Origin of the sequence: Exiguobacterium undae DSM 14481 (assembly GCF_000620805.1) — a bacterium.
Classification (GTDB): Bacteria; Bacillota; Bacilli; order Exiguobacteriales; family Exiguobacteriaceae; genus Exiguobacterium_A; species Exiguobacterium_A undae.
On the sequence record NZ_KK211187.1, the window covers coordinates 1,917,876 to 2,379,248 of the forward strand.

General features: G+C 48.7%; 462 protein-coding genes, 2 tRNA genes, 2 riboswitches and 3 other annotated features (2 of these 469 running past the window's edge). Of the genes, 105 read left to right on the forward strand and 359 right to left on the reverse strand.

Annotated elements, in window-relative coordinates; translation table 11 throughout:
- From P397_RS17350 to P397_RS0110790, 3 genes are all read right to left on the reverse strand, one after another.
- Positions 1 to 3,055 carry the 5' portion of a GH36-type glycosyl hydrolase domain-containing protein gene (locus P397_RS17350; protein ID WP_051524007.1) on the reverse strand. Its footprint begins 167 nt before the window's first position, so 3,055 of the gene's 3,222 nt are visible here — the first part of the coding sequence; its start codon is at positions 3,053 to 3,055; its stop codon lies beyond the left edge, outside the window.
- Positions 3,015 to 5,216 (reverse strand): glycoside hydrolase family 3 N-terminal domain-containing protein, encoded by a 2,202-nt coding sequence (locus P397_RS17355; RefSeq protein WP_051524008.1) that lies wholly within the window; start codon positions 5,214 to 5,216, stop codon positions 3,015 to 3,017. The genes P397_RS17350 and P397_RS17355 overlap by 41 nt, the downstream gene beginning before the upstream one ends.
- Before the next feature lie 390 nt (positions 5,217 to 5,606).
- On the reverse strand, positions 5,607 to 6,428 hold the full coding sequence (locus P397_RS0110790; RefSeq protein WP_028106547.1) for a transporter substrate-binding domain-containing protein: 822 nt from the start codon (positions 6,426 to 6,428) through the stop codon (positions 5,607 to 5,609).
- 202 nt (positions 6,429 to 6,630) lie between these two features.
- Here P397_RS0110790 and P397_RS0110795 point away from each other — a divergent pair, with 202 nt between their 5' ends.
- The gene (locus P397_RS0110795) at positions 6,631 to 7,272 is read left to right on the forward strand and encodes an SDR family oxidoreductase (RefSeq protein WP_028106548.1); all 642 of its coding nucleotides are present in this window, start codon (positions 6,631 to 6,633) and stop codon (positions 7,270 to 7,272) included.
- Positions 7,273 to 7,314: 42 nt separating this feature from the next.
- Here the strand turns inward: P397_RS0110795 and P397_RS0110800 are convergent, their stop codons facing one another.
- The 3 genes from P397_RS0110800 to P397_RS0110810 all read right to left on the reverse strand — a co-directional run bounded on the left by P397_RS0110800 (position 7,315) and on the right by P397_RS0110810 (position 9,713).
- Complete coding sequence (locus P397_RS0110800) at positions 7,315 to 8,349, reverse strand: YhgE/Pip domain-containing protein (protein WP_028106549.1); 1,035 nt, start codon at positions 8,347 to 8,349, stop codon at positions 7,315 to 7,317.
- Between the two features lie 72 nt (positions 8,350 to 8,421).
- Positions 8,422 to 8,844: a MarR family winged helix-turn-helix transcriptional regulator gene (locus tag P397_RS0110805; RefSeq protein WP_026833278.1), complete on the reverse strand. Its 423-nt coding sequence runs from the start codon at positions 8,842 to 8,844 to the stop codon at positions 8,422 to 8,424.
- A gap of 134 nt (positions 8,845 to 8,978) precedes the next feature.
- Positions 8,979 to 9,713 carry a nuclease-related domain-containing protein gene (locus P397_RS0110810; RefSeq protein ID WP_028106550.1) on the reverse strand — a complete coding sequence of 245 codons (735 nt, stop codon included), beginning with the start codon at positions 9,711 to 9,713 and terminating at the stop codon, positions 8,979 to 8,981.
- Between the two features lie 128 nt (positions 9,714 to 9,841).
- Here P397_RS0110810 and P397_RS0110815 point away from each other — a divergent pair, with 128 nt between their 5' ends.
- Complete coding sequence (locus P397_RS0110815; protein WP_028106551.1) at positions 9,842 to 10,159, forward strand: hypothetical protein; 318 nt, start codon at positions 9,842 to 9,844, stop codon at positions 10,157 to 10,159.
- Between the two features lie 49 nt (positions 10,160 to 10,208).
- Here P397_RS0110815 and P397_RS0110820 read toward each other — a convergent pair whose 3' ends face one another.
- From P397_RS0110820 to P397_RS0110905, 18 genes are all read right to left on the reverse strand, one after another.
- Positions 10,209 to 10,841, reverse strand: a complete 633-nt coding sequence (locus P397_RS0110820) for an ABC transporter ATP-binding protein (protein WP_235183984.1) — start codon at positions 10,839 to 10,841, stop codon at positions 10,209 to 10,211.
- A gap of 12 nt (positions 10,842 to 10,853) precedes the next feature.
- A complete protein-coding gene (locus P397_RS0110825) occupies positions 10,854 to 12,272 on the reverse strand; it encodes a hypothetical protein (protein ID WP_028106553.1) in 1,419 nt (472 codons plus the stop codon).
- Positions 12,269 to 13,027 carry a hypothetical protein gene (locus P397_RS0110830; RefSeq protein WP_028106554.1) on the reverse strand — a complete coding sequence of 253 codons (759 nt, stop codon included), beginning with the start codon at positions 13,025 to 13,027 and terminating at the stop codon, positions 12,269 to 12,271. Before P397_RS0110830 ends, P397_RS0110825 begins: the two co-directional genes overlap by 4 nt.
- Positions 13,028 to 13,045: 18 nt before the next feature.
- On the reverse strand, positions 13,046 to 13,801 hold the full coding sequence (locus P397_RS17640) for a permease prefix domain 1-containing protein (protein ID WP_028106555.1): 756 nt from the start codon (positions 13,799 to 13,801) through the stop codon (positions 13,046 to 13,048).
- Positions 13,791 to 14,135 (reverse strand): PadR family transcriptional regulator, encoded by a 345-nt coding sequence (locus tag P397_RS0110840; protein ID WP_026833286.1) that lies wholly within the window; start codon positions 14,133 to 14,135, stop codon positions 13,791 to 13,793. Before P397_RS0110840 ends, P397_RS17640 begins: the two co-directional genes overlap by 11 nt.
- 114 nt (positions 14,136 to 14,249) lie before the next feature.
- On the reverse strand, positions 14,250 to 14,987 hold the full coding sequence (locus P397_RS0110845; RefSeq protein ID WP_028106556.1) for a Bax inhibitor-1/YccA family protein: 738 nt from the start codon (positions 14,985 to 14,987) through the stop codon (positions 14,250 to 14,252).
- A gap of 59 nt (positions 14,988 to 15,046) precedes the next feature.
- Positions 15,047 to 15,838, reverse strand: a complete 792-nt coding sequence (locus tag P397_RS0110850) for an aminoglycoside N(3)-acetyltransferase (RefSeq protein ID WP_028106557.1) — start codon at positions 15,836 to 15,838, stop codon at positions 15,047 to 15,049.
- Positions 15,839 to 15,848: 10 nt separating this feature from the next.
- Positions 15,849 to 18,857 carry an SbcC/MukB-like Walker B domain-containing protein gene (locus tag P397_RS0110855; protein WP_028106558.1) on the reverse strand — a complete coding sequence of 1,003 codons (3,009 nt, stop codon included), beginning with the start codon at positions 18,855 to 18,857 and terminating at the stop codon, positions 15,849 to 15,851.
- Positions 18,839 to 19,960: an exonuclease SbcCD subunit D gene (locus tag P397_RS0110860; protein ID WP_028106559.1), complete on the reverse strand. Its 1,122-nt coding sequence runs from the start codon at positions 19,958 to 19,960 to the stop codon at positions 18,839 to 18,841. The genes P397_RS0110855 and P397_RS0110860 overlap by 19 nt, the downstream gene beginning before the upstream one ends.
- A 148-nt stretch (positions 19,961 to 20,108) precedes the next feature.
- Complete coding sequence (locus tag P397_RS17365; protein ID WP_035387636.1) at positions 20,109 to 20,315, reverse strand: helix-hairpin-helix domain-containing protein; 207 nt, start codon at positions 20,313 to 20,315, stop codon at positions 20,109 to 20,111.
- 84 nt (positions 20,316 to 20,399) lie between these two features.
- Positions 20,400 to 20,789 (reverse strand): hypothetical protein, encoded by a 390-nt coding sequence (locus P397_RS0110870; RefSeq protein WP_028106560.1) that lies wholly within the window; start codon positions 20,787 to 20,789, stop codon positions 20,400 to 20,402.
- A gap of 127 nt (positions 20,790 to 20,916) precedes the next feature.
- A complete protein-coding gene (locus tag P397_RS0110875) occupies positions 20,917 to 21,927 on the reverse strand; it encodes a ThiF family adenylyltransferase (protein WP_028106561.1) in 1,011 nt (336 codons plus the stop codon).
- Positions 21,924 to 22,691 carry a thiazole synthase gene (locus P397_RS0110880; protein ID WP_028106562.1) on the reverse strand — a complete coding sequence of 256 codons (768 nt, stop codon included), beginning with the start codon at positions 22,689 to 22,691 and terminating at the stop codon, positions 21,924 to 21,926. The genes P397_RS0110875 and P397_RS0110880 overlap by 4 nt, the downstream gene beginning before the upstream one ends.
- Before the next feature lies 1 nt (position 22,692).
- Complete coding sequence (gene thiS, locus P397_RS0110885; protein ID WP_028106563.1) at positions 22,693 to 22,896, reverse strand: sulfur carrier protein ThiS; 204 nt, start codon at positions 22,894 to 22,896, stop codon at positions 22,693 to 22,695.
- Entirely contained in the window at positions 22,881 to 23,885 is a 1,005-nt protein-coding gene (locus P397_RS0110890; RefSeq protein WP_028106564.1) for an NAD(P)/FAD-dependent oxidoreductase, read from the reverse strand. Before P397_RS0110890 ends, thiS begins: the two co-directional genes overlap by 16 nt.
- Entirely contained in the window at positions 23,882 to 24,478 is a 597-nt protein-coding gene (locus tag P397_RS0110895) for a thiamine phosphate synthase (protein ID WP_028106565.1), read from the reverse strand. Before P397_RS0110895 ends, P397_RS0110890 begins: the two co-directional genes overlap by 4 nt.
- A gap of 91 nt (positions 24,479 to 24,569) precedes the next feature.
- Positions 24,570 to 24,672: riboswitch (TPP riboswitch) on the reverse strand.
- A 59-nt stretch (positions 24,673 to 24,731) separates the two neighbouring features.
- On the reverse strand, positions 24,732 to 25,979 hold the full coding sequence (gene nagZ / locus P397_RS0110900) for a beta-N-acetylhexosaminidase (RefSeq protein WP_028106566.1): 1,248 nt from the start codon (positions 25,977 to 25,979) through the stop codon (positions 24,732 to 24,734).
- Positions 25,976 to 26,401, reverse strand: coding sequence for an OsmC family protein (locus P397_RS0110905; protein ID WP_026833298.1), 426 nt, complete (start codon positions 26,399 to 26,401; stop codon positions 25,976 to 25,978). The genes nagZ and P397_RS0110905 overlap by 4 nt, the downstream gene beginning before the upstream one ends.
- Before the next feature lie 196 nt (positions 26,402 to 26,597).
- On the opposite strand from P397_RS0110905, the gene P397_RS0110910 reads away from it, so the two are divergent.
- Positions 26,598 to 27,791 carry an MFS transporter gene (locus P397_RS0110910; protein ID WP_028106567.1) on the forward strand — a complete coding sequence of 398 codons (1,194 nt, stop codon included), beginning with the start codon at positions 26,598 to 26,600 and terminating at the stop codon, positions 27,789 to 27,791.
- Between the two features lie 212 nt (positions 27,792 to 28,003).
- On the forward strand, positions 28,004 to 28,501 hold the full coding sequence (locus P397_RS0110915; RefSeq protein WP_028106568.1) for a C40 family peptidase: 498 nt from the start codon (positions 28,004 to 28,006) through the stop codon (positions 28,499 to 28,501).
- 70 nt (positions 28,502 to 28,571) lie between these two features.
- Here the strand turns inward: P397_RS0110915 and P397_RS0110920 are convergent, their stop codons facing one another.
- From P397_RS0110920 to P397_RS0110955, 8 genes are all read right to left on the reverse strand, one after another.
- Positions 28,572 to 29,651, reverse strand: a complete 1,080-nt coding sequence (locus P397_RS0110920; protein ID WP_028106569.1) for a hypothetical protein — start codon at positions 29,649 to 29,651, stop codon at positions 28,572 to 28,574.
- 10 nt (positions 29,652 to 29,661) lie between these two features.
- Complete coding sequence (locus P397_RS0110925) at positions 29,662 to 30,471, reverse strand: hypothetical protein (RefSeq protein WP_028106570.1); 810 nt, start codon at positions 30,469 to 30,471, stop codon at positions 29,662 to 29,664.
- Positions 30,468 to 31,148: an ATP-binding cassette domain-containing protein gene (locus P397_RS0110930; protein WP_028106571.1), complete on the reverse strand. Its 681-nt coding sequence runs from the start codon at positions 31,146 to 31,148 to the stop codon at positions 30,468 to 30,470. Before P397_RS0110930 ends, P397_RS0110925 begins: the two co-directional genes overlap by 4 nt.
- Positions 31,141 to 31,521 (reverse strand): GntR family transcriptional regulator, encoded by a 381-nt coding sequence (locus P397_RS0110935; RefSeq protein WP_026833304.1) that lies wholly within the window; start codon positions 31,519 to 31,521, stop codon positions 31,141 to 31,143. The genes P397_RS0110930 and P397_RS0110935 overlap by 8 nt, the downstream gene beginning before the upstream one ends.
- Before the next feature lie 140 nt (positions 31,522 to 31,661).
- Entirely contained in the window at positions 31,662 to 31,952 is a 291-nt protein-coding gene (locus P397_RS0110940) for a hypothetical protein (RefSeq protein ID WP_028106572.1), read from the reverse strand.
- 133 nt (positions 31,953 to 32,085) lie between these two features.
- Complete coding sequence (locus P397_RS0110945; RefSeq protein ID WP_028106573.1) at positions 32,086 to 32,274, reverse strand: hypothetical protein; 189 nt, start codon at positions 32,272 to 32,274, stop codon at positions 32,086 to 32,088.
- A gap of 13 nt (positions 32,275 to 32,287) precedes the next feature.
- Positions 32,288 to 33,163 carry an SDR family oxidoreductase gene (locus P397_RS0110950; protein WP_028106574.1) on the reverse strand — a complete coding sequence of 292 codons (876 nt, stop codon included), beginning with the start codon at positions 33,161 to 33,163 and terminating at the stop codon, positions 32,288 to 32,290.
- A 269-nt stretch (positions 33,164 to 33,432) separates the two neighbouring features.
- Positions 33,433 to 33,903, reverse strand: coding sequence for an NUDIX hydrolase (locus tag P397_RS0110955; protein WP_028106575.1), 471 nt, complete (start codon positions 33,901 to 33,903; stop codon positions 33,433 to 33,435).
- Between the two features lie 354 nt (positions 33,904 to 34,257).
- Between P397_RS0110955 and P397_RS0110960 the strand changes: the two genes are divergently transcribed.
- Both P397_RS0110960 and P397_RS0110965 read left to right on the forward strand, forming a co-directional pair.
- Entirely contained in the window at positions 34,258 to 34,992 is a 735-nt protein-coding gene (locus tag P397_RS0110960) for a peptidoglycan DD-metalloendopeptidase family protein (protein ID WP_028106576.1), read from the forward strand.
- 385 nt (positions 34,993 to 35,377) lie between these two features.
- Complete coding sequence (locus P397_RS0110965) at positions 35,378 to 36,310, forward strand: peptidoglycan DD-metalloendopeptidase family protein (RefSeq protein ID WP_028106577.1); 933 nt, start codon at positions 35,378 to 35,380, stop codon at positions 36,308 to 36,310.
- A 41-nt stretch (positions 36,311 to 36,351) separates the two neighbouring features.
- Here P397_RS0110965 and P397_RS0110970 read toward each other — a convergent pair whose 3' ends face one another.
- Entirely contained in the window at positions 36,352 to 37,476 is a 1,125-nt protein-coding gene (locus P397_RS0110970) for an FAD/NAD(P)-binding protein (protein ID WP_028106578.1), read from the reverse strand.
- A gap of 275 nt (positions 37,477 to 37,751) precedes the next feature.
- On the opposite strand from P397_RS0110970, the gene P397_RS0110975 reads away from it, so the two are divergent.
- Complete coding sequence (locus tag P397_RS0110975; protein WP_028106579.1) at positions 37,752 to 38,183, forward strand: hypothetical protein; 432 nt, start codon at positions 37,752 to 37,754, stop codon at positions 38,181 to 38,183.
- Positions 38,184 to 38,351: 168 nt separating this feature from the next.
- On the opposite strand, the gene P397_RS0110980 is transcribed toward P397_RS0110975, so the two are convergent.
- The 9 genes from P397_RS0110980 to P397_RS17375 form a co-directional block, all read right to left on the reverse strand.
- A complete protein-coding gene (locus tag P397_RS0110980) occupies positions 38,352 to 39,464 on the reverse strand; it encodes a glycerol dehydrogenase (protein ID WP_028106580.1) in 1,113 nt (370 codons plus the stop codon).
- 99 nt (positions 39,465 to 39,563) lie between these two features.
- Positions 39,564 to 40,391 (reverse strand): sugar phosphate isomerase/epimerase family protein, encoded by an 828-nt coding sequence (locus P397_RS0110985; protein ID WP_028106581.1) that lies wholly within the window; start codon positions 40,389 to 40,391, stop codon positions 39,564 to 39,566.
- The gene (locus tag P397_RS0110990) at positions 40,336 to 41,337 is read right to left on the reverse strand and encodes a DUF6005 family protein (protein ID WP_028106582.1); all 1,002 of its coding nucleotides are present in this window, start codon (positions 41,335 to 41,337) and stop codon (positions 40,336 to 40,338) included. Before P397_RS0110990 ends, P397_RS0110985 begins: the two co-directional genes overlap by 56 nt.
- Positions 41,337 to 41,591 (reverse strand): hypothetical protein, encoded by a 255-nt coding sequence (locus tag P397_RS17370; RefSeq protein WP_035414176.1) that lies wholly within the window; start codon positions 41,589 to 41,591, stop codon positions 41,337 to 41,339. The genes P397_RS0110990 and P397_RS17370 overlap by 1 nt, the downstream gene beginning before the upstream one ends.
- On the reverse strand, positions 41,588 to 42,796 hold the full coding sequence (locus P397_RS0111000; protein WP_028106583.1) for an AMP-binding protein: 1,209 nt from the start codon (positions 42,794 to 42,796) through the stop codon (positions 41,588 to 41,590). Before P397_RS0111000 ends, P397_RS17370 begins: the two co-directional genes overlap by 4 nt.
- Entirely contained in the window at positions 42,783 to 44,429 is a 1,647-nt protein-coding gene (locus P397_RS0111005) for an IucA/IucC family protein (RefSeq protein ID WP_028106584.1), read from the reverse strand. Before P397_RS0111005 ends, P397_RS0111000 begins: the two co-directional genes overlap by 14 nt.
- Positions 44,386 to 46,113 carry an IucA/IucC family protein gene (locus tag P397_RS0111010; RefSeq protein ID WP_028106585.1) on the reverse strand — a complete coding sequence of 576 codons (1,728 nt, stop codon included), beginning with the start codon at positions 46,111 to 46,113 and terminating at the stop codon, positions 44,386 to 44,388. Before P397_RS0111010 ends, P397_RS0111005 begins: the two co-directional genes overlap by 44 nt.
- A 94-nt stretch (positions 46,114 to 46,207) precedes the next feature.
- Positions 46,208 to 47,125, reverse strand: a complete 918-nt coding sequence (locus P397_RS0111015; RefSeq protein ID WP_028106586.1) for an ABC transporter substrate-binding protein — start codon at positions 47,123 to 47,125, stop codon at positions 46,208 to 46,210.
- A gap of 87 nt (positions 47,126 to 47,212) precedes the next feature.
- Entirely contained in the window at positions 47,213 to 48,697 is a 1,485-nt protein-coding gene (locus P397_RS17375) for a helix-turn-helix domain-containing protein (protein WP_051524010.1), read from the reverse strand.
- A 105-nt stretch (positions 48,698 to 48,802) separates the two neighbouring features.
- Here P397_RS17375 and P397_RS0111025 point away from each other — a divergent pair, with 105 nt between their 5' ends.
- Both P397_RS0111025 and P397_RS0111030 read left to right on the forward strand, forming a co-directional pair.
- Entirely contained in the window at positions 48,803 to 49,810 is a 1,008-nt protein-coding gene (locus P397_RS0111025; protein ID WP_028106587.1) for a FecCD family ABC transporter permease, read from the forward strand.
- A complete protein-coding gene (locus P397_RS0111030) occupies positions 49,810 to 50,805 on the forward strand; it encodes a FecCD family ABC transporter permease (RefSeq protein WP_028106588.1) in 996 nt (331 codons plus the stop codon). Before P397_RS0111025 ends, P397_RS0111030 begins: the two co-directional genes overlap by 1 nt.
- A 42-nt stretch (positions 50,806 to 50,847) precedes the next feature.
- Here P397_RS0111030 and P397_RS0111035 read toward each other — a convergent pair whose 3' ends face one another.
- Both P397_RS0111035 and brnQ read right to left on the reverse strand, forming a co-directional pair.
- The gene (locus tag P397_RS0111035) at positions 50,848 to 51,165 is read right to left on the reverse strand and encodes an antibiotic biosynthesis monooxygenase (protein WP_035414392.1); all 318 of its coding nucleotides are present in this window, start codon (positions 51,163 to 51,165) and stop codon (positions 50,848 to 50,850) included.
- A gap of 181 nt (positions 51,166 to 51,346) precedes the next feature.
- A complete protein-coding gene (gene brnQ / locus P397_RS0111040) occupies positions 51,347 to 52,687 on the reverse strand; it encodes a branched-chain amino acid transport system II carrier protein (protein WP_028106590.1) in 1,341 nt (446 codons plus the stop codon).
- A gap of 296 nt (positions 52,688 to 52,983) precedes the next feature.
- On the opposite strand from brnQ, the gene P397_RS0111045 reads away from it, so the two are divergent.
- A complete protein-coding gene (locus tag P397_RS0111045) occupies positions 52,984 to 53,928 on the forward strand; it encodes a DUF2268 domain-containing putative Zn-dependent protease (RefSeq protein ID WP_028106591.1) in 945 nt (314 codons plus the stop codon).
- Between the two features lie 93 nt (positions 53,929 to 54,021).
- On the opposite strand, the gene P397_RS0111050 is transcribed toward P397_RS0111045, so the two are convergent.
- From P397_RS0111050 to P397_RS0111085, 8 genes are all read right to left on the reverse strand, one after another.
- Positions 54,022 to 54,840 (reverse strand): MetQ/NlpA family ABC transporter substrate-binding protein, encoded by an 819-nt coding sequence (locus tag P397_RS0111050; RefSeq protein ID WP_028106592.1) that lies wholly within the window; start codon positions 54,838 to 54,840, stop codon positions 54,022 to 54,024.
- Positions 54,841 to 54,858: 18 nt separating this feature from the next.
- A complete protein-coding gene (locus P397_RS0111055) occupies positions 54,859 to 55,521 on the reverse strand; it encodes a methionine ABC transporter permease (protein WP_028106593.1) in 663 nt (220 codons plus the stop codon).
- Positions 55,514 to 56,260 carry a methionine ABC transporter ATP-binding protein gene (locus tag P397_RS17380; RefSeq protein ID WP_051524013.1) on the reverse strand — a complete coding sequence of 249 codons (747 nt, stop codon included), beginning with the start codon at positions 56,258 to 56,260 and terminating at the stop codon, positions 55,514 to 55,516. Before P397_RS17380 ends, P397_RS0111055 begins: the two co-directional genes overlap by 8 nt.
- 147 nt (positions 56,261 to 56,407) lie before the next feature.
- Positions 56,408 to 57,598: an acetyl-CoA C-acetyltransferase gene (locus P397_RS0111065; protein ID WP_028106594.1), complete on the reverse strand. Its 1,191-nt coding sequence runs from the start codon at positions 57,596 to 57,598 to the stop codon at positions 56,408 to 56,410.
- A gap of 13 nt (positions 57,599 to 57,611) precedes the next feature.
- Positions 57,612 to 58,388, reverse strand: a complete 777-nt coding sequence (locus P397_RS0111070) for a 3-hydroxybutyrate dehydrogenase (RefSeq protein ID WP_028106595.1) — start codon at positions 58,386 to 58,388, stop codon at positions 57,612 to 57,614.
- Positions 58,389 to 58,393: 5 nt separating this feature from the next.
- Positions 58,394 to 59,056 carry a 3-oxoacid CoA-transferase subunit B gene (locus P397_RS0111075; RefSeq protein ID WP_012370073.1) on the reverse strand — a complete coding sequence of 221 codons (663 nt, stop codon included), beginning with the start codon at positions 59,054 to 59,056 and terminating at the stop codon, positions 58,394 to 58,396.
- A 12-nt stretch (positions 59,057 to 59,068) separates the two neighbouring features.
- Entirely contained in the window at positions 59,069 to 59,770 is a 702-nt protein-coding gene (locus P397_RS0111080) for a CoA transferase subunit A (RefSeq protein WP_026833329.1), read from the reverse strand.
- A 31-nt stretch (positions 59,771 to 59,801) separates the two neighbouring features.
- Complete coding sequence (locus tag P397_RS0111085) at positions 59,802 to 61,241, reverse strand: GntP family permease (RefSeq protein ID WP_026833330.1); 1,440 nt, start codon at positions 61,239 to 61,241, stop codon at positions 59,802 to 59,804.
- 253 nt (positions 61,242 to 61,494) lie between these two features.
- Here P397_RS0111085 and P397_RS0111090 point away from each other — a divergent pair, with 253 nt between their 5' ends.
- Genes P397_RS0111090 through P397_RS0111100 form a run of 3 tightly spaced genes read left to right on the forward strand, consistent with a single transcriptional unit; the run spans position 61,495 to position 63,265 of the window.
- On the forward strand, positions 61,495 to 62,616 hold the full coding sequence (locus P397_RS0111090) for a GGDEF domain-containing protein (protein WP_028106596.1): 1,122 nt from the start codon (positions 61,495 to 61,497) through the stop codon (positions 62,614 to 62,616).
- A gap of 55 nt (positions 62,617 to 62,671) precedes the next feature.
- Positions 62,672 to 62,848 (forward strand): hypothetical protein, encoded by a 177-nt coding sequence (locus tag P397_RS18000; protein ID WP_167331061.1) that lies wholly within the window; start codon positions 62,672 to 62,674, stop codon positions 62,846 to 62,848.
- Positions 62,849 to 62,860: 12 nt separating this feature from the next.
- On the forward strand, positions 62,861 to 63,265 hold the full coding sequence (locus tag P397_RS0111100; protein ID WP_012370068.1) for a DUF350 domain-containing protein: 405 nt from the start codon (positions 62,861 to 62,863) through the stop codon (positions 63,263 to 63,265).
- A gap of 41 nt (positions 63,266 to 63,306) precedes the next feature.
- On the opposite strand, the gene P397_RS0111105 is transcribed toward P397_RS0111100, so the two are convergent.
- From P397_RS0111105 to trhA, 4 genes are all read right to left on the reverse strand, one after another.
- On the reverse strand, positions 63,307 to 63,564 hold the full coding sequence (locus P397_RS0111105; RefSeq protein WP_028106597.1) for a hypothetical protein: 258 nt from the start codon (positions 63,562 to 63,564) through the stop codon (positions 63,307 to 63,309).
- 30 nt (positions 63,565 to 63,594) lie between these two features.
- Entirely contained in the window at positions 63,595 to 64,293 is a 699-nt protein-coding gene (rpiA, locus tag P397_RS0111110; protein WP_028106598.1) for a ribose-5-phosphate isomerase RpiA, read from the reverse strand.
- 46 nt (positions 64,294 to 64,339) lie between these two features.
- Positions 64,340 to 66,067, reverse strand: a complete 1,728-nt coding sequence (locus P397_RS0111115) for a M3 family oligoendopeptidase (protein ID WP_051524015.1) — start codon at positions 66,065 to 66,067, stop codon at positions 64,340 to 64,342.
- A gap of 127 nt (positions 66,068 to 66,194) precedes the next feature.
- Positions 66,195 to 66,842, reverse strand: coding sequence for a PAQR family membrane homeostasis protein TrhA (gene trhA, locus P397_RS0111120; protein WP_012370061.1), 648 nt, complete (start codon positions 66,840 to 66,842; stop codon positions 66,195 to 66,197).
- A 114-nt stretch (positions 66,843 to 66,956) separates the two neighbouring features.
- On the opposite strand from trhA, the gene P397_RS0111125 reads away from it, so the two are divergent.
- Together P397_RS0111125 and P397_RS0111130 are read left to right on the forward strand one after the other, a co-directional pair.
- The gene (locus P397_RS0111125; protein ID WP_028106600.1) at positions 66,957 to 67,478 is read left to right on the forward strand and encodes a DUF1836 domain-containing protein; all 522 of its coding nucleotides are present in this window, start codon (positions 66,957 to 66,959) and stop codon (positions 67,476 to 67,478) included.
- Between the two features lie 54 nt (positions 67,479 to 67,532).
- Complete coding sequence (locus tag P397_RS0111130; protein ID WP_028106601.1) at positions 67,533 to 68,507, forward strand: DUF4003 family protein; 975 nt, start codon at positions 67,533 to 67,535, stop codon at positions 68,505 to 68,507.
- Between the two features lie 46 nt (positions 68,508 to 68,553).
- On the opposite strand, the gene P397_RS0111135 is transcribed toward P397_RS0111130, so the two are convergent.
- From P397_RS0111135 to P397_RS0111150, 4 genes are all read right to left on the reverse strand, one after another.
- On the reverse strand, positions 68,554 to 68,826 hold the full coding sequence (locus P397_RS0111135) for a hypothetical protein (RefSeq protein ID WP_028106602.1): 273 nt from the start codon (positions 68,824 to 68,826) through the stop codon (positions 68,554 to 68,556).
- A 52-nt stretch (positions 68,827 to 68,878) separates the two neighbouring features.
- A complete protein-coding gene (locus tag P397_RS0111140; protein WP_028106603.1) occupies positions 68,879 to 70,624 on the reverse strand; it encodes a sensor domain-containing diguanylate cyclase in 1,746 nt (581 codons plus the stop codon).
- Positions 70,625 to 70,654: 30 nt separating this feature from the next.
- Positions 70,655 to 72,307: a sensor histidine kinase gene (locus P397_RS0111145; protein ID WP_235183985.1), complete on the reverse strand. Its 1,653-nt coding sequence runs from the start codon at positions 72,305 to 72,307 to the stop codon at positions 70,655 to 70,657.
- A gap of 74 nt (positions 72,308 to 72,381) precedes the next feature.
- Positions 72,382 to 72,816, reverse strand: coding sequence for a YaiI/YqxD family protein (locus P397_RS0111150; RefSeq protein WP_028106605.1), 435 nt, complete (start codon positions 72,814 to 72,816; stop codon positions 72,382 to 72,384).
- 130 nt (positions 72,817 to 72,946) lie between these two features.
- Here P397_RS0111150 and P397_RS0111155 point away from each other — a divergent pair, with 130 nt between their 5' ends.
- Together P397_RS0111155 and P397_RS0111160 are read left to right on the forward strand one after the other, a co-directional pair.
- Entirely contained in the window at positions 72,947 to 74,695 is a 1,749-nt protein-coding gene (locus P397_RS0111155) for an ABC transporter ATP-binding protein (RefSeq protein WP_028106606.1), read from the forward strand.
- Positions 74,692 to 75,573, forward strand: a complete 882-nt coding sequence (locus P397_RS0111160) for an NAD(P)-dependent oxidoreductase (protein ID WP_028106607.1) — start codon at positions 74,692 to 74,694, stop codon at positions 75,571 to 75,573. Before P397_RS0111155 ends, P397_RS0111160 begins: the two co-directional genes overlap by 4 nt.
- 60 nt (positions 75,574 to 75,633) lie before the next feature.
- Here P397_RS0111160 and P397_RS0111165 read toward each other — a convergent pair whose 3' ends face one another.
- The 10 genes from P397_RS0111165 to acnA all read right to left on the reverse strand — a co-directional run bounded on the left by P397_RS0111165 (position 75,634) and on the right by acnA (position 87,034).
- Positions 75,634 to 76,272, reverse strand: a complete 639-nt coding sequence (locus P397_RS0111165) for a DUF975 family protein (RefSeq protein ID WP_028106608.1) — start codon at positions 76,270 to 76,272, stop codon at positions 75,634 to 75,636.
- A 384-nt stretch (positions 76,273 to 76,656) separates the two neighbouring features.
- On the reverse strand, positions 76,657 to 77,322 hold the full coding sequence (locus P397_RS0111170) for a copper homeostasis protein CutC (RefSeq protein WP_012370051.1): 666 nt from the start codon (positions 77,320 to 77,322) through the stop codon (positions 76,657 to 76,659).
- Between the two features lie 25 nt (positions 77,323 to 77,347).
- Complete coding sequence (locus P397_RS0111175) at positions 77,348 to 78,112, reverse strand: DeoR/GlpR family DNA-binding transcription regulator (protein ID WP_012370050.1); 765 nt, start codon at positions 78,110 to 78,112, stop codon at positions 77,348 to 77,350.
- A gap of 224 nt (positions 78,113 to 78,336) precedes the next feature.
- A complete protein-coding gene (gene plsY / locus P397_RS0111185; protein WP_026833346.1) occupies positions 78,337 to 78,957 on the reverse strand; it encodes a glycerol-3-phosphate 1-O-acyltransferase PlsY in 621 nt (206 codons plus the stop codon).
- 17 nt (positions 78,958 to 78,974) lie between these two features.
- Positions 78,975 to 80,021, reverse strand: a complete 1,047-nt coding sequence (locus tag P397_RS0111190) for a M15 family metallopeptidase (RefSeq protein ID WP_235183986.1) — start codon at positions 80,019 to 80,021, stop codon at positions 78,975 to 78,977.
- A gap of 89 nt (positions 80,022 to 80,110) precedes the next feature.
- Entirely contained in the window at positions 80,111 to 80,545 is a 435-nt protein-coding gene (locus tag P397_RS0111195; RefSeq protein ID WP_026833348.1) for an acyl-CoA thioesterase, read from the reverse strand.
- 12 nt (positions 80,546 to 80,557) lie between these two features.
- Entirely contained in the window at positions 80,558 to 82,801 is a 2,244-nt protein-coding gene (locus P397_RS0111200) for an AAA family ATPase (protein WP_026833349.1), read from the reverse strand.
- A gap of 74 nt (positions 82,802 to 82,875) precedes the next feature.
- The gene (locus P397_RS0111205) at positions 82,876 to 83,583 is read right to left on the reverse strand and encodes a hypothetical protein (protein ID WP_026833350.1); all 708 of its coding nucleotides are present in this window, start codon (positions 83,581 to 83,583) and stop codon (positions 82,876 to 82,878) included.
- A 196-nt stretch (positions 83,584 to 83,779) separates the two neighbouring features.
- A complete protein-coding gene (locus tag P397_RS0111210; RefSeq protein ID WP_026833351.1) occupies positions 83,780 to 84,244 on the reverse strand; it encodes a DUF3939 domain-containing protein in 465 nt (154 codons plus the stop codon).
- A 66-nt stretch (positions 84,245 to 84,310) separates the two neighbouring features.
- Entirely contained in the window at positions 84,311 to 87,034 is a 2,724-nt protein-coding gene (acnA, locus tag P397_RS0111215; RefSeq protein ID WP_028106611.1) for an aconitate hydratase AcnA, read from the reverse strand.
- A gap of 255 nt (positions 87,035 to 87,289) precedes the next feature.
- Here acnA and P397_RS0111220 point away from each other — a divergent pair, with 255 nt between their 5' ends.
- Positions 87,290 to 87,787, forward strand: coding sequence for a hypothetical protein (locus tag P397_RS0111220; RefSeq protein ID WP_028106612.1), 498 nt, complete (start codon positions 87,290 to 87,292; stop codon positions 87,785 to 87,787).
- 141 nt (positions 87,788 to 87,928) lie between these two features.
- Here P397_RS0111220 and P397_RS0111225 read toward each other — a convergent pair whose 3' ends face one another.
- Together P397_RS0111225 and P397_RS0111230 are read right to left on the reverse strand one after the other, a co-directional pair.
- Positions 87,929 to 88,168, reverse strand: a complete 240-nt coding sequence (locus tag P397_RS0111225; protein WP_028106613.1) for a hypothetical protein — start codon at positions 88,166 to 88,168, stop codon at positions 87,929 to 87,931.
- A 65-nt stretch (positions 88,169 to 88,233) separates the two neighbouring features.
- Positions 88,234 to 88,983, reverse strand: coding sequence for a nucleotidyltransferase domain-containing protein (locus P397_RS0111230; RefSeq protein WP_028106614.1), 750 nt, complete (start codon positions 88,981 to 88,983; stop codon positions 88,234 to 88,236).
- A 114-nt stretch (positions 88,984 to 89,097) separates the two neighbouring features.
- On the opposite strand from P397_RS0111230, the gene P397_RS0111235 reads away from it, so the two are divergent.
- From P397_RS0111235 to P397_RS0111255, 5 genes are all read left to right on the forward strand, one after another.
- Positions 89,098 to 89,448 carry a hypothetical protein gene (locus tag P397_RS0111235; protein ID WP_028106615.1) on the forward strand — a complete coding sequence of 117 codons (351 nt, stop codon included), beginning with the start codon at positions 89,098 to 89,100 and terminating at the stop codon, positions 89,446 to 89,448.
- Positions 89,449 to 89,497: 49 nt separating this feature from the next.
- The gene (locus P397_RS0111240) at positions 89,498 to 90,235 is read left to right on the forward strand and encodes an alpha/beta hydrolase (protein WP_028106616.1); all 738 of its coding nucleotides are present in this window, start codon (positions 89,498 to 89,500) and stop codon (positions 90,233 to 90,235) included.
- Positions 90,236 to 90,413: 178 nt separating this feature from the next.
- Positions 90,414 to 90,848, forward strand: coding sequence for a MarR family winged helix-turn-helix transcriptional regulator (locus P397_RS0111245; RefSeq protein WP_012370037.1), 435 nt, complete (start codon positions 90,414 to 90,416; stop codon positions 90,846 to 90,848).
- 57 nt (positions 90,849 to 90,905) lie between these two features.
- Positions 90,906 to 91,889 carry a ring-cleaving dioxygenase gene (locus P397_RS0111250; RefSeq protein WP_028106617.1) on the forward strand — a complete coding sequence of 328 codons (984 nt, stop codon included), beginning with the start codon at positions 90,906 to 90,908 and terminating at the stop codon, positions 91,887 to 91,889.
- 78 nt (positions 91,890 to 91,967) lie between these two features.
- On the forward strand, positions 91,968 to 92,510 hold the full coding sequence (locus tag P397_RS0111255) for an NADPH-dependent FMN reductase (RefSeq protein ID WP_028106618.1): 543 nt from the start codon (positions 91,968 to 91,970) through the stop codon (positions 92,508 to 92,510).
- Positions 92,511 to 92,600: 90 nt separating this feature from the next.
- On the opposite strand, the gene P397_RS0111260 is transcribed toward P397_RS0111255, so the two are convergent.
- A complete protein-coding gene (locus P397_RS0111260) occupies positions 92,601 to 93,362 on the reverse strand; it encodes a hypothetical protein (protein ID WP_028106619.1) in 762 nt (253 codons plus the stop codon).
- A gap of 23 nt (positions 93,363 to 93,385) precedes the next feature.
- The gene (locus P397_RS0111265) at positions 93,386 to 93,883 is read right to left on the reverse strand and encodes a cysteine hydrolase family protein (RefSeq protein WP_028106620.1); all 498 of its coding nucleotides are present in this window, start codon (positions 93,881 to 93,883) and stop codon (positions 93,386 to 93,388) included.
- 114 nt (positions 93,884 to 93,997) lie between these two features.
- Between P397_RS0111265 and P397_RS0111270 the strand changes: the two genes are divergently transcribed.
- Complete coding sequence (locus P397_RS0111270) at positions 93,998 to 94,489, forward strand: GNAT family N-acetyltransferase (protein ID WP_028106621.1); 492 nt, start codon at positions 93,998 to 94,000, stop codon at positions 94,487 to 94,489.
- A 109-nt stretch (positions 94,490 to 94,598) separates the two neighbouring features.
- On the opposite strand, the gene P397_RS0111275 is transcribed toward P397_RS0111270, so the two are convergent.
- Together P397_RS0111275 and P397_RS0111280 are read right to left on the reverse strand one after the other, a co-directional pair.
- Positions 94,599 to 95,789 carry an RNA-splicing ligase RtcB gene (locus P397_RS0111275; RefSeq protein WP_028106622.1) on the reverse strand — a complete coding sequence of 397 codons (1,191 nt, stop codon included), beginning with the start codon at positions 95,787 to 95,789 and terminating at the stop codon, positions 94,599 to 94,601.
- Positions 95,790 to 95,860: 71 nt separating this feature from the next.
- Positions 95,861 to 96,673: a LysR family transcriptional regulator gene (locus P397_RS0111280; RefSeq protein ID WP_026833362.1), complete on the reverse strand. Its 813-nt coding sequence runs from the start codon at positions 96,671 to 96,673 to the stop codon at positions 95,861 to 95,863.
- A 106-nt stretch (positions 96,674 to 96,779) separates the two neighbouring features.
- Here P397_RS0111280 and P397_RS0111285 point away from each other — a divergent pair, with 106 nt between their 5' ends.
- Positions 96,780 to 98,018 (forward strand): purine/pyrimidine permease, encoded by a 1,239-nt coding sequence (locus P397_RS0111285; protein ID WP_028106623.1) that lies wholly within the window; start codon positions 96,780 to 96,782, stop codon positions 98,016 to 98,018.
- Positions 98,019 to 98,124: 106 nt separating this feature from the next.
- Here P397_RS0111285 and P397_RS0111290 read toward each other — a convergent pair whose 3' ends face one another.
- The 4 genes from P397_RS0111290 to P397_RS0111305 all read right to left on the reverse strand — a co-directional run bounded on the left by P397_RS0111290 (position 98,125) and on the right by P397_RS0111305 (position 102,430).
- The gene (locus tag P397_RS0111290; RefSeq protein WP_028106624.1) at positions 98,125 to 98,778 is read right to left on the reverse strand and encodes a hypothetical protein; all 654 of its coding nucleotides are present in this window, start codon (positions 98,776 to 98,778) and stop codon (positions 98,125 to 98,127) included.
- 269 nt (positions 98,779 to 99,047) lie between these two features.
- On the reverse strand, positions 99,048 to 100,133 hold the full coding sequence (locus tag P397_RS0111295) for an MBL fold metallo-hydrolase (protein WP_028106625.1): 1,086 nt from the start codon (positions 100,131 to 100,133) through the stop codon (positions 99,048 to 99,050).
- A gap of 120 nt (positions 100,134 to 100,253) precedes the next feature.
- On the reverse strand, positions 100,254 to 100,718 hold the full coding sequence (locus tag P397_RS0111300) for a general stress protein (RefSeq protein WP_235183987.1): 465 nt from the start codon (positions 100,716 to 100,718) through the stop codon (positions 100,254 to 100,256).
- A gap of 125 nt (positions 100,719 to 100,843) precedes the next feature.
- Complete coding sequence (locus tag P397_RS0111305) at positions 100,844 to 102,430, reverse strand: peptide chain release factor 3 (RefSeq protein ID WP_026833367.1); 1,587 nt, start codon at positions 102,428 to 102,430, stop codon at positions 100,844 to 100,846.
- 412 nt (positions 102,431 to 102,842) lie between these two features.
- Between P397_RS0111305 and P397_RS0111310 the strand changes: the two genes are divergently transcribed.
- On the forward strand, positions 102,843 to 104,090 hold the full coding sequence (locus P397_RS0111310; RefSeq protein ID WP_028106627.1) for an MDR family MFS transporter: 1,248 nt from the start codon (positions 102,843 to 102,845) through the stop codon (positions 104,088 to 104,090).
- Positions 104,091 to 104,178: 88 nt separating this feature from the next.
- On the opposite strand, the gene P397_RS0111315 is transcribed toward P397_RS0111310, so the two are convergent.
- Both P397_RS0111315 and P397_RS0111320 read right to left on the reverse strand, forming a co-directional pair.
- Positions 104,179 to 104,796, reverse strand: a complete 618-nt coding sequence (locus tag P397_RS0111315) for a histidine phosphatase family protein (protein ID WP_028106628.1) — start codon at positions 104,794 to 104,796, stop codon at positions 104,179 to 104,181.
- 115 nt (positions 104,797 to 104,911) lie between these two features.
- Complete coding sequence (locus tag P397_RS0111320) at positions 104,912 to 105,712, reverse strand: globin family protein (RefSeq protein WP_028106629.1); 801 nt, start codon at positions 105,710 to 105,712, stop codon at positions 104,912 to 104,914.
- Between the two features lie 140 nt (positions 105,713 to 105,852).
- Here P397_RS0111320 and P397_RS0111325 point away from each other — a divergent pair, with 140 nt between their 5' ends.
- The 3 genes from P397_RS0111325 (at position 105,853) to P397_RS0111335 (ending at position 108,721) form a co-directional block, all read left to right on the forward strand.
- On the forward strand, positions 105,853 to 106,293 hold the full coding sequence (locus P397_RS0111325; protein WP_026833371.1) for an RrF2 family transcriptional regulator: 441 nt from the start codon (positions 105,853 to 105,855) through the stop codon (positions 106,291 to 106,293).
- Positions 106,294 to 106,384: 91 nt separating this feature from the next.
- Complete coding sequence (locus P397_RS0111330; protein ID WP_026833372.1) at positions 106,385 to 107,398, forward strand: hypothetical protein; 1,014 nt, start codon at positions 106,385 to 106,387, stop codon at positions 107,396 to 107,398.
- Positions 107,399 to 107,419: 21 nt separating this feature from the next.
- On the forward strand, positions 107,420 to 108,721 hold the full coding sequence (locus P397_RS0111335; protein WP_051524016.1) for an LD-carboxypeptidase: 1,302 nt from the start codon (positions 107,420 to 107,422) through the stop codon (positions 108,719 to 108,721).
- Between the two features lie 38 nt (positions 108,722 to 108,759).
- Here the strand turns inward: P397_RS0111335 and P397_RS0111340 are convergent, their stop codons facing one another.
- Complete coding sequence (locus P397_RS0111340; RefSeq protein ID WP_028106631.1) at positions 108,760 to 109,083, reverse strand: hypothetical protein; 324 nt, start codon at positions 109,081 to 109,083, stop codon at positions 108,760 to 108,762.
- 92 nt (positions 109,084 to 109,175) lie between these two features.
- Here P397_RS0111340 and P397_RS0111345 point away from each other — a divergent pair, with 92 nt between their 5' ends.
- Positions 109,176 to 109,601 carry a DUF2621 family protein gene (locus tag P397_RS0111345; RefSeq protein ID WP_026833375.1) on the forward strand — a complete coding sequence of 142 codons (426 nt, stop codon included), beginning with the start codon at positions 109,176 to 109,178 and terminating at the stop codon, positions 109,599 to 109,601.
- 32 nt (positions 109,602 to 109,633) lie between these two features.
- Here the strand turns inward: P397_RS0111345 and P397_RS0111350 are convergent, their stop codons facing one another.
- The gene (locus P397_RS0111350; RefSeq protein WP_026833376.1) at positions 109,634 to 110,116 is read right to left on the reverse strand and encodes a CcdC family protein; all 483 of its coding nucleotides are present in this window, start codon (positions 110,114 to 110,116) and stop codon (positions 109,634 to 109,636) included.
- A 15-nt stretch (positions 110,117 to 110,131) separates the two neighbouring features.
- Positions 110,132 to 110,830 carry a cytochrome c biogenesis CcdA family protein gene (locus tag P397_RS0111355; RefSeq protein WP_026833377.1) on the reverse strand — a complete coding sequence of 233 codons (699 nt, stop codon included), beginning with the start codon at positions 110,828 to 110,830 and terminating at the stop codon, positions 110,132 to 110,134.
- 213 nt (positions 110,831 to 111,043) lie between these two features.
- On the opposite strand from P397_RS0111355, the gene P397_RS17795 reads away from it, so the two are divergent.
- Both P397_RS17795 and P397_RS0111360 read left to right on the forward strand, forming a co-directional pair.
- Complete coding sequence (locus P397_RS17795) at positions 111,044 to 111,238, forward strand: aspartyl-phosphate phosphatase Spo0E family protein (protein WP_081776986.1); 195 nt, start codon at positions 111,044 to 111,046, stop codon at positions 111,236 to 111,238.
- A 424-nt stretch (positions 111,239 to 111,662) separates the two neighbouring features.
- Positions 111,663 to 112,553, forward strand: a complete 891-nt coding sequence (locus tag P397_RS0111360; protein ID WP_026833379.1) for an SH3 domain-containing protein — start codon at positions 111,663 to 111,665, stop codon at positions 112,551 to 112,553.
- A gap of 58 nt (positions 112,554 to 112,611) precedes the next feature.
- Here the strand turns inward: P397_RS0111360 and P397_RS0111365 are convergent, their stop codons facing one another.
- The 7 genes from P397_RS0111365 to yneA all read right to left on the reverse strand — a co-directional run bounded on the left by P397_RS0111365 (position 112,612) and on the right by yneA (position 120,102).
- Entirely contained in the window at positions 112,612 to 114,378 is a 1,767-nt protein-coding gene (locus P397_RS0111365) for an ABC transporter ATP-binding protein (protein WP_028106632.1), read from the reverse strand.
- On the reverse strand, positions 114,368 to 116,125 hold the full coding sequence (locus P397_RS0111370) for an ABC transporter transmembrane domain-containing protein (protein WP_028106633.1): 1,758 nt from the start codon (positions 116,123 to 116,125) through the stop codon (positions 114,368 to 114,370). Before P397_RS0111370 ends, P397_RS0111365 begins: the two co-directional genes overlap by 11 nt.
- Before the next feature lie 119 nt (positions 116,126 to 116,244).
- Positions 116,245 to 116,475 carry a YneF family protein gene (locus P397_RS0111375; RefSeq protein ID WP_012370001.1) on the reverse strand — a complete coding sequence of 77 codons (231 nt, stop codon included), beginning with the start codon at positions 116,473 to 116,475 and terminating at the stop codon, positions 116,245 to 116,247.
- Positions 116,476 to 116,583: 108 nt separating this feature from the next.
- Complete coding sequence (gene tkt, locus P397_RS0111380; protein WP_028106634.1) at positions 116,584 to 118,572, reverse strand: transketolase; 1,989 nt, start codon at positions 118,570 to 118,572, stop codon at positions 116,584 to 116,586.
- A 194-nt stretch (positions 118,573 to 118,766) separates the two neighbouring features.
- On the reverse strand, positions 118,767 to 119,003 hold the full coding sequence (locus P397_RS0111385) for a DUF896 domain-containing protein (protein WP_012369999.1): 237 nt from the start codon (positions 119,001 to 119,003) through the stop codon (positions 118,767 to 118,769).
- Positions 119,004 to 119,112: 109 nt separating this feature from the next.
- Positions 119,113 to 119,769, reverse strand: a complete 657-nt coding sequence (locus tag P397_RS0111390; protein ID WP_026833383.1) for a YneB family resolvase-like protein — start codon at positions 119,767 to 119,769, stop codon at positions 119,113 to 119,115.
- Between the two features lie 45 nt (positions 119,770 to 119,814).
- Entirely contained in the window at positions 119,815 to 120,102 is a 288-nt protein-coding gene (yneA, locus tag P397_RS0111395; RefSeq protein ID WP_026833384.1) for a cell division suppressor protein YneA, read from the reverse strand.
- Between the two features lie 210 nt (positions 120,103 to 120,312).
- Between yneA and lexA the strand changes: the two genes are divergently transcribed.
- From lexA to glpK, 4 genes are all read left to right on the forward strand, one after another.
- Entirely contained in the window at positions 120,313 to 120,927 is a 615-nt protein-coding gene (lexA, locus tag P397_RS0111400) for a transcriptional repressor LexA (RefSeq protein WP_026833385.1), read from the forward strand.
- Between the two features lie 30 nt (positions 120,928 to 120,957).
- The gene (locus P397_RS0111405) at positions 120,958 to 121,428 is read left to right on the forward strand and encodes a metal-binding protein (protein ID WP_026833386.1); all 471 of its coding nucleotides are present in this window, start codon (positions 120,958 to 120,960) and stop codon (positions 121,426 to 121,428) included.
- 183 nt (positions 121,429 to 121,611) lie between these two features.
- A complete protein-coding gene (locus P397_RS0111410; RefSeq protein ID WP_026833387.1) occupies positions 121,612 to 122,316 on the forward strand; it encodes an MIP/aquaporin family protein in 705 nt (234 codons plus the stop codon).
- Between the two features lie 39 nt (positions 122,317 to 122,355).
- The gene (gene glpK / locus P397_RS0111415; RefSeq protein WP_026833388.1) at positions 122,356 to 123,873 is read left to right on the forward strand and encodes a glycerol kinase GlpK; all 1,518 of its coding nucleotides are present in this window, start codon (positions 122,356 to 122,358) and stop codon (positions 123,871 to 123,873) included.
- A gap of 110 nt (positions 123,874 to 123,983) precedes the next feature.
- Here the strand turns inward: glpK and dhaM are convergent, their stop codons facing one another.
- From dhaM to dhaK, 3 genes are read right to left on the reverse strand one after another with little or no spacing between them, the layout of a single operon-like run.
- Complete coding sequence (gene dhaM, locus P397_RS0111420) at positions 123,984 to 124,349, reverse strand: dihydroxyacetone kinase phosphoryl donor subunit DhaM (protein WP_026833389.1); 366 nt, start codon at positions 124,347 to 124,349, stop codon at positions 123,984 to 123,986.
- Positions 124,346 to 124,945 (reverse strand): dihydroxyacetone kinase subunit DhaL, encoded by a 600-nt coding sequence (gene dhaL / locus P397_RS0111425; RefSeq protein ID WP_028106635.1) that lies wholly within the window; start codon positions 124,943 to 124,945, stop codon positions 124,346 to 124,348. The genes dhaM and dhaL overlap by 4 nt, the downstream gene beginning before the upstream one ends.
- A gap of 19 nt (positions 124,946 to 124,964) precedes the next feature.
- Positions 124,965 to 125,933, reverse strand: coding sequence for a dihydroxyacetone kinase subunit DhaK (dhaK, locus tag P397_RS0111430; protein WP_026833391.1), 969 nt, complete (start codon positions 125,931 to 125,933; stop codon positions 124,965 to 124,967).
- A gap of 167 nt (positions 125,934 to 126,100) precedes the next feature.
- Here dhaK and P397_RS0111435 point away from each other — a divergent pair, with 167 nt between their 5' ends.
- Together P397_RS0111435 and P397_RS0111440 are read left to right on the forward strand one after the other, a co-directional pair.
- Entirely contained in the window at positions 126,101 to 126,796 is a 696-nt protein-coding gene (locus P397_RS0111435; RefSeq protein ID WP_028106636.1) for an AzlC family ABC transporter permease, read from the forward strand.
- The gene (locus P397_RS0111440) at positions 126,781 to 127,107 is read left to right on the forward strand and encodes an AzlD domain-containing protein (RefSeq protein ID WP_026828743.1); all 327 of its coding nucleotides are present in this window, start codon (positions 126,781 to 126,783) and stop codon (positions 127,105 to 127,107) included. Before P397_RS0111435 ends, P397_RS0111440 begins: the two co-directional genes overlap by 16 nt.
- Positions 127,108 to 127,197: 90 nt before the next feature.
- On the opposite strand, the gene P397_RS0111445 is transcribed toward P397_RS0111440, so the two are convergent.
- The 6 genes from P397_RS0111445 to hflX all read right to left on the reverse strand — a co-directional run bounded on the left by P397_RS0111445 (position 127,198) and on the right by hflX (position 132,226).
- Complete coding sequence (locus P397_RS0111445; RefSeq protein WP_026833393.1) at positions 127,198 to 127,467, reverse strand: GNAT family N-acetyltransferase; 270 nt, start codon at positions 127,465 to 127,467, stop codon at positions 127,198 to 127,200.
- Positions 127,467 to 127,679 carry a (4Fe-4S)-binding protein gene (locus P397_RS0111450; RefSeq protein WP_028106637.1) on the reverse strand — a complete coding sequence of 71 codons (213 nt, stop codon included), beginning with the start codon at positions 127,677 to 127,679 and terminating at the stop codon, positions 127,467 to 127,469. Before P397_RS0111450 ends, P397_RS0111445 begins: the two co-directional genes overlap by 1 nt.
- A gap of 93 nt (positions 127,680 to 127,772) precedes the next feature.
- Entirely contained in the window at positions 127,773 to 129,119 is a 1,347-nt protein-coding gene (gene glnA, locus P397_RS0111455) for a type I glutamate--ammonia ligase (protein ID WP_026833396.1), read from the reverse strand.
- 45 nt (positions 129,120 to 129,164) lie between these two features.
- Positions 129,165 to 129,563, reverse strand: a complete 399-nt coding sequence (locus P397_RS0111460; RefSeq protein WP_026833397.1) for a MerR family transcriptional regulator — start codon at positions 129,561 to 129,563, stop codon at positions 129,165 to 129,167.
- 141 nt (positions 129,564 to 129,704) lie between these two features.
- Entirely contained in the window at positions 129,705 to 130,982 is a 1,278-nt protein-coding gene (locus tag P397_RS0111465) for a methionine gamma-lyase family protein (RefSeq protein WP_028106638.1), read from the reverse strand.
- 2 nt (positions 130,983 to 130,984) lie between these two features.
- On the reverse strand, positions 130,985 to 132,226 hold the full coding sequence (gene hflX / locus P397_RS0111470; protein WP_026828750.1) for a GTPase HflX: 1,242 nt from the start codon (positions 132,224 to 132,226) through the stop codon (positions 130,985 to 130,987).
- A gap of 137 nt (positions 132,227 to 132,363) precedes the next feature.
- Between hflX and P397_RS0111475 the strand changes: the two genes are divergently transcribed.
- A complete protein-coding gene (locus tag P397_RS0111475; protein ID WP_028106639.1) occupies positions 132,364 to 133,338 on the forward strand; it encodes a tyrosine-type recombinase/integrase in 975 nt (324 codons plus the stop codon).
- Between the two features lie 63 nt (positions 133,339 to 133,401).
- On the opposite strand, the gene hfq is transcribed toward P397_RS0111475, so the two are convergent.
- From hfq to P397_RS0111500, 4 genes are all read right to left on the reverse strand, one after another.
- On the reverse strand, positions 133,402 to 133,653 hold the full coding sequence (gene hfq, locus P397_RS0111480; protein WP_026833400.1) for an RNA chaperone Hfq: 252 nt from the start codon (positions 133,651 to 133,653) through the stop codon (positions 133,402 to 133,404).
- A 43-nt stretch (positions 133,654 to 133,696) separates the two neighbouring features.
- Positions 133,697 to 134,629 carry a tRNA (adenosine(37)-N6)-dimethylallyltransferase MiaA gene (miaA, locus tag P397_RS0111485; RefSeq protein ID WP_028106640.1) on the reverse strand — a complete coding sequence of 311 codons (933 nt, stop codon included), beginning with the start codon at positions 134,627 to 134,629 and terminating at the stop codon, positions 133,697 to 133,699.
- 453 nt (positions 134,630 to 135,082) lie between these two features.
- Positions 135,083 to 136,081 carry an ABC transporter permease gene (locus P397_RS0111495; protein ID WP_026833402.1) on the reverse strand — a complete coding sequence of 333 codons (999 nt, stop codon included), beginning with the start codon at positions 136,079 to 136,081 and terminating at the stop codon, positions 135,083 to 135,085.
- A complete protein-coding gene (locus P397_RS0111500) occupies positions 136,074 to 136,994 on the reverse strand; it encodes an ABC transporter ATP-binding protein (RefSeq protein WP_026828755.1) in 921 nt (306 codons plus the stop codon). The genes P397_RS0111495 and P397_RS0111500 overlap by 8 nt, the downstream gene beginning before the upstream one ends.
- Before the next feature lie 126 nt (positions 136,995 to 137,120).
- Here P397_RS0111500 and P397_RS0111505 point away from each other — a divergent pair, with 126 nt between their 5' ends.
- A complete protein-coding gene (locus P397_RS0111505) occupies positions 137,121 to 137,885 on the forward strand; it encodes an SGNH/GDSL hydrolase family protein (RefSeq protein ID WP_028106641.1) in 765 nt (254 codons plus the stop codon).
- 80 nt (positions 137,886 to 137,965) lie between these two features.
- On the opposite strand, the gene P397_RS0111510 is transcribed toward P397_RS0111505, so the two are convergent.
- Entirely contained in the window at positions 137,966 to 138,322 is a 357-nt protein-coding gene (locus P397_RS0111510; protein ID WP_026833404.1) for a DoxX family protein, read from the reverse strand.
- A 209-nt stretch (positions 138,323 to 138,531) separates the two neighbouring features.
- On the opposite strand from P397_RS0111510, the gene P397_RS0111515 reads away from it, so the two are divergent.
- On the forward strand, positions 138,532 to 139,662 hold the full coding sequence (locus P397_RS0111515) for a S1C family serine protease (protein WP_028106642.1): 1,131 nt from the start codon (positions 138,532 to 138,534) through the stop codon (positions 139,660 to 139,662).
- 78 nt (positions 139,663 to 139,740) lie between these two features.
- Positions 139,741 to 140,988, forward strand: coding sequence for a lysine N(6)-hydroxylase/L-ornithine N(5)-oxygenase family protein (locus P397_RS0111520; RefSeq protein WP_028106643.1), 1,248 nt, complete (start codon positions 139,741 to 139,743; stop codon positions 140,986 to 140,988).
- 61 nt (positions 140,989 to 141,049) lie between these two features.
- On the opposite strand, the gene P397_RS0111525 is transcribed toward P397_RS0111520, so the two are convergent.
- Together P397_RS0111525 and P397_RS0111530 are read right to left on the reverse strand one after the other, a co-directional pair.
- A complete protein-coding gene (locus P397_RS0111525; RefSeq protein WP_028106644.1) occupies positions 141,050 to 141,910 on the reverse strand; it encodes a DUF4003 family protein in 861 nt (286 codons plus the stop codon).
- 138 nt (positions 141,911 to 142,048) lie between these two features.
- Positions 142,049 to 143,761, reverse strand: coding sequence for an ABC transporter ATP-binding protein (locus tag P397_RS0111530; RefSeq protein ID WP_028106645.1), 1,713 nt, complete (start codon positions 143,759 to 143,761; stop codon positions 142,049 to 142,051).
- A 216-nt stretch (positions 143,762 to 143,977) separates the two neighbouring features.
- Between P397_RS0111530 and P397_RS0111535 the strand changes: the two genes are divergently transcribed.
- Positions 143,978 to 145,408 carry a C40 family peptidase gene (locus P397_RS0111535; RefSeq protein WP_028106646.1) on the forward strand — a complete coding sequence of 477 codons (1,431 nt, stop codon included), beginning with the start codon at positions 143,978 to 143,980 and terminating at the stop codon, positions 145,406 to 145,408.
- Positions 145,409 to 145,452: 44 nt separating this feature from the next.
- Here P397_RS0111535 and P397_RS0111540 read toward each other — a convergent pair whose 3' ends face one another.
- Entirely contained in the window at positions 145,453 to 146,640 is a 1,188-nt protein-coding gene (locus P397_RS0111540; RefSeq protein WP_028106647.1) for a helix-turn-helix domain-containing protein, read from the reverse strand.
- Between the two features lie 120 nt (positions 146,641 to 146,760).
- Between P397_RS0111540 and P397_RS17385 the strand changes: the two genes are divergently transcribed.
- On the forward strand, positions 146,761 to 148,029 hold the full coding sequence (locus P397_RS17385) for an MFS transporter (RefSeq protein WP_035414181.1): 1,269 nt from the start codon (positions 146,761 to 146,763) through the stop codon (positions 148,027 to 148,029).
- Positions 148,030 to 148,047: 18 nt separating this feature from the next.
- Here the strand turns inward: P397_RS17385 and P397_RS0111550 are convergent, their stop codons facing one another.
- Positions 148,048 to 149,061: an LLM class flavin-dependent oxidoreductase gene (locus tag P397_RS0111550; protein WP_028106648.1), complete on the reverse strand. Its 1,014-nt coding sequence runs from the start codon at positions 149,059 to 149,061 to the stop codon at positions 148,048 to 148,050.
- Between the two features lie 162 nt (positions 149,062 to 149,223).
- Here P397_RS0111550 and P397_RS0111555 point away from each other — a divergent pair, with 162 nt between their 5' ends.
- From P397_RS0111555 to P397_RS0111565, 3 genes are all read left to right on the forward strand, one after another.
- Positions 149,224 to 149,712: a pyridoxamine 5'-phosphate oxidase family protein gene (locus P397_RS0111555; RefSeq protein WP_028106649.1), complete on the forward strand. Its 489-nt coding sequence runs from the start codon at positions 149,224 to 149,226 to the stop codon at positions 149,710 to 149,712.
- A 129-nt stretch (positions 149,713 to 149,841) separates the two neighbouring features.
- Positions 149,842 to 150,813, forward strand: a complete 972-nt coding sequence (locus P397_RS0111560) for a cation diffusion facilitator family transporter (protein ID WP_028106650.1) — start codon at positions 149,842 to 149,844, stop codon at positions 150,811 to 150,813.
- Complete coding sequence (locus P397_RS0111565) at positions 150,810 to 151,097, forward strand: MGMT family protein (RefSeq protein WP_028106651.1); 288 nt, start codon at positions 150,810 to 150,812, stop codon at positions 151,095 to 151,097. Before P397_RS0111560 ends, P397_RS0111565 begins: the two co-directional genes overlap by 4 nt.
- A gap of 47 nt (positions 151,098 to 151,144) precedes the next feature.
- On the opposite strand, the gene P397_RS0111570 is transcribed toward P397_RS0111565, so the two are convergent.
- The 9 genes from P397_RS0111570 to P397_RS0111610 form a co-directional block, all read right to left on the reverse strand.
- Positions 151,145 to 151,657: a pyrophosphohydrolase domain-containing protein gene (locus tag P397_RS0111570; protein ID WP_028106652.1), complete on the reverse strand. Its 513-nt coding sequence runs from the start codon at positions 151,655 to 151,657 to the stop codon at positions 151,145 to 151,147.
- 83 nt (positions 151,658 to 151,740) lie between these two features.
- On the reverse strand, positions 151,741 to 153,387 hold the full coding sequence (locus tag P397_RS0111575; RefSeq protein WP_028106653.1) for an aromatic amino acid hydroxylase: 1,647 nt from the start codon (positions 153,385 to 153,387) through the stop codon (positions 151,741 to 151,743).
- A gap of 60 nt (positions 153,388 to 153,447) precedes the next feature.
- Positions 153,448 to 153,651, reverse strand: a binding site (T-box leader).
- A 64-nt stretch (positions 153,652 to 153,715) separates the two neighbouring features.
- Positions 153,716 to 154,861: an FUSC family protein gene (locus P397_RS0111580; RefSeq protein WP_026833418.1), complete on the reverse strand. Its 1,146-nt coding sequence runs from the start codon at positions 154,859 to 154,861 to the stop codon at positions 153,716 to 153,718.
- A 117-nt stretch (positions 154,862 to 154,978) separates the two neighbouring features.
- Positions 154,979 to 156,913, reverse strand: a complete 1,935-nt coding sequence (locus tag P397_RS0111585; protein ID WP_026833419.1) for a PTS fructose transporter subunit IIABC — start codon at positions 156,911 to 156,913, stop codon at positions 154,979 to 154,981.
- 17 nt (positions 156,914 to 156,930) lie between these two features.
- Positions 156,931 to 157,851, reverse strand: coding sequence for a 1-phosphofructokinase (pfkB, locus tag P397_RS0111590; RefSeq protein WP_026833420.1), 921 nt, complete (start codon positions 157,849 to 157,851; stop codon positions 156,931 to 156,933).
- Entirely contained in the window at positions 157,848 to 158,594 is a 747-nt protein-coding gene (locus P397_RS0111595) for a DeoR/GlpR family DNA-binding transcription regulator (RefSeq protein WP_014970033.1), read from the reverse strand. Before P397_RS0111595 ends, pfkB begins: the two co-directional genes overlap by 4 nt.
- A 231-nt stretch (positions 158,595 to 158,825) precedes the next feature.
- The gene (locus P397_RS0111600) at positions 158,826 to 159,653 is read right to left on the reverse strand and encodes a fumarylacetoacetate hydrolase family protein (protein ID WP_028106654.1); all 828 of its coding nucleotides are present in this window, start codon (positions 159,651 to 159,653) and stop codon (positions 158,826 to 158,828) included.
- Between the two features lie 137 nt (positions 159,654 to 159,790).
- A complete protein-coding gene (locus P397_RS0111605; RefSeq protein ID WP_028106655.1) occupies positions 159,791 to 161,236 on the reverse strand; it encodes a SulP family inorganic anion transporter in 1,446 nt (481 codons plus the stop codon).
- Between the two features lie 71 nt (positions 161,237 to 161,307).
- The gene (locus P397_RS0111610; RefSeq protein ID WP_028106656.1) at positions 161,308 to 162,216 is read right to left on the reverse strand and encodes a TetR/AcrR family transcriptional regulator; all 909 of its coding nucleotides are present in this window, start codon (positions 162,214 to 162,216) and stop codon (positions 161,308 to 161,310) included.
- Positions 162,217 to 162,382: 166 nt separating this feature from the next.
- Between P397_RS0111610 and P397_RS0111615 the strand changes: the two genes are divergently transcribed.
- A complete protein-coding gene (locus P397_RS0111615) occupies positions 162,383 to 163,858 on the forward strand; it encodes a DHA2 family efflux MFS transporter permease subunit (RefSeq protein ID WP_026833424.1) in 1,476 nt (491 codons plus the stop codon).
- A gap of 53 nt (positions 163,859 to 163,911) precedes the next feature.
- Here P397_RS0111615 and nrdG read toward each other — a convergent pair whose 3' ends face one another.
- The 14 genes from nrdG to P397_RS0111690 form a co-directional block, all read right to left on the reverse strand.
- Complete coding sequence (gene nrdG / locus P397_RS0111620) at positions 163,912 to 164,370, reverse strand: anaerobic ribonucleoside-triphosphate reductase activating protein (protein ID WP_028106657.1); 459 nt, start codon at positions 164,368 to 164,370, stop codon at positions 163,912 to 163,914.
- Entirely contained in the window at positions 164,345 to 166,186 is a 1,842-nt protein-coding gene (locus tag P397_RS0111625; RefSeq protein WP_035414184.1) for an anaerobic ribonucleoside triphosphate reductase, read from the reverse strand. The genes nrdG and P397_RS0111625 overlap by 26 nt, the downstream gene beginning before the upstream one ends.
- A 273-nt stretch (positions 166,187 to 166,459) precedes the next feature.
- Positions 166,460 to 168,499, reverse strand: a complete 2,040-nt coding sequence (locus tag P397_RS0111630) for an ATP-binding protein (RefSeq protein ID WP_028106659.1) — start codon at positions 168,497 to 168,499, stop codon at positions 166,460 to 166,462.
- Positions 168,500 to 168,616: 117 nt separating this feature from the next.
- Positions 168,617 to 169,144, reverse strand: a complete 528-nt coding sequence (locus P397_RS0111635) for an AAA family ATPase (protein ID WP_028106660.1) — start codon at positions 169,142 to 169,144, stop codon at positions 168,617 to 168,619.
- A 40-nt stretch (positions 169,145 to 169,184) separates the two neighbouring features.
- On the reverse strand, positions 169,185 to 169,865 hold the full coding sequence (locus tag P397_RS0111640) for an LrgB family protein (RefSeq protein ID WP_026833429.1): 681 nt from the start codon (positions 169,863 to 169,865) through the stop codon (positions 169,185 to 169,187).
- Positions 169,858 to 170,247, reverse strand: a complete 390-nt coding sequence (locus P397_RS0111645) for a CidA/LrgA family protein (RefSeq protein WP_035414186.1) — start codon at positions 170,245 to 170,247, stop codon at positions 169,858 to 169,860. Before P397_RS0111645 ends, P397_RS0111640 begins: the two co-directional genes overlap by 8 nt.
- 174 nt (positions 170,248 to 170,421) lie before the next feature.
- Positions 170,422 to 172,245, reverse strand: coding sequence for a DNA mismatch repair endonuclease MutL (gene mutL / locus P397_RS0111650; RefSeq protein WP_028106662.1), 1,824 nt, complete (start codon positions 172,243 to 172,245; stop codon positions 170,422 to 170,424).
- Positions 172,246 to 172,258: 13 nt separating this feature from the next.
- Entirely contained in the window at positions 172,259 to 174,790 is a 2,532-nt protein-coding gene (gene mutS, locus P397_RS0111655) for a DNA mismatch repair protein MutS (protein ID WP_028106663.1), read from the reverse strand.
- Positions 174,791 to 174,856: 66 nt separating this feature from the next.
- Positions 174,857 to 175,294: a RicAFT regulatory complex protein RicA family protein gene (locus P397_RS0111660; protein WP_028106664.1), complete on the reverse strand. Its 438-nt coding sequence runs from the start codon at positions 175,292 to 175,294 to the stop codon at positions 174,857 to 174,859.
- A gap of 115 nt (positions 175,295 to 175,409) precedes the next feature.
- Entirely contained in the window at positions 175,410 to 176,231 is an 822-nt protein-coding gene (locus tag P397_RS0111665; protein WP_028106665.1) for a DNA-3-methyladenine glycosylase family protein, read from the reverse strand.
- Positions 176,232 to 176,242: 11 nt separating this feature from the next.
- Positions 176,243 to 177,514 (reverse strand): DUF445 domain-containing protein, encoded by a 1,272-nt coding sequence (locus P397_RS0111670; protein ID WP_028106666.1) that lies wholly within the window; start codon positions 177,512 to 177,514, stop codon positions 176,243 to 176,245.
- 115 nt (positions 177,515 to 177,629) lie between these two features.
- Complete coding sequence (locus P397_RS0111675) at positions 177,630 to 177,917, reverse strand: hypothetical protein (RefSeq protein WP_026833435.1); 288 nt, start codon at positions 177,915 to 177,917, stop codon at positions 177,630 to 177,632.
- Between the two features lie 127 nt (positions 177,918 to 178,044).
- The gene (locus P397_RS0111685) at positions 178,045 to 179,502 is read right to left on the reverse strand and encodes a phytoene desaturase family protein (protein ID WP_028106667.1); all 1,458 of its coding nucleotides are present in this window, start codon (positions 179,500 to 179,502) and stop codon (positions 178,045 to 178,047) included.
- A complete protein-coding gene (locus tag P397_RS0111690; RefSeq protein WP_028106668.1) occupies positions 179,499 to 181,136 on the reverse strand; it encodes a DUF3153 domain-containing protein in 1,638 nt (545 codons plus the stop codon). The genes P397_RS0111685 and P397_RS0111690 overlap by 4 nt, the downstream gene beginning before the upstream one ends.
- Before the next feature lie 427 nt (positions 181,137 to 181,563).
- Between P397_RS0111690 and P397_RS0111695 the strand changes: the two genes are divergently transcribed.
- The 4 genes from P397_RS0111695 to P397_RS0111710 are packed head-to-tail and all read left to right on the forward strand — an operon-like array spanning position 181,564 to position 185,395.
- Entirely contained in the window at positions 181,564 to 182,562 is a 999-nt protein-coding gene (locus tag P397_RS0111695; protein ID WP_028106669.1) for a siderophore ABC transporter substrate-binding protein, read from the forward strand.
- Complete coding sequence (locus P397_RS0111700; protein ID WP_064506558.1) at positions 182,563 to 183,582, forward strand: ABC transporter permease; 1,020 nt, start codon at positions 182,563 to 182,565, stop codon at positions 183,580 to 183,582.
- An 8-nt stretch (positions 183,583 to 183,590) separates the two neighbouring features.
- Entirely contained in the window at positions 183,591 to 184,646 is a 1,056-nt protein-coding gene (locus P397_RS0111705) for an iron chelate uptake ABC transporter family permease subunit (RefSeq protein ID WP_407636711.1), read from the forward strand.
- Entirely contained in the window at positions 184,643 to 185,395 is a 753-nt protein-coding gene (locus P397_RS0111710; protein ID WP_028106672.1) for an iron ABC transporter ATP-binding protein, read from the forward strand. Before P397_RS0111705 ends, P397_RS0111710 begins: the two co-directional genes overlap by 4 nt.
- Positions 185,396 to 185,477: 82 nt before the next feature.
- Here the strand turns inward: P397_RS0111710 and P397_RS0111715 are convergent, their stop codons facing one another.
- The 24 genes from P397_RS0111715 to P397_RS0111830 all read right to left on the reverse strand — a co-directional run bounded on the left by P397_RS0111715 (position 185,478) and on the right by P397_RS0111830 (position 210,374).
- Complete coding sequence (locus P397_RS0111715) at positions 185,478 to 186,650, reverse strand: glycine C-acetyltransferase (RefSeq protein WP_028106673.1); 1,173 nt, start codon at positions 186,648 to 186,650, stop codon at positions 185,478 to 185,480.
- On the reverse strand, positions 186,650 to 187,738 hold the full coding sequence (tdh, locus tag P397_RS0111720) for an L-threonine 3-dehydrogenase (RefSeq protein WP_035414191.1): 1,089 nt from the start codon (positions 187,736 to 187,738) through the stop codon (positions 186,650 to 186,652). The genes P397_RS0111715 and tdh overlap by 1 nt, the downstream gene beginning before the upstream one ends.
- A 98-nt stretch (positions 187,739 to 187,836) precedes the next feature.
- On the reverse strand, positions 187,837 to 188,703 hold the full coding sequence (locus P397_RS0111725) for a 2-oxoacid:ferredoxin oxidoreductase subunit beta (RefSeq protein WP_026833444.1): 867 nt from the start codon (positions 188,701 to 188,703) through the stop codon (positions 187,837 to 187,839).
- Positions 188,690 to 190,441 (reverse strand): 2-oxoacid:acceptor oxidoreductase subunit alpha, encoded by a 1,752-nt coding sequence (locus P397_RS0111730; RefSeq protein WP_026833445.1) that lies wholly within the window; start codon positions 190,439 to 190,441, stop codon positions 188,690 to 188,692. The genes P397_RS0111725 and P397_RS0111730 overlap by 14 nt, the downstream gene beginning before the upstream one ends.
- A 181-nt stretch (positions 190,442 to 190,622) precedes the next feature.
- A complete protein-coding gene (locus P397_RS0111735; RefSeq protein WP_026833446.1) occupies positions 190,623 to 190,883 on the reverse strand; it encodes a stage V sporulation protein S in 261 nt (86 codons plus the stop codon).
- Between the two features lie 29 nt (positions 190,884 to 190,912).
- Positions 190,913 to 191,707 carry a TIGR00282 family metallophosphoesterase gene (locus P397_RS0111740; protein WP_028106675.1) on the reverse strand — a complete coding sequence of 265 codons (795 nt, stop codon included), beginning with the start codon at positions 191,705 to 191,707 and terminating at the stop codon, positions 190,913 to 190,915.
- Positions 191,708 to 191,757: 50 nt separating this feature from the next.
- On the reverse strand, positions 191,758 to 193,320 hold the full coding sequence (rny, locus tag P397_RS0111745; protein ID WP_026833447.1) for a ribonuclease Y: 1,563 nt from the start codon (positions 193,318 to 193,320) through the stop codon (positions 191,758 to 191,760).
- Positions 193,321 to 193,514: 194 nt separating this feature from the next.
- Positions 193,515 to 194,558: a recombinase RecA gene (recA, locus tag P397_RS0111750; protein WP_026833448.1), complete on the reverse strand. Its 1,044-nt coding sequence runs from the start codon at positions 194,556 to 194,558 to the stop codon at positions 193,515 to 193,517.
- Positions 194,559 to 194,659: 101 nt separating this feature from the next.
- Positions 194,660 to 195,904, reverse strand: a complete 1,245-nt coding sequence (locus P397_RS0111755; RefSeq protein WP_028106676.1) for a competence/damage-inducible protein A — start codon at positions 195,902 to 195,904, stop codon at positions 194,660 to 194,662.
- Between the two features lie 71 nt (positions 195,905 to 195,975).
- A complete protein-coding gene (pgsA, locus tag P397_RS0111760) occupies positions 195,976 to 196,554 on the reverse strand; it encodes a CDP-diacylglycerol--glycerol-3-phosphate 3-phosphatidyltransferase (protein ID WP_026833450.1) in 579 nt (192 codons plus the stop codon).
- A 61-nt stretch (positions 196,555 to 196,615) separates the two neighbouring features.
- Complete coding sequence (locus P397_RS0111765; RefSeq protein ID WP_026833451.1) at positions 196,616 to 197,506, reverse strand: helix-turn-helix domain-containing protein; 891 nt, start codon at positions 197,504 to 197,506, stop codon at positions 196,616 to 196,618.
- 27 nt (positions 197,507 to 197,533) lie between these two features.
- On the reverse strand, positions 197,534 to 198,316 hold the full coding sequence (locus P397_RS0111770; protein ID WP_028106677.1) for a DUF3388 domain-containing protein: 783 nt from the start codon (positions 198,314 to 198,316) through the stop codon (positions 197,534 to 197,536).
- Between the two features lie 92 nt (positions 198,317 to 198,408).
- Positions 198,409 to 199,113, reverse strand: coding sequence for an elongation factor P 5-aminopentanone reductase (gene ymfI, locus P397_RS0111775; protein WP_028106678.1), 705 nt, complete (start codon positions 199,111 to 199,113; stop codon positions 198,409 to 198,411).
- A 3-nt stretch (positions 199,114 to 199,116) separates the two neighbouring features.
- Complete coding sequence (yfmH, locus tag P397_RS0111780) at positions 199,117 to 200,385, reverse strand: EF-P 5-aminopentanol modification-associated protein YfmH (RefSeq protein WP_028106679.1); 1,269 nt, start codon at positions 200,383 to 200,385, stop codon at positions 199,117 to 199,119.
- Complete coding sequence (gene yfmF / locus P397_RS0111785) at positions 200,385 to 201,638, reverse strand: EF-P 5-aminopentanol modification-associated protein YfmF (RefSeq protein WP_028106680.1); 1,254 nt, start codon at positions 201,636 to 201,638, stop codon at positions 200,385 to 200,387. The genes yfmH and yfmF overlap by 1 nt, the downstream gene beginning before the upstream one ends.
- Positions 201,635 to 202,186 carry a cob(I)yrinic acid a,c-diamide adenosyltransferase gene (locus tag P397_RS0111790; RefSeq protein ID WP_026833456.1) on the reverse strand — a complete coding sequence of 184 codons (552 nt, stop codon included), beginning with the start codon at positions 202,184 to 202,186 and terminating at the stop codon, positions 201,635 to 201,637. Before P397_RS0111790 ends, yfmF begins: the two co-directional genes overlap by 4 nt.
- Before the next feature lie 36 nt (positions 202,187 to 202,222).
- The gene (locus P397_RS0111795; RefSeq protein WP_026833457.1) at positions 202,223 to 203,947 is read right to left on the reverse strand and encodes a sensor histidine kinase; all 1,725 of its coding nucleotides are present in this window, start codon (positions 203,945 to 203,947) and stop codon (positions 202,223 to 202,225) included.
- Positions 203,948 to 203,949: 2 nt separating this feature from the next.
- Entirely contained in the window at positions 203,950 to 204,666 is a 717-nt protein-coding gene (locus P397_RS0111800) for a response regulator transcription factor (protein WP_012369919.1), read from the reverse strand.
- A gap of 186 nt (positions 204,667 to 204,852) precedes the next feature.
- Positions 204,853 to 206,019, reverse strand: a complete 1,167-nt coding sequence (gene ccsB, locus P397_RS0111805; RefSeq protein WP_026833458.1) for a c-type cytochrome biogenesis protein CcsB — start codon at positions 206,017 to 206,019, stop codon at positions 204,853 to 204,855.
- Positions 206,016 to 207,557, reverse strand: coding sequence for a cytochrome c biogenesis protein ResB (gene resB / locus P397_RS0111810; RefSeq protein WP_235183988.1), 1,542 nt, complete (start codon positions 207,555 to 207,557; stop codon positions 206,016 to 206,018). The genes ccsB and resB overlap by 4 nt, the downstream gene beginning before the upstream one ends.
- Before the next feature lie 21 nt (positions 207,558 to 207,578).
- A complete protein-coding gene (locus P397_RS0111815) occupies positions 207,579 to 208,169 on the reverse strand; it encodes a redoxin domain-containing protein (RefSeq protein WP_035414194.1) in 591 nt (196 codons plus the stop codon).
- A gap of 126 nt (positions 208,170 to 208,295) precedes the next feature.
- Entirely contained in the window at positions 208,296 to 209,057 is a 762-nt protein-coding gene (locus tag P397_RS0111820; protein ID WP_026833461.1) for a pseudouridine synthase, read from the reverse strand.
- Positions 209,057 to 209,629, reverse strand: a complete 573-nt coding sequence (gene scpB / locus P397_RS0111825) for an SMC-Scp complex subunit ScpB (protein ID WP_026833462.1) — start codon at positions 209,627 to 209,629, stop codon at positions 209,057 to 209,059. Before scpB ends, P397_RS0111820 begins: the two co-directional genes overlap by 1 nt.
- On the reverse strand, positions 209,619 to 210,374 hold the full coding sequence (locus tag P397_RS0111830) for a segregation/condensation protein A (RefSeq protein ID WP_026833463.1): 756 nt from the start codon (positions 210,372 to 210,374) through the stop codon (positions 209,619 to 209,621). The genes scpB and P397_RS0111830 overlap by 11 nt, the downstream gene beginning before the upstream one ends.
- Positions 210,375 to 210,467: 93 nt before the next feature.
- On the opposite strand from P397_RS0111830, the gene P397_RS0111835 reads away from it, so the two are divergent.
- Positions 210,468 to 210,932, forward strand: coding sequence for a DUF309 domain-containing protein (locus P397_RS0111835; protein ID WP_028106683.1), 465 nt, complete (start codon positions 210,468 to 210,470; stop codon positions 210,930 to 210,932).
- A 32-nt stretch (positions 210,933 to 210,964) separates the two neighbouring features.
- Here the strand turns inward: P397_RS0111835 and P397_RS0111840 are convergent, their stop codons facing one another.
- The 11 genes from P397_RS0111840 to P397_RS0111890 form a co-directional block, all read right to left on the reverse strand.
- Complete coding sequence (locus tag P397_RS0111840) at positions 210,965 to 211,312, reverse strand: GNAT family N-acetyltransferase (protein ID WP_026833465.1); 348 nt, start codon at positions 211,310 to 211,312, stop codon at positions 210,965 to 210,967.
- Between the two features lie 190 nt (positions 211,313 to 211,502).
- Positions 211,503 to 212,030, reverse strand: a complete 528-nt coding sequence (locus P397_RS0111845) for a type 1 glutamine amidotransferase domain-containing protein (protein WP_028106684.1) — start codon at positions 212,028 to 212,030, stop codon at positions 211,503 to 211,505.
- A 99-nt stretch (positions 212,031 to 212,129) separates the two neighbouring features.
- Positions 212,130 to 212,567, reverse strand: coding sequence for a peptidylprolyl isomerase (locus P397_RS0111850; protein ID WP_012369909.1), 438 nt, complete (start codon positions 212,565 to 212,567; stop codon positions 212,130 to 212,132).
- A gap of 103 nt (positions 212,568 to 212,670) precedes the next feature.
- A complete protein-coding gene (locus P397_RS0111855) occupies positions 212,671 to 213,675 on the reverse strand; it encodes a S66 family peptidase (protein ID WP_028106685.1) in 1,005 nt (334 codons plus the stop codon).
- An 83-nt stretch (positions 213,676 to 213,758) separates the two neighbouring features.
- Positions 213,759 to 214,418, reverse strand: a complete 660-nt coding sequence (locus tag P397_RS17390; RefSeq protein WP_051524020.1) for a hypothetical protein — start codon at positions 214,416 to 214,418, stop codon at positions 213,759 to 213,761.
- A 108-nt stretch (positions 214,419 to 214,526) separates the two neighbouring features.
- Entirely contained in the window at positions 214,527 to 215,828 is a 1,302-nt protein-coding gene (locus tag P397_RS0111865; protein WP_026833468.1) for a pyrimidine-nucleoside phosphorylase, read from the reverse strand.
- A 50-nt stretch (positions 215,829 to 215,878) separates the two neighbouring features.
- Positions 215,879 to 216,691 carry a purine-nucleoside phosphorylase gene (locus tag P397_RS0111870; RefSeq protein ID WP_026833469.1) on the reverse strand — a complete coding sequence of 271 codons (813 nt, stop codon included), beginning with the start codon at positions 216,689 to 216,691 and terminating at the stop codon, positions 215,879 to 215,881.
- Positions 216,692 to 216,709: 18 nt separating this feature from the next.
- Positions 216,710 to 217,882 carry a phosphopentomutase gene (gene deoB / locus P397_RS0111875; RefSeq protein WP_028106686.1) on the reverse strand — a complete coding sequence of 391 codons (1,173 nt, stop codon included), beginning with the start codon at positions 217,880 to 217,882 and terminating at the stop codon, positions 216,710 to 216,712.
- Between the two features lie 122 nt (positions 217,883 to 218,004).
- Positions 218,005 to 218,889, reverse strand: coding sequence for a site-specific tyrosine recombinase XerD (gene xerD / locus P397_RS0111880; RefSeq protein ID WP_028106687.1), 885 nt, complete (start codon positions 218,887 to 218,889; stop codon positions 218,005 to 218,007).
- A gap of 125 nt (positions 218,890 to 219,014) precedes the next feature.
- Entirely contained in the window at positions 219,015 to 219,497 is a 483-nt protein-coding gene (gene fur, locus P397_RS0111885) for a ferric iron uptake transcriptional regulator (protein ID WP_028106688.1), read from the reverse strand.
- A 96-nt stretch (positions 219,498 to 219,593) separates the two neighbouring features.
- Positions 219,594 to 220,130: an NUDIX domain-containing protein gene (locus P397_RS0111890; protein ID WP_026833473.1), complete on the reverse strand. Its 537-nt coding sequence runs from the start codon at positions 220,128 to 220,130 to the stop codon at positions 219,594 to 219,596.
- 185 nt (positions 220,131 to 220,315) lie between these two features.
- Between P397_RS0111890 and P397_RS0111895 the strand changes: the two genes are divergently transcribed.
- Both P397_RS0111895 and P397_RS0111900 read left to right on the forward strand, forming a co-directional pair.
- Positions 220,316 to 221,170 (forward strand): aldo/keto reductase, encoded by an 855-nt coding sequence (locus P397_RS0111895; RefSeq protein WP_051524023.1) that lies wholly within the window; start codon positions 220,316 to 220,318, stop codon positions 221,168 to 221,170.
- A 67-nt stretch (positions 221,171 to 221,237) separates the two neighbouring features.
- Complete coding sequence (locus P397_RS0111900; RefSeq protein ID WP_028106689.1) at positions 221,238 to 221,894, forward strand: type 1 glutamine amidotransferase domain-containing protein; 657 nt, start codon at positions 221,238 to 221,240, stop codon at positions 221,892 to 221,894.
- A 270-nt stretch (positions 221,895 to 222,164) separates the two neighbouring features.
- On the opposite strand, the gene P397_RS0111905 is transcribed toward P397_RS0111900, so the two are convergent.
- The 11 genes from P397_RS0111905 to P397_RS0111955 all read right to left on the reverse strand — a co-directional run bounded on the left by P397_RS0111905 (position 222,165) and on the right by P397_RS0111955 (position 231,684).
- Complete coding sequence (locus P397_RS0111905) at positions 222,165 to 222,785, reverse strand: hypothetical protein (RefSeq protein ID WP_028106690.1); 621 nt, start codon at positions 222,783 to 222,785, stop codon at positions 222,165 to 222,167.
- A gap of 144 nt (positions 222,786 to 222,929) precedes the next feature.
- Positions 222,930 to 223,466, reverse strand: coding sequence for a PadR family transcriptional regulator (locus P397_RS0111910; RefSeq protein ID WP_026833477.1), 537 nt, complete (start codon positions 223,464 to 223,466; stop codon positions 222,930 to 222,932).
- A 140-nt stretch (positions 223,467 to 223,606) separates the two neighbouring features.
- Entirely contained in the window at positions 223,607 to 224,194 is a 588-nt protein-coding gene (locus P397_RS0111915; RefSeq protein WP_028106691.1) for an NUDIX hydrolase, read from the reverse strand.
- Positions 224,191 to 224,772 (reverse strand): CDP-alcohol phosphatidyltransferase family protein, encoded by a 582-nt coding sequence (locus P397_RS0111920; RefSeq protein ID WP_028106692.1) that lies wholly within the window; start codon positions 224,770 to 224,772, stop codon positions 224,191 to 224,193. Before P397_RS0111920 ends, P397_RS0111915 begins: the two co-directional genes overlap by 4 nt.
- A gap of 1 nt (position 224,773) precedes the next feature.
- On the reverse strand, positions 224,774 to 225,664 hold the full coding sequence (locus P397_RS0111925) for an ABC transporter ATP-binding protein (protein ID WP_028106693.1): 891 nt from the start codon (positions 225,662 to 225,664) through the stop codon (positions 224,774 to 224,776).
- The gene (locus P397_RS17395) at positions 225,600 to 226,382 is read right to left on the reverse strand and encodes an ABC transporter permease subunit (protein ID WP_051524025.1); all 783 of its coding nucleotides are present in this window, start codon (positions 226,380 to 226,382) and stop codon (positions 225,600 to 225,602) included. The genes P397_RS0111925 and P397_RS17395 overlap by 65 nt, the downstream gene beginning before the upstream one ends.
- Entirely contained in the window at positions 226,379 to 227,143 is a 765-nt protein-coding gene (locus P397_RS0111935) for an ABC transporter permease family protein (protein WP_028106694.1), read from the reverse strand. Before P397_RS0111935 ends, P397_RS17395 begins: the two co-directional genes overlap by 4 nt.
- The gene (locus P397_RS0111940; RefSeq protein ID WP_028106695.1) at positions 227,130 to 228,326 is read right to left on the reverse strand and encodes an ABC transporter substrate-binding protein; all 1,197 of its coding nucleotides are present in this window, start codon (positions 228,324 to 228,326) and stop codon (positions 227,130 to 227,132) included. The genes P397_RS0111935 and P397_RS0111940 overlap by 14 nt, the downstream gene beginning before the upstream one ends.
- Positions 228,327 to 228,342: 16 nt before the next feature.
- Complete coding sequence (locus tag P397_RS0111945) at positions 228,343 to 229,101, reverse strand: SDR family NAD(P)-dependent oxidoreductase (protein WP_028106696.1); 759 nt, start codon at positions 229,099 to 229,101, stop codon at positions 228,343 to 228,345.
- Positions 229,098 to 230,072 carry an MBL fold metallo-hydrolase gene (locus P397_RS0111950; RefSeq protein ID WP_028106697.1) on the reverse strand — a complete coding sequence of 325 codons (975 nt, stop codon included), beginning with the start codon at positions 230,070 to 230,072 and terminating at the stop codon, positions 229,098 to 229,100. Before P397_RS0111950 ends, P397_RS0111945 begins: the two co-directional genes overlap by 4 nt.
- Positions 230,073 to 230,244: 172 nt before the next feature.
- Positions 230,245 to 231,684 carry an NADP-dependent glyceraldehyde-3-phosphate dehydrogenase gene (locus tag P397_RS0111955; RefSeq protein ID WP_028106698.1) on the reverse strand — a complete coding sequence of 480 codons (1,440 nt, stop codon included), beginning with the start codon at positions 231,682 to 231,684 and terminating at the stop codon, positions 230,245 to 230,247.
- A gap of 215 nt (positions 231,685 to 231,899) precedes the next feature.
- On the opposite strand from P397_RS0111955, the gene P397_RS0111960 reads away from it, so the two are divergent.
- Positions 231,900 to 232,778 (forward strand): chemotaxis protein CheV, encoded by an 879-nt coding sequence (locus P397_RS0111960; protein ID WP_028106699.1) that lies wholly within the window; start codon positions 231,900 to 231,902, stop codon positions 232,776 to 232,778.
- An 81-nt stretch (positions 232,779 to 232,859) separates the two neighbouring features.
- On the opposite strand, the gene P397_RS0111965 is transcribed toward P397_RS0111960, so the two are convergent.
- Positions 232,860 to 233,228 carry an Hpt domain-containing protein gene (locus tag P397_RS0111965; RefSeq protein ID WP_026833487.1) on the reverse strand — a complete coding sequence of 123 codons (369 nt, stop codon included), beginning with the start codon at positions 233,226 to 233,228 and terminating at the stop codon, positions 232,860 to 232,862.
- Between the two features lie 121 nt (positions 233,229 to 233,349).
- Here P397_RS0111965 and P397_RS0111970 point away from each other — a divergent pair, with 121 nt between their 5' ends.
- The gene (locus P397_RS0111970) at positions 233,350 to 234,285 is read left to right on the forward strand and encodes a magnesium transporter CorA family protein (RefSeq protein WP_026828838.1); all 936 of its coding nucleotides are present in this window, start codon (positions 233,350 to 233,352) and stop codon (positions 234,283 to 234,285) included.
- Between the two features lie 118 nt (positions 234,286 to 234,403).
- On the opposite strand, the gene P397_RS0111975 is transcribed toward P397_RS0111970, so the two are convergent.
- The gene (locus tag P397_RS0111975; protein ID WP_026833488.1) at positions 234,404 to 235,507 is read right to left on the reverse strand and encodes a PP2C family protein-serine/threonine phosphatase; all 1,104 of its coding nucleotides are present in this window, start codon (positions 235,505 to 235,507) and stop codon (positions 234,404 to 234,406) included.
- 125 nt (positions 235,508 to 235,632) lie between these two features.
- Between P397_RS0111975 and ytzI the strand changes: the two genes are divergently transcribed.
- Entirely contained in the window at positions 235,633 to 235,803 is a 171-nt protein-coding gene (gene ytzI, locus P397_RS17860) for a YtzI protein (protein WP_114596274.1), read from the forward strand.
- 131 nt (positions 235,804 to 235,934) lie between these two features.
- On the forward strand, positions 235,935 to 236,462 hold the full coding sequence (locus P397_RS0111985; protein ID WP_028106700.1) for a hypothetical protein: 528 nt from the start codon (positions 235,935 to 235,937) through the stop codon (positions 236,460 to 236,462).
- 40 nt (positions 236,463 to 236,502) lie between these two features.
- Here P397_RS0111985 and P397_RS0111990 read toward each other — a convergent pair whose 3' ends face one another.
- Positions 236,503 to 237,078, reverse strand: coding sequence for a YdcF family protein (locus tag P397_RS0111990; protein WP_235183990.1), 576 nt, complete (start codon positions 237,076 to 237,078; stop codon positions 236,503 to 236,505).
- 197 nt (positions 237,079 to 237,275) lie between these two features.
- Positions 237,276 to 238,097 (reverse strand): endonuclease I family protein, encoded by an 822-nt coding sequence (locus tag P397_RS0111995; RefSeq protein WP_028106702.1) that lies wholly within the window; start codon positions 238,095 to 238,097, stop codon positions 237,276 to 237,278.
- A 347-nt stretch (positions 238,098 to 238,444) separates the two neighbouring features.
- On the opposite strand from P397_RS0111995, the gene amyS reads away from it, so the two are divergent.
- Positions 238,445 to 239,971, forward strand: a complete 1,527-nt coding sequence (gene amyS, locus P397_RS0112000) for an alpha-amylase (RefSeq protein ID WP_407636712.1) — start codon at positions 238,445 to 238,447, stop codon at positions 239,969 to 239,971.
- 73 nt (positions 239,972 to 240,044) lie between these two features.
- Here amyS and P397_RS0112005 read toward each other — a convergent pair whose 3' ends face one another.
- Positions 240,045 to 240,659, reverse strand: coding sequence for an NAD(P)-dependent oxidoreductase (locus tag P397_RS0112005; RefSeq protein WP_028106704.1), 615 nt, complete (start codon positions 240,657 to 240,659; stop codon positions 240,045 to 240,047).
- Positions 240,660 to 240,911: 252 nt separating this feature from the next.
- Between P397_RS0112005 and P397_RS0112010 the strand changes: the two genes are divergently transcribed.
- From P397_RS0112010 to P397_RS0112050, 9 genes are all read left to right on the forward strand, one after another.
- Positions 240,912 to 241,835 (forward strand): AAA family ATPase, encoded by a 924-nt coding sequence (locus P397_RS0112010; RefSeq protein WP_028106705.1) that lies wholly within the window; start codon positions 240,912 to 240,914, stop codon positions 241,833 to 241,835.
- 4 nt (positions 241,836 to 241,839) lie between these two features.
- Positions 241,840 to 242,907, forward strand: a complete 1,068-nt coding sequence (locus tag P397_RS0112015; protein ID WP_028106706.1) for a DUF58 domain-containing protein — start codon at positions 241,840 to 241,842, stop codon at positions 242,905 to 242,907.
- Positions 242,908 to 242,932: 25 nt separating this feature from the next.
- The gene (locus P397_RS0112020) at positions 242,933 to 243,799 is read left to right on the forward strand and encodes an ABC transporter permease subunit (protein WP_028106707.1); all 867 of its coding nucleotides are present in this window, start codon (positions 242,933 to 242,935) and stop codon (positions 243,797 to 243,799) included.
- Entirely contained in the window at positions 243,796 to 244,818 is a 1,023-nt protein-coding gene (locus P397_RS0112025) for an ABC transporter permease (protein ID WP_028106708.1), read from the forward strand. The genes P397_RS0112020 and P397_RS0112025 overlap by 4 nt, the downstream gene beginning before the upstream one ends.
- An 8-nt stretch (positions 244,819 to 244,826) precedes the next feature.
- Positions 244,827 to 246,254: an FAD-binding oxidoreductase gene (locus P397_RS0112030; RefSeq protein ID WP_028106709.1), complete on the forward strand. Its 1,428-nt coding sequence runs from the start codon at positions 244,827 to 244,829 to the stop codon at positions 246,252 to 246,254.
- Between the two features lie 10 nt (positions 246,255 to 246,264).
- Positions 246,265 to 246,816 carry an MFS transporter gene (locus tag P397_RS0112035; RefSeq protein ID WP_028106710.1) on the forward strand — a complete coding sequence of 184 codons (552 nt, stop codon included), beginning with the start codon at positions 246,265 to 246,267 and terminating at the stop codon, positions 246,814 to 246,816.
- 60 nt (positions 246,817 to 246,876) lie between these two features.
- Positions 246,877 to 247,578 (forward strand): ABC transporter ATP-binding protein, encoded by a 702-nt coding sequence (locus P397_RS0112040; RefSeq protein ID WP_028106711.1) that lies wholly within the window; start codon positions 246,877 to 246,879, stop codon positions 247,576 to 247,578.
- Complete coding sequence (locus P397_RS0112045; protein WP_028106712.1) at positions 247,578 to 248,708, forward strand: ABC transporter permease; 1,131 nt, start codon at positions 247,578 to 247,580, stop codon at positions 248,706 to 248,708. The genes P397_RS0112040 and P397_RS0112045 overlap by 1 nt, the downstream gene beginning before the upstream one ends.
- A gap of 143 nt (positions 248,709 to 248,851) precedes the next feature.
- On the forward strand, positions 248,852 to 250,030 hold the full coding sequence (locus P397_RS0112050; RefSeq protein ID WP_028106713.1) for an MFS transporter: 1,179 nt from the start codon (positions 248,852 to 248,854) through the stop codon (positions 250,028 to 250,030).
- Positions 250,031 to 250,374: 344 nt separating this feature from the next.
- On the opposite strand, the gene P397_RS0112055 is transcribed toward P397_RS0112050, so the two are convergent.
- From P397_RS0112055 to P397_RS0112075, 5 genes are all read right to left on the reverse strand, one after another.
- Positions 250,375 to 251,484, reverse strand: coding sequence for an MFS transporter (locus P397_RS0112055; protein WP_235183991.1), 1,110 nt, complete (start codon positions 251,482 to 251,484; stop codon positions 250,375 to 250,377).
- 202 nt (positions 251,485 to 251,686) lie between these two features.
- A complete protein-coding gene (locus tag P397_RS0112060) occupies positions 251,687 to 254,275 on the reverse strand; it encodes a HAMP domain-containing sensor histidine kinase (protein ID WP_028106715.1) in 2,589 nt (862 codons plus the stop codon).
- Between the two features lie 232 nt (positions 254,276 to 254,507).
- Positions 254,508 to 255,050, reverse strand: a complete 543-nt coding sequence (locus P397_RS0112065; protein ID WP_028106716.1) for a hypothetical protein — start codon at positions 255,048 to 255,050, stop codon at positions 254,508 to 254,510.
- A 70-nt stretch (positions 255,051 to 255,120) separates the two neighbouring features.
- Complete coding sequence (locus P397_RS0112070; RefSeq protein WP_028106717.1) at positions 255,121 to 255,537, reverse strand: hypothetical protein; 417 nt, start codon at positions 255,535 to 255,537, stop codon at positions 255,121 to 255,123.
- Positions 255,537 to 257,654 carry a DNA topoisomerase III gene (locus P397_RS0112075; RefSeq protein WP_028106718.1) on the reverse strand — a complete coding sequence of 706 codons (2,118 nt, stop codon included), beginning with the start codon at positions 257,652 to 257,654 and terminating at the stop codon, positions 255,537 to 255,539. The genes P397_RS0112070 and P397_RS0112075 overlap by 1 nt, the downstream gene beginning before the upstream one ends.
- Before the next feature lie 43 nt (positions 257,655 to 257,697).
- On the opposite strand from P397_RS0112075, the gene P397_RS17400 reads away from it, so the two are divergent.
- On the forward strand, positions 257,698 to 258,600 hold the full coding sequence (locus P397_RS17400; protein ID WP_035414200.1) for a DMT family transporter: 903 nt from the start codon (positions 257,698 to 257,700) through the stop codon (positions 258,598 to 258,600).
- A gap of 48 nt (positions 258,601 to 258,648) precedes the next feature.
- Here P397_RS17400 and P397_RS0112085 read toward each other — a convergent pair whose 3' ends face one another.
- Positions 258,649 to 260,109 carry an MDR family MFS transporter gene (locus tag P397_RS0112085; protein ID WP_028106719.1) on the reverse strand — a complete coding sequence of 487 codons (1,461 nt, stop codon included), beginning with the start codon at positions 260,107 to 260,109 and terminating at the stop codon, positions 258,649 to 258,651.
- A 158-nt stretch (positions 260,110 to 260,267) separates the two neighbouring features.
- On the opposite strand from P397_RS0112085, the gene P397_RS17405 reads away from it, so the two are divergent.
- A complete protein-coding gene (locus P397_RS17405) occupies positions 260,268 to 261,077 on the forward strand; it encodes an SDR family NAD(P)-dependent oxidoreductase (protein ID WP_035414202.1) in 810 nt (269 codons plus the stop codon).
- A 63-nt stretch (positions 261,078 to 261,140) separates the two neighbouring features.
- Here the strand turns inward: P397_RS17405 and P397_RS0112095 are convergent, their stop codons facing one another.
- From P397_RS0112095 to rnz, 7 genes are read right to left on the reverse strand one after another with little or no spacing between them, the layout of a single operon-like run.
- Complete coding sequence (locus P397_RS0112095) at positions 261,141 to 261,518, reverse strand: hypothetical protein (RefSeq protein ID WP_028106720.1); 378 nt, start codon at positions 261,516 to 261,518, stop codon at positions 261,141 to 261,143.
- Between the two features lie 31 nt (positions 261,519 to 261,549).
- Entirely contained in the window at positions 261,550 to 262,116 is a 567-nt protein-coding gene (locus P397_RS0112100; protein ID WP_028106721.1) for a hypothetical protein, read from the reverse strand.
- Positions 262,107 to 263,072: an ATP-binding cassette domain-containing protein gene (locus tag P397_RS0112105; protein ID WP_081776988.1), complete on the reverse strand. Its 966-nt coding sequence runs from the start codon at positions 263,070 to 263,072 to the stop codon at positions 262,107 to 262,109. Before P397_RS0112105 ends, P397_RS0112100 begins: the two co-directional genes overlap by 10 nt.
- Complete coding sequence (locus tag P397_RS0112110) at positions 263,035 to 263,727, reverse strand: hypothetical protein (protein WP_028106723.1); 693 nt, start codon at positions 263,725 to 263,727, stop codon at positions 263,035 to 263,037. The genes P397_RS0112105 and P397_RS0112110 overlap by 38 nt, the downstream gene beginning before the upstream one ends.
- Entirely contained in the window at positions 263,705 to 264,118 is a 414-nt protein-coding gene (locus P397_RS0112115; RefSeq protein WP_028106724.1) for a DUF4430 domain-containing protein, read from the reverse strand. The genes P397_RS0112110 and P397_RS0112115 overlap by 23 nt, the downstream gene beginning before the upstream one ends.
- Positions 264,115 to 265,011 (reverse strand): hypothetical protein, encoded by an 897-nt coding sequence (locus tag P397_RS0112120; RefSeq protein ID WP_028106725.1) that lies wholly within the window; start codon positions 265,009 to 265,011, stop codon positions 264,115 to 264,117. The genes P397_RS0112115 and P397_RS0112120 overlap by 4 nt, the downstream gene beginning before the upstream one ends.
- A 6-nt stretch (positions 265,012 to 265,017) precedes the next feature.
- The gene (rnz, locus tag P397_RS0112125; RefSeq protein WP_028106726.1) at positions 265,018 to 265,923 is read right to left on the reverse strand and encodes a ribonuclease Z; all 906 of its coding nucleotides are present in this window, start codon (positions 265,921 to 265,923) and stop codon (positions 265,018 to 265,020) included.
- A 107-nt stretch (positions 265,924 to 266,030) separates the two neighbouring features.
- On the opposite strand from rnz, the gene P397_RS0112130 reads away from it, so the two are divergent.
- Positions 266,031 to 266,210 carry a hypothetical protein gene (locus P397_RS0112130; protein WP_026828866.1) on the forward strand — a complete coding sequence of 60 codons (180 nt, stop codon included), beginning with the start codon at positions 266,031 to 266,033 and terminating at the stop codon, positions 266,208 to 266,210.
- A gap of 59 nt (positions 266,211 to 266,269) precedes the next feature.
- Here the strand turns inward: P397_RS0112130 and P397_RS0112135 are convergent, their stop codons facing one another.
- Positions 266,270 to 267,394 (reverse strand): M20/M25/M40 family metallo-hydrolase, encoded by a 1,125-nt coding sequence (locus P397_RS0112135; protein ID WP_028106727.1) that lies wholly within the window; start codon positions 267,392 to 267,394, stop codon positions 266,270 to 266,272.
- Positions 267,395 to 267,623: 229 nt separating this feature from the next.
- On the reverse strand, positions 267,624 to 268,577 hold the full coding sequence (locus P397_RS0112145) for an aromatic acid exporter family protein (protein ID WP_026833517.1): 954 nt from the start codon (positions 268,575 to 268,577) through the stop codon (positions 267,624 to 267,626).
- A gap of 78 nt (positions 268,578 to 268,655) precedes the next feature.
- Here P397_RS0112145 and P397_RS0112150 point away from each other — a divergent pair, with 78 nt between their 5' ends.
- The 4 genes from P397_RS0112150 to P397_RS0112165 all read left to right on the forward strand — a co-directional run bounded on the left by P397_RS0112150 (position 268,656) and on the right by P397_RS0112165 (position 272,445).
- Complete coding sequence (locus tag P397_RS0112150) at positions 268,656 to 269,741, forward strand: N-acetylglucosaminidase (protein ID WP_028106728.1); 1,086 nt, start codon at positions 268,656 to 268,658, stop codon at positions 269,739 to 269,741.
- A 56-nt stretch (positions 269,742 to 269,797) separates the two neighbouring features.
- On the forward strand, positions 269,798 to 270,733 hold the full coding sequence (locus P397_RS0112155; RefSeq protein WP_026833519.1) for a manganese-dependent inorganic pyrophosphatase: 936 nt from the start codon (positions 269,798 to 269,800) through the stop codon (positions 270,731 to 270,733).
- A gap of 89 nt (positions 270,734 to 270,822) precedes the next feature.
- Positions 270,823 to 271,587, forward strand: a complete 765-nt coding sequence (gene fadH / locus P397_RS0112160; RefSeq protein ID WP_028106729.1) for a 2,4-dienoyl-CoA reductase — start codon at positions 270,823 to 270,825, stop codon at positions 271,585 to 271,587.
- Positions 271,588 to 271,731: 144 nt separating this feature from the next.
- Positions 271,732 to 272,445 (forward strand): ZIP family metal transporter, encoded by a 714-nt coding sequence (locus tag P397_RS0112165; protein WP_028106730.1) that lies wholly within the window; start codon positions 271,732 to 271,734, stop codon positions 272,443 to 272,445.
- 89 nt (positions 272,446 to 272,534) lie between these two features.
- On the opposite strand, the gene P397_RS0112170 is transcribed toward P397_RS0112165, so the two are convergent.
- The 6 genes from P397_RS0112170 to P397_RS0112195 all read right to left on the reverse strand — a co-directional run bounded on the left by P397_RS0112170 (position 272,535) and on the right by P397_RS0112195 (position 277,397).
- The gene (locus tag P397_RS0112170) at positions 272,535 to 273,146 is read right to left on the reverse strand and encodes an HD domain-containing protein (RefSeq protein WP_326932318.1); all 612 of its coding nucleotides are present in this window, start codon (positions 273,144 to 273,146) and stop codon (positions 272,535 to 272,537) included.
- A gap of 70 nt (positions 273,147 to 273,216) precedes the next feature.
- Positions 273,217 to 273,939 (reverse strand): amino acid ABC transporter ATP-binding protein, encoded by a 723-nt coding sequence (locus tag P397_RS0112175; RefSeq protein ID WP_026833523.1) that lies wholly within the window; start codon positions 273,937 to 273,939, stop codon positions 273,217 to 273,219.
- Positions 273,940 to 273,952: 13 nt separating this feature from the next.
- On the reverse strand, positions 273,953 to 274,609 hold the full coding sequence (locus P397_RS0112180) for an amino acid ABC transporter permease (protein ID WP_026833524.1): 657 nt from the start codon (positions 274,607 to 274,609) through the stop codon (positions 273,953 to 273,955).
- 60 nt (positions 274,610 to 274,669) lie between these two features.
- The gene (locus P397_RS0112185; RefSeq protein ID WP_026833525.1) at positions 274,670 to 275,443 is read right to left on the reverse strand and encodes a transporter substrate-binding domain-containing protein; all 774 of its coding nucleotides are present in this window, start codon (positions 275,441 to 275,443) and stop codon (positions 274,670 to 274,672) included.
- Between the two features lie 309 nt (positions 275,444 to 275,752).
- Positions 275,753 to 276,178, reverse strand: a complete 426-nt coding sequence (locus tag P397_RS0112190) for a BrxA/BrxB family bacilliredoxin (protein ID WP_028106732.1) — start codon at positions 276,176 to 276,178, stop codon at positions 275,753 to 275,755.
- 34 nt (positions 276,179 to 276,212) lie between these two features.
- Positions 276,213 to 277,397, reverse strand: coding sequence for a class I SAM-dependent methyltransferase (locus tag P397_RS0112195; RefSeq protein WP_028106733.1), 1,185 nt, complete (start codon positions 277,395 to 277,397; stop codon positions 276,213 to 276,215).
- 119 nt (positions 277,398 to 277,516) lie between these two features.
- On the opposite strand from P397_RS0112195, the gene P397_RS0112200 reads away from it, so the two are divergent.
- Complete coding sequence (locus P397_RS0112200) at positions 277,517 to 278,290, forward strand: sporulation protein (RefSeq protein ID WP_026833528.1); 774 nt, start codon at positions 277,517 to 277,519, stop codon at positions 278,288 to 278,290.
- Positions 278,291 to 278,364: 74 nt separating this feature from the next.
- On the opposite strand, the gene tenA is transcribed toward P397_RS0112200, so the two are convergent.
- Positions 278,365 to 279,060 (reverse strand): thiaminase II, encoded by a 696-nt coding sequence (tenA, locus tag P397_RS0112205; RefSeq protein ID WP_028106734.1) that lies wholly within the window; start codon positions 279,058 to 279,060, stop codon positions 278,365 to 278,367.
- 73 nt (positions 279,061 to 279,133) lie between these two features.
- Positions 279,134 to 279,239, reverse strand: a riboswitch (TPP riboswitch).
- A gap of 189 nt (positions 279,240 to 279,428) precedes the next feature.
- Here tenA and P397_RS0112210 point away from each other — a divergent pair.
- The 6 genes from P397_RS0112210 to P397_RS0112240 all read left to right on the forward strand — a co-directional run bounded on the left by P397_RS0112210 (position 279,429) and on the right by P397_RS0112240 (position 288,308).
- Positions 279,429 to 280,310 (forward strand): DUF1002 domain-containing protein, encoded by an 882-nt coding sequence (locus P397_RS0112210; protein ID WP_026833530.1) that lies wholly within the window; start codon positions 279,429 to 279,431, stop codon positions 280,308 to 280,310.
- Between the two features lie 278 nt (positions 280,311 to 280,588).
- Positions 280,589 to 282,448 (forward strand): ribosomal protection-like ABC-F family protein, encoded by a 1,860-nt coding sequence (gene abc-f / locus P397_RS0112220; protein ID WP_028106735.1) that lies wholly within the window; start codon positions 280,589 to 280,591, stop codon positions 282,446 to 282,448.
- 220 nt (positions 282,449 to 282,668) lie between these two features.
- Positions 282,669 to 284,144, forward strand: coding sequence for an alanine/glycine:cation symporter family protein (locus P397_RS0112225; RefSeq protein ID WP_028106736.1), 1,476 nt, complete (start codon positions 282,669 to 282,671; stop codon positions 284,142 to 284,144).
- A 120-nt stretch (positions 284,145 to 284,264) separates the two neighbouring features.
- Positions 284,265 to 285,155 carry a diacylglycerol/lipid kinase family protein gene (locus tag P397_RS0112230; RefSeq protein WP_028106737.1) on the forward strand — a complete coding sequence of 297 codons (891 nt, stop codon included), beginning with the start codon at positions 284,265 to 284,267 and terminating at the stop codon, positions 285,153 to 285,155.
- 321 nt (positions 285,156 to 285,476) lie between these two features.
- Complete coding sequence (locus P397_RS0112235; protein WP_026833534.1) at positions 285,477 to 286,193, forward strand: peptidoglycan DD-metalloendopeptidase family protein; 717 nt, start codon at positions 285,477 to 285,479, stop codon at positions 286,191 to 286,193.
- A gap of 126 nt (positions 286,194 to 286,319) precedes the next feature.
- Positions 286,320 to 288,308: a penicillin-binding transpeptidase domain-containing protein gene (locus P397_RS0112240; protein WP_028106738.1), complete on the forward strand. Its 1,989-nt coding sequence runs from the start codon at positions 286,320 to 286,322 to the stop codon at positions 288,306 to 288,308.
- Between the two features lie 91 nt (positions 288,309 to 288,399).
- On the opposite strand, the gene trpA is transcribed toward P397_RS0112240, so the two are convergent.
- The 15 genes from trpA to P397_RS0112315 form a co-directional block, all read right to left on the reverse strand.
- Positions 288,400 to 289,179 carry a tryptophan synthase subunit alpha gene (trpA, locus tag P397_RS0112245; RefSeq protein ID WP_028106739.1) on the reverse strand — a complete coding sequence of 260 codons (780 nt, stop codon included), beginning with the start codon at positions 289,177 to 289,179 and terminating at the stop codon, positions 288,400 to 288,402.
- Positions 289,179 to 290,378 (reverse strand): tryptophan synthase subunit beta, encoded by a 1,200-nt coding sequence (trpB, locus tag P397_RS0112250; RefSeq protein ID WP_026833537.1) that lies wholly within the window; start codon positions 290,376 to 290,378, stop codon positions 289,179 to 289,181. Before trpB ends, trpA begins: the two co-directional genes overlap by 1 nt.
- Complete coding sequence (locus tag P397_RS0112255; RefSeq protein ID WP_028106740.1) at positions 290,375 to 290,953, reverse strand: phosphoribosylanthranilate isomerase; 579 nt, start codon at positions 290,951 to 290,953, stop codon at positions 290,375 to 290,377. Before P397_RS0112255 ends, trpB begins: the two co-directional genes overlap by 4 nt.
- The gene (gene trpC, locus P397_RS0112260; RefSeq protein WP_028106741.1) at positions 290,940 to 291,716 is read right to left on the reverse strand and encodes an indole-3-glycerol phosphate synthase TrpC; all 777 of its coding nucleotides are present in this window, start codon (positions 291,714 to 291,716) and stop codon (positions 290,940 to 290,942) included. The genes P397_RS0112255 and trpC overlap by 14 nt, the downstream gene beginning before the upstream one ends.
- Positions 291,713 to 292,732, reverse strand: coding sequence for an anthranilate phosphoribosyltransferase (gene trpD, locus P397_RS0112265; RefSeq protein WP_026833540.1), 1,020 nt, complete (start codon positions 292,730 to 292,732; stop codon positions 291,713 to 291,715). Before trpD ends, trpC begins: the two co-directional genes overlap by 4 nt.
- Positions 292,733 to 292,737: 5 nt before the next feature.
- The gene (locus P397_RS0112270; protein WP_028106742.1) at positions 292,738 to 293,304 is read right to left on the reverse strand and encodes an anthranilate synthase component II; all 567 of its coding nucleotides are present in this window, start codon (positions 293,302 to 293,304) and stop codon (positions 292,738 to 292,740) included.
- Positions 293,301 to 294,695, reverse strand: a complete 1,395-nt coding sequence (gene trpE, locus P397_RS0112275; RefSeq protein WP_035414206.1) for an anthranilate synthase component I — start codon at positions 294,693 to 294,695, stop codon at positions 293,301 to 293,303. Before trpE ends, P397_RS0112270 begins: the two co-directional genes overlap by 4 nt.
- Positions 294,696 to 294,747: 52 nt before the next feature.
- Positions 294,748 to 294,992, reverse strand: a binding site (T-box leader).
- 47 nt (positions 294,993 to 295,039) lie between these two features.
- Positions 295,040 to 295,272: a binding site (T-box leader), on the reverse strand.
- Positions 295,273 to 295,334: 62 nt separating this feature from the next.
- On the reverse strand, positions 295,335 to 296,627 hold the full coding sequence (locus P397_RS0112280) for a dihydrolipoamide acetyltransferase family protein (protein WP_028106744.1): 1,293 nt from the start codon (positions 296,625 to 296,627) through the stop codon (positions 295,335 to 295,337).
- Positions 296,628 to 296,640: 13 nt separating this feature from the next.
- The gene (locus P397_RS0112285; RefSeq protein WP_028106745.1) at positions 296,641 to 297,624 is read right to left on the reverse strand and encodes an alpha-ketoacid dehydrogenase subunit beta; all 984 of its coding nucleotides are present in this window, start codon (positions 297,622 to 297,624) and stop codon (positions 296,641 to 296,643) included.
- Positions 297,621 to 298,634, reverse strand: coding sequence for a thiamine pyrophosphate-dependent dehydrogenase E1 component subunit alpha (locus P397_RS0112290; RefSeq protein ID WP_026833545.1), 1,014 nt, complete (start codon positions 298,632 to 298,634; stop codon positions 297,621 to 297,623). The genes P397_RS0112285 and P397_RS0112290 overlap by 4 nt, the downstream gene beginning before the upstream one ends.
- 13 nt (positions 298,635 to 298,647) lie before the next feature.
- Positions 298,648 to 300,069 carry a dihydrolipoyl dehydrogenase gene (gene lpdA / locus P397_RS0112295; protein WP_028106746.1) on the reverse strand — a complete coding sequence of 474 codons (1,422 nt, stop codon included), beginning with the start codon at positions 300,067 to 300,069 and terminating at the stop codon, positions 298,648 to 298,650.
- Positions 300,039 to 301,142: a butyrate kinase gene (buk, locus tag P397_RS0112300; RefSeq protein WP_028106747.1), complete on the reverse strand. Its 1,104-nt coding sequence runs from the start codon at positions 301,140 to 301,142 to the stop codon at positions 300,039 to 300,041. The genes lpdA and buk overlap by 31 nt, the downstream gene beginning before the upstream one ends.
- Positions 301,143 to 301,155: 13 nt before the next feature.
- Positions 301,156 to 302,280: a Glu/Leu/Phe/Val family dehydrogenase gene (locus P397_RS0112305; protein ID WP_026833548.1), complete on the reverse strand. Its 1,125-nt coding sequence runs from the start codon at positions 302,278 to 302,280 to the stop codon at positions 301,156 to 301,158.
- Between the two features lie 13 nt (positions 302,281 to 302,293).
- Complete coding sequence (gene yqiS, locus P397_RS0112310) at positions 302,294 to 303,214, reverse strand: phosphate butyryltransferase (RefSeq protein WP_028106748.1); 921 nt, start codon at positions 303,212 to 303,214, stop codon at positions 302,294 to 302,296.
- Between the two features lie 143 nt (positions 303,215 to 303,357).
- Positions 303,358 to 305,013 carry a sigma-54-dependent Fis family transcriptional regulator gene (locus tag P397_RS0112315; protein WP_026833550.1) on the reverse strand — a complete coding sequence of 552 codons (1,656 nt, stop codon included), beginning with the start codon at positions 305,011 to 305,013 and terminating at the stop codon, positions 303,358 to 303,360.
- Positions 305,014 to 305,134: 121 nt separating this feature from the next.
- Between P397_RS0112315 and P397_RS0112320 the strand changes: the two genes are divergently transcribed.
- Entirely contained in the window at positions 305,135 to 305,395 is a 261-nt protein-coding gene (locus P397_RS0112320; RefSeq protein WP_081776989.1) for a DUF2627 domain-containing protein, read from the forward strand.
- Between the two features lie 736 nt (positions 305,396 to 306,131).
- Here P397_RS0112320 and spo0A read toward each other — a convergent pair.
- The 15 genes from spo0A to aroQ form a co-directional block, all read right to left on the reverse strand.
- Entirely contained in the window at positions 306,132 to 306,845 is a 714-nt protein-coding gene (gene spo0A, locus P397_RS0112325) for a sporulation transcription factor Spo0A (RefSeq protein WP_081776990.1), read from the reverse strand.
- A 3-nt stretch (positions 306,846 to 306,848) separates the two neighbouring features.
- The gene (gene recN, locus P397_RS0112330) at positions 306,849 to 308,555 is read right to left on the reverse strand and encodes a DNA repair protein RecN (protein WP_028106751.1); all 1,707 of its coding nucleotides are present in this window, start codon (positions 308,553 to 308,555) and stop codon (positions 306,849 to 306,851) included.
- 12 nt (positions 308,556 to 308,567) lie between these two features.
- Positions 308,568 to 309,017 (reverse strand): transcriptional regulator AhrC/ArgR, encoded by a 450-nt coding sequence (gene ahrC / locus P397_RS0112335; protein ID WP_026833554.1) that lies wholly within the window; start codon positions 309,015 to 309,017, stop codon positions 308,568 to 308,570.
- Positions 309,018 to 309,158: 141 nt separating this feature from the next.
- Positions 309,159 to 309,965 (reverse strand): TlyA family RNA methyltransferase, encoded by an 807-nt coding sequence (locus P397_RS0112340; protein ID WP_028106752.1) that lies wholly within the window; start codon positions 309,963 to 309,965, stop codon positions 309,159 to 309,161.
- A 6-nt stretch (positions 309,966 to 309,971) separates the two neighbouring features.
- Positions 309,972 to 311,858, reverse strand: coding sequence for a 1-deoxy-D-xylulose-5-phosphate synthase (dxs, locus tag P397_RS0112345; protein WP_026833556.1), 1,887 nt, complete (start codon positions 311,856 to 311,858; stop codon positions 309,972 to 309,974).
- A 121-nt stretch (positions 311,859 to 311,979) separates the two neighbouring features.
- Entirely contained in the window at positions 311,980 to 312,849 is an 870-nt protein-coding gene (locus P397_RS0112350; RefSeq protein WP_026833557.1) for a polyprenyl synthetase family protein, read from the reverse strand.
- A complete protein-coding gene (gene xseB, locus P397_RS0112355; protein ID WP_035387654.1) occupies positions 312,846 to 313,067 on the reverse strand; it encodes an exodeoxyribonuclease VII small subunit in 222 nt (73 codons plus the stop codon). Before xseB ends, P397_RS0112350 begins: the two co-directional genes overlap by 4 nt.
- Positions 313,045 to 314,391, reverse strand: a complete 1,347-nt coding sequence (xseA, locus tag P397_RS0112360) for an exodeoxyribonuclease VII large subunit (RefSeq protein ID WP_028106753.1) — start codon at positions 314,389 to 314,391, stop codon at positions 313,045 to 313,047. Before xseA ends, xseB begins: the two co-directional genes overlap by 23 nt.
- Entirely contained in the window at positions 314,388 to 315,221 is an 834-nt protein-coding gene (gene folD, locus P397_RS0112365; protein ID WP_081776044.1) for a bifunctional methylenetetrahydrofolate dehydrogenase/methenyltetrahydrofolate cyclohydrolase FolD, read from the reverse strand. Before folD ends, xseA begins: the two co-directional genes overlap by 4 nt.
- A 66-nt stretch (positions 315,222 to 315,287) precedes the next feature.
- The gene (nusB, locus tag P397_RS0112370; protein ID WP_081776045.1) at positions 315,288 to 315,713 is read right to left on the reverse strand and encodes a transcription antitermination factor NusB; all 426 of its coding nucleotides are present in this window, start codon (positions 315,711 to 315,713) and stop codon (positions 315,288 to 315,290) included.
- A gap of 119 nt (positions 315,714 to 315,832) precedes the next feature.
- Positions 315,833 to 317,185: an acetyl-CoA carboxylase biotin carboxylase subunit gene (gene accC / locus P397_RS0112375; protein ID WP_235183993.1), complete on the reverse strand. Its 1,353-nt coding sequence runs from the start codon at positions 317,183 to 317,185 to the stop codon at positions 315,833 to 315,835.
- Positions 317,186 to 317,199: 14 nt separating this feature from the next.
- Positions 317,200 to 317,655, reverse strand: coding sequence for an acetyl-CoA carboxylase biotin carboxyl carrier protein (accB, locus tag P397_RS0112380; protein ID WP_028106754.1), 456 nt, complete (start codon positions 317,653 to 317,655; stop codon positions 317,200 to 317,202).
- Between the two features lie 181 nt (positions 317,656 to 317,836).
- Positions 317,837 to 318,403 carry an elongation factor P gene (gene efp, locus P397_RS0112385; RefSeq protein ID WP_026833564.1) on the reverse strand — a complete coding sequence of 189 codons (567 nt, stop codon included), beginning with the start codon at positions 318,401 to 318,403 and terminating at the stop codon, positions 317,837 to 317,839.
- A gap of 33 nt (positions 318,404 to 318,436) precedes the next feature.
- Positions 318,437 to 319,501, reverse strand: a complete 1,065-nt coding sequence (locus P397_RS0112390) for a M24 family metallopeptidase (protein WP_028106755.1) — start codon at positions 319,499 to 319,501, stop codon at positions 318,437 to 318,439.
- A 17-nt stretch (positions 319,502 to 319,518) separates the two neighbouring features.
- The gene (gene aroQ / locus P397_RS0112395) at positions 319,519 to 319,941 is read right to left on the reverse strand and encodes a type II 3-dehydroquinate dehydratase (RefSeq protein WP_026833566.1); all 423 of its coding nucleotides are present in this window, start codon (positions 319,939 to 319,941) and stop codon (positions 319,519 to 319,521) included.
- Between the two features lie 156 nt (positions 319,942 to 320,097).
- On the opposite strand from aroQ, the gene P397_RS0112400 reads away from it, so the two are divergent.
- Positions 320,098 to 321,030 (forward strand): DUF1385 domain-containing protein, encoded by a 933-nt coding sequence (locus tag P397_RS0112400; RefSeq protein WP_026833567.1) that lies wholly within the window; start codon positions 320,098 to 320,100, stop codon positions 321,028 to 321,030.
- 20 nt (positions 321,031 to 321,050) lie between these two features.
- A complete protein-coding gene (locus P397_RS0112405; RefSeq protein ID WP_028106756.1) occupies positions 321,051 to 321,452 on the forward strand; it encodes an SA1362 family protein in 402 nt (133 codons plus the stop codon).
- Positions 321,453 to 321,507: 55 nt separating this feature from the next.
- Here P397_RS0112405 and hpt read toward each other — a convergent pair whose 3' ends face one another.
- The 3 genes from hpt to P397_RS0112420 form a co-directional block, all read right to left on the reverse strand.
- On the reverse strand, positions 321,508 to 322,035 hold the full coding sequence (gene hpt / locus P397_RS0112410) for a hypoxanthine phosphoribosyltransferase (protein ID WP_026833569.1): 528 nt from the start codon (positions 322,033 to 322,035) through the stop codon (positions 321,508 to 321,510).
- A 145-nt stretch (positions 322,036 to 322,180) separates the two neighbouring features.
- Positions 322,181 to 322,603 carry a transcriptional regulator MntR gene (gene mntR / locus P397_RS0112415; RefSeq protein ID WP_028106757.1) on the reverse strand — a complete coding sequence of 141 codons (423 nt, stop codon included), beginning with the start codon at positions 322,601 to 322,603 and terminating at the stop codon, positions 322,181 to 322,183.
- 24 nt (positions 322,604 to 322,627) lie between these two features.
- A complete protein-coding gene (locus tag P397_RS0112420) occupies positions 322,628 to 323,458 on the reverse strand; it encodes a lipoate--protein ligase family protein (RefSeq protein WP_081776991.1) in 831 nt (276 codons plus the stop codon).
- Between the two features lie 140 nt (positions 323,459 to 323,598).
- On the opposite strand from P397_RS0112420, the gene P397_RS0112425 reads away from it, so the two are divergent.
- On the forward strand, positions 323,599 to 323,979 hold the full coding sequence (locus tag P397_RS0112425; RefSeq protein ID WP_026833572.1) for a rhodanese-like domain-containing protein: 381 nt from the start codon (positions 323,599 to 323,601) through the stop codon (positions 323,977 to 323,979).
- 56 nt (positions 323,980 to 324,035) lie between these two features.
- Here P397_RS0112425 and gcvPB read toward each other — a convergent pair whose 3' ends face one another.
- The 13 genes from gcvPB to P397_RS0112490 form a co-directional block, all read right to left on the reverse strand.
- On the reverse strand, positions 324,036 to 325,514 hold the full coding sequence (gene gcvPB / locus P397_RS0112430; protein ID WP_026833573.1) for an aminomethyl-transferring glycine dehydrogenase subunit GcvPB: 1,479 nt from the start codon (positions 325,512 to 325,514) through the stop codon (positions 324,036 to 324,038).
- The gene (gcvPA, locus tag P397_RS0112435; protein ID WP_028106759.1) at positions 325,507 to 326,853 is read right to left on the reverse strand and encodes an aminomethyl-transferring glycine dehydrogenase subunit GcvPA; all 1,347 of its coding nucleotides are present in this window, start codon (positions 326,851 to 326,853) and stop codon (positions 325,507 to 325,509) included. Before gcvPA ends, gcvPB begins: the two co-directional genes overlap by 8 nt.
- A gap of 14 nt (positions 326,854 to 326,867) precedes the next feature.
- Positions 326,868 to 327,950, reverse strand: coding sequence for a glycine cleavage system aminomethyltransferase GcvT (gcvT, locus tag P397_RS0112440; protein WP_028106760.1), 1,083 nt, complete (start codon positions 327,948 to 327,950; stop codon positions 326,868 to 326,870).
- Positions 327,951 to 328,132: 182 nt separating this feature from the next.
- A complete protein-coding gene (locus P397_RS0112445; protein ID WP_028106761.1) occupies positions 328,133 to 328,447 on the reverse strand; it encodes a hypothetical protein in 315 nt (104 codons plus the stop codon).
- Positions 328,444 to 328,926, reverse strand: coding sequence for a shikimate kinase (locus P397_RS0112450; protein ID WP_028106762.1), 483 nt, complete (start codon positions 328,924 to 328,926; stop codon positions 328,444 to 328,446). Before P397_RS0112450 ends, P397_RS0112445 begins: the two co-directional genes overlap by 4 nt.
- On the reverse strand, positions 328,919 to 329,212 hold the full coding sequence (locus P397_RS0112455; RefSeq protein WP_028106763.1) for a hypothetical protein: 294 nt from the start codon (positions 329,210 to 329,212) through the stop codon (positions 328,919 to 328,921). Before P397_RS0112455 ends, P397_RS0112450 begins: the two co-directional genes overlap by 8 nt.
- On the reverse strand, positions 329,188 to 329,538 hold the full coding sequence (locus P397_RS0112460; protein ID WP_235183994.1) for a hypothetical protein: 351 nt from the start codon (positions 329,536 to 329,538) through the stop codon (positions 329,188 to 329,190). The genes P397_RS0112455 and P397_RS0112460 overlap by 25 nt, the downstream gene beginning before the upstream one ends.
- Entirely contained in the window at positions 329,531 to 329,785 is a 255-nt protein-coding gene (locus P397_RS0112465; RefSeq protein WP_051524101.1) for a hypothetical protein, read from the reverse strand. The genes P397_RS0112460 and P397_RS0112465 overlap by 8 nt, the downstream gene beginning before the upstream one ends.
- 72 nt (positions 329,786 to 329,857) lie before the next feature.
- Positions 329,858 to 330,325, reverse strand: a complete 468-nt coding sequence (locus tag P397_RS0112470; protein ID WP_081776992.1) for a type II secretion system protein — start codon at positions 330,323 to 330,325, stop codon at positions 329,858 to 329,860.
- Positions 330,288 to 330,605: a competence type IV pilus major pilin ComGC gene (locus tag P397_RS0112475; RefSeq protein ID WP_026833582.1), complete on the reverse strand. Its 318-nt coding sequence runs from the start codon at positions 330,603 to 330,605 to the stop codon at positions 330,288 to 330,290. The genes P397_RS0112470 and P397_RS0112475 overlap by 38 nt, the downstream gene beginning before the upstream one ends.
- 17 nt (positions 330,606 to 330,622) lie before the next feature.
- Complete coding sequence (locus P397_RS0112480) at positions 330,623 to 331,582, reverse strand: type II secretion system F family protein (protein ID WP_081776993.1); 960 nt, start codon at positions 331,580 to 331,582, stop codon at positions 330,623 to 330,625.
- On the reverse strand, positions 331,579 to 332,421 hold the full coding sequence (locus P397_RS0112485) for an ATPase, T2SS/T4P/T4SS family (protein ID WP_028106768.1): 843 nt from the start codon (positions 332,419 to 332,421) through the stop codon (positions 331,579 to 331,581). Before P397_RS0112485 ends, P397_RS0112480 begins: the two co-directional genes overlap by 4 nt.
- Before the next feature lie 59 nt (positions 332,422 to 332,480).
- Positions 332,481 to 332,867 carry a Spx/MgsR family RNA polymerase-binding regulatory protein gene (locus P397_RS0112490; RefSeq protein WP_026833585.1) on the reverse strand — a complete coding sequence of 129 codons (387 nt, stop codon included), beginning with the start codon at positions 332,865 to 332,867 and terminating at the stop codon, positions 332,481 to 332,483.
- Positions 332,868 to 333,092: 225 nt separating this feature from the next.
- On the opposite strand from P397_RS0112490, the gene P397_RS0112495 reads away from it, so the two are divergent.
- A complete protein-coding gene (locus tag P397_RS0112495; RefSeq protein WP_012369782.1) occupies positions 333,093 to 333,356 on the forward strand; it encodes a DUF2626 family protein in 264 nt (87 codons plus the stop codon).
- A 49-nt stretch (positions 333,357 to 333,405) separates the two neighbouring features.
- Here P397_RS0112495 and P397_RS0112500 read toward each other — a convergent pair whose 3' ends face one another.
- Positions 333,406 to 334,023, reverse strand: a complete 618-nt coding sequence (locus P397_RS0112500; protein WP_028106769.1) for an MBL fold metallo-hydrolase — start codon at positions 334,021 to 334,023, stop codon at positions 333,406 to 333,408.
- Positions 334,024 to 334,192: 169 nt separating this feature from the next.
- On the opposite strand from P397_RS0112500, the gene P397_RS0112505 reads away from it, so the two are divergent.
- Positions 334,193 to 334,372, forward strand: coding sequence for a DUF2759 domain-containing protein (locus P397_RS0112505; RefSeq protein WP_014969856.1), 180 nt, complete (start codon positions 334,193 to 334,195; stop codon positions 334,370 to 334,372).
- Positions 334,373 to 334,536: 164 nt separating this feature from the next.
- On the opposite strand, the gene P397_RS0112510 is transcribed toward P397_RS0112505, so the two are convergent.
- The 22 genes from P397_RS0112510 to P397_RS0112615 form a co-directional block, all read right to left on the reverse strand.
- Positions 334,537 to 336,462 carry an LTA synthase family protein gene (locus P397_RS0112510; RefSeq protein ID WP_035387656.1) on the reverse strand — a complete coding sequence of 642 codons (1,926 nt, stop codon included), beginning with the start codon at positions 336,460 to 336,462 and terminating at the stop codon, positions 334,537 to 334,539.
- Between the two features lie 220 nt (positions 336,463 to 336,682).
- Positions 336,683 to 337,633: an ROK family glucokinase gene (locus P397_RS0112515; protein ID WP_275934768.1), complete on the reverse strand. Its 951-nt coding sequence runs from the start codon at positions 337,631 to 337,633 to the stop codon at positions 336,683 to 336,685.
- 84 nt (positions 337,634 to 337,717) lie between these two features.
- Positions 337,718 to 337,915 (reverse strand): YqgQ family protein, encoded by a 198-nt coding sequence (locus P397_RS0112520; RefSeq protein WP_026833589.1) that lies wholly within the window; start codon positions 337,913 to 337,915, stop codon positions 337,718 to 337,720.
- Positions 337,899 to 338,936, reverse strand: coding sequence for a M42 family metallopeptidase (locus P397_RS0112525; RefSeq protein WP_028106770.1), 1,038 nt, complete (start codon positions 338,934 to 338,936; stop codon positions 337,899 to 337,901). Before P397_RS0112525 ends, P397_RS0112520 begins: the two co-directional genes overlap by 17 nt.
- Before the next feature lie 191 nt (positions 338,937 to 339,127).
- On the reverse strand, positions 339,128 to 339,637 hold the full coding sequence (locus P397_RS0112530; RefSeq protein WP_028106771.1) for a GNAT family N-acetyltransferase: 510 nt from the start codon (positions 339,635 to 339,637) through the stop codon (positions 339,128 to 339,130).
- Positions 339,638 to 339,809: 172 nt separating this feature from the next.
- Positions 339,810 to 340,763: an L-lactate dehydrogenase gene (locus tag P397_RS0112535; RefSeq protein WP_028106772.1), complete on the reverse strand. Its 954-nt coding sequence runs from the start codon at positions 340,761 to 340,763 to the stop codon at positions 339,810 to 339,812.
- Positions 340,764 to 340,929: 166 nt separating this feature from the next.
- Positions 340,930 to 341,709 (reverse strand): DUF92 domain-containing protein, encoded by a 780-nt coding sequence (locus P397_RS0112540; protein ID WP_028106773.1) that lies wholly within the window; start codon positions 341,707 to 341,709, stop codon positions 340,930 to 340,932.
- A complete protein-coding gene (locus tag P397_RS0112545) occupies positions 341,700 to 342,248 on the reverse strand; it encodes a 5-formyltetrahydrofolate cyclo-ligase (protein ID WP_028106774.1) in 549 nt (182 codons plus the stop codon). Before P397_RS0112545 ends, P397_RS0112540 begins: the two co-directional genes overlap by 10 nt.
- Before the next feature lie 62 nt (positions 342,249 to 342,310).
- Positions 342,311 to 342,460: a 50S ribosomal protein L33 gene (gene rpmG / locus P397_RS0112550; RefSeq protein ID WP_012369771.1), complete on the reverse strand. Its 150-nt coding sequence runs from the start codon at positions 342,458 to 342,460 to the stop codon at positions 342,311 to 342,313.
- A gap of 104 nt (positions 342,461 to 342,564) precedes the next feature.
- Positions 342,565 to 344,748 carry a 1,4-alpha-glucan branching protein domain-containing protein gene (locus tag P397_RS0112555; protein ID WP_028106775.1) on the reverse strand — a complete coding sequence of 728 codons (2,184 nt, stop codon included), beginning with the start codon at positions 344,746 to 344,748 and terminating at the stop codon, positions 342,565 to 342,567.
- 37 nt (positions 344,749 to 344,785) lie between these two features.
- Positions 344,786 to 345,523, reverse strand: coding sequence for a DUF4912 domain-containing protein (locus P397_RS0112560; protein WP_026833596.1), 738 nt, complete (start codon positions 345,521 to 345,523; stop codon positions 344,786 to 344,788).
- Between the two features lie 109 nt (positions 345,524 to 345,632).
- Positions 345,633 to 346,295 (reverse strand): phosphate signaling complex protein PhoU, encoded by a 663-nt coding sequence (gene phoU / locus P397_RS0112565; RefSeq protein WP_026833597.1) that lies wholly within the window; start codon positions 346,293 to 346,295, stop codon positions 345,633 to 345,635.
- Positions 346,296 to 346,312: 17 nt separating this feature from the next.
- Positions 346,313 to 347,089 (reverse strand): phosphate ABC transporter ATP-binding protein PstB, encoded by a 777-nt coding sequence (gene pstB / locus P397_RS0112570; RefSeq protein WP_051524104.1) that lies wholly within the window; start codon positions 347,087 to 347,089, stop codon positions 346,313 to 346,315.
- A 100-nt stretch (positions 347,090 to 347,189) separates the two neighbouring features.
- Entirely contained in the window at positions 347,190 to 348,098 is a 909-nt protein-coding gene (gene pstA, locus P397_RS0112575; protein WP_026833599.1) for a phosphate ABC transporter permease PstA, read from the reverse strand.
- Position 348,099: 1 nt separating this feature from the next.
- Positions 348,100 to 349,041, reverse strand: a complete 942-nt coding sequence (pstC, locus tag P397_RS0112580) for a phosphate ABC transporter permease subunit PstC (RefSeq protein ID WP_028106777.1) — start codon at positions 349,039 to 349,041, stop codon at positions 348,100 to 348,102.
- Positions 349,042 to 349,134: 93 nt separating this feature from the next.
- Complete coding sequence (locus P397_RS0112585; protein WP_028106778.1) at positions 349,135 to 350,079, reverse strand: PstS family phosphate ABC transporter substrate-binding protein; 945 nt, start codon at positions 350,077 to 350,079, stop codon at positions 349,135 to 349,137.
- A gap of 223 nt (positions 350,080 to 350,302) precedes the next feature.
- Positions 350,303 to 352,375: a peptidoglycan D,D-transpeptidase FtsI family protein gene (locus P397_RS0112590; protein WP_028106779.1), complete on the reverse strand. Its 2,073-nt coding sequence runs from the start codon at positions 352,373 to 352,375 to the stop codon at positions 350,303 to 350,305.
- Between the two features lie 140 nt (positions 352,376 to 352,515).
- Positions 352,516 to 353,124 carry a superoxide dismutase gene (locus P397_RS0112595; protein WP_026833603.1) on the reverse strand — a complete coding sequence of 203 codons (609 nt, stop codon included), beginning with the start codon at positions 353,122 to 353,124 and terminating at the stop codon, positions 352,516 to 352,518.
- Between the two features lie 93 nt (positions 353,125 to 353,217).
- Complete coding sequence (locus P397_RS0112600; RefSeq protein ID WP_028106780.1) at positions 353,218 to 354,678, reverse strand: alpha-amylase; 1,461 nt, start codon at positions 354,676 to 354,678, stop codon at positions 353,218 to 353,220.
- Between the two features lie 129 nt (positions 354,679 to 354,807).
- Positions 354,808 to 354,881: transfer RNA gene (locus P397_RS0112605), tRNA-Ile, on the reverse strand.
- Positions 354,882 to 354,892: 11 nt separating this feature from the next.
- A tRNA-Met gene (locus P397_RS0112610) sits at positions 354,893 to 354,966 on the reverse strand.
- A gap of 125 nt (positions 354,967 to 355,091) precedes the next feature.
- Positions 355,092 to 356,732: a Na/Pi cotransporter family protein gene (locus tag P397_RS0112615; protein WP_028106781.1), complete on the reverse strand. Its 1,641-nt coding sequence runs from the start codon at positions 356,730 to 356,732 to the stop codon at positions 355,092 to 355,094.
- Positions 356,733 to 357,074: 342 nt separating this feature from the next.
- Here P397_RS0112615 and P397_RS0112620 point away from each other — a divergent pair, with 342 nt between their 5' ends.
- The 4 genes from P397_RS0112620 to P397_RS17645 all read left to right on the forward strand — a co-directional run bounded on the left by P397_RS0112620 (position 357,075) and on the right by P397_RS17645 (position 360,592).
- A complete protein-coding gene (locus P397_RS0112620) occupies positions 357,075 to 357,428 on the forward strand; it encodes a hypothetical protein (RefSeq protein ID WP_235183995.1) in 354 nt (117 codons plus the stop codon).
- A gap of 193 nt (positions 357,429 to 357,621) precedes the next feature.
- The gene (gene ispG, locus P397_RS0112625; RefSeq protein ID WP_026833607.1) at positions 357,622 to 358,731 is read left to right on the forward strand and encodes a flavodoxin-dependent (E)-4-hydroxy-3-methylbut-2-enyl-diphosphate synthase; all 1,110 of its coding nucleotides are present in this window, start codon (positions 357,622 to 357,624) and stop codon (positions 358,729 to 358,731) included.
- Between the two features lie 99 nt (positions 358,732 to 358,830).
- Positions 358,831 to 359,400, forward strand: coding sequence for a 5' nucleotidase, NT5C type (locus P397_RS0112630; RefSeq protein WP_081776048.1), 570 nt, complete (start codon positions 358,831 to 358,833; stop codon positions 359,398 to 359,400).
- A 190-nt stretch (positions 359,401 to 359,590) separates the two neighbouring features.
- Entirely contained in the window at positions 359,591 to 360,592 is a 1,002-nt protein-coding gene (locus P397_RS17645) for a GGDEF domain-containing protein (protein WP_160168501.1), read from the forward strand.
- A 13-nt stretch (positions 360,593 to 360,605) separates the two neighbouring features.
- On the opposite strand, the gene P397_RS0112640 is transcribed toward P397_RS17645, so the two are convergent.
- The 5 genes from P397_RS0112640 to P397_RS0112660 all read right to left on the reverse strand — a co-directional run bounded on the left by P397_RS0112640 (position 360,606) and on the right by P397_RS0112660 (position 366,174).
- Positions 360,606 to 362,450 carry a GGDEF domain-containing phosphodiesterase gene (locus P397_RS0112640; protein WP_028106783.1) on the reverse strand — a complete coding sequence of 615 codons (1,845 nt, stop codon included), beginning with the start codon at positions 362,448 to 362,450 and terminating at the stop codon, positions 360,606 to 360,608.
- Positions 362,451 to 362,600: 150 nt separating this feature from the next.
- Positions 362,601 to 364,052 carry a bifunctional ADP-dependent NAD(P)H-hydrate dehydratase/NAD(P)H-hydrate epimerase gene (locus P397_RS0112645; protein WP_028106784.1) on the reverse strand — a complete coding sequence of 484 codons (1,452 nt, stop codon included), beginning with the start codon at positions 364,050 to 364,052 and terminating at the stop codon, positions 362,601 to 362,603.
- 94 nt (positions 364,053 to 364,146) lie between these two features.
- On the reverse strand, positions 364,147 to 364,569 hold the full coding sequence (locus tag P397_RS0112650) for a Fur family transcriptional regulator (RefSeq protein ID WP_026833612.1): 423 nt from the start codon (positions 364,567 to 364,569) through the stop codon (positions 364,147 to 364,149).
- Positions 364,541 to 365,410 carry a metal ABC transporter permease gene (locus tag P397_RS0112655; RefSeq protein WP_026833613.1) on the reverse strand — a complete coding sequence of 290 codons (870 nt, stop codon included), beginning with the start codon at positions 365,408 to 365,410 and terminating at the stop codon, positions 364,541 to 364,543. The genes P397_RS0112650 and P397_RS0112655 overlap by 29 nt, the downstream gene beginning before the upstream one ends.
- Positions 365,407 to 366,174, reverse strand: coding sequence for a metal ABC transporter ATP-binding protein (locus P397_RS0112660; RefSeq protein WP_026833614.1), 768 nt, complete (start codon positions 366,172 to 366,174; stop codon positions 365,407 to 365,409). Before P397_RS0112660 ends, P397_RS0112655 begins: the two co-directional genes overlap by 4 nt.
- Positions 366,175 to 366,396: 222 nt before the next feature.
- Here P397_RS0112660 and P397_RS0112665 point away from each other — a divergent pair, with 222 nt between their 5' ends.
- From P397_RS0112665 to P397_RS0112675, 3 genes are all read left to right on the forward strand, one after another.
- Positions 366,397 to 367,941 carry a Ppx/GppA family phosphatase gene (locus P397_RS0112665; RefSeq protein WP_028106785.1) on the forward strand — a complete coding sequence of 515 codons (1,545 nt, stop codon included), beginning with the start codon at positions 366,397 to 366,399 and terminating at the stop codon, positions 367,939 to 367,941.
- Entirely contained in the window at positions 367,938 to 370,097 is a 2,160-nt protein-coding gene (locus tag P397_RS0112670) for an RNA degradosome polyphosphate kinase (protein ID WP_028106786.1), read from the forward strand. The genes P397_RS0112665 and P397_RS0112670 overlap by 4 nt, the downstream gene beginning before the upstream one ends.
- Positions 370,098 to 370,172: 75 nt before the next feature.
- Positions 370,173 to 370,346 (forward strand): XapX domain-containing protein, encoded by a 174-nt coding sequence (locus P397_RS0112675; RefSeq protein WP_035387657.1) that lies wholly within the window; start codon positions 370,173 to 370,175, stop codon positions 370,344 to 370,346.
- A gap of 126 nt (positions 370,347 to 370,472) precedes the next feature.
- On the opposite strand, the gene P397_RS0112680 is transcribed toward P397_RS0112675, so the two are convergent.
- The 5 genes from P397_RS0112680 to P397_RS0112700 form a co-directional block, all read right to left on the reverse strand.
- A complete protein-coding gene (locus tag P397_RS0112680; protein ID WP_028106788.1) occupies positions 370,473 to 371,084 on the reverse strand; it encodes a hypothetical protein in 612 nt (203 codons plus the stop codon).
- 20 nt (positions 371,085 to 371,104) lie between these two features.
- A complete protein-coding gene (locus P397_RS0112685; RefSeq protein WP_028106789.1) occupies positions 371,105 to 372,004 on the reverse strand; it encodes a deoxyribonuclease IV in 900 nt (299 codons plus the stop codon).
- A gap of 143 nt (positions 372,005 to 372,147) precedes the next feature.
- Complete coding sequence (locus P397_RS0112690; protein ID WP_026833619.1) at positions 372,148 to 373,500, reverse strand: DEAD/DEAH box helicase; 1,353 nt, start codon at positions 373,498 to 373,500, stop codon at positions 372,148 to 372,150.
- Between the two features lie 68 nt (positions 373,501 to 373,568).
- A complete protein-coding gene (locus P397_RS0112695) occupies positions 373,569 to 374,522 on the reverse strand; it encodes a sugar ABC transporter substrate-binding protein (protein ID WP_028106790.1) in 954 nt (317 codons plus the stop codon).
- Positions 374,519 to 376,282, reverse strand: a complete 1,764-nt coding sequence (locus P397_RS0112700) for a sensor histidine kinase (RefSeq protein ID WP_028106791.1) — start codon at positions 376,280 to 376,282, stop codon at positions 374,519 to 374,521. Before P397_RS0112700 ends, P397_RS0112695 begins: the two co-directional genes overlap by 4 nt.
- 145 nt (positions 376,283 to 376,427) lie before the next feature.
- On the opposite strand from P397_RS0112700, the gene P397_RS0112705 reads away from it, so the two are divergent.
- Positions 376,428 to 377,375, forward strand: coding sequence for a 4-hydroxy-3-methylbut-2-enyl diphosphate reductase (locus P397_RS0112705; RefSeq protein ID WP_026833622.1), 948 nt, complete (start codon positions 376,428 to 376,430; stop codon positions 377,373 to 377,375).
- Positions 377,376 to 377,426: 51 nt separating this feature from the next.
- Here P397_RS0112705 and P397_RS0112710 read toward each other — a convergent pair whose 3' ends face one another.
- From P397_RS0112710 to rpsU, 21 genes are all read right to left on the reverse strand, one after another.
- Complete coding sequence (locus tag P397_RS0112710; RefSeq protein ID WP_028106792.1) at positions 377,427 to 378,542, reverse strand: Nif3-like dinuclear metal center hexameric protein; 1,116 nt, start codon at positions 378,540 to 378,542, stop codon at positions 377,427 to 377,429.
- Positions 378,542 to 379,258: a tRNA (adenine(22)-N(1))-methyltransferase gene (locus P397_RS0112715; RefSeq protein ID WP_028106793.1), complete on the reverse strand. Its 717-nt coding sequence runs from the start codon at positions 379,256 to 379,258 to the stop codon at positions 378,542 to 378,544. The genes P397_RS0112710 and P397_RS0112715 overlap by 1 nt, the downstream gene beginning before the upstream one ends.
- A gap of 129 nt (positions 379,259 to 379,387) precedes the next feature.
- Entirely contained in the window at positions 379,388 to 379,729 is a 342-nt protein-coding gene (gene cccA, locus P397_RS0112720) for a cytochrome c550 (protein ID WP_026833625.1), read from the reverse strand.
- A gap of 153 nt (positions 379,730 to 379,882) precedes the next feature.
- Positions 379,883 to 380,968: an RNA polymerase sigma factor RpoD gene (rpoD, locus tag P397_RS0112725; RefSeq protein ID WP_012369736.1), complete on the reverse strand. Its 1,086-nt coding sequence runs from the start codon at positions 380,966 to 380,968 to the stop codon at positions 379,883 to 379,885.
- Positions 380,969 to 381,002: 34 nt separating this feature from the next.
- Entirely contained in the window at positions 381,003 to 382,796 is a 1,794-nt protein-coding gene (dnaG, locus tag P397_RS0112730; protein ID WP_028106794.1) for a DNA primase, read from the reverse strand.
- 137 nt (positions 382,797 to 382,933) lie between these two features.
- Positions 382,934 to 383,743 (reverse strand): pyruvate, water dikinase regulatory protein, encoded by an 810-nt coding sequence (locus tag P397_RS0112735; protein WP_026833627.1) that lies wholly within the window; start codon positions 383,741 to 383,743, stop codon positions 382,934 to 382,936.
- A 14-nt stretch (positions 383,744 to 383,757) separates the two neighbouring features.
- Positions 383,758 to 384,387 carry a helix-turn-helix transcriptional regulator gene (locus P397_RS0112740; RefSeq protein WP_026833628.1) on the reverse strand — a complete coding sequence of 210 codons (630 nt, stop codon included), beginning with the start codon at positions 384,385 to 384,387 and terminating at the stop codon, positions 383,758 to 383,760.
- Between the two features lie 19 nt (positions 384,388 to 384,406).
- A complete protein-coding gene (gene glyS / locus P397_RS0112745; RefSeq protein ID WP_035414215.1) occupies positions 384,407 to 386,467 on the reverse strand; it encodes a glycine--tRNA ligase subunit beta in 2,061 nt (686 codons plus the stop codon).
- The gene (gene glyQ / locus P397_RS0112750) at positions 386,460 to 387,350 is read right to left on the reverse strand and encodes a glycine--tRNA ligase subunit alpha (protein ID WP_012369731.1); all 891 of its coding nucleotides are present in this window, start codon (positions 387,348 to 387,350) and stop codon (positions 386,460 to 386,462) included. The genes glyS and glyQ overlap by 8 nt, the downstream gene beginning before the upstream one ends.
- A 286-nt stretch (positions 387,351 to 387,636) precedes the next feature.
- Entirely contained in the window at positions 387,637 to 388,386 is a 750-nt protein-coding gene (recO, locus tag P397_RS0112755) for a DNA repair protein RecO (RefSeq protein WP_028106796.1), read from the reverse strand.
- A 3-nt stretch (positions 388,387 to 388,389) separates the two neighbouring features.
- The gene (era, locus tag P397_RS0112760) at positions 388,390 to 389,298 is read right to left on the reverse strand and encodes a GTPase Era (RefSeq protein WP_026833632.1); all 909 of its coding nucleotides are present in this window, start codon (positions 389,296 to 389,298) and stop codon (positions 388,390 to 388,392) included.
- Positions 389,291 to 389,689 carry a cytidine deaminase gene (locus P397_RS0112765; protein ID WP_026833633.1) on the reverse strand — a complete coding sequence of 133 codons (399 nt, stop codon included), beginning with the start codon at positions 389,687 to 389,689 and terminating at the stop codon, positions 389,291 to 389,293. The genes era and P397_RS0112765 overlap by 8 nt, the downstream gene beginning before the upstream one ends.
- 49 nt (positions 389,690 to 389,738) lie before the next feature.
- Positions 389,739 to 390,089, reverse strand: coding sequence for a diacylglycerol kinase (locus P397_RS0112770; RefSeq protein WP_028106797.1), 351 nt, complete (start codon positions 390,087 to 390,089; stop codon positions 389,739 to 389,741).
- Positions 390,086 to 390,562, reverse strand: coding sequence for an rRNA maturation RNase YbeY (gene ybeY, locus P397_RS0112775; RefSeq protein WP_026833635.1), 477 nt, complete (start codon positions 390,560 to 390,562; stop codon positions 390,086 to 390,088). Before ybeY ends, P397_RS0112770 begins: the two co-directional genes overlap by 4 nt.
- The gene (locus tag P397_RS0112780; RefSeq protein ID WP_028106798.1) at positions 390,559 to 392,616 is read right to left on the reverse strand and encodes an HD family phosphohydrolase; all 2,058 of its coding nucleotides are present in this window, start codon (positions 392,614 to 392,616) and stop codon (positions 390,559 to 390,561) included. The genes ybeY and P397_RS0112780 overlap by 4 nt, the downstream gene beginning before the upstream one ends.
- 41 nt (positions 392,617 to 392,657) lie before the next feature.
- The gene (locus P397_RS0112785) at positions 392,658 to 393,620 is read right to left on the reverse strand and encodes a PhoH family protein (RefSeq protein WP_051524030.1); all 963 of its coding nucleotides are present in this window, start codon (positions 393,618 to 393,620) and stop codon (positions 392,658 to 392,660) included.
- A gap of 227 nt (positions 393,621 to 393,847) precedes the next feature.
- Positions 393,848 to 394,315, reverse strand: coding sequence for a hypothetical protein (locus P397_RS0112790; RefSeq protein ID WP_026833638.1), 468 nt, complete (start codon positions 394,313 to 394,315; stop codon positions 393,848 to 393,850).
- Positions 394,316 to 394,328: 13 nt separating this feature from the next.
- On the reverse strand, positions 394,329 to 395,312 hold the full coding sequence (gene floA / locus P397_RS0112795; protein ID WP_026833639.1) for a flotillin-like protein FloA: 984 nt from the start codon (positions 395,310 to 395,312) through the stop codon (positions 394,329 to 394,331).
- A complete protein-coding gene (locus P397_RS0112800; RefSeq protein ID WP_035387659.1) occupies positions 395,309 to 395,818 on the reverse strand; it encodes an NfeD family protein in 510 nt (169 codons plus the stop codon). The genes floA and P397_RS0112800 overlap by 4 nt, the downstream gene beginning before the upstream one ends.
- A 189-nt stretch (positions 395,819 to 396,007) precedes the next feature.
- A complete protein-coding gene (locus tag P397_RS0112805; protein ID WP_026833641.1) occupies positions 396,008 to 396,454 on the reverse strand; it encodes a GatB/YqeY domain-containing protein in 447 nt (148 codons plus the stop codon).
- Positions 396,455 to 396,475: 21 nt separating this feature from the next.
- Complete coding sequence (rpsU, locus tag P397_RS0112810) at positions 396,476 to 396,649, reverse strand: 30S ribosomal protein S21 (RefSeq protein ID WP_012369719.1); 174 nt, start codon at positions 396,647 to 396,649, stop codon at positions 396,476 to 396,478.
- Positions 396,650 to 396,959: 310 nt separating this feature from the next.
- Here rpsU and P397_RS0112815 point away from each other — a divergent pair, with 310 nt between their 5' ends.
- Positions 396,960 to 398,213 (forward strand): dicarboxylate/amino acid:cation symporter, encoded by a 1,254-nt coding sequence (locus P397_RS0112815; protein WP_028106799.1) that lies wholly within the window; start codon positions 396,960 to 396,962, stop codon positions 398,211 to 398,213.
- A gap of 67 nt (positions 398,214 to 398,280) precedes the next feature.
- Here P397_RS0112815 and pulA read toward each other — a convergent pair whose 3' ends face one another.
- From pulA to P397_RS0112880, 13 genes are all read right to left on the reverse strand, one after another.
- Entirely contained in the window at positions 398,281 to 401,193 is a 2,913-nt protein-coding gene (pulA, locus tag P397_RS0112820; protein WP_028106800.1) for a type I pullulanase, read from the reverse strand.
- A gap of 180 nt (positions 401,194 to 401,373) precedes the next feature.
- Positions 401,374 to 402,297: an LCP family protein gene (locus P397_RS0112825; RefSeq protein ID WP_028106801.1), complete on the reverse strand. Its 924-nt coding sequence runs from the start codon at positions 402,295 to 402,297 to the stop codon at positions 401,374 to 401,376.
- A gap of 12 nt (positions 402,298 to 402,309) precedes the next feature.
- Positions 402,310 to 403,500: a DHHW family protein gene (locus tag P397_RS0112830; protein WP_028106802.1), complete on the reverse strand. Its 1,191-nt coding sequence runs from the start codon at positions 403,498 to 403,500 to the stop codon at positions 402,310 to 402,312.
- 15 nt (positions 403,501 to 403,515) lie between these two features.
- Positions 403,516 to 404,904 carry an MBOAT family O-acyltransferase gene (locus P397_RS0112835; protein WP_028106803.1) on the reverse strand — a complete coding sequence of 463 codons (1,389 nt, stop codon included), beginning with the start codon at positions 404,902 to 404,904 and terminating at the stop codon, positions 403,516 to 403,518.
- Positions 404,894 to 405,388 (reverse strand): hypothetical protein, encoded by a 495-nt coding sequence (locus P397_RS0112840; RefSeq protein WP_028106804.1) that lies wholly within the window; start codon positions 405,386 to 405,388, stop codon positions 404,894 to 404,896. The genes P397_RS0112835 and P397_RS0112840 overlap by 11 nt, the downstream gene beginning before the upstream one ends.
- Complete coding sequence (gene wecB / locus P397_RS0112845) at positions 405,385 to 406,494, reverse strand: non-hydrolyzing UDP-N-acetylglucosamine 2-epimerase (protein ID WP_407636701.1); 1,110 nt, start codon at positions 406,492 to 406,494, stop codon at positions 405,385 to 405,387. Before wecB ends, P397_RS0112840 begins: the two co-directional genes overlap by 4 nt.
- 14 nt (positions 406,495 to 406,508) lie before the next feature.
- Complete coding sequence (tagH, locus tag P397_RS0112850; RefSeq protein WP_012369712.1) at positions 406,509 to 407,339, reverse strand: teichoic acids export ABC transporter ATP-binding subunit TagH; 831 nt, start codon at positions 407,337 to 407,339, stop codon at positions 406,509 to 406,511.
- 11 nt (positions 407,340 to 407,350) lie between these two features.
- Positions 407,351 to 408,151: an ABC transporter permease gene (locus tag P397_RS0112855; protein WP_012369711.1), complete on the reverse strand. Its 801-nt coding sequence runs from the start codon at positions 408,149 to 408,151 to the stop codon at positions 407,351 to 407,353.
- Positions 408,148 to 409,440, reverse strand: a complete 1,293-nt coding sequence (locus P397_RS0112860; RefSeq protein WP_026833651.1) for a nucleotide sugar dehydrogenase — start codon at positions 409,438 to 409,440, stop codon at positions 408,148 to 408,150. Before P397_RS0112860 ends, P397_RS0112855 begins: the two co-directional genes overlap by 4 nt.
- Before the next feature lie 302 nt (positions 409,441 to 409,742).
- The gene (locus P397_RS0112865) at positions 409,743 to 410,981 is read right to left on the reverse strand and encodes a glycosyltransferase (RefSeq protein WP_028106806.1); all 1,239 of its coding nucleotides are present in this window, start codon (positions 410,979 to 410,981) and stop codon (positions 409,743 to 409,745) included.
- Positions 410,978 to 412,300, reverse strand: coding sequence for a glycosyltransferase family 4 protein (locus P397_RS0112870; protein ID WP_235183996.1), 1,323 nt, complete (start codon positions 412,298 to 412,300; stop codon positions 410,978 to 410,980). Before P397_RS0112870 ends, P397_RS0112865 begins: the two co-directional genes overlap by 4 nt.
- Positions 412,192 to 413,196 carry a methyltransferase domain-containing protein gene (locus P397_RS0112875; RefSeq protein ID WP_028106807.1) on the reverse strand — a complete coding sequence of 335 codons (1,005 nt, stop codon included), beginning with the start codon at positions 413,194 to 413,196 and terminating at the stop codon, positions 412,192 to 412,194. Before P397_RS0112875 ends, P397_RS0112870 begins: the two co-directional genes overlap by 109 nt.
- On the reverse strand, positions 413,196 to 415,838 hold the full coding sequence (locus P397_RS0112880; protein ID WP_028106808.1) for a glycosyltransferase: 2,643 nt from the start codon (positions 415,836 to 415,838) through the stop codon (positions 413,196 to 413,198). The genes P397_RS0112875 and P397_RS0112880 overlap by 1 nt, the downstream gene beginning before the upstream one ends.
- A 276-nt stretch (positions 415,839 to 416,114) precedes the next feature.
- On the opposite strand from P397_RS0112880, the gene P397_RS18010 reads away from it, so the two are divergent.
- Positions 416,115 to 416,276 carry a hypothetical protein gene (locus tag P397_RS18010; protein ID WP_167331062.1) on the forward strand — a complete coding sequence of 54 codons (162 nt, stop codon included), beginning with the start codon at positions 416,115 to 416,117 and terminating at the stop codon, positions 416,274 to 416,276.
- Between the two features lie 61 nt (positions 416,277 to 416,337).
- On the opposite strand, the gene P397_RS0112890 is transcribed toward P397_RS18010, so the two are convergent.
- The gene (locus P397_RS0112890) at positions 416,338 to 417,330 is read right to left on the reverse strand and encodes an NADP-dependent oxidoreductase (protein WP_028106809.1); all 993 of its coding nucleotides are present in this window, start codon (positions 417,328 to 417,330) and stop codon (positions 416,338 to 416,340) included.
- A 192-nt stretch (positions 417,331 to 417,522) separates the two neighbouring features.
- Between P397_RS0112890 and P397_RS0112895 the strand changes: the two genes are divergently transcribed.
- On the forward strand, positions 417,523 to 418,584 hold the full coding sequence (locus P397_RS0112895) for a PTS transporter subunit IIC (protein WP_051524031.1): 1,062 nt from the start codon (positions 417,523 to 417,525) through the stop codon (positions 418,582 to 418,584).
- 57 nt (positions 418,585 to 418,641) lie between these two features.
- Here P397_RS0112895 and P397_RS0112900 read toward each other — a convergent pair whose 3' ends face one another.
- The 3 genes from P397_RS0112900 to P397_RS0112910 form a co-directional block, all read right to left on the reverse strand.
- Positions 418,642 to 419,268 (reverse strand): HAD family hydrolase, encoded by a 627-nt coding sequence (locus tag P397_RS0112900; protein WP_028106811.1) that lies wholly within the window; start codon positions 419,266 to 419,268, stop codon positions 418,642 to 418,644.
- A gap of 12 nt (positions 419,269 to 419,280) precedes the next feature.
- Positions 419,281 to 419,865 carry a DedA family protein gene (locus tag P397_RS0112905; protein ID WP_028106812.1) on the reverse strand — a complete coding sequence of 195 codons (585 nt, stop codon included), beginning with the start codon at positions 419,863 to 419,865 and terminating at the stop codon, positions 419,281 to 419,283.
- A 226-nt stretch (positions 419,866 to 420,091) separates the two neighbouring features.
- Positions 420,092 to 420,526 (reverse strand): YkvA family protein, encoded by a 435-nt coding sequence (locus P397_RS0112910; RefSeq protein ID WP_026833661.1) that lies wholly within the window; start codon positions 420,524 to 420,526, stop codon positions 420,092 to 420,094.
- Between the two features lie 175 nt (positions 420,527 to 420,701).
- On the opposite strand from P397_RS0112910, the gene P397_RS0112915 reads away from it, so the two are divergent.
- Positions 420,702 to 421,451 carry an SDR family NAD(P)-dependent oxidoreductase gene (locus tag P397_RS0112915; RefSeq protein WP_026833662.1) on the forward strand — a complete coding sequence of 250 codons (750 nt, stop codon included), beginning with the start codon at positions 420,702 to 420,704 and terminating at the stop codon, positions 421,449 to 421,451.
- A 334-nt stretch (positions 421,452 to 421,785) separates the two neighbouring features.
- On the forward strand, positions 421,786 to 423,018 hold the full coding sequence (locus P397_RS18135; RefSeq protein WP_028106813.1) for a murein hydrolase activator EnvC family protein: 1,233 nt from the start codon (positions 421,786 to 421,788) through the stop codon (positions 423,016 to 423,018).
- A 51-nt stretch (positions 423,019 to 423,069) separates the two neighbouring features.
- Here P397_RS18135 and P397_RS0112930 read toward each other — a convergent pair whose 3' ends face one another.
- The 15 genes from P397_RS0112930 to lepA form a co-directional block, all read right to left on the reverse strand.
- The gene (locus P397_RS0112930; protein WP_028106814.1) at positions 423,070 to 424,719 is read right to left on the reverse strand and encodes a methyl-accepting chemotaxis protein; all 1,650 of its coding nucleotides are present in this window, start codon (positions 424,717 to 424,719) and stop codon (positions 423,070 to 423,072) included.
- Entirely contained in the window at positions 424,716 to 425,693 is a 978-nt protein-coding gene (locus P397_RS0112935) for a BMP family lipoprotein (protein WP_028106815.1), read from the reverse strand. Before P397_RS0112935 ends, P397_RS0112930 begins: the two co-directional genes overlap by 4 nt.
- A 159-nt stretch (positions 425,694 to 425,852) precedes the next feature.
- Complete coding sequence (deoC, locus tag P397_RS0112940; RefSeq protein ID WP_028106816.1) at positions 425,853 to 426,518, reverse strand: deoxyribose-phosphate aldolase; 666 nt, start codon at positions 426,516 to 426,518, stop codon at positions 425,853 to 425,855.
- A 75-nt stretch (positions 426,519 to 426,593) separates the two neighbouring features.
- A complete protein-coding gene (rarD, locus tag P397_RS0112945) occupies positions 426,594 to 427,478 on the reverse strand; it encodes an EamA family transporter RarD (protein ID WP_026833667.1) in 885 nt (294 codons plus the stop codon).
- A gap of 22 nt (positions 427,479 to 427,500) precedes the next feature.
- Positions 427,501 to 428,376: an EamA family transporter RarD gene (rarD, locus tag P397_RS0112950; protein WP_028106817.1), complete on the reverse strand. Its 876-nt coding sequence runs from the start codon at positions 428,374 to 428,376 to the stop codon at positions 427,501 to 427,503.
- Between the two features lie 65 nt (positions 428,377 to 428,441).
- Positions 428,442 to 429,137 carry a 23S rRNA pseudouridine(2604) synthase RluF gene (gene rluF / locus P397_RS0112955; RefSeq protein ID WP_014969772.1) on the reverse strand — a complete coding sequence of 232 codons (696 nt, stop codon included), beginning with the start codon at positions 429,135 to 429,137 and terminating at the stop codon, positions 428,442 to 428,444.
- A gap of 125 nt (positions 429,138 to 429,262) precedes the next feature.
- Positions 429,263 to 430,597: a tRNA (N(6)-L-threonylcarbamoyladenosine(37)-C(2))-methylthiotransferase MtaB gene (gene mtaB, locus P397_RS0112960; protein WP_026833670.1), complete on the reverse strand. Its 1,335-nt coding sequence runs from the start codon at positions 430,595 to 430,597 to the stop codon at positions 429,263 to 429,265.
- A 5-nt stretch (positions 430,598 to 430,602) separates the two neighbouring features.
- Positions 430,603 to 431,349 (reverse strand): 16S rRNA (uracil(1498)-N(3))-methyltransferase, encoded by a 747-nt coding sequence (locus P397_RS0112965; RefSeq protein WP_028106818.1) that lies wholly within the window; start codon positions 431,347 to 431,349, stop codon positions 430,603 to 430,605.
- A gap of 4 nt (positions 431,350 to 431,353) precedes the next feature.
- A complete protein-coding gene (prmA, locus tag P397_RS0112970) occupies positions 431,354 to 432,301 on the reverse strand; it encodes a 50S ribosomal protein L11 methyltransferase (protein ID WP_026833672.1) in 948 nt (315 codons plus the stop codon).
- Between the two features lie 24 nt (positions 432,302 to 432,325).
- Positions 432,326 to 433,432, reverse strand: a complete 1,107-nt coding sequence (gene dnaJ / locus P397_RS0112975) for a molecular chaperone DnaJ (RefSeq protein WP_026833673.1) — start codon at positions 433,430 to 433,432, stop codon at positions 432,326 to 432,328.
- Between the two features lie 133 nt (positions 433,433 to 433,565).
- Positions 433,566 to 435,392: a molecular chaperone DnaK gene (dnaK, locus tag P397_RS0112980; RefSeq protein ID WP_028106819.1), complete on the reverse strand. Its 1,827-nt coding sequence runs from the start codon at positions 435,390 to 435,392 to the stop codon at positions 433,566 to 433,568.
- Between the two features lie 46 nt (positions 435,393 to 435,438).
- Complete coding sequence (gene grpE, locus P397_RS0112985) at positions 435,439 to 435,999, reverse strand: nucleotide exchange factor GrpE (protein WP_028106820.1); 561 nt, start codon at positions 435,997 to 435,999, stop codon at positions 435,439 to 435,441.
- Between the two features lie 24 nt (positions 436,000 to 436,023).
- Positions 436,024 to 437,061: a heat-inducible transcriptional repressor HrcA gene (gene hrcA, locus P397_RS0112990; RefSeq protein ID WP_026833676.1), complete on the reverse strand. Its 1,038-nt coding sequence runs from the start codon at positions 437,059 to 437,061 to the stop codon at positions 436,024 to 436,026.
- Positions 437,062 to 437,357: 296 nt separating this feature from the next.
- Positions 437,358 to 438,524 carry a radical SAM family heme chaperone HemW gene (gene hemW, locus P397_RS0113000; protein ID WP_028106821.1) on the reverse strand — a complete coding sequence of 389 codons (1,167 nt, stop codon included), beginning with the start codon at positions 438,522 to 438,524 and terminating at the stop codon, positions 437,358 to 437,360.
- 67 nt (positions 438,525 to 438,591) lie between these two features.
- Entirely contained in the window at positions 438,592 to 440,415 is a 1,824-nt protein-coding gene (gene lepA, locus P397_RS0113005; RefSeq protein WP_026833678.1) for a translation elongation factor 4, read from the reverse strand.
- A 233-nt stretch (positions 440,416 to 440,648) separates the two neighbouring features.
- On the opposite strand from lepA, the gene rpsT reads away from it, so the two are divergent.
- On the forward strand, positions 440,649 to 440,909 hold the full coding sequence (gene rpsT, locus P397_RS0113010) for a 30S ribosomal protein S20 (protein ID WP_012369681.1): 261 nt from the start codon (positions 440,649 to 440,651) through the stop codon (positions 440,907 to 440,909).
- A 183-nt stretch (positions 440,910 to 441,092) separates the two neighbouring features.
- Here the strand turns inward: rpsT and P397_RS0113015 are convergent, their stop codons facing one another.
- Both P397_RS0113015 and holA read right to left on the reverse strand, forming a co-directional pair.
- The gene (locus tag P397_RS0113015; protein WP_028106822.1) at positions 441,093 to 441,536 is read right to left on the reverse strand and encodes a GNAT family N-acetyltransferase; all 444 of its coding nucleotides are present in this window, start codon (positions 441,534 to 441,536) and stop codon (positions 441,093 to 441,095) included.
- Between the two features lie 12 nt (positions 441,537 to 441,548).
- On the reverse strand, positions 441,549 to 442,550 hold the full coding sequence (gene holA, locus P397_RS0113020) for a DNA polymerase III subunit delta (protein ID WP_028106823.1): 1,002 nt from the start codon (positions 442,548 to 442,550) through the stop codon (positions 441,549 to 441,551).
- 102 nt (positions 442,551 to 442,652) lie between these two features.
- Between holA and P397_RS17800 the strand changes: the two genes are divergently transcribed.
- A complete protein-coding gene (locus P397_RS17800) occupies positions 442,653 to 442,814 on the forward strand; it encodes a YqzM family protein (RefSeq protein ID WP_012369678.1) in 162 nt (53 codons plus the stop codon).
- A gap of 35 nt (positions 442,815 to 442,849) precedes the next feature.
- Here the strand turns inward: P397_RS17800 and P397_RS0113030 are convergent, their stop codons facing one another.
- From P397_RS0113030 to P397_RS0113100, 15 genes are all read right to left on the reverse strand, one after another.
- The gene (locus P397_RS0113030) at positions 442,850 to 444,973 is read right to left on the reverse strand and encodes a DNA internalization-related competence protein ComEC/Rec2 (protein ID WP_235183997.1); all 2,124 of its coding nucleotides are present in this window, start codon (positions 444,971 to 444,973) and stop codon (positions 442,850 to 442,852) included.
- A 35-nt stretch (positions 444,974 to 445,008) separates the two neighbouring features.
- Complete coding sequence (locus P397_RS0113035) at positions 445,009 to 445,623, reverse strand: helix-hairpin-helix domain-containing protein (RefSeq protein ID WP_028106825.1); 615 nt, start codon at positions 445,621 to 445,623, stop codon at positions 445,009 to 445,011.
- Positions 445,624 to 445,816: 193 nt separating this feature from the next.
- Entirely contained in the window at positions 445,817 to 446,545 is a 729-nt protein-coding gene (locus tag P397_RS0113040) for a class I SAM-dependent DNA methyltransferase (protein WP_028106826.1), read from the reverse strand.
- Positions 446,545 to 446,892 carry a ribosome silencing factor gene (rsfS, locus tag P397_RS0113045; RefSeq protein ID WP_014969755.1) on the reverse strand — a complete coding sequence of 116 codons (348 nt, stop codon included), beginning with the start codon at positions 446,890 to 446,892 and terminating at the stop codon, positions 446,545 to 446,547. Before rsfS ends, P397_RS0113040 begins: the two co-directional genes overlap by 1 nt.
- A complete protein-coding gene (yqeK, locus tag P397_RS0113050) occupies positions 446,889 to 447,464 on the reverse strand; it encodes a bis(5'-nucleosyl)-tetraphosphatase (symmetrical) YqeK (protein ID WP_028106827.1) in 576 nt (191 codons plus the stop codon). The genes rsfS and yqeK overlap by 4 nt, the downstream gene beginning before the upstream one ends.
- Positions 447,454 to 448,023 carry a nicotinate-nucleotide adenylyltransferase gene (locus tag P397_RS0113055; RefSeq protein WP_028106828.1) on the reverse strand — a complete coding sequence of 190 codons (570 nt, stop codon included), beginning with the start codon at positions 448,021 to 448,023 and terminating at the stop codon, positions 447,454 to 447,456. Before P397_RS0113055 ends, yqeK begins: the two co-directional genes overlap by 11 nt.
- Complete coding sequence (gene yhbY, locus P397_RS0113060; protein ID WP_012369671.1) at positions 448,020 to 448,313, reverse strand: ribosome assembly RNA-binding protein YhbY; 294 nt, start codon at positions 448,311 to 448,313, stop codon at positions 448,020 to 448,022. The genes P397_RS0113055 and yhbY overlap by 4 nt, the downstream gene beginning before the upstream one ends.
- A gap of 1 nt (position 448,314) precedes the next feature.
- Positions 448,315 to 449,100 carry a shikimate dehydrogenase gene (gene aroE / locus P397_RS0113065; protein WP_028106829.1) on the reverse strand — a complete coding sequence of 262 codons (786 nt, stop codon included), beginning with the start codon at positions 449,098 to 449,100 and terminating at the stop codon, positions 448,315 to 448,317.
- The gene (gene yqeH / locus P397_RS0113070) at positions 449,100 to 450,206 is read right to left on the reverse strand and encodes a ribosome biogenesis GTPase YqeH (RefSeq protein WP_026829033.1); all 1,107 of its coding nucleotides are present in this window, start codon (positions 450,204 to 450,206) and stop codon (positions 449,100 to 449,102) included. The genes aroE and yqeH overlap by 1 nt, the downstream gene beginning before the upstream one ends.
- A gap of 141 nt (positions 450,207 to 450,347) precedes the next feature.
- The gene (locus tag P397_RS0113075; protein ID WP_026833688.1) at positions 450,348 to 450,932 is read right to left on the reverse strand and encodes a YqeG family HAD IIIA-type phosphatase; all 585 of its coding nucleotides are present in this window, start codon (positions 450,930 to 450,932) and stop codon (positions 450,348 to 450,350) included.
- 151 nt (positions 450,933 to 451,083) lie between these two features.
- Positions 451,084 to 452,433: an ArsB/NhaD family transporter gene (locus tag P397_RS0113080; protein ID WP_028106830.1), complete on the reverse strand. Its 1,350-nt coding sequence runs from the start codon at positions 452,431 to 452,433 to the stop codon at positions 451,084 to 451,086.
- A 59-nt stretch (positions 452,434 to 452,492) separates the two neighbouring features.
- Positions 452,493 to 453,272, reverse strand: coding sequence for a phosphatidylserine decarboxylase (locus P397_RS0113085; protein ID WP_028106831.1), 780 nt, complete (start codon positions 453,270 to 453,272; stop codon positions 452,493 to 452,495).
- Positions 453,265 to 453,735 (reverse strand): thioredoxin family protein, encoded by a 471-nt coding sequence (locus P397_RS0113090; RefSeq protein WP_235183998.1) that lies wholly within the window; start codon positions 453,733 to 453,735, stop codon positions 453,265 to 453,267. Before P397_RS0113090 ends, P397_RS0113085 begins: the two co-directional genes overlap by 8 nt.
- A 34-nt stretch (positions 453,736 to 453,769) precedes the next feature.
- Positions 453,770 to 454,903 carry a beta-aspartyl-peptidase gene (gene iadA / locus P397_RS0113095; RefSeq protein WP_028106833.1) on the reverse strand — a complete coding sequence of 378 codons (1,134 nt, stop codon included), beginning with the start codon at positions 454,901 to 454,903 and terminating at the stop codon, positions 453,770 to 453,772.
- A gap of 64 nt (positions 454,904 to 454,967) precedes the next feature.
- Positions 454,968 to 455,162, reverse strand: a complete 195-nt coding sequence (locus tag P397_RS0113100) for a YjzD family protein (protein WP_012369663.1) — start codon at positions 455,160 to 455,162, stop codon at positions 454,968 to 454,970.
- Positions 455,163 to 455,356: 194 nt separating this feature from the next.
- Here P397_RS0113100 and P397_RS0113105 point away from each other — a divergent pair, with 194 nt between their 5' ends.
- Positions 455,357 to 456,166 (forward strand): Cof-type HAD-IIB family hydrolase, encoded by an 810-nt coding sequence (locus P397_RS0113105; RefSeq protein WP_026833693.1) that lies wholly within the window; start codon positions 455,357 to 455,359, stop codon positions 456,164 to 456,166.
- A 95-nt stretch (positions 456,167 to 456,261) separates the two neighbouring features.
- Here P397_RS0113105 and P397_RS0113110 read toward each other — a convergent pair whose 3' ends face one another.
- The 4 genes from P397_RS0113110 to P397_RS0113125 form a co-directional block, all read right to left on the reverse strand.
- Positions 456,262 to 457,113 carry a YitT family protein gene (locus P397_RS0113110; protein ID WP_026833694.1) on the reverse strand — a complete coding sequence of 284 codons (852 nt, stop codon included), beginning with the start codon at positions 457,111 to 457,113 and terminating at the stop codon, positions 456,262 to 456,264.
- Between the two features lie 202 nt (positions 457,114 to 457,315).
- The gene (locus P397_RS0113115) at positions 457,316 to 459,616 is read right to left on the reverse strand and encodes a glycoside hydrolase family 65 protein (RefSeq protein ID WP_028106834.1); all 2,301 of its coding nucleotides are present in this window, start codon (positions 459,614 to 459,616) and stop codon (positions 457,316 to 457,318) included.
- A gap of 241 nt (positions 459,617 to 459,857) precedes the next feature.
- Positions 459,858 to 460,886 carry a LacI family DNA-binding transcriptional regulator gene (locus P397_RS0113120; RefSeq protein ID WP_028106835.1) on the reverse strand — a complete coding sequence of 343 codons (1,029 nt, stop codon included), beginning with the start codon at positions 460,884 to 460,886 and terminating at the stop codon, positions 459,858 to 459,860.
- A gap of 34 nt (positions 460,887 to 460,920) precedes the next feature.
- Positions 460,921 to 461,373, reverse strand: the end of a protein-coding gene (locus tag P397_RS0113125) for an alpha-amylase family glycosyl hydrolase (protein ID WP_028106836.1). It continues 1,077 nt past the right edge of the window; 453 of the gene's 1,530 nt are visible here — the last part of the coding sequence; the start codon falls outside the window, past its right edge; its stop codon occupies positions 460,921 to 460,923.

Sequence of the window (461,373 nt, forward strand, 5' to 3'; positions counted from 1 at the left end):
TCTGATAAGGTGTTCCGAAGAGATGCAGCGAAAACTCGACCGGCTCCGAGACAACGGGATCAAATTCCAATTCGTCTTCATGTATACGAATACCTAAGACATGTGACAGTAATTGATTAAACCAGATACCTGGACCGCTGGAGTAAATGCGCCAGCCTCCCTTGACAGCAACACTGCCTTCTTTTAAACGATCAAACTGGTCTTGAGCTTCGTAACGGGTCTTAAAGTCTCCGTCTGAACTGCTGAAATACGCATTTCGTTGTCGTAAAGCTGCATTTGGGACGGCAGTCATCGAAACCGGATTAATCACTTCAAGTGCAGTGACCGTCTCAGCCGACCGACCGAGTTTTGTTAATGCTTCGATATATCGGATATGCGCGTGGACATACTGAAGACCGATTTCCCGTCCGAAATTGGCAGCTTGTTCCGCCCGCATAAAATGATGACTGACGCCGCCGCGATATGCAGCCGGCTTATCCATCAAACGAACGCCATCCGGAAACTTCAGGTGTTCGGCAATCAGTGTCATGTTTTGATTCGCCTGCTCTTTTGAAACCAGTTCACTGATAATACTCCGTGTCATGGGCAGGAGTCGATACTTCATCCGGAGAGTCTCATCGGACGGATGAATCATCGGTTGGTAGCCTTGATCCGTCACATGAAGAAAACCCGGTATCACGTCATCAAGAATCATCTCTTTTTCGAATTGGCGTTTGATTTCTGCACTGAGTCGTTTCAATTTCAAACTGAGCGGCTGTATGCTTGAGAGCGCACTCGACAGTTGATCCATCATCTGATAGGTCAGGGCGACCGTCCATGTACTGATCAGATTGCGTTTCAATTCCTCATCCGCCGGTTGCAACGTGTCGTCCCAGTCGCCTCCACCGTAAGCTGAAAACACGGAATCTCCTACAAAATCGTCCTCGATTTTCTGAATCGCCTGTTCGATATGATGTACCAATGACTTCTCGCTGACGACCTCACCTGTTTTGTTACGAAACGGAATGATTTCTTCCAAACAGGAGAGGTCGTTTGTTCGAATCAAGTAATCGGAGACAGCTTTAAGCGGCCAGACAATGATATCCCCGTGACTGTCTTCCTGCTGAATCCCTTCGTATTCATCGAACATAAACCATTGCGGCCAGTCCCCTGCTTCAAACTGATGTGAAAAGATCGTCAATACGAGCGCACGGGCTTCCTCAAAATGACCCGTTGCCAACAAAAATTCCATTGGACCTTGCGAGACATCACGCGTCCCCCAAGCTGCACCACCATACTGTTCCAACCCATGTGGTGATTGATAATGAATTCGCATATTTTGTACATACCATCGCACCTGCATGTCCATCGCCTGCCATTTATCGGCTTTGCTTTCAAAATGCAGACCGTTTCGGTAACGGTTCATCCAGACGTCATACAATCGCTTTTCCTCTTGTTCTTCGAAGACAAGCCGGTCTTTCCCCACACCAAGGCGAAGTGTCAATATGTTCGTTTCATCAAATTGCATCCAGATCAAATCATCCTCGAAACCCCGGTCAAAACCGTCTGATGATTGTCGGATCGTAAACTGTTGATCGGCTTCGATCGTATACGTCAAATCCGGCAAGTGTGCCGAACTGTCCGCATCGGGATCAGCCGAAAACAGCAGACGTTTGTCCTGTTGCTGCATTTGAAACGGCACTACATATTCCTGAGTGTGCATCGCAATCTGTTGACTCACCTTGAATCGAAGCGGCTGTGTACTGTTGATTGACAATTGAATCACCGGAGATTCAGCACCGATCACCGTCCGTACCGTGATGGTCTCGGAACCGATGAAATAATGCCATACTGCCTCCTGCATCCCCATTTCAAACAGTGAGGGAAGTGTCAACAAATGATTGGTTCCTTCATATTCGACATAAATTCGCTGGCCGGAAGTTTTCGGGATATTCAAGGGATTACGAATATTCGTCATCCATTTGTTGTAGTTGGTATTACCCCAGACGATATGTGAATTGAAGACCCCGTTCATGAAGACCGTCGTCGCGAGTTTGGGCGCAGCAGGCATCAGACTACCGGCAGTCAATAAAATGTTCCCGTGGCTTCGTTCTACCAGCAGTTCCTTCTCCTGCAAGACAACGTGTCCTCCATCCGGCGTAAAGAATGACAACAACTGTCCGTCCACGTACTCTTCCAACTGACGGTCGGGATACAACTCATGTAAACGGTCCTCAGATACCGGCTCACCGCTCAATGTGATGTTTTGAGTCCGGGCGAACGGCCGGGTTATCTTTTCCCATCCTGCTGAAGGTTTCGTTCCAAGCTCCGGCATGGATCCGATTGTGTCTTCAGATAATGCTTCTTCAAGATGCGGAGCAATCCGCAGTTCAAACCATAATGTGTCCGTTTCAGACAGATCGATTTCTCTCGTCCGGATGGTCGGTAAGGCAAACTCATACTGGTAAATGCGGGACGCCAGTCGTCCATTTAACCCTTCCGGACGATTCGTCTTTCGGTAGTCCGTTCCGTAGACATCGAATCCGTCTGTCGCATACTCTGCAATGTCTTCAGAACACGCCATCAGAACACCTGGGAACCCCGTTGACTGTTGTTGATTTTGCCGTGCTAAAAGAACCGAATCGTATTTAGCATAGTCGATGTACTGTGCCATATAAGCTTCATTCGTTCTGACACCCGCCTCATCGGCGAGACCGAGATCCTGCACATACGTCACGTCATACCGTCCCTCACCGTCAAACGATAGATCAAACCGAAGTCCGTCCGAGTGTACAAGTGCAGTCACCGTGTAAGTGAAATCGCCATGATTTCCGGACCAACGAATGTGGGAGTCCGACAATTCAAACGTGCTGGGTGAAGCGATTCCGAGTAACGGCAGTGCTTCGCCGCCATTGAAGCGGACATAAAAGTTCATCAAGGAACCGTCCAACGGATGATGAATCAGCTGATTGATCATCAATTGACCGTATTTAAGTTGTTGGATATCTCCGAACGGAGTCAGCGTGACCAACGTTTCACCTTGCTGAAGTTGAAGTTTTTTCGTCATCATGTTCATGTTGAATCTCCTTTACGACTCGATTTAATGCAAATTCAGCAGATAAGCCTTCCGTGCTGCTTGGTCCGACAAACAGCGTGAAGTATCCGTCGTCTGCACTGTGGCTTCCGTCCGGATGCAGATAAGCTAGCATATCCAAACTGATTGTCAACTCGACCTCGATGCTCGTCCCCGGTGCAATCGTCACTCGATTAAACCCTTTTAACTGTTTGACTGGACGCGACACCTTCGCTACCTGATCCTGAATGTACCATTGGATGATTTCATCACCTTCCACCGTACTCGTATTGCTCACTTTAACGGTAGCGGTGATATCCCCGTGCCCACAATCATGATGTGACAAGGTTAGTTGCTCATAGTCAAACTGCGCATAACTCATTCCAAAACCGAACGGGAACAACGCTTCGTTTGGTGCATCTAAATATTTGCTCGTGTAACGCATATCTGCATTTTCAATATCTGCCGGGCGTCCTGTCCGCAAGGCATCATAACGAAGCGGCATTTGACCGACGTGATGCGGGAATGACATCGTCAGCTTGGCAGAGGGCGATTGATGACCATACAAGAGATTGTAGACCGCATGTCCTGTTTCCGTTCCCGGATACCATGCTTCGAGAATGGCCGTAGAATAACGCTCGACTTTACGTAAATCAAGTGGACGTCCATTAAAGAGTACTGTAACGATTGGAATATTTAACGCAGCTAATTTTCGTAATCCATCCACTTGTGTCTTCGGCAAACGAATATCCGTTTTGCTGCCCGCTTCACCGCTCATCCAAGAAGCTTCACCTAATGCGAGGACGATCACCTCTGCTTGCCGTGCCGTTTCGACTGCCGCCTCCCAATCGACTTCCTCTTCTACACCAGAACCCGGACTATACGAGAACGGTATCCCCTTCTCCCGAAATGCTTCTATCAACGGAATAGCTTCTTCCGTTTTCCCACTTCCGGCCCAAGGACCAAGAACATCAGTCGAGGTGATAAAAGGTCCAATCAAAGCAATCTTTTGATTCGAAAGCGGCAAAATATCCTCATTTTTCAATAAAACAATACTCTTTTCAGCCAATTCCCGAGCATGAGCACGATGTTCTGGTGCGAGATGGACCGCTTGCTCCGTCATCGTCTCGATTCCCCGGTATGGATGCTCAAATAAGCCGAGTTCATCTTTTAATCTTAAAATGCGTAAAACAGCTTCATCCAACTTACCGACTGAGATTCTCTTTTGTTCAATCGCTTCTTCTAAGTGATTGAGGTATGCACCTGACATCATATCGATATCGACACCTGCCTCCATCGCCAATCGACCTGCGTCCGCCAAGGATTCTGCCACACCATGAAAGATGACTTCTTTGATCGACGACCAATCCGATATCGTCACACCGTCAAACGCCCATTCTTTCCGGAGAATGTCCCGTAGCAGATAGGTACTGACAGTCGCTGGAATACCGTCTACGACGTTGAAGCTTGTCATGACCATTTTGGCACCTTCGTCCAACGCACGTTTGTAGGCCGGCAAATAAAATTCCCGTAACTCGCGGTCGGACATATCAACCGTATTGTAATCACGTCCGCCTTCAGGGGCACCATAAGCAGCAAAGTGTTTGACACATGCTGCGAGGGTTCCTTCATTTTTTAAATCCGTTCCTTGATACCCTCGGACGAATGCCGCTGCCATTTCTCCGTTCAGCCAAACGTCTTCGCCTGTCGCTTCCATAACGCGACCCCATCGAGCATCACGTGTCAAGTCAGCCATTGGTGAAAAGGTGACATGTAATCCGGAAACCGTTGCTTCGAATGCCGATTGTCTTGCCATTTGTTCAATCGCCTCTATGTCCCAGGACGAAGCCATCGCAAGAGGCACGGGATAGATTGTCCGATGACCATGAATGATATCTGCCATGAATAGTAAAGGAATTTGTAATCGATTGTGTTCTAAGTATTGGGATTGGATGTAACGTGCTTGCGCAGCATTGTTTATCCCGATGACCGAACCAATCTCCCATCGATTTTCGCTTGTGATACCACTTTCTTTCATCAATTGCGCGACCGGTCCAGTGATGACATCTTCATGATCGTCGCTATATACGGACGGTAAAATTTGAATCAACTGTCCGATTTTTTCTTGAAGCGTCATCTGCTTGATTAAATGTTCCACGTTCATCTCATCCCGCCCTTTTTAGAAAAATTGTTATTTTGTCGAAACGTTTCACCTGTTATTTAAAATTATAAGCGCTTACATTAAGAGGTGCAACCTTTTTATCGAAACGTTTCGAAAGATTACTTAATTGTTCTTACAAAAAAGAAGTCTCCCTTTTCATCTCAAATAAAAGCAACGCTACACATCAGTTTTGAGATGTGATTTTTCTTATTTTTTCTCCGTATACATAAAGTACAATCTGATCGACTGTTTGTCTCGTTATCCCTCTTTACTTCATTCACGGTCATCCGTCCTTTCTTCATTAAGACAATTATATTATTGTTTCATCATCTGTTAACTTGTTTGCACAACAACGGGCAAACCCAAGATGGATTTGCCCGTTGATTTTATGCGTTATACCGCATCGTGTACGACCGAAGCCACACACCACTTCTCTTTTAATTGCTCAATCCGTTGTTTTCCTTCATAGGAGTTCATCCAAAGATTCATGACATCCAAAACTTCCGTTTGCCGATCTTGAATGAGGTAACTTTTTTCGGCCGGAATCCATTTTTCCTTTATTTTCGGGGCACCTAATCGCATATCAAGCGAGGCGTAATAAATCGCTTCGACGGTATCCGTGATCATGACATCCACTTCTCCCGCCGCGACGGCTGCCGGAATTGCTAAATTATCCGCATACATGACGATATGCGCCTGATCAAACGTCTGACGAACAAACTGTTCATTTGTGCCGCCCGGATTCAAGCCGATTGTCACATCCGGACGATTGATGGCTACAATCGACGTCAATAAATCAATATCCGAAGCGCGGACAAGAGGTGTCTTTTGGAACGATAAATAGCTTTTCGTGAAGTCACCGACAATTTCCCGTTCGATGTTCTTCGTGACGCCGCCAACGACCATATGAAATTTCCCGGCACGCAAGTCACGTGTCAACGTCCCCCATGTCGTCGGGACGAATTCGACTTCCAGTCCGGCTTTCTCGGCAAACGAGCGGATGACGTCGATGTCAAACCCTTCATATTGATTCGTCTGACGGTTCAAGTACGTAAACGGTTTATAATCTCCGGTCGTCCCGACGACGATCTTTTTCGTCGTGAAGACGTTTTGTTTGCCGACACTGAATGAACCGGTCACATCTTTTAATCGTGTTGCTGCCAAAAGACCAGAAAGCAACAGACTTCCTCCAAGTGCTAATCCTCTTTTATTCACTCTGCTCGCTTCCTCTCTCTGTCTGACGCTTTTTTCTGTATAATACTCAAAACAGTATCATATTGTTTTATGTTATCCAAGAGTTTTTTGATTATTTCGTCAAAACAAGACGATGTTCGATTGCTGAGCCCTCTTATTTGCAGAACCCTTGTCCTTTCTTTCATACTGGAAAAGAATTCACAATGAATGGGAGGAATGGAAGATGAGTAACGTATTTATTATTGGGGCGAACGGAAAAGTGGGTCGGCATGTGGCGAAACAATTGAGCGGGTCGGTGCACGATGTGCGGGTCGGTTTGCGCTCACCGGAACAGTTCGCAGATTTCGAAGCACTGGGGGCGACACCTGTCCTGCTTGATCTCGAACAGGATGTCTCGTCGATCACAGACGCCATCAATAACAGTGATGTCATCATCTTTACGGCAGGCTCCGGTGGTCATACGGGTGCCGATAAAACCATTCTGATCGACTTGGATGGCGCAGCAAAATCGATTGCGGCCGCAGAACACATTCAAGCGAAACAATTCATCATGGTCAGTGCGTTAAATGCCGATTCGCCGGAAACTTGGTCGGACAGCATGAAACCGTATTATGTCGCAAAACACTATGCCGATCGCCTGCTTCGGGACAGTTCCCTCGCCTATACGATCTTGCGCCCGGGTGGGTTGACGGACGATACAGGAACCGGTGCCGTGACGACAGATCCGGCATCAACGGACAAGACGACGATCGCCCGCGAAGATGTCGCGCGTGTCGTCATCGCTGCGATTGAACAGGAATCGGCTTATCACCAAACGATTCCCCTGCTTGAAGGAACAACACCGATCGCTGATATTTTTGCGTAATGTCAAAAATGAGCTCAATCCATTTGGATTGGGCTCATTTTTTTAGGAAGCTCGCTTCATTTCAACGATATGCGCCTGTTCCCGACGAACAGCCGTCAAAATCAATGTCACGGCAACCGTGACCAGCAAGATGACCGTCAGACGAAGAACAAACGACGAGATATTTCCGTCAAAGTAAATCAATCGGGTCAGTCCGGCGACCGCATTCGGTACCGGCAAATAATGACCGATCGTCTGGTAAAATGGTGCCAGCATCGACGGGGGCACAATATTTCCTGCCGTCATCAGCTGGAACGGAATCAAAGCGACGTTGACGAGTGGCGCAATCGGACCGAAAATCGTGAAGTTCATCTGAGTGACACCGATACAAGTTGCCGTCAATAATACCTGGAACGCCCATACTTTTAGAAAGGACGCTTGTATCTCTGAAAAGGCAAACGCAAGCGACACCATGACCAGCGGCACAACTAACAGGACAAGACCGTGCAACAGTTGTTTGCTCCAAAAGAGCGACCATTTTGCATGTCGTTTTTGCAGGATTTGCGTCACGAGATTAAACTGGATGCCCATCGTCATGACCGCAATGTAGATGACGAAACCCAGTAAGATCGGCAACATCGAGGTTGAGAAATCAGACACTTCATGTTCGACGATGACGTCAGAGACAACCGCAGGTGTACCGTTTAAGGCTTGGGTGATTTCAGTTGTTGCCTGTTTCAGGATGCCGTTCGCAAATTCAGCATTTGCCTGATTGACGTGGAACGTCAGCTTCGGTTGATCCGTATCCGTCAGACTCGCGACAAGGACCATCTCGACTTCCCCGGCATCCAGTTGCTTCAGCCCCTCTGCTTCCGAACGGACAGATTGGACCGTGAACGGACTCTCCTTCTGCAAGTTTTGATACAAGCCGACTGTCGAATCCGACTTGACGACAGCGACACGCAACTGATCCAGACGATCCGTCGCCCCTTGGTACCCCGTCATCCAAACGACAAGAAATAAGATCGGGACGATCAAGGCAAACATCAATCCCACTTTCGTTTGTGTAACCGAAAAAACATCTTTAAAACTCTTCATGTGTTCCGCTCCCTTTTATATGCATTGCTTATAATAGCATATGCAACCATTAATCCAAAAAAGAGAAACCAGTTACGTCACGTTTTGGTAAATGGTTTCAAGTGTCTTGATGAATTGTTTAATTTCTTTTTTGGACAATCCTGAAAAAGCTTGCTGTTGCAGCTGATCGAGCGTCGGTTCCAACAGTCGGATGACCTGAACGCCTTCTTTTGTCGTCAATAGAATGAAGGCGCGCCGGTCGCGTGGATCCGCCGAACGGATGACCAGTCCTTTTTTGACGAGCTTATCAAGGATTTTCCCGACCGTCGTTTGGTCCCGTTCCGTCAACAGCGCCAACTGTTTTTGCGAAATGCCCTCTTGTTTATGAAGCTCACTCAACACCGAGAACTGTTCCGGTGTCAGACCGTGTTCTTCCATCCGCTTGGTGGCGGCACGTTTAAAGGAATGATAGCTGCGTGACAGTTGCATACCAAGTGACCAATCCGTTTCTTTCACTGGAACTCCCCACCTCAAGAATAATAGTTGCACTACTTATTAATTGAACTTATTTACTATATGCCGGATGAGGTGGTTTGTCAAATGTCTTAGTTAATAGTTCTCGCCTTAAAAATTGTACAAGCTAATATAATTCAAGACGTAAACGATTTGATCGCTTCGATATGCGCATCCTTGACGTGTTGGTCGACTTGCGACTGTTGTTTAAGCTGCTCATAGACGGCATCGACTTGTGAGGGTGTCAGCCGTTTGACCGTTGCCAAACGTTTGATCGTCCGCTGTAACTCATTTCGTTTGATGACATGGACGTGACCGGACTCAATCGTGATTTTTTTCAGTTCACACCGTTCGCTGAAGACGATGACCGATTGAAATACCTGTTGCTCCACTGTTCCCGCTAAAAACTGTGCCATGCTTTTCAAGTGCTGCTCGTTTTGTTTGATCGGGTTGTAAAATCGTTGTTTGTACCGGTTCTTAAACATTTGCGTCCACTGCCGGTCCGCCTCTTTCCCGAAGATCCATCCGCTGTAGTTTTTTGATTCCAATACATAGATGCCACTCTCATGAATGAAGGTGACATCGATTTCCGTCATTCCCTTGCCCCGTGCTTTTGGTAAATACGTATTGATGACGAACTTTCCGTATCCTCCAACCTTTTCGAGCTGACGGGTCGTCAAGTATTCGCCCCAGATTCCTTTATCGCGGACCGCCTTTAAAAAACGTTCCTGCGTGACCTGCTTATATGTACTTTTGTCGAACGATCGGCGACGGAAGTAAAACAAACTGCCGAGCGTGACGGCAAACCCGACGAACATGACACTTCCGATGAGAAGTAACGCCGGAATTAATGCAGCTAACAAATCTTCCACTCATTTCATTCCTTTCTTTTTTAAACCCTAAATTTTCCACTATTCCAGAATAAACGGAATTCTTTTCAATTTCCACTAATTGTTACATTCATTTCACTGTGGTACGGTAAAGAAAAGGAGGGGTAGGGATGTTTGACTCATTTTTCTCAATTTGGTTGCCTTTGATCCTGCTGATCATCGTGTGGCAATCTGTTTCGCAACAACTTGCAAAACTTCGCATGACCCAACAGCAAACACTACGTGAACTGACACGTCTTCAAGAACATCTCGGCGTGAATGATGCCGCAAGCAGTCACAGCCTATTGAATGAACAGATTGAGCAACTTCTGTCTAATCATGAGACAGTGGAAGCGATTAAACTGGTTCGAGAAACTCTCGGTTATCCATTACTTGAAGCCAAACAATATGTCGATGCAATCAAAGAGGCATCGTCGGACAGGCGCTGAACGAATAACAGGCAAGTCTTCCGAAAGGAGGACTTGCCTGTCTTGATGTTTAACGGACCTTCTCCAGTCGCGCCGCTTGAATTTGATACACTTCGTCACACAGTAAATCGATGTCCTGCTGATGGTGACTGGTCAGGAAAATCGTCCGCCCTTGTTCTTTATACTGCACGAGCAGTGTCCGGATCCGTTCGACACTATCCGTATCAAGGGCATTAAACGGTTCGTCGAGTAACAAGACCTGTTGATTTTCCATGATGGCTTGGGCAATCCCGAGTTTTTGTTTCATTCCAAGCGAATAGTGTTTGACCTTTTGCGTCAAATTCGGCGCCAGTCCGACTTGTTCCATCGCCCGGCGAATCGCCGCATCATCGATTTTATTTTGAATCCGGGCGAGTTCCTTTAAATTCGTGAATCCGTCCAGTTGACCGATGTAACCCGGTCGTTCGATCAAGATGCCAAAGTCTTTCGGAAAGCGGTGTTTCCCCGTCAAGGCTTGCCCGTCGACTGCAATCGTTCCCGCGTCCGGAAAGACAAACCCGCATAACATCTTGAATAACACCGACTTGCCGGACCCGTTGATACCGGTAATGCCGTAAATCTTTCCCGGTCCGAACGAGACGTTCATGTCGTGAAACAGTTCATGCCCTTTATATTGTTTGCTGACGTTCGTTAATGTAATCATCATTTTGCCTCCTTAATGATTTGTTCGGACATGTTTTCGAAAAACGATTTGGATGACGATATAAACGAAGAGGCTAGCTCCAACCAGTTGCAGACTGATTGCGTAAGCGGAATGGTCAAGCAGCTGAACCGTTCCATTTCGTCCAATCGGAATCCAGTCCTGTTGAACGAGCGGCAACAGTGCAACCATTCCGCCGCCAATCCAGTAAATACCTTGGACGGCTTCGCGCGTCCAGTACAAGACGAGAAACAGAATCAGACCGTACACGATGAGTTGGAGTGTTCCGTTGACGATTGTCTGGTAAAGAATCGTCGCGAGATCAACTGACAAACCGTTCACCTGAGTCGTCCACTCGACACCACGTAAAAATGCAAACAGTGTCGCTAAACTGAAGAGACCGATGACCGTCCCGGTTGCTGTCACAAAAAGCTTCGCCAATTGTTTCGAAAACCATCGATTCAAGGACCGGTGCCGGATGATGTGATAAAGTCCTTGATCGATGACGTCCCGTTCATATCGTTGCGCCAGCAGGTAGGTATAGCCAAAAAATAAGACGGCATGATTCAAATATGCCTGCAACGTGAAACCATCAGATCGGACACCGCTGAATGCGGTCAGTAAGTAATCACCATACGTTTGTCCCGATGGCTGAACGAACAAAATCAACAGGCAACATGCGATGTAAATACTGATTGTAATAAACTGCCGCGGGAAGCGGAACCGACGATCCAACAACACGACAACAGTTGTCAACAGAACAATACATCCCAGCCAGTAACTCAATTTTTGATTTCCCAGTACGTTCGGTAACGACAAGACCAGAAACAAATTGAGATAAAGACCTGACGTAAACGATAACAGTGTACCGATAAAGGAAATACTCGCAACGATATACACCAGTTTTATGCGTCTTGTCAGCACATACACCAGACCGAGCATCAGATAAATCAGCAAACCGCCGACAAATAAAAATCCAAGTTGCAGACAATGGGCAAGCAGCGGCGAAATGTTCAGAAACACCGAGTCTTTTGGGATGTAAAATACCTGTCCGGCCCGTGCCGCAAGACTCCAATTCGTTTCAGCCGGTGCCTGCAGTGCAAACAGGTATCCGACAATCGCATACACTAATAACCCCATTCCCCACGATTTAGCGAACCGTCCGGTACTATGTATCAACGCACTCCGTGTATTCCGGAAGCGGATCAACCGGAAATCCGTTAAGTCCCTTTGTATTCGAACAATCGATAACAGGAGAACAAGCAACAAAATATCGTACATCAACAAATAGGTATTCATCGTCACTGCCGTCATTAAATCCCATTGATTAAATACGATTCCTTTACTAAGCGCTTCCTGTTGATCTTGATACATCCAGATACCCGCAAAAAGCGTCACTTGAAGCCAACAAACCGCATAGACGATCCGGCTCACAGTTCCCACTCCGTCCGCTTCATCCCCGTGATCATCAGTCCGAACAACATCAATCCGAGGACACTGAACGGAACAAATATCGTCCACAACGGCATCGCGATAATGTTAAACGGGAAAATCGTGCTGACGGGCGAAAATTGCGGGACACTGAGTAACCCGGTCGCAAAGTTCAACAAGTGATAAAACAAAAACGGAAGACCGACTGCCAGAAATAAATTCCCGGACAACACCAACAACAGGTACGCAATTGTCGCATATACCATCGCATTAAGTCCGATCCATCCCGCATAAGCGATCATATACATCCCATCCGTCGTGAAGGCTTGGGTGAACGTCGTCAATGATTCTGGCCCCTGTTCATATGTCATCCAATGCAAGCTCGGCTCTACGAACCGTAAAAACAGCATCCAGCCGAGCATCGTCACAAAAAAGACGATAAACGTGATCAAGGCGTTGACGACTCCTTTGGCAATGAGATAGTCCTTTAGCGAAACACGGGTCCGCGCGTAGCGGATGAACTGATGATCGATTTCACGGGCGACCGTTGGCAGGTACAGCACACAACAAATTAACGGAAACGCGACGGCGATAATCGTTCCGGCAGATTCTTCGAACACCCCCTGCCACGTCAAGAATACGTATCCGGTCCGAACCTGGTTAAACTGTAACAGGATAATCAGCGGGAGCAGCAAAGCCAGACATAACGTCCGACGTGTCATGCTTCGTTTTAATTCCGTCCATATAATCGGTTGCAACGGCTTCTCCTCCTTTGGTTATGGTCGTTTTTTTGTGACGAAATACAACAAGATGCTGAGGGCGGGAATCACGATCGACAAGACGGTCGTCGTTCGCGACAGCCGATCCGTCCGGTGCCGCTGAATGATGATCCAGATTGCAAACAAGACATGTGCCGCCGATAATCCGAGCAAGGCAAATGCGAATCCAATGACGACCGTATCAATCTCATCAAATTCGACTTCCCACCCTTTGTCCGGTGCACCGCTAAGAGATGATGACATGAACGGTTGAAAAACAGAGGGTACGTTTTTTCCATAGCTCTGTTCAAGCGTCAATCGCTCGCCTTCAGTCGACGTACTGTATATCCGGGCTGCCGTGACCATCCACTCTTCTTCAACAACTGTCTTCAGCGGAGCGGAATCAGTTGCCTCCCATTCCTCCCCTAGTTGATATCGAATACCGCTTTCCGAAATATCCGATGTACTCCGGACGATGAAACCACTGAAACCAAACATCAGACTCAACACCAATACAACAATTCCGGCACGTAAAATCCGTTTTGCAAACAACTTTTGGATCAGTTGCAATTCATGGATTAATACCTGCGATTGTTCTTCACCACCAAATCGATTGATGGCGATTTTCATTGCCGCCTGTTCCGAGTACCCGTCAAACACCAGCTCGGCGACGGTTTCCTCCAAGTGTTGCCGCGTTTCATCTTTCAGTTCCTTCGTTTCCGGCAAATCCGGATCAGCCGAGCGGTAGAGCTGATTTACATACTCATCTATCATCGGGGTCCCCTCCTAAAAATTGATCCATCAATCGTTTGACGACCTGCCATTCCTGCCGTTTCGTCCGCAGTAACGCCCGTCCCTCGTCCGTCAGATGGTAATACTTGCGGCGTGCACCGCCGGCCGCTTCGTCACTCCAGTACGAGATGACGGCCGCCTTCTTTTCCAGTCGTTTCAGTGACAGATAAAGCGTTCCTTCTTTTAACTCAAACGCATCCGCGCTTTTTTCCCGCACTTCTTTTGCGATTTCATACCCGTACCGGTCCTTGTCGACCAGTAACGCCAAAATCAAGGTGTCGATATGTCCTTTTAACAGCTCTTTATCAATTTCCATCTTCTCCCACCACCTCTTACATACAATGTAAAACAATGTACTCTATAATGCAAGGTACTTAATAAAAAAAGAATCGCTTCCGCTAAAAAGCGGAAACGATTTCTCAACTACGCATCAATCTCTTGCTGCCAAACGATACAACAGATCAAGCATTTCGATGTACAACCAGATGATCGTGACGATCAAACCGAACGCCGCGACCCACTCCATCGATTTTGGTGCCCGTGCCTGCACTTGTTGCGAGATGAAATCAAAGTCCATCACCAGTGACAGGGAGGCAACGATGACGATGACAAACTGAATGCCGATCGCAAGCGGCGAGCTGCCCGTCATGAACGGTAAGCTGATACCGAACAACGTCAAGAGTAAGTTGACTCCGTACAAGACGAGGATCGACAGGATGGCCGCCGTGACGGCCGAACGGAATCGTTGCGTCACTTTAATCATACCGGTCGAATAGACGAACCACATCGCAAACGAGACGACGAAGGTCGCGAGGACCGCCTTACCGACTAACCCTGGATACATGCTTTCAAACATCAATGAAATCGCGCCGACGGCGACCCCTTCGACAATTGCGTAGACCGGTGAAAGTACCGGAGCGGTCCGTGGTTTAAAGGTGATGATCAGGGCAAGAATCAATCCGAGGACAACTCCGCCAATCAATGCAGGAATTAAGAATTGTGGATTTGCGGCCAAGAAGAACCAGGTCCCGCCGGCTGCTGCCGTGACGAGGGCAAGTAAGAGGAAAATCTTACTCATCGTCCCTGCTTTTGTCATCGGCCGTTCGCCGGCACGCGCCGTCTCAAAACCACGGCGTAAGGCAGGATTAACTTTAAATCGTGTTGCCATCTTGCGTTCACTCCTTCTATTTTATCTATGTCTTATTACGGTTGTTTCCCGGAAAAGTTTCAGCTTAACCAACTATTTAAGGCATTCAGCTGAAACATGACGACAGGAATCGATTCCTTTGCCGAGACGAGGTGCGACGTCGCTTGTCCGACTTTGCCTGTCGTCACGAATGTCTCATCCGTCAACCCTTCACCGATCGGTCCAAACGGATCACTGTCAATCATCCGGTGACGGTACGTGATGAAGACCTCTTGACCGGCCTGATTGACTTTACAGCCTGACTCTTCATCCGGGCGGTCAATCCCATATTCGGCATAATGCCAAACGGTTGTCGCATCCCACGGTGAACCGAGATGAAGAATCTGACCGTCCGCTTCAATGAATTTCTCAAGCGGTGAACCCGGACCAAATCCATTTTCAATCGTATGTCCGGCAACAAATGCCGTTGCCTCGTTTCCCCATGCCGTGACCGACCACATCGGATGGGCACTGCGTTTGACGTCCGGGAACGTCCGGAAAAGTTCAGGAACTTTCCCGATGGCGCGTGTCGGTGTCTTCGCCGGATCGTACGCCGGCATTTCCTGACGGATCGTCTCCCACCAATCTTCCGGTACGGCGGGACGACTCCAGTTTTTCGGGTCTGAATTATCGGTGCTTTGTGCCGCCATCATGATCAGACCGTCTGCTGTGACGACCTCTTGCAACGCTTCAATGATCGATTGTGCACCGCCCGGAATCCAACCGATCTCCTTCATCGAGCTGTGAACGAACACTTTCATGCCCGCTGTCACACCAAGCTGTTTTAAATCTGTGATCAACTTTGATTTCGTGACCATTTGTCTTGTTTCCATTTCGCACCCCTCACTCGACGACAAGGCGAATCGTCGATCCTGTTTTACCTTGCGTCACTTCAATTTTCGCATCGACCCGTGATTTCAGTTCCTGGACGTGGCTGATGATTCCGACCATCCGACCGCTTGCCTGAATCGATAACAGCGTTTCGATCGCCTGCTCAAGCGATTCCGGATCGAGCGTACCGAATCCTTCATCGATGAACATCGTCTCAAGCGATACGCCGCCGCTTGCTTCCTGCACGACTTCCGACAGACCAAGCGCCAAGGCGAGTGAGGCCTTGAAACTTTCCCCGCCGGACAATGTCTTGACGTGCCGTGTCTGCGACGTATAGGCATCAAAGACGTTTAAATCGAGTCCGTACTTTTTCAAGCCCTTTCCGGCTTCCGTCTTCCGTTCAAGCAGGAAACGGCCCGACGTCATCCCGTGCAGATGCCGGTTCGCGGCTTGCAGGATCTCGTCGAAATAGGCGGTTTGGACATACGTCTCAAACGTCATCCGTTGCGCATTTTCACCGACCCCGACCCGTGCCAACTCACCAATGATGCCATAGCGTGTATCTTCTGCCTCGATTTGTTGTTGTAACGTCGACCAGGCATCGACCAATTGCTTGACGTGGAGCCGTTCTTTTTCGGCACCGATCCGTTGGTCCGTCGCTTCGGTCAATTCGGCTTCCGCCTGCTCGACAGACAATCGGATCGTCGCTAAGTCCGGTCGGTCCTGCGCTTTTACGATCTGACGGATCCGCTCCAGTCCGCTCTCGACGTCCTGACGTTTCCGCCGGTCGGCTTCCAGTCGTTCCGCCAATCGGGCAATATCTTGCCGTGTCATCCGCGCCTGTTCAAACTGTTCGACCGTCGCAAACCGTTCTTCCTGCAGGCTGCGTTCGAACGTTGCTTTCGCTTCCAGCCACTTCGATGTCCGCTCCGTCAAGTCTGTTTGGATGTGCTCCAACCGATCGCGCCGCACCGCGACGTCTTGATCCAGTTGTTGCTTTTGATTGTGGGCTCCCGTCCGTGCCGCTTCAAACGACGCCAACCGTTTGCTCAACGTCTGCTGTTCCGTCTCTAATTCACGGCGCGACGGAGCATCCGGATTCCGGGTCAACATGCCCTCGAGCCGGGCCAGTTCCAGCTGCAGTTTCGACTGACGAGCCGACTCTTCCTCAATCTGACGGTCCAATCGTTCCAGTCCTGTCTCGATTGTGCGCAGTTGCTGCTCGAGCTGTTGTTTTTGCTCCTGTTGCCGTTGCAACGCGGTTTCCTGTGCCTGTAAGGACTCGATTTCTGTCCGGATCACGATTAGATCGGTCGGAAGCTCCTTGCCTTGACCAAGCGTCGTGATGTCGTGTTCGAGTTGCCGTTTCCGTTCCGCGACCGTCCGGTACGTTGCCTGCAGTTCCTGATGCGCCGTCTGGGCTTTTAAATAAACCTGATGTAAGGCTTCGACATCCAGCGATTCCGCTTTAACCGCAAGTTGCGGATGCGATGTGCTTCCACAGACCGGGCAGGCGTCTCCGTCATGCAGGTGCGCCGCCAGTTCTGCCGCCAGTTGACGGCGTTCGTTTTGCCGGCCTGTCGTATAGGCAAGTTCCGCCTGCTCTTTTTCCTGTTTGACCCGCGTTCCCTGTTCGATCAACCGGAGCCGTTCTGCTTCGTTTCGTTGCCATTCCTGCTGTTTTTGCTCAGCAGTCTGTAAGAGGAAACGCCGTTCCTGGATCGTCAGACGGTTGCTCGATTCGTCCGCCATCGCGCTGACTCTTGTTTGAAGGGTCGTCCGTTCGCCACGTTTCTGATCACGTTCCTTGCGCAAGGCTTCCGGATTCAGCTCAGCAATCGCCCGGGTCAACTGCTGTTGTTGTGTTAACAGCTGTTCTTGATCCTGCAACCGTTGCAGTTCTTCCTCGATTTGCTCCAGACGGCGAGCTGCCTCACGCATTTCCGGTTCCTGCGCCGCCAGCCGCTCGACGTCTTGATTCACCTGATCGAGCCGCTGCAACAACTGCTCCAGTTCTGTCGAGACGTGTTGTTTCGCAGCCGTCAACTGCTGGACCGTCTGTTGCTCCGATTGGAACGTCTCAAAAACTCCGCTGATTGCCGCCGCCCGCGTCGCCGCGTCGTACCGTTCCGTCTGACGTTTCGTCTCCGGCAATGTCACCGCCAGTTGTTGTTCAAGTCGCAACAACTCGTCGTACTCGACAAAGGTTTGTTCGAGTTGCTCGGCCTGACGCAGACGTTCCGTCACGCGTTGTACGGTCTCGCGGATCGCCTGTTCCGTGACTGCAGCGTCAGTGATTTTTTCGTCAAGTGACTTCAGCAACTGATCCGTCTCTTGACGGATCGTCGTTTCCGTCGCCTCTGCCCAGTTCAGCTCAATCGGCAGTTCTTCGAGTTTCGACAACTGCTTCGTCTTCGTTTCTTTGATGGCTGCGGCGAGATCCAGTGCTTTGCGGTGCAAACGTTGTTGAAACTCCCCGTAGTGTTCCGTCTTGAACAGTTGTTTGAGAATCTGTAACTTGTCTTTTGACTCTGCCATCAGCAATTCCCGGAATTTATTTTGCGGGAGCAATAAGATCTGTGAAAACTGTTTATGGTCAAGTTGCAACAGTTCCTGGACTTGTTGGCGGATTTCCGGAATCTTCAGCGCAAGAGGCTTCCAGGTCGTGCCGTCATGTCGGGCGAACTCGGCTTCATGCCCATAATCCGTCTTATTGACCGGATGGGGCTGGCTCGGTTGCCGGATGATCCGGTACCGTTCCCCTTTTAACAGAAATTCGAGTTCGACTTCCGTCTTTTGGTCCGGTTTGGCGAAATGACTGCGCAGATCGCTCATTTCCCGTTCCCCGCCTGATGTTTCCCCGTATAAGGCAAATGTCAATGCATCAAAAATCGTTGTTTTGCCGGCACCAGTATTGCCGGAGATAACAAACATCGTCCGCCCCCCGAGTTCGCGAAAATCAATCGTCTGTTCATCGGCAAATGGTCCGAAGGCACGTAAGGTCAATCGTTCTGGACGCATGCAGCTTCCTCCTCTAACACGGATTGCATCGCATCCGTTGGTTGTTTTTCACGAACCGCTTCATAAAATTCCCGGAACAGATCGGTCAACGTCGCCGCTTGGACTTGATCGCGGGATGCTTGCACCGATCGTGTACTTTCACGTGTAAAGCCGGTCCGCTCGAGATGGAGAATGTTCGGGTAGATTTTCTTCAGTTTCCCCATCGGATCGATCAACGCTTCGGCATCCGTCAAATTGATTTTGATGTAATCGTCCGTTGTTTGGGTCGCGACAAAGACCGGATCCGTCAATTCTGCGAGGCTGCCTGTCAGTTCACGCAGGTCGCGTTTAGCGGTCAACGGTTCAAACCGGCGGTCAAACGTCCCCGTATCGTTGAGCGTCAAGATGTCGACGCCTTTCACGTGATGTGCTTCCGAGAACGAGTATTTTAATAACGAACCGCTGTAACGGATCGTGTCTGACTTGATCGCAAGTGGATTATGCAAATGCCCGAGTGCCGTGTACGTAAACGGAGCAAAGGCACTGGCGCTGACCTGTCCCGCCGTTCCGACCGACAACTGGCGTTCGGAATCCGTTTCAAGTCCGCCGATGACAAAGGCATGCCCGACGAGGACGCTTGGCCCCTCGATCGTCATCGTTCCGATGATTTTCCGCATCGCTTCATCATGGGTCCGGATCGAATCATCTTGATGGATGTAACGGACGGTAGCCGGATCCGCGAACGGGACCGGGTAAAAACGGACGCCTTGAATCTCGATCGGTTCAATGGTTGATGTTAACTTTCCGGCCAGATGAAGACCCGCCCGTTGTAATAACGTCGTTCCGAAGCTCAGTCGTTCCGCTGAATCATGGTTGCCGCTGATCGCGACGACCGGAATCTTCCGTTCGAACACGATTTCGGCTAAGACGGTATCCAGCAGTTCGACGGCTTCCGTCGGCGGGACAGCCCGGTCATACAAATCACCGGCAATGATGACCGCGTCCGGTTGTTCCCGGTCAAGCAACCGGATAAACTCGTCGAGGACGGCGCGTTGGTTTTCAAGCATCGATTCCCCATGAACGATTTTCCCTAAATGCCAATCGGCAGTATGAATCCATTTCATCTTTCATCACGCTCACTTTTCCTCTATAATATCCTTATTTTAGCATGACTTGATCGCTTCTGCTGAAGCTCCTGCCGATTCCAAACCAAACAAAACCCATCAATCAATCGGGGATTTCCCCCGGTCAATCAATGGGTTGCGTCTTGCTTCACGGCTTAAAGGCCAATCCATGATCTGCTAACGCCCGTTTCAACTTCGGTATCGACGAAGGACCGATTCCGTGCCACCTCAGCACCTCGTCTTCCCGGTACATCGATAAGCCGGTCAAGGACGTCACACCATGCGCGTTCAATGCCCGTTGTGCAGGTTTCGCGAGTGAAGAAAACACCTCGGATTTAGATTCATTGGATTGCATTGCCATCCCTCCTGTTTTCCTAAACAAAAAACCGCCTCCTCATTTAAAAGGAGACGGTTCTTTACAACATGTTAGAGGTCATCCTCAGTGGGTCCGACGCTTTTGACGAAATCGCTTCACCGATGTGAAGATGGATACCGATCCTCCGATGATTGCTCCGACGACAATCCCAGTCGTAAACTTTCCTCCGGGATTTTTGCCAGAACCTGGTTCAGTTGCTGTTATATGCTCTTCCTGTTTCTGCTCGAATAACTGTTGGAGAGGGGAGGATGTAGGCTCGACTTCGACAATCCGGTCAACTTCCTGTTGACGCTCTACCCGGCTTTCGACGCTGCAAGGTGACAGATAGAACGGATTCAGATTCGTCCGATACCGGTCTGGATTCCAATTCGCCTGCTGAACGGCTTCAGCTGCGTGGTCTGTCCGCTTCGTCTGATCCAATGACTGGATCGATTGATCGAATTCTTGTTTCATCGTAATCACTCCTCTTCACATTCAATTCCACCTAAAAAGCTCCGACTTACGTCTGAAGTCTTATTTACCTCTTTTTTAAACATCTAAAACATGTATCGAAAAAAATTGTTTACTTTTTTGTGAACGCTTACTTGAAATACGTGGCGTACGTCTGTTTTGCCTGTTCCGGATCCGCTTCCCCGTGAATCAAGATCCTCCCGTCGGCAAAGGCGACAATCCGGTGCTGCTCCGTCTCGAACATCAGCAAATACGGATTCCGTTGACTTTTCATCCCGCGTGCCCGTATCTCGTTTTCCAGCCGGACCAAATCCCGTTTCCCTTCTCCCCGGACTTGCACGGTGTCCCGACCGCACAACGTGACGAATTGGAGCGGCGTTCCGTTGAGATAAGGATAGACGGCAGCGTCACCGCACGAAGGACAGGCTGCTTGTTTTAAAGACGTGACATCAATCTGACTCTGCTGATTCGTCCAAAGATCGAACGACAACAACGTCCGACGTAGTGCTGCTTTCGCACCCGTCAACAGTTTCAAGGTTTCCGTCACTTGATGCGAGGCAACCAGTTGGACCGCCGGGCTGATGATGCCCCGGGTATCGCACGTATCCTGTTGCTGCGGCAGATGATTCAGCAAACAATGCAAACAAGGTGTCTCCTTCGGTAAAACGGTGTATGTCATGCCGTAACTGGCGACACAGGCCCCGTAAATCCAAGGGATTTCCCGCTTTGCCGCTACATCATTGATCAGCATCCGAATCGCGAAATTGTCTGTCGCATCCATGATCAGATCCGCCTGCGCAACGAGTCGTTCAATATTCGTCGCCGTCACGTCTTCCACAATCGCTTCGATCGTCACCGTCGAATTGACTTCGCAAAGCCGTTGCTTGGCTGCGACCGCTTTCGGCAACCGTTCCCGGGCATCCCGTTCCGTGTACAATTGTTGCCGTTGAAGATTACTCCACTCGACGTAATCGCGATCAATCAAGGTCACCTGTCCGACACCGGCCCGGACAAGCTGTTCCGCACTGGCTGTCCCGAGCGCACCGAGACCGATGATGACGACGCAGCGCTCAGCCAGTTGATCTTGTCCGTCTTGTCCGATTGGACGAAAGCGGATTTGGCGGCTGTAGCGGTCCGTCATGGACGGCTGATTCCAGTCGTCGGACTGCTTGCCGTCGCATACCGTTTTTTCTCGATCCGTCCCGCTTCGAAACCGAGACGCCCGGCTTCGACCGCCAGTTTCATTGCCTGTGCCATCTTGACCGGATCGGTGGCATGGGCGACCGCAGAATTCAGCAAGACACCGTCGGCACCGAGCTCCATCGCGTAAGCCGCGTCAGCCGGTGAACCAATCCCCGCATCCACGATGACCGGGACCGTCATCTGCTCGATGATGAAACTGAGCGCAAGCGGGTTTAAGATCCCCTGCCCTGAACCAATCGGTGACGCTGCCGGCATGATTGCGTGACAGCCCAATTCCTCGAGCCGACGGGCGAGCAACAAATCATCCGATGTATACGGCAAGACGATGAAACCGTCCTTGATTAATTCCTCTGCCGCCCGTAAGGTTTCGATCGGATCCGGCAATAACGTCTTGTCGCAACCGATCACCTCGACTTTGACCATGTCACACATGCCGGATGCCCGGGCGAGCCGGGCCAGCCGGACGGCTTCTTCCGCCGTTTTTGCGCCCGCCGTATTCGGCAACAGATCATAACGACTTAAGTCGAGTGCCGCAAGTGGATTCGTCTGTTCCTTCGCAAAGACATCGAGACGCCGGACGGAAAACGTTAAAATGTTCGTTTCCGATGCTTCGACCGCTTGTTGTTGCGTCTCAGCGTCCGGGTATTTTCCCGTTCCGAGTAATAATCGTGATGCAAATGTTTTTCCGCCAATTTCTAACATGTTATCCGCCTCCTACAAAATGAACGATTTCAACGACATCACCGGATTGGACGTTCGTGTCCATATACCGGGACCGGTCGATGATTTGATGATTTTGTTCGATGATGACGACCTCCTCATCGATGTTCAACTGCTGAATCAAGTCGTGTAGCGTCTTCGTTTGTTCCGCCAGTGGATAGTCTTTCCCATTCAATCGGATCTGCATGTATTCTCCTCCTCGTGTCGTCTGCAACAAAATGCCTCCAGCGCAACTTCCGGTTTTCGGTTCATGACACAATCGGCGAGGACTTGTGCCGTCACCGGAGCGAGCAAGATGCCGTGCCGGTGATGTCCCGTCGCGACCAACAAACCGTCAATCCCTTTGACCCGTCCAAGATACGGTAATCCGTCACGGGTCTGCGGCCGGACACCGGACCAGATGTCAACCAGTGCCGCATCACGGATCGGCGGATACACGTCAATTGCTGCCGCCAACAGGTCCGAGATGCTGCCCGCGTTGACCGTCGTTGACTCCTCACCAACGTGTTCCGTTGCACCGATGATAATCCGTCCGTCTGCTTTCGGGACAAGATACACCGTCTCATGAAACAAAGTCTGCTCCAGTCGACCGGTTGTGAGACGGACAGACAGGCACTCACCTTTGACCGGAAGCGTATCAATCGGAATCCCGATCGTTTGCAACAACGGTTCCGATCCTCGTCCGCCGGCGATCACGACCTGCCGACCAACCTGTTGTCCCCAGCTTGTCTCCACCCCGGTTACCGTCCCGTTGTCCCGCAGAAGACGCAAGACACTTACCTGTTCTTCAATCACGCCGCCCCGCTGTTCAATCGCTTGCCGTAACGCCTGGACAAGCAACGGAGGATCGACTTGACCGACCCATTCAAATTGGACGGTTTGCTTTGCCTGGCGCAGCTGAAACGGCAGTTCGAGATAACCGCTCGTCAACCCGGTCTCGTCGAACAATTGACGGACAAGCTGCGGATACAGGACGCGGCTGACTGCCGCTAACGCATGTAACGGTTCCGACAGTTCTTCGTCCGTCGCGAGCATCCCCGCTGCCGCCCGTGTCGCGCCTTGTCCGACTGCCGACTGATCGAGCACGCGAACACTTTGCCCCCGCTGTAGCAACTCATAGGCGAGCGTCAAACCGATGATACCGGCACCGACAATCAATACATCCGGTTGTTTCATCGTCCAATCACCGCCCGGAACCGTCCGGCTGCTTCCGCCGGATGGGTTTGTCCCAAAATCCCGGACAGGACGGCAACACCGCTGCACCCGGTCGTTAAGACATCAGACAGATTTTCCGGTTTGATTCCGCCGATGGCGATGACCGGGATTGATGTCCAGTCGACGACTTGCTGTAACGCATCGAGTCCCCGTGGCGCCACGCCGGGTTTAGAATCCGTCTCAAAAATATGACCGTACATCACGTAATCGGCGCCGGCTTGTTCCGCCACCATCGCTTCGGTCAACGAGTGAACCGATTGACCGATGGAAATCGTCGGAAACTGTGCCCGGACACGCTCGACCGACAGACTGCGGCGTGTCAACTGAACGGTCGTGCCGGTAACGAGTGCAGCATCGAGCCGGTCATGGACAACCAACTGGTCTGCGCCGACTCCTTGGTCGAGCAACGTATCAATGCAGGAAACCAATTCCCGGACTGACCAGGTTGGCTCCCGTAAGTGGATGCGATCGACGGACAGTGCGAGCTGCGGAAGGGTCTGTTCCAGCACTTCCTTACTGTCGCGTCCGGTTGTAATCAGGTGTAAATGTGACATCGTTCCCCCTCCTTTCCACACGAAAAAGGACCACCCCATGAACTGATGGAGTGGTCCTACGAAAAGGGCGACGCTTGGCGTTCCCTCGATAGATGATCGGATACCACTTCCCTCCGCTAGTACGAACTAGATCAGGTTCAAAGGGTCCGGATACTTCCGTCTCAGTCTGCTGCGAGACTCCCCTAGTGTAGATATTTATTTGTGTGGTACGTCTGTAGTCTACCACGGGTAGTCCGATTAGTTCCACCCTTGATTAGTGTCGCATGTCCGATTCGACCGCTTTGACCTGCTCGATCAAGCGTTGGTATTCGTCGACACGTTTCGTTTGCGACAAGTCATACGTTTGTTTTAAGCGTAAGACCCGCATGACTTTCTCGTTGAGATCGGCTGCCGACAATTTCCCTTGTTTGATCCGCGTCATGATTTCCTTGTGAACGGACGCGTACGCGCCGGGTGTCGAGAACATCGCCATGTCCGCACCGTTTTCAAGTGCAAGACCTGCCGCTTGAGCTAATCCGTACCGTTCTGTGATGGCTCCCATGACGAGATCATCCGTGATGATGACACCATCAAATTTCAGTTCACTCCGTAACACACCGGTCATGACTTCTTTCGATAATGAGGACGGTCGATTTTTGTCGAGAGCCGGGAACAGGATATGCGCGACCATGACCATTTCAGCCCCGTCTTGAATCGCCCGTTTAAACGGGACCAGCTCCGTCTGCTCAAGTTCCGCTTTCGTCGCATCGACCCGCGGCAGACCGACATGCGAGTCGACGGTCGTATCTCCGTGTCCCGGAAAATGTTTGACGACCGGCACGATATCTTCTTCCTTCATTCCCTGCATCAATGGCACACCAAGCCGTGCCACTTGTTGCGGGTCCGCACTGAGCGCCCGGTCGCCGATGATCGGATTTGCCGGATTACTGTTGACGTCAAGGACCGGTGCAAAATCCATGTTGAATCCGTAAAAACGGGAAATGGACCCAAGCGTCTGCCCGACGTCTTCCATTAACTCCGGATCATTTTTTTGACCATATGTCAGGCTCGGCGACAGTTTGAGTCGGGCGTCCGGAACCCGGCTGACCCGTCCGCCTTCTTCGTCAAAACCGACGAATGCCCGTTGATCCGACGTTTGCGCTTCGTTGATGTCAGCCGTCAATGCCTTCAGTTGGCCGGATGACGTGATATTACCGCCGAGTAACAACACCCCACCTAACGCATGTTGCTGCAACAGCCGGCGATCCGCTTCCGTCAATGCCGTTCCGGTCACACCGATGTAGAGCAGTTGATCGACTTTTTCCGCCGTCGACATCTGAGAGACCGTCTGCTTAAGTTCATTTTCCGCTTGTTCCCGGGCAGACGGTTGCTCCGGTTTTTGTGGTTTCGGCTGTTTTGTTTCTTCGGCTTGCTTCGGTGCCGGTTCGTCCGGTTTCGCGGTCTCGTCGGCACAACCGGACAGCAGGACAGTTGCGAAGATAACAGGGAAAAACAGCTTCAAATCGGTTCCTCGTTTCGGACGCCGTTGATTGAATAGTAGACTTCAATTTCTGCGTTCAACGATTGGGACACGGAGCAGTATTTGTCTTTTGACAATGAAATCGCCCGACGGACCTTATCTTCCGGTAAGTCGCCTTCAAGCCGGTAATGGATCGAAATCGTCGTGAAGCGGCGCGGATGGTCGTCTGCCCGTTCCCCTTCGATGTCCATTTCAAATGAGGTCAACGTCAAACGCATCTTCTCTAAAATCGAGACGATGTCGATGCCGGTACAACCGGCAACGGCGTGGAGTAACAGCTCCGTCGGGCGTGGTGCTTGATTGTCGCCTCCGTTATCCGGTGCTGCGTCCATCGCTAAGTGATGTCCGGATTCGGTCTCGCCGCTAAATCCCATCTTGTGGTTCCAAGTGACTGTTGCTTGCATGTTCCGTCACGTCCTTTACATGTTTTTTAGTTGTCTTTACTTCTTCAGTATACCCGAATCTCCGCCAAGTGAAATTGACGTGCTATTCGCAATAATGCTTCTTTTTCACCTTCTTCTAAATCCTGTTTCCGCACCACTTGAATCATGCTATTCTGATACACGATAGTTTTTTGCGCACAGGCGCTAGAAGTGAGGAATGTGTATGTCATCATCATCGACTCGTTTGAGTCAAACCGACTGGCTGTTGATCGCAACGTTATCCATGTTGACCTTTGTCCTCGGAACAAGCGAATTCGTCATCGTCGGGATTTTATCCGAAATCGCAGACGGTCTGAACATTACGATCGCGAAAGCCGGGACACTCGTCTCTGCCTTTGCCATCGCCTTCGCCATCGGGACACCGATTACGATGTCACTGACCGGACATCTCGAGCGGCGTAAATTAATGCTTGGCTTGATTTTCGTCTGGATTTTGCTGAATGTCTGCAGCAGTATTGCACCGAATGACGAAATCTTATTATTGACCCGGATCGTGACGGCTGTTTTGACGGGTGTCCTGATTTCGCTTGCGATGGTCGTCGCCAGTGACAGCGTCCCGATTGCGAAACGCGGGGTCGCCGTCTCATTCATCTTCGGCGGTTTTACCCTTGCGAACGTCTTGGGAGTTCCAATCGGTACCTTCATCGGTCAACATGCCGGGTACGCCGCAACCTTTTGGCTGACAAGTGCCCTTGGCGTCATTGCGTTAGTCGGTGTCTTCAAAGTCGTTCCGGTCCAACAATCAACGGCGACCAGTTCGATTCGCGATCAACTTCGTCTACTCGCCAATCCGCGGATCATGATCGCCTTTTTCATCCCGTCGTTTGGATTCGGTGCGACGTACGTCGTCTATACGTATCTAGTCCCGGTTCTTGAGTTGGAATTGAAACTGCCGTCGACGTGGATCAGTCCGATTTTACTCGCGTACGGTGTCGTCTCGATCTTCAGTAACATCTTGGCCGGGAAAATCGCCAGCCGGAACCCGATCGGTCGTCTCCGTTTCGTCTTCATCGTTCAGGCGATCGTACTCGCCGCCCTCTACGTGACGACAGCGTCCGTTTCGCTGGGTCTGATCAACATTGCCTTGATGTCCTTGATGTCGATTTTATTGACGACCTCAACACAAATCTATCTGATTGATCTGGCAGAGAAGTTTAATCCGGAAGCAAAAGGACTGGCTGCTTCCTTAATGCCGGTCGCAAGCAATGTCGGGATTGCCTTCGGTTCTGCTTTAGGTGGACTCGTCTATGCGAACGGTCCGATCATGAATATCGCGCTTGTTGGCGGTGCCGTCGCCTTACTCGCAGCCGCTTTGACGGCTGTCAGTCATCGGCTTGATCAGCGGGCATAACATCCAAAAGACTTCTGTTCGAATGGTGCCATCACTTGTGGCATACGGAACAGAAGTCTTTTTGTTGAATCCGGAACTTGAAGCCGACGGGTACTCAGACCAAACCTTACAACACTGTTAGGTAAAAGTATCCAATTTGTTTCTTTATCTGTAAACCGGCATGGTACGGTAGAAACAGCACTTGATTCCAACTACTTAAAGGAGTTTTTACTATGAAATCGTATTATGCCCTTCCGTTGACTGCCCTGTTACTGACGGCGACGGTCAGCCCGGTCGCAACATCTGCTGCGACACCAACAAAAGTCGAAACGAAAAAACCGTTGTCGGAAAAAGCACTCGCGAAAAAGAAAGCAGCGATTGCCAAACTGGCGACATCATTAATCGGGACTCCGTATAAAGAAGGCGGCACGACAACAAAAGGATTTGATGCCTCAGGCTTTACGCAATATGTTTATCAAAAGAGCGGTCTGACACTCGAGCGGACGATTGCGAAACAAGCCGCAATGCCGCTCAAGACCGTCACGCTCAAAAAAGCAATGCCGGGCGACTTGTTATTCGTCCAAGCAAAAAAAGCAAAAACGCCGAACTTCGTCGGAATCTATACCGGCAAAAACAAGTTCGTTGCCGTAACGACGAAAAAGGTCGAATCGCAAGACCTGACGTGGAGCTATTACACGAAACAGGACATCCTCATCAAATCGTATCAGTGAAACAAAAAACGCAATCTGAAACTCTTCAAGAGTTCCGGATTGCGTTTTTGTGTAGAACGTAAGAGATCAATCAATTAAGAATAAGTGAATTTAACGACGTTTCTTTTCGTTTCAGTTTGTCTTTAATATTTCCCTCATAAAGAACACGTTCTGATACGGCATCAACAATACGGATATTGATGACACCATCATCGATTCGATTCGCCGTGTAAATCAAATCATCTTTAAGCTCAGTGTAAGAGCCTAATCCAAACTTGTCTGTTACTAACGGGATATCCATCGAGTGTTTTTCTGATTTCTTTGATGCTAAATCATAGACAATCCAGCTTGATTGATCCGAATCCCCTTCAAGCATGATCAGTTTTGTCCCATCCTCACTTAGTTCGGTTTGGTTGGCAATGATCGAATTCAATGCTTTTAAAGGCTGAGCCGTTTCCCCATCACTCCAATACGTCTTTTCTATTGATTCATCTGACCCTTCTAAGTATTCCACCGTACGATAGACAATCATCTCGTCATGGATACCTAAAATCATAACCTCTTTTTTAGAGGTATACGGTAAATTGATTTTTTGAACCGTATCGTTTTTTAAATCAATTTTGTACAACAACGTCCCTGAATTGGTTTGATAGTCTTGCACGCTGACATATAAATTGTTCCCAATTCGTCGATATGGATTAAGTTCGGTCTCTACTAACTTCTGAGCTTCAGCAGGTGCCGGAAACATTTTTTTGACAACACGTTGCTTACTACCCTGCCAGTACTGTAGTTCCCACTTATTGTTGTTTGGTGTTCCTATTGCATATGAGACACCTTCTTGTTCCAACGTAAGAACGTAATCGGAACGGATGAATCGCCGGAAGTCAGCGGGTGCACCATTCTCATTATATGGACTTTCAAACAAGCCGCTGATCAGATTTTCTTTTGTTTTTTCGACATGACCATCCAGTCGAACGTTGTAATCAACTCCCTTTAAGCCCTGATCATAAAGTTCTGCTTGAACAGACCGGACAAGTGGTTGTTTCGGGTCGCCTTTTACTGTCTCAACGGTAAAGTCCGACTCATCAATCGATTGAATAAAGACGGTATAAATGCCCACCGTTAAGAAGCTGACGACAGCCAATATGAGTACAAATTTAAATTTTCGCATGACGTCCTCCTCAGACCGAAATCTTCCATTTTAATAAACGCAGGCTTTTCCAAATCGTATAGACAAAGTACAGCACAAAGATTGCCACCATGATTGCTGATATTTCTTGCGATAAAAAGATATCCAGCTTTTCAATCACATACATGTTGCCTACCGTAATCAGGAGTAGAAAAGCGACTTCAAGAATGATAAAGATCAAGCCTTTCGCTTTTCGGTAAGACCGCTCCAGTAGAACGAGCATAAACAAGAAACTGACGACAAACAGTGATACAAGGACGATGAGCAACAAATCTACTACGTTCATCGTATATAGCTGTTTTAATGCCATCGACATATTAAAAGATGACGCACGGTAATCGTCTTTAATCAGCCAGTTGAATATGACATAACTGAGTTGGATGACCACCCACTGTAATCCGATAAAACTGATAATCACGAGAGCCAGTGATGTCCATTTGGCAAAAAAGATTTTCGCCCGGCTGCCTGGTAACAGCAGTAAACGGTATATGTACTTGGATTCACCTAACCAATCCCGGTACCAAATCTGAATGGCATACAAAATGACGAGAACGATTCCAATCATAATGACATAGCTGAAATATGAACTTGCCTGTTGAAACGATAACTCTCCAATCGTTTCAATTGCATCGCTTTCAGATAATTTGGCGTAACTCATATACTCCTTTACTTGCCGTTCGTGGTAAATAACCCGTCCGACGATGGTCAGGATTTCAATACTCGCCATCGCGAGGATGACCGAGACAATCATTTTCCAACTTCGCTTTAACTCTTCGTTTGTTAACATCAGATATTGTTTCATCGTTGATAGACCTCCCGCATCCGGTCCTGGACCGATTTTCCGTATACTTCGCGCATCTCTTCTGTATCGTGTTCATCAATGATCCGACCATCCTGTAAAAAGACGACCCGGTCAATCAGATGTTCGATTTCAATGATTTCGTGTGTCGTCATCAAAATGCCGCGTCCTTCCATATAATGACTCGAAAAGATCCAGGCAATCTGTTCCTTTGTAAATAAATCAATTCCGGCAAATGGTTCGTCGAGCAACAAATACTGCCGATCCAGTGCAAAACCGAGTACCAGACTAAACTTCGCCTGATTCCCTTTCGACAGTTCCAAGATTTTGTCGGTCGTCAATAACTTGAACAGACCCATCAATTCTTCGGCGACCTTCGAATTCCAGTCCGGATAATAATCACCCATATACGTCAGAGCGTCACCAATCGTCATGTAACCGGGCATCGTCTGCAGATCCGGAACAAAGGCGATTTTTTCGCGTGAGACTTCTCCGTCCACCAAAACTGTTCCGGCATCGACCGGGACAAGACCCATGATCGCTTTTAAGATTGTCGATTTTCCTTCGCCGTTTAAGCCGATCAGACAGGTGATGCTGTCCGGACGAACCGAAAACGAGACACCTTCAAGAATCGATTTTTTCCGACCGTATCGTTTTTTCAAACCATGGACTTCAAGCATCGATCTTCCTCCGTTCCGTTGACTGATACATCGTCTCGACCTTCGTGACGACTTCGCCTAATGGAATCTGAATCGCTTGGACCGCCTCGATGAATTGCGCAACTGCTTCATCCAGCATCTCCGTCCGGACTTTTTTGACAATTTCTTGATCCATCGTGATTTTACTCGGTACGTTTCGTTCTGTCGTAATCAATTGCTGATCCTCCATTTCTTTGTACGCTTTTTGTGCCGTATTCGGATTAATTCCGAGTTGCGCAGCGATTTCCCGGCGCGATGGAATTTCCTGCCCGCATTTGAGTTCTTCCGTCGCGATTTGTTCCTTGAACCATCGGACGACTTGAAGATACACCGGGCTTCTTTGGTCAAATTGCATCGTGGTCTTGACCTCCCTTTCCCGTTCACTGTATTAAAACAGTAATACACTTTCTTTCTGTATCATACGCGTAGTACAGTTGACTGTCAATCCATTTCCAAAAAAATACCGCACTCCGAAGGGAGGCGGCATGAGTAATCTTATTTTTGAAATTCTAAAATGGTTTGTTGGACTGGAATGCCTGACATCGGAACAGTTCGCTCAACGAACACATACCGTTTCCCGTTTACTAAAAAGCGACGGTTCCCTAAATATTCGACAAGTTTTCCGTCTTGTTTGAGTTTATGTTCAATCGCTTTGACGTGTTCATCCAACGTGTAAAACCGATCATCAAACGTCATCGTGATGTTTTTGTTTCGAAATCCGAGTAAGTAACTGTAGAAAAACCAAAACCCCGCCCCTAGTGCTAAAAATGCTAACAGAATGTCCATGAGTAATTCCCCCTTTTGATATCTTATTTTACGTTCAAGATAATGTAAGGGTTCCCAAATTATTTGAAAATTAGAAAAAAATTCGCAACAAAAAAACTGACTCTGAACGATGTCCAGAATCAGCCTGTCTTGTTTAGTAGGGTGTTGGATCTTCTTGCGGTGTATCCGGAATTTCCGTTGGTTCCGGGAACGTGTCCGGCTCCGGTTGACGGATCGGATCTTCCTGCGGCGTCTCCGGAATCTCCGACGGAGGTGTCGTCGGAATCTCGTCCGGTTGTTGATTCGGTTCGTGTTCTGGGACTTCATTCGGATTTTTCTTCATGATTATTTCCCCCTTATGATGTGATGTAGTCGCCGCCGTTGATATGAATCGTTTGACCGGTGACGTAACTTGAGTCGCGTGACGCCAGGTAGACATATGCCGGTGCGTTTTCAGACGGTTGCCCGCGGCGTTTCATCGGTGTGTCTTCCCCGTGTGCTTCCACCTTTTCTTTTGTGAACGTTGCCGGGATGAGCGGCGTCCAGATCGGACCCGGTGCGACGGCATTGACGCGAATCCCCTTTTCAATCAAGTTTGATGCCAGCGAACGCGTCAACGTCGTGATTGCCCCTTTGGTTGCCGAGTAATCGATCAGTGATGGTGCCCCGCGATACGCCGTGACGGATGACGTATTGATGATCGAATCTTCCTTGTTCAAATGAGGTAACGCAGCCTGCGTCAGATAGAACATCGAAAAGAGATTCGTTTCGAACGTCTCTTTTAACTGATCCGGTGTGATTGCCAGGAAATCGTCTTGCGGGAACTGTTTTCCGGCATTGTTGACCAGAATATTCAATTGACCAAACTCTTGAATGACCTGATCAATGATCGGTTGGGCGTTCTCCGGTTGACTGACATCTTTCGCAAACGCCAGTGCCTTGACACCATACCCTTCAATCAATTGTTTCGTTTTTTCTGCATCCCGTCCCTCATTTAAGTACACGATGGCGACGTTTGCGCCCTCTTTGGCATAGGCAATCGCGACGGCACGCCCAATGCCGCTGTCTCCGCCCGTTATCAACGCCACTTTACCTTTCAGCTTACCTGATCCCACATATTCCGGATCGTCGTACACCGGTTCAGGATTCATTTCGGCTTCGATTCCCGGTTGCTGATCCTGTGTTTGTCCCCGTGCTTGTTGATGCATCTGCTCTAATTCTTCCTCGCGCATATGACCCAACCCCTTTTCAATATTTAATGACTACCTTCATTAACATTCCCTTGCCATATATCAATAAACGTCGTCAGTAAAAAAAATCATTTTTTTGTTCAAGTAAAGTATTTGTTGAACCTTCAAGTTATTTTTATCGCTGCAGAAGAATTAATAGATTTAATCTAGACCTCCACTGCAAATGACTGACGATCGGATGCAGAGCATCACATGATCTCGGAAACCAAAAGAAGAGTTGACGCTATAATGTGCGCCAACTCTTCTTTCTATTAAGACGTTTTCTCATTGTCCCGGAATAACCGATCCCACTTCCCTGCTTCAAGCATCGTCTGCAACTGAACGGGATAGAGGGTGACCGTCGATAACTCCTCCAGCGGAATAAACCGGTAAACTAATTCTTGTCCTTCCACCCCAAAAAATTCTTCGGACGTTACCGTCATCTCATCCAACACGGTGACTTCATAATAAAAGCCGACTTCATGGAAAGAAACTTCATCGTATGTAAAAAAGTTTTCGTGAACCGATAGAAAACGGCTGACCTCTGCCGCAAGACCCAACTCTTCTTTGATTTCGCGGATGACCGCCGCTTCCCCGGGCTCCATCAAACGAATCCGTCCACCCGGCAATGCCCAAAAATCATCCCGGACATTTCGATGAATCAACAGATGCCCGTCCTTAATGATCACAGCAGCTGCACGGTGGTTAAATCGTTGGTTCTCCACTCTGAAATTGATATCCATCGTTTTTCACTCCTTATTTTTTTGCTATCGACCCATACTTTTTCACATTTTCCCATATTCCTGAATATTTCAAGATACACGTTTTTTGTTACAAACGAATAGACTGGTATGCCTGCATTTCAGAATTATCCCAAACAAAAGATTACAATATAACTTATTTGAGTATAATTCAGAAATCAAACTGAAATGTTATTTTCAAAACATCCGATGCTATACTCGGTTTATTCAATTCACCACTACAACGCAGTATTCATATACAGCCTACACATATACGTCATATCCAACAGACAGACCGTGATCTGTCATCCACTTTCATCAACCGTCACTTTTTTCAACATCAGGAGGAATTACAACATGAAACGTATTTTGACAACAGTAACAATGAGCGCACTCGTCGTTTCGGGATTCGCAAGTACGGGTACAGGTAAAGTTGAAGCTGCTAGTTCTTCTTCTTATAAAGTAAAGATCATGGCAGACGGATTACGTGTCCGGACAGGCCCTTCGACTAACTACAAAATCGTCGCTGGCGTCAACGCTGGTCAAACGTTTAAGTATTACGGCAAAACAGGCAACTGGACTAAAATTTCGTACGGCGGCAAGAAACGCTATGTTTACTCAGGTTATGTAAAACGTTACAGCACAGGGAAAAAGGCAACAGCTAAAAAAGCATCGTTCTCAACAGGCTTCCTGCGTCCGACGAGCGGATCCATCTCACAAGGATACGGAAGTGCAAGCGGCCGCTACGGATACACGTTCCATAACGGCATCGATATCGCAGCAGCGACAGGGACAACGGTCCGTGCAACTGCTTCCGGTAAAGTAATCAAGTCCGGCTACCAAGGTGCATACGGCAACTATGTCATGATGACACATAAAGTGAACGGTCTTACGTACACAAGTGTCTATGCCCACCTCAGCAGTCGCTCGGTCTACGCCGGTCAATCGATTGCAAAAGGTACAAAAATCGGAAACGTCGGCAGCACCGGAAACTCAACGGGTTCACACCTTCACTTTGAACTTCACCGTGGTGGTTACGTCTACAGTGGCTCTTCGGCTGCAAACAGCATCAACCCGCTTAACGTCTTATAAGCACAACGTCGGACACTCGATATCGGGTGTCCGTTTTTTTAAACCTTTTTTAAAATAGATCGTTTGAAATAAACTCATCCTAGTTATTGGGAAATTCAGCATACCATAATGAAACAAACATTTCTGTTCTCTTTTAACGAAAAATCAACTCTCGTCAGCTCCAGACCCCTTTTTCACCTTCATTTCAAAAGAGGATTATTTTACCATTTAAAGTAAATAATCATTTTTGAATCAATAAAATATAAAATTATGAAACACTATAGAAATAATATTGTAATATTTAAACATTTTGACAAATGGTACACTCATCTAAGAAATTCCTATAGTGATATTACATAGAACACACTGATCGCAGCCCTACAGATTTAAAGGAGGATTTACTGAATTGAAGAAATTATTTACTACGCTGACGGTCTCAGCCATCGCCGTCGCCGGATTTTCTACATATGCTGTTCCAAAAGCAGATGCCGCAACGTTTTATAAAGTCAAAGTCATGGAAGACGGGCTTCGTGCACGGACCGGTCCAGCAACGACATACGGTGTCATCACAGGTCTCGATAAAGGAGATACGTATAAATATTTAGGACGTACGGGGAACTGGACAAAAATTCTCTACGGTTCGAAAAAAGTATACGTCTCTTCTACATATGTCAAAAAGTATTCCGTCACGACTTCCTACAAAATCAAGGTCATGGTCGATAACTTACGTGTTCGCAGCAGTTCTTCGACGAGCAGCCAACAGGTCGGAACCGTCAACAGTGGGCAAACGTTCCGTTATCTCGGCCGGACGGGTGACTGGATCAAGTTTTTATACAACGGGGACAAACGGTTTGTTCACGCCGACTATGTCAAAAAGTACACTGTCACCAGTTTAACGAAGTCGTCCGGCGGTGCTACAAAAGCGTCCAACGATTTCATTACGCCGACGAGCGGTCCGATTACACAAGGATATGGAAAAGCCAGTGGTGTGTATGGTTACACATTCCATAACGGCATCGATTACGGCGCACCGAAAGGCACACCGGTCTATGCGACAGCGGCCGGTAAAGTCATCACATCGCAATATAAAGGCGCATACGGCAATTACATCATGGTCAAACATACGATTGACGGTGCCTCGTTCACGAGTCTCTATGCCCACTTGAACAGCCGTTCGGTTTCCGTCGGACAATCGGTCTCTAAAGGTCAAGTTCTTGGAACGGTCGGCGCAACAGGTAACGCGTTCGGTACGCACCTTCACTTCGAACTTCACCGCGGGACATACGTCTACAGTGCGACATCTGCCGCAAGCAGTGTCAATCCCCTCAACTATTTATAAGCCAAAGGACCTGACGCTTCCGCTCAGGTCCTTTTTTAGATTCATAACACCGCTGTTACAATCGCTCTTGCTGCGACCTGTCCACCGTAGATGGATCGTGCGAACGGACCCACCGTTAAATCGGCAAGACTTCCTGTCGCATAGAGTCCTTCCCCCCACTCAAACGTCTCCTCATTCAAGACGGGAGTTCCGCACGGAGATAATGGCAAGTCAAACTGTCGTTGGACGCTTTCGAGCCAGGAACCTTGAATCGTCAACGGTCGAATTCCGGTCGCACACACGATGGTCTTCCCTTTCAGATCCGTTCCGTCCGTCAGCATCACACCACCAGTCGTCTGTTGCTTGACCTCACCGATTTGATGAATGACGTGACCGCTTCGAATGAGATGACGCATCCGCTGGATCAATTCCTGTGGTGCGGTCCCCGGTTTCCGTTCAGCTGCAATCAGCTGTCTCCGTTCACGCAGTGACAGCGATTTGAATGAGGTCAGTCCTTTAGGTCCCATGAATTTCCGATCCGCGTCAAAGGCACTTTGCTCCAGCGAACGTTTCGTAATCAACGTTACTTGTCCCGGAAACTTTTTGGCACAACGGATTGTATAATGAATGGCGCTGATTCCTCCCCCGATGACAAGAACAGGTGGTGTTTCTTCACGTTCTTCGAAGACATGTTGCGTAGCATCCGCCCAGTCCGGGAGATGAAGACGTTCCGACTGCCCTAAAGCCAAGACGACCCGCTTCGCTTGAAAGGTCCGGTTTGACGTCTTGATCTGCCAGTACTCTCCTGATTTGCTTAATCCTGATACGTCCTCTTGAAACCAGCTCTCATCAGCCCCATTTTGTTTTGCCAACTGTATCGCATGGTCGTTGAACAGTTCCAGTGAAGGACGACCATATGTATCTTTAAAGGCTTGAGACGTATACTCTTGTTCATCGGCAAATCGGCGCAAGCTCGTTGGATTTGTCGATGTATGGTGCACACGTGTCGAACGCAGATAAGGCATCTCAATTCGTGCCGTCTGTCGTTGCCAGTTCGCTAACGGCATCGCATGTCGATCGATGATGGCGATGTTTTTTTGTTTGACGCCACGTTCAAGTAAAGCATGGAATACGGTCATCCCGTGGACTCCTCCACCGATGATAAGCCATTCGTATGGTTGGTTCATCTCTAAATCCTCCGTTACAGTTATTAAATCGTAATCATTACGCTTTAATAACTGTAACGATTTTTGCTCAACAATTCAACCCCTCCTCGCCGGTAAAATGCTTAAACTGCGACAACCATCACGACAGGATTACCCTGATCTATTTTTGATCGTGAAGTTGAATCACTTAGGACTCCTCCCTCTCTAATCGTAGCCTAGAGGAAGGAATTCAAGTATGATAATACAAAAGAAGACTAAATTGTATGAATTTTCTAAATTCGATAGGAGGGTGTTTATTGAACAACATAGACCTTGATTTTTTACTCAACGTCGAAGAATACGAATTGGAATTGGATACGATGGCATTGAAAGGGAATGACCATTACGCGATCGATATGTACTTTTATGGATCTGAGAATGTAACAAATCTTTTAATAAACGATCCTTCGCGCGACTATTTTTTGATGCGTTTTGAAAAGTATGCTGTATTCATGGGGACTCTTCAAGAGCATGGAATCCTTGAAGAAGGACTCAGAAATCCCCATCCTGTAGTAAAACTAAAAAAGTCGGTTTTTGGTGATTTTGCTGAGAAACATATGAAAACAAAGGAAATCTACACAGAACGTGGTGAATTGAATTTATTTGTCATTAGGACGCACGACCAAGAATTTTATATTCTTTCTTATAGTGATCCGATGGTCATAAACAATATCGCGAAAAGCGAGTAGAAGGATTATGAAAAGTGATGATTTCAGATTGAAATGGCCGATGAACCTATTAAAAGGATCATCGGCCATTTGATTGATATCGGACGGAAACATATATCCCCTCGACTCCTGTGGAAAGGAAGGGCAATTACTGATTTCAAAGCTACTCCTGAATCAGACTGGACCGTTTTAAGATTTAGCCCGTTTCGCTTGATAGGCTTTCGAATAACGGTCTGCTGCAATGATTGCGTCCGCCACTTCATCAGCAGTGACATCAAATCCGCTGTGGATCGTCTCCCCGTCTGCCGTCGCCGCCTGTCCGACTTTAAGGATGTCTTCGCGTGACGCATCTTTTAATTTAACGTCTTCGAGTGTGACCGGCAGACCAAGATCCATATAAAACGCAATATATCGCTCAATCTCTTCTTGCGGATGTTCTTCGAGGGCCAGTTGAACAAGTGTCCCGAACGCAACCTTTTCACCGTGCGTCAAGTGATGGATGTCCCCGTCGAGTGCCGTGAAGCCGTTATGGATGGCGTGCGCTGCCGCAAGCCCCCCGCTCTCAAAACCAAGACCGCTCAGCAAGGTGTTCGCTTCGACGACGGCTTCGAGGGCCGGCGTGACGACTTTCGCTTGAACCGACTCGTAGGCGAGGCGTCCGTGCTCAAACAAGACCTCTTCACACCGTTTCGCGATAGCTTCCGCTGCAATCGTCGGGCGTCCACCGGCCATCGTCGATCCGCCAAACGCAATGACGCTCCGCACTTCGACCCATGTCGCCAGTGCGTCGGCGATGCCCGAGGCAAAGAAGCGTGCCGGTGCTTCCGAGATCAACTTCGTGTCGACCAGGACAAGATCCGGATTTTTGTTGTAGAAACGATAACTCTCAAAAATTCCTTCATCAGAATAAATGACCGATAAGGCACTGGTCGGTGCATCAGTCGACGCGATGGTCGGGACGATGACGACCGGCAGATGGAGTTCGTCGGAGACGGCTTTCGCTGTATCAAGCGTTTTCCCGCCGCCTACACCCATGACGAACTTAACACCGACGTCTTTCGCTTGCGTCGCAATCCGTTCGACTTCATGCTTTGAGGCTTCTCCGCTGAAATCCGCTTTTTCGATTTTGATTCCTTCGTTTGAAAATGAAGCTTGGACACGTTCCTCGACGATTCCCCAGACGACATCATCCGCGATGACGAGGGCCACGTCACCAATCGGGCTCACGTATGTACCGAGCCGATCAATGACATTTTTTCCTTGGACGTACTTTGCCGGACTAATGAAAACACGTTCTGACATGTTCAACATCCTTTCTTTTTCAACGAGACCATCAACAATGACTTACATTCTATTGCTTTCCTTTTCGTCCGGTCCTCTAAACTCCTTGAGCCGTGAACATTAGGTGAATTGCAGAACCGGTCGTGCCAAACGTTGACGTACCAATCGTCCGTCCGTCACCAATCGTTCATCCGGATTTTCTCCGAACCATTCGAGACTCGCTGTTTTTGCAACCAGTGCCGATTTAAGCTCGTCAAAAAATCGATCGTAATCAACGATGCCGTCAAATAACGGCACCATGCCTTCCCGCGAGCCGCTTGCCGCATAGACATTTGCCGGTTCAAAGACGTCGAATTGATCGGCTCGTGCAACCGTCTTCAAGTGAAGGTGTTCGATGACTGGTTCGAGCCGGCGGTAAGCCGCGACCGGATCGGCACCGGATTCGACGACATGGAGGACGTCGAAGTTCACGCGGCAAGCCGGATGATTGACCTCGTGCAATAACCGTTCCGTTGACTCGATCGTGTCGGCCGCCGTATTCGGATGGATTTCAAGCAACACCAACTGCTTCGCTTGATCCAAGACTTTACAGACACCGCTTAATTGATAGACAAGTCGCGCCCGTTCCGCCTCCGTCAATTTTCGACTTGCCTTGTGACCGGCAAAAATCCGGATGCGCCGGGTTCCGAGCCGCTCGGCGAGGCGAGATAAGGCTTTCGGTTGTTCAAGCAAGACGGACAGCGGAGCGTCAAACGACAGGTAATGGCTGAGCATGCTGACATGAACTCCGCTGTTTTGTAACAAGACGAGGTCTGCTTCCTGCAGATGCTTCGCATGAACACCCCAAACATCCATCGCCTCAAACTTGTTTGCTGCGGCAAACCTCACCAACTCATCGAATGACCGTAGATGATGCCGGTAGCTGATCGTACAAAGTGCGAGTTGCATCCGTTTCCCCTTCTTTCTGTTGAAATCGGCTGAACAAATCGACGAGCTGCCGTTTGATATCATCTTCGAGCGTCGTTTGTGCGACGAGCCATTGTTGAATGTCCTGTAAATCTGCCCGATCGCGGGTCATGCTGTATTTGATCGCCCGGTGTTGAATGATCGTGTATTGATTGACCAATTGCTCGATTTTGTCACACCAGTCGTCAAAATCGGACGCCACTAAATCAATGCCCAAGCGTTCATAAAAATAGGCAAAGGCATGCTCATAAGCATATTTGCGGATGGCGATGACGGGCAGTTGCTTTAACGCCTCCGGCAACTTTTCCGGTCTCGCCGCATGGTGTAAGATGACCTGTTCGACCGCTTCCGTCAATGGATGGTGCCGCTTGAGACCGCTCATGAAATACGAGGAGACGGCTTCCGTGTCCGGCAGTTTGACCTGACTCCCGTCAAACCAAAAGCCGCCGGCGACAGTCGGCTGATCGATCGCCTGAAGAATCCGTGTCCGATCAAATTCGCCTTCATATCGGAAGTCCGGATCAAGCATCCGCCACCTGTCTTCATCATCCGTCGGTTCGAGCATCACGTAATGCGGAAAGACCTCGTGATGGAATTTGTTCTCCCGCTCCGGTAACCGGGCGAGGTCGAGCATGACGATGACGGATTGTTCCGGTCGTTTTGTTTTCATGAACTGTTCCAGAACGGTGAGGTTCGCCGCTTTCGAGCGGGACGGATCGTACCAGGAATGAACGGTGATTCCATACAATAAGCGGTACCAATCGAGCATCGCTTCATGACTGATATGCGCCGCATGGTGGGACAGGACAAACTCAGACGTCAATGCAAAGTCAGCGTCCCAGATCCCAAAGTAGTACGGACGATGGTCGGCGTCCGATCGTTTGATCACTTCACACACACAACTGACGAGACAGTGGACTTTAATCATCAGACGACCTCCTTTTGTGCCAACGATTGCAGCAACTGATCGACCGTCATCTGCGGCAGTTGAGCAAGCTGTTCATCAACCAGGACATAGCCGTGTTCGAGCTCTAGATGAACGAGCAATTGCAACAGCCGCATCGAATCCAGCTGGAGGTCGTCCCGAAGCCGTTCGCCTCCCGTCACTGGTTGTTGCATAGTCACTTCCAGCTGTTCTTCGACAATCTGACAAAATGACGTGTAATCAAGGAGTGGACTCATGACGTCACCCCCAACCGAACGCGACTGACTTTCCCGTTTGGCAGCTTTTCAATGGCCGGCACAAACGCCCAATCCGACGGACATTGATGGGGTGCAAGCTGTTCCCGACAATAGGTCCGCAACGCGTCTTCCGTCGCCGAGCTGACGACTTGGACACAAACACGTTCCCCCTGCAGACGGTCCGTCCGCTTGAAGACGACGGCCTCTTCGACAGCATCATGACGGAGTAATACATCCTCAACATCCGCCGGATACACCGACAGACCGGACACATTGATCATTTCGTCAAGACGACTGAAGAACCGCAATTCGCCGGTACTCGTCTGCCCCATTAAATCCTTGGTTCCAACCCACTGGTCTCCCGCTTTCACCTTTAACTCAGCCGGCTCGTCGATGGTGCCGGTCTGGATTGTCAGATGCGGCAACGGATAACCAATCGCTTGAGCTGATTTCGGAGCAGGATGTAAGGCAATGCAGCCGATTTCCGAACAGCCGTACTGTTGCAACAGATGATCCGTTACATCCCGGATCGCTTCAAACCAGACGGTCGGCACGGTCATTCCGGAAATCATCACCGCAAACAGCCGTTGCTTAAATTGGCTGAGTAAATAGACCAGTCCCGGTCCGGCATACAAAATGGCAGTCGGATGTGTCTGACAGACGTGTAAAATATGCTTCGGTGACAGGTTTTCCAAGATAATCGGTGTCGCTCCGCGCGCAAGTGTCGCCAAGACCCCGCAAATCAATCCGAATGAATGCGACGTCGGGCAAGCAACGATGGTGCCGGTCGTCGCTGATAACGGAAAACGTTGACCATAGGCTGCCAGTTCCTCGTCAATCGAGGCCCACGTCCGGTGAATGACTTTCGCGTCGCCGGTCGTGCCGGAGCTGAACTGAATCAATCCGCCCGGTCGATTCGTTGACGCGGTCAAACGAATCGGCTGTTGAAAGTCGGCATACACCAAATAATCACATCCCGCCTGTTCCGCGAGACGTCTTGCCCCGGCTTCCGGCAAATCCGGATGGAGCGGTACGACCGTCCCGTGCATCTGTTTCATATAGAGACAAAACGCGATCCATGCCGCTGTGTCCTTGACGCAGACGGCAACGACCGTCTGTGCGGGATCCGTGAGCCAGTTGAGTCGACAGACCGGGTGATCGGTCAGCATCTGTTTCGTATAAAACGTGTCTTCAATGTATAACATGCGTTTCGCTTCCTTTCGGTGTTTGGGATTGCAGAGGATTGCGGACCAGATGCCGGCACTGTGTCGTGTTAAATTTCCGCGCAACGAGCGACTCCGTATAGATCGTCGGCGTATCGAGTTGTAACGTTGCCAGACGAGCCGGCGGCAGATTCAGTCCAGCGAGTATGTCGGCGGTCCAGTTAAAAAAGGTCGTCTCGTCGAGCTGATGTATCTCTTTCAGCTGATGCGACAACTCCGTCAAATGAAAGACAAACACCGTATCGACGACGAGCTCGCGTAACGCTTCGACCTGGTCCATCTCGTAGTACAGATTAGTCGTTGAACGAAAGGAAGGATGCAGCGTATCGAACGTCGGAATCTTTTCCGGACGTCTGACAAAGGAACGGACAAATTCAACGCTGTCATGAAAATCCCGTAACATCAGCCGTGTCGGCCAACCGTCCTTCAAGACCAACAAAGCGTTTTGGGCGTGCGCCTCCACTGCGATTCCTTCTTCAACAAGCAGCCGGAACACCGGTTCCAGATAGACGGCCAGAAACTGTTTCAGCCACCGCTCGCGTCCGTAGGTCTTGAACCACGGTTCCAGAAACAGAGTCTCGTTCCCTTCACGGAGGGCGAGTGCCGTCAACGGGATGACCGTTTCGTCCGGTGACACAGCCGCCAAGACATTGTCCCGGTACAAACAGCCGATTCGTCCCGACAGGCGTCCGTCTGTCGTCTCGACGACTTGACTGGCGAATTCCCGGAGCACGGTCACCGGCAGTTTTTGCGTCCGGTCGACCAACCAGTCGGACAACACAGGTGCTGCGACAATGTTCGGAACGGTGAACGTCCGTCGTGAGGACGTCTGCATCAAATCGAGCGGGAGCTTGATGTGCGGAACCGTCGGCGCGTCCGGTTGAAAAACGGTCCGGATCGATTGGGTCGCTTGAAACAAGGGACCGGCTTTCCCGAGATCGATGCCGCCGGACGCACGGACGTCCGCTTCGACGTGTTGCCATTGCCACGGGTGGACGGGCAGGATGTGATAACCGGTCGGAACGTCGACTGCAGCACTTAACTTTTCCTGCAACCGGAGATACGTCTCGTGCCCAAACGTCTGCTCCATCACACCATCCATGCGTTGTTGATGAACGATCGATACCGGGAGGGCTACAAAGTGCAACCGGAAACGTTGTCCTGCTTCCGGTCCATAGCGCGAGTGGTCGTCAGGTGAAAAGCCAATCCGGGACTTAAAACACGGATGGTACGGGTGCCCTTCGATCAAGGCTTGTTCCAGTTGTTCGTAAGACAAATGCGTCCGCGGCTCGAGATATGTCGGACACGCGTCAGCAAACTGAACCGTCTGCCGCAGTTCCAACCGTAGCGGCTCCGCGAGTTGAAAACAGTCCATGATGTGCTCAAGCGTCGGCGATTGCGCGTGATTTCCCCGCGTCAAGACGACCGTCTCGATGTCGAGCCAAACGCGGTCAAACGCTCCCCGTCTGCCGTCGACTGTCAGTTCATATGGCGGACGGACAAAACGAAACGTCGTCTGTCCCTGTCGCCAGTGTTCGATGAACGGTTCGATCCGTTCAAACAGGATGGCTTCAAGAAGTTGTTTGCAGACACGTCGTTCGTTCGTCGTTTGCATGGCGGACCTCCCGGTGTAATGGATTGTCGATTTCGATGAAGATCACCCGCTCACCGCTGACTTCGAGTTCGTCGAGCGCATGGAGCCGTGTCAACAAGTTCGCTTTATACGGTAACGTCGGCCGTGAACGGATATATTCGAGCCAATCCTTGCCGCGTCCCGATAAGATCTGACTTTTTTGATCGCACCACGTTCCGACCCACTCGAGCATCGTTGATTCCGCAAGCAAGCCGTCGCGGTCAAACCGATGGATCAGACCGGCCAAGTGATTCCAGATCATGTAATACGTCAACCGTTCCTTGATCGTTGTCTCGTCGTAGAACAATTCCGGCGCTTCTGCCAGTGCGGCTTCCAGTTCGATTAGCTGGTTTTTGTTCGAACGGGCGAGATAATAGCCTTGATTATCGCGAAACTGGTAGCTGACAGGACGCCCTTGTTCAAACCGGATCAGACTATTTTGCTGGTGCGCTTCGAGCGCAATCCCGTAGTGTTCATACAACTCGACCAAGGTCCCGAGTGTCAGTTCGATATACGTCTCGAACCAGTCCCGGGCCGCTTGAGACAAGGATTGATCTGTTCGCTTTGACTTCAAGACGAGCGATGCCAAAACGGACGGTTCTTGATCAAGCGGTTCCTGAACGAGTGCCGCAACGTTGATCGCATCATCCTGGGCTTCGCGGTAGATGACTTCAAAACCGGACTCGTCTGCACCGGTCTGAACCGTTGCATATGCCGGATCATGAGTGATCGAAAAGCCGTCCGGAAACGAAATTTGTTCGGCGAGACGCCGCATGACGAGTCCCGCAGTCAGTTCGTGCCGTTTATTGACCCGGCGCGAATTGGTGACTTGGACCGGAATCGAAAACTTCAGCATGTGCGACCGATCCGCTTGCAGGACCGTCCGGATCGACGATGTCGCGAAGTACGTCGGACCCAGTCGGCCGAGATGGCGGAGTTGGTTCGTCGCGAGCAACCGTTGCACAGACGGTTGCAACAAAAGATGTTGCGCCTGCAAAGGATGCGCGGGTAACAGGCGTTCTGACGCTGACAGTGCCACCGCTGATCCGAGTTGCTTCCGCATCTGTTCACTGATCCATTGATCCGTCGCACTGGCTTCCGTCAGCAGGGACTCCTCAACCGCAAAATAATCGAGTTGGAACCCGTTCCTGAATTCCGGTGCATACGCGACTTGCTCCCAGTCATGCATGCCGACCCGGCTTTTCGGCGTCGGATGGAACCAATGTCCGAACCGGACCGTCTGCTCGTGTTCAAGAAACGTCTCCGGGCAAATCGGCTCGTTCAGCTCATGCGCAATGACGTGACACATACACCGGTGACTGTCGAGGACCCGGTACAATAAATCCGTTACGCCGGGAGCAAGCCGTTGCAGATGTTGGCAACAGGCAATGATGAACGTCAATGGTGCTTCCTCTGTCCATCCGCAGCTCGTTTGCCGGTAAATCCGTCCGATTTCGTGACGCCCGATCCGTGAACGGCGTCGGATTTCAAGGACGTAGATGGTCCCGACGTCGATCCGGCAGGCCGTCTCACCGAACCAGATGTTCTCCTCGTCTGTTGGAATGAACCACTCGATCATGTCGATTTCACGGAGGTAGCTGTTGCCGAATGCTTGGAGCGTTGCATGGGTTGCAATCTCTTCGGTTCGTTCTGTACGTGTCGTCATGACTGTCACACTCCTTTTAACAATTGATAATCATTCTCACTGTTGAAAAAGAGAAAAACGGGTTTCCCCGTTCTTTCTCCTGCTCTTCATCTGGTCATTTCAATAAGACGTCTTCCAGTTCCGTTAATCCTTTTTGGCGTTCGATTGGATCCCAGAAGCCCCACGTCGTCGACAATTGGTGGACTTGATCTTGTTTGACTGCTGTCAGCCCTTTCCAGACCTTCCCGTTCGTCACTTCATCGTAGTACGGTCCACTGTTGAAGTACGACAGATCAATGATGTGATCGGGATTATATTTCGCCAGTCCTTCGATCGAAATGTTTTCTCCGAAGTCTTTTGGCAGACCTTTGGTCGGTGTCAGCCCGATATCATCAAACAACAGCGAGTTCGTCGCGTGGTTCGTCAGACCGTAGACACGAATATCTTTTTTGTTGACCGAAACCGCCATGAAGGTCTCGTCCTTGACGTTTTCCTTGATTCGTTGACCGATGTCTTTTGCTTCTTTCGCCAAGTCATCGATGACTGCTTGTCCTTCTTCTTTCTTGTTGACCGCTTCCGTGACTTTCAGGTGATCTTCTTTCCAGTCACCACCCACCTCGACGGCGACCGTCGGGATCGTTTTCGCCAGTTTGTCATACAGCGGTTTGTACCGGTCACTGATGATCAATAAGTCGGGATCCAGTTTGACGATTTCTTCCGGATTGATTTCGTCTGCGTACGGCAACGCCTTCGTTCCTTCGAGTTCTTTCGTCAAGTGTGGTGGAAACTCATTATCATACGCCATCACGGCATACGGTTTGACACCGACGGAGACGAGCGACCCTTCCCATGAGACGTGTGACAGGACAACCACTTTTTTCGGATCATTCGGAACTTCCGTCTTTCCAAAAATATGTTCAACGGTGTGGACGGCGGCTGCTTTTTTGGTCGGTTGTTCGCTTGCCTCGCCTCCACAGGCGGCTAATACAACACACGTCGCGAGGACGGATGTGACACTGATGATTTTTTTCATGTGGTTCTTTTCCCCTCTCACTCTCGTTCTTCATTAGTAATGATAATCATTATCACTAAAGAACGACATGGACGAATCGTTCAACTTTCATGGACAAATCAAGCGTGGTTCCTTTTCGATGTAGTCTAACAATTGCTTCAGCATGTGGGTGCGTCCGAGTGGTCCCCACGGATCCCAATCGACGCTGTCCGGATAATGGACTTGATGATGCTGGACCGCATGCAAGGTCTGCCACGACGCTTCTTGCTGAATCCGCTCGACATCAACCGGTTGACTCCATAAGATCAGCAGGTTTTCCGGATTGACTCGTTGTAACGTCTTCAGCGTGACGATTTCATAAATGGCTTCCGGTAATCCCGGTGCCGGTGTCAGACCCAAATCATGAAATAAAAAATCGAGCATCGTATGTTGCTTCGTCCCGTATAACCGCACCTCGTCCGGTCGAATCCAGACGACAGCCCATGTTCCGGTCTTGTTCCAGGCCAAACGTTCCTTGACCGTTTGTTCGAGCGCCGTGATTTGCGCGACGATCGGCTCGAGCCGGTCTTCCCGCTTCGTCGCGACGGCAATCAGTCGGAGATACTCACTCCAGCAGGTTTGATGCGGCAGTTCAAGAACATGGTCCGCCGGCAACCAGCTGATATCCTGCCCCTTCTCCAAACTTGGTGTCTTGATAATCAAATCGAGTGCCGTCGTCTCAAACCATTCCCGTTCAAGCGGTTGATTGGCATCGTACAACCGGGTTCCGTCCAGTCCGGTCAAAAACACGGGTAATCCGCTTGCTCCGTATTCCGTCGGATAACTCGGTGCGAGGATCGGTTGCAGACCAAGTGCCAACAGGTGATCCTGCAACAAAAGACGGCTGGCAATCCCGATCCGGGGCGTGATCCGTTGTAAAAAATGGGTCGGCGACAAACCGGTCCGCTTTTTGAAGAGGCGGCTGAAATAAAATTCGTCCTGCAGCCCCACTTTTTGTGCGATTTGCGCCAACGTCATTTCGTGTGAAGCGAGCATCCACTCCTTTGCCGTACGGATCCGCAATTGCGTCACATATTCTTTTGGTGTTGCGTGATACCGCTCTTTGAACAGCCGGTTAAACGTCGGTACCGACATTCCGAGATCAAGTGCGAGCTCATGGACGGACCGTTGCATCGACAAGTCCTTCAGCCACGAAGCGACCACTTCCTCAAACACATGATTCTCCTGTTCGAGGCTCAATGTCTCAAGCAATTGATACAGGATTCGTAGTTGAGTCAACCCTTCCTGTTCCGAAGTCGGGCTGACATGGAGTTGCCGTAACCAGTCATGCAGGATGTCCGCATCTTGTCGGTACAGGGCACACCGGTGCCCTGTCAACGTCAGGTGGTAGAACAGACAGGTCTCTTTTGCAGTTGGCAACACCTCATCGATTTGTTCGATCCAGACGGCATCACCCGCGTATAACCGGTGCCGGTTGCTGTATAGAAATCCGCTCCCCGCAACGACGATGACCAATCCCGGCTTGACTGCTCGCCGGTCGCCTTCAAGCAACCAATGCTTCTCGATTGGTAACGGTTTGATCTGTAACTCCATCCTGCCCACTCCTTTAAAAAAACATTTGACAAAAAATTGGTCTTCGATGTACGTTTAATCGCGTTGATAATGAATCTGATTCTCAATTAAAAAGGAGAGACGTCTATGACTACATCCGTTCGACCACGCTCGATCCTGACGATTGTTGTTCTCACGGTTGGGCTGCTCACGCTCTTGAGTACACTGTCTTTGTTTTACGGTGCCGTGCCGATTTCCCGGGCGACCGTCCTCGCCTCGTTTCATGCCTTTGACGCCGGTAATCTGCAGCATCAGCTCGTTCAAGAAGTCCGGCTTCCGCGTCTGATTTGCGCCGGGCTTGTCGGCATTGCACTGGCGCTGTCGGGAACGATGATGCAAGGGTTGACCCGGAATGCGTTGGCTGACCCCTCCCTGCTTGGCATCACCCACGGCGCAGGACTCGGTGTCGCTTTGTCGCTTGCCTTTGTCTCGGAGCATTCATTTGTGACTTCGCTTGCCTTTTCGTTTGGCGGCGCTGCACTTGGGACAGCCGTCATTCTGCTGATCACGGTGTTTGCCCGCGGCCGCTTTTCACCGGTCACGTTGACCGTAGCCGGTGCGGCACTGAGTGCTTTATTCAGCGCCTTGTCGACCGGCATCACTCTGTTTCACCAAGTCGCCCAAGATCTCAGCTTTTGGTATGCCGGCGGGTTGTCCGGGGCAAAATGGGCGCACGTGTTGGTCTTGCTTCCGGTCGTCCTGCTTGGACTCCTCATTTCCTTACATATCGCCCGCAGCATGACCGTCCTCTCGCTCGGAGAAGACGTTGCGACCGGGCTCGGTTCCTCATTGACGAAAGTCCGGCTGCTTGGATTTTGTAGCATCGTCCTGCTTGCCGGTGTTGCCGTGTCGGTTGCCGGCGTCATCGGCTTTGTCGGCTTGATTATTCCCCATATCAGCCGCTTTTTGGTCGGGACGAACTATTACCTGTTGTTGCCGGTCAGCGCCCTGTTCGGCATGACGTTGTTGATTGCTTCCGATTTGCTGGCGCGCATGATCAATCCACCGTTCGAAACCCCGCTTGGAGCCGTCACCGCCCTGGTCGGGGTCCCCTACTTCCTTTATCTCGCCCGCCGAAAGGAGTTGTCCGTCTGATGGATGTCTGGCATGCCGTAAAACAGGCGCGATTGACGCTGGTTTGTTTATGTAGTCTGCTTATTTTGACATTCGTGTACAGTCTGTCGACCGGGATTCTTCCCGTTTCGTTTGGGGCAATCGGCCGAACGTTGATTGGACAAGGAACGGAAGCGGAACGATTGATTCTCATCGATCTCCGGTTACCGCGGATGCTGCTCGCCTTGTTGATTGGTGCCGGACTGGCTGTCTCCGGGACATTACTGCAAGGGATGTCACGCAATGCCCTCGCCGATCCCGGCATTCTCGGAATCAATGCCGGTGCCGGACTGTCCGTCGTCTTGATGCTGTTTTTCTTCCGCTCCGCTACACATCAACTTCCGGTTCTGCCGTTCGTCGCTTTTTTCGGTGCGACACTTGTCGCCTGGACGATTTACCGGTTGGCGGGAAAAGCGGTTCAACCGGGACGTCTGTTGTTGGTCGGGGTCGGAATCAACGCCCTGTGCGGCGCCCTCCTGATCATTTTTCAGTTGAAGATGGATCCGCGCGATTTTCAGCAGGCGACGGTCTGGTTGACCGGAAGCATCTGGCAGGCGGATTGGTCATCCGTCTTGACGCTTGCCCCCTGGATCGTCTGTTTGGTGCCGCTTGCCTTTTTACACAGCCGGTCACTGAATCTGTTGCAACTGAGCAGCTCGCTCCCGCAGACGTTAGGACTCCGAGTCGAACAGACACGGAAACGGATCTTGTTGATCGCTGCCGCACTTGCCGGTTCCTGTGTCGCTGCCGGCGGCGGAATTTCCTTTATCGGATTACTCGCCCCGCACATCGCCCGGCGTCTTGTCGGACCGAATCATTACAGTCTGATTCCGGTCGCCGCCCTGCTCGGCAGCCTGCTCGTGTTGCTCGCCGACTTGATCGGGAAAAACCTTCTTGCTCCGGCCGACATTCCGGTCGGGATTGTCATCGCAATTCTTGGAGCACCTTATTTCATCGTATTATTGTTCCGAAAATGAAGGCAGACCGATTCGCCGCAAGTGGACGGATCGGTCTTTTTCTCAGCGTTTGCCTTTTTGACCCAAAACCTCGTAATACTGCTGGTCACTTCCTAAAATAAACGAAGGTGCCGGTTGACCACGACGCGCGCGGTGACCTGCAAGATGGACGTCACTCGTCTCCCACACTTTCCAGTCCTGTTCCGATTCCCAGCGAATCAAGACGATGACTTCTTCCTCGCCCCGCGTTCGCTTTTTTTGCAGGACACTGAGATCGATGAAGCCGGGTTGTTGCTCGATGATGCCTTCGCCTGCGAACCGCTCAATCATCGACTCGGCATGACCGGTTTCCACCCGGATCGTTTTAAGTTGAATAAACAGAAAAACCACTCCCCTTTAATTGATAATGAATCTCATTTGCAATACTACTATATCATCGATCCTGTTCCCTTTGTCAATACCATTCCAATTTGCTTCCATCGATGATGATTGGGCAGACAGCAAAAAAGCTGCCTCGATTCGAGATCGAAACAGCTTTAACGCTATTCACATCAGATGTTACTTAAGCAACGCGTGATTGTTCCGTGCGGTCGGCTTTTTTCCGCCCGAATAATCCGCCTAAGACGGCACCGATGATGGCGGGTACGACCCAACCAAGCCCGACGGAGAAAAACGGCAACACGTTTTCAAATACGCGCAAGACCGGTCCGACCGGTGCTTCCGCCGCCTTCAGTCCATCAAACAGACTGACGGCAAATGTCATCCACATCGCTCCCTGATAGACAGCGGGTTTCCCTTTAAAGACGGAATGTAAAAACGTCAGGAAAATCAGACAGATTGCCAGTGGATAAAGTGTCAGCAGAACCGGTTTTGAAATCGCGATCAACTGCGTCAGACCGATGTTGGCAACGAGCGCACTGAAGATCGACAGTCCAATCGTCCACTTGACGTATGAAATCCGTGGCAACAAGAGGGAGAAGAATGACGCACAGGCAGTGATCAGCCCGACACTTGTCGTCAGACATGCAACCGTGATCATCAAACCGAGCAAGATCGAACCGTACGAACCGAAATAATAATCGGAGACGGCAGACAAGATTTCCGCTCCGTTCTTCAACGGACCGATTTTGGCGACACTGGAAGCCCCCATGAACGCAAGGGCCGAATAGGTGACGGCCAGCAAGCTTGCCGCAATCAAGGCTGCTTTCGAACAGATGATGAGCAGTTGTTTTTTCGACGTGACCCCTTTTTCCTTGATTGCCGAGATGATGATGATGCCGAAGACAAACGCTCCGAGGGCATCAAGCGTTAAATACCCTTCTTGAAATCCATTAAAAAAGGCGTTGTGTTGATACGTCGTCAAAGGATTCTGAAAACTTCCGATTGGCTTAATGACGGCAACGAGAATCAACAGCCCGATGAATGTAATCTTGATCGGCGTCAAAATCTTTCCGACGACATCGACGATTTTTGTCGGATTCAGCGACAACAGACAGGCAAGCGTATAAAACAGAATCGAAAAGATCAACAGTGGTGTTGATGACGCCGACTCTCCGAAAAAGGGTTTGATCCCGATTTCATAAGAAACGGTTCCGGCGCGCGGAATCGCAAAAAATGGTCCAATCGCTAAGTACAAGATGATGGCAAAAACAAGACCGAAGACCGGGTGGACTCGTGACGCCATCGCCCGTAAATCCGCTTCACCGGAATAGGCGAACGCTAAGATCGCAAGTAACGGTAAACCGACGCCTGTGACAAGGAACCCGGCATTGGCGACCCAGACTTGCTCCCCTGCCATCTGACCGAGCATCGGTGGAAAAATCAGATTGCCCGCTCCGAAAAACAAGGCAAACAGCATCATACCGATGACGACAATAAAGGATGTTGGAACTGTTTTAGACATAAGAAACCCCCACGATTTAGTTACGACCTGATTGTTTTGATCCATCAATCAGGTACTTCGTTCGAAAGAATAACATAGGTCTGTGACCTCGTGCTAGGAGTTTATCTGGTGAATATTCTGACATTTCTCAAAAAACCTTGCTGTTTCACCCTTTTCTAAAATAATGACTGCCAATCCGCTCGAATGATGTAATCGGTAACATAAGTTCATCTGACTCAGTTCAGAAAAGAGGAATCTTTTACCCTCAATTGACTTATGGATATTTGTGGTATATTTGGTTAAAAGGAGGGTTTTTGATGAAACGATTATTGATTGGCATGACGGTAGCAAGTCTGCTTGCCGGCTGTTCCAGCACACCGGAAGCCGAAAAAGTAAAACCACCGGGACTGACCTTCAAGCAAGATGAACAGACGATTAAAATCATTCCGCTCTACGACGAATATCAATCGTACGTCGATGCAACGTTAAAAGAGCCGACCGAGAATGGCGCACTATTTGAAAAACATGTTTTGGCTGCGAAACACAAATGGATCGAAAAAGAAAAACTGACAGATACCTACACAGACCGACGTATTTATGAAATTCCAACCGACAACGTCGAAGAACTGAATAAAACGATTGCCTACTTAAAAAAACACCAAGATTCCATTCATCAACAGATTAAAAAAAGTCTTCAGACCTCAATCAAAGCACTGCCGAGAACAGAGAAGCTGACGGTCTTCGTCGCGCCTTACAATGTCCATAACGCAGCCGATATTCAACGCTTCGGCGGCGTCAGCGGTTTCGCTTCCGGAAAAAACATGTTCACTCTTTACTTAGCGAAAGATTTTTCAACAGATACACTGGCGAATAGCGTCGCCCACGAATACCACCATACCGTTGCTTTTGAAAGCATCACGCACGACTCGATGTTCAACGGTATCATGTTGGAAGGTGAAGCGGACATGTTTGCCGCACAGGTTTATCCAAAAGGTAAAACGGAAACGACCGAACCGTTGCTCGATCATACATTAGAAAATCTATTAACACATGTCAATAATAACGCTGTGACCGAGGACGATTTACGATTTGGAAACTATGACAAACAAATTCCTCCGCTTGCAAAATATACGCTCGGCTTTATGATCATGACGGATTTCATTCAAAAAAATCCAGATGTTCCCGTCGCCAAGTGGACCCAGATGCCGCCGGCTGATATTTTAGAAAAAACCGATTATGCGAAAAAATTAACGATCCGGTAAGCAGCATCCGGACAAAATGAAGATAAAAAACCACGAGTTGTGTACCTTTTAACAGATACGCAACTCGTGGTTTTGATATTTTCAGTTGTTCACTCATTTAAAGGCCGGAATCGCCGTTTCATCATAATTGTCTTCGAGGAACTTTTTAACTTTCGGACTCGTCATCGCTTTCGCAAGCTTCTGAATCGCTTCTGAATCCTGATTGTCCTCACGGGCAACGAGCGTGATCGCAAAGTCATTTTCGACACCTTCCGTGACGAGCGCATCCTGTTTCGGCGTCAGACCGAGCGGTGAAGCATAGGCCGGCGTCATGATGACCGCATCTGCATCATCATAAAGACGGGCCAGCATCAGTAAATCCACTTCCTTGAATTTAAAGTCGCGTTTGTTTTCCGTGATGTCTTTCATCGTGTAATACGGACCGGTTTTCTTTTTCAACTGAATCGCATCATGTTGGGCAAGTAAAGCCAGCGAGCGGTCGATGTTCGAGACGTCGTTCGCGATTGCGATGACGGCACCTTTCGGCAATTGGTCCAGCTTTTTGTATTCTTTCGAATAAAGACCGTAGTTCGCGAAGTAGATCGGTTCAATCGGGACGAGTTTGGCATCGTTGTTCCGGTTAAACTCTTCCATGTACGGGACGTGTTGGAAGAAGTTCGCATCCACTTCTTTTGCCGCCAGCGCACTGTTCGGTTGAACGTTATCACTCAAGACGACGACTTCCAAGTTAATACCCTCTTCTTTTAATTCGGGTTTAACGAGATCGAGAATTTCTGTCATTGGTTTGATCAGTGATGCAACTTTTAACGTCTCCGTTTTTTCCGTCGAACCTTGTTCGTCGTTCTTGTCCGCGTTTCCACATCCGGCTAATGCCAGGACAAACACGCTGAGTAATACCATGATTTTTTTCATTTAAATTCCTACTTTCGGTTAGCGTTTATCGAGCAAGCGTGCTACGGTCGTCCCGGCAAACTGAATCATTTGCACCAGGATGACCATAATTAAAATCATATACAGCATCAATTCTGTCTGAAACTGCTGGTAGCCGTATCGGACAGCAAAGTCACCGATTCCTCCGCCCCCGACAACCCCCATGATCGTCGAATAGGAGATGAAGCTGACGATTGACGTCGTCAGACCCAGGACAAGGCCGGACCGGGCTTCGACGAATAAAAACTTCATCACGACGGCCCGTGTCGAAGCCCCCATCGAGACCGCGGCCTCGATGATTCCTTTCGGGACATCCAGCAACGATTGCTCGACAAGGCGCGAATAATGGGCGATGGCGATGATGGCAAGCGGTACCGTCGCTGCCGCCGTCCCGATTGCGGTTCCGATGATGAGACGCGTAAACGGAATCAAGAAGACGACAAGCAACAAGAACGGAAACGAGCGGATCGTATTGACCAACAGATTTAAAGCCGAAAACAACCAGCGATTCGCCAGCAACTGATCCTTTCGTGATAAGAACAGCAAGGTGCCGAGCGGAAGTCCGAGCAGAATCGCAGCAAGAATCGACAAGCCGACCATCACGAACGTTTGTCCGATGGCCAGCCGGATTTCTGCGGCATACGTAATCAAGATTTCAGGCATGCGTCTCCCCCCGTTCGGTCAATTGGGTCAGGAACCAGCCGGCATCACTTTCGATTTCGGTCACTCCGGTCGGTTCCGTCGCAACCGTCTTGCGAATCCGTCCGTCTTCCATGATCGTGACCCGGCGGCAAATGCTCTGAATCACATTCATTTCATGGCTGACGATGACAATCGTGACGCCTAACGTTTGATTGATCGTTTGCAGGACCCGTAAAATTTCCGACGTCGTGCTCGGATCAAGCGACGAGGTCGGTTCGTCACACAGAAGAACACGCGGCCGGTTCGCGAGCGCCCGGGCAATCGCAACACGCTGTTTCTGACCACCACTCAACTCAGCCGGATACTTGCCGGAAAAATTGGCCAAGCCGACAAACTGCAGACATTCCTCGATCCGGGCAATACGGTCTTTCTTTTTAACACCGGCCAGATCAAGCGAAACAGCGATGTTCTGCTCGACGGTCTTGTTTGCGACGAGATGAAAATCCTGAAAAATCATGCCCATCTCTTGCCGGACATTCCGGAGCTTTTGTTTCGGCAAAGTCGTCAAGTCGGTCCCGTCAAACTCGACGATTCCCGCATCCGGCCGTTCGAGCAGATTCATCAGTCGCAACAGTGTGGATTTGCCGGCTCCGCTTGCTCCGATGATTCCATGAATCTCTCCCTGCTCAATCGAGAGGGTGACGGACTGAATAACGGGTTGTTTGGAAAAACTTTTATCGACGTTTCGTAATGAAATCATGTGGCACCCTCCCTTACAACGTGTTTCATTTTACCGTAATTCGTCCATTTTTGTCATGTTGAATGCTTTTTTTCTTTCCCGCGTCATTTCACTAATCAAGTAAATCGTTTTAATAACAAAAAATCTGAACCGAAGTCCAGATTTTGATTATTCTTCGTATTTCTTGACGATTGTCGCAATCCCTTGACCGCCGCCGATGCAGAGTGTCGCCAGACCATGGCTTTCGCCGGTCCGTAACATCTCGTGAATCAACGTCACCATGATCCGGGTTCCGCTGGCGCCGATCGGGTGACCGAGGGCAATCGCCCCGCCGTTTCGGTTCAACTTCACCGGATCAAATTGGAGTTCTGCGTCGACTGCAAGCGACTGGGCGGCAAATGCTTCGTTCGCTTCGATGACATCGATCGCGTCCAGGCTCAGACCTGCTTTTTGCAACGCTTGTCCGACCGCTTTGACGGGACCGATCCCCATGATACTCGGGTCGACGCCGGATGTTCCGTTGGCAACGATCTCGACGAGCGGGGTCAGCCCAAGTTCTTTTGCCTTTCGAGCCGACATGACAACGACTGCTGCCGCTCCGTCATTAATCCCGGATGCATTGCCGGCTGTGACCGTACCGCCTTTCTTAAAGGCCGGACGCAAGCGTGCGAGTGACTCCGCTGTCGTTCCGGCACGCGGGAACTCATCTTCGGCGAAGACAACCGGATCACCTTTGCGCTGTGGAATTTCAACCGGTGTGATTTCCGCTTGGAAACGATCCGCTTCGATGGCTTGACTTGCTTTTTGTTGACTGGTCGCTGCAAATTGGTCTTGCGCCTCCCGGGAAATCGTATATTGCTCGGCTAAGTTTTCCGCTGTGATGCCCATATGGTAGTCGTTAAAGGCGCACTCCAGACCGTCCTTGATGATCGTATCGACAAGCGGCTGGTCGCCCATCCGTAAACCGGTCCGGGCTCCGCTTAACACGTACGGTGCCTGACTCATGTTTTCCATCCCGCCGGCGACGATGATTTCCGCCTCGCCGGACTTGATTGCTTGAAACGCGAGGTGAATCGCCTTTAAGCCGGAACCACAGACTTTATTGATCGTCATCGCCGGGACCGATTCCGGGAGACCGGCGAGGAGACTGGCCTGCCGTGCCGGATTTTGTCCGAGTCCCGCCTGCAGGACGTTGCCCATGATGACTTCCTCGACGAGCGCTGGTGCGACATTCGCCTGTGCGAGTGCCGCTTCGATGACCGTTGCGCCAAGTTTTGTTGCCGGAACATCCTTTAAACTGCCGTTAAAACTGCCGATCGCCGTACGTGTCGCACTGACGATGACCACTTGTTCACTCATCTTGACTTCCCCCTTATTGAATCGTATATCCGCCGTCTAAGACATTGGCCTGTCCCGTGATGCCTTTCGCTTTTCGACTGGCGAGGAATAAGGCATAGTCAGCGATTTCCTCGACCGCAAGCAACCGCTTTTGCGGAACGAGCGGATAAATCACGTCTTCGAGAACCTTTTCCAGTTCGACCTGGCGTGTCTTCGCAAGATCCGCCATCTGATTGCGGACGAGCGGCGTGTCGACGTAGCCCGGACATAAGGCATTGACCGTGATCCCGTGTTCCGCCCCTTCCAGTGCCGCCACTTTCGTTAAGCCGAGAAGTCCGTGTTTCGCGGAATTGTAGGCCGCTTTTCCAGCAAAGCCGATCAGACCGTTGATCGAAGCCATGTTGATGATCCGACCGTATCCTTGTTCCTTCATGATCGGGAAAACATGCTTGATCGCCATAAAGGGTGCCGTCAACATGATTTTGATCATCAACTCAAACTTCTCCGTCGGAAAATCTTCGATGGGTGAGACATGCTGCAGACCGGCGTTGTTGATCAATACATCAATCCGGCCGTACTGTTTCATCGTTTCGGCAAACACAGACTGGACTTGCGCTTCATCCGTCACGTTCAGCGTCAGACCAATCACGTCATGTCCCGCTTCCTGCAACGTCTGGGCTGCTGTTTGTGCCGCTTCTGTGTTGACGTCCGTAATGACGACCTTCGCTCCTGCTTCGGCGAACGCCTTTGAGATTTCAAGACCAATCCCGCTTCCTGCTCCCGTCACAAGGACGATATCTCCGTTGACCATCTGACTCACTCCCCTACTGGCATACGTTCAAGTTCCGGGCTGACCGTGAAGTTCGCTTCCGTCACGGCACGGATGTCTTCGACCGTCAGTCCGGCGAGCGTTTCGATCAAGACCATTCCGGCATCCGTAAAATCAAAAACAGCTTTGTCGGTAATCAACCGGTGGACGACTTGGCTCCCCGTTAACGGTAATGTACAGCTCGACTTCACTTTGGATTCGCCGTACTTATTGACGTGCTCCATGATGATGACGACCCGTTTTGCCCCGTTGACGAGATCCATCGCTCCGCCCATTCCTTTGACCATCTTGCCGGGAATCATCCAGTTCGCGAGGTCTCCGTTTTCCGCGACTTCCATCCCGCCTAAAATCGCGAGGTCGATATGACCACCGCGGATCATCGCGAACGATTCGGCACTGTCGAAATAGGACGCGCCTTTTTGTGCCGTGACCGTCTCTTTGCCGGCGTTGATTTCGTCGGCATCGACTTCGTGTTCGAGCGGATACGGTCCGATGCCGAGCAAGCCGTTTTCCGATTGCAGCATGACGTGCCGATCGTTCGGAATCGCATTGGCGATCAGTGTCGGAATCCCGATGCCGAGATTGACGTACATCCCGTCCTCGATTTCCTGCAGTGCACGATTGATGATGATGTCTCTAGACGTTGCCATAGTATCTCCCCCTTATGCTTCCCGGACTGTCCGGCGTTCGATGCGTTTCTCGTAGTCCGTCCCGACGATGATGCGCTGGACGTAAACCGCTGGTGTATGAATCTCGTTTGGATCCAGTTCACCGACTTCAACCAGTTCTTCGACCTCGACGATTGTCACTTTCCCGGCCGTCGCGACCAGTGGATTGAAGTTGCGTGACGTTTTACGGAAAACAAGGTTGCCGAGTTTATCCGCTTTCCAGGCTTTGACGAGTGCAAAATCACCGACGATCCCTTCTTCAAGCAAATACGTTTTTCCGTCGAATTGTTTTTGTTCCTTGCCTTCCGCGATCGGTGTTCCGACACCGGTCGGCGTGTAGAAGCCGGGAATGCCCGCGCCGCCGGCTCGAATCCGCTCCGCAAGTGTCCCCTGCGGTACGAGGTCGACTTCAATCTCGCCACTTAAATACTGTTGCTCAAACGTCTTGTTTTCCCCGACGTACGACGAGACCATCTTCTTGATCTGGCGTGATTGCAATAAGATGCCGAGTCCGAAATCGTCGACACCACAGTTGTTGCTGACGACCGTCAATTCCTTGACGCCTTGTTCCTGTAAGGCGGCAATTGATTTTTCGGGAATTCCGCACAGACCGAACCCGCCGACGACGAGCGTCGCCCCGTCAAAAATATCTGCTGTCGCTTCCGTAAATGAATCGTAGATTTTCCCCTGTTGCATCGTTCATTTCCCCCTTAGTAAGTACAGCTGTTTAATAAAGACCCGTCAGGTTATACAGACCAATCATCAAGAAGACCGTCACTGTCTTTAAAATCGTAATCATAAAGATGTCACGGTACGACTGACGGTGTGTCAATCCGGTGACGGCAAGCAAGGTGATGACGGCCCCGTTGTGCGGGAGCGTGTCCATTCCGCCGGACGCCATCGAGATGACCCGGTGCATGACTTCCGGCGGGACACCGCCTGATGTGATCGCTTGCGTATACTTATCTGACATCGCACTGAGCGCGATGCCCATGCCACCGGATGCTGAACCGGTCACACCGGCAAGTGCCGTCGTCGTGACCGCGCCGTTGACGAGTGGATCGGTGAACGTCGACGAGATCCCGCTTGAGACCGTTTTGAACCCCGGTAAGGCGGCGATGACGCCACCAAATCCGTACTCGGCTCCCGTATTCATGACGGCGAGTAAGGCACCGCCGATACTGACGTTCAGACCAGCTTGGAAGTTCGTCCGGACTTTTTTGAAATCATAGAGCATCGCCGAGATGATACCGATGATCAAGGCCATCTGGACCGACCAGATCGCGAGTACGGCCGGCGTCTCGATTTTGCCGAAGGCTTCCAGACCAATCGCCGCGAAGTCAAAGCCTTCCGGATACCAGTTCGGAATCGCGAGCGTAAAGTACTTGTTCATGACGGCGACTAAAATCAACGGTACAAAGGCCAATACTTGACGATAAACCGGCTGTTGCGCCGTCTCAAGTGTCAATTCCGGCTCGTTTTTCAACTCCATCTGCGGGGCGCTGCTGGCTGCCGTTGCTTCAAAACCGGCGTAGCCTTCCCCTTCCTGATGGGCTTTACGTTTACGCGATTCGAGATACATCATCCCGACGGTCAGGATGATCAGTCCGCCGACCGTCCCCATGATTGGAGCGGCATAGATGTCTGTTTTGAAGAACGTCGTCGGAATGACGTTTTGAATTTGTGGTGTCCCCGGCAAGGCATCCATCGTGAACGTAAACGCTCCGAGCGCAATCGTTCCCGGAATCAACCGTTTCGGGATGTTTGCTTCGCGGAACAAGTTTGCGGCAAATGGATAGACGGCGAAGACGACGACGAACAGGCTGACACCGCTGTACGTCAAGATCGCTCCGAGCAGGACAATGGCAAGAATCGCCCGTTTGGCACCGATGATCCGAATGATCGTCTTCGCGATCGATTCGGCAATCCCTGACATCTCAACGACTTTCCCGAAGATCGCTCCGAGTAAGAAGACCGGGAAATAGGCTTTGATGAAGCCGACCATCTTTTCCATGAAGATATTCGAGAAGAACGGCAGGACCCAGTCCGGATTCGTCAACAGAACCGCGAATAAGGCACAGATCGGAGCAAACAAGATGACCGAAAAGCCACGGTACGCTACGAACATGAGTAAAGATAAGGCAAGAAGAATGATGATCAGTTCCATGGTGGATCTCCTTTTAATTTTTAGTAAGCGCTTTCAATTGCTTCTTCCTCATTTAACAATTGAATCGGAGAACGGTCAATCAAAATCCGGTAACCTATAAGTACAGCTTATAGACTCTATAACTTCACATTATAGACACATTTTGTTTTTTGATGCGTCTCGGAGAAATCTTTTGAAGGAACAGGACTTTTTATATGCGTTGGCGTATTCTAACGTATAGAAGGAATTGTTGATGAAAGTAAGGTGAATTGGTGTGAAATCGATCTTGTACGACGTACTCCATAACCTGACTTTATTGATGAGCGGGTTTTATTTGCTCGGAAAACTATCGCCCCACCCGATTACCGTCGACTCCAAACGGTCAGTCCGGATTTTGTACGGACTCAGTTTAAGTATCCTGTCGTTGCTTTTGATGCAGTTGACAATCGAACCGGTTCCGGGTGTCCTAGTCGATTTACGGCATATTCCGGTCATCGTCGCCGCTTATTTCGCCGGTCCGCTGCCGACCTGTATCGTGACGATCATCATTATCGTCTATCGGTTCAGTGTCAACACGAATGCGGCGGCTTTTGCAGCCTGTCTGTTCATTTTACTGGTTGCCGGCGGAACGTTGCTGATCGTCAGGTGGTTGCCGCTCTACTCCCGAAAAACATTTACGGTCGTCACGGTGTATGCGACCGTCCTGCATGGACTCGTCTTGACGTTTGTCTTGTTCGATACCGGGCTCATCCTCGACATTTTAAGTGTCGTTCTCCCGGCGTCATTTGCCAGCAGTTGGCTTGCCCTTGTCATCATCCGGGATATTCGGCTGACGAAGCACGCGATGCAGACCTTGCAACAGACGGCACGACGTGATTTTTTGACGGGACTTCATAATTTCCGTGCCTTTACCGATCACTTGGAAGACTTAAAACAGCAAACGATCCTCCATTCACGGGAAGTCGCCTTGATTACGGTCGACATTGATCATTTTAAACAGATCAACGATACGTATGGTCATGAGGCGGGCGACGAGGTTTTACGGCAGTTTGCGAAACGGCTGCAGGACGGGGTGACGGATTCCGGTTATGTCTCCCGAAACGGCGGTGAAGAATTTTCGATTCTCGTTGAACGATTAACGGTCGTCAAAGTGTTGGCACTCGCGGAACAGTTACGGGAACGGATCGCTGCTGCTCCGTTCGTGTTGTCCTCGGGCGTGCTGCTCCACTTGACGGCGTCGTTCGGTGTCGCCAGTTTTCCGGAAACGACCGGACAGATCCAACATATCGTGACCGATGCCGACGCCGCTCTTTACCAATCCAAACAAAACGGCCGGAATCGCGTCACCCTGTTTTCGCTTCAAGAAGAAGTCGCATCGGCCCGTCACTCCGATTAGGGATGGACGAATCCAGTAAAATCGGCTACGTTTGATAGTGAGGTAGGTGAGTGTTATGAAATTGGCAAAAGGACCGTATATTTTAATTGGTCTTGTGCTCGGTCTCCTGTTCGGCTTCATCGGGGATAATTTTTATCTGTATGTCTCGGCCGGTATTTTAGTCGGTGCGATGCTTGAAGGTTATGTCTCGTGGCAACAACGGAAAGAACAAAAAAAATCAAATCATTCCTAAGGGGGAATCAGTGTGGGCTTCAGTGAACTATTTTTATCAACGCTCGCGTATATTGGTGTCGCGACGCTCCTGCTTGCAATCGGGGTCGTCCTGTTTGAAGTGACGACCAAATCAAAAGAGATGGAACTGATCCGTCAAGGAAAAAAAGCGGCCGTCTATGCATTCGGCGGACGGATCCTTGGTCTTGCGATCGTGCTGTACTCAAGCATCACGAACTCGGTCAGCATTCTCGACATGGTCTTGTGGGGAGCACTTGCGATCGTTTTCCAAATCGTTTTGTTCTACCTGGCTGATTTAATCATTCCGCGTCTCAGCATGACAAAAGAAATTGATGCCAATAACGAAGCCGTCGGTTTACTGCTTCTGTTCCTTTCGATTTCAATCGGATTGATCATCGCCGGTTCCCTTACATATTAAAAAAAATGCCAGCATCCCGGACGTCGGAGTGCTGGCATTTTTCATTTTTCCAAGTCTTCGAGTTCTTTTTGGGAGCGGGGATAGCCGTTTGCCTGCCACTCCGCCCGGTAAATCGAATCGAGTTTCGTCAAGCCGACTTCATCCGGATCCTTATCGGCATCCGGACTCAAATCCTGATCGAGATGCGTTAAATACTCTTTTAACGGATCCGGTTCCCTCTTGTCTTTGTTCTTCAGCAAAAACAGACCGGCACCGGCCAAAACGCTTGCTCCAAACACATACCGTTTTCGTAATCGCATCGGTTCCCCTTCTTTCTATCAAGACACAGCTTAGACAAGTCCTCCCCCGTCCCGGAGGTTCGGGTGGGCCACCTGCCGGACTTTTCCCTGTTCGACGGTCAGGACGTGATCCGGTTGCCGTTCAAAATAACCGGTTTCGAGCACCCCCGTCAAACTTTTTAGTTCCTGAGCAAGATGACGCACATCCTGAACCCGCTCGAGATCCACATCCAGAATCAAATGTCCGCCATCTGTCACGAACGGTTGACCGTCGTGTTCCCGCAATGTCACGTCCAGCTGCTTGTCCCGCAGATAACGCTCGACATACGGTCTCGCAAACGCATCGATTTCGACCGGTAACGGTCCGGTCAAGTGGTGCACGAATTTCGAGGCGTCCGCTAAGTAGAGGATTTCCCGGCTCATCAGCGCGACGACTTTTTCCCGGAATAACGCGCCGCCCCCGCCCTTGAGCACTCGGAACCGTGGATCGATCTGATCGATGCCGTCGATGACGAGATCGATATGGGTTGCTTCTTCGAGTGACAGGAGGGGAATGTTCAATCGTTTCGCTTGTTCAACCGTCTCGTTGGATGTTGCGACCCCTTGCACCTCGCCGCCCGCTTTGACCCATTCACCCAAGGCATCGATGAAACTCCGGGTCGTCGAACCGGTCCCGAGACCAAGGATCATCCCGTTCTTGACCTGCTTGATTGCCGCTTCCGCCAGCATCTTCTTCTCTTGCTCATACATCAGTACCCCTCCTTCGTTAGTTATCTATTCCCGGTTGACGCGGACTTCAATCGACGAGTCCTGCCGTCTCCTGCAGATAGAGCTCGATTGCTGAACGAAGCGGTTCGAGTGCGTCTTGCCAAAAAGTGACCGCATCCGGTTCTCCGTCCAGGTACCGTTCCACCAGCTCTTCGATCGAAGCCCGACCCGATGCCCGTAACAGCGGTTCAAATTGATCACTGAACGCCGCTTTGGATTGTTTGACCGTCGAGTACAACTGATTGCTCAACAAGTAACCGATTGTATAGGGGATATTGTAAAATGCCTTGCCGGTATCATAAAAATGACTGACATAGATCCATTTAAACGGAGCCGCCTCGTCCAATAGATTCCCGTAAAAACCGGCTTCTTCCTCCTGCATCAAGGCTGCGATTCGTGCACTTGAGACCGGTCCCTGCTTCCGCTCGGAATAAAAACGTTGCTCAAACCGGAACATGTTCGGCACGATTCCGACGTATTTTAAACCTTCGTTGATCTTGGTCTCAAGCATCGCCAATTTATCGTCACCTGCCGACTGTTCGATGACGGCGTCGAGGACCAGATTTTCCATGAACGTCGAGGCGGTCTCAGCGATACTCGTCCCTTTGATTTGCTCGAGGAACGGCAGATCGTGTAACAGTGAATTATGATAGGCATGCCCGATTTCATGGGCAAGCGTGACGACATCCTGATACGCCTCGCGGTACGTCATGAAGATGCGGCTCTCTTTAAGGACCGGAAAGGAGGCACAGAATCCCCCTTCCGCCTTATTGGGCCGGTTTTCGGCATCGACCCATCCTGCTTCGAATACGTGTTTCGTAAAGGTGGCCAACCGAGGATGCAGGTCTTCAAATTGCTTCAGGATGATTGTTTGTGCTGTTGCATACGAGACAACACGGTCCGACTTGAAGGTATTCGTCTCTAAATCGTGCCAGTGTGGTTCCGTGATTCGGGCGAGACGCAATTTCCGTTCGTAATACGACTGGAACAACGGACGATGTTGATCAATCGCCGTCAGCATCGCTTCGATCGTCGGTCGTTTGATCCGATTTTGTTCGCAGAGTTCCGTCAAGAGATCGTCCCAGCCGCGTTTGGCATAGACCTGTAATCGAAATCCGGCAATCCGGTTCAGAATCATCGCAAAGTCGTCCTGTGCAGCGGCGCAGGTTTTCGCAATAGCGGCAGCTGCCGTTTGACGGTCAATCCGTGTCGTACCGTGGACCGCCTGATGCCAGGCTTGTCCGATCGTGACCGTTGCTCCATTCAAGGGAAGTCGTAATCCGGTCAAACGTTGTTCATACAGCTGTTCCCAGGCAGAAAATCCGTCGATTGCCAATGCCTGAATCAGCTGTTCCTGCTTTGCCGGCAGACGCCGTTCCATGATGGCACGGCGTTCCGTCAGGTAATAGGATGCTTCTTCGTGCTGTAACGTTGTCCTCTCGTCGTTTGACAACGTCCGCAGTCGTTCCTCGAAAAAAGTTTCACCCGTCTGAAGACCCGCTTGCAACGTATCCGTCTGCTCGAGCAGATCAAGGACCTCTTGACGCGACACGTCCTCTGCATACAGGCAATAGACAAAATCACTGAGTTCTTCGACCTGACACATGAGCTGCTCAAGTGTCACTAATTGCGACCGGATCGGTGCTTGATCGGTTTGGAACCGGTCAAGTTCCTGCTGTAACGATTCTAACTTTTGTTTGATTTCTTCCGTTGTATAGCTGGCGTTCAGCTGCCAACGTGATGTCATGGTCGACATAGCCATTCCTCCTTTTCAGCCTTTTCTGTCCCTCCCTCCATTCGTTTCCGTTTAAGACAAGTCCTGTTTTTCTAGTTATTTCCACAAAAAAACATCCTTTCGCTTGATGGAAAGGATGTCGGAACCATTAAATGACGAAGAAATAGACGCAGAGGAAATGAGCAAGACTTCCAAGTAACACGAACACGTGGAAAATCTCATGGAAACCAAGATGTTTAAACGACAGAACGTTTGGTTTCAAACCGTAGATGACTCCACCAATCGTATAGAAAATACCCCCGAGGAACAGCAGCGCGATTCCCATCGGTGACAAGACGGCTGCGAGCGGTGTGATCGCAAAGACCATGATCCAGCCCATCCCGATGTAAAGTGTCGTCGACAACCAGCGCGGGCTGTTGAACCAGACCAGTTTAAAAGTGATCCCGAAGACGGCAATCAGCATGACGATACTGAACATGACCCACCCCGTCGGTCCGTTCAGACTGATCAGACAAAACGGCGCATAGGATCCGGCGATCAACAAATAGATCATCGAGTGATCCAGTCGTCTCCAGGTCGCAATCGCCCGGTCGCTCGCCAGTACCATGTGATAGGTCGCCGAGACGGAATAGAGTGCCATCATACTGACACCAAAGATGATGGCAGCGACGATCGGCAAGCCGGCGCCCCGTTCCAGTGATGCCTTAATGACCAGTGCCAGCAATCCGATGAAGGCGAAGACTGCTCCTCCCAGATGGGTCAAGCCGTTGATTGGTTCTCTCATGTACGTTCTCATAATTTCCCTCCGTTGTTATGTAGTTTTTAATACTACATGGCGTTATATGAACATTCTATCATACACTAGAGAAATAGGAAGTCATTCCGGACTATTTTTTTTGGAGGTTTTTTTATGACACAAGCAGATCAACCGAAACCAATACTCGATCGACAATTGGAACTTACGGATATTCCGAACATCGATCTCTACATGGATCAAGTCATCCAACTGTTTGAACGGACATTCGAGGAGACGACCCGCGCAAAAGGCGAAACGATTCTGACGAAGACGATGATCAACAATTATGCCAAAAAGAAACTTTTTTTCCCGGTGACGAATAAGAAATACACGAAAGACCATCTCATCTTAATCAGTCTGATCTATCAGCTTAAAGGAACTTTTTCAATCAACGACATCAAAACAATTCTGACAGATTTGAATACAGGCGTCACCAGCCAGTCAATCAATCTTGAAGCATTTTATCAGACTTACCTCGACACGACGGCAGCTAATCAGACGCGTTTTGAAGCACAACAGCAACTTCCGGACGAATCGGATCATCTCGAACAGTTGCAACTGATTTTATCACTTGCCCATATGAGTAACTTGTATCGCCGGGCAGCCGAACGGTTAATTGATCAATTAGAAGATTAACTTTCTGAGTCATCTCATGGTAAAATAGGGAAAATGAAGAGCGAGGTGGATCAGATGGAGATCGGGCAACGTTTTTTGGCGCAACTGGAAGAAACCGGACAGTATTTCGTGAACTATCAGGATGGCATTTTGATTGAACTGGCGTTTGATGCGACTGTCGGAAAGCAGTCACCGGCATTCTCTGATCTTGAACACACGGCGGCCTATCTCGAGGAACATCTCCGTTCCCATCAGACGCAGGCCCTGTTGCTCGCTTCAAAGATCCATGCCTATGATGCTTCTCCCGTCGAACGGATTACGCAAATGATCTCCATCCACAGCTTTTTTTCAACACACCGTCTCGTCCACCCGCTGAACGCCTATTCCACCGCCTTGTTAATCAGCCGATTGGAAGCGACGGATCCGCAGTTGCAACGGACGGTCGAGCTGTATCGGCTTGCCAAAAAGTCTCATCGCTTCATCGTCTCCCCGCTCCTCGTGTCGTTCTTGTTCCTGAACGCCTTGCGTCGCGGAGAGATAGCGACGATTCACGCACGGATCGAGGCGACGTATGACATTCTGAAAAAACGATTTGGCCGTTCGCAGCAAACGTACGTCACCGCCCTGCTGCTCGCGTTGTTGCCGGAGGACGATCAGGCGACGTATATCGCACAGGTCGTTCAGTCGCGAAACCTGTACCGGAAACACGGCATTCCTTTGTCGTTTCACGGTTTACTCGCCTTACTCGGTGACCCGAGGATGCACCAAACGGCGTTAGAGGGGTTGGCGGACCAGTTCCGGAATACGCCTCACTTCAAGTACCGGAAGGACCTGGTGTTTCTGACGGCTGTCCGGCTGTACTTGGCCGATCATCCGACGCTGCACCAGCTGTTTGCACCGTTCTCCCCTTCTACGCTCGACGATACGTCCAACCTGTTGCCGGTTTATCTGTTTCCGGTCGATCTGACCGATACATCCCATGCGACGGATGGTGGTATGACGGACGGCGGATTTGACGGGGGTGACGGCGGCGGGGGTGGCGGTGATTAAAAATTCACAAAAAAACCTTCCTGCAGAAGCGGAAGGTTTTTTTGGATTAACGCTCTTGATTATCGTCGTCGGATGGTGTTACATCTGATGCATGGGATAAATCCGGTGCTTCTTCATCCGTTGACGGATTTTCATCCGAGACGTCCTCTGATTGTTCTTGTGTATCCGTCGACTCCTCTTTCGAGTCGTCATTTTTGTCTGTATCTTGTTTTGCTTTTGGTTTTTCAGTATTGGATTCGTCGCGTCCTGCGATTTCATCGTTCGTCATCCGATTACCCGAAGTAATTGGATCTGTTTCTTTGTCGTGTTGCTGTGCCATGAAAAGTCCCCCTCGATCTGTGATGTTAAGAGTATTCCCTTCCTTACACAGCTTAAACATCGAGCGTATGGCTGGTTTTTGAAAAATCGGCAATTAAGTTCGTAATCGGTTGCGGGTGATGGAGGTAATGTCCTTGAACATACAACTTTTCCCCAAGCAATGTAATCTGACGGAATTGAGAAACCGTCTCGACTTCTTGAATGACGAGTGCAATGTTCAGTGCTTGCGTCAACGCATAGACAGACTGTAACATCGACTGTTCGAGCTGATTTTGCGCCAATCGCCGGGTGAAAATCGGATCCAGTTTCACCGATTGTACCGGTAAGCGGAGTAACGAATTCAACGATGCGTAGTGACTGCCAAAATGATCGACACTCAAGCGGTATCCGGCCTGACGCAACGATTCGAGTCGACCGATTGCTTGACGTCGTCCCGTCTGCAGGACTTCTTCACGGATTTCAAGGACGATCCGGTCCCGCTTGAACGGCGGCTGATTGGCAAATGCCAACAGGTCAGCAAGCATCGCATCGGACTGGAATTGACTCGCCGACAGATTGATTGAAATCGTCACCGGGTGACCCAATTCCTGTTCCAAGCGGACACTGTCGGTGATGGCCTGACAGACCGTGAATCGTCCGATTTGACCAAAGCTTCCCATCCGTTCAGCGACCGGAATGAAGTCTGCCGGACTGACGAAGCCAAGGACCGGATGATTCCAACGCAACAAAGCTTCGACCGCCACCGTGTGGCCAAGTTTAGCATTGAAAATCCGTTGATAATACAATTCAAATTGTCCCCGCGCAAGAGCCTGCCCGAGTTCTTTTTCCAAAACGTGCTCAAATGGATGTTGTTCGAGTTCCCGAGCCTGATTGACGAACAAGGTCCCGGCTTTTCCGTCCAGTTTGACTTGCTGCATCAAGGCTTCTGCTGCATAAACCTGCGTTTGACGATTCATATAGTCCCCGGTCAATAAGCTGACGCCGGAAGAAGCGGTGACACGAATCGGTTCATGGCTGATTCCTTCGATTGGCCGTTCAATCGCCTCGATGATCCAGTTCGCATACGTGTTGCCGTGCTCCGCAAACTCTGCTTCGTCGATGGGTGCCAACACGATGAATTCGTTCCCGTCCATTCGTCCGACGACATGATCGAGGATCGGTACATATTTTAACCGGGAGGCAATTTCCTGCAACACTTTATTGCCGACCCGGTAACCGTATGTCGCATTGATGGCATGAAAATTATCGAGATTTAAGACCATCAGGAACGTGGACTGATTCGCCACGCTGGAAATCAACCGGTTCATGTAGCGTTCATTGTAGACGTCGGTCAAGGCATCCTTGATGACGTATGTCTCGACACTGATCGATTTACTGATGATGTCAGCATAGTTTTCTACCAACGCGATGTCTTTTTGATCAAAATCATATGGCTTGTCATCAAATGCACACAATGTCCCGATTTTTTCGTTTTCCGCATTTTTGATGGCCACGCCTAAAAAACTGCCGTTCCCAAGCGATTTCGTGACCGGGTGGTTACTCGTATGGGGATCCGCCAATAACTCGTTGATTTGAATCTTCCCGTCCGTCTCATCGATGACGAGCTTACAAAGAACGTGCTGATAGACATGGGTCGTCCCTTCGCCGATCAATTCTTTTTCTTGGTTGATTGCTTTGACGATGAAATTGCTGTTCAAATCGTTTAACGCAAAAAACAACGTGTTGACGCCAATTTCTTCACTTAATTTTTTTAAGATTTCCTCAACAAGCGGATGCAGCGCTTCATACCGCATTTGCATATTATCCACGAATCACCCCTCCTTTTCGCCTCACTCTGTCACCATTTCGATCGGAAACTCGACCGTGAACGTACTTCCGATGCCTTCTTCCGACTGAACGGATATCGTTCCGTCATGATCTCTGACGATCATCTGACAGATCGCAAGACCAAGACCGGTACCCCCGATTTTCCGGGTATCCGAATTATCGGCCCGGTAAAATTTATCAAAGATAAACGGGACCGATTTTTCCGGAATTCCGATTCCTTCATCTTCAACCGTCAAGCGGATCAAGTGATCCTGCACGACTCCTTTTATCTGAATCAGTCCACCGTCCGGTGAATATTTAATCGCATTCATGATCAGGTTCGTGAACAGTTGTTTCATTTTTTCTTCACTTGCCGTCAGCTCGTAACGACCCGGTTCAAAAGCAACCCGAATCCGGTGTTTACTGCTTGCCAAGTCAAACATCGGCCGCATTTCAAACACTAATTTCTTTAAGTCCATCCGTTTTTTAGTCGTGCCTTGCGTCAGATCTTCACCCTTTTGAATCTCCAAAATATCGTCAATCAATTCCGCCAACCGGACAGTCTCGGAATGAATCGTTTCGAGGTATTTTTTCTGACGCGGACCATCGAGTGTCCGGCGCATCAACAGTTCCGTGAAGCCCATGATCGAGGAAAGCGGTGTCCGCAATTCGTGCGACACGATGGAAACAAACTCGGATTGTTTTAAATCAAGTTCCTTCTCCTTCGTCACATCACGCAGGACCAGCATCATCCCCCACTCGACATTGGCAATCGCAATCCGTTCTGCGTAAGCACTGAGCAGTAAATTCCCCCGGAACGCCGATAATTCAATCGTTTCACCCGGGATTTCCCCGTTCATCAACTGACCGATGTAATCGTGCAAAGCGTCGGCTTGATCGATATGTTCAAACAATGAGGTCGCCCGTTCGTAGGCATGGCGGAATCCTTGTGCTTGATTAACCAGTTTCGGCGGGAACATGTTCAACAAAGCCTGATTGGCATAAATCTGTTCGCCGCTGCTTTCGATATAGAGCACCGCTTCGCGGATCGAGTCAAGCAATTGATACGTTTTAATTTTTTCGTGCTCCATCTGATGGAACAACAAATGCCGTTCCAGCGTCATACCCAGTTTACGCGACAGGTCGAGGATGTCCCCGACCTGTTCCAGATTAAACTGTTCAAACGGATGCTTAAGATAGATGATTCCGACGACACCTCCATTGCTTGGTGATTGGACGGGAATGGCCGATTCATACATCCCTTCCGCCGCTGGAAGCTGGACGGATTTACGCATCACAAAAGCACGACGCAACACCGAGTATTGATCCAGATCTTTTTCAATCAATTCAATGTCCTCGACCCCTTGCGTTACGAGATGGCTCAGTTGCTCACGTCGGTACAACAGGATGGCGCCGGCTTCGAGGTCCACGAGATGAAGCAGTTTGACAAGCAATGTCTCACATGCCGACTCGACATTTTGTGTCGCTAACGCTTCCATCATCTCGTTTCGATGCTTCAATTTATGCTCCACTTCGACAAGATCCTGTGTCAGTTGACCGATGCGCTGTTGATCCGTCGTCTCGGTCGCTTTCACTTCACTTAACGGGAAAGGACCGGTTTTTAGACGATACGGTCTGACTTTTTTTTCGGGACGGTAACGCATGACTTTTTTCAATGAGTTTCCTCCTTCCGGCTCCTGAATTCATGTCTAAAATTATAGCATGTACACCGATTGCTGAAACAGGAAATTCAATCCGTTGTTTCATTCAACAGACGGCTGAAGGACTGCTCAAAAGACGCATCTTCTTGACGTGTCCGTTTCTTCGGTCCTTTTGTCCGCCCGCCGGCCCGACGAATTTCCTGTCCAACATGCCGGGTATGTAACAGAAAATCAATATTCTCGTTCGTAAAAATCCGACCATTCTGATCAATCGCCTGTCCTTTACGTGCCAACGCCAGCGCTGCGAGACCATAATCCTGAGTCACGACGATATCCCCCGGCGCCATCCGGTTGACGATGGCAAAATCAACCGCATCATGCCCTTGACCGATGGTGATGGTCGTCGCACCGGCACGATTGAATTGATGGGCCGTGTCACAAACTAAAAACACCTCATATCCTCGGCTGAGCCGAATCGTCAAATCCACGACCGGACAGCCGTCGGCATCAATCCATATTTTCATGTCCTGTCACTCCTTACTTCCGTTCACTTCTTTTAGTGTCCGTGACGACAGGAATGACTGTCAAGTGAATCGTTCGAAGTTGACCATCTTCTCCATAAAACAGACAATAGACAGGAAAGGATGTGCCGAAGTGAAACCTGCTACATTTAAATCATTTTTATCATTACTAAAGAAAAGTGAACCACCGATCGGACTGCTGTCGGCTGCCGTAACGGTGTCGATCATTCAGGCACTCGCTGCCCTGATGATTCCTTGGTTCTTGAAGTCTTTGATTGACAATTTTTCCGTCGATCGCCTGACACCCGGGTTGATCACCCTGTTCATCGTGATCTTCATCGTCCAAATGATCAGCAATGCGTTTTCCATCTATTGGCTGCACATTGCGGGACAACGGATCGTCGCGAATTTACGGACGATGTTATGGAAACACCTGCTAGCTTTACCCATTCCATTTTACGACGAAACGAAATCCGGTGAGCTCGTCTCGCGTCTCAATAATGATGCGACGACGTTACAACAGCTATTATCGGAGCAACTCGTGCGTCTGTTGACATCGATCGTCTCGATCGTCGGTGCAATCACAATCTTATTTTTCCTCGACTGGCAGATGACGCTCGTGATGGTGATTGCCGTGCCGATTACGTTATTGATCATCATCCCGCTCGTTCGGAAGCTTCACCAGATTTCCCGTGAAACGCAAAAAGAACTGGCCGGATTATCCGGATTTTTTGCGGAAATGCTGGGTGAAGTCCGCCTGATCAAATCACAGGCGACGGAAGAGTATGAGATGGACCGGGGACAGACCCGGATTGAGAATCTGTATGGTTTTGGTGTCAAGGAAGGGAAGGTCCAAGCCATCTTGCTGCCGGTCTTCAACGTTGCCTTGACTTCGATGCTGATCATCATCATCAGCTTCGGTGCTTACCGCGTCGCAACGAATCAGATTACAGCCGGTGAACTCGTCGCCTTCTCGTTATACCTGTTCCAAATCATGACTCCGCTTGTGACGATGACCGAATTCGTCTCAAAACTGCAAAAAGCACGCGGAGCGACGGAACGGATTTCCGAATTGCTCGAAGAACAGCCGGAAACCGATGGAACACGTCAGGTCGAGCGCCCGTTCGCAGCGGTTCATTTTAACCAACTGTCGTTCGGTTATGATGAAACGACACTGTTGCATGACGTCACCTTCTCCTTGCCGCGTGGTCAAACGACGGCAATCGTCGGACCAAGCGGCTCCGGGAAATCAACGTTGTTCGCTCTGCTCGAACGCTTTTATCAACCGACGTCCGGTCAGATCGAACTCGGTCCACACGCCATCAACGAGTTTGAACTGGCGAGCTGGCGGAATTCAATCGGTTACGTCGCTCAGGATTCGCCGGTCTTGTCCGGGACGATTCGCGACAACCTGTTATATGGCTTAACGGGTGACGTCACGGAGCAACAAATCCGGGAAGCGGCCGAGATGGCCAATGCCGACGAATTCATTCGTTCGTTCGCAAACGGATACGAAACCGAGATCGGCGAACGGGGCGTCAAACTGTCCGGCGGTCAGCGGCAACGGATTGCCATCGCCCGCGCCCTTCTGCGTGATCCGGAGCTGTTACTGCTTGACGAAGCGACTTCAAGTCTTGACTCCGAGTCGGAACGTGTCGTTCAGGAAGCGCTCGAACGGCTGATGGAAGGACGGACGACATTCGTCATCGCCCACCGTCTCGCCACCGTCCGCCACGCCGATCAAATCGTCGTCCTCGAACAAGGACGTGTTTCCGGCATCGGGACACATGACGCCCTCGTCGCGTCGAATGTTTTGTATAATAAACTCGTAACGCAACAATTCATCGGTCAAACCGAAACGACCAGGGGGAGTAACAGATGACAAAAACAATTGGTTTCATCGGACTGGGTGTCATGGGTCAAGGCATGGTCCGCAATTTATTAAAAGCCGGTTTTTCCGTCAAAGGCTATAACCGGACAAAAGAAAAAGGGCTGCCGCTCGAACAGGACGGCGCCGTAATCGTCGATACGATTCAGGAAGCCGTGACGGATGTCGACGTTGTCATCTCGATCGTCGGATATCCGCAGGACGTGGAAGAGATTTATTTGGCGGAAGACGGCATTTTAGCATCGGCAAACCCGGGGACGATCGTCATTGACATGACGACATCAAGTCCCGCACTCGCAATCCGGATTGCGGAGCAAGCTGCTCAAACAGGACTTCACGCCCTCGACGCACCGGTCACAGGCGGCGATCTCGGTGCAAAAAACGGGACACTCGCGATTCTCGTCGGCGGCGAAGAAGCAGCCTTCGATACGGTCAAACCACTGTTCGAGGCGATGGGCAAATCAATCGCCCGCTTTGGTGGTCCGGGACAAGGGCAGTCGGCTAAACTCGCCAATCAGATTGCGATTGCCGGATCGATGATTGGAACAGCGGAAATGCTGCTGTTCGTCACGAAATCCGGCATCGATCCGACACAGTTCGTCGAGACGATCAAAAGCGGATCGGCCGGCAGCTGGTCACTCGAGAATTTGATTCCGCGTGTCATTGCGGAAAACTATTCACCCGGCTTCTTCGTCAAACATTTCATCAAGGACATGCGTTTGGCACTCGAACGTGCGGATGAGATGGGCATTTCGACACCGGGTCTCGCCCTCGTCAAAGACTTGTATGAGGAACTGGCCGCGTCCGGTCATGCCGAATCAGGAACACAAGCCCTCTACTTGCTGTTAAAAGAAAAAACACCGTCACGTTAAGAGACGAAACGACAAAACGAGTCTGACCTGCCCGATGAAGGGTGGATCAGACTCGTTTTTTTACGCGGGACGTGTCGCTGTCTGTTGTTCTTTTTTTAACTGCTCATAAAAATGTGCCATCGTCGTATCGAAATACGGTGTCAGCAGGACAACTCCGACAGTACTGAGTAAGGCGAGGATGCCCCAGATGATGAAGCTGAGGTACAGCTTCACGAGACGCCACTTATGACCATGCATCATCCGTCGACTTTCCCCGAGTACTTGGAAAAACGACAGATCCGGTCGGTCGATCAACAAAAACGGAACCAGTCGATACATCAGGTAAAAATAGATCGCCGGTACGATCAAAAAAGAACCCAAGTAGACGAGGAGCGTAACAACCGTATAGGCAGCCATTACCTTCAAATAAAAGCGGATCGATGAAAATCCTTCGAATAATGTGCCGATGCCTGCCGTCTCACCACGGACGAGACGTAAGTAGGAAATCGTCCGTCCAACCGTAACCGGTGCGAGGACGATTGTCACGACGATGTTCAAGGCGACGAAGCGAAGCATGCTGTCGAGATTATCTTGGTCAAACGACATCCGACTGGCAGCCAGCGCAAAGATTAAGAAATAAACGATCGAAATGCTGAGCGCTGTCAGCCACTTTCCTTTCAGCGTCGCAAGTGCAGCTTGTTTGTACTGTAGATTTGTCATGATGAACTCCTTTACCTTTCAACTTTCCTGTTATAGTTTACCGTAGTCTGTCTTGAAAAAATAGCAATCCCTGTCTCGATTCCTTCAAGATGTGTCGATTTTTGGGCAGCTATGACAATTGGATTCCCTTCTCTTCTTTAAAGAGCGATGCAACTGAAACCACTTTTTCTTCACTCGCTTTCCTCAGGCGAGACACAAGCCAGTTTCCCTGCCCTGAGGGTCAGGAAAGCGGGTCTTGTTTGTCTCTGACAGCGCAAAAAATTGCGCTTTTTCCTGTAGGAGTCTCGTGAATACGTGGTTTCTTCAAAATAAAAAAGAAGAACAGATGCAAGTCTGCTCCTCTTTTCTCCTAAGATGGACTGTCACACCAACTGATGGCTTTGATTAACGCGCAAGCAGCTGTTTCAGTGCCGCGACTTTATCAGCATCAACTTGACCGTCGACGAGGACGGCTGATCCGACGTGCAATTCGGTCGCCTGGGTTGCTTTAAGTAATTCTTCCGCCCGCTCGACCGTGATGCCGGAACCCGGCAGGACGATCAAGTCGGGATTTTGCTCAATCAACTGGGCGATGACGGCTTGACCTTCAAGTGCCGTCGCGTGTCCGCCTGACGTTAAGATCCGGTCGACCTCGGGAAAATCGGCCAATACTTCAGCTGCTTCCAAGATGTCACGACTGCTGTCGATTGCCCGGTGGAACGTCAGCGACAAATCGCCCTTATGTTTGATGATTCGTCCAAGGAATCCTTCGTCAACACGTCCGTCTGCCGTCAATGAACCGACGACGATTCCGGCTGCTCCGAGTTCCCGAATCAAATCAATGTCCGTGATGATTGTTTCCTGATCAGCTTTCGAATAGACAAACGATTTGCTGTGCGGTCGCACGAGGACGTGGACCGGAATCTCGACCGAAGACAAGACCTGCCGGATCAATCCGTAACTCGGCGTCAATCCGCCTTCTGATAAGGCCGAGACGAGTTCAAGCCGGTCGGCTCCCGCCCGCTCGGCGGCTGTTGCTTCTTCTACTGTTGCTGCAATGATTTCTAACATGATACATCCCTCCCGCCCTAGTGTATCATGAGACGACGGTCCAATTCACCCGTTCATTAAACAGCTTCATCTCCCAAGACGGCGGATAGGTCGAGGGACTGAGAACGATTTTAGCGCGGCGGAATTCCGCGACCTTATATTTCCGGTTGCCCTCGAATTCGTCACACGCTAAAAAGGCATAGACATCCTTCGTCCGACCGATGATGGCTTTTTGAATCAACGACGACTCGATGTCATCGCTGACGAATCCCCGCTCGATCTCGGCTCCGTCGAACGTCAAAAAAGACGCGTCAAACGCGTAGGCGTCAAGCGCCTGCAAGACTTCGACCCCAACCGTCTGTCCATATGAATCGACGGTTCCGCCGAGTAATCGTATCTCGCCGTGGAACGGTCCCGTTTCCCGGCACTGTTCGAGATGACTGGCGATCGACAGCGAGTTCGTGACAATCGTTGCGCTGCCGCTCAAGTACGGTAACAGATGTTCGACCGGCTCCCCTTTGCCTAAAAAGATACAGGAGTAGTCGGCCAGCCAACCTTTCGCATAACGCGCCAGCCGACGGGACAATTGATCGGTCCGTCTTGAAATCGGTGATTCTTGTTTGCCGCCTTGGTAGATTGCGCCCCCGTAAACCCGCTTCAGTTGTCGTTCCCGCTCGAGTTCCTCGAGATAACGCCGCACGGTCTCCCCGGAAACATCCAGACGGTCAATCAAATCCTTCGTCATGACTTTTCCTTCTTCTTCGAGCCATTGCATGATTTGTGATTTTCGTTCCTCTCCTAATAACGACACATGAACTACTCCCTTCACAGACAAGTACTACTTCTAGTGTAGCGAACGTCTGTAAAGGTCTTGTAAATCCGGTGTAAAAAAACGTGTAATTCCTATGAAATGTTGTTGAATTCGTTTATTTTTCAGAAAGAGGGTCGACACGCTGAAATCGTTTGCCTGATTTACGGCAAAAAACCGGTCCATCCCCGCTTCCTGGCAGGAAGAAGGACACGAACCGGTCCGCATCAATCGATGTCTTTTTTGTCTTTCGCAAACATGTTGATCTTTGATTCCGTCCCTTGACGGATTCGGCTGATGTTATCGCGGTGCTTGAAGATGACGAACAGGGCAAGAATCGTAAAGAACGTCGGTACGATCCAGTCCTGCTCGATGATGCCGATCGTAATCGAAACAACGATGCCGATGCTTGCCGCAACGATTGAGCTGAGTGAGACCATTCGGCTGAGTCGTAACGTCGTCAAAAACGAGACGAGCAAAAAGAGGAACAGAATCGGGCTCGTCACGAGCAACATGCCGCCTGACGTCGCAACCGCCTTGCCGCCCTTGAACTTGGCGAAGACCGGATAGATGTGTCCGGTGACGGCCGCTAGTCCGGCAAACAGCGGATGCAACTCCGAAGCGAGTAAGATCGGCACGAGGCTGGCTACTGCTCCCTTACCGAGATCACCGATCAAGACGATGATCCCTGCTTTTTTCCCCAACACACGAAACGTATTCGTCGTGCCCAGATTTCCACTGCCGTGTTGGCGAATGTCAATCCCGTGCCCCCACTTCCCGACAAGTAAGGCAAACGGAATCGATCCGAGCAAATAGCCTAAAATTAAAATCCCGATGATTTCAATCATGGTCAACCTCCAACGTATTAGTGACCGACCTTCATATATTCTTCGAGAGTCTGTCCATTATTTTTAATTTGTGTGGCTGGACCGACACCAACATAACGGATGTGCCATGGTTCGTACGTGTATCCAGTCCGTGACTGGAATCCACGGTCATACCGGACGATGAATCCATACTTCGCTGCGTTGTTCGCAATCCATTTTCCTTCTTTTGTATCACCAAGTGCTGCCGTCAATCCATTGCCGACACTTGGAGCCGAGATATCAAACACAAGTCCGGTCTGGTGTTCACTGTGACCTGGGCGGGCCGAGTACTGATCGGCTGCTTCTTTTCCGTCACGTGCGACATAGTTGTTGTACAGCACCGTTTGACGTGCGCCCGAGCGGAAGCCGCTGACAGCATTCAATGTGATATTGGCTGCTTTCGCGTCTGCGAACATTTTTTCCATTTGTTTCGCTGCCGGTGCCTGCATGTAACTTTGTTCGAGCACACCGGAGTAAGAAAAGCTGACGTCAGGTACGACTAGATTCGACGGCTTGTAGTCGATCGGTAAGCTGTACTTTTTGTTGACGACGACTAACTCGCCGAGGGACAGATCGGCTTTCGTATCCGATTTATCGACGTCCGGTGTCTCCGACTCCGGTTTTGATGGTTTCGACGGTTCCGGATCCTGTGCAGAGTCGGTTTTCCCGTCGTCTTTTTTCTCTTCTGTTGTCTCATCGGTTTTGTCTTCCGTTGCCGATTCATCCGCCTTGTCTTCAGCGGCTTTTTTCTCAGCCTCTTCTTCTGCTGCTTTTTCTTCCGCAGCTTTCTTGTCGGCGGCTGCCTGTTCTTCTGCTTTTTTCTCAGCTTCTGCTTGTGCCTCGGCTTCTTTTTTCGCTTCGGCTGCTTCTTTTTCTTTTGCTACTTCGGCATCACTTTTTTCATTATCTTGTGCGACCTTTTCGTCTGCGTTTTGATTCGCCTGTTCTTCTGTTTTTGTGTCTTTTTCCGCTTCCTGATCCCCAGGATTACAACCTGCAAGGAGGAGCGCCAATGTACTGACTGCTACGATTTTTTTCATTTTCATTTCCCCACTTCCTTGGTGCTATTCTATGTTACCTCTAATCGACCGATTAGAAAAGCCCTCACGCAAGAAATCCTGCTGAGGGCTGAGGGTTAATTCGAGATGAGGACGGCGTCATCGGCACGCATCTGTTCATAGATGGCATGCCAGTTCGGAAAGACTTTCGGCAGACGGATCGGCCGGAAGTTTTCTTTTTTGACGACGACGTGCGTTGTCTTGGCCGACACGGCCAGTTGACCGTCGGCATTCTTCACTTCGTATCCGTAAATCGTCCGCAAGCCGTCGTAATGGTCAATCCAGACAGAGACGTGTGCTACGTCGCCGTATGTCAACGACCGTTTGTAGTCGAGGTTGACGTTCGTGACGGGTGAGACATATCCCTCTTCTTCCATTTCCTTGTAATCAAGTCCGAGTGACTTGATCATTTCCGTCCGTGCAATCTCCAGATACACGAGATAGTTGGAATGATAGACGATGCCCATCATATCGGTTTCGGCGTAACGAACTGGTATTTCAATCGTGTGCATGTAACTTCCCCCTTAAAAATCCTCTTTTTCAAGATAGGACCATTCTGAACCGCTTAAGCTAAGTTTGTCAATTAATCGGACGGATTGTTTGGCAATCGCTCGTTCGACGATCGTAATCGCCGCGCGGGCATTGCCGTTCGGTACCGTCTCAATCATTTGCTCGAGCGCCTGTTTCGCATCATCCGTCAACTGATAGCCATACTGCGCAGCATAGTTGATGATGATTTCGATCAGCTCGTCCTTCGCATAATTCGGGAAGTGGAACTCGCGCTTAAACCGGGACTTCAGCCCGGGATTGCTGGCGAGTAACGCCTGCATCGGTTGCTCGTAACCGGCGAGGACGACGACCAGATTATCGGCATGCTTTGTCATCTCGTCGACGAGCGTATCAATCGCTTCCTTGCCGAAGTCGTTCGCTCCACCGTTCAGCGCATAGGCTTCATCGATGAACAAGACGCCGCCCAGTGCGTCGCGGATCACGTCCCGCGTCTGTTTCGCCGTTTGACCGACATAACCCGAGACGAGATCGGCGCGACTGACGACTTTCAGATGTCCGCGCTTCAAGTAACCGCACTGCTGCAAGACGTCCGCATAAAGCGCTGCGACCGTCGTTTTTCCGGTTCCGCTGTTTCCGCTGAAGACGGCATGGAGTTCGACCGGCAAGACTTTAAAACCCGCCTCCTGCCGGCGTTTTTGCATCGACAACAAGGCTTGGATCTGTTTGATTTCTGCTTTAAGCGGCTGAAGTCCGACGAGTTGGTTCAGCCGTTCTTCGACCGTACTGTCGTCCGAGGCGACAAGTTCAAAATCGCTTTGTTCAAGCAGGGCAAAATCCTCATGACTGGCACTCTCCCCGAGGCTTGCGCCTTTTTTAAAGATTGCGTCGAGGACGATGTTTCGGACCGCCCGTCCGTTTCCGAAACTGGCATCGACGCGTTCCCGTTCGAGCCGGGACAGCAACGCCCGTTCTGCCTGCTCCGTCAGGACATAGTCATTCGCAGTCGCAATCGAGCGTCCGATTTCAAGTAACTCCGTATCGGTATAGTCCGCCAGCAGATAATGGTTCGATTCCGGGAAACGGCTTCGCAAACCGGGATTGGCCTTTAAGAAGTCCCGCATCTCTTCCGGATAACCGGCGAGGACAACGGCGAACCGTCCTGCATATTCACCGCTCGTCATTGCGGCGACGAGCGTATCGATCGCTGCCTGTCCATAATCGTTGCCGCTCTGACCGGCCCGCTTCAAGGCATAGGCTTCATCGATGAACAAGACACCGCCGACGGCTTCGCGGACTTTACTCATGACCTGTTCTTCCGTCTGTCCGACAAACGCTCCGACGAGTGACGACCGGTCCGTCTCAACGACTTCCGGACGTTCGAGCAGTCCTAGCTCGTGGTAAATCTTCGCCATCAGCCGGGCGAGCGTCGTTTTCCCGGTTCCGGGATTCCCCATGAAGATCATGTGGAGCGACGGTTGATCACTCGAACGGTACCCGTCCGACGTCCGTTTTTGCTGATACTTCAAAAAACGGTACATCTGATGGACCCGCAGTTTGATATCCTCCAGTCCGATCATCGCATCAAGTTCTTCAAGCGCCGACCGTTCGACCTGTTTGATCTCTGCCGGCAACAAGGACACGACACGGCGTAAGTCTTGGATTGCCGTCGCTTTCAGCTCTGTCATCTCCCGGAAGGCATCGCGGGAATAAAACCGTTCCTGTAAGCTGTCGAGAAACTCCGTCGCAATCTGTTCAAGCGTTGCGCTCGACAACAGCAAGGCTTTGCCGGCTTCAAACAGTTCCGACCACCGCGCAGCATCCATCCGGCGCAACCGTTCCGTTTGTTCGACGACCTGCTCCGTTTCATGCAGGATTTGTCCCGCCTGTTGAATCAATTCCTTTGTCGCCGAGCGTTTGGCATTGGCATTGTCCGTTTCCCGAATCGTCGGGAATGTATTGGCGACCAACAACTGATAGCTGCTTTGCAACTGTTGTTCAATCAACAGCTGTTCCAAGCGTTCCGGCAGGCGGTCGTGTTGACGGATTTCCTGCATCCAGCTCTCGGCCAGCGCATCGATCCGTCCGGTCATGATATACCGGTGCTCGACCAGCAACGCTAAAATCCGGACCAACGCCCCGGTTTCCTGCAACAGACGACTGCTTTGTGCATAGCGTAAGGCCAGGACTTCCTCGACTTTCGCGCCGCCTTCCCACGCCTCGATTTGTTTGAACATCTCCTCTTTTGAGAACGTCTCCATCTTTGTTAATCCCTCCTACTTCTCGAAAAAACCGACTTTGACCGTCACGATGTGACGCTCCAGTCGGTTTCTCATCATTTAGCTTTTAACCAGTTCGGGTCGAATGTATCCAGTGTTTCGAGTTTCTGCATCTTGACGGAATAAAACAGCTTTCCGTTGTTGCGGGACTCGGCTCCGAGTACTTTTGACCGGTCGGACGCGACATAGTACGTCGCTTCTTCGGCATTATCGTCTTTATCGAAGAAAGATGGATACTGCTTAATCCATTCTTTCGGCACCGTGCTCGACGGCTCTTTTTTGACGAAGACGTCGGCTGCATTGCCGGCGATGTCCGCTTCCCCTTCGACTTGACCAAAGTCACCGTCTTCGATGAACTTGAGGATCTGTTCGTTGAATCCGCGTGACAAGAACGGACGCGGTGCACTGACGCTCTTCGATGCTTCCGTTTCGTTCAACAACTTACCGTCCGCATTGTATTCCCGGAACATCTTCCCGTCCCAGATCGCCATCGTTCCCTTTGATGGACCGTCGATGACTTCTGTCCGGAAACGTCCTTTATCATCAAAAACGACTTCATACGTCCGTGTTTCGAGTGCATCTTCCGTCGTCGACAATTTCTTTTCGACATACTGGATGCGTGACATCGTATAAAACGGTTTGACCGGTTCGGCTTTATCTTCATTAGCGGTCTGTGTCTTATTCAAAAGGTAAAAATTATAGGCAAGGAGTATCGCCATTGCCACGATTGCAACTGCAATCCATGTGCTCGTTCGTTTCGTCATGCCATGTACACCATCCTAAATTTGTCTCGTTTCATGTTAATGGTATCGGTTTTAGGCTTAGAATACAAAGGGTTTGTCCAAGATTCACGCATTTCTGAGGAAATACGTCAGACTTTTGAACAATTACTTGGTTTTTTCAAAAGCTGGCTATCTGCATACAAAAACCGAACTGCTGATGAACGGCAGTCCGGTAAGCTTAATCTGTTTTCGGTTCAAGTGAAACAATCATCGATTCATCGACGAGGTAATACGTGTGATGGGGCAGCTCGCGTAAATAACCTTGTTCAAACAATTTGGCACAATCGACTTGAAACGTCTTCGAGTACGGTTTGAGGGGTAACTTGCGCTCTTTGTCGAAATACCGGTCGACGGCGACCTGGACATGATCCATCTCGTAAACGGTCGCGCGGTCCTTCGCTTCCATGATCGCAAACGTCTCGCGTGACATATAGAAGACCTGCGTCGAACGGACACCCAGATGCGGTGCCAGTCGCGCCATATCGATCCGTTGTTCCTGATCGAGTAAAATCGTCCGGTTCGTTCCTTTGGGCAACGCCAGTTCAAAATCGTGTGTCGCCCGTTTGACTTCATCGAGCGTGACATCGCGAACGGGCAACGGCGGTTCTTCTTTTGCTTGAAACCATTTCTTAAAGCGGTTCACGGTCTCGCCCCTTTCTGCATCAAAAAAGGTGGGGTTGCCCCCACCTCAAACGTTAATGTAAACGGTTTAGTTTTGCAAGCGTTCGCGGAGAACCATCGGTAGGATTCCACCGTGACGGTAGTAATCGATATCGACTTCTGAATCGAAACGAGCGATTGCTTCGAACTTCGTGACTTTTCCGTCAGCGGCTGTTGCTGTGACTTCGACGACGTCACGTGGACGAACTGACTCGTCGATCGCGATGCTGATCGCTTCTTCGCCTGTTAAGCCAAGCGATTCAGCCGATGTGCCGGCCGCGTATTGGAGTGGCAAGACACCCATCATGACGAGGTTCGAACGGTGAATCCGCTCAAAGCTCTCAGCGATGACGGCTTTGACACCAAGAAGGTTTGTACCTTTCGCTGCCCAGTCACGTGATGAACCCATCCCGTAATCTTTACCGGCGAGGATGACAAGACCTGTGCCATCTTCCTTGTACTTCATCGCAGCATCGTACATCGCCATCGTTTCGCCTGTTGGCCAGTACGTTGTGAAGCCGCCTTCTGTACCTGGAGCGACTTGGTTACGGATCCGGATGTTCGCGAATGTTCCGCGCATCATGATCTCGTGGTTACCACGGCGTGAACCGTATGAGTTGAAGTCTTTTGGTGCAACCCCTTTATTGACGAGGTATTGTCCGGCTGGTGTCGTTTTCGAGAACGAACCGGCTGGTGAGATGTGGTCCGTCGTGACGGAATCCGCAAATTTACCGAACACACGGAGGTTGTTCAACGCTTCGACGTGACCGGCTTCTTTCGCCAAGTTCTCGAAGAACGGCGGGTTCTGGATGTATGTCGACGCTTCGTCGAAGTCATACTGATCGCCCGTCGGCACGTCAAGGTTGTTCCAACGTTCGTTTCCTGTGAAGACCGAATCGTACTCCGCACGGAAGCTTTCCGGTGTGACGACCGTGTTGATAATCGTTTGGATCTCGTCACGTGACGGCCAGATGTCCGCGAAGAAGACTTCTTGTCCGTCTTTGCCTGTTCCGAGTGACGCGTTCATGATGTCCACGTCAACCGTTCCGGCAATCGCATACGCGACGACGAGTGGTGGTGATGCCAAGTAGTTGGCTTTCACGAGCGGGTGAACCCGTCCTTCGAAGTTCCGGTTTCCTGAGAGGACAGACGAGACGAGCAGGTCTGATCCGAGGATCGCGTTTTCGACGGCAAGGTCAAGTGGACCCGAGTTTCCGATACATGTCGTACAACCGTAACCAACTGTGTTGAAACCGAGTTGATCGAGGTACGGCTGAAGTCCTGATTTCTCAAGGTAATCCGTAACGACTTTTGATCCCGGTGCAAGTGATGTCTTGACGTATTTCGGAACCGTCAGTCCAAGATCGATTGCTTTTTTCGCAACGAGTCCGGCACCGATCATGACGTACGGGTTCGATGTGTTCGTACAGCTCGTGATTGCTGCGATCGCGAGGTCTCCCGTACGCATTTCAACCGCTTCGTCTTTAAATTGAACGACAGCGACTTTGCTTGCTTCTTCTTCAGCAAGACCAAAACCGGCGTTTCCTTGTGGTGCTGTCAACGCTTTTTGGAACGACGTATGAACGTCCGTCAAATCGATCCGGTCTTGTGGACGTTTTGGTCCGGCAAGGGCAGGAACGATGGTCGACAGATCAAGTTCAACCGTCTTCGTGAACGTTGGATCTTCGTTTTGCGGCGTGTAGAACAAACCGTTTGCTTTTGAGTAGTTTTCGACTTTTTCGATCAACGCTTCTTCGCGTCCTGTCAGACGGAGGTACGTCAACGTTTCCGTATCGACCGGGAAGAATCCGCATGTCGCACCGTATTCAGGCGCCATGTTCGCGATTGTCGCACGGTCAGACAGTGACATCAGGTGAAGGGATGGTCCGAAGAACTCGACGAATTTCCCGACAACGTTTTCTTGACGCAGCATTTCCGTCACGCGGAGGGCAACGTCCGTTGCTGTTGTTCCAGGATGCATTTCGCCCGTGATGCGGACACCGATGACTTCAGGAACCGGGAAGAATGACGGTTGTCCGAGCATGCCGGCTTCCGCTTCGATTCCACCGACACCCCAACCAAGGACACCGAGTCCGTTGATCATCGTCGTGTGGGAATCCGTTCCGACGAGTGTATCCGGATAGACGTCAACTGAACCGTCAGTCGTTTCCTTTTCAAGGACGACCGATGCCAAGTACTCAAGGTTGACTTGGTGGACGATTCCTGTTGCCGGCGGGACAGCACGGTAGTTGTCGAATGCCGTTGTCGCCCAGCGTAACAATTTGTAACGTTCTTCGTTGCGTTCGAACTCGAGGTCCATGTTCTCAGCGAGTGCGCCGGCGAATCCGTAAGCATCGACTTGAACCGAGTGGTCGACGACGAGGTCAACCGGAACTTCCGGGTTGATGACCGATGGATCTCCACCGAGGTCTTGCATCGCTTTACGGAGTGACGCGAGATCGACGACTGTCGGAACACCCGTGAAGTCTTGTAAGATGACGCGTGACGGTTTGAACGGCACATCGATATCATTCGACACTTGGGCAGTTCCCCATTTCGCCAAGTTTTCGACATGTTCTTGTGTGATCGAACGACCGTCTTGTTGACGAAGGACGGATTCAAGCAGAACACGGATGGAATATGGAAGGCGTTTGACTTCCGTCAGACCGAGTTCTTCCAATTTTTCAAGGCTGTAATAGTTGTAATTTTTACCGTTTGCTTCAAACGAACGGCGTGCACCAAACACGTCTTGCGTTGGTTGCGTTTGCTTCATGCTGATTCCCCCTTTAAGTGTTGACGACATCAAGCCCCTGATACCGCTTACTTGTACAGCTCTATCATAGTATAATATGGGTCTCGTTACAATTTGAAAGAACAAAAGACCTTCGATAAGTTTTACTTATCGGCTAATTGAGAAGCTATATCAATCATATGCTTACAACGCCGTACCGTTTCTAGTTTTTAATGGTTCTGTTACGGGTACTACTAAATTGTAGAACGACATCAGAACTTTCTGGAGGCGGAAATTATGGCACAATATAAAAACAACGATGCAACACACGTCGTGACGACGATTATTTTCAACGATCTGGAAAAAGCAAAAACCGGTTTTGAAATGATCAAGGACCTCGAAGCGATCAAAGAGATTGAAATGGAACAGATGGTCCTCGCTGAGCGCAATGAGACGGACGGCTTCTCCTTCATCGATGCGATCGACTTCACGCAACAGGATCAATCGTTTAAAGGTTCCATGATCGGAATGGCAGTCGGCGTTGTCGGCGGACCGTTCGGCATGCTCGTCGGTTCCGTCGCCGGATACCTGATCGGGGCGAACCGTGACGAAAAAAACGAACGCGATTCGTTTGATTTGTTTAACCGGACACTCAACCAGATTAATCCTGACCACTATGGCGTCATCATCATCAGTGAGGTCAACGAGGATTCGGAAGCGATCAACGCGATTGCCGCTGAACTCGGAGCGACCGTGCGCCGGACCGGTGAAACGTTTACGGATGAGACGGTTTAATTGAAAAAAGATTGTTGCTTCGTCCCCGTTGTTTCGGGGGCGTTTTTGTGTTCCACCAAATTTAACACGAGTCATTAGTGATTCTTACTGGCAGTCAAATATCATTGTTCCTTAAAATTCGTGTTCTTATTGTAAAACACCTTAGATTTCATCGAATGATTCTGCCGGTCGAATGGTTATCTTTTTTTCTGCGGCATTGATAGAAATGACGCAATCCCATGTTGGTTTCAATTGAAGGACTCCTTCTTCATCCACCCAGAGCACAGCATTTAATTCTATAAACCCACCCATTACTACCATTTTCTTAGCTTTCTCATCAATGACGGCATGGAGTTCTTCACTTAAACTGACTTCCCAGTCTAAAAATGTGTTAGTTTTCATATAGAATCTCCTTTTTTACGTCTTTTTTTAACAGAACAAGAAATCTCTCGCGTGGCAGATAACCGTTAAACAAAAGTTAACGCATATCGATGCAACAACTCACGTAACCATTCATCTGAAAGCTCCATCTTGTCAGTGGACTTCGCTAAATCCTCGATCAGTATATTCTCAGGAAAATACAGACGCAGTATAGACAGGCTGTCCTCAATGGTGGACGCAAAACTTTGATCTTTTACATTAACGTGCAAGTAAGCGCCACGAATCATCCGTTTTACAAGGGATCGTTTTTCCATCTGAGTCATCTCGCCGGCCTCTAGTTTTTCATTAGCCATACGCAGCTGAACGGATAAATTCCGATTCAAAGCACGACTAATCCGCACGTCCGGTTTCATATCTGGAAACTGATCAGATAAGTCGAAACCATCTATACATGAACAGACATGACGTATCCAAAAACCCCATTCGTACAGATTCTCAGGACTGAGCACTGTATCAAGGATGCCTATGTCGTAATCAACTTTAATAATTTCAGGATGCCGCTCCAACAAGTCTTCTGTTTCTTCTCTTAAAGCGTCAATGTGAACAGTCTCTCTTACAATAACCGTCAAATCTAAATCCGATTTTCCTGCAACGGCTGTGCCGCGACCGATACTGCCATATACGTATACGCTGTGAAGTACTTCGCCAAACTGTTTTTTCAATAAGTCTATAACTTCTTCAATGACAGGACGAAACATCACTTGTATATGTATTCTACTCGTTTGATTAATAATATAGCCGGCCTCATCGGTGCCAAGTCGTGTAGGCAACTGCATTTAATCGACACCTCCCACTCATTTCTATTCAGGAAAATTCAACATCGCCTGCGATAATCAATGGTAAATTGATACAATACTATCATATGTAATCAAAGGAGAATGATCTCAGATATGTCTGATAAAAAGTATACTTATTTGATCGAGGAAATTGAAAAGTTGAAATTTCATAATCGTACTTTATTGACTTTACTCGGAAATTTACATCAGGATGCAATGGAAGATACAACGATACACGAAGCGATCATCCTGTTTGATCTCTCAAAGAATGACTTACGCGAGTTAAAAGACTTGATCATGAATTATGACCAAAACCGCTTTGCTTTTGAACAAAAAGCACTGATGATCAATCCTGTTTTCAGCAAAGACAACTTACTTTTTCTAGTAAACTCTTTTGTTAACTCAGAGATGCTTACTTCTGTCGGAAATACAATCTTATCTGATTACGAAGTGAGAACGAAATAACGTAAATCCATAAAAAGAGACAGACTACGAAATGAGGACTTACTTTTCTATGAGACTATTACCTCCAAAACCCTTTTATTATGAAGGTGGAAAAAAAGCTGTTCTGCTCTTACATTCCTTCACTAGTAATCCGAATGATATGAAAAAGCTTGGAAGCTATCTGCAACAAAATCAGTATTCCTGCTACGCCCCGACACTCAGTGGACATGGTCTGCCGGCAGAAGAACTTCTGAACTACGGACCAGCTGACTGGTGGCAGGATGTTCTCGACGGTTATCAACTGTTGCAAGACAAAGGGTTTGAACGTATAGCAGTCGTCGGTCTCTCACTGGGTGGTGTTCTTGCTTTAAAAGCGGCACAGGAGTTGCAGATCAACGGGGTAATCACCCTATCCATCCCGATGTATAAGGAAGCAGCCGTTCTAAAAGAACGAATATTTTATTATGCCCGGCGGTATAAACAACTCGAAGGGAAAGAGGAGCAACAGATTGAGTCTGAAATGACTGAACTGGATCACCTCCCCTTCGATTCATTGGTCGACTTTGAACAACTTATTAACCGGACAAGGGACAACTTAGCATCCGTAGTCTCTCCTGTTTACGTCATGTATGGGGAAATGGATGACCCCTCGTACAAGACGAGTGCCGAGAAGATTTTCCAAAGCGTAACTTCGGATCAAAAAGCGGTTAAAGGATTTGCGCAGTCGAAACATTTAATGACGTTAGGGAAAGACATGAACGAAATCAACCAAGACATTCTTACTTTTTTAAATGAACTGAAATGGTGAAGTATTCCCCCATCCTAAAGGCAACCCGTACGATACGGGCTGTCTCTTTTTATATTACTGTATGGATTTCGGCTCCTGTAATCAGAAACCAATCAAAACAATTGACGCCATAAAAAACAGATGGTATATTTATCTCGAATTAAAGATATATGAATTGAAGATAAAAGAGGTGAACGAAATGGAACAGCCGAATCCGAACTTAAAAGCACTGACAGTCATGGTTCGCGCAGTCGACGCGCTTCATGAAGTCATCAAACAGGATGTTGCGAAGTCCGGACTAAATCCGACTGATTTTTCCGTACTCGAGTTGTTGTATCACAAAGGAAGGCAACCGATTCAGCTGATTGGGAAAAAAGTATTGATTACGAGCGGCAGCATCACCTATGTCATCGATAAGCTCGAAAAAAAGAACTACGTCGTCCGCCAAGCCTGTCCGGAGGATCGGCGCGTGACATTTGCGGAACTCACCACAGAAGGTCAAACGTTAATGGATACGATTTTTCCGGAACATGAACAAGCCATTAATCAGGTTTTCCAAGGGATTGACCAGGCGGAAATTGAATTGTTCATTAAGACTGCTAAAAAAATAGGCTACCAAGCCCAAAATAATTAAATTTTTTTACCTATATATCTCGAATTCGAGATAATAACGATTAAGGGAGCGATTTAGATGAATGAATTAAAAGGAATCCACCACGTCACGGCCATCACAAGCAGTGCCGAGAAAAACTATGAGTTCTTCACAAACGTCTTAGGCATGCGTTTGGTCAAGAAAACTGTTAACCAGGACGATATTCAGACCTATCATTTATTCTTCGCTGACGATAAAGGATCAGCCGGTACCGATATGACGTTCTTCGACTTCCCGGGCATTCCAAAAGGAACACACGGAACAAATGAAATCTTTAAAACCGCTTTCCGCGTGCCGACGGACGAAGCACTCCACTACTGGATCAAACGATTCGATAAATACGATGTGAAGCATCGCGGCATTAAAGAACAGTTCGGTAAGAAGACCCTCTCGTTCGTCGATTTCGATGACCAGCAGTATATGCTGATTTCAGACGAGCATAACGAAGGCATTGCCTCCGGAACTCCGTGGCAAAACGGTCCGGTTCCATTGGAATTCGCCATCACCGGCTTGGGTCCAATCCACATCCGGATTGCCGAATTTGACCGGTTAAAAGAAGTCTTAGAAAAAGCGATGCTGATGCGAGAAATTGATCAAGCAGGATCACTGCATTTGTTTGAAATGGGTCAAGGCGGTAACGGAGCACAGGTCGTCGTCGAACATAACCTCCTCCTTCCGAGCGGACGCCAAGGATTCGGAACCGTCCATCACGTGGCGTTCCGGGTGGAAGATACAGCCGCTTTAAATGAATGGATCGAACGGATGCAAGACTTACAATTCAACACATCCGGCTACGTGGACCGCTTCTTCTTCGAATCGTTGTATGCACGTGTCGCACGCGGCGTCCTGTTCGAATGGGCAACAGATGGTCCCGGTTTCTTGGGAGACGAGCCGTACGAAACAGTCGGAGAGAAATTATCGTTACCACCGTTCCTCGAATCGCAACGTCAACAAATCGAACAAATGGTCCGCCCGATCGATACCGTCCGCAGCACACGCAAGATCGAAAAAGAATATTTATGATCCGGAGGGATTAAATTGAGTATGTTCAAGAATTTATTTGGTTCGAAGAAAACACCACAACAAGAGGAGGAAACGAACATGACAAAATTAAACATCGGAATTATCTTAGGATCAACACGGGAAGGCCGCTTAAGCCCACAGGTCGGGAACTGGGTCAAAGAACTGGCGGACAAACGTGGAGACGCCAACTATACGATCATTGACATCGCCGACTACAAATTGCCGCTGCTCGGCGAAAAAGACGGCGATGCATCCGGTGCAGCTGCCTGGTCTGAAGCGATCGCCGCTCAGGATGGATTTGTGTTCATCACACAGGAATACAACCACTCGATTGCCGCTTCCTTAAAAAATGCCCTCGATTATCTCCGTGTCGAGTGGAACAACAAAGCAGCCGGTATCGTCTCCTACGGTTCAGTCGGCGGCGCACGCGCAGCAGAACATTTACGCGGTATTTTAGGCGAATTATTGATCGCAGACGTCCGGGTCCACCCTGCCCTCTCGCTGTTCACTGACTTTGAGAATGGAGCTGTGTTAAAAGCGGCACCGGTTCAAGCAGATTCCGTTAATCAAATGCTTGATCAAGTCATCCCTTGGGCTGGCGCTTTAAAAACGATTCGTTGATCATTAAATCGCGTTTGATGATGCTGAAAAATGATTCAATAGAGATAAAAAATGAGAGAACTCCTTCATCTTTGGGAGTTCTCTCATTTTTCATTTATTGTCTTGCGTCCACGTATCGACATACGAAACCACGTACTCTTTTTTCGTTCGACTGTACTTCGTTTCGAAGTAATAGAGGACATTCTCTTTCTGGTTCAAGACAGAATAAGAATACGTCTTGTACGCTTTTGGAAAAACAGGCTGTTTTTTACCGGCTTGCTTTCCGACTTTTGAATAGTCGATATACGCGACTCTCTCATGTTTTCCAATCCCTGTTCCCGTCAGCACGCCATCCAACTGTTTTTTCGTCATCCCTTTTTTAATCTTTTGATCGTTATAGACACGTTTGGAATTGACAGCAGATGAGTCAAACCAATGTTTTTCGACAAGTTTTAACTGCTTACTGTGTTCTTTTGATTTAAATACGAGCAACATGCGGACCGTTTGGAACGTCACTTCATCCGGATTGTCCGATTCATTCGATACCTTTGCATCTGGGTACAGATAGAACTCATACTTCAAATATTTCAGCTTTCCGCTTTTATCGTATGTGTTGGAATCGTTCAATTCACCACTGCACAAAAGATTAACTTTCACCTCATCTTCCGGGCGGTCACACAGGTGTTTTTTATAGTTCTTGCCATACATGACTTTCGCAGCACTGGTCATCGAGGCATTCATTTTCAGCTTTTTAAAGGTGTCATGTTGTGTTTCCTTTTTCGTTTTCGCCACGGCTTCGTTTGACGGAAAACCTGTCAACATCAGACCTAATGAGACGGACAAAACAACCAGTGACTTGATGACGTTTTTCATGTTAACACCCTCCTTCAACACTGTTAATCAACCGAAAGTAAATCATTGAACTGAACGATGTTGCTGCCCTTTTTCGCATAGTATTCAATCATCTCCGGAAGTTTCTTTTTATCGTAACTTGTAATGCCGTCCGTGATCACCGTCACACCGTAATCCAGTTTACGTAAGTTAAAGCAAGTCGATTTGACACAAGCCGTCGCATCGCCGCCGGTCAGATAAAAGTCGGTGATGTCGTTTTGCTCAATAAATGCTGTGAACGCTTCACTTGTTAAGGCATTCCCCTTATATTTTGTGAATACATGATTTGAAACGATGTTCAAATCAGGTGCCAACTCGGCACCACGTGTCCCGGTTTTAAACGTTCTGGTTCCGGCCGATAAATTCTCGTGCCGGATGTAGACCACATGCATGTCCTGTTCAACCGCCCAATCGATTGACTGATTGATCGTACCGATGACTTCTTTGTAGTTTTTTGTCATGTCGTTTTGAATATCAATGACGACTAAGGCTTTCTTTTGCATGTAAACTCCTCCTGAATTAATGAACGGATTTTTAGTTTTGATGATGTTTTGCTTCCGATTCGGATCGGATAACGTACACTTGAGGTAAGAAGCACATTCAAGGAGGCATGCCCCGTGAAAGAAAAATACTACTTTGACGTCTTTCCTGAACTGACGAGCGAACGGCTCCTCTTAAGAGAAATCCGGCTAAGTGAAGCGAACCACATGATTGAGATTACGGTCTACGATGGTCACCAGGCAGAGAACAGCCGGGATGTCATCCGGATTTTAAGTCAGATTGCCCTTGATTACCTCAACGGGGACGGCATCACGTGGGGACTCTATTTAAAGTCGACCGGTGAATTCATCGGGAACTGCTGTTTTTGCAGAGGCTACCAACATAACATCGCCGAAATTGGATATGTATTAAAACCGGATTTTCGGGGTTACGGCTATATGACAGAAGCCGTTAAAACAGTTACCCGGTTCGGACTGCAGGACATGAAGGTCACACAGGTTTGCGCCTATACCGAGCTTGAAAATCACGCCTCGCAATCCGTGCTTCTAAAAGCCGGATACGTAAAGACTACGCATGACGAAGACACATATAAGTTCATTTCTCCCTGACTCCTCTTGTGAAAGCAAACACCTCGCAACCTTCTGATTCATTTCCAATCAAAAGGTTGCATTTTGGTATGTCTACTTTTTTAACAACGTTCACTCCGGCTTCCGCCAATCACTTCGCTTTAAAGTTATAGAGCGGCTTGATGACTTTGAGTAACTCGACCGTATCCATCGTGTTCCGGATGATTTCTTCCATCGGCTTGTAGACGAACGGTGACTCATCACGCGTCGATTCGACGACCGAACTCGACCAGACGTCCTGCATCGTTGCTTCAAACTCTTTCAGATCAACGGATTTAAAGGCTTTCGAACGGGACATGATCCGTCCTGCCCCGTGTGGCGCCGAATAGTTCCAGTCCGGATTGCCTTTTCCTTTGACGATCAGTGAACCGTCGCGCATGTTCATCGGAATGATGGCGACTTCACCGGCTTGCGCCGAAATCGCACCTTTCCGGAGAATCATCTGCTCGAGATCGATGTAGTTATGGATCGTATCGAACTGTTCCGTGACCGACCAGCCCATCGCTTCAACAATGACGTCGGTCATCGCTTGACGGTTCAGTACCGCGTAACGTTGGGCAATTTTTAAGTCATGCAGGTAGTTGTCCATATCGGAACCGGACACGTACGCCAAATCTTTATTGGTTTCATTGAATTGACTCTTCAGCTCGACCAACGTTGTTTGAATGTCCTGCTCCCGTCCCTGATCTTTCAGTGAGGCGACGATCGCCTCCGTATCGACGGTGAATCGTGACGCTTCCGCCAACTTTTGATAATGTTCGGCAATCGTTTTTCCGAGGTTCCGGCTGCCGGAATGAATCACGAGATACAGATTGTCTTCCTCGTCTGTATTCAATTCGATGAAATGATTGCCGCCGCCTAACGTGCCGATCGATAACCGGGCGCGTGTTTCGTTAAACGGTGCCAACACTTGATCAAACGGAATCTGTTCCGACAAGCGGTGCGGCTGATTGCGGACGGACATGCCGCTCGGAACCAGTGCCTGAATCGTTGCATCCAACTTCTCATAATCAACGCCGGCTGTTCCTTCACGGTTGATTTGTGTACATAACATGCCGCAGCCAATGTCGACACCGACGAGATTCGGAACAACTTTATCGTGAATCCGCATCGTCGTGCCGATGACCGAGCCCTTGCCCGCATGACAATCGGGCATGATGCGGACATTGCCGTCGACAGCAATGTTTTCGTTCAGCATCCCCGTCACCTGTTCAATCGTCATGTCATCGACATTGTGTGTAAAAATCTTCGCTTCGCCGTACTTTCCGCGAATCGTCCTCATTTCATCCTCCCCCTTACCTTCCTGTCTCTTATTCAATTATCCTATAAAATCCCTTTTTTAACAATTCGTTCTTACTCGTGGACAATCGAGACCCATTGTTGGGTCAACGCCGATTGACCGTCTTCCGTCAACCAGACAAGAGCCGTCGTACTCGTCGCGTCCGGTAACCGTTCCCGCACCAGTCCCGTCATGTCGAGCTCGCGGAGCGTACTTTCCGGTAACAGTGTCACCGCTTGTCCACTGCGGACAAGTCCAATCAAGGTCAAGACGTCGGAACAGGTTTCCTGCGAGACAACCCCGAACTGCTGGCTGAGCGTCTGAAAGACACCAAGTCCTTCCTGACTCGGAATGATAACGTCGGCATCCGGGAAGTCGGGATGATGGACTCGATAAAACGGTTCCTCTTCCATCCACTCGATCGTGACACCTTGTGCCTCAATCGGCAACCGGACGAGTGCCACGTCGATCGCATGATCCTTCAAACGATCAATCAAGGCAGCGGACTCGCCCTGATGAATTTGCAACGTAATCCGGGGATGTCGTCGTTTCATCTCTTGCACCCATCCCGTCAATCGACCGGCGGACAACGTATTGACTCCGATCCGTAAGATGCCGGTCCGTCCTTCCTTGATGTCACTGACTTCAATCCGGGTTTCCGCTTCATACCGCAACAAGGAGACGGCGCGTTCATACAGCCGCTCGCCGCTCGCCGTGATCCGGATGCCGCGTCCCGCCCGTTCAATCAGCCGTACACCAAGCAACTCTTCCATCTTCCGAATTTGTTGGGTCAAAGCAGGCTGTGCCATCCGCAGTCGTTCCGCCGCCCGTGTGACGGATTGTTCTTCGACGACCGCGCAAAAATACCGATATTGGCGTAAATCCATATTCATCATCTCTTTCATATGTTTTCAGTCGTAAATATGTATGAATCATAACATCAATCATATGATACGATGCTGAAATCAGCGATTTTTAAAGGAGACGATTTTTGTGAAACGTACGACGTCCACGGTCCAGTGGATTATTTTCTTATTAGCCAATACGATTGCCTTGCCAATCGTCGTCGCGAGCCTGTTTGATCTCTCGAGTGTCGAGACGGCCGCACTTGTCCAACGCTCCTTCTTTGTCGGAGGAATTGCCTGTTTTCTCCATGGATTGTTCGGTCACCGTTTACCGATCGTGTCCGGTCCTGCCGGCTCATGGGTCAGCATCTTTGTCGTCATCGCCGCGTTGCCGGTCGATTCAAAGACGGCCTTCACGATTGCGATGGCCGCTGTCGTCATTGCCGGCGTTGTCTTGATTTTCCTCGGGTTGACGGGATGGACCCGTTTTTTATTACCAGTCTTTACGCCGCTCGTCAGCGGAACGTTTTTGCTTTTATTATGTATTCAACTGACCGGCGTCATGCTTGGTGCCGTTCTCGCCGTCGAAGCAACACGTCTTGCCGGCATTCTGACATTCCTGCTTGTCCTCGGACTCAGTCAATTTGGTCCGACCCGCCTCCGTCCGTTCGCCTTGATGATCGGAATAGTCGTCGGCTGGTTGGTCAGCCGTCCGTCGTTACCGGAAGCGTCCGGTGTCTTCGCCGTTCCGGCCGCCTTACCGTTCGGGATGCCGCAATTTGACGGCAGTGCCTTTTTGGTTGCGATTCCGTTTGCGATTCTTTTGATCGTCAACTTGATTGCCGCGTTAAGCGCCGTCGAAGCGACGATTCAGAAGAAAGGGGCCTTGAATCAGGGGCTGACGGTCGAAGGAATCATTCACTTAATCGCGGCGACGTTCTCGACGCTCGTTCCGGTCCCGTTGCCGATCACAAGTGGTTTCATCGCCCAGACGGGAAGTAAGGAACGCCGGCCGTTTTTGATTGCTTCACTTGTCATCGCTCTGGTCGGGTTTTTCCCGAGCATCATCGGCATCATCGCGACGTTGCCGCGCAGTGTCGCCAGTGCGGCTTTGCTCGCAACGTTACCGCACATGTTCCTGATTGCCTGGCAGTCTGCTGAAAGTAGCATGACGACCAGTCGTCGCAAACATGCCTTTGCGATTTGTGCCGTCATCGGAATCAGCATTCTGTTGCAATCGACGGTTTTGGCGGAAATCCTGCCGCTGACGTTACGTCCGTTCTTCAGTAACGGCTTATTGATTGGGACGATGCTTGTGCTCGGGTTTGAAGTCATCGAACGTTTCCGTTCACGACGTGATGCCAAATCAGAACGACTTGCTAGCTAATCTTTCCGAAAACACACCATCCCCGCCCTCTCGCAATAAGCGAAAGAACGGGGATGTTTTTTGTTTGTAAGGTTCACTTAATCATAATGGTTTTAAAGATTTAATTTTATTTAATCCGAAGCACATGCGCAGCACTATACTCAATTGCATTTCCATTATCCGTTATCAGATAAACTCCTTTAGCATGAAAGGTTGTTTCTTTTATATATTCGATGATTTTTTCCTGAAGCAAGTACTCGTGATTTTCGGCAAAGGGTTCTAATGTAAATATCGTCGTAGAAAAAATCAATGTCACATCGTCATAATTTTTTTGAGATTTTTTGATGATATTCTGCTTTGTCTTTTCAAGAAAGATATTTCTTTTCTCCTCGAGAGACTCTAGACTGCTTAATCGTGATTGCCATCTTCCAACTTCATTTAATTTCTGTGAGATTTTTGTATCTTCTTGCCCGTCTATGTAAGAACTCACTTCAAATTTCTCAACTGCTCCATCAGTCTTTTTCATCAAAAAATCGTATCCTTGGTTTCCTAAAACAACTTTTAATTGTGCTCCTTCTGGAAAAAAAGGCGACATTGAGAAAATATATGCCGGTGTAAACTCTTCGCAAAATTCTTTAAAGCGACCTTTTTTTAAAAGTAATAACTTTGAAGTCACAGAGTCTTTTTCAGCTTGATCAATTACAAACTTGTAATAGGTCGACATTTCTTTAGCATTTCTATATTGAGACAATTCATCTAATAACTTCAATTGTTCTCTCAAAATAAATTTCTCCTTTCAAAAAGATGAATATACCTAAAAAAACGAGAACGATTAAAAATCATTCTCGTCTTACGAACTTTTTGTTAAACTCGGCTTCTTCCCGTGACTCCTACAGGAAAAAGCGCGTGCTTTTCGCGCTGTCAGAGACAAACGAGACCCGGCTCCTCGTCCGAAAGGGACAGGCGCCGCGGCTCGTGTCTCGCCTGAGGAAAGCACGGGAAAGGAAGACGAGTTTCACTTCAGTTCACTTCAGTTCACTTCACTTCACTTCACCGTACCTCACGCCACCATCTGCGTGTTTCACTGGCAGCGGTGACACTTTCACCGATCATCGGTGTCACGACCGACACCTCATGTTTCGCAGCTTCCTTCAGCAAACGTTCGACCGGTTCGTACCACGGATGAAATGCCAGTGTAAACGCCGACCAGTGGACCGGAATCAGCACGTCCCCTTTGACATCGAGATGCGCAGCAAGTGTCTGTTCCGGCAACATGTGTGAACTCGACCACCGGGTATCGTATTGGCCACATTCCATGATGGTGACATCAAACGGACCATACTGTTCCCCGATCGCCTTAAAGTGTGGACCGTAGCCACTGTCTCCGCTGAAGAAGACTTTCTTCGACCCCTCAATTACCCATGACGCCCAAAGCGTCGAAAATTGATCAAGACCATTTCGTCCCGAATAGTGCCGGGCAGGTGTTGCCGTCAATCGGAGACCATTCGTCTCGACCGATTCGTGCCAATCGAGTTCCGTAATCCGGTCCGGATCCACTCCCCAGCCTTTTAGGCGGCTTGCGACACCAAGCGGGACGATGAATCGCCCGACCCGGTCTTTTAACGCCAAGATCGAATGATAATCCAAGTGATCGTAATGGTCATGCGAATAGATGACAAGATCAATCGGCGGCAACGCATCGAGATCGACCGGTGCCGTCGTTTGGAATCGTCCGCCTCCGAGTTTCGGGAACGGTGACGGCGCCCGGCCGAGCATCGGATCAAAGAAAATCGTCTGTTGATCGAGTTCAAGCAGGAACGCCGAATGTCCGAACCAGGTCACCCGCGGCTCGGTTCCGTCCGTCCGTCGTTCAAACGGTACGACCGGTAACGGCTTGACCGGCTTTAACGACGGTAATTCCCGACCGTAATCCTTTAAAATACTTTTCATTGTCTCCCATTCCATCTTCAGTTGGAACGGTAATTCATTTTGAAACTTTCCGTTCGAAAACTGACGCGAACGCGTATACTGCTGTTGATCTGCTTTTGACGGCCGGCGACCGAATAACGGATAACGGGTCATGAAGACCGCTCCCAGGACGCCGAGTCCGGCTAACGCTGCTACTGTTTTTTTCATTTTCTTCACCTCTTTGATACCACCAGTATAGCATCGGCGATTTTTAAAGCGGTAATGAACAAACTTCACTTTTCCTAAAAAAAGACGCAAAACTGAGTATCTCAGTTTTGCGTCGAGGATTTAGTCTATATCGTCCGCTTTCCATTTTGAACGATCGCTTTTATCGTGATCGGATTCGTGTTCCGACTCATAATCGTTGACGCCCGGATTTTCAACTTTTCCATCATGCCGGTGCCCTTCGTCATGCAGGTGGTCGCGTGAATGATCATGATTATGTCCATGGTCATGATCGTCATGTCGGTCTTTTGCGAACAGCGCGATTCCGCCCCGCTCGACTTCTTGATAATGTTGTTCTGCCTCTTGATCGGAATGCCCCACCCGCTTTAATGTTTCACGCAGTGGCGGTTCGTGACTGAATTTTGATTTGATCTGGTCAATCCATGACGCACCGGACGCCTCATCCGCCGCTTCGTCCCGTCCAACCACTGAAAAATCGGAGTCCTTGTGACCTTGCTCTTTTAACGCTTGCATTTTCTGATGTAAGCTCGACTCATCATGAAAAATTCCGATAAATTTCTTTGCCATCGTCAACACCATTCCTCTCAAAGAGATATGAATTTACAGACTCCAATTTTTACCCTTGTTTCGTCATCTCAAAACGAAAAAAAGACGTGTCTTCCGCTGAATCGGAAAAACACGTCCCACTTCGATTAATCTTTGAGTAACTGTGGTGAATCAACAAGCGTGATGACACCGTCATTTTTCTGAACGAATCGTTCGTAAACGAAGTCGTTGGCAAACAACAGAACCGGATTTTCCCAACGGTCGTAGACAAGAACGGTCCGTGAATCCGTCAATTTCTTGACTTCACTGATTTCCGTCACCTTGACCCACTTCGCGACTTGGAAGTTCGCCGCATCTTTTAAGATGTCAACGCCGTACTCTCCTTTAAGGCGGTGTTCGAAGACTTCAAACTGAAGTTGTCCGATTGCGCCGAGGATGATCTCGTTGTATTCCGTCTTGTAGACCTGAATCGCTCCCTCTTGGGCGAGCTGTTCCACACCTTTTTGGAACTGTTTTGATTTCAGTGCGTTTTTCGTAAAGACTTTGAGGAACAATTCCGGTGCAAACGTCGGCAATGCTTCGTACTGAAGACTTGGATCACCGTTCGTGATCGTGTCGCCGATTTGATAGTTACCGGAATCATACAGACCGATGACATCTCCCGCAAACGCTTCGTTGACCGTTTCCCGCTCGTCTGCCATGAACTGCGTCGATTGGGATAACTTCATTTTTTTGCCGGTCCGCGTCAGGACGACTTCCATGCCGCGGTCGAATTTTCCGGTACAGATCCGCACGAAGGCAATCCGGTCACGGTGATTCGGGTTCATGTTCGCTTGAATCTTGAAGACAAAGCCGCTGAAGAATTCTTGTGCCGGCTCGATTTGTCCTTTGTTCGACTCACGTGGTGTCGGCGACGGTGATAAGTTGAGGTAATGCTCAAGCAACGGTGTGATTCCGAAGTCAACCAGGGCAGAACCGAAGAAGACCGGTGTCAATTCACCTTTCGCAATCAACTCTTCGTCATACGCATTTCCCGCTCCGTCGAGCAGATCGACTTCATCCACCAACGTATCGTACATCTCGTTGTTGATCGTTGACGCCAGCTGGTCGTTCGCGAGTCCTTCTTCACCGAGATCAATCGTCAGACGGTCGTTCTTGAAGCAATGGAACTTCTCGTTGACGCGGTCATAGACGCCTTCAAACTGTTGACCCGATCCGGCCGGCCATGTGACAGCGACTGATGGAATACCGAGGACTTCCTCGAGTTCTTCCATCAATTCGAGTGGATCACGCGCTTGGCGGTCCATCTTGTTGATGAACGTAAAGATCGGAATCCCGCGCATCCGACAGACTTGGAATAGTTTTTTCGTTTGCGACTCGATCCCTTTTGCGGCATCGATGACCATGATCGCCGAGTCGACGGCTGTCAGGATCCGGTACGTATCTTCCCCGAAATCGGAGTGACCCGGTGTATCCATGATCGAGACGATTTTTTTGTCATACTCAAACTGCATGACGGATGATGTAACGGAGATTCCCCGTTGTTTTTCGATCTCCATCCAGTCGGATTTCGCAAATTTCGAGTTTTTCCGCGCTTTGACCGATCCGGCTTCACGAATCGCACCACCGTGGAGTAAGAATTTTTCAGTTAATGTCGTTTTCCCGGCATCCGGGTGGGAAATAATTCCGAAGATCCGGCGTTTCTCGACTTCGGTTTGGAGTAATTTTGTCATGTAGGGTAATTCCTTTCACCTATATATTAAAAATCTTCTTAAAAAGTGGTTACCTCGCTCATTTTCGCAACTAGTCTATCATACCGAATTTTCGCAGTCTCGTCCATTTCACTTTGTTGACTTAATTTTCAGATTTCAAGTTGACAACTCCGCTCGATCTTCTATACGATGACGAGGAAGTTACTATGACAAGAAGGAGGAGACGTACAATGTCACAATCATTTAATCAGCAACCATCGATTCACGTATTGGCTACAACTGTACGTCACCCAATCGTTTAATTTTTAATTAAGCAGGGTGTACGTATGCGTATACGTACATGCTGCCCTCTTATATCAGGACGGGTATGCCCATATTTGTGCGTATCCGTCTTTTTTATGGTCTAAAAACGGAAGTATAAGGGGTTTTGTTTATGTTTACTGCATTAAAACAGCTTGACCGCAACATCTGGATCCGGTTCGTCGGGGAAACGATTACCGGAGTCATGATGTTCATGATTGCACCATTTCTTGTTCTGTATTATTCCGAACAACTCGATTCGTATTTTTTGGTTGGTCTCATCATGGCGACCGGACCGATCACTTCATTGTTCGGTTCCTTCCTCGGCGGGTATCTCGCCGACTTGTATGGCCGTAAACCGCTCATGGTCATCTCGATTGTCGGCGATGTCGTCGCCTTGATCGGTTTCTCGTTCGCCGATTCGTTTTGGCCGTTATTGTTAATGAATGCCTTACTCGGTCTGACGAATTCCTTGTTCCACCCGGCCGCCAGTGCGATGGTCGCCGATGTCACGCCGCCGGAACGACTCAACGAATCGTTTGGCCTCCTGCGGATGGGACATAATGTCGGGGCTGCGTTTGGTCCGCTGATCGGAAGTGCCGTTTTGTTCGTCGATCGAACGTTGATTTTCTACGCTGCTGCCGCCGTCTTTTTCGTGTATGCACTCGTCTTGTTGATCTTCATCCAAGAAACAAAACCGGATCAGATCGAACACACCGGTGACGAACCGAAGTTATCCGCCTTCACCGTCCTGCGCAAAGACAATGTCTTCTTAATTTTCATCGCAGCCGGTGTTTTCATCTCAATGGGCTTTGCCCTCGTCGAAAGCATGTTACCGGTTTTCCTGAAAGAAGCCTTGCCGGGTCTGCCGAACGACAAAAATCCGTTCCCGTACTTGATGGGCTTAAACGGCATCATGGTCGTCTTGTTCCAGTTCCCGATCGCCGCCCGCCTGTCCGGCAAAGCATTCGGAAAAGTTATGTTGCTCGGAGCCTGTATTTTTGGAATCGGTATGATTTTACTCGCCTTCATTCCGTCGTATCTCTTTTCACTCGGAACGGAGTATCTGGTGCTCGTGACGGTGTTACTGGTCATCTACGCCCTCTATACCCTCGGTGAGATGATCATGTCCCCTGTTCAAATGACGTTCATCGCCTTGATTGCACCGGAACACTTGCGCGGAACCTATAACGGTGCTGCCAGCATCCAATGGTTGATCGGCGGTGTCACGGCACCGCTGCTCGGATCCCTGTTCCTTGATTCCGGAAACGGACAATATGCGCTCGCCGGGGTCGGGGTCGCCTGTTGCATGTCCGGTCTCGTTTACCTGGCACTCGACCGATCAATCCGTCGGGCAAAACGGTTATCGCAATCCGCTTGATCGTGCAAGATTGACATCAAATAAACCCCCGGATCAGACACTTGTTGTAAGTGTCCGGTTCGGGGGTTTTGTATGTACAGAATGAAGATCACGCTTCCTGCTTTGCGTGTGTCATATCGCCTTCAAGCAGAACCACGTCTCCCTGATCCGTCGACTCGACAATCGTCAGACTGGTCCCGTGAATGAAGGAAGACGTCCACAAGTGCTCCATGGCAGTCCCTTTGAAATGAGATAACAGCACTTTAATCGCGATGCCGTGTGTCACAATTAAAACCGTTTCTTCTCGATGTTTCACTTGTATCACTTTTAAAAATTCAAGAAGACGATTTTTTAATACATCAAAACTCTCCCCCGTCTTTGATACGTACAGGTGAGGTGTCTCCCAAAACGAAGTATAGGCTTCCAGGTCATTCTGTTTTAAGAAATCATGTGTCTTGCCTTCCCATTCGCCCATGTGAATTTCTTTTAAGCGGGCATCGGTCTGAATCGGTGTCATCCGTCCATCACAAATCAATTGCGCCGTCTGAAGTGCACGTTCACTCGGACTCGAGTAGACGGCTTGAAACGGGATGTCTTGCAAGTGTTGCCCTAATTTTTCAGCATACAGTTGTCCTTTGGCGGTCAACGGAGAGTTTTTCCACCCTTGCAATCTGTTTTCGATATTCCATTCCGTCTCACCGTGACGGGTCAAATAAATCATCGGCATCCATTGTCCCTCTTTCCCTCATGCGTGAATTATCCATTATTTTACCATTAAGGATGCTTTCACGACAAACAGGACTTCTGCGTTCTTCTGAAGTCATCTCACCATTTGAGTTCCGTCAAGAAGGCAAGACCCCGTCCGCGACGAATGGACTAAATATGACCGGTAACGGTTCCAACGTCCGTTGTACTTCGGTAATGAACCGGCTGGATCCACTCGCAAAGGTAATCGGGTCGCCGATCGAAATTAATCTCAGGAACTGTTCGAGTTGTTCGTCCCATTCTTCTGTCTGCATACTGTGGAAGATCAATCCTTGTTTCGTCAGGACATTCAGTGCTGTCGCCAGCTTCTTCGAAGATGGCTTTTTATTGCGGACATGGAGAATCGTTGTTTTCCGCCCACTCATCAGCGCATACCGTGCTTCATCGATGACAGCTCCGAGGTGATGATGTTCCGCGACCAATAAGACGTCGAGCCGTGCCCAGTTCCCTTGCGTTTTATATTTATAAAAATGACGGCACGTTTCGACGAGTTGATGATGGACGACTTCCCACGCTTCCATTACCGGATCCGTCGGTGCCAATTCCAGTTCCGCCCGAATTGCCAAGAGAAGTTCTGTACTGACGATTTCCGGATACGTCATGATAAACGATTTTGTCTGATTGATTTCATTCAATAAAATCAATTTAAACAGTTCACTGGACTCCTCCTGATTCGTCACGTGCTTTAACAGCTGTCCGAGTCGCAGAATCCGTAACTCCAAACTCTGAGAAGCAGTCGCTTGACTTTCAAATTCCTGCAAGGTTGAGCTATGCTTGTCTTCCAATTGTTTATAAAAACGGCTGGCAATCCGCAATCCTTTTTGTTCCATCTCCGGTCCGACTGTTTGTAACAGGTGTAACGCTTGGTCGAAATGCATGACATGACCTACCTTTCCTCGCTTATTATGGCAAAATCGCCTTCTAAATTCAATCTCTAAAATGCATCTTTGATTTAACACATTCAAACTTGTACTTCCAGAAATACTTCTCTAGGATGATGGGTAAGTAGGTGATAAAAATGCGCATGACACGTTATACGGATTATGCAATCAGATCCCTGTTATTTGCCGGGGCACACTCTGATCGACTTGTCCGAATTCAGGAAGTAGCGGATTGTTACGACATCTCAAAAAATCATCTGATGAAAGTCGTCTATCGTTTAGGACAAAGTGGTTTAATCCATTCTGTTCGTGGTCGCGGTGGTGGATTTCGTTTAGCGAGTCCGCCGGATGAAATTTATATCGGTGACGTTGTGCAGCTATTTGAACCAACGATTCATTTTTTAGATCCACTCGAAGGTGCAGCAGAGCTGCCCTCGCTAGATCCCGCACGTGAAGCTTTTGATGACGCGATTGCTGCGTTCCATCAAGTCCTGAATAGCTACACGATAAGCGATTTACTTCATCCAACAAACGCAACACACCGACAGATCCTTGAAATGATTCCGAGCCGCGATTAATCGTGGGCGGAATCATTTTTTTGTTCGCCGACCTCATCGACGCCTTCTGATGATGTGCGTGGTATACTTATATAAGAAAGGAGGGGTACAGATGAACCCTCATGAAGAGTTAAACAGTTTATACCTTCGTCTTAAAGAAGCCGATCCGTCCCTTGAACGCGGCGAATCCCTGTGGACGATTTTCGAAGATACGACCGATGCAACACTCCGTCCCCTTGCCTTGTGGACCTTCTCTCAAAACCAATTCGACCTGGGTCACTTCCGCTCCTTTTTGGTTTCATTTTCTTTATTGATGGATTGGATCCGAAAAGATGAATTGACCTTGACCCCAAAGCAGGAACTGGACCTGTATTGGAATTATAAATCTTATTTAATCTACGCGGCAGAACAAGAAGATATGCCGGTTGCTTTACTCGAAGAAGATTTTGACCGTTTCGTTGATTTTTGTGACACCCATGGGTTTTCCCGGACACGCGACTACATCGGTTTCATGCTTTACAGCAAACTGGGTGATGAAGAGCAGGCGGATCATTACCTCGCCGAATGGGTCGACGCTCCACCGGACGAGCTGAGCGACTGTCCGTCTTGTGAAGGCTTCAGCCGGATGACGTATGCCATCGAACGCGGATTCGAAGACCGGGCCCTCCTGCTCTATGCAGCCATCCGCCATGAACGGGGTTGTTCCCGGATGCCGGATCAAGCCCATCCTTACATCTTACCGTTATTCATCAGCCGGAAGAAAGACCGGTTTGATTGGACGGACCAGTTGACTCAGGAAGTCAAACGCGTCAAACCGCTCTTTACAGGCGGTGACGAACCGTACCATCTTTACGCGGAGATGTACTATGACCCGAACTATGTCTGGTCAATGGAAGAGAAAAAACAATTGATTCCGTTACTGACGGACCGCGGTTACCTTCAATTCCTGCTCGCACATTATGCCGCATCGTACCGCGCCGCCCGCCATGCGGAAGTCGCCTATCTCGGTGTATTGCGCTCGAATATCTATGAAGTCGCACAAGAACTGGACCGCCGGATCGACGGACATTTTTACTTGAATTTCGTCGAACGGGAACTCAAACGGGTCACTGAATTCATCGTTTAATTCTTGAGAGGATGTGTACCGATGTTAGATCATGTACAGCTTGCTGCCCCAACAGGTTCAGAATCACAAGCTCGGTCGTTTTATACCGGGCTTTTACATATGAAGGAAGTCGAAAAACCAAGCGGTGTCCAAGCGAGTGGCGGCGTCTGGTTCGAAGATCACGGCGCTGCGCTTCACCTCGGCATCGAAGAACCGTTCCAACCCGCTCAAAAAGCGCACCCGGGTCTGACATTCTCGCATCTGGACGACGTGGCAACACGTTTAGGAGCAGCTGGTTATCCGGTTCAGTTTGATGATCGTCTCGCTCCCCGGCGCCGTTTTTTCACGGCGGATCCGTTCGGTAACCGGATCGAGTGTATTGAACAACAACTGACACCGATCGTTCCGAAACGGCTGTCGGACGGTTCACACGTCCGCCTGCTTGCTCCGGCATCAAGTCTAGCGACGGTTGACGTCAAGACGATTGATCGTGCGATTACCGTGCTCGAATCATTGGGTCTTCGGGTCTCGATCAGCCAGCATGCCCGCGCCGTCAATCCGTTTGGGTCAAGTGATCCTGCTTGTCGGATTGATGACTTGCATACGGCATTCAGCGATCCTTCCATCGATGCGATCCTGTGTGTCCGTGGTGGGTTCAGCTCGAACGAGTTACTCGACGGATTGGATTACGCGTTGATTCGTCAAAATCCGAAAATCCTCTGCGGGTTTTCAGACATCACGGCACTCAGTCAAGCGATCTTCACGAAAAGTGGTCTTGTCACCTATTCCGGACCGATGTTGCGTGGACTGGCCGCGCGTGATGCCTACACGCTCCAAGCGTTCAAACAGATGCTGTTCACGGATGATCCGTTAACGATTCAGTCGAGCAGCAATTGGCATGATACGCAGGACGGCAAGTCCGTCACGCTTCCGAACCCCGGACAGGTTATCTTGTCAGCCGGTTCTGGACAAGGACGCCTGCTCGGCGGGAACCTGTGTACGCTCAATCTCCTGCAAGGGACTGCTTATTTCCCGGACTTGCGCGACAGCATCCTGTTTCTTGAAGATGATTATGAAGTCCATCCGGCGACGTTCGCCCGTGACTTTGCTTCCTTAATGGCACAGCCCGGTGCGGACTCCATCCGCGGGATCATCTTCGGTCGTTTCCAACTCGCGACACAGATGACCGAGGAACAGTTACGGTATTTGGTGCAGTTGTATCCTTCGTTGGTATCCATTCCGGTCATTGCCGGTGCCGACTTTGGCCATACGATGCCGCTGTTTACGTTTCCGATTGGCGGTCAGGCCACAATCGAGGACGGTATCATCTCAATCAGTCATTAAAAAAAGAAGGAGTCGCGGCGATCCGCACCTCCTTCTTTTTAATAGTCGAGCAATCTCGAAGCATCAATTTGACGCTTCGATCCATCCGCAAACATTTCAAGGGTTGCGAGAATGGTGTGATCCGTCAAGTCGTACCGCAACAACGTAAAGTCTTCAAGCGTCGAGATCGTCTTAAACGTCTTCCCGACAGTGAATGCCCGCTTCCGGCTGGCATCTTGAGACGGAATCGTCACGAACACGACGGTGATGTCCGTTCCGCTCGTATCATAATAGAATTCGACGACACGACCGTCCGCCGTCTCCGGTAACAGACCTTTTTGCGGCCGCCCGGATTCATCCAATTGTACATAAGGTTGTAACATCGTTCCGCCTCGCTTTCTCCGTCATTTATCATAGCATGACCAAAAAAATTATGCTAATCTATAAGTGATGTTGAAAGGGGGATGAGTCACGGATGGCATGGTTCATGAACGGAATTTTGCTCTGGGGCTTTATCATGATCACACTGATGGCGATTGGCGGTTTCTTCATGTTCCGGAAGTTCCTAAAGAAGCTTCCGAAAGAAGACGGCAAATCGATGATGGACTGGGAAGATGAATACATCGACCAGACCCGCCATTTATGGACGGATGAAACACTTGATTTATTAAATGCACTGGTCATGCCTGTCCCGGCAGCTTTTCGGGATGTGGCACGTCGAAAAATCGCAGGACGGATCGGACAGTTTGCCTTGGAAGAACGGGCGTCGAAGATGACATCTGAGCTCGTCGTTAAAGGGTATATCTCCGCGACACCAAAACGCGATCATAAATTCTTGAAAAAAGCGCTCCGTGAACACGCCATCGACTGGCGCGATTACGAATTTTATTTCCAAAGCTAAACGGAAGGACTCTCAATTGAGAATCCTTCCGTTTAGTTTTGCGGTAAATGTTCGACATGAACAATCCCCGACTTGACTTGTTTGTACTTCAGATACATCGCAATCCGCCACGGGACGATCATTCCAAAGGCCACGAGATAGAAAATCCCGCCGGTCTCGAAGATATCGATCTGACCACCGATGATGAACTTCGCGACTGTCCGGACGATCAAAATTCCGAATAAGACGATAAAAAACGCTTTTGAACGTTGCAGATAAATCTGCCCTTGTGCTTCATAAAAGTTTGATGTCTTGATCAAAAAAATACTGAAGATCATCCCGATCAATAACGCTTCCGCCACTTCCGTCCAGGTCAAACGTGACGCCGGGTATAAAAACTGCAGCATCCCCGTTGACATCGCAAACGGCGGAATCAAAATCTTTTTAGCATTCGTCGGTTTTGCTGACGCTTTGACACGAATAAAGCTGATCAGCAATCCCATGACGAGTGCCACCCCTGTTGATACCCAAATCATCCCATCACTTCCTTGTTAAAATCCGGTGAATCCAACGATGTCACTCATCCATGCCGCAAACGTACTGATTCCATCAAAATAGAGGACGATTCCGAACAACATCATCAAGGCTCCACCGAATTTTGTCATTTTCAAGCTGTACCGTACGAATAGTCTCGAACGACCGACGAAAAATGCCATCAATAAAAACGGAATCGAAAATCCTAAGACGTAAAACAGCATGTACAACATCCCTTGACTCGGATTTGTCGCTGCCAGTGCAATCACACCTGCCAAAATCGGACCGGTACACGGCGTCCATCCGGCAGCAAAACCGATCCCGACGAGGACTGTACCGATGTAACCGCCCTTGCGTTCACCTAAGTTGAGCTTTTTTTCGCGCATCAAAAATGTTGGTTGCCATAAACCAAGTAAGACGACACCAAATACAAAGATGACAAGCGCACCGATCATCCGCAACGTATCGCGGTACGTGATGAAGACGTCTGCTAATAATGAAGTCGACAATCCTAGAACAGCGAACACCATCGCAAAACCAACCAAAAACGCTAATGTATGCAACAATGAACGTTTTTCTCTGACCCCTTTTTCCTTTAAGTCCGTTACAGAGACACCGGTAATGTACGACAAGAAGACCGGATATAACGGAAGCGTACAGGGAGAGACGAACGATAACAGCCCTGCACCAAACGCTAACCAAAGCGAGAGCTCCATTTCAGCAGCTCCTTTCTAATAAGAAGAAGTTCCTTCTCTATTTTGCCAAACTAATCAACATTTAGCACCTATTATCTTCCGAAAGATTAAAAAGTTTCGTGACGAATGAAATTACAAAAAAATTACATTTACTCAATTCGCCCGAAATGTCGTTGCGCTCGTCAAATGCACTTGCTAGAATATGGATATGACACCAATGTAAGGGAGGATACTATGACAAGCCAGCATCTATTGACTTTAGCGATTGAAGCAAAGCGAAGTGAACTTTATCATCAAGCCGATCGTTCTAGTTTCACCTCCCCGCATGTTTTAAAGCTCAGTCATGAACTTGATTTATTACTTCTTGAATACTCACGATTTGTCCAAAAGTATAGCTATCCGTCTTCAAATGAATCTGTTTTAGGCTAACTCGGATGAAATCTGCAAATCATAGATACAACTGAAAAAAGCCGTTGACGAATCAATCCGTCGACGGCTTTTTCGTGTTTCTTCTATATAATGCGGTTATTTCATCTTTTTAAATCGAGCTTTACATGCGATTCATAAAAAAAATACTTTACTTTCCTTCAGCTACTCTCTTTTTGGTCTTTCCTTGAGCCTTAAGTTCGGGGAATAGTTAGAATATTTCCGCTATACTATGCCGAAAGTCCTATTTTACCATCGTTTTTCCAAGCATTATGACCTAGGCGTGACAAAACATGCATTTCTGAAATCTGTTTGTCACACTGGAGCGGTTTGTAACTTGAATGACTCTGACCTGTAAACGCACAACCCTGAATTGCCGTGTAAAGTAGGAACAGTAAACACAGCATATGTCAGGAGGACATCAATAATGAAAAAAGCAGTTTTCGCTGCAGGTCTTGCAGCAACGGCTCTATCAGTAGGATTCGCCCAAGAGACAGAGGCTGCCTCAGAGACGGTAACAGTAAATACGGAAGTATTAAATGTACGCACAGCACCTACGACGGCATCAGCGGATGTAGGTAACGTATATAAAGGTCAAAAATTAAATGTCGAAGGACGTTCTGGCGCATGGATTCAAACAAACATCAATGGCCAAAAACGTTATGTACACGGCGCTTACACATCAGCCGGTTCTTCGTTCGACTTTAAAAAAGCTACAGTCACTACGGCAGTATTAAACGTTCGTACGCAACCAACTACAAACTCTAAAGACGTTGGCAACTTGTATAAAGGCCAGTCCGTTAACGTAGAAAGCAAAGTCGGTGCTTGGATCAAAACAACAATCGACGGGAAAACACGTTACGTACACAGCGATTATACAACATTAGCAGGTTCAACAGCTAAAGCTCCAGCAGCTAAAGCGACAGCTCCTGTTGCAAAACCGGCTCCAAAACCAGCAGCTAAGCCTGCTACAGCAACAAAACAAACAACTGCAGCAAAATCAGGTACAAAAGTAACGATGAACGTTACAGCGTACACGAACGATCCATCAAACAACGGTAGCCGTCTTTACAACGGACGTGCATTAACTGCCAGCGGTTATGATGTAACGAATACGATCACGTACAATGGTATGCGTATCGTAGCAGCATCAGCACAATACCCAATCGGTACACGCATGCACATCTCAGGTATCGGTGAAGCAATCGTTCTTGACCGTGGCGGCGCAATCCAAGGTAACAAACTTGACCTTCTCGTTGGTTCACAACAAGAAGCACTCAACTGGGGACGTCAAAACGTCACTGTAACTGTCTACTAATTTAAAAAGCAAGTAGAAATAACCTGCCGGGCGAGATCGCCTGGCAGGCTTTTTTGTGTCACGAAACGGATGAGACATGTCCCGACTGTAATTCATACATCTTTTTGTACAGACCGTTCTTTTCAATCAACGTCTGATGGTTCCCTTGTTCGACGACTTCTCCTTGATGCAGAACTAAAATCAAATCGGCATCTTGGATGGTCGACAACCGGTGGGCAATCGCAATCGTCGTGCGTCCCTGCCGCATTCGTTTTAAAGCGACTTGGACTTTTTCTTCGGTTTCCGTATCAATCGAACTCGTTGCTTCATCCAGAATCAAGACTTTCGGGTCACGGGCCATCGTTCGGGCGAATGAGACGAGCTGACGTTCCCCGGCAGAGAATGTCGCTCCCCGCTCGGCGACCGGACTGTCGTATTGATCATCCAACTGATTGATGAAGCCGTCCGCCTGAACAAATCGTGCTGCCTCTTCGACCTTTTGAAATGGAATCGACGGATCAAACAGTCGGATGTTATCGGCGACACTCCCCGTAAAGAGGAACGAATCCTGTAACACCAGACCGACATGACGTCGCAATTCGTCTTCCGGCAACTGTTCCAGCGGTTGTCCGTCGATCAAGATCCGACCGGACTGATACGAATAAAACCGCATCAAAATGTTGATGATCGAACTTTTCCCACTGCCGGTCTGACCGACTAAAGCAACCGTCTGGCCTTTTTTCGCTTCGAACGAAATCCCTTTCAGGACTTCTTTTTCCCCGTCGTAACTAAAGCGGACATTGTCAAAGACGATATGGCCTTCGGATACAGATGCTTCCCCTGGCAATGTTTTTGAAGGTTCCGGCTCATCGGTATCAAGGACTTTAAAGACGCGGTCTGCGGAAACGACTGCCTGTTGGAACTCCGACAACCGTTGCATGATTTGTTGGACCGGCTGAAAAATCCGTTCCATATAACTGATGAACGCATATACGACCCCGACTTGGACCGTTTGTGAGAACGACAAGATTCCAAAATAGGTGATCAAGGAAGCAATCGTCAAGGCGAGCATCAGCTCAATGATCGGCCGCAGTAACCAACTGTCGAGTTTCAAGTTCTTATAACGACCGTTCTGGTGGGCGATATTCGTTTCCTCAAATTCCGCCATTAATCGTTTTTCTTGGCGGAACTGTTGAATGATCGCCATTCCGTTGATCGACTCATTCAATTGACCGTTAATCTTCGACAATAAATCCCGGACTTCGGCATAATACTTTGTCGAATAACGGCGGTAAATCCAAATAATGAAATAAAACAGCGGCAATAACACCAGGGCAATCGTCGCAAGACGCGGTTCCAGCAGGTAGAGGAATAGATACGTTCCAATCAACTGAACCCCGCTTTGAACAAAGGTCGACAAGACGCCGATATACAGCTCTTTGATGGCTTCCGTATCATTTGTGATCCGCGAGACGAGTACGCCGGCCGGTGTCCGGTCGAAGTAGCCGAGTCTCAGATGCATGACGTGACGAAACACATCAATCCGCAGACGCTGAATGACCTTCAAGGCAATCTTTTGAAACTCAAAGGCTTGTAAATAATCGACGACGATGCCGGTCGTATGCAGGAGTAAGTAGACACCAAACAATAAGGCGACTTCCTGAACCGGATAGTTCCCGACCGCGACATAGTCATCGATGAAGATTTTGACGAGATACGGTCCACCGAGCTTCGCTCCGGTCGTCACGAGTAACAGGAAAAAGGCGACCATCACTTGTTTTTTAAACGGTTTGACGAATCCGAGCAATCGTTTCAGGACCGCTTTTTCATTAATATCATGATTCAAACGCTCCACCTCCCTGTTCGACGAGTGACTCCAGCTGTTGCCGGTCATACGTCTCCTTGTACCAGCCGTCTTGACGGAGCAGTTCGTCGTGCGTTCCGCGTTCGATGATCCGCCCGGCGTCAAGGACGATGATCTCATCCGTATGCGACACGGCAGACAAGCGGTGCGCAACGATGATTTGTGACTGCTCGTTATCAGCTGTGCGGAAGTGCTCGATGATTGCTTCTTCCGTCTTGGCGTCTACCGCGGATAAGGCATCATCGAGGACAAGAATCGGACAATCGGCCAGCAACGCGCGGGCAATCGAAATCCGTTGTTTCTGACCACCGGACAACGTCACCCCCCGCTCCCCGACCATCGTCGCATATCCTTCCGTAAAGCCGAGAATGTCCTCATGAACCGCAGCGACCCGTGCGGCTTCCATGATCTGTTCCATCGAAGCATCCGGTTTTGCGAAGGCAATGTTGTCGGCAATCGAGGCGGAAAACAGGAAGTGGTCCTGCGGAACGATCGCAACTTGTTTCCGGACGGTCTCCCGCATCAATTGTTTGATGTCTTGACCGCCAATCGAAACCGAGCCGTATTTGACATCGTATTCCCGGGACAACAACCGGACGAACGTCGATTTCCCCGCCCCGGTCCGACCGACGATTCCGAGCGTCTGACCCGGTCGCAACGTCACATCGATGTCTTGTAAGACCGGTTGCGTGTCATAGATGAAGCGGTCAATCGCGACATGCAGATCGGATGACGTGACCGTCGTCGCCGCTTCCTTCGCATCCTTGATTTCCGGCTCAACCGCCAGCATCCGTTCGATCCGGTCGTACGATGCCCGTCCCCGCTCGACGATGTTGAACAACCATCCGAACGCAAGCATCGGCCATGTCAGTAAACCTAAGTATGTAGTGAATGAAACGATATCCCCGATCCGGATTTCGCCCTGTTGCAGCAAATAGGCACCGTATCCGACCGCGATGATATACGACAAGCCGACCAATCCAAAAATTGTCGGATCAAACAACGCATCGATTTTTGCGACCCGGCGGTTTTTTTGAACGACATCATCCGATAATGAGGTAAATGTCCCGACATCGGATTCGACTTCCCCCGTTGCTTTTAACACCCGGACCCCGCTGACACTTTCCGCAACCTTATCATTCAAATCAGAAAAGGCTTCTTGCGCATCATGGAACCGCGAATGTAACATCTTCCCGTAGCGTGAGGTCAAATAAACCATCAGCGGCATCGGCAACAACGAAACAAGTGTCAGTTTCCAGCTGATTGTCGTGACCATCGTAATGATGACGAAGCTCCCCATCGTCACCGAATCGACAAGCGTCAAAATACCCGCTCCTGCCGTCATCGAGACGGCTTGCACATCATTTGTCGCGTGTGCCATCAAGTCCCCGCTCCGATACTTTTTATAGAAGGACTGATCCAAATCGGAGAAATGACCATACAATTGACTGCGTAACAGTCGTCCGAGGCGAATCGATGCCCCGAAGATAAAGAACCGCCAAAAATAGCGAATCACATACGTGGAGACACCAATTAACAACAAGGTGCCGACGAGTCGCATCAAATCGTCCCTTGTCAAACTGCCTTCACTCAGACCATTCACCGTTTCACCAATCACTTTTGGTGGAATCAGTTCCAGTCCGGCTACAAAAATTAACGCAATGATGCCTAAGCTGTACGCTTTCCATTCGAGTCGGAAAAACCAACTCAGTTTCCTGAAGACTCCCATACAAGTCCCCCCTTTTTTAAATCGATTGAGTATTTCTAATAGTCTCACATTTTAGATTAGCCATCTTCCTAAAAAATAGCAAACAAAAGGAGACCAAAACGGTCTCCTTTTACAAGTCATTATTTTTTCGGTGATTTCATTGAACCACTCATTGAACGCATCACTTGGTTGACTTTCTTTTGTGATGGCTTTTGACCCATTTGCATCATCAATGTCTTAATCATATCTTCGTTGATTGGTGGGTTTTGCTCCAAATAGTTCATCATGTATCGGCGAGCGATATAGAAACCAAGGGCGACACCAGCTACCAAGCAAAGAAGGGCAATTAAAATCCAAATCCATGTAGCCAAGTTGCTTCCTCCTCTAACTTCAAACGTCGCTTTTTACTATACTATAATTTAAAGCCTTTGCATAGATAATGCAAAAAAAAGGTGCGCGCGTTTGCGCACCTTTCTTCATTAACCGAGTTGCTTGACTGTGTTCAAAACATTTTCAACAGACATGCCGTACTCTTTTAAGAGAAGATCTCCAGGAGCAGAAGCACCAAAACGATCGATTCCGATGACTTGACCTTCTGTTCCTACATATTTGTACCATCCGAGTGAAGCACCGGCTTCAATCGCAAGACGCTTCGTGATGCGTTTTGGCAAGACCGATTCTTTGTACTCTGCTGATTGGGCTTCGAACAATTCCCATGATGGAAGTGAGACGACAGCTGCCGTTTCGCCGAGCTCTTTTTGTGCTTCGACGAGCAAGTGAACTTCAGAACCTGTTCCCATCAAAATCGTATCCGCTGTTTCGATGTTACCCGCGATGACGTATCCGCCTTTTTCAGCACCTTCGACTGTTGTGCCTTCGAGTTCAGGCAACCCTTGACGTGTCATGACGAGAAGCGTCGGTTTGTTTTTCGATTGAACCGCTGTTTTCCATGCTGCGATTGTCTCTTTTCCGTCTGCCGGACGATAGACCGTTAAGTTCGGCATCGCGCGGAAACTCATCAAGTGTTCAACCGGCTCGTGTGTCGGACCATCTTCACCGACTGCGATTGAGTCATGTGTCAAGACGAAGATTGACTGGATTCCCATCAACGCTGCTAAACGGACAGCTGGACGCAAGTAATCCGAGAAGACGAAGAATGTCGCACCGTAAGGGATGACACCACCGTGTAACGCCATACCGTTGACCGCTGCTGCCATCGCGAACTCACGGACACCAAACCAGATGTTACGACCGCTTGGATCGATATCGAAGTCAGCTTCCCCTTTGAGCATCGTGTTGTTTGAACCTGCTAAGTCAGCCGATCCACCGAAGATCGTCGGGACGTTTTTCGCAAGTGCGTTCAAGACTTCTCCACTTGTTTGACGTGTTGCTTTTTTCGATGTCAAATCGTATGTCGGCAGGTCTGCTTCCCAGTTGCTCGGAAGTTCGTTTGCAATGGCACGGACGAGTTCTTCATGTAATTCCGGATGTGCTGCTTTGTATTGCTCCATCTTGTCAGCCCATGCTGCTTCCGTGTCAGCGCCACGTTTAACGATCCGCTCTTCGAACAAGTCTTTGACTTCGTCCGGCACGTAGAATTCTTCGTGATCCCAGACGTAGCTTGCTTTCGTCAACTTGATTTCTGCATCTCCGAGTGGTGCACCGTGCGAAGCCGATTTTCCTGATTTGTTTGGCGAACCAAATCCGATGACCGTTTTGACTTCGATCAACGTCGGTTTTGTCGTTTCGGCTTTCGCTGCTTCGATTGCTTTTGAAATCGAATCAAGATCCGTTCCGTCTTCCACGCGAATGACTTGCCAGTTGTATGCTTCAAAACGTTGTTGGACGTTTTCAGAGAATGATTTATCGAGATCGCCGTCGAGTGAGATGTCATTTGAATCATACAGAACGACCAGTTTACCAAGACCTAAATGTCCTGCAAGTGATGCCGCTTCTGCTGAAACACCTTCCATTAAGTCGCCGTCTCCGCAAATGCCGTATGTGAAGTGATCAACGACGTTTAACTCGTCACGGTTGTATTTCGCTTCCAGGTGACGTTCTGCCATCGCCATCCCGACAGCCATCGCGATGCCTTGTCCGAGTGGACCAGTCGTCGCATCAACACCTGCCGTGTGACGGTATTCCGGATGACCCGGTGTTTTTGAATTCCATTGACGGAATGACTTCAAGTCATCCATCGCAAGATCATAGCCTGATAAATGGAGGAGTGAGTAGAGAAGCATTGAACCGTGTCCTGCTGAAAGTACAAAACGGTCACGGTTGAACCATTCTGGATTTTTAGGGTTGTGGTTCATATGATCCGCCCATAATGTAAATGCCATCGGTGCTGCACCCATCGGCATTCCCGGGTGACCCGAGTTCGCTTTTTGTACTGCATCAATTGATAATGTACGAATCGTATTTACTGCTAATAGTTCTACTGTTGTCATGTTCGTCAAAACAATCATCCTCTCTCTTTTTCACAAATTCTTTATCATTTTAGCACACCCGGAAATGTGATACAACTTTTCTAAATAGTATGTCACATTGAAATGAATGCGCTCTCTATTGCCGTTTTCTTAACACTTTTGTGATACACATTACGAACTTTTTATCAAAAAAAGCTACCTCACTCATCCATTGAGTGACATAGCTTTTCCGGTTATTGTTTATTGCGTTCTTCTTCCTGCGCTTGCTTTAATTTTTCCGGTGTGACGTCCGTTCCTTCTTCATCGACGATTTTGATTCCCATCATCTGATTTTTGAATGAACCGCGGAATGCTTCCAAATACGCTGTTCTTAATTCTTTTTGTTCCGCTGTTTCCGCATCCGTCAACGGCTCGACTTTTGATTTATTGGCTAATTCATTAATCCGGTCTAGTTGTTCTTGTGATAACATGATATCCCTCTTTCTGTTGACTCGACATCGAGCTTTCAATAGTAACCTTACTTTAAAAGACACGAACAGAAAAAGCAAGTGTGGCGCGCTTCCCGCACACCCACCTGCTTCATGTTTCATACGTATTGATGACTTCCTTATATTCGAGATAACGACGGTTGACGGTCGCCTTTGAAATATCGTGTCCCATCCCTCTTAAGGTAACGGCGATATCAGCAAATGTCAGACCCAAGTCACGTAATCGGACAATTTCTTCAATCGGGACTTCTTTTCGGCTCCGACCTGCATTCTCACCTTGCCGGTTAAGGTTTTGTTCGGGACGGAAACCATTTTCGACTGCCCGTCGCATACCGCGTGCAATTTTCGCATTATGCAATTTCCGCTGGTATTCCTCGACGAGCGAGACGATTTCAAGGACCATCGCCTCGGCATCAGCCAATTTATATTCGCCGTCTGATTCCATCGTCATCAGTTGGACCTGATGTTTTTGGAACGTGTGTAAAATCGCGATTTTGGCATTTCCACGCCCGATACGGGTATCATCCGTCACAAGGACGGCATCCACTGCCTGACGTGTGACGTAATCGAGAACGGACAACATGCCCTCCCGATCGACATCATAACCACTTTCCTTTTCCGTGATGATATCCACGATTTCAAACCCTTTTGTTACAGCGAGTCCCGACAGTTCTGATCTTTGCCGCTCAAGCGAGCTATCCTGTGCTTCTTTTTCCGTCGAGACGCGACAGTAGATTACTACTTTCATCGTACTTCACACCCCTGTTCGTTCATTGACAACTTTTACAGTTTGTCATTGTTGCGCGATTGGTACAACGATTTTGTTTTTCGAAATGACATGCGTCGTCTTCAGTTCATTGTTCTCAATCAACCATTCGACATATTCTTGATCGGTCATCGAACCGTCATTGTAGACTTCAGCGACTTGTTCGACAGTCGCATTTTGATCGACCGTAACAGAAGCCGTCAGGAGTTGTTCGACCTTTTCATCCGGTCGGGGCGTTAAGAGGAAAAGAATGAAAGCAAGGCTAAGCGTATAAAAGACAATGGAAAAGGCATGGGTACGGATCGTATGCATCATGATAAATCCCTCCAATTTGAAATGATTTAGAATAGATGTTCTCGGAACAATTGTTCGCATAACTCATCATAAACCAAGAACCAGTGTTCGGTCAACACAAAATGTCGAACAATTGTTTGTACGCTCATTTGTTCTATGTTATAGTGAATTTAGAAACATGTATTCCTATAACCTTCAAAAAAACCATTCCGAAAAGAGGTGGCAATTCATATGCGGAAAATGTCAAAACGACAACAAGAAATTCTTGACTATATCGTCGCTCAAGTGAAACTGAAAGGGTATCCACCTTCAGTTCGTGAAATCGGCGAAGCTGTTGGTCTTGCTTCAAGCTCAACGGTACACGGTCATTTGGATCGTCTAGAAAAACGCGGACTGATTCGCCGTGACCCGACAAAACCACGTGCGATTGAGATATTGCTTGATAAACCTGAAGATGATCACGAAGCAATCGTGCACATCCCTGTCATGGGGAAAGTAACGGCTGGTTTTCCAATCACGGCGATTGAAAACATCGAAGAACATTTCCCGCTTCCGGCTCATTACGTTGGAAACGAGAACGTCTTCATGTTGACGATCGATGGTGAATCGATGATCAATGCAGGAATTCTTGACGGTGATCGTGTCATCGTACGGCAACAAAACACAGCAGAAAACGGTGAAATCGTCGTTGCTATGACCGAAGATAGCGAAGCGACGGTAAAACGGTTCTTCTTAGAAGATCAACAAGTACGTCTTCAACCCGAAAACGATTCGATGGACCCGATGTATTTCGACAATGTCTCGATTCTCGGCAAGGTCATCGGCGTATATCGGACGATCCACTAAGCGAGGGACCAGCTCAGCTGGTCTTTTTTTATGCCTTCTGGAAATGTTCATGATACGGTTAATACCGTTGCCTTGACGGGTTATGTTGCGTATTCGGTCGCAACACAGCAGACGGATTGGTTGCCGACCGCAATCGGACTCGCCGTCGGCACCCTTTGGCTCTCCCCCGACCTTGATCTAAAGTCGGAACCTTACTACCGGCTCGGACCATTTCGCGTTCTCTGGATGCCTTACGTCAAAATCATGCCGCATCGATCCATCTGGTCCCACGGCTTGATCATTGGTGACATCATTCGTCTGCTGTACAGCGCAGCCTTTTTGATTCCCCTTTTGTTTCTGGCCCTTTACGTCGAAATCATCGATCCAAGTACGGTCGATCTCTGGTTTGAATCCATGCCTGCTTTTGTCATCGGGATTATGGTCGCTAGTACGATCCATATCGTTCTCGATCATTCGAGCAGCTTGTTTCGCACAAAAAAGAAACGAAAAAAACGCCGCTAACACCTTTTGTTCCTTACAAAATGAACAAAAGGTGTTTTTGTATCCACTTTTCAGATTTTTAAACATAAATTAAGGAAATTTCATTCGAGTATTTCAATTAATTGTATTGAAAACGTTCTCAATTCGGAGTAGTTTTAAATAGAAAGGCCAATATTTGCTTTAATCCAAAGGGAGGGTTTTTGCATGAGTAACTTTACTAGTGAGCTGATTGGAACCATGATTCTGATCTTGCTCGGGGATGGGGTCGTTGCAGGGGTTGTCTTGAAAAAGACGAAATCTGAGAACAGCGGCTGGATCGTCATCACATTTGCTTGGGGTCTTGCCGTCATGACTGCAGCCTATATTGCTGCTGCCAGTGGCGCACACCTGAATCCTGCGTTGACATTGGCGCTTGCCATGAATTCCGATTTGCCATGGGCTGATGTACCTATCTACATCGCTGGTCAATTGATCGGGGCATTCATCGGTGCCGTACTTGTTTGGCTTCATTATATGAAACATTTTGAAGCGACTGATGATCAAGCAGCAAAATTAGGTGTGTTTGCAACCGGACCTGCGATTCGTCACACACCTTCAAACTTGATTTCGGAAATCATCGGTACGTTCGTCTTGGTATTCGGAATTCTGTCATTTGGTCTGACGACGTTCGGTGACGGACTGAAACCACTTATCGTTGGTCTTCTTGTCGTCGTCATCGGTCTCTCGCTTGGTGGTACAACAGGGTATGCCATCAACCCGGCCCGTGACCTTGGTCCGCGGATTGCCCACGCCATCTTGCCGATTAAAGGAAAAGGTTCATCTGATTGGAGCTATTCGTGGATTCCAATCGTCGGTCCAATCGTCGGTGGCGGAATTGCCGTCCTGCTTTACCAATTGTTGCAAAACTGATTCTTGTGTTGACACCTATATCTCAAGGGGGATTTTACAATGGAAAACAAGTATATCTTAGCACTCGACCAAGGAACGACCAGCTCACGCGCCATCATCTTTGATCACGATGGTCAAATCGTCAACTCGGCACAACGGGAGTTCAAACAATACTTCCCGCAACCGGGCTGGGTAGAGCATGACGCCAATGAAATCTGGGGTTCGATCCTCGCTGTCATGGCTGACGCCCTCGGGACGGCTGATATTAAACCAAGTGAAATCGCCAGTATCGGTATCACGAACCAACGTGAAACGACGGTCGTCTGGAACAAAGAAACAGGTAAACCGGTCTATCACGCACTTGTTTGGCAATCCCGTCAAACATCTGGTATCTGTGACGAGTTGAATGCCCAAGGACTCAATCAGAAATTCCGCGATAAAACAGGTTTATTGATCGATGCATACTTCTCGGGAACAAAAGTCAAATGGATTCTCGATAATGTCGAAGGCGCACGGGAACAAGCGGAAAACGGAGAATTGCTCTTCGGTACAATCGATACGTGGCTCGTCTGGAAACTGTCCGGCGGCAAAACGCATATCACGGATTACACGAATGCGTCACGAACATTGATGTATAACATTTACGAACAAAAATGGGATGACGAGTTGCTTGAAATCCTGACGGTTCCGAAATCGATGTTGCCGGAAGTGCGTCAATCGAGTGAAGTGTATGACAATACGGTTCCGTATCACTTCTTCGGCTTTGAAGTTCCGATCGCTGGTATTGCCGGTGACCAACAAGCTGCCCTCTTCGGTCAAACATGTTTCGAACCGGGTGAAGGAAAAAACACGTACGGCACAGGTTGCTTCATGCTGATGAACACCGGTGAAAAGGCTGTTTCTTCTGACCACGGTCTACTGACGACAATCGCTTGGGGTGTTGACGGTAAAGTCGAATATGCACTCGAAGGGTCCATCTTCGTTGCCGGATCAGCGATTCAGTGGCTGCGCGACGGCTTACGGATGTTGAAAAACGCGAAGGATTCAGAAGGCTATGCGTTAAAAGTTGATTCAACAGAAGGCGTTTATGTCGTCCCTGCCTTCGTCGGACTCGGTGCCCCTTACTGGGATAGCGACGTTCGCGGAGCCATCTTCGGCTTAACGCGTGGTACGGACAAAGAACATTTCGTCCGCGCAACACTGGAGTCACTTGCTTATCAAACACGTGATGTCTTGACAGCGATGGAAAAAGATTCAGGCATCGAGCTGAAAACATTACGCGTTGATGGTGGTGCGGTTTCAAATGACTTCTTGATGCAGTTCCAGTCAGATATCCTGGGTGTACCGGTCGATCGTCCAGAAATCAACGAAACGACTGCCCTCGGTGCTGCTTACCTTGCCGGCTTAGCCGTTGGTTACTGGAAAGATAAAGCGGAAATCAAAAAACAATGGAAACTCAACCGTCAGTTCAAACCAGAGATGGAAGAAAACGATCGTGAAAAACGTTATGCCGGTTGGCAAAAAGCGGTTGAAGCGACGATGGCGTTTAAACCAAGCAAAACAGAAGTTAATGCGTAACTCGATTTTTCTGACGTTCCCCAGCGGAACGTCAGTTTTTTTATACTCCATGAAACAAGCGTGCTCCGTCGTTCTGGAGCACGCTTGTTTTGGTCTTCTCTAAGAGATGTTCATCCAAACTCAGACTTCACGCCGGTGACGATTTCATCTAACGACTTCGATTGTCCGCTTAAGACTGCTGCTAAAAAAGCACCCTCGACAAGCGGAGCCTCGACGAACTGCACACTCCGGTCTCCACTGTATAACTCGAGCGCAAGTTCTGCGTTCATCGTCGCTGAACCGATATCCGTTAAAATCAATCCGTCATCGGTCAGTTCATTCATCGTTTCTTCGATCCGTGATGCATCGGTTCCGATGCTGCCGTCTGCAAGTCCTGCTGCGAGTAATACCGGCGTATCCGGTGCCATCTCTGCCAATAATTCTTTCAGACCAGCAGCTAACTTCTCACTGTGGGAAACTAAAATCAAGTTAATCATCGAAGCACCTCCACGATCGCCCGTAATAACAAGGCACTCGATAGCGAGCCGGGATCTTGAACACCAACCGTTGCATCGCCAAAGTAAGACGCCCGTCCTTTTGTTGCGACCCGTTCTTTCGTATCTGTCAACGCTTGATCCAGTGCTTGATGTAAATCGGTTTGTTGCTCGAGTGCTTCATAAAACGGTGTCCAGATATCGACCATCGTTTTTTGTCCGAACTCCGATTTCCCGCGCATCTTTATCCCGTCCGTCGCTTCTTTGAAAGCAGCTGCCAACTCATCGCCTTCCGCTTCGGTTTTTCCTTTGAAGGCTCCAGCAAACTTGACGAACGCCGTCCCATAAAGCGGTCCGGAAGCACCTCCGACCGTCTTGATCAACGTCATCCCGACTTGTTTGGATAACGCACCGAGATCTTCATATTCTGTCTGCGCTTCGAGTTCCTTCTGAACTGCTTGGAAGCCGCGGGACATATTGATACCGTGGTCCCCGTCACCGATTTCCCGGTCCAGATCCGTTAATTCGTCTTTATGCTGCTCCATTTGTTTTGCAGCTTCGAGCAATGCCTCCCGAAATGTTTCCGTTGATAACTTCATCTGTCTGCACCTCTTCTAGTTAGAATCCAATCGCGTTTGTTTTAGCGTCCAAGTAGCCGACCAGTTCATCATCCACCGGAAGCAAGGTGATCGAGAAACCATGCATCTCAAGCGATGTCATATAGTTGCCGACGAATGGTCGGACGATGTCATACCCTTTTGCCTGTAGTTGCTCGGCGACATACTTGTAGGTGATATACAGTTCCGAAACCGGCGTTCCACCCATTCCGTTCACCATCACCGCGACTTTTTTATCCGATACTTCCGCTGTCAGTCGATCCAGTAATTCTGTCACAATCGCTTCGACGGAGGCAATCGGTTTACGTTCGAGTCCTTTTTCCCCGTGAATCCCGATTCCGATTTCCATCTCGTCTTCATGAAGATCAAAGCCTGGTTTTCCGCTCTCCGGCATATAACAAGGTGACAAAGCCATTCCGATTGAGCGAACGCCGGCAATGACTTTTTCCGCGACCGCTTTGACTTCCGCCAGCGACTTGCCTTCTGCCGCCGCTGCTCCGGCAATCTTATGAACAAAAATCGTCCCGGCGACACCTCGGCGGTCCTCTTCTTTTTTGATGGCGATATCATCGTTGACAATGACCGTCTCGACCTCGATGTCTTCGAGTTCTGCCAACTCTTTCGCCATATCAAAGTTCATGACGTCACCGGAATAGTTTTTGACGACGAGCAGAACCCCTTTTCCACCGTCTGCTGCCTTGATTCCTTCTAGGACCATATCCGGTGTCGGGGAAGTGAAGACTTCGCCGCAAACGGCTGCTGCCAGCATCCCGTCACCGATAAATCCGGCATGGGCCGGTTCATGACCACTTCCGCCACCGGATACAAGTGCCACTTTTCCGTTTAATGGTTCTTTCCGTTTGATGACATTAACTCCGTCGACTTTTGCATAAAGATCGGGATGTGCTAAAACGAGACCATCGACCATATCCGAGACAAACCGATTCGCATCTTGCATTAATTTATCCATCTTGAACGCTCCTTCGTCTAACGAATTTTTGCCGTACCACTTACTCTTTACCACCAATGGGGACGACTTATGTCAAGGAAACATATGAAAATATTGACCACTTCATTTCCAATCGGTTTTCGGAATGCTATGCTGATAACACACTAGATTGAGAGGAGTCCTGCCATATGACCAGCTCGTTTCAAGCAGGTGTCAAAGCCTGTCTTCCGACCGTTCTCGGTTACCTTGGGATCGGTTTTTCCGCCGGTATCGTCGGACGCGCTGCCGGACTCAGTCCGCTTGAAATCGGATTGATGTCCATCCTGATTTATGCCGGCGCCGCTCAGTTCATCATTACGAGCCTGCTGCTGTTAAACAGCCCTTTTTCCGCCATCATCTTGACGACCTTTATCGTCAATTCCCGGCATCTTCTGATGAGTATGACACTTGCTCCACGCGTCGCAAGCCGGAACCGGTTCGACCAGTTCGGAATCGGTGCCCTGCTGACCGATGAATCGTTTGCCGTCGCCATGAATACTTCCTTGAAACAACAGATCGATGCTAAGTTCATGCATGGGTTGAATCTGACCGCTTACTTCAGTTGGATTGCTTCGACCGTCCTCGGTGCGCTCGTCGGCAGTTGGTTCCCGGATCCGGAACGGTTCGGACTGGACTTTGCTTTGACGGCGATGTTTATCGGCTTGTTGTACTTGCAGCTTGAAAGTGAACGGTCACGTGTTGCCTTGAACGGAATTTTACTGGTACTCGTTTTCTTATTGTTATACATAGCGATGCGCTACCTTTCACCGGAACTCGCTGTTTTGTTTGCGACGATGGTAGCCGCCAGCATAGGAGTAGTGATCTCACGATGGAAATCCGCTTAGAGCTTTTAATCCTATTCGCCGCCTGTGGTCTTGTCACATTGATTCCACGGATTTTGCCGTTTTTGCTGATGCATGGATTGACGTTGCCCCGTCTGTTGACCGAGTGGTTGTCGTTCATCCCGATTTGCCTGCTCAGTGCTTTGTTTTTTCAGAACCTGCTGCTTGCTCAAAGCGATGATTATCCCACGCTGTCTTCTCTCCACCTCGCAGCATCGGTACCGACAATCCTTGTCGCACTGACCAGCAAAAGTCTTTCCTTCACGGTCATCACCGGCGTCCTGTCGATGGCGCTGATCCGCTTTTTCCTGTAGAAGTAGACGCTTTAAACAAGACGAGGACAGTGGATGTAACCCCACTGCCCTCGTCTTTCTATAATTGAACATTCAGTATCGATTTCCTTTTTAAGCCGATACATCCGCATAATCCGGTGTCTGCTCAAACTCCTTTTTTGCAAATGGACAAAGCGGCAACAGCTTGATGTTTTCTTCGCGCGCCCACTCGACAATCGCTTTGACCAGTTGTTCACCAATCTGTTGATTCCGGTGCTTCGGATCAACATACGTGTGGTCAATGATCCATTTACCGCCTTTTGTATCACTGTATGTGATCTCTCCGACAGCTTGATTGTCGAGATAGGCTTCAATCTTTTGGTCTCCTCGTTTTAATTCCATTAAGCTTCCCTCCGTTCGTAAGATAAGGCGCCGCTCGGACATCCGTCGATGACCCGCATCACGTCTTCGACCGGTGCCCCATCCGCTTCAATCCACGGACGTTTTTTTACATCAAAGACGGTCGGCAGACTCTTCACACAGTGACCGGAATGGATACAGACTTCAGCATCAAAATAGACCTTGATTTCTTTTCCTTCATACGCCTTTTTCATTCAAAACGCCTCCTTGGTACAGAATTCGCTGTCCAAGACCAGATTTCCTCTACAAAAAAAAACGCCCGAACCAAGTTCGGACGTTTCAAGAGATTAGAACAAGACCATGTACTGATCGCGTTCCCATTCCGTGACTTGCGTCCGGAACATATCCCATTCGATTTCTTTAAGTTCAACGAAGTGCTCTGCGATGTGATCGCCGAGAGCGTGCATGACGACGTCATCTGCTTTTAAGACTTCAAGCGCGTGGCTGAGCGTTGACGGAAGATCGTCAATGCCGTTTGCGACACGTTCCGGTTTGTCCATGACGTAGATGTTGCGGTCGATTGGTTCCGGTGCTTTTAGATTGTTTTTGATACCGTCAAGACCTGAAGCGAGCAATGTCGCAAGTGCCAAGTACGGGTTTGCTGCCGGGTCAACCGAACGGACTTCAATCCGCGTTGAGAGACCACGAGCTGCCGGTACACGGACGAGTGGTGAACGGTTACGGGCTGACCATGCGACGTAGCAAGGTGCTTCATAACCTGGAACAAGTCGTTTGTACGAGTTGACTGTCGGGTTACAGACCGCTGTGAAGGCACGTGCGTGCTTCAAGATACCAGCCGTGAACGCACGAGCATCGTCAGACAGTTGCATGTTGCTGTTCTCTTCGTCGAAGAAGACGTTTTCGTTGCCTTTAAAGAGAGACATGTTGGCGTGCATCCCTGAACCGTTGACACCGTAAAGTGGTTTCGGCATGAATGTTGCGTGAAGATTATGTTTCGCCGCAATCGTTTTGACGACGAGTTTGAACGTTTGGATGTTATCCGCAGTCGTGATGGCATCCGCATATTTGAAGTCGATTTCATGTTGTCCTGGTGCGACTTCATGGTGAGATGCTTCGATTTCAAAGCCCATGTTCTCAAGCTCGATGACGATTTCTTTACGGCAGTTTTCGCCGAGGTCGACTGGTGCGAGGTCGAAGTAGCCACCTTGGTCATTTAACTCAAGTGTCGGACGACCGTTCGCATCCTTCTTGAACAAGAAGAATTCCGGCTCAGGACCAACGTTGAATGAAGAGAAACCAAGCTCTTCCATTTCTTTAAGTACCCGTTTGAGTTGACCACGCGGATCTCCGGCAAACGGTGTGCCATCTGGATTGTAAATGTCACAGATGAGACGTGCAACTTTACCCGTTCCGTCTTCTGTCCATGGGAATACGACCCATGTGTTGAGGTCTGGGAAGAGATACATATCTGATTCTTCAATGCGAACGAATCCTTCGATTGATGAACCATCGAACATCATTTTGTTATCAAGTGCTTTTTCCAATTGGCTGACTGGAATTTCAACGTTCTTGATCGTACCGAGGATATCTGTGAACTGTAAACGAATAAAACGTACATCCTCAGCTTTAGCGATTTTCATAATGTCTTCTCGTGTAATGTTGCGACGTGTCATGTGACAAATCCCCTCTCCGGCTCTTTTTTATATGGCAACAGGTGCTTACTTGAAAAACCGTCCGAGCTCACCTTGGATGAGTGACGTTTTTCCATGTCGTCCTGCTTCCTTCAATTCATTTTTCAGGAGTTTATATAGTTCGCCATCAGACAATTCCGGACGCGTCGTAACGACGGTTTCCGCAACTCGTTCCCGTTTGACGAGATCATTGTCAAAAATCATCTTGATCCCTGCGATATTTAGTCCCTGATCCAAATATTCCTTGATCGACAGCAAGCGATCCACATCGTTAAACGAATAGAGGCGACGTTTCGTCTCTGTCCGCTCCGGCTTGATCAATCCCTGTTCTTCATAGTATCGGATCTGTCGGGCAGATAACGCGGTCAACTCTTGAACGACTCCGATGGGAAATAGTGGCTTGGACTGTCGTGATAAGTCTGCCATTTCGTTCCTCCTTTTTCCTTACTTCATGAGAATAAACCTCTGTAAGGCAAGTTGTCAAGAGATGTAAGAAAAGTTAACACGACTTTCTTACAAGTCAGACGACTTGGGGTAACAGAGGTCTTTTCACATCAAGCAGTTATTTTAAACCTGTTGTGTTTGAATCAGTTGTTGTTCCATTAATTGATTGACGGCCGAGACGATGGCGATCTTGACGTGACTGTATGTCAGCCCGCCCTGGACATAGGCCGTATACGGCGCCCGGATCGGACCATCTGCCGATAATTCGATCGATGAGCCTTGAATGAACGTTCCTGCGGCCATGATGACATCATCGGCATACCCCGGCATATAGTCCGGAATCGGCAAGGCTTGCGCATTGACCGGTGAAGCGGCTTGGATGGCCTGACAAAAGGCAATCATCGGCTCCGGCGCGTGGAAGGAGACCGATTGAATCAAGTCCGTCCGTTCAGCAGCGTAATGCGGAGCCGTATCGAAGCCGAACTGTTCCATCATGCTCGAGGTGAACATCGCCCCCATCAACGCCTGACTGACCGTATGCGGTGCCATGAAGAATCCTTGGTACATGTCCTGCAGCGAATAGAGCGAGGGACCTGCCTCTGCCCCGATTCCCGGTGTCGTCATCCGGAACGACGCCCGTTCGATCAAGTCACGGCGTCCGACGAGATAACCACCCGTCTTCGCAAGACCGCCGCCCGGATTTTTGATCAGCGAACCCGCCATCAGATCGGCACCGACATGTGTCGGTTCGATCGTCTCGACGAATTCTCCGTAACAATTGTCGACGAAGATGATGACGTGGGGATGTTTTGCTTTGATCGCTGCGATGGCTTCACCAATCTCGGCGACCGGTAAACTGCGACGCGTCGCGTATCCTTTTGAGCGCTGGATCCCGACGACTTTTGTCTTGTCCGTGATTCGGGCGAGGACCGCCTCGAGATCAATCGTTTCCGCCTGCTTCATCTCGACGACGTCATAGGTGACGCCGAGCTCTTTTAAGGAGCCGCGTCCGTCACCGCGGATACCGACGATTTCTTCGAGTGTATCGTACGGTTTTCCGGTGATATACAGCAGTTCATCCCCCGGCAACAATAAACCGAACAAGGCGATGCCGATCGCATGGGTCCCGCTGATGATCTGTGCCCGGCACAGTCCGGCTTCCGCACCGAAGACCGACGCGTAAATCCGCTCGAGATTATCGCGCCCTTCGTCGTTGTAGCCGTAACCGGTCGACGGCATGAAGTGGAAATCACTCACTTTATGCTCCCGAAAGGCATTCAGGACACGGAACTGATTGTGTTCCGCGACTTGTTGCGCTTTGCGGATTCCCGGCGCGATTTTTTCCTCCGCCCGCTCGACGAACGGACGGATTGTTTCATAATGCGTTAACTCTGTAAACATGCTTACACCTCGTATTGTTTCAATGTCGAGTAGAGCCGTGTATCCTTGCGTAAATAGCCTTTTAAGGTCACGGAGCCGTCCTCTTCATATTGTTCTGTTAAATTCATCATCACTTCTTTGGCCGGATTGTAATGTGCAAACGCATTGACCGGAATCCGGATCTCGAGATATTCGAGAATCTCACTGATTGCTTTTTCGATTTCGACGGTCAGCCGTTCGATATCCGCCGGATCAAGAGCGGAAATCAGCAGTTTTCCGCCCGTGAACAAGTCCGTCAACTGGTCTTTTTTATTAAAGACTTCGAGTTGCGGGATGTCACCGGCACCAAGTTCGTCGAGCACATCATTTGTCGTCTGCATCTGATTGAGATAATGCTCGCTTGATGCATCGATGACGTGAATGATCAAATCGGCTTCGAGCACTTCTTCGAGTGTCGAGCGGAACGCGGCAATCAATTTCGTCGGCAGGTCCTGAATGAATCCGACCGTGTCGGTCAGCAGAATCTGTCCGCCTTCCGGTAAGTCAAACTGACGTGTCAACGGATCAAGTGTTGCGAACAATTCGTTTTTCTCGTAGGTATCGGCATTCGTCAACCGGTTGAAAATCGTTGATTTCCCGGCATTCGTGTATCCGACCAGTGCGATTTGGAACGTCTGGTTTTCTTTCCGGCGTTCCCGGTACCGGGCGCGGTGGGCGACGGATGTTTCGAGTTGCTTCTTGATTTCATCCACACGACGGCGGATGTGCCGACGGTCGGTCTCAAGTTTTGATTCCCCCGGACCACGTGTCCCGATTCCGCCGCCGAGCCGCGACAGCTGCGTCCCCTGACCGCTTAAACGCGGCAACAGGTAACTCATCTGAGCGAGTTCGACTTGCAACTTCCCTTCGCGTGACTGGGCACGTCCGGCGAAGATGTCGAGAATCAACTGTGTCCGGTCGATCAATTTGATCGATTCCGGATCTTCAAGAGCAATCCGGATATTTTTCATCTGACCGGGTGTGACTTCTGCATTAAAAATAATCAAATCCGGTTCGAGTTCCTGCGCTAACGCGACAAGTTCCTCGACCTTCCCTTTTCCGATAAACGTCCGGCGGTCGATCGATTGACGCTTTTGATCGAGTCGCCCTACCACGACGGCGTGCGCAGTCGTAACGAGTGCTTCAAGCTCCGCGACCGATTCTTCATAGATATGATCCGGTACACCGGGGAGCTGACAACCGACGACGATGACGCGTTCTGACATATAATCATTCCTTTCAAAATAACAAACCTTCTGCGTCCCTAATCATACCACATGCACCCTGTCCTCTGAACTATTTTGGACAGGAAACATCCGTTCGGTTTATCATAAAGAAAAGTACTAAAAATAGGAGGTCCGTTATGGCACGAGAACGACTCGATTATCCTTTGCCGGAATTCATCGAACGGTATCTGTTTTTCCTGAGCGCGAGCGGCCGACAGGACTCGACGATCCGTCGGTACCGCTACGATTTGATTGAAATCCACCGCTACATGACCGAAGTCGACCAACCACTCGAGACGATCGACGACTTTAAGGCGATTCCGATTGAGACGTGGAAAACGTTCATCAACGAGTATTTAATCGAGGAGAAACTGTACCAACAGGCGACCGTCGCCCGAATCGTCAGTGTCCTCAACCAGGTCAACTATCAAATCCGTCAGACAAAATCAAAACTGATCGAGTACGCCCAGCCGACGCATGAGCTGACGCCGCAACATGTCGCGTCCCTTGCTGAATACGAACAATTGATCCGGACGAACCGGTCGGACCGCGGACTGACGGATCACCAACTCGTCGCCCGTCCCTACTTGATCGACCGCAACGAATTGATATTACGGCTCTTTTACCGTTACGGTCTTCGGGTTCACCACATCATCGGTCTGAAGATGCAGGACTTGAATTTCGCGCAACGCGAGATGACGGTCCACGACCGGCTTGGCAATGCGTACCTGCTCCACCTTGAACGTGACGATCAGGATCTGATGCTCGCGTATTTAAAGACGATACCGGAACCGGTTCGCCCGCGGTACCATTCGACGGATCCGTTTTTCGTCGCCTTTGACTTCTCACGGATGACATTTCGCTGGGTCTACAGCAAAAATGCCCCGAAACAATTGTCGATCGTCATGATCACGAAGATGATGCGCCAGCTGAATGAACGGTCGGACAATAAACGGATCATCACCCCGTCGATGTTACGCAACAGCTTCATCCTCGGAACGTATGTAGAAGAGTTGACGAAAGAAGAACGGTTGACGAAGACGTGTCTCTATAAAGACGTTTCACTGAGACGGTATGCGGAAGCGGTCGACGAGCTGAAAGATTTGTTGTAACAAAAAAAGGAGCAACGCCGTAGCGTTGCTCCATCAAGCAGACGGCCCCCCGGCCGTCTTTTTTTAACGAGTGACTTCTTCCGTCTCCGATTCTTGTTCATACAACGTCACATTCCGTGCCGGTGCGAACGTCGAGATCGCGTGTTTGTAGATCAATTGCTGTTTGCCTTCCGATTCTAAAATGACCGTGAAGTTATCAAACGATTTAATCAATCCCCGTAACTGATACCCACTGATTAAAAACACTGTCGTCGGAACCGAATCTTTTCGTAACTGATTTAAAAAATAGTCTTGAATGTTGTACGTCGCTTTCATAAGCCCCCGTGCCCCCTCTATTTTTATCTGTTTTTCTTTCAGGCTACTCCGATTTAACCGCTTTCAGGAACCCTACTGTTCTATCATAGATAATTTTGAAGTTTTCTTCAAATGAAAGCCTTCCCATTTCAACCCAATTTCCGTCAAATTGATGACGGAACCACGTCAATTGCCGTTTCGCAAAGCGGCGGGTGTTCCGCTTTAATGCGTCGACAGCCGGCTCAAGCGGCGCGCCGTCCAGCACAGGCATGATTTCCTTATAGCCGATCGCCTGCATCGCTTTCGTCTCCTGATAACCGGCTGCGACCAGTTGCTCGACTTCCGTCAGCAGTCCTTGTTCGAGCATCAGGTCGACACGCTGGTCGATCCGGGCATACAATTGGTCCCGGTCCTCCATATGTAGGACAAACAACAGACTGTCGTACAAACTCGGTTCGCTGCCCGAGACTTGTGTTTGCCCGCTCATCGCGACTTCAATCGCCCGGACGACCCGTTGGACATTGTTTGGATGAATCGCATCTGCCCGGGTTGTATCCAGCTGTCGCAAACGATCATGGAGGGCTTGCGCGCCCTCATCTTTGGCGAACTGTTCCAACTCCTGCCGTAATGCCTTATCTTCCGCCTGGACGGTAAATTGATAATCATACAAAATCGCCCGGATATAAAGCCCTGTCCCGCCGACGATGATCGGCAACTTGCCTTTTGCCGCGATCTCATCGATTGCGGCTCGCGCCAACGTCTGAAAACGGGCGACACTCATCTCGTCGTCCGGATCAACCAGATCGAGCAAATGATGCGGAATCCCTTCCATTTCTTCCTGCGTCACCTTCGCTGATCCGATGTCCATCTGTTTGTAGACTTGAACGGAGTCACCCGAAATGATTTCGCCGTTTAATTTTTTTGCTAATTCAATCCCTGTCTTCGTTTTTCCGACGGCGGTCGGTCCAACGATGACGATGACGGGTTGTTTATTCATGACATCACCATTCCTAGCTTATACGTGTTTGTAGTCAGTGTATCATATCTGTCTCCGGCTCAGACACGACAAAAAAAACCGCCTCCTTATGAAAGGAGCCGGTTCAATGAGTTCTGTTACACACGGCGGATGAAATCGTCGTATACCGCACTAAATACACACCATCCACAAATGACTAAACCTGTCAGCATAATTCCCCAATCAGCCATTTTTGGCACCTCCTCTGTCGTCTTTACATACCTTTTGACAAATCCGGACGTTCGTAAACCCTTTCAAGCAGGTTTGACACCAATTACTGGAATCGCTATGATAAAAGTACGATTGTTGCGTAGCGCAGAAGCCGACCTGCATCGGCTTCTTTTAAGAGGGATTCCCCTCTTGATTCCACGCAGATGCCCGACATCTGCAAAAAGCCCCTTTTCCATGATGGAGAAGGGGCTTTCTTGTCGTGTATCAGTACATATCTTTTTGCGTGAAGTTCCAGAACGCCACGATCAACGCACCAATTGTCCAACAGAGTAAGACAGCGAGCGAGAACGGTAACGTCATTCCTTCAATCGGTGGTGCTTGTCCATCAAGGTAGTTGATTAACCCAAAGTTCACGTTGACGAGATATTTCGAACTCGTCCAGCTTGAACCAAGTGTCGTCAACAATGTTCCGGAAATCAAGACAGCCATCATGATTCCGATACCGGTTGCTGTGTTCTTGACCAGAACCGACACCATTAAGGCAATCGTCGCCACTACGGCTGTGACGATCCAGGCGAGACCGATTGCCATCAACAGATATTCCCACATCGGAATCGTATGCACGAATTCGGTCGAGAACGTTCCGCTCGGTGAGGCTTGGAATCCGGTCAGTATCGGCGCGGTCCACCCGTCATATCCAAGGACGATTCCGGAAATCCCATAACAGACGGCGGCGGTCAGGGCCATCAGCATCGATGTATACAACAACGTCGTCAGCCATTTCGCCATCAAGATTTTCCAGCGCCGGACAGGTCGCGACAGTAAGGTTTTGATCGTTCCGTCATTTTGCTCCCCGCTGACGATATCCGCCATGATGACGATGATGAAGAGCGGGAGAATCAGCGTCAATCCTTGGGAGAAGAAAATCCGGATGAAGGTTGGTGCCCCCGGATAGTTCGGATTGATGTCATTGTCGAGATAGTATTGATTTTGTTTTAAGTCAAACTCAAGAAACTGACGAAACTCGTCTTGAATGCTGCTTGAGGCCAAACGGTTTTGCGTATCGACGATATCTTGTTGCAATTCGACACGCCAATCGAGTGTGCCTTGTTTCTTGATTTGCTCTTGAATGTCCCGGTACTGGGCATACGTAAACATCGAGACGAGGACAACTAAGATGATGGCGACGACGGCAAACCGTTTTTTCGAGGCAATCTTCATGACTTCGTTTCGGATCAGTCCGAGCATGTTCGGATTACGCAATGTGATCTCCTCCTGTCAATGTGATGAAGAGATCTTCGAGCGTCTGGACTTTCCGTTCGATCGTCCACACTTCGACGCCCGCTTCAAACAATTGTTTGTTGAGCGTTGGTGTCTTGCTGGCATCCATTAACGTATGGACGGTATTCGCGTCAACGATTTCCGAGACTTGGACGTCAGGAGACGCCGACAGGATCTCGTTTGCCTTAAAGGCATCATCGACACGCCAGTCAACACCCGGTGCAAGCGACTCAACCAGTTCCTTGACCGTTCCGACTTGAACGATCTTTCCGTAACTCATGATGGCGACACGATCCGCCAACATCTCAATCTCTGCCAGGATATGGCTCGAGACGAGGACCGATAAGCCGGTCTCATCCACTAACTTCCGGATGAACTGACGTAAATCACGGATTCCCATCGGATCGAGTCCGTTCGTCGGTTCGTCAAGAATCAAGACATCCGGACGGCCAAGCAAGGCTTGGGCAATCCCGAGACGCTGACGCATCCCAAGGGAATATGTCCGGACTTGATCGTCGACCCGTGCTGTCAAATCGACCAAGTCGATGACTTCTTGAATCCGGGCTTCATCGACGTTTGGTAACATCCGTGAAAAGACTTGCAGATTTTCGCGCCCCGTTAAATATTTATAGAGCTCCGGGTTTTCAACGATCGAACCGATTCGTTGCATCGCTTGAACAAATTGTTTGCGCACATCAAAGTCGCACACGGTAATTTTTCCTGATGTCGGTTTAATCAGACCGACGAGCATCCGGATGGTCGTCGTCTTCCCGGCACCGTTTGGTCCGAGGAATCCAAAGACTTCACCTGGGAAGATTTCAAATGAAATATTGTCGATGATTGTCTTTTTTCCAATGACCTTTGTGACTGATTCTAATTTTACAGTTGGTTTCACGTCTCTCACCTCTTAGTATCTATTCTAGCGGAATAATGAATGATTTACCTTATTGGAACACTTCAAAACCGCACATTTCGAAAAGTTTTGCTACAATCATAGTAACAGCAAAAGGAGGAACGGTTCATGAAACGATATGTTTGGCCACTTTTTTTAGTAGTTTCTCTTATTCTAACGGCAGTCTTTGGGTACGGTTTCGCCAGTGCCTACAATGATGTCGTCAATCCACCAAAACGAGCCGTCTTGACTCCAACCAAGGAAGAACCGGTCAAAAAAGGCGGGACGTACGTCGCGCTGGGTGATTCCCTGACACGTGGTGTCGGTGCCTCAAACGGAAACAGTTATGCCGCCATCGTCGGTCGCGATCTTGTCAAAAACGATCGTGTCGAACGTTTCCAAAATCTAGCCGTCAGCGGAGCACGGACGGAGGATCTCTTAAAACAGCTCGAACAAAAAGAAGTCCGTCGTACGTTGTCGCAAGCAAAAGTCATTTCGGTGACAATCGGCGGGAATGATTTGTTTAACCGCGGTGAAGGTGTCGCAAACTTTGATGCCAAAAAAACAGCAGCCACGATTGAGACTGCTCAAAACAATCTGGCAAAAACCTTCAGCATCTTACGGGAAGAAAATCCGGATGCCGTCATCTTCTATGTCGGACTGTATAATCCATTCCGCGCAAGCGAAAATGGAGAAGCGTTTGACGCCATCGTTCAAGAGTGGAACGCTAAATCACGGACACTCGGTATCAAACATGATATCGAAATCATCGATACGTTTAACCTCGTACGTGATGTCAAACGTGATCTTTCAAGCGATCAATTCCATCCAAACGATGCCACGTATGAAGACATCGCCAACTCAGCCATTCTTGCTGTCGAAAAACGTTTTTAAACAAAAAGGGTTACCTGGAGCACAAGCGCTGCTCCGGGTAACTCTTTTTATATAATTAGATTCTCTTGTTCGACTAAACCTTATTTCAAGCGTTTAGCGAGTGCAATCAACACCCATTGCAACGGCAGGCGTGTCCATAAAGCCCAAGCCGGCAAATTTTTTCCGTTGATTGGTTTTGGATTGACGGCCATGTTGATATTAGCCGGCAAGACGGCATAGAGGAAGCCCGGTAACGTCTTGCGGACGATATCGACACCCCGACCTGACAGTAACATCAGCCCGTACAATACTTCGATGACCCCGGACAGTTGTACGAAAAAGCGTTTGAACGGGATGAAAGCGGGCATAATCTTAACAAATCCCTTTTCATTTCGAAAATGACCGATCCCGGCGAACAGCAAGCCGCCACCATACAACACACGCAGTACATACTTCATCTGAAACATCTCCCTTTGTGACTAAGTTTGTTACTAGGTACGAAACACACTCAGTGTACCGAACTCCCCGTCTTCGCTCAACTGTTTGAGATTGTCGTCAAATTGTGGGGAATGATGAGTCATTTCGGAAAAACGACCGTAATTTCATTTCCCGCAGATGAATCTGATACATTAAGGACAGAACAATACACACGAAAGGATTGATTTTGATGGCAGGAAAAACGAGACAACTTTTACCGGGGCTAACCGGAGGCATCATTGGTGCCGTACTTACCGCAACAGTCGCCTTTCCAATTTTGATGGATCAAGAACAGCAAGTCGCTGACACTCCTTTGTCGAACGGGATGCCGAAACAAGTGTCGACGACGACCAATGATCCCGTCACGAATGCGGTCGCGACAGCGCAAAAATCCGTCGTCACGGTCACGAATTACCAATCCGGGAACGCCATGAACCAAGAGGAAGCTGCCAGTGGTTCCGGTTCTGGAGTCATCTATAAAAAATCGGACGATAAAGCGTATATCATCACCAATCATCACGTCGTCGACGGTGCTTCGAAACTCGATGTAACCTTAAACAACGGAGAAACAATCAGTGCCAAATTACTCGGCAGCGACGAGACGTATGATCTCGCAGTCCTTGAAGTCGAGGCAAAAGACGTTCCGTCCGTCATCACCCTTGGAAAATCAGCCGATTTAAAAGCCGGACAAACGGTCCTCGCGATCGGGAACCCGCTTGGTGAGTTCCAGAACTCCGTTACCCGCGGGATCGTCAGTTCCAACGATCGGACTGTCCCTGTCGATACGAACAAGGATGGACAGGACGACTTCAATACGACCGTCATCCAGACGGATGCCGCCATCAATCCGGGGAATTCCGGTGGCGCGTTAATTAACGAACAGGGACAACTCGTCGGCATCAACTCGATGAAGATCGCCGAGACCGGTGTCGAAGGCGTCGGCTTCAGCATTCCGATTGACGACGCGTTACCGATCTTAAAACAACTCGAGACCGACGGCGAAGTGAAACATCCGACGCTCGGCGTCTCGCTCCAGGATGTATCGGCGTTCCCGGCCGGTTATCTGCTTGATCAAGTCCAGTTGCCGGAATCACAAAAAACAGGTGTCGTCGTCATGTCGGTTGAACCGAACAGTCCTGCCGCATCCGCGAAACTGAAAACGGGTGACGTCATCACGAAGATCAATGATGAAGCAATCAAAAGTTTTGTTGACATTAAAACGGCCCTCATCAAATCCGACGGGAATGTCACGTTGACGATCATTCGTGACGGAAAACAACTGACGGTGTCGACGCAAACCACAACGACCGATCAACTGTAAACAATTGTCAAGGTACGTTTCAACCCCCTCCTATATCGGGTATTGTTTTATAACAATATCGATTGGGAGGCTTTTTTTATGTATGATTTAATTGGTGTCGGTATCGGACCGATGAATTTAGGCTTAAGCGCCCTGGCTCATCCAACCCCGTTGCGGACGTTATTTTTTGATGAAAGTGAACAGTTTTCTTGGCATCCCGGCATGATGATCAAAGATTCGATGATGCAAACAAGCTTCATCTCTGATCTTGTCACCCTCGCCGATCCGACCAGCCCGTTTACGTATTTAAATTATTTGCGGTCGATCAATCGTCTGCACACCTTTTATTTTTATGAAAAACTACTTATTTCCCGTCAGGAGTACAATGCCTACCTGAAATGGGTATCGACTCAACTGGAAGACCTGCACTTTTCGACACGTGTCATCGACATTCAAGATACCGGTGACAGCTACGAAGTGCTTGTCGAAGAAGTCGCAACCGGCAAACGGACGACATACGAAACACGGAATATCGTGCTTGGTACAGGTTCAAAACCATCGATTCCCGCTAGTTTTGATGACGGAGTCATTCATAATACACAGTACGTCATGGAAAAGGAATCTCTGCTCAAACAAGAGAAGGTCAGCATCGTCGGCTCCGGTCAAAGCGCAGCTGAAATTTTCCTCGACCTGCTCACGAGTGACCGTCCTGAGACGTTTGAGCTCGAATGGATTTCCCGGTCCACGATCTTCGAAACACTCGAGACCGGTAAACTGGGAGAAGAAATCTTTTCGCCGAGCTACGTCCAGTACTTCAACAGCCTGCCGCTTGAAACGAGACAAGACGCGGTGACGAAGTTTGCCCGGTCGCAAAACGGCATCAGTCCCGAGACACTTCAGGCCATTTATGAACATCTGTATGACCTGCCTCAGGACGATGCAAAACGGATCAATATTCGTGCCAATCTGGAAGTGAACCAGATTACCCGTGAACAGGACTTTACAATCTCCATGCGCCATACGGAACTACACGATGAACGGACATCCAAAACCGGTGCTGTCGTCGCTGCAACCGGCTTCGTTCCATCGTTGCCGCGTTTCGTCAACCGGCTCGACATCGAGTTTGAAGGAGAACAGGCCTGGAAGGTCGATGCCAATTACCGGATTCATCGAACCGTCAAAGCGAACCACCATCTGTATGCGACGACGAACCTCGAATTGTCGCACGGTCCGGCTGCTGATAATCTCGGAATGTCGGTCTCGCGCAATCAATTGATTTTAAATGATGTCGCGGGAAAAGAATTGTATCCGGTCGAACAACACGCGACGTTTACGACGTTCAACTAACTGACTGCAATAACAAACGATCCTCAGCCTATCCGCCGAGGATCGTTTTTAGTGTGTTGTTTCAAGGCTTTTTTGTCAGTTCCAGCGTCGCAAGAATCAATAACGCCGATTGGATCCGGCTTTGACCTGTTTTCGCGAGCAATAAATGAAACGCGATCAGCCAATTGACCTCGTCTGAAAATCGATTGCGCGAGCGCTCCCGATCGACGATCCGCGTCACATAAATCATATCGACCCGTTCTGTCGTTTCAAGTAACGCCAGTAACGGAAACAACCGGTCCCAGATTCGCACTTCCCGCTCCTCGAGCATTCCGCACCAGATTTGGATACGTTTTTTTCGAGCATCGAGGTCCGGTAACGCTCCCAAAATTTGGGCCGTCATCAACCGTTCGCTTGACGGGCTCATCCACTGCTCGAGCCATTGCTCGGACTGTTCGATTGTCCCGAAAAAGTTCTCCGGTAAGGGACCGGTCTCCATTAACGTCGAGGCAACGACATATTGTTTGGCCAGATTGAGGACAGGATGTGTTTTTTGCAGTTCCGTCATCAGCGGCAAGGCATCGATGCCTTGTTGCCGGTTCAACACTTCACCCAGTGCAAAAAACGGACGCACCGCTTTTTCTTTAATCAGACGTCGCTTAATGTGTTTTTCGGCTTCAATCACACGCTCGAGCAGTCGTTCCGGTTCGTTGCTGTTGAGTTCGATATGGGAGATCAACAGCGGCGTATAACGGCTGCGTAATGCCGAAAACCGGGTCGTCTTCTGCTTGACGATCTGCATCATCCGGTCGTAAACCGCCTTCTCGAAGACGGTATTGTGAATCGTGTACGACAGCGCAAAAAAACGGTGGAAGTCATGTGAACTTTCCTCATGCAGGGTCGAATAGGTTTCGTTGTAGTTTTCACAAAATAATCCATACATGTTCCTGTCCTCCCTTCCCTTATATGTTCCCCCTTCCCTTGAAATCATTCCGCTTTCCTCAGACGATCAATGGGTTTGCAGACAAAAAAAGCCGGAAGCTCCTTTTCATGTACAGAAAAGAGAACTTCCGACTTGGCGTTAGACGCGTTGTCGATCCAGTAAACGGGAGAAATACCCGCCGTTTTCGACCAGTTCTTCGTGCGTCCCGTCTTCAACGATGCCGTCTTTCGTGACGACCAAAATACGGTCGGCTTGACGAATCGTGGCCAGACGGTGGGCGATAATCAGTGTGGTTCGGTCTTTTGACAGTTCGGCCAGTGACTCTTGAATGATCGCTTCCGTCTCTGTATCGAGTGCTGAAGTTGCTTCATCCAAGATGAGGATCGGCGGATTTTTCAAGAACATCCGGGCGATGGCCAACCGTTGTTTTTGTCCACCGGATAATTTTAAGCCGCGCTCCCCGATTTGTGTATCAAATCCGTCCGGTAAATCGGCAATCATCTGACTTAAGTGTGCGCGTTCCGCTGCTTCGATGATTTGTTCACGACTTGCCGTCAAATCCCCATAAGCGATATTTTCGGCGATTGTCCCGGAAAACAGGAACACATCCTGTTGGACGATGCCAATTTGTTGCCGGAGCGAGCTTTTTGTCATCTGACGGATATCGATTCCGTCAATCGTGATCGCTCCGTCAAGTACATCGTAAAATCGTGGAATCAACGAACAAATCGTCGTTTTCCCGGCACCGGATGTCCCGACGAAGGCAATCGTCTGACCCGGTTCGACCGACAGACTGATGTCTTTTAAAATCAAACGATCCGCTTCATAACCGAAGCTGACGTCATCAAACCGAATCGCGCCGCGTAACGTCGAGACGTGAACGGCGTCCGGGGCGTCCTTGAGTTCCTCATCGTGATCAATCATCTCGAGGAAACGTTTGAAACCTGCCATTCCTTTTGGATACAACTCAAGCAACGCCGTGATCTTATCGATCGGTTTGAGCAAGATATTCATGTACAGGATGAAACCGACGAGTTCTCCGTAAGTGAGTTTTCCGGTATAGCTGAGGTAAGCACCGACGACGAGGACAGCGAGGGTCATCAAACGTGTCGTCAAGTAAATGCCTGACAGACTCGTACTCATGACTTTATAGGCACTAATCTTTGATTTACGGAACGTCGTGTTGTCCTTCTCGAAGCGAGCCACTTCGTGTGCTTCGTTCGTAAACGATTGAACGACCCGGATACCCGACACACTATCCTCGACCCGGGAATTGACCTCGGCGATGTTCCCATACATCCGGTCCCATGAACGATTCATTCGAACGTTGGCGTAACTGATCAACCAAATCAAGAACGGGACGGCAATGATCGTGACGAGTGCAAGCGGCACATTGATCGTCAGCATGATGGAGAAAGCACCAATTAACGTCATGACAGCGATGAAGGCGTCTTCCGGACCGTGGTGGGCAAGTTCTCCGATATCAAATAAATCGTTTGTGATCCGACTCATGATGTGACCGGTCTTCGTATTGTCAAAAAAGCGGAATGACTGTTTTTGGACGTGTCCAAACAACTGGCGCCGCATATCCGTCTCGATGTTGATGCCGAGTTTGTGCCCGTAGTAGTTGACGACAAACTGCATCAATGTGCTGATGACGTACAATCCAAGCAATCCGATGCTGACGAGAATGATCCAGTTCAACTCGCTGTTCGGTAACAACGAATCGATGAACCATGCGACAGCAAGCGGAAAAGCGAGCTCCAGCAGTCCGACGAACAAGGCGGACGAAAAATCGAGCCAAAACAATCGTTTATGCGGTATGTAATAGTGATAAAACCGTTTTAACATGCAAGTCCTCCTCCCAAATTACCTTTAGTGTACAGGATAACTGAAAATAATTCTCGTTTACAAATCTTTCTTGTTTTCTTGAAAATGAATCGAATTTCTTTCTTAAAAAATATATTTTAAAATCAGGGGAATTCCCTGCTTGTTATGACAAAATGGTAACAATGATTCGATTTCTGATCGAACTGGATTCGTTATTTTGGAAGGGAGCCACACTACGTGAAAAAGACTTTTCTCACTTTGACGACCCTCGCGCTGATCAGCTCAGCTACCGGCGTCGAAGCCGCATCAACGACACTCATCTTGACAGACAACGTCAACATCCGGACTGCTGCCACTACTTCCGCTCCAGTCATTACCACCCTAAAAAAAGGAACGACTGTCACGGCCGTCAAGAAAACGGGATCTTGGTACGAAATTCGTCACCAGTCGAAAAAAGCTTTCATCACTGCCGCCTACGTCAAAACGGTGCCAGCAAAAGCAGCCACAACCACGACCTACATAACGAACACTGCTTCCGTGAACGTCCGTGAGAAGGCAACGACATCATCCAAATCGCTTGGTAAACTCGCTAAAAATGTGAATCTGGCTGTTAAAAAGAAAACCGGTGACTGGTACGAAATTACGTATCAGAAAAAACCGGCTTTCGTGCACACGACGCTCGTCACGGCTAAAACATCAACGGTGACGACGGGCTCTAAACCACCGGTCACGACTCCGGTCACACCACCGGCTTCAACGGCCGTCAAAGCAGTCGATTCATCGAAACAATATGAAGTCAATGCCAAGGAAGGTCTGAACGCCCGTCTGTCGGCTTCAACGACCGGCAAGATTTATAAGACATTACCGCATAAAACGGTCTTGAAGGTCACGGGTGCAGTCGACTCGTGGTACCAAGTTCAACTCGACGGGAAAAATGTGTACGTCGCGTCGAATTATGTGCTGGCGTCAGCAAAAGAAACACCGCCTGCGCCGGGTGTCTCCGTCACACCGGTCGATCAGTCGAAACCGTATAAAGTCAACGCCCCGACCGGCTTAAACGTCCGGACGGCCCCAAGTACGACGTCGACGGTATTTACGCAACTGGCTCACGGATCGTCGGTTCAAGTATCCGGTGAAACAACCGGTACAAGCACCGGCTGGTATCAGATCAAGATTGGAACGACGTATTATTACGTTGCCAAAAGCTACATCACGACCGGATCCGTCACGTCTCCGGTGACACCACCCGTCACACCGCCTGCACCGACGATTCCGGCTTCCGGCATCATGGAAAAAGCGATCTCGATCGGACAAAAATATCTCGGGACACCGTACGTCTGGGGTTCAAGCAGTCCGGTCAACGGTGGATTCGATTGTTCCGGCTTCATCAACTACACGTTGAACACAGCGGGTTATAAAGTGGCTCGGACAAACGTCAACGGCTACTGGAACAACGATGGCTACCTCGGTCAAAAGTTATCAAAATTACGTCAACCGGTCCGCGGCGACATCATTTTCTTTGAAAATACGTACGCAGCAGGTCCGACCCACATTGGCATCATGTTGAACAACGATCAGTTCATTCATGCCAATACACCGTCTCTCGGCATCAGCCGTCTGTCTGAACGCTATTGGACACAAAAATTACTTGGTTTTAAAGCGCTTTGATGTAAAAAAGCTCTACCCGGAACAGTATCCGGATAGAGCTTTTTTTAATGCAGTTCTGCCAATAGTTGCTCTATTTTCTGTTTGAAATAACCACGTGAAAGATGCGCCGTCATTTGTTCAACCTCGTCCCGGTGTTCAAGACCGGTCCCTTTCGTCATCGCAAGCGCTAGCGTCTGCAACATTTCCGACAAATCATATTCGCTCGCAACCCGCCAAATATGTACATTGCCCCAGATTTTTGCCACGGCTCCCTGTAAATCAAACTCCAATTTTTCGCCAGGCTGTTGCCATAAACAAAGATAGACCTCTAACTGTCCGATATAATGGTAACTGGCTTCGATATCGACTTCTACCAAGCGTTCTCGGGCATAACGAATGCCGGCATAGTCTTTTTGGTGAATCGCGATGCTTCCTTTCGTCAATTCGACGAGAAGACGCTCATACACGTTCGCTTCGGTAAATAAAAAGAAATGATTTAATTTGTCGAGTTCAGTTTTTGCCGACGCATAGTCCCCGGTCAGACTCAAGAAAAGTGCCAGCAAACGGTGATAGGAAATGACCTCAATATAAACCCCTTTCTCTCGCATATAGGCAATTCCTTCCCGCAATAAGACGATGGACTCGGTCCAGTTGTCCTCTTTCACACTGACCCGAAGTGCTTGTAACATCTGATAATCAAGAAACGTCTCGTGCGAAAGCGGAATATCCTGAATGATCATCATTGCATCAATCAATTGATAGGCCTCTTCATACCGACGCAGAAAAAACAGGAAATAGACTTTTGAAATTTGTACTTCGATTTGTTGATCCCGTAGGTCAAGATTTTTAAAAATATCAAATGCCAATTCAAAATAACGAAGACCTTCCTCCGGATTCAAAAAACGTAAAGCAAAACCGTATTTATGATAGATTTGCCCCTGCCAATAGGAAGGAACAGCCGGATCAAGATACGGGCTTAACATCTCAATGATCTGTTGCTCACTATAATACTTACTTTTCGGCGACTCAATTTGTTCCAAGAGTTGCTTCATTTCCGTGACACGCGGATCGAGCAGGAGTTCGTCCACCGAGACATGCAACCGTTCAGCAATCCGTTGCAGCGCCGGCAAGGACGGTGTTGCTTTTCCATTCTCGATCATGCTGAGCATCGATTTGGTCATGATACCTTCAGCGACTTCCGACTGTGTCATTTTTTTCGTTTTTCGTAATGTTTTGATTCGTGTTCCCAGCATCTTGTCACCCTCACCCGAACATAAAGTTCAATTTAATTTAACTTTTATATTTACAATTCTTCCCTGTTCCTCTAGTATAAAGGAAAGTTCAATTTAATTGAACAAAAAGGAGGAATTAAGATGTCGAAAAATTTACAACGACTGTTATTCGGTAAGTTTTGTTCGTTATTCGCCGCCAGTCTTTTTACGTTCGTCGCCGGTTTGACTGTTTTGCGTGAAACGTCATCTGGGCTTCAGTTCGCTTTAGTTCTCATAGCGGGAACTTTACCGCGGATTATACTGTCGCCGGTTGCCGGTGTCCTCGCCGACCGCTGGAATCGTAAAAAAATCATTGTCTTGACGGAGACATTCAGTGCGTTGACGCTAACAGTATTTGCAGGTTACGCCTTCTTTTTCCCGATTCACACACTTCACTACATGATTGTCAGCGCAATCCTTACCTCCTTGTCGACCTTCCTGTCCGTGACGTTGATGAGTTCCTTAACCCGATTGCTTGAAGAAACAGAACTTCAACGCGGCAATTCCTTGATTTCAACCATCAGCTCCATCTCTTCGATCGGTGCACCGATGCTCGCCGGATTTTTATTATCGTTTGCTCCAATTGATCTCTTTTCTCTCCTGCCGTTAACGTTATTCGCCTTGGCGGCGATCTGGAATACACGTCTGACTTTCCGGGTACTTCCATCATCTGCTGAAACCACTGCTTCATTTTTGACGGATTTCCGCGACGGTTACCGTTATGTATTCAAACAACGTCTCTTGACGACATTAATCATGATGGCACTGGTCTTAAATTTCTTTTTTATTGCCTTTGAAGTCATGTATCCGATCATACTACTGGATCGTCTGTCGTTCTCACCGTTTCAATTTGGAGTGATCGAAGCTGTGTTAGGGGTCGGACTGTTAATTTCCTCCCTGCTGCTTGCCTTACCCCGTTTCACCATCAAACGTCCGTTGCTGACAGTCTTTCAATCACTTACTTTACTTGGTGTGTTTTTTATCATCCCAATTTTGCCGTTACTTGGTCTCATCCCGGTCAGCTGGTCGTTTGCTTACTTTTTCCTCTTTTCTTTTATTGAAGGCTTTCTTGTTTTACGGGCCAACATCCCGCTCCAATTGATCGTACAACGCCGGACGGATCCTGCTTACTTAGGGCGCGTCATCGGCGTCATGGAATCTCTCGCGATGGGTATCATGCCGCTCGGTATGTTACTGTTCGGTTATTTGAGCGATTATGTCTCGCTCAGTCTGTTGTTTAGCATCAGCTCATTTGGTCTGTTGCTGACGGTCGGCAGCGGAATGTTCGTCCTGCGGCAAGATCTCCAAGCAGAACGTTCAGAACAAAACCCGTCGCTTGAAACAGAAAAAACGTCCACCTCAGCGAGCTGAGATGAACGTCTCTATTTTTTAAACCGCTGCTTTGACTGCGTCCATGATCAGACGGAGTGATTGTTGTTTGGCTTCTTTGTCGGCAATCATCGAAGCAATCATCACTTCATCGGTTCCATATGAATCGGCAAGCTCTTGCAATTGTTTCGCAACAGATTCTGGGTTACCGACGATCATCCGTTTTCGGTTTTCAGCAATCCGGAACTGATCTTGGAACGAGTACTGGTAAGCCGCCGCTTCTTCCGGAGTCGGTGTACCTGTTGACGAGACACCTTTCTCAAGCAGGAGCAATGACAAATCAAGACTCGAAGCCAATCGTTCCGCTTCTTCCGTTGTCTCGGCACATGTCACGAAAATCGAGACGAGTGTTTGCGGCGTCTCATTAAATGACGTCGCCATGAAGTTATGACGGTAGTAATCCATCACTTCTTGACCACCCTGTCCGTTGATGAAGTGGGCAAAGGCGAAACCAAATCCGCGCTGCGCCGCATTTAAGGCACTTCCGCCGCTTGACCCGAGCAGCCAGGCTTCCGGTGTCGTATCGATTTCCGGTGTCGCAACAAGTCCTGCGAAACGGTGATCCGCCGGGGCACCATCTTTTAAATAATCGACGAGATCATCGAGTTGTGCGCCGTAATCCGCTCCTCCGAATCGTGGGGACGATCCTTCCTGAAGAGCGCGGGTGGCGAGTGGCATGCCACCCGGTGCCCGACCGAGACCTAAATCGATCCGGTTCGGTGCGAGTCCTTCCAGGACACGGAAGTTCTCCGCAACCTTATACGGACTGTAATGCGGTAACATGACGCCCCCTGAACCAAGACGGATCTGTTTTGTAACGGCTGCCATGTAGGCGATTAAAACTTCCGGACTTGATCCGGCAAGTGTCTTCGCAAAGTGGTGTTCCGACACCCATAACCGTGTATATCCGAGCTCATCGGCGATTTTTGCAAGTTCAACCGTTTCGTGTAAGGCTTCTGACGGGGTTTGTCCTTTTGAGACCGGTGATTGGTCTAAAATACTTAATTTCAATATAATCTCTCCTCTGGTGTTGACTTCATGTCTAAACTGTACGCCTGTCGGATAATTGAATGCAATAAAACTGCCTGTTTACCGGTTGGCGACGTTTTCAATCTGTAAATCAGGGAACATTCCTAGAGTAGCCGCAACAAAAACTTAAAGGATGAGGTGTTTTTCATGTCAACGAATCATACATCAAACCAAGAAGCTGTCGAAACGGTCAAAAAATTAATCGATAAAATCGAAACGGCGATGCTGACGACCATCTCTGATGAAGGTCTTGTCTCACGTCCCATGCAAACTCAGGATATCGAGTTCGATGGCGATCTCTGGTTCCTTACATCAAAAGAAACAGGCAAATATAACGAAATTCTTAAAAATCCGAACGTCAACGTCGCGTATGTCGACAAATCATATGTCTCGATCCGCGGGAAAGCAGAATTTGTCGAAGACATCAATCGTAAAAAAGAACTTTGGAGCCCACGATACGAAGCGTATCTCGGTACGACGTACGAAGATCCAAAAGTCGTCTTAATCAAGGTGAATACGGAAGGCGCCGAATACTGGGAAACCGGAAATACGACAAAATCCGTAAAACAACTCTTGAAAAAAGCGGTCGGTAACGATGACTCGAACGAAATCAACAAAAAAGTCGATCTATCTTGATCCGTTCCCTTTAGACCATGTCGCCGTTTGGTGACATGGTCTTTTTTTGTTCAAATTGGTTTTAATCACGTCATCTGGTGTAACATACTACTATTAGTAATAAAGTTTGTTAGCTAAAGGAGACGCATCATGGGAGAATTCATTACATTATTAAAACGGGGCAATCGTTCTGCTCTGACGGCCGGCATCGTCAACTCGGTCATCGCCATCATCAAAGCCGTCGCTTATGTCTTAACCGGCAACGTCGCAATGTTTGCGGAAATGATGCACACGATTGGAGACGCCGCCAATCAATTTTTTGTTTTTATCGGCTCTGCCCTCAGTAAAAAGGCACCAACAAAACGATTCCCGAACGGATTTGGTCGTCTCGTCAATCTCGTCTTGCTCGGCGCCATCTTATTCGTCGGCATCATGGCATATGAAACGATTCATGAAGGAATCGCCCACATCATCGAACCGACGGAATCGACCGGCTTCTGGATCACACTGTCCGTTTTGTTTGTCGGTGTCGTGCTCGAAAGTGGTGTCTTTTATAAAGCGATGCAAGAAATCGCCCACGATGCCCGCTTGACGTCAAAGGGTCCGAAGCTGATTCTCGACAGTTTCCGGGCCTTGAAACAGGCAAAACCGGCAACACGGCTCGTCTTCCTCGAAGATTTGGTCGCAACGGCAGGTGGTCTCGTCGCGATGATCGCCGTCATCATTTCGCATCTGACACCGTTTCATCAAGCAGAAGGGATCGCTTCCATCCTCATCGGTTTAATGATGTTTTACGTCGTTGGTAACGTCTTTTTACAAAATGCGGCCGGTGCACTTGGAGAAGCGGATGAGACGATGGCAGCACGTATCGGAGGCATCATCATGCGCGATCCGGATGTCCGGGATATCAGTAAACTTGAAGTCATCAAGGAAGGCGATCATTTTCATGTCGAAGTCGAAATCGAAGTCGATCCGACGTTGACCATCGCCCTGGCCGATGACATCAAAGACCGACTTGAACTTCAAATCCGTCTGCAACAGGGCATCATTGATGTGACCATCGGATTTGATGAAGACGACAACATTCAACAGTACATCGTCTCGACAAACGAAACACGATGAATCCGTTTACGCTGGAAGTCGTTCAAATCATCCGTTCGATTCCACCAGGGCGGGTCATGACCTATGGACAAGTTGCCCGCCTCGCCGGTAATCCGCGGGCAGCACGACAAGTCGCCCGGATTCTCCACAGCCTGAGTCGGACGGAGCAGTTACCGTGGCACCGCGTCTTGAATGCTAAAGGCGAAATTTCCCTTGAGGGGGAGGAGCAACAATTGGCCCTCGAGGCAGAGGGTGTTGTCTTTGACCGGGCGGGCAAACTTTCTTTACGCCGTTATCAGGTCTGAACAAAAAGGAAGCGGATCGCATCTCTCGATGCGATCCGCTTCCTTTTTTAAGCTTTTTGCTTCATTTGACGTAAGACTTCCGCCTCCAGTTGCGGTTCCGGCGGCAACCAGCCTTCCGGTTTCATGACCTTTTGATCCGATTCCCGGAAAATCGGTTGACCGTCCGGACCGAGTTTTGCCATATTGGCTTGTTGGACAATCTCGAACAATGGTCCGGGTTCAAGTCCCGCTTCAACGAAACTGCCCATGATGAAGTACAGGGCGTCCGTCAAGGCATCGCCTTGACCGACAAGTTGTTCCACTTCAGTCGTCGGATACGTCTCACGTAACGATTTTTCAACCGCCCGATCAAGCCCCGTCTTAAAGGTCTCGATTGCTGCTAAAAATTCGTTTTCATCACGTGAGGACTGGTGCAGAAACTCGACGACAGCTTCTTCTGCCGTCCAGGTCGCCCGCTTGATTCCGCGTTCCAGTGGAATCGGTGTCGGGTGGTCCGCACCCGGATGATGGAACGTCTGATGGAACTCTTTGACGTCTTGATAATAATTTGGTTGTTTCAAATCGATCACTCCCCTGTTCCGTTTCACTCTCGAACGGTTTTCATTCTAACAGATTTCGGGAGATTTCTCGATGCGTTCATCGTTTAGCGGACGTGATCCACCAACCGGATTCCCCGGCTGATCAATTCCTCGCGTTCTTTTGACGTCTGTTTGAGACGGTCAAGATCGGCAATCAGACGCGCTTGATCGACTTCATCCGCCAGTTCGAGTAACTCGAGACGCAGTAACCAAGCATCCGGCAGTTGACTGAGCGTCTGATCAATCAGTTGTGGCAACAATTGACGGTCCGCTCGTCCTTCGCGCATCTCGCGCACTGCTTCAAAGATCGGATCAGCCGCCGTCAGCGGTCGCTCGACACGTTCAAACTCAACCGTCTCCGGAATCGGTTTCAGTGCTTCGACTTCTGTTCCCGGGAAGGCTGACGTGATGTCACCGACAATCAACTCCATCCGGCTCATCGCAGTCGTTTCTCCGTCTTTTGTCACCTGCGCGTTTTCCAGGATGACGAGCGCACGGTGACCGTTGACGTTTTGGATCGCTGAAATCTGTCCTGTCACCTGAACCGAACCTTCTTTCCAGTCCAGCTGTTCGCCAACTTTCACTTGCAGAAGGGTTTTGTTTAATTCAGATCCATGTAACAGTGTAAAGCCTTCCGGGTGGTCCGCAAGTCCTTGACCCGTCATGACTTCCCCGTTCGCCGCAAGCGCCGTTGGACCGGTCAGCTTAACGAGATGCAGTGATTCATGAATTTCGTGCGTATCCGGTACACCGACGAGGGAGACACCACTTTCAAAGACGAGCGTCGACAAGTTACCCGATTCAACAGCTTTCGTCAGACCGTGGATACCGCCGCGGACGTATGACATCGTCTGCGCAAATTCTTCTAACGCATCCCGGAGTTGCTCAAACGATTCACAGACAAACAGTTCCTTTTGCATGCTTGTCACGTCATGTTTCGTCGCCAGTGCTTTTGCGAGTGAAAACGGATGTTTTGTGACGGCATCTGTCAAGCAGTGACGGCTTTCGCCGACTGATGACAGAAGACCGGCACCGTAGATTTGCGGATTGTTGATGTCTCCGATGAGACCAAACTCGACGGTCCACCAGAACAGACGCGAAATTTCATTGGCTTCGGAAATCCCGGTCACGTGGGTCCGGGTTTCGGCGAGCGCGACTTCTGCCTGCTCGATGTCTGCCGGTGTCGAGAACGGACTTTCTTTGACAATCGTCAGTTTTTTCAGTGCTTTGAAGACATCATGCTCGGCTTTATGGTTAAAGGCATGCGCTCCGATTTCGCCAAACCGGCGGACAAATTCCGCGTACGTCGGATTCATCAAGATCGGCGCGTGACCTGCCGCCTCGTGCAAGATGTCAGGAGCCGGTGTGTAGAGGATGTTATCAACTTTGCGGATATCGGTTGCGATCGGCAACAAACCGTGACCTTGGAAGTCAAAGAACGCGACACCGGGAATCAGGCCGTCAACAGCAACCGTACCCCAACCGCCCCGACTTAAGTTCGCCGTCATATCACGGACATCCGGAATCCGTTCCGGACTGATACCGGATGCAGCCAACCCTTCAAGGTATGCCGGATGTGCCGTATCTTGTAATGTATTTAAATTCAGTCGCATGACGTAACGCCAGACCGCATGGTCCGTCGGCGTGTAATCTTCGTAGTGCTGCGGTGCGACGTGTGGTTGTAAGTGACTTGGAATGATTGGTGTAGACATATGAATTTCCCCCTTGAAAGTAGATGAACAACAAAAAGTCCCTGCCGAACAAAGATGTTCGACAGGGACGACGAAAGGCCGCGGTACCACCCTGATAATCTACATAGACATAGATCGCTTCATTACGGGATAACGGTTTTCTCCGCTTGCGTGGCAAGAGACTCGGAAACTGTAATTCGACCCAATCTGTGTACACGTTCGCAGCGCCACGTGCTCTCTGAAACAGGGAGATTGTTTCTACTTCGGTTTCGTCTTCGTCTAACTTCTTTCATTCTGTTATGCTGTTACGCTGTTAGCAACTAAAGTGTTGTTAAGGAGGACTATACGCTTACTTTTTACTTTCGTCAATCGCTTTTTTTCGTTTAAAACGATTAAATGTTTTATCGCGGACGGATTTCTGTTCGATCGACAGCGATGTCACATGGCGTCGAAGCGCACCGTTAAGCCGTTTTTCGAACAGTTCCAGTTCCTGGATCCATTCATTCATTGCGACGACAATCGGCAAAATTTCCATGATCAATTCTTCTTCGAGTTCATCCCGATCAAGGAAGGAATGTTTGACGAAAGCAATGTTTTCTTTGACGAGATCTTCCATCGCGAGCGGTTCTTCCGTCAGTAACAGGTCATACGTCAACAAGACCTTTTCCTGACGCTGGGCGATGTGCATGACGTGATAAAACAGTTCACTCCGCAAATCGTCTGCGATGTGCGAGAGTGCCTGCTCCCGCTCCCGGAACCGTTCTGCCGTCGCGACACCCCGTTCCAGGCACGCCTGCATGTGTTGCAGGATGATCAGGTTCCGTAATAACGAGACATGCCGCTGCCGCGAGCCGCGAATCTCTTCCCGGTGCAGATTAAACAATGTCTTCGTCTCGAGCATCGAGCGGCTCATTTTGTCGATCGCTGACCGGTATGGTGTGACTTTCCCTTCAAAAGCGATTGCCCGCGTGACGACAAGCAGCTTCTCAAAGAGTTTTGAAGCCTTTTGATAGTAGACGTTCCCGTAACGAGGTGGGAAAATCAAGGCATTGACACCGAGCGCACAACCAATCCCGAGCATGACGAGTAAGTAACGGATCAAGACGATTTGCCATAACGGATCCGTCGCCCCTTCAACACTCTCCAGAATGACGATAATCATCAAGACGACGTGAGGAATCGTCCGACCGAAGCCAAAGGCAAGCAAAATCGAGATCGCTGCCATGATGACGATTCCGATCGCCAATGGATTGGCCGGATTGTCACCTAAAATCCAGAGTGAGACGAGCGTCAGGAAGGCGCCGATCAAGTTGGCTTCCGCTTCCTCGAGAAACTGTTTCCATGTCTGATAAACGGACGGCAACAAAGTAGTCGCCGCTGAAATCGCAGGTAGGATTGGGCTTAAATTAAACAGATCACTGATGATCAAGGCCAAGATGACCGCAAGTCCTGTTTTGATGGTACGTGGTCCGATTTGTAGAGATTGACCGCCCATATACGAACCTCCTTCATATTGTAGATACGTCCCCTATTCTTGCTCTAATACCCGAAAAACGCAATTAAAAAATCACTCCAAGTCGCCTTGGAGTGATTTTGAGATCCAATCAATCGATTATGATGCTTTTGTACCGGCGCCTGAAGTCATTTCTTTTTTCGCGACTTCTTGATCGACGAGCGGTTTTTTCAAGATCGAGAGGATGGCTGCTCCGACGAGTGCTCCGATTAAAATCGCACCAGCGTAGCTGAGGACTGCCATCAATGTGCCCGATGGTCCGTCAAGTAATGGGAAGACGAACACACCGCCGTGTGGTGCCGGAAGCAACACACCGAAGACGATTGTCAAGGCACCAGCGATTGCTGAACCGATGACGCTTGATGGGATGACACGAAGTGGATCTGCTGCTGCGAACGGGATTGCACCTTCCGTGACGAATGAAGCACCCATTGCGTAAGCTGCGATACCGGCTTCCCGTTCTTGTGGTGTAAATTTCTTGCGTGCGAACAACGTAGACGAGAAGGCTACGAGAAGCGGTGGAACCATACCACCCGCCATGACGGCTGCCATGACTTCCGTGTTTCCTGCTGTTAATGCGGCTGTTCCGAAAACGTAAGCTGTTTTGTTGATTGGACCACCCATATCGATCGCCATCATCGCTGCGACGAGCATACCGAGTAGGATAGCGTTTCCGCCGCTGAGACCGTTGAGTGAATCCGTCAACCATGTCATGAAGGCAGCGATTGGTTCGTTGATGACAAGAAGCATGATCATACCCGTGATGAATGAACCGAATAGCGGGTAAAGCAAGACCGGCTTGATGCCTTCCAGTGCTTTCGGAAGACCTTGCAAGACTTTGATCAGTAAGAGAACGACGTAACCGGCAAGGAAACCGGCAATCAATCCACCGAGGAATCCAGCGTTCCCTTGGCTTGCAAGGAAACCGGCAATTAAACCTGGTGCGAGACCTGGTTTATCGGCAATCGACATCGCGATGAATCCGGCAAGAACAGGAATCAAGAGACCAAATGCTGCCTGACCAATCGACATCAATTGTGCGGCAAACTCATTGTACGATGCGTCATCCGGATTAGCGGAGTTGATCCCCCAGAAGAAGCTGATTGCGATCAACAGACCACCGGCGACGACGAGTGGCAACATCGCGGAAACCCCGCTCATCAGGTGTTTATAGAAACCACCACGTGCCGGTTTTGAGCTGTCGCTTGATCCGCTGCCTTTATAGACAGGTGCATCTTGTTTAACGGCACGGTCAATCAATTCTTTTGGTTTACGGATACCTTGGGCAACCGGTACTTCGACGACGTGTTTTCCGTTGAAGCGGTCCATCTCGACGGCTTTGTCCGCTGCGACGATGATTGCTGTCGCATCTTGGATGTCTTGACTCGTCAAACCGTTTTTGACACCGGTTGAACCGTTCGTTTCGACTTTAATCCGGACACCCATTTCTTCCGCTTTTTGACGAAGGGAATCGGCTGCCATATACGTGTGGGCAATGCCGGTTGGACATGCTGTAACGGCGAGAATGTATGGTGCGTCTTTTGCGACTTCCGGAGAAGAGACATCGACCGGACCTTCTTCTTCCCGTTCTTTTGCTTCAATCGCAGCAATCACTTCATCTTCTGAACGAGCCGAGAGAATCGTATCCCGGAACTTCATGTCCATCAGATAAACCGACAGTTTGGATAACGTTTCAAGGTGGGCGTTATCGGCATTTTCACCGGCTGCAATCATGAAGAACAAACGGCTTGGTTGTCCGTCGAGTGCTTCGTAATCGATACCTGTCGAACGTCCGAAGGCGATAGCCGGTGATTTAACGGCTGCCGTCTTCGCGTGTGGAATGGCGATGCCTTCACCAAGTCCCGTCGTACTTTGGGCTTCCCGTGCTAAAATCGCTTCACGGTAAGCAGAACGGTCATTTAATTTCCCTGCACGATCGAGGACATCGACGAGCTCGTCAATGACGGTTGCTTTCGTAGACGAACGTAAATCTAATTTGATGGTGTCGCGTGTCAAAAGATCTGTGATTTTCATGAGTTAGTCACTCCTTTTTATGATTGAATGAGTTCAACGACTTTTACGTCGGTTAATAAACGATCGATATCTTCTTTCGTGCATAATCCGAAGGCATAAGCAGAAGCACTGCCTGTCGTGACGGCGTAACGGAAAGCTTCTTCCGGAGGTCGGCCGAGGGCATGACTGGCAACGAATCCAGCGACAAGCGAATCACCGGCACCGACGGAATTGATCAGTTTACCGGCTGGCGTATTTGCCGTGTAAGCTCCTTGTTTATTGACGAGTAACGCACCGTCCCCTGCAAAGGAGATGATGACATTCTCTGCGCCCCGCTCCACCAGTTGTTGAGCGTACGGGACGGCCATTTCTTTTGACGTTATCTCGACGTCAAAGATCTCGCCCAGCTCGTGGTGGTTCGGTTTGATCATGAATGGACCAAGCGGTAATACTTCGAGCATCGCTTCTTTTGTCGTATCGACGGCGAATTTGACACCACGCTTCGTTAATACTTGTGCAATCTTCCGGTACAAATCTTGCGGCAAGCTGCTTGGGATGCTGCCGGCAAAGACGACGATATCGCCTGCTTGCATCGTCTCGAATGCTGCCAGTAACGCGTTTAATTCATCTTCTTGAATATTCGGTCCCGCTGCATTGAGTTCCGATTCCTGATCGGCACGAATTTTAACGTTGATCCGCGTCTCATCGGCAATCGGCGTAAAGGCTGTCAAAACACCTTGTTTCTCCAGTTCATTGCGAATGAATTGTCCGGTGCTTCCTCCTAAAAATCCGAGTGCCTCTGTTTCGACCTCATAGTTCTTCAGGACGAGTGAGACGTTGATCCCTTTTCCACCCGCCACTTTTTCGGCTTGTTCAACACGGTTGACCTGACCGGCTTCAAATACCGGCAACGTGACATAATAATCGATCGATGGGTTCAGTGTCAGTGTATAAATCATTTCGCGTTCACCACCTCTGTATATTGACTGTATTTCGCTTCTTGTTCGCTCGATGTCGTCGTGATGATCGTCGCCGCTCGCAATGAAGCGACCCGACTAAAACTGATTTCATCCAACTTCGTCTCATCGACTAATACGTAAGACTTTTTTGCCAACTCAATCGCTGTCTTCTTTACGAGTGCCTCTTCCGGATCCGGCGTCGTGAATCCTTGGGTCGGATGAACACCGTTCATCCCAAGAAATGCGACATCAAAATGGTAAATCAACATTCCTTCACGTGCGTTGTAACCAACCAGTGCTTGCGTCGAATGCTTGAGTTGCCCTCCGACGACGAACGTCGGGATACGGTGATAGAGTAACGTATTCGCTAGAGGAAGACTGTTCGTCACGACTGTAATCGCCTTTTGTTCGAGGTAAGGAACGATGGCAAGTGTCGTCGTTCCCGCATCGAGATAAACGTACATTCCGTCTTCGATCAAGTCGGCTGCCGCTTGGGCAATCCGGTCCTTTTCTTCGACGAAACGATCACTTTTCTCGAAATAACTCGGTTCATCAATTTGCAAGTGATTGGCGGTCGCCCCGCCATGAACCCGTCGAAGATGTCCCGCTGCTTCTAACTGCGATAAATCTCGGCGAATCGTGGATTCACTGGCTCCCGTCTGATCGACGATGGTTTGCATTTTGACGACTTCTTCTCGAGCTAATAACTCAAGAATCAGTTGATGGCGTTTTTTCGTTAACATTGGTTTCCCTCCGCATCTTTAATATAAAGCGTTTACATTTAAAAATCAATCAAAATCGTTCAACTTTTTATGTTTTTCGTCAAAAAACCTTCAAAATGTGACTTTATTCGACAATAATGTCCTCTTATACGTCTATTATACACCAAAAACGGTCATATGATGACCGTTTACACAAAAAAACCGCTCATCCCCTGAGCGGTTTTAAAAAAGACGGTCATCGACTATTTAATTTCACGCTTTGACTTTATTTTGCAGATGACCGATCCCTTCAATCGATACATCGACGACATCTCCATCCTGAAGATACGTGGGAGGTGTCATTCCATGTCCGACGCCGGCCGGTGTTCCCGTCGCGATGACATCGCCTGCTTCAAGCGTCATTCCGCGCGACACTTCCGTCAGAATCGTCACGACATCACGGAGCATCAATTTCGTCGACCCCGACTGACGGAGCTGACCGTTCACCCGTGTCTCGACCAACACATCCGTCGGATCAAAGCTGTCTTCCGTCACGATGACCGGACCAAACGGACAAAATCCGTCGAGCGATTTACCGCGGAAAAACTGCACGTGTTCTTTTTGCAGATCCCGAGCCGTCACATCATTGATGATGCTGTAACCAAAAACATGATCCAAGGCGTTTTCCGGCGTCAAATCCCGACCGGTCGTTCCGATGATGATTGCAAGTTCCCCTTCATAATCCAACTGATCCGTTAATCCGGCATGACGCTCAATTGAATCAAACGGACCGACGACTGAGGTCGGTGCTTTCGTAAACAAGACGAACTTCCCTGCCCCCGCCGTATCCATTTCTTTGATATGATCCGCATAGTTTTTCCCGACACAAATGACATTCCGGGATGGTATGTAAGGTGCCAGCAATCGGACGGAATCCTGAAGACGAGGTGCCACGTCCAAATCCAAATCCATCTCAAATCCCCGGACGATGACTTCGAGTAGTGAATCGGTATAGACTTGTTCGGTCACATCATACCGTTCCTGCTCCACCTCGACACCGATTCGTGCACGACCTTCTTGCTCAAAACGAAACCATTTCATGTGTACTCCCCCTTTTTTCCCAGTATACCGAAAAAATCTTCGATACAGTTTGCTTTTCCAACAAAAAAAGGTTGCCGGATGTGATATCCGCCAACCTTGTCCGTCCTAAGATAAAATGTTACGTCAGTCTGTTGTCGTCAAGCAATCCGACGTGCCAACCGGTCGACCAGCGCTTGCGATTCTTCATTTAAAGAAACGAGCTCCGTCTTGATCCCGGCCGCTTGATATTTCAAGACCACGGTTTCGATCGCTTCCGTCGCCGAATCATCAAACAGATGTGCCGCGGTGAAGTCGAGGGTGACCTGCTTAAACGAAGCGTCTGCCGTCAGATCAAATCGTTCAACGAACGCCGTCGTCGAAGCAAAGAAGATCGGACCGTTGATCGCGTAGACGACGGTTGTCCCCTCTTCGCGCCGTTTGATATCGATTCGCGAAATCTTCGAGGCAAACAAAATCGCGGCCAGTAATATACCGACGAGGACACCCATCGACAAGTCATCCGTCAACACGGTCACAAGCACCGTCGCCAGCATGACGGCGGAGTCGCTTTTTGGTGAATCCTTCAGCATCTTAAATGATCCCCAATCGAACGTCGCATATGAAACGAAGAACATCACCCCGACGAGAGCCCCCATCGGAATCGTCATCAGCAGGTCGTTCATCGTCACCATTAACAGCATCAAGAAGGCACCGGCCGTAAACGTCGACAGACGTCCCCGTCCACCGGAAGTCACGTTGATGACCGATTGACCGATCATCGCACACCCCGGCATCCCGCCGAAGAAGCCGGCGATGATATTGGCAATCCCTTGTCCGCGCGACTCGGTCGCTTTGTTCGACGTCGTATCCGTCATCTCGTCGACGATCCGTGCCGTCAACAACGACTCAATCAATCCGACAAATGCCAGTGATAAGGCATATGGGAAAATGATTTGCAGCGTCTCGAGAGAGAACGGAACGTTTGGTAAAAAGAAGCTCGGAAGAGAAGCCGAAATTTGTCCCATATCCCCGATGACCCGTGTATCGAGCGACAAGACGACCGTCAGGACCGTCATGATCGTAATCGCGACGAGTGGTGCCGGAATCACTTTCGTGAACCGTGGAAAAATCAAGATGATGGCAAGTGATGCTGCGACCATCGCGTACATGATCCAGTTCTGTCCTGCAAACTGCGGCAGTTGAGCGGAAAAAATCAAGATCGCCAAGGCATTGACGAACCCGACCATGACCGCCCGCGGAATGAAGCGCAGTAGTTTCGCAACGCCGAGTACCCCTAATACAATTTGAAACACACCGGCGAGAATACCGGCTGCTAATAAATAATCGACGCCGTGATCTTTGACAAGCTGTACGACAACGAGCGCCATCGCCCCAGTCGCGGCTGAAATCATTCCCGGTCGTCCACCGGCAATCGAGATCACAATCGCGATGATGACCGAAGCATACAAACCGACCATCGGATTGACACCGGCAATCAACGAGAAGGCGATTGCTTCCGGAACAAGCGCTAACGCGACGACAATCCCGGACAGGATGTCGGCTTTGGGTTGCAACACCCATTCTTTCCTCCATTGTGAAAACATACCATTCCTCATTTCTTCTTGTTGTGACACATTTTGTTATTTTATTCCCTTTTTCCGATTTCGACAAGTTGTTATTGAACGCGTGTCCGAATGTGAGCAATTTCGTCGACCATGCCTTGATACTGTGTCATGATTTCCTGCCCTGTGAAGATCGGATCTTCCGCCAGTGTCTCGAGTGCACGACGCAACAAATGAATTTTCGGTTTTTTTCGTTCGAGCAACTCTTCGTAGATGAAATCGAGCACTTCATCGTGGGCTTCCTTCGATTCTTCTGAAATCGGCGACAGTGTAATCAGCCGTTTCATGTGAGCATTGGTTTTTTCGAACAGTTCTTTGCGGATGACGACTTCGTCTTGCGGGCGATCGAGCCAGACCGACAGAAAGCGTGGCGGAATCAGCTGTTCTTCCGTCCGGCTGACATCTTCGACGAGATGGGTAAGACGGTTGAAGACGTAGCGGACGACCCGTTCCGGCTGCGTGTTTGGTTCCGACTGCCGGAAGAAGTACATCGCGTACTGCAACATCCCGGTATAGATGACGGCAAGATCAAGCAAATACGGTGTTTTCGCTTCCCCGAACAGATCACGCAGACGGTGATACGTCCATTCGATCTCGAGCAGACGGTTATTTTCCATGAAGGCTTTTAACTCTTTTTCATTGGAAGCAATCGCTTCTTCGAACAAGGTGTATAGTTTGTATTTTTGCATCAGTTCCAGATAACAATTCCCTTGTTGGATGAAGGTTTCGTAATCCGAGACATCCCGCCCGACCAGAATTTCCTTCCGTGCATTGCGCATTTTTTCAAAAACCGTGTTGAAGACATCGATGAACAATTCATTTTTCGAGGAGAAATAGTTGTAGAAGGTCCCTTTTGAGACGACACTTTGATCCAAGATATCCTGGATCGAGGTCGACTGGTAGCCTTTTTCGACAAACAGTTGGTAGGCAGCATCAAGGAGCTGTTTCTTTTTTGGGTTCATAATCGTATCCTTTTCTTTAAATGTGGTCTGTTTTTCAAAAATCAACCGTATACTTTAGTGTATAAAGCAAATAATTTGTAATCTGTTGCTTCAAACGGTAAGATGGCTAAGTTGTAGAATCAGTGTATAACAAATTAGACTTACTGTACAAAAGGAGCATAACGAAATGCAAGCAACCAAGCAATCATCTCGGCTTTATTTAATCTTAGCGGTCTTAATGGCCGGTGCATTCGTCGCCGTCCTTAACTCGACGCTGTTAAATATCGCCCTACCTTCTATCATGACATCGTTTAACATTGAAGCCAATACAGCCCAGTGGCTGACGACCGGTTACATGCTGGTCAACGGAATCATGATTCCGACATCGGCGTTTCTTGTGCAAAAGTTCTCGACCCGTCAATTGTTCTTAACAGCCATGGGGCTGTTCTCCATCGGAACGATCGTCGCCGGTCAAGCGGAACTGTTTCCAATCCTGCTCGGCTCCCGGATGCTGCAAGCGTCCGGCTCTGCCATTATGATGCCGCTCTTGATGAACGTGCTGCTGAACGGCTTCCCGATTGAAAAACGGGGACAAGCCATGGGAATCTTCGGTCTCGTCATCACGTTCGCCCCGGCGATCGGTCCGACCCTATCCGGGTGGGTTTTAGAACATTACGAATGGCGGATGTTGTTCCATATCGTCACACCGATTTCCCTGCTTGTTCTCGTCATCGGTTTCTTCTTATTAAAAAAAGAAACGGTCACGAGTTCTCTGCGACTCGACCAACTGTCACTCGTCTTATCGAGCTTCGGTTTCGGCGGACTGTTATACGGTTTCAGTTCCGCCGGTTCCGCCGGTTGGGGATCGCTGACGGTCATCGGTGCGCTCGCCATTGGTGTCATCAGTCTCACTTCGTTCATTATACGTCAATTCCGGCTGGATGAGCCGATGCTTGAATTCCGGATTTTCAAATATCCGATGTTCGCTTTGTCTCAAGGAATCTCGATGGTGCTGAACATGTCGATGTTCTCGGCGATGATTCTCATGCCGATCTATGTCCAGACGATCCGCGGCATTTCACCATTCCATTCCGGTCTGTTGATGTTGCCGGGAGCGCTCGTCATGGCCTTCATGTCTCCGATCACCGGTCGTTTGTTTGACCGGTTCGGTGCCCGCATCCTGGCGATGATCGGATTATCGTTGACCGTCCTGACGACATTCTTCTTCAGTCGTTTGACGGCAGACACCGCCTATTCGTTCCTCGTCATCATGTACACGTTACGATTCCTCGGCATTTCGATGGTCATGATGCCGGTCATGACTAACGGACTGAACCATATTCCGCAACATTTGACGCCACACGGAACAGCACTTAACAACACGCTGTCCCAAGTCTCCGGTGCCATCGGTTCAGGATTACTCGTCACCGTCATGACCTCACGGACGGCCGATTATGCGAAAGAATTAACAGCAAACGCAACACCCGGTACGAATCCGCAAACGATCATCACCCAGTCGATGGTTGAAGGGATCAATGACACCTTCTTCATCGCGACATTACTCGCCCTGCTCGCGTTGGGATTATCCTTCTTCATTAAAAAACGCGATGTCACGCAAGAGATCGTCCAGGTCGAACCAGCTCGTGAAAAAAAATACGCGTAACGCCACATAGACCGTCTCCTTCTGTTGTTCGACAGAGGAGACGGTCTATTTTTTTACGACAGATAGTTTTTCAACGCATCGGCTTTCAAGATGCGTTGGTTCGTGCTTCCCCGGATCCGCAAGGAATGATCCGGGAGCGTCTGAACGTACCGCCCGTCAATCAGACAATCGATGCGGGCTAACACCCATCTCGCCTGCTCGTCCCGCATCAACTGGTCCAACGTATACCCCGTAAAGAGATAAATCTCATAACCCGCCAAGGCGGCGACCAATTCCACCAAGGCAGTCGGTTGGAAAAACGGCTCTCCGCCGGAAATCGTAATCCGCCGTGAACCGATCTGCTCAATCTGTTGGATCACTTGATCAACGGTGTAGTCCTGTCCGCCGTCACTCGCCCATGACTCCGGATTGTGACAGCCGGGACAGTGGTGGGGACAACCGGCAAAAAAGATTACGGTCCGCAATCCCGGACCATCGACGACCGAGTCAGCGAGAATCTGGAGCAGTCGCATGTCGCACCCGATCCTGTTCTTCCGCCCGCTTCGCATCGTTCCACCGGTCCATCGTTCCGACCAGGTAGCCGGTAATCCGGCGGATCCGTTCGATGTCTTGTCCCCCACAGACCGGACAAGCCTGCTCCATCGTTTGTTCCGTCCGACACGATAAACACCGGTCGATCGGATGATTGATGGAGCCATATCCGATTCCGGCCTCCGCCATCAAACGGACGATGTCTTCAATCGCTTCAGGATTTTCAGCGAGCGCTCCGTCCGTCTCGACATATGTGATGTGACCGCCGTTACATAAAGCATGAAACGGTGCTTCCAACCGGATTTTTTCACGAATCGTGACTGGTGCCTCGACCGGAAGATGGAACGAGTTTGTATAATACCCTTTATCGGTCACGCGATGGATACGTCCAAATTGTTGGACGTCCGCAGCCGTAAACTTGCCCGATAAACCTTCCGCCGGTGTCGCGAGCAAGGAAAAATTCAACCCCGTCTTCTCACCGTATTGATCGACGACCGTCCGCATGGTTTGAATCAAGGCCTGCCCGATTCGATGAGCCAGTTCCGACTCGCCGTGGTGTTGACCGGTCAGCACAATCAATGCTTCCGCCAACCCAATGAAACCGACCGACAACGTGCCCTGCCGTAAGACCGGTTCGACACGGTCTGACGCGGCAAGTGTCTGCCCTTCCCGCCATATGTGTTTATACAAAAAGGCGAACTCCTCCGCCGTCCGGTCCGCCTGATACTGATATCGTTCCAGTAATTGCTCACAGATCAGTCCGGTATAGGTCGCGACCGCTTCGAACATCCGGTCGAGACTTTGCGTCGTCAACGCCAAACGAACGAGATTCAGACTCGTAAAGGACAGGTTGCCGCGCCCGATGACCGTAGCCGGACCCTGCCGGTTTTCAAGGACACGTGTCCGGCACCCCATGTAGGCCACTTCTGCTTCCGGTCCATTCTGCGACGAACGGTTAAACGGCGCATCGAGAAATGCAAAATTCGGAAACAACCGTTTTCCGGTCACTTCTGCCGCCAGTTGAAACAAATCATAGTTCGGGTCAGCCGGATGCAGCGTGACACCTGCTTTGATCTTAAAAATCTGAATCGGAAAAATCGGCGTTTCGCCTTTACCGAGTCCAGCTTTGGTGGCGTTCAACAAGGCCCGGATCAGCAACCGTCCAAACTCGGATGTATCGGTTCCATAATTGATCGAAATGAACGGGACTTGTCCCCCGCCCCGCGAGTGCATCGAGTTCGTGTTATGAATAAATGCTTCACACGCTTGATAGGTCATTTCATACGTTTCTGACAGCGCATACGCCCGTTTTTGGCGATTCGACCATTTCGGAATCAACGCACGGATTTTCTTGAGTTGCCGTTGGTAAGTTTTCTCGACGAACGGTGCGAGATCGTAATCGAACATCGGATAGGACTGTCCTCCGTGCTGCATGTTTTGATTCGCCTGCATGATGATCGCAGCAAGTGCCAACGCTGACCGGATGTCTTGCGCCGGACGGATCGTTCCGTGTGCCATGTCGAATCCCTCTGTCAACAGGCGACCAAGCGGCAATTGGACACAGGTCGTCGTCCCCGTCACGTAGTAATCCGCATCATGGATATAGATGAGATTGGCGGCAATGGCTTGTTTGGTCTCCTCTGACAACAACAGCTCCTGCATCATTCGTTTTGTTGCCACACCCGCAATCCGATTCAGCTTGGCAAGTGGGGATTTTCCGTCCACATTCGCATTTTCCTGGACTTCATCCGCGGACGGATTGCGGACGATCTCCTCGTATAAGGTGCTCAGTTCCATGTTCATCTCTCCCTCGATTTCGTGATGATGGTCTCTTCGCCTACTATAGCGAGCACAACATCTGACCGGCAATCCCTGCACATCTGAAACGATTTGCAAGCAAAACCGTCACTTCGTCACGAAATGTTTCGAGAAATTCGTTCCTATCCCGTCGAGCCGGCTTTTATTCGATTCAAATCCGCTATGAGAAAACTCACTTTACATCAAGCGATCAAAAAAACAGGATCCGACAGACGGTTCTTACTTCCATCTGACGGATCCTGCTTATTGGTGTTAGTCCATTTCAATCAACGTATCCGACACACTCGGCAGGAGAACTGTAAAGATTGTTCCTTCGCCTAAAATCGATTCGACGTCAATATTTCCGTCATGTGCCCGAACGATTTCTTTACAAATCGAGAGACCGAGACCGGTTCCGCCGATTTTCCGGCTGTCCGAATTGTCGACCCGGTAAAACTTGCTGAACAAGTGTGGCATCGCACTGCTTGGAATCCCCAAACCGAAGTCCCGGACGCTAAACTCAATCTGATTGTGGTGATGCGTCAAGGAGACAACGACATCGCCGCCATCCGGTGAATATTTGATCGCATTATTTAATAAGTTTCCAATCAGCTGTTTCATGCTGTTTTTATCCGCATTAATCAAGAATTCATGGTTTTCATCCACATCAAGTTGTAAGCGATGTTGTTCCGTCGCTGCCTGATAAAAACGTGTCTGTTCCTTCAAGACATCAATCAGATCGAACACTTCTTTATCATACGACTGTTTGCCGGACTCCATTCGTTGGACATTCAAAAAGTCACTGACCAAATCCGTCAGCCGTTTTGATTCGTCATGAATCGTCTGGAGATACCGTTTATTGCGTTCCGGATCAAGCTCTCGTTTCAGCATCAGTTCGGTGAATCCGTAAATCGACGAGAGCGGTGTCCGCAGTTCATGGGAGACGGTCGATACGAGTTCCGACTTCATCCGGTCGATTTCAGTCTCCGCCGTGACATCGCGGAAAACGAGAATCGTTCCTTTCCCCTGTTCGCCCTGAGTGATTTCTTCCGCATAAACCTGAATGAAGTATTCTCCTTGATCAATCGATAACGAGAACATTCCCTCCGGAATCTGACCGGACAAGACTTCCTCAAAGTACGCTTCGAACGCCTCTTTTTGATCCACCTGTTCAAACATCGTTTCCGGTCGCACTTCAAGGAAGGTCATCGAATCGTTGTCTTCTTCAATCTGCAAGGATTCGAAGATATCAAATAAAGCTTTGTTTCCGAGAATTGTTTTTTCATCATGTTTGATGTATAAAATCGCTTCCCGGACAGAATTGAGGAGCTGGGCCGTTTCCTTGCGTTCATACTCCATCTGCTCATACAACGACATCCGCATCAAGGAAATCGCAATCTGTTTCGAGAACGATTCCAGTTCTTTCAATTCTTTTTTATTGAACGCTTGATCAAATCGCGCCAAGTAGAGACAGGCGATCAGTTCATCCTTTGCCGGATCCATGATGGGAATGACCCCTTCATAGATGTAATACGGAAAGCCGATCAACGTATCGTTGGCAACTTTTTTCGACGAATTCGCCATCTCTTTTGAAATCATCACCCGTTTGAGCAACAAGGATTCTGTTTTCAAACTTTCCTGCTGCTCCTCCGTCATCTCTTTTGGAACAACAGAAGAAATTTCGTTGTTCTTGATGAGTAACAAGGCGCCAAACTCTGTTTTCGTCAAACGCACGATTGTACTGATGACCGAGGAGTAGTCAAACAGACTCTCCTTCGAAGCCAACGTCTCAATCAATTCGTTGCGGTCTTGCAGATGCAGTTCGTTCGAACGCGTCACTTCCAGCGCCCGTTCCAGTTCGTTTTGTTTTTCTTTCAGCGTTTCTTGATTTTGTTCCATCAGTTGGTTTTTACGCGATAATTCCGTGTGTTGTGAAGAGATTGAACCCGCCATCTGATAGAAGGATCGCGTTAACTGACCTACTTCGTTTTCGATTGGAATGTCGTGTTCCAGCGAAATCGATTTCCCTTCCGCCAGACGCTGACTTTTGATGTTCAATTCGTGTAACTGCATCGTCAACCGGTGGACAAGCGGTCGGACGATAAACAATAAACATAAAAGAAAAATCAATAAGTTCAAAAACCAAAACCATTGTGTTTGCTGCAACTGGTCGAGAACCTGTTCTTTCGTCTGACCCGCTGCATTGTCGACATACAGATAACTGACAACAGACGTCATTACACCCAGTGCAAAGACGCTGTAAAAAATCGCCATCAACTGTCTCCCTAATTTTTCAGTCATCCATTGTTTCATATTCATAAAAGCCTCCTACTAAAACTAAAAAAATAAAGATCTGATACGAGACTTGCCTGCCGCATCACACCTTTATTTCCCTCAATCGTTTGGTTTCAATCCTTCTATTCCCAACACTTAACCAGGTGGTGACAGCGGAATGTCACACAATAGACCAATTACATCAACGATTTGCTGTTTTGACAAATCATCCGTATCGACATGGTGGGAGAAGACCGGGTGTGCCAAGGCACGCAACCGTTCAGCCGCCTGTCGCCCTCCCCATGATTGTGCGCGTTCAAAACGACTTCTCAAACGACGCCGGATGGTTGTTGGACTTGCCATCAACGTCACGTGGTGCACTTGATGCCCCTTGTTTCTTAAGGCATCGATGATTTCGTCAAAATAATCCGGATTGGTCAGCGTCATCGGTACGATGATGACGGCTGACGGCTGGTCCACTTGTTCCAGTAACATCAGATTCAACTGACGCCACAGCGGTTCATCTTGAAAATCATCTGTCTGTGTCTCGCGCGGGAGTTGCTGTCGTAACAGCTGACCTGTTAACTCAGGATCAAAGAGATGTGATCCTTTGATGCGTTGTTGCAACCCACGGGCTGCGGTTGTCTTTCCGACACCAAACGTTCCATTAATCCAAATAATCATTGTCCGGATGTACCACCTTTTTTATTGGAAGTATTTTCCTTCAATATACCATTTGAATAATCCACGGTGCAAGGACACTGGCTAGGATAGCCGTCAACACCATCGTCAGCAGACCAACCGCCCCTTCACGCTGATCGAGACTCATCGATTTCGTCGCCCCCATGACATGGGCAATCGAGGCCAAACCGACGCCGCGACTGACGAAATGCCGAATCTTCAGACCGGTCATCAGTCGTGGACCAACGATCGAACCAACAAGCCCTGTCACGAGAACAAATGTCGCCGTCAAGGCGAGTGTTCCGCCGGACCGTTCCGAAATCGCCAAGGCGACAGGTAACGTGACCGACTTCGGCAATAAGGCCAGATTCGTCGTCCGTTCAAGATGCAACAGCAGTCCGAGCATTAAATCCGACGTCAACGCAATCAGCGTTCCGATGCCGACACCAAGCAAGATCTCCGGAATGAAACGACGGACGTGATGACGGACATGGTAAAGCGGAATCGCGAATGCCGTAATCGCCGGTCCCAACATCTTCGATAAATATTGTCCCCCGGACATGTAAACAGCATGTGATGTCCCGCTCAGCGCTAAGATGACAATGACGGCAGCCGTCACCGTCAAAATCGGCAACATCCAGATAAACGGGTATTTCTGATACAACCAGAAGGCTCCGGCAAACAGCAGAATCGTCAGCATGAACCAAAGCAGTGCTTCACTCATGAACGGTCGCCTCCTCTTTCCGGCGTGCCAGACGGTCGACGATGTACGCCGATCCGGTCAAGGTCAGCAAACTGCTGATGACCAGAATCACAAGCACTTGCAGCCCCGATTGACGCATGAAGTCCGTATAGTCCATGATGCCGGATAATGCCGGGACAAAAAACAGCGGCATGACCAGCAATAAGAGTTTTCCCCCACGCTCCACATGTTCGATTTGCAGCAGACGGCTTTTTAATGCTAGATACAATAAAATCAATCCAATGATGTTTCCCGGTAACGGTAAATGCAAAGTCAAACTGATCCAGTCGCCGATCATGGCAAAACATGAAATCAGGACGATTTGTAAGATCACAGTCACACCAAGTAAAGTTTTTGAACGCATAATGATTTCCCCTTGTTTAACGTATTCGGGATTCATTATCCGCCTCACTTTGTGAACAATCAATGAAATGAGCTAGATTTGTTGAAGTAACCGTTCTCACAGGTGGAGAACCGTTTTTCTGTCACACTACAGACAAAAGCAAACCCATCTGTTCAAAAACAGATGGGTCCTTCTTTACATGACACGCTTAAACAGTTTTTCCAGCTCATAATTCGTCCATTCGATGATGACCGGTCGACCGTGTGGGCAGGTGAACGGCATCTCGGTTTTCGCAAGATCGGCAATCAGTTGGCGCATCATCTCGTGATTAAGAGGATGATTCGCTTTGATCGATTTTTTACATGCCATCATGATGGCGGCGTCCTCGCGGTAACTTTCGAGATCCACCTTCCGTTTCATCAAGGCTTCATCCATCAATTCCTGAATCGTTTCCTCTTGGCGATGGGACGGGAACCACGTCGGAACTTCACGGACGATGAAACTTTGTGGACCAAACGATTCCAGTTCGATCCCGACGTCACGCAACAACGGCAGGACTTCATCCATCCGTCGCATATCATCGCTTGCAATCTCAAACGTGTACGGCAACAACAGTTGCTGCCGTTGTTCGAGCGGGCGGCCGAACATGACTTTATACGTTTCATATTTAATCCGTTCCTGGGCGGCGTGTTGATCAATCAAATACATGCCGTCCGCTCCGGCACAGACGATATACGAAGAATGGAGCTGCCCGATGACATCGAGATGCGGAAACTTCGGACCGGTCGCGACCGGCTCCTCTACTTGTTCCGGTTGCAGCTGTGCTTGCGGCTCGATTGATGGTTCCGACGCCCCAGTTCGGCTAGGTGCCACCGTCCGGTCATCCCCCGCCTCTGTTCGTTTCGGGATCGGATAGTTCCAGACTGACCGTGATGACAGCTCCTCAACCGGTTCCGCCACGTAAGAAAACTCTAATTTTTCCTGCGCACTCGGATCTTTTTTCGGTTTCGGCGGGGTCACTTTCGGAATCAACGTCTGGCGGCTGAGCGTCAACCGGATCGTTTCCTGAATCAGTTGACCCAGTTCTGCTTCTTTTGACAGACGGACTTCCCGTTTCGCCGGATGGACGTTGACATCTATCAATAAGGGATCCATCGTCACTTCAATTACAGCAATCGGAAAACGACCGATCGGTAACAGTGTATGATATCCATTTAAGACTGCTTGCGTCAGCGCGAAGTTTTTGACCGAACGTCCGTTTAGAATCAGTGTGATATAGTTTTTCGAAGCCCGTGTCACTTCCGGTTTGACGAGATGACATGTCAGCTGGTAATCCGCTGTCGATCCGGTCGCGACGAGTGTCCCTTGAATCGTCTGATGTCCGTAGACGCTGGCCAGTGCCTGCCGGACGTCTCCGGATCCGTTCGTCTGAATCAAAACTTTTCCTTCATGGACGGCATAGAGTTTGACGTCCGGATGGGCAAAGGCGACCCGGTTCAGGATATCCGTGATGGCTGCCAGTTCGGTATGCGTCGTCTTGAGGTACTTCAGTCGGGCCGGTGTATTAAAGAACAATTGCTCGACCGTCAGTTCCGTTCCGCGGTTCATCGCAATCGCCGAACGCTCCGTTAATGTCCCGTAATCAAGTGTCAGCTGAACCCCTTCCTGGTCTTCCCGCTTCGTCTTCAGTGTCACTTTACTGACGGACGCAATCGACGCCAAGGCCTCTCCCCGGAACCCAAGTGTCTTGATCCGGAACAAATCGTGTTCGTCCTTGATTTTACTTGTCGCATGACGGACGAAGGCAAGTTCTGCATCTTCCGGATAAAAGCCGTGACCGTTGTCACGGATTGTCATTCGTTTCATGCCGGCTTCTTCGAGTTCGACATCAATTTGCGTCGCACCCGCATCGAGTGCATTTTCGACCAGTTCCTTGACGACCGAAGCGGGGCGTTCGACGACCTCACCTGCTGCAATCCGGTTCGCTAATGAATCTGATAGTTCCCGAATGATTCCCATGTGTTACGCCTCCTTACTTTCTTGCTTCTGCCTGCAGACGATACAACGTATTTAATGCTTCAAGCGGTGTCATGTTAATCAGATCAAGCGTCTGAATCGTTTCCCGCATCGGATCGGGCTCGGCAAAGAGACTCAGTTGATCGACGGGTTCCGCCTGAACAACCGGTTGTTTTGGTGACTCAGGCGTCTGTTTTTCCGTCTGTTCAAATTCAGACAACAATACTTCCGCCCGGTCAATCAGGGAATCCGGCAGATCCGCTAACCGCGCGACATGAATCCCGTAAGATTGATCGGCTTTTCCGTCGCGGACTTCATGCAGGAAGACGACTCGTCCATCCTGCTCGACCGCCCGGACATGGACGTTCGCGAGCCGCGGCATCGATTCCTCAAGAACGGTCAGTTCATGATAGTGTGTCGAGAACAATGTTTTCGCTCCGACGTGGTCGGCGATATGTTCGACGATGGCTTGCGCGAGCGCCATTCCATCATATGTCGATGTTCCGCGACCGATTTCATCAAGCAGAATCAACGATTGGTCCGTTGCCCGGGTCAAGGCTTCTTGTGTCTCGACCATCTCGACCATGAACGTCGATTGTCCGCTGACCAAGTCGTCGGCTGCTCCGATCCGCGTAAAGATTTGATCAAAGACCGGTAACTCGGCCCGGCTTGCCGGTACAAACGATCCAATCTGATGCAACAAGGCAATCAGGGCGAATTGACGCATGTACGTCGATTTACCGGACATGTTCGGTCCCGTGATCAACAGCATTTCGCGTTCCTCGTGCAAGGCGATGCCGTTCGCGACATATTCCCCGCGCGGCAGAACCGTCTCGATGACCGGGTGACGTCCGTTCTCAATCGTCACGTTCCGTCCTGTAATCGTTAACGGTCGGACATAGTCATGACGTTCTGCGATTTCCGCCAAGGCGACGAGAACATCCAGTTCCGCAATCCGCCGACTGACCCGTTGCAGGCTTTCAATCTGTGTTTTGACTTGATCCCGGACTTGGCAGAACAGTTCGTATTCGAGAGTAATGCTTTTTTCTTCAGCCCCAAGAATCAACGCTTCCTTCTCTTTCAGTTCCGGCGTGACATACCGCTCAGCGTTCGCAAGCGTTTGTTTACGTTCGTACCGTCCTTCCGGCAACAGTTTGGCATTGGCCCGCGAGACTTCGATATAGTACCCAAATACCCGGTTATAACCGATCTTCAGCGTCTTGATCCCAGTCGCCTGCCGTTCACTTGCTTCAAGTGTCGCCAGCCATGTCTTTCCGTCTTTCGACGCCATGAGCAGTTCATCCAGTGCCGGGTCGAAGCCCGGTTGGATCATCCCGCCTTCTTTCGTCGAGATCGGCGGGGCTTCGACAAAGGCACGGTCCAGCAAGTCGGTCAGTTCCTCATGGGGATCGAGCCCGATTGCCAGTTGTCCCAAACGGTCGCTCAACAGTTCTTCAAGGGCGGCTTGAATACGCGGAATCAAGCGGAGCGTCGATTTCAATTGGACGAGATCACGGGCAGAAGCCGTCCCGTATCCGACTTTCGCAACCAATCGTTCCAAATCGTATACTTCCCGCAACGTATCCTTCAGCTGTTGCCGCTCAAAATAATGCGCCAACAATTCTTCGACGGCGTCGAGCCGTTCTGTAATCGTCCGTTCCGACAGCAATGGTTTTTCGAGCCAGCGTTTCAGCATCCGTCCGCCCATCGCCGTTCCGGTCACATCCAACAGACCGAGCAATGACCCTTTTTTATCGCCGGTCCGAGCAGATCGGACCAGTTCCAGATTCTTGACGGTATTCGGCTCCAGTTGCATGAAATCGGCCGCTTCATAGACCAGTGCCGGCTGCAAATGCGCCAGCGACCGTTTTTGCGTATCATGCATATACGCGTACAAGACAGCAAAAGCGTCTGCTTGTGCCGCGTCAATCGCCCGGTCACCGTGCGGATGACTTTCCCGACGTGTACTTTCCGTCAGCGGAATCTGCAGATGACTGAGTGCTGCTTCATGTTCACGCGTCGTGATGATGATTTCGCGCGGTAAGATGATACTCAATTCCTTGGCGACAGCCTCGATTGTCGCAACACTCGTCAAGGCACTTTCTCCGGTCGAGACATCACCGCGGGCGATACCAAATCGTCCGTCCTGTTCGACGACTGCAACGAGATAGCGGTTTTCTTTTTCCGTCAACGACGACATCAAGGTTCCCGGCGTGATGACTTGGACGACTTCGCGTTTGACGAGTCCCTTCGTCAACTTCGGATCTTCGACCTGATCGCACAAAGCAACTTTATAACCGCGTTCGATCAATTGTTCAATGTAGCCGTTTGCCGCATGGTGCGGCACACCGCACATCGGAATCGGGTGTTCGGCATTCTTGCCGTTTTTTGCAGTCAGTGTCAATTCCAGTTCATGTGCCACTTGTTTGGCATCCTCAAAAAATAACTCATAAAAATCACCCAGACGATAAAACAAAAAGGCATCGGGATAATCCGCCTTAATGGAAAAATATTGTTTCATCATCGGTGTGTTGTGGACTGCTTCCATGATTTTCACCTCATTCGCGTAAAAAGCCGACGGGAATCCGTCGGCTTTTCCAATTCAGTTCATTGATTAATAGCCGCAACCGCCGCTTTTATTTTCTGCTTCCATGCCACTGCCTGTTTTCCCCGCCAGCACATCACCCTCTGTTGCTTCGATGATTTGATCCGTGATCCCGTTTGAGATCGTCACGGTGACATATTGCAAGAGACCGTTCACTTCTTCCTGTGACTCTTGGAATTGTTGAACGACCGGCATCTCATCGAGTTCTGCGAATAATTTATCCAGTTTTGCTTCGACACGTGCCAATGCTTCCGTCTTGCCGTAATGTTGGCAGTTGACGGCTTCTTTTTGCAAGAACTTGATCTGTTTCATCATCTTTTGGACTTTTTCGTTTCCATTGATGTTGGCTTCAGCGGCTTTGAACCGTTCCACCTCTGACGTCTCAGAAATCATTTTCGCGATTTCGTTTGCCTTTTCGATGATTTGTTCATCTGTATACATAAACATTCGTCCCCTCTATCGGAAGCGGTGATCCCGCTACGCTTATCATGTCTACGAACGATGACTCGTTCTTATCGCATTCATTATACCGTTCTCTTCAAGGGGTGACAAGAATAGTTCCTTATTCAATCGATCGCCACAACAAATAGGCGGCGTGACTCCGGTACGGCGCAAATTCCTCCGCTAACAGGACCGCTTCTTCGACAGTCGGACGACTGCCATGCAACCGTTCAAACGCCCGTAAAATGCCGATGTCGGACGCCGGAAACAAATCTTCCCGTCCATAGCCGAACATCAAAACGTTTTGCACGGTCCATGGACCGACCCCTTTTAAGGAGATCAACGTTTCGGCAATCGCCGCATCCGGCGCCGTCATCAACTGTTCAAAATCAATTGAAGCCCGGGCGGCACCGAGCAGATAATCGACCTTTCTTCCGGACAGTTGAAGTGTTCGAAGTTGCTCCGGTTCAAGGTCTCGTAATGCTTCAGCCGTCGGTGGAAAAATGATGCCATCCTGCTCCGTTCCAAACGTCCGGCAGACCCGTTCCATCAAGACTTGCGCAAAGGACAGATTGATTTGTTGGTGAATGATGGACCGAATCAAGGCAGTAAAGGGATTAATATCAAGCACAAGCCGTTCGGCCCCAAACGTTGTCACGATTCCGTCAAGTGACGTCCCGGCTAAACCACGACTCGGGTTCAGTGTATCCAGACGAAACCGATGGCGCAACTGGTGCACCATCGGCTGTTGTGGTCCTTCACCGGACAAGAGGATGACGCGACGCCCGGGCGCCTCAATCCGACCGACGAACTTTCCTTCCGGCAACAGAATCGGTACGAGCAGTTGATCGTTCCGTTCGACTTGGAGCCGATCGCCCCGCAGTCGTCTCCGGATCCCGTCAAAGTCATAGTCATCCTGTAAAATCAGTTCCTCTTGCCACATGTTATCTCTCCTCATCCTACGAATAGTTTGATTCCACCGAGAATCAGCCCGATGAAGAAGCCGCAAATCGCGCCATTGACCCGGATCCATTGCAAGTCGTTCCCGACTTTATCCTCAATCATATGAATCAATGTTTCGGTATCAAACCGATTCAAGTTTTCGCGGACCAGACCACCAATCTTTTGGTGATTTTGATCGACAAACCGGACGAGTTGATCTTTCATCCACCGGTCGCTTTCTTCTTTGAACGTCGGATGCTGATCCCATTCGTCGAGTGCTTGGTTCATCAACGGCAAGGCTCGGTTCTCCCAGAACGAATCAGATGCCAGATACGTCTTCAATTCCTCGACGCCCGCGGTGTACGCGCGGTGCAAGACCGGTTGGAGATCAAAGCGGTCCACTTCGGTTGCTTTCCAGTGGTCGATTTTCGCGAGACGTTCCTCATCTTGAGTCAACTGGGCCAGGTTGCGGCGCAGATGGTCAAGAATCGCCAGACGGTTCGGGTGATGGACCTGCTTCATATCTTGAATCACACTGAGCAGGACCGATTGAATGACGAGACTCAACCGTTCTTCCGAATAGACTTTTTGAACGGTTTTCGCCGTGACCCGTAAAAAGGTATTTTTCTCCTGATCGATCATCGCGTGATAAGCGAGACGACCAATCTGATCGCGAATGACGGGGTCTTCCAGCAAGCGTTGACCATATCCGAGCAACTGGTCAATCGCCAACTCATCGAGACGGCGTTCGTCATTCAACTCCATCAATCGTTCAGCCAAGCGTTTGGACGGATAGGCTTTGACGGTATCGGAAATCCGCTCATCGACGACCTTTAAAATCGCCTCCCGCGGAAGTTTATGCAAAATACCGGTCAACAACTCCGTGACCGTCGAACGAAACGCCGGCAACAGGACGATCGAACGAAGCAATTTGATGAAACGATCGGCAAGCGTCATATGCCGCAACTTTTCGACGATACTTTCTTTATTCAGCAAATCCTTCTCAAGCATCTGAACGATCGACTCGATGACCCGTTCCCGGTTTTTCGGCAACAGATTTGTATGCGGAATCTTTAATCCGAGCGGATGACGGAACAACGCCGTGATGGCGAACCAATCGGCGATTCCGCCGACCAGACCGGCTTCAAATCCGCTTTGCAACCAAAAGACCCAATCGTTTTCTTTAAACGGCAACGAGGCAATGAAGCCGACGGCCATAAAAATCAGCGACACGGTCGCCAGGCGGCGTGTCGATGACTTCGGTGTTTGTGCGTGTTCTTGCAAGATGGTTCCTCCTTCTCGCTGCATTTTTCCTCATACATGGTATACGTTCAAAGACCGGTACAAGTTTCGACATGAAAGAGTCCCAGCCTCTTCCGGACTGGGACTCGTTATGTAGTTAAAACGTAAATTCTCCAAAATTTTCGCCGTCCCATGTCGCGGTGGCTGTCGAAACGAAATAGACGAGTCCGTTTCCGAATGTATTCTCCATCAAGGAGACGATTTGATGTCCTGCCGTTTGTTCTACAAACGCCAACCGAACTTCTTCTTTCCCTTGGTAAATCCGCTCATAAACGCTTAATCCGCGGGCATTGATAAATGTCCGAGCGTTCGTGAAAACCAACGGACCGACTTCCGGTCGCCGTTCTTGAATAAAATGTTGGCACTTGTCCTCAAACTGATTCAATCTCGTTCACTCCTTCTCTCTTTTTCTGCTCATGATTATCTACTTCCCGTCTCGCCTCAATCATAATCCTGTTCTTAAAAAAAAGCGACCATCCGGCCGCTTCTTTCATCATTTCCCAAACTCTCTGTCAGATGCTGACTCCGAACTGACGCGCGACATGAATTGCTGATGTCGTCGCACCAATCGTTCCGGCTCCCGGAAAAACTGTATCCCCGATGATGTAAAGACCGGGGACACCGGTCCGAAACGAAGCCGCCCGGAACAGACTGGTCGACGGCAGCTGGGGATAACCTCCGACACCGCCGTCCGGACGCGATGTATAGCGGACCCAGGCACCCGGTCCTCCCGGATGCCGCTCGATCGCATGCTCCCGAAATCCGGGAAACTCGCGCTCAAGAATCGTCTCGAACTTGTCCTGCATCGAGGCAATTTGTTGAGCATAACGCTCTTTGTCCTTGCGTTCGAACTGACCAAGCGGAATGTGACAGGACATCGTCAACGTCCGGCATCCTGCGGGTGCCCGGTTCAGATCGCCTGCTTGCGACAAGGAAATGAAGGCATGACCGGATGGAAGGATCGGATCGTGAATTTGGCGAAAAGCCAAATCGTCTTGGATGATCGTCTCGGGTAAAGCCGCATAATACGTAAACGTCGCCCACTGGGACAAGGCCGCCTGTCGTTTATACGTCCGACGCAACGTCGATTGCAAGGAAGGGCCGACCAGCTCTTGCATCGCTTCGATCGGTAAGGCGCCGATGACTTCGTCCGCAAGAAGCAGGCGTCCCCGGCGGTCTTCAAGTAAAAACCCATCCGCCGTTTGACGGACGGAGGTGATTTTCCGTCCAAGCAGGATGATCGCGCCGTCCTGTTCAGCAGAAGTCTTCAGTCGTTCAGCGACTTGATACAATCCGCCCGGTACATAGTAGGCGCCATCATGATAAATCGACAGCGCGACGGCACCAAGCAACGCCGAAGCTTCCGTCCCGGTTTGCATGCTGTCGAGTAAAATTCCGTCAATCAGTTGGGCGAACGTTGTCCCGTCAAGCTGATGGTGTCGCAAGAGGTCTCCGATCGTCCGCGTTAAGTACCGCATCAGCGGAAGGCTCGACGGTGCTTCTTTCATAATCATTCGGGCGTCGGACAACGTTTTGACCGGCAATGCCGGTAATGCCTCCATCAATGGTCTTACGTGGTGTTGAATCTTATCGATTTCGTCAAAAAATGATTGGATCGCGTCGGCTTTTGGTTTGAACTGTTCTTTCAAATGCGCGATGAAACGGGTCCGATCGCGGTAATACAGAATCGTCCGTCCTTCGAGTTTGATCGCCATGACGGTATCGAGTAACTCGACAGGTTGTTCCAGCTGCAGATGACGCAGCACCCGGTCGTGGATGCCGCCGGGCTCAAATCCCATGCCAAGTGTCGCTCCGACCGGATAGGTGAAATCCTTCCGGGTGAACTTGCCGGCGGAGCCGCCCCATTCACGGCTCCCTTCGCACAGCGTCACATCATGCCCTTCCCGTGCCAACAATGCTGCCGCCGTCACGCCGGCAATCCCGCCACCAATGATCACAATCCGCTTCATGAAGACTCCTCCTCCGTGTCCAGATTTTCTTTTTCCGTGACTAAGTTTTCTTTAAACAAAAAATTACGGACTTCACGGAAGACCTTCTCCCGACGGTGAATCGTAAAGTGATCGTATTTGTAAGATTTCGTCTCGATGTTATCCGTGTAGGCCTCAAGCGCAAACGAACTTTTCAGCGGAATCAGGTTGAAGTCGCCGCCTTTCGCCCCGAATGAATACACAAGGACGTCACGCGGCCACGTCTCGAGCCGGTCCTTCAAATTTTTCATCGCCGCCGAATTTTCCGCCAAATCCTGAATTGCCGGACTGTTCGTATTTGTTCCGAACGGCGCGAGTGTCAAGCCGAGCGTCGCATAATCCGATCCGCTGATCGGTGCGTCGAGCGTCACGAGTTTTCGGACGTTGTACGGAATGTCTTCTTTTAACGTATAGGCGACGACGTCGACTCCTCCCATGCTGTGCCCGACCAGCTGAATGTCGGTAAACGTCGCCTGTTGTTGCCGGTCATATTGTTCGATGGCGGCACTGAGCCATTTCTGCTGATTGACGAGACTCGCTTCATCATCTTCAAACACAATTCGTACAAGTGGATACCCGGTCGTCGAAGGGGTGACGCTGCACGCGACTTTTCCGTTGCGTGAGACATCACACCGCCCCCCGTCATCCGCCAATTTCTTGTCGGTGAAATTTTTGATCATCGGCAAAAACGTCCGTTCCGTCCCGAACAGCCCGTGCACCATGAAGGTCGGTGTAATTTCTCCAACCTGTTTCGTCACAATCTGTTTGGTCGGTGGTGGCGCACTGGACGTCTCATCCGCAAAAATCCACCACGCTGCACCGCCGACGATGAGACAAATGACCAGTGAAAGACCGATCGTCTTAAACTGTTTCCGTCGTAATTTCCGAACGTGATGCACGATCCAGAAAATCAACAATCCGAGACCAATCAACAGAACAACTCCGGTAATGATCCAGCCGGTCGGATTCGGAACGTACGCGATCAGTTGCAGTTGATTGGCTTTTGTCCCGTACAATTTCCATGAGACATTATTATGATTGGCCCAATCGATCTTTTCACCATTTTGCAGACCAATCACTTTTGGTCCGTGCAAGTTGATTTCAACGTCCGCTTGTCGGATATACCGATCGGCTAATTTTTTCACTTGACCGGTCGGTTGATACCCTTTGATGTTCAACCGGTCGATACTTAAATCAATATTTGTATCCAAACGATACGTATTAAACCAAAATCCTTTTTCCGTCTTGACCTCATATGTCGTATCCGGTGGAATCAAAATTCCGCCGATCCCGGTTTTCCATTCGTCTTTGATGGTCGCTAAATCCTCGAACTTGGCAAATTTCTTTTCCATCTTGATGCCTTCGTAATCATCGTCCGTCTGGAACGTCTCGGCGGCGTAACCATTTTGTTCTGCCTGCTTGACGTACGTCTTCCAATCCGGATTTAAGTTAAGTAACCGCGCCACGGGGTGTTCTTTTGCCGCATACGTCGTTTTTAAGGTCACGCTTTGATCCGTATGGACGGTCGCATCGTATTGGATTCGGATACATCCGCCAAGCATCGTTGCCATTAAGACGAACGACAGTACAATTAGTTTTTTTCTCATCCTGATCAAACCGTCACACGTCCTTTCTCTCTGTCTTGTTCTTGTCATCTTTTCCCTATCTTACAATTGATTACGCCGGCTAATCAAATAGTCTAAGAAAATGTAACAGTTTGCCTATTCCCCTAAAATGATTTTTTAATAAATCAAATCACTTTTAATTTAAAAGCAATTTTTCTTTGTTAACGCCCTTATCAAGTCACTACAGCTAATCACTAACCAGCCTTTTTTATTTTTATATAGTTTATAGAAATAAAAAAAGTGGATCTTCGTAAAAATAAAATTGTCGTTGCATATTCGAATGGTGTTTGCTATTATTTCCCTTGAAGATGACAATGATAATCATTATCAATAATACCTGTACTCGGATTCAGACTACATACAGCAGCAGATGAATTGAGATGAGGGATTGTCAGCAAAAAAAAGGAGATGAAGAATAGTGGGAACATTAAAGACATCCGTTATGATGAGTTCGCTTGCCGTTTTACTCGCGGCATGTGGAACGGCAAACGAAGCCAATACGACAGCGGACGGAGAAACAAAAACATCTAAAATGGTAGAAATCACGGATGCGCACGGTACGATCAAAGTACCTGTCAATCCGGAGAAAGTGGTCGCCCTCGATAACCGAACGTTTGAGACGCTCGCCGCATGGGATGTCGAGCTCGCGGCTGCTCCTGTCGGCTTGTTACCGGCTGAATCCCCGTATGCCAAAGACAAAGACATCGTCGACGTCGGGATGCATTTCGAACCCAACTTGGAAGCCATCGCTGGTGTTGATCCGGATGTCGTCATCGTCGGTCAACGTTTTGCTGATTACTATGACGATATCAAGAAGTTAGTGCCGCAAGCGGCTGTCATCGATTTGGATGTGGAGCTGCCTGAGGATTCCGGTACTCCAGGTGAACTGTTAGTCAAGGGACTTGAAGATACGACACAAACGCTTGGTCAAATCTTTGCCAAAGAACAAGAAGCACAACAACTCGTCACGACATTCGAACAGTCGATTGCAGACGCCAAAAAATCATATAACGGAAACGACAGCATCATGTCGGTCATCGTCTCAGGAGGAGATATCGGTTTCTCAGCCCCGATGAGCGGCCGCGTCTTCGGACCGATGTATGACATATTCGGGTGGAAACCGGCTCTCGAGGTCAACAAGAAGTCAGGGAACGATCAAGGAGATGAAGTTTCCGTTGAAGCCATTGCGCAAAGTAATCCGGACTGGTTGTTCGTGTTAGACCGGGATGCGCCGCTTGGTGACGCGGAAGGTGCGGTTCCGGCGGAAGATGTCATTGATCAAGCACCTGCACTTCAAAAAACGACGGCAGTCAAACAAGATCATATCGTCTATACGCCAAAAGACATGTATTTAAATGAATCGATCCAGACCTATTCGGAGTTTTTCCAAAGTGTGTCGGAAGCGCTCGTGAAGTAAATGGAACAGAGGCAGCCCCAACAAGTAAATGGAAGAGTTGAGCCGAACGCTCGACCTTCCTTTTCTGCCGTTTGGACCCCGTCGTTTATCATAGCGTTGCTGATCATTTTCCTCCTTGCTGTCACCTCTTTATTTACCGGCGTGTACGAACTAGGCAGACAGACAAATGATTTTGATATGTTTTGGATTACACGGGTTCCGAGAACCTTAGCGCTCATGCTGACAGGTGCAGCCATGGCGATGGCCGGGCTCGTCATGCAACTCATTACACAAAACCGTCTCGTGGAACCGACGACAACAGGCACCATCGAATGGGCAGGACTTGGTCTTTTGACCGTTTATCTGCTGGTGCCCGCTCCCACGCTCATGATGCGCATGACCGGCGCCATCATCTTTGCGTTCATCGGAACGATGGTGTTCTTTTGGTTCTTGCGATCGGTTAAATTACGCTCTTCACTGATTGTTCCAATCATCGGTCTTATGCTCGGTGCTGTCATTTCTGCCATCTCGACATTTCTTGGATTGTTTTTCCGGGCAAGTCAAGCACTTGAAGGATGGTTTGTGGGCTCATTTGCGTCGATTCAAATCGGTCGTTACGAATACTTATGGATTATCATCGGTGTCACCATTTGCATCTTCTTTCTGGCCAACCGGTTGACCGTAGTCGGTCTCGGAGAAGATATCGCCACGAGCCTCGGTATCAATTACAACCGTCTCATGATGGTCGCTACCGGATTAATTGCCTTGTCAGTCGGAATCGTCGCAACGGTGATCGGAAATTTACCGTTTCTTGGTCTGATTGTGCCCAATCTCGTCTCCATGATTCGCGGCGACGATCTCCGAAGTAACTTGCCGTGGGTATGTGTCATCGGGATGGGAACGATCCTCGTCAGTGATTTGATATCGCGGACGATCATCCAACCGTTCGAATTACCCGTTTCACTTATTCTCGGCACGGTTGGTGCGGCTGTCTTCATCATCATTTTATTACGACAACGAAGAAGAGGAGGCGTGCGATGAGTTCCCTCATGGATCCAACATCTAAAACCTATACACCTGAACTGACGACGTCTCATACACGTGATCGGGACACTTCGGCCTTCCAATCCAAGCAACTCGAACGGCGTTACTGGATCTTACTTTGTCTTTTTCTCCTGGGTGGACTGTTCTGTTCATTTGGTCTCCTCGTCTACAACAATCCGGTTCCGGTTCAGTCCCCTTCCTTCTGGCCGGTCGTCGAACGCCGGATCACAGCGATTGTGACGATGGCCATCGCGGCGCTTTGTCAAAGTCTCGCTACCGTCGCTTTTCACTCGGTGACGAATAACCGAATCATCACCCCGTCACTCCTTGGATTCGATGCACTGTATGCAACGATCCAAACGTCGATGATTTTCTTCTTCGGTGCCGGTGCATTGATTGGTTTCACAGGGACAGGAGCCTTCTTCACACAAGTCATCCTCATGTTAGGCATGAGTTTACTGTTGTACGGCTGGCTGTTATCCGGAAAATACGCGAATTTGCAGCTCATGCTCTTGATCGGCATCATCATGGGCACCGGACTCAATTCGCTTTCGACGTTCATGCGACGAATGCTTGCGCCATCTGAGTTCGACATCCTGCAAGCCCGACTGTTTGGTTCTGTGACGAATGCGGATGCGGCTTATTTTCCGATCGTGATTCCCATCGTCATCGTCGTCAGCATCCTGTTGTTCTTGTCGGCTAATCGCCTCAATGTCATCGCACTCGGAAAGGATGTCGCTACATCGTTCGGCGTGAATCACCGCCGCAGCGTCATCTATGTCCTCATTCTCATTTCTCTGCTCATGTCCATGTCGACGGCATTGATCGGACCGTTGACGTTTTTCGGATTTTTAGTCGCAACACTGAGTTATCAGGTCGCTTCAACGTACGATCATAAGTATGTCCTGCCGATGGCGTTTTCCATTGGTTTTCTCGTTCTGACAAGCGCCTATTTCTTCATGTATCATATTTTCAATGCACCGAGCGTGGTCTCCGTCATCATCGAACTGTTTGGCGGTGTGATTTTCCTCGCGGTGTTATTAAGAAAGAGGTCCCTATGATTAAATTAGATCAAGTCAAGAAATCGTACAGCGATCATGTTCAAATCGGTCCCCTCCAGCTCGAGCTGCCAAAAGCCGGTCTCACTGCCCTCATCGGACCAAACGGCGCGGGTAAATCGACGACACTGATGATGATTGGTCGTCTGTTGCATCTCGACGAAGGGCACATCCAGGTCGCAGGTCTGGACGTATCGAGCACGAAGTCCAAGGATTTGGCAAAAATCATTACGATTCTGCGTCAAGAAAATCATTTTGTAACCCGGTTGACCGTCCGTCAATTGGTCGGATTCGGCCGCTTCCCTTACTCCAAAGGACGACTGACACCGGAAGACGAGGCCATCACTTCAAAGTACATCGATTTCCTCGATTTGACACAGCTCGAGCATCGTTATCTCGACGAGCTTTCCGGCGGTCAGCGGCAACGTGCCTACGTTGCGATGGTGCTTTGTCAGGAAACGGAATATGTTTTACTTGATGAACCGCTCAATAACCTCGACATCGCCCGATCCGTCCAGATGATGGGTTACCTTCGTCATGTCGCCGATGTATTCGGACGGACAATCGTCACAGTTTTACATGATATCAATTTTGCAGCTAAATACTCGGACCACATCTGTGCCATGAAAGACGGACAAGTCGCTGCCTTTGGTACGGTCAAAGAAATCATGGTCGCCGAAACGCTTTCGGATATCTTCGAGACCCCGCTCGAAATCATCGACGGACCCTATGGACCGATCGCTGTTTATTAATCGAACGCCATGAGTGAAGAACATTAAAAAGGGACGGCGCATCGGAAGATGTGCCGTCCCTTTTATCGTTTCGTACCTTTTGTTAAATCAATTTCAATTCCTGCCCCACTTGTTTAAACGCTTCGAGCGCCTGTTCCAAGTCTTCTCGTGTATGTTCTGCTGTGACGATTGTCCGGACACGTGCTTTGCCTTTGGCAACGGTCGGGAAGGCAATGCCTTGTGCAAAGACACCGTGTTGACGCAGACGGTCTGACAGCTGATGGCATAACGCTTCGTCGCCGACGATGACCGGAGTAATCGGTGTCGTTGACGTGCCGATATCAAACCCGAGTTCCCGTAATCCGTGTTTGAAGAACTCCGTGTTTTCCCACAGACGGTCAAACAGTTCCACTTCTTCTTCCATGACGCGGAGTGCTTCCCGGTTCGCTTCGACGACTGCCGGCGGATGCGACGTCGAGAACAAGAATGGACGACCTTTATGGATCAGATAGTCTTTAACGTGTTGTTCACACGCGACATATCCGCCGAGGACACCAATCGCTTTTGATAACGTCCCGACTTGCAACGCAACCCGTCCGTCGAGTCCAAAATGATTGACGGTTCCGCGACCGCTTTTTCCGAGTACACCTGACGCATGGGCATCATCGACCATGACGAGGGCATCGTATTTTTCAGCCAATTCAACGATTTCCGGAAGCGGTGCAATGTTTCCGTCCATCGAGAAGACGCCGTCCGTTACGACGAGACGTGTCCGCGCGTCCTGTGTTTCTTGCAAGGCCGCTTCCAAGTCCGCGAGATCCACGTGGTTGTAAATACGGCGTTTGGCTTTCGTCAGACGAATCCCGTCAATGATCGAGGCATGGTTCAGCGCATCGGAAATGACGACGTCCTCCGGTCCGAGTAACGCGGATAATACGCCGAGGTTCGTTGCGAAGCCCGACTGGAAGACAAGTGCGGCTTCCGTATGTTTAAACGTCGCCAGTTCCCGTTCGAAGGCTTGGTGCATCTCGAGTGTTCCGGCAATCGTCCGGACCGAACCAGTTCCCGCACCAAATTCGAGTGCCGCGTCGGCTGCCCGTTTCGCGAGACGCGGATGCGCCGCGAGTCCGAGATAGTTGTTCGACGACAATTGAATCAATTCTTTTCCGTCAACCGTCACCCGGTTGTGCTGGGCACTTTCAAGCGCCACGAGTTCGCGGAACGTCCCCGCCTGTTTCATCTCTTCCAATTCTGTCCGTAAATGCTCAAAACCCATCAATTCGTCCCCCTTGGTTGTAGTACGACCTTTCCACACTTCCCTTGTCGCATCAATTCGAATCCTTCTTCAAACCGTTCGAGTGGTAACGTGTGCGTGATCAACGGCTTCACATCAACTTTTCCGCTCGATAAGAAAGCGGACACTTGACTCCATGTCTCATACATCTTCCGTCCGGTAATCCCTTGAACACGGACTCCTTTAAAGACGACATGGTTCGTCAAATCAATTTCAACCGGTTTGACCGGCAGACTCAAGATATTGACATCTCCGCCTGCCGTCACCATCTCGAATGCTTGACCGATCGCGACCGGATGACCGCTCATTTCGCAGACGACATCAATGCCGTCACCGTCAGTCATCATCCGGACGCGTTCAAGAACATCTTCATGACGGGAGTCGATGACGACATCCGCGCCCATCGTCTTCGCGAGTTCGAGCCGGTATGGATTGACGTCAATCGCCACGACTTCTGCCGCCCCTGCCGCTTTCGCGACGGATACAGCCATCAACCCGATTGGACCGCAACCGACGATGGCCACCGTCTTGGCACTGACGTCACTGGCGAGGACCGTATGGACGGCATTGCCCATCGGTTCTTGAATCGACGCGATGCCGGCCGGCATATCTTCCGGATTGACCCAAAGGTTTTCTTCCGGCATGACGACATACTCGGCGAAACAGCCTTGCGTATCGACGCCGATGATTTTTGTGTTTTTACAGATATGGTATTGTCCCCGCAGACATTGTTTACATTGGTGACAAACGATATGTGTCTCCGCCGAGACCCGGTCGCCGAGTTTCAGACGTTTTGTCCCTTCACCCAGTTCAACGACTTCGCCTGAAAACTCATGACCAAAAACATACGGTGGATTGACGCGTGACGCCGCCCAGGCATCCCATTCATAAATATGGACGTCTGTCCCGCAAATCGATGTCGCCTCGACACGAATCAACACTTCGCCCCGATTCGGTGTTGGAACGGCTACTTCTTTTAAGACCGCACCAAATCCACGTTCTTCCTTGACGAGCGCCCGCATCGTCTTTACTTTTGTCGTATCCTCTACAGCTGTCACTAATTTTGTCATGTCTCCCCGACTCCTTCATGGGTCTTACCTATTTCTCTAATCGGTAATGACCAAGTGTTGAGCATCCCCAAATCATCAAACAATCATTCTACTCTAGTTTACATGAATTCAGCAGCAAGTTTACCAAATGTTTCTTCATTCATGTCGAGATCTGCAAAAGTCAGTCCACGATCCGCATAGCCATCAATTTGTGACTGATAATCCGGACGCGAATCGTCTTGGTAAATCAAGCCCATGACGAGCCCGTTATGTTCATGGACCACTCGTTTGGCAACGTCCAAATCAGTCGCATCATAGTTTTCCAGATCGTCCAGTTTCGTCAAGTTCTGCTTGAACCAGTCGTACGTATTGACCTTGTTAAACGTGACACAAGGACTGAAGACATTGATGAAGGCAAATCCTTTATGCTTCGTCGCCTGTTCGATCAGACTCGTCAATCCTTTTAAATCATTCGAAAAACTCTGGGCGACAAACGTCGCGCCTGCCGTCAGCGCCAGTTCGACCGGCGAGACACTTTTTTCGATTGATCCTTTTGGTGTTGATTTCGTCTTGAATCCAAGCGCCGACGTCGGTGACGTCTGTCCCTTTGTCAAACCGTAAATCTGATTGTCCATGACGATATACGTCATGTCGACATTCCGTTTGAAGGCGTGAATCGTATGCCCCATCCCGATCGCAAACCCGTCACCGTCTCCTCCGGAAGCGATGACCGTCAATTCCCGGTTCGCCATCTTGACGCCTTGGGCAATCGGTAACGAGCGACCATGGACGCCGTGGAAGCCATAAGTGTTGATGTAACCGGAAATCCGGCCCGAACAGCCGATGCCGGAAATCAAAGCAAGTTCTTCCGGCTCCAGTCCGACGTTTGCGACCGCCCGTTGAATGGCCGCCTGAATCGAAAAGTCACCGCAGCCCGGACACCAGTTGGGTTTCACATCGTTTCTGAAATCTTTAAATGTTGCCATGGAAAACCCCTCCTGCGACGACTTGTTCCACCACTTCCGCCGGATAGAACGGGTCGCCGTTGAATTTTAGAATGTGTTCAATTTTTTCCGCAAAACCACAGTTCATCTGAATCAGTTTTGCCAGTTGTCCCGTCGCATTGTATTCGACGACGACAACTTGTTTGGCCCGTTCGAGATGCGGACGGACCAGTTCGCTCGGGAACGGGTGCATCTGGCGGATATGGAGATGATCGACATGAATCCCCTGCTCCTCAAGACGCGGCATCACTTCTTCAATCGTACCGCGCGTCGAGTTGAAGCCGACAAACAGAATATCCGGTGTCGCATGCTGTTCTGTCACAAGGACCGCATCCTTCATCCGGAACTGGTTCAGCTTTCTTAGTCGTTTCGTCATTTGATCGACCCGGTTCTTCGTCGCTTCCGACGGACGGCCTTCTTCGTTATGTTCGACCCCGGTCACGTGGTGAATTCCGTGTTTCGTTCCCGGAACGACACGTGGACTGACACCGTCTTCCGTGACTTCATAACGTTTAAAGTACGCTTTGCCCTCGAGTTCCGGCAAATCACCTGAGATCAGTTTCCCGCGACGGATTTCAACCCGATTGACATCAAGCGGTTCGACGGACTGTTTTCCAAGCGACAGCATCAAGTCCGTCAAGAGAATGACCGGACACTGATACTCTTCCGCAATGTTAAAAGCTTCTGCCGCATCGTAAAAGGCTTCTTCGACGGTCGACGGCGCCAGGACGACTTTTGGAATCTCGCCATGGGTGCTGTAAATCATCGCCATCAAGTCCGACTGTTCCTGTTTCGTCGGTAATCCGGTTGACGGTCCTCCGCGCTGGGTATCAATGATGACGAGTGGTGTTTCCGTCATGCCGGACAGACCAATCGCTTCTGCCATCAAAGACAGACCCGGTCCGGCTGATGCCGTCAAGGCACGGACACCGGCGTAGTTGGCACCGATTGCCATCGTTACAGCCGCGAGCTCATCTTCCGTCTGGACGACCGTTCCGCCGAATTGTGGTAATTTTTTGATTAAGTACTCCATGATTTCCGATGACGGCGTGATCGGATATGCCGCCATCAGACGGGCGCCTCCTGCAACCGCCCCAAGCGCAATCGCATCGTTCCCGATCATGAACATCCGTTGCTGACCGTCGGCAGGATCCAGAATAAACCGTTCCGCCGTTCCGGCCATCGCTTCAAAGGCAGCCGCCCCTTCACGAATCGCCGATAAGTTTTTCTCGACCATCTCCGGTCCTTTCCGTCCAAAAATCTGTTCAACGACGGCTTGGAACCGTTCCGGATGAATGCCGAGAATGGCGCTCGACGCACCGATTGCGACCATATTCTTCATCAAGGATGTGCCGAGTCCTGCCGCAATTTCCGTAAAAGGAATCGGATAGAGGACGGCCCGTGTCTGATCCGGGTTCGTCGGATTAAACTTCGCATCGGCAATGATGATCGCCCCTTGACGTAACTCATGGAAGTTGACGTCGATCGTTTCCTGATCAAACGCGACCAAGATATCTAAATCATCGGCAACAGTCCGGACTTCATGTGTCGCGACCCGGATTTTATTGTTTGTATGTCCACCCTTGATCCGCGATGAAAAATGACGGTATCCATATAAGTAATAACCTAGACGGTTCAAGGCAATGGCGAAGATTTCACCAGTCGATTCAATCCCCTCACCCTGCTGACCGCCTACTTTCCATGACAATTGATTGTACATCGACGTTCGCTCCTTCTGATCCCCTGAAATGATTGAAGCTGTCTGCTTCACTATCCTCCCCCATGATACCGATTTCCGGATAGTTGCACAATCCTCCTTCAGGGAATCGAGCGAAAAAAAAGACCATCTACTCCAACGAGTAAATGGTCTACATACAGTAGGACCTATGTCCAATGATGCATCATCGTGGTTCAATGATGAGTTTGATTGCCGTCCGTTCTTCCCCATCAATCATGATGTCGGTAAATGCCGGGATACAGATCAGGTCCATCCCTGCCGGTGCGACAAATCCTCGGGCGATTGCAACCGCTTTGATGGATTGATTGAGTGCACCTGCACCGATTGCCTGAATCTCGACAGAACCCTTCTCTCGAAGTACACCCGCAAGCGCCCCTGCGACCGCATTCGGATTCGATTTAGCTGATACTTTCAGGACGTCCATGCACGTACCTCCCAATCAAAAATCAACACTCAATCAAAGAAAATCGATTGATCCGTTAGATGAATGCGTTCAATTTTCGTAGCTTTTTTCGATACATCATCAATATGAATCAAGACTCCATTTAACTGTTCCCGTCCTTCTGCAACTTCAAACCGGGTTGGGAGTTGTGTTTTGAATTTCCGCAAGACATCTTCCTTGCGCATACCGAGGACACCGTCCAGCGGTCCTGTCATCCCGACATCCGTGATATAGGCGGTTCCCCCTTCGAGAATCCGTTCATCTGCCGTCTGGACGTGTGTATGCGTTCCGACGACGGCCTGGACACGACCTGCCAGATGATAGCCCATGGCAATCTTTTCACTTGTCGCTTCCGCATGAACATCGACGAAGATTGCATCGACCTCACCCTCGACTTCCGCAACCAATTCATCGACTATCCGGAATGGATCGCCGAGTGGTGGTAAGAAAACAGTGCCTTGCACGTTGATGACGGCGATTTTTTTGTTGCCGACTTTTAAGACCATCATTCCGCGACCGGGTGTCCCTTCCGGATAATTGGCAGGACGGACGATCCGGTCTGCATCATCAATCCAATCAAAGATGTCGCGGTTATCAAACGTATGGTTCCCCATCGTAACGCCGTGGAACCCAAGCTCAAGCAACTGATGGTAAATCGATTTCGTGATCCCCCGCCCGTGTGCGGCGTTTTCTCCATTCACCAGCATGACCGTCGGATTGTACTTCGATTTGATTCGTGCTGTGAACTGTTGCAGGATATGACGACCCGGTGCCCCGACGACGTCACCAATAAATAAGATTTTCAAAAAAATTTCCTCCAATCATTAAAAAAAGTGGCGGTCGCCCGCCACTCTGCTTATTTTGCGTATTCGACTGCCCGTGTTTCCCGAATGACCGTGACTTTGATGTGACCCGGATAATCGAGTTCTTCTTCGATTTTTTTCCGGATATCGCTTGCCATTTTATGCGCAAGGACATCGTCGACGACATCAGGACGAACGATGATCCGAACTTCACGACCGGCTTGGATCGCAAAGGACTTCTCAACACCGTCAAATGATTCTGAGATTTCTTCCAGACGTTCAAGACGTCGGATGTAGCTTTCAAGCGTTTCTTGACGTGCACCTGGGCGTGCGGCAGATAAAGCATCAGCTGCTGCGACCAAAACAGAAATGACAGATGTCGCTTCTGTATCCCCGTGGTGGGAAGCAATCGCATTGATGACGGTTGGGTGCTCTTTGTACTTCGTACCGAGCTCAACCCCGATCTCAACGTGACTTCCTTCGACCTCATGGTCAATCGCTTTCCCGATATCGTGCAGAAGACCGGCGCGCTTCGCAAGCGTTACATCTTCTCCAAGTTCCGCTGCCATCATGCCGGCAAGATGCGCGACTTCAAGCGAGTGGAACAGGACGTTTTGACCGTAACTCGTCCGGTATTTCAAGCGACCGAGAATTTTGACGAGATCCGGGTGAATTCCGTGAATTCCGACGTCATACGTCGCTTCTTCACCGATCTCACGAATCCGTTCATCCATTTCTCGGCGGGACTTGTCAACCATCTCTTCAATCCGAGCCGGGTGAATCCGACCGTCTTGAACCAGCTTCTCAAGCGCCATTTTCGCCACTTCACGGCGAATTGGATCAAACCCGGACAAGATAACCGCTTCCGGTGTATCATCGATGATTAAATCGATCCCCGTCAATGTTTCCAGTGTCCGAATGTTTCGTCCTTCACGACCGATGATCCGACCCTTCATCTCGTCATTCGGCAAGTTGACGACAGAAACCGTCGTCTCCGCGATGTGTTCTGCGGCGAACCGTTGAATCGCGAGTGAAAGAATGTTTCGTGCTTTTTTGTCCGCTTCTTCTTTTGCTTTTTGTTCAATTTCTTTTTGAAGAATTGCCGCGTCATGCATTGCAGCTTGTTTCGTCTCATCCATGATGATAGCTCTGGCTTCGTCTTGCGAAAGATTCGCAACACGTACGAGCTCTTGGCGTCCCTGTTCATACAGGTCCTCTACTTTTCGTTCTAACTCTTCAGCTTGATGCTTCCGTTTCGCGATCTCTGCATCCCGCGTATTGATTTGTTCTTCCTTACGGTCGATGGAATCAACACGGCGATCGAGCGTCTCTTCTTTTTGGAGCAATCGTCCTTCTTGTTTCGTTAGCTCTTGACGACGTTCACGAAGTTCTTTTTCCACTTCTGTCCGAAGTTTAAAGGCTTCATCTTTCGCTTCGAGTAATGCTTCTTTTTTCGTTGCTTCCGCTGCCACCTGTGCACGTTCCACGATTTTCGTCGCTTCTGTTTCCGCGCCCTGAATTTTCGCTTCTGCAATCGATTTCCGCAAGAAGTAGCCTACGATGAATGCGATCAGTAATGTGAGGAGAAGTATGACAATCCAAGTTGTTGTACCCATGGGTTCACCTCCCCTTTGCAAGGTGTTTCTTAGTTCATTTCGGTTATTCATCGAAGCTGTCTAAAAAACGTACATCTATATTGTAAGGATAGCACTCGTTCATTGTCAACGAACGGGCGGGAAAGAATTCCTATGTTTTCCTCTTTTCAACAAAAAAAGAGCGGAATCTGAATCGATTCCACTCCTTTTCCCGCTTATTCCGCAAACATATCTTCTGCTTGACCTTCTTCGAAATCAACAGGATCCTTGCGATCCACAAGACCGTGATGCTCACGAATCAAGCGTTCGACTTCGTTCGCTACTTCCGGATGCTCGATCATATATTGTTTTGCGTTCTCACGTCCTTGACCAAGACGCTCTGAATTGTATGAATACCATGCTCCGCTTTTTTGAACGATATCGAGATCTGTCCCGATGTCGATCAATTCACCGAATTTCGAGATACCTTGACCGTACATGATATCGACTTCCGCTTGTTTGAACGGCGGCGCAATTTTGTTTTTAACAACTTTCAGTTTCGTTCGGTTACCGACGATATCGGTTCCGTTTTTCAATGCTTCCGCACGACGAACTTCAAGACGGACAGACGAGTAGAATTTCAACGCACGTCCACCTGGAGTCGTTTCCGGGTTACCGAACATGACACCAATCTTCTCACGAATCTGGTTGATGAAGATAACGATGGTTTTTGATTTATTTGTAGCACCAGACAATTTACGTAGTGCCTGACTCATTAAACGTGCTTGCAGACCCATGTGTGAGTCACCCATTTCGCCTTCGATCTCGGCTTTAGGAACGAGCGCGGCAACGGAGTCGACGACTAGAATATCGACAGCACCTGAACGGACAAGAGCTTCTGCGATTTCAAGCGCCTGCTCTCCTGTATCCGGTTGTGACAAAAGAAGCTCGTCGATGTTAACGCCTAGTTTGTTTGCATAAGCAGGATCAAGTGCGTGCTCTGCATCGATGAAGGCTGCTTGTCCGCCTTGTTTCTGAACTTCAGCAATCGCGTGAAGCGCGACTGTCGTCTTACCCGAAGATTCCGGACCATAGACTTCGATTACCCGTCCACGTGGATATCCACCTGCACCGAGAGCTATATCTAATGTGATAGATCCAGATGAGATCACCGATACTCTCTGATCTGCACTTTCACCTAGTTTCATGATTGAACCTTTACCAAATTGTTTCTCAATCTGGCGTAACGCCATCTCAAGTGCTGCTTTACGATCACTCACGTAGCAGGCCTCCTTTTATTTATCTTACTGAGATTATTGTACTTCTTTTGAGACCAAATAACAAGCTTTTTACGAACATTTATTCGTATAGTTGAAAGAAATTAACTTTCCTCCATTACGTCGGAATGACCGATGTTTTTCAGCAACATGAAGTAGGCATCCTTGACGGAACGTAATCTAATCATACCACGGTCGAAGGCAGGATACGTCAATTCAAGCACTTGTGTACCGCTCGCTTGCGCCAAAGCACAGTAGACTGTTCCGACAGCTTGACCGCTGTTGCTCGTTGGTCCCGCCTCCCCCGTCAAAGCGATGGCAAGGTCCGTCTCGTAAAGCGCACGCGCCCCTTCCGCCATGGCAATCGCCACGTCCCGGCTGACCGCCGTCTGTTCATCGAGCAACGTCTGTTCGACACCCAAGACATTAACTTTCGCTGCGTCCGCATAGACAACGGCACCACCCCGAAAGACATCGCTTGCACCGGCAATGTCCGTCAGTCCACTCGCGAAAGCACCGCCCGTCAACGACTCGGCTGCTGCCAACGTCAATCCGGCTTTGCGGCACCGGTCCAAGACGACGGCAGGTAAACTGGCATCCCCATATCCGTAGAAATGTGTCCCGACCTCATCGAGCACCTGTTGTTCGAGTGTATCAAGCATCTCCAGCGTCTCGCGTTCATCAAACGCCTTCGCGGTCAGACGAAGACGGACTTCCGCCAATTCCGCGTACGGGGCGATTGACGGATTGCGTGCCGTCCGAATCAGATCAGCCAACCGGTCATTTAATGCCGACTCGCCAATCCCGAAAAAGCGCAATGTTCTGGATTTGATCGTTTCTTTTCCAAGCAGGTGTTCGAAATGATCGGCGATGATTCGTTTCATCTCGCGCGGAACACCGGGCAACAAGATGTATTGATGCTTGTCCGCATGGAGCGACATGCCCGGAGCGAGACCTGCCTCGTTCGTCAAGACGTCCGCTCCTTCGATGACGAGCGCCTGTTTTCTCTCGTTGTCCGTCATCACACGTTCTCGTGTCTTCAAGAACGCTTCAATTCGATCGTACGCCGGCTGATCCACATGCAATCCACGCCCGAGAAGATCGGCCACGACTTCTTTCGTCAAGTCGTCTTCCGTCGGACCAAGTCCTCCGGTGATGACAATCAATTCAGCCCGTTCCTGAGCACGTGTGACAACTTCGACCATCCGCTCCCGGTTGTCTCCGACGACCGTATGGTAATGGACATCGATTCCGCACGTCGCGAGCCACTCCGATAAATACTGGGCGTTCGTGTTGGCGATTTCCCCTAACAGTAACTCACTTCCGACAGCAATGATTTCTGCTTTCATCTCTGCATCCCCACTTTCTTAACTATAAGAAAAGACTGTTCGGTTTGGCGAACAGTCTTGTTTGATATAACTTACATCGATTTCGTAATCAATTTGATGTTTTTCGAGAAGTACTCGACACCCGAGTAAATCGTCAATACTAAAGCAAGCCACATCGTGATTTCAGCAAATGGAATGTTCAGCAAGGCAAATCCGATGTCGTGCAATAAAAAGGCGATGATCGACGTCAACTGAACCCATGTTTTCGCTTTGCCTGAATTACCGGCAGCGAGCACGATTCCTTCGTCTGAAGCGACGAGACGCAGACCCGTCACGGCAAATTCACGACATAAGATGATGACGACGACCCAGGCGGCGACGAATTCAAGTTCTACCAGATAGACAAGTGCTGCAGCGACAAGCATCTTGTCAGCAAGCGGATCCATGAATTTACCGAAGTTCGTGACCAATTTGTTTTTACGTGCGAGATAACCATCAAGCCAATCGGTGATGGCGGCGACAGAAAAGATCATCGCGGCGACGAAGTGGGAAACCGGTAATTCTGCTCCTAAGACATCCCACTGTCCCCAGTCTGGATTGATGGCTAAGACAGCAACGAACACGGGAATTAATAACACGCGTAAGACCGTCAATTGATTGGGCAAATTCATTCTCGTATCCCTCCTTTTCGGGTTATGTATGCCGGCAGAGCCGACATGAAGAAGACACGCCTTATGGCGTGGCTACTTTCTTCAGATAAATATTTTGAACGAGGAGGGAGCGGTTAAGCTTAAGCTCCTGATCATTAACGATAATACTGTCGATTCCCTTGATCGACCCGACACGAATCCGGATGACATCTGTTTTCGCATCTTTGACGACGATCGGGTTCGGATCCGACGCATTGATATGGTCCGGCGCAAGTGCTTCGCCTTCAAGAGACGTATCCCGAACACCAACAAATGGCGATGGCGAGGCATCTTTCTTGATCCGAATCGACACACTCATCGTCCCGTCTGTCGGCACTTCATATGTGATGTCCTGACCAGCCGTCGTTTTCGCAGCTAACGGTTTTTTCTCTTCTTCTTTTACAGGTTCTTCTTCTTTAGCCGGTTCTTCTTCCTTCGGCTCCTCAGCAGGGGCATTGGTTTCCTTGCTTGGTGCATCCCCTTCATCAATCGTGACCTCATTTTGTTGAGGTGTCGCCGTTCGGGTGTTGTCACCGTCCTGGAACGCTTGGAAACCGTAATACAGGGCGACTCCGATCGCAAAGATCAGCGCGATGATGATGATGTTTGGAATCCACCGTTTGGCAACACTCTTTTTCGGAGCGGTCGACTTCGAATAGGTCGCACGGCGCGACAATTCGACGACCGGTTGGGTCTCCGGCTCCGGTAAATCACGTTTGTACGTCTCGAAGACCTCATCGACATCAAGTCCAAGAGCTTCGGCGTAAGTTTTGATGAATGCCCGGGCATAAAAGGCACCCGGCAGTTGCTTGTAGTCCCCTTCTTCAATGGCGACGATGTAACGTTTTTGAATTTTAGTTGTACTTTGGATTTGCTCAAGGGATACACCTAGCGTCTCCCGTTGCTCCTTTAAGTAGGTTCCGAGCTCAGTCATCGGTAACACACCTTCCATTTTCAATACTTATTCGAAATTGAACCATTCGTTCCCGCCATGGGCACGCGGTGGCTCGGTGACAATGATTTCTTCTGTCGTGTTGCGGAGTTCAATGATGTAATCAAAATCATCCCACGTATATTCGCTTGATTTAACAAAAGCGTCCGGATGTTCGACGATTTTCGTCGCCGGCAAACGCATGACTTCTCGTAAGATCTGCCAGTGCCGCTCATCGAAATGACGTTGGGAGACGAGTGCGTCAATGATATAGACATAATCTCCAGTCCGTTCATCATCAAACAACGATGTGCGAACCGTTTGTTTGATCAACGTTGATGACAGGAACAGCCATTTCTTGTTCGCACTGACACTTGCGGCGACAATTGATTCTGTTTTACCGACTCGGGGCATGCCGCGGACACCAATCAAGAGATGTCCATCCTGCTTGCACAACTCTGCCATGAAATCGACGAGAATCCCTAAATCTTCGCGGACGAATCGGAACGTCTTGATTTCACCGCTGCTATGGTCGATGTAACGACCGTGGCGAATCGCAATCCGGTCACGCAGTTTCGGTTTCCGCAATTTAATGACTTCAATCGCCGGCATCGTCTTCAGGATGGCTGCGAGTCGCGGAATTTGATCCGGCTGCTTCGTCTGAAGCAACATGCCGCGACGTTGATGGTCAACACCATTAATCGTGACAATCGAAATATGTAGCATCCCCATGAGTGACGCGATGTCCCCCAAAATTCCGGGACGGTTGACGTTCAATTCATACTCCAGATACCACTGTTCGAATTCACTCACGCGCAAAGCCTCCCTTAGAATCGGTTATCCATCCCTCATGTTAAATGATTTTTTGAAAAATGAAAAGCATTCCCCTAAGCAAATTTAACGGATTACATCCAAGCACCGTCAATCTTCAGGACGGCACCATTCATATATTCCGACTCCCGGCTCATCAAGTAGACAATCGCGGAAGCCACTTCTTCGACCCGGCCAAAGCGACCTGCCGGAATTTCTGCAAGCGCAAGCTCACGGTCTTCCTCAGAAAAAACGGCATTCATCGGTGTATCGATCCATCCCGGCGTCACGGCGTTCACCCGGCCGTGCATGGCGCCGAGTTCTTTACTGTATGACTTGACGAAACCGAGTTGTGCCGCCTTACAGGTCGAGTAGACGACCTCTCCGGCAACACCGGTTTCTCCAAGCACACTGCTGACGACGACGATCGAAAGCGGAGCGGAGAATGCTTTTTTTCGTGTCAAGACCTGTGCAATCTGAATCAATGACTCCACATGTAAGGTCAACATCGCTTCTGCCGAACGAACCGTTTGATCAACCAGCAGTCCGCTGAAGCTCGTACCGGCAATATGGATGAACCCTTCGACGGAAGGGAGCGTCTCACAAAAGGCCGCCAAAGCGCTCCGGTCAGACAGATCGCCTGTGACGATTTCTGTCGTCACAGGCAACTGCTTCACGAGTTGTTCGAGTTCTGTCTTTCGTTGATGTGTATGCAAGACGAGCTCATGCCCGTCTTCCGCCAACCGTTTGACGGTCGCCCATCCGATGGCACCACTCGCTCCGGTGATTAAAATCCGCATCGGTTACGCGTATGGTTTGACGATTGAAATCGCACGGTTGTCGAGTGCAAACAATTCATCAAAACGGGCTTCGATTTCTTCTTTTGTGATCGAAGCGATCAAGGTCGGTAACGTGAACAAGTTCGTCCCCGCCAAGGCATGGCGCGAAAACTGGTTGGCGATGAATTCCGGTGAGTTGAGCGCACGCAAGAATTTACCTTGCATCATGTTTCGTTTGCGGACGACTTCCGTCTCCTCGAACTCCGGACGGACAGCGAGTAAGTTCTCGTACGCCGCAATGAAGCGTTCCGGATCTTCCGTTTCCATTCCGAACGTCGCAAAGGCAAACTCTTCCTCACTCGAATAATCAAAGCTGAACGTATCATCGATCAATCCGTCTTCATACAGTTCAAGGTACGTCGAAGATGTTTGATCAAACAACAAGTGCAACAACAGTTCACTCGTCAATTCCCGGCGCAACTGTTCCTCGCCGCCGAGTGACGTGTCTTTATAACCGATCAAGACTTTTGGTGTCTTGACGTCGAGTTCAAGTTCAAATCGTTTTTTGGCGACGGTGTTCGGCTCGACCCCGTAATCACGTTCGATTGCCGGTCGGTCGGAATAGTTCTTTTTCGCCTGATTCGCTTTGATTAAAGCAAGCGTCTCCGCCGGATCAATGTTTCCGACGACGAACAAGACCATGTTCGACGGATGATAGAACGTCCGGTAACACGTATACAAATCGTCCGCCGTGATTTGATCAATCGATTCCGGTGTTCCGGCGATATCAATCCGGACCGGATGCTTCGCATACATCGATTCGATCAGACCAAAGAACAGACGCCAGCCGGGATTATCTTGATACATCTGAATTTCCTGTGTGATGATGCCTTTTTCCTTCTCGACACTTTCCGGTGTGAAGTACGGATCCTGGACGAAGTCGATCAGCGTCTCCAGATTTTGTTCAATCAATGATGTCGCCGAGAAGAGATACGCGGTCCGCGAAAACGACGTGAACGCGTTGGCAGACGCACCGAGTCGGCCAAATTCTTGGAAAACATCTCCTTTTTCCGACTCGAACATCTTATGCTCGAGGAAATGAGCGATCCCGTCCGGTACCTGAACCCAGTCATCCCCTGTTTTAAAACGGTTGTCGATCGAGCCGTAGCGTGTCGTGAATGTCGCATACGTTTTTTCGTAGCCTTTCTTCTGCAGAAGATAAACGGCTAGTCCGTTGTCAAGCTGCTCAAAAAAGACGGTTTCGTCGGTATCGTGATACGTGAACTGTTCCATTATTCTTCACCTCGCAATAAGTAAACTGCTTCTAGTTCGATTGCCGCCGCCAAACGGACGACATCGTCTCGTGTTGCCGTCTCGATGATATGAATCTCATCTTCCAGCGTCAATCCGCGCATCTTCGAGCCGTTCAACCAACCAATCAGTTGTCCCGGCTGATCGAGAATCTGACGACGTGCATTGATCAGCATCGCTTTCGTCTGTGTCAATTCTTCATCTGTAAACAGTCCAGCCTTCAAATCCACCAACTGTTCGCCGATGATGGTCTCCGCCCGTTCCGCCTGCTTCGTCTCGACACCGGCATAGACATACAACGCACCGTTTAACGCGGCGTACCGTGAGGCGGCGTAATAAGCCAAACTCTCTTTTTCACGGACGTTCATGAATAATTTCGAGTGCGGGAAGCCGCCGAACAAACCATTGACGATTTGCATCCGGATGGAATCAACCGACGTCGGATCGACGCTCACCCGGTATCCTAAATGCAGTTTTCCTTGTTTGATCGGTTGTGTCTCGGATGACCGTTTGACACCCATGACTTGTTTTTGGGCCGGGATGTAATGACTGACTTTTTCACCGTGCGACGGCAGGAAGGACAACGCATCTTCCATCTCGTCTTGTGTGACATGACCAACGACGAAAACATCGATCCGGTCCTCTTCCACCATCGACCGGTATGTATCACGCAAAGAAGATGGTGTAATCTGTTCAAGGGCCTCGAGTGTACCGAGTGACGACAGGGACACTGCTTCTCCCGGCGCCATTAATTCAAGCAGGCGTTGCTGGGCAAAACGCATCTTGTCGTCATACAACGAACTGATCCGCAAAGCGTGCAGGCGCTTCTCCTGTTTGACGAACTGTTCCCGGAATCCGCCTTCTGTCAGATCCGGATAAAAAATCATCTGTTCGAGTAAATCCAGTGCTTCCTCGAGCAGGGTCTCATGACGAACGAGATCACCGCGGACGATATCGAGTTGGAACGAGATGACATGTTCCTCCCCGAATTTCGAGGCATCCGCATACAGACCGGCGTCGTATAACGTTTCGAGCGGCTCGCGTAAAGCCTTCATCGACGGATAAGCCGCTGTCGATTTTTCCATGATATACGGTAACAATGCCCGGCTCGTCAGTGTCGCTTCCTCAAGTGGTGCTGAAAACGTCACGAGGACGGTTGTCGTCTTGAACTTTTCGGTCGGAACGAGATGAAAGGTCGTTCCTTGTTTTTTCCACGTCTGAAATGACTGACTCATGCTTCTCCACCCTTTCGTTTAAATACGTGCGCACTCCGCACATATTCGATATCCGCTTTTTGATTAACTGCATTTTCGTAACGTGCTGCCGTAAAGAAGAAGTCACTTAAGCGATTGATGAACGGCAACAAGTGATGGGCCTGTTCGACATCAATCATCGTCCGTTCGACGCGACGGCAGACTGTCCGTGCGACATGCAGGCAAGCCGCTGCTTCCGTTCCGCCCGGTAAGATGAATTTATCGAGCGGCGGCGATAATTCCGTCAAACTGTCAATCCAACTTTCGAGATCTTCTGTCGCCGTCGGACTCAAGCGTGATGCTTTTTGTTCGACGTACATCAAATCACTGCCGCAATCAAACAGAACGTGCTGGATGACAGTCAACTGTTCCTTGACCTCGATCGACGTCGCTTTCGTTCGGGCAAGCCCGACAAAACTGTTCAGTTCGTCGAGTTCCCCCATTAAGGTGATTCGGACGTCATTTTTTTTGACGCGTCCTCCGACGAGGGATGTATCTCCCTCATCCCCTGATTTTGTATAGATTTTCAAACCACTCACTCCTGTCTTATAGCGAAAGGAAGCGAATCATAAAGTTCGCTTCCTTTGTTTTTTTGGTAATTGAATTCGGAAAACAGATCCTTTCCCCAGTTCACTTTCGACTTCGACTTCCCCGTCATGTGAACGAACGACATTGGCAACAATCGCGAGACCGATGCCGGTTCCGGTTTTGCCGCGTGTCCGTGCTTTATCCGCTTTATAAAAGCGGTCGAATACAAACGGCACATCTTCTTCCGGAATTCCGTCTCCCGAGTCAATTACAGATAAAGATATTGTTTCCCTATCTTCAGCAATTTCAATCTTGATTTGCCCATCTTCCGTGTAGCGTAAGGCATTTCCGAGCAGATTTGTCATCACTTGATCCATCTGGTCCGGATCGGCTTCGAACTGGGCGTTCGGACCGACCACCTCAAAGGAAACGCGTTTTTCAAGACCCATCTGCTTGAATTTCTTAATCATTCGTTTGGCAAACGGAACCGCATCGATTGTTTCGATCCGTTGTTCCTGATAGCCGGCTTCCATCCGGGCAAGATCAAGGAGATCATTGACGAGACGCGAGAGTCGCTGCGACTCATCATAAATGATCGAGGCAAACTCTTTCGTCGCTTCGTCACTTTCCGTCATCCCGTCGACGATCGCTTCGGAATACCCTTGTAACATCACGAGAGGTGTCCGTAATTCATGACTGACGTTTGCGACAAAGTCCGCCCGCATTTTTTCGAGCTGTTGGGCTTCCGTCATATCACGCAAGACGGCAACGGCGCCGATCTGCTCTTCTTGTTCGAGCAACGGACTGACGATGATGATGTAGAAGCGTCCTTCCCGCTCGAAGGAAACCGTCATCTCTTTTTCCTTGCGCATGACCGTCTGGAACAGTTCAATCAGTTCGTCCGGTACAGGTGCACCGGCTAAAAAGGCTTCCGCCGGTGGATTGGTCGCGAGCAACTCACCCGAATCCGAGAACGTCAAGACACCATCCGCCATACATTTTAAGATCGAAGACAAGAGATGCCGTTCTTTATCGAGATCGGTGACGTATTGATTCAGCTGGCTGCTCATCTCGTTAAACGCAAGCGCCAGATCCCCGATTTCATCCCGTGAACGTTGGGTCAGACTTTGATCGAACTTTCCTTCTCCCGCCTCAACGACGGCTTGGCGAATCGTCCGAAGCGGTGCCGTAATCCGTGTTGAAAGGAAAAAGGCGAAGACGGTCGTACCGATGATGGCAAGCAGGACACACAGCTGAATGATTTGACGCGCCCCTTCGTTGGCCTGTTCGATGTTAGTCAATTGCTCAATCAAATACATCGTCCCGCTTCCGCTCTCCGTGATGAACGGAGCCCGGTATGCCAGCGCCGCTTTCCCGTCAAACGTTTCATAATTCCCGATTGCGGTTTCCCCTTCTTCGCCGTCGACGGCTTTCCAGTTCTGACGTTCCAGTTCTTTGATGATCCGGCTCGCCTTCTCTTCCGAGATGTTCGTTTCAATTGTCTCGTCGGTCGTCGCGATCAGCGTCGCACCGTATATGTCGGTTATCTCAATCGCAGTGGCTGATCCTTCTTCGAGACCGCTATGGGCTTGAAACACCGTTTCGACCTGCTGGCCGAGCTTTGCCAAGTGTCCCCGTTCCTGCTCGATATGGAACGAATTGAAAAATTCGAGCAACAAAATCGTCAAAGCAATCAAGACGACCGAGACAAGTAATAAAATCGTTCCCCACAGTTTGATGACGACACTCTGTAACCACTTCATCGTCAGGCAGGGTTATTCTCGAACTTGTATCCGACACCCCAAACCGTCGTAATCATCTGCGCCGCATTGGGTGACAAGCGGTTCAACTTTTCACGCAACCGTTTGACGTGGGTATCGACCGTTCGTAAGTCACCGAAAAACTCATAGTTCCAGACTTCTTTTAACAGTTGCTCGCGCGAGAACACTTTATCTGTCTGTTTCGCCAAGAAATACAGCAATTCGTATTCTTTTGGCGTCAAGTTGACTTCCTGTGATTCGACCGTGACGCGGTGCGCATCATTATCAATCGTCAGATGCGGGAACACGATGACGTCTTTTGTCTTCGCATCGGTATGCAGGAACTTGGTCGCACTTGCCCGGCGCAGGATCGCCTTGACACGTAAAACGACTTCGCGTGGGCTGAACGGTTTGACGATGTAATCGTCTGCCCCCATCTCAAAGCCGTGAACCCGGTTCGTCTCTTCGCCTTTCGCCGTCAGCATGACGATTGGCGTCGCTTTCGTTTTCCGCAGTTCTTCACAGACCTGCATGCCGTCGAGTTTTGGCATCATCAAATCCAGTAGAATCACATCATATTCCGTTTCCAGTGCCATCTCGAGAGCCGTTTCTCCGTTATCCGCTTCTTCAATCGTAAAGTTCTCACGTTCGAGGTACATTTTCAATAAACGCCGAATCCGTTCTTCATCATCGACGACCAAAATACGCGCTTCTTCTGACATCAGTTGATTCCTCCCATGAACTAATCTGTCTAACTCTATCCTACTACTCTTTTAGTATACTATGAAACTAAAAGAATAGCGTCTCCGACCGCGGAATTGCCGCTCCCCGCACAAAAAAAGGATGGACAGCGGAAGTTTTTCCGTCGTCCATCCTTGATTAATGATCCGGTCAATCGATTTCACCGATCAGGCGTACGAGTGAAGACCCGCAACAACCAGATTGACGAAGACGAGGTTAAACATGATGACGGCAAATCCGCCGACACATAACCACGCTGATTTTTTTCCGATCCAACCGCGCTGGATGCGCATATGGAGATAAAATACATAAAAGAGCATCGTGATCAGTGCCCATACTTCTTTTGGATCCCAGCCCCAGTAACGGCTCCATGCCATCTGTGCCCAAATCATCGCAAAGATCAATCCGCCGAGAATGAAGATCGGTAAGCCGATCGCAACCGAACGGTAGCTGATTTCATCCGCTGTCTCGAGATCGATTTTCCGAGCGATCGGTTTCAGACTTTCCGCCAACCGCTTCCGGAGAATGACGAACCGGAGCAGGATGTACAAGACGATTCCGCCGATTAACGACCAGAGTACCGTGTTGACTTTATTGGCATTGAGGAAGTTCGGCAATTCTGCCACCGCTCCTGAACCGGAGATGACTTTCCCGTTTTCAGGACCTGTCAAGACAGGCATCGTGTAGTCATGTTGCATCGTGGCACCGTTTTTCGCGACATACTCGATGGTCGAGTTTGTTCCGATTGCATTAAACAACAGACCAACGACGATGTAACCGACGACACAGGCGAGTGAAAACATGACGACTTCAAGCCACGTCCGTGTTTTCGACTCCTTGCTGAAGTCCGTCGCATGGATCAGGTACAACAAGCCGGTCGCAAAACTGACCGCCAGAATCCCTTCGCCGAGTGCAGCTGTCGTTACGTGGATTTTCAACCAAACACTTTGTAAGGCTGGAATCAACGGTTGGACTTCGTCCGGGAACATTGATGCATAAGCGATGACGAGCAAGGCAACCGGCATCGCGACAAGTCCGAGGACATTGTTCCGGTAAATCCCGTAGACGATCAAGAAGCCAAGCACCATCATCATGCCGAAGAAGGTCGTGTATTCATATAAGTTCGAGACCGGTACGTGACCGGCTCCCGCCCAGCGTGTGAAGAAGTAACCGAGTTGGGCGATAAATCCAACGATTGCGAGCGAAAAAGCAATCTTCCCTGAGCGGGTTGGTCCTTTTTTGCCACTTGTCGCAACCGCAAAGAAGCCGGTACTGATCAAATACAAAACAAAGGATGCGAGCAGTAGATTACTACTCAAACTAAGCAGATTCATTTCGATTCCCCCTCTTCCCGCAACTTCTGCCGGTCTTCCAGTTGCGGAAGTCCCACTTCGGTTAATGCGAGATTGGCTTCTTTCTGAAGCCCAAGTGCGTTTTTGTTCGTGAAGCCGGCAATTTTAATCTGCCCGTCCGCTTCTTTTAACCATAGTCTGCGGTGCGGCCAATACATGCCGATCAACAGACCCGTCATGAAGATGATTCCACCTGCGAACAGGAACGGTAACGTCAGATCTTTTTTGATTCGGACGCCAGAGATGTTCGAGAGTTCCGTGCCTGCGAAGCCCATCTTGTATTGGTTCTCATCGCCGCCGACATTCAGTTTAATCCCGATCAGACTCCGTTCCCCTTCCGGATGTTCCGGAGATTTGATCGCAAAGACGAACGCCGGATTGACTGGACGTGATGAGTTCGTCGTCGGTTTTCCGTCTTTGACGACGAAGTCCGGTAAGAAGTCCTTCAGTTCAACTTCGTACCCGTCTTTTAAGGCATAGGTTTCTTTCGGATTACGTAAGTCGACCTTGATCGTATCGACGACTTTTCCCGTTTTTTGATTCTCGATGTTAAATGACATCGTCTTGAATTCAGGATCCGCCGCATACTGTTCCTGGAAGACTTGATAACTTCCGAACTCAAACGGCTGGTTGACCGCGGTTTCACCCGACTTGATTTTTTCAAGTTTCGGTTTGAAATCGTCCGTCATACCGACCTTCTCATACAGCGTCATCTGCGTATCGTAGTTTTTCGGAACACTTCCACCCGCTCGTTTTAATGCTTCACTGAACTTCTCATCCTCTTTTGCCGGATCATAAAATTCGATGTTGAAAGCATTGTTCTCGAGATAGTATTGATTGTCCGTCGCTTCGACCGGCAACGTTTCCCCTTCACGAATCCAAAGCAACTCGTCTTCGTGCATCCCAGGAACGATTCGTAACATGGCACCACCAAAGAACAGCACCAATCCAATATGGTTGATGTATGGACCCCAGCGACCAAACCGTTGTTTTTCGGCTAACAAGGCGCCGTCTTTCCGGCGAATCTTATAGCCTTTTTTCTTGAGCAAAGGCTCGATTGCATCAATCTGTTGGACCGTACCAGTCGCCTCAGCGCCAAATCGCTGACCGCCCATAAAACGGTCGGACTGGATGACCGGTTGTTTCTTCAAAGCGCGGTAAAGCGGGAAGAAACGGTCAATTGACACGATGATGATTGAAAGAAGCAATAATGTAATCAATCCAATGTACCACCAGGATTCAAACAAGTTATGGAATCCTAACGCATAATACATATCGCCGGCCGTCCCGTATTCTTTGCCGTAAAACTCTTCCGGCGGGATGGCTTGCGGAATGTACATTTCTTGTGGAAAGATCGTCCCGACCCCGCTTGCGATGATGATCAAGCCGATCAACCACAGTCCTACTTTGACGGATGAGAAGAATGTCCATGTCCGGTCAATCCACGACTGGTTTTTTCGTTTTGAACGAAGCTCGGCTTCCTCATAACGCATATCCAGTTGCTTATATTCCTGCTGCATCATAAATTCCCCCTCGATGCGTTACTCGTTTGCTTTTTTAATCATTTCTTCTAGTTTCGCTTGATCGATTTCACCCTCATACTTCTCGACGACTTTACCTTCTTTGTTAATGATGAACGTCACAGGTAAGTTGTAGATGCCGTACGCTTTTTCGACCGAACTGTTCGTATCCATCAGAATCGGATAATCGGTTCCACCGATTTCCTTGATGAAACTCGATACGCGAACCGGTGTTTCCCCGACGTTGACCGCCACGAAGTTGACACCTTCTTTTTCCAACAGATCGACGTTGTCATTGATCAACGGCATTTCTTTTTTACAAGGTTCACAGAATGTGCCCCAGAAATTGAGTAAAAGTCCTTTTCCTTTGTACTCATCCATCGTATGTTGTTTTTCCCCATACAGATCGACAAGCGCAAAGCCTGGCGCATCGTCTCCGGCAAGGACTCGTCCGTCCTTGTCGCGTGTCGCTTGGTCCACAAACTGCATGATGACGACCGCACCGGCGAATAACACCATCGTCATGATCATCAACCGCCAAAATGAACGTTTTTTCTTCTTTTGCTTTGCGGCTGCTAGCCGCTCATCCGGGTTTTGATTCGTTTTTTTCATGTCGCACCGCCTCCACCCATATTGTACTTGAAATCGCTTAAATGTTGACAGAATGTGAAATACGTTAATCGTTTTGTCACAAACAAAGAAAACTCAACCCGCAGGCTGAGCTTCTCGCTTTACAAATTAACGTTTTTTTGTGTTCTTACGTCTTTTCGTAGGGGGAGCAACCGGATCCGCCAGCTCACGCAATTGATTGACTTCTTTTTTTGAAAGTTCGCGCCAGTCGCCTGATGTCAATCCGGCGAGTGTCAGGAAGCCAAACTGTTCACGTTTCAACTTGATGACTTCCGCTCCAAGTGTTTCGACCATTTGTCGGACTTGGCGGTTGTGGCCTTCATAGATGACCATTTCTAAAATTGCCGTATTCTTTTTCTTGTCGATGTCACGCATCTCGACACGTGCTTTGCCTGTTTTGAATCCGTCCGGCAAGACGACGCCTTTTTCAAGACCTTTGACGTGATAATATTCCGGTACACCTTTGATTTTGACGATGTAACGTTTCGGGACTTTATATTTCGGGTGCAGCAACAGGTTCGAGAACTCCCCATCGTTCGTCAGGAGTAACAAGCCGCTCGTATTGTAGTCGAGACGACCGACCGGGAACACACGGTGACCGGGCGGGACCAAATCAACGACGGTTTTACGGCCTTTGTCATCCTCAACGGTCGAGACGACGCCGGTTGGTTTGTACAGCATGTAGTAGACGTGTTCTTCGCGTTCGAGTTTGACGCCGTCCACTTCCACTTCCGCGCGTCCGCCGACTTTCGTGCCAAGTTCCGTGATGACTTTCCCGTTGACTTTGACACGACCTTCTGTGATCAATTCTTCTGCTTTGCGTCGCGATGCGACACCAGCTTGGGCGATAATTTTTTGTAGACGTTCCATTAATTTATTCTCTCCTCTAGTGACGACTCATTCCGGAAAAATAGATCCCCGTCCGCTTCTAACGTTTCTTCAAACTCAAGCGGCGGCAACTCTTCGATACTGTTCAGTCCGAAGTGATCCAGGAAATGATCAGTCGTCTTATACAATTTTGCACGCCCGACGCCTTTTGCACGTCCGGCTTCATCAATTAATCCTTTTGCACTCAACGTATGAATGACACGTTCCGTCTTTACGCCGCGAATGACTTCGATGTCCGCCCGGGTGACCGGTTGTTTGTAGGCAATGATGACGAGTGTCTCCATCGCAGCCCGGGACAAGCTGTCTTCTGCCAGGGAACCGGCATAGGCTTGCACATAAGGGGACATCTCTTTCCGGGTGACCATCTTGAAGACACCGCCCGACTCAACAATCTGCAAGACACGTTGTTCGGATTCAAACGTTATCTGAAGAGCATGCAACTGTTCCCGTGCTGCCGCCTCACTGATTTCAAGGACTTGACTCAAACCACGTGGATCGATGCCATCATCTCCAACCACAAACAATAAACTTTCAATGATTCGATCATACGCCAATCTGATTCTCCTCCTTCACTAAGGCACGTAACAAGATATCGTCATTCATCTGTTCACACGCAACAATCCGTTGTTTGACAAGTTCAAGCACTGCCAAGAAGCTGACCACCAATTCCTCAACGGTCGGCTGTTCCGTAAAGAATCCAAAAAATGTCGTCCCGTCATTGCCGAGGACATATTCGGAAACATGGACCATCTGTTGTTCGAGCGTCCGTTCTTCCCGTTTGACCGTTTTCGATCGGCGCACTTTCCAGGCGACACGTTGACGCATTTTTTCATACGCCCGCAACAAGTCACTAAAGGACAGATTCCCGCTGTAATCCTGTGTCTCGGCATCGAGATACGCCATCAAGTCTTCCGGCTGCTTTGAGAAAAGTTCAAGGCGCGCCTCTTCCTTTTCCTTTAAGACCAGTGCCGCTTCCTTATATGCTTTATATTCAATCAGTTGCTGAATCAACCCTTCGCGTGTCGGCTCCTCCTCGAAATCAGGAACATCTTCGAACTCCGTCTGTTCGACAGGTAACAGTTGTTTACTTTTTAATTGCAGGAGCGTCGCTGCCATGACAAGATATTCACTCGCCACATCCAGTTCCAGATGTTGCATCGCACGAATATAGGATACATACTGATCCGTCACGACCGATACGGAAATATCGTACAGGTCAATCTCCAGTTTCCCAATCAAATGTAACAACAAATCCAACGGGCCTTCAAACGCATCCATCTTTACACTGTATGATTCCATGATTCTCCCTGCCCATCAACGTTTTTTGCGCCTTAGTATACCATACATCACGCCGCTTCGACTATGTTATATTAAAGGAAAGGAGGTGCCTCCATGCATCCAATCGAACAGTTTGCTTTCGAATTCAACGTGCAGCAGGATTATTTTGAATGCCACGAAGTGCTCGAAGAATTGTGGCAGACGGGACAGCGCCAAGATGAGTCGCTCGTCGCGTTGATCCAACTTGCCGTCGCCCGCTATCACCACCGCCGCGGCAACTTGGCTGGAGCGATGCGGACCTATCCGAAAGCCTTCCAAAAAATCGAACGTCATGCCGGCTCCTTGGCGGGTCACGGCATCGACGTCGCGCATTTACTGGGCTTACGTCCCGCGTTCATGCAACCCGACTATCAACACATCCCGTTGCCGCTCGCAAAAGACCTGCAACGACGCATTCAACAAGTGCCGGTCGATGTCCAACACGATCCGTCCTTCTTGCGGCATAAACACGTTTTACGTGACCGCCAGGACGTCATCTCGGCCCGACAGCTGGCACTTGCGGCGCGGAATAAAAAATGAAAAACCGGTCCGAAACTACATGGACCGGTTTTTTATTGACTTTTCCACTTCTCAACAAGTCGCGTCGTTTCTTCTGTTGCACCCGTAATCTCCATCCGCATCATCTTTTCCGCTGCATCGAGCAGCATGTAAGACATCCGTTCACCACGGAAGGATGGCGATAAGGCGATATGTTTCAATTCAGCGTGGCCATCCACCAATTGAAACCCGATGATTCCGATAAAGTCTTCATCCTGTTTATAGAGATACAACTGTTGATTCTCATCTTGTTCATAGGTTTGAACCGTTTCAAGCAAATACTTCGGATCCTTCACTTCGCACGAAAAAGCGATTAACCCCATCGCGGTCCGTTCATTCAACTTTTTATATTTTACTAGCATCTGATTCTACACCTTCCTAGTTTCAACAACTCTCAGGAATATGATCGACTGAGACTTGTTTATTCTACACCTTCTCGCCTCGAAATGCTTCATTTTTCGTCAAATCGATTAAAAGTCGGTGCCTCTACCCGAAACGAGACCTCCCTGTCCGGTGACAGGGAGGTAAGCTCGTACAGTAAGGTTGTGACGATTATTTGGATCCTTCGAGGACCTTGATGAATTCGCGCATGTAATCCGGTAAATCGGGTGGACGACGGCTCGAAATGATATGTCCGTCAACGACGACCGCTTCATCGTGCCACGTCGCTCCGGCGTTTGTCATATCATCTTTGATTCCCGGCGTACTCGTGACATTGACACCGTTCAAGACACCTGCTGAAATCAAGACCCATCCTGCGTGACAGATCTGACCGATCGGTTGCTTCGTTTCATCAAAATGGCGGACCATGGCGAGAACGGAATCAAATCGGCGCAATAGATCGGGTGACCAGCCTCCCGGTACAAGAATCGCATCATACTCAGACGGTGTGATGTCGTCAAACGCTTTATCCGAGACGATTGGTACACCGTACTTTCCGATGTATTTTTCGTCAGCCTTTTCACCGACGATTTCAACAATCGCCCCTTCTTCCCGCAAGCGGTGGACCGGGTACCATAATTCTAGATCTTCAAAATCATTGCTGACAAGTTGGATAATCTTTTTCCCTGCTAAACGCATCCTATATCGCTCCTTCGTTTTTTCGATTCTTTTTCTCACTTCCCTGAATCAAGCGAAAAAAAACTCCCCTTCTTTCATCAAAAGAAGGAGAGGAATGAATTACGCTTCGACACGAATTTCTTTAATGCCAGCGCCTTGCTTCATTTTTGTAGCGTGCTCAAGACCAGACGTTACTTGTCCGAAGACTGTGTGCACGCCGTCGAGGTGTGGTTGTGGCTCATGAACGACGAAGAATTGGCTTGATCCCGTGTTGCGGCCAGCATGTGCCATTGAAAGTGAACCGGCTTTATGCTTGTGCGGGTATGATGTTGACGTTTCACACGGAATCGTCTTACCTGATCCGCCTGTACCGTTTCCGATTGGGCAACCGCCTTGTGAGACGAAACCAGGAATGACACGGTGGAAGTTCAATCCATCGTAGAAGTTCGAGTTCGCAAGGTTCTCGAAGTTTTCTGTTGTGATTGGTGCATCGTCGTTAAACAATTCAAACTCAATTTTATTTCCGTCTTCTAATAAGATATATCCAGTTTTTTGCATCGTATACCAACCTTTCGCGCTTTTCAGCTATGGTGTTCGCCACGACATTCGCGGCTCCGTTACCTAGTGTATCAAATCTCCACGCAAAACGCAGGTTTTTTACTCATTCGACAGCGGATTCGAGAATTTCGAGCTCAACCGTTTCACCCGCGGTCACCGATGCCTGAATACCGTTTGGCAACGGGAAGACCGGATCGGTATGTCCGAAGTCTGCGTCGAGTACAATCGGGAAGTCGTATCCACGGGTCGCCCGCAGGAGGATATCCTTGAGCGTGAAGTCCGGATCAAACTCGACTTTCCCGTGAAATCGTCCGACGACAATCGCTGAAATCTTTTCATATGCCCCGAGGTGACGGAGTTGTGTAAAGTACCGGTCGATCGTCTCCGGTGTTTCGCTTTCGTCATCTTCAAGCATTAAAACAGCACCGTCGAACGACGGCATATACGGTGTCCCGGCAAGCAACAACAGTGTCCCGAGATTGCCGGCGATGATTGGTCCTGCCCCTTCTCCTGCGCGGGCGACGACGTACCCCTCATTGACGACGTGCGTCCGTCTCCGGTCATCATTGACATCCCAGCGCAAACCTTCATCCGTCCATTCATCCGATGCTTCAATTTGACCGATCGGCTCCGTCTGCATGAGCGTTTTTTCAAACCATTTTTTTGTATACGCATCGAGACCATGCAGTTGACCAAACTGCGGTAAAATAGCAGGTCCGACGAACGTCGTCAAACCGGTTTTCGTCTGAATGCCGGACAGAAGAGCCGTAATGTCACTGTAGCCCATAAAGATTTTTGGATTGTTGCGGATCAAATCGTAATCGAGCTCATCAAGCAATTGATGTGAATTAAACCCGCCGATTGTCGTAATGATTGCTTTGACGTCGGGATTTTGAAATGCCATATGTAAATCTTGAAGGCGTTCCCCGATTGTTCCTGCCGTATGACTGTGAATCGCTGTCGTGTTCGGCATCACGAGGACTTGAAAACCCATCCGTTGAAGTGTCTCGATCCCTCGTTGCAGACGACGCGGTACATACGCTGCGACCGCTGATGCCGGCGAGAGAATCGCTATCGTATCGCCTTTTTGTAAGCGTAGTGGTTTCATGAAAGTTCCCCCTTTTCCATTACAAGTATTTCCATTATAACAAATCGAATGGTAAGCGGACACTCTCGTTATTTAATCCATTTTTATAATGTCACGAATAGTGAATTTCCGTTCTCAAGCAATTCACCCTTTTTCGAAACATAGTCTACCTTGACCGTCATATGTCGAAGTATCTTTTGCTCGCGTAGCGATTTTGCCCACGCCGTGATCTGCACTTTATCCTGTTCGTGTCGCTTGCGTGGCACGTCAATTAAAATCGTCGGTGCCACGTCAGCACGCAAATAGGCGTTTGAGTCAAAACGATCGGTACCAAGCTGTTGGATCTCATCGTTATCATAAAGAACCCGCACAATTAACTCCTCATCCAACTTTTCGAGAGTAGGCGACGTGATGCTTCGTTCTAAGCGATCTTCCCAGAGTGACGCATGATACGAATCAACGAATGTCCCCGATTCTTCAGTCTGATAGATTAAAAATTCCGTATTCGTTTTTTCATCAACAGCTCGAGCTGCGTATTCAAACGAAAAATTCCCCATACTATCGTAAACACTACCGGTCACCCGCGCGTCTGGAAGATACTTCTGCTTTTCTAGGTAAATCTTGGCTTCGCTTTTTATTTTCTCTTCTTGTGCTACGTCTGGCTTCGCATCTTGCCAAAAGGCAAAAACCAGTATTACAACTCCACATCCGATGACTCCGATTAGACTGAAGATCACGATGATCAAACGCTTCATAAGCTTCAATAAAAACCCTCCTCATTTTTGGAGTACCAATTTTTTACACTTTCGATTTTACCATAAAAAAAGAGTAGCGGACGAAGTCCGCTACTCAGGCAATATTTATATGATTGATTACTGAATGACAGCGTGAACGAGCGGGCGTGCTTCCGGCTTCGTCTCACTGATATGGTACGCGTGGTCCATTTTTTCGATTGCTTGGTCGAGTGTTTCTTTGTTCGAACGGAGTGTCGCGATGACATCACCGACTTCGACTTTGTCGCCGACCTTTTTGAATAATGTAACGCTTGCTGCGTGATCGATGACATCTGCCTTCGTCGCACGGCCTGCACCGAGAATCATCGCTGCGACACCGACTTCATCCGCGATGATTTCTGAGACGTATCCTGCTTTAGACGCCACGAAATCTTTTTCGAACTTCGTTTCGAGTGCTTTCGACATATCGTCAACAAGTGACGCGTCGCCGCCTTGCGCTGCGATGAACTTCTTGAAGACGTCGAGTGCTGCTCCGTTTGCGAGACGTGTCTCGAGATCGGCATACGCTTCGTCAAACGTCGGGTAGAACTCACCAAGGACTGCCATGTGCGAAGCAATCGTCAACGCGATGACTTTCAGATCGCGAACGTCTTTGCCTTGAAGAACTTCGATCGCTTCCTTGACTTCGTTTGCATTCCCGATTTCGTTTCCGAGCGGCTGATCCATGTCCGTGATGACGGCGATCGTCTTCCGGTTAACACTTTTCCCGATCGATACCATTTCCGTCGCAAGCGCTTTTGCGTCTTCAAATGACTTCATGAAAGCACCTGAACCCGTTTTAACGTCAAGGACGATGCTGTCTGCACCGGCTGCGATTTTTTTCGACATGATTGAGCTTGCGATCAACGGAATCGAGTTGACCGTCGCTGTCACATCACGTAACGCATACAATTTTTTATCGGCTGGTGTCAGGTTACCCGTTTGACCGATGATTGCCATCTTGATGTCGTTGACTTGAGAAACGAATGCTTCTTCCGTCAATTCCACGTCGAATCCAGGGAACGCTTCGAGCTTATCGATCGTTCCGCCCGTGTGGCCAAGACCACGTCCGCTCATCTTCGCGACAGGAATTCCGATTGATGCAACAAGTGGTGCGACGATCAGACTGATCTTATCGCCGACTCCGCCTGTTGAGTGTTTGTCGACTTTTTTACCGTGGATGCGTGATAAATCAATCACGTCACCTGATTCGACCATCGCCATCGTTAAATCCGCGATTTCGCGGTCCGACATGCCTTGATAGAAAATCGCCATCGACATGGCTGACATTTGGTAATCCGGGATGTCACCGTTCGTGAATCCTTCGACCATCGCTTTAATATCGGCTGTTGGTAACTCGCCACCGTCTCGTTTTGTTGCAATCAAATCTACCATACGCATAATAAGTTCCTCCTCAAGGGGTCGTTCGTATTTTTATCGGGCTACAATTCTTACATTTTTTTGATCGAACCGCGGACAAGTGACAGGAAGTGCGCACGGACACGTTCCGTCGTTTCCATGACTTCGTCATGGTGAAGCGGCTGATCGAGAATGCCGGCTGCCATGTTCGAGACACACGAAATACCAAGCACGCGCATATCCGAGTGGCGGGCGACGATGACTTCCGGAACCGTCGACATACCGACGACATCTCCACCGAGCAACCGGGCGAGTTTAACTTCCGCCGGTGTTTCGTACGTCGGACCTGTATTGCCGAAGTAAACGCCTTGACGCACTTGAATGCCAAGTTCGTCTGCTGTTTCTTGGGCAAGACGCAACAATTCAGCGTCATACGGCTTCGACATATCCGGGAAACGGGGTCCCATCTCATCAACGTTTTTCCCAATCAACGGGTTTGTGCCGAAGAAGTTGATGTGATCCGTGATCAACATCAAATCTCCCGGTTCAAACGCTTCGTTGCAAGCACCGGCTGCGTTCGTGACAATCAGTGTTTCAACACCAATCGCTTTCATGACGCGGACAGGGAATGTGACCATCTCCATCGAGTATCCTTCATAGAAATGGAAACGTCCTTGCATCGCAACGACTTGTTTCCCTTCGAGCGTTCCGAATACGAGTTGCCCGGCATGACCTTCAACCGTCGAGACAGGGAAGTTCGGGATATCGCTGTAAGGAATCGCAATCGGATTTTCGATGTCATCCGCCAGGACACCGAGTCCTGAACCGAGAATTAAACCGATTTCCGGTTTCGCCTGCATCTTGCTTTCTAAATACGACCGTGTTTCATTCCAATTGACTGTCATCTGAATCGCTCCCTTAAATTAAAGTTCTGACAAGAAACTCTTACCATGCGCCGGCAGCTTCACATTAAAGTTATCGGCAACCGTTGCCCCAAGATCGGCAAACGTCGAACGGATTCCCAAATCATTTGCGACACCATTTTTGTGGTAAGCAAGTAATGGCACATACTCGCGTGTGTGATCCGTTCCTGGATGAACGGGATCATTTCCGTGGTCCGCTGTAATGATCAAGAGATCATCTTCCTGAAGACGTTCAAAAACTTCCGGCAGACGGGCATCAAATTCTTCAAGCGCCTGACCGTACCCTTGCGGATCACGACGGTGACCAAACAATGCGTCGAAGTCGACGAGGTTCAAGAAGCAAAGTCCTGTAAAATCACGGTCAAGTTGGTTGACGAGTTGGTCCATACCATCCATGTTCGATTTCGTGCGGATGGCGTCCGTCACGCCTTCGCCGTCGAAGATATCAGCAATTTTCCCGAGGGAAATGACATCGAGTCCGGCTGTCTCGAGTTCGTTCATGACAGTCCGGTCAAACGGTTTCAACGCATAGTCATGACGATTCGACGTCCGGACCCAGGCACCTTGTTCTCCGAGGAATGGACGGGCGATGATCCGGCCGAGCATGTACGGGTCATCACGCGTGATGTCACGAGCGTACTCACAAATCCGGTACAATTCTTCGAGCGGAACAACTTCTTCGTGCGCTGCGATCTGAAGGACCGAGTCAGCCGACGTATAGACAATCAACGCACCTGTCTCGACGTGTTCTTGTCCGAGCTCATCCAAGATTTCCGTTCCGGACGCCGGCTTGTTGCCGATGATTTTCCGACCCGAGAATGTTTCGAGACGTCCAATCAAATCTTCCGGGAACTTCTCAAACACACGGAACGGCGTATCGATGCGAAGACCCATGATTTCCCAGTGTCCGGTCATCGTATCTTTGCCGGCCGATACTTCTTCCATCTTCCCGTACGCTGCGAGCGGCGCTGCTTCTGCTGAAACGCCTTGGATCGGTGCGATGTGCGAAAGACCGAGTTTTGCCATGTGCGGCATGTTCAGACCATTACGCTGCTCCGCAATATGTCCAAGTGTATGCGCTCCAAGATCGCCAAACTGTTCGGCATCCGGTGCTTCTCCGATTCCCACTGAATCCATGACGACTAAAAATACACGTTTGAATGGTTGAGCCATGTTAAAATTCCTCCTAATACTTATTGCTTACTGTTAAAACAAATCCCGTTAGAATTTTCCCGCAAACGGACTAGACAAAACACCCTATTTGTCTGAAGTCAGACCTTTAAGAGGTAAAACCATCACGCACGCGGATGATGGTTTTTATAGACGTCGTGCAGACGGGCTTTATTGACATGCGTATACATTTGCGTCGTCGATAAATCGGCGTGACCGAGCATTTCCTGGACAACCCGCAGATCAGCTCCATTTTCGAGGAGATGGGTGGCAAAGGAATGACGCAAAACGTGTGGCGTGATCTCTTTTTCGATCCCGGCTTCTTTTGCCCGGCGCTTAATCATCTTCCAAAAACCCTGCCGCGACAAACGATCGCCCCGGCTGTTAAGGAACACATAATCGGTTTGTTGACCGCCGAGACTGTTGCGGGCGAGATCCAGATAGACCGTCACACTGTCGATCGCCGTCTGACTGATCGGGATGATGCGGGTTTTGTTCCCTTTCCCGAGACACGACAAGTAACCGAGTTCCAGTTGCAGATCATTCAATGTTAATTGTAACAACTCACTGACTCGCATGCCGGTGCCGTACAGCAGTTCGAGCATTGCTGCGTCACGCCGGACGAGCGGATCGTTGCCGACGACTGAATCAAGCAAACGAACGATATCCGTTTGACTCCAGACGACCGGTAACTTTTTGTCGGGTTTCGGTAAATCAAGATGTCGCGACGGATCGTGCCGGACGATCTGCCGTTCCACTAAAAATTGATGGAACGAACGAATCGAACTCGTTGACCGCCGGACTGTCGCACGCGACTTTTGTGCCTGAAGCAGAGATTCGATGTGAAGGACGATGTGGTGGCGCGTGACTTCTTCCGGTGAAGAAATCCCTTCCCGCTCAAGCGTCGTCAGATACTGGTTTAAATCATTTCGATAGGCAGCCGCCGTATTCGCGGACATTTGCCGTTCAATCACTAAATAGTTGATAAATGCTTCCAGTTGTTGCCTCACTGAACTCATCCTCTATCGTTAAGAAATCGCTTACTTTCCCATCATATCAAAGGTGTAAACCGTTGTGAAGAGGTCTGACCTATATTTTTAAAAAAGAAAAACCGTCCTCTTTTTGATGAGGACAGTCAGACGGTTTGGGTTTGTGATTGTTCCAACGCTTCCCGTGCGTGCCGTTCTTGGCAGACGCGGCAAACACCATGGAACGTCAACCGGTGATCCTTGATCTTAAACTGAAAACGCGAGACGATTTCTTTTTCGACTTCTTCTAACATATCATCTAAGATTTCTTCGACGGATCCACATTCGATACATACAAGATGGTGATGCGAGTGACTCGCTCCTTCTTGCCGTAAATCAAATCGAGATACGCCATCTCCGAAATTGACTTTATCAACGACTTCTAACTCCGTCAACAGCTCAAGCGTCCGGTAAACCGTCGCCAGTCCAATGTCTGAGTTTTTTTCTTTGACCAATAAAAAGACATTCTCCGCACTGAGGTGATCCGACTCATGCTCAAGCAGAATCCGTACGGTCGCTTCACGTTGGGGAGTCAGCTTATATCCTTTACCGCTCAGCTGTTTTTTAATGCGTTCAACACGACTTTCCATCATAGCGCCCCCTTTGGTCGAAACTGATGGTTTTATCATAGCTGATAATCACTCCTTTTTCAAATTAAAATGATTATCAACTGAAAATCATTTACTTTAGAATGATTTTAAAGTACGGATGTGCCAATGTTGGATCGCCATGATCGTTTTCGCATCGACGATTGTCCCATTTTCCACTAATTCCAGCGCCCGTTCAAGCGTCAGCGTCTGGTTTTCGAGGAATTCATCGGCATCGAGCTGCCGCTCCCCTGCCGTCAATCCGGTTGCTTCATAAATATGTACCCGTTCACTGCAAAAACCGGGTGCCCCGTAAAAATCAAACACATGGGTTAATTCGCCCGCTGCATAACCGGTCTCTTCCTTTAGTTCTCTTCCGGCACAATCTACCGGATCCTCGTCCTTTTCCAGTTTCCCGGCCGGAATTTCAATGGATAGTTGTTCAAACGCTTTGCGGTATTGCTCAACGACCAACAAATCTCCTTTTTCATCAAAGGCGATGATGGCGACCGCTCCGTTGTGGTAAACCAGCTCGCGGACGGACGTGTTGCCGTTTGGTAAACTGACGACGTGCTTTTCGACGTTAAAGACTTTTCCTTCATAGATTACTTCCCGCTCAATTGTTTTTTCTTCCATCATGTACACCTCTTCTGTTCGGATTCGAATCACTGCTTTCTTCTCTTCCTCAGTATGCCTGTTTTCCGATTCCGGACGCAAGTCTGTTTCATTCTTTTGGGCAAGAGCACCCGGAACGAAAATCAACCGCTAAATATGCTAAACTGAGTAGCAGTAGCACTAGTTGAAAGAAAAGAGGGATTGATATGGCATTAGGATTAGGCACGATGACGATTTTGAAGCGTGGTCAGGAAGAAGCAACAGAAATTCTACGGACGGCGCTTGATGAAGGAATCGTTCATTTTGACACGGCGGATGTCTACGCAAACGGAGCGGTCGAGTCACTGATCGGGCAAACGTTTTCACCTGAAGATCGGAGCCGGTTGTTTCTTGCTTCCAAGGGCGGCAACCGGATGAACGCGACCGGAACGGGCTGGACGTGGGACCCAAGCTATGACTATTTGAAACAGGCGTGTTTCGAGAGTCTGAACCGACTCGAAACATCGTACCTCGATTTGTATTATGTTCACGGCGGAACGATGGAAGACGATCTTGATGCGTCGATCCGTGCGATGAAAGATCTCCAGCAGGAGGGACGGATCAAAGAATACGGTTTGTCTTCCTTGCGTCCGAACGTCATCAACTACTGGCTGGAGAACAGTGATTTCAGTTATTTGATGACACCGTATTCGCTGCTTGACCGTCGAATCGAAGAATTGTTGCCGCGGCTTCAAGAACGAAACATCAAACTCGTGGCCCGCGGTCCGCTGGCAAAAGGTCTGTTGACGACGGAGAGTACATCCCGTCTTCAATCCGTCGACCGGTTTGAACAATACGATAAGGAACAGCTGGAGCAGGTGTTGACGACACTCCAAGCCTATCCGCTTCCGGCGATGGCTCTTCAAGCCATCGATCAACAGGCGGATATCGTCTTACCCGGCGCATCCAGCGTGTCACAACTCCAAGCGAATCTGAAAGCGATGCGGGAAACGTTGTCGGCAGAAGAAATCGCACACGTCCTGTCCTTGCTTCCTGTTCATACGTATACAGAACATCGATAAGGTTTGAGTTTTTTCAGACGAGGGAATCTCCTTCTTTGTAACGTTATTACAGAGGAGGAGTTTTATTATGTCAAAAATTTTAATCGTTTCAACCAGTGCTGATGATATGAACGGTCACAAAACAGGATTATGGTTCGAAGAGTTCGCAGCCCCATTCAACTTGTTCCACGAAGCCGGCCATGACGTCACGGTCGTTTCTGTCAAAGGCGGCGATGTCCCGATTGATAAAGCTTCAATGGTCAAGGAAATTCTGCCAAAATTCCAAGATGCACGCCGTGCTCTTCATGATACGACGCCACTCGCGGATGTCGATCCCGCATCATTTGATGCCGTCTATTTCCCAGGTGGTCACGGAGCGGTCGTCGATTTCCCGAACAACCCGCTTGTCGCCGGCGCCATCGAAGCAATGGTCAGAAAAGACGGCATCGTCGCTTCTGTCTGCCACGGTCCAGCGGCGTTCGCGCATGTTACGATCGACGGTAAACCGTTCGTCTCAGGTCGCCAAATCAACGGCTTCACAGACGAAGAAGAAAAATCAACAGGTCTTGAAGATAAAGTACCGTTCTTGCTTGAAACAACGTTACGCAGCGAAGGCGCAACGTTCTTGACGTCAGATGCCGGCAAAGAATTTGCTGTCATCGACGGCAACGTCGTCACAGGTCAAAACCCGGCTTCAAGCGAAGCAGTTGCGAAACTTATCTTGGCGAAACTGGCAACGGTCTAAAAGCATCTAATTGAACTGAAAGAGACTGACTCAACAGTCGGTCTCTACACAGATGAGGGTGGCGGATTTGATATCCGTCACCCTCATTTTGATTCAAAAAAAATGACTTCCTTCGCGCAACGCTTGCAGGAAACAGCACAGAAATCCGTACTGTCAGAGACGAACAAGACCCGCTTTCCTGCCTCAATCAGGCAAGGATGCGGGGTCTTGTTGTTTTAGCTGAGAAACCATGTGCAATAGAGCGATCCCTTTTGCCATGGTTTTGCTTTATCACCGTAACAGCCGTTCACAATTCGTGCGTTCACGCTGTAATTCTTCCAGTCGTTGTTGGTCCTTTTGATACTCGGGTTCGAGCTCTTGACGTCGTTGTTCAAGACGGGCTTGTTCATCCGGCGTAAACGAACGGTGAATGATCCGCTCACGACGGTACCACCGCTTAGCGATAATTTCCGGTGCCGGTCCTGTCTTCAATGTCTGGACGACTTGTTCATAGGCAAGCCGCGAGACTTCAGCTTGTGGCGCGACATCACGCTGCTCCTCGCAGAGCTGCTCGAGGCGGCTTGCGACGAAAGGACGTGTTTTGATCGTCAACTGTTGTTTGATGTCGTGATGGAGTGTTTGTTCGACTTGGGCGCGTTGCATCGCTTCTTCTGTTTCCACCGAAATGACATCAAAGTCCACCGTCGATTCGTCTAAAATCTGTTCCATCTCTTCGAACGACAACCACATCATTTGTTGCGCAACAAACCGGTCAATCAGTCCGGATTCGACATAATAATCGCTGATTTCGCCTCCCCATTTCAGTTCCTTGACGGCATAATCGGCATATTGTTCAATCATCTCGTCCGTTTCTTCATCGATCCAGTCTTCATAATCCGTAAATACACTCACGCTTTTTGTTACCTCCTCTAATGCTCTTACAATTCATCTACTCTATCACAGTCTGCATCAAAAAGAATCCACAAAAAATCAACTCACTCTGCCCTGAACAGAAGTGAGTTGATGTTAGATCACAGACCGTGAAATCCCCGCAGGTCAGACATTGGCCTGATTTTTTTTGATTTCTTCAATCGCCCAGTCACACCAGTCGAGGTAGTTGAGCATCATCCGTAATCCATATTCACTGGTCAGCGTTTCCCCAAGCGTGGCCCCGTTCTCGAGATGATCTTTTCGCCACACCCGCATCAAGTCGACCGCAAACTGGTGATGCCGTTTGGACTCTTCCAGATACAGGACCGCTTCATCCGGAGGCAACAGATGCAACAAAGACACCCGCATCAGATTCTCGTCCTTCATCTTCGGTTTGAATTCACTCGGCGCCCGCAGCCAGGCAACGAGTGCCGTTTGTCCTTGTTCCGTGATTGAATAGACTTTTTTATCGGGCAGGTCTTCTTGAACGATATAGACACTTGTCACCAGTTGATCGTCTTCCATCTTTAATAATTCACGGTAAATTTGTGTATGATGCGCCGTCCAAAAATGCGTCATCTGTTTTTTGAACGTCGTACTTAAATCGTATCCGGTCGCTTCTCCCTGAGTTAGCAGTCCGAGCAATGCAAATCGTAACGCCACTGGCTGCACCTTCTTTCATCAAATGTATATATTGTTAATTATCTCAGAGAAATGTTTATTATGCTACTTTCTGCCTAGCTTTCGGTCAAAAAGAAAAAGAACTGCCGCGTTTTCTCCGCTAGTCAGTCCTTTTGTTACGTTCACCGTTCACAATAAGCTTTTATTCCTGCATACACCGTCTTCCAGTAGTCGGTCGGATGCGGCACGAATTGATTGCGTTGAATGGTTTCACCTTCGACCGTTGTTAAGACCGTCGTTTCTTCTTCCGCCAACCGGGCGAACTCAGCGAACGAAAAAGCGAGGAGCCGGCGGACTTCCGTCGTCTGCAACGAATAGCCGGTCAGTGGTTTTGCCGAGTCCGTCAAGAAAAGATGAATCCGTTCCCGATCAATGAAGCCCGGTAAGCGTAATTCTTCTTGATACACACCGAGTCCATGCAGTTCTTCAAAAGACTTGACGAGTCCGATTTCTTCTTCAAGTTCCCGGACTCCGTCAGCAACTGACTCACCGGCCAACAGATGACCGGCCGCCGTGATATCCAGCATCCCGGGAAAGTCTTTTTTCTGATCTGCCCGTTGCTGTAACACGACCTGCTGTTTTATGCTGTCGATGACAAAACAATGAAACGTCTCATGCCACAGACCTTGCGTATGCACGTCTTGCCGCGTTGCCGTATACAAAGGTTGTCCGGCTTCATCCACCACCATCAGCTGTTCCGATTCACTCATCGTAACACCTTCGAGGCTTGATAAAACCGTTCGCCGACTGTATACAATTCAGCAATTAAAAAGACGAGCGCAATCCAAATGATGGCACTTGGGAACAGTAACATCGCGGTCAAAAAGAGGAATCCTTCCGTCCGTTCAACCAATCCCGGTTGATACTGGAACGACTTGAACCCATAATTCTCGCTGACTGCTCCAATCGCCAGAAACATCGTCATCCCGATCACAAAGGAAGCGATTAAAAATAAGATGACGACTTGTGTCTCCGGAAAGCGGAGCGCAAGTCCAAGCAAAACGGACAGTTCGACGATTCGATCGAGCACCAAATCAAGAATCGTTCCGATCGGCGTCGTTTTCTCACGTCGCGCCATCGTGCCGTCCACGACGTCTAACATACCAGAGATCCATAATAGTAAAATGGCAATACCCATCATATCATTGTATACAAAAAACCCTGTCGCACCCCCGATGATTCCGGAAATGATAGTCACTTGGTTCGCTGAAAGTCCCATTTTCTTTAATAAGGTCGCTACCTGTTCAAAAAGGGGCTGGACAACTTTTCTGGCCCGTGTATCTAACATATTACCCCTCCTTCCTGACGATATAAGCTGTCATTGCTTCAGAAAACGTCTCACTCGTCTGCACGATCAGACGCTCTCCTGCTTCGCGTTCGACTTCATAAAATCGGACGCCGTACTGGATCAGCTCTTTCGTAATCGTAACACGTTCAAAACTTTCCTTCGTCGGTCTTAAGACCAACTTCACATCGGACAAGGAATACCATTCACCGTTCAGATGAACTCCATCCCCGAAAAACGGACTCGTCTCTGCCAGCCGGACCGGATTGCCTTGATCAATAATCCGTCCCTGTTCCATGACGTAGACATAATCCGCCATCGCCATCGCTTCTTCCCGGTCATGCGTCACAAGTAATGTCGTGACGCCTTCTGCTTCCGTCAGCCGTCGAATCAGCGTCCGCAGTTCCCGACGCCGTGGCAAATCAAGACTTGAGAACGGTTCGTCCAGTAACAGGAAGTTTGGTTCGCTGGCCAGTGCCCGGGCGAGACTTGCCCGTTGTTGCTCTCCACCGGACAGTTCATGGACAAACGACTCCGCCCGCCCGGTCAAACCGACACGCTCCAGCCATTCGTTCACATCCTGCCGGCTCCCTTTTTTCATTGCCAACCGGACATTTTGTCCGACGGTCAGATGCGGGAACAGTAACGGACGCTGAAACAACATCGTGACGCCCCGTTCGTTCGGCGCGACACGTGTCATCTCCGTTGTTCCGAAGTGAATCGTTCCGCTCGAGACACGCTCCAGTCCGGCGATCAAACGGAGTAACGTGGTTTTCCCGCTACCGCTTGGTCCGACGAGGGCAACACACTTCCCGGAGGAAATCGTCAAATCAATCTCTTGTAACACCTTTTTCTTTCCAAATGTCTTCGTTACGTGCTGGATCATTACGTCCATCTAACAGCCTCCGAACAAGTCGAACCCACGATGAGAACACCATGAGTTGAACAAAATAAATCAAAAATGGTAAAGCAATCAACCAAATCGTCGCTTCTTTCGCCGCAACCAACGAATTTCCCGTATAGAGCGGAAAGGCTTCGAGGGCGATCATCCGGACGACACCACCACCGATCAGTGCGACAAGTGCGTACTGACTTAATGCAATTACCGTCACGAGTAAGGTGACGGACTGTAACGACGACCGCATCATCGGACCGGTCAGGAAAAAGAACCGTTTGAAGCGGTTCGGTTGGATGAGAATCATCTGTTCCATCATCTGTTCACCGAGTGCTTGAAATCCGTTCGTATAGATACGGATCGTATACGGCAATGTCGGCAACAGCAACACCAACAAGACGCCTAAAAATTGATCGGCGAGCCCCAGTCGAATCCAGGTCAGGTACAAGCCGAACGATAACAACAAGACGGGCAGGAACAGCGGCAAGCTGATCAACAGTTCCATCAACCGAATCAATCTGCCGGTGCGAAACGCAATCGCTTTTCCGGCTGCATAGCCGACCAGATGATTCAGCAGCGTCACTGCCGCAATCATCAGGACAGTCGTTGTCACTGTGTCCAGTAAACGCGGGTTCCACGTCCAGGTCGTCGGGATAACACCGATCAAGGGCAGGACGATCAGACCAATCAACAGACTTTTCACAAGGGTTGGTCTCATTCCGCTCGCCCCTTACTGATCCGTTCCGTCAACGGTCTGACGAAACGCGTGAATGTCAATAACACAACCAACAAACTGACGGTCAGGACGACACTGATGGCGAAAGCTGCTGGTTGGCTCGATAAATCGCCTTGTGTGTATAAATCAAAGGCGTAAACCCCAATCATCTTCGGATAGGTGACGCCGAGTAACGCCGGCACCTCATAAGCGAACAACGTAAAGGCAAAGACGATGAAGGCCGCTTCCAACACCGGGAATAACAGAAACACACCTTTTCCGTGCCAAAACCGCCGCATCCGTGACAGACCTAACATCAAGCCCAATTCTTCATAACGGTGATCGAGACGTCGGTATACCGGCAGAAGATAAAAGAAGACGAACGGCACTTCCTTATAAAGATAAGTCAGGATGATGCTGAGATGATTCGCTTCATGCGGTCCGATGACGGGCAGGTCACTTAAATACAGAATCGACAGATATGCTGCACCGAGGTGCGGGATGAACAACGGCAATGCCAACAATTGTTCCGTAAAACCCGTCCGTCTCGCAAAATAATCCGCAAGTATCGCCCCGACCAGCACGGACAGGACCGTACTGCTCAATGCGACATAGAGGCTGATGCCGATACTTTCCAAAAAGACGGCATCAGACGCAAGACGGCTGTAATCGTTCCAGGTCGTCATCGACAGACTGACGAACAGACCATACACCACCATACCGGCAATCAGAAGTGTCGCCGGCCAGGCATTACCTCGCCACACGTTCCGGCCAGTCCTTCCGGATCAGATCAAACAGTTCCGGATCGAGCTCCGCCCGGACTTTTCCGTTAAAGTCCGCTGGCTTCGGTGTCGAGGCTGCCGCCGGAACATCGGCGAACGCCGCTTGTTCCTGCTGATTGAGCTTCGAAAGATCGAGACTCGTTCCATCGCCCCAATAGGTCGCATCAAACTTCTTCAGTTGCGCTTCTGCCGACAACAGTTGATTGATTGTCACGAGGGCACCGTTTGGATTAGGCGCATTAAATGGAATCGTCAAGAAGTGTGTCGAGGCAATCGACCCCTCTTCTAAAATCAAAGGACGTGTCTGCTTCGGAAACGTGCCTGATTTCACTTCTTGCTCCGCCCGACGTTCGTTGAAGCCCATCGTAAACGAGACATCGCCTTTCGCATACAATTGGTCCAGTTGCGCCAATGTCTTCGGATACGTTTTTCCTTCTTTCCACAAATACGGTTTGAGTTCGTTCAGATAAGCCCATGTTTTCTTGAAATCGGCTTTTGGATCTTGTAACGTCTCTTTTGATTCAACACCGTACATGACGTGACGGACAAACGCATTTCCCGTAAAGTCCGTTACTTCAGGATAAGTGAATTTGCCCGGATTCTGTTTGACCCAACTCTTCAGCGTCTTGAGATCTTTTGGCGGATTTGCGACACTCGCCTGATCGTAGTGGAACGTATACTGGACTTTGCCCCATGCGGCTTCCAGCTCGTCGGTCGGCGTCCCGCTGTCTGAACCTTGTGCTTGTGGATCCACGTACTTCATATTCGGCAGCACCTTCGTGATTTCACCGTACAATAAGCCGTCTTTTTTCGCGTTTCGGAAGTTATCTCCGTTGATCCAGATGACATCGATGACACCCGTCTCTTTGCCGGCTTTTTTCTCGGCCCGTAACTTTTGAATGATGTCCGCCGTCTCAATCGGCACACGCTCTAGTGTAATCTGATGCTCTTTTTTCAAGCGGGGTGTCAGGTACTCATCGATATAGGCATTGATCCCGTCATCGCCGCCCCACATATACATCCGGACCGTCGTGTCAGCCGCTTCTTTTTCAATCGTCGTATACGAAGATCCCAGTACTTTATCTTGTGTCGGCGCTGCCGGAGTATTGCCGCAACCAGCCAGTACGAGACCCGCTGCCGCTATTCCGATTATTTGTTTTCTCATCCGCAAAAATCCCCTTTTATTTTTTATCAAAACCTGATTTCCCGAACCACTCGATCATCCTTGGAAACAGCGCATACGCTTTGGCGGAACCTTCCATCCAGAAAGGAGCGTTGACTTCCCGCTTTTTTTTGCCCATCGCCCGGACGATTGTTTGCGCCAATTTCTCTTTTGATAAGAGAATGTTCGCCACGTTTTTTTCGTATTTCCGGCTGATATCCGCACGAACAAAAAATTCCGTTGCGATGGGTCCCGGATTGACGGTCATGACATGAATTCCTTTTGGCTTGAGTTCCAGACGCAAGGCGTTTGAGAACTGCAACAAGGCAGCCTTCGTCATACAGTAGATCGTCGACTTCGGTGTCGGCAACTTGCCTGCCTGACTGGCGACGTTGATGACCATCCCGTTTGGGCGGAACAGACGCAGGCACGCTTTTGTCAGTCGAATCGGACTGAGGAGGTTAATCCGCGTCATTGATTCAATCGTCTCGATTGTCGTATCTTCCAAAAAACTAAACTCCCCGAATCCTGCATTGTTGATCAGTACATCAATCATGCCATACCGTTCTGCGATCTGTTCTGCAAGAAGCTCCGGTGAATGTTCCAAGTCATAGACAAAATACTCGGCATTCAAGTCTTTTGCCAGTCGACGTAACCGGTCTTCCCGTCTCGCCACTAAAATCAAGTTTGCCCCGTAGCGATTCAGTTCACGCGCAAGTGCCTCGCCGAGCCCACTTGAGGCACCGGTCAAGACGACGACTTTATTCAGTAGATTCATGAGCTTTCACCTTGTTTGGCGTAATACAAAATCCCGTCTCGTTTGACGACCGTAATCTGTCCACTGGCGACAAGGTAGTCGAGACGTGCCTTCATCTCACTCATGACAAGCGGAAATGATTTTTTTAAGCGGTTGCCGTATGTCACACGGGCCAATTCGAACAGTGTCTGCTCTCCTTCTAGGTGCTTCAGCAACTGTTCCCCTCTTGCCTTGCGTTGTAATAACCGTTCTTCAATCAAGGACGGAACGTCGCGAATCGGTTCACCGTGACCGGTGTAGGCCAGCTCAATCCGTTCTCCCTGTAATTTCCGAAGCGAACGCATATAGGCCAAGACAGGACGTTTTGCGTCCGACGTATCGCCGCTCTGCGGCTGCTCAAGCAACGGGTTGGGTTCGACCCGGGCCAACAGATGATCGGCCGCAAACAGAACACCGGATTGACTCAAAATACCGATTTGATCACTCGCATGTCCCGGTAGCTCGAGGACTCGGTATGTACCGGACTCACAAATCGAATCGCCCTCCTGCAAGACATGATCCAACCGTCCTTTTCCGAGCCATTTCAAGGCCGACATGTAGCTTGGCAGAAGCGTCCGGATTTCTTTCGGTACACCAAACGAAATCGCCAGACGTTGTAAGAAATCGTCGCCTTGGCTCAAAAAAGTCTCGTCTTGTTCCAGATACGGACGTAATCGGGCATGTCCGTAAATCGGAATCCCTTGGTTCGAGAAACGGTACGCCATGCCCGCATGATCCGCATGATGGTGCGTCACGATCACTTTATCGAGCATGGAAACGGTTAAGCCGATGTGTGCCAATCCTTTTTGCATCGCCTGCCAAGCCTGTTCCGTATCCGGACCACAATCGATCAGGATTGTTTCTGTTTTCGTCCGTAAGACGTAACAGTTCACATCACCGACTGGAAACGGTGTCGGTATAGGTAATACGAAGATTTCATCTTCTTGTGACATGGGCAAACCCCTCTTTTCTCTCCATCGTTTCCTTCATTATAGAGAGAAAGGAGTGACAGCGGCAAATTTTGTCTGCTGTCATCGAATATTCAGGTAAACAGCATACGTCCTTAAGCGGCATTTGGATGCAAAAAAAACGACCTTTCCGCAGATTGAAAGGTCGTTTTACTGCTTATTTTAAGTTGAGGACGGTTAATTTATCGCGTGTCATCGAAGCTAAGCTTCGTCCGACGCCTTGTACGCCGAGACCTGAAGATTTCACACCGATGAACGGGAAGTGATCGGGACCACGTTCCGTCCGACCATTGATTTGAACCGAACCGGTTTCGAGCGCGTCAGCCACGCTGAACGCTGCGTCGATGTTTTCTGTGAAGACACTTGCTTGAAGACCGTATTCCGATTCATTCGCATAGGCGATCATCTCTTCGACCGAGTTGACACGAATGATTGGTAAGACCGGTCCGAACGGTTCTTCCCATGCAATCCGCATATCGCGTGTGACATGGTCAAACAAGGTTGGTTCGATCAAGTTCGCTGTCCGGTTTCCACCTGTGACGAGCGTAGCGCCTTTTTCGTTCGCATCCGTAATCAGACCTTCGACGAAATCAGCTGACTTCGCATCGATCAATGGGACGACAACACTTTCGTCTTCCGGTGAACCGACTGTCAATTTCGCGATTCGGGCAGACAATTCTGCGACGAGCGCATCTGCCTGAGGTTCAAGAACGAATACACGTTTGATTGCTGTACAACGTTGTCCGGAATATGAAAACGCACCGCTGATGATGTGATCTGCCGCGAGCGAGAGATCCGCATCCTCCAGAACGAGGGCCGGGTCTTTCCCGCCAAGCTCGAGAACGAGTGGAATCATTGACGATTGACGCGAGAGATGTTGTCCCGTCGCCGTACCACCTGTGAACGTAATCATGTTGATGCCGGGATGCGCTGTCAAATAATCACCGATGACCGATCCACGACCGGTTACGAGATTGACGAGTCCTGCCGGCAGACCTGCTGCGACAAGAGCTTCTACCATCAAGATACCGCTGATTGATCCTTGTGTCGCCGGTTTGAAGACGACAGCATTTCCTGTCATCAAGGCTGGTGCAAGTTTCGCCGCTGCCAGGTTAACCGGATAGTTAAACGGTGAAATCGCCAGTACGACGCCGAGTGGTGCTTTTTTAATGACAGCGATTTTTTTGGCGCTTCCGCCCGGGAATGAATCCCCTTGCATCATCTGTCCATCAAAACGAAGACCTTCTTCCGCTGTATAACGAATGATTTCAGCTGTCCGTTTTACTTCCTTGATCCCGTCCGCAAGACCTTTACCGACTTCACGCATGATGACTTTCCCAATCTCATCCGCCCGCTTCTCAAGTTCAGTTGCCCAAGCATGGAGTAATTCCGCTCGTTTGTTAGCCGGTACTTTTGCCCATTCCGCTTGTGCCGTTTTGGCTGAAGCGATCGCTCGATCGACTTCCGGTTTTGTCATCGCTTGAACACGACCCACTATGTCTTCTTTATAAGGTGAAGCAATTTCAATCGTTTCATTGGATTCACTTTCATGCCATTGTCCATCTAATAAAAATGTATACGTTGTTGCTGTAGTCATTCCACTCGACCTCCATATCTTTTTTCTCTCTCACTTCAGTGTGTGGCTGCATAGCTTATTGTAATCAATTGGTCAGACAAATGCCAAACTTTTTGCTTAACATAAAATGAAAGCGATTACAACAATTTTTTTATTCTTTTTCGTATGTAATTTTTTCCGCTATCTGCCGATAACTAGTCAGAAGTGCAGTGCAGGATTGAAAGGAGCTCGATAACGTGTACAATCAACACGATATTTTATTGGAAGCCGGAACAAATGAATTGGAAATCGTCATTTTCCACTGTGGTCCGTATACGTTTGGTATCAATGTCATGAAGGTCCGGGAAATCATCGTCCCGTTACCAATGACCCCTCTTCCGGGAACACCGGATGCCGTCAAAGGCTTAATTGAATTGCGCGGTGAAGTCATGACCGTGATCGATTTACCGACTGTCATCGGCGTTGCCCACGAAGAAACGACGGATGATCGCTTGATCATCTGTGAATTCAACGGAGAAAAAAGTGTTCTCCGGGTAGACGCCGTGACTGAAATCCGCCGTATCTCATGGGAACAGATTGATACGCCGAATGAACTGGCACGTGGAATCGAAGGATTGACGAACGGTGTCGTCAAGACCGGTGATAAAATGATCATCTTGCTCGATTATGAAAAAATCGCCCTCGAACTTTCACGCAAAGACATCTTCGCCCGCGAAGAAGGACGTCGGGTTCTGCCGCGTAACCGGTCGAACAAAACGATCTGGATTGCCGAGGACTCGGAGATGTTGCGGACCCTCATCATCGAAACGCTCGAAGAAGCGGGTTATCACGGTCTGAAATGGTTCATCAACGGAAAGGATGCGTTTGATGCCTTTGAGGCGGGAAGCGACTGCGATCTCTTGATCACGGATATCGAGATGCCGAAAATGGACGGATTACATTTGACGAAACGTCTTCGTGAAGATGACCGGTATACCGAGTTGCCGATCATCGTGTTCTCGTCGCTGATTTCGGACGACCTCCGTCATAAAGGAGAATCGGTCGGAGTCAATGCGCAAATCACGAAGCCGGAAATCGGTCGCTTGATCGAAACGGTTGATACATACGTCCTCTAATTCTTACATCACGAAAAAACCGTCTTCCTGAACACTCGGAGGACGGTTTTTCTCATTCGACAAAAACGAATTTGCTTTATTTCATTGGACCGAATCAGGATTTTTGCCGAGAAAGACATCCAGCCATACTTTCCTGAAATCGACCATACATTGCTCGACCCGGTGCAAGATATCGGAGGCATTCGTTAACGAACCGGTCTCCGCCTCACGCTCTAGAAGTTCAAAATCATCTGCTAAGTCGTCCGCTGCAACGGAATAGGAGGCGCCTTTTAGTAAGTGAGCTAATTTTTCGGTCTGTACCGCATCATTTGCTGCGACTGCGTCTTTTAGTTCCGGAAACTTACGATCGAATTGAGCGATGTACGTCTCACCGATTTTTTGTAGAAACACTTCATCGCCACCTGCAATCATACGCAGTTCTTCTAATTTTTTTGTATTGAAAAAAGGCATCGTATTCCCTCCCTTGTTTGTATTTTATCATTAATCGTTTCAAAAAAAAATCTGAGAATCATTTACACGCCCTCCATAGTGTTCCTATAATAAAAAAGTGAAGAGCAGGAGGGATAGACAAATGTTGACGATTTATCGAAGCGATGTGACGGGGGCAGTCAACGAAATTCAAGAATTCACGAAAGGTTCTTGGATTCATCTTGTCAATCCGACAAAAGACGAAGCCGATCAAGTCATCGCTGCCACAAAAATTCCTGAGGATTTTATCTACGATCCACTGGACGTCGAGGAAAAACCTCGTTTTGAGAAAGATGATGAAGGGTTATTGATGATCGTCGATGTACCCTACATTGAAGAAGAATCATCTGGACGACGGTACAATACGATTCCACTTGGTATCATCGTAACGTCGAGACATTTCATCACCGTCTGTTCGCAACAGCTTGATGTGTTGACTTTGTTCTCGAGCGGAAAACTCCGCGCATTCCGGACGAACTACCGCTCACGGTTCGTCTTTCAAATCTTATATAAAGTCAGTTCTTCCTATCTCCGGTTCCTCCGGCAAATCGATCGCCGGATGGATGAATTGGAGGAAGAATTACAACGATCGATGCGAAATCAGGAAATCTTTCAATTGATGAACCTGCAGAAGTCACTTGTCTATTTCATGACTTCCTTAAAATCCAATGACGGTGTCCTCGATCGTATCATCAAGACACCGAGTCTTGAAAAACACGAGGATGATGAAGATCTGCTGGAAGATGTGTTCGTCGAACACCGTCAAGCGATGGAAATGGCCCAGATTTACAAAGACATCATCAGTTCGACGATGGATACGTTTGGTTCCGTCATCTCGAACAACGTCAACTTCGTCATGAAGTTTTTGGCGTCGATCACGATTGTCATTTCGATTCCGACGATGATTTCCGGAATGTTCGGAATGAACGTCCATGTCCCGTGGGAAGGCGAAGTCATCGGATTTTGGATCGTCTTCGGGATGATGATTTTCTTCTCCGGTTTAGCTGCCTTTATTTTATGGCGTCGACGATTCTTCTAGCAAACAAACCAAAAAAACCACCCGCTTTTCAAGACGTTCGCAGAATTGGAGGAACGGACAGCTGTCCGCTCCGTCCCCAATCTAAACGACTCTCGAAGGTGAGTGGTTTTTTCATTCTTTAATTGATCTCAACCGTGACGAGACACAAATCGTCCGCATCATCACTCTGATCCGGTTGAATGAGCTGGTGAATGCCCGGCCCTTGTTGCTGGATCAATTCACGAATCGCGCTGATTCCCTCATCAATCCCCTTACTGTACAATTCCATGAAACCATCTGTATACAAGTAGACACATCCAGGCGAAACGAGGTCAATCGTATGGCTCGTATACTCGGAATCCTCGAACATCCCGACCGGAAGGCCTGTGTTCTCAAGCGGAATGATTTGATTGCCCATCCGTAATAAACCGGGTGGATGTCCCGCATTGGCGTAGCTGAGTTTCATTTCGTCGAGTTCAATATACAAATAGACGGCCGTAAAGTAGATTTCCGTCTCATCTCCCGGAAACAGTCGGCTCATCTGCTTGTTTAATTCTTCAAGCACTTTTGCCGGGTCACCGATCCGGTGCACCAGTTCAAACAAAATCGAACTCATCCCCATCGTGATCAAAGCGGATGAAACACCGTGCCCCATCACGTCAAATAAGATGATGCCATATTTCTGAGGCGAAATCCGATACCAGGCGTACATATCTCCTGCCAGTTTTTTTGACGGGATATACGTCGCCATAATCCGAATATCTTCATCTTCGATGTTTGCGCTCAAGACACTTTGTTGCAATTTTTGCGCCAAGTCGAAGTCTTCTTGTAATACCTTTTCGTACCGTTTCCGGGCGTCAATGGCTTGTTTGAGTGACATGGCATTGCGGACACGGGCCAACAATTCCGTTTTCCGGATCGGCTTCGTCGTGTAATCGGAGGCACCGGCATCCAGTCCGTCGGCAATATCTTCTTCATTGGATCGACCCGATACGATGACAATCGGCAATTCATCCAAGCCAAACCGTTTACGAATCAAGCGTGTGGCGTCAATTCCACTGATTCCGGGCATTTCCACGTCGAGTAATACGACGTCAAGTGTTTCGATGAACAGCGGGTCTTCCATCAACTCCATCGCTTCTTCCCCACTCATTGCCTTGACCACATCGTATCCTTCGTTTTCAAGCAATCGTTCCAAAATCATCAAATTCGTAAACTCATCATCTACGACTAGTATACTCATGTCGTCTCACCTCGTTCCATCAACATATTCATTTGAAAATAGTTTAGCACACAATTTGCATTTTCGTTTAGACGAACGGCGCTTTTTCCGTCATACTAAAGGAAGAATGAAAGGGGGAATGGATCATGTGGCTGTATGTCGTCTCCATTCTAATCATCGTTTTCGTCCTGGTCGCTTCAATCCTCGTGATTTCAAAAGGGTACGGCTATAAAGGCAATAAGGATGACATCGAAATTGATTACGATGAAATCAACCGTAAGCTGACTGAAAAACACGATGACGAGCATCGACCGTAAGATTACTGGATCGTCTCAGACCATCATATCATTGGATGGTCTTTTTGTTGTATTACAAATGCATGTTTTCAGTTGCCAGATACGGGTATATTCATATCATGGTCAAATAATATTTTAAGGGAGTGTCAATCATGCAACCAAACTTACCAAACGATCCACATGCTGTACATGCTGAAAACCCGAACCGTCAATTCGATCAGGAAACATCATCTGGTCGCCAAGTCAGTTTACTTACGGGAATGTTGTTAGGGGCAGTCGTCGGTGGTCTCTTGACATTACTCAGTTCATCTAGCCGTCAAAACACGAAGCAGAGCCTTCGTGGTGCCAAGGACTCCGTGTCGACACTGGCTTCTTCCATCAAAGAAGATCCGTCAGGTAAAGCGTCACAAGTCATCAACCAAGTGAAGAGCGCTTCAAGCATCATCCAAGAAGTCGCATCAGACGTCCAAAACGTCTACGACAAAGTCAACACGGAACTCGATACGGTGAAAACAGATGCTTCGTCTGTGAAAGACACAGTAAACGAAGCCAAAGGTGATCTCAATTCGATTAGCAATAAAGTGGTCGAAGCCAAAGACGTGGCGCTCGGGAAAGAAGAAGCCCCAGCTGAGCATCAACCTAAAAATACACAACAAAACGATTCACAGCAAAATAAATAAGTGACTGACACCTTCACAGTTCAACTGTGAAGGTGTTTTTTCATTGAAAATACTTCACGATGATTGCGACACGCTCGCGCATCCCGTAACGTAATACACCCGAAATGGGCGTCTCAGCCGGAATCGCATCGGTCGTCAAGTTCATCTGCTCGGCTTCCTTACGTGCCCGATACAAATGAAAATCTGACGTGACGATTGAAACACGGGTTTCAGATTCCGGTAACAACCGTTTCGAAAACGTCAGGTTTTCCGTAGTTGACGTCGATTGATCTTCGAGTAACAAACGATTCTCGGCAATACCCGCTTCAATCATTCCCCGTCGCATCGCTTCGGCTTCGGAAATTGCCTCGCCCTTTCCTTGCCCGCCACTCAAAATGAAAGTCGTATCCGGAAACTGTTTGCCGTACCGGGCTGCCGCCTCAATCCGGTTGCTTAAAATTAAAGATGGAGTCTCTCCTTTGACACCGGCTCCCAGCACGATGACATACGGATGTTTTCCATTTGCCAACGGTCGTTCTCCCTTAGCGACGAACAGACCCATGCTGAACCAAAACACGACCAGCATCGAGATGATACCGAAACCAACTTTATACATACGCCTTACACGAAATTTCATACGATTCATCTTCTGCAACGTTCCCCTCAGTGCCAATCACTTTTTTGATCTTTCATCATTTTTTACACTTCTGTATATACGCCCGTTAACGAAAAAGGTTTCATCACTGATTTCTTAAAAGGCATCTTCATTTGGAGGATCGACAAAAAAGACACATCCCGTGCGTATGGGATGTATCTTTTATTCATAGCGTTGGTTCAATTTCCCCAAATTGACGTCACGTATTCCGGATGATCGATGAAGGGATTCCGGTTTTTTTGCCATTTCTCGAAGATGATATCGTTTCGTCTTTTTTCAATCGCATCGACTGGATCAAGCTTGTTCCATGCTTTTAACGTCGACAGTTTTCCATGAAGCGGATTTGTACCGTTGCTGACATTTTCTGATGCTTCCAAATCGATTTCGCCGCCGCCTTCATAACGGACCGCCATGTAGAAGATCATCCGCGCGATGTCGCCTTTGACACGTGTCGGAGGCTCCCATGAATTACTGTCGCGGTAACAGTCACAACCGGCATACTTCGTCCCGCCGTTGTCAAAATCAAGATTTCCCCGTGCACTGTTGACGACAACATCTTCCGGACGAAGGTGGTGTAAGTCGGTTCCCGGTCCGTTACTTGTTCCGAAGTCCCCGTGCGATTTTGCCCAGACATGCTCCCGGTTCCATTGACCAACGTTCCCACCGTTATTACTTTTCGCAATCGATTTACCGGTATAGAGTTCAATGACGTTATTCGCATTGTTTGGATCCTGGTCTGTTTCCTTGAGGGCTGTCCAGACGGTATCATACGACACTTGTGTATGGTTATCGATGATGTCGTGCAACGATGCCTTTAATGCTGCTCCGGTTTTTCCTGACGCCGGTAAATAATAAGCATCGATCGTTGATTGTGACGTAACCATCTGTGGTCCGGCAACGATTTTGGTTGGTTCTGTTTTAGCAATGACTGGTGTAAACGAAATTGACCCAAGTGCCAGTGCCGCGACAAGCGCACCGCTGATTTTCGACTTCCAATTCATACTGTTTCCCCCTTGATCGCATATGTACGTGCTGGCGTTACATCCTCATTTTCACACCTCGTTTCGGATCTGAGAAGCTGGACAAAAGACCTTTAAATTCACGGCCTTAAACTGAATCAAAATTCACTCTGATGTTCAAGAGTCAGAAGGTCCTGTTTTTTTCTCAATATCAGATCAATTTCGCAATCATTCTTCATCCGAAAAAATATTCTAGGGTCAAAAGTCACGAAAACAAGATGTTTGCAAATAAGCGCAGTGGTTGATACACCGGCGCCGTCTGGTTGATATACTAGAGATGCAAACGCTTTCATAAACTCATAGGAGGTTCTTACATGAAACAAAAACGCATGATTGTCGCAACACTTGCGACAGCTACTTTTTTAGCGCCACTTGTGCAACCGATTGCAGTCGGAGCAACGGCGGACAATGGAACGATGATGCAGTATTTTGAATGGTACTTGCCAAACGACGGCAATCATTGGAACCGCTTGAGCAGTGATACGACGAAACTGGATCAGCTCGGGATCACCTCGGTCTGGATTCCGCCCGCTTACAAAGGAACGAGTCAAAATGATGTCGGGTACGGTGCGTATGATTTGTACGATCTCGGAGAATTTAATCAAAAAGGAACTGTCCGGACAAAATACGGAACGAAAGCACAGCTGAAATCAGCCATCAATCAACTGCATACAGCCGGGATTGATGTCTACGGTGATGTCGTCATGAACCATAAAGGCGGCGCTGATTTCACGGAATCGGTAACGGCTGTTGAAGTCAACGGCGGCAACCGCAATCAGGAAATTTCGGGAGATTATCAGATTCAAGCTTGGACCGGCTTTAATTTCGCCACACGTAACAATGCGTATTCGAATTTCAAGTGGAAATGGTATCACTTTGACGGGACAGACTGGGATCAGTCACGTTCCAAAAGTGCCATCTATAAGTTCCGGGGGACAGGAAAAGCCTGGGATACTGATGTATCCACGGAAAACGGGAATTATGATTACTTAATGTATGCTGATGTCGATTTTGATCATCCGGAAGTTCAGCAGGAAATGAAGAACTGGGGTAAATGGTACGTCAATGAGCTTGGTCTCGACGGATTCCGACTCGATGCCGTCAAACATATCAAACACGGTTATCTCGCGGACTGGCTTGCCAACGTCCGGCAAACAACCGGCAAACCGTTATTTACGGTAGCCGAATACTGGCAAAATGACCTCGGCACGCTGAAAAACTATCTCAGTCGGACGAACTATAAGCAGTCGGTCTTCGATGCCCCACTGCATTACAAGTTCGAACAGGCGAGTAAAGGTGGCGGGTATTACGACATGCGGACAATCTTTAACGGAACCGTCGTCCAAGACAATCCGACGCTTGCCGTCACACTTGTCGAAAACCATGACTCGCAACCCGGCCAATCGCTCGAATCAACGGTCCAGCCTTGGTTCAAACCACTCGCTTACGCAATGATCTTAACGCGTGAACAAGGGTATCCGTCGGTCTTCTACGGGGATTACTACGGTACAAAAGGTACTTCGAACCGCGAAATCCCGGCACTTGGCTCTAAAATCGATCCCCTCTTAAAAGCCCGGAAAGACTTTGCCTATGGAAAACAAAACGACTATCTCGACAATGCCGATGTCATCGGTTGGACACGCGAAGGGGTAACGGATCGCGCAAAATCAGGTCTCGCGACCATCCTTTCCGATGGACCGGGCGGCAGCAAGTGGATGTACGTCGGAACACAAAACAAAGGTGAGGTTTGGACAGATATCACCGGCAACAACTCCGCATCTGTCACGATCAACCAGGACGGTTACGGTCAGTTCTTCGTCAATGGCGGATCCGTCTCTGTTTACCGTCAGCAGTAATAAATTAATAAAAAACAGCATGATAAAAGCCGACTTTCAGGACCATAACAAGGTCCATGAAAATCGGCTTTTTTTATTCGGCGAGTCCAATGCTCCCCCGGACGTGTTCGTCCTGCTCGATTGCTTCGAGTAAAAAGTGAGCGACATCGGCACGATTGATTTGTTTCGCTTGTTCCGGTACACCGGTATCGGCTTGCCGGTACAGTCCGGTCAACGGACCGTTCATGAGCCGCAGCGGTCGTGCCACCGTATAGGCGACATCCGCTTGTTTCAACAGTTCGATGGCCTGACGATGATCCTTTAACGGGTTCTTCAGAATTTGCTGGGCCAGTAAGCCTTGGGCACCCGGCAGTTCTTGATCAACTCCCGCCGAAGCGACATACCCGATTCGTTCGACGCCATTGACCTTCATCGCATTGATGATCCGCAGAAGACTGCGTTCTAAAAATCCGCTGTACGCCAGACTTTCGGTTCCGAGGGCCGTCACTACTGCATCTTGTCCCTGCACGGCTTGATTCACCGCTTCTTGGTTAAGTACGTCCCCTTCTATAATCTGCAGTTTCTCGTCCGTCAACTCGAGTTTATCTGGATTGCGGACAAAAGCCGTCACGGTATGTCCATGGGCGATTGCCTGTTTGACTAATTCTTGTCCCGTTTGACCGGTTGCTCCGAAAATAATCAGCTTCATTAAAAATTCCTCCTCTGGCGTATTCTCTAATTCATGTACCCTTCCCTTTCTGTCATTAATCGTGTTAGCTTTTTCATATTTTCAGAAAATGGTTCCTTCTCAATTTCAATTTGTGCTAAAATTCAGTTAATAACAATGGATATTTTTTCCTTATCCTGTTCTTTTTATGGAGATTCTTCACCATAATGCGCTTCAAATCTCCCAAAAATGACTGTCATTCGAATTCAAATTAACTGATACGGAGGGAATTTTATGAAACTGCAACAACTGAAGGATCAATTAAATACGATTTATCTTGGAAAAGCTGATGTCATCGATTTGTGTCTGACATCGTTAATCGCAGAAGGGCATATCTTGCTCGAAGATGTACCCGGAACAGGGAAAACAATGCTCGCTAAAGCACTCGCCAACAGTTTTGACAGTGCCTTCTCCCGGATTCAGTTCACGGCCGATCTCCTGCCGTCAGACGTCATCGGTTCTGACTTCTTTAACCTGAAGACGCAAGAGTTTGAGAACAAACGGGGGCCTCTCTTTGCCAACGTCGTCTTGATTGATGAAATCAATCGGGCTGTTCCCCGGACGCAGTCTGCGTTACTCGAAGCGATGGAAGAGCGTCAAGTTTCGATCGGCGGCACGACGTATCAGATGCCGGCCCCGTTTTTTGTCATCGCGACACAAAATCCGATTGAATCCGCCGGTACGTTCCCGCTGCCCGACGCCCAGCTCGACCGGTTCATGGTAGCGATTGAAGTCGGCTATCCGGATCTTGAGCATGAACGCCAATTATTAATTGAAGTGTTGGCGAACGTCCGGAAACAAGCCGTCGGAATCGCGACGGGCGGTGACTTGATTACTTGGCAGGAAGCAGCACGACGGGTCCACGCTTCACAGGACGTCCTCGATTATCTGCTTGCAATCGTTCAGGCGACCCGTCATCATGCTTTGGTCGAAGTCGGCGTCAGTCCCCGTGGTGCGATTGCGTTACTGCGGGCTTCTCAAAGTTACGCCTTCCTCAACGGACGTGACTTCATCATTCCGGAAGACATCAAATACCTGGCTAAACATGTCTTGTCCCACCGCTTGACGCTTACACTCGAAGGCGGTATCAAAACGACGAAAGCCGATCTTTTGGTGCATTTGCTCGACGACATTCCTGTTCCGGTCGAAATGGGGTGACACGATGCAGATTGAGCGTTCTGTCCCATTTTGGCTCGAATCGCGGTTGTTCTCCGTTTACATCATTCTGACATTCGTCTTTTTGTTCATACCGGGATTATCGTTACTCGGTTTCGGCTTCGCATCGCTTGCGACGGTTCATTACGTCGTCGGTCGGACGGAAAAACAATTGATGACGACCATTGCCTTGGAATGGAAACATTATGAGCCGCTCATGTTCAATCATGAGTCGACGACGTTACGGTTGCAGTTGTTTGGTCTTGAGGCTCTCCAAAAACTGGGTCTCAAGACGACGCTTCGTCTGCATACCGACGAGGGGCTGGTCTTTCCGGACATGGATCCGCTTCATCCCCATACGTATCATGCCGTCATCGGGACGCATGAGCAACTGGATATTCCGATTCGGACGACACGCCGGGGACCGTCCGCATTTGACGAAATCACCTTGACAATCAAACTGCCCTGGCGGATGGGTGTCTACTTGTTCACCTTTGATGCCTTTCCCCGATTCACGGTTCTCCCCTCATTGACGGCACAAGCGACACCGCTTTTGTTGCATCGTCTTCGGATCGGAGACCGTGCCGATCGGTACTCTCCGTTGAAAAATAAACTGGTGCAACTCGGGGCAAAACCTTACACAGCCGAACCGTCGAAAGAAATTGATTGGTATGCGACGGCGAAAACCGGACGACTGCAGGCAAAGGTTTTTGAAACCAGCAACCAAGATACGTTCACACTTGCTTTGAACCTTTCCGGACCAAGCGGTTACGGACTCCATATGAACTTCGAGACTTTCATCGATCAAACGGCTTTTCTGGTCAGTGAACTGATCAAAGAAGGCTGCAAGATCGAACTGTTCTTAAATCGTCTGGATGCGAATAATCAGATGACCCATCTGAAACTGAAGGAAGGACAACCCCAACTCAAACAAATCCTGCTGACGCTGTCGGCACTGTCGACGCGGGACGATTATATCGCGACCGGTCAATTCGAACGGTATGTCATGCGTCGGAAAAACCGCAACGGTCAGTTGATTCAAATTGGTAATGACAACATTCAAGCCATCGGGTAAACCGGTGGCGTACAGGAGGGAAAACATGCAGTCATTTGTCATCCGCAAGACCATCCAACTCATTATGGCCCTACTCGTCTTGCTCGGCGTCAGTGCCTTACCCGGTCTGATCGTCCAGATGCGACCGGACTTTTCCAACTACTTCAAGACGGTCGAACAGCAACTCAAGCTGCTGACAACGTGGGACACCCTCACTTACTACAATGCGACGGCCGCTGAAAACAGATTGTTGTTTCCGGACCTCGAACCGTTTGTACAGGAAACGCTACTGATCTTCAGCAGTGCCTTGATCTGTTCGGCAGTCGCGGCTTTACTGTATGCCTTTTTGTTTTATCAAGCCGGCCCCAAAATCCGTTCGCTCTTGACGCAAGTAACACGGACGCTGGAAATGGTTCCAGATCTGTTTTGGGTCATCTTTTCACAGTTTATCGTCATCATTTTATTTAAGACGACTGGATTCAACCGAATCGAAATCGCCGGTGGAGCTGACGATCACGTTCGTTTTTTACCCATTTTGACGTTATCGTTGACGACGGTCTTTTTCTTCATCAAGTGGTTGACCGGCCGCATTCAGGAAGAACAAGGGGCAAGTTACCTCGAACTCGCCCGTGCCAAGGGTATCCAATCGCCCCGTCTGTTTTGGCAACATTTGCTGCCGAACCTGTTTTACCGGTTTTATCTGTTTTTCCGGACGAATATCATTACGATTCTCTCTAGTCTTGTCGTTATCGAATATACCTTTAACGTTCAGGGGATGTTCCGGTTCATTTTGATCAATCAAGATTTTTCGATTCTGCTTGTTTTACTGCTCTTGATTTATGTTCCCTTTTTCATTTTTGATACTGTTGTGGAACTTTGTATTCCCCGCTCGTGGAAAGGAGGAATCTCATGAGACGTGTCTTAATACGAGATCCACTCTTTTGGCTTGGTTTGCTCCTGTTCGCTTCGTTGATGACGCTCAGCGTCGGCAATACACTTTTTCGGGATGGTCAAGTCGATCAAGTCACGAATCTTTATTCGGCCGATGGAACGCTGCTTGCGACCTCTCCACTCGAACCGTCGAGTGAGCACTGGCTCGGAACGGACCGTGCCGGGAATGATTTGTTTCAATTGCTGATTGAGGGCGCCAAGTGGACGATCGGCGTTTGTTTCACGGTTGCCTTTGTCCGGATTGCTCTCGCCTTGTTGATTGGTGTTCCACTTGCTTTTCGCGGAAAGCGTCTCTACACCGGTCTGCGACTCCTGTTGGACGGCTTTTTGATCATCCCGATCTCATTGCTCGCATTGTTTATTTTATTGCCTGCTTTGTTGTTGACCGATCCGGCCTTGATTCCGTCCATGTCGTCCCGGGCCTTGCTCGAAGTAAGCGTCCTGACGTTACTCGGTTTACCCGCCTTGTTGCTTTACTTGATCAGTGAAACCCGGCAGTTGCTCGCGCAAGAGTTCATGCTCGTTGCCCGGACGCTCGGCGGAAGTCCATTTTACCAATTCCGGACACACATCTGGCCACATTTGTTGCCGACGTTGACGATTGTCTTCATGCAACAATTCGTCCAGACCTTGATGGTCTTGATTCACATTTCCTTGTTTGGTGTCTTCTTTGGTGGATCCCTTCTTTTATTTGGTGACGGGGTCGCGCCGACCATTTTCGAATGGGCGTCCCAGTTCGGTTATTATTTCCTGCAATTCACAGCGCTCTCTTGGATCAATCACATGTTCCTGGTTCCAGCCATCGCGTTAGCCTTGCTTGTGTTCTTCGCCAATCTATTGACGAGTCGGCTGGAACGCGCGTACCGCTTGCGCCGGCAACAATTGATCCATGCTCCCATGCAGGAACTTGCCGAGGCCGAAGCAGCAGCGACGCAACTGTCTGATCCATTTGAACCTGTCCGCATCTCGACGAAATCTTAGGAGGCTGTATGAAACGAATGATCATTTTCCCCGTCATAGTTCTATATATGGCGGCTTTTTCTTGGTCGGTCTGGCAGTATCAACATCCAAAACCGATCAGCTCGGACCAGTCCAAACTCTTACCGACCCGGATCAAACAAGTCCGTTCCGCTCAATCGCCGGATGAACTGACGGACTGGATACGGCAGGCAAAACGGAATCACGAAACGATTTCGATTGCCGGACTTCAACACAGCCAAGGCGGACATACTTACTTGGCCGACACGACGGTCCTTGATATGACGAACTATGACATGATTTTGGACTATGCCCCAAAACAGCGGCGAATCACCGTACAAAGCGGTGTCACCTGGGCCGAGATTCAACAACGGATTCAGCCGGACGGACTTGCAATCCAAGTCATGCAGTCGCAAAACATCTTCACAGTCGGAGGAGCGCTCAGCGTTAATGTCCACGGACGGGATATCCGATACGGTTCGTTGCTCGACACGGTCGAATCGTTTCGTCTGCTGAACGCCGACGGTCATATCGTCAACGTCAGCCGGACGGAGCATCCGGATTTATTCCGGTTGGTCCCGGGAGGATATGGTCTGTTTGGTGTCATATTGGATGTCACCTTCAAACTGACCGAAGACGAATGGTATACGGAGCAGACCATCGCGTTGGATTACCGTGAGTATCCAACCTATTTTCAACAACGCGTGCTTGATGATGCAGATGTCAGGATGCACATCGGACGGATTTCTGTTGCACCGGACGGTTTTTTCAAAGAGATGTATGTAACGAATTACCGCAAAACTGACCGGACGATTCCGATTGAAGACGAACCGCTCAAGCAGGAAACCATCATCGCTTTACCGAAGGCCTTGCTTGGTCTCTCCCGTTACAGCGAATTCGGGAAAAATCAATTATGGTCGTTCCAGAAATCCTATTTCCTGAAACAAAGCGGTACGTTCCAATCCCGAAACAACGTCATGCGCTCCGATAGTGCCTTTATGGACTATACGAGTCCCAGTCGGACCGAACTGTTGCAGGAATACTTTGTTCCGGTTGAATCTTTTGTTCCATACATCGATCAGCTCCGGTCGATTTTGACGACGGAGGAACTGAATGTTTTAAACATCACGATCCGCTACGTTGAACGGGATGAATCGGCCGTGCTGTCCTATGCGAAACAAGATATGTTCGCTCTGGTCTGGCTGATCAACACGGAGACCGATGCCGCTTCCATCCGGCTGACGAAACGAATCGTCCAAAAATTGATTAATGCGACACTTGATCATCACGGCAGTTATTACCTGCCGTATTATCCGTTTGCGACACGCGCCCAGTTTCAACAGGCGTATCCGAAAGCCGCTTCCTTCCAAGCAGCGAAACAGCAGTATGATCCGGAAGCGATTTTCATGAACCAGTTTTATATTGACTATTTCAAGTGAGGCGACGATGATGCACTATCCTCTTTTTATCCGCATTCAAAGTATGATTTTAATGAGCAGCAGCGTCATTTTTCCTTTTTATCTGCTGCTGGTCCGTCAAATTGGCGACTCCTATGCCCAGTTCGGTCTTGCTTACGGACTCTTCACCTTAACTTCCGCCTTCGCCTATCTCGGAATCGGTCGCCTCAGTGACCGGTTTGGCGACCGCTTTCTGCTGATGGTCCATACGTTTGGCATGGCATTGATTTTGTTATACGTTCCGATCGTGACGGAAATCAGTCACGTCTATCTGATTCAAATCATCATGGGGGTGCTGGGTGCTCTTCAAAAAAACACTGAAAAAACCGTTCTTGCCCGACAAGACATGGCTCCGACGACCATCGGACGTACCGTTGGTCACTATCATTTTAAGACGTCACTTTGGTCTGCTTTTGGTATCATCGCGGCAGGTTACCTGATTGATTTCCTGACAATCGGAAGTCTGTTTTACCTCATTTCCGCCTGTTATTTTTATGTCACCTTGCGTTTATGGTTCAGTCGGCCAAGGCCTTTAAAAAAATGACGTGATGGTTCACCGACCGGTCTTGAATCGGGTATAGGAAAAGAGAAGGGATGTGACGATATGATTGATGTAACGGATTATTCCCAACAGTTCGGAAAAATCAAGGTCCTGACAGATGTACAGTTTACGATCGGGCGCGGGGAAATCGTCGGCTTGATCGGACCAAGCGGGTCGGGAAAAACGACTTTGATCAAGTCCTTGATCGGGCTTCAGCAACCGACGAAAGGGACAGTGACCGTCCTCGGTGCAAAACAACCTTCATTGGAACAGGCGGAACAGATCGGCTATATGGCTCAAGCCGATGCTTTATACGAAGACTTGACGGCGCGCGGCAACCTCCGTTACTTCGGAAAGCTGTATGGTCTGAAAAAAGCCCGGCTTCGAGCACGGATCGAGACGGTGCTCCAGTTCGTTGATTTAAAGAACGATGCCGACCGCCCGATCCATCAATTTTCAGGCGGCATGAAACGGCGGCTCAGCCTTGCCATCGCTTTGATTCATGAACCCAGTTTACTGTTGCTCGATGAACCGACGGTCGGAATTGACCCCGCTCTCAAAAAAACATTTTGGCACGAATTCGAACAATTACGCCGGTCGGGTGTGACCATCCTTGTCACGACACACGTCATGGACGAAGCCGAACGGTGTGACCGGTTGTTGTTGATTCAGCATGGTCGTCTGATTGATGCCGGAACCCCCGCCGAACTGGTGCAGCGCTTCGGCTCCATCGACGAAGCATTTATCCAAAAGGAGCGAGCCTGATGCAAACACTTACGGTAGCTGAACGTGTCATCTCCCAAATTTTTCGGGACAAACGAACGATTGCGATGATGTTCCTTGCTCCGTTATTTGTCCTCTTTTTGCTGTCGACGATTCTCGGCTCAAGTTCCGACGACGTGACGATCGGAACGGTTGATGTACCGTCTGCCTTCGCAGACACATTAGCTTCCAAAACCGAGACAGCGTCTTTTAAAACAGAAGCCGAGGGCATGGACGCACTCAATGATCAACGGATTGAAGCCTTGATCACTTATCAGAACGGTCAACCGGAGATCTTGATAGAAGGTGGCGATGTCTCGAAAAATGCCGCAGCACTCCAAGTCATTCAAGAAACGTTGATCACGATTCAGGGACAACAGGCGACCGCGACGAATACCAAACTTTCGGAGACCGTCAAGCAGTTGCAACAACGACTCACCGCGTTGACGAACCAGACGTTCGACGCTCCGTCCCCTGTCGTGCCTCCGAGCGCCAAACCGGACATCCAGTTTTTGTACGGTAGTCCGGATGCGGAATTGTTTGATCAAATCGCGCCTGCCTTGATGGGGTTCTTCATCTTCTTGTTTGTTTTTATCATTGCCGGTGTCAGCTTTTTGCGGGAACGGTCCAGCGGGACACTTGAACGAACGCTTGCGACTCCCCTTAAACGGTCGAGCATCGTCTTCGGTTATTTCGTCGGGTTTTTCTTGTTCGTGACGATTCAGACGATCCTCATTCAATTGTTTATCGTCAACGTTCTGGACGTGACGCAGGAAGGAAACTATTTCCTGCTCTTGTTCGTGAATCTTTTGACGGCCAGCGTTGCCTTATCACTCGGTTTACTGTTGTCGAGTTTTTCCCGGACGGAATTTCAACTGATTCAGTTCATCCCGCTCGCCATCGTTCCACAGATTTTTTTCAGTGGACTTTTTGATCTGACCGATGCTCCGACTTGGGTGGAAGTCATCAATCGTTTGATGCCGTTGACCTACGCGGCAGACGCCTTGCAAAACATCATGATTCGAGGCGCCGGTTTCACGGACATTTGGATGGATTTAATCGTTTTGACCGGTTTCATGACTCTGTTCGTTTTGCTCAATATGCGGGCGTTGAAAAAACAACGACCGGTCTAAAACCCCGAGAGCATCAATGATAACGTTGACAATCCATTATTTTCCTTATACAATCAAAAAAAAAACGAAATGAGGGCGACCGATGTAAATCCATCTATTAATCCATCCACCAACTAAATACGAACGATGTGGAGGTTTTTTAGATGAACCGATTTACAACTTTACTGGTCAGCCAGTGGGTAGCGAATGCGGGAGATGCGCTCTACATCGTCGCGCTCATCGCTACCCTTTACCAACAAACGGGTCAAGCCAGTACAGCTGCCTTGTTTCCGATTGCCGTGACCGCAGGCATGACCATGAGCGGATTTTTCTTTGCTTCTCTTGCACGACGCTTTCGACATGCCTCCTTGCTGTTGTTCAGCCAACTGATTAAAACCATCACACTGGGAATGATCGTCTTTCTTGATCTTCCCCTTGCTTCTCTTCTCGTGTGCGTCGTTTGGATTGCGTTCCTCGATGGTTTTGCACGTCCCATCGAGAGCGCCTTCCTGCCTCGTATCACCGATGATTTACAAAAAGCCAACAGTTTGGTCCAAGGAACCAATCAAGTCGTCCAACTCGTGATGTGGCCGCTTGGAGCCATTTTCGTCAGTGTTGGTTCGCCGCATCTTGTTTTGATGATTTCCTTCGGCTTGTTTATCGGAGCGACTCTTTGGACAACGTTGTTTCATCGTCAAGTACGTCAACTGGCTGATCCGGTCGAAGATTCGGACGAATCGCCGACATTCCAATCCAGTTTTCGGTATACCCGCACACATCCGGCGGCCCGTCTCAATACGGCGTTACTCGGCATCGATGCGTTTGCGAGCACTGCCTGGATTTCAGCGTTGTTTCTTGTTTATATCGATACGCACCTCGCGCTGTCCGACAGCTGGTGGGGCATTCTCAATGCCTTTTACCTGCTGAGCATGATCGGCGGCAGTTACTGTATGCTCCGTCGCACGAAACGGACACCCTTGTTGCTGAGCAGTGTCCTATTATCGATTGGCGCGACCGCTCTTTTCGCCTCGGCGCCGCATGTCATGTTTGCCATCGTTGCCTGTATCGTACAAGGGGCAGCCAGTCAATTACGGGCCATTGACATGAATACCCGGTTACAGGAAGCTACACCCATCGCCCGGTTACCTTACGTGTACAGCATGCAGCAAACCGTCTATACCCTCAGTTTTTGTCTTGGCAGTTTACTGTTTGGTCTGCTGGCGGACCGCTTGAATATCGAAATCGTGTACTGGATTGCCGCTGTCATCGCGCTGTTGATGCTTCCTTCGGCACGGCGGCTTCAACAATCCGTCCCCGCCTCCGCGGAACGCCACGTTTCGTAATCGATCCACGTTTTGCATACAATCCGGGGCTGACCTAAAAGTCAATCTCGACACAGATGAGGGTGGCAGATTACAAGTCTGCCACCCTCATCTCGTAAAAGAAGAATTATTCGCTTCACGCAACTCCTACAGGAAAAAGCGCATTTTTGCGCTGTCAGAGACAAACAAGACCCGATTTCCTGCCTGAATGAGGCAGGAAAACTGGCTTGTGTCTCGCCTGAGGAAAGGGCGTGAAAAGACGAGTAATTCTTTTTTGAATCAGCCCCATTTTGTTTGACAGGAATTACTCGCTTGACGCAACTCTTTCAGCAAAAAGTAAGCATTCTAAAATCCGAATTGGATTATCAACCCCTTATCCGCAAGACAAACATCATTCCGAGTCCCAGCAACAGACCGGTCAGACCGAGGTAAAAGTACGCCCCGTTTAAGCCGATCGTCTGGCTGATATGCCCGAAACCGAGTCCTGCCGCCATCGTCGCGAGACTCTCGACGAACGAGACCGTCGAACTGCCGGTCGCCCGACGTCCATCCGGCAAACAGTCTTGCAGAAACGTCGTCAAAACAGGTTCCGACCATCCGTAGATCAAAAAAATACCGATTAGCAGCAATACCGACCAACGGCCTTCGATCACGGCGAGCAGAATGATTCCACTCATATACAACAGCAACCAATAACACAGAACCGTATACGGACGTGTTGGTTTCGGCAACAGATTACCCATTCCCTGAGCCGTCATCAAGCTGATCAGAATGATACCAAACCATGAAACGGCAATCCCCTGATCCCGGACATACAGTTGCCAAAACTCATCTAAAAAGGTGATCGTCGTACCAAACATGACGGTGAACAAGACAATCCGGACAAACGCCGGGATTTTCAAGAGACGATTCCATCCACTGTCATTCGTTCGTTCGGTCGCCGGCCGTGCACTGTGTGTGTCCGACAAAAGACAACTCGCCAGTACCGCACAGACCAAAAAACCGAAGGAAAGATAATAATGGGTAATCAAATCAAACGATTGTGCGAGCCACGCTCCCAGCAGAGCGGCCCCGCCTGCCGTCCCGAGACCAACCGCGTTCATTCGCCCGACCGTCTGCTCAAACCGATCACTTGCCCCCGTCTGTTGCATCGACTCGTACAACAACGCGTCTTCCGTCCCGCTGATGGCAGCTGTTCCGATTCCCGCCAGCACCATTGCGAATAAAAAGGACGACAGACTAAAGGCATGCAGCAGAACAAGAAACGAGAGGCACTCAAACGACGTACCGATGATCATGCCCATCTTACGACCAAACCGGTCAACTATCAGACCAAATGGAATTTCCAACACGACCAGTGTTAACGCAAAAACGATTTCCGCGTAGATGACATCTTGAATCGTCATTCCGCGTTGCTCCCAAAACAACCGCTCGATGACATAGGCTGGAATACAAGCTGTCGCAAAACGAATCAAGTAAAGAATCCGGATATTTCGACGTAACCCGACTTAACAAGGAGGACGGACAGGGTTCATTTAAAACAGCTCCTTTTCTGAATAGAGTGAGTGCTTTCTTACCAATCATTTTCCCGTTTCCATCGCCTTACAATCCACTTTCGTTGTCCAAAACAAAAGACAGTGTGTTCCGGGGAACCCACTGTCTTTGCTGTACGCATCATTATTTGTGTTTTCGAAGATGGTCGTTTGATGATAAAGGTGCTTCCACGATTTCTTCAAGCGATACCTCTGCTTGAACGAACGGCAGTTCGACTGTAAAGACCGAACCCTTCCCTTCCGTCGATTCCACATGGATCAATCCTTCGTGTGCCCGGACGATTTCTTGACAAATCGCCAGACCAAGACCGGTCCCGCCGATTTTCCGGCTGTCGGAGTTATCGACCCGATAAAACTTACCAAACAGCTCCGGTAACGCCTGACGCGGAATACCGATCCCTTCATCCGAAACCGTGACCCGTAACCGATCGTCTAATTCCTCAAGTCGTAACTCCACCTGTCCGCCGTCCGGTGAATACTTGATGGCGTTATTGATCAGGTTTCCAAACAGTTGCCGCATCTTCGCTTCGTCCGCTTCAACCTGTCGTACTGGTGCATCGCCCGTCTCGAGACTCAATTGGTGATGTGTCGCAGAACCGGCTTGGAATTCGGCTACTTCTTGGATCAAGTTCGCCAGGTCAAGCTCCTTGAAATGATACTGCTGTTGACTCGATTCCATCCGCTGAACATCGAGGAAATCATTCACGAGACTCGTCAGACGTTGTGTCTCGGTATGAATCGTCGTCAAGTAGCGTTGTTGTCGAGCCGCCGGCAAATCTTTCGCCAGCATCAATTCCGTGTAGCCGAAGATCGAGGCGAGTGGTGTCCGCAGTTCATGGGAGACCGTCGATACGAATTCCGACTTCATCCGATCGATTCCCGTCTCAATCGTCACATCGCGTAAGACGAGCATCGTTCCGCGGAATCGTCCGCCGTAATCGATGCCTTCCGCATAGACATGAACAAACCGTTCTTCTTTATTCAGAGATAATGACAATCCTTCCGTCGGGATCTCATGACTGCATACGCGGTCCATATAATCCAAGAACGCTTCATGTTGGTCGACTTGAACGGCCAACTCTTCGATCTTGACATCCAGCGTCATCAAACCGTCATCGTTGAACTGATCATGTGCCGGGTGGTGGAACAACGCCAACAATGGTTTATTGGCAAAGATTTTTCCGCCTTCGATGTAGATGACGGCTTCCCGGATCGAGTGCAACAGTTTCGACGTTTTTTCACGTTCCCGTTCGATTTCATCAAATACCCGCATCCGCAGAAGCGACAATGCCAATTGACGTGAGAACGACCAAATTTCTTCCGTCTGATCGTCGTTAAATTGATCACGGTAACGAACAAGATAAATACTTGCAATCATCGTATTTGTCGCCGGATCCATGACCGGGACGACCGTTTCATACATGCTGTATGGATACGGAAGCGGATGATCGCTCGTAACCTGTTTCGTCGACCGGACAGCCCGTTTGTGCATGCGCGCCCGCTCGAGCAAGGACATCGAGGACGTCAAGAGTTTACGTTCCTGATCAACAGTCATCCCGTAAGAGACGATATCCGTATAGCGGTCTTCCTCAAGGAAGACGATTGCCCCCAATTCGGCATCCGTGATTGTAATCAACTTCTCGATGATCGCCGGATAGGCCGTCAATGTTTCGCGTGACGCGAGGGTTTCCGTCAGTTCGTTCCGGTAACGCAAATGGGTTTCATTCCGTAACGTGATATCAAGGGCTTCTTCCAGCTCTTCTTGTTGGGTTTGCAACTCTTCTTGTTGCGCGACCAATTCTTCCTGCTGAATTTGCAGTTCGTCGTTACTGGAGACAAGTTGCATTTTTTGGGTGGAAATCGCCGCCGCCATTTGATTAAACGTCGTCGTCAATTCCCCGATTTCATCTCGTTCGTTCACGACAGGGATTGGTGTAGCGTCTTCCCCTTTGGCCAATCGACTGCTTTCGCGGTTCAGTTGGCGCAACTGTCCCGTCAACTTCGACACGAACGGGCGAACAAGTAAGGCAATGATGAGTAACAGCACTGCTAAATTGATGAAGCCCAGCACCTGTGACGCATTCACTTGTTTTCCGAGTTTGTCTTGTGCCGCCAACTCTTGTTGATTTAATGAGTTCCGATAATCTGTAAAGACCGTTTCCATGTCGACGATGCTCGAGCTCATATCAGCCGCACTTTTCGTCTTGATGTTGAATTTCCGGTCCGGATCCAGTTGCGGTGCCTGTGTCACTTTTCCAAGCGTCGCCATCTGCAGGAACGGTTCGGTGACGTCACCGTCTTTTTTAGCCGCAACATAGTTCGTCAAGCTGGGCATGACGCGTTCTGTATAGGCACTATAAAGCGCCCGGGCATCCGTTGCATATTGTTCTTCTTCTTTAAAACGCGCATTTTTTTCGAACCACGTTGTCTGGCGATTGATGGCGTCTTTTTTCCGTTCGATTTCTTCAAGCATCTCCTCATCACCTAGCAGGACGAATCCACGCATTTCGTATTGAAGACTCTGCCAGGATTCGTATAAGTTCGTCGCTCGTGTGCGATGATCATTCAACGTCAACAGTTCCTGACGCGAATCCTGCACTTGATTTTTCGTATAAAAGTAAACACCGGCTGAGGTCAGCACGAGTGTCAGAATAATCATATAGAAGGCGAACATAATTTGGCGTCCAATCGTACGATTAAGCCATGATTTCATCTATTGATCCCCCTCTATCGTGTCATTGTTACACAATTTTTTCGTTTCTAAACTCTATTTTAAAGGTTTTTTATTGAATTCCACTAAATATGCTCAAAAAAGACCGCTTTTCATCTAACTTTAATCTAAACGGTTGTATGTTACAAACAGATGTCGGAAAAGCGGGGTTTTATTCTTCTCGTGATGGAATTTGATACAAAAAGCCCACTCCGATGAACGGGTGGGCAACGATTTAAACATTCGAATGATTGGAATTTTGATGATCTGCGTGGTGCTGGTCGATATGCATCTGATGATGATCGTGGTGTGGGCTCGCATGACGACGGACCGGTTGCTCATCCGCTAATGGATCGCCTTCAAGCAGACCAAGTCGTGCATATTGCGCCAGAATGCCTTGTTTGGTTGTTCCTTCGATTAGATCCGTCTGTTGAATCAGCGCCAAAATTCCTTTTGCGAGACGAACCGGTTCCAAATTCGTCTTTTCAACCGGAAATACCGACAAGGAACGGATGTATGTCAAATAGTCTTGGGCACCCGATTCCGATGGTGTTACGAGTTGTGACGCATGATGCCGGAGTGATGTCGTGATTCCGTTCGTCGAAATTCCTTTTGAGGCCGATGAAATCAATGAAATCACGATAACGGAAAGCATCAGAACAAAAAAGATGACCATGAAAACCGGCATTCCGGCAAAAAAACCATCCCCGCCTTCTTCGAATGTCATGTCGTCGATTTCCGACAGCGATGCAAGGGTACGGATTCCAAATTCTCTCATTCAAATTCCCTCCTGTTTGATTTGATTAACTTACTTACGCAAATCAAACAGTCCAGGTTCCGGTTTAAAATCAGTTTTCCAGTAACACTTCCGCATTAAACCAATCTTCCACAAACAACGAACCGTTCGGTGCATCAATCTGATAGGAATAAAGAACAGCAAAATCACCGTCTGTCATCATCGGCAACGTCAGTTCACGCAAAACCGCTTTGACTTCCTCGGTCATCTCGGCTTCGTATCGGACAAATCCATCCTCCCGGGTTTCCTGTTCCGTCAAATACGGCATCAATAAGGTTTTACCAAACGATTGTGGATCATCAATGACTTCTGCTGTCACACCAAATAACTCTTCCGCCTCCAAAATCAACTCGTCCGCCGGTCCGACCGTCACTTCGTTTGGAAACCAGACGGTCAAGCGTGTCCCTTCCTTCAAAAAACGTTCAAACATCGGGATAAATGTTTGGTTCTCCATCAAATCGTAATGCATCAGGCTTCTCCCTTCACGAATTCAAATTTTAGCTGGTTTTGTTCGAGGTATAACATCGCCCGGAACGTCCGTCCGTTCTTTTTCATGTCCAGTGGTTTCGTTTTTTCGTGTGCCAACACCTTTTTCAGTTCTGCTTGCGTCAGGCGGGCACCGAGAATTGTTTTCGGTAACGTAAAACCACAGTTCTTTTTCTGATAGGCACTGCAACCGTAGAATTTTCCGCGATCGAGTAATTCCGCCTGACAGACCGGACAGATCCCAACAGGACGGTTTGTCGCGCCCCGTGCCCGCTTCGCCGGCACTTGCGTCGGATCCACTTCGAGTTGTTCGACACGTGTTTTGGCATCTTCGACGAGATGTTGTGACAGCTTTTTAGCCTGTTCGACGAACTGCGCTGCCGAGGCCTCACCTTTCCCGATTTGGTCGAGCCGGCTTTCCCATTTTGCGGTCATCTCCGGCGAGGCAAGGATACTTCCGCTGACGGCTTCAATTAAAATTCGTCCCTTCGCCGTCGGGTGAATTTCTTTTTTCTTGACCTGAATGTACTCACGTCGCTTCAGCCCATCAATGATGCCGGCTCGGGTCGCCTCCGTTCCCAGCCCCTCGATTTCCTTCATGATTGCTTGCAGTTCATTTTCGAGGACCTTCCCGGCCGTTTTCATGCCGAGAATCAACGTTCCTTCGGTATACCGTTTAGGTGGTTCCGTTTGTTTCTCAAGCAACTTCGCACTTTTAATCGGCACCTGTTGTCCGATTTCGACCACCGGTAAATCCAGTTCCTTCGCTTCGATCTGCAGCACACGTTTGAATCCGAGTTCCAGCGACCGGCTGCCTTTCGTGATGAACCGGTCCTGCTCCCGCTGCGTAACGATCTCCGTTTTCTCGGAACGGGCATCCGGGGCAAAGGCGGCTAGAAAACGGCGAACGATCAAATCATAGACCTGCGCATCACGGCCCGACAATTTAGCGACTGCTCCGGCTTCTTCCGTCGGAATGATTGCATAGTGGTCACTGACTTTCGCCGAGTTGACATACCGTTTATTCGTCGCCGGATTTTTGGTCAGGACGTCGGTCAGTTCCGCATACTCCGGTTGTTTGAGAAGACGTTTTAAAATCGACGGAAACTGGCTGGCTTCGTCTTTTGAGACAAACGATGAGTCCGTCCGGGGATAACTGATCCAGCCTCGGATATAGAGTTTTTGGGCAATATCCAGCGTTTCTTTTGCCCCTAGACCAAAGCGTCGGCTCGCTTCCGTCTGTAATAAAGACAGACTGAACCAAAACGGCGGCTTTTCGACCTGTTCCGTTTTCTCGACTGTGGCAATGATGCCTGTTCCCTTCGTCCGGGCTGCAATCGCCTCTGCCAGTTCACGGTCTGTAATCTTCGTCTGTTTTTTCGCATTGATGTACTTGCCTTTATATCGCGTGAAATCCGCTTCGACTTCAAAAAACGTTTCCGGTCGGAAGTTTTCAATCTGTTTTTCACGTTCGACGATCAAGGATAACGTCGGGGTCTGGACCCGTCCTAACGAAAAGACATCGGCAATTCCTTTTTTCTTGAGCAAGGTCGTATAGGCACGCGAGGCGTTCATCCCGATCAGCCAGTCGGCACAGGCCCGGCTCATCGCTTCATGAAACAGATTTTCTGTTTCTTTTCCGTCGAGCAGATTGGCAAATCCATGGTCGACGGCTTGCGGAGTCAGACTCGATATCCAGAGTCGTTGGAGTGGCTTGGCATTATTCGCAAGGCGAAGAATCAGCCGGACAATTGCCTCTCCCTCTCGCTCGGCATCCGATGCTATAATGATGGAAGTTGTCGTCCGCTCATTTAACAATTTCTTGATCACTTGGAATGCCTTGCTTTTCCCACGCGACAGGCGGTAATCAAACCGTTCGGGAATGATCGGAAGATGGTCATAGTTCCACCGTTTCCACTTGGCATCATAATGCGCCGGTTCCTGCAGTTCACATAAATGTCCGACCGCGTACGCCAGTTTGGCACCCGCCGGAAAACGATCGCACGGCTTAATTTCAATGTATCCGTCCCGCTTGACCGATGGATATGGCGCTGCGAGTTTTTCAGCTTGTTTTGGTTTTTCCGCAATGATTAATTGCATCGTTTCACCCTCATTTCCTTACTTCAAACACGCGGAGGTTCACATGCCCTATTTCACTTTATTCATGGCGCTCTTTTTTATCTCGACATCTGCAATTTTTGTTAAATGGGCCGAAACCCCGATTGAAGCCGTTGCTTTTTTCCGGATGCTGTTTTCAACGTTGCTGTTGCTCCCGTTGATCCACTTAAAAGAATTGCTCAGCCTCAGTTCGACAACGATTCGCCATATGATTTTGAGCGGCATTCTGTTAGCCGGTCACTTCTGGCTGTGGTTTCTGTCTCTTGATTATACGACAGTTGCCAGCTCGACGCTCTTCGTAACGGCAAGTCCGATTTTTGTCTTGATCGGAAACGCCGTCTTCTTTAAACAACATCCGTCCAAAAAGGCGCTCTTTTTTGTTGGTGTCGCCCTCCTTGGTGGCGGGCTCGTTGCTTACGGTGACATCGCGGTAGGTCCGCGTGCCTTAATCGGCGACGGACTGGCGTTGCTGGCAACGATTCTTGTCGCCGGTTACTGGTTGCTCGGTCAACATGTCCGGACAAGCGTTTCGACGAATACCTATTCATTTGGTGTGTACGCCGTTTCTTCCGTCGTCCTGTTGCTGTTTTCACTCATCCAATCGGTCAACCTCGTCGCTGCGTTTCAAGTCGACTGGCGTATCTATGTTCTACTCGCAGTGTTCCCGACATTGCTCGGTCATAACTTGTTCAACTGGGCCTTGTCCCGTGTCAGTGCCAGCATCGTCAGCATCACGATACTTGGTGAAGCCGTCTGGGGAATGATTTTTGGTTACTTCTTGTTCCAGGAATCGTTGACGTGGATCCAGATTGCCGGAGCCACACTGTTACTAGTCGGGATTGGTCTGTTTCTCCGACGCAATGAACGTGACATACGGGAACAATTCGCTCAACAAAACGCTGCCACAACGTCCGAATCCGAACGTTAACGCCAACTGGATGCCCTTGATTCAAAGGACATCCAGCTTGGTGTTTTTTTAGTTGGTCGGATCTTCCGGACGTACTTTCGGCAGACGAAACGTCATCAAAAAGGCGAGCACGGCACAGACTAATCCCCCGATGAAGACGAGATGTAATCCGTTTGCCAGCGCCTGTTCAGCTGCCGACTGGACTTCCGTTCCGTACCGTCCCGCTGTATCCGACTGGAAAAACGGATCGATTGAATACGCGGACAGCAACGGCGAATCACTGAAGGCTTGAATGATCGAAACGTTAAACAACGTGCCGAAAATCGCAACACCAAGCGTCTGCCCGGTGGTACTTAAAAAGGAATTGACGGCAGTTGCGGACCCCCGGAGTGACCAGTCGACGGATGTCTGGAGCACGACCATGAAAACAGGTTGAGCGAGACCAAAGCCGATTCCGATTAAGGAGACGGCAAGGTAGATGAAGACGTCACTCGACGCCCGGTCAATGAAGGTCAAGATGATCATGCCGACAACCAGCAACCCCATTCCGGTCATCGTCCGGTAACGCGGCGAAGCAATTCCAATCGTCCGTCCGCCGATGATCGCAGTAATCGTCCAGAACAACGATAAAGGCATCAGCATGAATCCGGCCTCGGTCGGACTTTTCCCGAGTACGCCCTGTGCAAAAATCGGAATATAAGCGGACATCGAGACAAGGACCCAGGCGGAAAAGAAGACGGCCAGATTAATGACGAGAATGACCGGATGACGAATCACGGCCGGCGGCAACAACGGATCCGCCGCTTTCTTTTCGACCCGGTAAAACCAAAACAGCAACCCGGCGCTGACACCAAAACTGATCAAGATGACCGGACGCAAAAATGTCTCGGACTCACTGCCCGACAATAAGGCATACAGCAACGCACTCATTCCGACGGCAAATAAAACAGCTCCCCGGTAATCAATTTTCCGGGTCGTGGCTTTAACGGTTTCCTTGTAATACACGACGATCATGATAAACGAAATCAAGGCAAACGGAACGTTGAGTAAAAAGATGTAGCGCCACGATAACGTTTCGACTAAAAATCCGCCGACGAGTGGTCCCGCCACACCGGAAATTCCCCAGACCGCACTGAGGACACCTTGGATTTTCCCACGTTCTTCGTATGTATAAAGATCTCCGATGATGGTCATCGCAATCGGTAAAACCGCTCCGGCGCCAATGCCTTGGACGGCACGGAAGATGATCAAGGATTCCATCGTCTGAGCAAGCCCGCAGGCTAACGAGGCGAGTGTAAACACGCCGATTCCGAACAACAAGACACGTTTGCGTCCGTACAGGTCGGCCATCTTGCCGTAAATCGGGGTCGAAACCGCCATGAACAGCAGGAATCCTGCAAAAATCCAGCTGACGAGTTTGGCCCCGTTCAACTCACTGGCCATGACCGGTGTTGCCGTCGCGACGATCGTTCCCTCAATCGCGGCTAAAAATGTGGCTAATAATAAGGCAATCGTGACGTTTTTTCTCACGCTGTTCAACTCGCTTTCTGTGGATGTTCCACCGTCCTTATCATACCGATGATCACCCGACTTCCAAAAGGAGATGCTTACGGAGCAGGAATCGGGGGAACAATAGGGAATGATAAGCATATAGAGATTGATTTACCAACCGAATGGAGGATTTTATTATGTTACGAAAAACCGCTTTGATCACAGGTGCTTCCGGAGGAATCGGTCTTGATTTAGCCGTCCTCGCAGCACGCGATGGTTTTGATTGTGTTCTGGTCGCCCGCAATGAGAAGAAACTCACTGAATTGAAACACGTTCTTGAAAAACGTTATCAAATTAAAGCATACACGTTTGCTGCTGACCTGTCGCAGGCGGACAGCGTCTCCCGTGTCATTGATTATCTCGACGAACATGAACTGACAGTCGATTTATTGTTCAACAACGCCGGCTTTGCCACGTCGGGACGTTTTGCGGAAATCGATCCATCAGAAGATATCAACTCGATTCACGTCAACGTCGTCGCTCTGACGGATCTGACGAAACGATTGGTTCCGGGTATGATTGACCGTGGATTTGGTCGCATCCTCAATGTCGCTTCGGTCGCCGCCTTTATGCCGGGTCCCTACATGAGCGTCTATTATGCAACAAAGGCGTACGTCTTGTCGTTCTCAGAAGCGCTGGCGTCAGAACTCGACGGATCCGGTGTCACGGTCACGTGTCTCTGTCCAGGACCAACGGATACGAACTTCTTTGACCGGGCTAAAATCACGTTACCGTTCAAAAGTATGCCGTCACATCTCGTCGCATTCGCCGGCTACCGCGGCACATTAAAAGGAAAACGGGTCGTCGTGCCGGGTGCAAGCAACCGTGCCATGGTGACCGTCGCGAAATTCCTGCCACGCCGTCTCTTGACGGAAGTGACGGGTCGCATTCAAAATCCGGATCAGCAACAAGAGACGCCGGAAGAGGAATTCAGCTTCTCCAATTGATCCGTCAGACAAGAAAAGACGTTCGTCGCGTCCCTGCTGGGAATCGACGGACGTCTTTTTGGATTAGTGCATCTGATTCGGACGGTGAATATGATCCGTCCACCATTTTTGAAGCGTTCGCGGCAATGAGGTATAGCGATACACATACCGGAACGTGACCAGCGCCGTCACCATCGTCATATAGCCGGTCGAGAGCATCAATAACCAGGCAACGATCGATAAAAATAAATCGGTCTCAAAAAATAAATGTCCGATCAGTCCCCCTTCGACTGATGTGATCATCATCGCGGCCGGAAAAATGGCAGCTGCCAGTAAATAAAAGCCGGCATACCGCCCCCGGACCGTTCGCTTCAGCAATAAGATACTTCCAAATAACAGACCAAACGCTGCAATAAGTACTAACAACAACAGATACGTTATGGATAGCGCTGAACCAATCATGATACTTCACTCCAGTCTCATGGGATTACTTCTATTTACCCGATTTCCCGTCAAACGAGTGCAAAATCCGTAAAAAAATCGGATGCAACATCCAGATGAACACCGCGTTCGACACCCCGTGCAACAAATCAAACACACCGCCTGTCAGCAACAAAGTCACAAACGCTTCAGGCGAAAAACCGGTAAAAATCAAAAATCCTAAATTACTGATCCACCCATACAAAAAACCGGCCATTGCACCATAGATCGATAACATGATCCGTGATTTCATCCCCGGCAATACACAAAAGAGACTGATTGCAGCATAGGCGATGATTTGAAACAGGACAAACGGTCCGCTTCCTAAAAACAGACTGGTCAGCACAACGACAAGCATCCCGGAAATGGCCCCGATGACCGGACTGACGCACGCAGCAAGCAACAAGACAAGCGCCGTGGCCGGTTGAACATTCGGGACACTGGCAAACAGTAGCCGGCCGACAATCGCCGCTGCCGTGACCAAGGCGATGAAACGCAACATCGATTCTGAGACGGGACGGTATTCAAACCGGAGCACGATCAAACTGATCAGAACGACGGCAACGAGAATCAATTCCATTCGTAGACCCTGCTTTGCTCGATAAAGGCAGCCGCCGGACCGTCATAGGCGACTTCTCCCTGGACGAGATAAATGACACGGGTCGCATGGACGATTACGTCCGGATCATGTGTGGCGATGACGATTAATTTTTGCGGCTGCGCAAGCAACGCATCGATGAAGACCGTGCGGTGTTGATTCGACAAACCGGCCGTCGGTTCATCAAAGTAGTACGCGTCTTTTGACCACGATATCCGGGCTAGTACCTGTTGTTTTTGTTCGGCAAAGGTCAAGTTTTCACCGGCAAGAGCCGGTGCGAGTGCTGGATGAGCCGGGATATACCGCTTGTCTCCTGTCCGTTTGACTTTGCCATACAGCGGCCGGTCGACGCCTAACAATAAACGTAGAAGAGTTGATTTCCCGCTTCCGTTCGCTCCAATCAAGGCGACCCGTTCTCCGGACCGAAATGAGATCTGACTGACTGCCAAAGCGTACTTCGCTTGTAACGGGTAACGGTGTTCGACGCGAATCATCTCGTCGATGACTGGACCAATTGATGTCTCTTGAAACGCTGTTCGTTGCACACGATGCTGAGGTGTCACCGAGTACGTGACGTGACACGTAAAACGCTGTTCGATTTCAGCTAATAAGGATTGCAGACGCGACTTGCGCGTTTGATCCAAAAATAAAAACGGTTCTGCCAAAAAAATTGACTTTGGCAGTGACGCCAACGTATAGCCGAGTGAGACAAGTTGTTGTTCACCGGACGACAATTCACTGGTTTCCCGGTCAAAAAAGGCTTCCAGTCCCAGCAAGGTCGCCAGTTCACCGGCAACAAATAAACTGGTCGTCGACAGTAAATCACGGACACGGCCATGCAACAACCGGTCGGGACGGATGACGTCCGCCCCCTCGGATTGTGCCAAACGTTCCAACGTCTCAAGCGAGCCGGTTTCGTCGGTAATGATAGTAGGCATCACGCAACCCTCCTTTTGAGAAAATCAACAGTAATGGTAAAAGAAAAGCGGCTGCGAGTTCGAATGGGGTCGTCAATCCATAAAAGGCACCACCGATCAACAAACCTTTGAGCACGTCCCGATGCGTCAAGCGTTGGAGGCGACTGGGCACTGCCTCAATCGGCAGCAGATGATACAGCGCAATTCGTTCCAGCTTCACTTCAAGCGACTGTTTCGGATGACTCATCTTCACTTCCGGCCAAGTGCGCAGCAGCGATGGCACAATCGCCAGGACCATCCCGGTCAGACGTGTCAGCCGGGGCAGGACTCGAAAGAGCGGACCCATCTGTTCCAGACGAACGAGTGTAAAAACGAGTTGACTGGACGTGACGAAGACCGCGACGGTCAACCCTGTCATCCAAATTCCGTAAGCATCGATCGAGGCCCCCACGAGCAGCGGAGCATACATCAAACCGACATAGAGCAGTGGAAGCAAGAGGTAACGAAAAACCGTCCATTCGCGGATCCCGATAAAGAACAACAGATGAAAGATCAGAAGAACGATCAGGTGCGTTGTCAGAAAGAACGGGACCGATAACATCGCCACTAAAAAAAGAGCGACATTCAGCGGATGAAGTCTCTCCCGTTCTGCCTTACTGAAAATAAGCCATTGCATCTTTTTCAAACCGCCACTCCAGGCGGTCGCCGTCTTTTAACTCATACGCGGCAGCACCAACCTGTCCCGGTTTATCGTTGACACCAAATACCCAGCCGCTGCTCGCGCCGGCTGATTTTTCCCGGATCCCGTCTACGGCAGTGACATAACTCATGTCGCCTTTACCGGTCTTGACGACAGCTAAATCCGTCTCTTCCAACGCATCCAGTGCCGTGTCCGATTTCGTCAAACACATTTTGTCCTCGAACAAGGTTTTTTTATCGGCATGATCGACAACGGATACTTCGACCGATCGGTCACAGGCTTTAGCACTTTCATTATCCGTCGTTGTCGTTTGTTCCGCACACCCCGCCAATACTACGAGACTGCTGATCAGCATCCATTTTTTCATCGTACGACTCCTTTTCGTCTTGAAGTTTCAAAACTGTAATTGTATAAAAGAATTTTTTTATCTTGTAACGATTGACCGTCCGATCGGAAATACGTTAATCGAATCGCATTCGCGAGCACGTCTTCGCCCGTGTTGACATAGGGAATCAGATCGCCTTGATCATCCACCAGTAACACGGTCGCATCTTGCAGACTGAACGTCTCATACAGACCGTCGAGATCCATTTCGACGTAAGGGGTTTTTGATTCATGCAAAATCTGTTTGATCGATAACGTCTTTAACATCGCAAAGGACGTCGAGGCATCAATCAGTTTTTGATAATACGACTCCAATGACCGCGTCAATACTTCTTCCCGCGGACGATAGGTCAAGGTTCCCGTCACTTCCTGATACGAGACCTCATACCGAACGAACCGGGTCGGCGTTTTCGCAATCAGTTCAAATGTCGCATTCCGCAGATTACCGCCTTGGTCAAACAATAATTGACTTTGCTCCAAGCGTAACGAATCATCGCCGATCCGCCGGTCGATATGATCCATTAAGATTTCGAACGAATCATCCGTGATCGTGACCTGTCCCATCTGTTGGGTTTCTTCGCGAAGAGTGATCGTATCAAACGGACCCAACACTAGCTGTAACAGGAAAAACAGAAATCCGAACAATGCCATGTACCGTTTGTATCTCGAGTTTTTCTTAGGGTGTAAGACAATCAAAAACAGAATGATGCCAAGCGGCAGTTGAATGTCATAAACGGGAAAGGACACCGCCCCTAAGCAGGCGTAAAAGACGAATTTTAAATATAGATACTGTTCTTTTTCGGTTCGCTTCTCTAAAAAGAAGCCAAGGATGATGGCAGCTAACAAAAAAAGTGACCATTGGATGAGAAAGTCCATATTGTTTTATCCCTTCATCACGACAGATTGATGATCCATCATGAGGTATGACTCTGGAAATACTTCTCGTGCCTCCGTTTCCAAGCGTTGTTCCTGATCGACGTAGCGCGCTGAAATGTGCGTCAACAACAGTTTTTTCGCTTGCGCCTGGACAGCGATCTCAGCCGCTTGCCTCGCCGTCGAATGTCCGAACCGTCCGGCATGATCCTGCTCGGAATCTGCAAATGTCGCCTCATGAATCAAAAGATCGACCTGATCCGCCAAACGGATGCTGTTGTCACAAGGCACCGTATCGCCTAATACGGCGATCTTGACGCCCGGTTTAGGTGCCCCTAGAAAATCAGCGGATTGATATTCAGTTCCTTCAAAAACAAACGTTGGTTCCTGCTTGATCTGTCGATACAATGGACCGGAAGGAATGTCTAACCGTTTTAATTCCTCCACCAACAAGGCACCCTTCTCTTCTTCTCCCTCAATCCGGTAACCGAAGGCAGGAAAACGATGTTCCAACTCTTCGACGGTGATCCGGAATCCTTCATGTTCATAGGTCCGGCTTGCCTCAACTTCAATGATGTCGAGTGGATACCGCAGATACGTCCCGGTGACGCGTAATGTCGCGTCGAGCCACTCCTTTAATCCTTTTGGTCCATAAATCGTCAACAAAGTCGTCCCTTCCAGTGCAGCCCGGGTGCTGATAAAACCTGGCAGTCCGAAGATATGATCGCCATGCAGGTGCGTGATGAAAATCGTACTGACCTTACGTGGTTTGATCGGACTGTGCAACATCTGATGTTGCGTTGCTTCACCACAATCAAATAACCAGGTCATCTTCGGATGTAACAGTGCGATGGATGAGACATTCCGTTGTTTGGACGGCATTCCCGCACCTGTTCCTAAAAAATAAAATTCCATCTTTTTCCCCTTTTCGTAAAATTAGCAATTTTTATACACAAAATACACCTTTCTCGAGCGGAAGCATGATAAACTGTACCCATACTGATTCGAAAGGTGGTTTTTCCATGACCAAAATCGAACGGACTTATGCACGAATCGTACAAAGTGCCCGGATGTTAAACGAGAACTATCGGCAACAGTATGGGAAATCGATCCAAATTCAGGACATCGCGACAACCTTACTATGTACGGAAGAACTTGTTCTTGAGTCGATGGAATATTTCGAACGTCCACAATTAACTTAATCGTACAACGACAAAGAGTGTACCGCAACGTTGCGGTACACTCTTTTTTTAGCTCGGCATCACTTATTCGTGATGTAATCCACTAACGTCACACATAATTCTGCTGTCTTGACGAGCTCTTCAATCGGCATTTTTTCGTTTGTCGTATGAATGTCTTCGTAACCAACAGCCAAGTTGACGGTCGGAATACCAAAACCGGCAATCACGTTGGCATCTGATCCCCCACCAGAATGCAACAGGCGTGGTGTCCGGCCGAGTTGCGTGATCGCCGCCTTCGCGACTTCCACCACTTGATCTCCGTCTTCAAATTTAAAGCCTGGGTACATGACTTTAACTTCCACTTCCGCACGTCCACCGAGTTCTGCTGCGACATCTTCGAAAGCTGCTTTCATTTTCGCCGTCTGCGCTTCCATTTTCGGAGCAACAAGCGACCGGGCTTCCGCAAAGATTTCAACGTAATCACAAACGATGTTCGTTGACGGACCGCCGCCGCTGAAACGTCCGATGTTTGCCGTCGTCTCTTCGTCGATCCGGCCAAGCGGCATTTTGGCGATCGCTTTCGCAGCAATTGTAATCGCTGAGACGCCTTTTTCTGGAGCCACACCCGCATGGGCCGTTTTTCCATAGATTTTGGCATTGACTTTCGCTTGCGTTGGAGCTGCCGTGATGATATCGCCGACTTTTCCGTCCGAATCGAGTGCAAAGCCATAATCGGCGTCGATTTTAGAACGGTCCAAGACCATTGCCCCGACCAATCCTGATTCTTCACCGACCGTAATGACGAATTGAATTTTTCCGTGAGGTTGGTTCGTTTCATTCAAAACATGAACCAATTCAATTAAAGAAGCGAGTCCCGCTTTGTCATCCGCCCCAAGAATCGTTGATCCGTCCGTTTTGACATACCCGTCCTCGATGATTGGTTTAATCCCTTGTCCCGGGAAAACGGTATCCATATGGGAAGTGAAATAAATCTTATCGACACCTTCCTGTGTTGCCGGGAGTGTCACGATTAAGTTATTTCCTTTATGTTCCGTTTTTGATGACGCATCGTCCTCAAACACTTCACACCCGAGTGCCGTGAACGTCTCCTTCAGATGGGCACAAATCTGTGCCTCTTCTTTTGATTCCGAATCAATCTGGACCAATTCTAAAAATGTATCGAGCACACGTTGCTCATTGACCATGTCGCATTCCTCCTCGATTTTTCAGTACGTCTAGCGCTTTGTTAGTATACCATTAATGGGCGGATTTGCACTTCAGAAAGGTTGTTTGTACAATGGCTATAATCACGTATCGTTTGAAAGGAGTGAATGGCCTCATGGCAAAACCATCTAAACAACAGCGGATCATCAAATGGACGACCATCGCAATTTTAGCGATTTTCTTGATCGGCACCTTCGCCTCGACGATGTTTTATCTTTTTTGATGCACAAACCGCTGTTTGAGTTGTAAATACTGTTCCGTCTCTTGCAACATATGCAGCAAGGCAGACCGGACTTCAAATTCGTCCCGTGTCGTCGGTAAGGGGGAAACCCGGAATTCTTCGAGCAGACGTCTCAGTTCGTTTAAGAAAACAGTCGCATCGGCATCGGGTCGGACATTGTCACCAATCGTCCGGAACAGGTCGGCGACTTTTTTGCCTTCTGCGACGACCAGAACCAAATCGTCGACATTTCGGACGATGCCGCTCAAGAGTTCAAACTGTTGTTCCCGCATCCGGAAATACAGATAGTCCTCATCGTCATTGCGTCTCCCGATCGCATTGCCCATTCGTTTCAAGGAGGCGTCCTTCCCTTCTTTTAACAATCGTTCCGTCTCGTGTAACGTCAGTGAGTGGTGGTTGATCCGTCCCGTTTCGACGGCGGCCGCCACTTCAAAAAACAAGGCGGCAATCCGTTGATCGATTTGGCGGCGGCGTTCGGCAATCGTTTGATCGAGACTCGGCATGTACATGTTGACGAGCAATCCGACACCCACTCCGATCAACAACAGGTAAATCTCATTTAAAAAGATGTCGAGATTCAGTTTTTGCGCCGTATACAGATGGGTCAGAATGACGACACTCGTAATGAAACCGTCCTGCAGACGGAGGCGTTGTGTGACCGGAAGGAATATAATGAAATATAAAGCAATCGCAATCGGTCGGTAGCCGATGACTTCAAAGAGGATAAAGCCAACCCCGATGGCAAGCAACGAAGCCATGATTCGTTCATACGAGGCCCGGAACGATTTCTTGCGCGTCGCCTGAATGCTTAATATGGCGATGATGGCCGCAAAGACGTAATAATCGAGCTGCATCTCCTCTGCGATCCACATGGCGAGTGCGGCTGCGACAGCCGTCTTCAACGTACGATATCCAATCAACATGGACTTCCCTCCATTCTTTGTTAGCGTACCTATTCTTTACCCCGGTTGTCGATTGATATTTTCAAAGGACGTGATTTTTTGAGTAAACGCACCATCCGCCCCACCCGACCGGTTCGCAAATCAGGTTCCTGGAAAGGCATCCTGTTCTTCTTTTTGTTCGGCATGCTGCTGTTCGTTTTGTTCCGAGACAAGCCGAAGACGATTCTTCCCCCCGCCTCTCCTTACATCGCTGAACTCTACCGGGACGGGAAAGTGATCGAAGAAAAAGAGTTTGATTCGTTTGATCAGGCAAAAGCGTTTGTCGGTCAACAACGTGGTGCCGTGCAACGCACAACCGACGAACGTTATCTGTACTTGACCGGTTCGGGCATCGGCATCGCCGATGCACCGGAAACGCTCAACATCTATGCCGACCGGACTTTAAAGAAGCGACTGACGTATGTCGCCCCCGGCAGCCGGTTATCACTTTTGACCTACGGCGAACAAGCAAGCCGGATTGAAATCGCCGGTCTGACGGGATATGTCGATTCTGAGCGGTTGACACCGTATCCGCTCGAGCGATCGAGTAACCGCTCTTACTACGAGACACGAGGCGATCGCTTACTGCATTATATCGTTGCGGATGCTGGACTCGGCGGATTGATCACGGCGGGACAAGCACCGTCGTCGGCACCTGAACGGACGACGACCTATGTCGAGTCGAAGACGTTAACCAAAAATTTGCGTCAACCGACGGATTTGACGGCAAAGCAGCTCGATGCGTACATCAAAAAAAACGCACCGGACAGTCCGTTGATCGGTACCGGCAAGACGTTTAAACAGGTCGAACGCGACCACAAGGTCAATGCCGCTTATTTGCTCGCGCACGCCATCCACGAATCCAATTACGGTCGGTCGGAGATCGCCCGGGATAAGTTCAACCTGTTTGGGGTGAATGCGACCGATATCGCACCGGGTCAAAATGCGACGGCCTACACATCATTTGAAGATTCGATCCGGAAAACCGGCAAGTTCATCGCCCGGGATTATCTGGCGGAAGACGGCAAGTATTACCGGGGTGCGTTTCTCGGAAATAAGGCCCGGGGGATGAACGTGTTTTACGCCTCCGACCCGTACTGGAGCGAAAAAATCGCCGGTATCCTCTTGAAAATGAACGCCGTCTAATTCCGAGTTATGGTACACTAATGGGCGAGACATCAATCATTTAGGAGTGAATGCACATGGAAAAAGTTTTAGTATTTGGTCATAAAAATCCGGATACGGATACGATTGCCTCAGCGATCGCTTATGCGGAATTAAAAAAAGAACTCGGCGTCCACGCGGAAGCGATTCGTCTTGGTGAAATCAACGGCGAAACTCAATTCGCACTCGATTATTTCAAGGTGGCGGTTCCCCGTCTCGTCACACGCGTATCAAGTGAAGCACACCACGTCATTCTCGTCGACCACAATGAACGTCAGCAAAGTGCTGATGACATCGATGCGGTCACGGTGACGGAAGTCATCGACCATCACCGGATTGCCAATTTCGAGACATCTGATCCGTTGTATTACCGCGCTGAACCGGTCGGTTGTACGACAACGATTTTAAACAAGATGTACAAAGAACACGGTGTCGCGATCAAACCGGAAATCGCCGGCTTGATGTTATCGGCCATCGTCTCCGATTCGTTATTGTTTAAGTCACCGACGTGTACGGAACAAGATGTCATCGCAGCACGTGAGTTGGCGGAAATCGCTGGTGTCGACGTCAATGTTTATGGACTCGACATGCTCAAAGCCGGCGCTGACTTATCAAAGAAAACAATCGATGAATTGATTGCGCTTGATGCCAAGGAATTCACGATGGGATCGCTGAAGGTCGAAATCGCGCAAGCCAATACAGTCGATACGGCAGAAGTACTGCTTCGCCAAGCGGAACTTGAAGCCCGGATTGAATCATTGATTGCTGAAAAGGATCTTGATTTGTACATGTTACTCGTAACGGACATCCTGACGAATAACTCTGTCGCGCTGGTTCTCGGACCGGAAGCCTCACTTGTCGAACGTGCTTATGGTCTCGAAGCGACGAACCACCTCGTGTACCTCGAAGGTGTCGTCTCACGGAAAAAACAAGTTGTTCCTGTCTTGACGAACACAGCACTCGCTGCCGAATAATTTATTCAAAAAAGAAGGAGTCTGCTCCTTCTTTTTTGAATATGTATAATGAATGGTTGTTCATTCATTATACAAGGGGGACTTTACGGATGAAAAAGACAATACTCGTCACCGGTGGAACAAGCGGCATGGGGAAAGCGATGGCACTCGCCTTAAAAGAAGCCGGTTGGAATGTCGTCGTCACAGGGCGCGACGCCGAGCGTTTACAACAGACGGATCTCGATTTACAACAGATTGCTGGTGAACATGCCGTCATTCAGATGGATGTCCGTGATCCTGAAGCCTGTCTCGCAGCCGTCAATCAAACACGTGCGCGTTTTGGTCGACTCGAGGCCCTGATCAACAATGCGGCGGGTAATTTTATCTGTCCGACGGATGAGTTATCACCGAACGGGTGGAAAACGGTCGTCGATATCGTCTTGAACGGAACGTTCAACTGCTCCCATGCCCTCGTCAAAGGATGGCAGGAAGATCAGGTCGTCGGGGGTCAAATTCTCAATATCGTCGCCTCTTATGCGTGGCAGGCAGGTGCGGGTGTCGCACCAAGCGCTGCGGCAAAGGCCGGCGTCTTGAACCTGACACGGACCCTCGCCGTCGAATGGGGGTATAAGTATCAAGCCCGTGTCAATGCAATCAGTCCGGGACCAATCGAACGGACTGGCGGCGCTGACAAACTCGCCATGTCACCGGAGCATGCGGAACGGATTCGCCGGAACGTGCCGCTCGGCCGGTTCGGAACACCGGAAGAAATCGCCGGACTTGCCGTCTGGATGTTGTCCGATCAAGCCGGTTACTTGAACGGGGAATGTATCGCCCTTGACGGTGGCCATTGGCTGAATAAACAACCGTTTTAATGCTTGTCTTAATCCCCGTCTTGACGACCGGGGATTTTTTTGTCGCCGGCTGCCCATCCAAGACACTGATTTCGAATTAGATATGTTTATTAATCATTTTTTTAGGAAAATAAGAATACAGGTAAGTAGAAGGAGGTGGATCGTATGGGCATAGCTTTTATGTGGGGCGCCATCGCGGGAGGGGCTGTTGTCATCGGCGCCTTGATTGGTTTGTTTGTTCCGCTGAAGCAACGGTTGATCGGGTACGTGATGTCGTTCGGAACGGGTATTTTAATTGGTGCCGCGACGTTCGAGCTGCTCGATGAAGCATTAAACAAATCGACGACGATGGTCGTCGGCATTTCCTTCATCGTCGGTTCGCTTGTCTTTACGGCATTTGATATGTTCGTCTCGTCACGTGGAGCGAGTAAACGAAAGCGGTCCTCGGGCGGCAACGAAGGAACCGGAACGGCAATCTTTTTCGGAACGATTCTTGACGCGATTCCGGAATCGATCATGATCGGAGCCAGTCTCCTGTCCGGTAACGTCAGTGCAGCCCTTGTCGCCGCGATTTTCGTCAGCAACATTCCGGAAGGACTCTCGAGTACGACCGGACTTCAAAAGGACGGGTTTTCAAAGAAAAAAATTCTGTTGATGTGGGGACTCGTCTGGTTGATTTCCGCACTCGCATCGCTAGCCGGATATTCGATCCTCGCCGAGTTGCCCAACATGCAGTTTGCGATGATCGGTGCTTTTGCCAGTGGCGGTATCATCGCGATGCTTGCTTCGACGATGATGCCGGAAGCGCATGAAGAGGGCGGCGCGATCGTCGGTTTATTCGCATCCCTCGGTTTGATCACGGCAGTCATCTTAAGTTAACCCGCAAAAAGCGGCTGATTTAAACATCTTTCTCTAATGACAAAGGTGGCAGATAACCTTCTGCCACCTTTGTTGCCGTTTAGGACGCACTATGCTTCTTCCTGACCTTCCCACTCCTGCTTGAACCGTTCGACGAATTCAAGCATGTAACGATGACGATCTGCCGCGATGACTTTTGCCGTGTCCGTGTTCATCAAATCCTTCAGACGCAATAACTTTTCGTCAAAATGATGCAAGGCACTCGTTGGACTCGTCCGGTCGCCCGGCTCGCGTGGAGTGAGTCCCGGTACATACATCGGTTCCTTGAATTGACCAGCGAACTGGAACGTCCGGGCAATCCCGATGGCTCCAATCGCATCCAACCGGTCCGCGTCCTGGACGATTTTCCCTTCGAGCGTCCGCATCGGTGGCCGGTCTCCCCCCTTAAAGGACAAACTGTTGATGATTTCCAAGATCTGTTGCCGCTCGCCGGGCGATACACGTGGTTGAAGATACGTGTCGACGAGGCTGCTCGTCCCTCCAAGTTTTGCATCCGCGACATCATGCAACAAGGCTGCCAGTTCAATGATCTGTACGTCGCCCCCTTCTCGTCTCGCAATCTGTAACGCCATCCGCCGGACACGTTCGATATGCGCATAATCGTGTCCCGAAAAATCATCGGCATGAAAGGTTTTGACGAACTGTTCCGTTTCCTTGATCACGATCGTTCCCTCCTTCTAAAAAACTTGTTTAAAAAACGCTAACTCAGTTTAAAGGAGTTAGCGTTTGATCTCATAATACTTTTTCGAGGAATTTTTTTGCCCGATCCGTTTTCGGATGATCAAACAATTCGACCGGACTGCCTTCTTCCATCAAAATCCCTTCATCGAGGAACAACACACGATCGGCGACTTCTTTAGCGAAGCCCATTTCGTGTGTGACGATGACCATCGTCATCCCACTCTCTGCCAGTTGCTTCATGACGTCCAGCACTTCATTGACCATTTCCGGATCAAGGGCCGACGTCGGTTCATCAAACAGCATGACGTTTGGTTCCATCGCTAGGGCACGGGCAATCGCAACCCGTTGTTTTTGACCACCGGACAGCTGATTCGGGAAGTTGTCCCGCTTCTCTGCCAATCCGACACGATCGAGTAACACTTCCGCCCGTTTGACAGCGTCTTCCTTCGATAACCCAAGCACGTTGATTGGCGCATAAATCAAGTTATCGAGGACTGATTTATGAGGGAAGAGATTAAATTGTTGGAAGACCATTCCGATATTTTGACGGGCTTTGGCGATGTTCGCTTTCGGTTTCGTCAATTCAAAACCATCAACATTAATCGTCCCGCCGGTCGGTTGCTCCAATAGATTGATGCAACGCAAAAACGTTGACTTCCCGGATCCCGACGGTCCGATGACGGCGACGACTTCGCCCCGTCCGACAGTCGTCGTGATGCCTTTTAAGACTTCTAATTTTCCGAACTGCTTATACAGATCAGTCACTTGAATCATAGGTTCCATCTGATTACCCACTCTTTCTCATAGCTTTTTCGACTTGTTGACCAATCAAGGACAATCCCATCACAAGCACGAAGTAGACGAATCCGGCAAACAACAACGGTTCGAAGTATAATGCCTTTTCTCCGCCGACGACCTGCGCCCGACGCATGACATCAAGCACACCGACCGTCGAAATCAACGCCGACTCTTTCGTCAACGTGATCATTTCGTTCATGAGTGCCGGCAGGATGTTTTTAAAGGCTTGCGGCAAGATGATTGAACGCAGTTGTTTCATGTACGGAATTCCGAGTGCATCGGCCGCTTCCCATTGTCCGCGGTCGACGGCTTGAATTCCGGCCCGGATGATCTCCGAGATGTACGCACCCGAATTTAAGGAAAAGGCGATGATCGCCGATTGATAACCGGTTGTGACGTACCCCGTCAATTGCGGTAAACCAAAATGAATGATCGCCAGCTGTAAAATGAGCGGTGTTCCGCGGAACACGGCCGTATAGGCATGACCGATGAACCGAACGAATCCGTTTTTCGTGATTTTCAGGGCGGCGACCACGATTCCGATCAGCATCCCGGCAATTGCCGCGACGACCACAACTTGGAACAGGACCGGAATCCCTTGCAGGATGTATGGGATTGAATCTTGAATCTTTGTAAAGTCTATCATAACCAATCTCCTAACGTCGCACAAAAGGGATGAGGTTACCCCCACCCCTATGCACTACTCTTATTTTGCTTCTTTTTGGAACCATTCTTCTGCAAGTTTGTCGATGTCACCATTGTCGATCATCTTTTTCAACTCAGCGTTGAACTCGTCACGCATCTTGTCTCCTTTTTTGAAGGCGACAGCAGAACCGGTTGGTCCATCTTCCTTGATTTCATATGTTTTCAACGACTCGTCTTGATCCATATATTTGACGGCGACGGCGTCTTCAATAATCAGCGCGTCGATCCGGCCTGTGTTCAATTCTTGAATGATTTCCGGAATCTTGTTTAACGAGACCGCTTCACTGTCTTTGTAACGGTCTTTTGCCAACGCTTCTTGAATCGATCCGAGCTGGACACCTACTTTTTTGCCCTTTAACTCATCATCCGCCGTGATTGCTTTATCCTTTGTCATGACGAGGTTTTTTGATTCAAAATAAATGTCCGTGAAATCAGCGTTCTTTTTCCGTTCGTCCGTCGGTGTCATGCCCGCCATGACGAAGTCGACACGTCCCGAGCTGAGCGCTCCGAGCAGACTGCCAAATTCCATGTCCTCGATTTTGAGATCGTAGCCGAGATTTTTCGTGACTTCTTTTGCGATCGCGACATCAAATCCAACGATTTCGTCACCTTTCGCCGTGTCGATGTATTCAAACGGGAAGTAATCCGCTGACGTTCCCATCGTCAATACTTTGTCGCTTGTGTTCGTCTCGCCTGTCGATTCTTCCGACGCGCCACATGCTGCCATCGTGACTGCGAGAATGCCTGCCATTGCCGTTGCTACTAATTTTTTCATGAATAAATTCCCCTTCCAACGCTCAATTGTCAGAACTTTAACAATAGTATGACTTATGTTTTTTTCTAATTCAATACTAAAAAGCCTGACCTGATTTATTGTTTTTAGAATATACGAATATTTATTCATTGTAAAGCATAAAAATCTTGAAATAATGCATAAAAATCTTTTTTATTCATCATTTATGATTAATCAAAATCATTGTTAGCGCTTACATTTATTTGTAGATAGTCCTTTTTTCTCTATCTGAATTCAACCGAACGATAAAAAAGAGACCGACAGTGGAGTCGGTCTCTTCTTCATCACACATTAAGCGTAGATTTCAATCAGTGATTCTAATTTCTCGACGACTTCTTCCGCCGAGAAGGATTCGATGTCGAATCGTTCGACCATCGACAAGATGTTTCCGTCTTGCATCAATGCGAATGATGGTGATGACGGCGGATACCCTTCGAAGTATTCACGTGCCCGGTCTGTTGCTTCCCGGTCTTGTCCTGCGAATACCGTGACGAAATGATCCGGTTTGACGCCTTCCATCCGGTTGATGTAAGCGGCTGCCGGACGTGCGATGCCGCCAGCACATCCACACACCGAGTTGACGAGGACGAGTGTCAGTCCTTCGCGTTTCATCGCCTCATCGACACTCTCGACCGTTGTTAGTTCTTCAAAGCCGGCTGCTGCTGCTTCTTTACGTGCCGTCTGAACGACATCTTCAAAATACATTTGGAAATCCATTGTATTTGTTCCCCCTTTAAAATCGTTGTCTTCTTTATTGTACGAGTTTCGATGAAATCTGTCCAAGTCTGCCGCTCAATTCACGTTCCAAAAACGGTTTTGCCTGCAAGAGATCCCGGAATGCCACGTAACGCTCAATCTTTTCGTCAGTCGGTTGTTTTTGACTTTTATACGCTCGGATCAACACGTTTTTTGGTGTATGTTCCAGATCGATGAACTCAAGTAACTGTGTATCGTAGCCGACGAGTGACAATAATTCGGCACGAATCGAATCCGTTGCGAGTGAGGCAAACTTTTCCTTGATCAAGCCGTGCTGGAGCATCACGTCGAGCGGTGAACAATCCAACTGACGGTTCAGTTCCTTTTGACAACACGGGACACTGAGAATGACAGAGGCGTTCCAATCCACTGCCCGGGCGAGAGCGACGTCGGTGGCGACGTCACAGGCATGCAGCGTCACCATCAAATCGACTTCTGTTTCCTGATCGTAATCGTGGACATCGCCGACTCGGAACGTCAAATCGTCATATCCAAGATCGGCGGCAATCGCCGTACACTCTTCGATGACTTCTTTTTTGAGATCAAGACCGGTGATGTTTAAATCAAATCCTTTGACGACTTTCAGATAATGATACAAAGCGAATGTCAAATACGACTTCCCGCATCCAAAATCTAAAATCCGTAGCGTCCGTCCTTTCGGCAAAACCGCGATACTGTCTTCGACAAATTCCAGGAATCGATTGATCTGTTTGAACTTGTCGTATTTTTGCCGTTTGACTTGTCCGTCTTCCGTCATGACACCAAGCCGAATCAGGAAAGGAACCGGAATGCCGTCTTCGAGCAAATGACTCTTTTTCCGGTTATGCGACAGTTCCGCCTGCACCGGTTCTTTAACCGTCGTCTTCAGCGAGACTTTCATCTTCTTCGACAGTTGGAATTGAAGTTCTTCCGTCTCGAAACGGAATAAAAATTGACGAAATTCGTTAAAATAATCGTCCATTCGCAAAATAAATTCTTCTATACTTAAATTCTCATGCTTAATGATCCGTTCATGTTGAAACTCTAACTGGATTGCATACGTATCTCTAAGTAGAATCGGTTTTAACTTGATTCGACGCAGATCGTTTGATTTTTGGCGCGGACCGCTAATCGTCGCGTGTATGAGTGAAGTTGCCTGCAGTTTTTTGATAAGCAGGTCTTTTAATTGGTCTAGTTCCACGTATCGTCCCGTCCTTTTTTGTTTGGTCTTTCGAAACTGTAGCAAATTCACCCGCGTTCGACAAGCAAGCAAGCTTTATTGTTCAGTGCTCATACTTCATTTTTTAGGAGGAAAACAACATGTTCAAAAAAATTCTTTCACAAATCGGCATCGGTGCCGCAACGGTCGATACACGACTCGAACAAGATCACTGTGAACCCGGTGGAACGATCACGGGCGTCGTCCACATCAAAGGCGGCAGCGTCGATCAGGAAATCGCCCGGATTTATCTCGCCTTCAATACCCAATACAAACAAGAAGTCGGCGACAGTACGGCATTCACGACATTCACACTGGATCGGTTTGCGTTAAACGAAGCTCCGTTTACGATTGAAGCAGGTGTCGAACGTGAAATTCCGTTCACGCTCCAAGTACCGTTCAATACGCCGCTCTCCGTCAGCCAATCCAAGTCGTGGATCGAAACGGGTCTTGATATCGCGCAGGCGGTTGACCCTTCTGACCACGATGCTGTCGTCGTCAAAGCCAATGACTACCAATCGGTTATCCTTGAAGCGATGGAAGACCTCGGATTCCGCTTAAAGAAAGCCGATACAGAGAAATTGCCGGGCCGCTTCCGGAAAGATCTGCCGATTGCGCAAGAACTCGAGTATTCAGCTCGCGGCACTCATTATGCCCATAAACTGGACGAAATCGAAGTCATCCTGTTGCAAGACCGGTCAGGCATCGATATCGTCGTCCAGATCGACCGCCGTGCCCACAGCCTTGGTTCACTGTTCAGTGAAATGGCCGGTACGGACGAGACGATGACAAAACTTTCGTTATCCAATCAGGATTTAACCAATCCGACTGCCGTCAAACAACGTCTGGCGGATTTGATTGAACGACACAGCTGAGTTATTTTTTTAGACAACAAACACCGGATTCGATTGTCGTCGGATCCGGTGTTTGTTGATTTAAACGTTTTTCCTTACTTCGATGATGGGATTTCCATCGTCTGCATGTACTGTTTTTCAAACGTCTCTTCCGTCCAGCCCATCTGCCAAAACATCAATTCATAATAACAACTTTTGACAAAATGTTGTTTCATCCGTTCCCGTTCTTCGGCACTTGCCCGCTCCGCCAAATCATTCAGACGATCAACTTGTTCAAAGACGACCCGTTCAAACCATTCGGAACTGTATGTCGCAATCCATTGCGCATAGATTGGAGAATCCGGCGTACAGCCTTGTAACTGCTGTCCGACTTCATAGTAAAGCCAGTAACACGGTAAAATGGCAGCAATCGTCTCCCCCAGTGTCCCTTCACTCGCATGATGCATGTGCGACACATAAGCATAAGCCGTTGGTGCCGGTTCGAACTCAGCCAGCGTCTCGCTTGAGATTCCAAGCGGTTCAAAAAACGATTGGTGCAGACTGAGTTCTGCGGCATAGGTCGATGTCGCATGCTCCGCCAGTTCAGCGATCGTCGCAAAATCTTGGGCTTTCGAAGCAGCGCGGGCCTGGATTTTTGCAAAATGTTTTAAGTAATAGGCGTCTTGCAGGACGTAATGGCGAAACTTCGCTAGCGGCAAAGTGCCGTCTCCGATCCCTGTGACGAACGGATGGCTAAAGCTGCTGTCCCAATACTGTTGTGCCGCTTGCCGGATTTCTTCACTGAATGTCATGTCGTTTCCCCCTTTGTTAATCAAAAAACGCCACACCCGATGTCAGGCATGACGTGAAAAGACCATAAAAAGAGGATCATCCACGCCACTTCCCTCCGTAAGTCCAAACTTAATCAGGTTCAAAGGGTCCGAACGTCTCCGTCGTCTCAGTCAGCCTACTGACTCCCCTAGTGGTCGCTATTTGATTTGTTTTGAGTTTATCATGATTTGATGTGGAATTGACCCTTTCTCGTCATTTCGCTCATTTTTTTTGTACAATGAACATGACGGAAGGTGGATGACGGCTCGTCCTTGAGACCGATTCTCTTCTGTCGCCGGTCGATTAGACTAAATTTAGTACCTGATACTTAACTTATGGAGGAACTTTTATGAATAAAACAATCACATGGACGGCATCTGCTTTACTTGCTACGACCTTATTGCTACCGACGGCCGCATCTGCTGAACAAGTAGTCGACAAAACAATCGTCACCCTTGGCGAATCCCTTGGGGCAAAGGATAAATCGTGGGTCTTGTCCCGTTTGAATGCACCGGAAGGCATCACCCCGATTATCGCCACATCTGCCGATGAAGAAAAATATCTCGGGAAAAACATTCCGCAATCACAACGGGGTGGCGGCATGTACTCTTCCGCTAAAATTGAGTTGGCGGAAAAAGGCGATGGATTATCTGTCGCAACCGAAAACATTACCTGGGTCACAAAAGACATGTACCTCAACGCCCTTGTCACGGCGGGTGTAACGGATGCGGACATCACGATCACGTCCCCGTATAAGGTAACCGGAACTTCGGCTTTGACCGGAATCATGAAGGCGTACGATCAAACATCTGCCGAGACGGGCATCAAACTGACAGATGAACGAAAAGACCTTGCCCAGCAAGAACTCTCTGTGACATCCGATGTCGGGAAAACGGTCGGGACGGATAAGGTCGCCGACTTGATGAATGAAATCAAAGCGGAAATCGCGAAACAACAGCCGGAAACGAAGGTCGAGATTGAAAACGTCATCGTCCAAGTCATCCAAAACAATAACATCAATTTATCCGATGCTCAGATGGACCGGTTGACTGGACTGTTTAATCAGATGGAACAAGCGGACCTGAACTGGGGTCAAATCGAGAGTGGTCTAAAAGATGCCGGACAAGATATCCAGGCCTTCGCGACCTCAGAAGAGACAAAAGGATTTTTTGCGAAGTTGTTTGATGGTCTCAGTGCGTTCTTCAACTCGATTGCCGGCTTGTTCAAATAAAAAATTAGCATTTTCTTTTCTGTCAGGCATGGTAAAATAGATGTATTGAATCGGAAAAGGTGGTGTGAAGACATGGGTTTTGCTGCGTGTAAGCATTGGTTGATGGAACAACTGTATCTGTTGCGCGTGATTTTTCATGGAATGGCGTTCTAAGGGACTAGTCTGCCCTTTTTTAACGAACCCAATACCTGAAAAATAAAGCAAAGCGCATCTTCCACGAGTCAAGGAGAGTGCTGTTTGCGCTCTCCTTTTTTGATGCGCCAGAGAGGATATTTCATATGATGATCTGCGACATCCAACACCTGACAAAACAATTCGGAGGCGACGATATCTTAACGGACGTCTCCCTCTTTATCGAGCACCAAGACCGGATCGGCTTGATCGGCCGAAACGGAAGCGGTAAAACGACGCTCTTACGTCTGATTGCCCGGCTTGATTCCGAAGACAGCGGAACGATTTATCAAAAAAGCGGGCTCTCCATCGGTTATTTGGCACAACTTCCCGTGTTCGACAACGTAATGACGGGGCGTGATGTCCTGTGGACTGCCTTCGCCACGCTTGTCGGTTTACAACACTCCCTGCAACAAATCGAACGGGACATGGCGACAAAAACCGATCAGATCGAACAGTTGCTCGAACGCTACACGCAGGAGACGGAAGCTTTTGAGCGCCAAGGCGGGTATTTGCTGGATTCCAAAATCGACCGGATGATTAACGGCCTGCAGCTGCATGCCCTTTTGGACCGTCCGTTTGAGCAGCTCAGCGGCGGCGAACAGACAAAAATCTGCCTCGGGCGGATGTTGTTGACCGAGCCGGAATTGTTGATCCTCGACGAACCGACGAACCATCTCGATCTAGACGCCGTCGAGTGGCTGGAATCCTTTTTAGCCGATTATGCCGGGGCTGTCCTGATCGTCTCCCACGATCGTGTCTTTCTTGATGCGGTCGTCACGCGCATCGCTGAACTGGAGGAAGGTCAGATTCAGCTGTACCAGGGAAATTACACGTTTTACGTGAAGGAAAAGGAACGCCTTCTACTTGAACAATTCCATGCTTATCAGGAACAACAGAAAAAGATCAAGCAGATGAAGGAAGCGATCCGCCGTCTGCGGCAATGGGCAAACGAAGCGTCACCACCAAGCGAAAAACTGTTTCGAAAAGCAAAATCGATGGAACGGGCACTTGCACGGATTGAACGGATCAAACGCCCGAAGCTTGACGCCGAGACCCCCGACCTTGCGTTTGCAACACATGGAAAAACGAGCCGGATGGTTTACCGCGTCGAGGATGTCAGCATCGCCTTCTCTAAACAACCGTTGCTTCATTCATTAAACTTTGAGATTTCGGCAAAAGATCGAATCGCCATCGTCGGCGCAAACGGCAGCGGAAAATCCACACTATTGCATCTCCTGTTAGGCCATCTTGAACCGACAAGCGGTCTGATTACGCGTGGACCGTCAGTCAAAATCGGCTATCTGTCGCAACGCATTGACTTCCCGCCCGGTGAACGTTTGATCGACGTTTTTCGCGCGACCGTTAATCTCGATGAAGGAACGGCGCGACAGCGTCTCGCCCAGTTCTTGTTTTTTGGCCCCCGGGTCTTCTTACCGATCGAGGCGTTAAGTGGTGGTGAACGCATGCGGCTGATGCTCGCGATTCTGGTCCACTCCGATTTGAACGTACTGATTTTGGATGAGCCGACCAATCATCTCGACATCGAATCACGTGATGCGCTCGAAGAAGCACTCGAATCATTTGACGGAACATTGATTGCCGTTTCGCACGACCGCTATTTCTTGAACCGGCTGTTTACGAAGACTCTTTGGCTTGATCAGACGATGGAGTTGTTTCCCGGTCCGTATGCCTATGCGTCAACCAAACGGCAAACACAGCCGCCTGTCGCCAAAATACCGAAGAACGTCGTTTCCGCCAAAAAACGACCCTCTCCTTCTCTTCCAGTACAGACAACACGTCAAGTAGAAGAGACGATCGAACGATTGGAACAGGAACTGACGATGCTTGATCGGCAACTTGCTGAAACGACGGATTATGAAGAGACGATGAAACTTTTTTCTGTCCGTGAACAACTTGTCCAACAGCTCGATGTGCAATACGAACAATTTTTAGCTTCGGAATGAGTCATTCCTCCTAAATGATGTGCTTTTAAGACCTGTCGATTTAGTCGGCAGGTCTCTTTTATTTTTCAAAAACAGTTCAAATTCTCTACTTTCTAAATAGTTAACCAAATTAATCTACGAAAAAAAGTTTTAAAATTTATCTTGCATATTGTCTGAAAATTCGTATAATTCAACGTATAGCTATTTTTTCTACCAAAAAACTTTAGGAGGAATTTTTCAAATGGATGCCTTTCAACAAGCAATACAATCAGGAGTCGATTTTGCGAACAACATCTTATGGTCTTATATCTTAATCGCAGCACTGATCGGGGTCGGCATCTATTTCACGATTCGGACGAAGTTCATTCAGTTCCGGTACTTAAAAGAAATGTTCCGAGTGACGCTCGATAAAAATGAAAAAACGACAGATGATGGAGGAGAAAGCATTACATCGCTTCAATCGTTCTTCATCGGTGCCGCTACACGAATCGGAACCGGTAACCTGGCCGGTGTTACCATCGCCATCACGCTTGGTGGTGCAGGTGCCGTCTTCTGGATGTGGATGGTTGCTTTAGTCGGAGGCGCCACTGCTTTAATCGAAAGTACACTGGCTCAAGTCTACAAAGTCCGCGATACAAAAAACAATGCTTACCGCGGAGGTCCAGCCTACTACATTGAAAAAGGACTAAAAAATCGTGCTCTTGGAATCGTCTTCGCGATTTTAATCGCCGTCACATTCGGTTTGATCTTCAACTCGGTTCAATCGAACACGATCGCTGCAGCCTTTGACAATGCCTTTGGAATCAACAAAGCTGTCATCGGTGGTATCTTGGTCGTCTTGACAGGACTCGTCATCTTCGGTGGTGTCCACCGCGTCGCGAAATTCTCAGCCATCGTCGTTCCTGTCATGGCAGGTCTTTATTTAATCGCTGCTCTCTTCGTCGTCGTCACGAATCTCACGGAACTTCCTGGCGTCTTCGCGATGATCTTCAAGAGCGCGTTCGGAATTGAACAAGCATTTGGCGGATCCGTCGGAGCAGCCATCTCACTCGGCGTAAAACGTGGTCTGTTCTCAAACGAAGCCGGTATGGGGTCTGCACCAAACGCAGCAGCAGCTGCGGAAGTCTCCCACCCTGCAAAACAAGGTTTCTTGCAGACACTTGGTGTTTTCCTTGATACATTGATCGTCTGTACCGCAACGGCTGCCATCGTTCTTCTCAGTGACAGTTATGCGACAGGTAACGGCGAAGGAATCGCGATGTTACAGAACGCATTAGGTGAACAACTGGGTGCCGTCGCTCCTGCCTTCATCGCAATCTGTGTCTTCTTATTCGCGTTCAGTTCAATCGTCGGCAGTTACTACTACGGTGAAACGAACATCGAATTCATCAAAAAGAGTCCGGCCGCTGTGTTCGGCTTCCGAATCGCAACGATGGCTTTCGTCTTCATCGGTTCTGTCTTAAGCCTCGGTATGGTCTGGAGTTTCGCCGACCTCTTCATGGCCGGTATGACGTTAATCAACTTAACAGCGATCTCGCTCTTAGGCGGCATCGCCCTCAAAGTCATCAACGATTACCAGGAACAACGGAAAAAAGGACTTGATCCGGTCTTCTCGGCAAAAGCACTCGGCATTGAAAACACAGAGTGTTGGGATGAAGAAGAAGCCGTCCGTCCTGCAGCAGGAGAAGCATCACCGCCTCCGATTGCGCGCCGCTAATTGTATGTCTCGCCTTGGACGTTACGCCTTCCGTAATGTCCAAGGTTTTTTTCTGTTCAGGATTACGTTTATGCAATCTTGGGAAAATAGGAACAGGTAGAATCAAAGGAGGAATCATTTGTGTCAAAAGTCATGCTCATCATCAATCCGTCATCCGGTAAAGAACTTGGCAAAAAACATGCCGAACTCGCAGAAGGAACGTTAGCGCAACGTTTTACGGAAGTCGATGTTCGTTTTACAGAAAAAGAACGCGACGCAACAGAATTCGCGAAAGAGGCCGCACTCGGACAATACGATGCCGTCGTCGCCATGGGAGGTGACGGGACGGTCAATGAAGTCATCACCGGAATTGCCGAACAAGATCATCGGCCGACGCTCGGAATCGTTCCACTCGGCACGGTAAACGATTTGGCCCGTGCTTTAAATATTCCGACAGAGGCAGAAGAGGCGATCCGCGTTTTGGAAGATGCTCCTTCCCGTCCACTCGACATCGGCAAGTATGACGATCACTACTTCATGAATGTCATTGCTGTCGGCTTAATCGCCGAAGCGGTCGAGGAAGTGAGTGTCGAGCAAAAAACGTCCCTCGGTTCTGTCGCTTACTTCATTGAAGGATTAAAAGCGTTTAAAGACCACAGCCCCTACCCAATCCAATTAACAGCCGAGGAAAAATCGTTTGATGGTGAAACGCCGCTTCTGATTATCTCCTTGACCAATTCGGTTGGCGGTTTCGAATCGTTCGCCAAGGACGCCCGCGTTGATGACGGATTGTTGCATGTGTTCATCGTCAAACAGCTTGGTTTCTTTGATGCGTTACAAGCCTTACCAAAACTCTTGACTGGAAACATCTCAGATGCCGATCAAGTCGACTACTTTACGACCTCTCAAGTTCACGTCGATTCGAAAGAACGGCTTCCGATCAACGCGGATGGAGATACAGCCGGCCATCTTCCGGTGACGGTCCAAGTGTTACCACAACATTTGACTGTTTTTTCACCCATCACAGAATAAACGATTGCCTTAAACAAGCCGCTGAAATAAATCAGCGGCTTGTTTCTGTTCTATTTTTAAAAAATAGCAGTTTTTGTTTTATTTTAAAGAAAATAAATTCATATTTAGATTGAAAAAATACCCATTACAATATATGTTATACAACGATAACCTTGCAATGAAACTGAAATATTTTTGTGTTATTCGCGATGCTATAATCATTCTATCAAGAAAATATTTATACATATTACTTACATACGCCTGATATCTTACAACTTTGAAAGGGTCTTGTTCCCTTACATAATCGTCCGTCGCCTTTCACACTTTAGGAGGAACTTCTACATGAAACGCATGATTACAACTATGACAATGACAGCACTGGTGGTTTCTGGTTTCGCTACAACAGGCACTGAAAAAGTTGAAGCGGCAACAACATACAAAGTAAAAGTAACAGCTGATGGTTTACGGGTTCGGACAGGTCCTTCGACTGCTTATAAAGTTGTCGGCAGCGTCAACAGCGGTCAGACATTCAACTATCTTGGTGTTTCCGGATCATGGACAAAAATTTCGTATGGTGGTACGGCACGTTACATCTCTTCTACATATGCAAAAAAATACAGCGTGACGACATCATCAAAAGCAACAAGCGGATTTTCACGTCCAGCCAGCGGTCGGATTGCTCAAGGGTACGGTGCAGCCAGCGGTGTTTATGGCTATACGTTCCATAATGGAATCGATATCGCGGCTCCAACAGGAACACCGGTTTACGCATCGGCTTCCGGAACGGTCATCACATCACGCTATTACGGCGCGTACGGCAACCATATCATGATGAAACATACGGTAAACGGTCTTTCGTATACGACAGTTTACGCTCACTTAAGCAGCCGCGCGGTGTCTGTCGGTCAAACAATCGCCAAAGGTTCACGCATCGGTAACATCGGCAACACCGGTAACTCGTTCGGGTCACACCTGCATTTCGAAATGCACCGTGGAAACTATGTTTACAGTGCTTCATCTGCTGCGAACAGCGTCAACCCTCTGAACTACTTTAATTAAGAACGGAACTTTCCTCACACGAAGCTTTGTCTTCGCGTGAGGTTTTTTGTCGTTCGTTCGAGATGAAATCCTGCGCAAAGCATGATACGGTGGTAAGACATACTTATCGTAAAAGGAGGATTTCCCTTGAAGAAGACGCTCCCGCTTATCCTTTCGACCAGTTTCGCGCTGACGATCCTTGCTGGTTGCCAGGATCAACCGACTCCTGAAGAACGATTAGATGCCTATATTAAATTATGGGAGAAACAAGATTATGACAAGATGTATGCCGATTACGCCAGTGAACAAACCAAACAAACATACGGTAAAAAAGAGTTCATTGAACGAACGAAAAAATTAACCGACTCGTTGGACATCAAAGAACTGTCCGTCAAACGCCTGAAGTCACCGGAAAGCGATGATCAAGACAAGGCCGCTCTCCCTGTCGAAATTTCCTTCGAGACGATAGCAGGACCGGTTTCTTATGAAAAACAAGTTCCGTTAACGTTCGAGAAACAAGGAGATGCGGAAAACTGGTACATCAACTGGGATTCGTCGTTTGTCTTGAAGGATTTTAAGAAAGAGGACAAGGTCCAGTTAACGACGATCGAAGCAAAACGCGGTGACCTGCTCGACTCAAACGATCGTCCTCTGGCAACAACGGGTACCGGTTATCAAGTCGGTGCCACGGCAGGACAGGTTAACGATCTCTCGACACTTGCCAAACTGCTTGACCGTCCCGTCTCTGCCATCGAAGATGCACTCGGCGCCAGTTGGGTCAAGGACGGACAATTTGTTCCCTTGAAGACGCTTGCGGCGGATGACAAATCACAACTGACGCGACTCAAACAAGTCGATGGTGTCACCGTCAAAGAAACGGAAGTCCGCACGTATCCGTTCGGTAAAGCAACGTCACACTTGATCGGCTACATCGGTTCGGCGACTGCTGATGACATCAAACAATCCAAGGAAACGATTCAACCCGGAGAACAAGTCGGAAAACGGGGACTCGAACAAGTACTCGATGAGACGTTGCGCGGCAAGTCCGGTGCCCGAATCGAAATCATCAAACCGGATGATTCGACCGTTGACGTAGCAGAAACCGAAGCAAAGGACGGACAGGACATCCAACTGACGATTGACGGAACGCTGCAACAGCAGACATATAAGACGATGAAAGAGGATCCGGGGACTGCCGCTGCAATCGATCCACGGACCGGCGAGACCCGGGTTCTTCTCAGTTCGCCCGGCTTCGATCCGTCCGAGTTTACGACCGGCATTTCACAGGCGCGACTCGATGCATTGACAAACAATCCCGATCAACCGCTCTTGAACCGCTTTACGAGTGCCTTCGCCCCCGGCTCGACCCAAAAGCCGTTGACGGCAGCAGTCGGCTTAAAGAGTGGAACGCTTGATCCGGAACAAGCGTATACGATTGACGGGTTAAAAACCAAGGTCGACGGCTTTAATGTCACCCGAATCCACGAGACACCCGATCCGGTTAATCTGCATAATGCGCTCGTTTACTCGGATAATGTCTATTTTGCGAAGTCGACGCTCGAGCAGCTTGGAACAGAAACGTTTACGTCGGGTCTTCAGGCGCTGGGCTATGGAGAAAAGATTCCCTTCACCTATCCGATGCGGGCATCGCAAATTTCAAACGACGGCTCGATTGCTTCCGACGGTCAGCTGATGGACACGTCTTACGGACAGGGACAGATGTTGACGAACATTCTGCATCTCGCTTCGATGTATGAAATCTTCCTGACAGACGGTATTATCTACCGACCGACATTATTGACAGACGAAAAAACCAAGCAGGTCTGGAAACAAGACCTGCTTGATGCAAAAGACGCCGCCATGATCCGGGACGACCTCTATGACGTCGTCCATGCCGGTTTCCCGCTCCCGGCGGACATTCCAGAAGTGAAGGTCGCTGGTAAGACCGGAACGGCAGAACTGAAAAAAGCAGGCGAAGAAAACGGACAAGAAAACGGCTTTTTCGTCGGCTACGATGATGACAAAAAAGATTTGCTCGTCGCCATCATGATCGAATCGGTCGAGCAAGAAGACCGGGGCAGCCCGTATGTATCCGGTCTCGTCGCCGATGTCTTGAAAAGTCACGCCAAAAAATAAGACTGACTGCAAAAAAGGGATGCCGGGATATATAATCCAGGCATCCCTATTTATGTTCCGACGGCTGAAAGTCCGTCATTTTTAGATCCACTTACACTGTCACATCCGGTAACCGGGCGGCCATCAACTGTTCGATTGCCGCTTCATCCCCCTGTTGCAGCAACTCGACGATTTTACTGCCGACGATGACACCGGCGACGCTTGCACCTAATTGTCGGACGTGCGCTGGTGTACTGATCCCGAAACCGGCCAAAACCGGAACCGGACTGAGTTGTGCCACGTTCGCCAAGTGTTGCTCGAGTGCATCATCGAAGTTCGTCTGTCCCCCTGTCGTCCCGTTGACCGTCACGGCGTAGAGGAATCCTTCACTGTGCGTCGCGATTTTTTCAATACGTTCCATCGGACTCGTCAGCGACACGAGTTGAACCAGCGCAATGTCCTGTTTGTTGCGGCCGGCAAAAAATTGATCGCTTTGTTCGAGCGGTAAGTCTGGAATGATCAGCCCGTCAACACCAACTTCACGGCAGGTTGCGAGAAACGAATCAATGCCGAACCGGAAAATCGGGTTCAAGTACGTCATGACGACGATTGGAACGCTTGTCGACTGACGCGCAATCCGGATCGCTTCCAGCACATCCTTCAAACTGATCTGTTCCGCCAACGCCCGGAGTCCCGCTTCTTGAATGACCGGACCATCGGCGACCGGATCAGAAAACGGTACACCAACTTCGATTGCTGTCGCACCGGAGCGTTCGAGGAACGCTAAGATGTCCGGTAAACGGTCGATGCCTCCGTCGCCTCCCATGACATACGGGATAAAGGCTTTTTCACCACGTTCGTTGACTGTACGGATTGCTTGTTCTAATCGCATCATGCTTCCCCCTTTAAGGCGTTTCTGACGGTCATGACATCTTTATCGCCGCGTCCGGAGAGACAGATGACAACGACTTCTTCCGGTTGCATCCCTCTTGCAAGTTCCGTCGCCTGCGCGACCGCATGGGCCGACTCCAGTGCCGGAATGATGCCTTCTTTTTGACAGAGCAGTTGCAAGGCATCCAGTGCCTGTTGGTCCGTCACGGCTTCATACTGAACACGACCGATATCTTTTAACAGACTGTGTTCCGGTCCGACTCCCGGGTAATCCAATCCGGCCGAAATCGAATGGGCTTCCGTGACTTGACCATGATCATCTTGCAACAGATACATCATCGATCCGTGCAGGACACCCACTTCACCTTTTGACATCGTGGCGGCGTGTTTTTCCGTGTCGAGTCCGCTTCCGGCTGCTTCGATGCCGTACAACGCCACTTCCTCATCATCGATGAACGGATGGAACATGCCGATCGCGTTACTGCCGCCTCCGACACAGGCGACGATGGCTTCCGGTAACTTGCCCTCTTTTTCAAGGATTTGCGCTCGTGTCTCTTGACCGATGATGGCTTGGAAATCACGGACGATTTCCGGGAACGGGTGTGGTCCGAGGACCGAGCCCATCAAGTAATGCGTATCGTCGACATGTTTGACCCAGTAACGCAACGCTTCGTTGACAGCGTCTTTTAACGTCCGGCTCCCTTGGGTTACAGAAATGACTTTGGCACCGAGTAACTCCATCCGGAAGACGTTGAGCTCTTGCCGGCGGATGTCTTCTTCACCCATGAAGATGACACATTCGAGATCAAGCAAGGCACAGACGGTCGCTGTCGCCACACCGTGTTGTCCGGCACCGGTCTCCGCGACGATTTTTCGTTTCCCCATCCGTTCAGCAAGCAAGGCTTGACCGATCGTATTGTTGATTTTATGGGCACCGGTATGGTTCAAATCTTCACGTTTCAAGTAGATCTTGGCACCGCCGATCGCCCGCGTCAAATGTTCGGCATAATAGAGCGGTGTTTTGCGACCGACATAGTTTTCGAGTAAATCATTCATCCGTTCGTGAAACGCCGGATCCTCTTTCACCTCGGCATAGGCTTGTTCGAGCTCAAGGACGGCTTGCATCAACGTTTCCGGGATATAACGGCCTCCGTAGATTCCGTATTGTCCCAGTGCATCCGGTTGTGAATAACGTGTCATTTAAAAGTCTCCTTTACGGCATCATGAAATGCCTGCATTTTTTTCGTATCTTTTTGACCATTCGTTTCAATACCACTTGAGACATCGACGGCAAACGGTTCATATCGTTCGATCACTTGTCCGACGTTAGCTGCCTGCAGACCACCTGCGACGAATATCGGTTGATCCGCTTGTAAGTCCGTCGTCCAATCAAACGGTTGCCCGCTGCCCGCTTCCGGTGCATCAAACAAGACAAAATCCGCTTTCGGGTGAATCGCATCGATGGCATCCGCCGGGAGCGCCTGAATGATCGGCACCCGTTTCTTGCGGTACAGCTCGTCCGCGACCGGTCCATGGAGCTGGATCATGTCAAGCCCGACCTGCTCAACCGCTTCCTCGATCTCTTGTTGCGTCGGCGAGACGAACACACCCACGACTTGGATCGTTTCGGGAATCTCTGACCGGAGCGCCGCTGCTTCCGCCAGCGTCACTTGACGTTTGCTTGGGGCAAAGACAAACCCGATATAGTCGGCCCGGTCAACCGCGTAGTGCACATCTTCCATTCGTTTCAGCCCACAAAATTTAATGCGTGTCATGTTTGGCTCCACTGACAGCTTGAATGAAATCAGCCGGATTTTCTGCCCGCATCAAGGTTTCGCCGATTAAAATCCCATCCGCTCCCGCTGCGTGCAACATTTTCGCTTCCTCGACCGTCTTGATCCCACTTTCGCTGATATACCGGACATCCGGCGACTTCGTCTTCAGCAACGCAAGCGACGTGTCGAGACTCACTTCGAATTTCTTCAAGTTCCGGTTGTTGATGCCGATGATTTTTGCCTGCAACCGTTCCGCTCGCTCGAGCTCCGTCGCATCATGCACTTCGACCAGGACTTCAAGCCCGCCTGCATAAGCATAGTCATACAGATCGTGTAGCGTGTCATCATCGAGTGCCGCGACAATCAACAGAATCAAACTTGCCCCGTGTGCTTTCGCCAGATCAATTTGAATTCGGTCAACCATAAAATCTTTGCAGAGGACAGGCACATCGACGGCTGCGGTGACGGCTGCCAGATCTTCCATACTCCCTTTAAAATACGTCTGGTCCGTCAAGACCGAGATGACGGTCGCGCCGCTGGCGGCATACCGTTTCGCCTGCGCCACCGGATCGACGTTTAATGAGATGTCGCCTTTTGATGGTGAGGCCCGTTTGATTTCCGCGATGACGGATAAATCGGTCCCGCCAAGTGATTGATGAATCGATGGATTTAACGGGCGATGCTCCGCCGAAGGAACCCCGGTCATTTTCAATTGTGCGACTTCCAGTCGTTTCGTGTCGATGATACGGTCTAAGATATTCATCCGATTGCCTCCTCTTGTTTCATCCGTTGCAAGTATTGTAATTTTTCAAGTGCCCGACCGGAGTCGATGCTCTCTGCCGACCGTTCGATTCCTTCACGAATCGTTTGAACGCGTCCTTCAGCGAACAAGGCGATTCCAGCATTGAGTAACACCGTATCGCGGTATGGACCGGCTTCTCCCTGCAAGACCCGTAAGAGAATGTCCGCGTTTTCCGCTGCTGTTCCGCCGCGGATGGCTTCGATCGGTGCGACCGATAAACCCACTTCCTCCGGATGGAGACTGAAGCGGATCAATTCGCCTTGGTCGAGCAGGACCAGTTGGTTCGTCCCGGCTAGTGACGCTTCATCCATTCCACAGGCTCCGTGAAGCACGATTGCACGTTTTCGTCCGAGCCGATGCAGCGTCAAGGCCATCGTTTCAAGTAAATCTTCCCGATAAATGCCGAGTAACTGTGTTTTTAGCGGCACTGGATTCGTCAGTGGTCCAATCAGATTAAAAATCGTTGGAATCCGTAAGTCGCGGCGTACTTTCATGATTTGTTTGACACGGGGATGCATCCGTTGGGCGAATAAGAAAGCGATCCCGTTCGTCTCAAGCAATGCCGCCAGTTCTTCCGGTGTCTCATCTAACTTCACACCGAGCGCTTCGAGCACATCGGCACTGCCGGTTTTACTGGAAACACTCCGGTTGCCGTGTTTCGCAACCTTCGCTCCGGCGCCGGCCAGTACAAATGCAGCCGTCGTGCTGATGTTAAACGACTGGGAGCCGTCGCCCCCCGTACCGCAGTTGTCGATGAAATCCGTTCCCGTCACCGGAATGTCGAGTGCGACTTCACGCATGATCGAGGCCAGACCTGCTAATTCTTCTGCGGTTTCCCCTTTCGCTTTTAAGGCGACGAGAAAGGCGGCGATTTCGCTGTCCGTGACATCCGTCGCAAACAATTGGCGCGCAGCCTGTTGCATTTCTTCATAACGGAGATGGTTGGCATTCGTTAATTTCGTCAATACATCCTTCATTCCTGTCACTCCTTCGTCAGTTCGATAAATCGTTGAATCATCTGTTGCCCGAGTGGTGTGCCGATTGATTCCGGGTGAAATTGAATCCCGTAAGTCGGATGGTCGCGGTGTTCCAGCGCCATGATCGTTCCGTCTTCTGTCGTGGCGGTAATGTCCAAGACGTCCGGTAAGGTGGTCCGCTCGACGATCAAGGAATGATACCGCATCACGTCCAGTTGTTCCGGCAACCCTTCAAACAACCGTCCCGTTTGTCGGATGCTCGATGTTTTACCATGGCGGATTTCTGCTGCTTCAACGACGTTTCCACCAAATGCTTGCCCGATGGCTTGATGCCCGAGACAGACACCGAGAATCGGAATTTTCCCGGAATACGTCCGGATGACGTCAAGACATATCCCGGCGTCGTTCGGGTTTCCCGGTCCCGGTGATAAGATGATGCCTGCCGGATGTAATGCGGCAATTGCACTCACCTCGATCGCATCATTGCGGATGACTTGTATTTCATCATACGCCGCAGCGAATTGATACAGGTTATAGGTAAAGGAATCATAATTATCGATCAGTACAATCATTTCCAAACCTCCAGTAAGGATTTCGCTTTATGCAAGGTCTCCTCGAATTCAAGGATCGGATCGGAATCATAGACTATACCCGCTCCAGCCTGAACGTACGCTTTTCCGTCTTGGATGACCATCGTCCGGATCGCCAGAGCAAAGTCTAAATTCCCGCTGACATCAAAATAGCCAACCGCCCCGGCATACACTTCCCGTTTTTTCGTTTCGTATTGATTGATCAACTGCATTGCGCGAATCTTCGGAGCACCCGAGACCGTTCCGGCCGGTAAGCAGGCGACGAGCGCATCGGCTCCCGTTTTTCCTTCGGCGAGTGTCCCTTCGACGACAGAAACGAGATGCATGACATTTTTGAAGCGTTCAATCTCCATTTCCCGTGACACATGGATGCTTCCGACCTGACACACTTGACCTAGATCATTTCGTCCTAAGTCGACGAGCATCCGGTGCTCGGCTAGTTCTTTTTCATCGTGTAGCAATTCGTTGGCGAGAGCTTGATCCGCCTGTTTCGTTTTTCCACGCGGTCGTGTTCCGGCAATCGGATTTGTCGTCACGTGCCGTCCTTTGACCTGAATCAAACTTTCCGGCGAAGCACCCAGCACGATCACTTCTCCTAAATCGATGTAAAAGAGGTACGGGCTCGGGTTGTCCTGCCGGAGTTTCCGGTAAAAGTGGAACGGATCGCCGACGAAAGTCGCATCGAGTCGTTGCGATAACACGAGTTGGAACACATCCCCTTGCCGTATATGTTGTTTCGCCTGTTCAACCAACGAAAGGAACGCCTCTTTTTCGATTTGCGGTTGGTAGACGATGTTTTCAAGCGGTCGCTCCATCCGTGTCCGTTCACCGGTCTGTTCCAGCTGTGCTTTACGTTCATGGAGTCGCCGGGACATCTCTTCCCGGTCAGTCAGTCCTCCGAGTGACGTCTGGATCAAGTGGACCCGGTGTTCCAAATGATCATACAAGATGATTTCGTCATACACGGCAAGCAAGGCATCCGGTAAATTCCGGTCGCTGTCCGGCACGGCACCGATGTTCTCATAGGCACGAATCGCATCATACCCGACATAGCCGATGGCGCCACTCAGAAACGGGAAATCCGTTTCGGTAGCCGGACGGGTGACTGCTTGTTGCAAGAGTTGAACCGGGTTCCCCGTCATCACATGTGTCTCTCGTGTGTGAAGATTTTGCCGTGTCACCTGATTTCCTTCCGCCCGAAGCAATTCGACCGGGTTGACCCCGATGATCGAGTAACGGCCGTTACCCGCGCTTGCCGAGCTTTCAAGCAGACATTTCCGATCCCCTTCGAGCTGTAAAAAAATCGAAATCGGTGTCAGTTCATCTCCGTTCATCTCCAGTTGTTCCATTATCAATTGTTCTGTCTCGATCATCCTGTTTCGCCTCCTGATATAAAAAAAGTCCTCCATACAGCAAATATGCCGTATGGAGGACGATAGACTCGCGGTGCCACCTCACAATTGGAACAACAAATGTTCCCTCTCATTTCCGATGCGTCTTGACGAGACATCGTAGCCTAAGATAACGGGGGCTTCCGTCATGGCCTACTTACCGTTCAGCCATGCTCTCATGAGACCATTCATCAGACATCGCTGTACGGAAGTTCCACCTCTCTTCCGCTCTCTGGAACAACGATTTGTTTGACTACTTAACTCATTCATCGATTTTTTTATGCAGTTGAATACGAAAAGGGTCTTCTCGCCCATTCATGATAAACATGAAGGACGGGAAGACCCGCGGTACCACCTTCGTTGACTATTACTAGTCCCCTCGAACGAACCGGTTGCCCTGATTCGTCGTCCTCGATAACGGGAGGTAGCCGTCAGAGCCTACTGTAAGTTCGGTCTGATGCTCAGAAGTCCATTCACCTGTTTCCCGATACTGATTCGCACCACCCATCAGCTCTCTTGAATCGTTTCATAGGCTACTTCTCTTCGTCATTGCGTCTGTTGTTGTCTAATTGTTTTTTATGTTACGTCGGAAACCGTTTTCTGTCAATAGATTTGTCTGAATCAATATAAAGACAATTGATCCGGATCGATTGACTCGAGTGCTTGCTTGACCGTCTGGAGGAACTGACCGGCTACGAGTCCGTCGAGCACCCGGTGGTCGATCGACATACACAGGTTGACCATGTCGCGCGCTGCAAACATCCCATTGACCCAGACCGGACGTTTAACGATCGATTCAACGGATAAAATCGCCGCTTGCGGGAAATTCAGAATCGGTGCCGACTGAATCGAACCGAATGATCCGGTATTGTTGACCGTAAATGTTCCGCCCTGCATCTCGCTTGAAGACAACTGGCCGGCTTGCGCCCGTTTGCCGAAATCATCGATTGCCCGGGCCAGTCCTTTAATGCTGAGATCATCGGCATTCTTGACGACCGGTACAAACAAGGCTTCTTGCGTGGCGACGGCCAGTGACAAGTTGATCGCTTTTTTCTGGATGATCTTGTCGCCTGCCCAAGTTGAATTCATGATTGGATGTTTTTTTAGACCTTCGACCGTTGCTTTCATGAAGAACGGCAGGAACGTCAATTTCACGCCTTCTTGTTTGAAGAAAATATCTTTATGGCGGTTCCGGGCTTCGACCAGATTTGTCACGTCAACTTCAATCATCAACCAGGCATGCGGTGCTTCCTGTTTCGAACGCACCATGTTCGTTGCGATGGCCTGACGGACACCTGCCGTCGGAATTTCAATGTCTCCGGCTTCTGTTGTGCTCGTCACCGGTTTAGCTGCTTGAGGCCGCGCGACTTGCGGCTGTTCTTGTCGTTCCGGTTGTGTTGCTGGTTTTGCTGCCGGGACTGATTGAATCGTCGGCGCTTCGACGGTATCCGGCTGACGCGTTTGTCCCGTCTCAATCACTTTTAAGATATCTTTTCGGGTAATCCGTCCACCGGCTCCCGTCCCCGTCACGTGTTCAAGATCAATCGCATGCTCCGACGATAACTTCAGAACAGCGGGAGAATAGCGTTTTTTCATCGACTGGTCACTGGAAACGGGTGTTTCTTCGACAGCTGGAACGGCTTCTTCCGTCGCCGCGACTTCCGTTGAACCGCCGCTGACTTGCAAGGTGACGATCGCTTCCCCGACTTGCAGCGTGTCACCTTCTTCTGCGAGAAGTTGATCGATGACACCATCAAACGACGACGGGACTTCTGCCGTGACTTTATCCGTGATGACTTCTGCAATCGGATCATATTTTTTGACCGTATCGCCTGGTTTGACGAGCCAGAGGGAAATCGTCCCTTCCGTTACACTCTCACCAAGTTGTGGCATCGTTAATGTTTCGGTTTTCATTGACGTTTCCCCCTTAGTACGCGTGTAGCGTCCGGATTTTGTCTTCGATTTTTTCACTCGAGACGTTAAAGAATTTTTCCATCGTCGGTGCGTATGGCATCGCCGGTACATCCGGACCACACAGACGCTCGATTGGCGCGTCGAGATCAAACAGTGCTTCTTCCGCGATGATCGCCGACACTTCACTCATGACGCTGCCTTCTTTATTGTCCTCTGTCACGAGTAAGACTTTCCCCGTTTTTCGGGCTGCTGCGACGACCGCTTCCCGGTCGATCGGGTAAACCGTTCGTAAGTCCAGGATGTGGACATCAATGCCGTCTTTTTCAAGGCGGGCTGCCGCGTCAAGGGCGAATTGAACGCAAAGACCGTACGTGATGACCGTCAAATCTTCGCCTTCCCGCTTCACATCGGCTTTGCCGATTTCGACGATGTAATCCTCTTCCGGAACTTCGCCTTTCAGAAGACGGTATCCGCGTTTATGCTCAAAGAACAGGACCGGATCATTGGAACGGATGGCTGCCTTCAGCAATCCTTTTGCATCGTACGGGTTAGAAGGAATGACGATTTTTAAGCCCGGTGTTGAATTGAACATCGCTTCGACGGATTGTGAGTGGTAAAGTGCTCCGTGAATCCCGCCGCCGAATGGTGCCCGGATGACGATTGGACACGACCAGTCATTGTTTGAACGATACCGGATTTTTGCCGCTTCACTGACGATTTGGTTGACGGCCGGCATGATGAAATCAGCAAACTGCATCTCAGCGATTGGTCGCATCCCGTACATCGCAGCTCCGATTCCGACACCGGCAATTGCGCTTTCAGCAAGCGGTGCGTCGATGACACGTGCTTCCCCGAACTGTTCGAGTAGGCCTTGTGTCGCCCGGAAAACGCCGCCGCGGACGCCGACATCTTCCCCGAGGACGAACACCGATTCATCGCGTTCCATTTCTTCTTTGATTGCACTGTTGATCGCTTCGATTAAACTTAACGTCGTCATTTCGTTTCCCCCTCATCGTACACGTAACGGAGTGTGTTTTCAGCTGTATCGTAGGCCGCTGCTTCCGCATAAGCCGTCGCTTCATCAACTTCTTGTTCAAGTTTCGCTTCGATGTCTTGTGCCGTTTCTTCCGTCAAGACACCCATCTGAATCAATTTTTCCCGGAACAGTTTGACCCCGTCACGTGTTTTCAGTTCAGCCAGTTCTTCCGCTGAACGGTACGATTTATCATCATCATCCGATGAATGGGGCACAAGCCGTTCGACTTCAACCTCAATCAATGTCGGACCTTCACCGCGAAGACCACGTTCACGGGCTTCCTTGACGGCTTTATAAACGGCAAGCGGATCAATACCGTCAATCGTCACACCCGGCATCCCGTAACCGATTGCCCGGTCGGCGACGTGTTTCGCCGACAATTGTTTCGAGAGCGGCGTCGAAATCGCATATTTGTTGTTTTCACAGAACAGGATGACCGGCAGTTTATGAATGCCGGCAAAGTTTGCGCCTTCGTGGAAGTCGCCTTGGTTCGACGAGCCTTCGCCAAACGAGACATAGGCTACAAGCGGCTCTTGACGCATCTTCGCAGCTAGGGCAATCCCAACGGCATGCGGGACTTGTGTCGTCACCGGGCTAGATCCCGTGACGATGTTGAGGGCACGTGACCCGTAATGGCCCGGCATTTGGCGTCCGCCGGAGTTCGGATCTTCCGCTTTGGCGAAGGCGGATAACATGATGTCCCGCGACGTCTGACCAAAATGCAGGACGACACCAAGATCGCGGTAATACGGCAGGATATAGTCCGTTCCTTTTTCAAGGGCGTACGCTGCACCGACTTGTGCTGCTTCCTGTCCTTGACAGGAGACGAGGAATGGAATTTTTCCCGCCCGGTTCAATTTCCACATCCGTTCGTCAATCTTTCGTGCGCGCACCATCGTCTCAAACATTTGAATGGCATCTTGCTCCGTCAAACCCAGTTCGACGAGTTCTTTGAATTCTATTTTTTCCATCTGTTTTTCCTCCTTAGGCATGAACCGCTAATCCATCGACTGCTAACGCTGCTTCACCAAATGCTTCTGAAAGCGCCGGGTGCGGGTGAACAAGCTGACCGACCTCCCAGGCTGTTGCATTCAAGACAAGCGCCAGTCCTCCTTCACTGATCAACTCGGTCGCTTTTGGTCCTACGATATGGACCCCGACCAAATCATCCGTTTTCGCATCGGAGACGAGTTTGATAAATCCTGCTGCTTCACCTTCAATCCGTGCTTTACCGAGACCGTTAAACGAGAACATCCCCGTTTTGACATCGAGCCCGGCCGCCTGTGCTTCCGCTTCTGTCAATCCAACAGAAGCCGCTTCCGGCACACTGTAGATACAACGGGGCACAAACGCATAGTTAAGCGGCGTCGTCGAACCGTTGACAATCGTTTCGACCGCTTTTGCACCTTCTGCCGAAGCCACGTGCGCCAGTTGCAGGCGTCCGATGACATCGCCGATGGCAAAGATATGATTGTCCTTCGTCCGGAATTCATCATCAACTTGAATGAATCCGTTCTCGACGACGATGTTCGTATTTTCAAGTCCGATCCCTTCGACATTCGCCATCCGACCGATTGCGACCAACAATTTATCGGCAGCAAGCGTCGTCTTGTCGCCATTTCGGTCGACATCGATCGTCACACCGGACTCTGTCAGTTGGAAGCTGTCGCTTTGTGCAGCTGCGCTCGTCATGATCTTGACGCCGCGCTTTTTGAGCTGACGGGCAACTTCCCGGCTGACGGCCTGATCTTCCGTCGGTAAAATCCGATCACTGAACTCGACGACGGTGACAGCGACGTCAAAGTCCGTCAGCATCGACGCCCATTCAATCCCGATGACGCCGCCGCCGATGATGACGATTGATTTAGGTAAGGCATTCATATCGAGTGCCTCATCTGAACTGAGGACGTACTCCGAGTCAAACGCCAGACCGTTCAACGGACGTGGGCGTGAACCCGTCGCAACAATCAGCTGGCGCGGTAAAATCAACTCGCCGTCGCCTTCTTCCGGCTCCACGCTGATCGTTCCCGGCATCGGTGAAAAGATACTTGGTCCAAGAATCGAACCGCGACCGTGAAAGACTTCAATTTTTCCTTTTTTCATCAGATGCTGTATTCCGGATTCGAGACCATCGATGATGTCTTGTTTCCGTTGTTTGACCTGTTCGAACCGTAAAAACGATTCCGGTACGTCGACGCCATATGTAGCGGCGTGTTTGACTGTCTGATAAACCGCTGCCGACTTCAAAAATGCTTTGGAAGGAATACATCCACGATGAAGACAGGTTCCCCCGAGTTTCCCTTGTTCTACGATTGCTACCGTCTTCCCGGCTTGGGCAGCACGAATCGCTGCAACATATCCACCGGGACCACCACCTAGGACAACGACGTCGAATTCTCTAGCCATGTTGGTTCGCCTCCATATTCCTTAACTTGTTCCTCATTGCGCAGGACACGTAATACACCTTCCGCAAGAGCCCGTAATTCATCTTCTCCCGGGATCCGAACGACAGACCCGAGATGCGCAATCCGCTCTTCGATCGCACTGGTCAACCGGTCACTGTAGGCAAGTCCACCCGTTAAGAGGATTGCATCGACCTGACCATATAAAACAGCACTTTGGGCTGCGATTTCTTTTGCAACTCGATACGCCATTGCGTCATATAATAAAGCAGCTTTTTCGTCGCCATCGTCAATCCGGCGTTCGATTTCAACCGCGTCGTAAGTGCCTAAGTGCGCGACAAGTCCGCCTGACCCAACGACCAGACGCTTCATTTCTTCGAGTTTATACTTGGTACTATAACATAGTTCTACTAGTTGACCAACAGGCAAGGACCCGCTCCGTTCCGGTGAAAAAGCACCTTCTCCGTCCAGTCCATTGTTGACATCAATCACACGTCCGTTGAGGTGAGCCCCGACTGTAATTCCCCCACCCATATGGGCAACGATCAGCCGCAATTGTTCATACGGTGTTTCGATATCCTTGGCATAGCGTTTTGCGACGGCCTTTTGATTCAAAGCATGAAAAATACTTTTCCGTTCAAGTTCAGGCAAGCCTGTAATCCGGGCAATCGGTTCCAGTTCGTCCACGACGACCGGATCGACGATAAATGCCGGAATCGAGAGTGATTGGCCAATCTCATCAGCGAGCAGACCACCAAGATTTGAAGCATGGACGCCAAACGTCCCGTTTAACAGATCGTCCCGCATCTCTTGATTGACTTGATAGGTTCCGCTGACGAGCGGACGAAGCAGACCGCCACGCCCGACGATTGCCGTAAGCGCTTTCAATTCAATCCGTTCTTGTGCCAACACATCGAGGACGACTTGGCGTCTGATGTTCAGCTGATCTGAAAGCGGTCCTCCGACCGCTTCAGCTGAATGGCGCAACGTTTTTGTAAACACTTGCTCTGTTCCATCAAAGATTCCGATTTTCGTTGAGGTTGAACCCGGATTGATGGTTAAAATACGTTCGCTCATGAAACTCCTCCTCTTATCCGCGTGATCCCAGGATGTTTTTATCACGACGTAAAAACTGGCTCCGCGCACTGCCCATCGTCGCAATCCGTTCTTCCGCCATTTTTTCTGCTGCCCGGTATGTCGGCAGATGATCACGTTTCGCGATCTCGATGACTTTTGAGACGGCATCATAGACAAGTTCCACTTTTTTCATTGCCCGCTCGCGGTTGTACCCGTCGAGTTCATCGGCGACGTTAATGACACCACCCGCGTTGATGACGAAGTCCGGTGCGTAAAGAATTCCGCGTTCTTGTAACATGTCACCGTGACGGTCTTCTTTGAGCTGGTTGTTTGCTGCCCCGGCGATGATTTTAACTTTCAATTGCGGAATCGTCTCATCGTTGAGTGTTGCACCTAAGGCACATGGAGCAAAAATATCCGCATCGACGCTGTAGATTTCGTCCGGTCCGACGACAAGTGCGCCAAACGCTTCTTCCGCACGGCGTAGAGCGTCTTGGTTGATGTCCGTGACAATCAGTTTTGCCCCTTCTTCATGCAAGTGGCGGCATAAGTTAAAGGCGACGTTCCCGACACCTTGAATCGCAATCGTTTTACCACCCAACGAATCTGTACCATATACTTCTTTCGCTGCTGCCTTCATCCCGCGGTAAACGCCGTACGCCGTGACCGGTGACGGGTTGCCGCTCGAACCGAACGCCGGGCTGACTCCTGTTACGAAATCTGTCTCCATGTGGATGTAATCCATGTCGGCGACCGTCGTGTTGACGTCTTCCGCTGTAATGTAACGACCGTTTAACGATTGGACGTAACGACCAAATGCGCGGAATAGCGCTTCTGATTTTTGTGTTTTCGCATCACCGATGATGACGGCTTTTCCACCGCCGAGGTTGAGTCCGGCTGCCGCGTTTTTATACGTCATTCCTTTTGCCAAACGAAGGGCGTCAATCAACGCTTCCTCGTCAGAGGCATAGTTCCACATACGGAGTCCGCCGAGAGCCGGTCCGAGTGTCGTATCGTGAATGGCAATGATCGCTTTCAGACCTGAGACTTTATCATGGCAAAAGACGACCTGTTCATAATCTTCCATCGTCATCGTTTCAAAGATACTGAATCGTGCTTCTACATTTGTTTCCACCATTGTGAGTTCCCCCTTAGATTGTCTGCTTGATCTTTTTAGTTGGTTGCGCATTGAGTAAGGCAAAGGCCAAGGAATATAATTTTGCTTCTGCTGTATCGGCGCGACTCGTCAAGACAACGGGAGCCTTCGCCCCTACCAAGATGGCAGCGACCGATGCATGTGCAAAATACATCAATGATTTATAAATCACGTTTCCGACTTCAATCTGAGGGACGACAAGAAGATCCGCTGCCCCCGCAACGTCTCCTGTCAGCCCCTTTTGCTTCGCCGCTTCTAAATTGACGGCATTGTCTAATGCAAGTGGACCGTCAATAAGGCAATCCTTAATCTGTCCGCGTCGATTCATCTGTGTCAGCAAAGCGGCATCAATGGTCGCCTGCATGGTCGGATTGACGACTTCGACAGCCGCCAACACCGCCACTTTCGGTAATGTATACCCAATCGCCCGCAGTGCCGTTACACCGTTTTCGATGATATGGACTTTATCTTCCAGTGTCGGAGCAATGTGAATGGCTGCATCCGTCAGCCCAATCGCCGTGTCACGCCCTGGTACTTCAAACAGGGCGACATGGGACAAGACGTTGCCTGACCGTAAACCGGTTTCTTTGTTCAGAACGGCTTTCATGAACGTTGCCGTCGGAACAAGCCCTTTCATCAAGACATCCGCATCCCCTTTACGCACAGCATAAGCTGCCCGTTCTGCGGCTTCTTGAGCTGTTGCTGTGTGTGTGATGACGAATTGGGATTCATCCAATCGCCGGTCGTGAATCATCTGTTGAATCCGTGTCGCATCCCCGAACAAATGAAAACGAGCCAACTCATTTTCGATTGCAAGCGACACTGCATCCATGACTTCCTCATCGTCCGCTGAGGCGATGGCTACAACGGAATCCTCCAGACGTGCTGCTTGCTGGACCATTACATCAAATCTCAACTTATTCCCCCCTCACCTGTCGTTCTTTTATTTACTAGCAATTTTCGTGCCAAACCATAATGCTTGTCATGTCTGTCTTCTTCTTCTTTAATTTTGCATGGTTTTGCACTTTTTGCAATATCTTGCACGCAAAAATATGCAATTCAGCATTGAATGTTAAACCGTTCGACTTTGTAATACAGTGCCCGCAAGGAGATGCCGAGTTGTTTGGCGGCTTCCGTTTTATTTCCGTTGACGGCTTCGAGCGCCTCCCGGATCAACTGTTCCTCTACATAAGACATCTCGTCAGACAAGTGTTTGATTTCTTTTTTTGGACGTTCCGACCGTTTCGGTGTCGTCGGAACAACAAGTTGTAAATGTCCTTTGCGCAAGACCCGTTCTGCTTTATCCGTAAAGATCAAGGCGCGCCCGATGACGTTTTCCAATTCGCGCACGTTGCCTTTCCACGTCTGTTTTCGAATCGCTTCAAACGCATCTTCTGAAATCCGTTCGACCGTCCGACCATAACTTTGATTGAGTTTTCGCAGTAAATGCGTCGACAGTGGAGATAAATCATCTGGACGTTCCCGTAAAGCCGGTATGTGAATCGGCAAGCGGTTGATCCGGTAATACAAATCTTCCCGAAATTCACCGGTGATGATTTTTTGTTCTAAATTGGCATTGGTCGCCGCAATGATGCGGACGTCGACCGGAATCGCTTTTGTCCCTCCGACCCGGACGACCTCATTTTCTTGCAGGACACGCAACAATTTGGCCTGGACATCGAGCGGTAATTCTCCAATCTCGTCTAAGAACAAAGACCCGCCGTGGGCTTCTTCAAAGTATCCCCGTTTCCCCCCGCGGCGTGCACCGGAAAAAGCTCCCTCTTCATAACCAAACAATTCGCTTTCAAGCAGACTCGGCGCAATCGCTGCACAATTGACCCGGACAAACTGTTCATATTTCCGGTCACTGGCTGCATGAATCGCATGGGCAAACAATTCTTTACCCGTTCCGGATTCACCACGAATCAAGACATTGACCGGCATCGTCGCTGCTAATTTGGCTTGATCCACGACAAAACGCATCGGTTCGCTTTCCGCGATGATGTCGTCAAACGTATATTTCGCTTCGAGTGTCCGGATTTTTTGACGGGCCGCTTTCAGTTCTTTTGCCAATGCTTTCATCTCGGATATATCCCGGATGACGCCGACTGATCCCCTGACCTGTCCGTCGACGACGACCGGCGCCGCATTGACGATGATGTCGCGCCGGTCCTGGCCAATCTTCATCCGTGCATCGCGGACGTTCTCCCCCGTTTCGAGTACACGCAAATGGACTGATTCTTGCATCCCGATATCGGCACTGGCGGGTTTTCCGATGACATCCTGCTCCGTGTAGCCTGTCATGCGGGTATAGGCCGGATTGATCAACATTGTTTCACCGGCTTGGTCGGCAACTGAGATCGCCTCACTTGTACAATAAATGATCGCTTCTAACATCCGCTCTTTTTCTGCAAGACGCTCGAGCAGGACACGAACGAATTCTCCCGGCAAAACAGCAGCCTGCGGGAAAAACTGGATCAATTGCTCCAGGACACCTTGTTCTCCTGTCGCATCAATAATAAAGTCAATATCCGTTCCTTGAAAAGCAGTCCATGTCGTTTCGACACGAATCTGTCCTCGTTTCGCAAGTTTTATTCCTGCGGCTTGTTCATTCGAGTCGACGACCCCGATGACCGTCAACAAAGGGGAACGCTGAAATGCATGAAGCACTTCGGTTCCTCCCTGCCCCGCACCAACAATCAATAGATGATGCATTTTGATTCCCCCTTTGAAACTGCTTACACCTTTATCCTACCTGTATTAAAACAGGAGGGCAAATCCAATTCGCAGTCCTGTTCATTTTCTGATACAATACGCTTGGAAAGGGGTCACAATCATGCGAATCATCGGTTTATTATCTTTATTCATTCCCGGCGTCATCGGTGCAATCGGCATCAAGCTGATGCGGGACAGTGTGTTCTTAAAAGCCCAGTTCCCCTTCCGGTATCTCGGGGATTCTGCCTATGTATATGTGTTACAAGGTTTCACCGGATTAGTCTTGGCCATTGGCGGGATTGGTTTTGTGGCCGGTTACGTCTTTTATCGCGACCGTAAGCGAGGAAAAGTATCGGATCGTTATCAAAACCCCAAAAAATAAGCACACAAAAAGGTCCCCATCTCTTGAACTCATTTCAAGCGCGGGACCTTTTATTCATATAAAGTTGGTTTCACTTACGGATGAACTCCTCTCATAGTAGAACTATTCGTGTACTTCAAAACCATAGGTGGTCCTCTTAATGAAGAGGTTGAAAGAAATCAGATCTGGCTATCGAGCGATCGATAGAAAGATGAAGCTACTCCATCATCTGACTTTACTTGGACCTAGGTGAAGCATAATGTCATCCGCTTAACGCAGTCGATCATTCGGTTGCTAACATTCACTGCTAGACAACACTCCTTTTCACGAACTGTACTTGTTGCTGGTCGTGCTTGGTGTTCGTATTGCTGTGGACGTTTAATTTACGTTACCTTCCACTTTTCCCTTGCTTCGAAATCGTGGAGTCTCACATCGATTCGAGATGTCTCATCTGGAAAAGACATGAAGTGCCTTGGTATGACGTACTACCAAGAGAATGTCGTCCTTCATTCTTGAGCCGTTTACAGGTGGCGTCCTGAGATGATGGGTGTTGAACGGTTTTCCGGGAACCAGTTCGACTCGACGTTCATCTGACGTCTTTCCAAATCATTTGGTACCTTTATTATAACAAACATTTTAGTTTATGCAACATTTATTTAATGAATATTCAGTCTTTTTTACAAATGAAAAACAAGCGGTTGCCTCGAACCTGTTTTGTCCGAAGCAACCGCTTATTTCAATACGTCCTTCATCGTGTTCACGATCCATTCATATGGTTCGAGACGTACGAGATGAACTCTGAGTTTTTGGGACTTTTTTGTTGTTCGATCCGCCCGGCGAATAAACTGTTTTCACTCATGCCTTCTTTCCACGCGGACTTGATGGCATGGCGCATCGCCCGTTCGACACGCGACGATGTCGTCTGATGTTTTTTGGCGATCATCGGATACAGTTCTTTTGTGATCAATCCAAGTAAATCTTCCCGCTCGAGTACCATCAAGACCGCATCCTTCAGATACGTGAACCCTTTAATGTGCGGAGCAATCCCGATTTCCCGTAAAGTCGTCCCGACTTTTGATTCGACGGGTTCCGGCTGCGTCGACTGCACACCGTTGATGACAAGACGGATTTTATTGACCAACTGATCCAGACTGAACGGCTTCAATAAAAAGTAAGCGGCCCCGAGGGAAACAGCTTGTTGCGACACTTCGTCCTTGCCAAATGCACTCAACATGATGACAGCGGGACTGCTTTTATGCTTCATCAAAGCTTCGAGAACTCCGAGCCCATCCAGATGCGGCATGATGATGTCTAGTAACAGCACATCGGTTTCCACCTGTTCTAATTTTTCAAGGCAGCTTTCGCCGTTATATGCGACGCATACAACTTCCATGTCTTCTTGCGCAGAGAGATGCTGGCGAATCAATTCGACCATTTCTCGGTTGTCGTCCGCTATGCCGACTCTAATCAATCGTTACACCCCATTTTTAAGCGATTCCTTCATGTTCATTGCCTGTTCCATCAATTCCTCGGCATGACGCAACGTCAAATCCGTCATATGTGTCCCGGAAATCATGCGTCCAAGCTCATTGCCGCGTTCCGAATCCGTCAGGACATTCACTTGTGTCGTCGTCCGGTCTGTTTCTTCGATTTTACGGATATACAGATGTTGGTCCGCAATCGAAGCCACTTGTGGCAAGTGGGTGATACACAGTACCTGGCTGTCGATCGACAGACGATAGATTTTTTCGGCCATCGCTTGTGCGACCCGTCCGGATACCCCTGTGTCGACTTCATCAAAGATGATGGACGCCACACCGACCGAACGCGAGAAAATTGATTTCAAACCAAGCATGATCCGTGATAATTCTCCGCCGGATGCAACTTTCCCAAGTGACTTAAACGGCTCTCCCGCATTGGTCATGATATAGAACTCAACGAAATCAATTCCGTTTCTCCGTAAGACCGGTGTTTTTCCGTCTTGCAGGAAACGAATCTCAAATCGTGCCTTCTCCATGTACAATTGCCGTAATTCGAGATGGATCGCCTCTCCCAAAAGGAGCGCTGCCTGGCGACGGGCTTGCGACAGTTCGCCGCCGATCTCAAACAGTTCCGACTCCAGTTGTTCGACTTCCGTCTTCAGTTTCTCAATCCGTTCGTCCCGGTTCGTCATCGTGTCCAGTTCGACACTGATTTTTTTGCCATAGGCGATGACTTCTTCGATCGTCGCTCCGTATTTTCGTTTCAATTGCTGGAAAACGGATAACCGCAGTTCAATCTCATCCAACCGGTTCGAATCGAACTCCAGTGTCTCGAGTTGGTCGCGAATCGCATAGCCGACTTCCTCTAACGCATAAAACGCATTGGCCAGTGTATCGCTTTGTCCGGAGAACTCTTCATCGATGCTTGATGCTTGCTGGAGCTCACGCATCGCATCCCCGACTGAGTCAATCCCCCGCCGTTCGTCATGCAACGCGTCATAGGCAGCACTCAAGGACGCATGCAGCTTCTCGAAGTTCGCCAACCGATTCCGTTCGCTCAACAGATCTTCTTCTTCCCCTTTTCGGAGTTTCGCACTGTCGATTTCTTCTGTCTGAAAGGACAAGAGATCAATCCGTTGTGCGAGTTCCTGCTCACTTTGCGCCAATGCCTGCAACGCGTCCCGCTTTTCTTCGTACTGCTCAAACCGTGCTTGATAACGCTCGAGAATCGGTGTGATCGTCTCCTGACCAAAATCATCAAGAATCGTCTGATGGTACGTACTCTCCATCAAATGCTGATGTTCATGCTGACCGTGTAGATCGACCAGAACCCGTCCGAATTCGCGTAAAATCGTTAATGTCACGAGTTTATGATTCACCCGGCAGACGCTTTTACCGGAAGCAAACAGGTCCCGTCGCAAGATGATCATGCCGTCTTCCATGTCAATGCCGTATTCCTCTGCCAACGTATACGCCATATGACCGTCTTCAATCATGAACAGACCTTCGAGTTCCGCTTTGTCTTCACCATACCGGACGAACTCGGCAGAACCACGTCCACCAATCAATAACCCGATTGCGTCAAGAACAATCGATTTCCCGGCTCCGGTTTCTCCGGTCAAGACGGTCATTCCTTTTTTAAAATCGATTTGCAGTTGGTCAATGATTGCAAATTGTTTAATCGATAATTCAGCTAACATCGTGTCAACTCCTTAAAGCATCCCTAAGATACGTTCCGTCACTTCTTCTGCCGCTTCTTCACTCCGTGCAATCATCAGGATTGTATCATCTCCGCACACTGTCCCGAGGAGCTCCGTCCAATTCAGATGATCAAGCAGCACACCCAGTGCATTTGCATTGCCCGGCAATACATGCATGACGATCAAATTTTGAGCAGAGTCAATCGAGATAAAGCTGTCCCCGAGCAAGCGACGTAACTTTCCTAATGGATTAAAACGCTGATCAGCGGGCAGACTGTATTTATAACGACCGTCGTTGAGCGGTACTTTAACAAGGTGTAATTCCTTGATGTCCCGTGAAACAGTCGCTTGCGTTACTTTATATCCTGCATTTCGAAGCTCTTCCACCAATTCATCCTGTGTCTCGATTTCCGACTGCGTAATGATTTCCCGAATCTTGATTAACCGTTGCCCCTTTGTCATCCTTGCACCTCACAGTTTTTCTTCACTGATACTATTGTAATCCAATAATTCGACAAAAGTCCATGCTTGCCCTTTTATTGAACTGAAATCAAAAGCAGACTCCATCATCATGACGAAGTCTGCTTTCGGATTAATTCGATCTTACAAGGCAGCATGCGCCAGACGAACGGTTTCAAGCGGATCCACTTCAGCATCCATTCCCGCTGTCTTGAGCTGTGCATGTAAAAGAAATTCGATGTTGCCTTCTCCACCGGTAATCGGTGAAAAATCAAGTTGTTTGACGTAAAAGCCTTCTCGGACAAAAAAGTCGACCATTTCTTTCAGCACCCGCTCGTGGATACGTTCATCCCGAACGATTCCCTTTTTCCCGACATCGTCTCGTCCCGCCTCAAACTGCGGTTTGACGAGAGCAATGACATCACCGCCGTCCGCTAAAATCGTTTTTAACGGAGGTAAAATCAGACGCAAGGAAATGAAGGAGACATCGATCGTTGCGAAGCTCGGCTGGACCGGAAACATATCAGGTGTCGCATGACGGAAATTCGTTTTTTCCATTGCCGTCACACGATCGTCTGAGCGCAGCTTCCAATCCAATTGGTTCGAGCCGACATCCAAAGCGTACATGTGGGCAGCTCCGTTTTGGAGCGCACAGTCGGTGAAGCCACCGGTCGAAGAGCCGATGTCAAGACCCGTCCGGGCAGTGACGTCGATCTCAAAGACGCCGAGCGCCTTTTCCATCTTGAAGCCGCCACGTCCGACGTATGGCATGACTTGACCTTTGACCATCAAATCAATATCGGATTTCACCTTTTCACCGGCTTTTTCCAACCGTTCTGTGCCACTAAATACAAGTCCTGCCATGATGGTTCGTTTTGCCTTTTCACGTGTTTCACATAAACCGCGCTCGACGAGCAAGACGTCGAGGCGGATTTTTTTTACAGTTTCCATCAATCGTTACACACTCTGTTTCTTTCCTTGATTGACAAACGAACGGACTTCTTCCGCGATTTGTCCAGGTAATAAGCCGATCTCTTCTAGCAATTCGTTGACACCGCCATGCTCGATATACCAGTCTGGAATACCAAAGCGTTTAACACGCGGGAAAGCTTCTTGTTCGTTGGCATGCTCAAGAACTGCGGAACCAAATCCGCCTTTCAGGACAGCCTCTTCAAGTGTCACGAGCGGAATCCCTTCTGCATATAACGCATCCAACATTTTTTCATCCAGTGGTTTGATCGTCCGGGCGTTAATGACACGAACCGACAGATCACCTTCAAGAAGTTCTGCGATTTTCAACGCATCTTGCACTTGAGGACCAAATGCCATGATCGCGACATCGGTTCCCTCGCGTTCCACTTCCCATGTATCAAGCGAAATCTCATGGAGTGTTTCGTCCATCGTGACACCGATTCCTTCACCACGCGGGAAACGGACGGCAATCGGACCTTCGTATTTAACAGCGGAATACAGTAAATGCTGTAACTCATTTTCATCCTTCGCCATGACGATGCGGATGTTTGGCACATGACGCATAAAGGCGATGTCAAAGACCCCTTGGTGTGTCTCGCCGTCAGCACCAACAAGTCCTGAACGGTCGATCGTGAAGGTCACGTCAAGATTTTGACGGGCCACATCGTGGACCAATTGATCATAGGCGCGTTGGAAGAACGTCGAATAAATCGAAACGACCGGCTTCATTCCTTGCGTCGCTTGCCCGGCGGCAAACGTGACCGCGTGTTGTTCGGCAATCCCGACATCAAACATCCGGTTCGGGAATTCTTTTTCAAAACAATCGAGTTTTGATCCGACACTCATCGCTGGTGTAATCAATGTCAGCTTGTCTTCGTCACGTGCCATTTTCGTCAGCGTGTCGGCAACAGTAAACGAATAGCTCGGTGCTTTTGACTTCCCTTTGATGACTTCTCCGGACTCGATTTTATAAGGTCCGAGACCATGCCACGTGCCGACTCCGTCGTACTCGGCAGGACGGTATCCTTTTCCTTTTTTCGTGATGACGTGAAGCAGGACAGGTCCTTCTTCTTTTTTGACGTAGTTCAACTGTTCAATCAAATCATCTAAATCATGACCGTCGACCGGTCCATAATAGTTAAAACCAAGCTCTTCAAAGAACATCCCCGGAACAAGTGCCCCTTTGACGGCTTCTTTGATTTTTTCTCCGCCTTTTTCAAGTTTCCCGCCAATCAACGGAATTTTTTTGATCAAGGTTTCCAGCTCATCCTGCGCGTAGCGTACTTTACGCGACGACCGGATCCGACCTAACATCTGATGCATCGCGCCGACGTTCGGTGCGATCGACATTTCGTTGTCGTTTAAGATGACGATGACATTTTGTTGTTCCGCTCCGATATGGTTGAGTGCTTCAAGCGCCATACCGCCTGTCAATGCGCCATCACCGATGATCGCAATCGCCCGATCATCGTTCCCTTTTAATTCATTGGATACGGCGATCCCCATCGCAGCTGAGAGCGATGTCGAACTGTGACCTGTTTCCCAGACATCATGGATGCTTTCGTTACGTTTCGGGAAACCGCATAGTCCTTTATGTTGACGTAACGTATCAAACTGTCCTGCACGTCCGGTCAAGATTTTATGCACATACGCTTGATGCCCGACATCCCAAACGAATTTATCGTTCGGACTATCAAATTCCCGATGCAGGGCTAATGTCAGTTCAACGACACCCAGGTTAGGTGCCAAATGTCCACCCGTCGTTGCTAACTCTTCAATCAAAAAGCGTCGAATATCGCCCGCAAATACTTCTAATTCCGAGACTGACATGCGCTTTAAAAATGACGGATCCTGTATTTCTGTCAACTTCATACCTTACCGCCTCTTTCCCTTACATTCTTATATGGTTTGTACCCTACATTGTACTAGAACAATCTTTCGAACGCCACATTACCGGCACATAAAAAAAAGACGGCGCATGGCGCCGTCCATCTTAATGGTCGCGCTTGACGACAAAGTCGAGTAGTTCCTTGAGGGGTGTTGCTTCGACGGAAAGAGCTTCAATCGCTTCGTTCGCCGCCGTCACTTGTGCTGCAAGTGCCCGCTTCGCGCCATCGAGACCAAGTAACTTCGGATAAGTCGCTTTATCGTTTCCTTCATCGCTTCCGACAGGTTTCCCGATTTTTTCTGCATCTCCGGTCACATCGAGGATGTCGTCTTGAATTTGGAACGCAATCCCGAGATGACGTCCGTAGCGTTTCAAATGGGTAATATCCGCGTCTGTGACTTGGGCCAAAATCCCGCCTGCTTCGACTGCGAAGATCAACAATGCGCCTGTTTTCCGGCGGTGGATCGACTCTAATTCCTGTGCGTCGTTAATGCCACCGCGTTCGCCGAGCATATCGTCCAGTTGTCCGCCCACCATTCCAGCAGCACCCGCTGCTGTTGCCAAGCGTTCAACGAGCTTCACTTTGACTTCTGCCGATGCCTGTGTTTCCAGTAAACACGTAAAAGCGTTTGTCAGCAAGGCATCGCCTGCAAGAATCGCCGTTGCTTCGTCATACTGGATATGATTGGTCGGTCGTCCACGACGCATATCATCATCATCCATCGCCGGTAGATCGTCGTGAATCAGCGAATATGTATGGATCATCTCAAGTGCTGCCGCCGTTGCATCACCTGTCTTCCGGTCGACACCGTATGCATCAAGAACAGCATAAATCAATGCCGGACGCACACGTTTCCCTCCCGCATCAAGCGAATAACGCATCGCTGACCGCAGACGGTCCGGTGCATCCAACCGGTTCATGAACGTTTCGAGTGCCTGTTCGACTTGCGTTTTCCACTCTGTCAAAACAATCATTGTGATCCCCCTTTTTCTCGTAACGTGCCATCTTGCTCCAAGATTTGATCAAGTCGTTTTTCAGCTGTTGACAGTTTCCCTTGGCAAAGGGCAGTCAGTTTGACCCCTTCTTCATACAAGACCATCGCTTGCTCGAGCGGTGCATCGCCTTCTTCCAGCAATTCAACGATTTCTTCCAAACGCTCTAACGCCGCTTCAAAGGTTTGTTCCGTTTCCATCTTCATCTTCATCCTCTCGTTTCGCTAGGATACTTCCGTCATGAAACTGAACCCGGAAGGTCTGATCTGACAATTGGTGGACTGAACGGACGAGTTGTCCGTCCTGTTCGACATACGTATACCCGCGCAGGAGCACTTGGGTCGGACTGACCGAATCGAGACGGGCAATCATTTGGTACAGTCGTTCCTGTTTCGACCGCATGACATGATGAATCCGCTCCAATTGTTTCCGGGTCCGGATCAGTTCACGCCCTTGATCCGACAAACGTTCCCGAAGCGGAATTCGTTGCAACCGTTTCGATACATCACCTAACGCCTGTTGCTTTACCTGCATCATCTGTTTGCTGATCCGACTAAGTCCCATCTCCGCCCGGTCCAGGCGTTCTTGTTTTAATCCTAACAGGACACGCGGAGATTTCAAACCGTAGCTTCCGGCAAGGCGGGTGACGCGGTCTTTCCGTTCTTTGATGTATTGGTCATAATTACGGGTCAGACGACGCTTCAGGTCAGCGACACGCTTCTCGAGCTCCGCAGCTTCCGGTGTGACAAGCTCTGCCGCTGCAGTCGGTGTCGCAGCCCGCACGTCCGCCACGAAATCCGCAATTGTAAAGTCCGTTTCATGACCAACGGCCGAGACAATCGGGATGTTCGATTCATGAATCGCCGTCACGACATCGATTTCATTGAATGCCCAGAGTTCTTCAATCGAGCCACCGCCTCGACCGATAACCATGACATCACATGCTTGATGTTCATTCATCAGCTGAATCGCACGCGCGATTTGCGGGACGGCTTCCTTGCCTTGAACGAGGACGGGGGCAAAAATGATTGCCGCTTGCGGATAACGCCGGCGTAATGTCGTCGCAATATCGTGCAAAGCAGCACCTTTAGGCGATGTGACGATGCCGATTCTACCCGGCAATGTCGGCAACGGTTGCTTCAGTGACTCTTCAAACCAACCACGGGTCTCAAGATCATCTTTCAGACGGACATAGGCTTCATACAGCGCCCCAACCCCGTCTTCCATCATCCGCTCGACGTATAACTGCATCTCGCCTGACGCCAGATAAACGGACAGGCGTGCCGTCAGGACGACACGCGCCCCGTCACGCACGTCGGTTTTGACGCGACTGGCATCGCGGGCAAACATGACCGCCTTCATTTTTGACTGTTCATCCTTCAACGTAAAATAAAGGTGACCGGAAGAGTGTCGTTTAAAGTTCGACACTTCTCCCACCACCTGGACTTGTTGCAGCAACGAATCGCTTTCTAATTCCCGTTTCACGTAATTCACGAGTTCCGAAACCTGAAGCGGATCCGTCATTTTGCCGCCTCAATCGTATTGTGGAGCAACATCGTAATCGTCATCGGTCCAACACCACCCGGCACAGGTGTAATCATCGATGCGACCTCTTGAACCGTTTCAAATTCGACGTCACCGACTAACTTGCCGTCCACCCGGTTGACACCGACATCGATGACGACCGCGTCCGGCTTGACCATGTCGGCCGTAATTAATTTTGGAACACCAACAGCGACAATCAGGATGTCCGCCTGACGTGTCATGGCAGCGAGATCCGCCGTTTTCGAATGGCAATAGGTCACCGTGGCTGACTCATTTAAAAACAGCATCCCGACCGGTTTGCCGACGATTTGACTTCGACCGACCACAACGACATGACGTCCGGCAATCGGCACATTCATTTCTTTGACGAGATGGAGAATCCCGTTTGGTGTACACGGCAGGAATGTCGGCTCACCAATCATCATCTTGCCGACTGATACCGGGTGGAACCCATCGACATCTTTTTCCGGAGCAATCGCAAAGATGACCTTACTCTCATCGATGTGTTGCGGCAATGGCAGCTGAACGAGAATTCCGTGAACACTGGCATCCACGTTTAATCGTTCAATCAAGTGAAGTAGTTCCGACTCGGTCGTCTCTGCCGGTAAACGGATCAAGTCGGAATCCATACCGATCTCCTGTGCGGCTTTTTCTTTCCCCCGGACGTAGGATTGACTTGCCGGATCTTCGCCGATCAAGATGACGGTTAGCTTCGGTTGAATACGTTGTTCTTTTAGACGTGCGACCTCTTCTTTCAGTTTCAAACGATACGATTGTGCCACTTGTTTCCCATCGATTACGACTGCCATGATTTTGTCCACTCCCCCAAAAATATTCACTTCACTCTTTGCCTGATCCAATTTCTCTTTTTACGTTCAGTTGCTTTGCGGATTTTCTTTCAAACCGTTTTGTTCAACCTCTTGTGCCACTTTTCCTAATACTCCGTTGACAATTTTTGTTGCTTCTTCGTCAGCAAAAGCTTTCGTCAATTCAATCGCTTCATTGATCGTTACCCGGACTGGAATTTTAGTTTCAAATAACAGTTCATAGACAGCCAGACGAAGAATCGTCCGTTCGATGTTACCGAGACGTTCAAATGACCAGTTAACGAGCGCAGCACGCAACTTTTGATCGATTTCCGGTTTGTTTGCTTCGACACCTTCCACTAATCGTGTTACAAATGCATCATATTCTTTACCTTCTACTGCGAATTCAATGGCTTCTTGTGCAGACAGATCCGAGAGTTCCATTTGGAACAAAGACTGTACTGCGAGTTCGCGTGCCATATGTCTTTTCATCATGATTTTACGTGCTCCTTTTTTTATCGTTCTCAATCAATTAGTTTAGCACATTCTTTTTTCAAAAAATATAGAGAACGCCAAAAAGACGGGAGCAAAATCAAACCTCTCCCGTCATTCCATTACTTCACGATTTCAGCCTTCAGTTCACGTTCCGTGAACTTCGTCGTAAACGTACCCCGACGGAATACCGGATGCGCCAGTACCTTTTGATGGAATGGAATCGTCGTCTTGACACCTTCAATCCAAAATTCAGATAAAGCCCGTTCCATTTTCGCACATGCTTCTTCCCGTGTTTCGGCATGCACAATCAGTTTCGCGACCATCGAATCGTAATAAGGTGGAATCATATAGCCCGGATAAACAGCGCTGTCGATCCGAACACCCATGCCACCTGGAGCAACGTACTGTGTGACGCGACCGGCATGCGGACGGAAGTCATGTTCCGGATCTTCCGCATTGATCCGACACTCAATCGAATGACCACGGAATTCAATGTCTTGTTGTTGAACAGCCAGCGGGTGATCAAGTGCCACCTGGAGTTGCGCTTGAACGAGATCAAATCCTGTAATCATCTCCGTTACCGGATGTTCGACCTGAATCCGGGTATTCATTTCCATGAAGAAAAATTCATTCGTTTCTTCCACGAAGATGAATTCAATCGTTCCGGCTCCTGTGTAATCGATTGCTTTCGCCGCCTTGACGGCCGCTTCGCCCATCTTCAGACGTGTTTCAGCGCTGACGGCCGGAGACGGTGCTTCCTCGATTAATTTCTGCATCCGCCGCTGGACGGTACAATCCCGTTCCCCGAGGTGAATGACATTCCCATGACGGTCCGCGAGCACTTGCACCTCAACATGACGGAACTCTTCGATGAAGCGTTCGAGGTAGACGTCACTGTTACCAAAAGCTTGTTTGGCTTCACGGCGTGTTTCATCCAGTCCGACGATGAGTTCTTCTTTCGAACGCGCGACACGAATACCGCGTCCTCCCCCACCTGCTGTTGCCTTGATGATGACCGGATAGCCGATCTCGTCGGCTAATTGCATCGCTTCGTCATCCGTGACCGTTCCGTCCGAACCCGGTACGACCGGTACGCCGCAGGCAATCATCGTTTGTTTCGCAACATCCTTGATCCCCATCTGGCGAATCGCATCAGACGTCGGTCCGACGAACTTGATTCCGCAAGCTTCACACATTTCAGCAAAGTCAACGTTCTCCGCCAGGAATCCGTATCCCGGGTGAATCATCGTCACATTCCGGTTCGTCGCAACGGCTAAGATGTTCGTGACGTTTAAGTATGAGGCCGTCGAACTCACATCCCCGATGCAGTACGCTTCATCTGCCAGACGGACATGCAGTGCTTCACGATCTGCTGTCGAGTAAACGGCAACCGTCTGAATTCCAAGTTCTTTGGCTGCCCGAATAATCCGGACCGCAATTTCGCCTCGGTTCGCTATTAAAAGTTTCTCCATTGCCATCACCCCGCTTACGGACGAATCCGGAAGAGTGGTTGTCCGAATTCAACAAGATCTCCGTCTGCGACGAGAATCTCGACGACCGTTCCGGCTACTTCCGAGTTTAGATTGTTAAATAATTTCATTGCTTCAAGAACACAGATGACTTGACCGACTTCGATTTGATCGCCGACTTTGACGAAAGACGGTTTGTCCGGATTCGGACGGGAATAAAACGTTCCGACCATCAACGCATTGATCGTCACGGTATCGGCTTCCGACACTACATTTTCTTCAGGTGCTGCTTCTGCGACCGGTGCGGCAGGTTGAGCCGGAGCCGCGACTGGTGCCGGCGCTTGATGTGAAACGACGACGCTATCATTTTGTTTTTTTAATTTTAACTTATACGTATCGGTTTCAAGAGAAAGTTCATTGACGCTCGACTGATCTAACATTTCGAGTACTTGCTTTAACTGATCAATTTTCATTTATCATTCATCCCCTATCTCAACATTCACCTGTAACATTATACTTTAATATTATACCAGGTGCTAATGTCTACTCAAATACTAATATTAACTGGTCATACCAAAGGACGCAAGTCGAGGCAAAATGAAAAAAACGCCCGTTGATTCAATCCGAAGATGAACGGGCGTTGTTTGAGCTGAATTATCCGTTGTAACGCCCTGTAAAATCACCAGTACGTGTATCAACTGTTACTTTTTCTCCTGCTTCGATGAAGAGTGGTACATGAATGATATGTCCCGTCTCAACCGTTGCATTTTTCTTAACGTTTGAAGCCGTGTCGCCTTTGACGCCCGGTTCTGCTTCGACAATCGTCATGACGATCGTGTTCGGCAACTCGATTCCGAGGATTTCACCATTGTAGACAGCGATTTGAACTTCCATGTTTTCAAGAAGGAACGGGAGCGCCGCTTCGACTTGTGCAGTCGTCAATTCCAACTGCTCATATGATTCTGTATCCATGAAGACATATGTTTCGCCCATCGGATAGAGGTATTGCATCTTGTTCCGCTCGATGTGGGCACGCTCGACACGTTCACCACCACGGAATGTCATCTCTTGGATGTTTCCGTTACGGATGTTACGCATTTTCGTCCGGACGAATGCTGCCCCTTTACCTGGTTTAACGTGTTGGAATTCAAGCACCTGCCAAATCATTCCGTCTGACGTCTTAATTGTAAGTCCTGTTTTTAAATCGTTTACTGATACCATAAAAAGTTCCTCCTAAATGTTGATCTTGCCGTTTTAAAGTGTGATGAGTTCTTTTGGAGAAGAAGACAAAATTTCGCGCCCTGTCTCGGTGATCAAGACGTCGTCTTCAATCCGACATCCGCCGACTTGCGGCACATAAATGCCCGGTTCGACCGTAACGATCATTCCCGGCTCCAGCTTCGTTTCCGAACGGAATGAAAGTCCCGGTCCTTCATGCACTTCCAGACCGATCCCGTGTCCCGTCGAATGACCAAAGTATTCTCCGTATCCGGCATCCTTGATGATGTCGCGTGTCAAAGCATCCGCCTCGATTCCGGTAATTCCCGGACGTAATCCGTCAACACCCGCCAGCTGTGCTTGTAGAACCGTATCATAAATCTTTTGTAACTCCGGACTGATCGATCCGATGGCGACGGTACGTGTGATATCGGATACGTATCCATTGAGAAGCGCCCCAAAATCCAGTGTCACGAGTTCTCCCGTCTGAATGACTTTCGAACTCGCCACGCCATGCGGTAATGCCGAACGGTAACCCGATGCGACGATCGTATCGAATGATGAAGAGGTTGCCCCTTGTTTACGCATGAAGAATTCCAATTCATTTGATACTTCCAGTTCTGTTCTTCCCGGCTGAATGTACGTCAAGATGTGATGGAACGTTGCATCCGCTAACTCCACCGCTTCCTTAACCATCTTAATCTCTGAAGAATCCTTAATCAAGCGTAGGTTTTCGACGATTCCCGTCGTCGGCACGAGCTCGATTGCCGAAGCTTGATCAAACGCTTCGAACGAACCGAGGGTCATCGCATCTTTTTCGACACCGACGGCCCGCACGCGTGCACCCGCCATCAACTCACCCATCGTCTCCGGAATTGAACGTTCGATTTGCACGATTTCCATCCCTTTTACTTGATCAGCAGCTTGTTCCGTATAACGGAAATCCGTTACGAAATAGGCTTGTTCTCCTGTTACGAGACAGGCACCGCTCGAACCCGTAAACCCGGAGATATAACGGATGTTTTCCGCTTTTGTCACGAGCAGACCCGGTAAATCACGTTCTTTTAGAGCCGCTTGGAGTGCTTCAATACGATGTTTCATGTCTTTTCCCCCTTATGTTAGATGGACGGATGAATCAGTGCCTCAACAGCCAACAAGTACCCCGTCATCCCTAATCCGCTGATTACACCTCGGCAAACCGGCGCCAGCATCGAATGATGCCGAAATGCTTCACGTGCATGAACATTCGACAAATGAACTTCAATCGTCGGTACATCAATCGCAGCAATTGCGTCACGCAGGGCGATGCTCGTATGCGTGTAGGCAGCGGCATTCAAGACGACGCCGTCGTATCCGCGTGCTTCATGCAAAAGATCAACCAGTTCCCCTTCATGATTTGATTGGGCAAACCGAAAGTTCACCTGTTGAAAACGTTCCCGCATCCGATCTTCCAAATCCGATAACGTCTGTCTGCCATATGTATCCGGTTCCCGTGTTCCAAGTAAATTCAAGTTCGGTCCATTCAAGACGAAGATCCGCATCTCATCACCTCCAGATTGTCCTTGTTATTGTATCATAAGTCGTTTTCCGACTCCTAAATTTTCAATCTACTTTGACAGCTCGCCGTAGTCTTTTTTCGACAAATCAAGTAAACTGACGATACACGATACTTTACTTCAGATAGGATGCGTTTCTCTATGAAAACTGCTAAAGCCCCTGTCGGTGGACAGGCCATCGTCGAAGGGGTCATGTTTCAGAATGCGACCCATGCCGTGTCGGCGATCCGGCGAAACGATGATACGATTGAAACGTTTGAACAACAGAAACCGCTTCGCCCCCGGATTGCAGCCGGTAAAAAAATTCCGTTGCTGCGCGGCTTGTTTGCTCTCGTTGAATCCTCTGCGAATGGTGCAAGTCACATGAATTTCGCCAGTGACCGCTATGGCGTCAACCCCGGTGAAGAGGAACCTGAAGAACAGCACCAAGGTCAATTGACAAAATGGCTGGGCGTCGCTTTTATCGGAGTCTTGTCCTTTTTCTTCGGAAAGTTGCTCTTTACGTTATTACCTGCTTTCCTGGCTTCCTTGTTCAGCTATTTTCCGGAACTGTCTGGTCACTTCATTCAAAACGTTCTGGAAGCATTGATCAAGTTGACGCTGTTGTTCAGTTACCTGTATCTGATTTCCTTGACCCCGCTCGTTAAGCGATTGTTTCAGTACCATGGTGCTGAACATAAAGTCATCAACTGTGTTGAAGCCGGACAACCGTTGACGGTCGAAAACGTCCGTAAAAGCAGCCGTCTTCATTACCGGTGTGGTTCAAGCTTCTTGATTTTCACTGTCATCGTCGGCTTTTTCGTTTATTTAATTGTCCCGACCGATCCACTTTGGTTGCGTCTTGTTTGTCGAATCGCCCTTTTACCTGTCGTCATCGGTCTCTCTTTTGAAGTTTTACAGTTGACGAATAAGGCACAGAACATTAAAGGATTACGCGTCATCGCCTTGCCTGGCCTTTGGTTACAATACTTGACGACAAAAGAACCGGACGATTCTCAGATCGAGGTTGCGATTTATGCGTTTGAAGCACTCGAAAAACAGGAACATAACCTACATGAGAATGCACTTGGTTAATTGATAACAGGGGTGATAATATGATTAGACAACGGATTGGCTCTACATTTGCACTTGTCGTGTTGCTGTTCGCTTTTGTCGGCTTTGGATATAAGCTTGCGAATGATCCTGGTGGTCTGTTTTCACAATTACTGTTTTTTGCAATCACAGCCGGAATTATCTTCTTGCTGTTTAAATTCCTGACACGCAATAGTGTCAGCAGCGGCGCGAACTCCCAGTACCGGAAATCTGTCGCGCAGTCAAAAAAACTGCACGGGAAACGTGATCAGGCGCCACGTCGGACCGATTTCAAGAAAAAACCGGTCAAATCAGCAAAACCTGCAACGTCGAACAAAGTCCGGCCACTTCGTGATCGCTCAAAAGGACCTCATTTGACGGTCATAGAAGGCAAAAAAGGCAAAAAGAAAAAACGTGCTTTTTAATATTAATAATAAACAGTAGCCGCTCTTCCACAACGGGAGAGCGGCTACTGTTGTCTTAATCGGTTTCAACCCATCCAATGTACGGAAGATTACGGTATTCTTCCGCACAATCAATTCCATACCCGACTACAAAATAATCCGGAATCTCAAACCCAACGTAATCCGCTTCTAGCGGTACTTCACGCCGGGCCGGCTTATCGAGCAACGTACAGATTTTTAAGACGCCCGGTTGATGGAGTTTCATATGTTCACACAAAAAACTCAACGTATGACCGGTATCGATGATGTCTTCAACCACGACCACATATTTTCCTTCGACATCCAGATCAAGGTCTTTTTTCAATTGAACCCGTCCAGACGAAACCGTTTTGGCACCATACGAGGAACACGCGACTGTATCGATTTGGACACTGCCTTTGATTTCCCGCATCAGGTCCGCCGCAAAGACCATCGAACCTTTTAGGACGACGACCAACACAATCTGACGCCCCGCCGCATCGTGTTCAATTGCAGCCGCCAATTCTTTTACTTTAACAGCAAGTTCTGACTCCGTTACCAACTTCTCTTTAATGACGATTTCCATATCCGGGTGAAACTCCACCCGTCACCCCCTCTGATGAATTTCACCGTCAGTATAGCATATCCCCATCTAAATAAGCGTACTATATCATTATTTATTCGTTTAATGTTCGCCTTTTTCGAACTGTAAAGTCAAAAAACAAGCACACTCAGTCTTCTGGGTGCACTTGTTGGTGTTTTTTTAATTCTTCTTGCAACGCCGGTCGCTCGGCAAAAAATTGAATCATCCCATTGATTTTATCCAACGCTTCGATGCTGATATGGTGTTCGATTCCTTCAACATCTTTGTAGATCAATGATTCCTCTACCCCGACAAGCCGTAAAAAATCTTCCAATAAGGCATGACGCTCCACGAGACGTTTTCCGATTTTACGTCCCTTGGCCGTCAACATCAGTCCCCGGTACTTCTCATAGACAAGGTATTCTTCACGGTCTAACTTCTGCACCATCTTCGTGACAGAAGACGGGTGGACACCCAGTAGTTCCGCGATATCAGAAACTCGGGCATATCCTTTTTCCTCAATTAAAATATAGATTTGTTCCAAATAATCTTCCATGCTCGGAGTCGGCACGACATCACCTTCCAATCCTTCTCTTTAGCGCTTCCAGTTCCATTCTTCACTACGGTATTTCGCGGCCAACCGTTCAATCTCCTGCCACTGGTGTTCTGTGAACTCAAGCGGTGTGAACGTCAACTGAAGAGCGTCTTCGAACCCTTTTAAAAAGGCGCCTCGGACTTCTTCAAACGAAACAGTCCGTCCCGCCAATTCATTTAAGGCAACCGCCTTCCCGGCAAAACGTGCTTTCATCCGTTCACGGATTGACTCATCTTCATAGATGAAGCAGTCAAACAATTCCCCTTCATCGACTGAAAGCGGAACGGAACCGTGTTGTAAGACGACACCTTGGTGGCGGACCTGCGCACTTCCTGCAACTTTACGTTTTCCGACTGCCAGTTCATAATACGACGCCGCATCAAAACAGACAGCAGATTTTGGTTTTCGTAACTCCTCTTTTTCTTGCGCTGTCATCGGAACCGAAAACTCGACCGGAATCCCCAAATGATGATACCCTTTCCGGACCCCTTCTGTCAGCATCCGATAACTTTCAATGACCGTTTTCGGCAATCCTTCCAGTGTTTCCGGAATCACGATGCTATACGTCAATTCGTCAGCATGGAGAACCGCTCGACCACCCGTCATCCGACGGACGATCGGAATGCCGAGTTCTTCGATTCGTTGCCGGTCGATGTCTTTGGTCGCCCGCTGAAAATGACCGACACTCAAGCCTCTTGGTGCCCACGAATAAAAACGAAGCGTCGGTGCCACTTCGCCGCGACCTACAAAACCGATTAACGCCTCGTCAATTGCCATGTTCAATGCCGGTTCCATTCCTTCAGTCGTCAATACTTGCCACTCTTTTATCAAGCGAACACCCCCAAAAAACGTTTCCGTATTAGTGTATCAGACCCTTTCTGTCCTGCGCAACGACGAGTCGATTGCCGAAATCGATTTCGTTTACTATAATGATAAGGATGTTATATGAACGAAGGGGTTGGAAGTTAGATATGGAAATCAGTACAATCATCACGATCGTCTTATGGGTAGCCTTAATCGCTTACATCGCGTGGCGTTTCATGCCGGTCAAAGGAATCACAAAGCTTTCGCAAGAAGAATTCCGGGCAAACTACCGGAAAGCACAAATCGTCGACGTCCGTGAGACACAAGAATTCAAAGGCGGTCACATTATCGGAGCCCGTAACATACCGGTCAGCCAGATGAAGATGCGCGCTAAAGAGTTGCGTAAGGACATGCCGATTTATTTGTATTGCCAAGGCAACATGCGTTCGTCGCAAGCTGCCAAAGTGTTGAAAAAAGCCGGTTACACGAACTTGTACCAACTAAAAGGTGGATTTAAGCAGTGGACAGGAAAAGTCAAACGCAGCTGATCCCTTTCTTTACAAAAAAACCATCCCCGTCAACTTAGACGCGGGATGGTTTTTGATTAGACACGCACTTCTTGTTTTGGCTGATACCGTAAAACCGGTTTACGTGCAGCTAATGTTTCATCCATCCGTTTGACGACCGTAGTATGCGGTGCGTTCAAGACGATGTCCGGATTCTCTTCGACTTCTTTTGCGATTTGAAGCATGGCATCACAAAATGCATCCAAGGTTTCCTTCGATTCCGTTTCCGTCGGTTCAATCATGATACATTCCTCGACATTTAACGGGAAGTAAATCGTAGGCGGATGATAGCCGAAATCAAGCAGACGTTTGGCAATATCGAGCGTCCGGACACCCAGTGCTTTTTGACGGCGGCCGGATAAGACAAATTCATGTTTGCAATACACGTCATACGGTGCGTCATACGCCCCTTTTAGACGTGCCAGCATGTAGTTCGCGTTTAAGACAGCTTCCTTCGAGACACGTGCGAGTCCCGCTCCGCCCATCGTCCGAATGTAACTGTACGCCCGGACATTGATGCCAAAGTTTCCGTAAAACGGTTTAACGCGTCCGATGGATTCCGGACGGTCATAATCGAGGACAAAGCCGTTTTCCGTCTTCGCAACAATCGGTTTCGGCAGATACGGAATCAGATCTTTCTTGACACCGACCGGACCGGAACCCGGACCACCCCCGCCGTGGGGACCGGTAAACGTCTTATGAAGATTCAAGTGGACGACATCAAAGCCCATGTCCCCCGGACGTGCGATCCCCATGATGGCATTCGAGTTCGCACCGTCATAATACAATTTACCGCCCGCTTCGTGAACGGCTTTGGCGATTTCGACGATATCCGATTCAAACAAACCAAGTGTGTTTGGATTCGTCAGCATCAACGCTGCCGTATCGTCACCGACTTTACTCTTTAAATCTTCCAAATCAACAAGTCCCCGCTCGTCGGATAAAACCGTCACCGTATCAAATCCCGCGACCGACGCCGATGCCGGGTTCGTCCCGTGCGCCGAATCCGGTACAAGGACTTTTGTTCGTTTAAAATCACCGCGTGCATGATGATACGCTTTGATCAACATCAAACCCGTCCATTCACCATGGGCCCCTGCCGCCGGTTGTAACGTCACTTCGTCCATCCCTGTAATCACAGCGAGTTTTTCTTGTAAATCGTACATCAGCCCAAGCGCACCTTGTACACTTTCAACAGGCTGTAACGGGTGGATATGGGCAAAGCCCGGAAGACGTGCCATGTCTTCATTGATTTTCGGATTGTACTTCATCGTACATGAACCAAGCGGATAGAAACCTGAGTCGACCCCGTGGTTTCGATTTGACAGGGCCGTATAATGACGGACAAGATCGAGCTCGGATACTTCCGGCAATTCCACTTCTTCTTGACGGAGCAGGTGCGCCGGCAACAACTCTTCCGGTGCTGTTTCTTCGACTGTCGCGAGCGGCAAGCTGTACGCGATACGACCAGCTTTTGAGATTTCAAAAATCAACGTCTGTTCACTAGTTTTATGCATGAGTCAGTCCCCCTAACGCTGTCACGAAGTGATCCAGTTCTTCTTTTGTCCGTAATTCCGTCGCACATACGAGCATTTGATTGGTCCGGCTTTCGTCGAACGTACCGAGTGGTAATCCCCCGATGATTCCTTCTTTCAGCAACTGTTTGCTTGCTTCGTTTGCATCAATCGGCAACTCGACAACAAACTCATTGAAACTTGGACCATCATCGATGATGCGGAATCCCGCCTCGCTTAATGATTTTTTCAAGGCATAAGCCGTCTGCAGGTTACGGGTCGCAAGCTCGCGGATTCCCCGTTTACCGAGTGCACTCATGGCGATCGAAGCCGCTAACGCATTCAGTGCCTGGTTCGAACAGATATTTGAGGTCGCTTTGTCACGGCGAATATGTTGTTCACGCGCCTGTAATGTCAAGACGAATCCACGTTTCCCCTCTTCATCTACGGTCTGACCGACAAGACGTCCCGGGATTTTTCGCATTAACGCTTTTGTCGTCGTGAAGTATCCGCACGTTGGTCCACCAAAACTTTGCGGAATACCAAACGGTTGACAGTCACCAATCGTAATGTCGGCGCCAAGCTTACCCGGTGCTTCCAACAAACCGAGCGCAAGCGGGTTCGCCGAGACGATGAACAGACCGCCTTTCGCATGTGTGGCGTCCGCTAATGCCTGCAGGTCTTCGACCCGACCGTAGAAGTTTGGATATTGAACGATGACACACGCGACGTCATCGAGCGTTTCCAGCTGTTCGATTGCCGTTTCGCCATGCGTGAGCGGTAACGTCGCCACTTCGAGACCCGGACCGTTCGCATACGTCCGCACGACATCATGTGCCTCCGGATGAACTCCGTCTGATAAGACGATCGTTTTTTTCTTTTTATGCGCACATGCCAGCATCGCCGCTTCGGCGAGAGCCGTAATCCCGTCATACATCGAAGAGTTGGCGACATCCATTCCTGTCAGTTCGCAAATCATCGTCTGATATTCAAAGATTGCCTGTAATTCTCCCTGTGAAATTTCAGGCTGGTACGGCGTGTAGGCCGTATAAAACTCAGACCGGAGTAACATATGGTTGACGACAGCAGGTGCATAATGATCGTAAATACCAGCTCCAAGGAAAGACGGGTATTGTTTAGTATTCATGTTTTGATCCGCGAGTTTCGAGAGCGTCCGGATTAAATCGGTTTCCGGCAATGGAATGCCCACTTCTTCTAACGTTCCCTGATCGCGAACGCTTGCTGGAATGTCAGCTAACAAGTCTTCAATCGAATCGGCACCAATCGTCTGCAACATCTGTTGTTCATCTTCTTGCGTCATCGGTAAATAACGAAAATCCATCTTATATGTCCCCCTTATTTGTTCCGGCGATAGAATGGTGTATCAATCCGTCTGGCTGCTAATTTTTTCCCGCGCACTTCGATTTCAAACGACTCTTTCGTCGCATGTTCCGCCGGTACGAGTGCCAAAGCGATCGCTTTGCCGATCGTTGGTGGCAACGTGCCTGTCGTGACGAATCCGACCGGCGTCCCGTCCACGAGGACAGGTGCATCTTGACGGGCGATTCCTTTGTCCAAGAGTTCAAGACCAATCAACTGCCGTTGTGGTCCGTCTTCTTTTTGTTTCGATAAGACCGCTGACCCGACAAATGATTTCGCCTCCGGTTTGACGGCAAATTTCATGCCGGCCTCGATCGGTGAAATCGTTGAGGACAGCTCGTGCCCATATAAAGGTAAACACGCTTCGAATCGTAACGTATCGCGGGCACCAAGCCCACACGGTACGACTCCTGCTTCGAGCAGCGTGTTCCACACGACGACAGCATCTGGTGCCGCCATGTATAATTCAAAACCGTCTTCCCCCGTATAACCACTTCGTGATACCAGCATCTCGACTCCAGCAAGTTCACCTTGCGCGAAGCGGAAAAACTTGATTGCATCCAACTCAAGCGTCGTCATTTCTTGCAACAGTCTGACGGCTTCCGGACCTTGGACAGCGATCTGTCCATACGCATCCGATTGGTTCTCAAGCGTCACATCTCCTGTCAGGTAACTGCGTAGATGCGCTTCATCTTTTTCAATGTTCGATGCATTGACGACAAGCAGGTACTCCTGTTCCGCCAAACGGTAAACGAGTAAATCGTCGACAGTTCCCCCGTCTTCTTGGCAAAGAACGTTGTATTGCGCTTGTCCAATCGCAATCTTCGAGATATCGTTCGATAAGGTGTGTTGTAAAAACGGTAACGCATCCGGACCGGAAACGAACAACTCTCCCATATGAGACACATCAAACATTCCGACCCGTTCCCGGACGGCTACATGTTCTTCCTTGATTGATGAAAACAGAACCGGCATTTCAAACCCTGCAAAATCGACCATTTTCCCCATTGGTGCAATCGCGTCGAACAATGGTGTTCTCTTCAATGTCGTCTGACTCATACTTCTCCCCCTAATTACGAACATTTTTACTTCCTTTTCTCTTTATTGTTCAACTTTCAATTACATTCTACCAATTCAAAATCTTTTTTTCTAGGTTTATTCGGAAATTGAACAAAACGAAAGAGAGAAAGGACTAAGTCCCTTCTCTCCTATTGTTTCATATTCAGCCGATGAAAGCCATTTCAAAATGGTTTAAGTCCGGCAGTATGTTCAACTTCTTTTTTCAAGCGTTGTCCTTCGACCAGAAGTTGGCGTCCACCTTGCTCGACCCGCTTTCCTTCCGCAATCAAATGATCAACATTCCCTTTGATTTGATCAATCCGACTTGTCGTATGATCAATCCCTGTTTGCAACGTCTGTTGACGGATCGAAAAACGTTCCAACAATTGCTTCATCAGTGTGACATCTTTCGAAATTTTCTTCTTGTACAGGCTGAAACCGTAAATCCCCAACCCGACGATCGCTAAGACGATAATTCCTACATTGATCCAGATCATCTGTTTTCCTCCAGTATCATTTCGATTTCTTTCACTAACTCCCGAACGGATTTGGTTCCGTCCAGCCGGATATCCGATAGTTTCGCATAGACCGGACGGCGACGGCGGAACAACTTTTCAACCGTTGAGCGTGACTTCACCAAGGGACGGGATGGATCTGTTTTAATCCGATTCCAGACGATATGAAACGGTGTGTCAATCCAAACGACCGTCCCCGTCTCTTTCATGAAGGTATGGTTTTCATCACGTTCGATGACCCCACCACCTGTCACGATGACCTGTCCCTCGCTGTTTCGAACCAATTCGACTTCTCGGTCCCGAAACCCTTGTTCACCGTGCCGTTCAAAAAAATCCGTAATCGGACCATGTTGTTGCACAAACCGTTCATCCAGTTCATCGACACGATAACGTGTCTGCAAACTGCGACCAATCGCTGTTTTACCAGTTCCCATAAAACCAATCAAATAAACCTTACCCATTCGAAACGACCGCCTCGATTCTCTGTCCGTTGTCTAGTATCGCTTCCATTTTAAAGCCTTTATCCGTCTGTGTACAGATAACACGACCAATTGGATAACGAACCGTTTCGCCGGGTCGGCAATCTGTCGTACCTGCCCGGACCAATGATTCCAGTTGTAAGGCCTCTTGCTCAAGCTGAAGTTGTTTGACCTCTTCATCGAGTTGATGGCAGCTCAGGATAATCGCGACACCGATTCCGATCAACAGCAACAACGTTTGAATCAGGATGAACCCCCCTTCTTGCACTGGACGGTTCTCTGGCGTTGATTGAGTTCGAAGACCAGTGTCTGACCGGTCTGTTTGACTTCGTAATGTTCTACGTCGTGGGCATATGTCAGTTCGCCTCCAAATTCTTTTTTTAATCGGATTTGATTCTGGACACGGACGAGACGCCATTTGACGGGTTCTTCCTCCGGATCGACATCGACACCATGGACTTCTTCACCGACTTTCCCACAAGAAATACTGCGCCACATCAATCGTTCGATCGTATGAAAAAACAACTCTTCCTCCATCAGTTGTTCCTCTTGCGGTTGACTGACGATGTGCGTCATCGTGATCAAACTAATCAATAACAGCGGGCTCAGCCAAAGGACCAATGAGATTTCGAGGAGGGTCGTCCCGGATTGCGCTTGCCAAACAGAGCCCTTCAATACACCACGTCCCTTCACCGATTTGATACCCGTCTCTTTTTTCCGCCGCTTGATCGGATGCCATCTGATCGAGTAAACGTGTTTCAATCATGACTTGATTTTTTTGTTGATGAAACGTCAACAGCGGATCGATCGCAAGGATCAGAAAACCTGCAATCGCCACCATTGAGAAAACGACCTCCAGCAGTGTGAATCCCTTTTCCCGATGTTTTCTGAAATGATGTTCCGCCAAGTACCGTCACCTCACTTTTTCGACAATCATCTGATAGTTACCAAGCAAAAATTTCACTTCATACGCCTGATTCTTCGATTGGCAATACCAGGTAGAGGAGTAGGTGGAGTGATAACTTTTAAAATAAATAATCCGTCCCGTCGTCGGTACGAGACAAGAATGTCCCGTTTGAAATTCACGTTGCCATAACAACCGTTCATTTGCCATGACAAGATACCCCTTCCCGTCATTTCTCCACCGCAGTTGAATCAGCGTTTGCTCGTTCGTTTTTGAGTACTGCAATAAACGCAATGTCTGAAAATCCTGCGTCAGAATGTTCATTTCCCGATCCAGCGTGTATAAAGCGGGTTGCCGGCTGATTACTGTCGGTAAAAGAAATAAAATCAAACATCCCATCACGACAAGGACCACGGTCATTTCCATCAATGTAAATCCGTTACTTGGCTTTTGTAAGTTCACCCGTTTTGGAATCATACGTATACGTCTCCTGATCACAAGCAAGTTCATTTGGTTTTTCCGCCGTTCCACGATCAATCGTTTGCAGTGACTCCGGATACTTTTTTTCCTTGGCGTAATACAAATTGACTTCCGAACGGATGACACGGATATTCGCTTCACAACTGACCCCTTTCGCCTGATCCTTACCGCTCGTCATCGTCGGGATCAGGACAAGCAACAGCAACGAGATGATCAGCAGGACCGCAGCCATCTCAAGTAACGTGAACCCTCGTTGATCGTGAATAAATCGTTTCATCTCATCGACTCCTTCATTCAAAATGGAAGTTGCTGAATCGCCAGTTGAATCGGATAATACAAAATCAAAAATAACGTACCGGTCATCACCGTCAATCCACCGTACAAAATCGGCTCAATCAACAACAGTTTCTTTTCAATCTCTTCTTCAATCGACTCATGCAACAAGGTCGCCTGCTCGAGCAGTAACGGACCTAAGTCTCCGCTTTCCCGTGCGATATGGACTAACCCGACCGTCTCCACATCAATGATATTTTCTTCCTGCATCGCTTCCGATAACGGTTGACCATTTTTTTGACGGTCGTGCAACAAGCCGTACATCCGCTTCTTTTTGCTATTTTGTCCTTGTTCGAGGGAGCGAAAGGCCTCTTCCAATGAAAAACCGGCATCGATAAAGGAACCGACCTCGATTGTGAACAAATAACTGTAGTACAACCGGACAATCTTTTGAATCATCTTCAATTGCATCAACCGGTTAAGCGGAAGGCGACGGAAGGTCAACAGGGAAACGATGAACAACAGCAAGGGCGAGAACGCTAAGAGGTATTTGGCAGCGGGATGGAGGAGAGGCAAAATAAACGGCGGAAGTGTCTCTGGATTCGACATGTCCAGCAGAGAGGGAAAGACATATAAAGCATAAAACATGAACAGTAACAACAGACTGACGGCCAGAACGATCGGATAGCGGGCCATTTTCCAAAACTTCTTTTTCATCTGGCTTTCCAGCTCCAGTAAACGAATCACTTGCTTCAAAATCATCAGCGGGCGTTCTGTTTGATCGCCTACATGCAGTAACTGTTGTAATGTTGCCGGCAGGGCCAATGGCTCGAGGGCCACCGACAACCGATTGCCCTGCTCGAGCCGGACTTTTATATCCTCAATGACCGGAAGAAGCAACGGTTCCTCGAATCGCGTTAAAATATCGAGTGCCTCTTTTGTTGATATTCCTTTTGATAACAGTCGGTGAAATCGATTCAAGAACCGACACTTACTTCCGACCGTAAGTGTTCGACGGTACAGCGAACGACTCCCTCCTCCCGGTACAGATGGATGATTTTTTTACAGACGGATAACTCTTCCGTCGTAATGCCGAGCGTCTTTAATCGAAGCCACGCTTCTTCAATTGAACCGGCATGCAACGTAAACAAGACGACATGTCCACTTAAGGCAGCATTGATCGTCAATCGGGCAGCTTCCGCCGTCCGGACTTCGCCAAACGCAATCCAGTCCGGGTCCGCCCGGAGTATTTCTTCGAAGCAACGTGTCGCATCAAACCCCGCTTTTTCATTTAACTCGAGTTGCAATACACCGGGAACGGTACATTCGACAGGATCCTCTACCGAGATGATTCGTTTTCCTGCCATCGATGCCATCAAAGAATAGAGCATCGTTGTTTTTCCGGCTCCCGTCGTTCCGGAAATGATGATACATCCATGCGTCTGTCGCTCCATCCACTCCAGGTCACGAATGGGATGGAGCAGACCCGCCGCCACTTCGCTTGAGACAACAGCCCGGTAAAACCGCCAAGACATCGCATCGCCGTATCGACTCGGTAACAGCGACACCCGCATTCCGCTGTCCTGAAGAGGATAAAGACCACTTTGAGGAATCCGCTCATTTTGTTCCTTTAAATTGGCCTCATACCGGATATGGCTGACAATCGACTGGTAGTGCGTCAATGATATCGGGGATTGTTCTTTTAAGCCTTCCGTCGTTCGGCAGACAATCCGTGTTGCCTGGTTATCCGGAATAAAGTGAACATCTGTTGCCCCGACATCTTCAAATTGATGAATCAATTGACTGATCTGTTCTCTCAATCCAGCACCTCCTTGGACAAAAAGTACACAAAAAAAGAAGCCGGAACAAATCGGCTTCTTTAAGATACTTGGGCAACAATTCGGTTTTTACGCTTTGCAAGTGTTTCAAGTCCTGGTTTATCGTATCCGATTACAAGTTGTTTGCCGTCAGTAATGATTGGGCGTCGTAAAAGTTTTGGATTGTCACTCATCAGTCGAAGCAATTCACTCAGTTTCATGTCATCGACATCGATTCCTAAATCTTTAAATGCTTGGCTGCGTGTTGCCAGTAAACTTTCGATTCCATCCGTCGACAGTTTGAGCAATTCCATTAATTCATCTACTGTCGGAGCATTTCTGAACAGATGACGTTCCTCTACATCAACATGTTCCTCTTTTAACCATGATTTCGTTTTACGACAAGATGTACAGCTTGGATATGTGAAAAATATCAACTCATTCGCCATTATTGCTCCTCCTCTCAAAATCTGTGCTTCTCATTACAGAAACTATAGCATGCTTTTTTACCTTTGTACACCTTTTGTACAACTATTGTATAAGTTTTTTTCAAACTTCATCTTTTGTTCACAGTTATTCCTTAACAAACACTAGAACATGATGGACGGATGATTGTTTGCTTGGTAAAATAAGTACGTATATTGACTATCTGTCGGATTTAGGGGGTTATATGAATGGGGAGAATGTACCGCGTACTCGGATTTTGGACTGGCATCATTGCAGTCATGGCATTTATCGGCGCTCTAGGTGGAGACGCTAGCTCAAGTGAGCATACGGATTCATTTTTAGTTATGGGCTTTGTCTTCTTGGCACAAACAGTATTCTTTGCAGCATTAGGCTATCTTCGCCTGACTGAAAAAACGTATGTCTACATTTTTGCAGCGTACTTAACAGTATTCTTCATCGTCTTCACATATTGGTCCAACTTCCAAATGTGAATGAAAAATCCCTCGCCTTCGAATGAAGACGAGGGATTTTTATGTTTCTTTAAAAAAATGGATTCTGTTTGATTTCCTGACGCAAGGTCGTCTCTGGTCCGTGACCCGGATAAAACGTTGTATCATGTGGAATTTCTGCGATGACACGATCAATGGAGTGCATCAGGACGTCTTGATCGCCGCCCTCTAAATCCGTCCGTCCGACACTTCGTTTAAAGATCAGATCGCCGGCAAACGCCATTCGCTCTTCTTTAAAGTAAAACGTCACACTGCCCGGCGAATGACCCGGTGTTTCCAGAACATGCAGGTGAAACGGTCCAATCGTCAGTGGGCCGGGTTTTAACGTCTGTTCCGCCGGTTTTACTTTCAACGGTGGCATATTGAATTTAATCGACCCGTTCAAGTTCGGGTTCGAGAGCCATTTCATTTCATTCGGATGAATATAGGCCGGGGCCGAAGTAAAACGTCTCAGCATATCGACGCCGCCGATATGATCGAAATGTGCATGAGTCAGGAGAATCGCTTCGACTTTTGCGTTGCGTCGCTCGATTTCATCAAAAAAACGCATATCTTCCGTTCCCGGATCAATCACTAAACATTTCCCTTCTTTAAAAAGAAGATAGCCGTTCTCTGAAGCCATTCCTGAAGTGATACTTACAATTTCCATCTCATCAAACTCCTTTTTCAGTTCCTTCTTCCTTACTATACACGAAATTGTCGAAAGTTCCCCTTCCCCCCTCTCGACTTTATCCGCTCAGTCAGCTAAACTAAAAAGTGAGATTTAAGTGAAATCTTCGTGAACTTCATAACGTGATTTTTTTAAGGGGGAGTACGTCATGCATTTGGATCAACCAATCGGTTGGCTTTTCTTTATCGTTGCACTCGTCGGTGTTTGGGCCGTCTTGCGTTCACTTAAGAAACGCCAAATGTTTCCACTCGTATTTGCTGCGCTGACTGTAATCTTATTTGGTTGGTTTGGTATTGCGACATTGATTTTCGGTGGAATTCCGGCATAATCATTTTTTTACAAAGAAAAAGGTCAGTCTTTCCGTATCGGAGAGCTGACCTTTTTTCGTTTGAACGTATGTGGAAGCATCCACAAACCGTACAAATCAAAAGGCGGGACGATCTAAAATCGTCTCCGCCTTTCATTTTCCGCCTGACGTGACCGTCATTTGGATTATTTAGATGTCTGAAGGAAACGTAACAGGTCACCGTAGATGACTTTATCTGATAGTCCCAACTCTTTTTCCGATTGTTTCGTGGACTCTTTACAAATCGCACCAACCTGTTCATCGGTCACTTCTTCTCCGGTTTTGCGGTCATAACACGTTTCTTGTGTGTAGACTGTTTTGTCGGTAATGACTGAACCATCACGGAACAGCGCATAATCCTTGTGTTCTTTCGAGAACAAGTCAGTACCAAACAAGACTTCATCCTCGAAGTTATGACCAAGCAGGTTCAACAGCGTTGGTTTGATATCGATCTGGCTCGCCACGTTTTCATGCATGACACCTTTGTCTTGTCCAGGTAAATGGATGACGAAAGGTACACGTTGAAGTTGCGCGACGTCGTATGGTGTCAACTCATCTTTTTCCATTAATTCAGCCATCGCTGCATTGTGGTTGGTTGAGATACCATAGTGATCGCCGTAAAGCATGAAGATCGTATCATCCCACGTGCCGTCCTTCTTTAATCCTTCAATGAATTTACCGAGTGCCATATCTTGATACGCCAGTGCTTGGACATAATGGTTTAATGTCGTGGAGCTGGTTTCAAGCGGCGGAACGAGTTCATGCTCCGGTTTCGGCATTTCAAACGGATAATGGTTCGTTAACGTGATGAACTTCGAATAGAAAGGTCGCGGAAGATCTTTCAGCATCGGTAATGACTGTTCAAAGAACTTGTCGTCCAGTAATCCCCATTCCGTCAAATCTTCCGGATTACCAAGATCATAATCCGTTTCAGAGAAGAAACGATCGACGCCGAAGCTGTTGTAGACGATGTCCCGGTTCCAGAACGATTTGTTGTTTGCATGGAAGACTGCTGAATAATAGCCGTCTTCTTTTAACATCTCAGGTGTTGCACGGAATTCATTTTCTCCATTCGTAAAGAATGCCGCACCCCGACCTAACGGGTAAATCGAGTTTTCAAGAATAAATTCCGCATCGGCGGTTTTCCCCTGCCCTGTGTTGTGGTAGAAGTTATCCCAGTAATGCGACTCTTTGATCAATTTGTTGAGGTTCGGTGTAATTTCTTGACCGTTTGGTGCTTTTAAGCCCACCGCAAATGATTGAGCAGACTCAAACGATACTACGATGACGTTTTTCCCTTCGTACTTGCCGAACATCGCCGGATTCGGTTTAGCATACTTTGAATCCACAAAACCTTGGACTTCGGACAGTTCTGAACTGTCTGCCATCGCTTTTTGTGCCGATGTTTTTGATTGAATCAAGGCATCGTACATATGGAAGTTAAATGTCCCGATGTTTTTGACGAGCAACTCGCGGTCAAACGCACGTGTCAACAATTCAGGGCGTTCTGTTTCAGCAAGCGCCAAGTTACCTAAGAAGACAGCCGTCGCCGCCACAAACGCTAAAATCGCCCGTCCACGTGACGCAATATTTTTGGACATGTCCATTTTTCGTAAGAAGAACGGAAGGATCAACAGATCACCAACGATCAGAAGGTCTGCCCACGTCAACAACGAACCGAGCGAGGCCGAAACCGTCTCTGCATTGGATGTTTGGAACAGAACTGGTAACGTCAGATAATCATTGAAGAAGCGGAAGAAAATAATATCCGCGTACAGGACAAGTGTCGCAACGACAAGCGTCCCGTAGATGAACCATTTTTGGACGTTTCCACGGAAGAAGAAACTAAATCCGAACATAAACAATGCCGAACTGATTGGATTAATCAGTAAGATAAACGCTTGTGCCGAGTTCGTAACCGGCACGTTGAAAAAGAGCGTATACGCGAGATACGTCTTTAACCAAATCAATAGTGTCGCAATCCAAAAGACTTTGTGCTCTTTATAGGTGCTGCGAACACTTTGTCCCATCTTGAGTCGCATGCGCGACCAGATGCCAGAGTCTTGCTGCATAAAAACCTGCCTCCTAATATACGTGTGTCCTTTACATCGAACTTTTACACGGCTTGCATATCATAGTCTATTTATACCCGTATCACGTGAAAATTTTACGCTTACTTTTACAAAAATGCAACCGGAATCCGGTCGATACTTAACAATCACATACTTTTATTACGTTTGTAAATAAAAAAAAGATTCGAATTTTCGAATCTTTTCTTAAAACTTCGTGTAATTATTTTTTGAGAAACATTTGTTTCGCGAGCCATGCACAACCGATGACCCCTGCATCGTTACCAAGTTCCGCGATTTTAAATGTCGTTGATTGGAAGACACGTGGTAAGGCAAAACGCTCAAACGTCTCTTTTAACGGAGTCATTAACGCATCACCCGCTTTTGAGACCCCGCCACCGATGACGATGATTTCCGGATTAAAACTGTTTGCCAAGTTTGAAATGGCGAGTCCGAGATGGAACGTCACTTCATTCACTACTTCCGTCGCCACGGCATCTCCTTTTGAATAAGCATCAAAAACGTCCTTTGCCGTCACGGCCTTCACATCATTCAATAGCGTCGTCTGCCCTTTTCTTTTCTCAAGACCTAACCGGGCGACACCTGTTGCTGAAGCAATCGTCTCAAGGCAACCTTTACGGCCGCATCCACACATGACGCCGCCTTCCGGCAACATCGTGATATGTCCGATTTCTCCGGCCATCCCGACTGTCCCGTGAACGATTTGACCGTTGGTGATCAATCCGCCGCCAACACCCGTCCCGAGTGTCACAGCCAGCAGTTCCGTCGCTCCGCTTCCAGCACCTTTCCACATTTCACCGATTGCTGCCGCATTCGCATCATTTTCAATGACGGCCGGTAATCCGGTCAATCGTTCAAATTCTCCGACCAATTCAAAGTTATTCCAACCGATGTTCACCGCTTTTTCGACGACTCCCGTATTGAAATCAATGAATCCCGGAGCTCCGATTCCGGCTCCGACAAAGTCTTCGACTCGTTTATTACTTTTTTGACACTGTTCAAAAAATGAGCGTGCGATGTCTCCCGGAATTTGTTTGCCGTCATTTAAGATGACAGTTTCAATTTCCCACTTCTCAACGATGATGCCTTGTAAATCCAAAATTGCCATCTTGACTGTCGTACCGCCGATATCCACACCAAGTAACCATTTCATCCCCATTACTCCCTTATGATCCAAAATTGTACTTCCTCTATTTTAGCCGACTCGATTCATCATGCAAAGGGTTGCACAACCTTTTTACGATTTTCTTGATTGTTGCAGTTCATGCGCTAAAATGATTTTAGCCGAGTCATATTGTTTTTTCTCCAACACACCCGCTTGTTCCAATTCATCCAGTTCTAACATCATCATCGCGATGTCTGACTCGCGATCGCCTAAATAGACGATTGTTCCGTACAGCTTGAGCAACTGTTGGACATCATAAAGTGTTTTCATCGTTCATGGCCTCCTTTACGAATGCATCTAAAAGATCATACGTGGCTTGCAGGGACGTTTCATGCGTCCGTTCATAGGAATGACTGGACTCAATACCCGGTCCAAGCAAACCGTGTCTTACATCATGCCCTGCATGGACAGCAGCAGACGCATCCGAGCTGTAATAGGGATAAATATCGACCTTATACGGAATCGCATGTTGCTGGGCAAGCCGCGTGAACTGATGGCGCAGTGCCAAATCATACGGACCTGAACCGTCTTTCGCACAAATCGAAACCGTATACTCATCCGAGTGTTGTCCTTCCCCTAGCGCTCCCATGTCAACCGCGATGTATTCTGCGACATCCGCTGAAAAACCGGCATTCCCTCCAAAACCAACTTCTTCATAGTTCGAAATTAAAATGTGAACAGGATGCGGTAACGACATCGTTTTCCATTTCTTGATCAGTTCCAGTAACAGCGCGACCGACGCTTTATCATCGAGGTGACGTGATTTTACGAATCCTGTCTCTGTATGGACAAAACGCGGATCAAACGTCACGACGTCTCCGACTTCGATTCCGGCTACACGTGTTTCTTCTGCCGTCGTCGACCGGATATCGAGACGAACTTCAATGTTCGTGGCACTCCGTTCTTCGGTGTTCGTGACCCGTGACGTATGAACGCTTGAATGATGGAACACGATTGTCCCGGAAATCGTCTGTCCGTCCATCTTATGTACAAGACAATTTTCGCCTTCAATTGCCGTCCATGCGTACCCTCCGAGTTGAGAGAGGCTGAGGCGTCCGGATGGCAGGATTTCCTTCACCATCGCTCCCAGCGTATCGACATGTGCGGTCAGCAGACGGATTCTTGGTGACTGACCCGGTAGCATGGCGAGTAATGCACCCTTTTCCAGCTTTTTATAGGAAATTCCCTCTTCTTTGAATCGATTTTCTACATATGTAAGTGCTTGAACCGTAAATCCAGTCGGACTTGGAATCTCGACTAAATCACGAATCGTCTGAACTACTGCCTGCATACCATTCACTCCTCTTGATTTCGAATGTTTTCCCTTATATATGATAACAAAAGATGCGAACATGCGGGTACACATTCGTCCGTGCACCGGAACGACACACGGCTGTCCCATAATAAAAAGTCGTAGATTCAATTCACATTGACCCTACGACTTTTCACGCGTCTAACGACCGTATCTTGATTCAGTTTGGATTAGACGTATTTTTTCATCCAAATGTCGTCCCGGTACGTCCCGTCTTCTAACTTGACCGAATCCGGATCCTCTGCATACACTTCAAACCCTAGCGATTCGTACAGACTTTGTGCCGCCTCGTTACCGGACAACACCGCCAAGATGACCTGTTCGACATCCGGAATTTGTTTCGCTTCTTCAATCAAAGCTTCCATTAATGCCCGACCTGTTCCACCGCGGTAATCCGGTGAGACATAAACGGCAGAAATCATCGCCTTATGCGATTCGCGCGATAACTCATACGGTTTGACTTGACCAAAACCAAACAATTTTTCACCGTCGAACATCCCGAGCCAGACTTCGTCCGAGTCCGGATCGCCCTCAAGTCCTTCTTGTACGTCCTTGATCGGTGTTTGTTGTTCATCATCAAACGAATGACCAAACGCATCCGGATGATTTTTTAAACCTTCCAGCCGAAGACTCCAATACTGTTCTGCATCTTCTTTCGTTAACTTCCGAAATGTATACATGACTGTCTTTCTCCCCTTTATGCGTTTTTACTATTGGATCTGATGACGTGAAAATTCCTCTATCCTTTACATAACCTTTTTCTAGTAAAATAAAACCTAGTTTAATCGAGAATCTTTCAGACAAAAAAACCGTGCCTTTTTGATAAATCAAAAGGGCACGGTTTTAAAAAAATCAGTGAAGCACCGGTTCCATCGTTTGGCGCAACACTTCCGCTGAATGATGGAATTTTTTCAATTCTTCTTCCGTCAATGAAAATTCAATGATTTCCCGGACACCTTGCCGATTGATGATAGCCGGAACACCAATATGGATTCCTGAAATTCCGTATTGTCCATCGACATGTGCACCAACGGTCAATATACAGTTTTCGTTACCAAGGATGGCCCGCACAATCCGGACGAGACCAAGACCAATCGCATAATAGGTCGCCCCTTTACGTTCGATGATATGATAGGCCGCGTCGCGGACGTTGATATAAATCTGATCAAGGTCTTTTTGGGAGTAGAGATCGTCTTCTGCCAATAATTCATCAATCGTCTTACCGTAGATGCGGGAGTTGCTCCAGGCCGCAAATTCTGTATCACCATGTTCCCCTAAGATATAGGCATGGGCGTTTCGAGAATCGATATGGAAATACTCACCTAACATTTGACGTAACCGCGCCGTGTCAAGGACTGTCCCGGAACCGAACACACGTGATTTCGGCAGGCCGGAATACTTCCAGGCCAAATGAGCCATGATATCGACCGGGTTGGAAGCAACGACGATGATGCCGTCAAAACCGGACTCCATGATTTGGCGCATCATCTCTTTCATGATCAAGGCATTTTTCGCTACCAAGTCGAGTCGTGTTTCACCCGGTTTTTGTGGCGCACCGGCCGTGATGACAATCACTTCCGAATCTTTACAATCGGAATAATCTCCAGCCCAAATGCGCATTGGTGAAGAACTGAACGGTGTTCCGTGATTTAAATCCATCGCTTCCCCTTCGGCTTTTGCTTTATTGACATCGATGATTACTAACTCTTCACATAAACCGGCTGTCGTCATCTGATACGCAAAACTTGATCCGACGGCTCCAGCACCAACCAATGCAACGCGTGTTACTTTCGCATGTAATTCCATCCTCTATGTCCACCCTTCCAAACTAATTTAAAAGTTTGTTAACTTCCTCACAAATAGATTGTAACATCTTTCACAAAGTCACGAATACTGTGAAAACGGTCACATCTTGTCTAAATTGTGTCAATGATATCCTAACATAAGGTAAAATTACATCTACAGTTTCCACTTACCACATTCGATACACAACAAAACCAATCAGACCTGCCAATGCACTCGATAAAAAGTTGACTCCGTCATTCCCGAGCCATTTCCAGCCTTTGACGTAAACTGTCGGTGTATCATGATGCATCTGTTTTTCTGTTTCTTTCGAACAAACCGTACAACGAAACTTTCGCTGAATCGTTCCGCCAAATAACGTATCGAACAGACTTCCGGCAATCCCACCAGCGGTCACGAGTAGCCATGTATCGGCAGGTAACGTAAACAACAGATCACCGGCAGTCGCGATAAACAGGGCTCCGACCACAGTCGCGGATGTCCCAAGGATTGAAACCGCTCCGCTCGTTCCAGCCGGAACACGTCGTCCCGTGAAGAGAAACGGATTTTTTTGCGAAAGTGGACCGATTTCAGAAGCCCACGTATCCGCATTCGAAGCAGCGAGCACAATCAAAAACAATACAAGAAACGCGGTGTGTTCCGTCCATGAATAGCCGACCGCAGCAAGAGCTGCGACACCGCCGTTTGCAAGGACTTGCCAGCCGTCACGCGCCCCGTCTTTTTCAACGATTTGATTCACCGTCTGTTTTCTCCGTTTGCCGAGTTTTGATAACAGACTCGAACTGCCAAAAAAGAGCATCAATAAGATCAGTCCGCTGTATCCGAACCCATAAATGACGACCGTTCCGACGACAATCGTCCAGACGGCACCGCTGATTGTCAGCAACTGCAATCGATAACCAATGTATCCGAGTAAAAAACAAAATAGAATTCCGTACATCACCGACATAAGATGACCTCGGACTCTGTCACGATTTGATCGACCGGTCGATCAAACGATTCGACGGCAAATGCCGGAACGAGTTGGCACTCGAACGCAACCGCTAACGTACTCTCCTGATAATCGATTAATGCGCGGTCGTAAAAGCCGCCTCCCCATCCAACACGAAATCCGTTTCGCATGAAGGCCCGACCGGGAACCAAACAAAGATCGATTGTATTCAATGACCGTTCTACCGCTGTATCGTCGGGTTCCCGGATCCCCATCGTTGTCTCCACCAACCGGCTGTTCGGCAGATACTCAAAAAACTTCATCTCGCGTTGCACCACTTTCGGAATCACCACCTGTTTACCGAGCTCCCATGCTTTTTCGATGATCGGATCAGTCGAACACTCATTTCGAAACGATAAGGTGACAGCAATCGAACGGGCATTTTCCCATGCCGACACGGTGAAGAGCCGATCATAAATCTGTTGCTCACGTTGTTGCCGACGGTCCAATGTATTTAATTGGTGCGTAATGAACTGTCGGATTTCCTGCTTTTCCATCCTGTAAAGTCCCCCTTATTCAACAAAAAAGCCATCACACAAGGTGACGGCTTCCATCTCAATTATTTTACTTCACGGTGAAGTGTGTGCTTACGGAGACGTGGGTTGTATTTCTTCAACTCAAGACGCTCTGGGTTGTTACGCTTGTTCTTCTTAGTGATATAAGTACGGTCACCAGTTTCAGTGCAAGCCAAAGTAATTTTAACGCGCATGGGATTCCCTCCTATCTAGCTCTCGATGTATCAAGTGTTTTTGCTTTACATAAGGTTAAGCATACTCAAGTATCGTACCAAGAAAGGAAGTGAATTGCAACTGTTCATCCGTTCTTTTTCGGAATCGTTACATGCTGGTACGGATTTTCAAGGTTCACTTGGAAGGAACGCAGTTCTTTTTCGACATGATAGTCATGTTCAATCCCGTTTCGCGCTTCTTCCCGCTCAAGGTAAATCACATTTGAATGGCGCAGTGCTTCTCCTTCAAGTCGTTTAATCGCAACGACCAATCCGCCTGTTCCGCCGTGTGAACGTTCACTTTCCAAATCGTAGACGTTACTGACAAGAGGCAGACCGTTCATTTCAGCAAACGATTGTGCAGCGGATGCCGTCTCCATATTAAAGTTATGGACAAGACGGAACTCGACGATCTTATTGAGTGCTTGCGCTTGTCGTAAGACAGCAAGATTCAACCCGGCAAGCTGGTTATACGTCTGAATGAGCGGTAAGCCGTTCACTTCGACATGATAGACATGTACCCCGTCCTGGTGCTGATAATCGGTTGCTCCTGCTGTAATGACGTAGACATTCTCACCTGAAGCCGCCAGACGCTTCGCAAACTCGGCAACCGGACGATTCGTATCATCATACTGTGTCGTCACAATCAAGATGGCCTCATTATTCCAAGACGCTTCACGTTGAACGGCCACATAATAATCATGCGGCGTCAAGAAGACGTCCGGCTCGATGTCCGTATCGGCTAAAAACGGATATTCCGCATAACGGGCATCCAACCACTCCAATGTCAGTTCATTGGCATCAAGTCGGCGTTCCGTCTCTTCAAATCGTTTGATGTGTTCACGGAACCGATTTGCCGCATACTGTGCTGTCGTTTGTCCGTCGAGAATAAACGGCCAGTCACTCGAGACGGCAAGGAGATACTCCCGAATCAGTTGACGCTTGGCTTTGACGGTCAGTTCATCTTGATGTCGATTACGGGCAACGACTCCTGCCAATCGTTTTTCAAGCTGATGCAGGTGACGAATCATCCAGTCATTCCGTTCGTTGATCCAAACGTCGGCATAACCTTTTCGTCCCCATGTTCCCATCGCGACGTGTACCGTCTCAATGTCCTGGAAATGACGCTCAAGGAAAGTCGTCGGAGAAATCGATTCAATTCCGTAGTCTTCAAAACGTTCCATTGTTTTTCCGAGGAAATCAGGACCTTCAAACCACCAATGTCCAAACAGTTCAGCATCGAACGGTGCCGTCACGAGGAACGGCGGGAAGTCTTGACCGCTTTGTTCGTCCAAATGATTGGCAAGTGCTTCTGCAAAATCCGTCGCGTGAACATCTGTCCGTTTCCAAGCCCAATCACGCACATAATAGTCTTTTTGATCCGATTCACCTGTCACGCGGTGTAACTTCAGTCCGGTATCGTATCGTAATCCCTCAGGATGCATGAATTCTGCAATCTGATCCCATTCGCGGTCGTAGGCAAGATCGCGGTAAAATTCGCGGTAGTCCGGATGACCCGGGTAACCGATGACGGAACTCCAGATCCGACCCGAAATGATTTGATCGCGCGGGAATAATGCAACACCGTGTGGTGAATAGACCGGCGCGCCGATGCCGTGTTTCGGTGACGGATCCGCATTGACGATCGAATGTTCATCAACAAACGTATAGCGGATTCCTTCTTCATACATGATTTTATCAAGGCCCGGCGTATAGGCACACTCCGGCATCCATAGACCGGTCGGACGATAACCGTAATGGCGTTCAAAGCAGTTTAATCCGGTTTGGATTTCAGACCGCGCTGCCTGTTCGGACAACATGTGCGGACTGAATCCGTGCGTCGCCGTACACGTCATCAACTCGAGATACCCTTGTTCTTTGTAATGACGGAAAGCACCGTTGAGATCACGGTTCCAGTAGTCAAACGTCACTTTTAAGTCATGGTACCGTTCTTGATAGAATAATAAGGCATCTCGCTCTTCCTTCATCAAGTCACGTTTTAATTCCTGATCAATCAACCGTAACGTATCATCCAAATGTTCCACGTAACGGGTTTGGATCAAAGAATCGGCCAACATCTCGATGACCGGCGGTGAAATACTGATCGTCCACCCGAGCGGACGTTCCAAACGGTCAATTTCCCACAGTAATGGAATGTAGGTTTCTGAAATCGCCTCGTACATCCAACGCTCTTCCAGACGATGAGCTTCTTGATGGCGGATATACGGTAAATGGGCGTGTAAGACTAATGAAAAATATCCTTTGCGCATGTTTTTCTTCCTCTCCTTGTGCTTTCTTTCTATTGTCTTAACGAACTCGGTCGAAGTAGGAATACGGGCGTAAGACTTCTACCCATTCCGGCTGTTCCAACTCACCATACTGCCAACGTGCGACGACTTCCGCAAAACGTCCGTCCATCACCGGTTCATCCCGTGGTGTTTCGACTGGTTTTGAACGCAGGACAGGTAAAAAGTCGCCGTCAATCGTCTGGATGCCCCATTCGATGATGTATGTAGTATTTGGCATCAACGGACGGACGAACCATGTATTGGTCATTTCCGGCAGTTCAAACTGATACGTTCGATTCGCTTCGCCTTTTTCATAGTCACGGAGTGTGACATCGATGATCCGAAGCTCTTTTCGGAATGAATCAAACGAAGCATGATAATGTGTCTCGAGCATCTTCCGTGATAACTCGGACAATTCCCAGTAGACGTAGACCGATGTCGGAGATTGAACGATGGCATGCATGATATCGTCTTCGTAATGCGTCGCCATTCCAAAGGCATCTCGTTCTAATGAAGGAATTGCCGTCAATGCAGGCACAATCTCATTTTCTTTTGAAGCGCTCACGGTTACCCCTGCCTTCTTCTTTTTCGGTTTAGGCGTCGTAGCCGTTTCGGTTGGTGCTGTGTTCGATTCCGTTAATGATTTTCGGTACTTGCTCCAAGCGTATTTGACTTTCCCTTCAGTCGATTCTACTTTTTCTGCGATCTGTTTGATCGTCAGTCCTTGTTCTTTTAATTTTATGATTTTTTCAAGCATTACCTATCACCTCTTTCTCTTTATTCACTTCTTTCTTATTCTACAAACTTGTTTCAAAATCCTTTTCAAAAAAAAAGTAGGCAGAGGATCTCCCTCTAGCCTACTGCAATCAGTTGTTTAAATCATAATGTTTTCCTTTTTCCAGATAAATCAGATGCTCCCCGACATTCGTCAAATGGTCGCCCATCCGTTCGATGTATCGGCAAATATTCGTGAATTGCATGATTTCGTCAACCACGACCGGCTGCAACGACATGTGGCGCATGTATTGACGTAATGCTTTATACGTCGTCTCATCGATGATGTTATCGAGATCCGACAACGCTTTTGCTTTCTCAATGTCTCCGTCACGATAGGCGACAATCGCTGTCTCCGTCATGTCGAGCAACGTTTCGAACGCTTGTTTTAATAATGAGATGTCAATCACGTACGGGAACGTTTCGACACGTAACACGGCTTTCGAAATATTTCCCGCGTAGTCGGCAATCCGTTCGAGATCGGTTGCAATCTTGATGGCTGTGATCAAACGACGTAAGTCCGTCGCGACCGGCTGTTGTTTTGCAATCAGTAAGATCGCATCATCATTAATTTCGAGTTCAAGTGCATCGAGTTCACTGTCGTTTTCGATGACTTTGAGCGCAATCTCGCGGTCGTATTTTTCTAATGCTTCCGCCGTTGTCGCAATCTGTTGCATCGTCTTACGGGCTAACAAAAATACTTTTTGATCAAGTACTGCTAGGTTTTCTCCAAAAATCGTCCGGTTCGCTGCCATTGAAAAGTTCCTCCTCGTTATCCGAATCGTCCTGAGATATAGTCTTCTGTCCGTTTGTCACTCGGATTCGAGAAGATTCGGTCCGTTTGATCGAATTCAACGACTTCTCCATTCAAGAAAAAGGCTGTTTTGTCCGAAACACGTGCCGCTTGTTGCATGTTGTGCGTGACGATGATGATCGAGTAGTCTTTTTTCAATTCTTGAACAAGTTCTTCGACTTTCAACGTCGAAATCGGGTCAAGTGCCGAGGTCGGTTCATCCATCAAGATGACATCCGGCTCAATCGCAAGGCAACGGGCGATACAGAGGCGTTGTTGCTGTCCACCGGATAAGCCGTAGGCATTCTCGTTCAATCGATCCTTTACCTCGTCCCAAATTGCAGCACCACGTAAACTCCGTTCGACGATTTCATCTAAGATTTTCTTGTTTTTGACACCGTGAACACGTGGTCCGTAAGCGATGTTGTCGTAAATCGATTTCGGGAACGGATTCGGTTGCTGGAAGACCATCCCGACGGATGTCCGTAATTCTTCGACTTCGTAATCCTTATCAAAGATATTGCGACCGTGGTACTCGATGACACCGTTCGTGCGAACGATCGGGACGAGTTCAACCATCCGGTTCAAAGTCTTGATGAACGTTGATTTTCCGCATCCTGATGGTCCGATGATTGCCGTGACTTCATTTTGTTTGATATCGAGATTAACATCTTTTAAGGCATGATCATCGCCGTACCATAAGTTCAAATCATTTACACGGTATACGCTTTGTCTTGCAGCTACTGGTTGATTCATCGTTTTTACCCCTTCTTTGGCTGGTTTCGTCGTCAGCTTCGTATCCATCATCTGTGTTCCTCCTTAGTAGTTCAGAACGTGATTTATTATAGGTGTTTGATTAGTATCGTTTTGAGAAACGGTTCCGGATCCAAATCGCAAGTGAGTTCATCGTCAAGAGGATGACCATCAAGACAATGATTCCGGCAGCTGCAAGTCCTTGGAAATCAGCTTGTGGACGGCTTGTCCAGTTGTAGATTTGAATCGGTAACGCTGTAAATTCTGAGAAGATGCCTTCCGGTGCCCGGGCGATGAAGATGGCTGCACCGACCATGATCAGTGGTGCCGTCTCCCCGATGGCACGGGATACCGCCAGGATGATTCCTGTGATGACACCCGGCAAGGAAGCCGGTAAGACGACTTTAAACGTTGTCTGCCATTTCGAGGCACCAAGCGCGAGTGACGCGTGACGCATTGCTTGCGGGACTGCTCGAATCGCTTCTTGGGACGAGACGATGACGACCGGTAAACTCATCAGTGCAAGCGTGAGTGCTCCGGCAATCAAGGTCGAACCGAAGCCCATGTTCCGAACGAAGAATGTCAGTCCGAGTAATCCGAAGACGATTGACGGGACACCGGCTAAGTTTGAGATGTTGACTTCGATGAATGACGTCATCCGTCCTTTTTTCGCATACTCTTCCAAATAGATCGCAGCTCCGACACCGAGGATGAAGATCATTGGAATGATCAACAACATCAGGAAGATCGAGCCCATCAGCGCAGGATAGATTCCGGCACGATCCGGTCGGCGTGAAGGAGCGTTTTGAAGGAAGTCGAGTGACAACCAGGCTGCTCCGTCACGAACGACACCAGACAAAAGAATACCAAGTACGACTAAACCAAATAACAGTCCAATCAAGAAAATGATTTTAGTGATATTGTTGACGACCAAACGTTGACTGATCGACTTTTTAACAGCAACAGGATCGATAAACTTTTTTTGTACGGGTTGTTTTTCTGGTAAGGCCATCTTAATACTCCTCTCTGAAACGACGCGTGATCCAGTTCGCGAGTAAGTTCATCAAAAGAGTAAAGACGAACAACAACGTACCGACAGCGTAGATACTATAGTATTCAATCGTACCGAATCCAGCATCGCCAAGTGCGACCTGAACGATATAAGCAGTCATCGTTTGAACCGGTTCTAACGGGTTGACGAGAGCTGTCGGATTCGATCCACCAGCAATCGTTACGATCATCGTCTCACCGATCGCACGCGACATCCCGAGGACGATCGACGCGATGATCCCCGAAAGGGCTGCCGGAACAACAACTTTTAAAGCGACTTCAAGACGTGTTGAACCAAGCGCGAGCGCACCGTCTCGGATTTTTTTCGGAACCGAACTCATCGCATCTTCCGAAATCGAGGCGATCATCGGGATGATCATGATTCCGACGACGATCCCCGGGCTTAAGGCATTGTAGATGGCAAGACCCGGAATGAGTTTTACGAGTAATGGTGTAACGAACGTCAAAGCGAAAAATCCGAAGACGATTGTCGGAACACCGGCTAAGACTTCAAGAATGGGTTTGAGAACACGGCGTGCGCGTTCTGATGCATACTCACTCAAATAAATCGCAGAAGTGAGTCCAATCGGCACGGCAACTAGCATCGCAATCACGGTAATTTCAAGTGTTCCCACGACGAGTGGCCAAATCCCGTACTCCGGTTGAGAGTTCAACGGGTACCAGTTCGTGCTGCCGAAAAATTCTTTGATCGATACGACTTCAAAGAAGTGGCGTGTCTCAAGAACTAACGTGAGAATGATGCCGATGGTCGTAACAACTGAAACGAACGCACAAAGGAAAAGTACGATCGGCATGAACCGTTCCATAACGTTTTTCATACTGAATTTTTGTTGTCGGTTCTGTTGAATCAGCTCGCGAACCGATTTGTTTGATGATGAATTCATCCTTCTTCGCTCCCTACTTCATCATGCCTACATAAGAACGGGACCCGAAAAAGGGGAATTTCCCCTTTTTGGGCCGTCCTCGTTTGGTGATGTTTATTTCATTGCGTCTTCGATAGCTTTTGCGTTTTCATCATAACGATCTTGCTTCATCTTGATGTAACCAACTTCTTCAGCTAAGTCACCAGCATTTTCATTCGTGAATTGAACGAAGTCAGCCACTTGTTTTTTATCTTTTAACGATTTGTTGTTGACATACGTGTAGATTTCACGTGACAGCGGGTAAGACAGGTCGTTGATTGTTTCTGGTGTTGGATCAACCGCATCTTTTCCTTCAGCTGAAAGTGGAACTTCTTTTAACTTATCTTTGTTTTCCGCGTAGTAGGCATAACCGAAGTAACCGATCGCTCCTTTTGTTCCTTCAACACCTTTGACGAGAACGTTATCGTCTTCCGAGAGTTGAACATCTTTACGCATATCTTTTTCGTCGAGGACTTCTTCATTGAAGTAATCAAATGTTCCTGAGTCTTTACCAGGGCTGAAGAATTTGATTGGCTCTGCCGGGTAAGATGGATCAACATCTTTCCAAGTCTTGACGTTTGGATCGAGCCACATTTTGTTGAGTTGATCGAGTGTCAATTCTTTGACCCATGTATTTTGTTTGCTGACGGCGACTGTCAATCCGTCGAGTGCAAGTGAGAGACGTGTAAATTCAATATCATTTTTTTCAGCTTCTGCTACTTCTTCATCTTTAATTTCACGTGACGCGTTCGAGAGGTCTGTTTCACCAACGACGAAACGTTTGAACCCGCCGCCTGTTCCGGATACTCCGACTGTTACATCGACGTCTGGTTGTTCGATTGAATACTCTTCACCGACTGCTTCCATGATTGGGAAGACTGTTGAAGATCCGTCTACAGCGATCTTTCCTGAAAGATCAGAAGAACTTGAAGAGCCATCTGTTTCATTTCCGCATGCCGCACCGACTACTGCGATTGACGCTACCGTTGTAATAAGAGCTGTTTTTTTCATCCAAGACATGATTAATTTTCCTCCTCGAAGTATGTCGCTGGTAACGCTACGACTTTATATCCGTTTTCCTTACAAGACTTATACTACGGATGAACTATTAAACCAAAATGAATCCAACGTAAAAGAATTGTAAAGGCGTGTATTTCTGCGTTTACAATTTGAAGTTCATTAGAAAAACAGGTCAATCCAAACAAAAAAACGAAGATGAGTTTCCTCACCTTCGCTGAACTAGTTAATTAGGCTTAGTTTGCCACGGGACATCCTTGACATTAAAGTAGGCTTTGACTAAATCATGACCAATCTTCGAGTTGACCGTTTCTTGTTCCATATATGGAAGGAAGACAGCCCATGCCATTTCCGGATTATCGTACGGGGCCCAACCGACGAGGTTCGAGTTTAATGAACGAACCGGCTGTCCGCTTCCGTCACGAAGTGCAATCCCGTCCTCACCGTAGACACTGACCTGTGCCGTTCCGGTTTTGGCAGCCGCATCGATTCCGGTCTGGGCGATGACTTTAGAAGTCCCCCGCTCGCCTTTGACGACACGGTGCAACCCTTCACGGACATGATCGATGTTCGCTTGGCTGATTTCAATCCGGTTCAAATAGTTGGTCTTAAAGCTGTAATCGACTTGTTTTGTTCCTTCTTCAATCGAGTTCGACGCCAAGACTTCTTTTAAGAAGTGGGGCTGTACCCGATATCCGCCGTTGGCAAGTGTCGAAATATATTGCGCCACCTGTAACGGGGTAAAGGCATCATACTGACCGATTACACGGTCCATCAAGAGGGTGACACGGTCCGGTGTCCCTTGTACCCCTTTGGCTTCATACGGAAGATCGATTCCCGTTGTCACACCGAGACCAAACTGACTGTAATAGTTTTGCATGATCGCCGCTGCCGCGTCGACACTTGCACCTGCTACACCATTACTTGGATACTTCGCCATCCGCATGGCAATGTTAAACATGTACACGTTCGACGAACGTTCAAGTGCCGTCAGATCCGTGATTGGTCCCATATTGACGTAGGATCCTTTTTTGGTCCCGCCAATGGTAATCGGAGCATCATTGATGACTTCATTTTGACGGATGACACCTTCCTCAAGTCCCATCGCGACCGTTGCCCCCTTGATCGTGGATCCGATTTGCAAGGAGGTTAAGACGTTATTGATGGCGACATCACTGAATTTGTTCGTTGCCGTATCCAGTTTTTGTCCTGACATCGCCAAAATTTCGCCGGTTTGTGGATTCATGACGACGGCATAACCTTCTTTCAGGTAGCCACTGCCCATGCCGCGCCCCATCTTGATTGCCTGTTGTAAGATCTGATCGACTTGTTTGTTATATTCCGCATCAACCGTCAGGACAAGATCTTTTCCTGATTCGCCTTCTTCGCGGTTCGGTTCGCCGACAGGCTCGCCGTTAAACGTTTCGTAAACATCATATGCCGGTTTCCCGCGCAACAGATCTTCATATTGTTGTTCGAGGAAAGACGTCCCGACACGGTCATTTAAGCTGTATCCTTTTGCCTTGAATTCCGCTTGTTGTTCAGCGGGAATTTTTGAGTACTTCCCGAAGATGTTGCGGAGCGTCCCTTCGTATGGATAAGAGCGTTCATAAAACGGCTCGACCGACACCCCTTTTAAATCTTCGAGGTTTTCATCGATGATGGCCATTTCTTTTGCATCCGCCCCCAATTTGACGAGCTGGGGATCAAGCGCATAGCCGACTTCCATGTTGTGTTTGATGGCGACGACTTCCATCGTCTTGTCATCAAAATCGATATCTTTTTCCGTGATTGTATCAAGACGAATCTGATCTTGCTGTGAAATCGACAACTTACTTTGCGCTTCTGAACTTGGATATTTTTCTTTGACGGCCTGTTTATACCGGCGGTCGGATTCCTTTTCATTGACAGCAATCCAATAATCCTTCAGATCGCGCTCCGTCACTTTCCAATCCTTTTTAGGCAGGTTGATGATCGCCGCAAGACGCGAGGCGATTTCAATCCGTTCATCAACTTTCGTATTTTGAGACCGGCGGTACACAATCGAGTACTTGGAAATCGTATCGACCAACAGTCGTCCGTCCCGATCATAAATCTTTCCGCGCGGTACTTCGTATTTCGAAGCAATCATCTCCGTTTTTTGAACTTCCCGTGAAATCTTTTCACCGTTCACAATCTGGACGACACCTAATCTAAAAATTAAAATCGCAAACAATAAAAACACTACAAAAAACATTAAATTCAAGCGCAGCGGCAGATGGTTACGCCGTCTGCCCCTTACTGTGATTCGTTTCGCCATGGCGTACTCCCCTATCGTTCAAAAGTCATCTTGTTTCATTATATAGAAGGAAACTTTCCATAACAACCTATCCCATCATTTTCCGCATTAAAAAAGAGCACCGGTTTCCCTTTCGGAAAACTGATGCTCTCATCTACCTATTATTTTGCGTCAGCGTAAAGTTTTGCCACGTGATCCCAGTCAATGACGTTAAAGAACGCATTGATGTAATCCGGACGACGGTTTTGATAGTTCAAGTAATAAGCATGTTCCCAAACATCAAGTCCAAGAATCGGCGTTTTGCCTTCCATGACTGGTGTATCTTGGTTTGGTGTTGAAACGACAGCTAATTTGCCACCGTCCACGATGAGCCACGCCCAACCTGAACCAAAACGAGTTGTTGCCGCTTTTGCGAACGCATCTTTGAATGCTTCGAATGAACCAAATGATTCGTCGATTGCTGAAGCAAGCTCACCCGTTGGTGCTGCTCCGTCGTTCTTTTTCAAGAGTTTCCAGAAGAACGAGTGGTTCCAATGACCGCCACCGTTATTACGGACAGCTGTTTGAATGTTAGCAGGAAGTGAATCGAGGTTTTGAAGTAATTCTTCAAGTGATTTCCCTTCATGCTCTGACCCTTCAAGCGCCGCGTTTACGTTCGTGACATACGTGTTGTGGTGTTTTGAGTGGTGAATCTCCATCGTACGAGCGTCGATATGTGGCTCCAGCGCATCATAAGCGTAGCCGAGTTCTGGTAATTCAAATTTTGACATTTTCATGTCCCCCTTTATCCTATTTTCGGAATTTCAATACTCTTTAAGACTAGCAAAAATAGTTGGTCAGGTGCAAGCAATGACCCTTAGAGATTACTGTTCGTCGCGTGGGGCGAATACAGAGACGCCGCCGCCCGGAACCGGGAAAACGCCGAATCCTTCTTCATCGATGACGACAGGCTCTTCTTGGTGATTCGTATAATCGAACCATTGTTCTCCGGCACGTGATTCGCCGACGAACATCCGTTTCTCACACATATCCGCGTTCGACAGCAAGACGGCACAACCCGAGTTCGGGAATTCTTCGACTCCACGACGGACCCAACCGACACAATGCGGATCATCCAGGTAGTCTTCTTGCTCACCGTAGGCTTTATGGTAACGGGCGTACAACAAGGCATCAATCATTTCCTTTTTGCCTTCAACCGGATGCGGTCCTTGTACTCCGTAGTAATCGCCATAGAAGACACACGGATAACCGTCTTTACGAAGGAGTACCGAAGCATAGGCATGTTGTTTAAACCAATCGTCAATCCATGACTCAAGCGACTCGCCTGGTTGGGAATCGTGGTTGTCGACGAATGTCACGGCGTTCGTCGGATGGGATTCCACCAACGTATCCGCGAACAGTGTCGTTAAATCAAAGTCCTGTCCTTGTTGCGATGCTTCATGGAATTTATAGTGCAACGGGACGTCAAACAAATCGATCGTATAGTCGACACTGTCTAAAAACTGACGGCAGTCGTCTAGATCCGACTTCCAGAACTCACCGACCATATAAAATCCTTCCGGGTTATCCCCGATCATTGATTTGGCAAATTCATTGACGAATTCATAGTTGATGTGTTTGATCGCATCAAGCCGGAAACCTTGGCAGTTGATCGTCTCTTTAAACCAGTTTCCCCAGTTGATCATTTCTTCGCGGACTTCCGGATGATTGTAATCGATGTTTGCGAACATCAGATAATCATAGTTGCCGAATTCGTCATCAACTTGATCGTTCCAATCTTTATTTTTACCAGAGATTTTGAAGACACCTGTTTTATCTTCGCGTGCATCAAAATCGGTTCCATTGAAAAATTCGTGTGTCCAGATGAAATCAGAATATTTTCCGTTTCGACCCGGGAACGTAAATTTTGTCCACGCATCGATTTCAAATTCTTCTGAAATTTCTTGCGAACGGTCTTCCGGGTGGACTTCCACAACTTTAATCGTCTCGAGTTCATCGGCAGCCGCTTTATGATTCATGACGACATCGGCATAGATGGCGATGTCATTTTCATGCGCGACTTGAATCGCTTCGACCAATTCATCTTTTGTCCCGTATTTCGTCCGGACCGTTCCTTTTTGATCAAATTCCCCTAGATCATAGACATCGTAAATGCCATACCCTGTATCTTCATCTGATTGTCCCTTTGATGCTGGCGGAATCCAAACAGATGTGATGCCTGCAGCACGCAGTTCCGGCGCTCTCTCTTTTAAGCGTTGCCAATGCTTTCCATCATTTTCTACATGCCACTCAAAAAACTGCATCATCGTATGGTTACGTTCCATCTCTCTTCGCTCTCCCTTAAATTGCCATAGTATGAATATTATTGTATGAACATTATTACAATATCTTTAATATTCCCCGTGGAACCAAAAATAAACGCACACTCAAAAAAAGAGTGTGCGCTTATGAAATGGACCCTGCAGGACTCGAACCTGCGACCGGACGGTTATGAGCCGTCAGCTCTAACCAGCTGAGCTAAGGGTCCTTAAGTAATAGTAGCGGCGGAGGGAGTCGAACCCACGACCTCACGGGTATGAACCGTACGCTCTAGCCAGCTGAGCTACACCGCCATGATGAATTAAAACAACTAATATCAGATTACTGGAATGAAACTTAAATGTCAATAAATTATCTCACAAAAACAAAGAGGAATTTCTTTTCAGAAATTCCTCTTGTCTCATGATGAATATTCACTTCATGCTGTTCCTGACCGTTGCTCCAGTACCAAATCCGTAATGTTGACGGCGTGGTCACCGATTCGTTCCAAGTTCGACAACAGATCAACGAAGATCATTCCGGCTTGACCGGTACAGTCTCCTGCATTAACGCGCAAGACATGGTGTTTGCGGAATGAACGTTCGAGCGAATCCAGTTTCCCTTCGAGCTCAAGTACTTGGCGTGCCAAGGAAACATCATCAAGTTCAACTGCCTTGATGGCTGTTTCGACGATTTTTTGCGTCAAGACATACATCTCATCCAGCTCTTTTTTCGCTTGTGCCGTAAATTCGATACGATTCACGATTTGGAAATCAACGAGTTCGATGACGTTTTCGACATGATCGCCGATCCGTTCAAAGTCATTGACGGCATGCATCAAGAGTGAATGGTCATTTGATTCCCGTTCTGATAAGTCATGTGCTGCGACTTTAACGAGATAACTTGTCACTTCTGTATTCAGATGATTGATGGCGTATTCGATCTGACCTGCATCTGATACATCCTTTTTATCATGCGATTGCGTATAACGGTGCGCTTTTCCAAGCGCTTCCTTCGAGAACTCACCCATCCGTAACACTTCCATTTTTGCTTGATTTAAGGCGAGTGACGAAGATTGGTTTAGGATGTTTTGATCCAAGTGGCGTGGTTTCGAGTCGACGGTCGTATCCGTGCCCGGCACGACTTTTTGAACGAGCCACGCAATTTGCGCGATGAACCAACATTGAATCAAGGTGTTGACGACGTTAAACGTTCCGTGTGCAAAAGCAATCTGCATCTGTGGTCCAAGTCCGAGCGTTCCTGTAATCCACGTAATAAAACTTGAGAACAACGGTAAGGCGAGCAAGAAGATAGCTGTTCCGACAATATTGAAGATGACGTGTGCTGCTGCCGTCCGTTTCGCTGCAATCGACGCACCCAGTGCTGCGAGAACCGCAGTGATCGTCGTCCCGATGTTATCACCAAACAAGACGGGTAAAGCTGCTTTGATGTCAATCATTCCACCCGAATAGAGTTCTTGTAAAATCCCAATCGTCGCGGAAGACGATTGAACAAGTACGGTAAAGATTGTCCCTACAAGCACACCAAGCAACGGATTATCCGACATGGAAACCGTTAAGTCACGGAACCATTCGCTTGATTCAAGCGGTGCCATTCCGTCTCCCATGAGCGTCAACCCATAAAAAAGTGCTCCGAAACCAAAGAAGATTTGTCCGATGTATTGAATCCGTTCTTTATTGAAGAAGAAAATCAGGAATGCTCCAAGCGCGATCGCCGGGAGTGCTGCTTCCTTGACGTTAAATCCGATGATGAAAGCCGTAATCGTCGTTCCGATGTTCGCCCCCATGACGACACCGATCGCTTGACGTAAATTCATCAAACCGGCGCTGACTAAACCAACGACGATGACGGTCGTACCGGATGACGACTGAATCAAGACCGTAACGACAATCCCCGCCAAAATCCCAAGAAACGGGTTTGATGTGTATTTATCTAAAATATAACGCAGGCGGTCTCCCGCTGTTTTTTGAAGTCCATCTCCCATATACTTAATACCGAATAGGAAAATACCAAGTCCACCAATAAAAGTGAAAATCATTTCCTGTAAATCATAGTTCATGCTGTCATCTCCTCGTATAAAAAGTGGAATTGATTTTTTGTGAAGAATCTATTGTTTCAACCTCTCCTATTATGTAAAGGTCTATTGAACTTGTAAACAGTTTTTTAGGTATTTGATTGTTAAGGTTTTATTAAACTGTACTAAAACAACATTTTGATTGATATAAAGCCTTTTTTAATTTACAAGTACCGTTGTTATAAAACAGAAGAAAGAGTGATTATTATGCATTTTTTAAGTCAACTACTTAATTACTTACAAACAACCCTAATTCCAAATCGTCCTTTTTTGAAGACTCGCCTGGCAGATGTTTCCCTTTATTTTTGTGGATTGGCTTGGATTTCCTTGTGGACGACGGTAATCGACAGCCTGTTTCTCGAACAATCGATCCCGTTTATCATCTGGTTCATTCTCCATTTCATCTTTATTGCAATTGCCGTTTTGTTGTATCTGTTGTTCGTGTCTTACTTAAATCGCTGGTTCATTCAGTGGATCTTGCCAAAACCTTGGGCGTTTCGACAAGTGTTTCCTTATACCGTCGCAGCAAACATCTGGACGTTCCCGATCGGCGTCTTTATTTATCAACTCGGATACTCTTCGGTCGGCATCGCGATTCTATTAGCCGGACACCTGTCGTATTCACTGCTGCCACTTTTCCTGGCTCGTCGGAAAAAGAAGCCCGCTCGACGTTTCTCCTAAGAACCTTCGCATTCGAGTACTTTTTGAGCTTCAATGCCCGTCCAACGACGGATTGACTTTCATCTTTTCGTGTTAAACAATTGTAAATGTTCAATTTTCGTTCTTGTTTCTCGATTTTTAGGGAATAGTTCGATATGATAGAACAAGTAGTCATAAACAATCTGGCGTTATGCCACAAAAGGAGATTTTCGATATGCCGAAAATGGTCCATCGCTCTAAGACTCGTCCCGTTCGTGTTGGGGACCTTGTCATTGGTGGAAGTAATGAAGTCATCATTCAAAGTATGACGACAACAAAAACACACGACGTCGAAGCGACTGTCGCTGAAATTTTACGTCTAGAAGAAGCAGGATGCCAAATCGTCCGGGTTGCTTGTCCGGAAGAGCGTGATGCGCTTGCACTTGCTGAAATCAAAAGCCGGATCAACATTCCGCTTGTCGTTGATATTCACTTCAACTACAAACTTGCTCTGATGGCTATCGAAGCTGGTGTCGATAAAATCCGAATCAACCCGGGTAACATCGGACGCCGCGAAAAAGTCGAAGCAGTCGTAACGGCAGCCAAAGCAAAAAACATCCCAATCCGAATTGGTGTCAACGCCGGTTCGCTTGAGAAACACATCCTTGAAAAATACGGTTATCCGACAGCTCGCGGTATGGTCGAGAGTGCCCTTCACCATATCAAGATTCTTGAGGATCTCGATTTCCACGATATCATCGTTTCCTTAAAAGCCTCTGACGTTCAATTGGCGCTCGAAGCATATCAGTTAGCCTCTGAGTCATTCGACTATCCGCTTCACGTCGGAATCACGGAGTCTGGTCCTTTACGTACCGGTTCATTGAAGTCAGCCGCCGGTCTTGGAGCCATTCTTTCGCGTGGTATCGGAAACACGGTCCGTGTCTCTCTTTCTGCCGATCCGGTCGAAGAAGTCAAAGTCGCAAAAGAAGTCTTGAAATCATTTGGTCTCGCAGCAAATGCCGCGACATTGATTTCTTGCCCGACATGCGGACGTATTGAAATCGACTTAATGGCGATTGCCGCGGAAATCGAAGACTATATCGATAAAATTCAAGTTAACATCAAAGTTGCCGTTCTCGGTTGTGCCGTCAACGGTCCTGGTGAAGCGCGCGAAGCGGATATCGGAATTGCCGGCGCACGTAACGAAGGATTGTTGTTCCGTCACGGAGAAATCATCCGAAAAGTTCCAGAAGCAACGATGGTCGAAGAATTGAAAAAAGAAATCGATGCGATCGTTCTCGAAAAAGAAGCAGAAAAAGAAGCCGCAAAAGCCAGTCAAGCCTAATAAAAAAGAGTCCTCCTCGGGAGCGACTCTTTTTTTCGTTTCCGCTTTTCGACTATGTTATACTAGTGGCAGAAAATTTATAGAATGTTGGTGATGTAAGTGAAAATCGGAATTGATATTGATGGAACAATCACTCATCCTTCTTCGTGCTTTAATTATATGAACAAATATCTCGGGACATCGATTGATTTTGAGATGGCCTCTGAATACGAGCTTCATACCTATACGGACATGGAGCAAATCGAGTTTTGGGAATTCATGGTCAAGTCAGGTCATGAACTCGGTATCTATCGTGAATCAATCCCACAAGAACTCGTCAAACAGCATCTGTGGGCGTTACGTAAACAGTATGACCTTCACTATGTGACGGCGCGATCGGAAATCGTCCGCCCCGTGACGGAAGAATGGATCAAACAACATGAGTTGCCACTTGATTCGTTAATCATGACAGGCTCTCACGATAAAGTACAAGTCGTTCGTGATTTGTCGCTCGACCTCTTCATGGAAGACCGGCTTGAGAATGCGATTCAAATTGCGGAAGACACGTCGATTCCGGTCATCTTGTTTGATGCACCGTACAACCGGCGTCCGCTCCCTGAAAACATCGTTCGCGTCTCGTCTTGGGATGAAGCCGTTCAGACCATTCATAAGTTTGCACCAATCCGCTAAAACAGCCTCTATTGGCTGTTTTTTCTGTATGTTGCAGTTCGATTGTCGTACAATGGTGACAAGATTCCATATTATCTCATTTTCTACATAGTGTTAAACGTGAAAGGATTTTTTTATGCTATCGACCCTTAACATCTTTTTTCTGAATATCTGTATCATTTTTTTAGTGCTGTCCGTAACATTTTACCTGATGCGGAACCGGCTCCCCATCCAACGTGATTCCAAATTCTCGACCCGTTTTTACTTTGGTTTAGCCAACGGCATGACAGGCATCTTACTGATTCATAACTCGATTTCCCTCAATGGCGCTTATATTGACTTACGGTTATTGCCACTCGCCCTATCCGCTTTATACGGCGGACCAATCAGTATCGTCACGACGGGTCTTCTACTGATCGTCTACCGGATTATCCTCGACACAGGCGACTCGATGATTGCTTTGCAAAATTCCATCATTACGTTAGTCAGTTTCGTCGTCCTTGTTTTGCTCTGTACACGGTTCATCAAACAAAAGGCGGCTTTATTTACGGTCATCGTCACGATTGGCTCTCTGCTCGTTTTAGTCCGGATGTTGTCAAGTGAAGCAGAAAACAATGCGTGGCAATCGATTTATGTCCCGTACTTTTTGATTACGATTTTTGCTTCCCTTCTGTTTTATCGGTTGTCTGGTATGTTGCAGGAGCATTTTGTCCTGTACTCGTATCAATCCTACTTGGCTTCAACCGATCAATTGACACGACTTGCCAATCGCCATGTCATCATGGATAAAGTAGCGGTTCTTGAGCAGGACCAAGCGCCTTGGGGCGTCATCCTGTTTGATTTAGACTACTTCAAAGCCGTCAACGATCAATACGGCCATGCCGTCGGAGACGCCGTTTTACGCCACTTTTCTGTGTTGCTGACCCAAGAATGTCCGGACGACGTGACAGTCGGTCGATATGGCGGCGAGGAGTTCATCGCCATTCTTCCGAATACATTTAAAGTTTCTCCTGCTCAATTGGCACAACAGATTGTTTCGACTGTGACGAAGACTCCTTTCGTTATGCAGGATCATGCCCTGTCCATCACCGTCTCAGCCGGTGTTGCCTTTGCTCGACGCCAGTCTGCAAGCATCGTTTTTAAACAGGCCGATGCTGCCTTATATGAAGCGAAGAAGAATGGACGAAATCAATCCCATCTGTATTCAAACTAAAGCGGAAGTGACGTCAATCCGTCACTTCCGCTTGTTTCAGTTGCAGCAAGCAAATAATTTCTTCGAGGACAACAGGTTTTGCAAAAAAATAACCTTGGAATAAATGAATGCCGATATTTTTGGCAATCCGAACCTCTTCGTCCGTCTCGACACCCTCGACGATACATTCAACATGCATCGATTGACTGAGTTGGAAAATCGATTCTAAGATCGATTGCCGCTTTTCCGATTCTTCGACTTGTTCGATAAATTGTTTCGGGACTTTTAATTGACGAAGCGGCAAGAGCCGTTCGAGGACGTGATACGAAGCATGTCCTGTCCCGAAATCATCCAGCGAGACCGGGAAATCGAGGGTCTTGATGCGGCGTAATGCCCGTAGAATCGACTGGCTCTCAAAATCGAGCGCCTGACTTTCCGTGATCTCAATCTTAATTTGTTTTGGTTGCAAGGAATACTTTAGTAACATTCGTTCGATGAACGGCATGAATGAATCATGTGTCAGTTGGCGTGGCGAAACATTCACGGACAAACTGAAGTCATCTGGAACAAGGCCAATCAGCTGTTTCCTCGTTTTACAGCCCTCTTCAAAAATCCATTCCCCAAGACGAATGATCAAATCGCTTTTTTCGGCAATCGGAATGAAAACAGTCGGACGTCCTGCACCCGGGATCGGGCTGTTCCAACGTACAAGTGCTTCAAGGCCAATAAATCGGTCCTGATCGGAATCATACTGCAATTGATAAACAAGATAAAAATCGTGATTGATGTCCGCTTGCGATAACGCTTGCGCCGCTTCCACCCGAAGTGCCTGTTCGTCTCTCCACTGTTCATTCAGGCACATGACTTTTTCTGAATTCCGGACACTTTCCGGAAGGGCCGATGTAATCTGTTGAATCCGCTTCGTCATGCTGGACGGATGGACTGCCCCGTCATCGATGACGATATATAAATTGACATAAATCTGATGCCGGTCGACTTGGTAAGGAGCCGACATCTGTTGGCTGAGTCGTTCCATCTCTTCCTGACAAGACACGCCGGGAGGTTTTTCCATCACGACGACAAGCGTTCCACCCTCGACACGAACCATCCCTAAATGCGGCGGCAACAAGGTTTTCAGGCGTTCGATACAATCAAATAACACCCGTTCTTGAATCTCATCGCCGAAATAACGCGCCAACTCATAATAATTTTCAAGGTGAACGCCAACTAACAACAGTTGTTGATGATCCGGCTGGGCAAAACGTTCTTCCAGTCCACGCATATTCAGCAGTTGTGTTTGTAGATCATGACGGGCTGCGTCATGTAATTGATTGGCCAGCACTTGAAGACGATGGAGATGGCGAAGGTGAAGATGATTAATGATAAAGGCAATACAAATCGCAATCCCAATCATTCCAAGTCGGGCATAGTGATCGGTTGGATCAATTTCGACTGAAACCGTCTCCGATCGGAGCATGACATATCCATTGGTCGCAACGATGATGACGACGGCATACCACATCATGATCCGGTCATACGCAATCAAGGCAATCATTAAAAATAAAAAGCAACTGGCCCATACCGTAACCGCCGCGTACGGCAACAAACTAATGGACGTAACCGGAATGATCAGAAACATGACGGATAACAAATGCGATTGGTAACGGTTCGATAATCGACTGCGGCTGATTAAAAAGGTCATCAGACCAATGAGCACCAGTACGCTGACAATCGTTGATCGATTTAAGTACGCATTTTGAATCGTTTCATCCGTCGTGATCCAAAAAATAAGTGCTCCTGCACTCATCAAAAAAAAGGCAAAGTTGCCAATCCACCGTTGCTGATTCTGAACGATTTTATCCACTGTCTTGATGGGCATCGGTCTCCTCCTTTCTGAATTGGATAATTGTCTTAACTTTTCGACATCACTTCATGATACTCCTGTCCTCCCATTCCTAGCAATTATTTCCTAAAAAAAGACATGCCCCCTTCGCTTGTTCAAAGGAAACATGTCTGTTCATTTTTTACACTAGTTAATACGATCATCGTTTTCGACTTGACCCAGTTGTTCAATGACGTCCGTCGCGGTGATGCTGCTCGGATGAATGCGTTGTTCTACGTGTTTGGACGCTTGCGCATACCAAGATACCCCCATGGCAATCAATCGTTCAAGCGGTATCTGTTTGTAGTGTTTACGTTGCCCGAGCAAACTTGTAATCAGACCGAACAACGTATCGCCACTGCCGCCTTTTGCCAATCCGCTTGACGCCCCGGCAACCACATAACCGCCGCCGTCTGGTTTGGCGATTAGGATCACATGCGCTTTTAAAACGACCGTCACTTGATGCAACATCGCATAATCACTTGCCTGTTCAAATAAATCGTCTTGGACGGTCTGAACGGATTGATTCGTCATCCGTGCAAATTCACCGATGTGCGGCGTGACGACAATTGCCGCTTTCCGTTCCGGATAACGATCCCGGATCAATGCGCCCGCATCCAGGACGACCGGGATGTCTTGGTCAAACAAAAGATCCAGCCAGTCCGAGACGGAGTCCGAAGCTAAACCGGGTCCGATTCCAGCGACATCCACTTCTGTAATCATCTCTTGAATTGCTTCTGTCGTCTGATCGAGGACCATCGCTTCCGGAGCATTGACAATCAATCCGACTTGCGCCGTCGGAACCGTTGCGACCTGAAGTTTCCCGACACCGGTCCGAAGAGCAGCACGTGCCGCCAGTTGAATCGAACCCGGCATGTGTTCGCTACCACCAATCAACAACGCCGTGCCGTATGTCCCTTTATGACCGTACGCGTCACGGGTCAGCAACGGCGCAATCGACTCGGAAAACAACTGCCATCCGCCAAAGGCCGGTAAGCCTAAATCAATCTTCTCCAATCGCCCAAAAAACGGAGCGGTCTTCAGCAAGAAAGCAGACCGTTTAAAGGCATGAAGCGAAAACGTCACATCTGCTTTTATTCCCTGACCGGAAAATCCGGTGGAATGATCGGTCGGAATGCCACTCGGAATGTCAACGGCATACAGTATTGCCCGTTGTTGTTGCTCACGCACCCAATCAAACAAATCGGTCAGCGGTTTCGTCAGGCGGGATTGATCAAACCCCGTCCCAAACAAAGCATCGACCATCACATCGTATTGGCCGCACACTGCCTCTGTCGCCAGACCAAATTTTTCGGCATACCGTTGATGCAGCAAGGCAATCGGTGTTTTCGCCGCTCCGAACGGCGCATGAATCGTGACATCATAGCCGTCGCGTATCAGTTCACGGCCAATCACATAGCCGTCTCCCCCATTATTACCCGTCCCACAGAGGATTACGATCCGTTCTTTCCTGTCGTGGTTGTTCATGACACGTTTAGCGATTTCACTCCCCGCCCGTTCCATCAACACTTCGAGCGGCAAGCCGGAAGTCTTTGCCCACTCATCGATCTGTCTTGCCTCCTGTGCCTCATAAATCATCTCCATCACCTCTGTTCGTATTATTCCCCTTTTAACTGGTTTCAAGCAAAAAAAGCCCTTTGAACGACCAAAGGACTTTCCAACATCACCTTATTTATTTTTGACAGGCTGCACAACGGCCGTAGATTTCAAATTTATGATCTTCGACTTCGAAGCCCGAATCTTTAATCGGAGCCACCCATTGCATCGGACAGGCGTCCAATGTTTCTGTTTTTCCACATGTCCGGCAAATCAGATGGTGGTGATGATGTCCCGATTGACACGCTGCCCGGTACTTCATTTCTCCATCCAATTCCGTTGTCTCTAAAATCTCGATTTCCGCAAAATCGTTTAAGTTCCGGTAAATCGTATCGTAGCTGAGTGACGGGTGTGACAACCGCAATTCCTCGGCCACTTCCCGTGCACTGACATACCGGTTGGCTTCAAACAGATATGCCAACAAATCCAGACGTTTTGGCGTCATCTTAAATCCGGACGCCTTCATCCGGTCACGCGCTTGTTCGATGTTTTTTTTCATGCGTTTTTCCTCCCATCCAAAACCGCTCGATGATCATAACGACAATCAGTTCCATCACCGCCAACATGACAATCATGCCGCCTGGTGCCAAATCAAACTGATATGCAAGAATCAAACCGGCAATCGTCGCCACTTCTCCAAAAACGATCGCATAAAAGATCGTCGCTTTAAAACTTTTGGCAAACCGAAGAGCTGCCGCTACAGGCAACGTAATCAGACTTGAAACGAGTAAGATACCGACGACACGCATGCTGATCGCAATGACCAGAGCGACGACGATCATGAATAAAATATGGACCAGACGCAAACGAATCCCGGAAACTCGGGCTTGTTCCTCGTCAAACGATAAAAAGAGCAACTCTTTATAAAACGCGATGACAAATAAAATGACGACGCCTGTCACGATGAAGATCGTATAGACATCCGTCAGCGTCACCGCTGAGACTGTCCCAAACAAAAACGATACGAGATCCATCGAAAAACCGTTTGCCAGACTGATGAAAATCGCTCCGAGACCCATTCCCGTCGCCATGATGATCGGAATCGCCAGTTCTTGAAAATGTTTATATTTTGCCCGAAGCCAGTCAATCGTCAATGCCGCGATGACCGACGTCACGATTCCAAGATAAAGGGGATTCAAGTCCGCAAGACTCGCGACCATCCCTGAAATCAACAGGCTAAGTGCTATCCCAGCCAGCGTGACGTGTGATAAGGCATCCGCAATCAAACTCATTCGGCGGACGACGACAAATGAACCGATCAAAGGCGCTGTAAATCCAATCAATACTGCGGCCACAAGCGCATACTGCAAAAACTTCAATGTCATGAATGCTTCAATCACTGGACAACCTCCCCTTGGTGGACGAGGACACGTCCCGGGACAGGATACAACGAACGAATCGTCTGTTCATCGAGTTCCCAATATTCCTTGATGCCGCAGTTACAACCGAGTCGTCCGTCAACCAAATGAATCACATCCGTCACGAGCTTACTGACGAAGTGAATATCATGTGTCACAAGGACGAAGGTCCTTTTCTTGTCACGCCGTAGTTCTTCGAGAATTTCATAAAATTCCTTCACATACCGCTGGTCCACCCCGACCGTCGGCTCATCCAGAATCATCAAATCCGGATCATTGACGAGTGCACGTGCGATGAAGACACGTTGTTGCTGTCCACCGGATAAATCACCGACCTTTGAATCCCGGCGATCCCACATGCCGACGGTTTCAAGAGCGGTCTTGACCTTTTGCCGATCCTGCTTCGTCACACGGCGAAACAGTCCCTTTTTCGCATACAGTCCCATCTCGACGACTTCTGCGACCGTCACCGGAAATCCGGAGTTAAACGATGCTGCTTTTTGGGAAACATAGCTGATCCGCCACCAGTCACTGAATGCAGCTTGATCCTGCCCGAACAGTCGAATCGTCCCCTTCGGTTTGAGTAAACCAAGCATACATTTGATCAACGTCGATTTTCCGGATCCATTTTCTCCGACAATCGCCAGGAACTGACCTTGCTGGACCTCAAAGCTCACTTCATTTAAAACACGTCGATCCGGATAGTCATATGTCAGTTGTTTAATTTCGATAATTGGTTCAGTCATATCTAATCTCTCCTTCCGTCTCGTTTTAAAACGGAATAATTACGCCTTATCAACTGTCTTATTATAGCGCCCGCTCTATTCCGGTGCAACTGATGTAACTTTTTTGTGAAGGTACGGTTTTTGAAGGATGCACAAGGTACAATAAAAGGATACAAGCTGTCGTTTCCAGAACCGTCAATTCGGGAAAAGATGGACTGAGAAGTGAAAGGAGTCGGATTTCTTTTGAAAAACGAATTAGCAGTCATCGATATCGGATCCAACTCGATCCGGTACGTCATTTTCCACCCTATCGACTCCGGTCGCTATATTGAAAAAATTAATGTAAAAGTCGTCGCTCGGCTGTCCGCTCATATCGACGGAAATGGAGCACTCGATACGGTCGGTATTCGGCTGTTATGTGAAACGTTACGACGGTTTTATGAAATCGGCGTAACCCACCATGTCGAAGAAACGATTTGTGTCGCAACCGCTGCGATTCGGAATGCGAGTAACCGTCAGGAAATCATCCATGCCGTGGAACAAGAAACACCCTTTACGATGCGTGTTCTCTCGGACGAACAGGAAGCCTATTACGGCTATTTCGCCATCATCAATTCCACCTTCTTGACAGACGGATATTCCGTCGATATCGGCGGTGGTTCGATGGAAGTGACCTTAATCGAAAACCGGGAAATGGTCGCTTACCACAGCTTCCCGTTTGGTGCCGTCACACTGACACGACAATTCCAGTCCGGCGAAACGATGACTTCCGGTGAGCAAAAAAAGCTGACCAAATTTTTGCGGGAGCAGTTCGACGAAATTCCATGGCTCAAAAATAAAAAGCTGCCGTTGATCGGTGTCGGCGGTTCGGCACGGAACTTCGTCCGGATTCATCAGTCGACCCTTGATTATCCGCTTCATGGGATTCATCAATATCAAGTCCGGTCAAAGGAATTAGGAAAATTGATTGACGAATTAGCCGATAAAGCGCCCAAACATCTGTTAAAAGTCGAAGGACTCTCAAAAGACCGGGTCGATATCTTTTTACCTGCTTTGATTGCGATTCATGAACTGGCAGTACATATTGAGGCGGATCAGTTCGTGATGAGTAATTATGGATTACGCGAAGGACTTGTTTATGAATACGATTTACATGATCAGAACCAACGCCGCATCGAAAATGTCCGGGAGGAAAGTCTGTATCAGCTCGAGAGTGACTATAAAGTCAATCGTGACCGGACGAATTACCTCGGGACAATCGCCAAATCGATTTACCGTCAGCTGATTACGCTCGATATCATCCCAGAACGGGCTGCAGACCTTCGTCTTCTTGATTCAGCCAGCCGCCTGCTCTACTGCGGTCAGTATATCAATCCGGATACACGGTCGAATCAGACATTTTATCTGTTGACGAATACAGACTTGAAAGGCATGACGCATAAAGACCGTCTGGCGTTGGCACTTGTCAGTTCCTACTCTTCTTCAAAACGGATGCAACAACTTTTGAAACCTTTCAAGGATTGGTTTACGGACAAATCAATCGAACGGTTTGATTTGCTCGGTTCTATTCTCAAACTGACTGATGCACTTGATGTGACGGAACGCCGTGCGGTGGACAGCGTTGAACTCGAATTGACAAAAGATCAAAAAGGTATTCGGATCATTCTCGACACTGGAGATCATGATTACGGATTTGAAGTCGAAAAAGCGGAAAAACAAAAAAAGCACCTCGAACGTGTCATTGATCGTTCGATTCTTCTGGAAAATAAAGGAGGTACCCTTACATGAAGATTGATTCCCCTGAACATTTTAATAATCGAGAAATCAGTTGGTTACAATTCAACGAACGTGTACTGGGCGAAGTAATCGATACACGAAATCCACTAATGGAACGGTTTAAGTTTTTAGGCATCTTCAGCTCGAACCTGGATGAGTTTTATATGGTCCGCGTCGGCGGACTCAAGGATGAGGTGTTAGCCGGATTCAATAAACCGGAAAATAAGCAACACTTGACGCCGAAACAGCAGCTCCGTGCCATTGCCACCAAGACAAAAGAGTTGGTCGAACAACAGTACGAAGCTTTTAAAGAAGTGACGCAGGCTTTAAAGAAGGAAGGGATTTCCTTTTTAAAGCATGAAGAATTAAATGAGATGCAGGCAGAATACGTCAAAGCATTTTTCAGGGATCAGGTTTTTCCGGTTTTGACACCGGTTGCCGTCGATGCGTACCGCCCCTTCCCGATGCTGTCGTCCAAATCACTGAATATCGCCACTGCTCTTGAAGCGGATGATGGATCCAAACGAAATCTTGCACTTGTCCAAGTTCCGGCCGTTCTTCCACGCTTCGTAGATTTACCGGTCGAGGACGAGGAAACGACGGCCGTCATCTTACTCGAAGATGTGATCATTTCTTTTATTGATTCGTTGTTTAAAGGATACCGTGTCTTGTCCGCCATGCCGTTTCGGATTACAAGAAATGCAGACTTACCGTTTCATGAGGAAGGGACACATGATTTATTAAAACTGATCGAAAAAGAATTGAAGAAACGCCGTTGGGGTGTCGGCATTCGTCTTGAAATTCAGAAAAATGCCATCAACACGAACCTGCTCAACATGTTGCGGGACGTCCTTGATCTACAGGACCGGGATATCTATGCCGTTGATGGTCCAATCGATTTGACGTTTGCCTTTGCGTTTTACAGTCAGATTGGTGTCGAGTACGATCATTTGATTTATCAGACAATCATGCCGGTCGAACCGCCGGCACTGGAAAAATCGAAAAACCTGTTTGATCAGATTCTGCAACAGGATTATTTGTTGCATCATCCGTACCATACGTTTGATCCGGTCGTCCGGTTAATCGTTCAAGCCGCCAATGATCCCAATGTCCTCGCCATTAAACAGACACTGTACCGTGTCTCGGGTGATTCTCCGATCATCAAAGCACTGAAAACGGCTGCTGAGAATGGAAAGCAGGTCACTGTTCTCGTCGAATTGAAGGCGCGTTTTGATGAAGCGAAAAATATCGAGTGGGCCAAACAATTAGAAAAAGTCGGCGCCCATGTCATTTACGGTTACAGCGATTTGAAAACGCACTCGAAGATCACATTGATCGTCCGCCTACAGGAAGGTCGGATTCAACGGTTTGTCCATCTTGGGACCGGTAACTACAACGATTCCACCGCGAAACTGTATACGGATATCGGACTGTTGACGGCACGTGAACAGATTGCTGAAGACGCTACGAATTTCTTTAACTGGTTATCCGGCTACGGTGAACAACCACAATGGAACGCGCTTCATACGTCTCCGAACTCGATGCTCGAGAAATTTTTGTCCTTGATTGACGACGAAATCAAGTACCATAAAAAACACGGCAATGGTCGAATTGTAGCGAAAATGAACAGCTTGACGGAAAAAGACATCATCTTAAAACTGTATCAGGCTTCACGTGCCGGCGTCCGGATTGAACTGATTGTGCGCGGCGTCTGTTGTCTTCGTCCACAGGTGAAGGGTGTTTCTGAAAATATCCGTGTCACCTCTGTCGTCGACCGTTACCTCGAACATTCACGCATCTTCTATTTCCATCATAACGGCGATGAGCTGATTTACTGTTCGAGCGCGGACTGGATGACCCGTAATATGCGCAAACGAATCGAGATTCTCTTCCCGATCATCGATGAAGATCAGAAAAACTACATCAAGGATTGTTTGGCTTTGACGCTGGCCGACAACGTCAAAGCTCGGGAACAAGATGAAAACGGAGACTACCATTACGTCTCTAAAGGAAAACAAGCTTGTGAATCACAAATATTAATCCAGCATTATACAAACGGAAAATTAAAGGCAAAACCTTCATTTGATCTTCCACTTGATCAAAAATGGATTCCGATGGAACGGCCGGAAGAAAAGATTACATTTGATTCGACCGCTTCCAAAAAATAATCGTTGTTTAACGTCAGACATCTTCATATAATCAATGTGTAAGCGTTTTTTTATATGAAGAAAGGACTGGGCCTCATGTTACAACAAATCTTATTATCACTGTTAGCCGGTGTCATCTGTGGTGTCGTCTTTACTGCTCTTAAGTTACCGATCCCTGCCCCGCCTGTTTTTCCGGCCATCGTCGGGATTTTCGGTGTTTTCCTCGGGATGAAAGTATTTTTATTCGTCGCGGACCGTTGGCCGTTTTAATCATTAAACATCGACTTGTCCCACATAAAAAGCGTTTTTCTTCTCTCATCGGAGAAGAAAAACGCTTTTTAACTGTTCCTTTAATTTTTCAAAAAACTTGATCTTCCCTCTCATCTGATCCGTCTTTCAATCATCCGAGGCCGCCGCAATATCTTGGATTTCCTGATACGCTTGATGCGCCAGACGGTGACAGGTAGGACAAAGCGTCTTAAAGTGTCCGTTATCCTCGTGCCATTCCAAAACCGATTGTCGTGTACTTCCGCATGCTTCGCATGACGCCAGGAGTGGCGCCAAATGATTCCGTTCCCGAAACCGCTCAATCCGCCGTTTTTTAGCTTCCTCGACGGTCGACACATCTGTTTCGAAATGACCTGCTTGCCAGGCTTCCAGCAACCATTGCCTTGTTTTCGGATCCGTCTGGCCCGGCTTGATGTTCAAAGCAGGAAATCCGGATCCGAGTAACGGATGACGTAAATCAACACTAATCAAATCCAAACAAGCATATGTGCGTTCTTGTTCGTCTGCCTCCACCAGCCAATGTGGATCAGCAGGACGCGTCGTGTATTCACTAAATAACACTTCCGCATATGCAACGATACCGTCTGCAGTCGCTAAAAAAACATCTTCTCCTTCTGCCAACTCCGCCGGTAAGTAAAAGGGTTCTTTTGTTTCGTAGTACGCAACGACTGCTTGACGTAAAGCAAACTCAGATTCTTCGACGATTAGTAGATGACACACGCGACAGACACCTCTTCCGTTTAGATGGATGTACCAATCAGTGGTAGACGCCACTCGGCATCAAATTTCCCCGAGCGTAACATCATGATCTCTTCTTTGTAGGGTGCGACTTTCTTTTTTGGATCCAGACCGATATACGGCGTTTCAAGGATTTTAGGCAGGTGTGCCAAATCCCGGTGATGGACGATGAGATGTAATGGATCAAATCCAATCTCACCAAAACCAATGTTTTCGTGACGGTCTTTTTTGGCACCTCGCACGTTTTTAGAATCATTGACATGAATGACACCTAACCGATCGATCCCGACGATTCGATCAAATCGTTCAAGAACACCATCTAGGTCATGAATCAAATCGTATCCGGCGTCATGGACGTGACATGTATCCAGGCAGACGGACAGACGATCATTATGCGTCACACCCGCAATGATTTCCGCAATCTCTTCAAATGTTTTTCCGATTTCCGATCCTTTCCCGGCCATCGTCTCGAGAGCAATCTTCACCTGTTCGTCTCCAGTCAAGACTTCATTGAGACCCTCGATGATTCGCTTGATTCCGACCTCTTCGCCGGCACCAACGTGGGCTCCTGGATGAAGAACGATATGTTTCGCTTTTTCAAGCGCCTCTGCCCGACGGATTTCTTCTGCCAAAAACGATACTGCCAACTCAAATGTTTCCGGTTTTGTCGTATTCCCTAAATTGATGATGTAAGGGGCATGCACCACGATTTCTTCAATTCCGTTTGCTTCCATGTGTAACAAAGCTTCCGGAATCCGTAAATCAGAAATCGGTTTTCGTCTTGTATTTTGAGGAGCACCTGTATAAACCATCATGGTTGTTGCTCCATAGGACGCTGCTTCTTCACTTGCACCAAGCAACATCTTTTTCCCTGAAAGTGACACATGTGAACCGATTTTCATTGTAAATTCCACCCTTCTTCTGTTCTTAGTGTACCAAATGCCGAAAAAAACAAGAACCTTTAGCCACCTAAAAAAAACAAAGCCCACGATGTTCTCGTGAACTTTGCTGAAACGAATCATCCTCAACACACGTTGCGGATGAATTATTTTGATTTACTTGCGTTGGCTTTACGTTCGGCGCGACCGATTCCGCGTTGTTCTTTAATGCGTTCACGTTTCGCCGTTTCTTTTAATTTGTATTGGTGTTTCTTTTTATAACCTGGTTTAACACGTTTTTTGGCTTTTGCTGCTTCCCCAGATAAACGGCTGTGTGCTGTTTTTGAAACAGCGGTCTTCATGTGTGGTTTCGCACGGCGACGTTCTTTCACTTCGCTGACTTGACCACTCTTGACATCAACGTTCGTAAATTCGATACCACGGTCTTCCAGACGGTTGATCGAACCATTCTCATGATCTTCGAACAATGTGTACGCCAAGCCATCTTGGTCAACACGACCGGTCCGACCGACACGGTGGACATAGAAGTCAAGATCTTTTGGAATACCATGGTTGATGACGTGTGAGACGCCTGAGATATCAATTCCGCGTGCCGCAAGATCCGTTACGATGACATATTGGTATTTCGCTTCGTTGATTTCTTTGATGGCTTGTTTCCGACGACGGGCCGGCAGGTCACCGTGAAGTGAACCGACGTTGAGTCCCGCTTCCAAGAAGAGAGCTTCAAGTTCGATTGCTTCTGTTTTCGTATTCGTGAAGACGAGACAGATATACGGGTTAAGAGCTTTCGCCAGTTTTAACGCCAAATCTGAACGATCCCGGTGTTTGACAGGAACTGTGTGATGGACGATTTTCTTAGCTGTCTGCTGTTTCGGATCCACATGGGCATACCGTGGATTGTTCATATACTTTTTCAAGAAGGGTTGCAGTTTTTCTGGAATCGTCGCAGAGAAGACCATCATCTGTAACTTCTCCGGTAATGCTTGGGCAATCCGGTCGACTTCCGGTAAGAATCCCATATCAAGCATCTGATCCGCTTCATCGATGACGTAATGTTTTACGAAGTGTGGTTTCAACGCTTGTTCTTTAAACAGATCCAAGATCCGTCCCGGTGTGCCGATGACGATCTGCGGCGAAACTTTGACACGTCCGATTTGACGCTCGCGGTCCATACCACCTGTAATCAGACTCGTCTTGATATAGTCCGGTTGTTTGACGAGGATCGACTTTAACTCTTCGTGAATCTGCCAAGCCAGTTCACGTGTCGGAGCAACGATGATTGCTTGCATCTCTTGTGATTCCGGGTTGATGTTTTGAACGATCGGCAGGAGGAACGATAACGTTTTTCCTGTTCCGGTTTGTGATTGTCCGATGATATCCCGCCCTTTGAGCGCTGCCGGAATGATCCGGGATTGAATATCGGTTGGTTTTTTAATACGTGCGTCTTCGAGTGCTTCGACGACGAACGGGTGCAAATCGAAATGGGTAAATCCATTCATATTTGTCACCATCCTTTCTCTTTCTTTAACAATTAAAGGCGAATCGTCCGCCTTCACCATCTATTTCTTCAGTTCAACATGGGTATTGGTCTACTACCGTCATACAAATATGAATACGTATAGAAACGATCGGGAATTTTTTTGTTTTTCGTATGAAGCTTCAACGCGCTGAAGGCAACTTTCATCATCTCTTCAGCGGACTGGACGACTGTCGCGTCCATCGATTTCATGTCAACAGCTTCTAATATAGCACGATTCCCGTCAATGCCGACAACTATTTTTCCGGAAATCCCTGCTTTTTTCAATGCTTCGAGTACACCCATCGCAATATCGTCATTGTGACAGTAGACCGCATCAAACTCGATTCCGGATTCAATCAATTGACGCATGACACGCTCGGATGTGACCGGATCGTAGTTTCCACTGGCTGAATTCACGATGGACAACCCCGGTTCACTTTTGATTCCTTCCAAGAACCCGCGGTGGCGTTCATTGGTCGTATAGACATTCGCCGTCCCTGTGATTTCAATGATTTTTCCCGTCGATTGACCGGTTCGCTTAATGAATTCGTTTTTCATATAAGACGCCAATTGTTCACCGATCATTTGATTGTTGGATGTAATCGAACTGACGACGGCATCCGACCGAATCATCCGGTCAATGGCAAACACCGGGATGCCTGCTCTTTTGGCTTCTTCGATTGCACTGCCGATATAGACATCGTCTAACGTCGTAACGAAAATTGCATCCACCTGTAGTTCGATGAACTCGAGGATTTGTTCCCGTTCACTAATCCGTGAATTTTGTGACGTCGCTACGACCGCCTCATATTTATTCGCTTTTGCTTCCGCTTTGAAAGCGTTGATGAGACGCTGCGCAAACTCATGTTTATCGTTGACGATTGTAAAACCGACGACATCTCGTTTTGGACTCGCTTCTTTTTGGACAAACATGTTCGAGATCAGCAAGACGGACGAGATCCAAATGATTAACACGAGCAACCAGGATTTATTGAATCTCATTCCTGTGCCTCCCGTCTCGGGAAGAACAGTTGAACGGTCGTCCCGACGCCGACTTTACTGTCGACCTCGAGTCTTCCATTATGTTGCCAGACGATTTGACTCGACATGAACAGACCAAGACCGTTTCCGTTGATTTTTGAGGTCTTGAACGCTTGACCGATTTGACTAATTTGCTCGGCATCCATTCCTACTCCGTTATCTTGGATGATGAAGACGAATTGATCCGGATACACGTGGAGATGAACATGACAAATTCCGTCCGGTCCTTTGGATTCAACGGCTTCGAGTGCATTCCCGATACAGTTCGACAGGACTTGCAACAATCCGTTTTCAGAAGCATACAGCGTCGGCATGTGAGCCGGTGTATAGATTTTACAATCCGCTTCATACGGATGTGATTTCGACTCAAGAATGAACGTCAGTTTCTCCATCATTTTTTTGACGTCGACTTGCCCCATCACTAGTGACGCATTGTCGTTTTTCGACAAATCAAGCATCGTCTGAATTAATTGATTGGCCCGGTCTAATTCTGATAACGCGATGTGCATCATGTCCGGATTATTTTGTTTGTCCTCTGATAAAAGCTGCAACGCCATCTTGACCGGTGTCAACGGATTTCGAATTTCGTGGGCAATGCCGGCTGCCAGTTGTCCGAGCGATGCCAACTTCTCTTGGTGTAAAATGACTTGCTGCTGGCTCAACTGTTCGACCCGGGCGTTCTCCATCCGCTGTGCGTACTCATTATAGGCGGAGACAAGTGTCTTGACTTCATTCGAACCGGAACGTTCCAGCGTAATCGGTTGTGGTGTCGTACTTTTCTCAATCTTTTGTACTAACTCAAGTAACGGTGCCGTCAATTGACGTGACATCAAATAGCCGACAATCAGGCTCAAGACGAGGGTCAACGCGGCGATGACCAAATATTGCTGACGCGTCGTATAGACGGGTTCATAAAATACGCTTCGCGGCGTCCGAACCAACACTTTCCAGTCGGTTACCTTTAAATCCTGTGCAAAGTAGTACATGTCTTTATTTGTACTAAAAATTTCGTTTGGCTTTGTACTTCGGAAGGCACGATCGACGACACTTTGGCTCAACAGCCGTTCTTGATCGGTCACAAGATTTCTTGAAGTGGCAAGCGGCTCGCCTTGGCTGTTAAAGAGATAGGCCATCGTATCATCATCAAACGATTCCAGAGAATTACGGAAGACCACCGAATTCATCAAACTCAGTCCGCCACCAAACACGCCGACACGTTCATTGCCGTTTCGAACGGATACGAACATATACGTCAGGTAATCACTTTCCAACGGATAACGTTTACTCATATGAAAATCCGTACTCGTCAATGCTTGAAGGAACGAATCGTCTTCCCGGATTGCACCATCCTTTATTCGTCGGTCTTCACTCGAGAACCAGGTGATTTTGTCGGTTTTACGATCATAGTAAAAGAAACTTTTAAATCCGGTATCGATATCCAGTAAGTTGCTGTCCCGGATCGCCTGTTCAAGATTGTTCATGTTGGTGACATTTAATTGAAGACCCATGATTTTCTCATGCAGGTTTCCCACACTGTCACGCAGGGCATTGCTCGAGACCTCAACACTTTTTTCACTCTGCTTTTCTGTCTGTTGTTCTACCCGTGAAATCGTTACCCGATCCGCCGTGAAGGCCAGTGCTGAGATGACAAGACAAATAAGAATGAATAATACAGCCGTGATTTGGAAAAAATAGGACCGCATCATCTTTTTCGTCTCCATCTTTCCGCCCCCTTCCCCGTTCATTTTCAACCCAATTAGTATATCATGTTCTTACGTGCGAACAGACTCCTCTGTTTTCATTCACCTTCAATCAATGGTACACTCTAAATAATCATTCTTTCTATACTAAAGGAGAATCTAGACTATGCTTGTAAAAAAAATCAGTCCTCGCGGATATTGTTACGGTGTCGTGGATGCCATGAAACTCGCTCAACAAGCGGCAATGAATGACAGTTTACCGCGACCTATTCATATTTTGGGTATGATCGTCCACAATGCTCACGTCACACGTGAATTCGAACGGATGGGCGTATTGACCGTTGACGGTCCGGACCGTCTTGAAGCATTGGAAACGATTAAAGAAGGTACAGTCATCTTCACCGCTCACGGTATCTCTCCTGCAGTTTATGCACGAGCTGCCGAAAAAAACTTGACGGTCGTCGATGCGACTTGTCCTGATGTTACACGGACACACGACTTGATTCGGACTGTTGTCGCTGACGATTACGAAGTCATCTATGTCGGCAAACATGGTCACCCTGAACCGGAGGGAGCCGTCGGGGTTGCGCCTGAACACGTCCACCTCATCGAAAAAGTAGAAGATATCGATGCGTTGCCTGATCATCTGGCAACCAAAAAAATTATCGTCACCAATCAGACGACGATGAGTCAATGGGATGTCCAAGCATTGATGGGACACGTTCGTGAAAAATATCCGCACGTCGAAGTGCATAATGAAATTTGTAATGCGACACAAGTCCGTCAGGAAGCTGTCGCTGAACAGGCCGGTGATTGTGATTTGGTCATCGTTGTCGGTGATCCGCGCTCGAATAACTCAAACCGTTTGGCACAAGTGTCGTTCGATATCGCCGAGACGCCGGCTCACCGCATCGGTGACTTGACTGAACTTGATTTATCTTGGCTCGAAGGGGTTCAGCATGTGGGTGTAACGTCTGGTGCTTCAACACCGACGCCAATCACTAAAAAAGTCATCGATTTCTTGCAGCAGTACGATCCAGCTGATATCAGCACACATGATAAGACACCATTCCTTGAATTGCGTCGGATTTTACCGAAAGTAAAAATTCTCTAAATCAGAATGAAACGATTCCCAACCGTCCAGTCCGGTGGGAATCGTTTTTTTTTATAAGAATTGAAACGGATTCGTGTTGGTCGTCGACACGATCAGTTCTACGCCGCGGATGTTCTGTTTCGTAAACCGTTCTGTCAGGAGATTCACGACCCCTTGCTTCATGACCGATTCGACGTGATGCCCCGGATCAATCACAGCAAGCCCCAGTGCCATGGCATCGTGGGCGACATGGAAATATAAATCTCCCGTCACCAAGACATCGGCCCCCGCAAATGCAGCCGTTGATACATATTTATTCCCATCCCCGCCTAATACGGCAATCTTACGGACCAGTCGGTTTTCATCCCCAACAAAACGTAAGTTCTCAACAGCGAAGGCTGTCCGGACGTGTTCGGCAAATGCTCTCAACGGCATCGCTTCTTCGAGAGATCCGATTCGTCCCAGACCGAGTGGTGGTGCCGTCATTTCTTGACGAATCAAATCATACGCCACCTCTTCATACGGATGCACCTTTTTCATTGCCCGAATGACTTGCTTATGATTGAGTTCCGTGACGACGGTTTCAATCCGGACTTCATTGACCCGCTCGATTTGACCCGTTTGTCCGACGTATGGCTTGGCTCCTGTCGTTGCTTTGAACTGTCCTGTCCCCGTACTGTGGAACTGACAGTCGCTGTATGCGCCGATATGCCCTGCTCCTGCTCGTCCAAGCGCATCAGACACCCGTTCAACGGCTTCTTCCGGAACGAAGACAGCGAGTTTGTAAACCGTATTCTCGAAAGAAGGAACCAATACACGGGTATCGGTCAGACCGAGGGCGTCCGCCATCAAATCGTTTACGCCCCCCTCTGCCACGTCGAGATTCGTATGGGCCGCGTAAACGGCAATCTCATGTTTGATACATTTCATGACGATCCGTCCTGCCGCGGATTGATCATTGACTTGGGCTAACTTACTAAAAATCGGCGGATGATGCGCGATAATCAAATCAATCTTTTTTTCGATTGCTTCGTCGACGACGGATTCCAAAACGTCCAGTGTGACCAGAACCCGTTTGACGTCCTTGTTGAGTGTCCCAATCTGTAAACCAATCGGATCCCCCTCAAAGGCAAACTTTTTAGGGGCAAACGACTCGAACTGTTCGATGATTTGCTGTCCGTTTGCCATCAGTGTGTCACCTCTTCCATTTTCTGAATCAACTGCTCGATTTTCACGATTTTTTCCTGTAGTTGATCCGATTCCGTCCCTTGACGCATCTGTTCTAAAATATACTTGCGCTTTTGTTGTTCCGTTTGCCACTTTTCAACAAAGGCAGGCGCTTTTTCACGCATTAATTGTGGACCAAAGTACAGTTCCCATTCCCGCTGCTCTGAATCATCCGCATATACGGATTCCTCGCCTTTTTGGGCGACCAGGATTTCATAAATTTTTTCGTTTTCTTTGACGATGGCTTCCGACAAGAGGGCGTATCCATTTGCGAGCAACCATTTCCGGACATCCACTGCATCGACGTTTGGTTGGAGAATCAATCGTTCTTCTCCCGATAAATTGGCTTTTCCTTCTTCGAGAATCGTCGAAATCAATGTGCCGCCCATTCCGGCAATCGTAATCGCCGTTGCTTCCCCCGGCGTCAAGACGGTCAGACCACTTCCGAGACGGACATCAATCTTGTCCTCGAGTTGAACTAACGCGACCTGTGCTTGGGCTGCTTCCATCGGTCCGACGTTCACTTCACCGGCAATCGCCTTCTCGACGAGGTTTTGTTGCAGACAATAACACGGGACAAATGCGTGATCGGATCCAATATCCGCCAGCACCGCTCCTTGTGGAATATAAGACACGACTTTTTTTAAGCGTTGATCCAGTATGACATTCGTTTGCATCTGATTCATCCTTCCTCTGTTCACTCTCTTTTTAAAATAGCGGACTTGACGAAAAAAAGAAACCGTCGTCTCCATTAAAACCGTCACAAAAAAACACCCATCTCGGAGAAGAGACGGATGTTGATTGACTTATTTCTTTTCAGCAAGCCATTTCGCTAAAACAGTGGCTTCTTCGTCATTCGCAAGACCGCCAGGCATTTGCCCTTTACCGTTGATTGCGATTTCTTTAATTTCTTCTTCTTTCAGCTTCGCGCCGACTTTTGTTAAGTTCGGACCTGCTCCACCTTCAAGATTTCCACCGTGACATCCTGTACATCCTTTTGATGCAAATAGATCTTCCGGCTTCATTTCAGCTGTTGATGGACCTTTTTCAGCTTCTTTTACCTGATCGACCCCAAAGTATGACAATGAAATCATGGCGATGATGGCGATGATCGCAATCGCTGCGAACGGTACTAACGGATTACGCATTTGGATTCCCCCCCATATTCTATACCCAACCAAGTTGGTGACTGAATGGTATTCCCCGTTACTATTCTACTGTAAAAAAAACAGAGAAGGAAGAAAAAAACAAAACTTTTTCTCCCTTCTCACTAAAATTTCATATTTTCTTCACACTTTGAATTAATCGAGGAAATCTTTCAGACGTTTCGAACGACTTGGGTGACGCAATTTCCGCAATGCTTTCGCTTCAATCTGACGAATCCGCTCACGGGTGACACCAAATACTTTCCCGACTTCTTCAAGTGTCCGCGTCCGACCGTCATCCAAGCCGAAACGGAGACGTAAGACGTTTTCTTCCCGATCGGTTAACGTATCGAGTACGTCTTCCAACTGTTCTTTCAACAACTCGTAGGCTGCGGCATCTTGAGGAGCTGTCGCATCCTGGTCTTCAATGAAGTCACCGAGGTGTGAATCATCTTCTTCTCCGATCGGTGTTTCAAGCGAGACCGGTTCTTGCGCAATCTTAAGGATTTCACGCACTTTTTCCGGCGTGATTTCCATCTCTTTTGAAATCTCTTCCGGTGTCGGTTCACGTCCTAAATCCTGCAACAATTGACGCTGGACCCGAATCAATTTATTGATTGTTTCAACCATATGAACCGGAATCCGGATCGTCCGCGCTTGGTCGGCAATGGCACGTGTAATGGCCTGACGAATCCACCACGTGGCGTAGGTCGAGAATTTGTATCCTTTTGTATAATCAAACTTTTCAACTGCTTTGATCAGTCCCATGTTTCCTTCTTGAATCAAATCAAGGAACAACATACCACGACCGACATACCGTTTAGCAATCGAAACGACAAGACGCAAGTTCGCCTCAGCCAGACGTTTTTTGGCTTCTTCATCGTTTTGTTCGATCCGTTTTGCGAGTTCGACCTCATCTTCTGCATTCAACAAGTCGACGCGACCAATCTCTTTCAAGTACATCCGGACCGGATCGTTGATTTTGACACCCGGCGGTACGGATAAATCATTGAGATCGGCTTCTTCTTTGTCGTCACCGGTCCCATCGTTATTGACCTTGATGCCTTCTGTTTCAAGCAACTGAAGAAATTCTTCAAACTGTTGCGCATCCATCGATTCGAACGAACTGAGTTTGTCCTCGATTTTTTGATGCGATAGTTCACCATTCTTGTGTCCGAGCGCGATTAGTTCATCCTTCGCGAGACGGAGTATTTCAGCTTCTGATCTTGCTTTTTCTGCCATCGAACCATACACTCCTTCCACATCATGCAGCAGGTCACCGATCTTTCAAACGCCGTTTCCGTTCGATGATCGCCTGCATTAGTTCCGCTTGAGCGCGGATATCTGTTTGTTGACTCAACTGCGACTTTTCTTCGTCTAGCGTCCGTCGTTGCCGTTCGTTTTGAACAGAACGAATATAGTGACTCAATAAATCCGGATCATATTCCGGCATTAGCATGAACTCTAGATCCGCTACGATTCGCTGAAGTGAAGCATCCTGAAGCATCGTTAGAAATCGGTCCGGATCCGCTGGGGTATCTGTTCCGTAAAATTCATATAGTTTACCTGCAATCAATTGATGCGCCGGATCATTGAACTCAACACCCAATTGATCCCGTACTTCAAGTCCCACTTCCTCCGACCGAATCATATAGGCCAGTAAAAAACGTTCTGCTTTTTTCCAGTTCGAAAATGTTCGATCTTGTGCAGAAGAAGTGACTGTTTGTGTTTCTTGCCGTCGTTCTGGTTTCGGTTGAGCATGTTGCGTCGGCAACGGTTTAACTTGTGACAATAACGATTCTTTCGACAAATGAAACTCTTCCGCCAGTTTCCCTAGATAGATATCACGTAACAACGGATTGGTCGTACGACCAATCTCCTCAAGCATAGTTTCAATATAACGAACCCGTTCTCCTTCTAATCGGAGATTTTTTCCTTGCCGAAAATAAAAAGATTTAAATTCAAGGCCTGAAATTCGTTCTTGTTCCACCAGACGAAGAAAGGTTTCTTCTGACTGGGTCCCGATGAAAGAATCGGGATCTTCGCCATCCGGCAATCGAATTACGGAACAATCGACCGCAACGTCTTCTAATAAGCGTAGTGCTTTTAATGTCGCTGCGCGTCCCGCTTTGTCTCCGTCATAACATACAATGACTTCATCGACGATCCGTGCCAGATTTTGCGCATGAACAGGAGTTAAGGCCGTTCCTAAAGAAGCTACCGTATAGGGTATACCCGCTTGAGCGACACGTACAACATCTAAATTTCCTTCCACCAACACGACCTGTTTACTTTTACGCATGGCACCTCGTGCCTGCGCAAAACCAAACAACAGCTCACTTTTATTAAAAAGCGGTGTTTCAGCCGTGTTGACGTACTTCGGGTCTCTCCCGTCAATGGAACGTCCACTGAATCCAATAATCGTGCCATCACGATCTGAAATCGGAAAAACCACTCTGCCGTTAAAACGATCGCGATAATCGCCATCCCGTCCGACAGAAATCAGCCCAGCTTCCACCATCTCGTCAAGATCAAAATTTCTTCGCGCTAAAGAATCCACCGTAAACCGTTCTTGATCAGGTGCATATCCCAACTTGAATTCTCGCATGGCCGACTCTTGAATTCCCCGCTGTTCGAGGTATTCCCGTCCGCTATCACCTGCTGCCGTCTGTAACATGACTTCATGATATAAATCTGCCACGATCCGGTGCGCTTCACGCATCCGATATTTTTTTTCTTGATCCGGCGTGGACTCGGTTTGATCCGATCGTTCAAACTCCGGCAGCTTGATATCCGTCCGATCCGCCAGTTTGACGACCGCTTCCGGAAAACTCATCCCTTCCGTTTCCATAACGAAGGTAATGGCGTTCCCCCCCGCTCCACAACCAAAACAATAATACATGCCTTTGTCCGGAGAAACAGAAAAAGAAGGGGATTTTTCAGAATGGAAAGGACATAACCCTGAATAACGATTCCCTTGTTTTTTTAATTCTACACGTTCTGATATCAATTCAACGATATCCGTTGCTTGTCGAACTTGATCCACCAATTCGTCAGGAAGCCGTTTCAATCGGTCACCTCTCCTTTCGAACGTTTATATACATATACCCGCAATGAAACGGAACGAATACTCGTTCCGTTTCATTAGAAAAGTTGCATCATCTCATTAATCAGCTAGATTAGTATACTACGCGAAACAGGACTTTACTAGTCATGTGATTTGCCGGAAATTCCGGTCAAGATCAAATTGGCTGTTTCCTCAACGGCTTTGTTCGTCACATCGATGATTTGACACCCAATCCGTTCGTACAGTTTTTTCGCATAATCAAGTTCACGGTTGATACGATCGATTTGCGCATATGCGGCTTCCGGCTTCAGTCCCAGCGAACGGAGACGCTCCATCCGAATATCGATCAACTTTTCCGGGGAAATCAATAAACCAAAACACTTTTCTTTTGGAATATCAAACAGTTCTTCCGGCGGAACCGACTCAGGAACAAGCGGGACGTTGGCTACTTTGTAACGTTTTAACGCCAAGTATTGGGAAAGAGGTGTTTTCGACGTCCGTGAGACACCGATCAATACGATGTCAGCCCGCTTGATGCCGCGTGGATCACGCCCGTCATCGTATTTTACGGCAAATTCGACGGCTTCGATTTTCCGGAAGTATTCTTCATCCAATCGATAGATCAAACCGGGTTCTTCTTTTGGTTGCAGGCCAAGACGTCCTTCCATCGTGTCCAGCAGCGGACCTAACAGATCAATCGCCTTGACATCATGAGCCTGTGCCGTCTCAGCGAGAAGGCGGCGATGTGTGGCATGAACGATCGTATAGACGATGGTCGCCTGCTCTTCCTTTGCATGCAATACCAGATCATAGATGACTTGATCGTCATCGACAAACGGAATCCGGACGGTTTCGATTGCCTGCTCTGGAAACTGAATCGCCGCTGCCCGAACGACTAATTCACAGGTCTCCCCGACTGAGTCACTGACTACATAAATACGTTGTCTCATCTGCGAACCCCCTCTTAAAGTTCTTCATCTCGTGCTAGTGCGACCAATACTTTTGTCATGTTCGTCTTCGTCATCCGACCGACGACCTTCAAGACACCATCCACTTGTTCGACGACCGGCATCGAATCAATCTGCTTCTCGATCAGTTTCATCCCGGCCCCGATCAACGTTTCCGTTTTCTCACAGACCGTCAGATTCGGCATCCGGGTCATGATGATATTGACCGGCAACGAATCGAGTTCTTGGTTGCCGATTGCGGCGCGCAAAAAGTCCTTTCGTGACAGGACACCTACGAGCGCATGATCTTTTCCGACAACAAACAATGAACCGACATCTTCCAGGAACAGATGGACGATTGCATCGTACACCGTCATGCCTTCGTGAATGACTTTTGCGGAAGACATGAACTCGCCGACGGTCAACGTATCCAGTTTTTCATGCAGCATCGAGGCATTTTTTTTACCGACGTACATATAACCGACACGTGGACGTGCCTCAAGCATTCCTGTCATCGTCAAAATCGATAAGTCCGGACGTAATGTCGCCCGCGTCAAGGAGAGTTCAGATGCAATCTGCTCTCCTGTGATCGGACCATTTTCTTTAACGATTTGGAGTATTTTTTTCTGCCGTTCATTTAACTTCATCGGCTCATCCGTCCTTTATTCACACTAAAGTGAGGGCATTGAATCGTGCGACTTTTTCAATCGCCGTCGCAAACCGTTTCATCTCGCTGAGACGATTCGTCCGAACTGCTTCCTCTTCCGCCATGATCATCGTTCCATCGAAATAAGCAGTGATTGCAGGAACGCTAGCTTCAAGTACTTGAATCGCCTGCTCATAATCTGCTTTTTCGACAGCCGCTTCGACTTGTGGAATCAACTGTTCGATTTGCTCGTGCAAGGCACGTTCCGCTTCATTTTCAAAGAGCGCTGGATTCACGACGACCACAGACTCGGCTTTCTTCGAGATGTTGAGCACACGACTGAGCTGTTCGACCGTCTTTTTAAACGTCGGACGCTGCGTTGCTTGCTCAAGCATTGCCGCTCGTTTTTCGTTTGCTCCCACCGTCAACTTCGGTTCAAGTGCTGCTTCGATGACGTCATGACGATATCCTTTTTCTGATAACCGGAATTTCAGACGTTGATTAAAGAATTCTTCCATCGCTGTCTTTACTTGTTCTGCGTCCGCCTGGTAAAGCCCTGCTTTTAGTTGTGCTGCGACAACGAATTCGATCAGTTCTGACAGGGTCATGTCAATCTGACGGTCTGAAAGAATCTGAACGATCCCTTGTGCTTGACGCCGTAAAGCATATGGGTCAGCCGAACCGCTAGGAATCATCCCGACACCGAAGAATCCAGCGACACTGTCGAGTTTGTCCAATACGGCCAGCACGGTACCTGTTGGCGTGCTTGGACTCTCATCCCCGGCAAAACGCGGCAGATAATGTTCACGGATCGATGCTGCAACTTCTGCATCTTCCCCCTTCATGTTGGCGTACCGCTCTCCCATCATCCCTTGCAATTCCGTAAACTCGTAGACCATCTGACTGACAAGGTCAAATTTATAGATTGTTCCGGCACGTTCCACTTTCGCCGGTTCTGCTCCAAAACGGTCGGCGAGTTGCAACGCCATCTCACGCACACGACGCACTTTTTCACCTGTCGTGCCAAGCTTTTCATGGAAGACGATTTTATCCAAACGGGCTGCTTGCGCATCGATATCAGCCTTTTTATCTTCTTCATAGAAGAACTGGGCATCCGCCAAGCGGGCCCGGATGACTTTTTCGTTTCCGCGGGCCACGTTCTCGATGTGATGTGCGTTTCCATTGCGGACCGTTACGAAATAGTGCAGCAACGTACCGTTTTTCTTGACCGGGAAATACCGTTGGTGTTCCTTCATCGTTGTGATTAGGACTTCTTCCGGAAGTTCCAGATAGGACTCGTCAAAGGCACCGAACAAAGCAGTCGGGTATTCGACGAGATTCGTGACTTCTTCGAGCAGTGACGCATCGATCGGTACTTCGAACCCTTCTTGTTCACTCAACGCGTGGATTTGTTCTTCAATCAACGTCCGGCGTTTGTCATAACTGACGATGACATGTTCTGCCGCGAGTGCCTCGACATAGGCGTTCGGGCGAAGAATCGTAATGTCTTGTCCGAGGAAGCGGTGTCCGCGTGATGTCCGTCCGGTTGCGACATCTGCGACCTCAAACGGAATGACTTGATCATCCAGTAAAGCAATCATCCAGCGAATCGGACGCATGTACCGTAACGATTGTGTACTCCACCGCATGTTTTTCGGGAACGACATCGCTTCAACGATTTGTTTCAGCCCCGGCATGAGTGTCGCCGTTTCTTGTCCCGACTCTTTACGTACCGCGAAGATATATTCCTCGCCTTTTTCTTCTTGTAAGAATAAATCGTCCGTCGTCAACCCTTTTCCGCGGGCAAATCCTTGGGCTGCTTTCGTCCAGTTTCCGTCTGCATCCTGAGCAATCCGTTTAGCCGGTCCCTTCAGGGTTTCTTCTAAATCCGCTTGACGTTCAGAGATGCCCGTCACGAGAACCGCCAGACGGCGTGGTGTTGAAAACGATTCGATGTTCTCGAATGTAATCCGCGCCTCCGTCAAAAACGTCGTGACGCGTTCTTTTAACTGCGTTTCCGATTGCAGAACGAAACGAGCTGGCAGTTCTTCCAGACCGATTTCAAGTAATAGTTCATGCATGCGATTCACCTGCTTTCGATTTAATCAATGGGAAGCCTAACCGTTCCCGTTCTTCAATGAAACTTTGTGCGCAACGGCGAGACATATTCCGAACACGGTGGATGAATCCAGTCCGTTCCGTCACCGAGATCGCCCCTTTTGCGTCCAACAGGTTAAAGGTATGCGAACATTTCAAGATATAGTCATACGCCGGGAACACGAGATTCTCATCGAGTGCCCGGTTCGCTTCTTTCTCATACTGGTCAAACAATGTGAATAACAGGTCGACATCTGATGTTTCAAACGTGTATTTCGAATGTTCGAATTCCGGTTGATAGAAGATATCACCGTACTTGAATCCATCCGTCCAGACTAAGTCAAAGACACTCTCGACATCCTGAATGTAGGAAGCAAGACGTTCGATGCCGTATGTGATTTCTACGGCAATCGGGTTGCACTCGATTCCGCCGACTTGTTGGAAATATGTGAACTGCGTGATTTCCATTCCGTTTAACCAGACTTCCCAACCGAGACCTGCCGCACCGAACGTCGGATTCTCCCAGTTGTCTTCAACAAAACGAATGTCGTGTTCCAGCGGATTGATTCCGAGCAGTTCAAGGCTTTGTAAATAAAGCTCCTGAATGTTATCCGGTGACGGTTTCATGATGACTTGAAACTGATGGTGTTGATACAAACGGTTTGGGTTTTCTCCGTAACGACCGTCAGCCGGGCGACGGGATGGTTCTGTATAACAGACGTTCCATGGTTCTGGTCCTAAGCTCCGTAAAAACGTCATCGGGTTCATCGTCCCGGCACCTTTTTCGACATCATATGCCTGCATCGTCAAGCAGCCTTGTTCAGCCCAAAACTTTTGCAGTGTTAAGATCATTTCTTGTACTGTCATCTTCAAGACTTCCACCTCCAAATTTATGAGGGAACGCAAAAACGTCCCTATGTACAACAAGGTTGTACATAGGGACGAGACAAGCCCGCGGTTCCACCCTACTTGCATGACTCAGCATGCCACTCTTTAATCGGGAACACTCAAAAATGCCGTTCACACCTGCTTCATTTCCGGCTCGCACTATCCCGAAATCGCTTGACTGAACATCAGGTGTTACTCCTTTTTCTCATCGTGTTCGTTTAGTTAGTTCTTCCGCACTTATTCTACCGAACGTTCGACTAGTCTGTCAATCGTCTCCAAGATTGAGTAATTGATCAAGAACCCGTTTCGAACGAAGGCGGAGTCCGCTGTACCGTTCCATATAAGCATCCATGATTTGCCGCAACAATCGTTTTGTCTCCGGCTTCACTTCAACCTTTCCGATCCGGGAAAAATCATAAACAGAAAAAACGTATAACATCTTAGCCACCGCTTCTGTTACATACACCGCATGCTCATCTTCGTGCCGGTGACGTTTACACAACAACCCACCGTGGCTCAATGAGAAAGCGAACGGTGCCTCGGCACTGCCGCAAACCGTACAGCCGTTTAAGTGTGGGGCAATCCCTAGATGCCGTAATAACCGTAACTCGATGATAAAAGAAACGACGTCTGGATCAAGTCCTTCGTCCATCGCCTCCAGACCATCAACGAACAAGTCATACAGTGCCGGTTGCGGCACCCGCTCATCAAGCGCCTTATCGGCAAGTTCCAACACATACATGGCATACGCCATCAAGAAAACATCTTGGCGAATGTTCGAATAACCGGTGATGACGTCTGCTGATTTCAGTTGACCGAGACCACGTGAGCGCGGATAGACGTAGACCGCTCGAATAAACGGCTGACTCGCTGCATTAAACCGGCTTCCCGGTTTTTTCGCACCACGGGCCATGACGGCGAGCTTGCCATATTCACGTGTCAACAGCGTAATGATCTTATTTGATTCACCATACACGACCGTTCGTAGTACAAGCCCTTCCGCCTTATCAATCATCGTTTAATACTCGTCGTCGCGGAACCCGAGTTCGCGCAATTGACCGGCTTTGTTGCGCCAGTCTTTCTGCACCTTCACCCAAAGGTTCAAGTAGACTTTTGTACCAAGCAACATCTCGATGTCCGTCCGGGCTTCTGAACCGATTTCTTTCAGCAACGCTCCGCGTTTTCCGATGATGATTCCTTTTTGTGAATCACGTTCAATCATGATCGTTGCATGGATATCGACCATATTGCCGTCTTCCCGTGTCTTGATTTGATCAATCGCCACAGCAATCGAGTGCGGGACTTCATCACGCGTCTTTTGCAGGACTTTTTCCCGAATCATTTCCGAGATGATGAACCGTTCCGGGTGATCGGTAATTTGATCGGCCGGATAGTACATCGGTCCTTCCGGAAGAATCTTGGCGATTTCTTGCAGAAGGGGTTCCACGTTATTCCCTTGCAATGCCGAGATCGGAACGACCGCAGCAAAGTTCAGTTCATTTTGATACGATTCGATGATGGGCGGAATGTCATTCGGGTGAATCAAATCCACCTTGTTCATGACGAGGATGATCGGCGTATCGAGTTCTTTCAGCTTCTCGATGATGAACTCGTCACCTTTTCCTTTTGGTTCCGTCACATTGATCATAAAGAGGATCGCATCAACTTCCCGTAAGGCATTGGTTGCGACCTTCATCATGAAATCGCCCAGTTTATGTTTGGGTTTGTGAATCCCTGGCGTATCAATGAAAATCGTTTGCAGGTCTTCCGTCGTATAAACCCCTTGAATCTTATTCCGCGTCGTTTGCGGCTTATCCGACATGATGGCAATTTTCTGCCCGATGACGCGGTTGAGGAATGTCGATTTCCCGACGTTCGGACGACCGATGATCGAGACGAATCCCGATTTAAATCCTTCTTTAAACATGAAGATCTCCCTTCGTGAATGCACCTGGTAAGAGGGCACCAACCGTTGTTTCCGTGACGTCTCCCGTAAGGTTCGTCAAGTAAACCGGCATGTCGGCTTCACACATTTCAAATAAAACTTGGCGGCACTGGCCACATGGTGCGACCGGACCTTCCGTATCAGCTACGACCGCAATCGCTGCGTACTCACGTGCATCTTGCGCCCAAGCAGAGAAGATTGCTGTCCGCTCGGCACAGTTACAAAGACCATACGCTGCATTTTCGATGTTACATCCGTGGAAGACTTGTCCGTCTTTCGTCAGTAAGGCAGCTCCGACTTGGAACTTGGAATAAGGTACATACGCTTTTTCGCGTGCAAGTTTAGCTTGTTCGAGTAATTGTTCTGTTTTCATGTCATTTTTCCCCTTTTAGCAACTTTGTTGGCCAAAAAAGGCCGGATTCTTATTGTACCAAATATGGGACGAAGATGCATAGTGCAATCGCAATTGATGTAAGCGCCAACACCAGAACTGCTCCACTGGCAATGTCTTTTGCCGCTTTTGCGAGCGGGTGCCACTCTTCTGTCACAAGATCCACCGTCCGCTCAAACGCCGTATTCAACATCTCCGCACTCAGCACGACACCGACCGTCAAACATAGGATCGCCCGCTCGACTGCCGTCAGCGGCATATAAAACGCCACCAACAACACGATCATTCCAACGACAGCATGCACCTTCATATGCCGTTCTTCTTTTAAGGCTTGACGGATCCCGTTCATCGCATGGACAAACGGTAACCACCACGTCTTCACAATTTTCCTCGATACAGCTCGAAGTGGTGTAAGATTTCCTCCTGCCGCTTCGTCATGATTTCTTCGTCCGCTTTTTCGATATGGTCATATCCGAGAAGGTGGAGAAAACCATGCACTGCTAAAAATCCAAGTTCCCGTTCAAAATGATTGCCGTATTCAGCTGCTTGTTCCCGGCACCGTTCGACCGAAATGATTAAATCACCGAGGACGACGGGCTCATCTTCGAGCAACTGAAAGTCGATTTCATCTTCTCCCAGTTCATCCATCGCAAACGAGATCACATCCGTCGCCTGGTCTTTCCCACGCCATTCCCGGTTAATCTGCTGGATTTCATCGTTGGTCACGAAAGTAACGGACAGTTCACTGTTACTTTCAATGTCCTCTTCCTTCGCCGTATATACTAAAATCGATTCGACCAGTTTCAATTGGTCCTCGTTTAACAACGTACCTTCATCTGTCATATAGATATTCATGTCGATTCCTCTTTCTTTAATTCAGGATATTCAATGCGTTCGTGGAATAACCCCGATAACGTATGGCAAGCACTGTCACCAACACGATAAATATCACGTGTCGTCATGTCACATTCGGAAAATTGATCATCGAGCAGTTTTTCTCGAATGATTTTTTTAACCAATTCCCGAATGCCTTCTTCCGTCGGTGATTTCATCGAACGGACTGCCGCTTCAATCGAATCGACGATCATGATGACGGCCGCCTCGCGTGATTGTGGTTTTGGACCACTGTAACGGAAATCCGCTTCGTTTACTTCACCTTGTTCAGTCGCCTTGACATAAAAGTACCGTAATAACGATGTCCCGTGGTGTTCCCGGCAAATATCGACGATCACACCCGGTATTTTGGCTTCTTCCAACAAGTCGACCCCGTCATCGGTATGGGCCAGAATGACCCGTGCCGACTCTTCCGGTTTGAGACGATCATGCGGGTTCAGCCCATGTTGATTTTCAATGAAATAGAGCGGGCGCCGGGTTTTGCCCAAATCATGATAATACGCACCGACACGGGCTAACAATCCATCCGCACCGATCGCTTCACATGCCGTCTCGGCAAGGTTTGCGACCATCATACTGTGGTGATAGGTGCCAGGTGCCTCGACCAACAATTTTTTTAGAAGCGGATGCGTCGGATTCAATAATTCCAGTAAACGCGTCGGAGCCAAGATACCAAATGTCATTTCGAGGAACGGCAACAGCCCAATCGCAAAAATCGCACTCAAGACGCCGCTCGCAATCGCAAATCCAATTAGGTACGAGGTTTCCTTCAGTTCAAGTTGTCCGGTCCGCATCAAAACGAATGCCAGAAACACAGCGATATTAGCCGCTGCAATTGTCAGACTGCTGATGAAGATACGGCGCCGGGATAAGCTCGACCGTAAAAAGTACGTCGCGACGAGTCCCCCCACCAACAAATAAATCGCGATATTAAAGCTGAAATTCTGATTCGTGCTGTAGAAAAAGGTCCCCGCTAATGCCATGAACAGCGTGCTCGATAACGCAATCCGCTCATTCAGCAAGTTGCGTAACACGAGTGCCGAAAACGCCGTCGGGGTGAGTAAGTACAAGGCAGGATTGATATCCTCCGCTAAGAACGCCATCCCGTACGTAACGATAAGTTGAAGTATGACGACGAGGTAGACAAGGCTAAACAACTTCACCTTCCCCATTTTTGCGTATCGGAGATTTGAACGATCGATGAAGCCGTACAACAACATCGTCATCAAACCGCTTAAGATCAACGTTCCGAGCAACGGTTTAAAGGACTGCCGGTCTGAGATCAGCCCGACAAGTTGCAGTTGCCGGTAGGCATCCTGAGAAATGACTTCCCCCCGTTTGACGATGACCTCCCCTTCCGAAATCAGGACCGGTTCGACTTTATCATTCGTCTGCTTACGCAGCTGTTCCGTTTTCTCCGGATCATACACATAGTTCGTCACGATCAATTGGTCCGTCAATGTTTTTCCGACAGCTTTCAACGAAAAGGACAACGGTGACCGCTCAATGTCGAGCCGTGCATTTTCACGCGCTTCCGCCACTTCACCGCCGTCGGAAGAAATACGTTGGCGCATCGCTTCTTCGATCGCCGTGATGACGACGTCACGCGCTGTATTCCTTACTGATGTCGACGAGGTCGCAAGAAGACGCAGTTCATCATCTTTCAACAAATCAGCGGCTTCAGTCCCCCGGAGACGCTGTTTGATTTTACCGACGTCTTCGGCTTCCGTGATCCCTTTCAGGCTCGCAAAAAGCTGTTCGACTTTATCGATTTGTTGTGTTGCGTATTCCTGCTTGATCGTATATTGGCTGTCGATGGCTGCCACTGTATTTTCCCTCAGCAGCCTTGTCGCTTCGCGATCTTCGATAGTCAACGGAGATCGTATGTCTTCTTCCGCAATGGAAAAAGGTTCCGCCGACAATGCTTCCGGTCGGACACTTACGTACATCATCGTCGAGATGATGACGTAAAAGCCGAGCGTCAGCAGACTGATCCATATGCCTGCTTTACGCATCCGTCCGTCTCCTTTCCACTCTGTGATTCATCTGTCACGGTTCAGTCGAGTTCTTGACTGTACGCATCAATGATTTTTCGGACAAGTGGATGTCGGACGACATCAGCCGAGCTGAAGTGTTCAAAATGAATTCCCCGGACGTTCCCGAGCAGATTCAAGGCTTCCTGCAACCCGGATGCTTTTCCCCGCGGTAAATCGACCTGGGTCAGGTCACCGGTGACAATCATTTTGGAATGGAATCCAAGACGTGTCAAAAACATTTTCATTTGTTCCCGTGTCGTATTTTGCGCTTCGTCCAAAATGACGAAAGCGTGCTCGAGTGTCCGACCCCGCATGTAAGCAAGCGGCGCGATTTCAATCACACCACGTTCCAACAAACGCGCAGTATGTTCCACGCCCAGCACATCGTGCAACGCATCATAAAGAGGACGCAGGTACGGATCGACCTTCTCTTTTAAGTCTCCCGGCAAGAATCCGAGATTTTCGCCGGCTTCGACAGCCGGTCGCGTGAGGACCAGTCGTTTGACATGCCCTTCTTTTAAGGCACGTGCTGCCATGACGACCGCAAGATACGTTTTCCCTGTTCCGGCCGGTCCGATTCCAAACGTCAAATCACATTTTTCAATTCCCCGGACATAACGTGCTTGTCCCAATGTTTTCGCCCGGAGCGGTTTCCCTTTATGATTCGTGTGAATGACCGTATCATACAACTCCAGCAATTCATCAACACGATCTTGTCGCGCCAACTGAATCGCACTGGTCGCGTCCCGTTCCGTCAAGACTGCACCACGATCCACAAGCTGTTTTAAGACGCCGACCACTTGTTTTGCCAAAACAACAGCACGTTCTTCTTCTGCCTGTGCCAGCAACTCATCTCCCCGATGTGTCAGTTGCACGTCCAGTTCCGCTTCCATCGTTTTTAGTACGGCATCGTTCGGTCCTACGAATGCTTGAATCTGTTCTGAATTCGAAAATGCAAATGGGATTCTTTCATTAAATATCACGTTATGATTGGCCTCCTAATGATGGATAACAGTACGTCATCTCTACAAATCTGTTCTAGTCCACTTTAGCATTTCCGAATAATACTTGGAAGGAAAAACCCATCCTCAAGACTCGGTTTCCTTGTTTTAACTCTTTTCATTTTCGACCCATCCTAAGCCAGCGATTTTTCCGTCGTGTCTTCACAAAAAAAGATCAGCTCTCCACTGACACGAGAGCTGATCTTTTTTTAACGATGCGGGGACTTAGACGTCCGTTTTGAGACAGGTGGTCCAAGGACTTCGCTCCAGATGATCGCCTGGCGGATTTCCTCTTGCGTGGTCTGCATCCCTTTTTTCTCGTCCCGTCTTTTTCCAATCTCATCACTTGAAATACTTCCCGTGATCTTACCCAGATTTGATCGTGCTTGTTTCTGAGCTTTCACACGATCGCGTTCGTCCAAGCGTTGTTGCAATTCGGTCCGTTGGTGCTTGACCGGTTGTGTCTGTTTTTGTTGCTTCCGCTTGATCGGAGGCGGAACCTCTCGATTTTCCGGAAGCTTTGTTTCCACTTGATCGACCATTTTCTTGACATAGTCGCCAAATTCTTTAGAAGGAACACGTGTTGAAGTACTGGTCTTCTTTTGATCGGCTGCTTTTGAGATAACCGAGATGACACCAAAGGCAATCATCAAACCGACCCAAATTAAGCTTTCCATTCTAGATCACCCTTTATTGTGAGTCGTTCGGCGAAGACTGCCCACCAATGGCTTGACGCATTTTTGTATCCGCCGTCACGTTCAAGTAGTTGGCATAATCCATTACGCTGAAGTTTCCGTCACGCAATGCTTCTGCGATTGCAAGTGGAACTTCGGCTTCTGCCGCAACAACTTTGGCACGCATTTCTTCGACACGTGATTTCATTTCTTGTTCGCTCGCAATCGCCATTGCCCGACGTTCTTCGGCTTTGGCTTGGGCGATGTTTTTGTCGGCTTCCGCTTGGTCCGTTTGAAGAACCGCACCAATGTTTTTACCGATATCGATATCCGCGATATCGATCGAGAGAATTTCAAAGGCTGTTCCTGAATCGAGACCTTTCGCAAGGACGGTCCGCGAAATCATTTCCGGGTTTTCAAGTACTTCTTTTTGATCTTGACATGAACCGATTGTCGAGATGACACCTTCACCGACACGCGCGATGACGGTTTCTTCACCGGCACCACCGACGAGACGGTCGATGTTGGCACGTACGGTAATCCGTGCTTTCGCTTTTACTTCAATCCCGTTCATCGCGACACCTGCAATGAATGGTGTTTCGATGACTTTCGGGTTAACGGACATCTGAACGGCTTCGAGCACGTTTCGACCTGCTAAATCAATGGCTGCCGCCCGTTCGAAACTGAGCTCGATGTTGGCACGATGCGCAGCAATCAATGCGTTGACGACACGGTCAACGTTACCACCGGCAAGAAAATGACTTTCCAGTTGGTTCGTATTGAGGTTGATCCCGGCTTTGACGGCCTTGATCAATGGATTGACGATTTTTGATGGTGTGACGCGACGGAGTCGCATCCCGACGAGCGTGAAGATCGAGACCCGGACGCCGGCTGCGAGCGAGCTGATCCAGAGTGGAATTGGAACAAGTGTAAAGAAGATCGCGAGGAAAATAAGTATTCCTCCTGATATGAGTAGAACGGTCAATAATTCAGGTGTCATGTGAGTGACTCCTCCTTCGTTTTTTGGACTCGGACGATGACTCGCCCGTGTGTGACGTCTTGAACGACGACTTGTTCTCCAGAGCTGATGAAGCTACCTTCCGTGACCGCATCGACTCGATTCCCGTCGATTTCAATCGTTCCCGCAGGACGGAGTGGTGTCAAACTGAGCCCCACTTTCCCACGTAGTTGTTCCTTGTCTTGATGAGACAAGTATCCTTTTTCAGACGATGTGGAGTCTGTTAAGATCAACCCTCTCCACAGTAATGACTGATTCGATTTGATCCGACGATACGCCCAGAACCCGGCAGCCAGCGACAAAAAGACTGCCAACCCTACTGCAAGACCCACTTGACCAACCGTTGCTCCTGCCATGATTAAGCTGGCAAGGACAGCACCGATTCCAAGTACGCCGAATATACCGAATCCAGTCACGAATATCTCGACCAGTAACATGATGACACCGATCATAAAGACCGCTAAAATCATCCCTAAGCTAAAAGACATTACTCCGTTCACCCCTTTTTCATCAGAATCAGACGACAAACAAATTTCCTCTTTCTGAACATGGCTCATTGTTACTATTATTATATACGCTTTCATCTCAGAAAAGGTTTCATAACTTTTTCCAAGTTCCGAATTTTCCGAATTTATTGAACAAAAAAAGGCATCCCGAAGGACACCTTTCAAAACGGGTTAATTCAGTTGTTGTTTCACAAGCCGATTAATCAAGGCACCGTCCGCCTTACCCTTGAGTTGCGGCATGACGATCCCCATTACTTTCCCCATATCAGAAGGAGCCGAGGCACCCGTCTTCGCAATTGCTGCATCAACGATTTCCTGGACTTCTTCTTCCGAAAGTTGTTTTGGCATATAAGCTTCGAGCACGATTATCTCTGCTTGAATCTTCTCGACGAGGTCGTGACGATCAGCGCGTTCGAATTCTCGGAGGGAGTCGTTGCGCTGTTTCATCTCACGTGAGAGTATAGTTAGCTCTTCCTCATCAGTTAATTCTTGCTTACCGAGTTTAATCGCTTCATTTTGCAGGGACGACTTCACCATCCGAATCGTCGTGAGACGATCTTTCTCACGCGAACGCATGGCTTCCTTCATATCCGCTGTCAAACGCTCTTGAAGACTCATGAGGATACACCCTCTCTTACGTTAGAACTTCTTACGCTTACGCGCAGCCTCCGATTTAAGCTTACGTTTTACACTTGGCTTTTCGTAGTGTTTACGTTTACGAACTTCAGCAAGCGTACCATCTTTTGAAACACCACGTTTGAAGCGGCGAAGTGCGTCTTCAAGTGATTCATTTTTACGTACACGAGTTTCCACTAGTTTTCCCTCCCTCCGATATTACCGACTAAAGGAAACGTGTCAGACACGTCATACAACATTATAGTAGGAATATACAATTTGGTCAATAGTTGATTGACCGGTTTTGGATCATTCCCGAGATGTTCCTTTTTGTTCTTTTCTATCCTCTCATGTCACCTCATTATTTACAACAGATTCATGGTTTTTTGCTTAAAAAAATCGAAATAATTTGTAAGCGTTTTCTTAAAATTTTTAAAATGTTTTGTCAAAACGGTGAATGATGTGTCAAAATAGACACAGTTATCTGAAAAAGGAGTTGTTCTCATTTATGAAAGAAGCCAAACGAATTATTTGGGGATTGATCCTCGGGGTCATTCTCGGAATCATTCTCGCAACGTTACCAGACAAATCAATCTACGAAGGATTGAATAAGTATGCACTTCAACCGATCGGTACGATTTTCTTGAACTTGATTAAAATGCTCGTCGTCCCGATCGTCTTCTTCTCGATTACGCTTGGTGTCATGGGACTCGGGAATCCAAAGGAACTTGGCCGGGTCGGCGGAAAAGCCATCGGTTACTTCATGACGACGACGGCTGTTGCCATCGTCATCGCACTTGGTTTGTCGTTACTGATCAAACCCGGTACATTCGGCAACTTTGCAACCGACAACTTGGAATATGACCAAGGAAACTTACCGGATACCAGCTTGATCAATACGATTGTCGGAATGTTCCCGACGAATCCAATCACGTCGATGGCCGAAGGCAACATGTTGCAAATCATCGTCTTCAGCGTCTTTATCGGTTTCGGAATCACATTCCTCGGCAGTAAAGTATCGACTTTACGGTCATTCGTCGAACAAGGAAATGACTTGATGACGTATTTGATTGGTCTCGTCATGAAGATGGCACCACTCGGCGCATTCGCTTTGATTGCTTCTGCCGTCGGTTCACAAGGATTTGATTCCTTAAAAGCAATGGCTCTCTACATGGGTGTCGTCATCCTGGCATTGATTGTCCATTCCCTGTTGACGTACGGTTCTACCGTCTCATTGCTCGGAAAGATGAATCCGATTTTCTTCTTCAAGAAGTTTGCTCCCGTCATGTTGTTTGCCTTCTCGACTTCGTCGTCGAACGCGACGTTACCGGTCGCTATGCAAACCGCACAACGTGAGTTAAAAGTTCCACGCTCCGTGTCAAGTTTCGTCCAACCACTTGGTGCGACGATCAATATGGATGGGACAGCGATCATGCAAGGGGTCGCGACCGTCTTTATCGCTCAGGTATATGGAATTGATTTATCGCCTGCTCAACTCGCAACCGTTGTCTTGACTGCCGTTCTCGCGTCTGTCGGAACAGCCGGCGTACCGGGTGTTGGTCTCGTCATGCTGACGATGGTTCTCCAGTCGGTCAACCTGCCTGTTGAAGGGATTGCTTTGATCATCGGTGTCGACCGTCTGCTCGATATGATGCGGACAGCCGTCAACATCACGGGTGACGCTGCTTGTGCCGTCGTCGTCGCGAAATCAGAAGAAGGTAACCTCAACGAAGAAGAGGAAGAAGACGAGCGTTACGCTTAATTTTTCCTTATAAAAAAACGTGTTACCTCTGTGAGTCATTCACAGAGGTAACACGTTTTTTGGTTGTTTATTTTTTTAACACGTAAGAACTCAGCGGATCAACCGTAAGGCTGCCCGACACTTTTTTAAGTGTTTTCGTTCCCGCGGTCTTACCGTCGACGATCACGTTCCACGTCCCTTTTGGCAACGTCATCTTGACGGCTTGACGTTTCGCATTATGGACGACATACAGATCGGTTTTTTGTTGTGGAGCTTCATCTGCCAATTGATAAGCAACGACTTGTTCCGGTGCATCCTTAAACGTCAGGTAGCGGCGGATGTCTTTTGCTGAACCGAGATGCAGAGCCGGATTCGCTTTTCGGACTTGAATCAGTCCTTTCATGTAATCCACATCGGCTTGACGGTCCATTTTTAATTTCCAATCCAGTTGATTGACGGAATCCGGTGACTTGTACGAATTGTGGTCGCCACCTTTTGTCCGCATGAAATCTTGACCGGCATGGATGAAGGTTGTTCCTTGTGACGTCAGCAGGATGCTTGATGCCAAGCGGTGCATCTTTGTTTTCGTCGCATCGGTATCTTGCGGATTCGTTAAGTTTAACTTGTCCCATAATGTGTGGTTATCATGGGCTTCGACATACGTGATGGCTTGATCGGGTTCTGCTGTGAAACCGGTGATTTCTTTGTTATAGGCAATCTCACCGACAACCCCGCGCTTGATGCGTGTTTCAAGACCTGCCTTACCGTTGACGAAACCGGCTTCCGTATCTTCAAAAACACTTCCTTTGAGCGCATCCCGCAAGTTGTCGTTAAAGTGTGCGATGCCCGGCATCTGCTTGGCATTCGTCTGATTGGCTTTTTCTGCTTCCGGAAGTGGTGTTCCAAGACTCCACCCTTCTCCAAAGACGAGGATCGACGGATCGATTTTTGTTGTCGTCCGTTTGACGGCATTCATCGTTTTGACGTCATGGATCCCCATTAAATCGAAACGGAATCCGTCCCAGCGGTATTCTTTTGCCCAGTAGTCGACCGAATCGACGATCAGTTTGTGCATCATCTTGCGCTCGGAAGCAGTATCGTTTCCGACACCTGTACCGTTCGCCAGATCGCCGCCTTCTGTGTAGCGGTAGTAATAGCCTGGGACGATTTTATCCAAGTTCGAAGCTTTTGCATCAAACATATGGTTATAGACGACGTCCATGACGGCACGTAATCCGTTGTCATGTAATCCTTGAATCATTTGTTTCATCTCTTTGATCCGGACTTTTGGATCATAGGCATTGGTTGCGTAAGAACCTTCAGGCGCATTGTAGTTTTTCGGATCATAGCCCCAGTTGTATGTTTTAAGGGGATTCGTCTCATCGACGGACGCCGTATTGAAGTCATACACCGGAATGAATTGGACGTGAGTAATTCCCAATTCTTTTAAGTGATCGAGTCCGGTTTTCGTTTTTGTTTTTTTGCCGTCCTTCAACAGACGTGTTCCCGGCTCGATGACACCGAGATACTTTCCTTTTTGCTTGATGCCTGAATCGTATGTCGTACCTGTCACATCAAACATCGACAAGTCACGGACGTGCGTTTCGTAGATGATGGCATCCGTTGCTTCTTTTAACGGCATTTTTGTTTTGGTCCAACGTTTTGGATCCGTTTCATTTAAATCAACGACGACACCTTGATCCCCGTTGACAGCAACTGCCGTCGCATATGGATCAACCGCTCGTGTCGTTTCTTTGGCATGCTTGACTTCATACGTGTAGCCTGTTCCGTCAAGGTCTCCCTTGACCGTGACGCTAAAGACACCACGGTCGCCGCGGACCATTTTCACTTCACGCACGATATCTTTAGTTGTTGCTGCTTGTTTTTTCGGTAACTTGTACAGTTCGAGTTCCACTGTTTGGGCTGTCGGTGCCCAGACCCGGAACGTCGTTTTGCCTTTTTGATAGACCGTACCGAGTTTGCCATCGTACGCATACTTTTGATCAAAGGCATCGGAACGAAGGACTTTCCCCGCTTCTAAAATCCCTTCGCCAAAGACCGGGTGTGACACGGTGACGACATTCGCCAGATTGATGTCAGAGGTGACCGTGACTTCAAGCGTCTTCGCATCGACTTGTTTTACGACCGGCTTGACCAGTCCTTTAAACGTTAACGCTTTTACATCTTCCGCCGTAATCGGCGAGTTGGTTTTCAGCGTCATGGTTTTAAAATCATCGGCCAGGAAACTTGTGAATTTGGGTGTCCGGTCGATGTCCGGTTTACCGTAGTAAATGGTTTGATCGCCTTCAATCAACCAAATATCCTTTGCTCCGGCGTAATAAAAACGATCCGCTCCGTCTTTTTCAGACCATCCTTCGATGTGCGGAATGATTCCGACAAGACGCTCCTTTGTTGTGTTCGTCAACGTGACGTTGGCAACAGCACCAAACTCATCTTGACCATTAAATTCAAATCGTTTTCCATCCTGAGCGTTTGGCCATGCCCATACCCCGTACTTGTCGTAGTCATTATCGTAACGGTAGTAATGAATGTTCGTATTGACATCCTCGATGTCGCTGCCACCTGTTGGATTGACAGGTGATACTTCTTTACTGCCTGATTCGATCCAGACTTCTGCGACCCCGTCCTTGATCATATCTTTTGTGATGAAACGGTCGTTTTCCGAACCGGGATCTTTGTTCCATGAATCATCGCGGACGATGAATCCGATTTTTTCCGGTTGATCCACTGGAAATTCATAAGCTGCGATTTTCCCGTAAGCATCTTCGCCGTTAAAGGCGTGTGCCTTGTTCGGGAAATAATCCGGTCCGTTCGCCCATAACCAGAGATTCCAATCTTTTTCTGACGTTTTATCTTCTTTGTAGTGAATGATGACGAGTGTCGATTTGCCTTTTTCCAGTGCCAAGCTGTTTACTGGAAACAAACTAAACATCAGTGCAAACGTTAGCACAACTGCACAGACTGATTTCAATCGATTCATGCCGTATCCTCCTTGGATTTATGTAATCGTTTTCATTTCCATTCTCCATTCGTTCTGCTTGTCTGTCAAAGCTTATTTTAGTCTGCTAAAGAAAATAAGACTTTTGGACCAACAAGCGAATCGAAAAAAAGGACTGCGAAAAAGGAACCCCCTTTTACACAGTCCTTGCTCACGATTGGATTAACTTTTCGTCAGTTTGTCGATTGCCCGTTTGACTTCTTGCATCGATTGATCCGAGGCGAAAAAGTACCAGACGCCGTCACTCGCAATGTATCCCTCACCGTCCAGTTTGAGCGGTTTCAGACGTTCAAACCCGGTTTGATTTTCTTGCGCCAGTTGTGCCGCTTCTGAAAACGTGATATTCGTGCTGAAGTTGTTTTTCAGAACCCGGCTGATTTCTTCCAAGTTCGTTAAAATATCAGGACCGGCTAGTTTCATCCCGACCGCTTCCAAGACCTGCCGTTGACGGATTTGTCGTCCCATGTCACCGAGCGGGTCTTGTTTCCGCATACGGGCATATCCGCTCGCTTCGAGCCCGTCAAGTTTGATTTTCCCTTCCGCATAGTCTTTTTGCAGACGACGGTCGTTCCAACTGAAAGCAGATGGATTATCAACCGTCACCCCACCGACCGCGTCAACGAGTTCAATCAATCCATCCATATTGATTTTGGCATAGTACGGGACTTTGGTCTCAAACGTCCGCTCGACCGTCTCAATCGTCTCTTCAACCCCACCGTAAGCATACGTATGATTGATTTTTGTTTTCTCACCATTTGCAATTGTCACCTGCATATCACGCGGAATCGAAAGAGAGGTCGCTTGTTTCGTTTTCGGATTAAACGACAACAACATGATCGCATCCGCTCGCCCCGGATCATTTTTTCGTTCGTCGACTCCAATCAATAAGACGTTGACCGGTTGCATCACCTCAAGCGGGAGCTTTTTTGTTCCTTTTAATGGTGTGATGAATGAATCTGCTGTTTGTTGGAACTTCAAGAACGCAAATCCGGTTGTGGCACTGACGGTTAAGACAAACAACAACAAAACGGCACTGGCAATCCGCCAACCGATGCGCGGTTGTTTTTTCCGTAAACGTGATCTCATGCGGCACCTCCTTTACAATTTCTGCTGATACGTCTTCATCAACCCGTTGATGTTCGCATTGTGTAAGAAGACGACGGCATCCACGTTTTTTTGCTTCGCAAATTCAGATGCGTCAAAATCTTTGTTGACGTATCGCACATCGACGACCTCAAGATTGGCACTCTTAGCAAGAAACGGCAGGACCGGATTGGCAAACGAGTCTTTGAGGACAAGCAGCTTCGGTCCTTTCGTCTGCGACGTCATTGATAAGATACCGTGATTGCCGCGCATGAACACTTCGTAGCGATCGGCATAGTCACCCTCTTCCTTGATGAATTGCTCATCAATCAGCGGCTGACCACATTTCTTGTCGTAGCAGACGTCGATACCCTTAAATTGGTCTGCATCGTAGTATTCAATTTTGTCTCCTGTGCTCGCATACGCAAGCGTCGTCTTGCGGGCGAGTGAACCAAAGTAAGGATGTTCCGATGCCCGCTTTGATTCCGGATCGACTTCCACTTTTTTTAACGTCGGTTCTGTTTTCGCGACTGTACGGATAATTTCACCATAGGCTTGATAGGCGCCGTCTACATTCCAGTGATGATCCGTCTTGAAGTAATCGGACAACTGTAAAGCATCAAGGGGAATCGAGTTAATGCCCGCTTGCTTGAAGCCGGCTTGCATCGTCTGATACCGTTGTTCCGCGTTTGATGCCACGTAACCCGGAATGATTCCATCCCGTTCCGCGACGACGGTTTTCGACGGGGCGAGGGCGAAGTAGACCGGACGGTTGACCTCTTGCGTGAACTGTCGGAAAGCGTCCGGGACGATTGGTTGCGCCGCTTGACTCGGCTCAATCAAGTAACCGTCTTCTGCGGTATAAATGCCGTTACGGAACGGTTGCCGCAGGACATTTTTTGATAATCGGGCCTGCATTTCAACAAAGGTGCCACGCAACACTAATTGATCGGTGAAATAACTTTCCATCTTCACCATATCATCACCCGAAATCACGCCTTGGACGGTCGGTTTGACGGACTGTGCAAGGGATCGATTTTCCAGTTGGGAACTGACGCGGTCTTCCCGAAGGATCGTCCCCGCGCCAATCGCCATCAAGATGACGAAAAAACTGATCGTCGTCAGCCACATCATCTTCCGTTCAAAGGATGAGGACGGTTGACCGTCCGCTTTCGGCTTTAATTTGCGTTCGATTGGTTGTGCCATGTCGTCTTCTCCTTTCTAGAAACGGAAATAAATAAAGGGATTAAATGTACTTGCGACCAGTGCCGATGTTGCGAGGAACAACAAGACCATCGCGTATCCATATTGCATCGTCTGTCCGATTTTGCCCGATGATTCGACAAATCGTTCGCCGATCCGTTTTGGAATCGGAGTCGCAGCAAGACACGCCAGCGCTAAAATGACACCATTTTGGACGAGTTGATAACTCGCGCGGTCATCCCACAGCACATCCGGGACGAACATCGCTTGAATGTACGTAATCGCTTCCGGGAACGTTTCCGCCCGGAAAAAGACCCATCCGACCAAAACGAGTACCAGCGTCCATACTGTCGCGAACACGGGAACCCGCGCCAGCAGTTTTCCGAGGAAGGCTTTTTCGAGCATGATCCAGATTCCGTAGTAAACTCCCCAGGCAACAAACGTCCAGCTTGCGCCGTGCCAAAGTCCGGTCAGCATCCAGACGATTCCGAGGTTGCGGTACTGTTTCCACGGCGACACCCGGTTTCCTCCAAGGGGAATGTAAACATAATCCCGGAACCAAGAACCTAATGAAATATGCCACCGACGCCAAAATTCAGAGACTGATTTTGAGATGTACGGATAGTTGAAGTTTTCAAGAAAATGAAAGCCAAACATCAACCCCAGTCCAATCGCCATGTCACTGTAGCCGGAAAAGTCAAAATAAATTTGTAAGGCATAGGCGATGATTCCAATCCAAGCGAGACCCATTGATAAATCCTTCATGTTAAAAATCGTATCCGCGACTTGCCCGCAACCGTTCGCTAAAATCAACTTTTTGGATAGGCCGATGATAAAGCGACGGACGCCTTGTGCAAATTCAGGCAAGGTTTCCCGCCGGTGATTGATTTCGTCCGCAACCGTCTCGTACCGGACAATCGGACCGGCAATCAGTTGCGGGAACAACGCGATGTATAAAGCGAGATCAAGCGGGTTTTTTTGGACCTGTCCCGCTTGACGATACACATCGATGACGTAACTCATCGCCTGGAAAGTAAAGAATGAAATCCCAATCGGTAAAACGACTTCCGGGACAAACAGCGTCGTCTGAAATGTCTCGTTGATTGACGTCACAAAAAATCCGCTGTATTTAAACCAACCGAGCAATCCCAGGTTGACGGCAATCATACTGAACATGATCCATTTGACACCAACCCGTGTCCGGTACGTGTGTACGGCCAATGCAAACAGATAGTTGATTAAAATGCTGGTCAACATCAATAGGACGAATCTCGGTTCACCCCAGGCATAAAAGAAAAGGCTCGCTACAAGGAGCCAGCCGTTCCGAAACGTGCGTGGCAACAAGTGGTAGACAAGCAACACGATCGGTAAGAATAGAAATAAAAAAATCGTCGAACTAAATAACATGGTAGGATTCCTCCTGCTTGATCGGAACAAGCCGGTTGACGTGTAACGCTGTCAACCGAACCCGCATGTCCCCTTCGAGTAGAAACTTGAATGCAATTTTAAAATAGTCGGCGCCCTTGACTCGTTTCAGTTGTAAGGAACACGTTGTTTTTCCATTTACCGTCAGCCATTCCGTCTCGGAATGCATCCGTCTTTTTTGCCCGTACTGCATCTTGAACATCTGAACGTCGCATGACGTTTCCGCTTCCAGTTCGCACGTCAATGTGACGGACTCGGCCTGTCCAAAAGAGGCGTCGGCACGATACAACTTTGAGGGAGGATATTGAAATCCCTGATCAAACAATTGGATGTACAGCTTATCGGTCGGGTCCGCCTGTTGAAAATCGAACCAAACACCGTCCGCATCTTCTTCGAGCAGAATCTTATCCCGGTTCCCTTGCGGAAAAAACTGATAACTTGCCAGTTCCAGTGGACGTGAACTCATACCGGTACCTCGCTTAAAATCGCATCAACAATGCGTTCTGCCGAATGACCGTCTCCGTATGGATTCGCCGCTTGTGCCATCGCGTCATAAGCCCCTTGATCCGTCAGCAACAGATGACCCGTTTCATAAATGCGTTCCGGATCCGTCCCAACAAGCTTCAACGTACCGGCCGCGACACCTTCCGGACGTTCGGTCGTATCACGCAAGACGAGGACCGGCACGCCAAGCGAAGGTGCTTCTTCTTGGATACCGCCAGAATCCGTCAAAATCAGTGTCGCCCGGGCTGCCAAGTTATGAAAATCAAAGACATCGAGCGGTTCAATCAATCGGATGCGCGGATGATGGTTCAACTGTTCCGCTGCCTCGAGGACAATCGGATTCGGATGGACCGGATAGACGATTTCAATATCCGGATGACTGTCCGCCAATCGTTCGACGGCATCAAAAATTTGCGATAATTGCAGGTGATTTTCCCGTCGGTGAACGGTCAACAAAACCAGCTTCCGTCCGCTCGCTGTAAGATCCGTCAACACCGGATGCGTGTAGTCTTTCGAAACCGTTGTTTTTAGCGCGTCGATGACCGTATTTCCCGTCACGATGATCGGACTTTGTTTGTTCTCGAGCCGCAGATTTTCCGCTGCCTGATCGGTCGGTGCAAAATGGTAATCAGCGAGTACACCCGTCAATTGACGATTCATCTCTTCCGGGAATGGGGCATACTTCTGATACGTCCGTAAGCCGGCTTCGACATGACCAACCGGAATCTGTTGGTAAAAAGCCGCAAGTGAAGCCGCGAATGTCGTTGTCGTATCCCCATGGACCAACACCAAATCCGGTTGCTCTTTTTCCAAGACACGACGCATCGCATTTAAAATCCGTGCCGTCATCTCTTCGAGTGTCTGACGTGGACGCATCAAGTCTAAATCATGGTCGGGAACGATCTGGAACAGTTCAAGGACTTGATCGAGCATTTCCCGGTGTTGTGCCGTCACGACGACGATCGGTTCGACCCCTTCTCGTTTTTCCAATGCTTTGACGACAGGCGCCATCTTGATTGCTTCCGGTCTCGTTCCGAACACTAACATGACTCGTTTCATTCGTTCCATCCCCTATCCGTTATTCATGACGACAATTCAATCGTTTCACCGCGTGCCGAACGCTCGATTTCATCACTTCGTCCTGTTCTTTTTTTCATGACATAATGTGCAGCTTGTTTTTTCGTCAGCTGCTTGTACCAATATAAATATTTGTTATACTCCGCCATCGTTTCCGCTGTCGGTCCAAACATCCGAACTTCTCCATACTCGAGCCAAAGGATTTTTGTACAAAAACTTTTGACTTGATTCAAGGAATGGCTGACAAAAAAGATCGTTTTTCCTTGGTCGCGAAACTCCCGCATCTTATCGAGGCATTTTTCCGTAAAGGTCTGGTCACCGACCGACAGCGCCTCATCGATGATCAGGATATCCGGATTGATATTAATCGAGATGGCAAAACCAAGCCGCGCCCGCATCCCGCTTGAATATGTTTTGACGGGTTGATCGATGAAATCTCCGATGTCCGCAAACTCCAGAATCTCCGGCGTAATCGCCTGGATCTGTTTTTTGGTCAGCCCCATCATCAATCCTTTTAATTCGATGTTGTCCCGTCCGGTCAGCTGATTATTGAGACCACTGGAAATCGCGATCAATGCCGATTTACCGCCAAGCGTCACACGACCGTACGTCGGCGGCGTGACGTTGGCGAGCAGATGCGACAAGGTCGACTTCCCACTTCCGTTGATTCCGACCACACCGACGATTTCGCCTTGTTCGACGGAGAACGAGATATTTTTTAAAGCATAAAACGGTTTACCGCTGACTTTACCGAACAACACTTCTTTTAATTTATCAATTGGTCGGGCATACAAGACGTAGCGTTTTGAAACATTCTCGAATACGACGTGACTCATGTTTTTTCCTCCTAGACATAATCAATGAAGTACCGCCGGAACCGCAGATGAACTGCTGCTCCTACCACTAACAAAACGGACGTCACAGTCCAGAAGTAGACTCCATACCAGACGTGATCGAGCAGATAACCGGTCCCAATCAATGCCGAGCGGTATCCTTCGATCAAATAGACGAGAGGATTGATCATCAACAACGTCTTAAACAGACTGTGATCCGGCGGAATCCACATGATGGGCGTCAAATACATCAACATCCGGATCGCCGAAGTCACCATGTTTTGGACATCCCGAATCATCGTTGCCAGAGCAGACAACAAAAGTGAGACGGCATACAGAAAAATCACACCCGCCGGGACGATATACAACAATTCAAACGTATGCCAGCCCGGAAAATAACCGAATGCCATTCCGAGAACAATCGTCAAGGCAATCATTGCGACATGGCGGTAAAATTGCGCCAAGATGACATAGGCCGGGATCGTACTGAGCGGAAAGTGCATTTTCGAAACAAGGGCGACCCGACCGTAAATCGATCGTGAGCCGCTTGGAATCGTACTGCCGATGAAAAACCAGGCAATTAGTCCACTGACCAACCAAAAGACGAATGGAATCCCGTCGACCGGATTTCCGCCACGGATTCCGAAACCGAACACGACCCAGTAAACGCCAATCTGCAGGAGCGGCGTCATGATTTCCCAGAACCATCCGAGATATTGCATGCTGTATTGACTTTTTGTTTCATAAAGCGAAAGGCGAAAGATCAGATAAAAATGATCTTTCAGCTCTTTCCCGATTGTACCGACCCCGTTCATATCGCCTTCGCATCCACTTCCGTCGTTTGATACGTATGCAGGTTACCAAAGTTCAGGACCGTGATGTCCTCAAGCGGTTGAACGATTCCTTTTGTATCAAACAAGACCGGTGTCCGCATCTGATTCGCAAGACGCCGTGAATCAAACTGTTTAAACTCGTCATGGTCGACGAGCACCAGTGCCAGGTCCGCACCTTGGATCGCATCAATCTCATCGACAAGCTCAAAGCGTGACGAAATCGAACGTTCGACGTGTGGATCACAGACTGCTACATCCATGCCGCGGTCAATCAGTTGCTCGATGACATCGACAGCCGGACTTTCACGCATGTCGTCGACGTTCCCTTTGTATGTGACGCCGAACACTGCGATTTTGGGCCGGACGTGAGACGCAACTAGGCGCTCTGCCTGTTCAGCGACGAAGTGCGGCATGTTGACGTTCGTTTCCCGTGCCGTATGAATGATCCGTGCAAGGGACGGTGCTTTTGCGACGATGAAATACGGATCCACCGCAAGACAATGGCCGCCGACACCCGGTCCCGGATGATGTAGATTGACACGTGGATGCATGTTCGCCATCTCGATTACGTCGAGCACGTTGATTTCGAGTTTGTGACACACTTGCGTCAGTTCATTGGCTAGAGCGATGTTGACATCGCGGAACGTGTTTTCCATCAATTTCGACATCTCTGCCGTCTTCGCATCCGTCTTGACGATTTCACCTTGAACGAATGTTTCATATACTGCTGCACCTGCATCCGCGCAAGCCGGTGTCAATCCGCCGACAATCCGGTTATTGTGAATGAGTTCATGTAAGATTTGTCCCGGAAGCACCCGCTCCGGACAATGAACGACGAAGACGTCTTGACCGATAACAAACCCGGCTGCTTCAATCAATGGTCGGACATGATCATCCATCGTCCGCGGAGCGATTGTTGATTCGACGATGATGACGTTGCCTTTTTGAACGTGCGGCAACATATTCTGAACGGCTGACAGGACATACTTCAAGTCACACGATTTATACGTGTCATTTAAATTCGGTGTCGGAACAGCGATTAAAAAGACATCTGCCGGTTCCGGTGTCAGTGTTGCCCGAAACTTTCCGTTTGCGACGACACGCTTGATGACATCTTCAAGTCCCGGTTCTTCAATATGAATGTCTCCCGCATTCAACATCTTAACGATGCGCGGGTCGATGTCGACCCCGACGACGTCCGTTCCGTGATCTGCAAACATGGCTGAAGAAGGTAATCCAATATATCCGAGTCCGATTGTACAAAGTTTCATTTTGTCATTCCTCCATCTAGTTACGAGTTAGTCCTTCACGTCAGCAAATTACCGACTGTGTCGTGGCTGTAACTAGACCATAACGACAATTGCTTGTGTTTCCAATGGTTCTAACCATCTCTTAAACCATTCTTCACAGACCTTACATTCAAGGCGTTTCCTGTACTTTTTGTAAAGCTTGTAAATAATCCACGAACATTCATCGCATTCAGCAAACAAACAACCGAATCCGGTCACTTCCGTTGTTTCCTGTCGTGGATTTGCCTGTATCTGTCTTGTTTCCATCTTCGTTCAGTGTTTAGTTACTTCGTGATTTCACGGTAAACGTCCAATAAATGGTGTTTTTCTTTATCCCAGTTGTATTTCCGGCGCGCCTGCTTTGTCCGTTCTTTCATCGCCTGACGCAAGCCGTCTTCCTCGACGATTTGGTTCACGGCGACAGCAATCGCTTCCGGGGATTCAACGTCAACGAGTAATCCGACGCCTTCCGTTTCGACGACACGCCGAATTTCCGGTAAATCCGCCGCAACGACCGGCACGAGTGCCGCCATGTATTCAAACAGCTTATTCGAAGAAGCCGAATAGTGATTAAAGCAGATGTTTTGCAGAACTTGAAAACCGACCGTCGCAGCCGCCGTATAACTCGGCAGTTGATCAAGCGGTACTTTATCAATAAAATGGATCCGCTCCCGTTCCGGTGACTGTGCCGCCAACTCCTGGAGCCGCGGTTTGATTTTTCCGTCTCCAACAAACAGCAAAGTCCCACGCCGGACAAACGGCATCGCTTCAATCAGTCGCTCAAGTCCCCGCCCTTCCTGGATACCACCTTGGTACAGCAAAATGGGTTCGTCCTCCTTGATGCCGATTTCTTGATGTACGGATCGCGGTTGTGGTACTTCTTCGTGATAAAACGGATAATTATGCAGGACAGCCGGCCGTTCACCATAAAGTGATGCGTGGTAGTCGGCCCGCGTGTCATTTTCAACCATCGTTCGATCAACAAACCGTAACAAGTAACGCTCAAATAACCCCTGTCCTTTTCCATAACCTGTCCGGTCGGTCTGCACTTCGTGCGAATCGTAAACGATCTTCGCCCCTCTTGCGGAAAAAATTGCTTGAGGCAACGTGTTTAAATCGTTCGCATGCATGATATCGTACGTGTGTTTGCGAGCCGCCCGCGTCATGCGGATGATTCCGAAGCTGTTGTACAGTGCATAGCGGACAAACCGACTTTTCTGTAAGAGATATAGCAGCACCAAGACCGGAATCAGCCATGGAAACAGCAATAACACGCCTGCGCCGGCCATCAGCGTAAGAAGATTACGCTTCCGGATCCGGCGCAGCACGGATTCAAGTGGAGGTGTCCGATCGATTCGAAGAATCTGAAAACCTGCCGGGTGTCGTTCGAGTTTCGGCAAGCTCCCATCATTCAGGCAATACAGATCAACGTGATACCCGGCTTCCGAAAGCGCCGTACATTCCCGTAAAACACGTGCATCGTTCGTAAACGTATTCCAAACAAACATTCCGACCCGCTTCATTTACTCACCCCTAATACTCGAAGATCGGTTTGACGAATCGCCTCAAACAACCGCTCCTGATTTTGTTCCCAGTCAAAGTGCGCCTGGACATACTTCACACCGGACTGCCCCATGGCGCTGCGTGCTTCGGGATGTTCAGCCAAGTACCGGATATGCTCGACGATCTTTTCACGACTCCGTTCGCGGGAGACAAAGCCCGCTCCCGCATCTTCGATGACTTTAGCGGCATGCCCCGAGACGGCTCCGACAATCGCACACCCCATCGCCATGTAGTCGATGATTTTTCCCGGTGTCACCGTGTCGAACGCTGTACTCTCGACCAACGTTGCAAAGGCGATGTCACTCTTCGCCAGTTGTTTCAGCGCATCCCATCGTGGCATCGCGTTCATGAAGTGAATGTTCGTCAGCCCCCGCTCGAGAACATGGGCTTCGAATTTTTCCTTGTGATACCCGTATCCGACGACATGGAATTCAATGTGTTTATCCTCTTTTAGTTGTTCCGCGACATCAAGTAGTAAAAAAACATCCTGCGCCAGACCGATGTTGCCGGTGTAGACGACACGGACCTGCTCCGATACTTTCCGCCGTTTAATCAACCATTCATTTTCCTCAATCGAATTCGGGATGTAGTGAATCTTCTCTGGTGCAATCCCTTTCTTTTCGATATACGACCGAAACCCTTCACTGTTGATGACGATTTGATCGGCTTGGCGGTACATCCATTTTTCCAGCCAATAGAGTGGCGCAAGCAACAACCGTGATTTCGTAATCCCGACTCCGACCAGTGATTCCGGCCATAAGTCGCGAACGTCCAGAATCAGCGGTGCTTTTTTCAGGTGTTTGGCAACGACTCCGACAAGACCCATGAAGATCGACGGCGTCGTCGCATAGATGTAAGCGTATTGTTTAGTATCGTGCCGTACTTCCTGGACTGCCAGGACAAATTGTTCAATGAACAAACGGAGTCTGCGCCATAAATTCGTCGTCGCCCGAAGATCACGTGGTTGAATTCGGGTGATCTTCGCAGCATCCAGACTCGGCTCGTCCCAAAACATGGCATCCGTATACAGTTCAGCTGTCGGATAGAGGGGTTCCGACGTCAAGACGTGGACCTCACTCCCCTGTTGCTCCATCCGTTTGAAGATATTTTTCATCCGGTTCGCAGCACTCCCGATCTCCGGATAAAAATTTTGGCAAATCATCAGAACGTTCATCGTCTCCGGGCCCGTCGTTTCTTTACGTTTCGTCTGAACTTCCAGTAACGGATGACGATTTTTCCGAGCTTTGAATTTGCGAGTGACCGGTACTTTGATTTCCATTCTGCATTCGCCTCCAAGACATCCAGATTCGACACAAGCGCCCCTTCGTATCGCGCGAGCACCATTTGATACTGTTGCGTCAGCAACTCAATTTCGTCTTCCTTCTCTGCGAGTTGCCGCGTGAGCTGATCCCGCTCTGACACCAACTCCGCTTGTTCCTGTTCGATGTCCTGCTGTTTTTGCTGCTTCAATTCCCACTTTTTATTCAGTTGCTTCAAGCGGACGATTTCAGTAAGATGCAACCGTTCCACCGCTTCAAAAGCTGTTTCGAGCCAACTGACTTCTTGTTCCGTTACCGGGCGTGACGGTTGTTTCTCCGGATGAAGCGTCAACGTCACACCGAGCCATTTATCGATGCGTTCCAACTGCTCAATCGTCCCGTATGGTGTCAATTGTTCCAGCAGATGCTGTAAATAATACGTCCGTTTATGATCGGCATAATCGTTCACACCGAATGGAACGGTCACGACGAGCCGACCACCGGGTTTTAAGAACGAACAGGCTTTTTCGACAAACCGCTCCGGTTCCCCGATATGTTCCAAGACTTCCGTCATCAATACCGTGTCGAATCGTTGGGACGTTTGGAAGGTCATCAGATTGGCTTCTTCCAAATGAATCAATTCTTGAACGGAGTGTGCTTCTTCTCCTAATGCCGCCGTCGCTTCCTCGATTGCTTCCGGCGAGACATCGATACCGACCACCTGCTTGCCTTCGCGCCCGAGCAAAATCGGAACCAGTCCACCGGAACAGCCGATATCGAGAATTTGACTGCCTTTTGTTTCCCGGATGATCCAGTGGACCCGAGACCGGACCTTTTTCCCGAATGCGACTCCGAGTTGATCATAATAGGCGGCCCGAATTTCATCTTTCGGTCGCATCATCTGTTTTGTCTGCATCATCTGACCTCCTCCAGTAACAATGTTTGAATCGCATCCGTCCGTTTCATGTCCGCCAACTCCACGAATTGACGGATCAGCGGATTCGTCAAGTTCATTGGTTCATAAAAAGCAACAATCATGCGCAGTAATGCGACACTTGGGGCAAAATCCTTGTCGCTGCAATACCGGAGCTTCACTAAATACCAGTGTTCAAAGAAATGCTCAAAACGTGTTGTCTTATACGCATCGAGCACACCGTAACGGGCAAATTTCTCTGCCCGCGCCTTTTCCCGGACGACACTTCGTTCGAAGAAACGAACCGTCAAGGAGTTGACGGTCGAACCGGCAACTGCGGCATAGTAATAATGGATGACACGATTGACGAGCAGGACACGATTTGCGTGCAACATCATCTCTTGGAAAAACAGGGAATCTTGTCCGACGGCACCTACCACCTGCTCCAGCTGATGTTCCTGCAGAAAACGGCGGTTGACGACCAGCGCCTGAATACTTTGAACGGAAAAGCGGTTTTCCAATAAGTAGGCTTTCGGTTGATCACACACCGTCCGCCCTTGTTTACGGATCTTCGGCAACGCGATGATGCTTGTTTTTTCTGCCAACTTCTTCATATGTCCGACAGCAAAGTCGAGTGTCGGATCTTGATCCAACTCAGCCAACAGTTCGGCATATCGGTCACTCAAGACTTCATTATCAGGATCAAGGAAAGCGATCCGTTCCGAGCGCGCCAGTTCCACCCCTTTGTTGCGCGGACGTGACGCACTGCCGCTGCCGCCCGTCGGAAACAGATGGGTCACGACATTCCCGTGACGTCGTGCCAGGCGGTCAATCGCTTGGCGGGTGAATCGATCCGTCGATCCATCGTCGACCAAGATGATTTCCGACTCGTCAAACCGATCCATCCGTTTGAGGCTGGCAAAACATTTATACGTCAAATGCCTGCCATTGTTGAAGATTGGGACGACGACAGATAGCACAGGTGCTTCGATCATGGCGGTTCCGCCACCTTCGTTCCACTCCAGCGCGTCCAGGAACAACGTCTCTCCCTCAATCTTTCCTTCGGAGAACTGCTCATACGGGAACGCTTCACGCCAAATCATGGCGTTCACTGTCGACCCTTCTACTTCCCGGATTACGAAATGAGCTTCGTCAGTCCGCGTTTTGCGGGTGATTGACACATCACTGTATTTGAACCCGTTCATCAAATCTTCCAAATAGTATTCTCCGTATGATTCAGCTCCGTCGAGTACAGTGACGAGATCGGCTGAGGCATAAAGCGCTCCGGTCAACTCTGATTCGTGACAGATTACATCAGCGGTGATCGATTGACGCGCGAGCAGTTGTTCAAGTTCCGGCGTCGCATTGCGTAAGACGACGAGAAGCGTCCGTTTGACCGGCGGCATGTCCAGTTGCAGAAGCCGCGTCAATTGATCAATCCGGTCATAGACCGTATGCGACGACATGACAGAACGAATGCCTTCCGCCCGGAGTCGATCAATCTCCTCTTGTGTCGTCCGCTCGAGAATCGCCTGGGCTTCTTGGTGGTCATGGATGGTAAAGACGTTCGGGAAATCGTTATTGACGGCGATACTGTAGTTCGACAAAATCAGATTGCCGAGCGCTTGTGATTCATAGACCCGACGCGCACACATCGTCTTGCTGTACTTGATACTGTTTAGATTCAACACCCAGTCATAACATTTACTGACCTGTTGCAATGCGTCATAGGGAATCGCAGGAGCCACACGCGAGACGTAACGTTCCGGAAAATGATAGTCCGGTAGATTTAACTGATAGTTCCGGTCAACGATATCGAGTGTATGGTCTGAGCGTAAGACACCATCAAATAACATCTCCGTGTCTTTGACACGCTCCGGATATTTCGCCATCCAGCTGCCGGCAAACAAAACGTGTTTTTTGCGGCTTCTCGTCGCTCCGACCGGATTGTGGATGATCGGATTAACGCCAAACGAAGTTGCTTCAATCCGGTCATGTCCACAGAGTACTTGGTATTCCGGAATCATCGCTTCGTCTGATGTCAAAATATAGTCGGCAACTTTCGCCAGATCACTGAACCGGTCAAAGTTGCTCGGATCTTCCGTCGACTGGAAGACGACCGGGATTCCTTTTGCTTTCACCTGCTCCATCATGTCGAGCAAACGTTGCCGTTTTTTAGAAGTCGGCGTCGCGACCCCTTTCCAATCATCACCGTGCAGACCTTTCCAGGACGTGACGACAAGAAACAGATCAATCGGCTTTTCAAAGACGTCCGTAAAGGTTGCCGGATTAACATAATGTAAATGTAACGCGTCCTGATAGTAGGCATGCATGAACTCTGAGCACACGATCGCCACCTCAAGCGGACGGCGTTCATAATAACGTGAACCGCCCGTCACAGGGATGTCTTCGTACGCAATCTCTTTCAGCAACTCTCTGTTGCTGTCCTGATGGTAACGCTTCGTTTTGGCTTCGAGTGGGGAGGACTTGGGGCGAACCGTCGTTTTCATCCGCAAGACGTCGAGTTGTTTTAGACCCTCGATCGACGCACGGTTTGCTGCCGGTGCGGATTGGATCCGTTTCTGTTCAGTCCGCACCCAGTTTAATTGTTCAATGATGCTTTTTTTCCACTTTTGTTCACTCACACGTATACACCCTTCCTTCATTCATCTCTGTTTCAGTCTACGAGACCAGTTCAAAGAGGACTTAAAGGTCATGCAAGGTTTTTGTAAAGAGTTGATGAAGCAATTGGTCTTTTTCCTTACATTCACCATCAAATGAAGAGGAGTTTGCGTGGAGTCGAGTTTGTTCGTATCTTGTTTTGCTACAAAACATCAATCTCACCAAAGTGTCCGTTTCGTTTTTAGAATTGATAATTCGGGTACATATAAAAATATCGAAGACAAGGGGGAGGAACACTCATGATGGATAAAAAACAAGATGCACCAAACGAAACAGCGGATGTCGGCTTACATCCGGATCCAGAACCAGCTAAAACATCTGATCCGGGAATCAAACCGGCCGAAACACAGCATCCGGATCCTGATGTCGAAGAATTAAAAAAGGATCCTGCTGATCAATAAATTCAAGCACAAAAAAGGTGTTGCTCTCCGCTCAGGAAAGCAACACCTTTTTGACGTACTCTTATAATTTGACCAACAGTTTTCCCGTGTTCGACCCGTCAAACAGACCAAGAAATGCGTCCGGGACTTGTTCAAACCCTTCAAAAATCGTTTCTTCGTACTTCAACTCACCGTTGCTGACCCATTGACCAAGTTGTTCCGCTGCTTCTTTAAACCGTTTGCCATAGTCACCGACCAAGAAACCTTGCATCCGTGCGCGCGCAATGATCAATTTCGATTGAACCCGCGGACCTAAATCCGCCTGTTCGTTATAGCCGGAAATCGCTCCACAGACTGGAACGCGGGCAAAAGGATTCAATCGATCAAGAACGGCATCCCCGATTGCACCGCCTACATTTTCAAAGTAGACATCGATCCCGTCCGGACAAGTCCGGTCTAAGGCTTCGCCGATCTGCTCCGTTTTGTAATTGATGACTTCATCAAATCCAAGTTCCTCTTTCAGATACTGAATCTTTTCAGCACTTCCGGCAATCCCGACGACTCGTGCGCCTTTAATTTTAGCGATTTGACCAACAATTGATCCAACGGCTCCTGCTGCTGCCGAGACGACGACCGTTTCGCCAGGTTGCGGGTTCCCAATGTCGAGCAGACCGAAGTAAGCGGTCATACCTGTCATTCCGAGCACACCCAGTGCCGTTGAGACAGGCGCCAATGTTGCATCGATTTTACGGACTTGTTTTGCATCGACCACGGATTTCGTCGCCCAGTCGAGCATTCCGACGACGGTGTCACCCACTGTTAACAGATCACTTGTTGATTCAACGACCCGCGCGACGACACCCCCTTGGATAGGTGCATCCAGTTCGAATGGTTGCGAGTAAGAACGTGCATCATTCATTCGCCCGCGCATGTAAGGATCGACTGAGATATAGAGCGTCTCTACTAACACTTGATCCGCTTTTAAGGCGTCCAATTCGATCGTCTCATAACGGAACGTGTCGCGTGTCGGACGTCCCTCTGGTCTGCTGGCTAATACGATTTGTTGTTCTGACATAACTGTTCCCTCCCCGGTTTTTTACCTCTCCACTCTAGCAGTCCTTTTGTTTCAGTGCGAATAGTTTGCTTTTGTTTTTTCAGAAAATTCCATTTTCCGCTTGACGTTTTGAACGCTCTTTCGTATGATTAAACACAATTCATCGCTTTTATACTGTTATGCATAAAAGCGATACATAAGGAGTGAATTTAGTTGAATACGACCTTGAAACGTTTTGACCGCCAATTCGGTGTCCATGTCTTAAATGGACTCAGCATCGGAATCTTAGTTGCTCTCATCCCGGGAGCGTTGCTTGGTGAACTTGCCAAAGCATTGCTTCCCTATTTTTCTCCTGCACAACATATCATCGACTCGACTGCTCTTGCGATGCGGCTTTTGCCGATGGTCATCGGTGTCGCCGTTGCCATGCAATTCAAGGCAACCCCGATCGAAGCGACCACGATTGGTCTTGCGACTGTCGTCGGATCCGGTGTCGCAAGCCGAACCGAGACCGCCGGTTACTTATTCATCGGAACCGGTGATGTCATCAATGCCGGATTGACAGCCGCAGTCGCGACCGCCCTCGTCATCTGGCTCGGAAATCGTTTTAAGACGTATACGGTTCTCGTCATCCCGACCTTAATCATCGTCGGAGCCGGCGGAATCGGTGTCCTGACCTATCCGTTTGTCACGAAAATCACAGCCACGATCGGTCAAGTGATTACACACTTTACCGTTCTTCAACCGGTCTTGATGGGCATTGCCTTAGCCGTTACTTTTTCGGTCCTGATCGTATCGCCGCTCTCGACGGTCGGGATTGCAACAGCCATCAGTTTATCCGGTGTTGCGGCAGGAGCCGCCAACCTCGGTGTTTGTGCGGCAGGCTTCGGACTCGCGATTGCCGGGTGGCAGGCCAATTCCCACGGCACGTCCATCGCTCATTTTTTAGGCTCTCCTAAAATTCAAATGGCGAATTTCATTCGCAATCCGATCATGATTCTGCCCGTCATGTGCAGCGCCGCCGTACTTGGCGGACTCGCAGGTGTACTCGGTATTCAAGGGACTCCTTTCAGTGCCGGATTCGGTATGTCCGGTCTGATTGGTCCAATCAATGCGCTCCACTTGATGGCAGGCGGCTGGACGTGGATCAACATTTCGCTTGTCTTCGGACTGTTTATTGTTTTGCCGGTGATCCTGTGTCTTTTGTTCCATCAACTCTTCCGCCGTTTTCGTCCTTGGACGAATCACGAGCAGTACCGACTTGATTTTGATTGACTAAAAAAACAAGCAGACGCTGACTCATCAGCGCTGCTTGTTTTTTTGCTCATTCCGTTATACAAACTTCAACAAATCAAGCGGTGTCTCCAGCTGATGGTCAGCCGTCTTCCATTCTTGTTCTGTTCCAAAACCGAAGCAACAAATCGCTACCGGCATATTTTGTAGTCTGGCCGCCTCAACATCCGATGAACGATCGCCGACCATCAAATAGTCGACCTCGCCAAACTCTTCACGATGTGCCGCTAAAATGTCTGCTTTTTGTTTCCCGTTCACCGACTCCAAACATTTCGGACTTGTAAAATAAGATCGAATGTTTTGGCTGTCGAGGACAAGGTTTAAATAATGTACCCCGCAATTGCTTGCTGTTGATACGATATGTCCCTGATTCGTCAATTGTTCCAATAATTCTCGAATGCCGTCAAACAGAACATCTTGATTCTGCATCGTTTGCTCCAAGTGATGATGACGTTTTCTGCGAATCTCTTTAATGTCGTTTTCAGAAGCATCCGGGATTGCTTTTCTCCAAAAAGCATTACCCGCCAAACCATAACTCGACTGGACACTTGCTTTGGATGGTTTGACCAGATGCGGCATATCTTCCATCGCAAGATGAATCGCCTCTGTCATCTGATTGGTCGAGTCGATCAATGTACCGTCAATATCAAATAAAATCACTGCCATGTGAACACTCCTCTATTTTTTAGATACAGCTTGTTTTTTCATGAGCGTTTTTTTTCGGAAATACAGATAACCTGCACCAAAAACGATGAGCCCGACTATCCAGGGAAGGTAATGGTGGAATTCAGGATGCCGCCCCATCATGCCATGTCCAAGTTTCTTTCCGCCCCAGATAAAAAAAGCGGACCACACAAAAAAAGAAATCGTCGTCGCAATCGTAAAGGTGAGACGCGAGACTCCGGTCAACCCTGCACCAATCGCAAATCCCATCCGCCACATCGGTGACAACAATAAGATGAAACGGCCGCGCGTATCCATTTGACGTTGGAATCGCACCATCTTCGCCTCAGAAATACGAAACCATCTAAAAATTCGTTTCAGTAAACGGTCACTTCCGAGGCGCCCGATTGTAAAGAAAATATTTTGACTGATCACAAAACTCATGACGGCCACGATCAACATGACAATCAGATTAAACTCGGTTGTGTGGACCAGATAGCCTGCATATGCAAGCGGCACTTCACTCGGTAAAAAGGGGAACATCAAACTCAACATGATTCCAAAATAACCGTATGATTCAATCCATGAATGCCAAGCCATTCCATACCTCCTTCCCCAAAAAGTTTCTCTGCTTCTAGTGTAACGAACTTTCAAGGACGCGTACAGAAATGACGTTTTTGTTTCCTTTAAAACAAGAGCCGGTTTTCGATTGACCGCAAGTGTACGAAACGAGGACTTTCATCCAAACGAAAACAGAAGGCGGATTCAAAATCCACCTTCTGTTTTATATGCGGACCAACTGTCTCAGTCCGGTTGTCTCATGAAATTAGTAAGCATCCTCACTTTGGAGCGGCTGCGTACTTGCTTTTTGTTGCTCATCCTGCCAATCACTGAATCGTGTCAACTCTTCGAAAATCGTTTTCGTCACGAACAGGATGATGGCGATATCATCCGCAAATCCGAAACCTAACACAAAGTCCGGCACTAAATCGATTGGTGACACGAGATAAATCAAGGCCCCGATTACTTTCAAAATCGTCGTCCGGCGAATATTTCGGTATTCACCGGATTGATAGGCTCGAACCATATCGATAAATAAACGGACGGGCGAAAAAACGACCGACAGTGTAGAATTTTTATTTATTTTTTCACTTGCACGTCGTAACATCGAATTCGTTTTTTTAGGTTGATTGATATAAGACTTGGCTTTTTCTGCGTACTTTTCTTCTTCTGTCTCGAGCTTTTGATTTGATAAATCCATCAAAAATCCCCCATTCAGCATAGTAGTGGTATTACCTAATCACTATATTCCCCAAACAGTATCCCGGTAATCATTTCTTAACTCAGCCTGTCAGGTTTTAATTGATTCCTTTTCGGCTATTCCATTAAAGCAGATAACACAATACACGATACTCACCGATTAGGAGTGATTTACAATGAACCATGTTAACCAGACAGTCATCATCACCGGTGCCGCCAACGGCATCGGCGCAACGCTCGCGAAGACGTATGCCCAAAAAGGAGCAACTGTCATTTTAGCAGATGTCGATCAAATGACGGGTGACGAAGTCGCAGCCGACATTGAATCAGATGGCGGAACGGCCTATTTCTATCACCTGGATGTCCAAGACGAACACGACGTTCAACTGTTGATCGACAAAGCACTTGAACACACCGGCAGAATCGACATCGTCATTAATAACGCCGGAATCATCGTTCGAAAGCCGATCCTCGAGTTGTCTCTCGAAGAGTGGGACCGTGTCCAGCACACGAATTTACGCAGTATTTTTCTGACGACCAAAGCCGCAGCACCACATTTGAAAAAAAATCCGACCGGAGGACGGATTGTCAATCTTGCTTCGACACGCGCCTATATGTCTGAACCGGATACGGAATCTTACGCCGCCACGAAAGGCGGAATTGTTGCTTTGACACATGCACTCGCCGTTTCATTAGGACCGGATCGGATCTTGGTCAACGCGATTGCTCCGGGTTGGATCGAGACGGGAAACTATCACGAACTGTCACCGGAAGATCACAGCCAACATCCGGCCGGCCGTGTCGGAAAACCGGAAGATGTGGCTCGGGCAGCCTTGTTTTTGACTGATCCGGAAAATGACTTCTTGACGGGTGAAACGTTGATCCTTGACGGAGGTATGACTAAAAAAATGATTTACGAAGAGTAAAACTTACTAAAATATCCGTTTTCTTAATGAATTAAACCTTTTTCAGTACAGCATCTTTTTAATATTACAAACTCATATCAGTGACTTTTAAAAGTGAATGGCGCCATTCACTTTTTTATTTTAGCTTCTTTTTTCGCTCTGTTACCGGATTTTCGCAGTTCATTGAAAATCATGCCCTCCTCATTTTCCATAAACGAAGTGGTACTCCCTGATAATTTCCACATAATATTTTAATGAAATTGTAAAGGTGGTACGGCTCTTTTCTTGTTAGAGTGGAACAGGTATCGCTTCCAAAGCATGAATCTGTATCAAGGAAGGAAGGAACGTTCTAATTATGAAGCCATCTTTACGACAATCGATTGGTCTGACGCTGATGACCATGACATTACTCATTCATCCACTTGCGAACCACGTTGGTGCCGCAGGTTCTTATAAAGAAAAACAACAGCAAAATCAACAGCAACAGTCAAAACAAAAACAAGCACTTTCCAATAAGAAAACACAACTGTCGAAAGCACAGCAAAAAGTGTACGCCATCGATCAGCAAATCAACGGCTTAACGTTACAAGTCGTTGAGAATCAACAAAAAATTGATCAGAATACTCGACAAATCAAGCGACTTGAACAAAAAATCCGTCTGCTGAAAGAAAAAATCACGAAACAAGAAACAATGTTGGGTGACCGCCTGGCTGTCCGTCAAGCCAAAGCAGATCAAGATCCTTTACTTGAAGCGGTATTCGGGGCCAAAGATGTCGGCGATATGATCAGCCGCTTTAATGCGTTTAATACGATTGCGGAAAGTGATGCCTCATTATTAAAAGACTACGAACAAAACAAACAACAGTTGGCAACCGCTCAAAAAAAATTGCGTCAGACACGACTTGATTTGATTGATGACCGGACCAACCTCAAGAACAAACAACGCGAGCTGAAAGCAGAGAAAACGAAACGCACCTCTTTGCTCAACCGTCTTAAATCAGAAAAACGTTCAATTGAGACAACCATCTTGAGCTTGAAAGATGCTTCAGCACAATTAAAAGCGCAGGAAGCTGCAGCAAAAGCTGCTGCCAAAGCCGCTAAACAACAAGCAGCCGCGCAATCGGCGCAACCTGCTTCCAGTACGAAAGCAAGTACAAAAGTCATCTCGAAAGCAACCGGGAAATTCATCAAGCCTGCTGCCGGTTCGATTTCCCAGGGAATGGGAGCAGCGAGCGGTAGTAATGGATATGCCTATCATAATGGAATCGACTTGGCGGGACCCGTTAATTCACCAATCGTCGCTTCCGCCAGCGGAGTCGTCATTCAGGCAAGTTCTGGTGGTCCTTACGGCAATCACGTTTATCTTTCGCATAATATCGGCGGCAAGACCTATACGACCGTCTATGCCCATATGAACTCGCTGACCGTCAAAGCAGGTCAAAACGTCAAACAAGGTCAACAGATCGGAAACCTCGGCAGTACGGGAAATTCGACTGGACCACACCTTCACTTTGAAATTCATGACGGTGGCTATCAGTACAATGCCAACGGTCGGACAAACGAACTGAATCCAAGTGATTTCTTCTAAAACGTGACAAACTCACCGTAATTTTTTACGGTGAGTTTTTGTCCTGCATCATTATAATTTAAATTGACTCGTTTGATGATCAAGTGAGGTCGTCGTCTGCTCAAGCTCTTGCATCAGTTGATGAATCTGTTCAAACGATGCTTGTTGATCGCGCATCGAAGCAGCGACTTCTTCATTTCCGGCTGCCAACTCCTCCATCACACCACTGACCGAACTGACTTGATTCACGACTTGATTGGCTTGATCTTTCGACTGGAGCAACTGCGTCGTCATGAAGTGGACAGCTTCCGTGACATCGGCGACATGCGTCCGTGTTTTTTCAAATGCCAATTTGACTTCTGCAAAGTTTTGAACTTGATGTTCCTGTTCTTTTTCTGAGCGAAGCAAGGCTTCTTGTAAAATCGCTCCGTCCGCACGAATCGAGCGAACAAGTGAAAAGATCGAGCGGGTCGCTTGATGGGTTTCGTCCGCCAACTTCTTCACTTCACTTGCAACCACTGCAAACCCACGTCCTGCTTCTCCGGCTCGTGCCGCTTCGATTGCCGCGTTTAACGACAGCAGATTGGTTTGGGCGGAGACGCTTGAGACAAGTTGTGCCATCTGTTCAATCTGTTGGGTTTGCTGCAGGAATCCGGCCAGTTTGCGACCGAGTTCCTGATTTTGAAGGGACGCCGTTTCGAGTGATTCTGCCTGTTCCTGCATAATCGTCGCGCTTTTCCCCATCGTCGTATCTGCCAGTTGTCCCTGGCTTAACGCCTGTTGCGCCCGTTGTTCACTCTGCTCGAACAACGTACTCATGTTTGTAATCGTACTGACCGTCATCTGCAGATCGTCCGAGACGGTTTGGGTGCCGCTTGCCATTTCGTTGATCGCATGTGTCATGTTTCCGGACACTTCGACGATATTGGCATTTTCAGCTGTCGCCTGTTCGCTCATCTGATTGATGGTCGTCGATGTTTGACTGATTGTACCGATCACCCCGTGAAGTGTACCTTGCATCTGGGCAATCGCCGACTCGAGTCGGCCGATCTCATCCGTCCGTCCGGAAACTTGCAGTTGTTGCGACACATCGCCTTGCGAAATCTGTTCCGCCGTTTTGACGACACGGCTGATCGGGCGTGTGATGCTGCGAGCAAAATACCAGTTATAAAGTGCCAAGGCAATGAGCAAAACAAACGTCGCAATCAGGACAGAACGTGTCAGGTTCAACGTCTTGTCTTTTGCCTCTTGTTGCAAGACATCATAAAACTCACCGTTTTTCGTATGTAACGTATACAGATCACTCAATACACCCTCAATCCGTGCTGCGTACGACCGGATCGTAATCGGATTGAGTTCGTTCAGCAACGTTTCCCGTTCGGAAGATAAGGCCGTATACTTCATTTTTGCCCGGTCCAAGTCCTGTTGAAAACGGTCAATCAAGTATGCTTTTTGGAGCGCATTTAATGCCGCCTCATTTTTCTGACTGAGGGCGAGTGCCTGTTCCTTTTGGTTTTCTGAAGGTTGGCTCGCCAGACGGTTCCATGCCGCCTGCTCATACAATAGTTTCGTCTCCAGTTCAGAAATCTCAACGAGCTGTTTTCCGTAATCTTCGTTGTACGATTGAATTTGCCGCAACTCAAATAACGTCCAACCCATCAAGGCGACGACACTGACGATTGTCACGAGCGTCGAAACTAAAAATCGTTTTCGTAACGTCATTGTACATCCACCTTTCCTTCCAATACATCTTGTTTCAATTGTTCGAGCTGTTGCAGTTCTTTTGGTGTGAAGTTGGCATTACGAATCGGTGCCAATTGAATCGCTCCGTCCTTCACCCCTAACACGATTTGACCGGATTGCAGACCGGATTCCTTGACCGTGTCCCCGATTTTCGTAATCGCGAGATCGACCTGTTTCAGCATGGATGTCATGACGGCGTCCGGTGCAATCGTTGTCTGGTCACTGTCGACACCAATCGCTTTTTTGCCGTTCGCTTCCGCCGCTTCAAGGACACCGCTGCCGGTTAATCCCGCCGCTGCGTATAACACATCCGCCTTCTTTTTCATTTGGGCGTCCGCCAGTTGTCTCCCTTTGTCCGGTGCGGCAAAATCTTCCGCATAATCCACAAGGACACGGATATCCGGATTGACGGCTGTCGCCCCTGCTTTGTATCCTTTTTCAAACTTTTCGATGAGTGGCGACTTCATGCCGCCGATAAAGCCAATCGTTTCACTTTCTGATTGGATGGCCGCTGCTGCCCCTGCCAGGTAACTGCCCTCATCTTCTTTGAACGTGACGGATAATACATTCGGCAACTCCGAGACCGCATCAATCAATGCGAATTGTTGTTTCGGATACTGCTTGGCGACCTTCTCCAAATCTGCTTGCCCCATGAAACCAAGACCGACGACAACGGTTGGTTTTTGTTTGGCCAATGTGGCAAACGCCACTTCGTATGACTTCGTTTCATTCAGTTCTCTATAATCAATGAACCAATCTTCCTTTTCACGAAGTAAGGACATGCCGCTCATTGCAGCATCGCTGAATGACTGATCCCCTAATCCGACATCCGATAATACGACCGCCATCTCCCGGCGCTCCTTTACTGCTTGTTGTGGGTCATCGATGACGCTACCGCACCCCGCTAAACCAACTGTCAGCGCAAGTAAGGATAAACCGATTCGTTTTGACATTTTTCCACTTCCCCTCCCTGTTCTACACTGGATTATCGGAAGGGTTGTCTGACTTCTTAACCTAAAAATCAAATTCAGAATTGTTTTAAAACAAAAAAACATGTCCTTCTCGCAACAGAAGTTGCAAAAAGGACACGCTGATGGGTGAATCCGATTAAATTAGTAATCGCTGTCCGAAGAACCGCCTGTGACGATCGCGATTCCGGCAGAAGCGCCGATGCGTGTTGCGCCGGCATCGATCATCGCTTTTGCTCCTTCGAAGTCACGGACACCACCTGATGCTTTCACACCGATGTCAGGTCCGACTGTCTCACGCATGAGACGAATGTCTTCTACTGTTGCGCCGCCTGTTGAGAAACCAGTTGACGTCTTAACGAAATCTGCGCCTGCTTTGACTGATAATTCAGCAGCTGTTTTGATTTCTTCTTTTGTTAAGAGGCAGTTCTCAAAGATGACTTTGACAAGTGTGCCGTTTGCCGCTTCGACAACCGCACGGATGTCGCGTTCAACGAGTGAAAGATCGCCGTCTTTTAACGCACCGATGTTTAACACCATATCGATTTCTGTTGCACCGTTTTTGATGGTATCTTGTGTTTCAAATGCTTTCACTTCTGGTGTGTTCGCACCGAGTGGGAAGCCGATCACCGTACAGACTTTGACGGCATCGTCTGATTTTAAGAGTTCTGCTGCGAGTGCAACGTTTGTCGGGTTGACACAAACGCTTGCAAATTTGTATTCGAGTGCTTCTTTACAAAGTGTTTCGATTTGGGCACGTGACGTTTCTGCTTTTAAAGCCGTGTGGTCGATCATTGCTGCTAAATTCATGATTAGTTCCTCCTTAAGGGTATCCCTTATACTCTGTTTCCATTCTATCACGCAAGAGGTCAGACTTCTATCTTTTTACGCTACTTTCCGCAGTTGTTTTTTTCGAATCAACAAACCGTTTAGTGTAAAGACGAAAGCTGCCGACCAAATAAATGTAAACGCAATCAAGTGAGTTCCCGTAAAGGGTTCGCCGTACAGGAGGACACCGATGGCAAGCGACAACGTCGGAGCGACGAACTGTAGAAAACCGACGACCGTAAACGGAATCCGTTGGGCGCCAAATCCGAACAATAACAACGGAACGGCCGTGATGACACCGGTCAATACAAGTCCAGTCGTCACGAAACCGGACGACGTAAACGTTTCTTGTCCGCTGACACCCATGTAGCCTAAGAACAGGATTGCGATTGGTAATGGCGCGAGCGTCTCAATCGTCAGACTGACCGTTGATTCTAAAGGACGTTGTTTTTTGACGACGCCGTAAAAACCAAAGCTGAAGGCTAGTGCCAAGGAAATCCAAGGAAATTTCCCATAGCCGATCGTCAGGATCAAGACACCGATCGTTGCAAGCAGAATCGCAAGCCACTCGATCCGCGACAGTTTTTCCCGGAAAAAGAACACCCCGAAAATAATGCTGACAATCGGATTGATGTAATAGCCGAGCGAGGCCTCGACGATGAAGTTATGATTGACCGCCCAGATGTAGATGAACCAGTTCATGCTGATGATCAGCCCGTTCAGAAAAAAAAGTCGTCGGGTGAACGGATTTTTCAACGCTCCGGTAAACTTTGGCAATGCCTTTTGAACATATAATAACAGCAGTAAAAAAATGAACGACCAGACAATCCGGTGCGCTAAAATTTCTTCGCTCGAGACACTGGCGAGCAACTTCCAGTAAATCGGCAACAAACCCCAAATGACGTAGGCGGCTAATGTCGCAAACAAACCCGATTTATTCATTATTAGTTTCCTCTTTTCTGGATCACGATACTTTTTTCATCTTCATCCGACCGCTCGATATCCCGCTGATGGTAAAGACAGCGACAGCCAACCAAATGAACAAGAACGCGATGAAGTGAATCGGTGTAAAGACGTCATTGAATAAAAAGACACCGAGAATCAAGGTCAGGGTCGGAGCGATATATTGTAAAATCCCGACATAGACAAACGGAATTTTCGGCATTCCGTATCCGAACAACATCAATTGCACCGCAGTCGCTACGCCAAGCATGACGATGGCGAACAAGGCTTCTGTCGGAAGAGCAATCGGGTTCGCTCCTGTAACCCCAAGTGTCAACATAGCAAACGGCAACGTGACAAGCGTCTCAAGAAACAGACCGGATAACGGCTCGGCCGCCGCCTTTTTTTTGAGGACACCATAAAAAGCAAACGAGATGGCAAGTGAAAACGCGATGATCGGAAACTTTCCGTAGCCAAACGTTAAAATCAGGACACCCGTGATGGCGCTCGCCATCGCAAGAAGCTGTGCCCGGTTCAGACGTTCACCAAAAAACAACAAGCCGAATAAGACACTGACGAGTGGATTGATGTAATAGCCGAGCGAGGATTCGACGATGTATCCTTCGCCAATCGCGTACAGGTACAAGGTCCAGTTTCCCCCAAGGACAAGTCCTGCTCCTAAAACGGTATTGCGTTGACGTTTACTTTGCCAGAGTTGCTTGACGTGCTTAAACTTCCCTGTCAGTCGCAGTAACAACGTAACAAAGATAAAGGCACTGATGATTCGGATTGAGACGACTGTCCACGCCGGTACCTCATCCGCAAACAGTTTATAAATCGGCAGCAATCCGCCGATCACATAGGCGACAAACGTCGCACTCATTCCCCGTTTATCCACGATGAACCCCCTTTTCCTTATATGTATACAAGTAAAGCCGCCATCATCATGGCGACTTTTTCAGCTTATTGTTGATCGAGAATCTGGAACAAGGTCTTCATTTCCGACTCCGTCAAGTCGCGCCATTCCCCGATCGGTAAATCACCGAGTTCGACGTTCATGATCCGGACACGTTGCAGGCGTTTGACCCGGTAACCGAACTCTTTGCACATCCGGCGAATTTGCCGGTTCAACCCTTGTGTCAAAACGATTCGGAACGTCCGCGACTCGAGCTGTTCAACGACACATTCCTTCGTCGTCGTTCCAAGAATGTCGACGCCGCTTGCCATACCTTCGATAAACGTTTCCGTAATCGGTGCGTCGACCGTTACGATGTACTCTTTATCGTGGTTGTTTTCCGCACGTAAAATCCGGTTGACGATATCCCCGTCGTTCGTCAGGATGATCAGTCCGTCAGAATCTTTATCAAGTCGTCCAATCGGGAAAATCCGTTTCGGATGATTGACGAAATCAATGATGTTCCCTTCGATATCACGCTCTGTCGTACACGTGATTCCGACCGGTTTGTTTAAGATCAAATACTCAAGTTCCGGCTTCGCTTGTAACGGTTGTCCATCGATCTCGACGGCATCTGTTTTTTCGACCTGAGAGCCGAGTTCGGCTACGTTTCCGTTGATCGTCACACGTCCGGCATCGATTAATTTATCGGCTGCCCGCCGGGAACAATATCCTGTTTCACTGATGAATTTATTAATTCGCATAAGTTTGTGTCCTCTTTCTCTTGTGTAATCTTTACTCAGTGTAGCGTATCCGTTACCTGAAAACAAAATAATTTATCGCACCAAAAATAAAGTTCGTCTTCCGGTTACCGGAAGACGAACTCATTTCAGATCGCTTGTTCTTTTAATGTCTCCATGATACGGACAAATTGTCCGTCGTTCATTGGATAACCGGCTTTGGTAATTTTGACACGAACGAGTTGACCAATCAATGATTCGTCCCCTTCGATCGCGACACGTAAGTAATTATCGGTATAACCGACAAGACGACCGCCTGCTTCTTCCGAAAATTCTTCCGGAATGATTTCAAGCAGTTCTCCCTCGTATTTCGATGCATATTCTTTCGCCAGTTGATCCGACAAAGCAATCAACCGGGCGACACGTTGTTCTTTGATGTTCTCATCGACTTGATCATCCATCATCGCAGCCGGTGTACCGGTCCGTTTCGAATACGGGAAGACATGCAGTTCACTGAACTTATGATCGTTGATGAAGTTAAACGTCTCCATAAACTCTTCTTCCGTCTCCCCCGGGAAACCGACGATGACGTCAGACGTGATCGCACAATCCGGTAAGACTTCTTTTAAGCGCGTGATCCGTTCACCGAACTCCGCCATCGTATACTTCCGGCGCATCCGGCGCAAGACCGTATCCGATGCCGATTGAATCGGAACATGAAGATGTCGGACGACGATCGGCGAATCTTTTAAGACGTCGAGTACTTCATCTGTGATTTGGCTTGCTTCAATCGAAGAAATCCGAAGCCGTTCGAGACCTGTCACGGACTCGAGCGCTTTTAACAATTTCGCTAAGTTGTAGTCTTTGAGGTCTTCCCCGTAACCGCCCGTGTGAATACCGGTCAGAACGATTTCCTTATAACCTGCATCCACTAATTGTTGTGCTTGCTTCAAGACATCTTCCGGTTGACGGGAACGCATCAGACCACGTGCCCACGGAATGATACAAAACGTACAGAAGTTGTTGCAGCCTTCTTGAATCTTCAGGGAAGCCCGCGTCCGGTCCGTAAAGGCCGGGACGTCGAGTTCTTCATACACTTTTGCCTTCATGATGTTCCCGACGGCGTTGATCGGCATCCGTTCTTCGCGGAACTGTTCGATGTAACCAATCATCTTGTGGCGGTCCTGTGTCCCGACGACGACATCGACTCCCGGAATCGCCATGATTTCAGCAGGAGATGTCTGGGCATAACAACCGGTGACACAGATGACACTGTCTGGATTTTGACGGATTGCCCGTCGGATGACTTGGCGGCTCTTTTTGTCGCCCGTATTTGTTACTGTACATGTATTGACGACATAAACGTCGGCATGATCTGCAAAGTCAACACGTCCATATCCCGCATCCTTGAACAGTTGCCAGACGGCTTCTGTCTCGTAATGATTGACTTTACAACCAAGCGTTTGAAAGGCAACAGTTGCCATTTCACTCACCCTTTCAATTCAAAATGATACGATACGGCGGACAGGACATAAAGTGGTGCCGTTTCCGTCCGTAAAATCCGTCGTCCGAGTGATGCCGGCACGAAGCCCACATCGGTTAAACGCGATACTTCCGTTTCCGTGAGTCCACCTTCCGGACCGATTACGACCAATAAGGAATCACCGGCTTGCAACCGTGACAGCGTAGAAGCGAAAGCTGCCGCTTCCCCGTCTTTCGCCGCTTCTTCATAGGCGATCAGACACGCCGTATAGTTGCCCGCGTCTTGTAGGACTTCATCATACGTCACATAGTCAACCGTCGGCAAGTGCGCCCGGTACGATTGTTCGGCTGCTTCTTTGATGATTTTCTGGAGCCGTTCAAGCTTTTTCGGGATTTTTTTGGCATCCCATTTCGAGACCGAGCGGGCCGATTCAAAAACAAGCAGCTGACTGACGCCAAGCTCCGTCGCTTTTTGGGCAACCAGTTCGACCTTATCCCCTTTCGGTAACGCGTACGCAATCGTCACCTGGATCGGGAGTTCCGTTTCAATCGGTAATTCTTCAATCATTTCCGCGACGGCCGTTTGCTTTTCGAGTTGGTCGATTCGGCAACGGAACAGTCCCGTTCCGTCTAACACCAAAATCTCATCGCCGACATCCATCCGCATGACGTTTTTCATATGATGGGCATCGTCTTTTGAGAGCGTGAAGGTATTTCCTACACGTGCGGTCGGATCTATGAAATATCGTTGCATCGGCTTAAGCCTCGCGTTTCGCGATAATCGCGACCCAGTCCTCGAGCTTCGTCGTCTCAACGATTGTGAACCCGGCATCGATCATTGCGTCACGTACCATGTCTTTTTTCTGACCTATGATGCCCGATGCAATGAAGTGTCCGCCCGGAAGCGTCAACTCATACGCATCGTTTACGAATAGTAAGATGACTTCCGCCAGGATATTGGCGACAATCAGTTCGACCGGTTCTTTCAATTCCTTCATCAAATCGCCTTGACGGACCGTCACTTGCTGGCTGACTTGATTTAGTGCCACGTTATCCGTTGCCGAACGAACCGCCACTTCATCCAAATCAAGTGCAAAGACATCCTTTGCCCCGAGTTTGGCTGCTGCAATCGCCAGAACACCTGAACCCGTTCCGACATCGACAACACGGTCGTTGTCTTTCAGGTAATTTTCAATCGCCTGAATACAAAGGACTGTCGTCGGATGTGTTCCTGTTCCAAATGCCATCCCGGGATCGAGTTCGATGATTTTTTCATCCGGTTGCGGTGTGTAGTCTTCCCACATTGGAACGACCGTCAGATGACGGCTGATTTTAACGGGTTTATAAAACTGTTTCCACGAATGGGCCCAGTCTTCTTCGTCCACTTGTGTCAGCGTGACAGTTCCTGCACCAATCGTCAGACCGAATTTCGTCAGCATCTGAATATCGCGCTCGATTCCTTTGATCGTATCCGTCAAATCACTGCTTTCCGCAAGATACGCTTTGACGAGAACACCGCTGTCCGGATATTCATCGCGCTTCTTCTCATCCCAAATTTCACCGAAGTTGTCTTCACGATGCGACATCATCTCGAAATCCTCTACGTCCTCGATGACGACACCACTCGCTCCCGCCTCATGTAAGATGTTCGAGACTGCTTCGATTGCTTCTTGTGTCGTATGGACACAGACTTCTGACCATTTCATTTCCTGTCACGCTCCTTTAGTGAATCACCCTGTAAAGAATGTTTTGATCCGGCTGAATACGCCTTCGTGTTGTTCCTCGACACCTTTTTCGTCACTGATTTCGTTAAACTCACGGAGTAATTCCTTTTGGCGGTCCGTCAGGTTTTTTGGTGTGATGATGACGACGTTGACGTATTGATCTCCGTGATGACCTGAACGGACGTTTGGCATCCCTTTGCCGCGCAGACGGAAACGTGAACCTGTTTGTGTGCCCGCTGGAATTTTCAAACTGACCTTTCCGTGAACAGTCGGTACTTCGATTTCGTCTCCAAGCGTCGCTTGTGTGAATGTCAACGGCATGTCCATGACGATATGATCGTCGACCCGTTCAAACAATTCATGTTCCCGTACACGAACGACGACATACAGATCTCCGAACGGTCCACCATTGACACCCGCTTCCCCTTTACCGGCCAAGCGGATCTGTTGCCCGTTGTCGATCCCGGCTGGAATCTTGACACGGACATCTTTGTTTTTACGGACACGTCCGGCACCACGACATGTTTCACATGGTTCTTTGACGATTTGCCCGCGTCCATGACACGTTGAACATGTCGTTTGATTGACGACACGACCAAACATCGTGTTTTGCTCGACGTTGATGTGTCCTGATCCACCACAACGTTTACATGTTTCCGGATGTGTTCCCGGTTTGGCACCTGAACCGTGACATGTTCCGCAGTCTTCTTCGACCGGAATCGTGATGACTTTCTCGACACCCGCGAACGCTTCCATGAAGTCGATTTCTTCGACATATTGCAAATCCTGTCCTTTGCGTGGAGCATTCGGATCTTGACGGCGTCCGCCGCCGAAGAACATGTCAAAGATGTCGCCGAATCCTTCCGCTCCGCCGAACCCGCCGCCACCTTGTGATGGATCTTGGTGACCGAACTGGTCGTAGCGTGCCCGTTGATTGTCGTCTGACAATACTTCATACGCTTCAGACAGCTCTTTGAATTTTTGGTCGGCATCGGCTTCCTTGTTAACATCCGGATGGTATGTCCGGGCAAGTTTTCGGTAAGCTCGTTTGATTTCTGCTGCTGAGGCATCGCGCGCGACGCCCAACACTTCATAATAATCGCGTTTTTCCACGTGCATTCTCCCTCTCTTTGGTTCCGATTCAATTCATACTGTTTGATTTTACCGAACTTCATGCGACATGGAAAGAGCCAAAGCGCGGATTACGCTTTGGCTCTCTCTAGCGCCCGAAAAATCGGTCGGTTACTTATTTGTTGTCTTTGTCGTCGACTTCTTCGAATTCAGCGTCCATGACGTTGTCGTCTTGTCCGCCTGCTTGTGCGCCTTCAGCGCCAGCTTGTTGTTGAGACATGTTTTCGTAGACTTTTTGTGTCAACTCTTGAACGACTGTCGATAATTCGTCTTTCGCAGCACGAATCGCTTCGATGTCTGTTCCTGCAAGTGCAGTCGTGACTTTTTCTTTCGCTGCTTCTGCTTTTTCTTTATCTGCTGCGTCAATTTGCTCACCGAGGTCTTTGACCGCTTTATCTGTTGCGAAGACGAGTTGATCCGCTTCGTTGCGAAGTTCCACTTCTTCTTTACGTTTGTTGTCTGCATCTGCGTTCGCTTCAGCATCTTTGACCATTTGGTCGATGTCTGCTTCAGTCAAGCCGCTTGATGATTGGATTGTGATCGATTGTTCTTTGTTCGTACCAAGATCTTTCGCTGATACGTTAACGATTCCGTTTGCATCGATGTCGAATTTAACTTCGATTTGCGGCACACCACGTTGTGCTGGCGGAATGTCTGTCAATTGGAAACGACCAAGCGTTTTGTTGTCTGACGCCATTGGACGTTCGCCTTGAAGAACATGGATGTCTACTGCCGGCTGATTGTCAGCTGCTGTTGAGAAGACTTGTGATTTCGAAGTCGGGATCGTCGTGTTACGGTCGATCAGTTTCGTCATCACGCTACCCATTGTTTCGATTCCGAGTGAGAGTGGTGTTACGTCGAGAAGGACAACATCTTTAACGTCCCCTGTCAACACGCCACCTTGAACAGCTGCTCCGAGGGCAACCACTTCATCCGGGTTAACCCCTTTGAATGATTCTTTGCCTGTGAAGTCTTGAACTGCTTTTTGAACAGCAGGAATACGAGTTGATCCACCGACGAGGATGATTTTGTCGATTTTGTCCGGTGTCATGCCAGCATCGCTGAGGGCACGACGTGTTGGAGCCATCGTGCGTTCTACGAGATCAGCTGTCAGATCGTCGAACTTCGCACGTGACAATGTCATTTCAAGGTGAAGCGGACCTGCTGCGCCGGCCGTGATGAACGGAAGGCTGATTTGTGTCGAAGAGACACCAGAAAGATCTTTCTTCGCTTTTTCAGCAGCATCTTTTAGACGTTGAAGCGCCATTTTATCTTGTGCAAGATCAATGCCGTTGTCTTTTTTGAATTCTGCGACTAGATGATCGATGATTTTTTGGTCAAAGTCATCGCCACCAAGACGGCTGTCACCGGCAGTTGAAACAACTTCGAAGACACCGTCTCCAAGTTCAAGGATCGAAACGTCGAATGTACCGCCACCTAGGTCATAGATGAGGATCGTGTGGTCTTCACCTTTTTCAAGACCGTATGCAAGTGCTGCTGCTGTCGGCTCGTTGATGATCCGTTTGACGTCAAGACCAGCGATTGTTCCTGCGTCTTTTGTCGCTTGACGCTCAGCATCGTTGAAGTAAGCAGGAACCGTGATGACAGCTTCCGTTACTTTTTCACCGAGGTAATCTTCTGCTTGAGCTTTGAGTTTTTGAAGAATGATGGCAGATACTTCTTGTGGCGTGTAGTCTTTGCCTTCGACTTCAACTTTATAGTCTGTACCCATGTGACGTTTAATCGACATGATTGTGTTCGGGTTTGTGATGGCTTGACGTTTTGCGACTTCCCCGACTTGACGCTCGCCGTTTTTAAAGGCAACGACAGATGGTGTCGTCCGGTTTCCTTCTGCGTTTGCGATAACGACCGGCTCTCCGCCTTCCATTACTGCGACACATGAGTTTGTAGTTCCTAAGTCAATACCAATGATTTTTGCCATGATAAATTCCTCACCTTCGAATAGTTATTGTAGTTTCAAGGACATCTTATTCTGCGACTTTGACCATACTTGGGCGGATGACACGATCGTGTAATTTGTACCCTTTTTGGAATTCAGCTGTCACGACGCCTGATTCGTGCTCTTCACTCGGCTCCTGAACGACTGCCTGATGCAGGTTCGGATCAAAGGCTTCTCCAACTGCTGGAATCTCAACGACGCCTTCATTTTGGAGTGTTTCCACCAATTGACGTTTAACCATCTCGACACCCGCTAAAACAGACTTCGTTTCTTCGTTGTCCGATTCAATCTGTAACGCACGATCGAGGTTATCCACTAACGGGAGTAACTTTTCGACGATGGTCTGAGACGAGTACTTTGCACGGTTTTCGGCTTCAATCCGGTTCCGACGTTTGAAGTTGTCGAAATCCGCACGGAGGCGTAATTCTGATGCTTTTGCTTCCGCCAGTTGCGCTTCGAAATCCGGTGTCGGTGCTTCTTCGACGAGATCCGCCTGTACGACTTCTTCTTCCGTCACTTCAACTGCTTCTGTTTGTTGCTCGGTAGTTTCTTCATTATTGAGGTTTTGATTCTGCTTTTTTTCTTCCACTCTGAATCGAGCCCCTTTCTATATTCAATCTAAGTTGTTTTTACGCAACTCAGTTTGGAATGCTTGTAAAAGATGAATGATCGAGTTGATGCCTCGATTGTAATCCATCCGTTTTGGACCAATCAGCGCCAATGTCCCGAGTGAGATTCCATCTACGGAATAATGCGCCCGGATCACGCTACAGTCCTTCAGGGCATCGACATTGTTCTCGCTACCAATCGTAATCAAGATTTGATTATCGAGATTTGGACTTAAAAAATCAAACAAGGCTTCCTGCTGTTCAATCAATTCGAGAACTGGACGCAATTTCGCGACATCCTGAAATTCCGGCTGATCAAACATGTTGGCTTTTCCCCCGAGATAAATCAAGGGACGTCCTTCATCCTGGTCCGTCAAGACGATATCAAGTGCTTTTGACAATAAGGTCGTCTGTTCCGAATGCTCGGAACGGAACCGTCTGATTTCTTCGAGCAGACGTCCACGCAACATGCTCAGCGGCGTTCCGCGTAACGTCTGGTTCAATCGTTCCATCAAGCGACTTGCCGCCTCACGTGAGAGGGCTTCCGCGAGCTGAAGTGTCTTATGTTCGACATGCCCCGTCTCCGTCACCAAAACGATGACGACACGGCCTTCTGCTAAGGGAATCAGTTCTAAATGATGGAGGCGTTGCCCTTCTTCTTTTGGACCTAATACAAGCGTCGTATAATGTGTCAATTCGCTCAACAAGTCCGCTGTATGTCGGATCAACCGATCATTTTCATTCACGGAATGGGCAAATAACGATTTTAACGCCTTTGCCTCTTGCGGTGAGATGCTTTCCGGACGAATCAGATGATCGACATAAAATCGATATCCAAGCTCGGATGGAATTCGGCCGGCAGATGTATGCGGCTTTTCAATCAATCCCATTTCTTCGAGGTCCGCCATCTCATTTCGAATGGTCGCGGAACTGAACGTCACGTCACTCCGTTTTGAGAGCGTCCGTGAGCCGACGGGTTGAGCGGTTTTGATATAATCATCGACGATTGCACGTAAAATCAACAATTGGCGATCCGTCAGCACCTTCTTCACCACCTTATTTTGTTAGCACTCACTTTTAACGAGTGCTAATTACATCTTTACTATAAGGAATCCTGGAAATGATGTCAACCAATTTGCTGAACCCTTTGAAGACTTTCCCATTCTGCGATACAGTGAAACAAACAAGAAAAGGATGAGGTCCATGCTGGAACTGTTTGCAATGGCCGGTGTGTTCGTCTGGGTATTCATCGCCATCATCGGAACAACCGCCTACTTTTTACGAAAACCCAAAAAATAAAACGGCGTCCGCATACTTTTGTATGGACGCCGTTTTATTTTTAAACTTGATCTGTTTTCTGCTCTTCAATCTCTGCCTCACCGATAAACTCGGCAAACACTTCATTGGCGAGTGGTACACCGGCATCTGTCAAACGGATATGTGTCGCTGTCCGCTCGACGAGCCCGCGCGGCAACAATTTCGCAATCGTCTGTCCAAAGACTTGGTCAAGCGAGTACCCGTATTTCGCTTCGAAGTGCTGTTCAGACACCCCTTCTTTCATACGTAGTCCGAGAAACATCTCTTCTTCCATCCGTTCCACTTCCGTCAACGGCGTCTCATTGCGGACCGGTAATCCCTCCGCTTTGATGTAGTGCGGAATCGGTGCGATGTTCGCCCGACGCGTCTTGTTGATGTAACTGTGTGACCCGGCACCAAATCCGTAATACTCGTCATTTTCCCAGTAGACCCGGTTATGCCGGCTTTCCCGACCCGGTAAAGAAAAGTTCGAAATTTCATATTGATGCAATCCACCGGCTTCAATCGTTTCAATCATTAAACGGTACATATCCGCCTCTAGATCCTGTGTCGGCAACGGCAACTTCCCTTTTCGTTCTTGAATCGCAAAAACCGTATGCGGCTCAAGAATCAAAGAGTATGACGAAATATGCGTAATCGGTAAACGCAAGGCCCGTTCGACATCATACCGGACTTGTTCGAGCGTTTGATTCGGTAATCCGAACATCAGATCCACCGAGATGTTATCAAATCGTTTCGCAGCATGCGCCAATGTCTCGGCCACTTTAGCTTCCCGGTGCGTCCGACCGATCCGTTCGAGTAATCCGTCGTCAAACGACTGGACACCAAAACTGACCCGGTTGACACCGCCCGCTTTCATGATATCGAGTTTTTCCGGCGAGACGCCGTCTGGATTGGATTCGACCGTATATTCCAGGGTGTCATCCGTCAGCGGTAAAAGATGTTTTTTAATGATATCCATCAAACGTTGCATTTGATCTTCGTTTAAGGCGGTCGGTGTGCCTCCCCCGATAAAAATCGTTTCGAGTCGATCCGTCGGATACTGTTGTAACGTCAGTTCGATTTCTCGTTCTAACGCATCCAGATATTCAGCGACCGGCTGATTTTTTAAAAAGACTTTATTAAAGTCGCAATAGTAACAAATATGTTCACAAAACGGAATGTGGACATACGCGGCGCGTGGAGTCATTTCGCCTCATCCTTTCTTTACTTAAACAGAAAAAGGGTGCGCCAAAACGCCCCCTTTGTTTCTTCTCTCAATCTTCATCCATCGACAGAACCGACATGAAGGCTTCTTGCGGTACTTCTACCGAGCCTACCATCTTCATCCGTTTCTTACCTTCTTTTTGCTTTTCGAGCAATTTACGCTTACGCGAGATATCTCCCCCGTAACACTTGGCGAGAACGTTTTTCCGCAACGCCTTGATTGTCGAGCGGGCAACGATTTTTGTTCCGACGGCGGCTTGAATCGGTACTTCAAACTGCATCCGTGGAATCAGTTCTTTCAATTTATCAACGATGACTTTCCCGCGTTCATACGCAAAATCACGGTGAACGATAAAGCTCAGTGCATCGACGTTTTCGTTATTCAAGAGAATATCCATCTTGACGAGACGTGATTGCTGATAACCAATCAACTCGTAATCAAGCGATGCATATCCCTTTGTACTCGACTTCAGCTGATCGAAGAAATCATAGACGATTTCCGACAATGGAAGTTCATACGTGATTTTGACACGTGTCGTATCGATGTACTCCATATCGACGAATGTCCCACGTTTCTTTTGACAGAGTTCCATGATGGCACCGACGTAATCGTTTGGTGTCATGACCGCCGCTTTGACGTAAGGCTCTTCAATGAACTCGACTTTTTGTTGTTCCGGCATCTTCGACGGGTTGTCGACGTGGAGCACTTCTCCGGCCGTCGTCGTCACATGATAGATAACCGATGGAGCTGTCGTGATCATATCAATGTTGAACTCACGTTCGATTCGTTCCTGAATGATTTCCATGTGAAGCATACCAAGGAAACCACAACGGAAACCGAATCCGAGTGCTTGTGACGTTTCCGGCTCGAATTCGAGTGCCGCGTCACTTAACTGCAGACGTTCAAGTGCTTCACGTAAATCGTTGTAACGTGCGGCGTCAATCGGATAAAGACCACAGTACACCATCGGATTCATCTTCCGGTATCCCGGTAGAGCTTCTTGAGCCGGTTGTTTCGCCAAGGTAATCGTATCCCCGACGCGGACATCGCCGACGGTTTTAATGGAAGCAGACAACGTTCCAACATCGCCGACCGTCAATTCTTTCTGACGGAGTGGTTTCGGTGTCGACACGGCGAGTTCCAAGACTTCAAAGTCTTTCCCAGTCGACATCATCCGAATCTTGTCGCCGACTTTAACCGTTCCGTTAACGACACGGATCGAAGCGACGACACCACGGTAGGCATCGTAATACGAATCAAAAATCAATGCTTCGAGTGGTGCTTCCGGATCCCCTGTTGGTGCCGGAACTTTTGCGACGATTTGTTCCAGAATTTCCTCAATCCCGATACCTGCTTTCGCAGACGTCGGAACGGCTTCTGAAGCATCGAGTCCGATTACATCTTCGATTTCTTGACGGACACGTTCCACGTCCGCCGACGGCAAATCAATTTTATTGATGATCGGTAAGATTTCTAAATCGTTATCGAGCGCCAAATACACGTTGGCAAGTGTCTGGGCTTCGATTCCCTGTGCGGCATCCACGACGAGTACAGCGCCCTCACATGCTGCGAGTGAACGTGATACTTCATATGTGAAGTCGACGTGTCCCGGTGTATCAATCAGATGGAGGATATATTCCTCACCATCTTTTGCCGTGTATTTCAACTGAACGGCATTTAATTTAATGGTAATCCCGCGTTCGCGCTCTAAATCCATCGCATCCAGCGTCTGATCTTTCATCTCACGCGATGTCAACGCACCTGTTTTTTCTAAAATACGGTCTGCAAGTGTCGATTTCCCATGGTCGATATGCGCGATGATGGAGAAATTACGAATACTTTTTTGCCGCTTTAAACGATCTGCATTATTCATGTTTATAGTCACCTTACCTTATAGTCAAACGTACATACGCTTCATTATACCAAAAATTACACGAGGTGCACCATCTCGTTTTGTTTTCCTGAAAAACAAAAATCGAAAGAAACCCTAGAGCTGTTATTGCTTTTAAGAAAAACGTTTGCTACAATTGTGTTTGTTCTGTTGAACGATAAATGCAGATATGCGAATATAAATCTCGAATGAGTTTTCTTGGAGGTGAATCATCCATGGCTAACATTAAATCAGCAATCAAGCGTGTTAAAACAGCTGAAAAACGCCGCGTCGCTAACGTACAACGTAAATCGTCTATGCGTTCAGCAATCAAAGCAGTCGAAACTTTCGCTACTGAAGGCAACAAAGAGCAAGCGCTCGTAGCTTTCAACACAGCATCTAAGAAAATCGACAAAGCTGCTGCTAAAGGTCTTATCCACAGCAACAAAGCTGGTCGTGACAAATCACGTCTCGCTCGACTCGTAAACGCACTTTAATTCTTCTTTGAAGGATACAGTGATCGATCGCCACTAGGAGCTTGCTCCAGTGGTGATTTTTTTGTTCCTAAACAGAAACCGACTTAAAAAAAATAGACATAACACAAGAATAGAGAGGTGGACTGTTACGTCCGCCCCTCTATTTGTTGTGCTGTTTTTTAGAAGATGAATGAATTCCACCCATTATTCTTTCCTTGCGAAGCGGTCGACCATCACATGATGCGGACCAATCCCCTCAATCTCAAACGATTCACTGGCAATCATCAGTCCGGACCGTTCGTAAAAAGGCACCGCCACGAGGCGGGCATTACACCACCAGCCACGAGCTTGTCTCGCCGCCAACACCTTACGTGCTTCTTCAAGCAGTGCCTTGCCGTATCCTTCACCCCGGACGTCAGGGCTCGTCGCCATCCCACGCAGTTGATACGTCAATTCAGGATCGGTTTCATGCGATCGGTTCGAAAATGTACCGACTGCAACAATCCGCCCGTTTTTGATGCCACCCAGATGGAACGTTTTTTCCGCATGGTCATCCGGATACGTACAGGTTTCAATCGGTTGATGCGGCCGTAACACTTCATGCCGCAGTGGAATCACTTCTGATGCTTCAATGAGTTGAATTTCCATGTTACAACCTCCTCACAAAGTGGCCAATCGTACGACAAGCGAATCAAATAAAATCCGTTTATCGCCGCGTCCGGTTTTCATCCCTTCGTCCGTTGTCGTGATGGCGATCAAGGCTTGTTCGAGCTGCGCGAACGTAAAACGTTTTCCCGCTTGCAACGCCAGTTTGATCGCATACGGATGGGCACCGACTTTCGAAGCGATTTGCCGCTCTCCATACCCTTGTTCGGCGAGGCGTTTCGATAACAGCATCATCCGATACTGGCGTGCCATCAGACCGAGCAGTGCCAAAACTTCTTGACCTTGTTTTTCCAAATCACGAATCAGACGAATCGCCGGTTCAAGTTGACGTTTCATCAGGTAATCGGTCAGCTGGAACACGTTATCTTCCAGCGTCCGCGGGACAAGTAAATCCACATCTTCCAGCTCAATTGCCGGTCGATCCCCTGCATACAGCATCAATTTATCCAGTTCATGTGTCAGCGTCGCCCACATTTCACCGGTCAAAAAGATCAGTCGCTCAATGGCTGGACGATCCATCCGATAACCCTTGTCGTTCACCGCATCCATTACAAAACGGAACAGCTCTTCTGTTGTCGGTTTCTTGGCTTCGAGAATCACAGCGCGATCCTTCAGACGTTTGACGATGGTTTTTCGTTCATCCAGTTTTTCTGCCTCCACAATCAAGACGACAATCGCATAATCCGCCGGTTGGATGATGTACTCTGCCAGACGATCGACATTATGAGTTTTTTTATCTTTTGCTCCCGTTAAAAACGTCGCAGGTTTCGCTATGACGACACGATAGTCACTTAAAAAAGGAACGGTCTCCGCCTCATCGAGTACCGCATCAAGCGGTTGATCGTTTAAGTCAATTTTCATATAGTCGAACCGCTCACCGTCCGGTAAGGCAGCTTTGACGATTTCACGTTCCCATTCTTCCAAAAGGTGACGTTCTGTTCCATATAATAAATAAAGGTTCGCCAGTTTTCCGTTGACAAGCCAAGGTGTTTTCATCTTCCCCACCACATTTCACAGTTTGTTCTTAACTTCATCATAGATAATCCTCTTTTATTCCGCTATACTAGAAGCGGAATCTATTTTTAGGGGGAATGCAGCATGGCACATTCAGTACGCCCACCAAGTGAAAATGCGTTTGAAAACGATATTCAATCCAAACGTAATGACGCGCTTGACTCTGCCGTCGGTTTTGGCGCATCGTTCGGTTTTTTCGCAGTCTTGTTCATCATTGGCGTCGTAATCAAATTCTTAAGTCTTTAATCACTAAAACAGCAACCTTGGGGGGTTGCTGTTTTTTATTTTAGCATAGGTTCACAACCCATTGCAGAACAAGTTATCATTCCCGCCTGATCCGTCCGGATGACGGTCCGTCCCCTCGTCCGCTCCAAAACTTCCGCATGCGGATGACCATACCGGTTGTTTCGCCCGGCTGATATGATGACGGTCTCCGGATCGACTTGCTCCAACATTTTTTCTCCTGTCGAGGTCTTGGAACCATGATGTCCGGCTTTTAGAATATCCACCTTCCCGACGCGCCACTTCTCCTCCTGCTGGATGCTTGCGTCCCCCGTCAATAAAATACGGTGTTCAGCGACTTCAGCCAGCAGGACGATGGAACGGTCATTTTCTTCTTCCTCCGTTCCTGAAGGAGCAATTACATTCAACCACGGGCGAATTTGTTGTCCGGTTCGGACGAATTGAATCCGTGTCCCCGTCCTTTCAATCTGCTTGATCAGTTCCTGGCGTTTTTCGTCTTGATTATCATATTGCCCAAGATAAATCGTATCGACTTTTACTTTACGCAACAATCCGGCAAGCCCTCCAATATGATCGTGATCGGCATGCGTCAGAATCAGCCCGTCAATTCGTGTCTCAGCCCGTGTGGACAGAAACGGTGCAACAATCTGGCTCCCGGGATCAAACGGACGCAACGGCGGTCGTTTCGAGAGCGAGAACACCCCTCCTGTATCGATGACAAATGTTTCTCCATCCTTTTCAATAACGGTACTGTCTCCCTGACCGACATCCACAAAAGTGATCCGCTCTTCCGTCCGATGATCCAGAACAGTACTGGCTGTCAGCAGACAGACAAGCGGAATCAGGTGCCCGAACCATCTGCGTTCAGCCACCCACCAACCGCCCATCACTCCTGCCGCCACTGCCAGCCAGACAGGAAATGAAAACAAATGCAGGGCTGAGGAAGGCAACGGTAAGCGTTCAGCAAGCGCCAAGGAGTAGTCCAGTAAGGCAACCGCTTGACCGTGGAGCTGAAGAATTGTCGGTGCCGTCGGAATCAGTACCGTCATACTCGCAAGGAAAGACAACGGCAGAATGACCCATTCGATCCAACCGCCTAAAAGGATGTTCAAGACCGGTGACCAGATTGAAAGTTCGGTTTGTTCCGTTAGTTGCAGCACAAAACTTGTCATGATTTGAGCCCATACACTAATCAGCAACCAGTTCCACGGACGTTTGATCCCGTCCCACATTCTGCGGGACAATAATAAAAAGACCGTCAATCCGACCGTCAGCTGAAACCCGACATCATACAAACTTGTATAGGAGAACGCCAATTGGAAAGCTCCTACCGTCGCTACGACCGCCACCGGGTCCAGTCGACGATTAAATCGATGGCAACATAATAAAATCATTGCCACACCAACAGCCCGCATCACCGGTGCGCTCCATTCGGTCAACCACCCGTACAGCGGTAACAGGAATAAGACCAACTCGAATCTTCGTTCTCGGGTCAACCGGATTTTTTTAAGCACCCCTAACATCGTCCAGATTAAAAATGCGATGTGAGAGCCCGAAATCACAATCGCATGAAGTAATCCAAACCGTTTGAAACGTTCCATCGTCGTTTGATCCATCAGACGGTCTTCACCCAAGACCAGTGCTTCGATATAGAGAGCTTGCTTAACCGGCAACTGTTCGATACGTGCCATCCACTCCTGGCGCACCCGGCGTCCATTTCCATCGAACCCTGGTGTGTCTGAACATTTCCCGAACCGCTCTACTTCGTACTTTCCGCTTAATCGTTCCGTCCGCATCCACCGTGCCTCATCAAAACCGCCGTCGTTTAATTGCGGTAAGACCGGCGACTCGTGTAAGGTCACCTCACACCGTTGTCCGATTCGTTCATAATCAAGCGTTGTGTCTTCATCCAACGTCGTCGCCACGATGATTTGCTGCTGTTGTACTTCAGCCAGATAGCGAATACGATCCCCATTCTGCTTCGCATCGATGATATCGATGACATGGATATCCGTTACAGGCGGCGGAGCAATCAGGCGGATCGCAAAAATCATACTTAATCCACCGACCAACAGCAGCGATTGGGTCGACTTCGACCACGACTTCAGGACAAAAATCATGCACACTGCAGCAACAAACCAAAGTGATTCTTTTAATGCCACCAACAGGATCATAAAAAACAAGGGAAATAAGGGCATCAGTAGACGATTAAGTATGCTTTTAGATTTTCGAGCGTCTTTGGTCCAAACCCTTTGACGTCTCCTAAATGATCGTACGTCGCAAATCCACCTTTTTCTTCCCGGTACTGGATGATTGCACTCGCTTTGGCGGGACCAATGCCCGGCACTTCCAATAATTGTTCTTCCGTCGCGGCATTTAAATCCAGCAATCCTTTTGGGATCTCCGCCTGATCGACCGGACCCGCGGATTTCTTTTTAACACGGTCCTGTTTTTTTGTCGGAACGACCACTTCTTGCCCATCAATTAAACGTGCTGCGAGATTGAGTTGGTTTACGTCCGCTGCAGGAGTCGCTTCCGCCCGCTTGACGGCATCCTGGACGCGGTCCCCCAACCGAAAACTGTAGGGACCCGGACGTTTGACCGCTCCTTTGATGTCGACCATGATTTTTTTGGCACGAAGTAAGTCGTTGGTGGACGGATCTTCCGCCTGTGCTTCCTGCTCTTGTTTGACGATGGCTGGTTTTTCGACTAGTGCCTCATTCGAACAGGAAGGCAACGGAACAAACAGTACCACTAGGAGCAAGAGTACAACGGCCAAAGTGGCGAATTGCTGTAAGCGTGGAATCGTCATCAATATTCCTCCCGTCCACCCGACTGTATCAAGTTCTCCACTTCTGTTACCTCTGTCCCAACTTCTCGTTTCCTGCTTCGGATCTCGACTGTCCGGCTGTTCCTTTTCCGTTTATCAGACGTTTCGCGACAGTACTCTCGTTTAAGACGAAAAAAACCATCGACCGGCGAACGGTCGATGGTTTCCAAACGGCTTATAATTTTTCGGCGACAAAAAAGATTCGTTCCGCTGTTTCCGTCGGAGCATCTGTCGTAAAGTCACCTGTCACCGAACGAACCCGAAAACCGGCTTCACGTAACCACGTGATGTATTGTTCCGGTGGATACGTCCGTTGATAGTGTGTCTCGTCGACCCGATCGTACCGTCCGTCCTCATCTTCGATAAAGAAGGTTAATTCGTGAACGACCGATAACGGTGCTTCACCAGGATCCGCGAACCAAATATACGAACTCTGTTCCGCATGAGTGGCGTACGTCTTGCCGTTAAACAACGTTTCCATCTTGTACGGCGAATGTACATCGAACAACAACTTCCCGCCGTCTGTCAGAAGACGGGCCGCACTGTCAAACGTCTGCTTGACGTCGGCTTCGGTTTGCAAGTAATTTAATGAATCACACAAAATCGTGATTGCATCAACAGGTTCCGGTAATTCGAGTTCCCGCATGTCCTGCACCCAAAACGCAACGTGACGGTCTGTTTCCATCGCCTTTTCTTGGGCGATTTCAAGCATTTCTTCCGACAAATCGACGCCGGTGACCTCGTAATGGTCGGCAAGCAACAAGGTTGCTGTTCCTGTGCCGCAACCGATATCCGCAATCTTTTTACCGGGCTCTACCTGTTCGAGCACCCAAGCGACCCACTTGGGGTACGGGACATCCTGCATCAGTTCGTCATAGACATACGCAAACTGTTCATACGCCATTAGTCGATCTCGACTTCTACTTTAGGTGCGTCTGCCCATAATTTCTCGAGGTTATAATAATCACGGTCATCCCGGTGGAAGACGTGAACGACGACATTCTCAAGGTCAGCGAGGACCCAACGTGCCGCATCCATTCCTTCTAGTCGTTTGATCGGCAATTCGTTTTTATGGGCGACTTCTTTCACTTCACGCGCGATGGCCTGAACTTGTTTCTCCGAGTTTCCTTCGCAAATGACGAAGTAATCTGCGATTGGTGAAATCTTCGACATGTCGAGTACGACGATGTCCTCGGCACGTTTATCATCAATTGCATTTACGATTAATTTTAATTCTTGTTCGACTGTCATAGGACGGTCCCCTTTCGTTTTTCCGTGATGAACGCATTGTATGTCTCGATCGTCAGCGGAAAAATCACTGTTTGTTTTTTACATAAAAATGTGATCGTCTGTCCAAGTGTCGCGATGACGGCTTGTGTGAGATCTTCTTGCGCAATCTGTCGAAGCTGATCCACACCGGGGTACCGGCGATTCGGTTCAATCGCATCCGCCACAAAAATGATTTGATCGAGCAGAGGCATGCCGGGTGCACCGGTCGTATGGTTCGCGATCGCTTGGTAAACCTCGACGTCCTCGACGCCAAGCTCCCGCTTGACGAGTTCAGCCCCAACAGGCGCGTGCAGCAATTCATCCTCATACGCAAGCAAATGATTTAAACCAAGTTCCACTGCAATCGTCTGCATCTCGGATACATTCCGATATTTGGCATAGTCATGCAGCATCGCTGCCAAGGCAACCTTGTCTTCTTGTACTCCGTATCGCCGGGCCAATTGAACAGCTGTCTCGACGACTCCGAGCGTATGGATGTAACGTTTCGTAGGTAATGTTTCCTCAATGATTCGTTTCGCTTCTTCAAGTCGCATAGAGTTTCCACTCCTTGATTAATTGTCGGACCGGTTCCGGTACGAGGTAACGGATACTGCGGCCTCTCGCCACGCGTTGACGGATATCCGTCGAAGAGACTTCAAGCAACGGCATGTCGACTGCCGTGACTTGCGCTCCCTCCGGAATCAGATAGCGGCTCCCCGGTCGTGCGACGGCACCGAACCGGACTTCTTGATACAAGTCGTCCGCGCGGTACCACGTCCCTAGACTCACGAGCGAATCCGCACCAATCAGAAAAAAGAAGTCATGTTCAGGATACCGGTCTTTCAGTTCACGAATCGTATCATACGTGTACGATTTCGTTTCCCGTTCAAACTCGATATCCGAGACAGAGAAGGCTTCATTACACTGGATCGCCGCTTCAACAAGCTGAAGCCGCTTGTCGGCGCTTGTTCCCGTCGATTGTTTATGGGGTGGAAGCTTAGCCGGTAAAAACCAGACCGCATCCAACTGGAGTTGTTCTTTCGCTTGTTCGGCAATCAACAGATGACCGATATGCGGCGGATCAAACGTTCCACCCATCAACCCAATCTTCATCGTGGTAATTGAAGTGTCTTATTCTCTTTCGATTCCTTGTAGAGAACGATGACTTTCCCGATGACTTGAACCAGTTCTGCGTTCGTTCCGTCAACGAGTTCAGCCGCGACATCTTTTGGTGCATCGGCACAGTTTTGTAACACTTGAACTTTTAAGAGTTCACGTTTTTCGAGCGCGTCCATCAAGTCCGCACACATCGCTTCCCCTACACCGTTTTTTCCGACTTGGAAAATCGGGCTTAAATCGTGAGCCGTCGCGCGTAAATAACGTTTTTGTTTACCTGTTAACATATTATAATTCCTCCAATTGCTTTCTAATCACCTGTTCGCCGAGAGCGATGTCAGGTTTATGACCGGTGAAGCGTTCAAACGCTTCAGCCGCTTGTAGTACAAACATCAAGACACCATCTAATGTATCAAGTCCGCTTGCGGTAGCTTCACGCAACAGACGGGTCGGAGTCGGTCGATAAATAATATCACAAATCAAGGCCGTCGTCGCTGTCAGATCAATGGGTGTTTCCTCGATTTGCGGGGCCATCCCGACCGAAGTCGTATTGATGATGACATCATACGGCGTCAAATCGATTGTCCGTGACCACGCAACAGCATGCTGTCCGAATTCGTCTGCGACACGCTCAGCCGTTTGATTCGTTCGATTCATGATCGTGACGTGACCCGGCAGCATCGGAATGATGCCCCGCGCTGCCCCGCCGGCACCAATCACCAGAGTGCGTTCCGCATTGGTTCGTGATGCGAGTGCGCGGGCAAATCCGGTTCCATCCGTATTTGCTCCGACAAGATCATCCCCGTCCCAATAGACAGTGTTGACGGCTCCTGCACGGGCGGCTGCCGGCTCGAGACGATCGAGAAACGGAATGATGGCTGACTTATACGGAATCGTCACGTTAATCCCGTCCAATTGACGGGTTCGTAATTGCAGGACGAGCGACTCTAACTCTTCTGCTTCAACATCTACCATGGTATAACAGCCGAAAAGCCCAGCCGCTTTCAGCCATGTTTCGTGCAACATGGGTGAAAGTGAATGGGCAATCGGATGACCGATGACAGCAAAATGCATCAGACGAGCGCCTCACGTAACGAGACGGCCACACCTTTTGGTGCGTAGGCAGCAACTCGTCCGCCTTTTCCGTGAACAGCGACCCAGCCCAGTCCGCTGAAGACGATATCTGTCTTCATGTTATCGCGCAAACTGAACTCGTGTCGAACGAGTGGCGGAAGCATCTCAAGCGTTTTCTCATTCGGAGGCGATAACAATTCTCCGTTATGGTTCGCGTACAGATCATCCGCCTTATCAAGCTTCGTCCGGTGTACTTTCAAATCATTCGACATGTAGATGACGAACGATCGTTTGTTGCCTTCCATGTAGTCAAGACGTGCCAGACCACCGAAGAACAACGTTTGTTGCGGATGGATTTGGAAAACTTGCGGCTTGATTTCTTTTTTCGGTGTAATCAGCTTCAAATCCCGTGCATCCACGTAGTGTGCCATTTGATGATGATTGATGATTCCCGGTGTGTCGTACAGGTTACAGTTGTCGTCCAGCGGGATATCGATCAAATCAAGCGTTGTTCCCGGGAAGTGACTGACTGTGATGACAGCTTCCTCTTCTTCTCCGAAACGCTTGATGACCTGATTGATCAATGTCGATTTTCCGACATTCGTACAGCCGACGACATACACGTCGCGTCCTTTACGGTAGTAATCAATCTTTTCTGCCAGCTCATCAACCCCGTGCCCTTTTTTCGCACTGATCAGATGCACATCGACCGGGCGTAACCCCAACTCTTTTGATGTTTGACGCATCCAGTTCATCAGACGGTTCGGATTGAGTGATTTCGGTAATAAATCTGCTTTATTTCCGACAAGCAAAACATCATTTTTCCCGACAAAGCGGTGTAATCCTGGTAACCAACTTCCGTTAAAATCAAAGATATCAACGATTTTGACGACAAGTGCATCTTTTTGACCGATTCCATCTAAGATTTTGACAAAATCATCGTCCGTTAATGCGACGTCTTGAATTTGGTTGTAATGCTTGAGTTTAAAACAACGTTGGCAGATGACCATTTCACGATCAAGTGCGGATTTAGGCGCATAACCGGGTGCTTTCGGATCCTCTGTTTGGATCGCGACACCACAGCCTGCGCAATTGATTTCTTCCATGTGTGTGTTGAGCCGCATCGGGAACTTTCCCTTCTCTATTCAACGTAGCGCCCTGCTCGCTACTCCAAGAGCGTAACTTCCGACCTTTTGCCGTACATGTTGCGACTGCTGCCTATCCTTTCATCTACCGGTATGACAGGGTCATTGTTGCTTATCTTGACGAAGCGTCTCGATGGGATGTTTCAACGCTGCCGGATCCTCTTTGACGCGTTGCGTCAATTTATAGATCCCTTTACGTTTCATCCGCCGGAAAATCACGCGTTCCATCAAGCGATTAAATTTTGTGACGACACCGTCTGTCTTGACGACGGGTTGAACGTGAATCACTTCGATACCTACTGAATTTGCTCCGAGTACATCGGTAAACAACTGGTCTCCGAGGAACACGACTTCCTTCGCATGGTACCCGAATTCTGTCAGTGCCCGTTTAAAACCAATCGGTAACGGTTTACGTGCCGGTGCAATGTAATGCAGGCCAAGCGGATCCGCAAATTTCTTGACTCGATCGCCGTTATTATTCGAGACGATGATGACGTCAAATCCATATTGATTATTGACCATATCGAGCCATGACACCAATTCGTCTGGAGCATCGGCAATATTCCAAGCGACAAGTGTATTATCAAGATCCGTCAAAATTGCTTTGACACCGTTTCGTTTTAACATCTCTAAGTCGATATCATAAATCGAAGCCACAAAATGTTTTGGATAAAGTCGTTTAAACAAGAATAAAACCTCCAGATAATGGTCTAGCTCTATAGTTAAGTTTAAGAAACAGTTATGTTCTTATCGTTCGATTATAGCACAATCGATTTGATTGAGCGATGACCAAACGAAAACGGAAGATTGGATACATCTTCCGTCCGTTCATCCGCCTTCAATAATAGCGGATCCATAAATACAGTTGCGACAAAATGAGTGTCACGATCGTAATCGGGGCCCCGTATAACAGGAAACGCCCGTATGTGAACTTCTCGCCTTGGCGGGTTGCAAGACCTGCCACAATCACATTGGCGGATGCGCCGATCAACGTCCCGTTTCCACCGAGACAAGCTCCGAGTGAAAGCGACCACCATAAGACGTCGACTTGCGGGCTGTCCGGTGATAGACCGATACCTGTCGCGACATCGTTGATGAGGGGAATCATCGTCGCGACGAACGGGATGTTGTCAATCGTCGCACTTGCGATACCGGATAACCAAAGAACCGCCGTCGCCGTCGTTTCGATATCTCCCCCGGTCAACGTGATTGTCTGCTCCGCCAGATAACGAATGATGCCGACTTCTTGAATCCCACCGACCAAGATGAACAATCCCGCAAAGAAAAAGATCGTTGTCCATTCGATTCGGGCAAACACTTCTTCTAGCTGATGATTGTTTTCAATCGTCAATAACATCAAAACCGTTGCACCGAGCATCGCGATGGCCGGAGCCTCGAGTTGAATCCCGATCCGGCTCAGTAGCGGATGTAAAATGAATAAGGCAATGGTACTGATCAGTACGATACTGCTCCGGAGAACAAGTTTACGGCTGATGATGTAACTGTTTTCGTCAATTTCCATCAATTTCTGTTGATTTTCCGGTTCGACATGCAACTGTTTCCGGAACAGAAAATACAAAATCCCAATCGTCACGACTGTGATCAAGACGATGATGGGAGCGAGATTCCACAAGAACGCATTAAACGTCAAATGCGGATTCGCAGCTCCAATCATGATGTTCGGCGGATCTCCGATTAAGGTTGCCGTCCCGCCGATGTTGGCAAACAGAACTTCCGCCAAGAGAAACGGAAACGGTTTGATTTTTAAGACCTTCGTAATCGAAAACGTAATCGGGACAATCAACAACACTGTCGTGACGTTGTCCAAGAAAGCCGACCCGAAAGCCGTCAAACAAGAGAGTAAAATCAAAATTTTGATGGGATCGCCCTTTGTCCGTTTCGCCGCACGAATTGCGATATATTCAAATAAGCCCGATTGATTCGCGATCGTCACGAGAATCATCATCCCGATTAACAGCACGATGGTTCCCCATTCCACATATTCAAATAACGCAGATTCGAGTTCCACGATCCCTAACATGATCATCGCCAGTGCTCCTAATAAAGCGACGATGGCACGACTGATTTTCTCGCTGATGATGAACGCATACGTTACTAAGAAGATGAATAACGCGCCATACACTTGAAGCGATGAGTTCGCCATTTCTGTAAACATCAAAATCTGCATGACAGATTCCTCCTAAGCATGACGGGACGCTCCCTTGATCCTTAGAGAGCGTCCCGCATTCATGAATTCCAAGTACCGATTCGTTGTCCCATCAAGACCGGACCTTTAATGTCGTCCGCTAATGTGACAGCGTCTTTCGGACAAATCAAGACGACGGTCGAACCGAATGAGAAATACCCAAACTCATCACCACGTTTGACTTCCCGTTGTTGATTCGTTTGGACGATCGTGTTGACGTTTAATGCGCCGACCATGACATGCTCCAGTGCATGGTCTCCTTGCGTAATCCGTGTGACGCGTCGGTAGTTGCGTGTCAACGGACGTTTTCCATATTCGAGACCAAGTTCGTTGACGGGAGCCGAATCGCGCCCAAGCGTATAACTTGTCCGAACCGTTCCGTCAATCGGAACATGGACCCGATGATAGTTTTGTGGGCTCAAATAAAAGATTAAGACACGCCCACCGATATAATTTTGTGCTTCATGGTGAGAACCAAGCAGTTCTGCGACCGAATAGGCTTGTCCCTTGACGGTAAACCGGCTGTCTTCCGTCAAGTCCTCGACGACGGACAACACACCGTCACACGGACTGACGACAGCCTGTGCAGACGGATCGACCGGACGCACTTCTTCTTTTAAATGTCGGACGAACAAATCATGTAACGTTTTGTACGAAGCAAGTGGCTGTTCCGCCTCTTGCATCTGGATGTCGTACATGTTGACGAACGGTTGGATCAACGGACGACTCGCCGGACTCATCGCAAACCGTCGCAGTTGTTTCGCGACTGCCGGATGTCCGTTCAATTCGAATAGTTGGGTGAAAAACCACTGTTTAATCATTTAAATCACCAGACGACTCTTCTTCTGAATTTTTAACGTCTTTTCCCGCAAAAAATTCCTTATAGGCCTCTTCGGTCTGTTCTCCTGAAACACGGCTGACTTCTTTTCCGTCTTTAAAGTGAACGACGGTCGGAGTTCCTTCGATCCCGAATGTATCCCATGCCGACTGCTCGACCGCAAGATCAATCTGTTCGAATGGAATGTCTTGTTTCTCTCCGAGCGGCACTAAGTAAGGTTTTACTTTCTCACAGTGCACGCATCCGGTTTGGTAGAAATACGTATAAAATTCATCGCCCGATTTCAACTTATCGGATACTTGGCTTGCACTTAAATTTCCGTTCTTGGATGCTGAATCTTCCCGATCCGCGAACAGTAACATCGTTGCTCCCACCAAGACGATCAGCGCAATCACACCTGCTGTGATCCAGTTGGCTTTTGATTGCGGTTTTTTTGTCGGTTTCACACGATTAGACTTCTTTGACACATTGATCCCTCCGTCATTCTGGCGACAGCCATTTTTTCTGAATCATTATAGCACGCCCATTCGCAAGAATCGTATCGATTTGCAAAGCGTCATCAATCAGTAACAGATCCGCCCGCTCACCAAGAAGGATACGTCCTGCGGAGAAGCCATAAGCATCTGCGACATTACAAGTGACCGTCTGCATCGCCTGCTCGAATGAAACACCGTATTGAACAGCGTCCCGAACCGCTTCGAGCATCGACTCGGGTCGTCCGGTCTCTAATCGAAGCAGTTTGCCGGCGTCATCGAATGCCGGTAAACTGGCTCCCGCATCACTCGACATCGTAATCTGCTCTAACGGGATACCTGCCTCAAGCGCACGTTTTAGGGCGAGTCCCGCCGGCACTTCGCCTTCTTCGATGAAAGCATCGGTCGTGCAGGTCGTAAAATCGATTCGCCCCCCTTGTTTGGCCCACTTTAAACCGGCTTCAAAAATCCGTTCGCTGCGATTGATGTGGGTCGGCAAAAATTGGGTGATCGGAATATCGGTCGTCTCCACCACTTCTTCAAGCAAGCGGAGAGCCTGTTTGCCGTCCCCGATATGGACATTCATCGTTCCCGTGACCCCCTTTAACAAACCGGCCATCCGGGCTTCTGACGCGAGACGGGCCAATTCCTGAACGGTCGGTTGTGTCGAACGATGGTCGTTGATTGCGATTTCACCGATACCGATGACTTCATTGATCAGCAAGATGTCCCGGGCAATCGAGTCGGTGATCGAAACCGGCGGGACAGCATAACTGCCCGACAATAAAAAAGATTGGATTCCGGAACTCGTGTATCCCCGAAGATGTGCCAACAAATCAATTCCTGTCCGGGTCCAGCCGTCCGTCCCAAGCAGACCCACGACGGTCGTCACGCCTCCCGTTAAGAAGTCCGTTGCCAAAAGAGGAGCCGTCCGCGTCGAAAATCCGCCTTCGCCCCCGCCGCCAATCGGATGCACATGTCCGTCCACTAATCCCGGAACCAACTGTTTTCCTGCACCGTCAATCGTTTGTGTAATCAACCGGTCATCGACGGCATAGGAACCGATTGCCAAAATCTTTCCTCCACCAACCAGTACATCCGTCGATTTCCCTGCCAGCCGTACCTCTTTCAGTAAAATCATGGAATACCTCCCAAATGATAAAAAAGCGAGTCTATCGTCCGAATGACGATATCTCGCTTTTAACTTATTCTGCCTTTGTCCCTTGACCAAGACCAAGATCTTCATTGACTGCATCAAGTGCGAAGACGACAAGTGAAGTCACGACTGACATAGCTGTCGCGAATCCGAAGTTATACGTGACTGCATCGACCGCTGATACGATGAACACGGCTGTGTTCACGAGTAAAAACGACCAGAAGAATGTAACGAGAAAACGCATTCTTCCCCCTCCATTTCTTAGCTTACTTTTTTATGTCCTACGTTTCGTAGTATATCATTTTTTGAAGCAACAGACAGCTTTTCTCCAATTTTTTTAAACGCTTTCTCGATTCTAAAACACAGGCAATTCTAGATATTTTTTCCGTCGGATATGCTACAGTAAGCGTAATGAATCAAGAGTGGAGTGGGTTATTCATGCAACGTCATTTGATCGCCGTCGACCTCGACGGCACTTTACTTCGTGACGACAAGACAATCAGTCAAGCAAACGTAGCAGCGTTACGGAAGGCACGGGAAAACGGACACGAGGTCGTCATCGCAACCGGGCGTCCGTTTCGACATGCAAAACGGTATTACGATGAACTCGGACTAACGACACCAATCGTCAACTTTAACGGTGGACTCGTTCATCATCCGCACGATCCACATTTCGAAGTCAGCCATCATCCGATTCCGTTAAAGACCGTGCAGCACATATTGGAATCAATCTCTGATACTAAAACACAAAACATCGTCTGCGAAGTGACGGACCATGTTTACTTCCAACGGGATCCGGTCGGAATTTATGAATTTTACACGGATCATGCTTTATCGGTGACGACAGGCGATTTACGGAAAGTATTACAACACGAGCCGACGTCGTTACTGATTCATGCGAAAGGCGAACATGTCCAGGACATTCGCTCGGAGCTGTCGAGCATCCATGCTGAGACCGTGTTAAACCGGCAGTGGATCAAACCGGAATACATGGTGGAAGTCATGCGTAAAGGAACGAGCAAAGCTGTTGGTCTGCAACAGATTTCGCGCCATCTCAACATCCATCAAAAACAGATTGTCGCTTTTGGTGATGAAGAAAACGATTTGGAAATGCTTGATTATGTCGGTCATGGTGTTGCAATGGGCAACGCGATTGGTCCCCTTAAATTGGTTGCCAATGGCACGACCAAGACGAATCAAGAAGACGGAATTGCTTACTACCTGAAACATGTCCTCGGACTGATTTAATGCCCCATATTAAAAGAAGCCGCTTTCCCGTCGAATGGACGAGAGAGCGGCTTCTTTTTGTCTGTAACCAGCATAAGGATTTCTTCCGAACCCGTTTATCCTTTTCGGAAATATCCGACGACCGAGTCTGTCGCAACGACATTGATGAAGACTGTTTCGTCGGCGTCCCGGCAAATCCGTTCGACGTCCCGCAACTCATGTCGTTCGATGACCATCATCAGCGTCGATTTCTCGGCCCGTGAGTAGGTGCCGATTGCCGGCATCTGCGTAATACCGCGAATGATATGTTGATGCAATGCCGTCGTGATATCATCGGCATGATTCGTGATGATGAAAATCGTCAGGCGTTGGTTGCTCGTGTGGATTTCATCGACGACTTTTGAGGTGACATAGATGAAGACAATCGTATACAGTGCAGTTGACCAACCAAACAAGGCACCGGCCAAGATGGCAATCAAGAAGTTCAACACAAACAAGTACAACCCGACACTTCGATCGGAGAAACGTGCAAAAATCAAGGCGACGATATCAAAACCACCCGTCGACGCCCCGAATTTAATCGTGATGCCGGTACCGATCGCAAGCAAAACACCACCAAACACGGCGTTGAGTGTCTGATCACCCGGAATGACAGCATATTGTGGAATCAGTCCAATAAAAATCGTTGTCGCCAAAACGGAAATCAATGTAATGATGGTAAAACTGCGTCCTAACATAATCCATGCCAGAACGATTAATGGCAGGTTCAGCACTAAGAACCAGACGTTTTCACCAAAGGCAAACGCCGTTCCTTGTAACACCTGCGTCAAAATCTGGGCTAGTCCTGTAAATCCTGTTGAATACACACCACTTGGAATCAGGAACCAGTTCATCGCTAATGCGATGACGAACCCGCCAATCGAGGCGACAATTACTTTTAAGATACTTTCCTTTACAACCGCTGTCACACCTTGTTCTCCTCTCATTCGTAAACTATCTTGGAACACTTTAGCACATAACAAATGAGTCCGGATAGTCAAGATGACGAAAGAATTTCATTTCTTTTTTTGGTAACGCTCTCATTTTCAGAAGTTGAACACAACTCGACATTTGCGGGAATTCCAAAAAAAATACCGGCCGGGACTGTGAGGTCTCCTGCCGGTATATGAATCAGACTGTCATCGAAGCTGGAATCGTTACAGCACCTTCTGCCGGCACTTCAACGGTTTCCCCGTGGAGTTGCAACGTAAATGCTCCCCCTGTATTCTGCTCGATGCAGACTTCATTTTGTTTGACGTGGACAAGGATATGATGCCCCCGCCATTGCATGCGGAATGAATAGCTTGTCCATCCCTTCGGCAACATTGGCTTGAAGGATAACGTCCCCTCCTCGACACGAAGTCCTGCGAAACCATGAACGATGGACATCCAAGATCCGACCATCGATGTAATGTGTAGACCATCTTCCGTATCATTGTTGTAGTTATCAAGATCGAGACGTGCCGAGCGCTGATACAACTCCATCGCCTTCTCTTCATACCCGACTTCCGCCGCGATGATGGAATAGATACATGGTGAGAGCGATGATTCGTGGACCGTCCGCGGCTCATAGAAGTCAAAGTTATTTTTCTTCTGTTCGACCGAGAAACGATCCGTCAAGAAGTACAGTCCTTGCAAGACATCGGCCTGTTTGATGAAGACAGAACGCAGGACGCGGTCCCACGACCAATTTTGATTTAACGGAAGGTGCTTCGGATCAAGGTCTGCGACCATAATCTGTTCTTTGTCCATGAAGCCGTCTTGTTGCATGAAGACATCCGGAACCGTCTCGTCTTTTGGATAGTACATTTTTTGATCAATTTCTGCCCACTGTGCCAACTCTTCGTCCGACAAGGCCAGTTGATGCATCAACTCTTCCAGACGCGCCGGCTCTGCTTGCTCGAGATGACGGTAGACCGTCTGGGCATACTCAAGACACCAGGCTGCCATCAAGTTGGTGTACCAGTTGTTGTTAACGTTGTTTTCGTATTCGTTTGGTCCCGTCACACCTAGGATCATGTATACATCCTTCTGTGGAACGTAGTTGACACGACTTGCCCAGTAACGTGCGATTTCAACAAGCACTTCAAATCCGTACTGTCCAAGGTAAGACGTATCCCCTGTATAGTTCGTATAGTTATAAATCGCATGGGCAATCGCACCGTTCCGGTGAATTTCTTCATGGGTGATTTCCCACTCGTTATGACACTCTTCCCCGTTCATCGTTACCATCGGATACAGGGCACCCTTCATGCCGACATTCTTATCCGCATTTTCTTTTGCTTGCGGCAGTTGATTGTGACGGTATTTCAGCAGGTTCCACGCGACATCCGGCTTCGAAGTCGCCAGATAGAAGTTCAGGCAGTAGGCTTCTGTGTCCCAATAAGTCGCCCCGCCATATTTTTCTCCCGTGAATCCTTTTGGTCCGATGTTCAAGCGGGAGTCTTCCCCTGTGTACGTTTGGAACATGTGGAAGATATTGAAGCGAATGCCTTGTTGGGCTTCGATGTCGCCTTCAATCTTCACGTCAGCTTCTTCCCAGTGCTTTAACCAGGCAGCTTGGTGTGCTGCAAGCGCTTCGTCAAATCCAATATCAAAGGCATCATTAACACGTTTCATCGCTTGCGCCAACAAGTCTTCGATTTCATAATCACGATTCGTGACGAGCGCGACCAGCTTTTCAGCTGTAACCGCCTCTCCCGCCGGCACCTGTTTCGTGAAACGGTTTGCTACGTACTGTAATGTACTTTCCAGCACTTCACATTTGGCCCCTTCGACATCCGTGATCATCGCTGCCGTGACGTGCCAATCCAGTTTCTTTGTTTTAGACGTGACATACGCAAATCGTTCCTCTACGCCGTGTTCGACCGGAAGCCAGAATTTTTCATCGTAGTTTGAGTCTTCGTTCTCGACATCCGCATCCAGATAGGATTCGATGATGACTTCGGCATCAAAGTTAACAGGTGTAACGGTGTAACGGAGTCCAGCCAGTTCTTTATCGACGATTGAGAAAAAACGTGTCGCTTCAATCTTCGTTTCTTCGACACCATTTCTGATCAACATCGTCCGGGTGAGGACACCATGTTGCATATCAAGTTCACGTTTAAAATCTACAACTTCCCACTCGTTCAAATCCACGTTTTTTCCATTGATGGAAACACGAAGTCCCATGATGTTAACAGCGTTCAAGACTTTTGCGAAGTATTCCGGATAGCCGTTTTTCCACCAACCGACACGCGTCTTATCCGGATAGTAGACACCTGCGACATACATCCCCTGATGCGTATCGCCCGAGTAATCCTCTTCAAAGTTTCCGCGCATTCCCATATGACCGTTTCCGATCGATGTCATCGATTCTGCCAGACGGTTATCTTCCGGGTGGAATCCTTGCTCCGTAATCTTCCATTCATTAATATCAAACAATCGTTTCATTTTAAGTCGCTCCTTTATTCTTAATCACCGGACGCACAAGCATCGTTTGTAAGCGTTTTATTATTCTCTACATTCTTTATTTTACACATAAAAACTACTAATGCAATCGTTTGCACGAAAATAAAATTCTTTTTCTGAATCCGCCTTCGTTTTGACTGCCTCCATCTGCTGACTGTAATTTTCCAATAAAAAAACACCACTCTCCGAACGGAAGGAGTGGTGCAACATCAATCGTCTCTGTTTATTTGGCGGGACCGCCGCATGACTGACGAACTACCAGATAATGAGGCACGATCACACGTTTTCCATATGGTGTCGCCTCTTCGTTCATCTGTTCAATCAGACAGTTCGTCGCTTCAAAACCTAGGCCGAAGATATTGATTTCAACGGAAGTCAACGGTGGACTTGAAAATTCGGCAATGAATAAGTTGTTGAAACTGACGACGGCCATCTGGTCCGGCACACTGATTTCCATCTCATTTAATGTGCTCATGACACCAAGCGCCATCATGTCATCACTGACGACGACAGCGGTTGGCGGGTGCTCAAGCGACATCAGCCTTTTGACCGCGTCTGCTCCACCGGTCGTCATGAACGGAGCACTGACGATATACGGTTCGTGGATCGGAATCCCCTCTTCCATCAACGCCGTCTTATAACCGCCGACACGTTCCTGCGTCACCGCAAGATCTTGTGCGCCTCCGACGAAAGCGATACATTCATGCCCGAGTTGATGTAAATATTTCGTAACTTCGCGTCCCGCGAGGTAATTGTCTGTGTCGACATACGTGACGTGGGACGAATCACTGAACGGTTTCCCGACCACGACGAACGGAAATTTAGAATCCTGCAAAAACTGAACGACTTTATCATCGGTCCGTGAATACAAGACGACGACACCATCGACGCGACGACCCTGAACCATCGAGACGACTCCTTCGTAGACCTCTTCTTCCGACACTCCCGTCGTCATATACAAGGAATAGCCGTTTTGATGCGCTTTCGTGCTGATTCCCCGGATCACTTCCGAAAAAAATGGATTCTGGAGCGTTTTCGTTGCCGCACTTGGCATGACGAGTCCAATTGCCTGTGTCGTCCGATTCGCCAGGCTCCGTGCGTGTACATTCGGATAGTACCCGAGTTCTTCCATCGCTTGACGGACACGTTCTTTCGTTTTTTGACTGATGCGTGGACTGTTGGCGATTACACGCGATACAGTCGATGGCGCAACATTTGCTTCCCTTGCGACGTCCTTAATGGTTACTTGCATGCCTTTCACCTCATCATTTCCCTACAAATGTATTTTAGTGTGTTTCTTTCGACCGGTTGAGTCGTCTTCGATGCATCAATAAAATGATTAAGGCAAGAATCGGAGCAATTGATCCAATCGCAACGAGTGACATCCAATTCACTTGCGAGCGTTCAATCACATACCCGTTGGCACTATTTGCATCTAGCGTCACTTCATACGCGTCCCCGTCTTGTCGAACGACATCAGAAAAAAGTAATCCCCGCAACCGCTGATCGTCACCGATTTCTGATGCTTTGACACGTAATGTCGTTTTCTTTTCCCCTAAGTTGATGGCATAGAGAACGGTTTGGTCTTTGACTTTCCGTTCGTAGACAGCCATATGATCCGTCTTGGCCACCATCCGCTGTTTCCCTGTCTCAAAAGCCGGATAGTCACTCCGCATCTTATTTAAGGTCTGGACATACTCCTGCATCTTGTCATTTTTCTCAAACTCCATCATCATCCG

Bases quoted from the DNA above. Each gene is read 5' to 3' on its own strand.
- dhaL (WP_028106635.1), bottom strand. From the start codon at position 124,945: ATGAAGTTATCAACGGAAACATTTCGGGAGGCATTGCTCGAAGCTGCA.
- P397_RS0111845 (WP_028106684.1), bottom strand. From the start codon at position 212,030: ATGCGTTTAGCAGGGAAAAAGATTATCCAACTTGTCAGCAATGATTTT.
- ispG (WP_026833607.1), top strand. From the start codon at position 357,622: ATGCCGAAAATGGTCCATCGCTCTAAGACTCGTCCCGTTCGTGTTGGG.
- P397_RS0111360 (WP_026833379.1), top strand. From the start codon at position 111,663: ATGAAAAAAGCAGTTTTCGCTGCAGGTCTTGCAGCAACGGCTCTATCA.
- accB (WP_028106754.1), bottom strand. From the start codon at position 317,655: ATGAAAATTGATCAGTTAAAGCAAGTACTCGAAATGTTAGATCAGTCG.
- P397_RS0111605 (WP_028106655.1), bottom strand. From the start codon at position 161,236: ATGTTTTCACAATGGAGGAAAGAATGGGTGTTGCAACCCAAAGCCGAC.
- P397_RS0112805 (WP_026833641.1), bottom strand. From the start codon at position 396,454: ATGAGTCTTCAAGAGCGTTTGACAGCGGATATGAAGGAAGCCATGCGT.
- P397_RS0112050 (WP_028106713.1), top strand. From the start codon at position 248,852: ATGAACCGATTTACAACTTTACTGGTCAGCCAGTGGGTAGCGAATGCG.
- rpiA (WP_028106598.1), bottom strand. From the start codon at position 64,293: ATGTATGAGCAAGAGAAGAAGATGCTGGCGGAAGCGGCAATCAAGCAG.
- P397_RS0110905 (WP_026833298.1), bottom strand. From the start codon at position 26,401: ATGCAAGCAACAGTCACTTGGAACCACAAGATGGGATTTAGCGGCGAG.
- P397_RS0111310 (WP_028106627.1), top strand. From the start codon at position 102,843: ATGTTTACTGCATTAAAACAGCTTGACCGCAACATCTGGATCCGGTTC.
- P397_RS0110970 (WP_028106578.1), bottom strand. From the start codon at position 37,476: ATGAACCAACCATACGAATGGCTTATCATCGGTGGAGGAGTCCACGGG.
- P397_RS0111300 (WP_235183987.1), bottom strand. From the start codon at position 100,718: ATGGCAAAGAAATTTATCGGAATTTTTCATGATGAGTCGAGCTTACAT.
- P397_RS0111230 (WP_028106614.1), bottom strand. From the start codon at position 88,983: ATGCAGTTGCCTACACGACTTGGCACCGATGAGGCCGGCTATATTATT.
- P397_RS0110955 (WP_028106575.1), bottom strand. From the start codon at position 33,903: ATGGATATCAATTTCAGAGTGGAGAACCAACGATTTAACCACCGTGCA.
- P397_RS0111610 (WP_028106656.1), bottom strand. From the start codon at position 162,216: ATGAACCCAAAAAAGAAACAGCTCCTTGATGCTGCCTACCAACTGTTT.
- P397_RS0112585 (WP_028106778.1), bottom strand. From the start codon at position 350,079: ATGTCTTGGATGAAAAAAACAGCTCTTATTACAACGGTAGCGTCAATC.
- P397_RS0112695 (WP_028106790.1), bottom strand. From the start codon at position 374,522: ATGAGATTCAATAAATCCTGGTTGCTCGTGTTAATCATTTGGATCTCG.
- P397_RS0111755 (WP_028106676.1), bottom strand. From the start codon at position 195,904: ATGAAAGCAGAAATCATTGCTGTCGGAAGTGAGTTACTGTTAGGGGAA.
- accC (WP_235183993.1), bottom strand. From the start codon at position 317,185: ATGGAGAAACTTTTAATAGCGAACCGAGGCGAAATTGCGGTCCGGATT.
- P397_RS0111245 (WP_012370037.1), top strand. From the start codon at position 90,414: ATGGAACAGCCGAATCCGAACTTAAAAGCACTGACAGTCATGGTTCGC.
- P397_RS0112835 (WP_028106803.1), bottom strand. From the start codon at position 404,904: ATGTTATTTAGTTCGACGATTTTTTTATTTCTATTCTTACCGATCGTG.
- P397_RS0112640 (WP_028106783.1), bottom strand. From the start codon at position 362,450: ATGCCCATCAAGACAGTGGATAAAATCGTTCAGAATCAGCAACGGTGG.
- P397_RS0112685 (WP_028106789.1), bottom strand. From the start codon at position 372,004: ATGAAAATCGGTTCACATGTGTCACTTTCAGGGAAAAAGATGTTGCTT.
- deoB (WP_028106686.1), bottom strand. From the start codon at position 217,882: ATGGCTCAACCATTCAAACGTGTATTTTTAGTCGTCATGGATTCAGTG.
- P397_RS17380 (WP_051524013.1), bottom strand. From the start codon at position 56,260: ATGATTTCATTACGAAACGTCGATAAAAGTTTTTCCAAACAACCCGTT.
- trhA (WP_012370061.1), bottom strand. From the start codon at position 66,842: ATGAGAACGTACATGAGAGAACCAATCAACGGCTTGACCCATCTGGGA.
- P397_RS0110890 (WP_028106564.1), bottom strand. From the start codon at position 23,885: ATGAAACAACCGGATGTATTGATTGTCGGTGCCGGTATCATCGGTTTG.
- P397_RS0111835 (WP_028106683.1), top strand. From the start codon at position 210,468: ATGCATCCAATCGAACAGTTTGCTTTCGAATTCAACGTGCAGCAGGAT.
- P397_RS0111865 (WP_026833468.1), bottom strand. From the start codon at position 215,828: ATGCGTATGGTAGATTTGATTGCAACAAAACGAGACGGTGGCGAGTTA.
- P397_RS0112500 (WP_028106769.1), bottom strand. From the start codon at position 334,023: ATGGAAATTGTAAGTATCACTTCAGGAATGGCTTCAGAGAACGGCTAT.
- P397_RS0112270 (WP_028106742.1), bottom strand. From the start codon at position 293,304: ATGATTGTACTGATCGATAATTATGATTCCTTTACCTATAACCTGTAT.
- P397_RS0111950 (WP_028106697.1), bottom strand. From the start codon at position 230,072: ATGTCACAAGAAGATGAAATCTTCGTATTACCTATACCGACACCGTTT.
- P397_RS0110980 (WP_028106580.1), bottom strand. From the start codon at position 39,464: ATGTCAGAACGTGTTTTCATTAGTCCGGCAAAGTACGTCCAAGGAAAA.
- P397_RS0111925 (WP_028106693.1), bottom strand. From the start codon at position 225,664: ATGGACGTAATGATCCAGCACGTAACGAAGACATTTGGAAAGAAAAAG.
- holA (WP_028106823.1), bottom strand. From the start codon at position 442,550: ATGAAAACACCTTGGCTTGTCAACGGAAAACTGGCGAACCTTTATTTA.
- P397_RS0111855 (WP_028106685.1), bottom strand. From the start codon at position 213,675: ATGAAACCACTACGCTTACAAAAAGGCGATACGATAGCGATTCTCTCG.
- floA (WP_026833639.1), bottom strand. From the start codon at position 395,312: ATGACACCTGAATTATTGACCGTTCTACTCATATCAGGAGGAATACTT.
- P397_RS0112025 (WP_028106708.1), top strand. From the start codon at position 243,796: ATGAGACGTGTCTTAATACGAGATCCACTCTTTTGGCTTGGTTTGCTC.
- P397_RS0111085 (WP_026833330.1), bottom strand. From the start codon at position 61,241: ATGGAACTGATCATCATTCTTCTTGCCTTATCTTTACTCATGTTCGTA.
- lexA (WP_026833385.1), top strand. From the start codon at position 120,313: ATGCGGAAAATGTCAAAACGACAACAAGAAATTCTTGACTATATCGTC.
- P397_RS0112535 (WP_028106772.1), bottom strand. From the start codon at position 340,763: ATGGAATTACATGCGAAAGTAACACGCGTTGCATTGGTTGGTGCTGGA.
- P397_RS0111765 (WP_026833451.1), bottom strand. From the start codon at position 197,506: ATGACTGAGCTCGGAACCTACTTAAAGGAGCAACGGGAGACGCTAGGT.
- P397_RS17405 (WP_035414202.1), top strand. From the start codon at position 260,268: ATGTTACGAAAAACCGCTTTGATCACAGGTGCTTCCGGAGGAATCGGT.
- aroQ (WP_026833566.1), bottom strand. From the start codon at position 319,941: ATGCGGATCTTCGTCTTGAATGGACCGAACTTGAATTTACTTGGAACA.
- P397_RS0111115 (WP_051524015.1), bottom strand. From the start codon at position 66,067: ATGTCGACCATGACATCACGTTGGCAGCTGAACGCCAGCTATACAACG.
- xseB (WP_035387654.1), bottom strand. From the start codon at position 313,067: ATGGAAACGGAACAAACCTTTGAAGCGGCGTTAGAGCGTTTGGAAGAA.
- P397_RS0111515 (WP_028106642.1), top strand. From the start codon at position 138,532: ATGGCAGGAAAAACGAGACAACTTTTACCGGGGCTAACCGGAGGCATC.
- P397_RS0111200 (WP_026833349.1), bottom strand. From the start codon at position 82,801: ATGGAGACGTTCTCAAAAGAGGAGATGTTCAAACAAATCGAGGCGTGG.
- P397_RS0112495 (WP_012369782.1), top strand. From the start codon at position 333,093: ATGGGGAGAATGTACCGCGTACTCGGATTTTGGACTGGCATCATTGCA.
- P397_RS0111625 (WP_035414184.1), bottom strand. From the start codon at position 166,186: ATGGAACTGAGCACCTTATACGAGGAGATCGTCCGCAATCCGTCCGCG.
- P397_RS0111635 (WP_028106660.1), bottom strand. From the start codon at position 169,144: ATGATTATTTGGATTAATGGAACGTTTGGTGTCGGAAAGACAACCGCA.
- P397_RS0112830 (WP_028106802.1), bottom strand. From the start codon at position 403,500: ATGGCACAACCAATCGAACGCAAATTAAAGCCGAAAGCGGACGGTCAA.
- dxs (WP_026833556.1), bottom strand. From the start codon at position 311,858: ATGAAGTTGACAGAAATACAGGATCCGTCATTTTTAAAGCGCATGTCA.
- P397_RS0112225 (WP_028106736.1), top strand. From the start codon at position 282,669: ATGGATGCCTTTCAACAAGCAATACAATCAGGAGTCGATTTTGCGAAC.
- P397_RS17645 (WP_160168501.1), top strand. From the start codon at position 359,591: ATGCGGAACCGGCTCCCCATCCAACGTGATTCCAAATTCTCGACCCGT.
- P397_RS0111710 (WP_028106672.1), top strand. From the start codon at position 184,643: ATGATTAAATTAGATCAAGTCAAGAAATCGTACAGCGATCATGTTCAA.
- gcvPA (WP_028106759.1), bottom strand. From the start codon at position 326,853: ATGGATTTTCGTTATTTACCGATGACGCAAGAAGATGAACAACAGATG.
- P397_RS0112450 (WP_028106762.1), bottom strand. From the start codon at position 328,926: ATGGGTAAGGTTTATTTGATTGGTTTTATGGGAACTGGTAAAACAGCG.
- P397_RS0111600 (WP_028106654.1), bottom strand. From the start codon at position 159,653: ATGAAATGGTTTCGTTTTGAGCAAGAAGGTCGTGCACGAATCGGTGTC.
- P397_RS0111350 (WP_026833376.1), bottom strand. From the start codon at position 110,116: ATGATTTGGGTATCAACAGGGGTGGCACTCGTCATGGGATTGCTGATC.
- glnA (WP_026833396.1), bottom strand. From the start codon at position 129,119: ATGACACGTCGCAACATTACACGAGAAGACATTATGAAAATCGCTAAA.
- P397_RS0112280 (WP_028106744.1), bottom strand. From the start codon at position 296,627: ATGAAAACCGAAACATTAACGATGCCACAACTTGGTGAGAGTGTAACG.
- P397_RS0112095 (WP_028106720.1), bottom strand. From the start codon at position 261,518: ATGATTGGTTCAGCGCTATCCATAACGTATCTGTTGTTGTTAGTACTT.
- P397_RS0111895 (WP_051524023.1), top strand. From the start codon at position 220,316: ATGGCATTAGGATTAGGCACGATGACGATTTTGAAGCGTGGTCAGGAA.
- trpA (WP_028106739.1), bottom strand. From the start codon at position 289,179: ATGCGATTAGAACAAGCAATCCGTACAGTCAACGAACGTGGTGAAAAA.
- recN (WP_028106751.1), bottom strand. From the start codon at position 308,555: ATGTTAGCTGAATTATCGATTAAACAATTTGCAATCATTGACCAACTG.
- P397_RS0112965 (WP_028106818.1), bottom strand. From the start codon at position 431,349: ATGCAACGATATTTCATAGATCCGACCGCACGTGTAGGAAATACCTTC.
- P397_RS0111890 (WP_026833473.1), bottom strand. From the start codon at position 220,130: ATGGAAGAAAAAACAATTGAGCGGGAAGTAATCTATGAAGGAAAAGTC.
- gcvPB (WP_026833573.1), bottom strand. From the start codon at position 325,514: ATGCATAAAACTAGTGAACAGACGTTGATTTTTGAAATCTCAAAAGCT.
- P397_RS0112020 (WP_028106707.1), top strand. From the start codon at position 242,933: ATGCAGTCATTTGTCATCCGCAAGACCATCCAACTCATTATGGCCCTA.
- P397_RS0112190 (WP_028106732.1), bottom strand. From the start codon at position 276,178: ATGGATTTCCAAATGTATTTTGAAGATGTCGTTCAGACGGCACGTAAA.
- P397_RS0111320 (WP_028106629.1), bottom strand. From the start codon at position 105,712: ATGCATTTCGACCAAGCGTTACACCTGTTACAAACAGTCGGACCGGAG.
- P397_RS0111070 (WP_028106595.1), bottom strand. From the start codon at position 58,388: ATGGTCAACGGAGATATCGTCCTTGTGACGGGAGCAGGAAGCGGGATT.
- P397_RS0111580 (WP_026833418.1), bottom strand. From the start codon at position 154,861: ATGGGCGGTCAATCTCTACAAATCGGACCACGTACCATCAAAACAGGA.
- P397_RS0112045 (WP_028106712.1), top strand. From the start codon at position 247,578: ATGCAAACACTTACGGTAGCTGAACGTGTCATCTCCCAAATTTTTCGG.
- P397_RS0110935 (WP_026833304.1), bottom strand. From the start codon at position 31,521: ATGCAATTTGACCAAAGAAGCCCGGTGTATCTTCAAGTCGTCCGATGG.
- P397_RS0111700 (WP_064506558.1), top strand. From the start codon at position 182,563: ATGGAACAGAGGCAGCCCCAACAAGTAAATGGAAGAGTTGAGCCGAAC.
- P397_RS0111435 (WP_028106636.1), top strand. From the start codon at position 126,101: ATGACCAGCTCGTTTCAAGCAGGTGTCAAAGCCTGTCTTCCGACCGTT.
- P397_RS0112065 (WP_028106716.1), bottom strand. From the start codon at position 255,050: ATGAGAGAATTTGGAATCCGTACCCTTGCATCGCTGTCGGAAATCGAC.
- P397_RS0113015 (WP_028106822.1), bottom strand. From the start codon at position 441,536: ATGGAAATTCAACTCATTGAAGCATCAGAAGTGATTCCACTGCGGCAT.
- P397_RS0111585 (WP_026833419.1), bottom strand. From the start codon at position 156,913: ATGAAAATCACAGATCTTTTGACACGCGACACCATCAAATTAGATTTA.
- P397_RS0112825 (WP_028106801.1), bottom strand. From the start codon at position 402,297: ATGAGATCACGTTTACGGAAAAAACAACCGCGCATCGGTTGGCGGATT.
- P397_RS0111440 (WP_026828743.1), top strand. From the start codon at position 126,781: ATGGAAATCCGCTTAGAGCTTTTAATCCTATTCGCCGCCTGTGGTCTT.
- P397_RS0112660 (WP_026833614.1), bottom strand. From the start codon at position 366,174: ATGACTGAACCAATTATCGAAATTAAACAACTGACATATGACTATCCG.
- P397_RS0111140 (WP_028106603.1), bottom strand. From the start codon at position 70,624: ATGCAAATGCGGTATGAAGCGCTGCATCCGCTTGTTGAGGAAATCTTA.
- P397_RS0112870 (WP_235183996.1), bottom strand. From the start codon at position 412,300: ATGGAAATCAAAGTACCGGTCACTCGCAAATTCAAAGCTCGGAAAAAT.
- tdh (WP_035414191.1), bottom strand. From the start codon at position 187,738: ATGACAAAATTAGTGACAGCTGTAGAGGATACGACAAAAGTAAAGACG.
- P397_RS0112175 (WP_026833523.1), bottom strand. From the start codon at position 273,939: ATGATTCAAGTGACTGATCTGTATAAGCAGTTCGGAAAATTAGAAGTC.
- P397_RS0112465 (WP_051524101.1), bottom strand. From the start codon at position 329,785: ATGGTGGCGATTGCAGGTTTTCTGATCCTTGCGATCGATCCGCTGTTG.
- P397_RS17795 (WP_081776986.1), top strand. From the start codon at position 111,044: ATGACAAGCCAGCATCTATTGACTTTAGCGATTGAAGCAAAGCGAAGT.
- rluF (WP_014969772.1), bottom strand. From the start codon at position 429,137: ATGCGAATTAATAAATTCATCAGTGAAACAGGATATTGTTCCCGGCGG.
- P397_RS17375 (WP_051524010.1), bottom strand. From the start codon at position 48,697: ATGGAGTTACAGATCAAACCGTTACCAATCGAGAAGCATTGGTTGCTT.
- P397_RS0112590 (WP_028106779.1), bottom strand. From the start codon at position 352,375: ATGGCGAAACGAATCACAGTAAGGGGCAGACGGCGTAACCATCTGCCG.
- rpmG (WP_012369771.1), bottom strand. From the start codon at position 342,460: ATGCGCGTTAAAATTACTTTGGCTTGCACTGAAACTGGTGACCGTACT.
- P397_RS0112165 (WP_028106730.1), top strand. From the start codon at position 271,732: ATGGGCATAGCTTTTATGTGGGGCGCCATCGCGGGAGGGGCTGTTGTC.
- wecB (WP_407636701.1), bottom strand. From the start codon at position 406,494: ATGGAACGAATGAAACGAGTCATGTTAGTGTTCGGAACGAGACCGGAA.
- P397_RS0111450 (WP_028106637.1), bottom strand. From the start codon at position 127,679: ATGAAAAAGGCGTATGAAGGAAAAGAAATCAAGGTCTATTTTGATGCT.
- P397_RS0111940 (WP_028106695.1), bottom strand. From the start codon at position 228,326: ATGAGAAAACAAATAATCGGAATAGCGGCAGCGGGTCTCGTACTGGCT.
- P397_RS0112900 (WP_028106811.1), bottom strand. From the start codon at position 419,268: ATGGCAGTGATTTTATTTGATATTGACGGTACATTGATCGACTCGACC.
- P397_RS0112915 (WP_026833662.1), top strand. From the start codon at position 420,702: ATGAACCATGTTAACCAGACAGTCATCATCACCGGTGCCGCCAACGGC.
- P397_RS0112180 (WP_026833524.1), bottom strand. From the start codon at position 274,609: ATGATAGACTTTACAAAGATTCAAGATTCAATCCCATACATCCTGCAA.
- P397_RS0111065 (WP_028106594.1), bottom strand. From the start codon at position 57,598: ATGAGTGAACAAGTGGTCATCGTCAGTGCGACACGTACGGCGATCGGC.
- pstC (WP_028106777.1), bottom strand. From the start codon at position 349,041: ATGAATTCATCATCAAACAAATCGGTTCGCGAGCTGATTCAACAGAAC.
- P397_RS0111055 (WP_028106593.1), bottom strand. From the start codon at position 55,521: ATGCCTGAAATCTTGATTACGTATGCCGCAGAAATCCGGCTGGCCATC.
- glyQ (WP_012369731.1), bottom strand. From the start codon at position 387,350: ATGACAGTACAAGAAATGATCTTAACACTGCAAAAGTTTTGGGCTGAA.
- P397_RS0110985 (WP_028106581.1), bottom strand. From the start codon at position 40,391: ATGCAACTCGCACTTTGTACGATCAGCTACCGGCATCATCTACGGTCA.
- P397_RS0111815 (WP_035414194.1), bottom strand. From the start codon at position 208,169: ATGAAAAAAACGAATCAAAACCCGGATGAGCGGCTAGCAGCCGCAAAG.
- hflX (WP_026828750.1), bottom strand. From the start codon at position 132,226: ATGTCAGAACGCGTCATCGTCGTCGGTTGTCAGCTCCCCGGTGTACCG.
- P397_RS0111595 (WP_014970033.1), bottom strand. From the start codon at position 158,594: ATGTTAACGAAAAAACGCCATCAACTGATTCTTGAGTTATTAGCTCGA.
- P397_RS0111345 (WP_026833375.1), top strand. From the start codon at position 109,176: ATGGCATGGTTCATGAACGGAATTTTGCTCTGGGGCTTTATCATGATC.
- fadH (WP_028106729.1), top strand. From the start codon at position 270,823: ATGAAAAAGACAATACTCGTCACCGGTGGAACAAGCGGCATGGGGAAA.
- P397_RS0111465 (WP_028106638.1), bottom strand. From the start codon at position 130,982: ATGTTTACAGAGTTAACGCATTATGAAACAATCCGTCCGTTCGTCGAG.
- P397_RS0112765 (WP_026833633.1), bottom strand. From the start codon at position 389,689: ATGAAAACAGAACAATTACTCGAACAAGCTAAACTTGCACGCGAAAAA.
- mtaB (WP_026833670.1), bottom strand. From the start codon at position 430,597: ATGGCAACTGTTGCCTTTCAAACGCTTGGTTGTAAAGTCAATCATTAC.
- P397_RS0110960 (WP_028106576.1), top strand. From the start codon at position 34,258: ATGAAACGTATTTTGACAACAGTAACAATGAGCGCACTCGTCGTTTCG.
- P397_RS0113105 (WP_026833693.1), top strand. From the start codon at position 455,357: ATGCAACGTCATTTGATCGCCGTCGACCTCGACGGCACTTTACTTCGT.
- P397_RS0111540 (WP_028106647.1), bottom strand. From the start codon at position 146,640: ATGCTGGGAACACGAATCAAAACATTACGAAAAACGAAAAAAATGACA.
- P397_RS0111135 (WP_028106602.1), bottom strand. From the start codon at position 68,826: ATGGCACAGCAACACGACAAAGAAACAGATCCAATTACTTCGGGTAAT.
- P397_RS0112910 (WP_026833661.1), bottom strand. From the start codon at position 420,526: ATGGATTTATCAAATCAAAAGCTCGAGACAGAAGAAGAAAAGTACGCA.
- P397_RS18135 (WP_028106813.1), top strand. From the start codon at position 421,786: ATGAAGCCATCTTTACGACAATCGATTGGTCTGACGCTGATGACCATG.
- P397_RS0113115 (WP_028106834.1), bottom strand. From the start codon at position 459,616: ATGAAACGATTGTTTGATATTAATGAATGGAAGATTACGGAGCAAGGA.
- P397_RS0111205 (WP_026833350.1), bottom strand. From the start codon at position 83,583: ATGACGAAACGAACGAGCACATGGATTGCAGTTGCAATCGTGGCAATG.
- P397_RS0112115 (WP_028106724.1), bottom strand. From the start codon at position 264,118: ATGAAAAAATGGATGCTGATCAGCAGTCTCGTAGTATTGGCGGGGTGT.
- P397_RS0111340 (WP_028106631.1), bottom strand. From the start codon at position 109,083: ATGTTACAACCTTATGTACAATTGGATGAATCCGGGCGGCCGCAAAAA.
- P397_RS0112530 (WP_028106771.1), bottom strand. From the start codon at position 339,637: ATGTATACATTTCGGAAGTTAACGAAAGAAGATGCAGAACAGTATTGG.
- P397_RS0111705 (WP_407636711.1), top strand. From the start codon at position 183,591: ATGGATCCAACATCTAAAACCTATACACCTGAACTGACGACGTCTCAT.
- P397_RS0111715 (WP_028106673.1), bottom strand. From the start codon at position 186,650: ATGGGTTTTGAGCATTTACGGACAGAATTGGAAGAGATGAAACAGGCG.
- P397_RS0112790 (WP_026833638.1), bottom strand. From the start codon at position 394,315: ATGGAAAGCTTAATTTGGGTCGGTTTGATGATTGCCTTTGGTGTCATC.
- plsY (WP_026833346.1), bottom strand. From the start codon at position 78,957: ATGATTGAAATCATCGGGATTTTAATTTTAGGCTATTTGCTCGGATCG.
- thiS (WP_028106563.1), bottom strand. From the start codon at position 22,896: ATGCAGATCCGATTGAATGGGAAAGACTATCCACTGGCGGAACAAACG.
- P397_RS0112855 (WP_012369711.1), bottom strand. From the start codon at position 408,151: ATGAACGGGGTCGGTACAATCGGGAAAGAGCTGAAAGATCATTTTTAT.
- yfmF (WP_028106680.1), bottom strand. From the start codon at position 201,638: ATGAGTCAGTCATTTCAGACGTGGAAAAAACAAGGAACGACCTTTCAT.
- P397_RS17370 (WP_035414176.1), bottom strand. From the start codon at position 41,591: ATGAGTCCACTCCTTGATTACACGTCATTTTGTCAGATTGTCGAAGAA.
- P397_RS0111190 (WP_235183986.1), bottom strand. From the start codon at position 80,021: ATGAAAATGAAAAAAATCGTAGCAGTCAGTACATTGGCGCTCCTCCTT.
- buk (WP_028106747.1), bottom strand. From the start codon at position 301,142: ATGAGCGAACGTATTTTAACCATCAATCCGGGTTCAACCTCAACGAAA.
- P397_RS0112210 (WP_026833530.1), top strand. From the start codon at position 279,429: ATGAATAAAACAATCACATGGACGGCATCTGCTTTACTTGCTACGACC.
- P397_RS0111220 (WP_028106612.1), top strand. From the start codon at position 87,290: ATGGCACAATATAAAAACAACGATGCAACACACGTCGTGACGACGATT.
- P397_RS0112255 (WP_028106740.1), bottom strand. From the start codon at position 290,953: ATGACACGCATTAAATTTTGTGGGCTGAAACGAATGGAAGATGTGCAC.
- P397_RS0112035 (WP_028106710.1), top strand. From the start codon at position 246,265: ATGCACTATCCTCTTTTTATCCGCATTCAAAGTATGATTTTAATGAGC.
- P397_RS0112405 (WP_028106756.1), top strand. From the start codon at position 321,051: ATGATTAGACAACGGATTGGCTCTACATTTGCACTTGTCGTGTTGCTG.
- P397_RS0111685 (WP_028106667.1), bottom strand. From the start codon at position 179,502: ATGAAGCGGATTGTGATCATTGGTGGCGGGATTGCCGGCGTGACGGCG.
- P397_RS0111555 (WP_028106649.1), top strand. From the start codon at position 149,224: ATGTCAACGAATCATACATCAAACCAAGAAGCTGTCGAAACGGTCAAA.
- lpdA (WP_028106746.1), bottom strand. From the start codon at position 300,069: ATGGCTAGAGAATTCGACGTCGTTGTCCTAGGTGGTGGTCCCGGTGGA.
- P397_RS0112645 (WP_028106784.1), bottom strand. From the start codon at position 364,052: ATGATTTATGAGGCACAGGAGGCAAGACAGATCGATGAGTGGGCAAAG.
- P397_RS0112700 (WP_028106791.1), bottom strand. From the start codon at position 376,282: ATGGAGACGAAAAAGATGATGCGGTCCTATTTTTTCCAAATCACGGCT.
- P397_RS0110940 (WP_028106572.1), bottom strand. From the start codon at position 31,952: ATGGACATTCTGTTAGCATTTTTAGCACTAGGGGCGGGGTTTTGGTTT.
- P397_RS0111735 (WP_026833446.1), bottom strand. From the start codon at position 190,883: ATGGACGTCCTGAAAGTATCAGCTAAATCGAATCCGAATGCGGTCGCA.
- P397_RS0111560 (WP_028106650.1), top strand. From the start codon at position 149,842: ATGGGAGAATTCATTACATTATTAAAACGGGGCAATCGTTCTGCTCTG.
- xseA (WP_028106753.1), bottom strand. From the start codon at position 314,391: ATGACGGATCCGCTTCAGGTTTCGGAACTCGTGAATTACGTGAAACGG.
- P397_RS0112475 (WP_026833582.1), bottom strand. From the start codon at position 330,605: ATGAAACGATTTATTCACGATCAACGAGGGTTCACGTTACTTGAGATG.
- P397_RS0111390 (WP_026833383.1), bottom strand. From the start codon at position 119,769: ATGAAAGTAGTAATCTACTGTCGCGTCTCGACGGAAAAAGAAGCACAG.
- P397_RS0112060 (WP_028106715.1), bottom strand. From the start codon at position 254,275: ATGAAATCATGGCTTAATCGTACGATTGGACGCCAAATTATGTTCGCC.
- aroE (WP_028106829.1), bottom strand. From the start codon at position 449,100: ATGCATTTTGCTGTCATCGGTCATCCGATTGCCCATTCACTTTCACCC.
- P397_RS0111665 (WP_028106665.1), bottom strand. From the start codon at position 176,231: ATGTGGCAAGAGGAACTGATTTTACAGGATGACTATGACTTTGACGGG.
- P397_RS0111295 (WP_028106625.1), bottom strand. From the start codon at position 100,133: ATGAAAAAAACAGTAGCAGCGTTAGCCGGACTCGGCGTCCTGGGAGCG.
- P397_RS0111250 (WP_028106617.1), top strand. From the start codon at position 90,906: ATGAATGAATTAAAAGGAATCCACCACGTCACGGCCATCACAAGCAGT.
- P397_RS0110855 (WP_028106558.1), bottom strand. From the start codon at position 18,857: ATGCGTCCAGAACGATTGACCTTACGTGCCTTCGGACCATTTGCCGAT.
- P397_RS0111130 (WP_028106601.1), top strand. From the start codon at position 67,533: ATGGAGATCGGGCAACGTTTTTTGGCGCAACTGGAAGAAACCGGACAG.
- nrdG (WP_028106657.1), bottom strand. From the start codon at position 164,370: ATGCGACTGCTCCAGATTCTCGCTGACTCGGTCGTCGATGGTCCGGGA.
- rnz (WP_028106726.1), bottom strand. From the start codon at position 265,923: ATGGAATTTTATTTTTTAGGAACAGGTGCGGGAATGCCGTCCAAACAA.
- fur (WP_028106688.1), bottom strand. From the start codon at position 219,497: ATGGAAAGTCGTGTTGAACGCATTAAAAAACAGCTGAGCGGTAAAGGA.
- P397_RS0111920 (WP_028106692.1), bottom strand. From the start codon at position 224,772: ATGTTAGATACACGGGCCAGAAAAGTTGTCCAGCCCCTTTTTGAACAG.
- P397_RS0113120 (WP_028106835.1), bottom strand. From the start codon at position 460,886: ATGCAAGTAACCATTAAGGACGTCGCAAGGGAAGCAAATGTTGCGCCA.
- P397_RS0112350 (WP_026833557.1), bottom strand. From the start codon at position 312,849: ATGATTGTTTTGACAGAGTGGAAAACGCAAGTCGAACAGGCACTCGAA.
- P397_RS0111525 (WP_028106644.1), bottom strand. From the start codon at position 141,910: ATGTATGGATTATTTTGTGAAAACTACAACGAAACCTATTCGACCCTG.
- ahrC (WP_026833554.1), bottom strand. From the start codon at position 309,017: ATGACAAAGGGGCAACGGTTAATCAAGATTCGGGAAATCATTACGCAG.
- P397_RS0111005 (WP_028106584.1), bottom strand. From the start codon at position 44,429: ATGCAAACGACGAACGAACGACGTGTCTGCAAACAACTTCTTGAAGCC.
- P397_RS0112600 (WP_028106780.1), bottom strand. From the start codon at position 354,678: ATGGAACGTAACCATACGATGATGCAGTTTTTTGAGTGGCATGTAGAA.
- P397_RS0111475 (WP_028106639.1), top strand. From the start codon at position 132,364: ATGGCACGAGAACGACTCGATTATCCTTTGCCGGAATTCATCGAACGG.
- P397_RS18000 (WP_167331061.1), top strand. From the start codon at position 62,672: ATGAAATTGGCAAAAGGACCGTATATTTTAATTGGTCTTGTGCTCGGT.
- P397_RS0111010 (WP_028106585.1), bottom strand. From the start codon at position 46,113: ATGACGACACGTACAGAACGAACCGAAGAGATTGCAACCCATGCAACG.
- P397_RS0111840 (WP_026833465.1), bottom strand. From the start codon at position 211,312: ATGCTAGTAAAATATAAAAAGTTGAATGAACGGACCGCGATGGGGTTA.
- P397_RS0112930 (WP_028106814.1), bottom strand. From the start codon at position 424,719: ATGACGTTACGAAAACGATTTTTAGTTTCGACGCTCGTGACAATCGTC.
- era (WP_026833632.1), bottom strand. From the start codon at position 389,298: ATGTTTAAAGAAGGATTTAAATCGGGATTCGTCTCGATCATCGGTCGT.
- P397_RS0111280 (WP_026833362.1), bottom strand. From the start codon at position 96,673: ATGGATTTACGCCAATATCGGTATTTTTGCGCGGTCGTCGAAGAACAA.
- P397_RS0110860 (WP_028106559.1), bottom strand. From the start codon at position 19,960: ATGAAATGGATTCATACTGCCGATTGGCATTTAGGGAAAATCGTTCAT.
- P397_RS0111830 (WP_026833463.1), bottom strand. From the start codon at position 210,374: ATGGAATCATACAGTGTAAAGATGGATGCGTTTGAAGGCCCGTTGGAT.
- P397_RS0110925 (WP_028106570.1), bottom strand. From the start codon at position 30,471: ATGAAACAATATCTGATGTTAACAAACGAAGAGTTAAAGCGAAGTTGG.
- P397_RS0111955 (WP_028106698.1), bottom strand. From the start codon at position 231,684: ATGACTACAGCAACAACGTATACATTTTTATTAGATGGACAATGGCAT.
- P397_RS0110920 (WP_028106569.1), bottom strand. From the start codon at position 29,651: ATGCGAAAATTTAAATTTGTACTCATATTGGCTGTCGTCAGCTTCTTA.
- abc-f (WP_028106735.1), top strand. From the start codon at position 280,589: ATGATGATCTGCGACATCCAACACCTGACAAAACAATTCGGAGGCGAC.
- P397_RS0110950 (WP_028106574.1), bottom strand. From the start codon at position 33,163: ATGCGCGAGGAAGAATTAGAGCAGATGCATCAACAAGCACGGGGACAA.
- pgsA (WP_026833450.1), bottom strand. From the start codon at position 196,554: ATGAATTTGCCCAATCAATTGACGGTCTTACGCGTGTTATTAATTCCC.
- P397_RS0112010 (WP_028106705.1), top strand. From the start codon at position 240,912: ATGAAACTGCAACAACTGAAGGATCAATTAAATACGATTTATCTTGGA.
- pstB (WP_051524104.1), bottom strand. From the start codon at position 347,089: ATGAATCAACCAGTAGCTGCAAGACAAAGCGTATACCGTGTAAATGAT.
- P397_RS0111195 (WP_026833348.1), bottom strand. From the start codon at position 80,545: ATGCACACGATTGAAATACCAGTTCGTTACGCCGAAACCGATATGATG.
- dnaK (WP_028106819.1), bottom strand. From the start codon at position 435,392: ATGGCAAAAATCATTGGTATTGACTTAGGAACTACAAACTCATGTGTC.
- P397_RS0112155 (WP_026833519.1), top strand. From the start codon at position 269,798: ATGGAAAAAGTTTTAGTATTTGGTCATAAAAATCCGGATACGGATACG.
- P397_RS0112515 (WP_275934768.1), bottom strand. From the start codon at position 337,633: ATGAAATGGTTACTTGGTGTGGATATCGGCGGTACGACAGTCAAGATG.
- glyS (WP_035414215.1), bottom strand. From the start codon at position 386,467: ATGCATGAACTATTACTTGAAATCGGTCTGGAAGAACTGCCAGCTCGT.
- rarD (WP_026833667.1), bottom strand. From the start codon at position 427,478: ATGAATAAATCGGGTTTGTTTGCGACATTAGCCGCCTACGTCATTTGG.
- P397_RS0112120 (WP_028106725.1), bottom strand. From the start codon at position 265,011: ATGGACTTTCTCATCCAATGGTCACTTTTTTTGTTAGCTGCCATCATC.
- P397_RS0112315 (WP_026833550.1), bottom strand. From the start codon at position 305,013: ATGCATCATCTATTGATTGTTGGTGCGGGGCAGGGAGGAACCGAAGTG.
- P397_RS0111630 (WP_028106659.1), bottom strand. From the start codon at position 168,499: ATGAAACAATGGATGACTGAAAAATTAGGGAGACAGTTGATGGCGATT.
- P397_RS0111970 (WP_026828838.1), top strand. From the start codon at position 233,350: ATGTTGACGATTTATCGAAGCGATGTGACGGGGGCAGTCAACGAAATT.
- trpB (WP_026833537.1), bottom strand. From the start codon at position 290,378: ATGACACGTTATTCACAACCGGATGCACTGGGACAATACGGAATCTAC.
- P397_RS0111900 (WP_028106689.1), top strand. From the start codon at position 221,238: ATGTCAAAAATTTTAATCGTTTCAACCAGTGCTGATGATATGAACGGT.
- P397_RS0110870 (WP_028106560.1), bottom strand. From the start codon at position 20,789: ATGAAACAAGAATTCGATCAATCGATCCAGTCATTGGATCAGACGAAG.
- acnA (WP_028106611.1), bottom strand. From the start codon at position 87,034: ATGAAGCAAACGCAACCAACGCAAGACGTGTTTGGTGCACGCCGTTCG.
- P397_RS0111800 (WP_012369919.1), bottom strand. From the start codon at position 204,666: ATGTCAGAAGAAGCGCGTATTTTGGTCGTCGATGATGAAGAACGGATT.
- tagH (WP_012369712.1), bottom strand. From the start codon at position 407,339: ATGAGTCACGTCGTATTCGAGAATGTTTCAAAACGCTACGTCTTGTAT.
- P397_RS0111990 (WP_235183990.1), bottom strand. From the start codon at position 237,078: ATGAAATTTCGTGTAAGGCGTATGTATAAAGTTGGTTTCGGTATCATC.
- P397_RS0111615 (WP_026833424.1), top strand. From the start codon at position 162,383: ATGCAAGCAACCAAGCAATCATCTCGGCTTTATTTAATCTTAGCGGTC.
- tkt (WP_028106634.1), bottom strand. From the start codon at position 118,572: ATGATTGTTTTGACGAACATGACAACAGTAGAACTATTAGCAGTAAAT.
- P397_RS0111870 (WP_026833469.1), bottom strand. From the start codon at position 216,691: ATGACAGTCAATTGGAATGAAACACGGTCGTATTTAGAAAGCAAGATG.
- P397_RS0111305 (WP_026833367.1), bottom strand. From the start codon at position 102,430: ATGACAAAATTACTCCAAACCGAAGTCGAGAAACGCCGGATCTTCGGA.
- ymfI (WP_028106678.1), bottom strand. From the start codon at position 199,113: ATGCGGATTTTAATCACCGGAGCGAGTGGTGCCATCGGATGGGCGACC.
- P397_RS0111370 (WP_028106633.1), bottom strand. From the start codon at position 116,125: ATGGGAGTCTTCAGGAAACTGAGTTGGTTTTTCCGACTCGAATGGAAA.
- P397_RS17355 (WP_051524008.1), bottom strand. From the start codon at position 5,216: ATGAACGTGGAACATTTAATCAAGCAGATGACGCTTCAAGAAAAAATC.
- P397_RS0111125 (WP_028106600.1), top strand. From the start codon at position 66,957: ATGACACAAGCAGATCAACCGAAACCAATACTCGATCGACAATTGGAA.
- P397_RS0112690 (WP_026833619.1), bottom strand. From the start codon at position 373,500: ATGAATGGATTTACCCATTTCGATTTGCACCCGTTCGTCGTCGAAGCA.
- P397_RS18010 (WP_167331062.1), top strand. From the start codon at position 416,115: ATGATGGATAAAAAACAAGATGCACCAAACGAAACAGCGGATGTCGGC.
- P397_RS0110850 (WP_028106557.1), bottom strand. From the start codon at position 15,838: ATGGAAACAAGACAAATGGTCACGAAATCAAAGTTGATCACAGATTTA.
- P397_RS0112145 (WP_026833517.1), bottom strand. From the start codon at position 268,577: ATGTTGATTGGATATCGTACGTTGAAGACGGCTGTCGCAGCCGCACTC.
- tenA (WP_028106734.1), bottom strand. From the start codon at position 279,060: ATGACATTCAGTGAAGAAATCCGGCAAGCGGCACAACAGTATTGGGAC.
- P397_RS0110800 (WP_028106549.1), bottom strand. From the start codon at position 8,349: ATGAAGAGTTTTAAAGATGTTTTTTCGGTTACACAAACGAAAGTGGGA.
- P397_RS0110815 (WP_028106551.1), top strand. From the start codon at position 9,842: ATGTTTGACTCATTTTTCTCAATTTGGTTGCCTTTGATCCTGCTGATC.
- P397_RS0112650 (WP_026833612.1), bottom strand. From the start codon at position 364,569: ATGAAAAAAAACATCGAACAAGCGCGTGACCGGATGAAGGCGTCCGGA.
- rpsT (WP_012369681.1), top strand. From the start codon at position 440,649: ATGGCTAACATTAAATCAGCAATCAAGCGTGTTAAAACAGCTGAAAAA.
- mutS (WP_028106663.1), bottom strand. From the start codon at position 174,790: ATGGAAGCAGTCCACAACACACCGATGATGAAACAATATTTTTCCATT.
- P397_RS0111335 (WP_051524016.1), top strand. From the start codon at position 107,420: ATGTTAGATCATGTACAGCTTGCTGCCCCAACAGGTTCAGAATCACAA.
- P397_RS0113040 (WP_028106826.1), bottom strand. From the start codon at position 446,545: ATGGCGTATGAACAGTTTGCGTATGTCTATGACGAACTGATGCAGGAT.
- trpD (WP_026833540.1), bottom strand. From the start codon at position 292,732: ATGAAGGATGTATTGACGAAATTAACGAATGCCAACCATCTCCGTTAT.
- P397_RS17400 (WP_035414200.1), top strand. From the start codon at position 257,698: ATGCCCTATTTCACTTTATTCATGGCGCTCTTTTTTATCTCGACATCT.
- P397_RS0111050 (WP_028106592.1), bottom strand. From the start codon at position 54,840: ATGAAAAAAATCATGGTATTACTCAGCGTGTTTGTCCTGGCATTAGCC.
- P397_RS0111015 (WP_028106586.1), bottom strand. From the start codon at position 47,125: ATGAAAAAAATCATCAGTGTCACATCCGTCCTCGCGACGTGTGTTGTA.
- P397_RS0111510 (WP_026833404.1), bottom strand. From the start codon at position 138,322: ATGAAGTATGTACTGCGTGTGTTGTATGGTGGCGGCTTGCTGTTCGCC.
- P397_RS0112740 (WP_026833628.1), bottom strand. From the start codon at position 384,387: ATGAAGTTAAATGAACGGCAGAAAAAAATACTCCAAATCGTTAAAGAA.
- glpK (WP_026833388.1), top strand. From the start codon at position 122,356: ATGGAAAACAAGTATATCTTAGCACTCGACCAAGGAACGACCAGCTCA.
- rny (WP_026833447.1), bottom strand. From the start codon at position 193,320: ATGGGTACAACAACTTGGATTGTCATACTTCTCCTCACATTACTGATC.
- hemW (WP_028106821.1), bottom strand. From the start codon at position 438,524: ATGACTCCACGCGCCGCGTATGTCCACATTCCGTTTTGTGAACATATT.
- P397_RS0110930 (WP_028106571.1), bottom strand. From the start codon at position 31,148: ATGCTTGAAGTCCATGGTTTGAAAAAACGATACGGTCGGAAAAAATCG.
- P397_RS0111565 (WP_028106651.1), top strand. From the start codon at position 150,810: ATGAATCCGTTTACGCTGGAAGTCGTTCAAATCATCCGTTCGATTCCA.
- P397_RS0111795 (WP_026833457.1), bottom strand. From the start codon at position 203,947: ATGAAGTGGTTACAGAGTGTCGTCATCAAACTGTGGGGAACGATTTTA.
- P397_RS0113080 (WP_028106830.1), bottom strand. From the start codon at position 452,433: ATGCAGATTTTGATGTTTACAGAAATGGCGAACTCATCGCTTCAAGTG.
- P397_RS0112705 (WP_026833622.1), top strand. From the start codon at position 376,428: ATGCTTGTAAAAAAAATCAGTCCTCGCGGATATTGTTACGGTGTCGTG.
- P397_RS0112545 (WP_028106774.1), bottom strand. From the start codon at position 342,248: ATGGAAAAGCAGGAAATCCGACAGTTCATTACGCACCAATTAAATACA.
- P397_RS0111520 (WP_028106643.1), top strand. From the start codon at position 139,741: ATGTATGATTTAATTGGTGTCGGTATCGGACCGATGAATTTAGGCTTA.
- yneA (WP_026833384.1), bottom strand. From the start codon at position 120,102: ATGATGCATACGATCCGTACCCATGCCTTTTCCATTGTCTTTTATACG.
- P397_RS17395 (WP_051524025.1), bottom strand. From the start codon at position 226,382: ATGAGACCAACCCTTGTGAAAAGTCTGTTGATTGGTCTGATCGTCCTG.
- P397_RS0111725 (WP_026833444.1), bottom strand. From the start codon at position 188,703: ATGGCAACATTTAAAGATTTCAGAAACGATGTGAAACCCAACTGGTGT.
- P397_RS0112135 (WP_028106727.1), bottom strand. From the start codon at position 267,394: ATGGTCAATGAGCAACGTGTGCTCGATACATTTTTAGAATTGGTCCAG.
- miaA (WP_028106640.1), bottom strand. From the start codon at position 134,629: ATGAATAAACAACCCGTCATCGTCATCGTTGGACCGACCGCCGTCGGA.
- P397_RS0112815 (WP_028106799.1), top strand. From the start codon at position 396,960: ATGAAAGAAGCCAAACGAATTATTTGGGGATTGATCCTCGGGGTCATT.
- P397_RS0111660 (WP_028106664.1), bottom strand. From the start codon at position 175,294: ATGTTTATGTATACAGATGAACAAATCATCGAAAAGGCAAACGAAATC.
- P397_RS0111575 (WP_028106653.1), bottom strand. From the start codon at position 153,387: ATGTCTACACCAATCATTCCAAGTCACTTACAACCACACGTCGCACCG.
- gcvT (WP_028106760.1), bottom strand. From the start codon at position 327,950: ATGAGTCAGACGACATTGAAGAGAACACCATTGTTCGACGCGATTGCA.
- P397_RS0112520 (WP_026833589.1), bottom strand. From the start codon at position 337,915: ATGAAAACACTTTATGATGTCCAACAGTTGCTCAAGCTGTACGGAACA.
- P397_RS0110990 (WP_028106582.1), bottom strand. From the start codon at position 41,337: ATGATTAAAGTCCACTGTCTCGTCAGTTGTGTGTGTGAAGTGATCAAA.
- P397_RS0111025 (WP_028106587.1), top strand. From the start codon at position 48,803: ATGACTACATCCGTTCGACCACGCTCGATCCTGACGATTGTTGTTCTC.
- nusB (WP_081776045.1), bottom strand. From the start codon at position 315,713: ATGATGAAAAGACATATGGCACGCGAACTCGCAGTACAGTCTTTGTTC.
- P397_RS0112290 (WP_026833545.1), bottom strand. From the start codon at position 298,634: ATGGAAAAAATAGAATTCAAAGAACTCGTCGAACTGGGTTTGACGGAG.
- recO (WP_028106796.1), bottom strand. From the start codon at position 388,386: ATGATTGATAAGGCGGAAGGGCTTGTACTACGAACGGTCGTGTATGGT.
- P397_RS0111235 (WP_028106615.1), top strand. From the start codon at position 89,098: ATGTCTGATAAAAAGTATACTTATTTGATCGAGGAAATTGAAAAGTTG.
- P397_RS0112130 (WP_026828866.1), top strand. From the start codon at position 266,031: ATGACCAAAATCGAACGGACTTATGCACGAATCGTACAAAGTGCCCGG.
- phoU (WP_026833597.1), bottom strand. From the start codon at position 346,295: ATGGCAGCGAACCGGACGATTTTTGGAGAAAACCTAGCAGTACTTGAT.
- P397_RS0112320 (WP_081776989.1), top strand. From the start codon at position 305,135: ATGCGAATCATCGGTTTATTATCTTTATTCATTCCCGGCGTCATCGGT.
- P397_RS0113055 (WP_028106828.1), bottom strand. From the start codon at position 448,023: ATGAAGATTGGGTTGATGGGTGGAACGTTTGATCCGCCGCATATCGGT.
- P397_RS0112390 (WP_028106755.1), bottom strand. From the start codon at position 319,501: ATGAAACATCGTATTGAAGCACTCCAAGCGGCTCTAAAAGAACGTGAT.
- P397_RS0111160 (WP_028106607.1), top strand. From the start codon at position 74,692: ATGACAAAAACAATTGGTTTCATCGGACTGGGTGTCATGGGTCAAGGC.
- P397_RS0110880 (WP_028106562.1), bottom strand. From the start codon at position 22,691: ATGTTAGAAATTGGCGGAAAAACATTTGCATCACGATTATTACTCGGA.
- P397_RS0111975 (WP_026833488.1), bottom strand. From the start codon at position 235,507: ATGAGTATACTAGTCGTAGATGATGAGTTTACGAATTTGATGATTTTG.
- P397_RS0112235 (WP_026833534.1), top strand. From the start codon at position 285,477: ATGAAACGCATGATTACAACTATGACAATGACAGCACTGGTGGTTTCT.
- P397_RS0111820 (WP_026833461.1), bottom strand. From the start codon at position 209,057: ATGGAACGTCTACAAAAAATTATCGCCCAAGCTGGTGTCGCATCGCGA.
- P397_RS0111045 (WP_028106591.1), top strand. From the start codon at position 52,984: ATGAAACGATTATTGATTGGCATGACGGTAGCAAGTCTGCTTGCCGGC.
- P397_RS0112890 (WP_028106809.1), bottom strand. From the start codon at position 417,330: ATGTCAGAACAACAAATCGTATTAGCCAGCAGACCAGAGGGACGTCCG.
- P397_RS0110895 (WP_028106565.1), bottom strand. From the start codon at position 24,478: ATGTCACATTTACACCTGATTACAACCGGACGCGACAGTAAGGAAGTG.
- efp (WP_026833564.1), bottom strand. From the start codon at position 318,403: ATGGTATCAGTAAACGATTTAAAAACAGGACTTACAATTAAGACGTCA.
- P397_RS0111355 (WP_026833377.1), bottom strand. From the start codon at position 110,830: ATGGAGCTCTCGCTTTGGTTAGCGTTTGGTGCAGGGCTGTTATCGTTC.
- P397_RS0112340 (WP_028106752.1), bottom strand. From the start codon at position 309,965: ATGGAAACTGTAAAAAAAATCCGCCTCGACGTCTTGCTCGTCGAGCGC.
- P397_RS0112555 (WP_028106775.1), bottom strand. From the start codon at position 344,748: ATGCGCAAAGGATATTTTTCATTAGTCTTACACGCCCATTTACCGTAT.
- P397_RS0111075 (WP_012370073.1), bottom strand. From the start codon at position 59,056: ATGGCAACGTCTAGAGACATCATCATCAATCGTGCACTGCAGGAAATC.
- P397_RS0111030 (WP_028106588.1), top strand. From the start codon at position 49,810: ATGGATGTCTGGCATGCCGTAAAACAGGCGCGATTGACGCTGGTTTGT.
- P397_RS0112110 (WP_028106723.1), bottom strand. From the start codon at position 263,727: ATGCAATGGCTTATTTTCAGTAAGGCAGAACGGGAGAGACTTCATCCG.
- P397_RS0111170 (WP_012370051.1), bottom strand. From the start codon at position 77,322: ATGTTAGAAATCATTGCAGCAACAGTAGAAGAAGCAACAGCCGCCGAG.
- P397_RS0111240 (WP_028106616.1), top strand. From the start codon at position 89,498: ATGAGACTATTACCTCCAAAACCCTTTTATTATGAAGGTGGAAAAAAA.
- P397_RS0112735 (WP_026833627.1), bottom strand. From the start codon at position 383,743: ATGAGACAACGTATTTATGTAGTCAGTGACTCAGTCGGGGAGACCTGT.
- P397_RS0111385 (WP_012369999.1), bottom strand. From the start codon at position 119,003: ATGTTATCACAAGAACAACTAGACCGGATTAATGAATTAGCCAATAAA.
- P397_RS0112005 (WP_028106704.1), bottom strand. From the start codon at position 240,659: ATGAAGCTGATTATTTTCGGAGCAACCGGTCAAACGGGACAAGAATTA.
- yhbY (WP_012369671.1), bottom strand. From the start codon at position 448,313: ATGTTAACAGGTAAACAAAAACGTTATTTACGCGCGACGGCTCACGAT.
- P397_RS17800 (WP_012369678.1), top strand. From the start codon at position 442,653: ATGGCACATTCAGTACGCCCACCAAGTGAAAATGCGTTTGAAAACGAT.
- P397_RS0112285 (WP_028106745.1), bottom strand. From the start codon at position 297,624: ATGACGACGTTAAGTTTAATCGAAGCGATCAACAGTGCAATCAAAGAA.
- P397_RS0111080 (WP_026833329.1), bottom strand. From the start codon at position 59,770: ATGCAACAGGGGAAAATCTACGATTCATTTACGGAAGCGACAGCAGAT.
- P397_RS0111985 (WP_028106700.1), top strand. From the start codon at position 235,935: ATGCAACCAAACTTACCAAACGATCCACATGCTGTACATGCTGAAAAC.
- P397_RS0111460 (WP_026833397.1), bottom strand. From the start codon at position 129,563: ATGGCAGACTTATCACGACAGTCCAAGCCACTATTTCCCATCGGAGTC.
- P397_RS0112400 (WP_026833567.1), top strand. From the start codon at position 320,098: ATGAAAACTGCTAAAGCCCCTGTCGGTGGACAGGCCATCGTCGAAGGG.
- P397_RS0112505 (WP_014969856.1), top strand. From the start codon at position 334,193: ATGCATTTGGATCAACCAATCGGTTGGCTTTTCTTTATCGTTGCACTC.
- P397_RS0112800 (WP_035387659.1), bottom strand. From the start codon at position 395,818: ATGTCTTTTAGCTTAGGGATGATTTTAGCGGTCTTTATGATCGGTGTC.
- dhaM (WP_026833389.1), bottom strand. From the start codon at position 124,349: ATGATTAACTTGATTTTAGTTTCCCACAGTGAGAAGTTAGCTGCTGGT.
- P397_RS0112860 (WP_026833651.1), bottom strand. From the start codon at position 409,440: ATGAAACTTTGTACAATCGGACTCGGATATATTGGATTACCTTCTTCA.
- P397_RS0111105 (WP_028106597.1), bottom strand. From the start codon at position 63,564: ATGCGATTACGAAAACGGTATGTGTTTGGAGCAAGCGTTTTGGCCGGT.
- folD (WP_081776044.1), bottom strand. From the start codon at position 315,221: ATGGCAGTCGTAATCGATGGGAAACAAGTGGCACAATCGTATCGTTTG.
- iadA (WP_028106833.1), bottom strand. From the start codon at position 454,903: ATGATTTTACTGAAAGAGGTACGGCTGGCAGGGAAATCGACGGATGTA.
- P397_RS0111265 (WP_028106620.1), bottom strand. From the start codon at position 93,883: ATGCAAAAGAAAGCCTTAGTCGTCATTGATATTCAAAACGACATGACA.
- prmA (WP_026833672.1), bottom strand. From the start codon at position 432,301: ATGAAATGGTCAGAAGTCTGTGTCCATACGACACAAGAAGCAATCGAA.
- hpt (WP_026833569.1), bottom strand. From the start codon at position 322,035: ATGGAAATCGTCATTAAAGAGAAGTTGGTAACGGAGTCAGAACTTGCT.
- P397_RS0112675 (WP_035387657.1), top strand. From the start codon at position 370,173: ATGTTACAACAAATCTTATTATCACTGTTAGCCGGTGTCATCTGTGGT.
- P397_RS0111645 (WP_035414186.1), bottom strand. From the start codon at position 170,247: ATGCGTTCAAAAACTTTACTTGGTGTGACTGTGATCTTACAAATCGTC.
- P397_RS0110910 (WP_028106567.1), top strand. From the start codon at position 26,598: ATGTGTATGTCATCATCATCGACTCGTTTGAGTCAAACCGACTGGCTG.
- P397_RS0112185 (WP_026833525.1), bottom strand. From the start codon at position 275,443: ATGAAAAAATTAGTAGCAACGGCAATGGCAGGCATTCTCGCAGTCACG.
- resB (WP_235183988.1), bottom strand. From the start codon at position 207,557: ATGCAGCAGGAATATAAGCAACTGGATATGCGTTATGAGGAAGCCGAG.
- P397_RS0113100 (WP_012369663.1), bottom strand. From the start codon at position 455,162: ATGCGTTTTCTCGTTACATTCTTCTGGTCGTTTTTACTCGTGAACACA.
- lepA (WP_026833678.1), bottom strand. From the start codon at position 440,415: ATGAATAATGCAGATCGTTTAAAGCGGCAAAAAAGTATTCGTAATTTC.
- P397_RS0112200 (WP_026833528.1), top strand. From the start codon at position 277,517: ATGTTCAAAAAAATTCTTTCACAAATCGGCATCGGTGCCGCAACGGTC.
- P397_RS17385 (WP_035414181.1), top strand. From the start codon at position 146,761: ATGTCGAAAAATTTACAACGACTGTTATTCGGTAAGTTTTGTTCGTTA.
- mutL (WP_028106662.1), bottom strand. From the start codon at position 172,245: ATGGGAATCATTCGGGAACTATCAGATTCATTAGCGAACCGGATTGCA.
- P397_RS0112715 (WP_028106793.1), bottom strand. From the start codon at position 379,258: ATGCAAACGAATGTCATACTGGATCAACGCTTAAAAAAAGTCGTGTCT.
- P397_RS0110915 (WP_028106568.1), top strand. From the start codon at position 28,004: ATGAAATCGTATTATGCCCTTCCGTTGACTGCCCTGTTACTGACGGCG.
- P397_RS17640 (WP_028106555.1), bottom strand. From the start codon at position 13,801: ATGATAGATGAGTATGTAAATCAGCTCTACCGCTCGGCTGATCCGGAT.
- dhaK (WP_026833391.1), bottom strand. From the start codon at position 125,933: ATGGATAAATTAATGCAAGATGCGAATCGGTTTGTCTCGGATATGGTC.
- amyS (WP_407636712.1), top strand. From the start codon at position 238,445: ATGATTGTCGCAACACTTGCGACAGCTACTTTTTTAGCGCCACTTGTG.
- P397_RS0110845 (WP_028106556.1), bottom strand. From the start codon at position 14,987: ATGGCAACACGATTTAAAGTTAATCCTGCCTTACGCCGTGGTTTTGAG.
- ytzI (WP_114596274.1), top strand. From the start codon at position 235,633: ATGTGGCTGTATGTCGTCTCCATTCTAATCATCGTTTTCGTCCTGGTC.
- P397_RS0112780 (WP_028106798.1), bottom strand. From the start codon at position 392,616: ATGCGTAAAGCAGGCATATGGATCAGTCTGCTGACGCTCGGCTTTTAC.
- P397_RS0111915 (WP_028106691.1), bottom strand. From the start codon at position 224,194: ATGAGTGAATCGGAACAGCTGATGGTGGTGGATGAAGCCGGACAACCT.
- P397_RS0111000 (WP_028106583.1), bottom strand. From the start codon at position 42,796: ATGTTATACATTGAAGACACGTTTTATACGAAACAGATGCTGACCGAT.
- P397_RS0112100 (WP_028106721.1), bottom strand. From the start codon at position 262,116: ATGGAATTGATTCTCGTTGCCGTCGTTCTGATCAGTTTGATCGTGCTC.
- P397_RS0112840 (WP_028106804.1), bottom strand. From the start codon at position 405,388: ATGAGTTCACGTCCACTGGAACTGGCAAGTTATCAGTTTTTTCCGCAA.
- P397_RS0111260 (WP_028106619.1), bottom strand. From the start codon at position 93,362: ATGAAAAACGTCATCAAGTCACTGGTTGTTTTGTCCGTCTCATTAGGT.
- P397_RS0112470 (WP_081776992.1), bottom strand. From the start codon at position 330,325: ATGATTCCAAAACGGGTGAACTTACAAAAGCCAAGTAACGGATTTACA.
- P397_RS0112445 (WP_028106761.1), bottom strand. From the start codon at position 328,447: ATGATCTGGATCAATGTAGGAATTATCGTCTTAGCGATCGTCGGGTTG.
- P397_RS0111410 (WP_026833387.1), top strand. From the start codon at position 121,612: ATGAGTAACTTTACTAGTGAGCTGATTGGAACCATGATTCTGATCTTG.
- P397_RS0110840 (WP_026833286.1), bottom strand. From the start codon at position 14,135: ATGGAAATTGATAAAGAGCTGTTAAAAGGACATATCGACACCTTGATT.
- P397_RS0112560 (WP_026833596.1), bottom strand. From the start codon at position 345,523: ATGCTTGAAAAAATCATAAAATTAAAAGAACAAGGACTGACGATCAAA.
- P397_RS0111640 (WP_026833429.1), bottom strand. From the start codon at position 169,865: ATGAGTGAAGCACTGCTTTGGTTCATGCTGACGATTCTGCTGTTTGCC.
- P397_RS0110875 (WP_028106561.1), bottom strand. From the start codon at position 21,927: ATGACGGACCGCTACAGCCGCCAAATCCGCTTTCGTCCAATCGGACAA.
- P397_RS0111165 (WP_028106608.1), bottom strand. From the start codon at position 76,272: ATGACAAATCTACAGTACAAACAAGCTGCACTTGCGACGCTGAAAGGA.
- P397_RS0111445 (WP_026833393.1), bottom strand. From the start codon at position 127,467: ATGGAATTAAAACGAGGAGACCAAAAGATTGAAGCCTATCTCGACAAT.
- P397_RS0111330 (WP_026833372.1), top strand. From the start codon at position 106,385: ATGAACCCTCATGAAGAGTTAAACAGTTTATACCTTCGTCTTAAAGAA.
- P397_RS0112070 (WP_028106717.1), bottom strand. From the start codon at position 255,537: ATGCATTACGATTTGATGGAGAACCAAACATTTATCCCGATGTTTGAA.
- P397_RS0113035 (WP_028106825.1), bottom strand. From the start codon at position 445,623: ATGACGATTCCACGCTTACAGCAATTCGCCACTTTGGCCGTTGTACTC.
- P397_RS0111505 (WP_028106641.1), top strand. From the start codon at position 137,121: ATGAAACGATATGTTTGGCCACTTTTTTTAGTAGTTTCTCTTATTCTA.
- P397_RS0112710 (WP_028106792.1), bottom strand. From the start codon at position 378,542: ATGGCAAACGGACAGCAAATCATCGAACAGTTCGAGTCGTTTGCCCCT.
- P397_RS0111530 (WP_028106645.1), bottom strand. From the start codon at position 143,761: ATGTTAAAACGGTTTTATCACTATTACATACCGCATAAACGATTGTTT.
- yfmH (WP_028106679.1), bottom strand. From the start codon at position 200,385: ATGGAACAGTTCACGTATCACGATACCGACGAAACCGTCTTTTTTGAG.
- P397_RS0112040 (WP_028106711.1), top strand. From the start codon at position 246,877: ATGATTGATGTAACGGATTATTCCCAACAGTTCGGAAAAATCAAGGTC.
- P397_RS0112490 (WP_026833585.1), bottom strand. From the start codon at position 332,867: ATGGCGAATGAGTTGATATTTTTCACATATCCAAGCTGTACATCTTGT.
- P397_RS0111325 (WP_026833371.1), top strand. From the start codon at position 105,853: ATGCGCATGACACGTTATACGGATTATGCAATCAGATCCCTGTTATTT.
- P397_RS0113085 (WP_028106831.1), bottom strand. From the start codon at position 453,272: ATGATTAAACAGTGGTTTTTCACCCAACTATTCGAATTGAACGGACAT.
- P397_RS0112075 (WP_028106718.1), bottom strand. From the start codon at position 257,654: ATGCAATTAATCATTGCGGAAAAACCAAAACAAGCTGAAAAACTCGCA.
- trpC (WP_028106741.1), bottom strand. From the start codon at position 291,716: ATGAATATCTTAGACCGTATCATCGACACGAAACGACTGGAAGTCGCA.
- P397_RS0112105 (WP_081776988.1), bottom strand. From the start codon at position 263,072: ATGCCTACTATCATTACCGACGAAACCGGCTCGCTTGAGACGTTGGAA.
- ccsB (WP_026833458.1), bottom strand. From the start codon at position 206,019: ATGAATCTGCTTAGTTTGAGTAGTAATCTACTGCTCGCATCCTTTGTT.
- P397_RS0111730 (WP_026833445.1), bottom strand. From the start codon at position 190,441: ATGTACAATCAATTGTCATGGAAAGTAGGCGGTCAGCAGGGTGAGGGG.
- P397_RS0112905 (WP_028106812.1), bottom strand. From the start codon at position 419,865: ATGGCTTGGCATTCATGGATTGAATCATACGGTTATTTTGGAATCATG.
- cccA (WP_026833625.1), bottom strand. From the start codon at position 379,729: ATGCGTAATCCGTTAGTACCGTTCGCAGCGATTGCGATCATCGCCATC.
- P397_RS0111405 (WP_026833386.1), top strand. From the start codon at position 120,958: ATGCCTTCTGGAAATGTTCATGATACGGTTAATACCGTTGCCTTGACG.
- trpE (WP_035414206.1), bottom strand. From the start codon at position 294,695: ATGATCGAGACAGAACAATTGATAATGGAACAACTGGAGATGAACGGA.
- P397_RS17365 (WP_035387636.1), bottom strand. From the start codon at position 20,315: ATGCAATCCAATGAATCTAAATCCGAGGTGTTTTCTTCACTCGCGAAA.
- P397_RS0112540 (WP_028106773.1), bottom strand. From the start codon at position 341,709: ATGTCGGTGATGTACGGAATTCTATTTTGTTTTTTACTCGGATACATT.
- P397_RS0111255 (WP_028106618.1), top strand. From the start codon at position 91,968: ATGACAAAATTAAACATCGGAATTATCTTAGGATCAACACGGGAAGGC.
- hfq (WP_026833400.1), bottom strand. From the start codon at position 133,653: ATGAAAGCGACGTACAACATTCAAGACTATTTTTTAAATCAGTTACGA.
- P397_RS0110820 (WP_235183984.1), bottom strand. From the start codon at position 10,841: ATGATTACATTAACGAACGTCAGCAAACAATATAAAGGGCATGAACTG.
- P397_RS0112030 (WP_028106709.1), top strand. From the start codon at position 244,827: ATGAAACGAATGATCATTTTCCCCGTCATAGTTCTATATATGGCGGCT.
- P397_RS0111315 (WP_028106628.1), bottom strand. From the start codon at position 104,796: ATGCCGATGATTTATTTGACCCGTCACGGTGAGACGGAATGGAATATC.
- yqeK (WP_028106827.1), bottom strand. From the start codon at position 447,464: ATGCGACTTGAAGAAGCGAAACGAATCATTGAGGAAACATTACCTACG.
- P397_RS0111850 (WP_012369909.1), bottom strand. From the start codon at position 212,567: ATGCAAAAAACTGGATATATCTTATTAGAAGACGGAAATAAAATTGAG.
- P397_RS0112875 (WP_028106807.1), bottom strand. From the start codon at position 413,196: ATGCAGACAAAACAGATGATGCGACCGAAAGATGAAATTCGGGCCGCC.
- P397_RS0112425 (WP_026833572.1), top strand. From the start codon at position 323,599: ATGGAAATCAGTACAATCATCACGATCGTCTTATGGGTAGCCTTAATC.
- P397_RS0112595 (WP_026833603.1), bottom strand. From the start codon at position 353,124: ATGTCAAAATTTGAATTACCAGAACTCGGCTACGCTTATGATGCGCTG.
- P397_RS0111225 (WP_028106613.1), bottom strand. From the start codon at position 88,168: ATGAAAACTAACACATTTTTAGACTGGGAAGTCAGTTTAAGTGAAGAA.
- P397_RS0112015 (WP_028106706.1), top strand. From the start codon at position 241,840: ATGCAGATTGAGCGTTCTGTCCCATTTTGGCTCGAATCGCGGTTGTTC.
- rpoD (WP_012369736.1), bottom strand. From the start codon at position 380,968: ATGGCAGAAAAAGCAAGATCAGAAGCTGAAATACTCCGTCTCGCGAAG.
- pulA (WP_028106800.1), bottom strand. From the start codon at position 401,193: ATGAATCGATTGAAATCAGTCTGTGCAGTTGTGCTAACGTTTGCACTG.
- ybeY (WP_026833635.1), bottom strand. From the start codon at position 390,562: ATGAATATCTATATGACAGATGAAGGTACGTTGTTAAACGAGGACCAA.
- yqeH (WP_026829033.1), bottom strand. From the start codon at position 450,206: ATGGAAGAAATCAATTGCGCAGGCTGTGGTGTCGCGATCCAAACAGAG.
- P397_RS0111995 (WP_028106702.1), bottom strand. From the start codon at position 238,097: ATGAATTGGAAGTCGAAAATCAGCGGTGCGCTTGTCGCGGCACTGGCA.
- P397_RS0112525 (WP_028106770.1), bottom strand. From the start codon at position 338,936: ATGCAGGCAGTAGTTCAGACGATTCGTGATTTAGTCGAGATTCCAAGT.
- P397_RS0111945 (WP_028106696.1), bottom strand. From the start codon at position 229,101: ATGAATCTACTGAATAAAGTCGTCGTCTTGACCGGTGCCTCAAGTGGG.
- P397_RS0112305 (WP_026833548.1), bottom strand. From the start codon at position 302,280: ATGGTGGAAACAAATGTAGAAGCACGATTCAGTATCTTTGAAACGATG.
- P397_RS0112615 (WP_028106781.1), bottom strand. From the start codon at position 356,732: ATGAACTATGATTTACAGGAAATGATTTTCACTTTTATTGGTGGACTT.
- P397_RS0112670 (WP_028106786.1), top strand. From the start codon at position 367,938: ATGAAGATTGATTCCCCTGAACATTTTAATAATCGAGAAATCAGTTGG.
- P397_RS0111275 (WP_028106622.1), bottom strand. From the start codon at position 95,789: ATGAGGACGATTCGCGGAAAGTACGGCGAAGCGAAGATTTTTACACAC.
- pfkB (WP_026833420.1), bottom strand. From the start codon at position 157,851: ATGATTTATACACTGACACTGAACCCATCGATCGATTATTATGTCACG.
- P397_RS0112865 (WP_028106806.1), bottom strand. From the start codon at position 410,981: ATGAAGCGGGTCGGAATGTTTGTTTGGAATACGTTTACGAACGATGCA.
- P397_RS0112935 (WP_028106815.1), bottom strand. From the start codon at position 425,693: ATGTCAAAACGAATCGGTTTATCCTTACTTGCGCTGACAGTTGGTTTA.
- P397_RS0110945 (WP_028106573.1), bottom strand. From the start codon at position 32,274: ATGAAGAAAAATCCGAATGAAGTCCCAGAACACGAACCGAATCAACAA.
- P397_RS0110795 (WP_028106548.1), top strand. From the start codon at position 6,631: ATGAGTAACGTATTTATTATTGGGGCGAACGGAAAAGTGGGTCGGCAT.
- P397_RS0111150 (WP_028106605.1), bottom strand. From the start codon at position 72,816: ATGAAAATATGGATTGATGCCGACGGCTGTCCGGTCGTGGATTTGACG.
- deoC (WP_028106816.1), bottom strand. From the start codon at position 426,518: ATGAATTTAGCAGCAATGATCGACCACACGGCTTTAAAAGCAGAAACG.
- rsfS (WP_014969755.1), bottom strand. From the start codon at position 446,892: ATGACAGTCGAACAAGAATTAAAATTAATCGTAAATGCAATTGATGAT.
- brnQ (WP_028106590.1), bottom strand. From the start codon at position 52,687: ATGTCTAAAACAGTTCCAACATCCTTTATTGTCGTCATCGGTATGATG.
- pstA (WP_026833599.1), bottom strand. From the start codon at position 348,098: ATGGCCTTACCAGAAAAACAACCCGTACAAAAAAAGTTTATCGATCCT.
- P397_RS0111965 (WP_026833487.1), bottom strand. From the start codon at position 233,228: ATGCCTTTTTTCAATACAAAAAAATTAGAAGAACTGCGTATGATTGCA.
- P397_RS0112510 (WP_035387656.1), bottom strand. From the start codon at position 336,462: ATGCAGCAAGACTCTGGCATCTGGTCGCGCATGCGACTCAAGATGGGA.